Source organism: Salmonella enterica subsp. arizonae (genome assembly GCF_008692845.1).
Classification (GTDB): domain Bacteria; phylum Pseudomonadota; class Gammaproteobacteria; order Enterobacterales; family Enterobacteriaceae; genus Salmonella; species Salmonella arizonae.
Genome location: NZ_VXJW01000001.1, coordinates 288,358 through 749,730, shown reverse-complemented (window position 1 = coordinate 749,730; position 461,373 = coordinate 288,358). Strand labels below are relative to the sequence as shown.

General features: G+C 50.3%; 424 protein-coding genes, 2 tRNA genes, 1 other RNA gene, 42 pseudogenes, 1 riboswitch and 1 other annotated feature (2 of these 471 cut by a window edge). Of the genes and pseudogenes, 261 read left to right on the top strand and 208 right to left on the bottom strand.

Annotated features, from left to right (window positions below; translation table 11 throughout):
• On the top strand, positions 1 to 178 hold the end of the coding sequence (gene ptrB / locus F4V61_RS03890) for an oligopeptidase B (RefSeq protein ID WP_038395792.1). Its footprint begins 1,874 nt before the window's first position; the window shows 178 of its 2,052 coding nt (coding positions 1,875-2,052); its start codon lies beyond the left edge, outside the window; it ends in the stop codon at positions 176 to 178.
• A gap of 38 nt (positions 179 to 216) precedes the next feature.
• On the opposite strand, the gene exoX is transcribed toward ptrB, so the two are convergent.
• The 3 genes from exoX to F4V61_RS03875 all read right to left on the bottom strand — a co-directional run bounded on the left by exoX (position 217) and on the right by F4V61_RS03875 (position 1,930).
• A complete protein-coding gene (exoX, locus tag F4V61_RS03885; protein ID WP_038395794.1) occupies positions 217 to 912 on the bottom strand; it encodes an exodeoxyribonuclease X in 696 nt (231 codons plus the stop codon).
• 23 nt (positions 913 to 935) lie between these two features.
• On the bottom strand, positions 936 to 1,592 hold the full coding sequence (locus tag F4V61_RS03880) for a carbon-nitrogen hydrolase family protein (RefSeq protein ID WP_038395796.1): 657 nt from the start codon (positions 1,590 to 1,592) through the stop codon (positions 936 to 938).
• A gap of 107 nt (positions 1,593 to 1,699) precedes the next feature.
• Complete coding sequence (locus F4V61_RS03875; RefSeq protein WP_000856224.1) at positions 1,700 to 1,930, bottom strand: DNA polymerase III subunit theta; 231 nt, start codon at positions 1,928 to 1,930, stop codon at positions 1,700 to 1,702.
• A gap of 137 nt (positions 1,931 to 2,067) precedes the next feature.
• Here F4V61_RS03875 and yobA point away from each other — a divergent pair, with 137 nt between their 5' ends.
• The 3 genes from yobA to F4V61_RS03860 are packed head-to-tail and all read left to right on the top strand — an operon-like array spanning position 2,068 to position 3,685.
• Positions 2,068 to 2,442, top strand: a complete 375-nt coding sequence (gene yobA, locus F4V61_RS03870) for a CopC domain-containing protein YobA (protein WP_038395798.1) — start codon at positions 2,068 to 2,070, stop codon at positions 2,440 to 2,442.
• The gene (gene copD / locus F4V61_RS03865; RefSeq protein WP_072159161.1) at positions 2,443 to 3,318 is read left to right on the top strand and encodes a copper homeostasis membrane protein CopD; all 876 of its coding nucleotides are present in this window, start codon (positions 2,443 to 2,445) and stop codon (positions 3,316 to 3,318) included.
• Between the two features lie 16 nt (positions 3,319 to 3,334).
• Complete coding sequence (locus tag F4V61_RS03860) at positions 3,335 to 3,685, top strand: YebY family protein (protein WP_058344983.1); 351 nt, start codon at positions 3,335 to 3,337, stop codon at positions 3,683 to 3,685.
• Between the two features lie 371 nt (positions 3,686 to 4,056).
• Here the strand turns inward: F4V61_RS03860 and F4V61_RS22750 are convergent.
• Positions 4,057 to 4,212 (bottom strand): annotated as a pseudogene (locus F4V61_RS22750) (tyrosine-type recombinase/integrase); the annotation flags it as partial.
• A gap of 384 nt (positions 4,213 to 4,596) precedes the next feature.
• Here F4V61_RS22750 and F4V61_RS03855 point away from each other — a divergent pair.
• Both F4V61_RS03855 and sspH2 read left to right on the top strand, forming a co-directional pair.
• Positions 4,597 to 4,767, top strand: coding sequence for a phage tail protein (locus F4V61_RS03855; RefSeq protein ID WP_103143133.1), 171 nt, complete (start codon positions 4,597 to 4,599; stop codon positions 4,765 to 4,767).
• A 118-nt stretch (positions 4,768 to 4,885) separates the two neighbouring features.
• The gene (gene sspH2 / locus F4V61_RS03850; protein ID WP_150363951.1) at positions 4,886 to 7,243 is read left to right on the top strand and encodes a type III secretion system effector E3 ubiquitin transferase SspH2; all 2,358 of its coding nucleotides are present in this window, start codon (positions 4,886 to 4,888) and stop codon (positions 7,241 to 7,243) included.
• A 437-nt stretch (positions 7,244 to 7,680) separates the two neighbouring features.
• Here the strand turns inward: sspH2 and F4V61_RS22280 are convergent, their stop codons facing one another.
• Entirely contained in the window at positions 7,681 to 7,779 is a 99-nt protein-coding gene (locus tag F4V61_RS22280; RefSeq protein ID WP_000998977.1) for a DinI-like family protein, read from the bottom strand.
• Between the two features lie 264 nt (positions 7,780 to 8,043).
• On the opposite strand from F4V61_RS22280, the gene F4V61_RS22590 reads away from it, so the two are divergent.
• Positions 8,044 to 8,175 (top strand): hypothetical protein, encoded by a 132-nt coding sequence (locus tag F4V61_RS22590; RefSeq protein WP_254899563.1) that lies wholly within the window; start codon positions 8,044 to 8,046, stop codon positions 8,173 to 8,175.
• Between the two features lie 126 nt (positions 8,176 to 8,301).
• Here F4V61_RS22590 and F4V61_RS03840 read toward each other — a convergent pair whose 3' ends face one another.
• Together F4V61_RS03840 and F4V61_RS03835 are read right to left on the bottom strand one after the other, a co-directional pair.
• Positions 8,302 to 9,300 carry a hypothetical protein gene (locus F4V61_RS03840; RefSeq protein ID WP_058818995.1) on the bottom strand — a complete coding sequence of 333 codons (999 nt, stop codon included), beginning with the start codon at positions 9,298 to 9,300 and terminating at the stop codon, positions 8,302 to 8,304.
• Between the two features lie 142 nt (positions 9,301 to 9,442).
• Complete coding sequence (locus tag F4V61_RS03835) at positions 9,443 to 9,919, bottom strand: hypothetical protein (protein ID WP_000030953.1); 477 nt, start codon at positions 9,917 to 9,919, stop codon at positions 9,443 to 9,445.
• 511 nt (positions 9,920 to 10,430) lie between these two features.
• Here F4V61_RS03835 and sopE2 point away from each other — a divergent pair.
• From sopE2 to pphA, 3 genes are all read left to right on the top strand, one after another.
• Complete coding sequence (gene sopE2, locus F4V61_RS03830) at positions 10,431 to 11,153, top strand: type III secretion system guanine nucleotide exchange factor SopE2 (protein WP_000161566.1); 723 nt, start codon at positions 10,431 to 10,433, stop codon at positions 11,151 to 11,153.
• A 281-nt stretch (positions 11,154 to 11,434) separates the two neighbouring features.
• The gene (locus F4V61_RS22275) at positions 11,435 to 11,599 is read left to right on the top strand and encodes a hypothetical protein (RefSeq protein WP_058345185.1); all 165 of its coding nucleotides are present in this window, start codon (positions 11,435 to 11,437) and stop codon (positions 11,597 to 11,599) included.
• 238 nt (positions 11,600 to 11,837) lie between these two features.
• A complete protein-coding gene (gene pphA / locus F4V61_RS03820) occupies positions 11,838 to 12,488 on the top strand; it encodes a protein-serine/threonine phosphatase (protein WP_058818997.1) in 651 nt (216 codons plus the stop codon).
• Between the two features lie 28 nt (positions 12,489 to 12,516).
• Here the strand turns inward: pphA and F4V61_RS03815 are convergent, their stop codons facing one another.
• The 5 genes from F4V61_RS03815 to yebS form a co-directional block, all read right to left on the bottom strand.
• Positions 12,517 to 12,708, bottom strand: coding sequence for a YebW family protein (locus F4V61_RS03815; protein ID WP_000457840.1), 192 nt, complete (start codon positions 12,706 to 12,708; stop codon positions 12,517 to 12,519).
• A 110-nt stretch (positions 12,709 to 12,818) separates the two neighbouring features.
• Positions 12,819 to 13,055, bottom strand: a complete 237-nt coding sequence (locus F4V61_RS03810; RefSeq protein ID WP_024131167.1) for a YebV family protein — start codon at positions 13,053 to 13,055, stop codon at positions 12,819 to 12,821.
• 117 nt (positions 13,056 to 13,172) lie between these two features.
• Entirely contained in the window at positions 13,173 to 14,612 is a 1,440-nt protein-coding gene (rsmF, locus tag F4V61_RS03805; protein WP_080161191.1) for a 16S rRNA (cytosine(1407)-C(5))-methyltransferase RsmF, read from the bottom strand.
• Between the two features lie 77 nt (positions 14,613 to 14,689).
• Positions 14,690 to 17,323: a PqiB family protein gene (locus tag F4V61_RS03800; protein WP_038395814.1), complete on the bottom strand. Its 2,634-nt coding sequence runs from the start codon at positions 17,321 to 17,323 to the stop codon at positions 14,690 to 14,692.
• Positions 17,292 to 18,575: a membrane integrity lipid transport subunit YebS gene (gene yebS, locus F4V61_RS03795; RefSeq protein WP_001207301.1), complete on the bottom strand. Its 1,284-nt coding sequence runs from the start codon at positions 18,573 to 18,575 to the stop codon at positions 17,292 to 17,294. The genes F4V61_RS03800 and yebS overlap by 32 nt, the downstream gene beginning before the upstream one ends.
• Positions 18,576 to 18,703: 128 nt before the next feature.
• Between yebS and F4V61_RS03790 the strand changes: the two genes are divergently transcribed.
• The 4 genes from F4V61_RS03790 to htpX all read left to right on the top strand — a co-directional run bounded on the left by F4V61_RS03790 (position 18,704) and on the right by htpX (position 23,128).
• A complete protein-coding gene (locus F4V61_RS03790) occupies positions 18,704 to 19,201 on the top strand; it encodes a GAF domain-containing protein (protein ID WP_000004840.1) in 498 nt (165 codons plus the stop codon).
• Between the two features lie 97 nt (positions 19,202 to 19,298).
• Positions 19,299 to 19,985 carry an RNA chaperone ProQ gene (gene proQ / locus F4V61_RS03785; RefSeq protein WP_000431406.1) on the top strand — a complete coding sequence of 229 codons (687 nt, stop codon included), beginning with the start codon at positions 19,299 to 19,301 and terminating at the stop codon, positions 19,983 to 19,985.
• 19 nt (positions 19,986 to 20,004) lie between these two features.
• Positions 20,005 to 22,053, top strand: coding sequence for a carboxy terminal-processing peptidase (gene prc, locus F4V61_RS03780; protein ID WP_038395819.1), 2,049 nt, complete (start codon positions 20,005 to 20,007; stop codon positions 22,051 to 22,053).
• Positions 22,054 to 22,246: 193 nt separating this feature from the next.
• A complete protein-coding gene (gene htpX / locus F4V61_RS03775) occupies positions 22,247 to 23,128 on the top strand; it encodes a protease HtpX (protein WP_000984498.1) in 882 nt (293 codons plus the stop codon).
• A 47-nt stretch (positions 23,129 to 23,175) separates the two neighbouring features.
• On the opposite strand, the gene F4V61_RS03770 is transcribed toward htpX, so the two are convergent.
• Entirely contained in the window at positions 23,176 to 24,549 is a 1,374-nt protein-coding gene (locus F4V61_RS03770) for an MFS transporter (protein ID WP_080161189.1), read from the bottom strand.
• A gap of 175 nt (positions 24,550 to 24,724) precedes the next feature.
• On the opposite strand from F4V61_RS03770, the gene kdgR reads away from it, so the two are divergent.
• Positions 24,725 to 25,516 carry a DNA-binding transcriptional regulator KdgR gene (kdgR, locus tag F4V61_RS03765; RefSeq protein WP_038395823.1) on the top strand — a complete coding sequence of 264 codons (792 nt, stop codon included), beginning with the start codon at positions 24,725 to 24,727 and terminating at the stop codon, positions 25,514 to 25,516.
• Positions 25,517 to 25,725: 209 nt separating this feature from the next.
• Here kdgR and F4V61_RS03760 read toward each other — a convergent pair whose 3' ends face one another.
• The gene (locus F4V61_RS03760; RefSeq protein WP_001236774.1) at positions 25,726 to 25,965 is read right to left on the bottom strand and encodes a YobH family protein; all 240 of its coding nucleotides are present in this window, start codon (positions 25,963 to 25,965) and stop codon (positions 25,726 to 25,728) included.
• Positions 25,966 to 26,122: 157 nt separating this feature from the next.
• Between F4V61_RS03760 and mgrB the strand changes: the two genes are divergently transcribed.
• The 6 genes from mgrB to rlmA all read left to right on the top strand — a co-directional run bounded on the left by mgrB (position 26,123) and on the right by rlmA (position 30,482).
• Positions 26,123 to 26,266 (top strand): PhoP/PhoQ regulator MgrB, encoded by a 144-nt coding sequence (mgrB, locus tag F4V61_RS03755; protein ID WP_000714547.1) that lies wholly within the window; start codon positions 26,123 to 26,125, stop codon positions 26,264 to 26,266.
• Positions 26,267 to 26,336: 70 nt separating this feature from the next.
• The gene (locus tag F4V61_RS03750) at positions 26,337 to 26,624 is read left to right on the top strand and encodes a YebO family protein (RefSeq protein WP_001000658.1); all 288 of its coding nucleotides are present in this window, start codon (positions 26,337 to 26,339) and stop codon (positions 26,622 to 26,624) included.
• A 649-nt stretch (positions 26,625 to 27,273) separates the two neighbouring features.
• A complete protein-coding gene (locus tag F4V61_RS03740) occupies positions 27,274 to 27,417 on the top strand; it encodes a DUF2627 domain-containing protein (RefSeq protein WP_001537930.1) in 144 nt (47 codons plus the stop codon).
• 12 nt (positions 27,418 to 27,429) lie between these two features.
• Complete coding sequence (gene cspE / locus F4V61_RS03735; protein WP_001062678.1) at positions 27,430 to 27,639, top strand: transcription antiterminator/RNA stability regulator CspE; 210 nt, start codon at positions 27,430 to 27,432, stop codon at positions 27,637 to 27,639.
• A 221-nt stretch (positions 27,640 to 27,860) separates the two neighbouring features.
• Positions 27,861 to 29,606: a peptidoglycan glycosyltransferase FtsI gene (gene ftsI, locus F4V61_RS03730; RefSeq protein WP_080161188.1), complete on the top strand. Its 1,746-nt coding sequence runs from the start codon at positions 27,861 to 27,863 to the stop codon at positions 29,604 to 29,606.
• Positions 29,607 to 29,672: 66 nt separating this feature from the next.
• Positions 29,673 to 30,482, top strand: a complete 810-nt coding sequence (rlmA, locus tag F4V61_RS03725) for a 23S rRNA (guanine(745)-N(1))-methyltransferase (protein ID WP_058345187.1) — start codon at positions 29,673 to 29,675, stop codon at positions 30,480 to 30,482.
• On the opposite strand, the gene mntP is transcribed toward rlmA, so the two are convergent.
• The 5 genes from mntP to manX all read right to left on the bottom strand — a co-directional run bounded on the left by mntP (position 30,479) and on the right by manX (position 34,654).
• Positions 30,479 to 31,045 carry a manganese efflux pump MntP gene (mntP, locus tag F4V61_RS03720; protein ID WP_141024213.1) on the bottom strand — a complete coding sequence of 189 codons (567 nt, stop codon included), beginning with the start codon at positions 31,043 to 31,045 and terminating at the stop codon, positions 30,479 to 30,481. The genes rlmA and mntP overlap by 4 nt on opposite strands.
• A gap of 6 nt (positions 31,046 to 31,051) precedes the next feature.
• Positions 31,052 to 31,258, bottom strand: a riboswitch (yybP-ykoY riboswitch).
• Between the two features lie 195 nt (positions 31,259 to 31,453).
• Entirely contained in the window at positions 31,454 to 31,912 is a 459-nt protein-coding gene (locus F4V61_RS03715) for a DUF986 family protein (protein ID WP_079829390.1), read from the bottom strand.
• A gap of 58 nt (positions 31,913 to 31,970) precedes the next feature.
• Positions 31,971 to 32,822, bottom strand: coding sequence for a PTS mannose transporter subunit IID (locus tag F4V61_RS03710; protein WP_015702906.1), 852 nt, complete (start codon positions 32,820 to 32,822; stop codon positions 31,971 to 31,973).
• A 12-nt stretch (positions 32,823 to 32,834) separates the two neighbouring features.
• On the bottom strand, positions 32,835 to 33,635 hold the full coding sequence (locus tag F4V61_RS03705; RefSeq protein WP_038395834.1) for a PTS mannose/fructose/sorbose transporter subunit IIC: 801 nt from the start codon (positions 33,633 to 33,635) through the stop codon (positions 32,835 to 32,837).
• Positions 33,636 to 33,688: 53 nt separating this feature from the next.
• Complete coding sequence (gene manX, locus F4V61_RS03700) at positions 33,689 to 34,654, bottom strand: PTS mannose transporter subunit IIAB (RefSeq protein WP_000150556.1); 966 nt, start codon at positions 34,652 to 34,654, stop codon at positions 33,689 to 33,691.
• Positions 34,655 to 34,805: 151 nt separating this feature from the next.
• On the opposite strand from manX, the gene F4V61_RS22745 reads away from it, so the two are divergent.
• Both F4V61_RS22745 and yoaE read left to right on the top strand, forming a co-directional pair.
• A complete protein-coding gene (locus F4V61_RS22745; RefSeq protein WP_416378263.1) occupies positions 34,806 to 35,138 on the top strand; it encodes a protein YoaL in 333 nt (110 codons plus the stop codon).
• Positions 35,126 to 36,685, top strand: a complete 1,560-nt coding sequence (gene yoaE, locus F4V61_RS03695; protein ID WP_079799121.1) for a CNNM family cation transport protein YoaE — start codon at positions 35,126 to 35,128, stop codon at positions 36,683 to 36,685. The genes F4V61_RS22745 and yoaE overlap by 13 nt, the downstream gene beginning before the upstream one ends.
• 29 nt (positions 36,686 to 36,714) lie before the next feature.
• Here yoaE and F4V61_RS03690 read toward each other — a convergent pair whose 3' ends face one another.
• The 4 genes from F4V61_RS03690 to pabB all read right to left on the bottom strand — a co-directional run bounded on the left by F4V61_RS03690 (position 36,715) and on the right by pabB (position 42,028).
• A complete protein-coding gene (locus tag F4V61_RS03690; RefSeq protein WP_080161187.1) occupies positions 36,715 to 38,313 on the bottom strand; it encodes an EAL domain-containing protein in 1,599 nt (532 codons plus the stop codon).
• A 149-nt stretch (positions 38,314 to 38,462) separates the two neighbouring features.
• Positions 38,463 to 39,827 (bottom strand): L-serine ammonia-lyase, encoded by a 1,365-nt coding sequence (sdaA, locus tag F4V61_RS03685; protein WP_080161186.1) that lies wholly within the window; start codon positions 39,825 to 39,827, stop codon positions 38,463 to 38,465.
• Between the two features lie 254 nt (positions 39,828 to 40,081).
• The gene (locus F4V61_RS03680; protein WP_000381533.1) at positions 40,082 to 40,660 is read right to left on the bottom strand and encodes a CoA pyrophosphatase; all 579 of its coding nucleotides are present in this window, start codon (positions 40,658 to 40,660) and stop codon (positions 40,082 to 40,084) included.
• Between the two features lie 3 nt (positions 40,661 to 40,663).
• Complete coding sequence (gene pabB, locus F4V61_RS03675; protein WP_080161185.1) at positions 40,664 to 42,028, bottom strand: aminodeoxychorismate synthase component 1; 1,365 nt, start codon at positions 42,026 to 42,028, stop codon at positions 40,664 to 40,666.
• Positions 42,029 to 42,108: 80 nt separating this feature from the next.
• On the opposite strand from pabB, the gene F4V61_RS03670 reads away from it, so the two are divergent.
• Positions 42,109 to 42,288: a YoaH family protein gene (locus F4V61_RS03670; protein ID WP_000457328.1), complete on the top strand. Its 180-nt coding sequence runs from the start codon at positions 42,109 to 42,111 to the stop codon at positions 42,286 to 42,288.
• 5 nt (positions 42,289 to 42,293) lie between these two features.
• On the opposite strand, the gene F4V61_RS03665 is transcribed toward F4V61_RS03670, so the two are convergent.
• Positions 42,294 to 42,638, bottom strand: coding sequence for a RidA family protein (locus F4V61_RS03665; RefSeq protein ID WP_000158031.1), 345 nt, complete (start codon positions 42,636 to 42,638; stop codon positions 42,294 to 42,296).
• A 130-nt stretch (positions 42,639 to 42,768) separates the two neighbouring features.
• Between F4V61_RS03665 and F4V61_RS03660 the strand changes: the two genes are divergently transcribed.
• The 5 genes from F4V61_RS03660 (at position 42,769) to rnd (ending at position 49,175) form a co-directional block, all read left to right on the top strand.
• On the top strand, positions 42,769 to 44,679 hold the full coding sequence (locus tag F4V61_RS03660; RefSeq protein ID WP_079781124.1) for an ATP-dependent DNA helicase: 1,911 nt from the start codon (positions 42,769 to 42,771) through the stop codon (positions 44,677 to 44,679).
• 57 nt (positions 44,680 to 44,736) lie between these two features.
• Positions 44,737 to 45,432: a tRNA (adenosine(37)-N6)-threonylcarbamoyltransferase complex dimerization subunit type 1 TsaB gene (gene tsaB, locus F4V61_RS03655; protein WP_001221010.1), complete on the top strand. Its 696-nt coding sequence runs from the start codon at positions 44,737 to 44,739 to the stop codon at positions 45,430 to 45,432.
• Positions 45,433 to 45,503: 71 nt separating this feature from the next.
• Positions 45,504 to 46,085, top strand: a complete 582-nt coding sequence (locus tag F4V61_RS03650) for a Slp family lipoprotein (RefSeq protein WP_000290588.1) — start codon at positions 45,504 to 45,506, stop codon at positions 46,083 to 46,085.
• A gap of 204 nt (positions 46,086 to 46,289) precedes the next feature.
• Positions 46,290 to 47,975, top strand: a complete 1,686-nt coding sequence (fadD, locus tag F4V61_RS03645; protein WP_038397763.1) for a long-chain-fatty-acid--CoA ligase FadD — start codon at positions 46,290 to 46,292, stop codon at positions 47,973 to 47,975.
• Positions 47,976 to 48,047: 72 nt separating this feature from the next.
• Positions 48,048 to 49,175 (top strand): ribonuclease D, encoded by a 1,128-nt coding sequence (gene rnd / locus F4V61_RS03640; protein WP_024131856.1) that lies wholly within the window; start codon positions 48,048 to 48,050, stop codon positions 49,173 to 49,175.
• Between the two features lie 120 nt (positions 49,176 to 49,295).
• On the opposite strand, the gene minE is transcribed toward rnd, so the two are convergent.
• From minE to minC, 3 genes are read right to left on the bottom strand one after another with little or no spacing between them, the layout of a single operon-like run.
• Positions 49,296 to 49,562 (bottom strand): cell division topological specificity factor MinE, encoded by a 267-nt coding sequence (gene minE / locus F4V61_RS03635; protein WP_001185666.1) that lies wholly within the window; start codon positions 49,560 to 49,562, stop codon positions 49,296 to 49,298.
• 3 nt (positions 49,563 to 49,565) lie between these two features.
• Positions 49,566 to 50,378 carry a septum site-determining protein MinD gene (minD, locus tag F4V61_RS03630; protein WP_000101049.1) on the bottom strand — a complete coding sequence of 271 codons (813 nt, stop codon included), beginning with the start codon at positions 50,376 to 50,378 and terminating at the stop codon, positions 49,566 to 49,568.
• Between the two features lie 23 nt (positions 50,379 to 50,401).
• Entirely contained in the window at positions 50,402 to 51,109 is a 708-nt protein-coding gene (gene minC, locus F4V61_RS03625; protein ID WP_024131857.1) for a septum site-determining protein MinC, read from the bottom strand.
• Positions 51,110 to 51,234: 125 nt separating this feature from the next.
• On the opposite strand from minC, the gene F4V61_RS03620 reads away from it, so the two are divergent.
• The 5 genes from F4V61_RS03620 (at position 51,235) to F4V61_RS03600 (ending at position 53,664) form a co-directional block, all read left to right on the top strand.
• On the top strand, positions 51,235 to 51,528 hold the full coding sequence (locus F4V61_RS03620) for a YcgL domain-containing protein (RefSeq protein WP_000458762.1): 294 nt from the start codon (positions 51,235 to 51,237) through the stop codon (positions 51,526 to 51,528).
• A 65-nt stretch (positions 51,529 to 51,593) separates the two neighbouring features.
• Positions 51,594 to 52,253, top strand: a complete 660-nt coding sequence (locus F4V61_RS03615) for a fumarylacetoacetate hydrolase family protein (protein WP_024131858.1) — start codon at positions 51,594 to 51,596, stop codon at positions 52,251 to 52,253.
• A 92-nt stretch (positions 52,254 to 52,345) separates the two neighbouring features.
• Positions 52,346 to 52,792: a YcgN family cysteine cluster protein gene (locus tag F4V61_RS03610; protein ID WP_001280222.1), complete on the top strand. Its 447-nt coding sequence runs from the start codon at positions 52,346 to 52,348 to the stop codon at positions 52,790 to 52,792.
• Positions 52,793 to 53,142: 350 nt separating this feature from the next.
• Positions 53,143 to 53,280 (top strand): hypothetical protein, encoded by a 138-nt coding sequence (locus F4V61_RS03605; RefSeq protein ID WP_012210082.1) that lies wholly within the window; start codon positions 53,143 to 53,145, stop codon positions 53,278 to 53,280.
• A gap of 210 nt (positions 53,281 to 53,490) precedes the next feature.
• Positions 53,491 to 53,664: a GnsA/GnsB family addiction module toxin gene (locus F4V61_RS03600; protein WP_001083585.1), complete on the top strand. Its 174-nt coding sequence runs from the start codon at positions 53,491 to 53,493 to the stop codon at positions 53,662 to 53,664.
• Between the two features lie 75 nt (positions 53,665 to 53,739).
• Here F4V61_RS03600 and F4V61_RS03595 read toward each other — a convergent pair whose 3' ends face one another.
• From F4V61_RS03595 to nhaB, 3 genes are all read right to left on the bottom strand, one after another.
• Positions 53,740 to 54,081 (bottom strand): DUF1971 domain-containing protein, encoded by a 342-nt coding sequence (locus F4V61_RS03595; RefSeq protein WP_058345195.1) that lies wholly within the window; start codon positions 54,079 to 54,081, stop codon positions 53,740 to 53,742.
• Positions 54,082 to 54,189: 108 nt separating this feature from the next.
• Complete coding sequence (gene dsbB, locus F4V61_RS03590) at positions 54,190 to 54,720, bottom strand: disulfide bond formation protein DsbB (RefSeq protein WP_058345196.1); 531 nt, start codon at positions 54,718 to 54,720, stop codon at positions 54,190 to 54,192.
• 142 nt (positions 54,721 to 54,862) lie between these two features.
• On the bottom strand, positions 54,863 to 56,407 hold the full coding sequence (nhaB, locus tag F4V61_RS03585; protein ID WP_000406432.1) for a Na(+)/H(+) antiporter NhaB: 1,545 nt from the start codon (positions 56,405 to 56,407) through the stop codon (positions 54,863 to 54,865).
• A gap of 219 nt (positions 56,408 to 56,626) precedes the next feature.
• Between nhaB and fadR the strand changes: the two genes are divergently transcribed.
• Positions 56,627 to 57,346, top strand: coding sequence for a fatty acid metabolism transcriptional regulator FadR (gene fadR / locus F4V61_RS03580; protein ID WP_000234828.1), 720 nt, complete (start codon positions 56,627 to 56,629; stop codon positions 57,344 to 57,346).
• Positions 57,347 to 57,392: 46 nt separating this feature from the next.
• On the opposite strand, the gene F4V61_RS03575 is transcribed toward fadR, so the two are convergent.
• Complete coding sequence (locus F4V61_RS03575) at positions 57,393 to 58,925, bottom strand: SpoVR family protein (protein ID WP_000256241.1); 1,533 nt, start codon at positions 58,923 to 58,925, stop codon at positions 57,393 to 57,395.
• Between the two features lie 322 nt (positions 58,926 to 59,247).
• Between F4V61_RS03575 and F4V61_RS03570 the strand changes: the two genes are divergently transcribed.
• The gene (locus tag F4V61_RS03570) at positions 59,248 to 60,546 is read left to right on the top strand and encodes a D-amino acid dehydrogenase (RefSeq protein WP_001266942.1); all 1,299 of its coding nucleotides are present in this window, start codon (positions 59,248 to 59,250) and stop codon (positions 60,544 to 60,546) included.
• 13 nt (positions 60,547 to 60,559) lie between these two features.
• A complete protein-coding gene (gene dadX / locus F4V61_RS03565; RefSeq protein WP_000197918.1) occupies positions 60,560 to 61,630 on the top strand; it encodes a catabolic alanine racemase DadX in 1,071 nt (356 codons plus the stop codon).
• Positions 61,631 to 61,694: 64 nt separating this feature from the next.
• On the opposite strand, the gene F4V61_RS03560 is transcribed toward dadX, so the two are convergent.
• The gene (locus tag F4V61_RS03560) at positions 61,695 to 63,428 is read right to left on the bottom strand and encodes a potassium/proton antiporter (RefSeq protein ID WP_000340292.1); all 1,734 of its coding nucleotides are present in this window, start codon (positions 63,426 to 63,428) and stop codon (positions 61,695 to 61,697) included.
• A gap of 96 nt (positions 63,429 to 63,524) precedes the next feature.
• Entirely contained in the window at positions 63,525 to 64,439 is a 915-nt protein-coding gene (gene ldcA / locus F4V61_RS03555; protein ID WP_000051623.1) for a muramoyltetrapeptide carboxypeptidase, read from the bottom strand.
• Between the two features lie 239 nt (positions 64,440 to 64,678).
• Between ldcA and emtA the strand changes: the two genes are divergently transcribed.
• Positions 64,679 to 65,290, top strand: coding sequence for a membrane-bound lytic murein transglycosylase EmtA (gene emtA, locus F4V61_RS03550; protein ID WP_000776974.1), 612 nt, complete (start codon positions 64,679 to 64,681; stop codon positions 65,288 to 65,290).
• A gap of 13 nt (positions 65,291 to 65,303) precedes the next feature.
• On the opposite strand, the gene ycgR is transcribed toward emtA, so the two are convergent.
• The gene (gene ycgR, locus F4V61_RS03545) at positions 65,304 to 66,038 is read right to left on the bottom strand and encodes a flagellar brake protein YcgR (RefSeq protein WP_000092684.1); all 735 of its coding nucleotides are present in this window, start codon (positions 66,036 to 66,038) and stop codon (positions 65,304 to 65,306) included.
• A 171-nt stretch (positions 66,039 to 66,209) separates the two neighbouring features.
• Between ycgR and F4V61_RS03540 the strand changes: the two genes are divergently transcribed.
• Complete coding sequence (locus F4V61_RS03540) at positions 66,210 to 66,464, top strand: GlsB/YeaQ/YmgE family stress response membrane protein (RefSeq protein ID WP_079828485.1); 255 nt, start codon at positions 66,210 to 66,212, stop codon at positions 66,462 to 66,464.
• Between the two features lie 63 nt (positions 66,465 to 66,527).
• Here the strand turns inward: F4V61_RS03540 and F4V61_RS03535 are convergent, their stop codons facing one another.
• The 12 genes from F4V61_RS03535 to F4V61_RS03470 all read right to left on the bottom strand — a co-directional run bounded on the left by F4V61_RS03535 (position 66,528) and on the right by F4V61_RS03470 (position 81,020).
• Positions 66,528 to 68,240, bottom strand: coding sequence for an alpha,alpha-trehalase (locus F4V61_RS03535; RefSeq protein WP_079828483.1), 1,713 nt, complete (start codon positions 68,238 to 68,240; stop codon positions 66,528 to 66,530).
• Positions 68,241 to 68,454: 214 nt separating this feature from the next.
• Positions 68,455 to 69,729 (bottom strand): Glu/Leu/Phe/Val family dehydrogenase, encoded by a 1,275-nt coding sequence (locus tag F4V61_RS03530; protein ID WP_000359709.1) that lies wholly within the window; start codon positions 69,727 to 69,729, stop codon positions 68,455 to 68,457.
• Positions 69,730 to 70,124: 395 nt separating this feature from the next.
• Positions 70,125 to 70,214, bottom strand: coding sequence for a cytochrome bd-II oxidase subunit CbdX (gene cbdX, locus F4V61_RS03525; protein ID WP_000270301.1), 90 nt, complete (start codon positions 70,212 to 70,214; stop codon positions 70,125 to 70,127).
• Positions 70,215 to 70,226: 12 nt separating this feature from the next.
• Complete coding sequence (appB, locus tag F4V61_RS03520; RefSeq protein ID WP_079828481.1) at positions 70,227 to 71,363, bottom strand: cytochrome d ubiquinol oxidase subunit II; 1,137 nt, start codon at positions 71,361 to 71,363, stop codon at positions 70,227 to 70,229.
• An 11-nt stretch (positions 71,364 to 71,374) separates the two neighbouring features.
• The gene (appC, locus tag F4V61_RS03515) at positions 71,375 to 72,919 is read right to left on the bottom strand and encodes a cytochrome bd-II oxidase subunit 1 (protein ID WP_058819006.1); all 1,545 of its coding nucleotides are present in this window, start codon (positions 72,917 to 72,919) and stop codon (positions 71,375 to 71,377) included.
• A gap of 75 nt (positions 72,920 to 72,994) precedes the next feature.
• The gene (locus F4V61_RS03510) at positions 72,995 to 73,843 is read right to left on the bottom strand and encodes a hydrogenase expression/formation protein (RefSeq protein ID WP_038395884.1); all 849 of its coding nucleotides are present in this window, start codon (positions 73,841 to 73,843) and stop codon (positions 72,995 to 72,997) included.
• Complete coding sequence (hyaE, locus tag F4V61_RS03505) at positions 73,840 to 74,244, bottom strand: hydrogenase-1 operon protein HyaE (RefSeq protein WP_001262574.1); 405 nt, start codon at positions 74,242 to 74,244, stop codon at positions 73,840 to 73,842. Before hyaE ends, F4V61_RS03510 begins: the two co-directional genes overlap by 4 nt.
• Positions 74,234 to 74,830 (bottom strand): hydrogenase 1 maturation protease, encoded by a 597-nt coding sequence (hyaD, locus tag F4V61_RS03500; protein ID WP_000993796.1) that lies wholly within the window; start codon positions 74,828 to 74,830, stop codon positions 74,234 to 74,236. The genes hyaE and hyaD overlap by 11 nt, the downstream gene beginning before the upstream one ends.
• On the bottom strand, positions 74,827 to 75,558 hold the full coding sequence (hyaC, locus tag F4V61_RS03495; protein WP_000147066.1) for a Ni/Fe-hydrogenase b-type cytochrome subunit: 732 nt from the start codon (positions 75,556 to 75,558) through the stop codon (positions 74,827 to 74,829). Before hyaC ends, hyaD begins: the two co-directional genes overlap by 4 nt.
• An 18-nt stretch (positions 75,559 to 75,576) precedes the next feature.
• A complete protein-coding gene (hyaB, locus tag F4V61_RS03490) occupies positions 75,577 to 77,370 on the bottom strand; it encodes a Ni/Fe-hydrogenase large subunit (RefSeq protein ID WP_079828479.1) in 1,794 nt (597 codons plus the stop codon).
• On the bottom strand, positions 77,367 to 78,485 hold the full coding sequence (hyaA, locus tag F4V61_RS03485; protein ID WP_001058306.1) for a hydrogenase 1 small subunit: 1,119 nt from the start codon (positions 78,483 to 78,485) through the stop codon (positions 77,367 to 77,369). The genes hyaB and hyaA overlap by 4 nt, the downstream gene beginning before the upstream one ends.
• Before the next feature lie 975 nt (positions 78,486 to 79,460).
• A complete protein-coding gene (locus tag F4V61_RS03470; protein WP_038395886.1) occupies positions 79,461 to 81,020 on the bottom strand; it encodes a sulfatase family protein in 1,560 nt (519 codons plus the stop codon).
• A 702-nt stretch (positions 81,021 to 81,722) separates the two neighbouring features.
• Between F4V61_RS03470 and agaR the strand changes: the two genes are divergently transcribed.
• The 11 genes from agaR to F4V61_RS03420 all read left to right on the top strand — a co-directional run bounded on the left by agaR (position 81,723) and on the right by F4V61_RS03420 (position 91,992).
• The gene (gene agaR, locus F4V61_RS03465) at positions 81,723 to 82,499 is read left to right on the top strand and encodes a transcriptional repressor AgaR (RefSeq protein WP_000642266.1); all 777 of its coding nucleotides are present in this window, start codon (positions 81,723 to 81,725) and stop codon (positions 82,497 to 82,499) included.
• 48 nt (positions 82,500 to 82,547) lie between these two features.
• On the top strand, positions 82,548 to 82,688 hold the full coding sequence (locus tag F4V61_RS03460; protein ID WP_115400004.1) for a class II D-tagatose-bisphosphate aldolase non-catalytic subunit: 141 nt from the start codon (positions 82,548 to 82,550) through the stop codon (positions 82,686 to 82,688).
• Positions 82,689 to 83,198: 510 nt separating this feature from the next.
• A complete protein-coding gene (locus F4V61_RS03455; protein ID WP_000193468.1) occupies positions 83,199 to 83,696 on the top strand; it encodes a PTS sugar transporter subunit IIB in 498 nt (165 codons plus the stop codon).
• A gap of 47 nt (positions 83,697 to 83,743) precedes the next feature.
• Positions 83,744 to 84,514: a PTS N-acetylgalactosamine transporter subunit IIC gene (gene agaW / locus F4V61_RS03450; RefSeq protein ID WP_000895886.1), complete on the top strand. Its 771-nt coding sequence runs from the start codon at positions 83,744 to 83,746 to the stop codon at positions 84,512 to 84,514.
• Entirely contained in the window at positions 84,504 to 85,394 is an 891-nt protein-coding gene (locus F4V61_RS03445; protein ID WP_000135474.1) for a PTS system mannose/fructose/sorbose family transporter subunit IID, read from the top strand. The genes agaW and F4V61_RS03445 overlap by 11 nt, the downstream gene beginning before the upstream one ends.
• 101 nt (positions 85,395 to 85,495) lie before the next feature.
• A complete protein-coding gene (gene agaF, locus F4V61_RS03440) occupies positions 85,496 to 85,936 on the top strand; it encodes a PTS galactosamine/N-acetylgalactosamine transporter subunit IIA (protein ID WP_000579498.1) in 441 nt (146 codons plus the stop codon).
• Positions 85,920 to 86,069: a hypothetical protein gene (locus F4V61_RS22045; RefSeq protein WP_170243766.1), complete on the top strand. Its 150-nt coding sequence runs from the start codon at positions 85,920 to 85,922 to the stop codon at positions 86,067 to 86,069. The genes agaF and F4V61_RS22045 overlap by 17 nt, the downstream gene beginning before the upstream one ends.
• Entirely contained in the window at positions 86,062 to 87,120 is a 1,059-nt protein-coding gene (locus tag F4V61_RS03435) for a glycoside hydrolase family 88/105 protein (RefSeq protein ID WP_000069175.1), read from the top strand. Before F4V61_RS22045 ends, F4V61_RS03435 begins: the two co-directional genes overlap by 8 nt.
• Before the next feature lie 336 nt (positions 87,121 to 87,456).
• Positions 87,457 to 88,683, top strand: coding sequence for an anaerobic sulfatase maturase (locus tag F4V61_RS03430; protein WP_205136973.1), 1,227 nt, complete (start codon positions 87,457 to 87,459; stop codon positions 88,681 to 88,683).
• A gap of 13 nt (positions 88,684 to 88,696) precedes the next feature.
• The gene (locus F4V61_RS03425; RefSeq protein WP_080152630.1) at positions 88,697 to 90,322 is read left to right on the top strand and encodes a sulfatase family protein; all 1,626 of its coding nucleotides are present in this window, start codon (positions 88,697 to 88,699) and stop codon (positions 90,320 to 90,322) included.
• Positions 90,323 to 90,510: 188 nt separating this feature from the next.
• Entirely contained in the window at positions 90,511 to 91,992 is a 1,482-nt protein-coding gene (locus tag F4V61_RS03420; RefSeq protein WP_058819008.1) for a DUF2264 domain-containing protein, read from the top strand.
• A 259-nt stretch (positions 91,993 to 92,251) separates the two neighbouring features.
• Here F4V61_RS03420 and ychF read toward each other — a convergent pair whose 3' ends face one another.
• Positions 92,252 to 93,343 carry a redox-regulated ATPase YchF gene (gene ychF / locus F4V61_RS03415; protein WP_038395890.1) on the bottom strand — a complete coding sequence of 364 codons (1,092 nt, stop codon included), beginning with the start codon at positions 93,341 to 93,343 and terminating at the stop codon, positions 92,252 to 92,254.
• A 116-nt stretch (positions 93,344 to 93,459) separates the two neighbouring features.
• Positions 93,460 to 94,044, bottom strand: a complete 585-nt coding sequence (gene pth / locus F4V61_RS03410) for an aminoacyl-tRNA hydrolase (protein ID WP_000985594.1) — start codon at positions 94,042 to 94,044, stop codon at positions 93,460 to 93,462.
• A gap of 276 nt (positions 94,045 to 94,320) precedes the next feature.
• On the opposite strand from pth, the gene ychH reads away from it, so the two are divergent.
• Complete coding sequence (gene ychH / locus F4V61_RS03405; RefSeq protein WP_000823875.1) at positions 94,321 to 94,599, top strand: stress-induced protein YchH; 279 nt, start codon at positions 94,321 to 94,323, stop codon at positions 94,597 to 94,599.
• 44 nt (positions 94,600 to 94,643) lie between these two features.
• Here the strand turns inward: ychH and dauA are convergent, their stop codons facing one another.
• Together dauA and prs are read right to left on the bottom strand one after the other, a co-directional pair.
• Positions 94,644 to 96,329: a C4-dicarboxylic acid transporter DauA gene (dauA, locus tag F4V61_RS03400; RefSeq protein WP_001037192.1), complete on the bottom strand. Its 1,686-nt coding sequence runs from the start codon at positions 96,327 to 96,329 to the stop codon at positions 94,644 to 94,646.
• Between the two features lie 124 nt (positions 96,330 to 96,453).
• Positions 96,454 to 97,401, bottom strand: a complete 948-nt coding sequence (gene prs / locus F4V61_RS03395; RefSeq protein ID WP_001518537.1) for a ribose-phosphate diphosphokinase — start codon at positions 97,399 to 97,401, stop codon at positions 96,454 to 96,456.
• A 98-nt stretch (positions 97,402 to 97,499) separates the two neighbouring features.
• Here prs and F4V61_RS22040 point away from each other — a divergent pair, with 98 nt between their 5' ends.
• A complete protein-coding gene (locus F4V61_RS22040) occupies positions 97,500 to 97,670 on the top strand; it encodes a hypothetical protein (RefSeq protein WP_012210095.1) in 171 nt (56 codons plus the stop codon).
• On the opposite strand, the gene ispE is transcribed toward F4V61_RS22040, so the two are convergent.
• Both ispE and lolB read right to left on the bottom strand, forming a co-directional pair.
• On the bottom strand, positions 97,667 to 98,518 hold the full coding sequence (ispE, locus tag F4V61_RS03390) for a 4-(cytidine 5'-diphospho)-2-C-methyl-D-erythritol kinase (protein WP_058345209.1): 852 nt from the start codon (positions 98,516 to 98,518) through the stop codon (positions 97,667 to 97,669). The two genes, F4V61_RS22040 and ispE, sit on opposite strands and share 4 nt — an antisense overlap.
• Entirely contained in the window at positions 98,515 to 99,138 is a 624-nt protein-coding gene (gene lolB, locus F4V61_RS03385; RefSeq protein WP_000174487.1) for a lipoprotein insertase outer membrane protein LolB, read from the bottom strand. The genes ispE and lolB overlap by 4 nt, the downstream gene beginning before the upstream one ends.
• A 322-nt stretch (positions 99,139 to 99,460) precedes the next feature.
• Between lolB and hemA the strand changes: the two genes are divergently transcribed.
• Genes hemA through kdsA form a run of 6 tightly spaced genes read left to right on the top strand, consistent with a single transcriptional unit; the run spans position 99,461 to position 104,764 of the window.
• A complete protein-coding gene (gene hemA / locus F4V61_RS03380) occupies positions 99,461 to 100,717 on the top strand; it encodes a glutamyl-tRNA reductase (protein ID WP_080161184.1) in 1,257 nt (418 codons plus the stop codon).
• A 40-nt stretch (positions 100,718 to 100,757) separates the two neighbouring features.
• Positions 100,758 to 101,840: a peptide chain release factor 1 gene (prfA, locus tag F4V61_RS03375; RefSeq protein ID WP_000804706.1), complete on the top strand. Its 1,083-nt coding sequence runs from the start codon at positions 100,758 to 100,760 to the stop codon at positions 101,838 to 101,840.
• Positions 101,840 to 102,673: a peptide chain release factor N(5)-glutamine methyltransferase gene (gene prmC, locus F4V61_RS03370; protein WP_000347302.1), complete on the top strand. Its 834-nt coding sequence runs from the start codon at positions 101,840 to 101,842 to the stop codon at positions 102,671 to 102,673. Before prfA ends, prmC begins: the two co-directional genes overlap by 1 nt.
• Entirely contained in the window at positions 102,670 to 103,059 is a 390-nt protein-coding gene (gene sirB2 / locus F4V61_RS03365) for an invasion regulator SirB2 (protein ID WP_000150663.1), read from the top strand. Before prmC ends, sirB2 begins: the two co-directional genes overlap by 4 nt.
• Before the next feature lie 3 nt (positions 103,060 to 103,062).
• Complete coding sequence (gene sirB1, locus F4V61_RS03360; RefSeq protein WP_001257062.1) at positions 103,063 to 103,872, top strand: invasion regulator SirB1; 810 nt, start codon at positions 103,063 to 103,065, stop codon at positions 103,870 to 103,872.
• A 37-nt stretch (positions 103,873 to 103,909) separates the two neighbouring features.
• Entirely contained in the window at positions 103,910 to 104,764 is an 855-nt protein-coding gene (gene kdsA / locus F4V61_RS03355) for a 3-deoxy-8-phosphooctulonate synthase (protein ID WP_000811042.1), read from the top strand.
• A gap of 53 nt (positions 104,765 to 104,817) precedes the next feature.
• Here kdsA and chaA read toward each other — a convergent pair whose 3' ends face one another.
• Complete coding sequence (gene chaA, locus F4V61_RS03350) at positions 104,818 to 105,918, bottom strand: sodium-potassium/proton antiporter ChaA (protein WP_080161183.1); 1,101 nt, start codon at positions 105,916 to 105,918, stop codon at positions 104,818 to 104,820.
• Between the two features lie 265 nt (positions 105,919 to 106,183).
• Between chaA and chaB the strand changes: the two genes are divergently transcribed.
• Positions 106,184 to 106,414 carry a putative cation transport regulator ChaB gene (gene chaB / locus F4V61_RS03345; protein ID WP_058345212.1) on the top strand — a complete coding sequence of 77 codons (231 nt, stop codon included), beginning with the start codon at positions 106,184 to 106,186 and terminating at the stop codon, positions 106,412 to 106,414.
• A 154-nt stretch (positions 106,415 to 106,568) separates the two neighbouring features.
• Here chaB and F4V61_RS03340 read toward each other — a convergent pair whose 3' ends face one another.
• Positions 106,569 to 106,922 (bottom strand): DsrE/DsrF/TusD sulfur relay family protein, encoded by a 354-nt coding sequence (locus F4V61_RS03340; protein ID WP_001179797.1) that lies wholly within the window; start codon positions 106,920 to 106,922, stop codon positions 106,569 to 106,571.
• A 219-nt stretch (positions 106,923 to 107,141) separates the two neighbouring features.
• Here F4V61_RS03340 and F4V61_RS03335 point away from each other — a divergent pair, with 219 nt between their 5' ends.
• Positions 107,142 to 108,524 carry a YchO/YchP family invasin gene (locus tag F4V61_RS03335; protein WP_079835814.1) on the top strand — a complete coding sequence of 461 codons (1,383 nt, stop codon included), beginning with the start codon at positions 107,142 to 107,144 and terminating at the stop codon, positions 108,522 to 108,524.
• Here the strand turns inward: F4V61_RS03335 and narL are convergent, their stop codons facing one another.
• Both narL and narX read right to left on the bottom strand, forming a co-directional pair.
• On the bottom strand, positions 108,525 to 109,175 hold the full coding sequence (gene narL / locus F4V61_RS03330) for a two-component system response regulator NarL (RefSeq protein ID WP_001064599.1): 651 nt from the start codon (positions 109,173 to 109,175) through the stop codon (positions 108,525 to 108,527).
• Positions 109,168 to 110,964, bottom strand: a complete 1,797-nt coding sequence (gene narX, locus F4V61_RS03325; RefSeq protein ID WP_000918028.1) for a nitrate/nitrite two-component system sensor histidine kinase NarX — start codon at positions 110,962 to 110,964, stop codon at positions 109,168 to 109,170. The genes narL and narX overlap by 8 nt, the downstream gene beginning before the upstream one ends.
• Positions 110,965 to 111,301: 337 nt before the next feature.
• On the opposite strand from narX, the gene F4V61_RS03320 reads away from it, so the two are divergent.
• From F4V61_RS03320 to narI, 5 genes are all read left to right on the top strand, one after another.
• Positions 111,302 to 112,699, top strand: coding sequence for a NarK family nitrate/nitrite MFS transporter (locus F4V61_RS03320; protein WP_000019853.1), 1,398 nt, complete (start codon positions 111,302 to 111,304; stop codon positions 112,697 to 112,699).
• A 385-nt stretch (positions 112,700 to 113,084) separates the two neighbouring features.
• Positions 113,085 to 116,828, top strand: coding sequence for a nitrate reductase subunit alpha (locus tag F4V61_RS03315; protein ID WP_080161182.1), 3,744 nt, complete (start codon positions 113,085 to 113,087; stop codon positions 116,826 to 116,828).
• Positions 116,825 to 118,360, top strand: coding sequence for a nitrate reductase subunit beta (gene narH, locus F4V61_RS03310; RefSeq protein WP_080161181.1), 1,536 nt, complete (start codon positions 116,825 to 116,827; stop codon positions 118,358 to 118,360). The genes F4V61_RS03315 and narH overlap by 4 nt, the downstream gene beginning before the upstream one ends.
• Positions 118,357 to 119,067 carry a nitrate reductase molybdenum cofactor assembly chaperone gene (narJ, locus tag F4V61_RS03305; RefSeq protein WP_079781107.1) on the top strand — a complete coding sequence of 237 codons (711 nt, stop codon included), beginning with the start codon at positions 118,357 to 118,359 and terminating at the stop codon, positions 119,065 to 119,067. Before narH ends, narJ begins: the two co-directional genes overlap by 4 nt.
• Entirely contained in the window at positions 119,067 to 119,744 is a 678-nt protein-coding gene (narI, locus tag F4V61_RS03300) for a respiratory nitrate reductase subunit gamma (protein ID WP_000545598.1), read from the top strand. Before narJ ends, narI begins: the two co-directional genes overlap by 1 nt.
• Before the next feature lie 227 nt (positions 119,745 to 119,971).
• On the opposite strand, the gene F4V61_RS03295 is transcribed toward narI, so the two are convergent.
• The 5 genes from F4V61_RS03295 to F4V61_RS03275 form a co-directional block, all read right to left on the bottom strand.
• Positions 119,972 to 120,102: non-coding RNA, RtT sRNA (locus F4V61_RS03295), on the bottom strand.
• Between the two features lie 44 nt (positions 120,103 to 120,146).
• A tRNA-Tyr gene (locus tag F4V61_RS03290) sits at positions 120,147 to 120,231 on the bottom strand.
• A gap of 36 nt (positions 120,232 to 120,267) precedes the next feature.
• Positions 120,268 to 120,352, bottom strand: a tRNA-Tyr gene (locus F4V61_RS03285).
• A gap of 158 nt (positions 120,353 to 120,510) precedes the next feature.
• On the bottom strand, positions 120,511 to 121,353 hold the full coding sequence (gene purU, locus F4V61_RS03280; protein ID WP_001191153.1) for a formyltetrahydrofolate deformylase: 843 nt from the start codon (positions 121,351 to 121,353) through the stop codon (positions 120,511 to 120,513).
• A gap of 50 nt (positions 121,354 to 121,403) precedes the next feature.
• Entirely contained in the window at positions 121,404 to 121,862 is a 459-nt protein-coding gene (locus F4V61_RS03275; RefSeq protein ID WP_024131864.1) for a YchJ family protein, read from the bottom strand.
• A 110-nt stretch (positions 121,863 to 121,972) separates the two neighbouring features.
• On the opposite strand from F4V61_RS03275, the gene rssA reads away from it, so the two are divergent.
• The 3 genes from rssA to galU all read left to right on the top strand — a co-directional run bounded on the left by rssA (position 121,973) and on the right by galU (position 125,093).
• Positions 121,973 to 122,878 (top strand): patatin-like phospholipase RssA, encoded by a 906-nt coding sequence (rssA, locus tag F4V61_RS03270; RefSeq protein WP_012210099.1) that lies wholly within the window; start codon positions 121,973 to 121,975, stop codon positions 122,876 to 122,878.
• A 90-nt stretch (positions 122,879 to 122,968) separates the two neighbouring features.
• The gene (gene rssB / locus F4V61_RS03265) at positions 122,969 to 123,982 is read left to right on the top strand and encodes a two-component system response regulator RssB (RefSeq protein ID WP_000193427.1); all 1,014 of its coding nucleotides are present in this window, start codon (positions 122,969 to 122,971) and stop codon (positions 123,980 to 123,982) included.
• Positions 123,983 to 124,184: 202 nt separating this feature from the next.
• The gene (galU, locus tag F4V61_RS03260) at positions 124,185 to 125,093 is read left to right on the top strand and encodes a UTP--glucose-1-phosphate uridylyltransferase GalU (protein WP_080161180.1); all 909 of its coding nucleotides are present in this window, start codon (positions 124,185 to 124,187) and stop codon (positions 125,091 to 125,093) included.
• 129 nt (positions 125,094 to 125,222) lie between these two features.
• Here galU and hns read toward each other — a convergent pair whose 3' ends face one another.
• Positions 125,223 to 125,636, bottom strand: a complete 414-nt coding sequence (hns, locus tag F4V61_RS03255) for a histone-like nucleoid-structuring protein H-NS (protein ID WP_001287383.1) — start codon at positions 125,634 to 125,636, stop codon at positions 125,223 to 125,225.
• 537 nt (positions 125,637 to 126,173) lie between these two features.
• Here hns and tdk point away from each other — a divergent pair.
• Complete coding sequence (gene tdk / locus F4V61_RS03250) at positions 126,174 to 126,791, top strand: thymidine kinase (protein WP_000068105.1); 618 nt, start codon at positions 126,174 to 126,176, stop codon at positions 126,789 to 126,791.
• Between the two features lie 199 nt (positions 126,792 to 126,990).
• On the opposite strand, the gene adhE is transcribed toward tdk, so the two are convergent.
• Complete coding sequence (gene adhE, locus F4V61_RS03245; RefSeq protein WP_080161179.1) at positions 126,991 to 129,669, bottom strand: bifunctional acetaldehyde-CoA/alcohol dehydrogenase; 2,679 nt, start codon at positions 129,667 to 129,669, stop codon at positions 126,991 to 126,993.
• A 477-nt stretch (positions 129,670 to 130,146) separates the two neighbouring features.
• Here adhE and ychE point away from each other — a divergent pair, with 477 nt between their 5' ends.
• The 7 genes from ychE (at position 130,147) to F4V61_RS03210 (ending at position 138,065) form a co-directional block, all read left to right on the top strand.
• Complete coding sequence (gene ychE / locus F4V61_RS03240; RefSeq protein WP_000616775.1) at positions 130,147 to 130,794, top strand: NAAT family transporter YchE; 648 nt, start codon at positions 130,147 to 130,149, stop codon at positions 130,792 to 130,794.
• Between the two features lie 763 nt (positions 130,795 to 131,557).
• The gene (gene oppA / locus F4V61_RS03235) at positions 131,558 to 133,189 is read left to right on the top strand and encodes an oligopeptide ABC transporter substrate-binding protein OppA (RefSeq protein ID WP_141029340.1); all 1,632 of its coding nucleotides are present in this window, start codon (positions 131,558 to 131,560) and stop codon (positions 133,187 to 133,189) included.
• Between the two features lie 122 nt (positions 133,190 to 133,311).
• On the top strand, positions 133,312 to 134,232 hold the full coding sequence (gene oppB / locus F4V61_RS03230; RefSeq protein ID WP_000911100.1) for an oligopeptide ABC transporter permease OppB: 921 nt from the start codon (positions 133,312 to 133,314) through the stop codon (positions 134,230 to 134,232).
• A 14-nt stretch (positions 134,233 to 134,246) separates the two neighbouring features.
• Entirely contained in the window at positions 134,247 to 135,155 is a 909-nt protein-coding gene (gene oppC, locus F4V61_RS03225; protein ID WP_000979666.1) for an oligopeptide ABC transporter permease OppC, read from the top strand.
• 11 nt (positions 135,156 to 135,166) lie between these two features.
• Positions 135,167 to 136,180: an ABC transporter ATP-binding protein gene (locus tag F4V61_RS03220; RefSeq protein WP_000058851.1), complete on the top strand. Its 1,014-nt coding sequence runs from the start codon at positions 135,167 to 135,169 to the stop codon at positions 136,178 to 136,180.
• Complete coding sequence (gene oppF / locus F4V61_RS03215; protein ID WP_000990506.1) at positions 136,177 to 137,181, top strand: murein tripeptide/oligopeptide ABC transporter ATP-binding protein OppF; 1,005 nt, start codon at positions 136,177 to 136,179, stop codon at positions 137,179 to 137,181. The genes F4V61_RS03220 and oppF overlap by 4 nt, the downstream gene beginning before the upstream one ends.
• Before the next feature lie 47 nt (positions 137,182 to 137,228).
• Positions 137,229 to 138,065 carry an ion transporter gene (locus tag F4V61_RS03210; RefSeq protein WP_000059069.1) on the top strand — a complete coding sequence of 279 codons (837 nt, stop codon included), beginning with the start codon at positions 137,229 to 137,231 and terminating at the stop codon, positions 138,063 to 138,065.
• Positions 138,066 to 138,108: 43 nt separating this feature from the next.
• Here F4V61_RS03210 and F4V61_RS03205 read toward each other — a convergent pair whose 3' ends face one another.
• Positions 138,109 to 138,438, bottom strand: a complete 330-nt coding sequence (locus F4V61_RS03205) for an HI1450 family dsDNA-mimic protein (RefSeq protein ID WP_000425073.1) — start codon at positions 138,436 to 138,438, stop codon at positions 138,109 to 138,111.
• Between the two features lie 33 nt (positions 138,439 to 138,471).
• Positions 138,472 to 139,932, bottom strand: a complete 1,461-nt coding sequence (cls, locus tag F4V61_RS03200; RefSeq protein WP_000206887.1) for a cardiolipin synthase — start codon at positions 139,930 to 139,932, stop codon at positions 138,472 to 138,474.
• A 142-nt stretch (positions 139,933 to 140,074) separates the two neighbouring features.
• Between cls and F4V61_RS03195 the strand changes: the two genes are divergently transcribed.
• Positions 140,075 to 140,248, top strand: a complete 174-nt coding sequence (locus F4V61_RS03195) for a YciY family protein (protein ID WP_023180195.1) — start codon at positions 140,075 to 140,077, stop codon at positions 140,246 to 140,248.
• Positions 140,249 to 140,291: 43 nt separating this feature from the next.
• Here the strand turns inward: F4V61_RS03195 and F4V61_RS03190 are convergent, their stop codons facing one another.
• Complete coding sequence (locus tag F4V61_RS03190) at positions 140,292 to 140,588, bottom strand: YciI family protein (RefSeq protein WP_000967607.1); 297 nt, start codon at positions 140,586 to 140,588, stop codon at positions 140,292 to 140,294.
• 222 nt (positions 140,589 to 140,810) lie between these two features.
• Here F4V61_RS03190 and tonB point away from each other — a divergent pair, with 222 nt between their 5' ends.
• On the top strand, positions 140,811 to 141,533 hold the full coding sequence (gene tonB, locus F4V61_RS03185) for a TonB system transport protein TonB (RefSeq protein ID WP_012210103.1): 723 nt from the start codon (positions 140,811 to 140,813) through the stop codon (positions 141,531 to 141,533).
• 69 nt (positions 141,534 to 141,602) lie between these two features.
• Here the strand turns inward: tonB and yciA are convergent, their stop codons facing one another.
• From yciA to F4V61_RS03165, 4 genes are all read right to left on the bottom strand, one after another.
• Entirely contained in the window at positions 141,603 to 142,004 is a 402-nt protein-coding gene (gene yciA, locus F4V61_RS03180; protein WP_000207359.1) for an acyl-CoA thioester hydrolase YciA, read from the bottom strand.
• 157 nt (positions 142,005 to 142,161) lie between these two features.
• Complete coding sequence (locus tag F4V61_RS03175) at positions 142,162 to 142,701, bottom strand: septation protein A (protein ID WP_000808684.1); 540 nt, start codon at positions 142,699 to 142,701, stop codon at positions 142,162 to 142,164.
• 56 nt (positions 142,702 to 142,757) lie between these two features.
• Positions 142,758 to 143,501 carry a YciC family protein gene (locus tag F4V61_RS03170; protein WP_038395905.1) on the bottom strand — a complete coding sequence of 248 codons (744 nt, stop codon included), beginning with the start codon at positions 143,499 to 143,501 and terminating at the stop codon, positions 142,758 to 142,760.
• A gap of 25 nt (positions 143,502 to 143,526) precedes the next feature.
• Positions 143,527 to 143,931, bottom strand: a complete 405-nt coding sequence (locus F4V61_RS03165; RefSeq protein WP_079829382.1) for a YkgJ family cysteine cluster protein — start codon at positions 143,929 to 143,931, stop codon at positions 143,527 to 143,529.
• 337 nt (positions 143,932 to 144,268) lie between these two features.
• On the opposite strand from F4V61_RS03165, the gene ompW reads away from it, so the two are divergent.
• Positions 144,269 to 144,907 carry an outer membrane protein OmpW gene (ompW, locus tag F4V61_RS03160; protein ID WP_080161177.1) on the top strand — a complete coding sequence of 213 codons (639 nt, stop codon included), beginning with the start codon at positions 144,269 to 144,271 and terminating at the stop codon, positions 144,905 to 144,907.
• Positions 144,908 to 144,988: 81 nt separating this feature from the next.
• On the opposite strand, the gene F4V61_RS03155 is transcribed toward ompW, so the two are convergent.
• The 10 genes from F4V61_RS03155 to trpL all read right to left on the bottom strand — a co-directional run bounded on the left by F4V61_RS03155 (position 144,989) and on the right by trpL (position 154,393).
• Entirely contained in the window at positions 144,989 to 145,867 is an 879-nt protein-coding gene (locus F4V61_RS03155) for a manganese catalase family protein (RefSeq protein WP_000488352.1), read from the bottom strand.
• 19 nt (positions 145,868 to 145,886) lie between these two features.
• The gene (locus tag F4V61_RS03150; protein WP_001109977.1) at positions 145,887 to 146,393 is read right to left on the bottom strand and encodes a ferritin-like domain-containing protein; all 507 of its coding nucleotides are present in this window, start codon (positions 146,391 to 146,393) and stop codon (positions 145,887 to 145,889) included.
• A 73-nt stretch (positions 146,394 to 146,466) separates the two neighbouring features.
• A complete protein-coding gene (locus tag F4V61_RS03145) occupies positions 146,467 to 146,970 on the bottom strand; it encodes a ferritin-like domain-containing protein (protein ID WP_001022822.1) in 504 nt (167 codons plus the stop codon).
• A gap of 89 nt (positions 146,971 to 147,059) precedes the next feature.
• On the bottom strand, positions 147,060 to 147,242 hold the full coding sequence (locus F4V61_RS03140) for a general stress protein (protein ID WP_000807657.1): 183 nt from the start codon (positions 147,240 to 147,242) through the stop codon (positions 147,060 to 147,062).
• Positions 147,243 to 147,723: 481 nt separating this feature from the next.
• On the bottom strand, positions 147,724 to 148,533 hold the full coding sequence (gene trpA / locus F4V61_RS03135) for a tryptophan synthase subunit alpha (RefSeq protein WP_079833317.1): 810 nt from the start codon (positions 148,531 to 148,533) through the stop codon (positions 147,724 to 147,726).
• Positions 148,533 to 149,726 (bottom strand): tryptophan synthase subunit beta, encoded by a 1,194-nt coding sequence (gene trpB, locus F4V61_RS03130; RefSeq protein ID WP_080161176.1) that lies wholly within the window; start codon positions 149,724 to 149,726, stop codon positions 148,533 to 148,535. Before trpB ends, trpA begins: the two co-directional genes overlap by 1 nt.
• A gap of 9 nt (positions 149,727 to 149,735) precedes the next feature.
• The gene (gene trpCF / locus F4V61_RS03125; protein ID WP_038395909.1) at positions 149,736 to 151,094 is read right to left on the bottom strand and encodes a bifunctional indole-3-glycerol-phosphate synthase TrpC/phosphoribosylanthranilate isomerase TrpF; all 1,359 of its coding nucleotides are present in this window, start codon (positions 151,092 to 151,094) and stop codon (positions 149,736 to 149,738) included.
• A 3-nt stretch (positions 151,095 to 151,097) separates the two neighbouring features.
• A complete protein-coding gene (gene trpD / locus F4V61_RS03120; protein ID WP_038395910.1) occupies positions 151,098 to 152,693 on the bottom strand; it encodes a bifunctional anthranilate synthase glutamate amidotransferase component TrpG/anthranilate phosphoribosyltransferase TrpD in 1,596 nt (531 codons plus the stop codon).
• Positions 152,693 to 154,255: an anthranilate synthase component 1 gene (locus F4V61_RS03115; protein ID WP_079799098.1), complete on the bottom strand. Its 1,563-nt coding sequence runs from the start codon at positions 154,253 to 154,255 to the stop codon at positions 152,693 to 152,695. The genes trpD and F4V61_RS03115 overlap by 1 nt, the downstream gene beginning before the upstream one ends.
• Before the next feature lie 22 nt (positions 154,256 to 154,277).
• Positions 154,278 to 154,372: a sequence feature (Trp leader region), on the bottom strand.
• Positions 154,349 to 154,393, bottom strand: a complete 45-nt coding sequence (gene trpL / locus F4V61_RS03110; RefSeq protein ID WP_071820962.1) for a trp operon leader peptide — start codon at positions 154,391 to 154,393, stop codon at positions 154,349 to 154,351. (Overlaps the previous feature by 24 nt.)
• A gap of 122 nt (positions 154,394 to 154,515) precedes the next feature.
• Here trpL and rnm point away from each other — a divergent pair, with 122 nt between their 5' ends.
• Positions 154,516 to 155,397: an RNase RNM gene (gene rnm, locus F4V61_RS03105; RefSeq protein ID WP_072159196.1), complete on the top strand. Its 882-nt coding sequence runs from the start codon at positions 154,516 to 154,518 to the stop codon at positions 155,395 to 155,397.
• 7 nt (positions 155,398 to 155,404) lie between these two features.
• Positions 155,405 to 156,025, top strand: coding sequence for an L-threonylcarbamoyladenylate synthase (locus F4V61_RS03100; protein WP_038395911.1), 621 nt, complete (start codon positions 155,405 to 155,407; stop codon positions 156,023 to 156,025).
• A 25-nt stretch (positions 156,026 to 156,050) separates the two neighbouring features.
• On the opposite strand, the pseudogene F4V61_RS03095 reads toward F4V61_RS03100, so the two are convergent.
• Together F4V61_RS03095 and F4V61_RS03080 are read right to left on the bottom strand one after the other, a co-directional pair.
• Positions 156,051 to 157,217: pseudogene (locus F4V61_RS03095) on the bottom strand (IS3 family transposase).
• 599 nt (positions 157,218 to 157,816) lie between these two features.
• Positions 157,817 to 158,038, bottom strand: a pseudogene (locus F4V61_RS03080) (transposase); the annotation flags it as partial.
• Between F4V61_RS03080 and F4V61_RS03075 the strand changes: the two are divergent.
• A complete protein-coding gene (locus tag F4V61_RS03075) occupies positions 157,994 to 158,290 on the top strand; it encodes a hypothetical protein (protein WP_038395912.1) in 297 nt (98 codons plus the stop codon). The pseudogene F4V61_RS03080 and the gene F4V61_RS03075 sit on opposite strands and share 45 nt — an antisense overlap.
• 206 nt (positions 158,291 to 158,496) lie before the next feature.
• On the top strand, positions 158,497 to 159,372 hold the full coding sequence (gene rluB, locus F4V61_RS03070; RefSeq protein WP_001291229.1) for a 23S rRNA pseudouridine(2605) synthase RluB: 876 nt from the start codon (positions 158,497 to 158,499) through the stop codon (positions 159,370 to 159,372).
• 94 nt (positions 159,373 to 159,466) lie between these two features.
• Here rluB and cobO read toward each other — a convergent pair whose 3' ends face one another.
• Complete coding sequence (gene cobO, locus F4V61_RS03065; RefSeq protein ID WP_001278861.1) at positions 159,467 to 160,057, bottom strand: cob(I)yrinic acid a,c-diamide adenosyltransferase; 591 nt, start codon at positions 160,055 to 160,057, stop codon at positions 159,467 to 159,469.
• Complete coding sequence (locus F4V61_RS03060) at positions 160,054 to 160,815, bottom strand: YciK family oxidoreductase (protein ID WP_000559304.1); 762 nt, start codon at positions 160,813 to 160,815, stop codon at positions 160,054 to 160,056. Before F4V61_RS03060 ends, cobO begins: the two co-directional genes overlap by 4 nt.
• A gap of 237 nt (positions 160,816 to 161,052) precedes the next feature.
• Between F4V61_RS03060 and sohB the strand changes: the two genes are divergently transcribed.
• Positions 161,053 to 162,099 (top strand): protease SohB, encoded by a 1,047-nt coding sequence (sohB, locus tag F4V61_RS03055; RefSeq protein ID WP_000422085.1) that lies wholly within the window; start codon positions 161,053 to 161,055, stop codon positions 162,097 to 162,099.
• A gap of 163 nt (positions 162,100 to 162,262) precedes the next feature.
• On the opposite strand, the gene F4V61_RS03050 is transcribed toward sohB, so the two are convergent.
• Positions 162,263 to 162,514: a YciN family protein gene (locus tag F4V61_RS03050; protein ID WP_000548612.1), complete on the bottom strand. Its 252-nt coding sequence runs from the start codon at positions 162,512 to 162,514 to the stop codon at positions 162,263 to 162,265.
• Between the two features lie 402 nt (positions 162,515 to 162,916).
• Here F4V61_RS03050 and topA point away from each other — a divergent pair, with 402 nt between their 5' ends.
• The 5 genes from topA to acnA all read left to right on the top strand — a co-directional run bounded on the left by topA (position 162,917) and on the right by acnA (position 170,254).
• Positions 162,917 to 165,514, top strand: a complete 2,598-nt coding sequence (gene topA / locus F4V61_RS03045) for a type I DNA topoisomerase (protein ID WP_038395914.1) — start codon at positions 162,917 to 162,919, stop codon at positions 165,512 to 165,514.
• Positions 165,515 to 165,724: 210 nt separating this feature from the next.
• Positions 165,725 to 166,699 (top strand): HTH-type transcriptional regulator CysB, encoded by a 975-nt coding sequence (cysB, locus tag F4V61_RS03040; protein ID WP_000776237.1) that lies wholly within the window; start codon positions 165,725 to 165,727, stop codon positions 166,697 to 166,699.
• A gap of 282 nt (positions 166,700 to 166,981) precedes the next feature.
• Entirely contained in the window at positions 166,982 to 167,122 is a 141-nt protein-coding gene (locus F4V61_RS03035; protein ID WP_216364820.1) for a YmiA family putative membrane protein, read from the top strand.
• Between the two features lie 185 nt (positions 167,123 to 167,307).
• Positions 167,308 to 167,400 (top strand): small membrane protein YmiC, encoded by a 93-nt coding sequence (gene ymiC / locus F4V61_RS22270; protein WP_226998799.1) that lies wholly within the window; start codon positions 167,308 to 167,310, stop codon positions 167,398 to 167,400.
• A gap of 178 nt (positions 167,401 to 167,578) precedes the next feature.
• A complete protein-coding gene (gene acnA / locus F4V61_RS03030; protein WP_080161322.1) occupies positions 167,579 to 170,254 on the top strand; it encodes an aconitate hydratase AcnA in 2,676 nt (891 codons plus the stop codon).
• 57 nt (positions 170,255 to 170,311) lie between these two features.
• Here the strand turns inward: acnA and ribA are convergent, their stop codons facing one another.
• Positions 170,312 to 170,902 (bottom strand): GTP cyclohydrolase II, encoded by a 591-nt coding sequence (gene ribA / locus F4V61_RS03025; RefSeq protein WP_001176284.1) that lies wholly within the window; start codon positions 170,900 to 170,902, stop codon positions 170,312 to 170,314.
• Between the two features lie 195 nt (positions 170,903 to 171,097).
• Between ribA and pgpB the strand changes: the two genes are divergently transcribed.
• The 5 genes from pgpB (at position 171,098) to yciH (ending at position 174,751) form a co-directional block, all read left to right on the top strand.
• Positions 171,098 to 171,862: a phosphatidylglycerophosphatase B gene (pgpB, locus tag F4V61_RS03020; RefSeq protein WP_000948648.1), complete on the top strand. Its 765-nt coding sequence runs from the start codon at positions 171,098 to 171,100 to the stop codon at positions 171,860 to 171,862.
• 149 nt (positions 171,863 to 172,011) lie between these two features.
• Positions 172,012 to 172,320, top strand: a complete 309-nt coding sequence (lapA, locus tag F4V61_RS03015; protein ID WP_000876279.1) for a lipopolysaccharide assembly protein LapA — start codon at positions 172,012 to 172,014, stop codon at positions 172,318 to 172,320.
• Positions 172,321 to 172,326: 6 nt separating this feature from the next.
• Positions 172,327 to 173,496: a lipopolysaccharide assembly protein LapB gene (gene lapB, locus F4V61_RS03010; RefSeq protein ID WP_000891372.1), complete on the top strand. Its 1,170-nt coding sequence runs from the start codon at positions 172,327 to 172,329 to the stop codon at positions 173,494 to 173,496.
• Between the two features lie 191 nt (positions 173,497 to 173,687).
• The gene (gene pyrF / locus F4V61_RS03005; protein WP_072160191.1) at positions 173,688 to 174,425 is read left to right on the top strand and encodes an orotidine-5'-phosphate decarboxylase; all 738 of its coding nucleotides are present in this window, start codon (positions 173,688 to 173,690) and stop codon (positions 174,423 to 174,425) included.
• The gene (gene yciH / locus F4V61_RS03000; protein ID WP_058345220.1) at positions 174,425 to 174,751 is read left to right on the top strand and encodes a stress response translation initiation inhibitor YciH; all 327 of its coding nucleotides are present in this window, start codon (positions 174,425 to 174,427) and stop codon (positions 174,749 to 174,751) included. Before pyrF ends, yciH begins: the two co-directional genes overlap by 1 nt.
• 117 nt (positions 174,752 to 174,868) lie before the next feature.
• On the opposite strand, the gene osmB is transcribed toward yciH, so the two are convergent.
• The 7 genes and pseudogenes from osmB to fabI all read right to left on the bottom strand — a co-directional run bounded on the left by osmB (position 174,869) and on the right by fabI (position 180,679).
• On the bottom strand, positions 174,869 to 175,087 hold the full coding sequence (gene osmB, locus F4V61_RS02995) for an osmotically-inducible lipoprotein OsmB (RefSeq protein WP_000481166.1): 219 nt from the start codon (positions 175,085 to 175,087) through the stop codon (positions 174,869 to 174,871).
• Between the two features lie 258 nt (positions 175,088 to 175,345).
• Positions 175,346 to 176,098, bottom strand: a complete 753-nt coding sequence (locus F4V61_RS02990; protein ID WP_038395919.1) for a DNA-binding transcriptional regulator YciT — start codon at positions 176,096 to 176,098, stop codon at positions 175,346 to 175,348.
• A gap of 87 nt (positions 176,099 to 176,185) precedes the next feature.
• Entirely contained in the window at positions 176,186 to 176,365 is a 180-nt protein-coding gene (locus F4V61_RS02985; RefSeq protein ID WP_058345221.1) for a YciZ family protein, read from the bottom strand.
• 181 nt (positions 176,366 to 176,546) lie between these two features.
• Positions 176,547 to 176,903, bottom strand: a pseudogene (locus F4V61_RS22265) (EAL domain-containing protein); the annotation flags it as partial.
• Between the two features lie 612 nt (positions 176,904 to 177,515).
• Positions 177,516 to 179,450, bottom strand: a complete 1,935-nt coding sequence (locus tag F4V61_RS02975; RefSeq protein WP_058345223.1) for an exoribonuclease II — start codon at positions 179,448 to 179,450, stop codon at positions 177,516 to 177,518.
• 88 nt (positions 179,451 to 179,538) lie between these two features.
• A pseudogene (locus tag F4V61_RS22260) lies at positions 179,539 to 179,712 on the bottom strand (carboxymuconolactone decarboxylase family protein); the annotation flags it as partial.
• 178 nt (positions 179,713 to 179,890) lie between these two features.
• Positions 179,891 to 180,679 (bottom strand): enoyl-ACP reductase FabI, encoded by a 789-nt coding sequence (fabI, locus tag F4V61_RS02965; RefSeq protein WP_000506496.1) that lies wholly within the window; start codon positions 180,677 to 180,679, stop codon positions 179,891 to 179,893.
• Positions 180,680 to 181,273: 594 nt separating this feature from the next.
• Here fabI and F4V61_RS02955 point away from each other — a divergent pair.
• Together F4V61_RS02955 and F4V61_RS02950 are read left to right on the top strand one after the other, a co-directional pair.
• Positions 181,274 to 182,743, top strand: coding sequence for a Secreted effector kinase SteC (locus F4V61_RS02955; RefSeq protein WP_080161323.1), 1,470 nt, complete (start codon positions 181,274 to 181,276; stop codon positions 182,741 to 182,743).
• A 464-nt stretch (positions 182,744 to 183,207) separates the two neighbouring features.
• Positions 183,208 to 183,915, top strand: a complete 708-nt coding sequence (locus tag F4V61_RS02950) for an EAL domain-containing protein (protein ID WP_080161321.1) — start codon at positions 183,208 to 183,210, stop codon at positions 183,913 to 183,915.
• Between the two features lie 15 nt (positions 183,916 to 183,930).
• Here the strand turns inward: F4V61_RS02950 and sapF are convergent, their stop codons facing one another.
• Genes sapF through sapC form a run of 3 tightly spaced genes read right to left on the bottom strand, consistent with a single transcriptional unit; the run spans position 183,931 to position 186,621 of the window.
• Positions 183,931 to 184,737, bottom strand: a complete 807-nt coding sequence (gene sapF, locus F4V61_RS02945; RefSeq protein ID WP_000250887.1) for a peptide ABC transporter ATP-binding protein SapF — start codon at positions 184,735 to 184,737, stop codon at positions 183,931 to 183,933.
• A gap of 1 nt (position 184,738) precedes the next feature.
• Positions 184,739 to 185,731, bottom strand: coding sequence for a peptide ABC transporter ATP-binding protein SapD (gene sapD, locus F4V61_RS02940; RefSeq protein WP_001128864.1), 993 nt, complete (start codon positions 185,729 to 185,731; stop codon positions 184,739 to 184,741).
• Positions 185,731 to 186,621: a peptide ABC transporter permease SapC gene (gene sapC, locus F4V61_RS02935; protein ID WP_001146155.1), complete on the bottom strand. Its 891-nt coding sequence runs from the start codon at positions 186,619 to 186,621 to the stop codon at positions 185,731 to 185,733. The genes sapD and sapC overlap by 1 nt, the downstream gene beginning before the upstream one ends.
• Before the next feature lie 146 nt (positions 186,622 to 186,767).
• On the opposite strand from sapC, the pseudogene F4V61_RS02930 reads away from it, so the two are divergent.
• Positions 186,768 to 187,004, top strand: a pseudogene (locus tag F4V61_RS02930) (Arm DNA-binding domain-containing protein); the annotation flags it as partial.
• 9 nt (positions 187,005 to 187,013) lie between these two features.
• Here F4V61_RS02930 and F4V61_RS02925 read toward each other — a convergent pair.
• The 3 genes and pseudogenes from F4V61_RS02925 to F4V61_RS02915 all read right to left on the bottom strand — a co-directional run.
• Positions 187,014 to 187,902, bottom strand: a pseudogene (locus F4V61_RS02925) (IS3 family transposase); the annotation flags it as partial.
• 307 nt (positions 187,903 to 188,209) lie between these two features.
• Positions 188,210 to 188,533 carry an IS110 family transposase gene (locus F4V61_RS22740; RefSeq protein ID WP_432761906.1) on the bottom strand — a complete coding sequence of 108 codons (324 nt, stop codon included), beginning with the start codon at positions 188,531 to 188,533 and terminating at the stop codon, positions 188,210 to 188,212.
• A gap of 230 nt (positions 188,534 to 188,763) precedes the next feature.
• Positions 188,764 to 189,018: pseudogene (locus F4V61_RS02915) on the bottom strand (transposase); the annotation flags it as partial.
• 71 nt (positions 189,019 to 189,089) lie between these two features.
• Here F4V61_RS02915 and F4V61_RS02910 point away from each other — a divergent pair.
• Together F4V61_RS02910 and F4V61_RS02905 are read left to right on the top strand one after the other, a co-directional pair.
• A pseudogene (locus tag F4V61_RS02910) lies at positions 189,090 to 189,650 on the top strand (tail fiber protein); the annotation flags it as partial.
• Positions 189,650 to 190,201 carry a tail fiber assembly protein gene (locus F4V61_RS02905; protein ID WP_080161143.1) on the top strand — a complete coding sequence of 184 codons (552 nt, stop codon included), beginning with the start codon at positions 189,650 to 189,652 and terminating at the stop codon, positions 190,199 to 190,201. The pseudogene F4V61_RS02910 and the gene F4V61_RS02905, both read left to right, overlap by 1 nt.
• Positions 190,202 to 190,415: 214 nt before the next feature.
• Here the strand turns inward: F4V61_RS02905 and F4V61_RS02900 are convergent, their stop codons facing one another.
• On the bottom strand, positions 190,416 to 191,108 hold the full coding sequence (locus F4V61_RS02900; RefSeq protein ID WP_000912163.1) for a hypothetical protein: 693 nt from the start codon (positions 191,106 to 191,108) through the stop codon (positions 190,416 to 190,418).
• Between the two features lie 441 nt (positions 191,109 to 191,549).
• Between F4V61_RS02900 and F4V61_RS02895 the strand changes: the two are divergent.
• Positions 191,550 to 191,927: pseudogene (locus F4V61_RS02895) on the top strand (recombinase family protein); the annotation flags it as partial.
• A 158-nt stretch (positions 191,928 to 192,085) separates the two neighbouring features.
• On the opposite strand, the gene sapB reads toward F4V61_RS02895, so the two are convergent.
• From sapB to pspF, 3 genes are all read right to left on the bottom strand, one after another.
• A complete protein-coding gene (gene sapB, locus F4V61_RS02890) occupies positions 192,086 to 193,051 on the bottom strand; it encodes a peptide ABC transporter permease SapB (protein WP_058345230.1) in 966 nt (321 codons plus the stop codon).
• On the bottom strand, positions 193,048 to 194,697 hold the full coding sequence (gene sapA, locus F4V61_RS02885) for a peptide ABC transporter substrate-binding protein SapA (protein WP_058345231.1): 1,650 nt from the start codon (positions 194,695 to 194,697) through the stop codon (positions 193,048 to 193,050). The genes sapB and sapA overlap by 4 nt, the downstream gene beginning before the upstream one ends.
• A 111-nt stretch (positions 194,698 to 194,808) precedes the next feature.
• Positions 194,809 to 195,789: a phage shock protein operon transcriptional activator gene (gene pspF / locus F4V61_RS02880; RefSeq protein WP_080161163.1), complete on the bottom strand. Its 981-nt coding sequence runs from the start codon at positions 195,787 to 195,789 to the stop codon at positions 194,809 to 194,811.
• Positions 195,790 to 195,959: 170 nt separating this feature from the next.
• Between pspF and pspA the strand changes: the two genes are divergently transcribed.
• The 15 genes from pspA (at position 195,960) to F4V61_RS02805 (ending at position 210,401) form a co-directional block, all read left to right on the top strand.
• Complete coding sequence (gene pspA, locus F4V61_RS02875; protein WP_000510999.1) at positions 195,960 to 196,628, top strand: phage shock protein PspA; 669 nt, start codon at positions 195,960 to 195,962, stop codon at positions 196,626 to 196,628.
• Positions 196,629 to 196,689: 61 nt separating this feature from the next.
• Positions 196,690 to 196,914, top strand: a complete 225-nt coding sequence (gene pspB / locus F4V61_RS02870) for an envelope stress response membrane protein PspB (RefSeq protein ID WP_001274953.1) — start codon at positions 196,690 to 196,692, stop codon at positions 196,912 to 196,914.
• Positions 196,914 to 197,273, top strand: coding sequence for an envelope stress response membrane protein PspC (gene pspC, locus F4V61_RS02865; protein WP_080161142.1), 360 nt, complete (start codon positions 196,914 to 196,916; stop codon positions 197,271 to 197,273). The genes pspB and pspC overlap by 1 nt, the downstream gene beginning before the upstream one ends.
• Positions 197,274 to 197,294: 21 nt before the next feature.
• Positions 197,295 to 197,525: a phage shock protein PspD gene (pspD, locus tag F4V61_RS02860; RefSeq protein ID WP_001097606.1), complete on the top strand. Its 231-nt coding sequence runs from the start codon at positions 197,295 to 197,297 to the stop codon at positions 197,523 to 197,525.
• Positions 197,526 to 197,713: 188 nt separating this feature from the next.
• The gene (locus F4V61_RS02855; RefSeq protein WP_038397770.1) at positions 197,714 to 199,396 is read left to right on the top strand and encodes a sugar phosphorylase; all 1,683 of its coding nucleotides are present in this window, start codon (positions 197,714 to 197,716) and stop codon (positions 199,394 to 199,396) included.
• Positions 199,397 to 199,409: 13 nt separating this feature from the next.
• Complete coding sequence (locus F4V61_RS02850) at positions 199,410 to 200,702, top strand: ABC transporter substrate-binding protein (RefSeq protein ID WP_000920903.1); 1,293 nt, start codon at positions 199,410 to 199,412, stop codon at positions 200,700 to 200,702.
• Between the two features lie 20 nt (positions 200,703 to 200,722).
• The gene (locus tag F4V61_RS02845) at positions 200,723 to 201,604 is read left to right on the top strand and encodes a carbohydrate ABC transporter permease (protein WP_001078750.1); all 882 of its coding nucleotides are present in this window, start codon (positions 200,723 to 200,725) and stop codon (positions 201,602 to 201,604) included.
• Positions 201,591 to 202,433, top strand: a complete 843-nt coding sequence (locus F4V61_RS02840) for a carbohydrate ABC transporter permease (RefSeq protein ID WP_038395927.1) — start codon at positions 201,591 to 201,593, stop codon at positions 202,431 to 202,433. Before F4V61_RS02845 ends, F4V61_RS02840 begins: the two co-directional genes overlap by 14 nt.
• Positions 202,434 to 202,461: 28 nt before the next feature.
• On the top strand, positions 202,462 to 203,514 hold the full coding sequence (locus F4V61_RS02835) for a zinc-dependent alcohol dehydrogenase (protein ID WP_038395928.1): 1,053 nt from the start codon (positions 202,462 to 202,464) through the stop codon (positions 203,512 to 203,514).
• 18 nt (positions 203,515 to 203,532) lie between these two features.
• On the top strand, positions 203,533 to 204,321 hold the full coding sequence (locus tag F4V61_RS02830) for a sugar phosphate isomerase/epimerase family protein (RefSeq protein ID WP_000690221.1): 789 nt from the start codon (positions 203,533 to 203,535) through the stop codon (positions 204,319 to 204,321).
• Positions 204,322 to 204,331: 10 nt separating this feature from the next.
• A complete protein-coding gene (locus F4V61_RS02825; protein ID WP_024131873.1) occupies positions 204,332 to 205,387 on the top strand; it encodes a Gfo/Idh/MocA family protein in 1,056 nt (351 codons plus the stop codon).
• Complete coding sequence (locus F4V61_RS02820; protein WP_080161141.1) at positions 205,384 to 207,660, top strand: glycoside hydrolase family 65 protein; 2,277 nt, start codon at positions 205,384 to 205,386, stop codon at positions 207,658 to 207,660. Before F4V61_RS02825 ends, F4V61_RS02820 begins: the two co-directional genes overlap by 4 nt.
• Positions 207,657 to 208,325 carry a beta-phosphoglucomutase gene (gene pgmB, locus F4V61_RS02815; protein ID WP_058345238.1) on the top strand — a complete coding sequence of 223 codons (669 nt, stop codon included), beginning with the start codon at positions 207,657 to 207,659 and terminating at the stop codon, positions 208,323 to 208,325. Before F4V61_RS02820 ends, pgmB begins: the two co-directional genes overlap by 4 nt.
• A gap of 10 nt (positions 208,326 to 208,335) precedes the next feature.
• Complete coding sequence (locus F4V61_RS02810) at positions 208,336 to 209,418, top strand: ABC transporter ATP-binding protein (RefSeq protein ID WP_079781771.1); 1,083 nt, start codon at positions 208,336 to 208,338, stop codon at positions 209,416 to 209,418.
• Between the two features lie 77 nt (positions 209,419 to 209,495).
• A complete protein-coding gene (locus F4V61_RS02805; RefSeq protein WP_079781772.1) occupies positions 209,496 to 210,401 on the top strand; it encodes an OmpG family monomeric porin in 906 nt (301 codons plus the stop codon).
• Positions 210,402 to 210,441: 40 nt separating this feature from the next.
• Here F4V61_RS02805 and F4V61_RS02800 read toward each other — a convergent pair whose 3' ends face one another.
• Positions 210,442 to 211,452 carry a LacI family DNA-binding transcriptional regulator gene (locus tag F4V61_RS02800; RefSeq protein WP_001135321.1) on the bottom strand — a complete coding sequence of 337 codons (1,011 nt, stop codon included), beginning with the start codon at positions 211,450 to 211,452 and terminating at the stop codon, positions 210,442 to 210,444.
• A gap of 150 nt (positions 211,453 to 211,602) precedes the next feature.
• On the opposite strand from F4V61_RS02800, the gene F4V61_RS02795 reads away from it, so the two are divergent.
• The 3 genes from F4V61_RS02795 (at position 211,603) to tyrR (ending at position 215,747) form a co-directional block, all read left to right on the top strand.
• Positions 211,603 to 213,000, top strand: a complete 1,398-nt coding sequence (locus F4V61_RS02795) for a YcjX family protein (RefSeq protein ID WP_000825850.1) — start codon at positions 211,603 to 211,605, stop codon at positions 212,998 to 213,000.
• Positions 212,997 to 214,058, top strand: a complete 1,062-nt coding sequence (locus F4V61_RS02790; RefSeq protein WP_001294483.1) for a YcjF family protein — start codon at positions 212,997 to 212,999, stop codon at positions 214,056 to 214,058. The genes F4V61_RS02795 and F4V61_RS02790 overlap by 4 nt, the downstream gene beginning before the upstream one ends.
• A 147-nt stretch (positions 214,059 to 214,205) precedes the next feature.
• Positions 214,206 to 215,747: a transcriptional regulator TyrR gene (gene tyrR, locus F4V61_RS02785; protein WP_001235480.1), complete on the top strand. Its 1,542-nt coding sequence runs from the start codon at positions 214,206 to 214,208 to the stop codon at positions 215,745 to 215,747.
• A gap of 88 nt (positions 215,748 to 215,835) precedes the next feature.
• On the opposite strand, the gene tpx is transcribed toward tyrR, so the two are convergent.
• Positions 215,836 to 216,342 (bottom strand): thiol peroxidase, encoded by a 507-nt coding sequence (gene tpx / locus F4V61_RS02780; RefSeq protein WP_058819893.1) that lies wholly within the window; start codon positions 216,340 to 216,342, stop codon positions 215,836 to 215,838.
• A gap of 115 nt (positions 216,343 to 216,457) precedes the next feature.
• On the opposite strand from tpx, the gene ycjG reads away from it, so the two are divergent.
• Positions 216,458 to 217,423, top strand: a complete 966-nt coding sequence (gene ycjG / locus F4V61_RS02775) for an L-Ala-D/L-Glu epimerase (RefSeq protein WP_001258059.1) — start codon at positions 216,458 to 216,460, stop codon at positions 217,421 to 217,423.
• On the opposite strand, the gene mpaA is transcribed toward ycjG, so the two are convergent.
• Entirely contained in the window at positions 217,398 to 218,126 is a 729-nt protein-coding gene (mpaA, locus tag F4V61_RS02770) for a murein tripeptide amidase MpaA (RefSeq protein ID WP_058345241.1), read from the bottom strand. The two genes, ycjG and mpaA, sit on opposite strands and share 26 nt — an antisense overlap.
• Positions 218,127 to 218,449: 323 nt before the next feature.
• On the opposite strand from mpaA, the gene F4V61_RS02765 reads away from it, so the two are divergent.
• The 4 genes from F4V61_RS02765 to F4V61_RS02750 all read left to right on the top strand — a co-directional run bounded on the left by F4V61_RS02765 (position 218,450) and on the right by F4V61_RS02750 (position 222,893).
• Positions 218,450 to 219,262, top strand: coding sequence for a hypothetical protein (locus F4V61_RS02765; RefSeq protein WP_080161140.1), 813 nt, complete (start codon positions 218,450 to 218,452; stop codon positions 219,260 to 219,262).
• 16 nt (positions 219,263 to 219,278) lie between these two features.
• Entirely contained in the window at positions 219,279 to 220,106 is an 828-nt protein-coding gene (locus tag F4V61_RS02760) for a cytolethal distending toxin subunit B family protein (RefSeq protein ID WP_024131874.1), read from the top strand.
• Positions 220,103 to 220,678, top strand: a complete 576-nt coding sequence (locus F4V61_RS02755) for a hypothetical protein (protein WP_000739349.1) — start codon at positions 220,103 to 220,105, stop codon at positions 220,676 to 220,678. The genes F4V61_RS02760 and F4V61_RS02755 overlap by 4 nt, the downstream gene beginning before the upstream one ends.
• 601 nt (positions 220,679 to 221,279) lie before the next feature.
• Positions 221,280 to 222,893, top strand: coding sequence for a peptide ABC transporter substrate-binding protein (locus tag F4V61_RS02750; protein WP_079828733.1), 1,614 nt, complete (start codon positions 221,280 to 221,282; stop codon positions 222,891 to 222,893).
• A gap of 370 nt (positions 222,894 to 223,263) precedes the next feature.
• Here F4V61_RS02750 and F4V61_RS02745 read toward each other — a convergent pair.
• Positions 223,264 to 223,460 (bottom strand): annotated as a pseudogene (locus F4V61_RS02745) (oxidoreductase); the annotation flags it as partial.
• Positions 223,461 to 223,480: 20 nt separating this feature from the next.
• Between F4V61_RS02745 and F4V61_RS02740 the strand changes: the two are divergent.
• Complete coding sequence (locus F4V61_RS02740; RefSeq protein ID WP_080161139.1) at positions 223,481 to 223,717, top strand: YgdI/YgdR family lipoprotein; 237 nt, start codon at positions 223,481 to 223,483, stop codon at positions 223,715 to 223,717.
• Between the two features lie 281 nt (positions 223,718 to 223,998).
• Here F4V61_RS02740 and F4V61_RS02735 read toward each other — a convergent pair whose 3' ends face one another.
• The gene (locus tag F4V61_RS02735) at positions 223,999 to 224,856 is read right to left on the bottom strand and encodes a GyrI-like domain-containing protein (protein WP_077946176.1); all 858 of its coding nucleotides are present in this window, start codon (positions 224,854 to 224,856) and stop codon (positions 223,999 to 224,001) included.
• Between the two features lie 291 nt (positions 224,857 to 225,147).
• Between F4V61_RS02735 and zirU the strand changes: the two genes are divergently transcribed.
• The 4 genes and pseudogenes from zirU (at position 225,148) to F4V61_RS02715 (ending at position 229,530) form a co-directional block, all read left to right on the top strand.
• Positions 225,148 to 225,993, top strand: a complete 846-nt coding sequence (gene zirU, locus F4V61_RS02730; RefSeq protein WP_024131876.1) for a two-partner-like secretion system exoprotein ZirU — start codon at positions 225,148 to 225,150, stop codon at positions 225,991 to 225,993.
• A 74-nt stretch (positions 225,994 to 226,067) separates the two neighbouring features.
• Entirely contained in the window at positions 226,068 to 228,050 is a 1,983-nt protein-coding gene (gene zirT, locus F4V61_RS02725; protein ID WP_058819523.1) for a two-partner secretion translocator ZirT, read from the top strand.
• Between the two features lie 26 nt (positions 228,051 to 228,076).
• On the top strand, positions 228,077 to 228,901 hold the full coding sequence (locus tag F4V61_RS02720) for a ZirS family two-partner secretion-like system exoprotein (RefSeq protein WP_079798959.1): 825 nt from the start codon (positions 228,077 to 228,079) through the stop codon (positions 228,899 to 228,901).
• A 124-nt stretch (positions 228,902 to 229,025) separates the two neighbouring features.
• Positions 229,026 to 229,530: pseudogene (locus F4V61_RS02715) on the top strand (redoxin family protein).
• Positions 229,531 to 229,653: 123 nt separating this feature from the next.
• Here F4V61_RS02715 and F4V61_RS02710 read toward each other — a convergent pair.
• Positions 229,654 to 230,000, bottom strand: a pseudogene (locus F4V61_RS02710) (antibiotic biosynthesis monooxygenase family protein).
• Between the two features lie 27 nt (positions 230,001 to 230,027).
• Positions 230,028 to 230,615 (bottom strand): B3/B4 domain-containing protein, encoded by a 588-nt coding sequence (locus F4V61_RS02705; protein WP_115399450.1) that lies wholly within the window; start codon positions 230,613 to 230,615, stop codon positions 230,028 to 230,030.
• Between F4V61_RS02705 and F4V61_RS02700 the strand changes: the two are divergent.
• Positions 230,607 to 230,933: pseudogene (locus tag F4V61_RS02700) on the top strand (cupin domain-containing protein); the annotation flags it as partial. The gene F4V61_RS02705 and the pseudogene F4V61_RS02700 sit on opposite strands and share 9 nt — an antisense overlap.
• Positions 230,934 to 231,016: 83 nt before the next feature.
• Here F4V61_RS02700 and F4V61_RS02695 read toward each other — a convergent pair.
• A complete protein-coding gene (locus F4V61_RS02695) occupies positions 231,017 to 232,048 on the bottom strand; it encodes a mechanosensitive ion channel family protein (RefSeq protein ID WP_080161137.1) in 1,032 nt (343 codons plus the stop codon).
• A gap of 238 nt (positions 232,049 to 232,286) precedes the next feature.
• Here F4V61_RS02695 and F4V61_RS02690 point away from each other — a divergent pair, with 238 nt between their 5' ends.
• Positions 232,287 to 232,547, top strand: a complete 261-nt coding sequence (locus F4V61_RS02690; protein ID WP_000606178.1) for a DUF2534 family protein — start codon at positions 232,287 to 232,289, stop codon at positions 232,545 to 232,547.
• Between the two features lie 43 nt (positions 232,548 to 232,590).
• Here the strand turns inward: F4V61_RS02690 and uspE are convergent, their stop codons facing one another.
• From uspE to ogt, 3 genes are all read right to left on the bottom strand, one after another.
• Positions 232,591 to 233,538, bottom strand: coding sequence for a universal stress protein UspE (gene uspE, locus F4V61_RS02685; protein WP_080161136.1), 948 nt, complete (start codon positions 233,536 to 233,538; stop codon positions 232,591 to 232,593).
• Between the two features lie 151 nt (positions 233,539 to 233,689).
• Complete coding sequence (gene fnr / locus F4V61_RS02680; protein ID WP_000611913.1) at positions 233,690 to 234,442, bottom strand: fumarate/nitrate reduction transcriptional regulator Fnr; 753 nt, start codon at positions 234,440 to 234,442, stop codon at positions 233,690 to 233,692.
• Positions 234,443 to 234,637: 195 nt separating this feature from the next.
• Positions 234,638 to 235,153, bottom strand: a complete 516-nt coding sequence (ogt, locus tag F4V61_RS02675; RefSeq protein ID WP_000945022.1) for a methylated-DNA--[protein]-cysteine S-methyltransferase — start codon at positions 235,151 to 235,153, stop codon at positions 234,638 to 234,640.
• Between the two features lie 461 nt (positions 235,154 to 235,614).
• On the opposite strand from ogt, the gene smrA reads away from it, so the two are divergent.
• The 5 genes from smrA to dbpA all read left to right on the top strand — a co-directional run bounded on the left by smrA (position 235,615) and on the right by dbpA (position 240,751).
• Complete coding sequence (gene smrA, locus F4V61_RS02670) at positions 235,615 to 236,178, top strand: DNA endonuclease SmrA (RefSeq protein WP_001046805.1); 564 nt, start codon at positions 235,615 to 235,617, stop codon at positions 236,176 to 236,178.
• Positions 236,179 to 236,608: 430 nt separating this feature from the next.
• Positions 236,609 to 237,766, top strand: a complete 1,158-nt coding sequence (locus tag F4V61_RS02665; RefSeq protein WP_080161135.1) for a methyl-accepting chemotaxis protein — start codon at positions 236,609 to 236,611, stop codon at positions 237,764 to 237,766.
• A gap of 141 nt (positions 237,767 to 237,907) precedes the next feature.
• Complete coding sequence (zntB, locus tag F4V61_RS02660) at positions 237,908 to 238,891, top strand: zinc transporter ZntB (RefSeq protein ID WP_038395944.1); 984 nt, start codon at positions 237,908 to 237,910, stop codon at positions 238,889 to 238,891.
• A 275-nt stretch (positions 238,892 to 239,166) separates the two neighbouring features.
• Positions 239,167 to 239,349: a hypothetical protein gene (locus tag F4V61_RS02655; RefSeq protein ID WP_001277679.1), complete on the top strand. Its 183-nt coding sequence runs from the start codon at positions 239,167 to 239,169 to the stop codon at positions 239,347 to 239,349.
• A gap of 28 nt (positions 239,350 to 239,377) precedes the next feature.
• On the top strand, positions 239,378 to 240,751 hold the full coding sequence (gene dbpA, locus F4V61_RS02650) for an ATP-dependent RNA helicase DbpA (RefSeq protein ID WP_080161134.1): 1,374 nt from the start codon (positions 239,378 to 239,380) through the stop codon (positions 240,749 to 240,751).
• 43 nt (positions 240,752 to 240,794) lie between these two features.
• Here the strand turns inward: dbpA and ttcA are convergent, their stop codons facing one another.
• Both ttcA and F4V61_RS22255 read right to left on the bottom strand, forming a co-directional pair.
• A complete protein-coding gene (ttcA, locus tag F4V61_RS02645; RefSeq protein WP_058345251.1) occupies positions 240,795 to 241,730 on the bottom strand; it encodes a tRNA 2-thiocytidine(32) synthetase TtcA in 936 nt (311 codons plus the stop codon).
• A gap of 59 nt (positions 241,731 to 241,789) precedes the next feature.
• Positions 241,790 to 241,903: pseudogene (locus F4V61_RS22255) on the bottom strand (hypothetical protein); the annotation flags it as partial.
• A 558-nt stretch (positions 241,904 to 242,461) separates the two neighbouring features.
• Here F4V61_RS22255 and F4V61_RS02635 point away from each other — a divergent pair.
• Together F4V61_RS02635 and F4V61_RS02630 are read left to right on the top strand one after the other, a co-directional pair.
• Positions 242,462 to 245,881 (top strand): DUF4765 family protein, encoded by a 3,420-nt coding sequence (locus F4V61_RS02635; protein ID WP_150363950.1) that lies wholly within the window; start codon positions 242,462 to 242,464, stop codon positions 245,879 to 245,881.
• Positions 245,882 to 246,371: 490 nt separating this feature from the next.
• Positions 246,372 to 246,710, top strand: coding sequence for an SMR family transporter (locus F4V61_RS02630; RefSeq protein ID WP_000159238.1), 339 nt, complete (start codon positions 246,372 to 246,374; stop codon positions 246,708 to 246,710).
• A gap of 52 nt (positions 246,711 to 246,762) precedes the next feature.
• On the opposite strand, the gene uspF is transcribed toward F4V61_RS02630, so the two are convergent.
• The 3 genes and pseudogenes from uspF to F4V61_RS02615 all read right to left on the bottom strand — a co-directional run bounded on the left by uspF (position 246,763) and on the right by F4V61_RS02615 (position 251,564).
• Complete coding sequence (uspF, locus tag F4V61_RS02625) at positions 246,763 to 247,197, bottom strand: universal stress protein UspF (RefSeq protein ID WP_001082296.1); 435 nt, start codon at positions 247,195 to 247,197, stop codon at positions 246,763 to 246,765.
• Positions 247,198 to 247,678: 481 nt separating this feature from the next.
• Entirely contained in the window at positions 247,679 to 251,203 is a 3,525-nt protein-coding gene (nifJ, locus tag F4V61_RS02620) for a pyruvate:ferredoxin (flavodoxin) oxidoreductase (protein WP_080161101.1), read from the bottom strand.
• A 99-nt stretch (positions 251,204 to 251,302) separates the two neighbouring features.
• Positions 251,303 to 251,564 (bottom strand): annotated as a pseudogene (locus F4V61_RS02615) (reverse transcriptase).
• Here F4V61_RS02615 and F4V61_RS02610 point away from each other — a divergent pair.
• Positions 251,480 to 251,746 (top strand): putative hemolysin, encoded by a 267-nt coding sequence (locus tag F4V61_RS02610; protein WP_001200678.1) that lies wholly within the window; start codon positions 251,480 to 251,482, stop codon positions 251,744 to 251,746. The pseudogene F4V61_RS02615 and the gene F4V61_RS02610 overlap by 85 nt on opposite strands.
• A gap of 43 nt (positions 251,747 to 251,789) precedes the next feature.
• Here the strand turns inward: F4V61_RS02610 and hslJ are convergent, their stop codons facing one another.
• Together hslJ and F4V61_RS02600 are read right to left on the bottom strand one after the other, a co-directional pair.
• Entirely contained in the window at positions 251,790 to 252,200 is a 411-nt protein-coding gene (gene hslJ, locus F4V61_RS02605; protein ID WP_000725236.1) for a heat shock protein HslJ, read from the bottom strand.
• Positions 252,201 to 252,310: 110 nt separating this feature from the next.
• Positions 252,311 to 253,300, bottom strand: coding sequence for a 2-hydroxyacid dehydrogenase (locus F4V61_RS02600; protein ID WP_080161102.1), 990 nt, complete (start codon positions 253,298 to 253,300; stop codon positions 252,311 to 252,313).
• Positions 253,301 to 253,566: 266 nt separating this feature from the next.
• Between F4V61_RS02600 and F4V61_RS02595 the strand changes: the two genes are divergently transcribed.
• The 6 genes and pseudogenes from F4V61_RS02595 (at position 253,567) to F4V61_RS02570 (ending at position 258,448) form a co-directional block, all read left to right on the top strand.
• Positions 253,567 to 256,203 carry a YdbH family protein gene (locus F4V61_RS02595; protein WP_080161103.1) on the top strand — a complete coding sequence of 879 codons (2,637 nt, stop codon included), beginning with the start codon at positions 253,567 to 253,569 and terminating at the stop codon, positions 256,201 to 256,203.
• The gene (locus F4V61_RS02590) at positions 256,203 to 256,394 is read left to right on the top strand and encodes a YnbE family lipoprotein (RefSeq protein WP_079829499.1); all 192 of its coding nucleotides are present in this window, start codon (positions 256,203 to 256,205) and stop codon (positions 256,392 to 256,394) included. The genes F4V61_RS02595 and F4V61_RS02590 overlap by 1 nt, the downstream gene beginning before the upstream one ends.
• A 7-nt stretch (positions 256,395 to 256,401) precedes the next feature.
• Positions 256,402 to 256,725 carry a YdbL family protein gene (locus tag F4V61_RS02585; protein WP_079835900.1) on the top strand — a complete coding sequence of 108 codons (324 nt, stop codon included), beginning with the start codon at positions 256,402 to 256,404 and terminating at the stop codon, positions 256,723 to 256,725.
• 145 nt (positions 256,726 to 256,870) lie between these two features.
• Complete coding sequence (locus F4V61_RS02580; protein WP_080161104.1) at positions 256,871 to 257,467, top strand: CDP-alcohol phosphatidyltransferase family protein; 597 nt, start codon at positions 256,871 to 256,873, stop codon at positions 257,465 to 257,467.
• Positions 257,464 to 257,853, top strand: a pseudogene (locus tag F4V61_RS02575) (phosphatidate cytidylyltransferase); the annotation flags it as partial. The gene F4V61_RS02580 and the pseudogene F4V61_RS02575, both read left to right, overlap by 4 nt.
• A gap of 145 nt (positions 257,854 to 257,998) precedes the next feature.
• Positions 257,999 to 258,448, top strand: a complete 450-nt coding sequence (locus F4V61_RS02570; protein ID WP_058114374.1) for a GFA family protein — start codon at positions 257,999 to 258,001, stop codon at positions 258,446 to 258,448.
• Here F4V61_RS02570 and azoR read toward each other — a convergent pair.
• A complete protein-coding gene (azoR, locus tag F4V61_RS02565) occupies positions 258,445 to 259,050 on the bottom strand; it encodes an FMN-dependent NADH-azoreductase (RefSeq protein WP_080161105.1) in 606 nt (201 codons plus the stop codon). The genes F4V61_RS02570 and azoR overlap by 4 nt on opposite strands.
• Positions 259,051 to 259,250: 200 nt before the next feature.
• Between azoR and hrpA the strand changes: the two genes are divergently transcribed.
• The 3 genes from hrpA to cybB all read left to right on the top strand — a co-directional run bounded on the left by hrpA (position 259,251) and on the right by cybB (position 264,664).
• On the top strand, positions 259,251 to 263,153 hold the full coding sequence (gene hrpA / locus F4V61_RS02560) for an ATP-dependent RNA helicase HrpA (RefSeq protein WP_080161130.1): 3,903 nt from the start codon (positions 259,251 to 259,253) through the stop codon (positions 263,151 to 263,153).
• A 63-nt stretch (positions 263,154 to 263,216) separates the two neighbouring features.
• A complete protein-coding gene (locus F4V61_RS02555; protein ID WP_079781784.1) occupies positions 263,217 to 264,017 on the top strand; it encodes a YdcF family protein in 801 nt (266 codons plus the stop codon).
• 116 nt (positions 264,018 to 264,133) lie between these two features.
• Complete coding sequence (gene cybB, locus F4V61_RS02550) at positions 264,134 to 264,664, top strand: cytochrome b561 (RefSeq protein WP_000527272.1); 531 nt, start codon at positions 264,134 to 264,136, stop codon at positions 264,662 to 264,664.
• Positions 264,665 to 264,930: 266 nt separating this feature from the next.
• Here cybB and F4V61_RS02545 read toward each other — a convergent pair whose 3' ends face one another.
• Positions 264,931 to 265,593: a class I SAM-dependent methyltransferase gene (locus F4V61_RS02545; RefSeq protein WP_000683311.1), complete on the bottom strand. Its 663-nt coding sequence runs from the start codon at positions 265,591 to 265,593 to the stop codon at positions 264,931 to 264,933.
• 128 nt (positions 265,594 to 265,721) lie between these two features.
• Positions 265,722 to 266,027: pseudogene (locus F4V61_RS02540) on the bottom strand (amino acid ABC transporter permease); the annotation flags it as partial.
• A gap of 19 nt (positions 266,028 to 266,046) precedes the next feature.
• Here F4V61_RS02540 and F4V61_RS02535 point away from each other — a divergent pair.
• Positions 266,047 to 266,124: pseudogene (locus tag F4V61_RS02535) on the top strand (amino acid ABC transporter permease); the annotation flags it as partial.
• Between the two features lie 222 nt (positions 266,125 to 266,346).
• Here F4V61_RS02535 and F4V61_RS02530 read toward each other — a convergent pair.
• Positions 266,347 to 267,573: a type III secretion system effector gene (locus tag F4V61_RS02530; protein ID WP_001116828.1), complete on the bottom strand. Its 1,227-nt coding sequence runs from the start codon at positions 267,571 to 267,573 to the stop codon at positions 266,347 to 266,349.
• 475 nt (positions 267,574 to 268,048) lie between these two features.
• On the opposite strand from F4V61_RS02530, the gene F4V61_RS02525 reads away from it, so the two are divergent.
• Together F4V61_RS02525 and F4V61_RS22735 are read left to right on the top strand one after the other, a co-directional pair.
• A complete protein-coding gene (locus F4V61_RS02525; protein ID WP_001278656.1) occupies positions 268,049 to 268,765 on the top strand; it encodes a hypothetical protein in 717 nt (238 codons plus the stop codon).
• Between the two features lie 406 nt (positions 268,766 to 269,171).
• Positions 269,172 to 269,355 (top strand): annotated as a pseudogene (locus tag F4V61_RS22735) (IS3 family transposase); the annotation flags it as partial.
• A 1,129-nt stretch (positions 269,356 to 270,484) separates the two neighbouring features.
• Here the strand turns inward: F4V61_RS22735 and F4V61_RS02520 are convergent.
• Positions 270,485 to 270,634, bottom strand: a pseudogene (locus F4V61_RS02520) (transposase domain-containing protein); the annotation flags it as partial.
• A gap of 511 nt (positions 270,635 to 271,145) precedes the next feature.
• Here F4V61_RS02520 and F4V61_RS02515 point away from each other — a divergent pair.
• The 3 genes from F4V61_RS02515 (at position 271,146) to F4V61_RS02505 (ending at position 274,366) form a co-directional block, all read left to right on the top strand.
• A complete protein-coding gene (locus F4V61_RS02515; protein ID WP_001120772.1) occupies positions 271,146 to 271,421 on the top strand; it encodes a metal/formaldehyde-sensitive transcriptional repressor in 276 nt (91 codons plus the stop codon).
• Positions 271,422 to 271,452: 31 nt separating this feature from the next.
• Positions 271,453 to 272,571 (top strand): S-(hydroxymethyl)glutathione dehydrogenase/class III alcohol dehydrogenase, encoded by a 1,119-nt coding sequence (locus F4V61_RS02510; protein ID WP_000842131.1) that lies wholly within the window; start codon positions 271,453 to 271,455, stop codon positions 272,569 to 272,571.
• Positions 272,572 to 272,740: 169 nt separating this feature from the next.
• Positions 272,741 to 274,366 carry a methyl-accepting chemotaxis protein gene (locus tag F4V61_RS02505; protein WP_080161106.1) on the top strand — a complete coding sequence of 542 codons (1,626 nt, stop codon included), beginning with the start codon at positions 272,741 to 272,743 and terminating at the stop codon, positions 274,364 to 274,366.
• A gap of 60 nt (positions 274,367 to 274,426) precedes the next feature.
• Here F4V61_RS02505 and F4V61_RS02500 read toward each other — a convergent pair whose 3' ends face one another.
• Positions 274,427 to 275,350 (bottom strand): LysR substrate-binding domain-containing protein, encoded by a 924-nt coding sequence (locus tag F4V61_RS02500; protein ID WP_000414253.1) that lies wholly within the window; start codon positions 275,348 to 275,350, stop codon positions 274,427 to 274,429.
• A 305-nt stretch (positions 275,351 to 275,655) separates the two neighbouring features.
• Here F4V61_RS02500 and hglS point away from each other — a divergent pair, with 305 nt between their 5' ends.
• The 3 genes from hglS (at position 275,656) to F4V61_RS02485 (ending at position 280,432) form a co-directional block, all read left to right on the top strand.
• Complete coding sequence (hglS, locus tag F4V61_RS02495; protein WP_038395958.1) at positions 275,656 to 276,999, top strand: 2-oxoadipate dioxygenase/decarboxylase HglS; 1,344 nt, start codon at positions 275,656 to 275,658, stop codon at positions 276,997 to 276,999.
• Positions 277,000 to 277,048: 49 nt separating this feature from the next.
• Positions 277,049 to 278,557, top strand: coding sequence for a carboxylesterase/lipase family protein (locus F4V61_RS02490; protein WP_058819537.1), 1,509 nt, complete (start codon positions 277,049 to 277,051; stop codon positions 278,555 to 278,557).
• Between the two features lie 219 nt (positions 278,558 to 278,776).
• Positions 278,777 to 280,432 (top strand): glucan biosynthesis protein D, encoded by a 1,656-nt coding sequence (locus F4V61_RS02485; RefSeq protein ID WP_024131883.1) that lies wholly within the window; start codon positions 278,777 to 278,779, stop codon positions 280,430 to 280,432.
• A gap of 102 nt (positions 280,433 to 280,534) precedes the next feature.
• Here the strand turns inward: F4V61_RS02485 and F4V61_RS02480 are convergent, their stop codons facing one another.
• The 3 genes and pseudogenes from F4V61_RS02480 to F4V61_RS22235 all read right to left on the bottom strand — a co-directional run.
• The gene (locus F4V61_RS02480; RefSeq protein WP_038395960.1) at positions 280,535 to 280,807 is read right to left on the bottom strand and encodes a hypothetical protein; all 273 of its coding nucleotides are present in this window, start codon (positions 280,805 to 280,807) and stop codon (positions 280,535 to 280,537) included.
• A 56-nt stretch (positions 280,808 to 280,863) separates the two neighbouring features.
• A pseudogene (locus F4V61_RS22240) lies at positions 280,864 to 281,284 on the bottom strand (Hcp family type VI secretion system effector).
• A gap of 20 nt (positions 281,285 to 281,304) precedes the next feature.
• Positions 281,305 to 281,778, bottom strand: a pseudogene (locus tag F4V61_RS22235) (M42 family metallopeptidase); the annotation flags it as partial.
• Positions 281,779 to 281,995: 217 nt separating this feature from the next.
• Here F4V61_RS22235 and rimL point away from each other — a divergent pair.
• Positions 281,996 to 282,535: a 50S ribosomal protein L7/L12-serine acetyltransferase gene (gene rimL / locus F4V61_RS02455; protein WP_058819631.1), complete on the top strand. Its 540-nt coding sequence runs from the start codon at positions 281,996 to 281,998 to the stop codon at positions 282,533 to 282,535.
• Here rimL and ydcK read toward each other — a convergent pair.
• Positions 282,532 to 283,512: a YdcK family protein gene (ydcK, locus tag F4V61_RS02450; protein ID WP_079828619.1), complete on the bottom strand. Its 981-nt coding sequence runs from the start codon at positions 283,510 to 283,512 to the stop codon at positions 282,532 to 282,534. The genes rimL and ydcK overlap by 4 nt on opposite strands.
• Before the next feature lie 106 nt (positions 283,513 to 283,618).
• Here ydcK and tehA point away from each other — a divergent pair, with 106 nt between their 5' ends.
• From tehA to F4V61_RS02435, 3 genes are all read left to right on the top strand, one after another.
• The gene (tehA, locus tag F4V61_RS02445; protein WP_001243996.1) at positions 283,619 to 284,632 is read left to right on the top strand and encodes a dicarboxylate transporter/tellurite-resistance protein TehA; all 1,014 of its coding nucleotides are present in this window, start codon (positions 283,619 to 283,621) and stop codon (positions 284,630 to 284,632) included.
• Entirely contained in the window at positions 284,619 to 285,215 is a 597-nt protein-coding gene (gene tehB, locus F4V61_RS02440) for a tellurite resistance methyltransferase TehB (RefSeq protein WP_038395963.1), read from the top strand. The genes tehA and tehB overlap by 14 nt, the downstream gene beginning before the upstream one ends.
• A 155-nt stretch (positions 285,216 to 285,370) precedes the next feature.
• Positions 285,371 to 286,039, top strand: coding sequence for a DUF3313 domain-containing protein (locus F4V61_RS02435; RefSeq protein ID WP_079828620.1), 669 nt, complete (start codon positions 285,371 to 285,373; stop codon positions 286,037 to 286,039).
• Between the two features lie 65 nt (positions 286,040 to 286,104).
• On the opposite strand, the pseudogene F4V61_RS02430 reads toward F4V61_RS02435, so the two are convergent.
• Positions 286,105 to 286,487, bottom strand: a pseudogene (locus F4V61_RS02430) (benzoate/H(+) symporter BenE family transporter); the annotation flags it as partial.
• On the opposite strand from F4V61_RS02430, the pseudogene F4V61_RS02425 reads away from it, so the two are divergent.
• Positions 286,470 to 286,895 (top strand): annotated as a pseudogene (locus F4V61_RS02425) (helix-turn-helix domain-containing protein); the annotation flags it as partial. The pseudogenes F4V61_RS02430 and F4V61_RS02425 sit on opposite strands and share 18 nt — an antisense overlap.
• Before the next feature lie 78 nt (positions 286,896 to 286,973).
• Positions 286,974 to 288,938, top strand: a complete 1,965-nt coding sequence (locus tag F4V61_RS02420) for a peptidase U32 family protein (protein WP_038395965.1) — start codon at positions 286,974 to 286,976, stop codon at positions 288,936 to 288,938.
• Here the strand turns inward: F4V61_RS02420 and F4V61_RS02415 are convergent, their stop codons facing one another.
• Positions 288,939 to 289,169, bottom strand: coding sequence for a DUF2554 family protein (locus F4V61_RS02415; protein WP_079828640.1), 231 nt, complete (start codon positions 289,167 to 289,169; stop codon positions 288,939 to 288,941).
• Positions 289,170 to 289,790: 621 nt separating this feature from the next.
• A complete protein-coding gene (sifB, locus tag F4V61_RS02410; protein ID WP_001122946.1) occupies positions 289,791 to 290,768 on the bottom strand; it encodes an SPI-2 type III secretion system effector SifB in 978 nt (325 codons plus the stop codon).
• A gap of 453 nt (positions 290,769 to 291,221) precedes the next feature.
• On the opposite strand from sifB, the gene F4V61_RS02405 reads away from it, so the two are divergent.
• The 4 genes and pseudogenes from F4V61_RS02405 (at position 291,222) to patD (ending at position 296,090) form a co-directional block, all read left to right on the top strand.
• A complete protein-coding gene (locus F4V61_RS02405) occupies positions 291,222 to 291,599 on the top strand; it encodes a D-alanyl-D-alanine dipeptidase (RefSeq protein ID WP_079828621.1) in 378 nt (125 codons plus the stop codon).
• A 610-nt stretch (positions 291,600 to 292,209) separates the two neighbouring features.
• Positions 292,210 to 292,964: pseudogene (locus tag F4V61_RS02400) on the top strand (M15 family metallopeptidase); the annotation flags it as partial.
• Positions 292,965 to 293,105: 141 nt separating this feature from the next.
• Positions 293,106 to 294,515, top strand: coding sequence for a GntR family transcriptional regulator YdcR (gene ycdR / locus F4V61_RS02395; protein WP_038395967.1), 1,410 nt, complete (start codon positions 293,106 to 293,108; stop codon positions 294,513 to 294,515).
• 150 nt (positions 294,516 to 294,665) lie between these two features.
• The gene (patD, locus tag F4V61_RS02390) at positions 294,666 to 296,090 is read left to right on the top strand and encodes an aminobutyraldehyde dehydrogenase (protein WP_079828622.1); all 1,425 of its coding nucleotides are present in this window, start codon (positions 294,666 to 294,668) and stop codon (positions 296,088 to 296,090) included.
• Positions 296,091 to 296,182: 92 nt separating this feature from the next.
• On the opposite strand, the gene yncL is transcribed toward patD, so the two are convergent.
• Positions 296,183 to 296,278, bottom strand: a complete 96-nt coding sequence (yncL, locus tag F4V61_RS02385; RefSeq protein ID WP_071820905.1) for a stress response membrane protein YncL — start codon at positions 296,276 to 296,278, stop codon at positions 296,183 to 296,185.
• A 196-nt stretch (positions 296,279 to 296,474) separates the two neighbouring features.
• Here yncL and F4V61_RS02380 point away from each other — a divergent pair, with 196 nt between their 5' ends.
• Positions 296,475 to 296,648 carry a GhoT/OrtT family toxin gene (locus F4V61_RS02380; RefSeq protein ID WP_038397775.1) on the top strand — a complete coding sequence of 58 codons (174 nt, stop codon included), beginning with the start codon at positions 296,475 to 296,477 and terminating at the stop codon, positions 296,646 to 296,648.
• Positions 296,649 to 296,691: 43 nt separating this feature from the next.
• On the opposite strand, the gene srfC is transcribed toward F4V61_RS02380, so the two are convergent.
• Genes srfC through srfA form a run of 3 tightly spaced genes read right to left on the bottom strand, consistent with a single transcriptional unit; the run spans position 296,692 to position 303,144 of the window.
• Entirely contained in the window at positions 296,692 to 298,836 is a 2,145-nt protein-coding gene (gene srfC / locus F4V61_RS02375) for a virulence-associated effector SrfC (RefSeq protein ID WP_000165639.1), read from the bottom strand.
• Positions 298,833 to 301,814, bottom strand: a complete 2,982-nt coding sequence (locus tag F4V61_RS02370; protein ID WP_080161107.1) for a virulence factor SrfB — start codon at positions 301,812 to 301,814, stop codon at positions 298,833 to 298,835. The genes srfC and F4V61_RS02370 overlap by 4 nt, the downstream gene beginning before the upstream one ends.
• Before the next feature lie 4 nt (positions 301,815 to 301,818).
• On the bottom strand, positions 301,819 to 303,144 hold the full coding sequence (gene srfA, locus F4V61_RS02365; protein ID WP_079828624.1) for a virulence-associated effector SrfA: 1,326 nt from the start codon (positions 303,142 to 303,144) through the stop codon (positions 301,819 to 301,821).
• 222 nt (positions 303,145 to 303,366) lie between these two features.
• On the opposite strand from srfA, the gene F4V61_RS02360 reads away from it, so the two are divergent.
• On the top strand, positions 303,367 to 303,600 hold the full coding sequence (locus F4V61_RS02360) for a YdcY family protein (RefSeq protein WP_000018717.1): 234 nt from the start codon (positions 303,367 to 303,369) through the stop codon (positions 303,598 to 303,600).
• A 4-nt stretch (positions 303,601 to 303,604) separates the two neighbouring features.
• Here the strand turns inward: F4V61_RS02360 and F4V61_RS02355 are convergent, their stop codons facing one another.
• Both F4V61_RS02355 and mddA read right to left on the bottom strand, forming a co-directional pair.
• Complete coding sequence (locus tag F4V61_RS02355; protein WP_038395972.1) at positions 303,605 to 304,054, bottom strand: DMT family transporter; 450 nt, start codon at positions 304,052 to 304,054, stop codon at positions 303,605 to 303,607.
• Positions 304,051 to 304,569, bottom strand: coding sequence for an L-methionine sulfoximine/L-methionine sulfone acetyltransferase (gene mddA / locus F4V61_RS02350; protein WP_000155376.1), 519 nt, complete (start codon positions 304,567 to 304,569; stop codon positions 304,051 to 304,053). Before mddA ends, F4V61_RS02355 begins: the two co-directional genes overlap by 4 nt.
• 222 nt (positions 304,570 to 304,791) lie before the next feature.
• On the opposite strand from mddA, the gene F4V61_RS02345 reads away from it, so the two are divergent.
• The gene (locus F4V61_RS02345) at positions 304,792 to 305,829 is read left to right on the top strand and encodes an NADP-dependent oxidoreductase (RefSeq protein WP_079828625.1); all 1,038 of its coding nucleotides are present in this window, start codon (positions 304,792 to 304,794) and stop codon (positions 305,827 to 305,829) included.
• A 343-nt stretch (positions 305,830 to 306,172) separates the two neighbouring features.
• On the top strand, positions 306,173 to 306,838 hold the full coding sequence (mcbR, locus tag F4V61_RS02340) for a colanic acid/biofilm transcriptional regulator McbR (protein WP_079798928.1): 666 nt from the start codon (positions 306,173 to 306,175) through the stop codon (positions 306,836 to 306,838).
• Positions 306,839 to 306,892: 54 nt separating this feature from the next.
• On the opposite strand, the gene pqqU is transcribed toward mcbR, so the two are convergent.
• Positions 306,893 to 309,013, bottom strand: a complete 2,121-nt coding sequence (gene pqqU, locus F4V61_RS02335; RefSeq protein ID WP_079828626.1) for a TonB-dependent receptor PqqU — start codon at positions 309,011 to 309,013, stop codon at positions 306,893 to 306,895.
• Positions 309,014 to 309,277: 264 nt separating this feature from the next.
• Here pqqU and F4V61_RS02330 point away from each other — a divergent pair, with 264 nt between their 5' ends.
• The gene (locus F4V61_RS02330) at positions 309,278 to 310,339 is read left to right on the top strand and encodes a YncE family protein (protein WP_000550629.1); all 1,062 of its coding nucleotides are present in this window, start codon (positions 309,278 to 309,280) and stop codon (positions 310,337 to 310,339) included.
• 142 nt (positions 310,340 to 310,481) lie between these two features.
• A pseudogene (locus tag F4V61_RS02325) lies at positions 310,482 to 310,661 on the top strand (YgdI/YgdR family lipoprotein); the annotation flags it as partial.
• Here the strand turns inward: F4V61_RS02325 and F4V61_RS02320 are convergent.
• The 4 genes and pseudogenes from F4V61_RS02320 to F4V61_RS02310 form a co-directional block, all read right to left on the bottom strand.
• Positions 310,659 to 310,951, bottom strand: a pseudogene (locus F4V61_RS02320) (amino acid permease); the annotation flags it as partial. The pseudogenes F4V61_RS02325 and F4V61_RS02320 overlap by 3 nt on opposite strands.
• Positions 310,947 to 311,093, bottom strand: a pseudogene (locus F4V61_RS02315) (transposase); the annotation flags it as partial. The pseudogenes F4V61_RS02320 and F4V61_RS02315, both read right to left, overlap by 5 nt.
• A gap of 46 nt (positions 311,094 to 311,139) precedes the next feature.
• Positions 311,140 to 311,285 (bottom strand): annotated as a pseudogene (locus tag F4V61_RS22025) (nitrate/nitrite transporter); the annotation flags it as partial.
• Between the two features lie 210 nt (positions 311,286 to 311,495).
• Positions 311,496 to 312,074, bottom strand: a complete 579-nt coding sequence (locus F4V61_RS02310) for a TetR family transcriptional regulator (protein ID WP_000121052.1) — start codon at positions 312,072 to 312,074, stop codon at positions 311,496 to 311,498.
• A 117-nt stretch (positions 312,075 to 312,191) separates the two neighbouring features.
• Here F4V61_RS02310 and smvA point away from each other — a divergent pair, with 117 nt between their 5' ends.
• Positions 312,192 to 313,679 (top strand): methyl viologen efflux MFS transporter SmvA, encoded by a 1,488-nt coding sequence (smvA, locus tag F4V61_RS02305; RefSeq protein ID WP_079828628.1) that lies wholly within the window; start codon positions 312,192 to 312,194, stop codon positions 313,677 to 313,679.
• A gap of 1 nt (position 313,680) precedes the next feature.
• On the opposite strand, the gene F4V61_RS02300 is transcribed toward smvA, so the two are convergent.
• The 3 genes from F4V61_RS02300 to yddG form a co-directional block, all read right to left on the bottom strand.
• Positions 313,681 to 314,061, bottom strand: a complete 381-nt coding sequence (locus F4V61_RS02300) for a GFA family protein (RefSeq protein WP_080161131.1) — start codon at positions 314,059 to 314,061, stop codon at positions 313,681 to 313,683.
• Positions 314,062 to 314,206: 145 nt separating this feature from the next.
• Positions 314,207 to 315,286 (bottom strand): porin OmpD, encoded by a 1,080-nt coding sequence (gene ompD / locus F4V61_RS02295; protein WP_000769040.1) that lies wholly within the window; start codon positions 315,284 to 315,286, stop codon positions 314,207 to 314,209.
• A 529-nt stretch (positions 315,287 to 315,815) separates the two neighbouring features.
• Positions 315,816 to 316,697 carry an aromatic amino acid efflux DMT transporter YddG gene (gene yddG, locus F4V61_RS02290; protein ID WP_012210157.1) on the bottom strand — a complete coding sequence of 294 codons (882 nt, stop codon included), beginning with the start codon at positions 316,695 to 316,697 and terminating at the stop codon, positions 315,816 to 315,818.
• A gap of 277 nt (positions 316,698 to 316,974) precedes the next feature.
• Between yddG and fdnG the strand changes: the two genes are divergently transcribed.
• Genes fdnG through fdnI form a run of 3 tightly spaced genes read left to right on the top strand, consistent with a single transcriptional unit; the run spans position 316,975 to position 321,569 of the window.
• On the top strand, positions 316,975 to 320,022 hold the full coding sequence (fdnG, locus tag F4V61_RS02285; protein WP_141029335.1) for a formate dehydrogenase-N subunit alpha: 3,048 nt from the start codon (positions 316,975 to 316,977) through the stop codon (positions 320,020 to 320,022).
• A gap of 13 nt (positions 320,023 to 320,035) precedes the next feature.
• Positions 320,036 to 320,920: a formate dehydrogenase subunit beta gene (gene fdxH / locus F4V61_RS02280; protein ID WP_080161109.1), complete on the top strand. Its 885-nt coding sequence runs from the start codon at positions 320,036 to 320,038 to the stop codon at positions 320,918 to 320,920.
• Positions 320,913 to 321,569: a formate dehydrogenase-N subunit gamma gene (gene fdnI / locus F4V61_RS02275; protein ID WP_000045633.1), complete on the top strand. Its 657-nt coding sequence runs from the start codon at positions 320,913 to 320,915 to the stop codon at positions 321,567 to 321,569. Before fdxH ends, fdnI begins: the two co-directional genes overlap by 8 nt.
• Before the next feature lie 98 nt (positions 321,570 to 321,667).
• Here the strand turns inward: fdnI and adhP are convergent, their stop codons facing one another.
• The 4 genes from adhP to bdm all read right to left on the bottom strand — a co-directional run bounded on the left by adhP (position 321,668) and on the right by bdm (position 325,278).
• Positions 321,668 to 322,678: an alcohol dehydrogenase AdhP gene (adhP, locus tag F4V61_RS02270; protein WP_080161110.1), complete on the bottom strand. Its 1,011-nt coding sequence runs from the start codon at positions 322,676 to 322,678 to the stop codon at positions 321,668 to 321,670.
• Positions 322,679 to 322,949: 271 nt separating this feature from the next.
• Complete coding sequence (locus F4V61_RS02265; RefSeq protein ID WP_080161111.1) at positions 322,950 to 324,647, bottom strand: NAD-dependent malic enzyme; 1,698 nt, start codon at positions 324,645 to 324,647, stop codon at positions 322,950 to 322,952.
• A gap of 177 nt (positions 324,648 to 324,824) precedes the next feature.
• The gene (gene sra, locus F4V61_RS02260) at positions 324,825 to 324,968 is read right to left on the bottom strand and encodes a stationary-phase-induced ribosome-associated protein (RefSeq protein WP_000841559.1); all 144 of its coding nucleotides are present in this window, start codon (positions 324,966 to 324,968) and stop codon (positions 324,825 to 324,827) included.
• Positions 324,969 to 325,062: 94 nt separating this feature from the next.
• Complete coding sequence (gene bdm / locus F4V61_RS02255; protein ID WP_000495700.1) at positions 325,063 to 325,278, bottom strand: biofilm-dependent modulation protein; 216 nt, start codon at positions 325,276 to 325,278, stop codon at positions 325,063 to 325,065.
• A gap of 519 nt (positions 325,279 to 325,797) precedes the next feature.
• Between bdm and F4V61_RS02250 the strand changes: the two genes are divergently transcribed.
• The 6 genes from F4V61_RS02250 (at position 325,798) to glgX (ending at position 334,400) form a co-directional block, all read left to right on the top strand.
• The gene (locus tag F4V61_RS02250) at positions 325,798 to 326,229 is read left to right on the top strand and encodes an OsmC family protein (RefSeq protein ID WP_000583711.1); all 432 of its coding nucleotides are present in this window, start codon (positions 325,798 to 325,800) and stop codon (positions 326,227 to 326,229) included.
• A gap of 344 nt (positions 326,230 to 326,573) precedes the next feature.
• Positions 326,574 to 326,903: an acid-activated periplasmic chaperone HdeB gene (hdeB, locus tag F4V61_RS02245; RefSeq protein ID WP_001032157.1), complete on the top strand. Its 330-nt coding sequence runs from the start codon at positions 326,574 to 326,576 to the stop codon at positions 326,901 to 326,903.
• A 140-nt stretch (positions 326,904 to 327,043) separates the two neighbouring features.
• Positions 327,044 to 327,829 (top strand): OBAP family protein, encoded by a 786-nt coding sequence (locus F4V61_RS02240; protein ID WP_000854780.1) that lies wholly within the window; start codon positions 327,044 to 327,046, stop codon positions 327,827 to 327,829.
• Positions 327,830 to 327,958: 129 nt separating this feature from the next.
• On the top strand, positions 327,959 to 329,743 hold the full coding sequence (gene treZ / locus F4V61_RS02235; protein WP_080161112.1) for a malto-oligosyltrehalose trehalohydrolase: 1,785 nt from the start codon (positions 327,959 to 327,961) through the stop codon (positions 329,741 to 329,743).
• Positions 329,740 to 332,268, top strand: coding sequence for a malto-oligosyltrehalose synthase (treY, locus tag F4V61_RS02230; protein ID WP_080161113.1), 2,529 nt, complete (start codon positions 329,740 to 329,742; stop codon positions 332,266 to 332,268). The genes treZ and treY overlap by 4 nt, the downstream gene beginning before the upstream one ends.
• A 56-nt stretch (positions 332,269 to 332,324) precedes the next feature.
• Entirely contained in the window at positions 332,325 to 334,400 is a 2,076-nt protein-coding gene (gene glgX, locus F4V61_RS02225; RefSeq protein WP_080161114.1) for a glycogen debranching protein GlgX, read from the top strand.
• A gap of 180 nt (positions 334,401 to 334,580) precedes the next feature.
• Here glgX and F4V61_RS02220 read toward each other — a convergent pair whose 3' ends face one another.
• The 13 genes and pseudogenes from F4V61_RS02220 to spvR all read right to left on the bottom strand — a co-directional run bounded on the left by F4V61_RS02220 (position 334,581) and on the right by spvR (position 346,414).
• Positions 334,581 to 335,783 carry a MalY/PatB family protein gene (locus tag F4V61_RS02220; RefSeq protein WP_038395992.1) on the bottom strand — a complete coding sequence of 401 codons (1,203 nt, stop codon included), beginning with the start codon at positions 335,781 to 335,783 and terminating at the stop codon, positions 334,581 to 334,583.
• 12 nt (positions 335,784 to 335,795) lie between these two features.
• Entirely contained in the window at positions 335,796 to 337,247 is a 1,452-nt protein-coding gene (gene nhaC, locus F4V61_RS02215) for a Na+/H+ antiporter NhaC (protein ID WP_079904120.1), read from the bottom strand.
• Positions 337,248 to 337,390: 143 nt separating this feature from the next.
• Positions 337,391 to 338,398, bottom strand: a complete 1,008-nt coding sequence (locus F4V61_RS02210; RefSeq protein ID WP_038395995.1) for a LacI family DNA-binding transcriptional regulator — start codon at positions 338,396 to 338,398, stop codon at positions 337,391 to 337,393.
• A gap of 21 nt (positions 338,399 to 338,419) precedes the next feature.
• Positions 338,420 to 338,803: a type II toxin-antitoxin system death-on-curing family toxin gene (locus F4V61_RS02205; RefSeq protein WP_079781811.1), complete on the bottom strand. Its 384-nt coding sequence runs from the start codon at positions 338,801 to 338,803 to the stop codon at positions 338,420 to 338,422.
• Positions 338,800 to 339,021, bottom strand: coding sequence for a type II toxin-antitoxin system Phd/YefM family antitoxin (locus F4V61_RS02200; protein ID WP_001195491.1), 222 nt, complete (start codon positions 339,019 to 339,021; stop codon positions 338,800 to 338,802). The genes F4V61_RS02205 and F4V61_RS02200 overlap by 4 nt, the downstream gene beginning before the upstream one ends.
• A gap of 527 nt (positions 339,022 to 339,548) precedes the next feature.
• Positions 339,549 to 339,776 (bottom strand): hypothetical protein, encoded by a 228-nt coding sequence (locus tag F4V61_RS22230; RefSeq protein WP_052043295.1) that lies wholly within the window; start codon positions 339,774 to 339,776, stop codon positions 339,549 to 339,551.
• A gap of 136 nt (positions 339,777 to 339,912) precedes the next feature.
• Positions 339,913 to 340,194 (bottom strand): annotated as a pseudogene (locus F4V61_RS22730) (hypothetical protein); the annotation flags it as partial.
• Between the two features lie 346 nt (positions 340,195 to 340,540).
• Positions 340,541 to 340,921, bottom strand: a pseudogene (locus F4V61_RS02185) (transposase); the annotation flags it as partial.
• Positions 340,922 to 341,173: 252 nt separating this feature from the next.
• On the bottom strand, positions 341,174 to 341,899 hold the full coding sequence (gene spvC / locus F4V61_RS02175; protein ID WP_001122177.1) for a type III secretion system effector phosphothreonine lyase SpvC: 726 nt from the start codon (positions 341,897 to 341,899) through the stop codon (positions 341,174 to 341,176).
• Positions 341,900 to 342,180: 281 nt separating this feature from the next.
• Positions 342,181 to 343,962 carry an SPI-2 type III secretion system effector NAD(+)--protein-arginine ADP-ribosyltransferase SpvB gene (spvB, locus tag F4V61_RS02170; protein WP_079828637.1) on the bottom strand — a complete coding sequence of 594 codons (1,782 nt, stop codon included), beginning with the start codon at positions 343,960 to 343,962 and terminating at the stop codon, positions 342,181 to 342,183.
• A 153-nt stretch (positions 343,963 to 344,115) separates the two neighbouring features.
• Positions 344,116 to 345,009, bottom strand: coding sequence for a virulence protein SpvA (spvA, locus tag F4V61_RS02165; RefSeq protein ID WP_232081970.1), 894 nt, complete (start codon positions 345,007 to 345,009; stop codon positions 344,116 to 344,118).
• Positions 345,010 to 345,182: 173 nt separating this feature from the next.
• Positions 345,183 to 345,423 (bottom strand): annotated as a pseudogene (locus F4V61_RS02160) (lysozyme); the annotation flags it as partial.
• 97 nt (positions 345,424 to 345,520) lie between these two features.
• Complete coding sequence (gene spvR, locus F4V61_RS02155; protein WP_038396001.1) at positions 345,521 to 346,414, bottom strand: virulence genes transcriptional activator SpvR; 894 nt, start codon at positions 346,412 to 346,414, stop codon at positions 345,521 to 345,523.
• 268 nt (positions 346,415 to 346,682) lie between these two features.
• Between spvR and F4V61_RS22020 the strand changes: the two genes are divergently transcribed.
• Complete coding sequence (locus F4V61_RS22020; RefSeq protein WP_164504056.1) at positions 346,683 to 346,856, top strand: hypothetical protein; 174 nt, start codon at positions 346,683 to 346,685, stop codon at positions 346,854 to 346,856.
• A gap of 206 nt (positions 346,857 to 347,062) precedes the next feature.
• Here F4V61_RS22020 and F4V61_RS02150 read toward each other — a convergent pair.
• Positions 347,063 to 347,422: pseudogene (locus F4V61_RS02150) on the bottom strand (ProQ/FINO family protein); the annotation flags it as partial.
• Between the two features lie 25 nt (positions 347,423 to 347,447).
• On the opposite strand from F4V61_RS02150, the pseudogene F4V61_RS02145 reads away from it, so the two are divergent.
• From F4V61_RS02145 to hypA, 12 genes and pseudogenes are all read left to right on the top strand, one after another.
• Positions 347,448 to 347,654, top strand: a pseudogene (locus F4V61_RS02145) (Tn3 family transposase); the annotation flags it as partial.
• A gap of 303 nt (positions 347,655 to 347,957) precedes the next feature.
• Positions 347,958 to 349,515: pseudogene (locus tag F4V61_RS02140) on the top strand (PhoPQ-activated pathogenicity-related family protein); the annotation flags it as partial.
• Positions 349,512 to 349,697: pseudogene (locus F4V61_RS02135) on the top strand (hypothetical protein); the annotation flags it as partial. The pseudogenes F4V61_RS02140 and F4V61_RS02135, both read left to right, overlap by 4 nt.
• A 151-nt stretch (positions 349,698 to 349,848) precedes the next feature.
• Complete coding sequence (locus tag F4V61_RS02130) at positions 349,849 to 350,952, top strand: hydrogenase small subunit (protein ID WP_038396003.1); 1,104 nt, start codon at positions 349,849 to 349,851, stop codon at positions 350,950 to 350,952.
• 2 nt (positions 350,953 to 350,954) lie between these two features.
• Entirely contained in the window at positions 350,955 to 352,757 is a 1,803-nt protein-coding gene (locus tag F4V61_RS02125) for a nickel-dependent hydrogenase large subunit (protein WP_038396004.1), read from the top strand.
• The gene (gene cybH / locus F4V61_RS02120; protein WP_024131893.1) at positions 352,708 to 353,451 is read left to right on the top strand and encodes a Ni/Fe-hydrogenase, b-type cytochrome subunit; all 744 of its coding nucleotides are present in this window, start codon (positions 352,708 to 352,710) and stop codon (positions 353,449 to 353,451) included. The genes F4V61_RS02125 and cybH overlap by 50 nt, the downstream gene beginning before the upstream one ends.
• 5 nt (positions 353,452 to 353,456) lie before the next feature.
• The gene (locus F4V61_RS02115; RefSeq protein WP_080161115.1) at positions 353,457 to 354,065 is read left to right on the top strand and encodes a HyaD/HybD family hydrogenase maturation endopeptidase; all 609 of its coding nucleotides are present in this window, start codon (positions 353,457 to 353,459) and stop codon (positions 354,063 to 354,065) included.
• Positions 354,065 to 354,364: a HypC/HybG/HupF family hydrogenase formation chaperone gene (gene hypC, locus F4V61_RS02110; RefSeq protein WP_000334865.1), complete on the top strand. Its 300-nt coding sequence runs from the start codon at positions 354,065 to 354,067 to the stop codon at positions 354,362 to 354,364. The genes F4V61_RS02115 and hypC overlap by 1 nt, the downstream gene beginning before the upstream one ends.
• Positions 354,361 to 354,771, top strand: a complete 411-nt coding sequence (locus tag F4V61_RS02105; RefSeq protein ID WP_080161116.1) for a hydrogenase — start codon at positions 354,361 to 354,363, stop codon at positions 354,769 to 354,771. Before hypC ends, F4V61_RS02105 begins: the two co-directional genes overlap by 4 nt.
• Before the next feature lie 17 nt (positions 354,772 to 354,788).
• Positions 354,789 to 355,850, top strand: a complete 1,062-nt coding sequence (locus tag F4V61_RS02100) for a hydrogenase expression/formation C-terminal domain-containing protein (protein ID WP_001016735.1) — start codon at positions 354,789 to 354,791, stop codon at positions 355,848 to 355,850.
• Positions 355,838 to 356,725 (top strand): ATP/GTP-binding protein, encoded by an 888-nt coding sequence (locus tag F4V61_RS02095; protein WP_001189387.1) that lies wholly within the window; start codon positions 355,838 to 355,840, stop codon positions 356,723 to 356,725. The genes F4V61_RS02100 and F4V61_RS02095 overlap by 13 nt, the downstream gene beginning before the upstream one ends.
• 12 nt (positions 356,726 to 356,737) lie before the next feature.
• Positions 356,738 to 357,079 carry a hydrogenase maturation nickel metallochaperone HypA gene (hypA, locus tag F4V61_RS02090; RefSeq protein WP_012210172.1) on the top strand — a complete coding sequence of 114 codons (342 nt, stop codon included), beginning with the start codon at positions 356,738 to 356,740 and terminating at the stop codon, positions 357,077 to 357,079.
• A gap of 64 nt (positions 357,080 to 357,143) precedes the next feature.
• On the opposite strand, the pseudogene F4V61_RS02085 reads toward hypA, so the two are convergent.
• Positions 357,144 to 357,395: pseudogene (locus tag F4V61_RS02085) on the bottom strand (porin); the annotation flags it as partial.
• Position 357,396: 1 nt separating this feature from the next.
• Between F4V61_RS02085 and F4V61_RS02080 the strand changes: the two are divergent.
• A pseudogene (locus F4V61_RS02080) lies at positions 357,397 to 357,707 on the top strand (YybH family protein); the annotation flags it as partial.
• A 278-nt stretch (positions 357,708 to 357,985) separates the two neighbouring features.
• On the opposite strand, the gene F4V61_RS02075 reads toward F4V61_RS02080, so the two are convergent.
• The 4 genes from F4V61_RS02075 to sad form a co-directional block, all read right to left on the bottom strand.
• Complete coding sequence (locus F4V61_RS02075) at positions 357,986 to 361,369, bottom strand: DUF4765 family protein (protein WP_150363952.1); 3,384 nt, start codon at positions 361,367 to 361,369, stop codon at positions 357,986 to 357,988.
• A 540-nt stretch (positions 361,370 to 361,909) separates the two neighbouring features.
• Positions 361,910 to 362,269, bottom strand: coding sequence for a DUF4186 domain-containing protein (locus F4V61_RS02070; protein WP_000992458.1), 360 nt, complete (start codon positions 362,267 to 362,269; stop codon positions 361,910 to 361,912).
• Positions 362,269 to 363,195: a glutaminase B gene (gene glsB / locus F4V61_RS02065; RefSeq protein ID WP_079799519.1), complete on the bottom strand. Its 927-nt coding sequence runs from the start codon at positions 363,193 to 363,195 to the stop codon at positions 362,269 to 362,271. The genes F4V61_RS02070 and glsB overlap by 1 nt, the downstream gene beginning before the upstream one ends.
• Before the next feature lie 72 nt (positions 363,196 to 363,267).
• The gene (gene sad, locus F4V61_RS02060) at positions 363,268 to 364,656 is read right to left on the bottom strand and encodes a succinate-semialdehyde dehydrogenase (RefSeq protein ID WP_079829672.1); all 1,389 of its coding nucleotides are present in this window, start codon (positions 364,654 to 364,656) and stop codon (positions 363,268 to 363,270) included.
• A 102-nt stretch (positions 364,657 to 364,758) separates the two neighbouring features.
• On the opposite strand from sad, the gene ptrR reads away from it, so the two are divergent.
• A complete protein-coding gene (gene ptrR / locus F4V61_RS02055) occupies positions 364,759 to 365,631 on the top strand; it encodes a putrescine utilization regulator PtrR (protein WP_000366531.1) in 873 nt (290 codons plus the stop codon).
• 114 nt (positions 365,632 to 365,745) lie between these two features.
• Positions 365,746 to 366,936, top strand: coding sequence for a sugar transporter (locus tag F4V61_RS02050; RefSeq protein ID WP_000154606.1), 1,191 nt, complete (start codon positions 365,746 to 365,748; stop codon positions 366,934 to 366,936).
• Positions 366,937 to 366,981: 45 nt separating this feature from the next.
• Here the strand turns inward: F4V61_RS02050 and F4V61_RS02045 are convergent, their stop codons facing one another.
• A complete protein-coding gene (locus F4V61_RS02045) occupies positions 366,982 to 367,647 on the bottom strand; it encodes a MarC family NAAT transporter (protein ID WP_000968973.1) in 666 nt (221 codons plus the stop codon).
• A gap of 258 nt (positions 367,648 to 367,905) precedes the next feature.
• Here F4V61_RS02045 and marR point away from each other — a divergent pair, with 258 nt between their 5' ends.
• From marR to mgtS, 5 genes and pseudogenes are all read left to right on the top strand, one after another.
• Positions 367,906 to 368,340, top strand: coding sequence for a multiple antibiotic resistance transcriptional regulator MarR (marR, locus tag F4V61_RS02040; protein ID WP_000843433.1), 435 nt, complete (start codon positions 367,906 to 367,908; stop codon positions 368,338 to 368,340).
• A gap of 20 nt (positions 368,341 to 368,360) precedes the next feature.
• Positions 368,361 to 368,744 (top strand): MDR efflux pump AcrAB transcriptional activator MarA, encoded by a 384-nt coding sequence (gene marA / locus F4V61_RS02035; RefSeq protein ID WP_000091193.1) that lies wholly within the window; start codon positions 368,361 to 368,363, stop codon positions 368,742 to 368,744.
• Positions 368,678 to 369,106 carry an autotransporter domain-containing protein gene (locus F4V61_RS02030; RefSeq protein WP_306292190.1) on the top strand — a complete coding sequence of 143 codons (429 nt, stop codon included), beginning with the start codon at positions 368,678 to 368,680 and terminating at the stop codon, positions 369,104 to 369,106. The genes marA and F4V61_RS02030 overlap by 67 nt, the downstream gene beginning before the upstream one ends.
• A 64-nt stretch (positions 369,107 to 369,170) precedes the next feature.
• Positions 369,171 to 369,673 (top strand): annotated as a pseudogene (locus tag F4V61_RS02025) (efflux MFS transporter YdeE); the annotation flags it as partial.
• A 231-nt stretch (positions 369,674 to 369,904) separates the two neighbouring features.
• Positions 369,905 to 370,000: a protein MgtS gene (mgtS, locus tag F4V61_RS02020; RefSeq protein ID WP_000901531.1), complete on the top strand. Its 96-nt coding sequence runs from the start codon at positions 369,905 to 369,907 to the stop codon at positions 369,998 to 370,000.
• 338 nt (positions 370,001 to 370,338) lie between these two features.
• Here mgtS and F4V61_RS02015 read toward each other — a convergent pair whose 3' ends face one another.
• Complete coding sequence (locus F4V61_RS02015) at positions 370,339 to 370,731, bottom strand: YdeI family stress tolerance OB fold protein (RefSeq protein WP_079828776.1); 393 nt, start codon at positions 370,729 to 370,731, stop codon at positions 370,339 to 370,341.
• A 427-nt stretch (positions 370,732 to 371,158) separates the two neighbouring features.
• Between F4V61_RS02015 and F4V61_RS02010 the strand changes: the two genes are divergently transcribed.
• The gene (locus F4V61_RS02010) at positions 371,159 to 371,686 is read left to right on the top strand and encodes a 2-oxo-tetronate isomerase (RefSeq protein WP_080161118.1); all 528 of its coding nucleotides are present in this window, start codon (positions 371,159 to 371,161) and stop codon (positions 371,684 to 371,686) included.
• A 119-nt stretch (positions 371,687 to 371,805) separates the two neighbouring features.
• Here the strand turns inward: F4V61_RS02010 and F4V61_RS02005 are convergent, their stop codons facing one another.
• Entirely contained in the window at positions 371,806 to 371,988 is a 183-nt protein-coding gene (locus tag F4V61_RS02005) for a general stress protein (RefSeq protein ID WP_000807640.1), read from the bottom strand.
• A 342-nt stretch (positions 371,989 to 372,330) separates the two neighbouring features.
• A complete protein-coding gene (dcp, locus tag F4V61_RS02000; protein WP_000106247.1) occupies positions 372,331 to 374,373 on the bottom strand; it encodes a peptidyl-dipeptidase Dcp in 2,043 nt (680 codons plus the stop codon).
• A 137-nt stretch (positions 374,374 to 374,510) separates the two neighbouring features.
• On the opposite strand from dcp, the gene ydfG reads away from it, so the two are divergent.
• The 3 genes from ydfG (at position 374,511) to ydfZ (ending at position 376,456) form a co-directional block, all read left to right on the top strand.
• The gene (gene ydfG / locus F4V61_RS01995) at positions 374,511 to 375,257 is read left to right on the top strand and encodes a bifunctional NADP-dependent 3-hydroxy acid dehydrogenase/3-hydroxypropionate dehydrogenase YdfG (RefSeq protein ID WP_038396021.1); all 747 of its coding nucleotides are present in this window, start codon (positions 374,511 to 374,513) and stop codon (positions 375,255 to 375,257) included.
• Between the two features lie 128 nt (positions 375,258 to 375,385).
• Entirely contained in the window at positions 375,386 to 376,072 is a 687-nt protein-coding gene (locus F4V61_RS01990) for a GntR family transcriptional regulator (protein WP_079799513.1), read from the top strand.
• 180 nt (positions 376,073 to 376,252) lie between these two features.
• Positions 376,253 to 376,456 carry a putative selenium delivery protein YdfZ gene (gene ydfZ, locus F4V61_RS01985; RefSeq protein ID WP_000989267.1) on the top strand — a complete coding sequence of 68 codons (204 nt, stop codon included), beginning with the start codon at positions 376,253 to 376,255 and terminating at the stop codon, positions 376,454 to 376,456.
• 66 nt (positions 376,457 to 376,522) lie between these two features.
• On the opposite strand, the gene F4V61_RS01980 is transcribed toward ydfZ, so the two are convergent.
• From F4V61_RS01980 to F4V61_RS01955, 5 genes are all read right to left on the bottom strand, one after another.
• Positions 376,523 to 377,989, bottom strand: coding sequence for a mannitol dehydrogenase family protein (locus tag F4V61_RS01980; protein WP_080161119.1), 1,467 nt, complete (start codon positions 377,987 to 377,989; stop codon positions 376,523 to 376,525).
• 143 nt (positions 377,990 to 378,132) lie between these two features.
• Entirely contained in the window at positions 378,133 to 379,512 is a 1,380-nt protein-coding gene (locus F4V61_RS01970; protein ID WP_058345310.1) for an MFS transporter, read from the bottom strand.
• 53 nt (positions 379,513 to 379,565) lie between these two features.
• Positions 379,566 to 380,585, bottom strand: coding sequence for a Zn-dependent oxidoreductase (locus F4V61_RS01965; RefSeq protein WP_058345311.1), 1,020 nt, complete (start codon positions 380,583 to 380,585; stop codon positions 379,566 to 379,568).
• A 10-nt stretch (positions 380,586 to 380,595) separates the two neighbouring features.
• Positions 380,596 to 381,810, bottom strand: a complete 1,215-nt coding sequence (rspA, locus tag F4V61_RS01960; protein ID WP_079799510.1) for a starvation-sensing protein RspA — start codon at positions 381,808 to 381,810, stop codon at positions 380,596 to 380,598.
• 121 nt (positions 381,811 to 381,931) lie between these two features.
• Positions 381,932 to 382,258 carry a YnfA family protein gene (locus F4V61_RS01955; protein WP_000921384.1) on the bottom strand — a complete coding sequence of 109 codons (327 nt, stop codon included), beginning with the start codon at positions 382,256 to 382,258 and terminating at the stop codon, positions 381,932 to 381,934.
• Between the two features lie 153 nt (positions 382,259 to 382,411).
• On the opposite strand from F4V61_RS01955, the gene F4V61_RS01950 reads away from it, so the two are divergent.
• Positions 382,412 to 382,753, top strand: coding sequence for a DUF1283 family protein (locus F4V61_RS01950; protein WP_001110005.1), 342 nt, complete (start codon positions 382,412 to 382,414; stop codon positions 382,751 to 382,753).
• A gap of 35 nt (positions 382,754 to 382,788) precedes the next feature.
• Entirely contained in the window at positions 382,789 to 383,349 is a 561-nt protein-coding gene (speG, locus tag F4V61_RS01945) for a spermidine N1-acetyltransferase (protein WP_000199999.1), read from the top strand.
• Positions 383,350 to 383,389: 40 nt separating this feature from the next.
• Here speG and F4V61_RS01940 read toward each other — a convergent pair whose 3' ends face one another.
• On the bottom strand, positions 383,390 to 384,100 hold the full coding sequence (locus F4V61_RS01940; protein WP_072160212.1) for a YnfC family lipoprotein: 711 nt from the start codon (positions 384,098 to 384,100) through the stop codon (positions 383,390 to 383,392).
• A 107-nt stretch (positions 384,101 to 384,207) separates the two neighbouring features.
• Here F4V61_RS01940 and F4V61_RS01935 point away from each other — a divergent pair, with 107 nt between their 5' ends.
• The 11 genes from F4V61_RS01935 (at position 384,208) to clcB (ending at position 396,956) form a co-directional block, all read left to right on the top strand.
• Positions 384,208 to 384,513, top strand: a complete 306-nt coding sequence (locus F4V61_RS01935; RefSeq protein ID WP_000685010.1) for a DUF1161 domain-containing protein — start codon at positions 384,208 to 384,210, stop codon at positions 384,511 to 384,513.
• 150 nt (positions 384,514 to 384,663) lie between these two features.
• Positions 384,664 to 387,102: a selenate/tellurate reductase subunit YnfE gene (gene ynfE / locus F4V61_RS01930; protein ID WP_080152809.1), complete on the top strand. Its 2,439-nt coding sequence runs from the start codon at positions 384,664 to 384,666 to the stop codon at positions 387,100 to 387,102.
• Positions 387,103 to 387,201: 99 nt separating this feature from the next.
• Positions 387,202 to 389,637, top strand: coding sequence for a selenate/tellurate reductase subunit YnfF (gene ynfF / locus F4V61_RS01925; protein ID WP_080161120.1), 2,436 nt, complete (start codon positions 387,202 to 387,204; stop codon positions 389,635 to 389,637).
• A gap of 10 nt (positions 389,638 to 389,647) precedes the next feature.
• A complete protein-coding gene (dmsB, locus tag F4V61_RS01920) occupies positions 389,648 to 390,265 on the top strand; it encodes a dimethylsulfoxide reductase iron-sulfur subunit DmsB (RefSeq protein ID WP_000213064.1) in 618 nt (205 codons plus the stop codon).
• Position 390,266: 1 nt separating this feature from the next.
• The gene (locus tag F4V61_RS01915; RefSeq protein WP_080161121.1) at positions 390,267 to 391,124 is read left to right on the top strand and encodes a dimethyl sulfoxide reductase anchor subunit family protein; all 858 of its coding nucleotides are present in this window, start codon (positions 390,267 to 390,269) and stop codon (positions 391,122 to 391,124) included.
• A gap of 42 nt (positions 391,125 to 391,166) precedes the next feature.
• A complete protein-coding gene (gene dmsD, locus F4V61_RS01910) occupies positions 391,167 to 391,781 on the top strand; it encodes a Tat proofreading chaperone DmsD (protein WP_079782405.1) in 615 nt (204 codons plus the stop codon).
• Between the two features lie 304 nt (positions 391,782 to 392,085).
• A complete protein-coding gene (osmY, locus tag F4V61_RS01905; protein ID WP_000288454.1) occupies positions 392,086 to 392,796 on the top strand; it encodes an osmoprotectant ABC transporter permease OsmY in 711 nt (236 codons plus the stop codon).
• Between the two features lie 28 nt (positions 392,797 to 392,824).
• On the top strand, positions 392,825 to 393,727 hold the full coding sequence (gene osmX, locus F4V61_RS01900) for an osmoprotectant ABC transporter substrate-binding protein OsmX (RefSeq protein WP_080161122.1): 903 nt from the start codon (positions 392,825 to 392,827) through the stop codon (positions 393,725 to 393,727).
• A 9-nt stretch (positions 393,728 to 393,736) separates the two neighbouring features.
• Entirely contained in the window at positions 393,737 to 394,384 is a 648-nt protein-coding gene (osmW, locus tag F4V61_RS01895; protein ID WP_000379681.1) for an osmoprotectant ABC transporter permease OsmW, read from the top strand.
• Positions 394,384 to 395,532: an osmoprotectant ABC transporter ATP-binding protein OsmV gene (gene osmV / locus F4V61_RS01890; protein ID WP_000593083.1), complete on the top strand. Its 1,149-nt coding sequence runs from the start codon at positions 394,384 to 394,386 to the stop codon at positions 395,530 to 395,532. Before osmW ends, osmV begins: the two co-directional genes overlap by 1 nt.
• Positions 395,533 to 395,666: 134 nt before the next feature.
• On the top strand, positions 395,667 to 396,956 hold the full coding sequence (clcB, locus tag F4V61_RS01885) for a voltage-gated ClC-type chloride channel ClcB (protein ID WP_058345318.1): 1,290 nt from the start codon (positions 395,667 to 395,669) through the stop codon (positions 396,954 to 396,956).
• Here clcB and bioD read toward each other — a convergent pair.
• The 3 genes from bioD to F4V61_RS01870 form a co-directional block, all read right to left on the bottom strand.
• Complete coding sequence (gene bioD / locus F4V61_RS01880) at positions 396,912 to 397,607, bottom strand: dethiobiotin synthase (protein ID WP_038396033.1); 696 nt, start codon at positions 397,605 to 397,607, stop codon at positions 396,912 to 396,914. The two genes, clcB and bioD, sit on opposite strands and share 45 nt — an antisense overlap.
• Positions 397,608 to 397,732: 125 nt before the next feature.
• Entirely contained in the window at positions 397,733 to 398,953 is a 1,221-nt protein-coding gene (gene mlc, locus F4V61_RS01875) for a sugar metabolism global transcriptional regulator Mlc (RefSeq protein WP_058345319.1), read from the bottom strand.
• A gap of 127 nt (positions 398,954 to 399,080) precedes the next feature.
• A complete protein-coding gene (locus F4V61_RS01870; RefSeq protein ID WP_001019575.1) occupies positions 399,081 to 399,980 on the bottom strand; it encodes a LysR family transcriptional regulator in 900 nt (299 codons plus the stop codon).
• A 119-nt stretch (positions 399,981 to 400,099) separates the two neighbouring features.
• Here F4V61_RS01870 and F4V61_RS01865 point away from each other — a divergent pair, with 119 nt between their 5' ends.
• On the top strand, positions 400,100 to 401,353 hold the full coding sequence (locus F4V61_RS01865) for an MFS transporter (protein ID WP_038396035.1): 1,254 nt from the start codon (positions 400,100 to 400,102) through the stop codon (positions 401,351 to 401,353).
• Between the two features lie 67 nt (positions 401,354 to 401,420).
• Here F4V61_RS01865 and F4V61_RS22150 read toward each other — a convergent pair whose 3' ends face one another.
• Positions 401,421 to 401,513: a KPN_01571 family protein gene (locus tag F4V61_RS22150; RefSeq protein ID WP_211359252.1), complete on the bottom strand. Its 93-nt coding sequence runs from the start codon at positions 401,511 to 401,513 to the stop codon at positions 401,421 to 401,423.
• 234 nt (positions 401,514 to 401,747) lie between these two features.
• Between F4V61_RS22150 and asr the strand changes: the two genes are divergently transcribed.
• Both asr and F4V61_RS01855 read left to right on the top strand, forming a co-directional pair.
• Entirely contained in the window at positions 401,748 to 401,996 is a 249-nt protein-coding gene (gene asr, locus F4V61_RS01860; RefSeq protein WP_024131897.1) for an acid resistance repetitive basic protein Asr, read from the top strand.
• Positions 401,997 to 402,264: 268 nt separating this feature from the next.
• Entirely contained in the window at positions 402,265 to 403,086 is an 822-nt protein-coding gene (locus F4V61_RS01855; protein ID WP_000549644.1) for a trypsin-like serine peptidase, read from the top strand.
• Positions 403,087 to 403,135: 49 nt separating this feature from the next.
• On the opposite strand, the gene mdtI is transcribed toward F4V61_RS01855, so the two are convergent.
• From mdtI to F4V61_RS22725, 3 genes are all read right to left on the bottom strand, one after another.
• Positions 403,136 to 403,465 carry a multidrug/spermidine efflux SMR transporter subunit MdtI gene (gene mdtI, locus F4V61_RS01850; protein WP_001183826.1) on the bottom strand — a complete coding sequence of 110 codons (330 nt, stop codon included), beginning with the start codon at positions 403,463 to 403,465 and terminating at the stop codon, positions 403,136 to 403,138.
• Complete coding sequence (mdtJ, locus tag F4V61_RS01845) at positions 403,452 to 403,814, bottom strand: multidrug/spermidine efflux SMR transporter subunit MdtJ (RefSeq protein ID WP_000500282.1); 363 nt, start codon at positions 403,812 to 403,814, stop codon at positions 403,452 to 403,454. The genes mdtI and mdtJ overlap by 14 nt, the downstream gene beginning before the upstream one ends.
• A gap of 111 nt (positions 403,815 to 403,925) precedes the next feature.
• A complete protein-coding gene (locus F4V61_RS22725) occupies positions 403,926 to 404,063 on the bottom strand; it encodes a hypothetical protein (RefSeq protein ID WP_000198591.1) in 138 nt (45 codons plus the stop codon).
• Positions 404,064 to 404,186: 123 nt separating this feature from the next.
• Between F4V61_RS22725 and F4V61_RS22225 the strand changes: the two are divergent.
• Positions 404,187 to 404,300: pseudogene (locus tag F4V61_RS22225) on the top strand (hypothetical protein); the annotation flags it as partial.
• Positions 404,301 to 404,339: 39 nt separating this feature from the next.
• On the opposite strand, the gene pntB reads toward F4V61_RS22225, so the two are convergent.
• Entirely contained in the window at positions 404,340 to 405,728 is a 1,389-nt protein-coding gene (pntB, locus tag F4V61_RS01830) for a Re/Si-specific NAD(P)(+) transhydrogenase subunit beta (RefSeq protein WP_000014056.1), read from the bottom strand.
• 10 nt (positions 405,729 to 405,738) lie between these two features.
• Positions 405,739 to 407,268 (bottom strand): Re/Si-specific NAD(P)(+) transhydrogenase subunit alpha, encoded by a 1,530-nt coding sequence (gene pntA, locus F4V61_RS01825; RefSeq protein WP_001219357.1) that lies wholly within the window; start codon positions 407,266 to 407,268, stop codon positions 405,739 to 405,741.
• A gap of 526 nt (positions 407,269 to 407,794) precedes the next feature.
• Here pntA and ydgH point away from each other — a divergent pair.
• Both ydgH and F4V61_RS01815 read left to right on the top strand, forming a co-directional pair.
• A complete protein-coding gene (gene ydgH, locus F4V61_RS01820; protein ID WP_079782328.1) occupies positions 407,795 to 408,739 on the top strand; it encodes a DUF1471 family protein YdgH in 945 nt (314 codons plus the stop codon).
• A gap of 299 nt (positions 408,740 to 409,038) precedes the next feature.
• Entirely contained in the window at positions 409,039 to 410,421 is a 1,383-nt protein-coding gene (locus F4V61_RS01815) for an amino acid permease (protein WP_079829040.1), read from the top strand.
• 63 nt (positions 410,422 to 410,484) lie between these two features.
• On the opposite strand, the gene F4V61_RS01810 is transcribed toward F4V61_RS01815, so the two are convergent.
• Entirely contained in the window at positions 410,485 to 410,820 is a 336-nt protein-coding gene (locus F4V61_RS01810; RefSeq protein ID WP_000524873.1) for a GlpM family protein, read from the bottom strand.
• 126 nt (positions 410,821 to 410,946) lie between these two features.
• Here F4V61_RS01810 and rstA point away from each other — a divergent pair, with 126 nt between their 5' ends.
• The 5 genes and pseudogenes from rstA (at position 410,947) to tus (ending at position 416,091) form a co-directional block, all read left to right on the top strand.
• Complete coding sequence (gene rstA / locus F4V61_RS01805) at positions 410,947 to 411,681, top strand: two-component system response regulator RstA (RefSeq protein ID WP_001080054.1); 735 nt, start codon at positions 410,947 to 410,949, stop codon at positions 411,679 to 411,681.
• Positions 411,682 to 412,159: 478 nt separating this feature from the next.
• Positions 412,160 to 413,311 carry a porin OmpS2 gene (ompS2, locus tag F4V61_RS01795; RefSeq protein WP_079782330.1) on the top strand — a complete coding sequence of 384 codons (1,152 nt, stop codon included), beginning with the start codon at positions 412,160 to 412,162 and terminating at the stop codon, positions 413,309 to 413,311.
• Between the two features lie 86 nt (positions 413,312 to 413,397).
• Positions 413,398 to 413,660: pseudogene (locus F4V61_RS22215) on the top strand (amidohydrolase family protein); the annotation flags it as partial.
• Positions 413,661 to 413,784: 124 nt separating this feature from the next.
• Positions 413,785 to 415,086, top strand: a complete 1,302-nt coding sequence (rstB, locus tag F4V61_RS01790) for a two-component system sensor histidine kinase RstB (protein WP_079782331.1) — start codon at positions 413,785 to 413,787, stop codon at positions 415,084 to 415,086.
• 75 nt (positions 415,087 to 415,161) lie between these two features.
• The gene (gene tus, locus F4V61_RS01785; protein ID WP_080161123.1) at positions 415,162 to 416,091 is read left to right on the top strand and encodes a DNA replication terminus site-binding protein; all 930 of its coding nucleotides are present in this window, start codon (positions 415,162 to 415,164) and stop codon (positions 416,089 to 416,091) included.
• Here tus and fumC read toward each other — a convergent pair.
• Together fumC and fumB are read right to left on the bottom strand one after the other, a co-directional pair.
• Positions 416,088 to 417,491, bottom strand: coding sequence for a class II fumarate hydratase (fumC, locus tag F4V61_RS01780; protein ID WP_038396042.1), 1,404 nt, complete (start codon positions 417,489 to 417,491; stop codon positions 416,088 to 416,090). The two genes, tus and fumC, sit on opposite strands and share 4 nt — an antisense overlap.
• 177 nt (positions 417,492 to 417,668) lie before the next feature.
• Positions 417,669 to 419,315 carry a class I fumarate hydratase gene (gene fumB / locus F4V61_RS01775; protein ID WP_080161124.1) on the bottom strand — a complete coding sequence of 549 codons (1,647 nt, stop codon included), beginning with the start codon at positions 419,313 to 419,315 and terminating at the stop codon, positions 417,669 to 417,671.
• Between the two features lie 199 nt (positions 419,316 to 419,514).
• On the opposite strand from fumB, the gene manA reads away from it, so the two are divergent.
• Entirely contained in the window at positions 419,515 to 420,690 is a 1,176-nt protein-coding gene (gene manA, locus F4V61_RS01770; RefSeq protein WP_080161125.1) for a mannose-6-phosphate isomerase, read from the top strand.
• A 102-nt stretch (positions 420,691 to 420,792) separates the two neighbouring features.
• The gene (locus F4V61_RS01765; protein ID WP_080161126.1) at positions 420,793 to 422,301 is read left to right on the top strand and encodes a YdgA family protein; all 1,509 of its coding nucleotides are present in this window, start codon (positions 420,793 to 420,795) and stop codon (positions 422,299 to 422,301) included.
• Positions 422,302 to 422,358: 57 nt separating this feature from the next.
• Here F4V61_RS01765 and F4V61_RS01760 read toward each other — a convergent pair whose 3' ends face one another.
• Positions 422,359 to 423,387, bottom strand: coding sequence for a Mal regulon transcriptional regulator MalI (locus F4V61_RS01760; protein ID WP_038396046.1), 1,029 nt, complete (start codon positions 423,385 to 423,387; stop codon positions 422,359 to 422,361).
• A gap of 172 nt (positions 423,388 to 423,559) precedes the next feature.
• On the opposite strand from F4V61_RS01760, the gene malX reads away from it, so the two are divergent.
• From malX to add, 3 genes are all read left to right on the top strand, one after another.
• Complete coding sequence (gene malX, locus F4V61_RS01755; RefSeq protein WP_080161127.1) at positions 423,560 to 425,152, top strand: maltose/glucose-specific PTS transporter subunit IIBC; 1,593 nt, start codon at positions 423,560 to 423,562, stop codon at positions 425,150 to 425,152.
• Positions 425,153 to 425,161: 9 nt separating this feature from the next.
• Complete coding sequence (locus F4V61_RS01750; RefSeq protein WP_080161128.1) at positions 425,162 to 426,334, top strand: MalY/PatB family protein; 1,173 nt, start codon at positions 425,162 to 425,164, stop codon at positions 426,332 to 426,334.
• Between the two features lie 238 nt (positions 426,335 to 426,572).
• Entirely contained in the window at positions 426,573 to 427,574 is a 1,002-nt protein-coding gene (add, locus tag F4V61_RS01745; RefSeq protein ID WP_038396049.1) for an adenosine deaminase, read from the top strand.
• A 74-nt stretch (positions 427,575 to 427,648) separates the two neighbouring features.
• On the opposite strand, the gene F4V61_RS01740 is transcribed toward add, so the two are convergent.
• Positions 427,649 to 428,689 carry an oxidoreductase gene (locus tag F4V61_RS01740; RefSeq protein WP_000999835.1) on the bottom strand — a complete coding sequence of 347 codons (1,041 nt, stop codon included), beginning with the start codon at positions 428,687 to 428,689 and terminating at the stop codon, positions 427,649 to 427,651.
• Positions 428,690 to 428,904: 215 nt separating this feature from the next.
• Here F4V61_RS01740 and blr point away from each other — a divergent pair, with 215 nt between their 5' ends.
• From blr to gstA, 12 genes are all read left to right on the top strand, one after another.
• Positions 428,905 to 429,030: a division septum protein Blr gene (gene blr / locus F4V61_RS01735; protein ID WP_023179784.1), complete on the top strand. Its 126-nt coding sequence runs from the start codon at positions 428,905 to 428,907 to the stop codon at positions 429,028 to 429,030.
• Between the two features lie 296 nt (positions 429,031 to 429,326).
• Positions 429,327 to 429,542: a transcription modulator YdgT gene (gene ydgT / locus F4V61_RS01730; RefSeq protein ID WP_000217947.1), complete on the top strand. Its 216-nt coding sequence runs from the start codon at positions 429,327 to 429,329 to the stop codon at positions 429,540 to 429,542.
• An 88-nt stretch (positions 429,543 to 429,630) separates the two neighbouring features.
• Entirely contained in the window at positions 429,631 to 430,071 is a 441-nt protein-coding gene (locus tag F4V61_RS01725) for a DUF2569 domain-containing protein (protein ID WP_080161132.1), read from the top strand.
• Between the two features lie 76 nt (positions 430,072 to 430,147).
• Positions 430,148 to 430,729: an electron transport complex subunit RsxA gene (rsxA, locus tag F4V61_RS01720; protein WP_000133184.1), complete on the top strand. Its 582-nt coding sequence runs from the start codon at positions 430,148 to 430,150 to the stop codon at positions 430,727 to 430,729.
• Entirely contained in the window at positions 430,729 to 431,307 is a 579-nt protein-coding gene (gene rsxB / locus F4V61_RS01715; RefSeq protein ID WP_038396051.1) for an electron transport complex subunit RsxB, read from the top strand. Before rsxA ends, rsxB begins: the two co-directional genes overlap by 1 nt.
• Positions 431,300 to 433,321 (top strand): electron transport complex subunit RsxC, encoded by a 2,022-nt coding sequence (gene rsxC, locus F4V61_RS01710; RefSeq protein ID WP_085385980.1) that lies wholly within the window; start codon positions 431,300 to 431,302, stop codon positions 433,319 to 433,321. The genes rsxB and rsxC overlap by 8 nt, the downstream gene beginning before the upstream one ends.
• Positions 433,322 to 434,380, top strand: coding sequence for an electron transport complex subunit RsxD (gene rsxD, locus F4V61_RS01705; protein ID WP_079781627.1), 1,059 nt, complete (start codon positions 433,322 to 433,324; stop codon positions 434,378 to 434,380).
• Positions 434,381 to 434,383: 3 nt separating this feature from the next.
• Positions 434,384 to 435,004, top strand: a complete 621-nt coding sequence (gene rsxG, locus F4V61_RS01700) for an electron transport complex subunit RsxG (protein ID WP_000920818.1) — start codon at positions 434,384 to 434,386, stop codon at positions 435,002 to 435,004.
• Between the two features lie 2 nt (positions 435,005 to 435,006).
• Positions 435,007 to 435,699 (top strand): electron transport complex subunit E, encoded by a 693-nt coding sequence (locus F4V61_RS01695; RefSeq protein ID WP_058345334.1) that lies wholly within the window; start codon positions 435,007 to 435,009, stop codon positions 435,697 to 435,699.
• A complete protein-coding gene (gene nth / locus F4V61_RS01690) occupies positions 435,699 to 436,334 on the top strand; it encodes an endonuclease III (RefSeq protein WP_001030323.1) in 636 nt (211 codons plus the stop codon). Before F4V61_RS01695 ends, nth begins: the two co-directional genes overlap by 1 nt.
• Before the next feature lie 599 nt (positions 436,335 to 436,933).
• Positions 436,934 to 438,439, top strand: a complete 1,506-nt coding sequence (gene dtpA, locus F4V61_RS01685) for a dipeptide/tripeptide permease DtpA (protein WP_079781628.1) — start codon at positions 436,934 to 436,936, stop codon at positions 438,437 to 438,439.
• Positions 438,440 to 438,543: 104 nt separating this feature from the next.
• Complete coding sequence (gene gstA / locus F4V61_RS01680) at positions 438,544 to 439,149, top strand: glutathione transferase GstA (protein WP_080161013.1); 606 nt, start codon at positions 438,544 to 438,546, stop codon at positions 439,147 to 439,149.
• Positions 439,150 to 439,207: 58 nt separating this feature from the next.
• On the opposite strand, the gene pdxY is transcribed toward gstA, so the two are convergent.
• The 5 genes from pdxY to anmK all read right to left on the bottom strand — a co-directional run bounded on the left by pdxY (position 439,208) and on the right by anmK (position 443,781).
• Positions 439,208 to 440,068: a pyridoxal kinase PdxY gene (pdxY, locus tag F4V61_RS01675; RefSeq protein ID WP_000789730.1), complete on the bottom strand. Its 861-nt coding sequence runs from the start codon at positions 440,066 to 440,068 to the stop codon at positions 439,208 to 439,210.
• Positions 440,069 to 440,127: 59 nt separating this feature from the next.
• Complete coding sequence (tyrS, locus tag F4V61_RS01670) at positions 440,128 to 441,402, bottom strand: tyrosine--tRNA ligase (protein WP_000168623.1); 1,275 nt, start codon at positions 441,400 to 441,402, stop codon at positions 440,128 to 440,130.
• Positions 441,403 to 441,528: 126 nt separating this feature from the next.
• Complete coding sequence (pdxH, locus tag F4V61_RS01665; protein WP_080161060.1) at positions 441,529 to 442,185, bottom strand: pyridoxamine 5'-phosphate oxidase; 657 nt, start codon at positions 442,183 to 442,185, stop codon at positions 441,529 to 441,531.
• 58 nt (positions 442,186 to 442,243) lie between these two features.
• A complete protein-coding gene (gene mliC, locus F4V61_RS01660) occupies positions 442,244 to 442,573 on the bottom strand; it encodes a C-type lysozyme inhibitor (RefSeq protein ID WP_058345337.1) in 330 nt (109 codons plus the stop codon).
• Between the two features lie 83 nt (positions 442,574 to 442,656).
• Positions 442,657 to 443,781, bottom strand: a complete 1,125-nt coding sequence (anmK, locus tag F4V61_RS01655; protein ID WP_080161014.1) for an anhydro-N-acetylmuramic acid kinase — start codon at positions 443,779 to 443,781, stop codon at positions 442,657 to 442,659.
• Between the two features lie 273 nt (positions 443,782 to 444,054).
• Here anmK and slyB point away from each other — a divergent pair, with 273 nt between their 5' ends.
• Positions 444,055 to 444,522, top strand: a complete 468-nt coding sequence (slyB, locus tag F4V61_RS01650) for an outer membrane lipoprotein SlyB (protein ID WP_000597174.1) — start codon at positions 444,055 to 444,057, stop codon at positions 444,520 to 444,522.
• A gap of 47 nt (positions 444,523 to 444,569) precedes the next feature.
• Here the strand turns inward: slyB and slyA are convergent, their stop codons facing one another.
• Complete coding sequence (gene slyA / locus F4V61_RS01645) at positions 444,570 to 445,010, bottom strand: transcriptional regulator SlyA (RefSeq protein WP_000764558.1); 441 nt, start codon at positions 445,008 to 445,010, stop codon at positions 444,570 to 444,572.
• A gap of 194 nt (positions 445,011 to 445,204) precedes the next feature.
• Here slyA and F4V61_RS01640 point away from each other — a divergent pair, with 194 nt between their 5' ends.
• The 3 genes from F4V61_RS01640 to F4V61_RS01630 are packed head-to-tail and all read left to right on the top strand — an operon-like array spanning position 445,205 to position 448,343.
• Complete coding sequence (locus F4V61_RS01640; RefSeq protein WP_000649760.1) at positions 445,205 to 445,441, top strand: DUF1656 domain-containing protein; 237 nt, start codon at positions 445,205 to 445,207, stop codon at positions 445,439 to 445,441.
• Between the two features lie 2 nt (positions 445,442 to 445,443).
• Positions 445,444 to 446,298 (top strand): efflux RND transporter periplasmic adaptor subunit, encoded by an 855-nt coding sequence (locus F4V61_RS01635; protein WP_058345340.1) that lies wholly within the window; start codon positions 445,444 to 445,446, stop codon positions 446,296 to 446,298.
• Between the two features lie 5 nt (positions 446,299 to 446,303).
• Positions 446,304 to 448,343, top strand: coding sequence for an FUSC family protein (locus F4V61_RS01630; protein ID WP_058345341.1), 2,040 nt, complete (start codon positions 446,304 to 446,306; stop codon positions 448,341 to 448,343).
• Here the strand turns inward: F4V61_RS01630 and sodC2 are convergent.
• The 3 genes from sodC2 to F4V61_RS01615 form a co-directional block, all read right to left on the bottom strand.
• Positions 448,319 to 448,840, bottom strand: coding sequence for a superoxide dismutase [Cu-Zn] SodC2 (sodC2, locus tag F4V61_RS01625; RefSeq protein ID WP_000826815.1), 522 nt, complete (start codon positions 448,838 to 448,840; stop codon positions 448,319 to 448,321). The two genes, F4V61_RS01630 and sodC2, sit on opposite strands and share 25 nt — an antisense overlap.
• A gap of 79 nt (positions 448,841 to 448,919) precedes the next feature.
• Positions 448,920 to 449,816, bottom strand: a complete 897-nt coding sequence (locus F4V61_RS01620) for an aldo/keto reductase (RefSeq protein ID WP_038396061.1) — start codon at positions 449,814 to 449,816, stop codon at positions 448,920 to 448,922.
• A gap of 50 nt (positions 449,817 to 449,866) precedes the next feature.
• Positions 449,867 to 450,106: a DUF1289 domain-containing protein gene (locus F4V61_RS01615; protein ID WP_024131902.1), complete on the bottom strand. Its 240-nt coding sequence runs from the start codon at positions 450,104 to 450,106 to the stop codon at positions 449,867 to 449,869.
• Positions 450,107 to 450,208: 102 nt separating this feature from the next.
• Here F4V61_RS01615 and F4V61_RS01610 point away from each other — a divergent pair, with 102 nt between their 5' ends.
• The 4 genes from F4V61_RS01610 (at position 450,209) to rnt (ending at position 453,189) form a co-directional block, all read left to right on the top strand.
• Positions 450,209 to 450,808 (top strand): TetR/AcrR family transcriptional regulator, encoded by a 600-nt coding sequence (locus F4V61_RS01610; RefSeq protein ID WP_001041831.1) that lies wholly within the window; start codon positions 450,209 to 450,211, stop codon positions 450,806 to 450,808.
• A gap of 59 nt (positions 450,809 to 450,867) precedes the next feature.
• Entirely contained in the window at positions 450,868 to 451,965 is a 1,098-nt protein-coding gene (locus tag F4V61_RS01605) for an alkene reductase (RefSeq protein ID WP_080161015.1), read from the top strand.
• A 68-nt stretch (positions 451,966 to 452,033) separates the two neighbouring features.
• Positions 452,034 to 452,441: a lactoylglutathione lyase gene (gene gloA, locus F4V61_RS01600; RefSeq protein WP_001237789.1), complete on the top strand. Its 408-nt coding sequence runs from the start codon at positions 452,034 to 452,036 to the stop codon at positions 452,439 to 452,441.
• Between the two features lie 100 nt (positions 452,442 to 452,541).
• Positions 452,542 to 453,189 (top strand): ribonuclease T, encoded by a 648-nt coding sequence (rnt, locus tag F4V61_RS01595; protein ID WP_079781635.1) that lies wholly within the window; start codon positions 452,542 to 452,544, stop codon positions 453,187 to 453,189.
• A gap of 78 nt (positions 453,190 to 453,267) precedes the next feature.
• Here rnt and grxD read toward each other — a convergent pair whose 3' ends face one another.
• On the bottom strand, positions 453,268 to 453,615 hold the full coding sequence (gene grxD / locus F4V61_RS01585) for a monothiol glutaredoxin 4 (protein WP_000108177.1): 348 nt from the start codon (positions 453,613 to 453,615) through the stop codon (positions 453,268 to 453,270).
• A gap of 340 nt (positions 453,616 to 453,955) precedes the next feature.
• On the opposite strand from grxD, the gene F4V61_RS01580 reads away from it, so the two are divergent.
• Positions 453,956 to 454,783, top strand: a complete 828-nt coding sequence (locus F4V61_RS01580; RefSeq protein ID WP_170243763.1) for a C40 family peptidase — start codon at positions 453,956 to 453,958, stop codon at positions 454,781 to 454,783.
• A 126-nt stretch (positions 454,784 to 454,909) separates the two neighbouring features.
• Positions 454,910 to 455,491 carry a superoxide dismutase [Fe] gene (sodB, locus tag F4V61_RS01575; protein WP_000007290.1) on the top strand — a complete coding sequence of 194 codons (582 nt, stop codon included), beginning with the start codon at positions 454,910 to 454,912 and terminating at the stop codon, positions 455,489 to 455,491.
• A gap of 253 nt (positions 455,492 to 455,744) precedes the next feature.
• Here sodB and F4V61_RS01570 read toward each other — a convergent pair whose 3' ends face one another.
• Positions 455,745 to 455,834, bottom strand: a complete 90-nt coding sequence (locus F4V61_RS01570) for a YnhF family membrane protein (protein WP_000102277.1) — start codon at positions 455,832 to 455,834, stop codon at positions 455,745 to 455,747.
• Between the two features lie 296 nt (positions 455,835 to 456,130).
• Here F4V61_RS01570 and purR point away from each other — a divergent pair, with 296 nt between their 5' ends.
• A complete protein-coding gene (purR, locus tag F4V61_RS01565) occupies positions 456,131 to 457,156 on the top strand; it encodes an HTH-type transcriptional repressor PurR (protein WP_000190994.1) in 1,026 nt (341 codons plus the stop codon).
• Here purR and punR read toward each other — a convergent pair.
• Positions 457,153 to 458,085 (bottom strand): DNA-binding transcriptional activator PunR, encoded by a 933-nt coding sequence (gene punR, locus F4V61_RS01560; RefSeq protein WP_058345344.1) that lies wholly within the window; start codon positions 458,083 to 458,085, stop codon positions 457,153 to 457,155. The genes purR and punR overlap by 4 nt on opposite strands.
• Positions 458,086 to 458,197: 112 nt before the next feature.
• Between punR and punC the strand changes: the two genes are divergently transcribed.
• Both punC and cfa read left to right on the top strand, forming a co-directional pair.
• Positions 458,198 to 459,403 carry a purine nucleoside transporter PunC gene (punC, locus tag F4V61_RS01555; protein ID WP_001182306.1) on the top strand — a complete coding sequence of 402 codons (1,206 nt, stop codon included), beginning with the start codon at positions 458,198 to 458,200 and terminating at the stop codon, positions 459,401 to 459,403.
• A gap of 290 nt (positions 459,404 to 459,693) precedes the next feature.
• Positions 459,694 to 460,842, top strand: a complete 1,149-nt coding sequence (gene cfa / locus F4V61_RS01550) for a cyclopropane fatty acyl phospholipid synthase (RefSeq protein ID WP_000098883.1) — start codon at positions 459,694 to 459,696, stop codon at positions 460,840 to 460,842.
• A 40-nt stretch (positions 460,843 to 460,882) separates the two neighbouring features.
• Here cfa and F4V61_RS01545 read toward each other — a convergent pair whose 3' ends face one another.
• Positions 460,883 to 461,373: the 3' portion of a riboflavin synthase gene (locus tag F4V61_RS01545; protein WP_000493935.1), read on the bottom strand. The gene runs 151 nt beyond the window's last position; the window shows 491 of its 642 coding nt (coding positions 152-642); the start codon falls outside the window, past its right edge; the stop codon is at positions 460,883 to 460,885.

Genomic DNA, 461,373 nt, shown 5'->3' with positions numbered 1-461,373 from the left:
GGCGAAGTGGGTAGCAAAATTACGCGAGCTAAAAACGGACGATTGTCTGCTGTTGCTATGTACCGATATGGACTCCGGCCACGGCGGTAAGTCGGGACGGTTTAAATCCTACGAAGGCGTCGCACTGGAGTTCGCTTTTTTAATCGGCCTGGCGCAGGGAACCTTACATAGCGCGTAGAGGTACGCCCCGCAACGACTTGTGAGCGTCGCTGGCTATTATGGTGTTCCATTGCCGCGTTGCTGGCCAGCCTGGGCATCCTCGAGATAGTGTTTAAGCGTCAGGCGAAGCTCCGGGCTCATATTATCGAGATTATTAAAGAGCCAGCGCAAATAACCTGGGTCGCGTTTTGCTATTTCAGATACCGCCTTACCGCGGTATTTGCCGAAAGGGAAAGTGGTTAGCAGCGCAGGACGGCCCGTGATATTGACCATCTCTTCTGCGGTCCAGCCGGTGGTTCGTATAATATCAATCAGCAAGGCGGCGGTGATATAGCAATCATAAAGCGCACGGTGATGATGTAGCCCCGGCGGCGTTTGTACGCTTAACTTACGCGATTTATAGAGCGCCATATTACTGTATTTTATTCCCGGCCACAGGCGTCGTGACAACTTCATGGTACAAATCCACTCACCCGGTAATTCCGGTAATACGCGTCTGTCGAAACTGGCATTATGGGCGACATACCACTGACTGCCGTAATAAAGCGGTATGACATCTTCAATCCACGGTTTATCGGCGACCATGGATTCGGTAATGCGATGTATCGCCATCGCCTGTGGCGTAATGGGGCGATCGGGACGTATCAGGTGACTCATGGGATTGACAATGTTGCCATCAATGACATCAACAGAGGCTATCTCTACGATCCCGCCCTGCAGACCGCAGGTTTCCGTGTCTATAATCCGCAACATGGTTCATTCCTCACCGAAAGACCTTAGCGTAATGGAATGATATCGCCTTGCCAACCCTCCGTTGTGCGCAGCCCCGTCAGTAACAGCGAACCGCTATCGGCCCGAACAATGAGTTGTCCGCTTTCATCCCACAGCGCGCTACTGCCGCAGGCATTAGCCATCAGTACGGCAAGCGCATATTTATGCGAAAAACGTTGTAAGCGGGATGTGGAAGCATGTAGTTCAGGTTCGTTAAGGCATTGGCTGGTTGTGAATAACGTAAATGACGGATCTATATCAACCCCTTCTGGCTGCTCGTCCACCACGTTGATAGCGCTTCGCTGTCTGGCAATGCAGGCGCCATGGCTTTTGTGAAACACCAGCGGCGACGTTACCCAGGGAGCAAAAATGGCGATGCCTTTTACGAAGCGGCAGTTATGCTCAACAGGCATTCCCACAATGATAGTCATAGAGTGGGTACAGGCCGCGTGAATGAGCGGCTGCAAAAGCGCCTCGTCAGGCGGAGCGGGTAACGGTTTATTTCTTCCGCCGCATCCTGATAGCGACAGTGACGGAAAGACCAGTAGTTCGCACTGTTGACGAGCGGCAAGCTCAATATATTCCAGATGATGAGCGACATGCTCCGCCGGCGAGGCGTTCAGGGGCGCGTATTGCGCAGCGGCAATTTTCCAGGAGGACATAATGACTTCCTTTTCATAGTGTCTACAGCCATTCTAAAAAGCATAGATTAAGAATCGCCTTATAATGTAGTCATCCGCATGTAAGGAAGTGTAACGTTATATAATTTTTATTTAACTTTGGGTTCGTAGGGGAGCCGGGATAATGATACGGAAGCCAGACGATGGGCAATCAGCCGCTCGCGAAACCAGGCGCGTAGATGCTCTGGTTGCTCACGCTCAACAGCCTCCGCGACAACCGGCATGTTATAGCGCTCTTTAAATGCCACTCCAGCCGCCGCAAGGTCTACATTGACTTTATCCATTTCCGCTTGTTCAAGCTGAGCCAGATTCGTTTTCATATGCATCTCCTTTTTTATTGCCGCCAGAAGGTACTAAGAGTTCGCGGTAATGGCAAGATGGAAATGTTGATCCTCGACTCAATGATTGTTGGAGGTTATTCTCTGTAACGTAGGCATAACAAAAAGGAATAGTGAATATGGCTTCTTCTGCACCATCGCGACGTTTAGTTTTACTGCTGCTGGCATCGGCATTTGCGACGCCAGCAGCCTGGGCGCATGCGCACCTGACGCACCAATACCCTGCGGCGAATGCTGCCGTCACGGCTGCGCCACAGGCGCTGACCCTGAATTTTTCTGAAGGTATTGAGCCAGGATTCAGCGGCGCAACAATCACCGGCCCTCAGCAAGAGTCCATCAAAACGCGCCCGGCAAAGCGAAACGAACAGGATAAAACGCAACTTATTATCCCGCTTGAGCAGCCGCTGAAACCTGGCGCCTACATGGTAGACTGGCATGTTGTGTCGGTGGATGGGCATAAAACAACAGGGAAATATACCTTCAGCGTGAAATAAATGATGCTGACGTTCGTCTGGATAACTCTCCGATTTATTCATTTTACCAGTTTGATGCTGGTCTACGGCTGCGCGCTTTACGGCGCCTGGCTGGCGCCAGCATCGATCCGTCGTTTAATAACGTGTCGATTTTTACATCTGCAACGACATGCCGCCGCCTGGAGCGTTATCAGCGCGGCTTTTATGCTGGCGATTCAGGGCGGGCTGATGGGCGGTGGATGGCCCGATGTTTTTTCCGTCCCGGTGTGGGGCGCAGTACTGCAAACCCGCTTCGGCGCGGTCTGGATATGGCAGATTATCCTCGCGTTGGTCACTCTGGCGGTGGTGGTCATTGCGCCGGTAAAAATGCAGCGACGGCTTCTTATTCTGACCGTCGCTCAGTTTATCCTGCTGGCAGGCGTTGGACATGCGACGATGCGCGACGGTGTACCGGGAACATTACAGCAGATTAACCATGCCCTGCATTTATTCTGTGCCGCAGCCTGGTTTGGCGGGCTGTTGCCAGTGGTTTATTGTATGCGCATGGCTCAAGGACGCTGGCGACAGCAGGCTATTAGCGCCATGATGCGTTTTTCTCGTTATGGTCACTTTTTCGTGGCGGGCGTATTGCTCACAGGAATCAGCAACACGTTATTTATCACGGGATTTACCGCTATCTGGCAGACCGCCTATGGGCAGTTGCTTTTGTTAAAATGTGCGCTGGTAGTGCTTATGGTGGCAATTGCGCTGACGAATCGGTATGTTCTCGTACCACGTATGCGACAGGAAAATCCCCGGATTGACCGCTGGTTTGTCCGGATGACGCAAATTGAATGGGGAACTGGAGGCATAGTCCTGGCGATCGTCAGCCTGTTTGCAACCCTCGAACCTTTCTGATGGACTGGCATAACGAATGAAAAAAATACTACTCCCGACGCTACTGCTGGCAATCTCAGGCGTTGCGTGGGCGGCGCCGCAGGTGATTACCGTAAGTCGTTTTGAAGTGGGAAAAGACAAGTGGGCGTTTAATCGGGAAGAGGTCATGTTGACCTGTCGACCAGGCCATGCGCTCTATGCGATCAACCCCAGTACGCTGGTGCAGTATCCCTTGAATGCCATTGCTGAACAGCAAGTGGCGGAAGGCAAAACACGCGCTCAGCCTATTGCCGTCATTCAAATGGATAACCCGGCGAAGCCCGGTGAGAAAATGAGTCTGGCGCCGTTTATCGAACGTGCGGAAAAGCTTTGTGATCCATCCAAATAGCTGACTGATTTTTAATAAAAAACCGTAAACCTTCACGAAAAGGGTTACGGTTTTTTTATCTCTGATGACAAACATGGCGGCAGATTTTTTCAATCACCTTCGTCACAAGCTGGAAAACCTGGCGTTGTCATCTATTCTTAAAGGGCAAGGCGACGTAGCCTGCATTAATGCCAACTTTTAGCGCACGGCTCTCTCCCAAGAGCCATTTCCCTGGACCGAATACAGGAATCGTATTCGGTCTCTTTTTTATTTTTCTTTTAAATCAAAGGCTTAATTGTCTTTCCTCGAGATTCCTCGAATTTCCGTATTCGGTCTTTTTCCCCTTATACCACAACAAAATTAGTTTTAACATTTTTTAAACCGAAAATCAGAAACGGCGGTGGGGTTTCGCTGAACTCAATATCAGTTGATTTCCTCGCGGCGACAAACTTTTTCGTCAGGCAGTCAGGGGGAATGCTCCCGTCCGGGCTGTTTTTCCTGACCCCGGCGCGCATCAGATAGTCAGTGCTGCTCACAAGTCGGCAACTTTTCTGCAAGCTCCCCACAGAAATCAACTGGCAATACGTATGTTCTTGCCCAGCTCACAAACTGAGTGGACTTCACATAGGTGATATTGTTTTTCCCTCCTCCGGATTTTTGTAAAAATTATCTACCAGGTACAATGAGATCACTTGAGTTAGGAAAATCTGTCAGTGAAATAATAAATAGTTTTTAACTAGCTGGCAGTAGCCATATTTTTTATTTTATGATTATGTCCGCTCAACTTTTTCCGGCATTATTATGTCTGTCCACGTCTCTGTCTGCCACGCTGGTTGAGATCTCCGCGTAATCGATAATTTTCAGCCTGTTAGCATTAAAAATGAGAAAAAGCTTGATTTTCACCATTTGATTGCAACAGATGTCACGATCGGATGGCCAGCACCGGTTGCGACTTCAGCCTGCCAGAATCGGGTGTCCTGGCGCTGACGCCGGATGAGCGGGGCATTGCAGAAAACGCCCCCGAAAAAATCGACACCTTTACCCGTAAAACAGCAGGCCCGTCATCCGGTCATTATAACGGGTGTTTCTTCTGCACTTTCTGAGGTCCGCCATGGCGGGACGACCATGGCTCCGCCGATAACCTTATTGTGAAATTAAGACCAGGGAGAGATGATGTCCGCCGGACAGATACTATATGTAAATTTATAAAGGTTTTTTGTTATGCCCTTTCATGTTGGAAGCGGATGTCTTCCCGCCACCATCAGTAACAGCCGCATTTATCGTATTGCCTGGTCTGATACCCCCCCTGAAATGAGCTCATGGGAAAAAGGTAAGGAATTTTTTTGCTCAACGCACCAGACTGCAGCGCTGGAGTGCATCCGGACGATTTGTCACCCGCCGGCCGGAACGACGCGGGAGGATGTGGTCAGCAGATTTGACCTGCTCAGGACGCTCGCGTATGCCGGATGGGAGGAAAACATTCATTCCGGCCTGCATGGGGAAAACCACTTCTGTATCCTGGATGAAGACAACCAGGAGATATTATCAGTCACCCTGGACGACGCCGGGAACTATACCGTGAATTGCCAAGGGTACAGTGAAACACATCACTTCACCATGGCAACAGAACCGGGAGTGGAACGCACAGAACACGCGGAAGGGGCATCCGGGACATCCTGCCTCCCTGCCACAACGGCGCCACAGACGGCAGCAGAGTATGATGCTGTCTGGTCAGCATGGCAAAGGGCGGCGCCAGAAGGAGAGGCACGCGGCCGCGCAGCAGTGGTACGGGAAATGCGTAACTGTCTGAAGAACGGCAATCCAGTGCTTAACGTGGGAGAGTCAGGCCTCACCACCTTACCAGACCATTTACCACCGCATATTACAACACTGGTTATTCCTGATAATAATCTGACCAGCCTGCCGGCGCTGCCGGCAGGACTACAGGAGCTGATTGTCGCTGGTAACCAGCTGCCCAGCCTGCCGGCGCTGCCGTCAGGGCTACGGGAGCTGTCGATCTATGGTAACCCGCTGACCAGCCTGCCGGCGCTGCCGTCAGGACTATGTAAACTGTCAGCCTTTGGTAACCAGCTGACCAGCCTGCCGGCGCTGCCGCAAGGACTACGGGAGCTGTCGGTATCTGATAACCAGCTTGCCAGCTTGCCAGCGCTGCCGTCAGGACTATGTAAGCTGTGGGCCTATAATAACCGGCTGCCCAGCCTGCCGGCGCTGCCGACGGGACTACAGGAACTGTCGGTATCTGATAACCTGCTGCCCAGCCTGCCGGCGCTGCCGTCAGGGCTATGTAAGCTGTGGGCCACTAATAACCGACTGACCCACCTGTCGGCGCTGCCGCCAGGACTACGAGAGCTGATTGTCTCTGGTAACCTGCTAACCAGCCTGCCGGCGCTATCGCCAGGACTAGAGGAGTTGGCGGTCTCTGCTAACCAGCTGAGCAGCCTGCCGGCGCTGCCGCCAGGACTACAGACGCTGTGGGCCTCTAATAACAGGCTGACCCGCCTGCCGGAAAGTATCACTGGTCTGTCCTCAGAGGCAACTGTACATCTGGAAGGGAATCCGCTGTCTGAACGCACTCTGCGGACTCTGCGGAACCTAACCAGCGCTCCTGGCTATTCAGGCCCCAGGATACGATTCGATATGGCGGGGCCTTCCGTCCCCCGGGAAGCCCGGGCACTGCACCTGGCGGTCGCTGACTGGCTGATGCCGGCACGGGAGGGGGAACCGGACCCTGCAGACAGATGGCATGCGTCCGGACAGGAGGATAACGCCGCCGCCTTCAGCCTCTTCCTGGACAGACTGAGTGAGACGGAAAACTTCGAAAAGGACGCGGGCTTTAAGGCACAGATATCGTCCTGGCTGGCCCTGCTGGCTGAAGATGATGTGCTGAGAGCAAAAACCTTTGCCATGGCAACCGAGGCAACATCAAGCTGCGAGGACCGGGTCACGTTTGCTTTGCACCAGATGAAGAACGTACAGCTGGTACATAATGCAGAAAAAGGAGTATACGATAACAATCTCCCGGGGCTGGTTTCCACGGGGCGTGAGATGTTCCGTATGGAAATGCTGGAACGGATTGCCCTGGAAAAGGTCAGAACGCTGGCTTTCGTTGATGAAATTGAGGTCTGTCTGGCGTATCAGAATAAGCTGAAGGAATCACTTGAACTCACCAGCGTGACGGCAGAAATGCGTTTCTTTGGCGCGTCCGGCGTGACGACTTCAGACCTTCGGAGCGCTGAGCGTCAGGTGAAAACCGCCGAAAACAGCGAGTTCAGTGAGTGGTTACTGCAGTGGGGCCCGTTACACAGCGTGCTGGAACGCAAAGAGCCGGAACGCTTTAACGCGCTTCGTGAAAAGCAAATATCGGACTATGAGGACACGTACCAGATGCTGTCTGACACAGAGCTGAAACCGTCCGGGCTGGTCGGTAATACCGATGCAGAGCGCACTATCGGAGTAAGGGCGGTGGCGAGTGCGAAAAAGGAATTTCTGAATGGCCTGCGCCCTCTTGTGGAGGAGATGCTGGGTAGCTATCTGAAAGCCCGGTGGCGTCTTAACTGAGCACAATATTCACCGCGCCAGGCGAATGGGGTGTGGTGCGACAAAGAGATTTCCGGACAAACAACACCAGACAGCACTGATAATGCACAGGTGAAATAGGGGAGACACCTTCAGTCAGGGCATAGCCCAGTTAATTCAGTTCGATGGCAATGTGTCGCGCCGGGGTTGCGGGAGGCTTTGGAGTCAGGAAAAAACGAACTGCTACCAGCGCATGAAGCCGGGTATAGTTCACCACTTCTCTTCTCGGAGTAATCACCTACATCTTTAACGATGAGCGAACCGGGAGGTTTGACGACTGCCCGGTATGACGGGCTCCGCAGCCACGTCTTATGCAAAAACGGGCTGCGGCAAACAGGCGATCGTTCGATAGTGCGAGTATTGAATGGTTGCCAGCCGCGGCGGATTCTACTTGGTCAGGATGACGAATCAGGGGGCTCTTAAACCAGCCATGTATCTGTTTCTTCGAAAATTTCCTCCAGTATGCGGTTCAGCGTTTCGCGAGCGCTTTTGCTGACATCACTGTTTAAGTCGTTCATCTCGACGAATGGAAAAGTATAGGGTGTCGGTAAATACTGAGTACAGTATGAAGTAACAACACTAAATGCTGGGGACTTGTCAGAAAGTCAAAAACCTGGAACTTTATCCATTGTGACTGGCTCTCTTTTTACCCATATTGAATAATTAACTGCCTAAATGTTACGGCGTTGGCCAGGCATAAGGCCTGATCTTTTGTCGTCTGGGAGATACATTCTCGTTACCATGAAATGATAAATAAAATAATTGATAAGGAGGTTGAGGGAATGGAGTTTAACGAATTGTCCAGCGACCTTGCACAACTGGAGGTACTCAGTCAGCAGCGTGTCGGTGGCATTGTCCGGAGACAGAAACATATTGCGCTGTTACATAAATTGCAAACTGAACTGATCGTATAATACGGGCTACTTACAGTAGCCGGGCATTCCGCTATGTGCTACCGGACAGACTGCCTGAAGCGTTACTTGAACATTATTTTAACTTGAGTATTCTCAGGCATGGACAGCGTACGTTTCCATTATTCATTACTTAAAACGTAGTGGGGGCCTTGAAGGTGGCGCGCTTTCGCCATAAGCTGCATTAAACCGTTGGGTGGCTTCTGCAAGATGCCCCTCTTTTGCGTCAGCCATACAGCGTGCTGTAAGAGTAAATTCATCCAGACCAGGGATTGCCCCTGCTGAGTTTTTATTCGCTTTTACCTTTGCTAACCTCTCATCCAGCGTTGTAAAATCAATATTCTGGTCTTTTGCATAAAGTAAGAACTCATATTCCCGGCAGAGATCGGTGAAAGTACCATCAACTTCCATAACCTGTAACCCATTAGATATCTGTGTTTTTTTTTGTTCGTCGTCCGATTCTTGCGAGAAGGTTAATTCAATTCCCGACCCTCCGATTAACGTTACTTTAGCCTCTGGTGTTTCCATTAATATAGCCTTGCAAAGTGCATTATGTATATTGCAAATATTATTTCCATATAAATTTTCATATTGCCCGGTGACCGGCGAAAAGTTAATGACTGGTTCAATTGTGCAGGCTCGCATCTGTAAAAAGAAGTCCAGAGGCTGATATTGACTGCTAATGTTATACAGGCCAGGCGCATTATTAAACTCCTGACCTAGCTTCATACAGATATCGTTAAACGTTCCTGGAATTTCTTCAGTATACTGACCATCTGATATCCTTACAAAGGATTCACTAATGTGTCCATGGTCAATTTGCATTAATGTTAAAACTGTATTGTCCTTGAGTTTAATCTCGGCAACGTTATTCCCCGTCGCTATAGCTACCGCAATTCCATTATAAATATTCTCGGCATTAGCGCAATAATCATTAATTTTATTACGCACATTGTAACAATTTTCAATTAGTCGGATAAGACCATATCCAATCCCTAGAGTGAGTACTCCAACGATTCCTTTGGCGATTTTAGTGGCTAGTTTGTTTTCATAATTTCCAGCAGCTTCATGCAGTTGTGTATTTGCGGTAAACGCCCTGGCATAGGTTTGAGCTGAATTGATGCGCATCGGTACTCTCACATTTATCTATATTATTCGATTACTGCAGTTATCATTACAAAATTACGGATTGATTATGAGTGAAAGGAAGCCTGTAAACTTTCAAATAACGCTCAGCGAGTTTTTTTAGCCGTTGAAGCAATCATTTTCTTCAACAATGGTCAGAGGGCTGAGGTTTCGTAGCGCCACTCAAAAATATACATAGTTTTTCACCAGTCGTCAATTTCTCAATGGGCGTTTTCCCGAGTGCGGTCTTAGTCATAACTATGGCAGGACCAATAAGCATGGACCATACCTCACTCTTGTCTTGCTCAAGAGATGTGATGGTAAGGAACAGGGCCTTATCTGAAGGAAAGCGGTGCCGGCTATAAAAAAGTTTCAACCAGGCGCGGGACTGCTTGTCTGCTTGTGTTGACCGCGTGTCGAAGCGGAATACCATTTTTAGTGCGGAGATACATACAATGCATAGCCCCAGAATCAGGGAACTGCCGATGTTTACGACGACGCCAACTCCGAGAAAAACGAGGGCAAATGACAGCACGTTATCCACTCTCCGGGTAAAGGTGCTGTGCAGCTTTTCCAGATAGTACCGGTAAAGAATTTGATAACTAATTTCATCCTTGCTCATACATCTCCAGATGGTTCTTCTATTACACTCCGGTACGCTCCCGGATCCTGACAGATTCAGCGATTATGCCATACATCCTGGATGGTATTAATTAGACAGAATATAAATAGCAGGAAAATATTTTGAATTTTTAACTGAAATCAGTTTGAAAATCATTTTCCCAGTGCAGGAGATTTAATTGTAGAGGGTACGTATCAAAAGTTGCAGCGCAGGCCGGACTGAACAGGCGCCATCGTAGCCAGTCTCTCATCATTGCTCTAATTGATAACTCGCAGTCGCAACACGCTGGATGTCGCGACTGGCGCTATGATTAACTCCGTCGGCTAAGGCGTCGCGAGCGCATTTTGCTGAATAAACGCGCCAGGTGATAGACAATTAAAATTTAAAGGGTAAATAAAAATTTATTAAAATCAACGGGTAAGCTGGTTCTTCGGTGGGGTGGTTATTTTTTGAAAGCAAGGAAATATAAACAAGGTGTAGCTATGCATACATATTCAAAAGGAGAGCTACCGTGACTAAAATAAATCTGTCCCCCCAGTTTTATAGAATCCATAGAAGTGACGTCGAACCAGTAAAAGAAACAACAACGGAGAAGGGCGTTTTTGCAAAAAGTATTACCGCCGTTAGAAATAGCTTTATCAGCCTGTCTACGAGTCTGTCAGAGCGTTTTAGCCTGCACAAGCAAACAGACACGCCGGCTACCCATTTTCATCGTGGTAACGCTTCTGAGGGGAGGGCGGTATTAACCAATAAAATTGTTAAAGATTTTATGCTACAAAAGCTCAATAGCCTGGATATCAAAGGGAATGCGAGTAAAGATCCGGACTATGCTCGTCAGACATGTGAAGCCATGTTATCATCAGTGTATAGTAATAATAAAGATCAATGTTGTAAGTTACTCGTCAGTAAAGGGATCAGTATTACGCCTTTTCTGAAAGAGATAGGAGAGGCTGCGCAAAATGCAGGGCTACCTGGAGAGATAAAAAACGGCATATTTACTCCAGGTGGGGCAGGGACGAATCCTTTTGTCGTTCCTCTTATCGCTTCAGCGAGTGTTGAATATCCGCATATGTTTATAAATTATAGTCAGCAGGTGTCTTTTAAAGCGTATGCTGAGAAGATTATTATGAAAGAAGTTACGCCGCTGTTTAATGAGGGAACGATGCCGACGCCACAACAATTTCAGTTAACTGTGGAAAATATTGCGAATAAGTATCTTCAGAATGCCTCCTGAAAATAGCAAACGCAATGCTACTATTAAATAACTGAAATGATAGCAGGCTTTATTAAACTATATGCTCGTTTTTATGGCGACGTTTTTAATAAAACGTCGCCATCTTTATTTTTAATATAAAATCAGAAAATTATCTTTAAAGCTTAAGATGATCGTTATTAATCTAAACGCCTGCACAACCAGACGTTTTTTTTAGTAACGACTTGTGTTGTTAAGCCTATGATACCCGTACACGGATGATGTATTAATAAGGATTAAACGATCTGTTAACTGGAGGAGTTATGCCGCCTTTTAAAAAATTTGTGCTGCTTCTGTTTTTGGGGGCAATGTTAGCCACGGTAACGAAACCCGCCTTAGCTCTGGTTTGTCTTGCAAGTCACTCAGCGAAAGAGTGTGCTAAAGCGTGTGGTGTTGTTATGTGGTTTATGTTCCCGGCATGTTTTTAAGGAGAGAGAATATTGAATGTGAACAGGCGATATTGGTTAACTCGCAGCGTCAGGGGATAACGCCCCTGGCGCAGTCAGTTATATTTTATTCCGATGATAACAATGAATTTATTCTCTACTGTTGAAATACGCTATTTACAACAGAGGATATTTACTAAGCAAAACAACCTGCACGCGCTATCCTTTTATATCCATCCAGGTTTGATGTGTGGGTATGATAACGAACGGCAGGAAAAACATGATGCGGCCTGAAGAGATTTATCAGCGAATAGAGGGGAAGGATTGGCGGCATATCTGGGTTGTCGGCGATATCCACGGCTGTTTTTCAATATTAATGAAAAAGTTACGTGAGTATCAATTTGATCCGCAACAAGACTTGTTAGTTTCCGTGGGAGATATTATAGATAGAGGGCCAGACAGCTTACGTAGTCTGGCTTTACTGCGTGAGTCCTGGATGAGGGCGGTTCGCGGCAATCATGAGCAAATGGCGCTTGATGCGCTGGCCTCATCACAGCCGATGCTGTGGTTTATGAATGGTGGCGACTGGTTTACTCGCCTGACGGCTGAACAAACTGTACAAGCTGAAATGCTTTTCACCCTTTGCCAGCGGCTTCCCTGGATACTGGAAATACGCTGCCGCCATAACACGCATGTTATCGCTCATGCCGATTATCCGTCGCCAATCTATCAATGGCAAAAAAAGGTCGATTTACATCAGGTTCTCTGGAGCCGTGAACGGCTAATGAAAAAAAGTGGTGGGATTATCGGCGCCGATCATTTTTGGTTTGGCCATACGCCGTTGCGTCGGCGTATGGATTTCGACAACGTACACTACATTGATACGGGCGCGGTATTTGGCGGACAATTGACGTTAGCGCAGATACAATAGCGGCGTCAGCGAGAGGTAAATGACGGGGTTAAAAATCGCTATATTGCTGCGCAGGTCGCCAGAAGCCATCGATAAAATCCTCCACCGGGAAACAGCCGCCGTGACGAATACGTTGATCGCCCATCGAATAAAGACATTGCTGCTCGGTATCGTAGATGTCCACGACGATATCCTCACATCCTCCATCCAGGTAACACACAAAAAGTACCAGCGCGAACATTCCATCCTCAATGTTAACTACTTTACACGATAGTGTAGGAGAGGTTAGCGCAAGGGGGAAATGAGAAAAGGAAGAATAAATAACCCGCCTGGCGACGGGTTCTTTTCGCGTCAGGCAAGACGCATGACCCAGGCATCAGACTTAGGATCGTAATGATTGCGGAACAAAACGGAATGCTCCCCGTTGAGAATGGCGGGAACGCTGGTTTCGGCATCCCAGGCGTCCAGTTGCATACATAAATCCGGATCAGATTTACAGGGGATGGTTAACGTTCGCTCTCCTGGCGATTCGCCATGTAACTCGGCATCGTCGATTTCAAAAGCGCCAATGCGCACACTGGTTTTCATCATCGTACTCTCCGTTAATACGCTAATTGTGGTACGACCAGTTTAGTCGTCCATTTTTCAGCGTAGTCAACACGCGCAAAAGCGCCAGTCAAAAAGTGCGGTTTTTTTGTGCGCTTGTTAGACGTTACTGGTAAAGAGTTTGCCATCCCGTACCAGTTCACGCGGGTAGCTGTTCTTGATTCGTGAGCCGATACGTTTTGCCAGACCGAGCGGCTGATGCTGGAACGTCACCAACACATCATCAACGGCAGGGATTGTTTGCGGATAAATATCCCGACCGCGATACCACTCCTCCGCCTCTTGAGGAGAAAGTTCGAGCGCGTGAGCATGATTTGGGCAGGCAAGGGCTACCGTAGCCTCATGTTGCCAGCGATAGCCTTTATTATGACTTTCCGCCAGCTTAATGCCGAGTCGGGAAAAACGGACTTTTCCGATCAGTGATTCTATCGCTGCCGGGAACAACCAGACTTCTTTTTCACGCTGCCAAAGATGGAGATTTTCATCCCATAGCAGTCCGACTGCGTTGGCCGCCTGGGTAATATGTAAGGCTTCGTGGCCTTTGAGGGGGATAAAAGGAAAGTTTCCCACTTTATACGTCGGCGCGGGCAGGGCGGGCAGGGACGAGATTTTACGCAGACGTGCGACAAAGAAGCCTTCACAGTCGTAAATTTGTGGGAAGACGTGCAAGAAGCCCTCCGGCGTCAGAGCGCGGTCAGCGTCAGGAAACAGATCATTCAGCGGCAAAAATTCAACGGCATCGGTATAGGTTTCTTTAAGCCAGAGGCAGACCGCTTCGTTTTCCTGGCGATTTAACGTGCAGGTAGAGTAGACCAGCGTGCCGCCGGGCCGCAAAGCATGAAAGGCGCTCTCGAGAAGTTCGCGCTGTGTAGCAGCGATATCCAGATTGCTTTCTGGCGACCAGTTTTTTAGCGCATCAGGATCTTTTCGCACTACGCCTTCGCCAGAGCAGGGTGCATCCAGAAGGATTGCGTCAAACATCTCCGGCAACGCGGCGCCAAATACGCGACCATCGAAATGCGTCAACGCGGTATTGGCGACTCCACATCGGCAGATGTTAGCGTGCAGAATTTTGACGCGGCTGGCCGAAAACTCGTTGGCCAGAATGGCGCCGTGGTTCCCCATACGCGCGGCAATTTGCGTGGTTTTGGAGCCTGGCGCCGCCGCCATATCCATGACCCGTTGCGGATGATTATCATCGGCGAACAGCGCCGCGACCGGCAGCATTGAGCTGGCCTCCTGAATGTAAAACAGGCCGCTTAAATGCTCAGCGGTACTGCCAAGCGGCAACGCGTCTTCATCATTGCGCTCGATCCAGAATCCTTCGTCACACCACGGAATCGGCGTGAGCAACCAGCCGTAGGGCGCGGTCAGGGCAAGGAAATCAGCCACGGATATTTTAAGCGTATTGATGCGTATACTGCGGCGCAACGGGCGTTGGCAGGCCGCAATAAATTCATCAAAAGAGAGCGTAGAAGGCATTGCTTCACGCATTTGTGCCAGAAAAGCGTCAGGAAAATAGACAGAATGTTGAGCCACAGGTGTATCGCCGGCAAAAAAACAGGCGCGCAGTGTAGCATAAAACGCTCCGGCGCGAGTACGCCGGAGCCGGGCGTTTAACGTGGCAACGCGGTGCCCCATTCACGCCATTCTTTCGGTTCGCTCTCTTGTAACAGGAAGTGCTTACCGGCCTGCGCTTTCGGCGCTAGTGGTGTACTTGGTGGAGTAGCGAAGGCGATACCGCCGCGGATAAATTGATTAAATGTCCCCGTTTTCACCACGCCGCCGGTCAGACCAAAGTCGAGGCTATAGCCGGAGGCGAGCCAGAACACGGAGTTATTGCGCACCAGATGTTGGTAACGCTTACTGATGCGCAGGGTGATCATCACGCGATCGGAGAGCGACCCCAGGGACATTCCGGTGACGGTTCCCACTTCAATACCGCGAAACAGGACCGGTGTGCCGATATTAAGCGAGCCTGCTTCTGGCGCCTCTACGACGATGCTTAATCCATCCAGGTAGCGTGAGTCGGTAATGGTCGCTTCCTGGAGTTCAAAGTCGCGTCGTGCCGCGCCGCGTCCTGGTTCAACGTTAATATAGGGCTGGAGAATCGTATCCAGATGCTCGACGCCCGCCGCGGAAATTTGTGGCGTAATAACAGAAAAACGCGTCCCGGCGCGAGCAAATGTTTGTACGTACTCCGGATAAAGTACGGCTTTCGCCTGTACTTCATTACGCGCGGTAATTAATTCCAGCGTCTGGATTTGACCGATATCAATACCGAGGTAACGAATCGGCATTCCCTCCGCCAGTTTTCCGGCATCGAACGCGTGCAGCGTAATTTGTCCGCCTACTGCGCGGGCGGAAGTTTCTGAAGCATAAAGGATACGTTTATCGCCTTTGCGCCGACTGGCGCTGGCGCCGCTCAGGTTGTCAAAACTTATGGCGCCTTTCAGTGCGCGGGAGAGCGGCGAAGCCTGTACCGTTAGGCCGCTGCCGTTAAGTTGCACCTTCGCGCCGCCTTCCGCCCAGAACACGCTATTGCTGGTTAACAGATGGCGATATTCCGGCTTAATATGCAGGTCGATATCAAAGCTATTGGCGCGTGGACGGACGGTGATGACTTCGCCTACTTCAAATTTTCGATACAGCACGACGGAACCTGCCTGGATATCCGGCAACGTTTCGGCAGTCAGCGTCAGAGTGGTGGTGGGTAAGTCGCTGAGGCTATTTTCCAGCGCTTTTTCAAGGTTAGCATAGAGCGGGTAGGTGGATTTCATCTTTCCGCCTGTCCCCGGCAAAATGCGAATCCCGCCGTCAATCCACTCGCTGGCGCTGGCGCCGAGGAATTCTACGCCGTCAAGGCCGACCTTAACATCCACCCGGCTGTTGACTACGAATTTACTGTCGCCCTGTACCAAATCCCGGTGCTGCGGTTCAATCGCGACGGTGAATGACACCCCTTTACTGGACAAGTTACGCTCAATGACCTGGCCAACTTTTACGCCATGTAAAATTAATGGTTGACCCGGTTCGATGCCGTAACTTTCCGGGGCCGTTAGCGTCAGGGTTAAGGCATTCGCCTCATGCAGTAGGGCTTCTTCACCTGGCACCACCACAAATTCACTGCGTGGTTCGCCGTCGCCCGGCACCAGCTCGAAGGTTTTTCCGGTTAATAACGAACTGATATTCGCGTCGCTTAGCGATAGCTTAGGATTGCGTAACTCAATACGCGTATTTTCCCGCATCAGCGGAACAACGCTGGGATCGACGGTCATCTCTCCTGTGACTTTACCGCCAGGATTGAGCGTCAGTTTAGAAAGCTCTCCCACTTCCAGCCCTTGGTACATCAGCGGCGTGGATTCCGCTTTCAGGCCGTCTCCGCTGGGTAGCTCAAGTTTAACGATTACCCCTCGTTGGCTGTGGGCTAAATCTTTATATAAGCCGAACGTGTCATCCTGGGCGGCGGGTTTGGAATTGTCCGGCGAGTCAAACGCAATCGCGCCATTGACCAGGGCCGCGAGGCTTTCCAGTTTCACCTTCGCGCCGCTCAGGCTTAGATCGGCGTCAACGCCGGAGACATTCCAGAAACGACTGCCTTTCTTCACCAGATCGGTAAACCGTCGCTCAATCAGAACGTCAATCGTCACGCCCTGTTTGTTAGGGTTAATCGAATAGTCATACACCCGTCCGACAGGGATTTTACGGAAATAGACCAGTGAACCGCTATTAAGCGAACCGAGATCCGGCGCATGGAGATGAATCATCAGATCGCCGTTGCTAAGCCGGTATTTGGGCTGTGTATCCAGGGCGACGAAGTGATCTCTGGGCTTGCCTTTACCAGGCATCATACCGATGTAATTCCCGCCGACCAACGCATCCAGGCCGGAAACGCCCGCCAGCGAGGCTTTGGGCGTCACCAGCCAGAATTGCGTCTCTTCGCGCAACGCATCTTCCATATCTGATTTGATACTGACGCGAACTTCAATTTTGCGCAGATCTTTGCTCAGGCTGACATCTTCCACGGTGCCGACTTCTACTCCCTGATAACGAACGGGAGTACGGCCTGGTACGATACCGTCCGCCGACATAAAATCGATAGTCACGCTATTGCCGCGATCCTGGTAGCTATCCCATACTAGCCACCCTGCGATCATTAGCGCGATAAGCGGTAGCAGCCAGAAAGGTGAAATACGGCGTTTGGTTTTAATTTGCGCTTCAGTCTTCGAAGCGGGCGTTTCCTGACTCATGTGTATCCCAAAGTAAGCGGCTATCCAGCCATTCCACTGCAAGAATAGTCAAAATTACCGCTGCGCCGAAATAAAACGCAGCCGGTCCCATAGTAAAAGCCAGAATCTGATCGCGATTAATCAGAGACATGGTTAACGAGATAACGAAAAGATCCAGCATCGACCAGCGGCCTATCCATGTCACCAGACGCAGCAACAGAATTCGCGTCCGTAGCCCCTGTTCACATTTGAAATGGATACTCAGCAGTAACGTAAACATGACGATGACTTTGGTAAACGGCACCAAAATACTGGCGATAAAAACCACGGCTGCGACGGCGATATTACTGCTGGCGAGCGACATAATACCCGACAGGATAGTATCCTCCTGACGCCCGCCATTAATGTAAATTACCGAGATAGGCAGCAGGTTTGCCGGCAGCAAAAACACAATAGACGCCAGCAGCGCCGCCCAACACTTTTGTACGCTCTGCTTTCTGCGTAACCGTAGCGGAATATGACAACGCGGGCAGCGTCCTTTTGCATCCGGATAGCCGCTAAAGTGGCAGCCAAGACAGACGCGCAATCTTTCGTCTGCATGTTGGGCAGGGCGCTGCGGATAAAATCGGTCCCATAGTTGCTCTACATTTAGATGAATCATAGTCAGAATGCTAAGAACCACCAACGAGACGAATGCTAAAAGCCCGATGCCCGGCTGCAGAAAGGCATAGTCCTGAACTTTGATAGAGGCAACGCCAATACCGACCAGATAGATATCCAGCATCACCCACTCTTTCAGTTTTTCCAGCATCAACAGAACCGGTCGCAGATTCATGCCGAGGAGACTGCCAAACCACAGGTAAGCGATTGAAAAAACCAGAATAAGCGGCGCGCCCACCACGCAAAAGAGCACCATTGCGGCGGTTAACGGATCGCCTTGCTGCGTCATTTGCCAGATACCGTGCATAACATTGGCATCAATACGTACGCCCAACAGGTAAATGTGGAGTAGCGGCTCGCTCCAGGCAAAAGGCATCAGCAGCAGCATTGTCACCGCCATCGCAATCAGCCGCGTCAGAGACCAGTCTCGACCATCGCGAATTTTGGCCTGACAACGTGGACAATAGGCGCTTTGATGGGCGCTTATCTCCGGCAGGCTGAACAGCATGTCGCATTCAGGGCAGCGCTGATAGTGGCTGCGCGGCAGCGCTTCGCTAATTGACCAGATCGTTAGCTTTTTTGTTGGCGTGACGTGTGAAGTGTTCAGAGCCATGTATCGTGAATCAAAGTGTTAGAATAATGTAATCTTAACTCATGATAGGAATAACCTTGAGCAAGAACGCATTTAATGCTTATTTTAATAGCCTGTGTTTAGGAGTAAGACCACAAAGTGATTATATAATGAGCGAAACAGAGCTATACGCGGCGTTAAACCGCGATTTTCAGTCGTTAATGGCAGGTGAAACCAGTTTTCTGGCCACGCTGGCGAATACCAGCGCGCTACTGTTCGAACGTCTTACCGAGGTGAACTGGGCAGGATTTTATCTCCTCGAAGGCGACACGTTGGTGTTGGGGCCGTTTCAGGGGAAGATCGCCTGCGTGCGGATTCCGGTTGGTCGCGGCGTGTGCGGCGCAGCGGTAGCGCAGAATAAGGTTCAGCGTATTGATGATGTTCATGCGTTTGACGGCCATATTGCCTGTGATGCCGCCAGCAACGCCGAAATTGTGCTACCTGTCGCGGTTGGAAAAAAGATTATCGGCGTGCTGGATATTGATAGTACGGCGTTTGGCCGATTTACCGAAGAAGATGAACACGGCCTGCGTACGCTGGTCGCGCAGCTTGAAACCGTGCTTGCAACGACGGATTACAAAAAATTCTTTGCGAGCGTCGCAGGATAATCAACGGATAACGTAGCAATTACTGATGGCGTCATTATAATGACGCCTGTTCATGCCTGCGGCTTGTTGGCTACGTCCGTTGTAATCAGGAAATTTCATGGAAAATCAACCTAAGTTGAATAGCAGTAAAGAAGTTATCGCGTTTCTGGCCGAGCGTTTTCCTCGCTGTTTTAGTGCGGAAGGCGAAGCGCGCCCGCTGAAAATTGGTATTTTTCAGGATCTGGTAGAGCGAGTTGGGGGCGAAATGAACCTCAGCAAAACGCAACTTCGTTCCGCTTTACGTCTTTATACTTCAAGCTGGCGTTACCTGTACGGCGTTAAGCCGGGCGCAACGCGCGTCGACCTTGATGGCAATCCGTGCGGCGAACTGGAAGAACAGCATGTCGAACATGCCCGTAAGCAGCTTGAAGAAGCCAAAGCCCGTGTTCAGGCGCAGCGCGCAGAGCAGCAAGCGAAAAAACGCGAAGCTGCCGCGGCGGCAGGCGAAAAAGAAGACGCGCCGCGACGCGAGCGTAAGCCTCGCCCAGTCGCGCGTCGTAAAGAAGGCGCTGAACGTAAACCTCGCGCTGATAAACAGACGTCGAAAGCGCTGCGTGCGCCTCGCGAAGAAAAGCACACGCCGGTTTCTGATATTTCAGTATTGACGGTAGGGCAGTCCCTCAAGGTTAAAGCGGGTAATAATGCGATGGATGCCACCGTATTAGAAATCACCAAAGATGGTGTCCGTGTACAGCTGAATTCGGGTATGTCTTTGATTGTACGCGCAGAACACTTGGTGTTCTGAAACGGAGGCCTGGCCTGGCATGAACACTTTTTTTAGGCTTACCGCGTTAGCTGGCCTGCTTGCATTAGCAGGCCAGTCCTTCGCCGTGGAAGATATTACGCGCGCCGATCAAATTCCCGTACTGAAGGAAGAGACGCAACATGCGACGGTGAGCGAGCGTGTAACGTCGCGTTTTACCCGCTCCCACTATCGTCAGTTCGATTTAGATCAGGCATTTTCGGCAAAGATTTTTGATCGCTATCTGAATCTCCTCGACTATAGCCATAACGTTTTGTTGGCGAGTGATGTCGAGCAGTTTGCGAAAAAGAAAACCGTGTTGGGCGACGAGCTGCGCACAGGTAAGCTGGATGTTTTTTACGATCTTTACAATCTGGCGCAAAAGCGCCGTTTTGAACGTTACCAGTACGCGCTAAAAGTGCTGGAGCGGCCAATGGATTTCACCGGAAACGATACGTTTAATCTGGACCGCAGTAAGGCACCCTGGCCGAAAGATGAGGCTGAGCTGAATGCGCTGTGGGATGGCAAGGTGAAATTTGACGAACTCAGTCTGAAACTCACCGGCAAGAGTGACAAAGAAATTCGCGAAACGCTAATGCGTCGCTACAAATTTGCCATTCGCCGTTTGGCACAGACTAACAGTGAAGATGTGTTCTCGCTGGCGATGACCGCTTTTGCGCGTGAAATCGACCCGCATACGAATTATCTTTCCCCCCGCAATACCGAGCAGTTTAATACCGAAATGAGCTTGTCTCTGGAAGGTATCGGCGCGGTGTTGCAAATGGATGACGATTATACCGTCATTAACTCATTAGTTGCTGGCGGCCCGGCAGCGAAGAGCAAGTCAATTAGTGTGGGCGATCGTATCGTCGGCGTAGGGCAGACCGGAAAACCGATGGTTGACGTGATCGGCTGGCGTCTTGACGATGTTGTGGCGCTGATCAAAGGGCCGAAAGGCAGTAAGGTCCGTCTGGAAATTTTGCCAGCCGGGAAAGGGATGAAAACCCGTATTGTTACGTTGACGCGCGAACGGATTCGTCTTGAAGATCGCGCGGTTAAAATGTCGGTGAAAACTGTCGGCAAAGAGAAAGTCGGCGTACTGGATATTCCTGGCTTCTATGTCGGCTTGACCGATGATGTAAAAGTTCAGCTTCAGAAGCTGGAAAAACAAAATGTTAACAGCATCGTTATTGATTTGCGGTCAAATGGCGGCGGGGCGCTGACGGAAGCCGTTTCGCTTTCAGGCTTGTTTATCCCTTCCGGTCCGATAGTCCAGGTACGCGACAATAATGGCAAGGTGCGTGAGGATAGCGATACCGACGGCGTGGTCTACTATAAAGGCCCGCTGGTAGTGCTGGTCGATCGATTTAGCGCCTCGGCATCGGAAATCTTCGCCGCTGCGATGCAGGATTATGGTCGCGCGCTGATTGTCGGTGAGCCGACCTTCGGCAAAGGGACGGTACAGCAATACCGTTCGTTAAATCGAATTTACGATCAGATGCTGCGCCCTGAGTGGCCTGCGCTGGGTTCGGTGCAGTACACCATTCAGAAGTTTTACCGTGTCAATGGCGGCAGTACGCAGCGTAAAGGGGTCACACCGGATATCATCATGCCGACAGGCAATGAAGAGACAGAAACCGGAGAAAAATATGAAGACAACGCCTTGCCGTGGGATAGTATCAATGCGGCTAAGTACACGAAATCGGGTGATTTAACCCAATTTGGCCCGGAATTATTGAAAGAACACAACGTGCGTATCGCTAAAGATCCTGAGTTCCAATACATCATGAAGGATATCGCACATTTCAATGCCATTAAGGGTAAGCGCAACATTGTCTCTCTGAATTATGCGCAGCGTGAGAAAGAGAACAATGAAGAAGACGCCATGCGTCTGGCACGTATCAACGATCGGTTTAAACGCGAGGGTAAACCGTTGCTGAAGAAACTGGACGATCTGCCGAAGGATTACCAGGAGCCGGACCCGTATCTTGATGAAACAGTGAAGATTGCTCTGGACCTGGCGCATCTTGAACAAGAAAAACCAGCGGAGCAGGCGGCAGCCGGTAAGTAACGCTAAACAGGCACAAGAAATTGTGCCTGTTTTTTTTAACAAGCTCATAAAGCCGTCAGTATAATGCTACAAAATGTAAAGTTGTGTTTTTCTCGTGACTTACAGCCTGATAATACTTGAAAATAGCCATAAGACCCATACGATGTGGGTAATCGCATAGTGCGCTTTGTTAAATTGAGGTTAAAAGAAAATTATGATGCGAATCGCGCTCTTCCTGCTGACGAACCTGGCGGTGATGGTCGTCTTCGGGCTGGTTCTGAGCCTGACAGGGATACAGTCGAGCAGCGTACAAGGCTTGCTGATTATGGCGCTGCTGTTTGGTTTTGGCGGTTCTTTTATTTCATTGCTGATGTCCAAATGGATGGCGTTAAAATCAGTAGGAGGGGAGGTTATTGAACAGCCTCGCAATGAAAGAGAACGCTGGTTGATGAACACAGTAGCAACGCAAGCGCGGCAGGCCGGTATCGCTATGCCGCAGGTTGCCATCTACCATGCGCCAGACATTAACGCGTTTGCGACGGGCGCACGCCGTGACGCCTCATTGGTCGCTGTGAGCACCGGTCTGTTGCAAAACATGAGTCCTGACGAAGCAGAAGCCGTCATTGCGCATGAAATCAGCCATATTGCCAATGGCGATATGGTTACGATGACGTTGATTCAGGGGGTGGTAAACACCTTCGTTATCTTTATTTCGCGTATTATCGCGCAAATTGCTGCTGGCTTTCTCGGCGGCAACCGAGATGAGGGCGAAGGGAGCAATGGCAATCCGCTAATCTATTTCGCCGTAGCGACGGTGCTGGAACTGGTTTTCGGTATCCTGGCGAGCATTATCACAATGTGGTTCTCCCGTTATCGTGAGTTCCATGCCGATGCGGGATCGGCGAAGTTGGTTGGCCGTGAAAAAATGATTGCCGCGTTGCAGCGCCTGAAAACCAGCTACGAGCCGCAAGAAGCGACCAGCATGATGGCGTTTTGTATTAACGGTAAATCGAAATCGTTAAGCGAGCTGTTTATGACGCACCCACCGCTTGATAAACGTATTGAAGCGCTGCGTAGCGGCGAATACCTGAAATAATAAGCCCACTGACAACATGAAAAAGCGCGTCGAATAACGCGCTTTTTTTACGCCTGAGCGTGTGGTTGCGTAATACGTAAACCGCTCACTACCGCCGCGAGAGTGGCCAGGCCCCCCGCTGCGACCAGCGAGAGGTGCGTACCGCTATCGCCAGACTGGTTCAACATCAGCGCCACCAGCGCAGCGCCAGTACTTTGACCTAACAGTCGCGCCGTGCCCAGCATCCCGCTGGCGCCTCCGCTGCGTTTACGCGGTGCGGAAGTCATAATAGTGTGATTATTTGGTGACTGGAACAGGCCAAACCCTGCGCCGCACAGAAGCATCGGCCAGATAATATTTAGATCGGAGGGAGAGGCGGGCAGCATAATCAGAGCGAACAGTCCGGCTGCCATTATCACCATTCCCAGAGCCCCCAGCAAACCGGCATGAAAACGATCTATCAGGTATCCGGCCAGCGGCGCCATCACCATTGTTGCCAGCGGCCAGGGCGTCAACAGCAGGCCGGTTTCTACTTCGCTACGGCCCAGCACGGTTTGCAGATAAAAAGGCAGCGAGACCATAGCCAACATTTGCGCGCAGAACGAGCAAATTGATGTGCCGATCGAGAGTGAAAAGAGCGGAATGCGTAACAAGTCGATGGGTAACAAGGGGACGGGCAAAGAAAGCTGGCGGTGAACAAAGAAAAAACCGACAACGAACAGGACGAGCAGCTCTGCGCCAATCAATGTTAGTGACTGTCCCTGAGCAAAGCCGCTCAACGCGGTAATCAGCAGGCCGAATGTAAGCGCATTCATTACCGCGCTGGGTAAGTCAAAGCGAGGCTTAGCGTCATGGGCGATGTTTGCCGGTAAAAAGCGTATAGCCAGAATTAAGGCGATGATGCCTAATGGGACATTAATCAGAAACAGCCATTTCCATGATGAGATAGACAGTATCGCTGCGGCGATCGTTGGGCCAGCGGCGGAAGAGACGGCGACGGTAAAAGAGTTAATTCCCATGCCTCGTCCCAGATGACGCTGGGGGTAGATAAGACGAATTAGCGCCGTGTTTACACTCATTAGCGCCGCGCCGCCAAACCCCTGCGCGATGCGCGCCAGCGTGAGCATTTGCAGCGAGTCTGAAAGCGCGCAAAACAATGATGAAAGCAGAAATACGACTAAACCACATTTATAGACCTGGCGATAACCAAACATATCTCCTAAAAAAGACAGGGAAAGTAGTGAGACGACAATTGCGATTTGATACGCATTGACAATCCAGATAGAGCTGGCAGGGGAGGCGTGCAAATCACTAGCAATGGTTGGCAGCGCGACATTGGCGATTGCGCTATCCAGAACTGCCATCGAAATACCGATAATAATCGTCAGGATAGCGCCGTATCTCTGTGGGAGGGGCAGGCCCTCGGCCTGTTTTTTTTTCATAAGTATTTTGTAATAAGCGAGATTATGAGTTGAGTAATGATTTTAGCATCGATATTGAGGCTTTATATCGCAGATTTGTAACGAAGCAAGCAAAGATGGATTGCGGGCGACCTGGCGTGAAATTATAATAAAAAATCGTTCTGAATTTTATAAAACGCTCGTAATGAGGTGATAAATGGTAAACGCAGATCTGGATAAACGGCCTGATTCTGTATCTTCTGTACTGAAGGTTTTCGGCATTCTGCAGGCGCTGGGTGAAGAGCGTGAAACAGGAATTACTGAACTATCGCAGCGCGTTATGATGTCGAAAAGCACTGTTTATCGCTTTTTGCAAACCATGAAAACGCTTGGCTACGTGGCTCAGGAGGGGGAGTCTGAAAAATACTCTCTGACGCTAAAGTTGTTTGAGTTGGGTGCGCGAGCTTTGCAAAATGTTGATTTGATCCGCAGTGCGGACATCCAGATGCGCGAGCTTTCTCGTCTGACGAAAGAAACTATCCATCTTGGCGCTCTGGATGAAGACAGCATTGTTTATATCCATAAAATTGACTCTATGTACAATCTGCGGATGTACTCACGTATCGGTCGTCGTAATCCGCTGTACAGTACGGCCATCGGTAAAGTGCTTCTGGCCTGGCGAGATCGCGATGAGGTTAAGCAGATTCTCGACGGCGTAGAGTACAAACAAAGCACCGGACGAACCATTACCAGCACTGAAGCGTTGCTGCCACTGTTAGATAAAGTACGTGCGCAAGGTTACGGTGAAGATAACGAAGAACAGGAAGAAGGTTTACGTTGTATCGGCGTACCGGTATTCGACCGTTTTGGCGTGGTAATCGCAGGGTTAAGCATTTCGTTCCCGACGCTGCGCTTTTCAGAAGAGCGCCTACAGGAATATGTTGCTATGTTACACGCTGCCGCGCGTAAAATTTCTGAACAAATGGGTTACAACGATTATCCTTTCTAAGTAATCTTATTAGCATGACGTTAAAAAAAGCAGACGCGAAAAATGCATCTGCTTTTTTATAACATATAGTGAGATGGAATCATAAAAGAAGATAATTGCCGTCTGCTTATTTAACGGTTATTAAAATATTATTTAACGATGCTTATAAACCACAGCTAATATAGAGTAATTACCCGTGATAGTTTCGTGATGAAATTATTTGTTACCGCTTAGCTATTATCCACGACGGTAGCGCTTTTTCTGAAAATGGGACACTCCGAAAAGCCAATGATGCCGCTATTAGTATGGACATATTGTGCTGTACTGGTGCCGCGTGCCGTCAGGTAATGGCACTGCAGGCCCAGCCCCGCCGCGTTTACTTTACTTCCCACCAGTACGCCATAGCCGCTCAGCAGCAGGCCTATCCACACCAGGGCAAACAATACAATTGCGCGAATGATCAAACGCATTACTACCTCTTTTCTTTTTTAGTTAGAATAAGAGTAGCGTGTACATTGATTGAAACAAGTGAATCATTCCTAAAAACATATATTGCCGCTACAGTTACTCCTGGTTTAGGTAACTCATGATAATTTAGCGGCATAAGATGTAAGATCGGAGAGTGGAGTGAAAAAATTTCGATGGGTCGTTCTCGGCATCGTGGTGGTGGTATGTCTGTTGCTGTGGGCGCAGGTGTTTAATATCATGTGCGATCAGGATGTACAATTTTTCAGCGGTATTTGCGCCATCAATAAATTTATTCCCTGGTAAACGTTTTATACCAGAGATTTCCTTCCCGTGTAGCAGTGGTAGAATGACGTCTCTACATTGAGGTGGTGAAATGAACGATGTTTTAAACTCTGGTGCGTTTTCTCTTGCATCTTTAATAGTATCAATGGCGGTTCTGGTGGTCGGGCTCACGCTCTGGTTTTTTGTCAACCGGGCCAGTTCCCGCGCTAACGAGCAGATAGAATTGCTCGAAGCGTTATTGAATCAACAGAAGCGGCAAAACGCGTTGTTGCGCCGCCTTTGTGAAGCAAACGAACCAGAAAAAGAAGCTGAACCCGCAACAGCGGCAAGCGAACAGAGAAAGGATGAGGATATCATTCGTCTGGTTGCTGAACGATAACGCTTACAGGAGCGCAGGCGGCTCAAGATGCCACGCGCCTCGCTCACCCGTCGGATTTTGTCAGTGTTAGCGCTTGCAACTGACAATACAGTATCAACACCCTATATAATATATGGCTTTATATGAAACATAGTTTTATACCCATAACAAATGTGCATATGTCAATTTTGTGATACCGATCGTTTTCTATTAAAAGCGAAACGTTTCTCTCTCTTTTTGTTGATTGTCATCGTTTGTTCATTATTTTAAGTCATCCTGTAAAGACGAGGAATGTCGCAGGAAGCGGTATCGGAAAACCCTTTTCTATTATTTTGATTAAAAGGTGTTTTTTAGCATTGTGACAATTTATGCATTACTCAGAATAAAAAAGTGATATTAAAAATACAGCTTTTAAATGTGATTTGATGTACTGGAAGAAGGGAAGTTATTGAGCTATGGTAAAAAAGTGGCTATTCAGCAGTGACGTTGTCGGTGTGTCCGCCAGCTCGCGAGGATATATCTTCAGCAGTTTTGTTGCATAAACGTGCTGTCAATTTGTGAAGGTTCTCGTAATTTGTGCAACGGATCGAGACATGTTTAAAAATGGCTTGCCATAATTAACGTTGTATGTGATAACAGGCTTTGGGTTAAACGAGGTACAGTTCTGTTTATGTGTGGCATTTTCAGTAAAGAAGTCCTGAGTAAACACGTTGACGTTGAATACCGCTTCTCTGCCGAACCTTATATTAGTGCCTCAAGCAGTAATGTCTCAGTTTTATCTATGTTATGCCTGCGGGCAAAGAAAACACTCTAAGGAATTTTGCAAATGGCAAAGATTAAAGGTCAAGTTAAGTGGTTCAACGAGTCCAAAGGTTTTGGCTTCATTACACCGGCTGATGGCAGCAAAGATGTGTTCGTACACTTCTCCGCTATCCAGGGTAATGGCTTCAAAACTCTGGCTGAAGGCCAGAACGTTGAGTTCGAAATTCAGGATGGCCAGAAAGGTCCGGCTGCTGTTAACGTAACCGCTATCTGATCGACACCACTGATTTGATGCGGTTTGTCGCGTCAGCCTCAGATATAAAGCCTCGCTAAAAAGCGGGGCTTTTTAATTCAATATCCTTCAAAATGTGTCTGAATGCGCTCTCGTTAGCGATTTGTTGCAAAGGCGCGATGTTATTAGCATTGTTTTTTCTGGTTTTTCCTGTCGTTTCCCGTTAAATCAATCACCTGAAAAATGATTCGGCTGGAGATCAGGTGAAAAAGAAAAGCGGCGGTGATACCCGTAATTTTACCCCCATACGTTTTGCGCTACTTTGCACTGCCATTCTGCTCAGTATGGCATTGCTGTTAGGGCGGGTAGCATGGTTGCAAATTGTTACGCCGTCGAAACTGGTGAAACAAGAAGATATGCGCTCGCTTCGTGAAGTGACCACGGCCTCTCCACGCGGCATGATCACCGACAGAGAGGGGCGACCCTTAGCGGTAAGCGTTCCGGTTAATGCTGTCTGGGCCGATCCTAAGACCATTATAAGCAAAGGCGGGGTTGGCTACAATCAGCGCTGGCAGGCGTTGGCCAGCGCGCTACATCTGTCGCTCAGTACGCTTGCTGAACGGGTAAACAGCAACCCGGCAGGCCGTTTCATTTACCTCGCGCGCCAGGTTTCACCTCAGCAAGCCGAATGGATAGATAAACTGAATCTACCGGGCATTAATCTGCGGGAAGAGTCTCGCCGTTTTTACCCCGCCGGTCATGTAGCGGCCAATTTGATAGGCTTTACCAATATCGATGGGCAGGGGATAGAAGGTGTTGAAAAGAGCTTTAACGCGCAACTGACAGGAAAGCCGGGCTCCCGACTGGTGCGTAAAGATAAATTTGGCCATGTTATTGAGAACATTACGGAAGTGAATCCGGTTCCTGCTCATGAACTTCAGCTTAGCATTGATGAACGTCTGCAAACGGTTACCGAAGATGCGCTGGATAACGCTGTAATCTGGAACAAAGCGGAATCCGGCGCTGCCGTATTGATTAACATCCCAACGGGTGAAATTCTCTCAATGGCGAGTTACCCGGATTTCAACCCAAACAATCGTGAGGGCGCGCAACTGGACGATTTTCGTAACCGCGCTATCAGCGACACCTTTGAACCCGGCTCTACCGTTAAGCCACTGGTCATTATGACGGCGTTGCAGCAAGGCATCGTACAACCGGACAGCGTTATTGATACTCATCCCTTTATTCTTGATGGGCACCGTATTCGCGACGTCGGTTACTACCCGGAACTGACATTAACCGGTATTTTGCAAAAATCCAGCGATACCGGCGTTTCTCACCTTTCACTGGCGATGCCGGTGCAGAAATTAATGGATACCTATAAAAGCTTTGGTTTCGGCCTGCCTACCGGCCTTGGTTTAACCGGAGAGAGTAGTGGATTATTACCGAAACGCCGTTACTGGAGTGATCTGGATCGCGCCTCCTTCGCCTTTGGATACGGATTAATGGTGACGCCGCTTCAACTGGCGCATGTTTATGCCACGATTGGCAGCTTTGGTATTTATCGTCCGTTATCGATCACAAAAGTTGATCCGCCCGTGATCGGCACGCGTGTGATGTCGGAAGAGTTGGTGCACGAGGTGGAACATATGATGGAGAGCGTGGCGTTGCCTGGCGGCGGTGGAACAAAAGCCGCAGTTAGAGATTACCGGATTGCGGTTAAAACCGGGACGGCGAAAAAAATTGGCGATGATGGCAAATACGTTGATAAGTACGTGGCATACACCGCAGGCGTTGCGCCGGCAAGCAACCCCAGATTTGCCTTGGTGGTGGTGATTAATAATCCGCAAAATGGGGCTTATTATGGCGGCGCGGTATCTGCGCCCGTATTCAGCCAGATAATGGGCGATGTGTTGCGGCTGGAAAATGTTGAGCCAGACGGTATGCCAGCCGATTCGGACCACCTTCTGGTGATGCATGGCAATCACGTTTCGGTTCCGGGCTTGTAAAGGATTTTCCCTGGGCGCAATTCGCGTTACACTTGCGCCCTTTAGCGTCCCCAGCCCGGAGTTGTCATGTCCTTTACCTGCCCGCTTTGTCATCAGCCTCTTACGCAGAGTAATAACAGTTTTGTGTGTCCACTGCGGCATCAGTTTGATGTGGCGAAAGAGGGATATATCAATCTGCTGCCGGTACAGCATAAACGTTCACGCGATCCGGGCGACAGCGCAGAAATGATGCAGGCAAGGAGAGCGTTTCTTGATGCAGGCCATTATCAGCCGCTACGCGATGCTGTGATTAATCTGTTGCGCGGGCGGCTGGATAAATCGGCCACAGCGATTCTGGATATCGGCTGTGGCGAGGGATATTACACCCATGCTTTTGCAGATGCGTTGCCGGAAATAACCACGTTTGGACTGGACGTTGCTAAAACGGCGATCAAAGCGGCGGCGAAGCGCTATTCGCAGGTGAAGTTTTGCGTGGCGTCAAGCTATCGGCTGCCCTTTGCCGATGCGTCAATGGATGCGGTGATCAGAATCTACGCCCCGTGTAAGGCGCAGGAGTTGGCGCGCGTGGTAAAACCTGGTGGTTGGGTCGTTACCGCCAGGCCGGGGCCGCATCATCTGATGGAACTAAAAGGGCTCATTTACGATGAGGTGCGTCTACATGCGCCGCATACCGAGCAGCTCGACGGATTCTCATTGCAGCAGAGTACCCGCCTTGCTTATCACATGCAGCTTAACGCTGAAGAAGCCGTGGCACTGTTGCAAATGACGCCATTCGCCTGGCGCGCCAGGCCGGAAGTGTGGGAACAATTGGCCGCCAGCGTCGGGTTTAGCTGCCAGACGGATTTCAACCTTCATCTCTGGCAGCGTGACAGTTAACCGTGAAAATGCGTCCAGAGGATCTGGACGCCAATCCCTACTAGTACTACCCCGCCGAGAATTTCAGCACGCTTACCCAGCATCGGGCCGATAAAGCGCCCGATCATCATTCCGAGGGTGGACATGATAAGCGTGGCGCAACCGATAGCCAATGCGGTAGCGATGATGTTCACCTGCAAAAACGCCAGACCGACGCCAACCGCCATCGCATCGAGGCTGGTTGCGATAGCCGTCGTGACTAATAGCCAAAAGCTGTGGCGACGTAGCGGTGTGTCATCTTCATCACTACCGCCGCGAATACCTTCGATGATCATGCGTCCGCCCAAAAAGATCAGCAGAATAAAGGCTATCCAGTGGTTCCATTCCAGAACAAATTTACTCGCCAGCATCCCCAGTCCCCAGCCGATCAGCGGAGTCAGCGTTTCAACCGCGCCGAAGATAAAGCCGGTACGCAACGCTTCTGAGAATTTGGGTTTATGCAGGGTGGCGCCTTTGCCAATTGATGCCGCGAAAGCATCCATCGACATGCCGAAAGCGAGAAAAACAGTAGCAGTAAAGTGCATGACAGCGTCCAGACCGGGGTATCCATTAAACACATCACCGCCCCCAGCGAACATGCATATCGCCATTCTGTGGCGAGATACACAGCAGTAGATGCGTCTATGGTCTCGCCTGACCAGCGATAGCTGGCCCGTACGCGCCACGTTTTGCAACGAGTATGTTGACGCGTACATTTCCGGAGTCTGGAAATCGGCTACTCCCCAATTGACGGCGCAACATTAACATATTTTTAGAATATAAAACAACAGTAATAAAATATTAATTTTTCGTCAATTGAAAACGATTTTCATTTATATTTATTCATCAATAAAACGTTAACTTAAATAACAACTGGTCAATAGAAAGTATAGCCTTAGCTATATTATGATTCGAAACGAAATTAGAAAATATAGTTAAAGCTATACCTTAACTTATTGAGTAGCAATAAGAAATTTATATATTTTTTCCAGATCGTCGATATTCCTCACACGGATAAGCAAGCGTCTTTGTTCTAATTGCATCACCAGTACGCCATCTTCCGATAAATTCATCTCTTTAATACGGCTATATTCTATCCAGACATTGGCGAAGAAAAAGCCATGTTGTTTAAAGATGATTCGCGGCGTGCGGATCCAGAATATATAAAAACCCATTAACGCCAGCGAGCTTAATAACCATGTCGTCATCTGCGCGCCGTGACTGGTCACGTTGTTATAGATAAGAATGGCGACCAGTCCAACGAAGATAACGCTGTCTACGCGGCTACGGCGAAGCAGGGCTATAGAAAGTAGGGTGGGGCCATTGCGACGGGGCATGATGAACTGATCGTAGAGAGCATAAGCCAGTAACGCGGCAATAAAGAGAATCAGCACCAGATCCGTGATAGTCATTTATCCTCCAGAAAAATAAAAAAACGGGGCCGTTTGGCCCCGGTAGTGTACAACAGCCTTACTGGCCCAGCAGCCCTACGGCGTAGCCGGCGATGCCGATGACGAAGAAGCCCACGATAATCCACAGCGGGTTAACTTTCTTACGCAGCAGCCACATACAGGCAAAGGTCAACAGTAGCGGGACCAGACCCGGCATCAGTTGATCGAGAATAGTTTGGACGGTGGTAACGCGTGTCTGGCCATCCTGACCGGTGATGGTGGATACTACCAGTGGAATATTCACATGCGTCCACTTATTAACCAACGCCCCCATGACAAACAGGCCGAGAATTGACGCCCCCTCAGTCAGTTTTTGCAGGAAGCCGCCACCCATATCTTTCACAATATCGACGCCTTTGCGGTAGCCATAAGCCACGCCGTAATAACGCGTAGCCAGGCGCACCAGGTTAAACAGGATGAAAAACAGCAGTGGACCAAGCAGGCTGCCGCTCATCGCAATACCTGCGCCCAGCGCCGCAAATACCGGACGAACGGTACCCCAGAAGATAGGGTCGCCGACGCCCGCCAACGGTCCCATCAGCCCTACTTTGATACCGTTGATGGCGCCATCGTCAATTTCCGCGCCGTTCGCACGCTTTTCTTCCATTGCCAGCGTCACGCCCAGTACCGGCGCCGCAACGTAAGGATGAGTGTTAAAGAACTCCAGGTGACGCTTAATCGCCTGTTTACGCGCGTCATTATTCTCCGGATACAGGCGACGAATCGCCGGCACCATAGAGAAGCAGAAGCCCAGCGCCTGCATACGTTCGAAGTTCCATGACCCCTGGAACAGGTTAGAACGAAGGAATACGCCGCGAATATCGCTCGGAGTGAGTTTTTTCTCGGTGGTAGTTTTAGTCATATCAACCATTTCGCTCACCTGTTAGTCCAGTTCGTTATCAAGATCGTTAGTGCCAGCAGCCTGAGCAGGCGCGCCCGTTACACGGTTGTATTTTGGGCTCAGCTGGATGTAAAGAATAGCCATCACTGCGCCGATGACACCCAGCGCGACCAGGTTGAAGTTGGTGAAAGCCGCAGTGACGAAACCGAGGTAGAAGAACGGCATCAGGTAGCCTGCGCGCATCATGTTGATAACCATCGCATAACCCACTACGACGATCATGCCGCCGGCGATGTTCAGACCGCCCGTGACGACTTCAGGAATTGCATTCAGCATACCCTGTACTTCACTGGTGCCTACGGAGATAGCAACGATAACCGCCGGGATAGCGATACGCATCGCCTGCAGGAACAGAGAAGAAACGTGTAGCCAGGAGAGCGCCGTCAGGTTGCCGTTTTCGGCCGCCTTGTCCGCCGCGTGCTGGAATGCCACGGTGATGGTACGTACGATAATGGTCAGTACCTGGCCTGCCGCCGCCAACGGAATCGCCAGCGCGATACCCGCGCCGATGCTTTGGTGCCCGGCGATAACCAGCACGGTAGAGATGATGGACGCCAGCGCGGCATCAGGCGCAACGGCGGCGCCGATGTTCATCCAGCCCAGTGCGATCATTTCCAGAGTACCGCCGATGATAATACCGGTTTTCATGTCCCCCAGAACGGCGCCGATTAAGGTACAGGCGATCAGCGGACGGTGGAACTGAAATTCATCAAGTACCGACTCCATACCCGCGATACATGCGACGATGAACACCAGCACAATCTGAAGAGTGGTAATCTCCATTGTACTTCTCCTATTGCTATCTTAAGTGTGAAAGCTAATTAAATGCCGGGCGGTTATTTCGCTACTTTGGCAATTAAATCCATCATTTTCAGTTTCGGATCGGTGGAAACTTTACGCACCTCAAGCTCGATGCCGCGCTCGTTGAGCTTTTTAAAGGCCTCGATATCCTTTTCATCGACGGAAACGGCGTTGTTCACCTGCGTTTTACCCTGACGATAGGCCATACCGCCAATGTTCACGGAAGTGACTTTCACGCCGCCTTCAACGATGCGCTCGACGTCGGTAGGATTGGTAAACAGAAGCATCACGCGTTCGCCGGCGTATTTCGGGTTGTTGTAAACGCGAATCATCTTCGCAACATCAACCACATGCGCCGTAACGCCCGGCGGCGCAACCTGCGTCAGCAGCGTTTTACGCACGGTATCCGCCGCAACTTCATCGCTCACGACAATAATACGGCTAACATTGGTCTCTTTGGTCCAACGGGTAGCGACCTGACCATGAATGAGACGGTCATCGATACGGGCAAGTCCGATAATCATATAATCATTCGGCCCCATCGGTTTTGCCGGCGCGGCAGCTTTTGGCGCGGCGACTGGCGCTGACGCGGCTTTTTCTACCGGTTTCGCTTTCAGCGCTTTTACGCCTTCGCGACCGGTTTCTACCGCCAGCGCCACCAGCTCGTCAAAGCTCGGATCGTCGTCGCGGGCCATAAACGTTTCGACCAGCATCGGGATGTTGACACCGGCAATAACTTCATAACGCTCTTTATCGACGACAATGCGGCTGGCAGCGTTAAATGGACTGCCTCCCCAAGTATCAACGAGAAATAGCACGCCCTTACTGGTATTGAGTTTAGCCAACTGAGCGTTGTACTTTTCGATCAGCGTTTCGGCATTTTCGCCTGGAACGAAATCGATCCAGCCGACGTTTTCCTGCTCGCCTAACAGCATTTCAGTTGTTTTAAGTAACTGCTCCGCAGCCCAACCATGTGTGCCTATAACAATAGCAATGGTCACTTGCTACCTCCTTTATTATTGTCAACACATCGACTTGACAGATGTATTTTTGAATCGCCGTCCGCAATCGAATCGATTCAGATCAGGGGTACAACGAAAAACGCATGATTTTCGTGAATTATTTTAGATATCGAAAAAAATATTTTGTGTGATGGAGATCCGTAATTTTGTTTTCGATAATGAGAAATTTCGAAGTGTAAAATATTCCGGTTACATCTCTTTGCAAAGGAAGGTAAATCTTTGCCAAAAAAGAGTTGCCTCTGTTATGTTTAGCTTCCGTTTAATTAGAATGGGGTATAGGGCAGCAGCCCGTTGTATGGATCGTCACCGACGTCATTTCACTTTTTGGCCTTTTTGCGCCTGTCAATCTGGCATACCTTGCCATAATCTTACTTTGTTTATCGCGTTACCGCCTGCATCCTTTGAGATGTTGTGGGCACCGTTTAGTCATTCCTTAAGCAGGAGATTGCCATGGAATTATTAATGGATCCCTCAATTTTGGCGGGTTTACTCACGCTTGTCGTCCTGGAAATTGTACTGGGAATCGATAACCTGGTGTTTATCGCGATCCTGGCCGACAAACTGCCGCCAAAGCAGCGTGACAAAGCGCGCCTGATCGGGCTCTCGCTGGCGCTGATTATGCGTCTGGCGCTGCTGTCGATTATTTCGTGGATGGTGACTTTAACAAAGCCGCTCTTTACCGTCTGGGATTTTACCTTCTCCGGTCGCGATTTAATTATGCTACTAGGCGGGATATTCCTGCTGTTTAAAGCAACCACCGAGCTGCATGAACGTCTGGAAAACCGCGAACATGACGCCGGACACGGTAAAGGTTATGCGAGCTTCTGGGTCGTGGTCACGCAGATTGTTATCCTGGATGCGGTCTTCTCGCTGGACGCCGTGATTACGGCGGTAGGCATGGTGAACCATCTGCCGGTGATGATGGCGGCGGTAGTGATTGCGATGGCGATGATGCTACTGGCGTCAAAACCGCTGACCCGTTTTGTCAACCAGCATCCGACGGTGGTGGTGCTCTGTCTGAGCTTCCTGCTGATGATCGGCTTGAGTCTGGTTGCGGAAGGGTTTGGTTTCCATATTCCGAAAGGCTACCTGTACGCGGCGATTGGTTTCTCAATCATTATTGAAGTGTTTAACCAGATTGCGCGCCGTAACTTTATCCGTCATCAGTCCACGTTACCGCTGCGCGCGCGTACTGCGGACGCTATCCTGCGTCTGATGGGCGGTAAACGCCAGGCGAATACGCAGCATGAAACGGATAGCCCGGCCGCGATGCCGGTGCCGGAAGGCGCCTTCGCCGAAGAAGAACGCTATATGATTAACGGCGTACTGACGTTGGCGTCGCGCTCCCTGCGCAGCATTATGACGCCGAGAGGCGAAATTAGTTGGGTGGATGCGAATCTCAGCGTAGCTGAAATCCGTCAGCAGTTGCTCTCTTCTCCGCATAGTCTATTCCCGATATGTCGGGGTGAGCTGGATGAAATTATCGGTATCGTTCGGGCGAAAGAGTTACTGGTAGCGCTGGAAGAGGGCGCGGATGTTGCTGCTATCGCCGCGTCTTCCCCGGCGATAGTAGTGCCGGAGACGCTTGATCCTATCAATTTGCTAGGCGTTCTGCGCCGCGCGCGCGGCAGTTTTGTTATCGTCACTAACGAGTTCGGCGTGGTACAGGGGCTGGTTACGCCGTTGGATGTTCTGGAAGCGATTGCCGGTGAATTCCCGGATGCCGATGAAACGCCGGAAATCGTTGCCGATGCCGGGGGGTGGGTAGTGAAGGGCGGCACTGATCTCCATGCGCTACAGCAGGCGCTGGACGTTGACCATCTGGTGAACGAAGAGGGCGATATTGCGACGGTCGCCGGCTTAGTGATTGCCGCTAAAGGTCATATTCCGCGTGTGGGTGACGTCATTGACGTTCCGCCGCTGCGGATCACCATTGTCGAAGCTAATGACTATCGTGTCGATCTGGTTCGGATTGTTAAAGAACAGCCTGCTCACGACGAAGAGGAATAATAGCCTCTAATGCAGAGGATTGCTTTGGCCTATAGATGAGGCATAGCGGGCATAATTTGTCCGTTATGCCGGGCGGGCGGCGGAGGGCTGCCCGCCAGCCACTGCGGGAATTCGCTAATTGGCATAGGCTTCGCATAGAGATATCCCTGCAACATTTGAACGCCGTGCTGGCGCAAATATTGTGCCTGCGCCTGGTTTTCAACGCCCTCCGCAACCAGTTCAATATTCAGTCTTTGTCCCAGCGCGATAATAATATCGGTCACGGTGGAATTTACCGCATCGGTGCCGATGGCGGCGGTAAAGGATTTATCAATTTTCAAAATATCCGGACGTAGCTTTTCCAGCCAGGAGAGCGAGCTGTTTCCTGTGCCAAAATCATCAATGGCTAACTTCACGCCTTTACGATGCAGCTCGCGCATCAGGCGGTAGTCAACGTCAAGCAACGCGTCGCGTTCCGTGAGCTCCAGCACCAGTTGCTGAACAGGTTCCGCACTAAACCAGTACTGATTCAGATCCCTTAGGAGCACGCCGTGTCGGAAATGGCTTGCCGCAACATTGATGCCGACATGAAACTGGTGACTTATGGGGAGGTAGTGCCGTTGTCGAATGGTTTCTGCAATCACATAGCGGGTGAGCGGGGCTATCAGGTTATGTTCTTCGGCGATAGGAATAAAAACATCCGGTGAGATCCAGCCCTGGCGCGGGTTGTTCCAGCGTAACAGAATCTCAACGCCGGTACATTGCTGCGTGCGGGCATTAAGCAACGGCTGGCAAAAAAGCTCAAACTCCCGTTCGGCGAGAGCCAGATTAATCTCCCAGGAAAAGCTCATTCTACTGGCTGTCGCCAGCCAGGCGATATAACCGATCAACAGACTCAGCAATACGGCCAGCGGTAACTGCGTCGGCAGATGTTTAAACGCCAGTTTGCCTGCCGATGGCCCGGTGACGCTGATAGTAAAAGGGAAGTGCTGCGATGAGCGCTGGTAACGCTCTTCATTTTTTAATTCCGGAAGATTATCGACCACGCCCCGACCATATAATAGGTGCCGTTTGCCAACCGTCAGACTGGCGCTGGTAATCTGCGGCTGCTGCGGCTCAAGTAGCATGGTCGTCAGCAAGTCGATATTCACAATTTCCATCACGCCATCCTGGCCATTGGCAGAAGCCGGATACCACTGAATGAGGATTGGACTTCCCTTCAGTAACGATTGATCTGTGGAAAGCAGCAATAGATCGCCGGCTGCGGGGAGAGCAGGCTGAAGCTGGCGGATGGGAATGTTACGGGCGCCAAAGACGCTGGAGCAGTAGAGAATGCCTTCTTTCACCAGCCCGATAGAACGAATGGTTTGCAGGCGGGCGGCTTGTTTCCGCAACGGCAGATGCGCGGTAGCGCACGGAAGCTCAAGCAATGGTAGCAGAACGTTTCGTCCGACCTGGAGGGGATGCAAAACATTATCCAGCGCATCAACGGCATGACTGGCGAACGCAACCGTGCGATGGTGATTTAAGTTCCGCTCCGAAATAAATCGGATGCTCAACGTAAGAATGAGCGTGGTCAGTGCACAAATCGTGCAAACAATGAAACGATTACGGCGATAATGATTAATGATCCGTTGTGCTGTTTGCATGCAGGCCGCCCAATAAGCGTTGGCGACAAAAGCCAACCGCGACACAGCAAGTGTAGTGGGGAAACGTGGAGTCGACGAGCAAGAGGCAAAAAATTTCGCCCATCCGTAGCAGATGGGCGAAGGGAGGGAATTAACGCAAGAAATGGCGTTTAATCACACTGGACTTTAATGGCAAGCCCGCCGCGCGAAGTTTCACGGTATTTTGCGTTCATATCTTTTCCGGTCTCGTACATCGTTTCGATGACTTTATCCAATGAGACGCGCGGCGCGCTGGTTCGACGCATAGCCATACGCGCTGCGTTGATCGCTTTAACCGAGGCAATGGCGTTACGCTCAATACACGGCACCTGAACCTGGCCGGCAACCGGGTCGCAGGTCAGTCCCAGGTTATGCTCCATGCCGATTTCAGCGGCAACGCAAACCTGTTCCGGGCTGGCGCCCAGCAGTTCAGCAAGGCCTGCTGCTGCCATCGAACAGGCGACGCCGACTTCGCCCTGACAGCCGACCTCCGCGCCGGAAATAGACGCGTTCATCTTATACAGTGCGCCAATAGCGCCTGCCGCCAGGAAGTAGCGTGTGTAAATATCCGGACTGACAGACTCAATAAAATGGTCGTAGTAAGCCAGTACCGCAGGAACGATGCCACATGCGCCGTTGGTGGGCGCCGTCACGACGCGGCCGCCCGCCGCGTTCTCTTCGTTCACCGCCAGAGCAAACATGTTCACCCAGTCAATGACGTTCATCGGATCGTTGGAAAGCTTATCGCTGGAAACCAGCATACGACGCAGCGCAGAGGCGCGACGCGGTACGCGCAGCGGCCCTGGCAGCACGCCTTCGGTATTCATACCGCGATCAATACAGGCCTGCATGGTCTGCCAGACGTGACCGAAATACTCTTCAATCTCTTTCTTGCTATGCAGCGCCAGTTCGTTTTGCATCACCATGCCGGAGAGTGAAAGGCCGGTACTGCTGCAATACTCCAGCATTTCTTTCGCCGATTTAAACGGATAAGGTACAGTAACCTCATTCGTCGCTTCCTGGCCGAAATGCGCTTCATCAACGATAAAGCCGCCGCCGATGGAATAGTACGTCTGGCTATAAATGACCGTGTCGTTATGCCAGGCGTGGATCTGCATCCCGTTTTCATGCAGCGGCAAATTGCCGTTGTGAAAACTCATTCCGTCATCTTTCGGGAAATCGACTTCGTGACGTCCCTGGGCCAGTAACAGACGCTCGCGCGTTTCGACGTCACGAATAAAACCGGGGATACTATCAATATCCACGGTAGCGGGTTCATTACCCGCCAGACCCATAATAATGGCGATATCGGTATGGTGACCTTTCCCCGTCAGCGACAGCGAGCCGTAGACATCGACAGCGACGCGGGTAACGTTATCCAGTAATCCTTTTTCGACCAGGTCATCGACGAACTGTTTACCGGCCTTCATCGGGCCAACAGTGTGGGAAGAGGAGGGACCAATCCCTACCTTAAACATGTCGAATAGGCTAATCACGATAATACTCCTGACAGGGCAACCGGGGCTTCCGGTTACGATGTTATAACTGCGCATAGTGTAAGAGGGAACGCTGGCATCAGCTTAACTATTCACATGAATTAAACTAATGAATAACCGCGTTTTTACTAATATTGCGACAGTAATCTCAAGTCGTGTCTTGCGCGCGTAAAGTTAAGTATATACACGTCAACCTTCAGGAGGTATCTGGTTGGCTGGGTTCGCTTAGCCGAATGGAATGATGTGGTGTATAGTCAGGGCTTCACGCCGATTTGCAGCGCCAACTCACGAATGATGCTAGCGGTCATGCCCCAGACGAAATAATGTTCATACCAGGAGAGCCATACGCGGTGCGAATTACCGCGACGGTAAACATCGATCGGATGATATCGACCCAGATGCAACGCTTGCGCCAGCGGCATTTCAAAGACCGCAGATACTTCGTCTTCACTTGCGCGCCAAGGGAGGTCTGACGGAATAATGCCGACCACTGGCGTTACCTGAAAACCGGTCACGCTGTCTATCGGCGGTAAAACGCCAATCACTTCCACGGCCTCCGGCGGGATGGCGACTTCCTCCTGCGCTTCGCGAAGCGCGGCGGCGATAAGCGAAGCATCAGAACTGTCCACAGCGCCGCCGGGAAAGGCGACCTGTCCGGCGTGTTTGCGCAAATGAACAGCGCGCTGGGTTAAGAGTAGCCCCGGCTGGGGGCGGCGAACCACAGGGATCAGTACGGCGGCCTGACGTTGATTTAACGTTTCATGAGTAATCTGCGGGCGCAAAAGCTGAAAGCGCGATAAGAAATGATCAAGCGTCAGACGGCTGGTATCCACGTATTAATTCTCCAGTGGGTGCAGGATACGATTAACTTTATCAAAGGTTTCCTGATATTCCGCTTCTTCCTTGCTATCGGCCACGATACCGCCTCCGGCTGAGCAGTAGAGTTGGCCCTGCGTCGCTGTGACGGTGCGGATGGTAATACTGGTATCCATGTTGCCGCAGAAACTCAGATAACCAATGCTGCCGCACCAGGCGTTGCGTCGCTGCGGCTCCAGCTCGTCGATAATTTCCATTGCCCGTACTTTAGGCGCGCCGGTAATGGAGCCGCCGGGAAAGGCGGCGCGCAGCAGGTCGGTGGCATGAAGCGAGTCCGGTAAGCGGGCGGTAATGGTGCTGACCAGATGGTGAACGCCAGGAAATGGTTCGACGACGAACAGTTCCGGCACCTTCACCGAGCCCGGTACGGCGACCCGGCCAATGTCGTTACGCATCAAATCGACGATCATTAAATTTTCGGCGCGATCTTTCGTTGAGTTAGCCAGTTTTTGCGCTTGCTGGCGATCCGCCTGCGGATCGTTAAGTCGTGGCAGCGTACCTTTGATCGGGCGCGTCTGGATATGGCCGTTTTCCAGTTGGATAAAACGCTCGGGAGAAAGACTCAATATGACGCCATCATGCAGACGAAGAAAGGCGCTAAACGGGGCGCGATTTGCACGGTTAAGGCGTTCGAAAGCCTGCCACTCATCACCCTCGTAGCCCGCCTGAAAACGCTGGGAAAGGTTGACCTGATAGCAGTCGCCGCTGTGCAGCCAGGCCTGTACCTGACGAAACCTTTCGCCGTACTCGCAACGCGTCATATTGGATTGCCAGGCCGAGGTAAGCGTAAAAGGCGTCCGGGTTGGCGCGCGCTGGCGGGTGAGCCAGCGATATCGGGCGTCGGCATCGTGATAGCTTATCAGCGATACCACCTGTTTTTGGTGATCGACAATCAGCGCCCAGTCGTAAATGCCAATCGCCATATCTGGTACAGCGATATCGTGCGCGGCAGTATCGGGCAGAGTTTCGAAACGCCGCCCCAGATCGTAACCAAACAGACCCAGCGCGCCCCCCTGAAAGGGTAAGTCAGGATCGGGCCGAGGATGAAAAGGCAGTTTCTCCAGTTGTGTTTGCAAAACCCGTAACGGATCGTCGAGAGTGACGGTGGTCGCGCCCGCAGTACAAACTGTGGTTTCCTGCGCGCGCGTGGTCAGCATTGTGACAGGATCGGCGACCAGAATATCAAAACGATTATACGGATGAATGGCATTACCGGAATGCAGCAGCATCGCCCAGGGCAAATGATTTACGGGCGCAAAATAGTGTTCGGCGGCGTCCGGACGCCAAGGTAAGGTGATAACAGTGGGAGATAACGTCTTCATCATTCCTGACTCGTTACAACACTACTGGCTTACCGCCAGGTAGCGTGAAATAATTAGCGCTAACAATTTAGCAGGAGTTAATCATGTTTGCAGGTTTACCTTCACTCAGTCATGAACAACAGCAAAAAGCCGTAGAACGTATCCAGGAATTGATGTCGCAGGGTATGAGCAGCGGGGAGGCGATTGCTCAGGTGGCGGGCGAACTTCGCGCCAACCATACCGGCGAGCGGATAGTGGCGCGTTTTGAGGATGAAGATGAATAACCGGCTTATACCGCCGCGACAATCTTAATCTCAACTTTATATTTTGGATTCATCAACCCGGCCTGTACGGTACAGCGTACCGGCGCATGGCCTGCGACGACCCACGCATCCCACGCCTTATTCATGGCGGCAAAATCCGCTTTATCGCTCAGAAAAATAGTGGCATCCAGAATACGTGACTTACTGGAGCCCTGTTTTTCCAGCACCGCATCAATCTGCGCCAGAGTATTAGCCGTTTGCCCGAAAGCATCGGCGTCCAGGTTTTCCGGCACGCCGGTATACCAAAGGGTATTATTGTGGATCACCACGTCTGACCAACGATCTTCGGCATCAATACGCACGATAGTCATTATTTATTCCTCATTTGTTTTCCATTTGAATGGCGCAAGACTGCCATAATGTGGCGCCGCAGTCACCTCTGCAACTGGCGTAAGCCTCTTCACCCTGACATAATCCCTGTGCAAATTAACAGGGGGCAGTGTGACGGACGATTTTGCAGCAGATGGCCAACTGGCCCAAGCGATAACCGGTTTTAAACCGCGCGAACCACAGCGACAAATGGCGGTTGCCGTGACACAAGCGATTGAAAATGCGCAGCCTCTGGTTGTTGAAGCTGGCACCGGAACCGGGAAGACCTATGCTTACCTCGCTCCGGCGTTGCGCGCCGGGAAAAAAGTCATTATTTCAACCGGGTCGAAAGCGTTGCAGGATCAACTCTACAGCCGCGATCTGCCGACGGTAGCAAAAGCGTTGGCGTTTACCGGTAAGACGGCCCTGTTGAAAGGACGTTCAAACTATCTCTGTCTGGAGAGGCTGGAACAACAAGCGCTGGCGGGCGGCGATTTACCGGTACAAACGTTAAGCGACGTGATATTACTGCGTTCCTGGTCCAACCAGACGCTGGATGGCGATATCAGCACCTGCGTCAGCGTAGCGGAGGATTCCCAGGCCTGGCCGCTGGTCACCAGTACCAACGACAACTGCCTTGGCGGCGATTGTCCGCTCTACAAAGAGTGCTTTGTGGTAAAAGCGCGTAAAAAGGCGATGGATGCGGATGTGGTGATTGTTAACCACCATCTTTTTCTTGCGGATATGGTGGTTAAAGAGAGTGGATTTGGCGAACTTATCCCTCAGGCCGAAGTGATGATCTTCGATGAAGCCCACCAATTGCCTGACATTGCCAGTCAGTATTTCGGACAATCGCTCTCCAGCCGTCAGTTACTGGATTTAGCAAAAGACATCACCATCGCCTACCGGACGGAACTGAAAGACACCCAACAGTTGCAAAAATGCGCCGATCGCCTTGCCCAGAGCGCGCAGGATTTTCGTCTGCAACTGGGGGAGCCCGGCTACCGGGGAAATTTGCGTGAACTGTTAGCCGACCCACGTATCCAACGGGCATTTTTACTGCTGGATGATACGCTGGAGCTTTGTTACGACGTGGCAAAACTGTCGCTGGGCCGTTCGGCGCTGCTGGATGCGGCTTTTGAACGCGCCACGCTGTACCGTTCACGGCTGAAACGCTTAAAAGAGATCAATCAGCCGGGATACAGCTACTGGTATGAGTGCACCTCGCGCCACTTCACCCTGGCGCTGACGCCGCTCACCGTGGCGGACAAATTCAAAGAGGTGATGGAGCAGAAGCCCGGTAGCTGGATTTTTACCTCAGCCACGCTGTCGGTGAATGATGATCTCCGCCATTTTACGGCGCGTCTGGGGATTGAACAGTCAGAGTCTATGCTGCTACCCAGTCCATTCGACTATACGCGCCAGGCGTTACTCTGCGTACCGCGTAACCTGCCGCAAACCAACCAGCCCGGCGCGGCGCGACAGTTGGCGGCGATGCTAAGGCCGATTATCGAAGCCAATAACGGGCGATGTTTTATGCTATGCACCTCGCATGCCATGATGCGCGATCTGGCGGAGCAGTTTCGCGCCACTATGACGCTGCCGGTATTGTTACAAGGGGAAACCAGTAAAGGACAACTGTTGCAGCAGTTTGTTAGCGCGGGCAACGCGCTGCTCGTCGCCACCAGTAGCTTCTGGGAAGGGGTGGACGTGCGCGGCGATACCTTATCTTTGGTAATTATCGACAAATTGCCGTTTACCTCCCCGGATGATCCGCTGTTAAAAGCGCGAATGGAAGACTGTCGTCTGCGCGGCGGCGATCCGTTTGACGAGGTTCAGTTGCCCGATGCGGTGATTACGCTGAAGCAGGGCGTGGGGCGGCTGATTCGCGATGCGGACGATCGTGGGGTGTTAGTCATTTGTGATAACCGGCTGGTGATGCGGCCCTATGGCGCCACGTTTCTCGCCAGCCTGCCGCCTGCGCCGCGCACGCGTGATATCGCCCGTGCGGTTCGCTTTCTCTCGATTCCATCTGCCGGGTAATTTGTTACGGAGTATGGTAAGATGCGCGCTATTTTATTGATCTAAGCACGAAACCCCATGCGAATTCTGGCTATCGATACCGCCACAGAGGCCTGTTCTGTCGCCCTGTGGAACAACGGTACTATTAATGCTCACTTTGAGCTTTGTCCACGAGAACATACTCAACGTATCCTGCCGATGGTGCAGGAGATTCTGGCCGCCAGCGGCGCATTGCTCAATGAGATAGATGCGCTGGCGTTTGGGCGCGGCCCAGGCAGCTTTACCGGCGTTCGTATTGGCATTGGTATTGCGCAAGGGCTGGCGCTAGGGGCAAATCTGCCGATGATCGGTGTTTCGACGCTTGCCACGATGGCTCAGGGCGCGTGGCGTAAAACCGGCGCGACCCGCGTACTCGCCGCAATTGACGCGCGCATGGGCGAAGTGTACTGGGCGGAATACCAGCGCAATGCGCAGGGCGTCTGGCTGGGCGAAGAGACGGAAGCGGTACTGAAACCGGAACAGGTCGGTGAGCGGTTGGAACAACTATCCGGTCAGTGGGCGACGGTAGGAACGGGCTGGTCCGCATGGCCCGATCTGGCGCAGGGTTGCGGTCTGTCGCTTTACGATGGGGAGGTGTCGCTCCCGGCGGCTGAAGATATGTTGCCCATCGCCAGCCAGAAACTGGCGGCAGGGGAGACCGTTGCCGTGGAACATGCCGAGCCGGTTTATTTGCGTAACGAAGTGGCGTGGAAGAAACTTCCCGGCAAAGAATGACTCTCACTATTATTACCCCTCATACTTTATGCTGTAGGGTGGAATAAGACGTCAAAAAAAGGAGTCGCATCATGGCGGTTCAAAAACGGTTAATAAAAGGGGCGCTGGCGTGCGCTTTTGCGCTTATGCTGAGCGGTTGCGCGACTATTCCGGATGCTATTAAAGGTTCGAGTCCGACGCCACAACAGGATTTGGTGCGTGTCATGAATGCGCCGCAACTCTATATTGGGCAAGAGGCGCGTTTCGGCGGCAAAGTCGTGGCAGTACAAAATCAGCAGGGAAAAACCCGGCTTGAAATCGCTACCGTACCGCTCGACAGCGGCGCGCGTCCTGTGCTGGGCGAAGCCTCGCGCGGCAGAATTTTTGCGGATGTGAACGGTTTTCTGGACCCGGTAGACTTCCGTGGTCAGCTAGTTACCGTTGTCGGCCCGATAACCGGAACGGTTGATGGTAAAATCGGCAATACGCCGTATAAATTTATGCTGATGCAGGCTACCGGCTACAAACGCTGGCATCTTGTTCAGCAGGTCGTCATGCCTCCACAGCCGATTGATCCGTGGTTTTACGGCGGACGCGCCTGGCCTTATGGCTATGGCGGTTGGGGATGGTATAACCCTGGACCCGCAGAGGTTCAAACGATAGTAACAGAGTAACTTTTTGTTTTATCAGTAAAAGAAACAGCGGCTGGTCCGCTGTTTCTGCATTCATAGAGACATAATAAAAATAAATAGTGACGCGCTTCGCAACCTTTCAGTTGCATAATTAATAAACTGGTACGCTGAGTTAATATAATGTTAACGAATTGTTTATTGACTGGGGTTGTGATGACGACGAACACTCATTTTAGAGGTGATGCATTGAAGAAGGTTTGGCTTAACCGTTATCCCGCTGATGTTCCGGCGGAGATCAACCCTGACCGTTATCAATCCCTGGTTGAACTGTTTGAACATGCGGCGACGCGCTATGCCGATCAGCCTGCGTTCGTCAATATGGGGGAGGTGATGACCTTCCGTAAATTGGAAGAACGTAGCCGGGCATTTGCGGCTTATTTACAACAAGGGCTGGGGCTAAAAAAAGGCGATCGTGTTGCGCTGATGATGCCAAATCTGTTGCAGTATCCCGTCGCGTTATTTGGTATTTTACGCGCTGGCATGATTGTGGTGAATGTTAACCCACTTTATACGCCGCGCGAACTTGAGCATCAGCTTAACGATAGCGGCGCGGCGGCAATCGTTATTGTTTCTAACTTTGCCCATACGCTGGAAAAAGTGGTCGAAAAAACGTCGGTACAGCACGTTATTCTGACGCGGATGGGCGACCAGCTTTCTACTGCCAAAGGTACAGTTGTTAACTTTGTCGTGAAATACATCAAGCGTCTGGTGCCGAAATACCATTTGCCAGACGCGATCTCGTTTCGCAGCGCGTTACAGCATGGTTATCGTATGCAGTACGTAAAACCGGAGGTTGTCGCCGAAGATCTGGCTTTTCTGCAATATACCGGCGGTACGACGGGGGTGGCGAAAGGCGCGATGCTGACCCACCGCAATATGCTGGCGAATCTGGAGCAGGTGAAAGCGACCTATGGGCCGTTGCTTCACCAAGGGAAAGAGCTGGTGGTGACCGCGCTGCCGCTGTATCACATTTTTGCCTTAACCATGAACTGCCTGCTTTTTATCGAGCTGGGCGGGCAAAACCTGCTGATTACCAATCCGCGTGATATCCCCGGCCTGGTCAAGGAGCTGGCAAAATATCCATTTACGGCGATGACTGGCGTTAATACGCTATTCAACGCCTTGCTCAATAATAAAGAGTTTCAGCAGCTGGATTTTTCTTCGCTGCATCTGTCAGCCGGCGGCGGGATGCCGGTGCAAAACGCCGTTGCGGAACGTTGGGTAAAACTGACCGGGCAATACCTGCTGGAAGGGTATGGGCTGACCGAGTGCGCCCCGCTGGTGAGCGTCAACCCGCATGATATTGATTATCACAGCGGCAGTATCGGCCTGCCGGTACCGTCAACAGAAGCCAAACTGGTGGATGACGATGATAATGACGTCGCGCCGGGTGAGGCTGGAGAGCTTTGCGTGAAAGGCCCGCAGGTTATGCTGGGATACTGGCAGCGTCCTGACGCGACGGATGATATCATTAAAGATGGCTGGCTGCATACGGGCGATATTGCGGTTATGGATGAGGAAGGCTTTCTGCGGATTGTCGATCGTAAGAAAGATATGATTCTGGTTTCAGGTTTCAACGTCTATCCAAACGAAATTGAAGATGTGGTGATGCAACATTCTGGCGTGCAGGAGGTGGCGGCGGTTGGCGTGCCTTCCGGTAGTAGCGGCGAAGCGGTGAAGCTTTTTGTGGTTAAGAAAGATCCCGCATTGACTGACGAGGCGTTGATCACCTTCTGCCGTCGCCATCTGACCGGATATAAAGTGCCCAAACAGGTGGAGTTTCGCGAGGAATTGCCAAAATCTAACGTTGGGAAAATTTTACGACGAGAACTGCGTGACGAAGCCCGTGGCAAAGTAGACAATAAAGCCTGAGCGTTAAGTCAGCTAACGAGAGACGCCGGTTAAGCCGGCGTTTTTTTTGGCGCGAACCAAAGAGAACACGATTTGAATTACCAAATGATTGAAACGGACGATGCGCTGGCAAGCCTGTGTGAGGCTGTCCGCGCATGTCCGGCGATTGCTTTAGATACTGAATTTGTCCGTACCCGCACTTATTACCCGCAGTTAGGATTGATCCAGTTATTTGACGGGGCTGATGTCGCCCTGATCGATCCGCTCGGCATTACCGACTGGTCGCCGTTAAAAGCGGTACTACGCGATACAGGAATCACCAAATTTCTTCACGCGGGCAGCGAAGATCTGGAAGTGTTTCTTAATGCGTTTGGCGAACTGCCGGAACCCCTGATTGATACGCAAATTCTGGCGGCGTTTTGCGGGCGTCCGCTGTCGTGGGGTTTTGCGTCGATGGTAGAAGAATATACGGGCGTGGCGCTGGATAAAAGCGAGTCTCGTACCGACTGGTTAGCTCGACCTTTGAGTGAGCGCCAGTGTGAATATGCGGCGGCGGATGTCTGGTATCTGTTACCGATCGCCAAAAAACTGATGATTGAAACCGAAGCCGCAGGATGGCTGCCAGCCGCGCTTGATGAGTGCCGGTTGATGCAGCAGCGTCGTCAGGAGATTCAGGCGCCGGAAGAAGCATGGCGGGATATCACTAATGCCTGGCAGCTACGTACCCGTCAGTTAGCCTGCCTGCAACTTTTAGCCGACTGGCGGCTGCGTAAGGCGCGTGAGCGCGATATGGCGGTAAACTTCGTTGTGCGTGAGGAAAATCTGTGGGCGGTCGCGCGTTATATGCCGGGCAGTCTCGGCGAGCTGGATAGTCTGGGACTTTCCGGCAGCGAGATTCGTTTTCACGGCAAGACCCTGATATCGCTAGTGGCGAAAGCCCAGGCGCTGCCGGAAGAGGCGTTGCCTGAACCGCTGTTGAATCTGCTGGACATGCCGGGTTATCGCAAAGCGTTTAAGGCAATCAAAGCGCTGGTGGCCGAGGTGAGCGCGGCGCATCACGTAAGTGGCGAGCTACTGGCATCGCGTCGGCAGATTAATCAGTTGCTTAACTGGCACTGGAAATTAAAGCCGCAAAACGGGCAACCGGAATTAGTTTCCGGCTGGCGCGCCGAACTGATGGCGGAAAAGTTAGCTCTTCTGTTGCAGGAGTACCCGCGTTAACAACGGTAATTGCCGGGAAAATGGCGGGTTAAATAAATGTCCGTGTCCTGAGCAACGCAAAAAAATAAAAAAGGCAGATTCTTCTGCCTTTTTAATCCAGGAATTTTCCCATAAAAGAACTTATTTTGACTCTTCAGCTTCCGGCAGCGTTACGTTAAGTTCAAGGATGGAGATATCGCCATCTTTTTGCTCAAGCTGGACGGTAACCATTTCCGGATCGATTTGTACGTATTTACAAATAACCTCAAGTATATCTTTCCGTAATTGCGGTAAATAATGCGGTTCGGCATCGCTACGGCGACGTTCCGCGACAATGATTTGCAGCCGCTCTTTAGCAATATTAGCGGTACTCTTTTTCCGCGAGAGAAAAAAATCCAGTAATGCCATAATTTATCCTCCGAACAGGCGTTTGAGGAAACCTTTCTTCTCTTCTTCAACGAAGCGGAAAGGACGTTCTTCTCCCAACAGACGATCTACGGTATCTGCATAGGCTTTACCCGCATCAGCAGTGGCGTCAAGAATCACCGGTTCGCCCTGGTTAGATGCGCGCAGTACGGATTGATCTTCCGGGATCACCCCGACAAGTTTAATACGCAGAATCTCCAGTACATCTTCCATGCTGAGCATGTCGCCTTTATTTACGCGGCCTGGATTGTAGCGCGTCAACAGAAGATGTTCTTTAATCGGTTCTTCGCCATTTTCTGCGCGACGAGATTTCGATGCCAGAATACCCAGAATACGGTCCGAATCACGGACAGAAGAGACTTCCGGGTTGGTCGTAATGATCGCCTCATCGGCAAAATAGAGCGCCATCAGCGCCCCGGTTTCGATACCTGCCGGCGAGTCGCAAACGATGAACTCAAAGTCCATCGCTCTCAGTGAGTCAAGCACCTTAGCAACGCCTTCGCGCGTCAGCGCATCTTTATCCCGGGTCTGCGAAGCCGGAAGTATGAAGAGATTTTCAGTACGCTTATCTTTGATCAGCGCCTGGTTCAGTGTCGCATCGCCCTGAATGACGTTTACAAAATCGTAAACGACACGACGTTCGCACCCCATAATCAGATCGAGGTTACGCAGTCCGATATCAAAATCAATGACGACAGTTTTCTTTCCCTTCTGGGCCAAACCTGTAGCGATGGCCGCGCTGGAGGTGGTCTTGCCAACGCCCCCTTTACCCGAAGTAACAACAATAATGCGTGCCATAAAAATTCCTTGTTAAAAAGGGATCAATTCAACGGTTGAACTGTCAAAGCGTTGTCTGCTAAACGCAGGCGCGCCGCTTTGCCATAAAATTCTGCCGGGATTTTATCACTCAGCCAGTAAACACCTGCGATAGAGACCAGTTCTGCCGTCAGATGGGTACAAAAAATTTGCGCTTCCCGATCGCCGCTCGCCCCTGCCAGCGCGCGACCTCTCATCATGCCATAGACATGGATATTGCCGTCAGCGATAAGCTCTGCGCCAGCGCTTACGTGACTTGTAACAATCAGATCACATTGTGGAGCATAAATGCGCTGACCGGAACGAACCGGAACATCAATTAATCGCGTTTTTGTGATGGGATTAGCGTTTTGCGGCGGCTCGCTGGGCGTTGCCGACTCAACGGGCGCAGGTCGAACCGCTTTCTCTTTACCTTCAGTCAGTAAAGGAAGACCCATCCGATCGATTTCTGCTTTCAGGCTGGCGTCTTTACAACCGCTCACGCCGATAATGCGTAAGCCAGTTGACGTCACGATCTTATGCAATTCCGGCCAGTTTACCGGGTTTTCAAGACCGCTAACGTTAATAACGACAGGGGCGTGTTTTAAAAACGCAGGCGCCTGCGCAATTTTGTCTTCTAACGCCTGACGAATAACCTCTGGTTCCGCTTCATGCATATGAACCACTGATAAGGTGAAGCTACTGCCTTTAAGCTCGATTGGCGTGTTTGACATCCTGGCCTTACTCAATTTGCTATTTATCATCTCCGATACGGAGTGATATTCCGAAGTCCAGAAGGCATGTTATAGTCAGTATTATATTGAGGCAAGTCACCATCCCGTTAATTCAGAGTAAAAGTATGTTTTGTGTGATCTATCGAAGTAGCAAGCGCGATCAAACCTATTTGTATGTCGAAAAAAAAGACGATTTTTCACGGGTGCCTGAAGCGTTGATGAAAGGATTCGGTCAGCCGCAATTAGCGATGATTCTGCCGCTTGATGGGCGTAAAAAATTAGTCAATGCCGAGCTAGAAAAAGTAAAACAGGCGTTAAGAGAGCAGGGCTATTATTTACAATTGCCGCCGCCGCCGGAAGATTTGTTGAAACAACATCTTTCTACAGTGGGACAAAATACGTCGCACGCTGACCGTTAAACGCTATTCGGCTTCGCGTCGACATGACGCTGCGCCTGAATTTCATGATGACCTTAGGGGAAAATATGTATCAACATCGCAACTGGCAAGGTGCCCTGCTTGATTACCCGGTAAGTAAAGTGGTCTGCGTGGGCAGTAATTACGCAAATCACATCAAGGAGATGGGCAGTGCGACGCCGGAGGAACCCGTGCTTTTTATCAAGCCGGAGACCGCATTGTGTGATATCCGCCAGCCGCTGGCGATCCCGGCGGACATGGGCGCTGTTCATCATGAAGTTGAGCTTGCCGTGCTGATTAGCGCAACGCTCCGCCAGGCGACTGAAGAGCATGTGCGCAAAGCGATAGCCGGTTATGGCGTGGCGCTTGATTTAACTTTGCGCGATATTCAGGGAAAAATGAAAAAGGCCGGACAGCCCTGGGAAAAAGCCAAAGGTTTTGATAACGCATGTCCGATTTCAGGCTTTATCCCTGTCGCGGCCTTCTGCGGCGATCCGCAAAATACGGTTATCGGACTTAACGTTAATGGCGAGGTTCGCCAGCAAGGGTCGACCGCAGATATGATTCATCCTATTGTGCCCCTTATCGCCTATATGAGCCGCTATTTTACGCTCAAAGCAGGGGACGTGGTGCTAACCGGCACGCCGGCAGGCGTGGGGCCATTACTGAGCGGCGATGAGCTGGACATTCGTTTTAATGGCGAAATGTTGTCTACCCGCGTTCTGTAAAATCTGCTTACCGCCTTCAGAGGCGGTAAAACTTGCATCTGCAGGCCAGACTGGTTATAAGGTGCAGTTTTAATGCAATGGCGGAAACTTCAATGAGCGATATACCTTTCTGGCAACGTAAAACCCTGGATGAAATGACCGATGCCGAGTGGGAGTCGCTGTGCGATGGCTGCGGCCAGTGCTGTCTGCATAAGCTGATGGATGAAGATACGGATGAAATCTACTTCACCAACGTGGCTTGCAGGCAGTTAAATATCAAAACGTGCCAGTGCCGTCATTATGAGCGCCGTTTTGAATTTGAACCAGACTGTATCAAACTTACTCGCGAAAACCTGTTTGACTTTGCATGGTTGCCGATGACCTGCGCCTACCGTTTGTTAGCCGAAGGCAAGCCCTTACCGGCATGGCATCCGCTGCTCACTGGATCGAAAGCCGCTATGCATGGCGAGCGAATTTCTGTCCGTCATATCGCGGTAAACGAATCTGAAGTGCGGGACTGGCAGGATCATATTTTAAACAAACCGTCATGGGCGGATTGAGTCTTCAGCAAAACGGCTGAGTGTTTACAATTCTTTAACTTACGCCTGGCGGTCCCTGAAAACTGGAATTACCTGCAAATTCCGTCATCTGGCGTGATCACCGCCTTCTCTTTGCCCCTGACGCTCCTTGTCGCTGCGCTCGCGCGCCTATGGCGGCGACTCTATACTTTCAAAGCAGTATATCGCTGCCTATCCTGAGGAGTTACCTATGAATAACCAACTGTCGCGCGTTTCGAAGGATCAGCCCAGGAAGCCTGATAAGACACCCGAAGACGAAGGAAAAAATCCAAACAAAAACCAAAAGTAGTGATGTAGGGTATCTTAAATAACTATGGTTAGTTGGAGGCTTTATGTCTGAACGTCCTGATTTAGTCGATCCATTACCAGAGGATGAACCGCTTCCTGGTGATAATATTCCGGACACGCCAGAGGGAGACGATCCTCTCGATTCGGATACCCAGAATGAGGTTGAAAATCCTCGTAGATAGCGTCCTGTGCTACTAACCAACCGCCTGATGCAGCCGCCTGACTTTAGTGGGCAGTCTATGCCAGGCGGTTTTTTTGCTTCACCCGCAGTGAAACATCCTGATAACTCTCAGAAAGATAGCCTATAATTTTTGTACCTTAAAATAGTAGCGCGTCATAACGACACTGTCTTATTTGCGCTTAACCGTTTGCGAGTTCAAAGGAGGAAATTAATGAACAGCGAAGAGTTGACACGTAAAGCAGAAGAAGAAATCGCGGCACTCATTACGAAAAAGGTCGCCGAAGTACGGAAGAAAACCGGGCAAGAAGTTTCCGAAATAGAGTTCGCGCCGCGAGAAACGATGAAAGGGCTTGAGGGATACAACGTTAAAATTAAACTACTCTAGCGATTAATCCGCGCCATTGACCACCTGGCTACCGGGCGGGACGTCGCCCGGTGGTGATTGGGTTACAGATATATATCAGGCTTTTTTCTGATGATACATCTCTTCGTTCTGATGGCCTTCCTCAACCCAAAAGTGAATGTTGAAGCGCGCATCATCGCTAAGTTCTACCCGATGCCAGTATTGCGGCGGGCTGGTGGCGAATTGCCCGGCATTAATTACCACTTTCACTGCTGGTTCTGTCGCGGTTTCATTTGCAAAGCCATAGTAGGTCACGGTGCCTTCCATCACGCAAAGTTGTCCGAAAACGCCTGCCGCCGTGTTGTGATGAGAAAGTAATGCCGCCGGGACATTCTCTTTGGTGAAAAAGGGCGTGGAGCGTTTAACCTTCCAGTTTGCCGGGATGCGTAAGTGGGACATAAGACATCTCCTTGGTGTGGCTAAAAAAATATGTATTTAATATACACCTTTAAATGGCTGGCAAACAACACATCAGGCAAAAAAAACGCTCCCGAAGGAGCGTGCGTATCAACGACCGAACAGGTCGCGTTTTTTAGGCTTAAACGCCTGGGCTATGACTACGGCTATCGCCACCACAAGATAGGCGGCAAAGATCCCCAGCAGCCATTGCGGCATCTCCAGTGTTAAAAACGACCACTGGCGCTCTGCGCAATCGCCGGATGCCACAAACACCTGCGGCAGCCATTTACCCAGCGGCAACCAGTCTGGAAAACGCGCCACAAAGTCACAGGTCATGAACGGCGACGGGTGTAACTGAATCATCGTATGTTCATACGCCAGTTGTAGACCCCGCCAGGCGCTGTAAAACCAGATAACCATCGCTACGTATCGCAGCGGCGTTTTCGGCGCTATTGCGCCTACCAGACCTGCGCCCATCACGCCAAACAGGGCGCAACGTTCGTAAATACACAGCACGCAAGGTTTAAGCAACATAACATGCTGGAACCACAGAGCTACCATTTCCAGCGCAAAGGCGGTTAACGCCATCAGTAACCATGCTCCCCGACCCCGTGAGCACTGGTTTAAAAATCGTAACATAATAATTTCCCTGCAACATGCATAGAGATCGCAGTGTAAACCAATTCAATTCGTGCGCCACTAGCGGGAAATGAAATAATGTGTAATTGGATAATTATCAGGCAAAAAAGCGAAACCGGGCGGTGAATTGTCCGCTCAAACATTACGAAAGCGTTGCCAACCATCCTGCCTGAGTCATCCATTCGTTGACCGGCGCAAGAGTGAATTCGACGCACAGTAACCCTACCAGCGTCAAAATGATAGTGTACGGTAACGCCATCCAGACCATGCGGCCATAGGAGAGACGGATTAACGGCGCCAGCGCGGAGGTCAGCAGGAATAAGAATGCCGCCTGACCATTTGGTGTCGCTACTGATGGCAGGTTCGTACCGGTATTGATTGCCACGGCTAACAGCTCAAACTGCTTTAAGCTGATGGCGCCGTTTTCCATTGCCGCTTTCGCTTCGTTGATATAAATAGTACCGACAAAGACGTTATCCGAGATGGAAGACAACAGACCGTTAAAGAGATAGAACAGCGTTAGCTGCGCGTGTTCGGAAGCTTGCAAAACGAACTGAATAATCGGCGCGAAAAGATGTTGATCGATAATGACCGCCACAATTGAGAAGAAAACGGTTAACAGCGCAGTGAAAGGCAGCGACTCGGTAAATGCTTTGCCGATGGCGTGCTCATCGGTTACACCCGTTAACGCGGTGGCCAGAATGATCACCGACAGACCAATCAGACCCACCTCCGCGAGATGAAGGGCGAGTGCGGTAACCAGCCAGACGCCAATAATCGCCTGGACTATTAGCTTAATTTTATCCTGGCGGGTGCGCTGCTTACGGCTTTGGTCGTCAAATTGTTGCAAGACGTTGCGGACTTTTTCCGGCAGCGTTTCGCCATAACCAAACCAGCGCATCTTCTCGACCAGCATACAGGTTAACAGCCCACATACCAGTACCGGGACGGTAACAGGCGACATACGCAAAAAGAAGTCGCCGAAATGCCAGCCAGCCGCTTTAGCGATGATCAGGTTTTGCGGCTCCCCGACCATAGTCATGACGCCGCCCAGCGCCGTACCTACGCCCGCATGCATCATCAGACTGCGCAAGAATCCGCGGAATTGTTCCAGCACAGTTTTGTAATGCTGATCGATATGACTGTCGTCCAGCATATCGTTCTCTTCGCCTCGCGATGAGGCCACACGATGGTAAATCCCGTAAAAACCGACTGCGACGCTGATCACCACTGCGACGACGGTAAGCGCATCGAGGAAAGCCGACAAGAACGCGGCTGCGACGCAAAAGGCCAGCGACAAAACCATCTTCGAACGGATACTGAGTAACAGACGGGTAAAAATAAACAACAGTAACTGCTTCATAAAGTATATGCCCGCCACCATAAACATCAGCAGCAGCAAGACTTCCAGGTTGGCGGCAACCTCTTCACGCACATGGGCGGCGCTGGTCATGCCGATGACGACCGCCTCAATGGCCAGTAACCCGCCGGGCAGCAGGGGGTAACACTTTAACGCCATCGCCAGGGTGAAGATAAACTCTGCCACCAACAGCCAACCGGCAACAAAGGAGTTAGTGAAGAAAGTTAATGGGTTAATAATTAAAAAGACAAGTAGTGCCAGTTTGTACCAGTCAGGCGACTGGCCTAAAAAGTTGCGCCACATGGCGCGACCCCAGGAGATCTCCATGAAAGTTTCCCTTACCTAAAAAAATAAAATAGCGTTTTTATGTGTAAACACAGAGAGTAGCGAGCGCGGCGAAGGCAAGCAAGCCCTAAACGATATTGGCAGACGATATCAGAAATGGTGTCTTGATCCCCTTTTTCTTCATCGCGTCCGCTATCAGGCGATACGCCCGTCTGGTATGATGAGTGTAACTATGTTTTGCTGTGTAATGGAAATCTCACTATGGTCATTAAGGCGCAGAGCCCGGCGGGTTTCGCGGAAGAGTATATTATTGAAAGTATCTGGAATAACCGCTTTCCTCCCGGCACGATCTTACCGGCAGAACGAGAACTCTCCGAACTGATTGGCGTGACGCGCACTACATTACGCGAGGTGTTACAGCGACTGGCGCGCGATGGCTGGCTGACCATTCAGCATGGCAAACCGACAAAGGTCAATAATTTTTGGGAAACGTCAGGGCTGAATATCCTTGAAACGCTGGCCCGTCTTGACCATGAAAGCGTTCCGCAACTGATTGATAATTTGTTGTCGGTGCGTACCAATATTTCCACTATTTTTATTCGTACCGCGTTGCGTCAACACCCGGATAAAGCGCAGGAAGTGCTGGCCACTGCGCACGAAGTGGCCGATCATGCCGACGCATTCGCCGAGCTGGACTATAACATCTTTCGTGGCCTGGCATTCGCCTCCGGAAACCCTATTTACGGCTTGATCCTGAACGGCATGAAAGGGTTATACACCCGCATTGGCCGCCACTATTTCGCTAATCCGGAAGCGCGCAGCCTGGCATTGGGCTTTTACCATAAATTATCGTCGTTATGCGAGCAGGGCGCGCACGACCAGGTGTATGAAACGGTACGGCGTTACGGGCATGATAGCGGCGAGATTTGGCATCGGATGCAGAAGAATCTGCCCGGCGATTTAGCCATTCAGGGGCGATAATTCAGGGACGCCCGGTTAGCGCAAGCGCTACCGGGCAATATCACGATTACAGATTGTTCATGCGTGGCGGGCAACGTTCAAGTAGTTCTACGCTGCCATCCTCATTTTGCTGTTCCAGCATTACATCAAAGCCCCATAACCGGTGCACATGTTTCAGCACCTCTTTGCGGCCTTTATCCAGCGGCGCGCGGTTATGCGGGATATAACGCAACGTTAGCGATCTGTCGCCGCGTAAATCCACATTCCAGACCTGGATATTCGGCTCCAGGTTGCTCAGGTTATACTGTGACGACAGTCTTGAACGTATTTCCCGATAACCTTCTTCGTTATGAATGGCGGAGATTTCCAGATAATTATGCCTGTCATCATCAAGTACCGTGAAGAAACGGAAATCACGCATCACCTTTGGCGACAGGAACTGACTGATAAAGCTTTCATCTTTAAAATCGCGCATGGCGAAGTGCAGCGTTTCCAGCCAGTCGGAACCGGCAATATCTGGAAACCAGTATTTATCTTCATCAGAGGGCGACTGACAAATGCGCTTGATATCCTGGAACATGGCAAAGCCGAGCGCATAAGGATTAATTCCGCTATACCAGGGGCTATTATAGGGCGGCTGGAATACGACATTGGTGTGGTTGTGTAAAAACTCCAGCATGAAACGTTCCGTCACTTTACCTTCATCATACAAATGGTTCAGGATGGTGTAATGCCAGAAGGTCGCCCAGCCTTCGTTCATGACCTGCGTCTGTTTCTGCGGATAAAAATACTGGCTGACTTTACGCACGATGCGCAGAATTTCGCGCTGCCAGGGCTCCAGCAACGGGGCGTTTTTCTCCATAAAATAGAGCAGGTTTTCCTGCGGTTCGGAGGGAAAACGACGTGCTTCGGCGACGGTTTTCTCTTCCTCGCGTTTCGGCAGCGTGCGCCACAGCATATTCACCTGGCTTTGTAAATACTCTTCCCGGCTTTTTTGTCGCGCTTTCTCTTCCTGCAACGAGATTTTTTGCGGGCGTTTATAGCGATCAACGCCGTAATTCATCAGCGCGTGACAGGAATCGAGCAGTTTTTCTACTTCGTCCACCCCGTAGCGCTCTTCACAGCGCGTAATGTAATGACGGGCGAAAATCAGATAATCGACGATAGAACTGGCATCCGTCCAGCTTCGAAATAGATAATTATTTTTAAAAAAGGAGTTGTGTCCGTAACAGGCGTGCGCCATTACCAGTGCCTGCATGGTGATGGTATTCTCCTCCATCAGATAGGCAATACAAGGATTGGAGTTGATCACAATTTCATAAGCCAGTCCTTGTTGACCATGCTTATACAGACGTTCAGTTTCAATGAACTTTTTGCCAAACGACCAGTGCGGATAGTTGATCGGCATCCCAACGCTGGAGTAAGCGTCCATCATCTGTTCGGAAGTGATGACTTCAATTTGGTGCGGGTAAGTATCCAGTTTGTAGAGTTTCGCCACGCGGTCTATCTCCGCCAGATAGACATCCAGCAGCTCAAACGTCCAGTCGGGTCCATCGCTCAAACGTGTGGTGTCCTTGTTCATGGAATCAATCGTAACCATTCGCGCACCCTCATTGTTGGCGACGCTCTCTGTATGGAGCGCCTCATTTCAAGCATAGAACACTATGTTAAAAAACAAGTTGATCGCAAAAACTTTTCTTTGCGATTTCCTCCAGTCTGAGCGGCGAAAAAGCAGGTATCGGCATCATTTTATGTTATATAAAAATGACTCGCAGCAGGAGATCCCAAACCAGTAAGATTGCTTGTCTGTTGGGTATATGTGAAGCACATCACCATAAAAAAGCCGTATGTTGAATAATATTTTCATCTGGGTTATCAAGATGTAATCAGAAGATTATTCTTTTACTATTAATGGAGCGGCTATGCGAGTTGTCATCCTGGGGAGTGGCGTGGTTGGCGTGACCAGCGCCTGGTATTTGAGTCAGGCGGGACATGATGTCACCGTCATCGATCGCGAATCCGGCCCGGCGCAAGGAACCAGCGCGGCGAATGCCGGGCAAATTTCACCGGGATACGCGGCGCCATGGGCGGCCCCCGGTGTACCTCTGAAGGCGATAAAATGGATGTTCCAGCGCCATGCGCCGCTGGCGGTGCGTCTTGATGGCACCCCGTTTCAACTGAAGTGGATGTGGCAAATGCTGCGTAACTGCGATACCCGGCATTACATGGAAAATAAAGGCCGCATGGTGCGTCTGGCGGAATATAGCCGCGACTGTCTGAAAACGCTGCGCGCCGAGACTGGTATCAAATATGAAGGCCGCCAGGGGGGAACGCTACAGCTCTTTCGTACCGCGCGACAGTATGAGAATGCCACCCGTGATATCGCGGTGCTGGAAGATGCTGGGGTGCCGTATCAACTCCTGGAATCCAGCCGACTGGCGGAGGTCGAACCCGCTCTGGCTGAGGTTGCGCATAAATTGACCGGCGGGCTGCGCTTGCCGAATGATGAAACCGGGGACTGTCAGCTCTTTACCCAGCGTCTGGCGCACATGGCGGAGCAGGCGGGCGTAACCTTCCGCTTTAATACTCCTGTGGAAAAATTGCTGTACGAAAATGAACAGATTTATGGCGTAAAATGCGCCGATGAGATCATTAAAGCGGATGCGTATGTCATGGCGTTTGGATCGTATTCAACGGCGATGCTCAAAGGTATTGTTGATATTCCGGTTTATCCGCTGAAAGGTTATTCATTAACCATCCCGATTGTCGAGCCAGATGGCGCGCCGGTATCAACTATCCTTGATGAAACCTACAAAATCGCCATTACGCGTTTTGATAAGCGTATTCGTGTGGGAGGAATGGCGGAAATTGTGGGATTTAATACCGACTTACAGCAACCGCGCCGCGAAACGCTGGAGATGGTTGTGCGCGATCTTTTTCCGCGCGGCGGTCGTATTGAGCAGGCCACATTCTGGACCGGTCTGCGTCCCATGACGCCGGACGGCACGCCGGTAGTGGGACGCACCCGTTTTAAAAATCTGTGGCTTAATACCGGACACGGCACGTTAGGCTGGACGATGGCTTGCGGTTCTGGTCAGTTGTTAAGCGATATCTTGTCTGGTCGTACGCCAGCGATACCCTACGACGATCTGAGCATTGCGCGATACCGTTCCGATTTTGCGCCCTCCCGTCAGCAACGTTTGCATAGCGCGCATAACTGATTAAGGAAGTGAAATGACCCGCCCTATACAGGCCAGCCTTGATTTACAGGTAATGAAACAAAATTTGTCTATTGTGCGCCGGGCGGCTCCTGAAGCGCGCGTCTGGTCGGTGGTAAAAGCCAACGCCTACGGCCACGGTATTGAACGCGTCTGGAACGCGCTGAGCGGCACAGATGGTTTCGCTATGCTCAACCTTGAAGAGGCGATTACCTTGCGTGAACGCGGGTGGAAAGGGCCAATACTGATGCTGGAAGGATTTTTCCATGCGCAAGACCTGGAGACATATGACACTTATCGGCTGACTACCTGCATTCACAGTAACTGGCAGTTAAAAGCACTGCAAAATGCGCGGCTTAACGCGCCGCTGGATATCTATGTCAAAGTTAACAGCGGCATGAATCGGCTCGGTTTTCAGCCTGAGCGGGCGCAGACTGTCTGGCAGCAATTGCGGGCAATGCGCAATGTCGGTGAAATGACAATAATGTCACATTTCGCCCAGGCCGATCATCCGGAGGGCATCGGAGAGGCGATGAGGCGCATTGCGCTGGCGACGGAAGGGATTCAGTGCCCGTATTCATTAGCAAACTCGGCGGCAACGCTGTGGCATCCCCAGGCGCATTACGATTGGGTCAGGCCTGGTATTATTCTGTACGGTGCGTCGCCGTCAGGACAGTGGCGGGATATTGCCAATACCGGACTAAAACCCGTTATGACGCTGAGTAGCGAAATTATTGGCGTACAGACGTTGAGGGCGGGTGAAAAGGTTGGTTATGGCGGGTGTTATTCTGCGCATCAGGAACAACGCATAGGCATCGTCGCGGCGGGTTATGCCGATGGCTATCCACGCCATGCGCCGACCGGGACGCCCGTACTGGTGGACGGTATCCGTACCGGAACGGTAGGCACCGTTTCAATGGATATGTTGGCGGTGGATTTGACGCCGTGTCCGCAGGCGGGGATCGGCACGCCGGTAGAATTATGGGGTAAAGAAATTAAAGTCGATGATGTCGCCGCTGCGGCTGGCACGCTGGGTTATGAGCTACTGTGCGCCGTCGCGCCGCGCGTGCCTTTTGTGACAATGTAACGTTATTCTGACTCTGATTTTAGACTGGCTCACCGGGTAGGCTGGCCAACGTTTTCAGGCGGCCTTATTCTGCTTCGTCTTCGGCGACGCGTACCCCAATCTTGCGTACCACGTTATCTTCTTTTTCAGCCACGGTCCAAATCATGCCGCCAAACTCCACCTGATCGCCGACGACCGGCGCGGCGCCCAGCAGTTGCTGTATGATTTCACCCAGGGTTTGTTGTTTATCCCGGTATTCCATTCCTTCTTCCAGCCCGTAAATAAGCGCCACGTCGGCGAATTTCGCATTCGCTTCGAGGATAAAATCGCCAAAGAAACGCTGATCTAACGAAACCGGCGGCGACTGGCTAAACAATTTGCCCAGCGCTGGCAGATCGCGCTCCCGGCCAATCACGCAGAGTACGTCGCCTTCACGCAGGCGAGTACTGCCAGTAGGATGAAACAGTTCATTATTGCGAAATAACGCGGCAATGCGGGTTTCATTCGGCATATGCAGATCGCGCAGCGCCGCGCCGACGCACCATTTGTCCGCGCTCAACTGATAGATGAATTGTTCCCACGGATTGTCAGGATGGATGTCAAGCCCTACGCGTGATACCGGCCAGCCAACCGGAGGCACGACCACTTTGGCTCTTTTCGCCGCCCATGAGAGCGAAGTTCCTTGCAGGAGCAGCGACACCAATACCACAAAGAACGCGACATTAAAGAACAGGCGAGCGTTTTCAAGCCCGGCCATCATCGGGAAAACGGCGAGAATAATCGGCACCGCGCCGCGCAGTCCGACCCAACTGATAAAAATGCGTTCCCGGAAATTAAAGCCGCGAAATGGCAGCAGGCCGGTAAAAACCGACAGTGGACGGGCAAAGAAAATCATCCAGAGAGAGAGAATGAGCGCAGGGACGGCAATCGGCCACAAATCGGAAGGCGTTACCAGTAGCCCCAGTACCAGGAACATGGCGATCTGCGCCAGCCAGGCCAGCCCATCAAAGTTTTGCAGGATGCCGTAACGGTTGCGAATAGGACGATTGCCTAACAGGAATCCGCACAGATAGACCGCGAGAATACCGCTACCTTCAAGCGCGGTGGTCAGGGCGAAAATCAGAATACCGCCGCTGAGCGCCAACATGGGATACAGACCGCTGGGCAGAGAAATTCGATTAATCATCTGTTGCAGCAGATAACCGCCGCCCAGACCAAAAACAATACCGAGACCGAATTGTTGGATAATATGGACGGCAAACATCCAGTCCAGACCGGTTTCATGTTTCTGGATCATCTCAATTAACGTGATGGTCAGAAAAACGGCCATCGGATCGTTACTTCCCGATTCAATCTCCAGCGTGGAGCCTACACGTTCGTTTAGCCCTTTACCGCCAAGCAGAGAAAAAACCGCCGCGGCGTCAGTTGAGCCGACTATCGCGCCAATGAGCAAACCTTCGATAAGATTCAGATGAAACAGCCAGGCGGCCATCATGCCCGTTAACCCCGACGTAATCAGCACGCCGAGCGTCGCCAGCGACAGCGCAGGACCCAGCGCTACCCGAAAAGAGCTGGCCTGGGTGCGCATTCCGCCATCCAGTAAAATTATCGCCAACGCCAGGTTACTGACCATATAAGCGAAAGGATAATTATCGAAAGGAATACCGCCGATGCCATCCACACCGGCTAACATCCCAATGGCGAGGAAGATGACCAGAATCGGAATACCAAGTCGCGATGAGAATGAACTTAACAGGATACTGCTGGTTACAAGGATGGAACCTAAAATAAATAGACTAATAATTGTTACAGCATCCAACGTTTTATATCTCCTGACTCACACGGCTTCGTATTATTTAACATTAACATAATAACGGCCTGGACAGCGTTTTACTTAGCCTGTCGGCGGCATTTTTTACAATTGCAGCGTAGGGTGACCGGATACAGTGAGTTGAGTACTCTGGCGCGTATTTTTTAGCGTAGCATTTGCCCCGACAGGGAGCGTCACCGTTCGCTGTTCATGTCCGAAGTCAAGACCGGTAATCAATGGAACGGACAGACGGGAACGTAAAAACGCGTAGACGCTCTCCAGAGAATAGCCTGCGTCATACTCATTGGGCGCCGCGCCGCTAAAGCTGCCGAGAATGATGGCGCTCTGGCGGTTTAAAATTCCGGCGTATTCCAGTTGTAAAAGCATCCGCTCGACCCGGAAAGGATGCTCATTGATATCTTCCAGCACCAAAATGCCTTTGTCGATAGTCGGCATCCAGGGCGTACCGATAAGGGAGATTAACATCGCCAGATTTCCGCCCCATAAGGTGCCTTGTGCGTCGCACTGAGGGCCGTCGCCTTGCCACTGCAGGGTAAATTGCGCATTGCGTAGCGCCAGCCAGAAATGTCGCTCGGTGAACGCATTCAGCGTTTCGGCGCCAAAATTTGCCGCCAGCATAGGGCCGCTAAAGGTGATGACATTGGCCTGCGCTAATAGCCCAGCCTGAATCGCCGTAAAATCACTGTGGCCGCAAATGAGTAAGGGATCGCGCTGTTGCCGGGAGGCGATCGCCTGCCAGTCAATACGATCCAGCAAACGGCTGGCGCCATAGCCTCCGCGAACCGGCATGACAATCGTATTCGGCGTGGTCAGCGAGGCCAGCGAATTAACATCGGCCAGCCGCTCAGCGTCTGTACCGGCAAAACGCTGATAGCGGCGACGAATCACCTTGTCATTCTCCACCTGATGACCTGCGTCTGTCAGACGCTGAACGCCGCGTAGCGCGGCCTGTTGGTTAATACAGTAGCCCGATGGGGCGATTAAATGAAACAGAGACATGACAATTCCTTGCTGACAATAGAATGCAAATGTATATCATGCCGCATATATCAGGCGGTGTCCCTCATTACGCGGCGTTTCTGGATGACGTAATAGCGGAGACAGCCTGAGTGCCAGGCCGGGGCGGCATTACGTCTCCGGCCGACAAGAGGTAAATGAGCGCGGCAGCCTGCTTTACGGGGCGGTGATTAGCGGACATTGCACCTCAGCGACAAGTTCCGGCTATAAGGATAGATGACGTGAAATTAAGATGGTTTGCTTTTTTGGTAGTAATACTGGCTGGCTGTAGCTCAAAACAGGATTACAGGAATCCGCCGTGGAATGCCGAAGTGCCTGTAAAGCGTGCGATGCAGTGGATGCCCATCAGTGAAAAAGCCGGGGCGGCATGGGGGGTTGATCCGCATTTAATCACCGCGATTATCGCCATTGAATCCGGCGGCAACCCTAACGCGGTCAGTAAGTCCAATGCGATTGGCCTGATGCAGTTAAAGGCGTCGACCTCCGGGCGCGACGTTTACCGTCGTATGGGCTGGCGTGGCGAACCGACCACCAGCGAGTTGAAAAACCCTGAGCGTAACATCTCAATGGGCGCGGCGTATCTGAGCATTCTGGAAAATGGGCCGCTGGCCGGCATCAAAGATCCGCAGGTGATGCAATATGCGCTGGTCGTCTCTTATGCTAACGGCGCAGGCGCGTTATTGCGTACTTTTTCATCCGACAGGAAGAAGGCGATAGAAAAAATTAACGATCTGGATGCGGACGAGTTTTTTGAACATGTTGTTGATAATCATCCCGCGCCGCAGGCACCGCGCTATATCTGGAAGCTTCAGCAGGCGCTGGACGCCATGTAGTTTAGCGTGAAGATTATTCTCGCACTTTATTCGCTCTTTCTCGGGCGTCGCGCTCAAGCGTAAAAATAATCCGCTGTAACTCCCGCTCCACCGCCGGGCTAACGTTAAGGAAACGAAAGCTCAGGCGGGGAGTGGTGATCGTTTCATTTTTCCCATCAATCACCTTACGCTCGCTGATGGCGATAAGCTGGGCGTCAACGTGAAAAATCCCCCATTGCCCCATGTTCAGTTCAACCTGCGAAAAGCGCGCGCCTTCTATTAACCCGTCGGGGATGGCGGATTCCAGTAGCGCGCCCATGCCGCCAAGGGAAAGATCAAACAGGCGAAAACGTAACGTACGGGTGTCCGGTAGCGTGGTGACGCCGTAGTAAGGCGGATACAGCGGCGCGCCAATGCGAAAATACTCCCGGCGCTGGACAAACCACAGTGAGGACGGCAGAGGAGTTATAAAGGCCGGAAGCTGCTGATAGTAACCTGTGACGAACCGCGGCAACGTGAACTCGACTTTTGCGCCCTGCGTTTCTGCGATAATGTCTACCTGCCCGGCGCGCAATACGGCGCTATTTTCATATTCCTGACTGCCGTAATCTACGATGAGTTTTTCCGGGGCCACAGCCAAAATTTTACTGATGAATTGCCCCTTAGCCCAGGAAATACGTAGTGGAACCTGATTTTTATTTAAATCCCGTAGCACGCCTAATATTGCTAATGGATTTTTTTTCAGGAACTGCTCATTGTAACGACTCACACGAAATAACTCCTGATGCCTGACAGACTATCGTTGGGTTATCGGCATCGGTAGAAAGAACTTAATAGCGATAAATAAATTTTTACGCCCGCGAGATAAATCAGTGTTTAGAAATGCGCTGCCCGACTTTGCCTATACTTAAAACGTTTTTACTGGAAAGAGGGTCTGCAAATGGGAATTATCGCCTGGATTGTTTTTGGTTTGATCGCCGGCGTTATCGCCAAATTGCTTATGCCGGGGCGTGATGGCGGGAGATTTATCCTGACCTGTATTCTCGGTATCGTGGGGGCGGTCGTGGGCGGATGGCTGGCGACGATGTTTGGTATCGGCGGCAGTATCAGCGGCTTTAATCTGCATAGTTTCCTGGTCGCTGTCGTGGGTGCTATTGTGGTGCTGGTGATTTTCCGCTTTCTGCGACGCAACTAACCGCTTCAGGATGTTTAAGCGTTGACCCGGCCTGGCGCCGGGTCAACAGACTATAAACGCGCGTTACTGCGTTGCTGCGGACGACGCTTTTGTCGGTGTCGCGCTTAATGATGCCGGACGAGTAGACGGTACGCTATCACACGGTTTTTTCTGCGGACAAATCAGATCGAGCATTTTCAGCGTCACGCCGTTGGTCCAGCCAAAACCGTCCTGAAGGGGATATTCGCCGCCGCCCCCGCCAGTACCGGTACTGCTGACGTCATATTTTTCGACCAGTTTTTTCTCGCGATCGTAAGTGTGCTGCACATTGGTTAAAAAGCGCCAGGTCACTTCCATTGCCACGTTATCCTGCCCATAATTTTGCAATCCTTCGGTAGCGACCCATTGTAACGGCGCCCAGCCGTTTGGCGCATCCCACTGTTGTCCGCTTTTAACCGAGGTGGTAGCCAGACCGCCAGGCTGTAGCAGATGCGCCTGGGTCGCTGCCGCGACTTTCGCGGCGCGCTCTTTCGCGGCGGCGTTCACATAGAGCGGGAACAGTGCGGCAGCGGTAAGTTGGTTACGGATTTTATTGTTCTTCAGATCGTAATCGGCATACCAGCCTTCTTTGCTATTCCACAGATGCATTTCGATGGCTTTTTGGCGCGCGTTGGCCAGCGCGTCATATTGCGAGGCTTTGGCCTGGTCGCCTGCCGCAACGCTGGCGCGGGCGAGGGTTTTCTCCAGCTTATACAGCAGAGCGTTAAGATCGACGGGGACAATCGTAGTGGTACGGATGGTACTGAGTTGCTCCGGGTTATCCATCCAGCGGGAGCTGAAATCCCAGCCAGAGGCGGCGGCAGCGCGGAGGTCTAGATAGATTTCCGTTGCCGGGCGGTTCGGGTTACTTTTGGCGGTAGCGATATCTTCAACCCAGGATTCAGGGCGGGGCGTATCCCGATCGTCCCAATAGCGGTTGAGAACACTGCCGTCCTCCAGTTTGACGACGCGTTGGTTTTGTTGCCCTGGCTGCAACGTGTCAACGCCCTCCATCCAGTAAGCGTATTCTTTTTGTAACTGCGGCAGGTATTCTTTCAGCGCATCGTCACCTTCATGTTGCGCCAGTAACTCAACCATAAACGCAAAGAAAGGCGGCTGAGAACGACTCAGGTAATAGGTACGGTTGCCGTTAGGAATATGCCCCCAGGCGTCAATTTCGTAACCGAAGTTCGCCACCATATCCGCAACTTTATCCCAGTGGCCGCTTTCCGCCAGCCCCAGCATCGTAAAGTAGCTATCCCAGTAGTAAATCTCTCTGAACCGTCCACCCGGTATGACATAGGATTCCGGCAACGGCAAAAGCGAGTCCCACTTTTCGACGTGCGTGGTTGAACGGGTCAACACCGGCCACAGGCCATCAATATGCTCGCGTAGCGACTGGCCGGTAGGAGGAACATATTTTTCTCCCGCTTTCGGCAGGGTGAAATTAACGTTAACAAAATGACGCAAATCGAAGCTGGACTGGTTCCGCTGCATACGATAATCCGCAAGGATCATGAGCGGATCGCTATTCGGTATCGCGTCAGCAAAGGTTTTCTGATCGGGGAACAGTTTTGCATTCTGGACATCATTAAAGAGCGGGCCAAGCAAAATATCCGGCGGCGGCGGAGTTTCGGTCTCAGAAGAAGGGTCCGCGGCGGTTGCCGAAAACGCCGCAAATGTCAGCAGCGTCCCTGCCAGCGCCAGTTTTATTGCTTTCTGCAGCAGAACAGTACGGCGAATCTCGGGGGGTATCATCAAGTTATCTCCTTAGCGGTGAGCCAAAGCCAACGGCATTTACCATGACAAAACCTTAGTCTACGATGACCAGATACGCGTGATTGAACCGCTATTTTGCGAACAAACAGACATTTTAATCAGACGGAATTTACCGGTGCATGCGGGAAAATAGGCGTATACAGACAAAAAATCCACGCCGGGGCGTGGATTTCAGCACAATAAATTTTTAGCCTTAGCCCGGATAGATACCGCGATCTTTACGGGCCAACAGAATTCGCTCACAGGCGACAATATAGGCTGCGGTTCGCAGAGAGCAGGATTTCTCTGCCGCTTTCTCCCAAACATGTACGATCGCGTCGGTCATGATTTTGTCCATGCGCGCATTGATCTCTTCTTCGCTCCAGAAGAAGCTGGCCATATCCTGTACCCATTCGAAGTAGCTGACGGTCACGCCGCCGGCGTTACAGACCACGTCAGGCACCACGAGGATGCCACGGCTGGCCAGAACATCATCAGCATCCGGATAGGTTGGGCCGTTCGCCCCTTCCAGCACCAGCTTACAGGTCAGGACTTCCGCGCGCTGACGGGTTATCTGGCCTTCAAGCGCCGCCGGGATCAGAATATCCATCTCCAGACTCCAGAACGCATCGCTGGCGATCGTTTCCGCTCCAGGGAAACCGGCAATCTGTTTGTGTTCTATCTGCCATGCCGTGAGCGCCTTCATATCAATACCGGTGGCGTTAAACAGAGTCGCGGTATGGTCCTGAATCGCCACCACCCTGGCGCCTGCGCCGGCAAACAGACGCGCAGCTTCGCTGCCGACGTTACCAAAACCCTGAACCGCAACGCGAGCGCCTTCAACAGCGATATTCGCCCGGCGCGCGGCCTCCAGGCCGCTGACGAAAACGCCGCGCCCCGTCGCTTTTTCACGGCCTAACGAACCGCCAAGATGGATAGGTTTACCGGTGACGACGCCAGTCACCGTGGTGCCGTGATTCATGGAATACGTATCCATCATCCAGGCCATCACTTTACCGTTAGTGCCGACATCCGGCGCAGGAATATCTTTCTGCGGCCCGATGATAATGCCGATCTCGCTGGTATAGCGGCGGGTCAAACGCTCCAGTTCACCTTCCGACAGCGAAAACGGATCGACGCGAATGCCGCCTTTGGCACCGCCGTAAGGCAGGTTCAGCGCCGCACATTTAATGGTCATCCATGCTGACAGGGCCATCACTTCATTGAGATCAACGTCAGGATGGTAGCGAACACCGCCTTTACCCGGACCTCGGGAGAGGTTGTGCTGCACGCGATATCCTTCGAAATGACGAATAGTACCATCATCCATTTGTACCGGAATATCGACGATCAGAGCGCGTTTCGGGTGGCGTAGAGTATCCACCCAACGGGATAGCTCGCCCAGATAAGGGGCTACACGCTCGATTTGTTGCAGGTAGGTATTCCAGGCAGATGTGCTGCTATCTGAAGCGTAAGATAACTTATCCATGATAAACCTTAGTGATAAAAGTAATATGTTCTTTAATTGACCGTGGTACATAGTAGATCACACTATGTGGCGATAAATTTAACACTTTTTTAAATAATTAACTCAGATCAAAAATGGAAGATGGTTGGGTTTTCGCTACGATTTTTACCGGGGAGTGGTTAATTATCCGGTGGTGATAGGTGATATGCCATTAAATGCGCTTTTAAGTGCTTAAATATGCATAGGGTGCGCAAGGCAGTTATTTGTCATAATTATGACGCACCTCTAAAAGTAAACGTTATGATAACGACATGTATCAATGTTATGTCGTCCTGTCGGCGGGGAAACGTCTTCGCCAGGCGCGTAAAAAGATAAAAATAACCGGAGTCAGACGGCGCTGGCCCCGGTTTACCTCTTTATTGTTGACGCGATTCAAGCCATACCAGAGCCAGCGTCGACAGTGAGCACATCAGCAGAATGCCGACAAACCACAGTAAATACCACATCGCTTCCGCTCCCTAATAAAGTTCATGATCGTTGCGGCGGAGAGTCTCCAGGTTGATGCGCCCCAACATTTTGTAATAGCTCCACAGCGTGTAGAGCAGTACGATCGGCAGAAAAATCAGCACAATCACAAGCATGATTTCGAGCGTCATCTGGCTGGAGGTGCTATCCCACACCGTCAGGCTGGACAGAGGATTAACACTTGACGGCATCACAAAAGGAAACAGTGTTATCCCGGCGGTAAAGATGACGCTGGCCTGGGTCAGTGAAGCGAACAGGAATCCACGAATAGTCTGACCGCGAAGGCAGGCATAGAAAGTCAGAATTGGCAGTACCATACCAAGCAACGGGATGATGAGCAGTAGCGGCGAGCGTATAAAGTGATTCATCCAGGCGCCAGGGAGTATCGCCACGCCTTTCAATAGCGGATTGGAAGGACCGTTGGCATCCTGCGCGAGTAAGACAAAGCCATCAATACCGGCCCACAGCCAGTACCCGGCCAGCAGGAAGCAGATTACTACCAGCAGCGCGCTGTGGCGGGTGGCCGACAGCGCTCGTTGACGAATAACACCCTCCGTTTTCAACTGCAACCAGACGCCCCCTTGCATAATCACCAACGATAGACTCAATAACCCACACAGTAAGGCAAAAGGCGAGAATAACTGCCAGAAGGTGCCAAAATAGTCAACATGAAGCTGCGGCGTGAAGGCAAACGGTACGCCTAAAAACAGGTTGCCGAACACGATGCCGAATACGACCGGAGGAACCAGACTGCCGATAACCAGACCGGTATCCCACAGCGCGCGCCAACGGGCATTAGCGATCTTACCCCGATAATCAAAGGCCAGCGGGCGAAAGAAGAGGGCGCAGAGTACCAGGATCATCGCCACATAAAAACCGGAAAACGCGGCGGCATAGACCCGTGGCCAGGCTGCGAACAATGCCCCGCCCGCAAGGATCAGCCATACCTGGTTTCCTTCCCAGTGGGCGCCGACGCTATTGATCAACACCCGGCGTTCGTCATCGCTGCGCGCTATCAGCGGGAGCAGGCAACCGACACCCATATCAAAACCGTCAGTCACCATAAATGTCACCAGGATGACGCCGATCAGCAGCCACCAAATGAACCGCAACGTTTCATAATCCAGCATGATTGTCTCCTTTATCCCTGTTGTTGCGTCTGTAGTTGACGTTGCATGGCGCTCGGCCCAAGACGTGCGTATTTCTGCATCAGATAGACTTCTGCGATTAAAAACAGAGTGTAAAGTCCGAGGATAAGCCCCATTGAGAAGGCCAACTGGCCAGGCGTCAGCGCGGAGTGAGCGTACCAGGTCGGTAGAATGTCCTGAATCGCCCAAGGTTGACGACCAAATTCCGTCATAAACCAACCGGCTTCAATGGCAATCCACGGTAACGGCAGGCTCCAGAGCGCCATACGCAATACCCAGCGATGCTGGTCGATACGCATTCGCAGAGTCTGTATTAGCGCAATAAACATCACCACTAACAACAGCGAACCGCAGCCGACCATAATGCGGAAACTCCAGAACACTGGCGCCACCTCAGGAATCGCGCCACGCTGGGCCGCACGATACTGTTCCGGCGTCACATGGCTCATATCCGGGGCATATTTCGCCAGCAGAATGCCGTACCCCAGATCGCCTTCAACGGCGTGAAAAGCATTTAGCACCTGCGGCGAGCGATTGCCTTGCGCAATCTCCTGCATCAGTAACCAGGCCTCCCGGCCACGCTTCAGGCGCGGCAGAGTGTCGTCCATCAGGTTTTTTAACCCCGGAACCGGCGTATCCAGCGAGTGGGTGGCCAGAATACCCAGCAGAGCAGGGATCTTCACGGCAAAGGCATTACGCTCCTGTTCCTGCTGCGGCCAGGCTATCAAATGAAACGGCGCAGGCGCGGGTTCGGTTTGCCATTCGCCTTCCATCGCCGCCAGCTTCACTGGCTGAATCCGGGCAACCTCGTAGGCCGAGCTATCCCCCAGTTGCAGGGTTCCCAGGATGGCCAGGGTGCCGAATATTGAGCCGATGGCAAACGAGCGTAGGGCCACCTCACGCTCGCGGCCACGTAGCAGATACCAGGCGCTGATGGACATAATAAACATGGCGCCGGTGACATAACCGGACATAACGGTATGGACAAATTTCACCTGGCTCACCGGGTTAAAGACCAGATCGCTGAAGCTGCTCATTTCCATCCGTAACGTATCGATGTTGAAGTGAGCGCCGGTAGGATGCTGCATCCAACCATTGGCGTTCAGAATCCATAATGCTGAAATATTGGAGCCGAAGGCCACCAGCCAGGTGACCAGCAGGTGTTGGTATTTATTCAGCCGCTGCCAGCCGAAAAAGAACAGGCCGACAAAAGTGGATTCGAGAAAGAAGGCCAGTAATGCTTCCATCGCCAGCGGCGCGCCGAAAATATCGCCCACATAGTTGGAATAGAGCGACCAGTTAGTCCCGAACTGAAACTCCATGGTCAGGCCGGTAGCCACACCGAGAGCAAAATTGATCCCGAAGAGCTTGCCCCAGAAACGCGTCATATCGCGGTAGACGGTTTTCCCTGTGACCACATAGATCGTCTCCATGACGGCCAGCAAAAAAATCAGCCCAAGCGTAAGGGGAACAAATAAAAAGTGATACAGCGCGGTCAGTGCGAACTGCCAGCGCGATAAGTCAATGACATCCCACATGCTAACTCCTGTAGGCAGAAAGAGAGTAAAAAGCTAAATCAGTACCGGACACCGGTGACGTTCCTGTTGAGAGCGTTAGCGCGTCTCCAGCCATCGGCATACTTCATCCAGGCGCTGGCGCGAATCGGCCAGATCTTCCGGGGCCGCCAGTACCAGCTCCGGCAAAGGACAAATCTCATAGCTGTCGAGCAACAGCCCTTTAAGGGCGTCCAGACAGCGCACATGCCAGAGATGGCGCAATGCCGTGGCGTTGATTTGACTTTCGCCATACCCGGAGATGCGAATCTGGATGTTCCCGTGTCCGCATAAGCGCGCCAGAAAAAGACGATCGGCCTCGCTGAGCGGCAGTTGGGTCAAATTGATGCTGTGGGGTTGCATCGCCGGATCGCGTACGTGCGCCAATAATTCATGGGCCAGCGGCAGTCCATTCATCAGACCGGCGACAGGCGGAGGCAGCAGAGTGTCGTCAGGCAGCGTATCGGCAGTCGCCGCTTGCCACAATGTCAGGGGCGCGCTACCCGCTTCCAGACGATCCGTCAGCAGACATCGGTTGTGCAGATGGCGTACCCGCCACAGGCCGCAGAAGATGGTCTCCTGGATCTCGCTTTCACTCCCGTCCGGATGCTGAATGCGTACCGAGACTTCGCCTTCGCCCAATAGCGTATTCAGGAATGAGAGATCATCGGCATTCAGGGGAGATAACTCCCATCCCAGCACGTCGCCGACTTCCGGGATGCGCCGGGCAAGCTGACGTCGCAGATCGGTCAACAATGCCATCACCGCCTGGCTGTGAGCGCAGTGCTCGAGCGCCGCCATACTTGGGTCGCCATTGACCTGACAGGTGAGCGGTAAGGGATTCATCGAGAAACTGGCGTCATCAGGCTGCGTACCCGGCCCCAGCAGATGAAAAAAGGCGTTGCTCATTGTGCCGCCTCCTGCGCTGCGGGAGTGTCAACCATCGAACGCATCAGAGTGAGCAGTTCAGCCCAGGGATGAATACCGCTGAGCGCGCCGCGTAGCTCGCCGTCTGTAAAAACCAACGTCGCCGGAAACCGACGTACATTAAAGCGATCGCCGATAGCTTCGCTTTGTTCAAGGTCGGCCACCGCCACCTGCCAGTCAAACTGCGGGAACTCGCGCAGGAGTTCGGCGATCATCACCGGGTTATCGCTGACTTCCGGCGTACGCCGCGGATCGCGACTTAACAGGATGACGCCATCTCCAACCTGTTTGATCCAGTCGTCTACCGTGGAAGCCTCTACCGGTTGCCATCCCCGGGTTAACAGGCGTTGCCATAGCGCAGAAAATGGGGTGTCATTCGCCACTTCTCTTACCCTCCAGACGTGTCTGATACTGACGTATGCGCACTCCTTCATAGTTTTCCATCGACAGGCATTCATAGTTCAGGCAGCGTGCGGCTTCGTTTGCCTGCGGTACGATCCCCCAGGCGGCCAGTTGCTCCAGGGCGGCCTGTTCCGCCGCCGGTAGCTGGGCGCGAGCTATTTCGGTCAGGCTACCGCCGTAGTCGTCCAGTAGCGCCGGTTGCAGGCCGACTAGCGCAATGTGACAGGGCAGATGGCCGCGGATGTCGGCTAGCGCCAGGACTTCGGAAAAACTGTTTTGATGCAGGCTCATTTTTTTGGCGCTGAGATACGCGGGGATTTTCTCGCCGGCATAGGTTCGCAGACTGCCCGGCGCCAGGCCGTAATCGATCGCGTCAAGGAGCAGGAGATGGCTGGCTTGCTCAACGTAACCCAACAGGTTTAGCCCTTGCGTACCGCCGTCAACAATGTCTACCTCTTCAGGCCAGTGATACCGGGCATACAAACGCTCCGCGACCCGGATACCGAATCCTTCATCGGCCCACAGCAGGTTTCCTAATCCCATCACCACTACGCGTTGCGCATTCATGAGGTCTCCTTGTCGTGCGGTTTGGGGAATTTGTGGCTGCGGTAGCCATTGATCATGGTGGAGATCACCGTATCGTCGGACATAATGTCTTCCCGGATAGCGAGGTAAACGTGCCCGACGATGAAGGCGGCAATCAGCCACATGCCCAGTCGGTGCCAACTGTGAATATCGATGGAGTTGCCGCCGGTCCAGTAGAAAAATTCAACCACATAGCGGAACGGCGCAAAGATGGCGTATTGGCTATGCTCGCCAAACAGAGCGAAACCGGTGAGGATCATAAATACCGACAACAGGAAATAGCCGAACATCGCGGCCTGCGCGACAGGGTTATGTCCGATGTCGCTCCCCGGTTTTTTCTCCAGAAATAGATACCAGCGAACCACGGAGAAGGCGCCTTGCCACCAACTGCGACGCCAGACCGGGACGATAAACAGCTCTCGAGAATAGCGGTTGCCGACACAGGCCCAATAAATTCGCCCCAGCAGTAACACGGTAAAGATCATCGCGGCGGCAAAGTGGATCAGCCGGATATAGCCCATGTAAAACAGATAGGTCGCCTCGCCACTCACCGACGGCAGCGGTCGGCCAATGAAGTAGCCTGTTACCATCAGTACCAACATGCAGGCCACCGTTAGCCAGTGCCACAGGCGTACCGGCGCTTCAAACACATAGTGGCTGACGACAGTATCACGCGCCTCCCCGACGCGTGGAGATTGCTTTCCAGTCATCGTTCTTTTCCTTAACGCTTAGCGTACCTGGACGGCAATCAGTTCGCTGCCGTCGTCGCCAAGCACGTGGGTTGAACAGGCGAGGCAGGGGTCGAAGCTGTGCAGCGTCCTCAGGATTTCTAACGGTTGGTCGGGAATCGCCATTTGCGTTCCCATCAATGCCGCTTCATAGGCACCGATCTGTTTTTTAGGATCGCGCGGGCTGGCGTTCCAGGTGGTGGGGACCACGCACTGATAGAGTTCGATCTTTTGATCGCGTATTGACGCCCAGTGTCCCAACGCTCCGCGAGGCGCTTCGGTAAAACCGATGCCGCGGCAGTGCTGCGGCCAACTGACCGGTTCCCATTTCTCGGTATTAGCGGTGGCCCGGTCGCCGTTTTTCAGGTTGGTCATAAGCCTGTCGAAAAAATACTGCAGCTTACTGACGGCCCATTGCGCTTCGTGCGCACGGCATAAAATACGACCAAGCGTAGACTGGATACCGGCGAGCGGCAGTTTAAGGGCGGACATCATGCGATCCACCGACTCTATGGTGGCGGCATCCCCTTTGTGATAGGCGATAAGCGTTCGGGCAAGCGGGCCGACCTCCATGGCATGACCGTGCCAGCGCGGCGCTTTAATCCAGGAGTAGCGTTCCTGTTCGTTGAGCTGCTGGATATGCGTATCGCTGCCTTTGACATCGCCAGGGTTGTACCAGGGATCGGTAATGCCGTCGAAAGGATGACGACCCAGTTGATCGTCCGGATAGCGGTACCAGGCGTGATCCACGAACTCCTGTATCTGCTGCGGATCGGCCAAATCTACCGGCATGACATTTTTAAAATCGCCATTGACCACTGCGCCGCCCGGCATTAACAGGCTTTGCTGGCTGAAGTCGTTGGCAATGTCCGGAAACGCGCCGTAGCTCAGAACGCATTTATCCGACAGTCCGGTGCCAATTTGACTCCATGCTTTATTGAACTGGCCGATAGCCAGCGCGTCCGGAACCATCACGTTGTTAATGAAGTCAGCGGTGCGGGTGATGATCGACTGCACCAGGTTGAGGCGCTCCATATTGATAGCCCCGACCGCGCCGCTTTGATCGAGATTGATCGCGCATGGCATACCGCCGACGATCCAGTTAGGGTGGGGGTTCTTACCGCCAAATATGGTATGGATTTTGACGATCTCGCGCTGGAAGTCGAGGGCTTCAAGATAGTGGGCAAAGCCCATCAGGTTGGCCTCTGGCGACAGTTTGTACTGTGGATGTCCCCAGTAACCGTTACGGAATATCCCAAGCTGGCCGCCGTCGACAAATTTCTTCAACCGATTTTGTACGTCAAAGAAGTAGCCCGGCGATGACATCGGCCAGGCGGAAAGGCTTTGCGCCAACTGCGAGGTGGCGCGCGGATCGGCTTTCAGCGCATTCAGAACATCAATCCAGTCCATCCCGGCTAACTGATAAAAATGGACCAGATGATCGTGACACCACAACGTAGCCAGCATGATGTTACGTATAATATTGGCGTTATCCGGCACCTGGATACCGATCGCATCTTCGATAGCGTACACCGACGCCAAAGCATGTACCCCGGTACATACACCACAAATACGTTCAACAAACGCCCAGGCGTCACGTGGGTCACGGCCTTGCAGAATGATCTCCAGACCGCGGAACATCGTGCCGCAGGAAACGGCATTGGTGATGACATTTTGCTCATCAATGTTCACTTCACAGCGCATATGCCCTTCGATACGGGTAATCGGGTCCACGATCAGACGACGGCCGGCGTTGTTAACGGTATAACCCTGGGTTTGATACTGGTTACTCATGCCTGTTTATCCTCATTGTCCGGCTGTTGTTCGGCTTGCGCTAACTGTTGTTTGTGGCGTTTACGTTGGTTGAGCGCGCTGGCGACAGCGTGACCGCCAACGCCCGCAGCGACTACGCCCAGCGCGGTCAGACCCACCGTATCGGCGGTTGAGTGGGTACCCATCTGGGGAATATCCACCACGCGGCTATAAAACGAGCCGCGATCCCAGAAACCATTTTCTGAACATCCCAGACATCCGTGGCCGGACTGGATAGGAAAGGAGACGCCGCCATTCCAGCGTGTGGAGGAGCAGGCGTTATAGGTGGTTGGCCCTTTACAGCCCATCTTGTACAGACAGTATCCCTTGCGGGCGGCGTCATCATCCCAGCTCTCGACAAATTCACCGGCGTCAAAATGGGCGCGGCGGTAGCATTTATCGTGGATACGCTGACCGTAGAACATTAGTGGACGGCCCATGCGATCGAGTTCCGGCAGACGATCAAACGTCACTATATAGGTAATAATGGCGCTCATGACATCCGGGATTGGCGGACATCCAGGGACTTTCACGATCGGCTTGTCGGTAATCACTTTGTCGATAGGCGTTGCCTGGGTCGGATTGGGGCGGGCGGCCTGGACGCAACCCCAGGAGGCGCAGTTTCCCCATGCGATAATAGCACTGGCGCCAGCGGCGGCTTTCTTTAGTTTTTCAATGAACGGGCGGCCGCCGCTGATACAGAACATCCCTTGCTCTCCTAACGGCGGATTGCCTTCCACCGCCAGAATGTATTTCCCGGCGTAGCGAGTGGTAATATCGTCAAAGACTTCTTCGGCTTGTGCTCCGGCGGCGGCCATCAGGGTGTCGTCATAATCGAGGGAAATCAGCGAGAGGATCACATCTTTGGCTAGCGGGTGCGAGGAACGGATAAAGGATTCGGTACAGCAGGTGCATTCCAGTCCATGAATCCAGACAACCGGAATCCGTGGTTTATTCTCCAGCGCCCAGGCAATCTTTGGCGTCATTCCGGCGCCCAGTCCCAGCGACGTGGCGGCAAGGCTACAGAATTTGAGAAAGCTGCGTCGGGTCACTCCCTTACGACGCATGGCTTGATAAAAGGTCTCCTCGTTATTCATAACGCGTATTTTTTCTCCTTTTTGCACCACGCTCCGCCAGGGGCATAAGGCGCATTTGCGGGTTCGTAAACGTTCTGCCGGCAAAGTAAATAATCGCGTTACGCGCGGGCGCGAAAACGATTTCGATTCACTCTGCACTGGCACACATCGCCAGAAATAATGTAAAAAAAGCGTATCTGAATGACCGGGATAAACAATGCAAAGAGTGTGGGTATGGCTTATTACGGTATATTTATGGCCATTATCGGTTTTTCAGCGAAAGGGGAGGCGTTGGGAATGAAAATGGCGCTACAAAGAACCTGGATTTGTTAGCGAGTAGATATGATGACATGAGAACAGACCGCCCCTCGGATATTCCAGCCTGGTCTGACACAGCCTTCAGAAAGAAGCGTAATATCTCATGCCACTCGCTCAGTTGTGGCAGGAAGAACGGGATAACCGATCGCCAGTTAACCTTTCTTCCCATACTCCCCACAGCCGAGCGTTGTACTTATTATCTGAGTTCTCGACGATACTTAACGGTTACCATCTATATTTGATACTTACTTAATAGCGTGTTTGTTGCTCACTGGTATAACGGTTCTCTTTAATGTTACCAATTTCAATTAATGGGCACCAGTTCTTACCAGGAGGATATAAGGAATATAAACCAAATCTTCTGAGTTATAGTCCAAAGAAAGGCCTGGTAAGCCGATGGTATTCCTATTCAAGTTGGTATAGTAGAATGCTGATAGCTTAGAGCCATTTAATTGTATCTTATCATAAAGATTTTTATCTATATTGATGTAACGAGCACCAAACTCGAAGCGAATATTTTCACCAGTGTTGAGGTAGACTTTAAAGCGGTCATCGTGTTTTTAACACCAGCACTATAATCATTTGCTAATGTCTGTTCTGCTAAAAAAAAGCATGGAAAGGCCACGATAAATTTAATAAATGTATTCATCATTACCCTTTGATATATAAACTTAAATATTAAATGTAAGCGTTTACTGCATTGGCTGAAACTTCAGTTGGGCGCCAAACATCGCCTGAATGTTCCAACCATGGAATCAGCTCTTCTGTAATCAGTTTATTCACCAGGGACATATTGTTTAGTGCGATGTTTTCCATCTGATAGGGATCATTTTTATTATCATGTAAAATATAGGTAAGTGGTTGGCCTATTTTACGGTCAATAACCAGTGTATAACGTTCGGTTCGTACACCACGTCTGCCGTAAGATTGCCCGCCGTAAGGCATAAATGTATAGAATTGTGATGTTGGACGTTTATCGCCAGGATGTCCCATAAGCGTCTTTGAGAAATCAGTACCCTCAACGCTATCTGGGATATGCTCACCCAATCCCATCAATCCTAGTAATGTCGGATAAATGTCTGGGGCAGAAAAAAGCAAATCATCCTGACAAGCGGGTAGTTTACCGGGCCAGCGAAACATCATTGGAATACGCATGGCCTCTTCATAATGCACATTTTTAGTTGGTTGACCATTTGAGCCCATACAACATCCGTGATCGGAAAAGAAGACAACCAGCGTATCTTTATCCAGTTTCAGACGCTCCAACTCAGTCAGAATACGTCCAAATTGTTCATCGACACCATTAATCATTGCCATATATTCTTTGAAATATTCAGGCCCATAGCCTTCCTGATACGTTTTATCCCATACTACATTAGGGCGTTTATTCATAGAGCGGGATGTCTGATCTTTAAAGCGATCAAGATATTTTTGGGGCACTTGATCGTATGGCGAATGTGGCGGATTCATTGAAACAACCAGCGCAAAAGGTTCGTTGCTATTACGATATTTGCCCCCTTCATTGCGTAAATATTTGATGGCCATATCTGCTTCATGTTCTGGGCTCCATTGGTTAATTCTCAATGGATTATCACGAGGCGTATCATTGCTCCAATAAATTGGGTTGAGGTGCAAATCGTAAGTGCCATAGCTGTACCAGAAATCGAAGCCGTGGCGCTTTTCTGGCGGTGTCCAATCATTCCAGTAACGTCCTTCTATTGGGTTGTTGTAGCTTGGGACGAAAGGTGCCTCTGGGGCATCAAGGTGCCATTTACCAATGTAACCCATACTAAACCCTTGTTTTTTAAGAATGTCAGACCAGGTTATAGCTTCTTTTTTAAGCTCAATACCAAAATCTTTCCCACCAAAATTACCGTGTGCACCAGTATGACAGTTGCCTTGTAACCCATTGCGATACGGGTATTGTCCGGTCATTAACATACCGCGGAAAGGTGTACATAGCGGGTAGTTAGAAACTGCTTGCCTCAATACGACACTCTGACTCGCAAATCGATCAATAAAGGGTGTAACAGATTGATCCTGACCCATAAAGCCCAGCGATTGTGCCCGCATTTCATCAGGAAAGACGATTAACAAATTAGGCTTTTTGATTATTTTTTGCGTTGTGGTAGCTGTATCGGCAGTGTGTGTAACACTTAAACCAGCAGCAGCAGCTGTTGCGCCTAATGCGCTTGAAGCTGCGAGTCCTTTGAGCAGGTTTCTTCTTGTGAGTGACATGTTCTTTACTCCAGATGGGTGTGGGTTGATTATCATTCAGTTACTGTTTTCATTTATTTACGATATTATTTAATCGTAAGAAAACAAAATTAAAAAATCTGAGTTTGTGATCAAGGTGAAATTTTTTGTCAAAAATGGTCAACAATTCACAGTGCTTTTTTGTCCTATTTTTGAGCAGGACTATAAGTATTTTGTTAGTGGTTTTTTTGTAATTATTTGAAAAATACTAACTATTTTTTTGTTTTGTTGAAGATTTTCCTCCATAACACATGCGTTCTTTTTTTAGCATAAATAAGGATAGTTTCAATTTATGCTACGTTATCCATGGGGATAATTTGGGTTTTCGTTAAAAAAAATTTCGTTCCCGGTAATGAACTTTTGTGCTTTTTGTTACCGCAAACCCGCTCTCAATTGGTATGAAGGGTGTGTTTAAATTATTGTAAATATTGTGTTTTATTGTTTTTTCTTCGGGGGTGGGGCGTTGATCGGATATCGTGGTAGTAGTGCTATTGGAAAGTATGTTAGCTGGCTATATGATAGGGGCCTACGCGTCAGGTTTTGTAAACGTATGGTCGAACTGACGAAACTTTGTGAAAGAGATCATAACTTTTGTTTTTTTCGATTTGAAAGTAAACGTAAGTATATTAATCTTAATTCGAGTCCAAACGAACGGTATTTGTTTGGTTTCGTAAGGAGACATAAGTGAAGGCGGCAATCGAAAGGCGTATGGAAATACTCGAGGTGATAACCCGGCAGGGGAAAGCTCGTGTCGAAGACTTAGCCGAAAGATTCAATGTCTCAAGTGTCACCATTCGTAGTGACCTGAGTTTTTTAGAAAAAAATGGATACATCGTCAGATCGCATGGTTCAGCTATCCCGAATGTTGGCGTAATTGCTGAACTCACTGTTAATGAAAAGAGTCGCCGTAATTCTGACGTAAAATCTCTGATTGGGTGGGCCGCTGCAAAACTGATTAACAATGGTGATACGGTCATTTTGGATTCGGGAACTACCACGCGCGAAATTGCTGCCAATTTAAAGTCAGTAGAAAACGTCGTTGTCATGACAAATGGGCTGGATGTGGCTGTGGAGTTAGCGTCAGCGCCTGGAGTGGAAGTTCTCATTTCAGGTGGTGTGCTACGTAAGAGTGCGATGTCTTTCTCTGGTTCCCAGGCTGAAGCCAGCCTGAAAAACGTGCGTTTTGACAAGGTTTTTCTGGGGGTTGATGGTTTTGACTTACGAGTAGGTATCACGACACATAATGAACAGGAAGCCAGTCTTAACCGCTTAATGTGTGATATTTCGGAGCAAGTGATTGCGGTTGCTGACTCTACGAAGTTTGGAAAACGTAGCTGCCATATGATCCGCGAATTTGGTGATATTGATGTGTTAGTGACGGACTCTAATATCCCCGAAGAATATGTGCAACGCCTGCGGGATATGCGAATCGAAGTCATTATCGCTGAAAAAGAGAAGTAACGCTTTACTCCATAGGGACATTTTTATTGTTAATTATGGAGTTAGTTAATGTCTTCGTTAGAAAAGCTTGTTCAGTGCCACAGAGCTGGGGAGCAAATTAGAATTTATTCTGTTTGTTCTGCCCCTCCTCTTGTTATTGGCGCTACTCTTGAACAAGTATTAGATAACGGTTACAAAAATGTAAATTGAGGTCTAATAGAACTACCTTGAACTATTTTTTATACGGGCGTGCCACCAGCTAATTTTCGCGATTGAGTTTTTCTGGAACTGATGCTCTAACATTTTGTACTCAAAAACTTATTATAGATGTGCTCCGTCAGGGCCAAGTTTTTGGCAAAATCCAAGACATATCACTCTGCTTAATAGGAGTCGATGAAAGCGACACAATATTTAGAATACTGCTCGAAAAAAATTGACGCATCTGCCGGTTAGTGGGGTAACGCAATAAATTAAGCAGCAATCAACTTACCTGAATAAAACAGTGGATTGCTGAAAAAACAATACCGCAAGTAACTATTTATGGCAGTGGTATCAATCATAGTGAATACCCTCATTATTTTACTGAGCATGGTATTCCCGGTTTCATTGTTTATTTTTTTAAATAATACACTGAACAACCGAGTGCTTACGGAAAAACTAACCGTATGGCACAGCCTATAACGCTTTATTGTTTTAAAAATTAAATACAGGAATATTTTTATGACTCAGCCAAATATCGTCTGGACTCGTATCGACGAGCGTTTACTTCACGGACAAATCCGCATTACTTGGGGAAAACATACAGAGGCTAATCTGATCCTGGTCGCTAATGATGAAGCCGCCGAAGGGCCAAATGCTGCTTTTATGCAGGCGGGAATGAAAGCTTCTGCGGGCGGTGAATATGCCGTACGTTTCTTCAGTATTCAGAAAACTATTGACGTGATCCATAAAGCCTCCCCACAGCAGAAAGTATTCATTCTATGTAACAGCCCAACGGATGTTGCACGTCTGATTGAAGGTGGTGTGCCAATTAAACATTGCAACGTGGGCAATATGCATTTCCATGAAGGTAAACGTCAAATAACCAAAACGGTTTCTGTCGATGAAAAAGATCTCGATGCTTTCAGACGCATTCTCGCCTGCGGTGCGACTTGCACCGTGCAGAACACACCCGACCAGACTCCGGTCAATGTGATTGAACTCGCCGTCAGTGCATAAGTTCATGACGTATCGCATCACGACATACGGCAATAAAGGAAGAAATTATGCTGTTTGAAGCTACTTTAGTTGCAATCTGGGCCTTCTTGTGCGGTATCGACAAGTACGACGTAGCCCTGAATATTCACCGTCCTTTAATTACCGGCCCGATTGTAGGCCTGATTATGGGCGATATGGAAGTGGGATTGATCGCTGGCGCTACTCTGGAGCTGGCCTGGCTAGGTCTGGTGCCTAATGCTGGCGCACAGCCACCTGATGTGACCATGGGAACGATTGCTGCTGTCGCTTTTGCGGTTATGACGGGCCAGTCACCGGAAGTCGCGATGGGCGTCGGTATGCCAATCGCTGTTTTGATGCAGATGATTGTTATCGGATTCTTTGCAATGACAGCGTTCACAATGGGGAAAGCTGATAGATGTGCTGAACAAGCTGATACGGCAGGGATCTCCCGCTTATTGGTGGGAACATTGATTACGCGTTCCATGCTCTATTTCATTATCGCCTTCGTGACGGTGTATTTCGGTGAGCATGCAGCTGCCTGGATTGATGAAAACACGCCAACGGTCTTGTTAGAAGGTCTGGGAATTGGGGCGAAGATGGTACCGGCAATAGGTTTTGCTATGTTGTTGAAGATCATGTGGTCGAAAGAAGTGGCAGGGGTGTTCTTTATCGGTTTCGTGATGACTACTTATCTGAAGCTGCCAATTATGGCCGTGGCAATTCTGGGCGCATCCATTGCCCTTCTGTACTACTTCTTTAGTGGAAAAAACAGTAATAACAATACCAAACAAGCAGAGGATTTCGAAGATGGCATCTGATATCACCGTAGACAAAGGCCGCGTAGCGGAAGCCAAAACAAGCAGCCTGATCGATAACGTTGATGCTTATCAGGATACCGAGGTTCGTAAAGTGATCTCCCGTAAAGACCTGTGGAAGTGCGCGATCCGGGGGTTGTTTATGGAGGGTAACTTTAATTTTGAACGCATGCAGGGGGGCGGTTTTGCGTATTCGATTATCCCGGCATTGCAAAAAATCCACGGTAATAACCGCGCGGACCTGGCGAAATCGCTGAAGAACCATTTGCAATTCTTCAATGCCAGTCCAAAACTGTTCACCTTCCTGCTAGGCACAGCGGTTGCTATGGAAGAGAACAAAGAAAAACCGTCGACGATTAACGTTATGAAAGTTGCGGGAATGGGGCCGACCGGTGGTATCGGTGATGCTATAGACCATATGACTCTGATGCCATTGACGTTAGCTCTGGGGGCGTCTATTGCGATTGAAGGGTCGATCGCGGGACCCTTTGTGTTCTTTATTCTGTATCAGATTGTCCATTTTTTGGTCTATTTCGGTTTGATGTTTATGGGGTATCGCGCGGGTACCGCGGCGATGGTGAACATGAGTGATGCCACAGAGAAGTTGGCAAAAGCCGCCAACATCATGGGGATCTTTGTTATCGGTGCGTTATGCGCCACCTTTATCAGGTTAAAAACCACTGCGGCAATCGATCTTGGTGGGAAGACAGTGGAGCTACAAACTGCACTGTTTGACAAGATCATGCCGAATTTGCTCCCACTGGCGTTAGTGTTCTTTATGTTCAAAATGGTGAAGGGAACAGGCTTTTGGGCAAAACCCCCGGTTCTCATTTTCTCGACACTGGCTGCGGGAGTTATCGGCCATCTGTTGGGCATTGTGTAATGAATTGATTTGTGTCGCCGTATCCGCCTGTGGGCAATCGCAGCATGCGGATATGGTGTAAGTAACATGCATTCAGGACTATTAGGGTAAGGACGTTGTAAATGATTGGGATTGTTGTCTCTGGCCATATTCATTTTGCTTCCGGTATGGAATCAGCGGTACGAGCAATAGCCGGTGAACAACCGCAAATGGCTTTCGTTGATTTCGTGGAAAATCTATCTACAGACATGCTGGAAGAAGAATTACGCAACGCTGGTGATCGGGTTGATAGTGGTGATGGCGTACTGTTTTTAACCGACATTCCCGGAGGGTCGCCGTGTAACCGTGCGCTGAATATCCTGATGAGTGGTCGCAATGCTGAGCTACTGGCTGGGGTTAATTTACCGATGATCGCTAACGCGGCTTTTGAGCGTGATGGCGTATCGTTAGCTGAGCTAGTGGACATTCTAATGGACATTGGGGCTACCAGCGTACAGAACATACGTACTGAACTGGCAGCCGCAATGGTTGTTGATAACAGTGATAATGAAAGTGGACTCTGATGTGTTGTTGCATCCGCTGACGCCGAAAGGTGTTGATGCGGATGCCGCTACTATTGATTATATCACCAGTTACATGCGGGTTGTTAATGACAGCCTGGCCTGTGACACAAGGGAGAAGATTCACCATGAGTAACATGGTACAGCAGACTCGTGCTCAGCAGGCGAGTGAAACGATGAAACGCGTATACCGTTATCAGGCAACGCATCAGACTCGTAGCGTGATCCGCCGGAGTGGTAAAGTCCGTTTTATTAAAGATACCGATTGGGAACGTGGCGTATTTTGGTCTTGTGTGGCTGCCGCCTGGCTGGCAACAGGTGATCAGGAATATCTGGATGGCGTGATGAATTATACTCTGCACACGGGGTTCCGTCCCGGGCCAAACTTACGCTTCGCTGACGATCTAATCTGTTGTCAGGCATATCTGGATGTTTGGCCGGTGATAGCTATCCCGGAAGCTTTGGAACCCACGATTAAGGCCATATCTGCCATCGTCAACGAACCTAAACCCGGACGTGAAGACTGGTGGTGGTGCGATGCGTTATTTATGGCGCCCGCAACGTTTGCTGCATTAAGTAAATGTACAAATGATCCTCGTTATCTGGCCTATATGGATCAGGCTTTCTGGGATGCCGTGGAGCATTTACGCGATCCTGAAACGGGGCTGTTTTATCGTGATCATCGTTATATTCCTGATGGTAACGGCAGTGAATTGCGTGAAGAAAATGGCGAAAAAGTATTCTGGAGCCGAGGTATTGGTTGGGTGTTAGCGGCTATCCCACGTTTACTGGCGCGGATGCCAGAAGATTATGCGGGCCGTCAGCGCTATCTTAATTTGTTCACCGATCTTGCAGATAAAGTGATCCGTTATCAGCATGAGGATGGTTTATGGCGTACCAGTTTGCTTGATCCCCATCGTTTTCCGGCGCCGGAAAGTAGCGCGACAGCATTATTCTGTTATGGGCTGTGTTGGGGAATGAATCAGGGCGTATTGCCAGCAGAAATTTATCTGCCGGTAGTTGAAAAGGCCTGGGATGCTTTGCAGGGCTGTATTCATAAAAACGGTATGATCGGTTGGGTTCAATTGCCGGCATTCAATCCACGCGATGTAAAGTTTGAACACAATATTGACTACGGTGCTGGAGCATATTTATTAGCGGCAACCGAAGTAATGCGTTTGAAGTAAGGTACAACGAGCCTGTCTTTGATGTGAATCGCGATGAGGGCAAAAGAGACAAAAACTGCCCGTATTTTACGGTCTGTAGTGAATAACGAAATCGATCATGTGAAATCCGCATCGTGTCATTTATCTGCTGTCAGATGGGGCCGTTAACCTGTGTTCTATTTCTTTTGGTTAATTTATCGTTCTTTGGCGAAGCATGTTTTTGATTTTTTCTTTCGTTTGCTTTTATTTTGCCTTCGTTTAATTTCATTTTCGTGATTTTGCGCGTTACAGTGGTCGTTTTATTGAGGTAAATTAGCCAATATCGTTTCATTTTTTCGGAACACGTTTTCAATGAATATGTCACAAACTCAACGAGCCTACTTTCACATGATGGCAAAACCTGTCAGCTATCGTTGCAACCTGCATTGTGAATACTGTTTTTATCTTGAAAAGGAGACAATGCTGAATGCGCGGAAAAGCCCGAAACAGACAATGAGCGACAGTATGTTGCGCCGCTATATTCGTGATTACTTACGTTCCCATGCCGGCGATACGGTGGATTTTGCCTGGCAAGGAGGTGAGCCTACACTGGCTGGATTAGATTTTTATCGTAAGGCTGTGGCATATCAACAGCAATATGCTGACGGGAAAACTATTACCAATAGTTTTCAAACCAATGCAATTGCTATTAATCGGCAATGGGCAGACTTTTTTGCCGAAAATCGTTTTCTGATTGGCGTCTCTGTCGACGGAATAGCAGAGATACATGATAAATACCGTATTGCTGTTAATGGTCAGCCAACCTTTGAGCGTGTCAACAAATCTATTGCGTTGTTACGTGAATACAACGTTGATTTTAATACGCTAACCGTAGTGAACGATCAAAACTATGATAAAGGACGGGAGACTTATCAGGCGCTCAAAGCATTAGGTTCCACTTTTTTACAGTTTATTCCCATCGTAGAAGTTGATGCCCGTTGTTTGCCCCATACAAAGGGTCATTACTCACCACCAGCAGATGCCGTATTGTCGCCTTTTAGTGTTCCGGCAGATGGTTACGGGCGCTTTATGAATGCTGTGTTTGATGCTTGGGTGAAAGAAGATGTTGGTTCTATCTATATACGTGAGTTTGACAGCTTACTGGGAACCTGGATGGGATATCCGGCATCAACCTGTGTGCAAGCGATTACGTGCGGTCAGGCGCTGATCATTGAAACTAACGGCGATATTTACAGCTGCGATCACTATGTCTATCCGGCTTACTTGCTAGGTAATATTGCTAACACATCGCTGGTAAAAATGGCTACATCACGCCAGCAACAGCGTTTTGGGAATGCAAAACAGGAAAAATTGACCCAAATGTGTCAGCAGTGCGAGGTCAAAGCTCTGTGTCAGGGAGGCTGTCCGAAACATCGTATCGTCCCGCAGACGGGAGAAAAGCATAAGCACAATTATCTGTGTGCTTCTTACAAGCATTTCTTTTATCACACCGCACCAGTCATGCAGGCCATGAGCAAGATTATTCAGAGCGGCGGCGTGGCGGCTGACATTATGCCGTTACTGAATAAATTTAATAGCCATTAAGGAGTGAATGACAATGAAGTTATCCGCAGGAAGAAAAACTCTGTTAGCTGGCCTGATTGCCACGGTGTGTTCCACTATAGCATCCAGTGTATTAGCTGCACCGACATCAACTGTCGCAGGTAATGAAAAACCTAATGTGTTGTTGGTCATCATGGATGATCTGGGCACTGGTCAATTAGATTTCACTTTGAATAATTTGGATAAGAATGTACTAAGTCAGCGCTCGGTTCCCATGCGTTATCAGGGGGATTTGGACAAAATGATTGATGCGGCACAACGGGCGATGCCTAATGTGGCGCAACTGGCGCAAAACGGGGTCAAAATGACCAATGCGTTTGTGGCTCATCCTGTGTGCGGTCCGTCACGTGCGGGAATTTATACTGGTCGTTATCCGACAAGTTTCGGTACTTACAGTAATGATGATGCTATTAAAGGGATTCCATTGGACATCAAATTGCTGCCAGCGCTGTTTCAAGAAAATGGATATGCTACGGCTAACATCGGTAAATGGCATAATTCACGTATTGACAAAAAGAATTATATTGCTGATGATGTTAAAACCCGTGATTATCATGACAATATGATTTCTGTCAGCGAACCTGGTTATGAGCCTCAAAAGCGCGGTTTTGATTATTCTTATAGTTATTACGCGTCTGGTGCAGCGCTATGGAATTCCCCGGCTATATGGCGCAATAGCCAGAATATTTCTGCACCGGGTTATCTGACGCATCATCTTACCGAGGAAACACTGAAATTTATTGATCTGGCAGGGCAGAAACCTTTCTTTATCAGTCTGGCATATAGCGTTCCTCATATCCCGTTAGAGCAAGCGTCTCCAGCCAAATATATGGATCGATTTAATACAGGTAATGTGGAAGCAGATAAATATTTTGCGGCAATCAATGCTGCTGATGAAGGAATTGGCAAAATAATAAATTACTTGAAAGAAAAAGATGAATTGGATAATACACTCATTTTTTTTATTTCTGATAACGGTGCTGTAAATGAATCTCCAATGCCAATGAATGGTATGGATCGCGGTTATAAAGGTCAGATGTATAATGGTGGGGTACATATTCCGTTTGTGGCATATTGGCCAAAACAGATCCCTGCGGGTACGCAAAGCGATACGTTGATCAGCGCATTAGACATTTTACCTACCGCATTACACGCGGCAGGGATTACTATTCCTGATGAAATGAATGTCGATGGTAAAGATATTATGCCGGTACTGGCGGGTAAAAGTAAGACTTCACCACATCAATATTTGTACTGGGCTGGACCAGGAGCGAAACATTACAGTGAAGAAAATCAACCTTTCTGGTACGGCTACTGGAAGTGGATAACTTATACCAATCCGTCAGCCCCTAAAAATCCCAATTTAGAAAAACTTTCTAAAGCCTCATGGGCAATCCGTGATCAAGAGTGGGCTCTTTATTTTTACGATGATGGAACTAATACTCCGAAACTGTTTAATGACAAGCAAGATCCAATGGAGTCGAAGGATCTGGCCGCTCAATTTCCTGAACGCGTCAAAGTAATGAAAACTGCTTTTTATGAGTGGATCAAAAATAAGCCGAAGCCTATCGCATGGGGGCAAGATCGTTTCCATATTTTAGAAGAGTCAGCGAAAAAATGAACTACTAATCGTCAGAGGGAAGGACATCAAGTTCTAAACTCTGATGATTTTTATTTACCCATTTTCAGGTAGTTGAGAAAAGCTATTCCTGGAGAGTGCATCTCGTGATGCATGAGACTCGAATAATGCTAAGTTAAAAAGCAGTCTTGTCATTAATATCTTTTTAATATTTTTCAGGTATGTTGACCATGAGTGTGGAAATTAGTGCTAAACCCCGCCCGATAATTCCCTATGAACATCCCGATGCAGCGATGTATTGCCTGTTATTTAAACAACACATCATTCGGCAATGGTGCAAAAAATGCCCCTATGACATTCACGACACGCGGTTACAGAAGCTGTTTCAGGACTCTCAGATTTCGTTGCAATATCAGTGTGATTATTTAGTCCGTTATGTAGCAGAGGCTTTTGATCATTATGCTGTTTGGGGACATACCCATGCCTATTATCCGGGACGCCCTAGCCAGCAAAACGCGCGTACTGATGCCTTAGAAGGAGTGAGTCGGGTGTTACCTACCCTGGCAGTGTGGTTACGAAATCAACCTGCCGGAGAGGGGCGTATGGATGATCTGAAGGGGGGAACGTTGAATATTACGGCGATCATCACTGAGGCGTTCTTAGCGGGAACCGATCCTACGCATCCAGGTTACTGGGGAAAGCTTCATGATTATGATCAGCGTATTTGTGAAAGTGCCGATTTGGCTCTGGCATTATGGCTATGTCGTGAAACGGTTTGGGAGCGGTTAACCTCCGCTCAACAGCAGCAAATTACTTGCTGGTTTAATCAGGTTAATGGTTTACAAACGGTCGATAATAACTGGCACCTTTTTCCATTAACCGTGCAATTTGTAATGCGTGCCTTGAATGGCTCTGGGGATGTTAGCAACGAAAAATATGAACGTATAAAAGAATTCCATGTAGGTGGCGGTTGGTTTAGGGATGGGGCGCATGGTAATTACGATTATTACAATGCATGGGGATTTCACTATTCCTTATATTGGCTTGACCAAATCAATCCTGAATATGATCCACAATTTATTCGTTCCTGTATGGCGGAGTTTGTTACGACTTATCGTTATTTGATGACACCGCAAGGCATTCCTTTTTTTGGTCGCAGTGCCTGTTATCGCCTGGCTGTTTCTGCCCCATTACTGGCGGTAGCCAGTCATTCAAAAGATGCGTTACAAATAGGGGAAGCGAAGCGTGCTCTGGAAACGACACTGCGTTATTTTATTGGCAATGGGGCGATGCGTTTTGGTGTTCCAACGCAGGGATTATTTGCAGATGACGAACGATTGGTGGACAACTACAGTGGACCTGCCAGTAGTTTTTGGTCATTACGTGCCCTGAATATTGCTCTGTATTGTGCGTCTGATATTAATCTATGGTTGTGTGAAAGTCGTCAATTACCTGTAGAACTCCAGGATTTTAGTTTAACTATTGAGCCTGTAAATCTGTTTGTGATGGGAACTTGCGAAACGAAAGAGGTGGTGGCTACGTTCCGTAGTGATTATACCCAACAGCAATCCCCATTAACGCGTGGCCTTACCACGCCATCGTGGTCCGCACGTTTTAAAGAGTGGCTTACTGGTCGCGCCGAACGGCCTAAAAATAATTTATTACGCAAAGGTGTGACAAGTTACAGTTCTAAGATGACAGCCTTTTTTTAGTGGTATTTATGCTCGTCATATTTCGTATTGTAGCGGACAGATACCGCTGGGCTGGTTTGGAGAAGTCTGCAATGTGTGACTCGTTCCGGGAATCATACCGCGCCGTTTGCCATACTCGCTGGTGTACTCCGTTTAGCGGTATTGCTACGATGTCATCTGAGATACTATGATACATAAAATCCATGCAATTGCATGGATTTTATAGGGTTTTCTGACGCTGCTGAGATTTAATGAAACCTCACGAGGCAACAGAAACCAATTAGACGTTGAACAGGAAGTTCATCACATCGCCATCTTTAACGATGTAATCCTTCCCTTCCGCTCGCATCTTACCGGCTTCTTTCGCGCCTTGTTCACCTTTGTAAGTGATGAAGTCGTCAAAGGCGATAGTTTGGGCGCGAATAAAGCCTTTTTCGAAGTCAGTATGGATTTTACCGGCTGCCTGCGGCGCGGTTGCGCCAACCGGAATGGTCCATGCGCGGACTTCTTTCACGCCGGCGGTGAAGTAGGTCTGGAGATTGAGCAAACGGTAACCTGCGCGAATAACGCGGTTCAGCCCCGGCTCTTCCAGCCCCAGTTCTGCCATGAACTCATCGCGCTCTTCATCATCCAGCTCAGCAATATCAGCTTCGACGGCGGCGCACACAGGAACAACTACCGAGCCTTCTTTCGCGGCGATTTCGCGAACCTGGTCCAGGTATGGGTTGTTTTCGAAACCGTCTTCGTTGACGTTTGCGATATACATCGTCGGCTTCAGCGTCAGGAAGCTTAAATAGCGGATGGCCGCTTTATCTTCGTCCGTCAGGTGCAGCGAGCGCAACATTCCCGCTTCAGCCAGGTGCGGCAGGCATTTTTCCAGCGCGGCCAGTTCTGCTTTCGCGTCTTTATCGCCGCCTTTTGCTTTCTTTTGCACGCGATGGATAGCGCGCTCGCAAGTATCAAGGTCAGCTAGCGCCAGTTCAGTATTGATAACATCAATATCTTCTGCCGGATTTACCTTACCTGCCACGTGGATGATGTTGTCGTTCTCAAAGCAGCGCACAACGTGGCCGATAGCTTCGGTTTCACGGATGTTGGTCAGGAACTGGTTACCCAGACCTTCACCTTTGGACGCGCCTTTTACCAGGCCGGCGATATCCACAAACTCCATCGTTGTTGGTAGAATGCGTTGCGGTTTTACGATCTCAGCCAACTGGTCCAGACGCGGATCGGGCATCGGTACGACACCGGTATTCGGTTCGATGGTGCAGAACGGAAAGTTTGCCGCTTCAATACCGGCTTTTGTCAGCGCGTTGAACAGGGTGGATTTCCCGACGTTGGGCAGACCGACGATACCGCATTTGAATCCCATGATTTAACTCACCTTAATATCTTAATAATCAACCTGTTATAGAAAACAGATTGCAATAATGGAAAGAACTTCGCCTATTATACACGGCGTGCGGCAAAAATGCCGCACATCACTGGTTATTGCGCCTTAAAGGTATGCAAACGGCTTGTTGCTTTGGCCAGACCGTCTTTGAACCACAATTCCGTACAGCGTGCCGCTTCGTCAATGGCCTCATCAATTAATTTTTGTTCAGAAACAGGGGGTTTACCCAGCACGAAACCAACAACTTTATTTTTATCGCCTGGATGACCGATTCCAACGCGTAATCGGTGAAAGTTGGGATTATTGCCCAGCTTGCTGATGATGTCTTTCAGACCATTGTGGCCGCCGTGGCCGCCGCCAAGTTTAAATTTCGCGACGCCCGGAGGGAGATCCAGCTCGTCGTGAGCGACCAGAATTTCGTCCGGCTGAATACGGTAAAAACTGGCCATTGCGCCAACTGCTTTACCACTGAGGTTCATGAACGTGGTGGGCACCAGCAGGCGAACATCTTCCCCTTCCAGCGTGATGCGTGAGGTATAGCCAAAGAATTTAGGCTCTTCACGCAACGGCGCGCGCAGGCGCTCCGCCAGTAAATCGACGTACCATGCGCCTGCATTGTGTCGCGTCGCGGCATATTCCGCACCGGGATTCGCCAGACCAACAATCAATTTAATTGCCACGTTTTTTGTCCTGAGTAGATCCATAACTGGCGCGTAGTTTACTGTCTGTCAGCCCGCTTGACAAAACACAGCGACGCCCGGAAGTAAATTAAATAATCGCCTGTGTGGATTATTAAAAATGCAAACTGTTCAGTGTGTTATTTGTAAAGTTTTGTTAAATGAAACTTTACATTTGTGATCGCACCCGCACTTACAAACGGAAGTGTTGTCTATACTTTACACATAAAGTTTAGGGGGATTTCCTAAAAAACAACCCAAAAGTTCCGGAGGTGACATATGAAACGCAAAAACGCTTCGTTATTCGGTAACACGCTGATGGGGTTGGGTCTGGTAGTAATGGTTGTCGGAGTGGGTTACTCTATTTTAAACCAGTTACCGCAGTTTAATTTGCCGCAATTTTTTGCCCATGGCGCGATACTCAGCATTTTTGTCGGTGCGGTACTTTGGCTGGCGGGGGCTCGCGTAGGGGGGCATGAGCAGGTGAGCGACAAATACTGGTGGCTGCGTCACTATGACAAACGTTGCCGCCGTAGCGACAATCGTCGTCATAGCTAACCGGTTCAGTCCCGGTAAGCGCCATCGCCGCAGGGCATTGCTCGTTAACTGATTAAATCCGCCAGCGCCGCCGTCCTGTTCGGGAAGAAGGTCAGACGGCCTGGAATGGGTTTGATACCGGCGCGCGCCATTGTGCGTAGCGGTTGGAACTCCAGGTTACTGATACGCAATTCGCAACCCTCCGGCAGACGCTTCACAAAACGCTGAAAGGCATCAAGCCCGCCTGCATCCAGCACTGGTACGGCGTCCCATTTCAGAACGACAATACGTTTGCCCTTAATACGTGACTCAAGGTCGGTAAACAGCCCTTCCGCCGCAGCGAAAAAGAGCGGACCGATAACACGCAGCACCAGCACATCATCAGGCACATCGACATTGACCGGCGCAAGTCGAGTCATTCGCGCAATACGGCGCATAAACAGCAGGGAAGCAAGGACAATCCCCACGCTGATGGCGATGACCATATCAAACAGAACCGTTAATGACATGCACAGCAGCATAACGATAATGTCGTCTTTCGGCGCATGGCGTAACAGATCCACCACCTTATGGGCTTCACTCATATTCCATGCCACCATCAGCAGTAGCGCCGCCATCGCGGAAAGCGGCAGCCAGGAGAGCAGCGGAGCTAAGACCAGTAGCGCCAGAATGACCAGGATGGCATGAATCACCGCCGAGACGGGTGAGGTCGCGCCAGCGCGGACATTGGCGGCAGAGCGGGCAATCGCGGCGGTGGCGGTGATGCCGCCAAAGAACGGCGCGACCATATTCCCCAGCCCCTGGCCGATAAGTTCGCTGTTGGCTTTATGTTTGGTGCCCGTCATGCCGTCCAGCACAACGGCGCAAAGCAGCGATTCGATTGCCCCCAGCATTGCCATTGAGAAAGCCGCCGGCAGCAGTGCGCGCAACGAATCCCAGCTTAGCGTGAAATCGGAGCCAGGAAGATTCCACGGCAGTACCAGTTGCGGCAAAAGCTGCGGAATGCCGTTGCCCTGGGTGCCGTCAGCCAGAATGTAGTGGAACTGTGAGCCGATAGTCGCCACGTCGCCGCCCAATAGATTAACGATTCCCATCACGGCGCAACCGGCCAGCAGCGCGGGAAGATGTCCCGGCAGACGAATGCCGAGGCGCGGCCATGAAATCAACGTTCCCAGCGTCACCACGCCAATGGCGGCGTCGCCAATATTGACGGTGGGCAACGCCATAAACAGCGCGCCGACTTTCTGCAAATAGTGCTCTGGCACATGGGCCATCTGCAGACCAAGAAAATCTTTAATCTGCATAGTACCGATGGTAATACCAATCCCTGAGGTAAAACCCAACGTGACCGACACCGGGATGTATTCAATCAATCGCCCCAGTCTCGCCAGGCCGAAAAGGATCAGGAAGAAGCCTGACATCAGCGTGGCGACCAGCAGACCCGCCAGACCAAACTGTTGCGATACCGGATACAGAATCACCACAAACGCGGCGGTAGGGCCGGACACGCTAAAACGCGAGCCGCCGGTTAGCGCGATCACGATCCCGGCGACCGCAGAGGTATAGAGGCCGTATTGCGGCGCAACGCCACTGCCAATTGCCAGCGCCATCGCCAGCGGGATAGCAATAATCCCGACGGTGATCCCGGCTATCACATCGCGTGTGAACCGGGAGGCGGTATATTTTTCTTTCCAGCAAGCGTCGATGAGAGCGCGGAAAGGCATCACATGTGAGGAAAATAATTTGTTCACAATAATGTTTCATCCATGAGCGCATCATCTGTCAACTAAATGGCAGGTGAAGGAGGCATAAGTCATACAAAAGGATATTACAGACAAAAAAACCCGCCGCAGCGGGTTTCAGATCCGGGTTCGATCAGTGCTCGAACATGGCGGAAATGGATTCTTCGTTGCTGATACGGCGAATCGCTTCGGCCAGCATACCTGACAGGGTCAGAGTACGCACGTTCGGCAGCGCTTTGATTTCGTCGGTCAGCGGAATGGTGTCGCAGACAACGACTTCATCAATAACGGAGTTGCGCAGGTTGTTTGCCGCATTGCCTGAGAAGATCGGGTGCGTCGCGTAAGCAAATACGCGTTTAGCGCCACGTTCTTTCAATGCTTCTGCTGCTTTGCACAGAGTACCGCCGGTATCGATCATATCGTCAACCAGCACGCAGTCACGGCCGGCAACGTCGCCGATGATGTGCATCACCTGAGAAACGTTCGCGCGCGGACGACGTTTATCAATGATAGCCATATCGGTATCGTTCAGCAGTTTAGCGATAGCGCGTGCGCGAACCACGCCGCCGATATCCGGGGAAACCACGATCGGGTTGTCCAGATTCAGTTGCAGCATATCTTCGAGCAGGATTGGGCTACCGAATACGTTATCAACCGGAACGTCAAAGAAGCCCTGGATCTGTTCAGCATGCAGGTCTACGGTCAGAACGCGGTCAACGCCGACGCTGGACAGGAAATCAGCGACAACTTTTGCGGTAATCGGCACACGGGCGGAACGTACGCGACGGTCCTGACGTGCATAGCCAAAGTAGGGGATAACGGCGGTGATACGACCTGCGGAAGCACGACGCAGGGCATCAACCATAACGACCAACTCCATCAGGTTGTCGTTGGTTGGAGCACAAGTGGACTGGATGATGAAAATATCACCACCGCGTACATTTTCGTTGATTTGTACGCTGACTTCGCCGTCGCTAAAGCGACCTACGGCGGCGTCGCCGAGAGAAGTGTACAGGCGGTTGGCAATACGTTGTGCTAGTTCCGGGGTGGCGTTACCAGCAAAAAGCTTCATATCAGGCACGAGAAGAACCTCAGGCATGCGTCCATTGGTGGAAAAGATTTGCCGAAAACTGTGCGGGCCAGGCAAAATCCTATCCAGGCGGTGTATTAAAGAGCGCGATGCAACGTCTGGAACAAGGTGACGTTGTCACCGAAGCTCAGCTTACCCGGCTTACTCGTCAACATTCACGTTTCATGCGCGCTGGCAGCGATGCCTCCTACCAGTCACATACGGTGTATACGACTGGCGGCTCATCATCTCGCCATCTTCCTGAAACCAGAATGTTTTAAAGTAACGCTCTGTGCAATGGGGAGAGGTTGACACCCTTCGCCACAAAAGCATTGAGCCATTCCGGGGCTTGCTCAAGCACCTGGCGAGCACAAGGTTCTGTATCGAATTCAGCAAAGACACAGGCCCCTGTCCCAGTCAGGCGCGACGGCGCGTATTCTAACAGCCAGGAAAGCGCCGCATCAACCTCGCGAAAACGTTTTCTTGCGATAACCTCGCAATCATTGCTGAATTCACATTTTAGTAACGTGTCTATTGATCTTTTTGGTGTATTGCGCGGCAATTGTGGATCTTTAAAGATAACCGGCGTCGGAATAATGACGCCAGGGTGCGCCACCAGATACCATTTTTCCGGCGGATTCACAGGCGTTAATATCTCGCCTACGCCTTCGGCAAAGGCAGCGTGACCACGAACAAAGACCGGGACATCTGCGCCGAGCGTCAGGCCGAGCTTCGCCAGTTCATCAACGGAAAGCCCGCATTGCCAAAGATGATTGAGCGCCACCAGAACGGTTGCGGCATTAGACGAACCGCCGCCCAGCCCGCCGCCCATCGGCAAACGCTTCTCAATACTGATATCCGCGCCGCTTCCGGCGGGCAGACGTCCACTCTCCAGGGCGGCTTTCATCAACCCTCGCGCGGCGCGGACGATCAGGTTGTCTTCGTTTTCAACGCCGTTAACCGGGGTTAATAAATGAATTTCGCCATCGCGACGCGGCTCGATGTGTAGTGTGTCGCCGTAATCCAGAAACTGAAACAGCGTCTGCAGCGTGTGGTAGCCGTCCGCACGCTGTCCGGTGATATATAAAAACAGATTTAATTTTGCCGGGGAGGGCCAGTAGGTCATCATTTCACAATCCAGTTATCCATTTTCAGCTTAATGCGCTGACTGCCGTCTGAAAGCTCCATATTGGCAGGCATGGCAGGCTGCGTTTTGCTGTCATAGCCACCGTAAACCACTTTCCAGTTTTTACCATCCTGGCGGTAGTTCACTTCGCTCAGGCGATACTGATCGTCCAGTTTATAGTCGGTGGCATCGCCGGGCAGACCGAGGATCCACTGCCGCAGGCTGTTTAATGGAATCGGCATCCCGGTGAGTTTACCGATCATCTCTTCGGCGTCATCGGCGGTATAGCGCTGACCTTTGTTATCCACCAACTGGACATTGCCCGGCTGGGCGTTAAGCTCCAGCTCGGTGCTGCCCAACGGGTTGGTGAGCAGCAGACGGTAACGATCCTGTCCGGTCTGTTGCCAGAAGAAGCGTGCATAGACTTTCTGGTCATCGGAGATGTAAGCAAAGGCGCCGCGCGTCTGGTACTGATTCAGATTACGCACCTCTTGCTGATGCTGGCGCCACTGAGGAGAATCCGGGCTCTTGCCTGGCTCTTTATGCACAGGAAGCGTACAGGCGGTGAGAACCAGGCTTGCCAGCGGCAGCAGACGAATCAGGCGAAAATCGGGCAGGGTCATAGTGATGACGAATCCTTGTGATACGGTGCAATAATTGCCAATTGCCTGATGGCGTTACGCTTATCAGGCCTGAAAACTGAACCTGCAGGCCGTAAAAAAGCGTTTGCGCCGCGATTGGGCAAATTTTTGCTATCGGTTACAGTTATAACCTTTAATGCTAGCGCCGCCTGGTAACATCGTCTACTTTCAAGTTGTCTTAAATCATCAAATTAGCGAGCGCCGCCAATTACTCCAAAAGGGGGCTCTCTCTTTTATTGACCACGCGCATCCTGTATGATGCAGGCAGACTAACCATATCAACGCTGGTACTACTCCCGCAGACATGACCCTTTTAGCGCTCGGTATTAACCATAAAACGGCACCTGTATCGCTGCGAGAACGTGTAACGTTTTCGCCGGACACGCTTGATCAGGCGCTGGACAGCCTGCTTGCGCAGCCAATGGTGCAGGGCGGGGTTGTGCTGTCAACCTGTAACCGTACTGAGCTGTATCTGAGCGTAGAAGAGCAGGACAACCTGCAAGAAGCGCTGATCCGCTGGTTATGCGATTACCATAATCTGAACGAAGACGATCTGCGCAACAGTCTGTACTGGCATCAGGACAATGACGCCGTCAGCCACCTGATGCGTGTCGCCAGCGGTCTGGACTCACTGGTGCTGGGCGAACCGCAAATCCTCGGTCAGGTAAAAAAAGCGTTTGCGGATTCGCAAAAAGGCCACCTTAACGCCAGCGTGCTGGAGCGAATGTTTCAGAAGTCTTTTTCCGTCGCCAAGAGAGTACGGACTGAAACCGATATCGGCGCCAGCGCCGTCTCCGTCGCGTTTGCCGCCTGTACGCTCGCCCGCCAAATCTTTGAATCGCTGTCGACGGTCACTGTACTGTTAGTTGGCGCGGGCGAAACCATTGAACTGGTGGCGCGTCACCTGCGCGAGCATAAAGTACAAAAGATGATTATCGCCAACCGAACCCGCGAGCGCGCGCAAGCCCTGGCGGATGAGGTAGGCGCTGAGGTTATCTCGCTCAGCGATATCGACGCCCGTTTGCAGGATGCCGATATTATCATCAGTTCGACCGCCAGCCCGCTGCCGATTATCGGTAAAGGCATGGTGGAGCGCGCATTAAAAAGCCGTCGTAATCAGCCGATGCTGCTGGTCGATATCGCCGTACCACGCGACGTTGAGCCGGAAGTCGGTAAACTGGCGAACGCTTATCTTTATAGCGTCGATGATTTACAGAGCATTATTTCGCATAATCTGGCGCAGCGTCAGGCTGCTGCAGTAGAAGCGGAAACGATTGTTGAGCAGGAAGCCAGCGAGTTTATGGCCTGGCTACGCGCCCAGGGGGCCAGCGAGACCATTCGGGAATACCGTAGTCAGTCGGAGCAGATTCGTGACGAACTGACTACCAAAGCGCTGTCAGCCCTTCAACAGGGCGGCGATGCGCAAGCCATCTTGCAGGATCTGGCATGGAAACTGACCAACCGCCTGATTCATGCGCCAACGAAATCACTTCAACAGGCTGCCCGTGACGGGGATGACGAACGCCTGAATATTCTGCGCGACAGCCTCGGGCTGGAGTAGCAGCACACACCACACTTTTTTACAGGGTGAATTTACGCCTATGAAGCCTTCTATCGTTGCCAAACTGGAAGCCCTGCACGAACGCCATGAGGAAGTTCAGGCGTTGCTGGGCGATGCGGGGATTATCGCCGACCAGGACCGCTTTCGCGCATTGTCGCGCGAATATGCGCAATTAAGCGACGTTTCTCGCTGTTTTACGGACTGGCAACAGGTTCAGGACGATATCGAGACGGCTCAGATGATGCTCGACGATCCTGAAATGCGAGAAATGGCGCAGGAAGAACTGCGCGAAGCGAAAGAAAAAAGCGAACAACTGGAGCAGCAGTTACAGGTACTGCTGCTGCCGAAAGATCCGGACGATGAACGAAACGCGTTCCTTGAGGTTCGCGCCGGCACTGGCGGCGACGAAGCCGCGCTGTTTGCCGGCGATCTGTTCCGCATGTACAGCCGTTATGCCGAAGCGCGCCGCTGGCGTGTGGAGATCATGAGCATGAGCGAAGGCGAGCATGGCGGTTATAAAGAGATTATCGCCAAAATCAGCGGCGAAGGCGTGTATGGCCGACTGAAATTTGAGTCCGGCGGACACCGCGTCCAGCGCGTTCCGGCGACCGAGTCGCAGGGGCGTATCCATACCTCTGCCTGTACCGTCGCCGTGATGCCGGAGCTGCCGGAAGCTGAGTTGCCGGATATTAACCCGGCGGATCTGCGCATTGATACGTTTCGCTCCTCCGGCGCGGGCGGTCAGCATGTTAACACCACCGACTCCGCCATCCGTATTACCCACTTGCCGACCGGGATTGTCGTAGAATGCCAGGATGAGCGTTCGCAGCATAAAAACAAAGCGAAAGCGCTCTCGGTGCTTGGGGCGCGAATTCACGCCGCCGAAACGGCAAAACGCCAGCAGGCCGAAGCGTCAACGCGCCGCAATTTGCTCGGTAGCGGCGATCGTAGCGATCGTAACCGGACCTACAACTTCCCGCAGGGGCGCGTGACCGATCATCGCATTAACCTGACCCTATATCGCCTTGATGAAACGATGGAAGGTAAGCTGGATATGCTGATTGAGCCGATTGTTCAGGAACACCAGGCTGACCTGTTAGCCGCGTTGTCCGAGCAGGAATAATGGATTTTCAGCACTGGCTGTGTGAGGCGGTAAATCAGCTCCGGGATAGCGACAGCCCCCGGCGCGACGCCGAGATCCTGCTTGAGCACGTTACGGGCAAGGGGCGGACGTATATCATGGCCTTTGGCGAAACGCCGCTCGCCGCCACCCAGCAACAACAACTGGCGGAGCTGCTGCGGCGGCGTAAACAAGGAGAGCCGATTGCGCATCTGACGGGCATACGCGAATTCTGGTCGCTGCCGCTGTTTGTTTCTCCCGCCACGCTGATCCCGCGCCCGGATACCGAATGTCTGGTTGAACAGGCGCTGGCGCGATTACCGGTGAAAACGTGCCGTATTCTGGATTTAGGCACCGGAACCGGCGCGATTGCGCTGGCGCTGGCCAGCGAGCGACCGGATTGCGACGTGACTGCGGTCGATCGTATGCCTGATGCGGTTGCGCTGGCGATACGTAACGCTGAGCATTTGGCCATCCGGAATGTGCGTATACTGCAAAGTTGTTGGTTTAGCGCGTTACCGGGGCAGCAGTTCGACATGATTGTCAGTAATCCGCCCTACATTGACGCGCGGGACCCGCATCTTAGCGAAGGTGATGTACGTTTTGAACCGCTTTCGGCGCTAGTGGCGGACGAAAACGGCATGGCGGATATTACGCATATTATCGATCACGCCCGCCAGGTATTAACGCCTGGCGGCTGGCTGTTGCTGGAGCACGGTTGGCAGCAAGGCGAAGCGGTAAGAGCGACCTTCAGGCGGGCTGATTACACGGATGTGGAAACATGTCGTGATTATGGCGGCAATGAACGCGTGACCTGCGGACGTATTACGCCATGACAATTGCGATGCTGCTCACGTTTCATCTTATCTGCGTTGCGCTCTCCGTCAGTTTGTTTGTCGCCCGTTACTGGTGGCGCTATTACGGCCATGCGTTGGCCGCCGCGCGCTGGACGCGAATCGTGCCTCCCGTCATAGATACCCTGTTACTGCTTAGTGGTATAGGACTAATCGTTAAAACGCACATCCTGCCATTCACGGAGTCGGGCGCATGGCTGACTGAAAAACTGTTTGGCGTTATCATCTACATCGTTTTGGGTTTTATTGCGCTTGATTATCGTCAGGCGCGCAGCCAGCAGGCGCGTTTTATCGCTTTCCCGCTGGCGCTGGTGGTGCTGTACATCATCATTAAACTCGCCACCACAAAAATACCGTTACTGGGGTAAGTCATGAGGTCGTTAGCTGATTTCGAATTTAACAATGCGCCGCTGTGTGATGGCATGATCCTGGCATCAGAGATGATTCGCGCGGATTTCCCCACGCAGTTTGTCTACGACGAACTGGAACGTCTGGTCAGTCTGGCGCAGGAAGAAATTAGCCAGCTCCTGTCTCAGGATGAGCAACTGGAAAAATTGCTGGCACTTTTTTACGGCGAGTGGGGGTTCACGGACTCCCGCGGCGTCTACCGTCTTTCTGATGCCTTATGGCTCGATAACGTCCTGAAAAACCGCCAGGGTAGCGCGGTATCTCTGGGCGCTATTTTATTATGGATAGCAAACCGTCTCGATCTGCCGCTGGTGCCTGTTATCTTCCCAACGCAGTTGATTTTGCGTATTGAATCGCTGGAAGGGGAAATGTGGCTGATTAACCCGTTCAACGGTGAAACGCTTGATGAACATACGCTGGAAGTCTGGTTAAAAGGCAATATTAGTCCGGTCGCCGAGTTGTTTAACGAAGATTTGGACGAGGCCGATAATGCCGAAGTGATCCGTAAACTACTGGATACGCTGAAATCCTCTCTGATGGAGGAGCGGCAAATGGAGCTGGCGCTGCGCGTTAGCGAAGCATTGTTGCAATTTAACCCGGAAGATCCTTATGAAATTCGCGATCGCGGGTTGATCTACGCGCAGCTTGAGTGTGAGCACGTTGCGCTGACCGATTTAAGCTACTTCGTTGAACAGTGTCCGGAAGACCCGATCAGCGAAATGATTCGTGCGCAGATAAATACCATTGCGCACAAACAAATTGTTCTGCATTAATTAACCGACATTTTACCTATAAGTGTAAGGCGATCCTATGAAACAAAAAGTGGTTAACATTGGCGACATTAAGGTGGCAAATGACCTGCCGTTTGTGCTGTTTGGCGGTATGAACGTACTGGAGTCACGCGATCTGGCAATGCGCATTTGTGAGCACTACGTGACCGTTACCCAGAAGCTGGGTATTCCTTACGTGTTCAAGGCCTCTTTTGATAAAGCCAACCGCTCCTCTATTCACTCTTACCGTGGGCCGGGCCTGGAAGAAGGGATGAAGATTTTTCAGGAGCTCAAGCAGACATTTGGCGTAAAAGTGATCACCGACGTCCATGAAGCCAGCCAGGCGCAGCCTGTTGCTGATGTAGTTGACGTGATTCAGCTCCCTGCTTTTCTGGCGCGTCAGACCGACCTGGTGGAGGCGATGGCGAAAACCGGCGCCGTGATTAACGTGAAAAAGCCGCAGTTCGTCAGTCCTGGTCAGATGGGCAATATCGTGGATAAATTCCACGAGGGCGGCAATGATAAGGTGATTCTGTGCGATCGCGGCGCGAACTTTGGTTATGATAACCTGGTCGTGGATATGCTGGGTTTTGGCGTGATGAAGAAAGTCTCCGGCAACTGTCCGGTGATTTTTGACGTGACTCATGCGCTGCAATGCCGCGACCCGTTTGGCGCCGCCTCTGGCGGTCGTCGTGGTCAGGTGACCGAGCTGGCGCGCGCCGGTATGGCGGTCGGTCTGGCGGGACTGTTCCTGGAATCGCATCCGGATCCGGCTAACGCGAAGTGCGACGGTCCTTCCGCGCTGCCGCTGGCGAAACTGGAGCAGTTCCTGACGCAGATAAAAGCGATTGATGATTTGGTGAAAAGCTTCGACGAACTGGATACCGAGAACTAATTACGTTTTTTTGCTTGGATAGGCCGGATAAGACGTTATCCGGCTTTTTTGTCTCAGGCAAAAATTGTCATCAGATAGGCGGCAAATAAAGCCAGATGCGCCGCGCCGTTCAGCACGTTGGTGCGTCCGGTAGAGAACGAAATATGGCACAGCACTAACGAGGCCACCATCACTACCATTTCCGGCGCGTCTAAACCAAACACCAGATCATTCCCTGTCGCCCAGGCGATAAGCGTGACGACCGGCACGGTCAATGAAATCGTCGCCAACACCGATCCGAAGAACAAATTCATTGCCCGCTGAACCTGATTATTCAGCACTGCTTTCAGGGCGCCCAGCCCTTCTGGCGAGAGAATTAACAGCGCGACCAGGAAACCGGTAAAGGCGACCGGGGCGTTCATGCTGGTCAGCAGCGCCTCCAGCGGGCTGGCATTCATTTTGGTAACGGCAATGACCGCAATTAAATGAACCAGTAACCAGACAGTATGCCAGACGCTACTGTGCGCTGAGGGTTTACCGTGATGTGGGTTGTCATCATCGCTTTCATCTTCATGTTCATAGATAAATAAACTTTGGTGCGTTTTGGTTTGGATCAACAAAAATACGCCGTACATCGCGGCGGAAATTAACGCCACCAATAATGCCTGACCGGTAGAGAAATTTGCTTGCGGCAACGCCATTGGCAAAACCAGTACAATGATCGCCAGCGGAAACAGCGCGATAAGATACTGCTTAATCCCAAATAAATTCATATATTGCGTTGCGAATTTACGCCCGCCCAACAACAACGAGAAACCGACCAGTCCCCCGGTGACAATCATAATAATAGAGTAGAGCGTATCGCGCATAAGCGTTGGCGCAGCATCGCCGGTGGCCATCAGCGCTGAAATTAAACTCACCTCAAGAATAACGACGGACAGGCTTAAAATAAGCGATCCGTAAGGCTCGCCGAGTCGGTGCGCTAATACATCCGCATGACGAACTACACTGAATGCGCTGCTTAAAATACCAATAAGTGCAAGGATATTGATGCCAATAACCACTGGTAGTGACTGGCTGCTTCCCCAAAGGAACAGCACTACCAGCGCAAGAACCGGGAAAATAAGCGAAGTCTCCTTATGGCGGGTTTTCACCGCCTCACAGGCATGTGTCATTAGGGGCTCCCTTGTGCAGGTATTAATATTTTGGGGAATAGTAAAGAAGGTAAAAATAGCAGAAGTTTGCATTTTCTCAGTGACTTTTTACGTAATTTTACGGCGTAGACTATTTTTTAATTTCAAGGCTATAAAAAAGCATCTTGTTTTAACTGTGTTTAAATAACAAAAAGTTAATCTCCGTAAAAAGTAAAAATACGTCTCGACTGGCGTGATAGCGCATTCTTTACCACACTTAACGTTTTTCCTGAAGACGGAGGCTCTGATGCCGTATAAAGCCAAAAGTTATTTACCCGATAATGTGAAAAGTGTTCTTCCTGCCCATGCTCAGGAAATTTACAAAGAGGCGTTTAATAGCGCCTGGGAGCAATATAAAGATAAAGCCGATCGCCGTGATGACGCCAGCCGTGAAGAAACTGCACACAAAGTCGCCTGGGCGGCGGTTAAAAACGATTATGAGAAAGGCGAAGATGATAAATGGCATAAGAAAAAATAAATACTGCATTACTAACGCACTGGGCGCGATCGAAGTAATACGCGACATCTGTCTTGATGACCTTGTCGCGAACGTTCTGGCAGTGCCAGGCGTGAGGGGGAAAGCTGGAGATAGCGAGTTTGTCCTGACGCGGGAGGTTTTCCCGCGCACAGATTCAAAATGTCAGCACTTTGTCTGCGGCCAGCGTCCATTGCGCCAGCTCGACCAGACTTCCGATTTCCACACCGTCAATCAGCGGCAGGGGGGTGATACCACGTCCGTCCGCACAGGTTTTGCATAATTTTACTGGTACATTTTGCGCGGTCAGAATCTCCAGCATTTGCTGAATATTATAACCTTCAGCCGGTTTTTGGCCGCGCAACCCCGCCGTTACGGCATCTGACATCAAAAACAGGCGCAAATCAAGATGGCTTTCTTGCTCACGCAGCGCAATAGCCAGACGCAGGCTATTAAATAATGATTCGCTGCCGTAGGCGGCGCCGTTGACGATAATCACGATATTTTGCATAGGTGACACTCCTCCTGGAGAAATTTTGTCGGCAATGGCGTTATGTTACCTCGGGAACCGAATGCCGCCAAATAAGTGGGAAAAATTCCGGGTCGACTCCCGGAAAAAATAAGGATATTCCTGGATGCACGAGAAAATGCTGCAAAACCTGTCCGGACACGTTATGGTTTACCCTGATGCTATTCCTCTAATCTTTTGTTGTAAGAAGTTGCCGACACGTTGAGCCGTACTGTTTTTCTTTCATTTCCACTCTCACTTCTCCTGCTGATTGCCAGCGGCACGATCTGCGCGCAGGCGCAAGACCCTTTCGATCAAAACCGTCTGCCGGATTTAGGCATGACGCCGGAATCCCACGAAGGGGAAAAACATTTTGCCGAGATGGCCAAAGCGTTTGGCGAAGCCAGTATGAAAAATAACGCTCTGGATACTGGCGAACAGGCGCGGCAATTCGCTTTCGGACAGGTGCGGGATGTGGTCAGTGATCAGGTGAACCAGCAGGTTGAAAGCTGGTTGTCGGCCTGGGGCAGCGCCAGCGTCGATGTTAAGGTTGACAACGAAGGTCACTTTAACGGTAGTCGCGGAAGCTGGTTTATTCCTTTACAGGATAAACAGCGATATTTGACCTGGAGCCAGCTTGGTCTTACGCAACAGACTGACGGGCTGGTAAGCAACATTGGCGTGGGGCAGCGCTGGGTGCAGAATGGCTGGCTTTTGGGCTATAACACCTTTTACGATAATCTGCTGGATGAAAACCTGCAGCGCGCCGGAGTTGGCGCGGAGGCGTGGGGAGAATATTTGCGTTTATCCGCCAACTATTATCAGCCTTTTGCCGACTGGCAGACGCATACGGCGACCTTAGAACAGCGAATGGCGCGTGGGTATGATATCAATGCGCAAATGCGGTTGCCGTTTTACCAGCATATCAATACCAGCGTTAGCCTGGAGCAGTACTTTGGCGATAGCGTGGATCTGTTTGATTCCGGAACGGGGTATCACAATCCTGTAGCGTTAAAACTGGGCCTCAACTATACGCCTGTTCCTTTGCTTACGATGACGGCCCGGCACAAACAGGGCGAAAGCGGAGTCAGTCAGAATAACTTGGGACTGACGCTTAATTACCGTTTCGGCGTGCCGCTAAAAAAACAGCTTGCCGCCAGTGAAGTAGCACAAAGCCAGTCATTACGCGGTAGTCGCTATGATATGCCGCAACGTAACGCGCTACCGACAATGGAGTATCGGCAGCGTAAAACACTAACGGTTTTTCTGGCGACGCCGCCCTGGGATCTTACGCCTGGCGAGACGGTTACGTTAAAATTACAGGTGCGCAGCGTACACGGCATTCGTCATTTGAGCTGGCAGGGCGATACGCAGGCATTAAGTTTGACGGCAGGAACGGACACCCGAAATACCGAGGGCTGGACAATCATTATGCCGGCCTGGGATAACCGCGAAGACGCGACAAATTGCTGGCGTTTATCGGTGGTTGTTGAAGATGAAAAAGGTCAGCGTGTCTCTTCCAATGAGATCACGCTTGCGCTGACTGAACCATTTATTACAATGCCGGACGATAATCCGCCTTGGCAACCGTTCCAGGAGCAATAATTAAAAGATGCGTTCCTGATGCACCCAGACGGCGGCTTCCACGCGCGACTTCAACTTCATTTTCTTGAGCATATGTTTCACATGTACCTTGACCGTACTTTCGGTGATGTCCAGACGCCGGGCTATCATCTTATTCGGCAATCCCTGCGCGATAAGCTTCAGAATATCGCGCTCACGCGGGGTGAGTTGCGTTACATCACGATCGGTGGTGGCGCGGTTTGCCCGCAGACTGGCCGCCAGTATCGGCGTTAACGCTTCGCTTAATACCATTTCTCCGGCGGCGGCTTGTTGCAATGCTTTGAGCAAGTCTTCAGGCTCCATGTCTTTCAACAGATAGCCGTCCGCGCCGCGCTTTAGCGCCGTGACTACATCTTCTTCATGATTAGATACGCTGAAAACCACAATACGTCCTGACAGCGCTTTTTCGCGTAATTTATCCAGCGTTTCGAGACCATTCATTCCAGGCATATTCAGATCGAGGAGTATCAGATCGGGATCGAGCGATTCCGCCAGTTCAATACCCTGCTCACCGTTGCTGGCTTCGCCGACCACGCAGACATCGGGCGCCATACTCACAAGCTGCTTTACACCCGTCCGTAGCATCGGATGGTCGTCAATTAACAGGATGGTTGCCGGTTCCTGATTATTCATGGGTATCTCCCTGGGTTTCTGTGAAGTTTGTTTCTGGAATAAAAGTAACAGTGACCGCTGTTCCGCCAGACTCACGACGGTGTACCTGGCAATCGCCGCGCAAACTTTGCGCCCGGTCGCGCATGATGATCATGCCGTAGTGATTACTGCGTTCGGCGTTTTCTGGTACGCCGCAGCCATTATCCTGTACTTTTAGTTTGACCTGTTTGCCGCATTGCGTCACTGTCACCACCACGTCATCGGCATGAGAGTGTTTAAGGGCGTTGCTGAGGGCTTCCCTGGCAATTTGCAACAGGTGTATCGCCTGGTGTGACGGCACCAGACGGGGGGGAAGCTGATAATCTAGTTTTACCGTAAAGCCAAACCGGGCGCTGAACTCCTGGCAGCTAGCCTCCAGCGCCGGACGTAACCCAGGCTCCGTCAACTGTAACCGGAATGTGGTTAACAGTTCGCGCAGTTGTGCCCAGGAGCAGTTCAGCTCGTTGCGAATTTGGCTAAGTAACTCACGGCTGCTTTCCGGTAACGCGTCGCCCTGCATTTGCAGGCAACTCACCTGCATTTTCATACAAGAGAGCGACTGGGCAATAGAATCATGCAGTTCGCGGGCAATGGTGGCACGCTCTTCCATGACAATCAACTGCTGCTGGCGCTCCTGATGCCTGTCAAGCGCCAGAGTCGCGGTAAGCTGTTCAACCAGCGTGTCCACCAGTTGCTGCTGATCGTGGCTGAGATTACGTCCATAAGGCAGCGTCGCCAGCAAAATACCGTATTGGGTGTGAGAGTCGGTGAGCCGCCATTTTAAGGTTGTGCCGCCATTAATCATCGGCAGGGCGCTACGTGGGCAAAGACGGCAACCTTTATCATCGCAACTGATATCCGACTGACAGGTGAATTCCTGGTGATTATCTTCATCTTCCAGGTCATAGACTCGCAGTTCAATATCATGTAACTGGGTTAAATTTTGCAGGCCGTTCAGTACCGGTGAAAGACGTTCACATAGCGGAGCTTGTGAATGCAGACGGCGGTTGGCTTGCCACAAAAACGAGAGAATCTGATTTTTATGTTCCAGACCGGCCGTTTTTTCCTGTACACGCTGTTCCAGTACCGCATAACTTTCGGCCAGTTCTTCAGACATATTATTGAGCGCTGAACCCAGCGCAGCCATCTCATTGCGTCCACTGATATTGGCTCGTTGAGTAAAATCGCGCTGGCTGACGGCGCGCGCCATCGATAACAACTGTTGCCACGGCTGCAAAAGGCGAACGCGTAGCCAGATAATTGTAAATACCAGCAATAGCGCCATAAAGAGCGCCATTACCCGGTGAACTAACACCACGCGTTCGATACGCAATTCAGTGGTATGATCGAAGGAGGTGACCAGGCGATCCAGGCCCGCCACAAAGCGTGTGACATCTTCTGCGACCGCGTGCGCGTTTTGCGCGTGCTGTAGCCCTGGCGAAAGTTCGTTATGCCAGTAATCCTGCAAGGCTTTCAGTTGCTTCTGCTGCCCGTCTCGCTCGGCGGCGCGGGTCAACTCAGGGCTGAATGCTGTCTGCTCCATCTCATCCAGCAGTTTTTCATCTTTCGCATCCAGCGGGATGGCGGCCAGCAGTCGATAACTTTGCATACGCAATGAGCCCGCTTTGTTAATCGCATGAGCGCTGCCCTGCACGCCCTGAACCAGCCAGCCGGAAACAGCCATCCCCGCCACGCCGATAGCGGTAGAGAGCATGACAATAAGCGCCAGTTGGTTGACCAGCGTAAGAGGAGAGAAACAACGTTTAAGCATGTCACCTTCTTTCTTCGGGGTATTGGCGCCGAAAAACCGTAGTAAACAAGGGGAACAATCGGCTGTGCCGCTATTCTCAACGATATACCGGAGTATACCCATACCTATAACGAGTTACTCCTTAATTGCCGTCGTAGAGAGGGGTCTTCAACGACAAGGAGTAGATAGACACAGCATGGTGAAAAACCACAGCTTTTTTGTCGATAAGACCTACTCATTAAGGATAATAGCTATTTTTAGTCGCCTGCGGCGACGACTTTTCCTTTGATTTATATCAACTTACCTTCGGCAGTAAACCCTAATGTGGCAGATATCAAACCAAGAATCAGAGGTGTCTATGAGTCACTCATCTGCCCCGGAAAGGGCAACTGGCGCTGTTATCACAGAATGGCGTCCGGAAGATCCGGCGTTCTGGCAGCAACGAGGCCATCGTGTCGCCAGCCGTAATTTGTGGATTTCTGTCCCGTGTTTACTGCTGGCATTTTGCGTGTGGATGCTATTCAGCGCAGTGGCGGTGAACCTGCCGAAAGTGGGATTTAATTTTACGACCGATCAACTCTTTATGCTTACCGCGTTGCCATCCGTTTCCGGCGCGCTACTGCGTGTACCTTATTCCTTTATGGTGCCGCTATTTGGCGGACGTCGCTGGACGGCATTCAGTACTGGCATCCTCATTGTGCCTTGCGTATGGTTAGGCTTTGCCGTTCAGGATACCAGTACGCCCTTTAGCACCTTCATTATTATTTCCCTGTTGTGTGGTTTTGCCGGCGCGAATTTTGCCTCCAGTATGGCGAATATTAGCTTCTTCTTTCCCAAGCAAAAGCAGGGGGGCGCACTGGGTCTGAACGGCGGTCTGGGTAATATGGGCGTGAGCGTGATGCAACTGGTTGCGCCGCTGGTGGTTTCGCTCTCTATCTTTGCCGCATTCGGCAGCCACGGCGTAGAGCAGCCGGATGGTTCTCAGCTCTATCTGGCGAACGCCGCCTGGATTTGGGTACCGTTTCTGGCCATTTTCACACTGGCGGCGTGGTTTGGCATGAACGAGTTGGCGACGTCTAAGGCCTCGCTAAAAGAGCAACTGCCGGTGCTCAGGCGTGGTCATCTGTGGATCATGAGCCTGCTGTATCTGGCAACCTTCGGATCGTTTATCGGTTTTTCCGCAGGTTTCGCTATGCTTTCTAAAACGCAATTCCCGGATGTGCAGATCCTGCATTACGCATTTTTCGGTCCGTTTATCGGCGCGCTGGCGCGTTCGGCAGGCGGCGCAATTTCTGACCGTCTGGGTGGGACTCGCGTAACGCTTATCAACTTTGTCCTGATGGCCATTTTCAGCGGCCTGCTATTCCTGACATTACCCACAGGCGGCGTTGGCGGTAGCTTTATTGCATTCTACGGGGTGTTCCTGGCGCTGTTCCTTACCGCGGGGCTGGGAAGTGGTTCTACCTTCCAGATGATCTCTGTTATCTTCCGTAAGCTGACGATGGACAGGGTCAAAGCGGAAGGTGGATCTGAAGAAAAAGCAATGCGTGAAGCGGCGACCGATACGGCGGCAGCGCTGGGCTTTATTTCCGCGATTGGCGCGATTGGCGGTTTTTTTATTCCGAAAGCATTTGGTTCATCTTTAGCATTAACCGGTTCGCCGGTGGGTGCTATGAAAGTTTTCCTTGTTTTCTATATCGCCTGTGTCGTTATTACCTGGGCGGTATATGGACGCCATTCTAAAAATAAAAAGTAATATTTGATTATCCTTTGCGCGGCGTTAGACCGCGCTTTTTTTTATCTGCTTTTAGTTACAACATACATATTATAAACAAGAGATGCGCCACAATTTAAACATACGCATTTGTACAGGCCATTCAGGGTAATACCACTTAATACCCACTTGCCGAAATTTTAACATTCATGCAATGCGTAAATTTATTTTTAATTAATAAAATCAGAAAGATATATAAATAAAAACCTCCTCCAAAAGGAGTATACAGAAGGTTTGCTTGCCATTTACATCCCTGTCCGCCTTGATCGTTATCAATTCCCACGCCCACTCAGCGCGTTACCTTCGCCTTAAGTTAAGCAATGTCGATTTATCAGAGAGCCGTGAGGCTCCACACAGGAGAAACCCGATGAGTAAATTCCTGGACCGGTTTCGCTACTTCAAGCAGAAGGGCGAAACCTTTGCCGATGGGCACGGCCAGCTTCTCGAAACAAACCGGGACTGGGAGGACGGATACCGCCAACGTTGGCAGCATGATAAAATTGTGCGCTCAACCCACGGGGTGAACTGCACCGGTTCATGTAGCTGGAAAATTTATGTCAAAAACGGTCTGGTGACCTGGGAAACACAGCAAACCGATTATCCTCGCACCCGTCCTGATATGCCAAACCATGAACCTCGCGGTTGCCCGCGCGGCGCCAGCTACTCCTGGTATCTCTACAGCGCTAACCGACTAAAATATCCGCTGATGCGCAAACGTCTGATGAAGATGTGGCGTGAGGCGAAGCAACTGCACCGCGACCCGGTAGAAGCATGGGCCTCCATCATTGAAGACGCGGATAAAGCGAAAAGCTTTAAACAGGCGCGTGGGCGTGGCGGCTTTGTCCGTTCTTCATGGCAGGAGGTCAACGAACTGATTGCCGCTTCCAACGTCTATACCGTGAAAACCTACGGCCCGGACCGTGTCGCGGGCTTTTCGCCTATCCCGGCAATGTCGATGGTTTCCTACGCTTCCGGCGCACGCTACCTCTCTCTGATTGGCGGTACCTGCCTGAGCTTCTACGACTGGTATTGCGACCTACCGCCAGCGTCACCGCAAACCTGGGGTGAGCAGACCGACGTGCCTGAATCCGCCGACTGGTACAACTCCAGCTATATCATCGCCTGGGGCTCTAATGTGCCGCAGACCCGTACGCCTGACGCCCACTTCTTTACCGAAGTACGTTACAAAGGCACCAAAACCGTTGCGGTCACGCCCGACTATTCGGAAATCGCCAAACTGTGCGATCTGTGGTTGGCGCCGAAGCAGGGGACCGATGCGGCGATGGCGCTGGCGATGGGCCACGTCATGCTGCGCGAATTCCATCTGGACAACCCGCGTCAGTACTTCACCGATTATGTCCGTCGCTATACCGACATGCCAATGCTGGTGATGCTTGAAGAACGTGATGGTTATTATGCCGCAGGCCGTATGCTGCGCGCTGCCGATCTCGTTGATTCGCTGGGGCAGGAAAATAACCCGGAATGGAAAACCGTCGCCATTAGCAGCAATGGCGAGATGGTGGCGCCGAACGGCTCCATCGGTTTCCGCTGGGGTGAAAAAGGCAAATGGAACCTCGAACAGCGCGACGGCACTACTGGCACAGAAACTGAATTGCAGCTCAGCTTGCTGGGTAGCCAGGATGAGATTGCTGACGTGGGCTTCCCGTATTTCGGCGGCGAGGGTTCAGAGTACTTTAATCATGTAGCGCTGGATAACGTCCTGCTGCATAAACTGCCGGCAAAACGTCTGCAACTGGCCGATGGTTCTTCAGCGTTAGTCACCACCGTGTATGACCTGACTATGGCGAACTATGGTCTGGAACGCGGCCTGAACGATGAAAATTGCGCCGCCAGTTATGACGATACTAAAGCGTATACGCCAGCATGGGCCGAGCAGATCACTGGCGTGCCGCGGGCGCAGATCATCCGTATCGCACGGGAGTTCGCCGATAACGCGGACAAAACGCACGGGCGTTCAATGATTATCGTTGGCGCCGGTCTGAACCACTGGTATCACCTCGATATGAACTATCGCGGGCTGATCAATATGTTGGTGTTCTGTGGTTGCGTTGGTCAGAGCGGCGGCGGCTGGGCGCACTACGTCGGCCAGGAAAAACTGCGCCCGCAAACCGGCTGGCAGCCGCTGGCGTTTGCCCTTGACTGGCAGCGTCCGGCGCGTCACATGAACAGCACCTCTTACTTCTATAACCACTCCAGCCAGTGGCGCTACGAGACGGTGACCGCCGAGGAGTTACTGTCGCCGATGGCGGACAAATCCCGCTATAGCGGTCATCTGATTGACTTCAATGTGCGCGCCGAGCGTATGGGCTGGTTGCCGTCGGCACCGCAGTTAGGCACCAACCCGCTGTATATTGCGCGTGAAGCGGAAAAAGCCGGTATGACGCCGGTAGATTATACTGTCAAATCCCTGAAAGAGGGTTCGATTCGCTTTGCCGCCGAGCAGCCGGAAAACGGTAAAAACCACCCGCGTAACCTGTTCATCTGGCGTTCTAACCTGCTTGGGTCTTCCGGTAAGGGCCATGAGTACATGCTGAAATATCTGCTGGGTACTGAGCATGGTATTCAGGGGCTGGATCTGGGTAAACAGGGCGGTGTGAAGCCGGAAGAAGTGGAGTGGCGTGACAATGGCCTGGACGGCAAACTGGATCTGGTGGTGACGCTGGACTTCCGCCTGTCGAGCACCTGCCTGTACTCCGATATCGTACTGCCGACCGCCACCTGGTATGAAAAAGACGATATGAATACCTCGGATATGCATCCGTTTATTCATCCGCTCTCTGCCGCCGTAGATCCAGCCTGGGAATCGAAAAGCGACTGGGAAATCTACAAAGGCATTGCGAAGAAATTCTCCGAAGTCTGTGTAGGCCACCTGGGTAAAGAGACTGACGTCGTGACGCTGCCGATCCAGCACGATTCTGCCGCTGAACTGGCGCAGCCGCTGGACGTGAAAGACTGGAAAAAAGGCGAATGCGATCTGATCCCAGGGAAAACCGCGCCGCACATCATGACCGTCGAGCGCGATTACCCGGCGACTTACGAACGCTTTACCTCTATCGGCCCGCTGATGGAGAAAATCGGCAACGGCGGGAAAGGGATTGCCTGGAACACGCAGAGCGAAATGGACTTGCTGCGTAAGCTCAATTACACCAAAGCGGACGGTCCGGCGAAAGGCCAGCCGATGCTCAACACGGCGATTGACGCGGCAGAGATGATCCTGACGTTAGCGCCGGAAACCAACGGTCAGGTGGCGGTGAAAGCCTGGGCGGCGCTGAGCGAGTTTACCGGTCGCGACCATACGCATCTGGCAACCAATAAAGAAGAAGAGAAAATCCGCTTCCGCGATATTCAGGCGCAGCCGCGCAAAATTATCTCCAGCCCGACCTGGTCTGGTCTGGAGGATGAGCACGTTTCTTATAACGCCGGTTATACCAACGTTCACGAACTGATCCCATGGCGCACGCTCTCTGGTCGCCAACAGTTGTATCAGGATCACCAGTGGATGCGCGACTTCGGCGAAAGTCTGCTGGTGTATCGCCCACCGATCGACACCCGCTCGGTGAAAGCGGTGATGGGGCGTAAATCCAACGGTAATCCGGAGAAGGCGCTCAACTTCCTGACGCCGCACCAGAAATGGGGTATCCACTCGACCTACAGCGATAACCTGTTGATGCTGACCTTGTCGCGTGGCGGCCCGATTGTGTGGATGAGCGAAACCGACGCCAAAGATCTGGGCATTGAAGATAACGACTGGATCGAAGTCTTCAACAGCAACGGTGCGCTGACTGCACGTGCGGTTATCAGCCAACGTGTTCCGGCAGGGATGACCATGATGTACCACGCGCAGGAACGTATCGTTAACCTGCCGGGTTCAGAAATCACCCAGCAGCGCGGTGGGATCCACAACTCGGTGACCCGTATTACGCCGAAACCGACCCATATGATCGGCGGCTACGCGCAGTTAGCCTACGGCTTTAACTACTACGGTACCGTCGGCTCCAACCGCGATGAGTTTGTGGTGGTACGTAAGATGAAGAACATTAACTGGTTGGATGGCGAAGGCAATGACCAGGTACAGGAGAGCGTAAAATGAAAATTCGTTCACAAGTCGGCATGGTGCTGAATCTCGATAAGTGCATCGGCTGTCATACCTGTTCAGTCACCTGTAAAAACGTCTGGACCAGTCGCGAAGGTATGGAATACGCGTGGTTCAACAACGTAGAAAGTAAGCCTGGCGTTGGTTTTCCGAATGACTGGGAAAATCAGGAAAAATGGAAAGGCGGCTGGATCCGCAAAATCAACGGCAAACTACAGCCGCGCATGGGCAACCGGGCGCTGCTGCTGGGTAAAATCTTCGCTAACCCGCATCTGCCGGGCATCGACGACTACTACGAGCCGTTTGATTACGACTACCAGACCCTGCATACCGCGCCGGAAAGCAAACATCAGCCGATCGCGCGTCCACGCTCGCTGATTACCGGCCAGCGGATGGACAAAATTACCAGCGGGCCAAACTGGGAAGAGATTCTGGGCGGCGAGTTCGAAAAACGCGCCAAAGACCAGAACTTCGAAAACATGCAGAAGGCGATGTACGGCCAGTTCGAAAACACCTTCATGATGTACCTGCCGCGCCTGTGCGAGCACTGTCTCAACCCGGCGTGCGTCGCGACCTGCCCGAGCGGCGCGATTTATAAGCGTGAAGAAGATGGCATTGTGCTGATCGACCAGGACAAGTGCCGCGGCTGGCGGATGTGCATCACCGGTTGCCCGTACAAGAAAATTTACTTCAACTGGAAGAGCGGCAAGTCCGAGAAGTGCATCTTCTGCTACCCGCGTATCGAAGCCGGTCAGCCGACCGTTTGCTCCGAAACCTGCGTGGGCCGTATCCGTTATCTTGGCGTACTGCTGTATGACGCAGATGCCATTGAAAGCGCCGCCAGTACAGAAAACGAAAAAGATCTGTACCAGCGTCAACTGGACGTGTTCCTCGATCCGAACGATCCGGCTGTCATTGAGCAGGCGCTGAAGGACGGCGTGCCGCAGAGCGTGATCGATGCGGCGCAGCAATCGCCAGTGTACAAAATGGCGATGGACTGGAAGCTGGCGCTGCCGCTGCATCCGGAATACCGCACGTTGCCGATGGTCTGGTACGTGCCGCCTTTGTCACCGATTCAGTCTGCCGCCGACGCGGGTGAACTGGGCAGCAACGGTATTCTGCCGGATGTAGACAGTCTGCGTATCCCGGTGCAGTACCTGGCGAACCTGTTGACCGCTGGCGACACTCAGCCGGTACTGTTGGCGCTGAAACGGATGCTGGCGATGCGTCACTACAAACGTGCGGAAACCGTAGACGGTAAAGTGGATACCCGCGCACTGGAAGAGGTGGGTTTAAGCGAAGTCCAGGCCCAGGAAATGTATCGTTATTTGGCGATTGCTAATTATGAAGATCGCTTTGTGGTACCGAGCAGCCATCGTGAACTGGCGCGTGACGCATTCCCGGAGAAAAGCGGTTGTGGCTTCACCTTTGGCGACGGTTGCCACGGCTCTGACAGCAAATTCAACCTGTTCAATAGTCGCCGCATTGACGCGATTGATGTGACCAGCAAAACGGAGCCGCACGCATGATTGAACTTGTCATAGTTTCGCGTCTGCTCGAATATCCGGATGCTGCCCTGTGGCAGCATCAGCAGGAACTGTTCGATGCGCTCGCCTTATCTGAAAATCTGGATGAAGAGGATGCCCGGCGGCTTAGCGTTTTTCTGCACGATTTAACCGCGCAGGAAATACTGGATGTTCAGGCAAGCTATAGCGAGTTATTCGACCGTGGTCGTGCAACCTCATTGCTGTTGTTTGAGCATGTGCATGGTGAGTCTCGCGATCGCGGTCAGGCGATGGTTGATCTGATGGCTCAGTATGAGCAGCACGGTTTACAGCTCGATAGCCGCGAACTTCCCGATCATCTGCCGCTATACCTGGAATACCTTGCGCAACTGCCGAAAAGCGAGGCGTTAGGTGGTTTGCAGGATATTGCGCCGATTCTGGCGTTGCTCAGTGCCCGTTTGCAGCAGCGTGAAAGCCAGTATGCGGTATTGTTCGACCTGTTATTGAAGTTGGCCAATACAACGATCGACAGCGACAAAGTCGCAGAAAAAATTGCTGATGAAGTTCGCGATGATACCCCACAAGCTCTGGATGCGGTCTGGGAAGAAGAGCAGGTGAAATTCTTTGCCGATCAGGGCTGCGGCGAGACTGCCATTTCCGCTCACCAGCGTCGTTTTTCTGGAGCAGTTGCCCCGCAATATCTGAATATCTCTAACGGAGGACAGCAATAATGCACTTCCTGAATATGTTCTTCTTTGACATCTACCCGTACATTGCCGGATCGGTGTTTCTGATCGGTAGCTGGTTACGTTACGACTACGGACAGTACACTTGGCGGGCGGCCTCCAGCCAGATGCTGGATCGCAAGGGGATGAATCTGGCGTCGAACCTGTTCCACATTGGGATTCTGGGAATTTTTGCTGGTCACTTCCTGGGAATGTTAACGCCGCACTGGATGTATGAATCTTTTTTGCCCATTGAAGTGAAACAGAAAATGGCGATGATCGCGGGCGGTGCCTGCGGCGTGCTGACGCTGGTCGGCGGTATTTTGCTGCTCAAGCGTCGTCTGTTCAGCCCACGAGTACGCGCCACAACCACTGGCGCAGATATTCTGATTCTCTCGCTACTGGTGATTCAGTGCGCGCTGGGGCTATTAACCATTCCGTTCTCAGCGCAGCATATGGACGGTAGCGAGATGATGAAACTGGTCGGCTGGGCGCAGTCTGTGGTGACATTCCACGGCGGGGCGTCTGAGCATCTTGACGGCGTGGCATTTATCTTCCGTTTGCATCTGGTATTAGGGATGACCTTATTCCTGCTGTTCCCGTTCTCGCGTCTGGTACATATCTGGAGCGTGCCGGTTGAATATCTGACCCGTAAATATCAGCTTGTTCGCGCACGTCACTGATTCCCTTTAACAGGATACTAAACCCTACTTCGGTAGGGTTTTTTTATGCCTGATTGCCCGATGGCGGCTACGCCTTATCCAGCCTACAGGGAATCAGGTCCAGGGTTTGGTAGGCCCGATCAGCGTAGCCGCCATTGGGCAATGGGTACAGGCAATATAATCCAGGTGGGGGATGAAACAATATGAGGTAGTGTGTTTAACGGGGATAATATACGCGACGGAAGTGATGATGGTGGAGGAAGGATGACTCGGCGCGTAGCGCCTTGCCCTTGGGGTCGTTGCCTGCGGCAACGCTTTCTCGCTGCGCTCGAATCGAACCTTAGTCGAAGCTTCTCATCCTTCCCCGCACGGAGAGATATAAGGCAGTGTGCTTAACGGGGATAATATACGCGACGGAAGTAATGGTGGTGGGGGAAGGATTCGAACCTTCGAAGTCGATGACGGCAGATTTACAGTCTGCTCCCTTTGGCCGCTCGGGAACCCCACCAGGGGTATACTAATTTTATGAATCTACCGGAATGAATGGTGGTGGGGGAAGGATTCGAACCTTCGAAGTCGATGACGACAGATTTACAGTCTGTTCCCTTTGGCCGCTCGGGAACCCCACCACGGGGTAATGCTTAATACCGGCCTGCTTCCTTTCGGTAAGCGGGGCGCATCATATCAAATGACGCGCCGCTGTAAAGCATTCCTTTGCCTGAAATGTACTGTTTGCGTACTTTTCATCCGTAACGGATTAAAGCTAATCAATTAATATTACTGACGATTAAAGAATAATCGTCCGGTTGCCGTAAACAAAGACTCGCTGCGCCAGAACCTGATACAGCGCGCGGCTTAATACGTTTTTCTCAACGTCGCGTCCGGCACGCATCATATCTTCTGCGGTGTAGGTGTGATCCACGTGAATCACATCTTGCATAATGATCGGACCTTCATCCAAATTATCATTCACATAGTGCGCGGTAGCGCCGATGATTTTCACGCCGCGCTCATAGGCCTGGTGATAAGGTCGCGCGCCGATAAACGCTGGCAGGAATGAGTGGTGGATATTGATAATCTTGTTCGGGAATCGTGCCACAAAATCTGGAGTTAAAACGCGCATATACTTGGCCAGTACCACATAGTCTGGTTGATGAGCGTCAATGGCGTCTGCCATCTTCCGGTCATGTTCTTCACGCGTTAATCCCTCATGACTGACCAGTTCGAAAGGGATCTCAAAGCGCTCAACCAGTGAACGTAATGTTTCATGGTTGCCAATGACCGCGGCGATTTCAACATCCAGCCCGCCATAGTTGGCTTTCATTAGCAGGTCACCCAGACAATGCGCCTCTTTGGTAACCAGAATCACTACCCGACGGCGTCCGGCAGGATTCAGTTCGCGAACAGAGCCTTCCGGTAAGGCGCTGTCTAGATCCGCCAGGAGAGTGGAATCATTGAAGATGCCTTCCAGCTCGGTTCGCATAAAAAAGCGCCCGGTACGATGGTCAACAAATTCATTATTTTGCACAATATTAAGCTCATGCTTATAGCAAATGTTGGTAATGCGCGCGATAAGGCCTTTTTGATCGGGACAAATAGTACGCAGAACTTTACGTTGTAGTGATTGCATTGCCAGAAAAATCCTGTTGAGAGTGTTTGCTGTATCGATACTGTCAGGCGTCACTGGCCACAGCACTTTTTAAATTTTTTGCCTGATCCGCATGGGCAGGGATCATTTCGACCCAACTGCGGGCGGGTACCGTCAATATAATACCACTGACCGTTTTCTTTGATAAAACGGGAGCGTTCGATAATCGCCCTAGTTTTCCCTTGTTCGGAAAAACGCGCGATAAAACTAACATAACCTGTATTTCCTGCTTCTGACCAGTTATGTTCAAAAATAGTCAGGCCGAGCCACTTGGTATTGGCAAATCCGGCGATGATATCATCGCGAAACGCGGCCGCATTGCAGGTTGGATGCCAGCTCTTAATTAAGTAATCTGCGTCTTTCATCACAAAAGCGCAGTAACGAGAGCGCATGAGATGTGACGGATCGGGTGCTACTCGTTCTCCGGACACAATACGACCACAACATAGGCTATACTCGTCACCGCTACCACAGGGACAAGGCTGAGACACAATAATCTCCCTGAATATAAAAAACGGCGTTGAACGCCAGGGTGGCATTATGTTAACTGAGCAGTGGCGATGTTGCTACGTCTTAAAGCCAGGGGAAGTCGTTAAGTACGATGAGAAAAATGAAAATAGGGCTGGCGCTGGGATCTGGCGCGGCGAGAGGATGGTCTCATATTGGGGTCATCAAAGCCCTCAAGCAAACAGGCATTGATATTGATATTGTTGCAGGATGCTCAATAGGTTCACTGGTCGGCGCCGCGTATGCCTGTAATAAGTTGTCGGCGCTTGAACAGTGGATATGCTCATTCCGTTATTGGGATGTTCTACGCCTGATGGATTTATCATGGGGCAGAGGAGGGTTGCTTCGCGGCGAACGCGTATTTAATCACTATCGGGACATTATGCCTGTCACGGATTTTGACCACTGTTCACGACGATTTGGCGCGGTCGCGACGAATCTTAGCACCGGGCGGGAGTTATGGTTTACTGAGGGCGATCTACACCTTGCTGTGCGCGCATCGTGCAGTATGCCAGGGCTGATGTCTCCGGTTGAACATAACGGTTACTGGCTGGTAGATGGCGCGGTAGTCAATCCGGTTCCTGTCTCGTTAACCCGGGCGATGGGCGCTGATATCGTTATTGCGGTAGACCTGCAACATGATGCCCACCTCATGCAGCAAGATTTGCTCTCTGTAAATGTAGGGAATATAAATGAAGAGAGTGATGATTCGCTGCCCTGGCATAAGCGTTTAAAAGAACGTTTCAGTAGTCTGACTTCACGCCGTGGCGTGAGTACGCCAGGGGCAATGGAAATCATGACAACATCCATTCAGGTGTTGGAAAATCGTCTTAAACGTAACCGTATGGCTGGCGATCCGCCTGATATTCTCATTCAACCATTCTGTCCGCAAATCTCTACGCTGGATTTTCATCGCGCCCATGTCGCTATTGCGGCGGGTCAGTTAGCCGTAGAGAAAAAGATGGACGAACTTATGCCCTTGGTGCGTACCGACGTTTAATGTACCTTTTACGATCACTTAAGCAAATTCTGACAGGCGCGAGTGGCAATACCATGCCACTATTGATCAAAGCCAGTCAGGGGAGAGAACATGACGCAGCCATTGGTTGGAAAACAGATTCTTATTGTTGAAGACGAGCCTGTATTTCGCTCGCTTCTGGATTCGTGGTTTTCCTCTTTGGGAGCGACAACGGCATTGGCTGGCGACGGGGTAGATGCCCTGGAGTTGATGGGGCATTTTACGCCCGATCTCATGATTTGTGATATTGCCATGCCGAGAATGAACGGTCTCAAACTGGTAGAAAACTTACGCAATCGCGGAGACCAGACGCCTATTCTGGTTATTTCCGCAACAGAAAATATGGCGGATATCGCCAAAGCGTTACGCCTTGGGGTTGAAGATGTATTGCTGAAGCCGGTAAAAGATCTCAACCGCTTGCGGGAAACCGTATTTGCTTGCTTGTACCCTAATATGTTTAACTCGCGGGTTGAAGAGGAAGAACGCCTGTTTCGGGACTGGGATGCGATGGTGAGTAATCCGACCGCTGCGGCGCAATTGTTGCAAGAGTTGCAGCCTCCGGTACAGCAGGTGATTTCTCACTGCCGCATTAATTATCGACAGCTTGTCTCTGCCGATCAACCTGGACTGGTGCTGGATATTGCGCCGCTTTCTGATAATGAACTGGCATTTTATTGCCTGGATGTAACCCGGGCTGGAGATAATGGCGTGTTAGCCGCATTGTTGCTTCGGGCGCTATTTAACGGCTTATTGCAGGAGCAGCTCGGTCAACAAAATCACCGTTTACCAGAGTTGGGCACCCTATTAAAGCAGGTAAATCATCTGCTCAGACAAGCCAATTTACCCGGTCAATTCCCGCTATTTGTCGGCTACTATCACAGCGGACTCAAAAATTTGATTCTCGTCTCCGCCGGATTGAACGCTACATTAAATACGGGCGTTCATCAGGTTCAAATCAGCAACGGCGTGCCGTTAGGCACATTGGGCAAAGCCTATCTAAACCAATTAAGCCAGCGTTGCGACTCATGGCAGTGTCAAATATGGGGCGCAGGAGGACGCCTGCGGTTGATGTTGTCTGCGGAATGACCAAACGGGAGAGCGGGCGAAAATTGCTTTACCGGCCTTTCCCGACGAGTGTTACTATCTGCGGTAGATTTATAAGTATTTGTCTTAATTATACCAAGATAAGTCCTTTTTGGACCTGAGGCTTGTTCTGGTACTGATATACTGGAACACGATGCAGATTAATGAACACGTTCAATATATGAACAGTCCAGGAGAATTTTAAATGGCTGCCCTTTATTCGAAAGTCAAAAAAGCCGTTATCCCGGTCGCGGGACTGGGAACCAGGATGCTGCCAGCGACCAAAGCGATCCCGAAAGAGATGTTGCCGCTGGTTGATAAGCCATTAATTCAGTACGTCGTGAACGAATGTATCGCTGCTGGCATTACTGAAATTGTGCTTGTTACTCATTCTTCTAAAAATTCCATTGAAAACCACTTTGATACCAGTTTTGAATTGGAAGCAATGCTGGAAAAACGCGTTAAGCGTCAGCTTCTGGAAGAGGTCCAGTCTATTTGCCCCCCGCATGTCACTATTATGCAGGTACGTCAGGGGTTGGCAAAAGGCTTGGGTCATGCCGTATTGTGCGCGTATCCTGTAGTCGGAAACGAACCTGTCGCCGTTATTCTGCCAGACGTTATTCTTGACGAATATGAGTCCGATCTGTCTCAGGATAACCTGGCTGAAATGATCCGCCGTTTCGACGAAACTGGAAATAGTCAGATTATGGTTGAGCCAGTAGAAGATGTGACGGCTTACGGCGTTGTAAATTGCAAAGGCATTGAGCTGGCGCCGGGTGAAAGCGTACCTATGGTTGGTGTAGTTGAAAAACCAAAAGCGGATGTCGCGCCTTCTAACCTTGCGATTGTCGGACGTTATGTACTGAGCGCGGATATCTGGGCATTATTAGCGAAAACTCCTCCGGGTGCCGGGGATGAAATTCAGTTGACCGATGCTATTGATATGCTGATCGAAAAAGAAACGGTTGAAGCCTACCACATGAAGGGCAAAAGCCATGACTGTGGTAATAAGCTGGGATATATGCAGGCATTTGTTGAATATGGCATCCGTCATAATTCTCTGGGCGCTGAATTTAAAGCCTGGCTTGAAGAAGAAATGGGTATTAAGAAGTAACGATACGTTATAAATTTTTAACAGAAGCGCTGGGATATCCGGCGCTTTTTTTATGTTTATCTGTGGTAGGAGAGAACACAGGCAAAAAAAATCCCGCCAGCGGCGGGATTTTAAGCAACCGCGAAGTAATTATTCCTTGATCAGGAAGTCTTCCAGCTGCTTACCTTGTTCTTCCATTGCTTTTTTGATTACAGCTGGTGTACGACCCTGGCCAGTCCAGGTTTTAGTTTCACCGTTTTCGTCAACATAGCTATATTTAGCCGGACGAGCCGCACGTTTAGCTTTAGTACCGGATTTCGCGGCAGCCATGCTATTCAGCAGTTCATTCGGGTCAATGCCATCAGCAATTAACATTTCACGGTACTGTTGCAGTTTACGAGTACGCTCTTCCACTTCAGCAGCAGCAGCGCTTTCTTCTTCACGACGCTCGTTAACGACAACTTCTAATTTCTCCAGCATTTCTTCAAGCGTTTCCAGAGTGCATTCTCTTGCCTGCGCACGAAGAGTACGGATGTTGTTAAGAATTTTAAGTGCTTCGCTCATTGTAGTAATCTCAAACTTATATTGGGGTGGTTTGTTGAGCTAATAATAGAGCGATAAATTCAGTTGTGCAATAGCCAGGAATGTAAGGAATTCAAAATTACGCTTTATTAAGTACACGTCTTAATTATCTCAACTTAAATTTTTCTTGAGACGACGCACAAAAAAGAGCTTATTGGCAGGGGGGATACTCATCGCCTGTCGCTAAAAATTTAGGATTCAGGTCACATTTTATCACTATGAAATACGATCTCATTGCAGAGATATCAATCTCTTGTATTAGCTTCCCTTACAAGAAACCCCTATTACTTTGCACCAGGTATGAGTAACGGTAACAATAAGTACAAGGTTTTCATATTGGTGGGTGATGATAAGCATTGTTGATGAATTTTAACGGCCTAATTTGTGAAGGAATGTGTATAGTGAGCGATGTTTGCACAATTTTTAATACTCACCGGAGCGTAAGTCGCGCCGTCGCGCCGGTAAATTATGGTACAATCCCGCCAATCTTTATTTCACCCAGGTGAGGTCCTGCGCCCAATGGCACAGCTATATTTCTACTATTCGGCAATGAATGCGGGTAAGTCGACTGCACTGCTGCAATCTTCATACAATTATCAGGAACGCGGGATGCGTACCGTCGTATATACGGCGGAAATCGACGATCGTTTCGGCACAGGCAAAATCAGCTCTCGTATCGGTTTGTCGTCGCCGGCAAAATTGTTTAACCAAAATACATCCTTGTTTGAAGAGATTCGTGCTGAGAACGCGCGGCAGACAATACATTGCGTGTTAGTCGATGAAAGCCAGTTTTTGACTCGCCAGCAGGTTTATCAATTATCCGAGGTTGTCGACAAATTAGATATTCCGGTACTTTGCTATGGCCTACGAACAGACTTTCGTGGGGAGCTCTTTGTTGGTAGTCAATACTTACTGTCATGGTCAGATAAGCTGGTGGAGTTAAAAACTATCTGTTTTTGCGGTCGTAAAGCCAGTATGGTTCTTCGCCTCGATCAGGACGGCAGGCCTTATAACGAAGGCGAGCAGGTGGTTATTGGCGGGAATGAGCGTTACGTTTCGGTTTGCCGTAAGCATTATAAGGACTCGCTGGAGGAGGGCTCACTGACAGAGATTCAAGAGCGTCATCGGCACATTTGATGCAGGGATTGCGTCTGAGCCAATAAAATGCCTATTGTGCTTTTGGATTTATTATTGAGGCTACTGTTGCTACTATTGCAGGGTAGTTGCGTGATCGCATAGGCCCGATAAGCGTAGCGCCATCAGGCGCCTGACAAGCAGGTACAACAAAAAACGGCCTCAATTGAGGCCGTTTTGTCACGGTAAGGCGGATAACGAATTAAGCGGATTTTTTCGCTTTCTTCTCTGCTTTCGGTGTGGCAACGACATCTTTCTTCGCTACAACTTCACCTTCGGTGAAATCACGACCGTAGTAGGTATCCAGCAGAATCTGTTTCAGTTCGGAGATCAGCGGATAACGCGGGTTAGCGCCGGTGCACTGGTCATCAAAGGCATCTTCAGACAGTTTGTCCACATTTGCCAGGAAGTCAGCTTCCTGCACGCCTGCTTCACGAATGGATTTAGGAATGCCCAGCTCAGCTTTAATGCTTTCCAGCCATGCCAGCAGTTTTTCAATCTTAGCGGCGGTACGATCGCCCGGCGCGCTCAGGCCCAGGTGGTCAGCAATTTCCGCATAGCGACGGCGTGCCTGCGGACGATCGTACTGGCTGAAAGCGGTCTGCTTGGTCGGGTTGTCATTCGCGTTGTAGCGGATAACGTTACAAATCAGCAGGGCGTTCGCCAGACCGTGCGGAATGTGGAACTGAGAGCCCAGTTTGTGCGCCATGGAGTGACATACACCCAGGAAGGCGTTGGCAAACGCGATACCAGCGATAGTCGCCGCACTGTGAACACGTTCACGCGCAACCGGGTTTTTAGACCCTTCGTGGTAAGACGCTGGCAGGTTTTCTTTCAGCAGTTTCAGCGCTTGCAACGCCTGACCGTCAGAGAACTCAGATGCCAGGACGGAAACGTAAGCTTCCAGAGCGTGAGTTACCGCATCCAGACCACCGAACGCACACAGGGACTTCGGCATATCCATCACCAGGTTGGCATCGACAATCGCCATATCCGGGGTCAGGGCGTAGTCAGCCAGCGGATATTTCTGACCGGTGGCGTCGTCGGTTACAACGGCAAACGGCGTAACTTCAGAACCGGTACCGGAGGTGGTAGTGACGGCGATCATTTTCGCTTTTACGCCCATTTTCGGGAACTTGTAGATACGTTTACGGATGTCCATAAAACGCAGCGCCAGTTCTTCGAAGTGGGTTTCCGGATGTTCGTACATCACCCACATGATTTTCGCTGCATCCATCGGAGAACCGCCGCCCAGCGCGATGATCACGTCTGGTTTGAAGGAGTTAGCCAGCTCAGCGCCTTTGCGAACAACAGAAAGGGTCGGGTCAGCTTCCACTTCAAAGAACACTTCGGTTTCAACGCCAGCCGCTTTCAGAACAGAGGTGATCTGGTCAGCATAGCCGTTGTTGAACAGGAAACGGTCGGTCACGATGAGCGCACGTTTGTGGCCATCGGTAATCACTTCATCCAGCGCGATGGGCAGCGAGCCACGGCGGAAGTAAATAGATTTCGGAAGTTTGTGCCACAACATGTTTTCAGCTCGCTTAGCAACGGTTTTCTTGTTGATCAGGTGTTTCGGACCAACGTTTTCAGAGATGGAGTTACCACCCCAGGAACCACAACCCAGAGTCAGGGAAGGCGCGAGTTTAAAGTTGTACAGGTCGCCGATACCACCCTGAGAAGCCGGGGTGTTAATCAGGATACGCGCGGTTTTCATCTTCTGACCGAAGTAGTTAACGCGATCTTGCTGGTTGTCCTGGTCGGTGTACAGACAAGAGGTGTGACCGATACCGCCCATAGCGACCAGTTTTTCTGCTTTTTCTACCGCTTCTTCGAAATCTTTCGCACGGTACATCGCCAGAGTGGGAGACAGTTTTTCGTGAGCGAACGGTTCGCTTTCGTCAACAACCGTGACTTCACCGATCAGAATCTTGGTGGTCTCTGGTACGGAGAAGCCTGCAAGTTCAGCGATTTTGTATGCTGGCTGACCAACGATAGCGGCGTTCAGCGCGCCATTTTTCAGGATAACGTTCTGAACCGCTTTCAGCTCCTGGCCCTGCAGCATGTAGCCGCCGTGGCTGGCGAAACGTTCGCGAACGGCATCATAGACAGAATCAACAACGACAACAGACTGCTCAGAAGCACAGATGACGCCGTTATCGAAGGTTTTGGACATCAGAACAGACGCTACAGCGCGTTTGATATCCGCGGTTTCATCAATAACAACTGGGGTGTTGCCTGCGCCTACGCCGATTGCCGGCTTACCGGAGCTGTACGCAGCTTTCACCATGCCCGGACCGCCAGTGGCGAGGATCAGATTGATGTCCGGGTGGTGCATCAGCGCATTAGACAGTTCTACGGAAGGTTGATCGATCCAGCCAATCAGATCTTTCGGCGCGCCGGCAGCGATAGCGGCTTGTAGCACGATATCAGCGGCTTTGTTAGTCGCCTCTTTTGCTCGTGGATGCGGGGAGAAGATGATGGCGTTACGAGTCTTCAGGCTAATCAGCGATTTGAAGATCGCGGTAGAGGTCGGGTTAGTGGTTGGAACAATACCGCAAATAATACCGATAGGTTCTGCAATAGTGATGGTCCCGAAGGTGTCGTCTTCAGACAGCACGCCGCAGGTTTTTTCATCTTTATAGGCGTTGTAAATATATTCAGAAGCGAAGTGGTTTTTAATCACTTTATCTTCGATGATACCCATACCGGATTCGGCAACGGCCATTTTAGCCAGCGGAATTCGGGCATCAGCGGCGGCCAGAGCGGCAGCGCGGAAGATTTTGTCGACTTGTTCTTGAGTGAAACTGGCATATTCACGCTGGGCTTTTTTTACACGCTCTACGAGCGCGTTAAGTTCAGCGACATTAGTAACAGCCATAGTGCTCTCCTGATAATGTTAAACTTTTTTAGTAAATCATCTGCGCGATACGTGAGTATAGACAGATCGACGATAATTTGTATAACTTCCTGAAATTCAGGCGGTTACTTAACGTCTGTATCGCTCTGATTTACTAAAAGAGCTTCTGCGTTAGCCTCATTTAGCCCTAACGCGTTACGTTCAGGTGGCGTTAGCAAGATTACTCACTTCTGAGTAGTGATTGTGTGATCTAAATCAAGTTTACGCAAAGCTGACACCTTTCAGCAGGCCATTTTAGCGTTTTTACGTTAAGTGTTAAGAAATGGTTGTTATGAATAATGAGTGGGTTAGCATAACTAGTACATATTAATAACAGCAATGAATGGATGAAATTAGGTGTAGATAAGAGGTGAACTATGCGAATAAATGGCGTATCTTCTGCGCGTTTTGATCATTAACGAACATTGACTTCATCCGGCTGACGCTTCGGAGCTGACCGTGATTCAAACGCTTTTTGATTTTCCTGTGTACTTTAAGTTTTTTATTGGGCTCTTTGCGCTGGTTAATCCGGTGGGGATTATTCCTGTTTTCATCAGCATGACCAGCTACCAGACGGCCACGGCGCGTAATAAAACCAACCTCACCGCGAATCTGTCGGTAGCGATTATCTTGTGGAGTTCTTTATTCCTTGGAGATGGCATCCTGCAGCTGTTTGGCATTTCAATTGATTCGTTCAGAATTGCAGGCGGTATCCTGGTCGTCACCATTGCGATGTCGATGATCAGCGGTAAGCTGGGGGAAGATAAACAAAACAAGCAAGAAAAATCAGAGACAGCCATACGCGAGAGCATTGGCGTTGTGCCGTTAGCGCTACCGCTGATGGCGGGCCCTGGAGCGATTAGCTCAACGATCGTCTGGGGGACGCGTTATCACAGCATTGCCCATCTGCTTGGTTTTTCAGTGGCCATTGCGCTTTTTGCGCTTTGCTGCTGGGGCGTGTTTCGCATGGCGCCGTGGCTGGTTCGTTTACTGGGGCAAACCGGTATCAACGTTATCACCCGAATCATGGGGTTATTGTTAATGGCGCTCGGCATCGAATTTATTGTCACAGGTATAAAAGGCATTTTCCCCGGCTTGCTCAACTAAATTCCCACCCATTGATTTACAGGCGGCGTCCTAAGGAGCCGCCTTGTGACATCCTCACGTAAAACTTGTTATTTTGATGAGTATTCAGCGCTGAAATGATAAGGAATACTAATACAGCCTTATATTGTTTATTTTTATTAATCAAAGGATTATTAACATTATTCAGCCCGTGAGAAGCGGTGCGACTGTTATTTTATTCACATCATACTCTGGAGCTTGATGAAGGATTATTGAAATGTTATTAGTTGTTTCAGCGCCGCCTTAGATGAATGTGCTAAATAATGAACAATTGTTAAATTTGTGTGCGTTTTTTGACGCAACCAGATTCTGCAGGGCAATAAGGAAGTGATTTCATTCTATTTCTTTGATTATAAATAATTAATTAAAATTTTTTAACGCTTTGCTGCCGTTTTTACGTGCAGAAAATTTTCTATAAAAGAGAATTGGTTAACAAATTCGTAAAATGTATTGGCGGTTCAGTAATGCATTTGATACTTTCCGGCCAAACATTTTGCAGAAGATTTTACATTGTTGATAACTAGTTTCATTTAGATGTTTGTCAAAAATAATGTACGACGTGGACAGGTACGTCGTATACCGAATCGACGAAAGGCGATCGAACGAATCGTCAGAATAAATAAAGTCGGTGATAGCAAAAGTAGTGACAGACCTGACAGTACACCTCCGGTGCTGTACAGGAACCCTGAAGGGATTAAACCGGTTGGTAAAAACCAGTAATTATAATGAGTGGAGTACAAACACAATGTCTAACATCACGAAAAAAAGTTTGATTGCAGCGGGAATACTCGCTGCGCTCATGGCCGCCAGCGCCGCGAATGCGGCAGACGTGCCCGCAGGCGTTCAGTTAGCTGACAAGCAAACGTTGGTGCGCAACAATGGTTCAGAAGTGCAATCTCTTGACCCGCATAAAATCGAAGGCGTGCCGGAATCGAACGTCAACCGTGACCTCTTCGAAGGCTTATTAATTAGCGACGTAGAAGGGCATCCTTCACCGGGCGTCGCGGAAAAATGGGAAAATAAAGATTTTAAAGTCTGGACATTCCATCTGCGCAAAAATGCGAAATGGTCAGATGGTACGCCCGTCACCGCCAGTGATTTTGTTTATAGCTGGCAACGCCTGGCCGATCCTAATACGGCATCGCCGTATGCCAGCTATCTGCAATACGGGCATATCGCTAATATTGATGATATTATCGCCGGTAAAAAGCCCGCCACCGAGTTGGGGGTAAAAGCGCTTGATGATCACACCTTTGAAGTGACCTTGGGTGAGCCGGTGCCTTATTTCTACAAATTGTTAGTTCACCCCTCCGTGTCTCCCGTACCGAAATCAACAGTCGAAAAATTCGGCGATAAATGGACGCAGCCGGCCAATATTGTCACCAACGGCGCCTATAAGTTAAAAAACTGGGTGGTGAACGAACGTATCGTGCTGGAGCGTAACCCGCAATACTGGGATAACGACAAAACCGTTATCAATCAGGTGACTTATTTGCCTATCTCTTCAGAAGTGACGGATGTGAACCGCTACCGCAGCGGCGAGATCGATATGACTTATAACAATATGCCGATCGAATTATTCCAGAAACTGAAAAAAGAGATCCCTAATGAAGTTCGCGTAGACCCTTATTTGTGTACCTATTATTACGAAATTAACAACCAAAAAGCGCCGTTTAACGATGTCCGCGTGCGTACAGCGCTGAAACTGGCGTTAGATCGCGACATTATTGTTAATAAGGTTAAAAATCAGGGCGATTTACCTGGTTACAGCTACACGCCGCCGTATACCGATGGCGCAAAACTTGTAGAGCCTGAGTGGTTCAAATGGTCACAAAAAAAACGTAACGAAGAAGCGAAGAAATTGTTGACGGAAGCCGGTTTTACGGCGGATAAGCCTTTAACATTCGACCTGCTGTATAATACCTCCGATCTGCACAAAAAACTGGCGATTGCCGTGGCGTCGATCTGGAAGAAAAATCTGGGCGCCAATGTGAAGCTGGAGAATCAGGAATGGAAAACCTTCCTGGACACCCGTCATCAGGGCGCCTTTGATGTTGCGAGAGCCGCGTGGTGCGCAGATTATAACGAACCGACCTCATTCCTGAATACCATGTTATCCGACAGCTCAAACAATACTGCGCATTACAAGAGCCCGGCGTTCGACAAGCTGATTGCCGACACGCTGAAGGTGACAGATGACGCGCAGCGCAGCGAACTGTACGCTAAAGCGGAGCAGCAGTTAGATCAAGATTCCGCCATTGTGCCAGTGTATTACTATGTTAACGCGCGCCTGGTGAAACCCTGGGTGGGCGGTTATACCGGTAAAGACCCGCTGGATAATATCTATGTGAAAAACTTGTATATTATCAAACATTAATGGCAATACATGGGATAACAACGGTTATCCCATGGTGTCTTTTCTTATCGCACTATAATTTTCCCTGACGGGCCAGTGTGTTACGGCAGGGAAGTAAAGGCACACGCCAGAAGGTACGGGCAATGTTGAAATTTATTTTACGCCGCTGTCTGGAAGCGATTCCGACGCTATTTATTCTTATTACCATCTCCTTCTTTATGATGCGCCTCGCGCCGGGCAGCCCTTTTACCGGCGAACGCGCATTGCCGCCGGAAGTGCTGGCCAATATTGAAGCGAAATATCATCTGAACGATCCCATCATGACGCAGTACTTCAGCTATCTGAAGCAGTTGGCGCATGGCGATTTTGGACCATCGTTTAAATACAAAGATTACACGGTCAACGATCTGGTTGCCTCCAGCTTCCCCGTTTCGGCGAAACTTGGCGCCGCAGCCTTTTTGCTGGCGGTCATTATTGGCGTCAGCGCTGGCGTGATTGCCGCGTTAAAGCAAAATACACGATGGGACTATACGGTTATGGGGTTTGCCATGACCGGCGTCGTTATCCCCAGTTTTGTGGTAGCGCCATTACTGGTGATGGTATTTGCGATAACGCTGCAATGGCTGCCTGGCGGCGGCTGGAACGGCGGGGCGCTGAAATTTATGATCCTCCCGATGGTTGCGCTTTCATTGGCCTATATTGCCAGCATCGCACGTATTACACGCGGCTCAATGATTGAAGTTCTGCATTCAAACTTTATTCGTACCGCGCGGGCAAAAGGGTTGCCGATGCGCAGAATCATCTTCCGCCATGCGTTAAAACCTGCGCTGTTGCCGGTTTTGTCGTACATGGGGCCAGCCTTTGTCGGCATTATTACCGGTTCAATGGTGATTGAAACTATTTATGGCTTACCGGGCATTGGACAGCTTTTCGTTAATGGCGCGCTTAACCGCGATTATTCACTGGTGCTAAGTTTGACCATTTTAGTCGGGGCGCTGACCATTTTGTTTAACGCCATTGTCGATGTGCTTTATGCTGTTATCGACCCGAAAATCCGTTACTGATACTGGAGCTCGCAATGATGTTAAGTAAGAAAAACAGCGAGACGCTGGAAAATTTCAGTGAAAAGCTGGAGGTGGAAGGCCGTAGCCTTTGGCAGGATGCCCGCCGACGTTTTATGCATAACCGCGCGGCGGTGACCAGCCTTATTGTCCTGTTCCTGATTGCCTTATTCGTGACAGCGGCGCCTATGTTGTCGCAATTTACCTATTTCGATACCGACTGGGGCATGATGTCCAGCGCGCCGGATATGGCGTCCGGCCACTATTTCGGTACCGACTCTTCCGGTCGCGATCTGCTGGTACGCGTCGCCATCGGCGGGCGTATCTCATTGATGGTTGGAATTGCCGCCGCGCTGGTCGCGGTCATTGTTGGAACGCTGTATGGCTCGCTGTCCGGGTATCTGGGCGGCAAAATTGATTCCGTGATGATGCGTCTGCTGGAGATCCTCAACTCGTTCCCGTTTATGTTCTTTGTGATTTTGCTGGTGACGTTCTTTGGGCAGAACATTCTGTTGATTTTCGTCGCCATCGGCATGGTCTCCTGGCTTGATATGGCGCGTATCGTGCGTGGTCAAACCCTGAGTCTTAAACGTAAAGAGTTCATCGAAGCCGCGCAGGTCGGCGGCGTGTCGACCGCCAGCATCGTAATCCGCCATATTGTGCCTAACGTCCTGGGCGTGGTGGTGGTATATGCCTCGTTGCTGGTGCCCAGCATGATTCTGTTTGAGTCTTTCCTCAGTTTCCTGGGGCTTGGAACGCAGGAGCCATTAAGCAGTTGGGGAGCGTTGCTGAGCGATGGCGCAAATTCAATGGAAGTCTCACCGTGGCTGCTGCTGTTTCCGGCTGGCTTTCTCGTGGTGACGTTATTCTGTTTTAACTTTATTGGCGATGGCCTGCGTGACGCCCTCGACCCGAAAGATCGCTAAGGAGTACAGCCATGAGCTTATCAGAAACCGCAAGCGCGACTCAGGCGCAGCAACAGGCGAATGTACTGCTGGAGGTAAACGATCTTCGCGTCACGTTTACCACGCCTGATGGCGATGTGACGGCGGTCAACGATCTGAACTTTACGCTTCACGCCGGAGAAACGTTAGGCATTGTTGGCGAGTCTGGTTCGGGGAAATCGCAAACCGCGTTCGCATTAATGGGATTGTTGGCGACGAATGGCCGAATCGGGGGTTCTGCGGCCTTCAACGGACGTGAAATTCTTAATCTACCGGAGCGCGAACTGAATACGCTGCGCGCGGAACAGATTTCGATGATTTTTCAGGACCCGATGACCTCGCTAAATCCTTATATGCGCGTTGGGGAGCAGTTAATGGAAGTCCTGATGCTGCATAAAGGCATGAGCAAAGCGGAAGCCTTTGATGAGTCCGTCAGAATGCTGGATGCAGTAAAAATGCCGGAAGCGCGCAAGCGGATGAAAATGTACCCGCACGAATTTTCAGGCGGAATGCGTCAACGTGTGATGATTGCGATGGCGCTGTTGTGCAGGCCGAAACTGCTCATTGCCGATGAGCCTACCACCGCGCTTGATGTTACCGTGCAGGCGCAGATTATGACCTTACTTAACGAGCTAAAGCGCGAATTTAATACCGCCATTATCATGATTACTCATGATCTGGGCGTGGTAGCGGGCATTTGCGATAAGGTCCTGGTGATGTATGCGGGGCGCACAATGGAATACGGTAAGGCGAGCGATGTCTTTTATCAGCCCGTTCATCCTTATTCGATCGGCCTACTTAATGCAGTGCCGCGTCTTGATGGCGAGGAAGGGGAAATGTTAACGATTCCGGGCAATCCGCCCAATTTATTGCGTTTGCCTAAAGGCTGTCCATTCCAGCCGCGTTGTCCTTATGCGATGGAGATTTGTAATAATGCGCCGCCACTTGAAGTGTTTAGTCCTGGTCGCCTACGCGCCTGTTTTAAACCGGTGGAGGAACTGCTATGAATGCCGCGATTGAACAACGTAAAGTCCTCCTCGAAATCGCCGATCTGAAAGTCCATTTCGACATTAAAGAAGGGAAACAGTGGTTCTGGCAACCGCCGAAAACGCTGAAAGCGGTGGACGGCGTTACGTTACGCCTGTATGAAGGCGAAACGCTGGGCGTGGTTGGCGAATCCGGCTGCGGTAAGTCGACGTTTGCGCGCGCCATTATTGGTCTGGTGAAAGCAACAGATGGTAAAGTCGCTTGGCTGGGAAAAGATCTGCTGGGCATGAGACCGGATGAGTGGCGCGAGGTGCGCAGCGATATCCAGATGATTTTCCAGGACCCGCTTGCGTCGCTTAACCCGCGGATGACGATTGGCGAAATTATCGCTGAACCGCTGCGCACTTACCATCCTAAGCTTTCGCGTCAGGACGTACGCGACCGCGTGAAAGCAATGATGCTGAAAGTGGGGCTGTTGCCGAATCTCATCAACCGTTATCCCCATGAGTTTTCCGGAGGGCAGTGCCAGCGCATCGGTATTGCCCGGGCGTTGATCCTTGAACCCAAGCTCATTATTTGCGATGAGCCGGTGTCGGCGCTGGACGTCTCTATTCAGGCGCAGGTGGTAAATTTGCTCCAGCAATTACAGCGCGAGATGGGGCTATCGTTGATTTTTATTGCGCACGATCTGGCGGTCGTAAAGCATATATCCGATCGTGTATTGGTGATGTATCTCGGTCATGCGATAGAATTAGGCACCTATGACGAGGTGTACCATAATCCGCTGCACCCTTATACCAAAGCGCTGATGTCAGCGGTGCCGATTCCCGATCCCGATCTGGAGCGAAATAAGACGATACAACTGCTGGAAGGCGAGTTACCTTCACCTATTAACCCGCCTTCCGGCTGCGTATTCCGCACACGCTGTCCGATAGCCGGACCGGAGTGCGCGCAAACGCGACCGGTCCTGGAAGGGAGTTTTCGCCATGCGGTTTCCTGCCTTAAAGTAGACCCGTTATAATCGCAAGGGCTGACCATTTGTCAGCCCTTCTTTCAGGTGAGGTTACCGTGTCACTTTCTTTGTCGTCGGTTCGCCGTCGTCTTTATCATAATCTGTTCGATCTGACTACGCGCTCAGGTCGCCGCTTTGAAGGATTATGTGCGCTATTTGCGCTGCTTAGCGTACTGGTCATCTTCGTTGAATCAGGTATAGGAACGGAATATCACCTGACATTTGATGAATGGCATATTTTCGTCTGGCTGGAGCTTTGTATCACCCTGATATTTACCGGTGAATACTTGATCAGACTGTTTAGCTGGCCTGACCCGGCAAAATACGTTTTTAGTTTCTGGGGATTTGTTGATCTGGTGACGATTCTGCCACTGTACGTCATGTGGCTGTGGCCGGAAATCAGCCTGAACTACCTGTTTGCGTGGCGCGCCATGCGAGCAATTCGTGTATTGCGCATTCTGAAACTGCTACGCTTTATGCCATCCCTGCGGGTATTCTGGAGCGCCATTATTAGCGCGCGTCATCAGCTTATACTGTTTTATTCATTTATCGCGATCGTGATGATTATTTTCGGCGCCCTGATGTATCTTATTGAAGGACCGAAATGTGGTTTCACGACGCTTAATGCCTCGGTGTATTGGGCGATAGTGACGGTCACAACCGTGGGGTATGGCGATATCACGCCACACACGCCGTTGGGACGCATTGTCGCGTCGGTGCTTATCCTGATTGGTTATTCGGTGATTGCGATTCCTACTGGACTAATTACCACGCACATGAGCAGCGCGTTTCAGAAACGTCAATGGCAGAGAAAATGTCCGCAGTGCCAGCAAAGCCAGCATGAACACAACGCGCAGTATTGCAATCGATGCGGTAGTAAGCTCCCTGATTAACACACTTGCCGGAGGGGGCAAACGCCATCCGGCCTGAAAACGCTTACTCGCGCCAGAGAATGTGGCACAGCTTGTGGTTCTTTTCCCGGCATAGCAGAACGCGGGCGAAAATGTTGTTAATTTCGCCATCTTCGGTATCCGCCAGGCCAATAACCACCTCGGCAAAAAAGTCTGGATTAAGGTCAAAATCGACGTGCTCTTGCCACTCTTCTGAGGGATCAAACAACTCCGCGCCGCCGCGCTCTTCGAACTGTAAATTGAACAGAATGATGTCGGCTGGGTCGAGATTATCTGCCGCCAGCTCAAGAAAAATATCGTAAGCCTGCTCAAGCGTTTCGTCTTCAGTCAGGCGATTATTCAGATCCATTTCCATGGTGACTACCTATTTATTCATGTTGACCACGTTTTACAGCAATGGACTAAAGAAGTAAAACAATCGCTCGGTGATTCGCTGCCATAACGGACGTTTTACCCACAAACGCGCATCTAAAAGGCGGGAGCGCGAAATATAATCGTCCTGTACCGCAGCCAGATCGGCGCCGAAACCCGTATCATCAATGACCAGCGTAATCTCAAAATTAAGCCACAGGCTACGCATGTCGAGATTAACAGTACCGACCAGGCTCAGTTCGCCATCGACCAGTACGCTTTTGGTATGCAACAGCCCGCCTTCGAACTGATAGATTTTCACGCCCGCTGCCAGTAACTCGCTGAAAAAGGCGCGACTGGCCCAACCAACAAGCAGTGAGTCATTTTTACGGGGCAGAATAATACTTACATCTACTCCGCGCTGCGCTGCGGTGCAAATGGCGTGCAGCAGATCGTCGCTGGGGACGAAGTACGGCGTGGTCATAATTAAATATTCACGCGCAGCATAGGTGGCGGTTAATAACGCCTGGTGAATGAGATCTTCCGGAAAGCCAGGACCGGAGGCAATGGTATGAATGGTATGCCCGCTGGCCTGCTCAAACGGCATAATATTCACGTCCGGCGAGGGAGGCAGAATTCGTTTACCCGTCTCGATTTCCCAATCGCAGGAGTAAACAATCCCCATTGCTGTCGCGACGGGGCCCTCCATCCGCGCCATCAAATCAACCCATTGCCCAACGCCGGCATCCTGTTTGAAAAAACGCGGGTCCACCATATTCATGCTGCCGGTATAAGCGATGTAATTGTCAATCATCACCATTTTACGGTGCTGGCGCAGGTCCATACGACGTAAAAAGACACGCATCAAATTCACCTTAAGCGCCTCTACGACTTCAATGCCAGCATTACGCATCATGGCCGCCCAGGGACTGCGGAAGAAGGCGACGCTACCCGCCGAGTCCAGCATAAGCCGGCAGTGGATGCCGCGGCGGGCGGCGGCCATTAACGATTCTGCGACCTGATCCGCCATGCCGCCTGGCTGCCAGATGTAAAACACCATCTCAATATTATGCCGCGCCAGTTGAATATCGCGAATAAGCGCCTGCATGACATCATCGGAGTCGGTAAGTAATTGCAACTGGTTGCCTTTAACGCCCGCAATGCCCTGACGCCGTTCGCACAGCTTAAATAATGACGATGCGACGCTACTGTTTTCTTGCGCAAAAATATGTTTGCAGGCTTTGAGATCATTCAGCCATTTGGCGGTAGACGGCCACATGGCGCGGGCACGTTCGGCGCGACGTTTGCCTAAGTGCAATTCGCCAACGGACAAATAGGCAATGATCCCGACCAGCGGGAGTATATAGATGATTAATAACCAGGCCATTGCGGAGGGAACTGCGCGCCGTTTCATTAGAATACGTAATGTGACGCCGGCAATGAGAACCCAGTATCCCAAAATGACCAGCCAACTCACCACGGTGTAGAAGGTTGTCATAACTTTAAAAATCCTTTAGAAAGCGTATTGTTAAGAGTTTACGCGTCAGGATTCACATGGCAAATAAAAACGCAGGAAAAGCGCTGGTCTGCATCCGGCGAGGGGGTATAATAGCGTTTCTGTTACAATGAGAGTCGTAAACATGAAGCGTAGTAGAACGGAAGTGGGGCGCTGGCGAATGCTACGTCAGGCTGGCCGCCGTAAAGCGCGTTGGCTTGAAGGGCAATCACGCCGTAATATGCGTATCCACACCATCAGGAAATGCATCTTTAATCGTCAGCGGAATTCATTACTCTTTGCGATTCACGGTGTGTAAGCCAGATAGGGCACCGTATACGGTGCCCAACAGACTATCCTTTTTAAAAAATCTTCTTATACGGTTTGACTAAAACCTGTGCATAGACGCCTGCTGCGACGTAAGGATCCGCATCGGCCCAGGATTGCGCCGCTTCTAAAGTTTCAAATTCAGCGATCACCGTTGACCCGGTAAATCCAGCTACCCCAGGATCATTGCTGTCCACCGCTGGCATCGGCCCGGCAGTTAATAATCGTCCTTCATCATGAAGAAGTTGCAGGCGCGCCAGATGTGCTGGCCGAACCGAGAGGCGTTTTTCAAGCGAGTTGGCATTATCCTGAGAATAAATAACATACAGCACGGGTAGAGCTCCTTAATCGTCATAGTCGCTGATTACGTTATTGGAAAGGGCATTTGACTGCAATGTAAAGATACTGACTTTGTTAAACATGCACATTTTGTGTGGTGTTTTTGTGCGATATCATTTTTTAAATACCGCTATCGGCAATGCCTTATTGAATATGATTGCTATTTGCATTTAAAATTCAGATCTGGTTTTTCAACTGAAACGATTATGACTTCAATGACCCTTGATTTACCTCGTCGCTTTCCCTGGCCGACGTTACTCTCCGTAGGCATTCATGGTGCTGTAGTGGCAGGTTTGCTCTATACCTCGGTACATCAGGTTATTGAATTGCCTGCGCCAGCGCAGCCGATCACGGTGACAATGGTTTCACCCGCCGATCTGGAGCCGCCTCAGGCGGTTCAGCCGCCGCCGGAACCGATGGTAGAACCGGAACCAGAACCGGAGCCGATCCCTGAACCGCCTAAAGAAGCGCCCGTGGTGATTGAGAAACCCAAACATAAACCAAAACCCAAGCCGAAACCGAAACCGGTGAAAAAGGTTGAAGAGCAGCCGAAGCGTGAAGTTAAACCAACCAAGCCGCGTCCTGCCTCGCCGTTTGAAAATACCGCGCCAGCGCGCCCGATAAGTAGCACCGCGTCGGCGACCAGCAAGCCTGCGGCGAGTGTGCCGACCGGACCTCGCGCCCTGAGTCGTAATCAGCCGCAGTATCCGGCGCGGGCGCAGGCGTTGCGCATTGAAGGCCGGGTGAAGGTGAAGTTTGACGTGACCTCCGCAGGACGGGTAGAGAATGTACAGATTCTGTCCGCGCAGCCAGCCAATATGTTTGAACGTGAAGTTAAGAATGCGATGCGTAAATGGCGCTACGAAGCGGGTAAGCCGGGCTCCGGGCTGGTAGTAAATATTATCTTCCGTCTGAACGGTACGGCGCAGATTGAGTAACTCTGCTACCGCCAGCGGGAATAAGGTATCACCTGCTGGCGGCGTAAGTGTGTCACCCGACGGCCATTCTTATCCCTGAACCGGGAGCGGGCGGGGTCTGCCGTTCGGATCGACGGCAACATAAATAAATAGCGCCTCAGTGGCTTTGTAGCGCTGTCCAATCGGTTCTGACGCGACCTTTTTCACCCAGACTTCAATATTGATGCTAATAGAGGTCCTACCGCGTTTAACGCAGCGCGCGTAGCAGCATACGACATCGCCAACCGCGACGGGGCGCAGAAATGTCATTCCTTCCACGCGGACGGTTACCACACGACCGTGTGCGATCTCTTTGGCCAGTATCGCGCCGCCAATGTCCATTTGCGACATCAGCCAGCCACCAAAAATATCGCCGTTCGCATTGGTATCGGCAGGCATGGCCAATGTACGTAAAACCAGCTCGCCCTGAGGGGTATTATCGATAGTTGTCATTGTAAGACCGGCTGTCAGAAAAAATTACAGCCGCGATGCTACTATGAATTTTGTGCAAAGAATAGTGGGAATAAAGGTAATAAAGGGGAAGCGCAGGGCGTAAAGGCGAAGAAAATATCGCCAGACGTTCGCGGTCTGGCGATAAGTAACGGGAGGATTACGATTTATCTTCCTGTGGCAGATGCCGATAGATATAGACGCCGCTCAGCAGGGTAAAAATGAGTGTCAGCGCCGTGAGTCCGAAGACCTTAAAGTTGACCCAGATATTTTGCGGCAACCAGAAGGCGATATAGATGTTAGCCAGACCGCACACAATAAAAAACAGCGCCCACGCCAGGTTCAGTTTTGACCAGATCTGTTGCGGCAACGCTAATTCTTTACCTAACATGCGTTGGATTAACGGTTTTTTCATCACCCACTGGCTCATTAACAGCGCGCCCGCGAACAACGCATAAATCACCGTCACCTTCCATTTAATAAACTCATCGTTATGGAAAAAGAGGGTCAGACCGCCGAAGACGGCAACCAGAACAAAGGTAATCAGCGCCATCTTCTCTATTTTCCGATAGCGCACCCAGCTATAAATTAGCACGATTGCCGTCGCGACAATCAGTGCGGAGGTCGCCGCATAGATATCATAAAGTTTATAAAACGCAAAAAAGACAACCAGCGGTAAAAAATCCAGAAATTGCTTCATACTTCGATTCCATCATCAACGAGCGTCGAATGCGCCGCTTAACGGCGCATTGCGGATTATTGGCGAATCAACATATAAAGGCGGAATAAGTAGATAAGCAATACTGCGGAAATCAGATTGCTTAACGTATTCGCCAGTACAGCGCCTACATTTGGGGTCAGTACAGCCAAACTGGGCGCGAACAGCAATAGCAATGTTTTAGCCAGTAACCAGCCTATCACAGCAGGCGCTACCAGTCTCATGTTAGCCCAGGCTAGACGCATACTGCTGCGCATCGCGGTAAACACGCCCATTTTCTCTTCAACCAACATCACTGGCGCAAGCGCCAGTACAATGGACATAATAATTCCCGGAACGACAATCAGCATTATACCGATTTGCACTAACAGGGTAGTCAGAAAAATGAGAATAAACAGTTTAGGCAATGCCGGGGCGCTGGCGCCGATAGCTCGCAGCGCGCTAACCCGGTGTCCCGCGGAAACTAGCTGAATCATCAAAATGATACCGCCAGCCAGAATCGCGTTGCCGATAAGCCCGGAAAATGTTGAGGCGGCAGACGCGCGCAACAGGATCTGCTGCTGCTCCGGCGTCATATTTTGCACCAACTCAAACAGGCCAGCGCTACCTGCCAAATGTTCTCCTTCACTGAGTTGCGCGATTTGCGCATCGCTGGGCGAAAAGGCTTGACCCAAGATCACCGTGATAAATGCGCATAGCAACGAAACCAGCAAGATAGTAATAAATTGATTTCGGAAAAAATTTCCGGCGTCACGGTAAACGGACTTCGCCGTGATAGACATGCACTCTCCTTGAGTTTTGCAGGTGTTAATTTGCGGGTAATTGTACCCTGGATAACTCTACAGTGGCAGCATCAGCAGTTGTATGGAAAAGCATATCTTTGTAAAGCGGCGGTAATCCGTATCGTGCGCGGGCGCGATTACAGGCCTCATTTACTTCGCCTCCTTCGCCCGACATCGAAAATTCACGACAGGTTGAAGGGCGGTTTTCATAAATGGCGCAACTGACATTTTCTCCCGGCACTCCAATGAGCGCTTTACAGTGTGGCTGTTTTTGGTTGGTGCCGGCCATACAACGTAAAAAAGGGGGAATAGATTCGGTTAACGACGCCGGAACGCGCCCGCTGGCATCGTCGCCTTCAGCCCAGTAAAAAGAGACACGAAAATAGGCACAACAGGCCCCGCATGTCATGCATGGGTTAAGAACGCTCATGATTCACCTGCAACAAACTAACGCATCAATAGATTACAACGGAAATTAATTTATCCTGCAGTGTTCGCGAATCTTAACGCCACGCGCCATTGCGGGACATGCTTTACCTTAGCCAGTCTTTATCGGCAGGGCAACAGGAGCAGGCAAATATTCGCTTAGAGTGAATATGTCAAAATTGATTTGAATTACTATAACTGGGATTTTTAATGCAAGTTCTAAATTAATCTGGATCAATAAATGTTAAATTATAAGAATAAATGTGATCTGAGTTAGATCACTTATTACTTCATTGTGGGTATATTCATCACGCTTTTATAACCATAACGAAGGAGCGGATATGAAAAAATTTACAGTGGTGGCACTGGCATTAACAACTCTTCTCTCAAGTAGCGTGTACGCGCATGAAGCCGGGGAATTCTTTATGCGTGCAGGTCCAGCAACCGTCAGACCTACAGAAGGGGCGGGTGGTACGCTGGGTCATTTAAATGGGTTTGACGTGAGTAATAACACGCAACTGGGCCTAACATTCACTTACATGGCAACGGACAATCTCGGGATAGAATTGCTGGCGGCGACGCCGTTCCGCCATAAGGTGGGTACGGGCGCGACGGGCGATATCGCCACTGTTCACCTGTTACCGCCAACGTTAATGGCGCAGTGGTACTTTGGTGATTCCAGCAGTAAAGTGCGTCCTTATGTCGGCATAGGGGTGAACTACACTACCTTCTTCGATAACGACTTTAACGATAATGGTAAAAAGACAGGGCTGTCCGACCTGAGCTTTAAGGATTCCTGGGGCGCGGCAGGGCAAGTTGGGGTGGACTACCTGATTAACCGCGACTGGTTAATTGGCGCCTCTGTCTGGTACATGGATATAGATACTACCGCCAATTACAAAATGGGCGGCGTTCAGCAGCATGACAGCGTGCGTCTGGACCCTTGGGTATTTATGTTCTCGGCAGGCTACCGTTTCTAATCGTTCCACTGTAGTGACGAAAAAAGACCCCGCCAGGCGGGGTCAAAAAGGACATGACACACGGATTTTACTTATTGGAACTCACTTATCTTCTTTCGGTTCGCCGCAGCCTAGTTCTGCGCCTGTGAGAGGATCAACGGTGAGGTCCGATTTGGTTCTTTCTGCCATAGCTTTGAGCAGCGCCAGTTGTTCACGCGGTAATTTCACTGTTGCCAGGCCATCGCCGCCATCAACAGCAGGCATCGGCTCTGCAATATAGTTAAAGTTTTCATCGCTATTCCAGCTACCTCGCGGGTCGTCGCCTTGCGACATGTTATAGTACACGTCGGTATATTGTTCTACAGGCGGTAATTTACCCGGCGGGAAGTTATTGCGAATGGAGTACAGCGCCTTTTCAAAAGAGAGCTGGTGCGCTACTTCACGGGTCATTAAGAAACTGAGCGTATCTTTTACGCCAGGATCGTCGGTCAGATTGATCAGGCGTTCATAAATGATCTTCGCTCGCGCCTCTGCTGCGATGTTTGAGCGTAGATCGGCTGTCACTTCGCCAATAGTATCAATATAGGCGGCGGTCCATGGCACGCCTCCGGAGTTAGTCAGCGCGGGACCGCCACCGTATAGCAGAGAGGTGATATGACTATCATTACCATTTTGAGTCAGCGAGCGATACAGTTCCGCTTCGCTTTCGGTTCCTTCCGCCAGCTCGCCTTTGGCGCCTTTGTTAAGCATCCCTACCAGTGAACCGATAATTTCCAGATGACTCAGTTCTTCGGTAGCGATGTCCATTAACATCTCTCTACGACCTGCATCGTCATCGCTTAAACCTTGCGTAAAGTAGCGACATGCGGCCGCTAGTTCGCCCTGCGGGCCGCCAAACTGTTCCAGTAGCAGGTTCGCTAATCCAGGATTGGGCTCGCTCACTCGCACTGTATATTGAAGTTGTTTTACGTGTCGAAACATATTGCCTCCTGCTTATTATTTATTTTTTGGCTTCAACGCCATCTGCTTCAGATCGCAGTAAAAATTGTTCCGTTGTCTGCGGAATATGTTTGATAAGCCAGTCAGCCATTTGCATTTCTTCTTTCAGAATGGCTTCAATCGTCGGAATTGAGGCAGTGTCGCCAGCTTTTTTTGCTGCCGCCAGCAGGGAGGTATAACAAGCAATTTCGAACTGCTCGAAAACATAACCGCTAATTGAGCCTTTAACAATTTCATCGGAAGGGAACATGCCACCGATAGATTGCCCCATTGCTGCCATTTTACTCATGGAGTCTTTCAACACCGAACGGGAAATGCCATTACGGTCCAACACTTCCTCGAGCATGGTAATTTGATGTTTGGTTTCACTAATATGTTGTTCAATTCTGGCTTTTATATCAGGATAATTTTCAATACGGCTGGCCATAGATTCAAGCATCGATTCTGCCTGTTTTTCCATGGCATGGGCGTCACGAAGCCAGTCATGATAATGTTCAGTATAATTCATTTTAAATTCCTCAATGCGTGATAATCTGCTCCGATAATAAAATCGGAATCATGCAAGCTGATAATTAAAAATATTATTTCGATTTGCGTTCAGCACTTTTATTAACATTGCTGACTGCTAAATCGGTAAGTTTTAAATCAGTTTGTTTTTCCTCGTCGAGGGTTTCTTTGAGCAGTTTTAATGCTTTGCTATAGCCGAGCTGCTCGGCCAGGGTGGCTAGCGTGCCGTAGCTGGCGATTTCGTAATGCTCGACTTTTTGCGCCGCGGCGATAAGCGCTGCATCGCGTACTTCGTTTTTCTCCGTACTTTCGATGACTTCATTGGCTTCTTCAATCAGCCCTTCCATAGCGACGCATTTCATTCTTTTCAGTTTAATGCCAGATTCAGATTCGACGATCTGATCAATACGTTCAATCTGACCCTGGGTTTCTTCAAGATGAGATTGAAAGGCCTGGCTTAATTTTTCATTGGACGTGGCTCTGGCAAGTTTAGGAAGAGCCTTGGTTAATTGTTTTTCTGCACTATAGGTGTCTGAAAGTAGATGGATAAAAAGGTCTTCAACGGTTTTGATATTCATAAATCTAATTCTCCTGGGCAAAATACTGCGAGCCAGAAGACTCGCAGATTGCTTGATAAAAGCATGTGTTATATTTACATTACAGTAAATCAGGAATTATCGGATTTACGTCCGCCGTGACTATTCTGACCACCTTTTTTACCGGCTTCAGAAGCTCGTTGCGGATCGTTTTTGAAATTCCCACCGCTATGCTGACCGCCTTTGCGGCCCGCTTCAGATGCTTTTTCACGATTCTCGGCGAAATTTCCTGAACCACCACGATGTTCGGCCATATTATTTCTCCTGTCTCGTTGCTTGCTGAAAAAATCGGTTTTAACCGTGTCGACACCCTATTAAAATTAGTTGGTTAAACCGATTAGTCAAATTGACGGAAATAGTTGTGATTTACCGCGTAAATAACGCACAAAAAATGGTTTAGAGATAATATATTCTATATTTTCTTTTAGAATAAGCGATTTAACAGAATATGCTTTGCATTGTTATTAATAACAAGGGTCACTATCTGCGGCAATAGAAACGTTAACGTATCGTTTACTGACATTTCTTTACATAAGGAGGGGGTAAATTGACGTGAAAACGATAAATTGACGGGCGTGATTAGGAGTTTTCTTAGCTAAAACCGCCTTAAGGCTTTCTGAAAGCCAGAGCGGGAATATAACCAAAAAGGTTGATGAAGTGCTTCTGAAGCATCGCATAGTTCAGGGCCAGGCGATAATTTGAAGGCCGCCAGCGTTCTGTTGACGGCTTCATCAGTTATACGCGGCTGGCCGCTTTCATGGCGTATACAAAGGACTTGAGCTCCGCCAACATCTGGGCTGGAGACGTGTCGTGATTTTTCTCAATAATATTGACAATTGCTGAGCCGGAGATAGCGCCAGCCGCCCCAGCACGAACGGCCGCAGACACCTGTACCGGCGAGGAGATGCCGAAGCCCTGTAACGCAGGCGCGGCATGGTACTCTTTAAGCTTCTCAATCAGATGATGCAGCGGCAAAGCGCCACGGTTTTCCGCGCCGGTGACGCCCGAACGGGAAAGCAGGTAGGTATAACCGCGGCCGTAAGATGCGATTTGGCGCAGAAGATCGTCATCCGCATTTGGCGGGCAGATGAAGATCGGCGCGATATTATGCCGCAACGCCGCCTGGCGGAAGGGGGCTGATTCTTCAACCGGAACGTCCGCGACCAGCACAGAATCCACGCCGACTTTTTCACAACGGGCATAAAACGCATCTATGCCGTTATTGAACACCAGATTCGCGTACATTAGCAGGCCAATCGGAATAGTTGGGTGTTTTTCACGAATCAGCGCCAGCATTTCAAAACACTGAGCCGGCGTGACGCCAGCGGCGAAGGCGCGTAAGTTCGCATTCTGGATGGTAGGGCCATCGGCCAGCGGATCGGAGAAGGGAACCCCCAGTTCCAGAGCGTCGGCGCCAGCGTCAATCAGTGTGTCGATAATTTTCAGTGACTGTTCAATGCCAGGGTCGCCCAGAGTCACGAAGGGGACAAAGGCGCCTTCCCGGCGAACGTTGAGCTGTGCAAATAAATTTTCGTAGCGTTCCATCAGATTTCCCCTCGCGCTTTCAGGATATCGTGTACGGTAAAGATGTCTTTATCGCCGCGGCCAGAAAGACTGACCACCAGCAGTTGCTCTTTTTCCGGGTGCTCGCGCATCATTTTCAGAGCGTGCGCCAACGCGTGAGAAGACTCCAGGGCCGGGATAATTCCCTCATGGCGGCACAGAGTTTTGAATGCCTCCAGCGCTTCATCATCGGTAATGGAGACATAATCCGCGCGTCCGATGCTGTTCAGGTGCGCATGTTGCGGCCCAACAGACGGGAAATCCAGCCCGGCGGAAATGGAATATGACTCTTCAATTTGTCCGTCTGCTGTCTGCATCATCGGCGCTTTCATACCGAAATAGATGCCAACGCGACCATGTTTAAGCGGCGCGCCATGCTTGCCGGTTTCAATACCGTGGCCGCCAGGTTCAACGCCAATTAACCCAACGCTGGCGTCATTAATAAAATCCGCAAACATCCCGATAGCGTTTGACCCGCCGCCGACGCAAGCGATAACGGCGTCAGGCAGACGGCCTTCTTTGTCGAGGATTTGCGATTTCGTCTCTTCGCCAATCATGCGTTGAAACTCGCGTACAATCGTTGGATACGGGTGCGGGCCTGCTGCCGTACCGAGCATATAGTGCGCGGTTTCGTAACTACCGGACCAGTCGCGCAGCGCCTCGTTACAGGCATCTTTTAACGTGGCGGAGCCGCTATGAACCGGGATCACCTCAGCGCCCATCAGACGCATACGGAAGACGTTTGGCGACTGGCGCTCGACGTCCTTAGCGCCCATATAAATACGGCATTTCAGACCCAGCAGGGCGCTGGCGAGCGCAGAAGCGACGCCGTGCTGACCGGCGCCGGTTTCAGCGATAATCTCGCTTTTACCCATCCGCTTAGCCAGCAGAGCCTGACCCAGTACCTGATTGGTTTTGTGCGCGCCGCCGTGCAGTAAATCTTCGCGCTTTAGATACAACGTGGTACGCGTACCGGCGGTAATATTCTGACATTTCGTCAGCGCGGTGGGACGTCCCGCGTAGTTTTTTAGCAGATCGGCGAATTGCGCCTGAAACTCAGGATCTTTTTGCGCGCTGACGAAGGCCTCTTCAAGCCGGCTCAGCGCAGGCATCAGGATCTGCGGCACGTACATGCCGCCGAATTCACCAAAGTAGGGATTGAGAAGTGTTGTCATATTTTTTCCTTAATATGCGCGCAGTGTCTGAAAAACCGAGGCCAGAAGACGAGCATCTTTGATGCCTGGCTGTGCCTCCACACCAGAATTAAAATCGAGACCGGCACAGCCGGCTTGCGCCGCCTGGACACAGTTATCGGCCGCCAGCCCGCCCGCCAGTAACACATTATCCAGCGGTTGCCCCTGTAGCAGCGACCAGTCGAAGCGTTGTCCGCTGCCGCCTTGTCCATTGTCGAAAATGTATTTATCGACATGGTGATAATCGCGCGCGGGAAGGGTATCGCCGACGCTCAGCGCCTTCCAGATTTGCAAATCGCGCGGCAACGCCTCGCGCAGCGCGTTGACATACGCCTGGCTTTCGCTGCCGTGTAGCTGTATAGCAGACAACGACAGGACGGCGGCTTTCTGGCAAACATCTGCGATATCAGCGTCCTGGAAAACCCCAACATACTGTAACGGCGCGGCGGCGATTATCTCCCGCGCCTGGTCGATATTGACGACACGAGGCGAGGCGGGAGCGAAAATCAATCCACCGTAGACGGCGCCAGCGTCATAGGCGGCTTTGGCGTCCTGGGCGCGGGTCAGACCGCAGATTTTATTTTCGCCGAGCAGCACGCGACGGACGGCGGCGTTAAGATCGTCATGCGCCATTAACGCGGAACCAATCAAAAACCCGTTGGCGAAGTGACTCAGCTCGCGCACCTGACCGTAAGTGTTAATTCCGGACTCACTGATGACGGTCACGCCGTGGCCCAGTTTTGGCGCCAGCTGGCGGGTGCGATTCAAATCAATCGACAGATCGCGCAGATCGCGATTGTTGATACCTACCACTTTTGCGCCTAACGCCATCGCGCGCTCCCGTTCTGCGTCATTACTGACTTCCGTGAGTACGCCCATTTTCAGACTGTGCGCGACGGCGGCGAGTTGGCGATACTGCTCGTCATCCAGAACTGAGAGCATCAGTAAACAGGCATCGGCCTGATAGTAACGGGCAAGGTAGATCTGATAGGGATCGATAATAAAATCCTTACACAGAATCGGCTGCGGCGCGCTTTGGCTAACGACCGGCAGAAAATCGAAGCTCCCCTGAAAATATTTTTCGTCGGTGAGAACCGAGATCGCCGAGGCGTAATGTTGATAAATACCGGCAATACGCGCCGGATCGAAATCATCGCGAATCACGCCTTTTGATGGCGATGCTTTCTTACACTCCAGAATAAAGGCGGTACGCGCGCCCTGGAGCGCATCATAAAAATGGCGTGTACTTGGCTGGATCTCATTTTGAAAACTGGCCAGCGGCTGTTGCTGTTTGCGGGCTTCTACCCAAATCGCCTTGTCTGCGACGATTTTCGCTAAAACGGTTTGCATTATTTACCCTCTTGCCGCCAGTGCGGTGACTCTGTCATATGCGGTGCCGTTGCGCAGAACATCAAGCACGGTTTGCGCATTGGCTTTGAGATCTTCCTGACCATGCAGACGCATCAGCATCGCCACGTTAGCGGCGACGGCGGCCTCATGCGCGGCGTCGCCTTTACCTTGTAATAACCGTGTCAGAATGTCACGATTTTCTTCCGGCGTGCCGCCAACCAACTGATCCTGATGGTAAGGCGTCAGGCCAAAATCCTCCGCCGTAAGTTGATAGCTTTTAATTTCGCCGTCATGCAGCTCCGCGACAATCGTCGGCGCATGGAGCGAAACCTCATCCATGCCGCCGCTGTGTACCACGGCCGCGCGCTGATAGCCCAATACCCGCAAGGTTTCCGCAATCGGCAGCACCAGTTCCGGGCTATAGACGCCAATCAACGCCAGCGGTGGATGCGCCGGGTTGATCAGCGGACCGAGTACGTTGAACAGGGTTCGCGTTTTTAACTGTTGGCGAACCGGCATCGCGTGACGAAATCCGGTGTGATATTTCGGCGCGAACAGGAAACAGACGCCCAGTTCATCTAACGCCTGACGTGATTTATCGGCGTTCATATCCAGATTAATACCGAACGCCGCCAACAGATCGGATGATCCCGATTTGCTGGACACGCTGCGGTTGCCGTGTTTCGCCACTTTCAGTCCGCAGGCCGCCGCAACAAAGGCGCTGGCGGTAGAGATATTGATACTGTTACTGCCGTCGCCGCCGGTACCAACGATATCCGCAAACAGATAGTCCGGACGCGGGAACGGGGCGGCATTTTCCAGCAACGCAGTGGCGGCGCCGGCAATTTCATTGGGATGTTCGCCGCGAATTTTCATGCTCACCAGCGCGGCGGCGAGCTGTTCAGGTTTCAGTTCGCCGCGGACGACCGCCGAAAACAACTGATGGCTCTCTTGTTGCGTCAGAGTCTGCGCCTGATAAAGTTTTTCTAGAATCGGCTGTAGTGTGTTTGTCGGCTCCAGCTTTTGCTGCGCCCAGGCTAATGTCTGCTCCAGCAGACGCGCGCCCTGCGTCGTCAGGATGGACTCAGGATGGAATTGAAAACCGCAAACGCGATCCGCATCATGACGTACCGCCATCACCATGCCGTTGAAATGGGCGTTAATGGTCAGCCCGGCAGGAATATTACTGCCGACCAGCGAATGGTAACGCGCGACCGGTAGCGGATTCGCCAGACCGGCGAACATCGCCTGACCGTCATGTTCAATGCTGGAGGCTTTGCCATGCAGGATTTCTCCCGCCTGACCGACGTAACCGCCGTAAGCTTCGACAATGGCCTGATGCCCAAGACAAATGCCGATGATCGGTAACTTGCCGCGTAGTCGGGTCAGCAGCTCCGGCATACAGCCCGCCTCGCTGGGGACACCTGGTCCCGGGGAGAGCATTAGCACCGGATTTTTCATCGTCGCCAGGCGATCGATAAGCGTTTGAGCCGGGATATGATTACGGTAAATCACCACGTTATGGCCGTTGGACCGTAACTGATCTGCCAGGTTCCAGGTAAACGAGTCGATGTTATCGAGCAGCAGAATATCAGCCATCAGAAGGTCTCCTGTGCATGATGCGCAGTGGCGATAGCATGCAATACGGCGCGCGCTTTATTACGGGTTTCATCGGCTTCAGTCTGCGGAACGGAGTCCAGCACAATCCCTGCGCCCGCCTGTACGGTCGCGATACCGTTATCTACTAGCGCGGAGCGGATAACAATACAGGTATCCAGATCTCCGTGGGCAGTGAAATAACCGACAGCGCCGCCATAGCTGCCGCGGCGCTGTCCTTCCACATCGGCAATCAGTTGCATGGCGCGTACTTTCGGCGCGCCGCTCAGGGTGCCCATGTTCATACAGGCGCGGTAAGCGTGCAGCGCGTCGAGATCGTGACGCAGTTCGCCTACGACCCGAGAAACCAGATGCATCACGTGCGAATAACGGTCAACTTTTGTCAGATCGGCAACGTAGCGGCTGCCCGGCGTACAAATGCGCGCCAGATCGTTGCGCGCCAGATCGACCAGCATCAGATGTTCGGAAAGCTCTTTATGATCGGTACGCATGTCCAACTCGATACGGCTGTCGAGATCTCTGTCCAGCGTACCATCGGCGCGGCGGCCGCGTGGGCGAGTACCCGCGATGGGGTAAAGCTCAATCTGGCGGCTGGCGGCGTCATATTTCAGCGAGCTTTCCGGCGACGCGCCGAAAAGGGTGAAATCATTATCCTGCATAAAGAACATGTATGGGCTAGGATTGCTCTTTTTCAGTACATAGTAGGCAGCCAGCGGCGACGGGCAGGGCATCGAAAAGCGGCGCGACGGCACCACCTGAAATATTTCGCCCGCGCGGATGGCTTTTTGCAACTGACGCACGACCGCGCCGAACGCTTCATCACTCTGATTGCATTCGCAGCGCATGTCCGGCACCGGCGTCACCGGCAACGGCGGCGCAGGCTGGGTTAATTGTTGTCTAAGATGCGCCAGACGGGCGTTCAGTCGCTGTTTTTCCTCGTCATTAGCGGTAAACAGACTGGCTTGAATGCGGGTGCTTTTTTTTCGATGATCTATCACCATCATCGTTTCCGCTAAATAAAAGCAGTAGTCCGGGCAGTTATTGTCGGCCTCAAGGTGTGGAAGCGCTTCAAAGCCAGCCACCAGGTCGTAGGCAAACAGACCGCCGAAGAACATGGCTTCCCGCGCTTGTGTCGGTACGTTTACCACCTCCTGTAACAGGCGGAACGCATCAAACACCGACAGGGAGCATAAACGGGCGTCTTCATCTAATAATGGGCTGACGGGCGGAAAGCGCAGGACGCGACCGGCAGGCAGGCAGGCGTTTTCCACGCCAGCGGGCAGGGCAATATCCAGTAGCGGCAATAACGAGGCGCCATTATCGGATAGCGCCTCAATTGTGACAGTGTCACCAAAGGCGATGATGCGTAGCGCGCTATCCACCAGCAGCAGGCTTTTTAAATCGTCTTTACTGTCGATATCCGCGGACTCCAGCAGCAGCGTTGCTGGACGATCGCCGCAAACTTGGTGAAAAAGCGCTGTTGGGTTTTCCCGGTAGGCTGCATCGCAGGTCAATAGCTCAAGCGTGGGTTTTTGTGTTTGCATGGTTGTTCTCATTAATTTTGTTCAAAAAAAGCCCGCTTCACAGGCGGGCCGGGTATCTTTTGGCTTATTAAAGCTGTCATACACTGCCCGATATCAGGGAGTGCGCCACCAGCCGTGTAGTACAAATGTCGCTGCCATTTTAGATACCCTATTCATGTGAACTTTCGTACTAGTTAACTAGTTCGGTGGGGTAATGTCAACACCTATTTCAGTATATTTGCCGGAACCGTTATGATGTACACGACACACCTTTTATCTCTATGGGAGCCGCCTTGAGCGACACGAATTACGCAGTGATTTACGATCTGCACAGTCATACCACGGCGTCCGATGGACTGTTGACGCCAGAAACGTTAGTACACCGTGCGGTAGAGATGCGAGTCGGCACGCTGGGGATTACCGATCATGACACCACAGCCGCGATTCCTGCGGCAAGAGAAGAAATTTCACGTTCAGGACTGGCCCTGAATCTTATTCCCGGCGTGGAGATTTCAACGGTCTGGGAAAATCATGAGATCCACATTGTGGGTCTGAATATTGATATTGCGCACCCGGCAATGTGCGATTTTCTGGCGCAGCAGACACAACGGCGTCAGGCGCGCGGTCGGCTCATTGCGGAGCGTCTGGAAAAAGCCCATATTCCCGGCGCGTGGGAAGGGGCGTTGAGACTGGCGAATGGCGGCGCGGTGACGCGAGGTCACTTCGCCCGCTTTCTGGTGGAGTGCGGCAAAGCCGCGACAATGACGGATGTTTTTAAAAAATATCTCGCGCGTGGGAAAACCGGTTACGTTCCGCCGCAGTGGTGTACAATAGAACAAGCTATTGATGTCATTCATCATTCTGGCGGTAAGGCGGTGTTGGCCCATCCGGGACGCTACGACCTTAGCGCTAAGTGGCTGAAAAGATTAGTGGCGCATTTTGCCAGCCATCACGGCGACGCGATGGAAGTGGCGCAGTGCCAACAATCGCCCAATGAACGCACCCAACTGGCGACGCTTGCGCGTCAGCATCATTTATGGGCATCGCTTGGATCTGATTTTCATCAGCCCTGCCCGTGGATTGAACTGGGGCGTAAACTCTGGCTGCCCGCTGGCGTTGAAGGCGTATGGCAGACATGGGAACAGCCGCAAATATCACAGTGAGGGAAGTATGAGCCAGTTTTTTTATATCCATCCTGACAACCCACAGCAACGGCTGATTAATCAGGCCGTCGACATTGTGCGTAAAGGCGGGGTCATTGTCTATCCAACCGATTCCGGTTATGCCCTTGGTTGTAAAATTGAAGACAAAGGCGCGATGGAACGTATATGTCGTATTCGTCAGTTGCCCGATGGACACAACTTTACGTTGATGTGTCGCGATCTGTCCGAACTGTCGACCTATTCATTCGTGGATAATGTGGCGTTCCGCCTGATTAAAAACAATACGCCGGGTAATTACACCTTCATTCTGAAGGGGACAAAAGAGTTGCCGCGCCGTTTGTTACAGGAAAAACGTAAAACCATCGGCCTGCGCGTGCCGTCAAACCCGATTGCGCTGGCGCTGCTGGATACGCTGAGCGAACCGATGCTCTCTACGTCGTTGATGCTGCCTGGTAGCGACTTTACCGAGTCGGACCCGGAGGAGATTAAAGAGCGGCTGGAGAAGCAAGTGGATTTGATCATCCATGGCGGCTACCTTGGACAGCAGCCTACCACGGTAATCGATTTAACCGATGATTCTCCGGTGGTGCTGCGTGCAGGCGTCGGCGACGTTACACCTTTCTTATAAGGACGTAAGTCTGTATCTGTAGTGGTCAACTTAAACTGGCCACCACTTTAGAGTTTTTCCAGTATCGGTTTTCCGATTCGTTTGGGGGTAACCCACCGTTATATTCATGCGGCCTGAGTACACTGTAATACCCGACGATATAGTCCGTTATTGCATGGGCCGCATCGCTGAAGCTTATGTAACCCGTCACCGGTACCCACGCATTTTTCAGGCTTCTGAAGAAGTGTTCCATTGGGCTATTATCCCGGCAGTTTCGCGCCGACTCATACTTTGTCTGATCCGGTATCGCCACAGTAACTGCCGGAACTGCCTGCTCGTATAGTGGCTACCCTGGACGCTGTGGAACATCACACCGCCGGGCTTACCACGGGGTTCCCATGCCATTTCCAGCGCTTTCATGGGGAGCCTGCTGTCCGGCGAGAACGACATGGCCCGGCCCACCGGTTTCCTGGCGAACAGGTCGAGAACAACAGCGAGGTATGCCCAGCGTTTACCTGTCCAGATATACGTCACGTTGCCGCACCATACCTGATTTGGCTCTGTCACTGCGAACTGCCGCTCAGGGTAGTCAGGGATAGCGACATGTTCACGACCACCACGTTTATACCGGTGAGTCGGCTGCTGACAGCTGACCAGCCCCGGCTCTTTCATGGGCCTGCCAGCAAGCCAGCGTCCCATCTGGTAGCCTCTCCGGGTTGCCATTGTGGCAATGCTTCTTGCTCCGGCCGAACCGTGGCTGATGCCATGTAGCTCAAGTACCTGACTGCGTAATACAGCCCGTCTGCCGTCTGGTTTTTCAGGACGGTTTTTCCAGTATCTGTAGCTGCTGCGATGAACCCCGAACACGTGGCAGAGTGTGGCCACCGGATAATGCGCTCTGAGTTTCCTGATTATCGGGAACCGTTCAGAGAGTCTGACATCAGGAGCGCGGTAGTCTTTTTTAGTATTTCGTTATCCATTTCAATACGTTGTGTTTTTTTCTCAGCTCACGTATTTCAATTTGTTCCGGAGTAATGGGAGAGGCTTCAGGCGTTTTTCCCTGCCGCGCATCACGCAACTGCTTCACCCATCGCGTCATTGTGGAAAGGCCGGCATCCATAGCGCTGGCTGCATCTGCCACGGTGTAGTTCTGGTCAACAACCAGCTGAGCGGATTCACGTTTGAATTCCGCGCTGAAATTTCTTTTTTTCATTGGAGCACCTGTGTTGTTCTGAGGTGAGCATATCGCCTCTGTTCAGGTAGCCAAATTCAGTGTGCCACTACAAACACCACCAGAGTTAAGCCCTCCCTCCTGTATGTAAAATATCTTGAGGAAATTCCAGGAGAATTAATCGAAACAGCGACAGAAGTTTATTCAAAACCGCCCTCTGTGGAAGAGTGGGCTGCGTTAAATGATCTCCTCGAATATTCAAGCGGAGTGTATTATCGCCCACGTAAACGCAAAGTTTACACCTGGGATGATTCAAATTTGAAAAAATGGCAGAGCCTCGGTTTTGAATCACTAAACCACTACCTCACATACAACGCAATGAATAATACCATGGCGGGAGCCAGGGGCTTTGATGAATTATTCCACATTTTGGAGATAGTTACATAGAATAATGCACACACAGACAACACAAACCAAACGATTTACGCAGCACGTCAAATGTTGCGAATGGTATTACGACGAAATTCAAAACATCACCAATGACGCTTTTCTTACAGATGAAGAGAAATTAGCCGTACTGGATGATCTGGAAAATAGAATTCTCACTCTCGCAGCGCCTTTCCTGGCTGCTGCAAATAAAATTAAGACGACAATGGAGCAAATGAAAAAATGACTAACTGCGACAATGTCAAATTCCAGTTCTGGAGCGGCATTGTCCATTTCTCCGGGGCGTTAATCAGACCCAGATAAAGCAGTTTCAACAGGTTGTTTTCATTCGGGAAAGCATCTTTGGTTTTGGTCAGCTTCCTGAACTGGCGGTGCACCGATTCGATGGCATTGGTGGTGTAAATCACCTTGCGGATAACAGTCTGTTCACTGGCTTTATGAAAGGCTTCGCTGATGGTGGCGACAACCTCATGAAGAACACAAAAGTTATCACCGAATCTGCTGGAATGCCTGGAGAGGTATTAGGAGATCTGGCTAAACAGGTGACGGGCTTCGTTGGTGAGATTGCCGGCGTTATTAGCGGTTTCAATGCTAAGGTCAGTGCCGATGCTTTTACACAGTCGTTAACGTTGGCTGTGAACAGCGGTCAAAGCAGCACAGGCGGGTGATACATCAAAGGGGCTTACGTTTTTTTTGCTTAAAAATTAATCATGGGCTAAGTTTTAGGTGGTGAACACGCTGTACAACAAAGTAGGTTACAATGCGGTGAACATCGCGTATAATGACATTCAGTAAAGTATGCTAACTCATTGATTTATATATATTTGTTAGTGCCAATTCGACGCCTGTGAAGGCGACACCTGAAGGAAGCTCTATGAGCGAAAAGTTACAAAAAGTGCTGGCGCGCGCCGGCCACGGCTCTCGCCGTGAAATCGAATCCATTATTGAAGCGGGACGTGTCAGCGTTGACGGTAAAATCGCCACGCTTGGCGATCGCGTTGAAGTTACCCCCGGTTTGAAGATCCGTATCGACGGCCATCTGATTTCGGTGAAAGAGTCGGCGGAACAAATTTGCCGCGTTCTGGCCTATTATAAACCAGAAGGTGAACTGTGTACCCGCAATGATCCGGAAGGGCGCCCAACCGTTTTTGATCGCTTACCGAAACTGCGCGGCGCACGGTGGATTGCGGTGGGACGTCTGGATGTAAATACCTGTGGACTACTGTTGTTTACCACCGACGGTGAACTGGCGAATCGCCTGATGCATCCCAGCCGTGAAGTTGAGCGTGAATATGCCGTGCGTGTATTCGGTCAGGTGGATGAATCGAAGCTGCGTGATTTAAGCCGTGGCGTACAACTGGAAGATGGTCCAGCGGCATTTAAAACCATTAAATTCAGCGGCGGCGAAGGCATTAACCAGTGGTATAACGTTACGCTGACGGAAGGGCGCAATCGCGAAGTTCGCCGTCTGTGGGAAGCGGTGGGCGTTCAGGTCAGCCGTCTGATCCGCGTGCGTTACGGCGATATCCTGCTGCCGAAAGGCCTGCCGCGCGGCGGCTGGGCAGAGCTTGATCTCGCGCAAACGAACTATCTGCGTGATCTGGTAGAGCTGCCGCCGGAAACCTCGTCGAAGGTTGCCGTCGAAAAAGATCGTCGTCGTATGAAAGCGAACCAGATCCGTCGGGCGGTAAAACGCCACAGCCAGATGGCTGGCGGACGCCGCTCCGGTGGACGTAATAACAACGGATAATCTCTACCGCGCGCCTGTAGGCCAGATAAGCGTAGCGCAATCAGATAAGGCTGTTTATGCCGGATGACGGCGCAAACGCCTTATCCGGCCTACATTAATAATCAATTCCCATCTGGGCTTTTACGCCGGCGTCGAAGGCATGTTTAACCGGACGCAGCTCGCTGACGGTATCCGCGAGATCAAGAATATCCCGATGACAGCCACGACCTGTAATAATCACTGTCTGGTGAGAGGGACGCCCGTTTAGTGCGTTTATGACCTTTTCCAGCGGCAAATAGTCATATGCCACCATATAGGTCAGCTCATCCAGTACCACCATATCAAGCTGTGGATCGGCCAGCATTCGTTTCCCATGCTGCCAGACAGCCATACATGCTGCTGTGTCTGCCTCGCGATTCTGCGTCTCCCAGGTAAATCCCGTTGCCATCACCTGAAATTCGACGCCGTGCGGTTCCAGCAGATTACGCTCGCCATTGGGCCAGGTGCCCTTAATAAATTGCACCACGCCCACGTTTTTACCATGCCCCACGGCGCGAGCGGCAGTCCCAAAAGCTGCAGTGGTTTTACCCTTACCATTGCCGGTAAAGACGATAATAATACCGCGCTCTTCCTGTGCCTGGGCGACACGGGCATCAACCCGATCTTTTACCTTTTGCTGGCGCTGCTGATAGCGTTCATCACTCATTGGGCGATTCCTGGTTTACGGCCCGGCTGGGCGTCAAAAGTCATACCGGTCTTACGGCGGCTGTCGTCGCCCATGAGCCACAAGTAAAGCGGCATAATATCGGCAGGCGTTTTCAATTTCTGTGGGTCTTCCGTCGGAAAGGCGCTGGCGCGCATACTGGTGCGCGTGCCGCCTGGGTTAATACAGTTAACGCGCAGGGAACGGTTTTGATATTCGTCCGCCAGGACTTGCATCATGCCTTCAGTGGCAAACTTTGAGACGGCATAGGCGCCCCAGTTGGCACGCCCCTGACGACCAACGCTCGACGACGTAAAAACCAGCGAGCCGGCATCGGACTTCAGTAATAACGGCAACAGCGCTTGGGTGAGCATGAAGGTGGCGTTAACATTTACCTGCATGACATCCTGCCAGATCTGCGGATCTTGTGCGCTCATCGGACAGATTTCACCCAATAACCCGGCATTGTGCAGTACGCCATCCAGACGGGGGAAGTGTACGGCGATGCGGTCGGCCACTTGCCGGCACTCTTCAGCAGTGCAGGTCAGCAGGTCGAGCGTAAGCCATTGTGGTTGAACATGTTGCTCGTCAGCAATATGCTGCGCTACCCGACGCAGTTTCTCATCATTGCGTCCCAGTAGAATCACCGTTGCGCCGTAACGCGCATACGTGATCGCGGCTTCCCGCCCAATGCCGTCGCTGGCGCCAGTGACCAAAATAATGCGGTTTTGCAATAAATCTTGCTTCGGTTGGTAATGCATGGCTACTCCTCAACGGCATGGTGAATCGTCCTGCCAGTTTGTCTTATCTTTGCGTTAACTTTTCGGGTTTATGCCTGAAAGCGCCTCTTTTTGCAATCAGCCTGGAGCGATAACGCCGTAAAATGAACGCCTTGTCATGCTTTTTCTTTCTCAACAGGCATACGGATGAAGAGAGACTGACTTCGATGCCTGTTGTACACTGAGCGTAAGTCGCGTTATTTAATCAAGGTGGGAGTCGTGGAATTGTTGTCTGAATATGGCTTATTTTTGGCAAAAATCGTCACCGTTGTGGTGGCCATTGCGGTCATTGTGCTGCTGATCGTAAACGCTACGCAACGCAAACGTCAGCGCGGCGAGCTGCGCGTGACCAATTTGAGCGAGCAGTATCAGGAGATGAAGGATGACCTCGCCGCGGCGCTGATGGATGGCCATCAGCAAAAGCTGTGGCATAAGGCGCAGAAAAAAAAGCATAAGCAGGAGGCGAAAGCCGCCAAAGCGAAAGCGAAGCAGGGAGATATCGCGACAGCGGATAAACCGCGCGTATGGGTGATAGATTTTAAAGGCAGTATGGATGCTCACGAAGTCAACGCATTGCGTGAAGAGGTCACGGCGGTGCTGGCGGTGGCAAAACCAGGCGATCGGGCGGTCGTGCGTCTGGAAAGTCCCGGCGGCGTCGTTCATGGCTATGGCCTGGCGGCATCGCAATTGCAGCGCCTGCGCGATAAAAATATTCCGCTAACCGTGACGGTGGATAAAGTTGCGGCGAGCGGAGGCTACATGATGGCCTGCGTGGCGGAGAAAATTGTCGCGGCGCCATTCGCTATTGTGGGCTCCATTGGTGTTGTAGCGCAAATCCCGAACTTTAATCGTTTCCTGAAAAGCAAAGACATTGATATTGAACTACATACCGCAGGACAGTACAAACGTACCCTGACATTGTTAGGCGAGAATACGGAAGAAGGGCGGCAGAAGTTTCGTGAAGATCTCAACGAAACGCACCATCTGTTTAAAGATTTTGTTCAGCGGATGCGTCCAACTCTGGACATTGAACAGGTCGCCACGGGCGAACACTGGTACGGTCAGCAGGCGCTGAAGAAAGGGTTGGTTGATGAAATTAATACCAGCGATGAGGTAATTCTCGGTCTGATGGACGGGCGAGAGGTACTGAATGTGCGCTATATGCAGCGTAAAAAACTGATCGAACGTGTTACCGGCAGCGCGGCGGAAAGCGCGGATCGGCTGCTGCTGCGCTGGTGGCAGCGTGGACAAAAGCCATTGATGTAAACTGCCATTGCCATCCGGCCTGGAAAAAGACCTGCCTCGGAGGCCTGATAAGCGCAACGCCATCAGGCATTCAGCGCCGGGTGGCGGTACAAGCGTTTTATTCGGCCTATAAGATGTCGGGTCCCGGGCCTGATAAGCAATGTAGGCCGCCATCCGGCACGGATTAATCAATCAGGTGATACTTCTCAGACAGCACATGAGCGAGGTGTTTAAACATATTAAATACCGCAGTGCTTTTAGGGGTCGGTAGCCCTTGCTCGTCTAAAAAGTAATCGCCGCTGAAAACCAGCACGCCATTTTTCTGCGTCACGCCAGTGGCGACAATACCTGCCATCGTGTCTTCATGTTCCCGAATAATTTTGTTGGCTTCAAGCAACAATGTTTCGCGATCGATAGGTTGCGTCTCTTTATGCATTTTTTACTCCTTAAACAAGGAGATTAGTCTACGCTGAGCACTTCTGATGGGCAAATATTCTCGTAGGAAATTGGTGTATTTGTCATGTCGCGTTCACTGGCAAGATTTGTTTTTGCATGCTAATAAAGTTGCGTATCGAATTTTATCAGGTACAGTGTGACGCTTTCGTCAATCTGGCAACAGAATTGCTTGACATTCGACCAAAATTCCGTCGTGCTATAGCGCGTGTGTGCAAAAAAGCCTGTTAACTCAGTCACCTGAGTATTACATTTCGTACACAAAGCCAGTACAAGGGGTTGATATCCGCAGACGCAGAGACCATATATCGTTGTCTCGTCGCCAGTGGAAGGTGAATCAACGTGCGACGCATTCCTGGAAGAATCAACTTAGGTAAAGGTGAATATGGGTAAAGCTCTTGTCATCGTTGAGTCCCCGGCAAAAGCCAAAACGATCAACAAGTATCTGGGTAATGACTACGTGGTGAAATCCAGCGTGGGTCATATCCGTGATTTGCCGACCAGTGGCTCAGCAGCTAAAAAGAGCGCCGACTCTACCTCCACCAAAACGGCTAAAAAGCCCAAAAAGGATGAACGTGGCGCTCTCGTCAACCGTATGGGGGTTGACCCGTGGCACAACTGGGATGCGCACTATGAAGTGCTGCCTGGTAAAGAGAAGGTCGTCTCTGAACTGAAACAGTTGGCGGAAAAAGCCGACCACATCTATCTCGCAACCGATCTTGACCGCGAAGGGGAAGCCATTGCATGGCACCTGCGGGAAGTCATTGGCGGCGATGATGCGCGCTACAGTCGCGTAGTCTTTAACGAAATAACCAAAAATGCCATTCGCCAGGCGTTTGAACAGCCGGGCGAGCTGAACATTAATAGGGTCAATGCCCAGCAGGCGCGTCGCTTTATGGACCGCGTGGTAGGCTATATGGTCTCGCCGTTGCTGTGGAAAAAGATCGCCCGAGGCCTGTCGGCAGGTCGCGTTCAGTCTGTCGCGGTCCGTCTGGTCGTTGAGCGCGAGCGCGAGATTAAAGCGTTTGTTCCGGAAGAGTTTTGGGAAATTGACGCCAATACGATAACGCCGTCTGGCGAGTCGCTACCGCTACAGGTGACACATCAGAACGACAAGCCATTCCGTCCGGTAAATCGCGAGCAGACGCTTGCCGCCGTCAGCCTGCTGGAAAAAGCGCGCTATAGCGTACTGGAGCGTGAAGACAAACCGACCAGCAGCAAGCCAGGCGCGCCGTTTATCACCTCAACGCTGCAACAGGCGGCCAGCACCCGGCTGGGCTTTGGCGTGAAGAAAACCATGATGATGGCGCAACGTCTGTATGAAGCGGGCTACATCACCTACATGCGTACTGATTCCACAAACCTGAGTCAGGATGCGGTCAACATGGTGCGCGGCTACATCGGCGATAATTTCGGCAAGAAATACCTGCCTGATAACCCGAACCAGTACGCCAGTAAAGAGAATTCACAGGAAGCGCACGAAGCGATCCGTCCTTCCGATGTTTCTGTCATGGCGGAGTCGTTGAAAGACATGGAGGCGGACGCGCAGAAGCTATATCAACTGATCTGGCGCCAGTTTGTCGCCTGTCAGATGACGCCAGCGCAATATGACTCTACTACACTTACCGTTGGTGCGGGCGAGTTCCGCCTGAAAGCGCGTGGGCGTATTTTGCGTTTTGACGGCTGGACGAAAGTGATGCCGGCGTTGCGTAAAGGTGATGAAGATCGCACGCTACCTGCCGTGAATAAAGGCGATGATCTGACGCTACTTGAACTGACGCCTGCGCAGCACTTTACCAAACCGCCAGCCCGTTTTAGCGAGGCTTCGCTGGTTAAAGAGCTTGAAAAACGCGGTATTGGCCGTCCGTCCACCTATGCGTCGATCATCTCGACTATTCAGGACCGCGGCTATGTGCGCGTTGAGAACCGTCGTTTCTATGCGGAAAAAATGGGTGAAATCGTTACCGATCGGCTGGAGGAAAACTTCCGTGAATTGATGAACTACGATTTTACCGCGCAGATGGAAGATAGCCTGGATCAGGTCGCGAATCATCAGGCCGAGTGGAAAGCGGTACTGGATAAATTCTTCAGCGACTTTACTCAGCAGCTCGACAAAGCCGAGAAAGATCCGGAAGAGGGGGGAATGCGCCCAAACCAGATGGTGCTGACCAGCATCGACTGTCCAACTTGCGGCCGTAAAATGGGCATTCGTACTGCCAGTACAGGAGTTTTCCTCGGTTGCTCAGGTTATGCGCTTTCGCCGAAAGAGCGCTGTAAAACGACCATTAACCTGATACCGGAAAATGAAGTTCTGAACGTGCTGGAAGGCGATGATGCCGAAACCAATGCCCTGCGCGCCAAACGTCGCTGTCAGAAGTGCGGTACGGCGATGGACAGCTATCTGATCGATCCGAAGCGTAAATTGCATGTGTGTGGTAATAACCCGACCTGTGACGGATACGAGATTGAAGAGGGCGAGTTCCGCATCAAAGGGTATGACGGCCCGATCGTTGAGTGTGAGAAATGCGGTTCCGAAATGCACCTGAAAATGGGGCGTTTTGGTAAGTACATGGCCTGTACTAACGACGAGTGTAAAAATACTCGTAAGATCTTGCGTAACGGCGAAGTTGCGCCGCCGAAGGAAGATCCTGTCCCGCTACCGGAATTGCCGTGTGAAAAATCGGACGCGTACTTTGTGTTACGCGACGGCGCCGCAGGAATATTTCTGGCCGCCAATACGTTCCCGAAATCACGCGAAACGCGTGCGCCATTAGTCGAGGAGCTTTACCGGTTCCGCGATCGCCTGCCGGAAAAACTGCGTTATCTGGCGGATGCGCCGCAGCAGGATCCGGAAGGAAATAAAACCGTCGTTCGCTTTAGCCGCAAAACAAAACAGCAGTACGTTGCGGCGGAAAAAGAGGGGAAAGCGACGGGATGGTCAGCGTTCTTCGTCGACGGCAAGTGGGTTGAAGGCAAAAAATAACCCTCTGTCGGTCGCCGCAATAGTAAACCGGGCCGCATAAGCGGCCCTTTTTATAGCGCACTTATTATTTTATCGTGCCTGCTATACAGTTCAGATATAAATGATATAGTGGTTATAGTTAATACTTTTTTTATTATTAAATCGTATTAGCAGCTCGACAAAGTCTGCGAATAAACGATGGTCTGATGGCGCTAATCTGGATGATGTATTATGAAATTGCAGCAGCTTCGCTACATTGTTGAAGTGGTTAATCATAACCTTAACGTCTCTTCTACCGCTGAGGGGCTGTATACCTCCCAGCCGGGGATCAGCAAGCAGGTTCGGATGCTGGAAGATGAGCTTGGCATCCAGATTTTCGCCCGTAGCGGTAAACATCTGACGCAGGTGACGCCCGCAGGTCAGGAGATTATCCGTATTGCGCGTGAGGTGCTTTCCAAAGTCGATGCTATTAAGTCGGTCGCAGGCGAGCACACCTGGCCGGATAAAGGCTCGCTCTATATTGCGACTACCCATACTCAGGCGCGTTACGCATTGCCAGGAGTGATTAAAGGCTTTATCGAGCGCTACCCGCGCGTTTCGCTGCATATGCACCAGGGGTCGCCAACGCAAATTGCGGAAGCGGTGTCGAAAGGGAATGCCGATTTCGCGATTGCTACGGAAGCGCTGCATTTGTATGACGACCTGGTGATGTTGCCATGCTATCACTGGAACCGTTCGATAGTGGTGACGCCGGAGCATCCGCTGGCGGCAAAGTCTTCCGTAACGATTGAAGAGCTGGCGCAGTATCCGCTGGTGACGTATACCTTTGGCTTTACCGGACGTTCCGAACTGGATACTGCGTTTAACCACGCAGGATTAACGCCGCGGATCGTCTTTACCGCAACCGATGCTGATGTGATTAAAACGTATGTCAGGCTGGGGCTGGGCGTTGGCGTCATTGCCAGCATGGCGGTAGATCCGCTTTCCGATCCCGATTTGGTGCGGGTTGACACGCATGACATTTTTAGCCACAGCACCACGAAAATCGGTTTTCGCCGTAGTACTTTTTTACGCAGCTATATGTATGATTTTATTCAGCGTTTTGCACCACATCTGACGCGTGACGTGGTAGATACGGCTGTGGCGTTGCGTTCTAACGAAGAAATCGAAGCGATGTTTCAGGATATAAAGTTGCCTGAAAAGTAATAGCACCGTCAGTTTGCGTCGCAATTGCACGCCAGGCAAAAAGCGACTTTTGAAAATATCCCCCGAAGTAATGCGGGTAATTAACAGCAAAATAGTGTTGAATTACCCGCCCCGCAAATTTCTTTTTCCAAATAGTTATCTTGAGTCAAAAGATTGATTTATTCGCTGGAAACGATTCGTAAATTGACTGGATTTTTGACTAAAGTTTATTTAGGATTTGTCTCATCTGATGATTAATTGCGCCGATTGTTTGGTGTTGAAATGATAAGTGATACCGATAGCATGAGGTCAGTGATGCCTTCTGAAAACCACGAGCCGCGCCGCGATCCTGAGCTCAAACGTAAAGCATGGTTAGCGGTTTTTGTGGGTTCTGCGTTGTTCTGGGTAGTGGTAGCGCTTGTTATCTGGTACTGGTGGGGCTAAGTGAGTATTACGTTACCACAAGAGCGCGTCGTCGCGTCCCTGATTTAATATTGTGACGATGAACCACAAAAATAATATCCGTCTTTTTATTGGCGTTACTGTTTTTATTAACGCTGACTTTTTACACCGCAGCAGCCGTGTGCTGAGCGCCTCTCAGTATTGATTAAACACAGTTGGTATCGCCTATGTTAACGTCAAATATAAAGTATTGGTCATGGACTGGCGCGTTTGTATTATCGCTACTGTTTTGGGCCGAGTTAATCTGGATTGCCGTCTAATCAGAAGCCCGATAATGCGTTATTTATCGGGCTTTTTCATGTCTTGTCCTTGCCTTAAAGTTTTCTCCTCTTTTAGCAATTTGGGTTGTTATCAAAACGTTACATTTTGTTTGTGTTATCTTTAATACAACCCTGTGGAGAATCAGGGTAACGCAACCCTGTCATTTAAGGAGGAGCTATGTCGTCAACTCTACGAGAAGCCAGTAAGGATACATTGCAGGTCAAAGATAAAACGTATCATTACTACAGTCTGCCGCTGGCCGCCAAATCCTTGGGCGATATCGCCCGTTTGCCCAAATCTCTTAAAGTGTTACTGGAAAACCTGTTGCGCTGGGAGGATGGAGAGTCGGTGACTGATGAGGATATTCAGGCGCTGGCCGGTTGGCTTAAAAATGCCCAGGCCGATCGTGAAATCGCCTGGCGGCCCGCCCGCGTACTGATGCAGGATTTTACCGGCGTGCCTGCCGTTGTCGACCTGGCAGCGATGCGGGAAGCCGTTAAACGCCTCGGCGGCGATACGGCGAAAGTGAACCCGTTATCGTCGGTCGATCTGGTTATTGACCACTCCGTTACGGTCGATCATTTTGGTGATGACGATGCGTTTGAAGAAAACGTGCGGCTGGAAATGGAACGTAACCATGAGCGTTATATGTTCCTGAAATGGGGACAGCAGGCATTCAGCCGTTTTAGCGTCGTACCGCCTGGAACTGGCATTTGCCATCAGGTTAACCTGGAATACCTGGGTAAAGCCGTCTGGAGCGAATTACAGGACGGGGAGTGGATTGCCTACCCGGACTCGCTGGTGGGAACCGATTCCCATACGACCATGATTAATGGACTGGGTGTATTGGGGTGGGGCGTGGGCGGTATCGAAGCGGAAGCGGCGATGCTTGGTCAGCCCGTATCGATGCTTATCCCGGATGTCGTCGGCTTTAAGTTAACCGGTAAACTCCGGGAGGGGATCACCGCGACTGACCTGGTGCTGACCGTCACGCAAATGCTGCGTAAGCATGGCGTAGTGGGGAAGTTTGTTGAATTTTATGGCGATGGTCTGGATTCGCTACCGCTGGCGGACCGCGCGACCATCGCTAATATGTCGCCGGAATATGGCGCAACCTGTGGTTTCTTCCCAATTGACGCCATCACCCTGGAATATATGCGATTAAGCGGACGTAGCGACGATCTGGTCGAATTGGTTGAAACCTACGCGAAGGCTCAGGGAATGTGGCGTAATCCCGGTGACGAACCGGTATTCACCAGTACGCTGGAACTGGATATGGGCGATGTCGAGGCCAGTCTGGCTGGGCCGAAACGCCCGCAGGATCGCGTGGCATTAGGCGATGTGCCAAAAGCTTTTGCCGCCAGCGCCGAGCTGGAGTTGAATGCCGCGCAAAAAGATCGTCAGCCAGTTGACTATACGATGAACGGGCAGCCATATCAGCTTCCGGATGGCGCTGTCGTCATTGCCGCAATCACCTCCTGTACGAACACCTCGAATCCCAGTGTGCTGATGGCGGCAGGATTACTGGCGAAAAAGGCAGTAACGCTGGGGTTGAAGCGTCAACCGTGGGTTAAGGCTTCCCTGGCGCCAGGTTCAAAAGTAGTGTCTGACTATCTGGCGCAGGCCAAACTCACGCCTTATCTGGATGAACTCGGTTTTAACCTGGTCGGCTATGGCTGTACGACCTGTATCGGTAACTCTGGCCCGTTGCCTGAACCTATCGAGACCGCAATTAAAAAAGGCGATCTGACGGTCGGGGCCGTGCTTTCCGGCAACCGAAATTTTGAAGGGCGTATCCATCCGCTGGTGAAAACGAACTGGCTGGCGTCGCCACCGCTGGTTGTGGCGTATGCGCTGGCCGGAAACATGAATATTAACCTCGCGACAGATCCGCTGGGGTACGATCGTCAAGGCGATCCGGTATACCTGAAGGATATCTGGCCTTCGGCACAAGAAATTGCCCGCGCCGTTGAACTGGTTTCATCGGATATGTTCCGCAAAGAGTATGCGGAAGTGTTTGAGGGCACGGAGGAATGGAAATCGATTCAGGTCGAATCGTCCGATACTTACGGCTGGCAGTCGGATTCAACCTATATTCGCCTGTCGCCTTTCTTTGATGAGATGCAGGCCCAGCCTGCGCCTGTCAACGATATCCACGGTGCGCGTATCCTGGCGATGCTGGGCGATTCGGTGACGACTGACCATATTTCTCCAGCCGGCAGTATCAAGCCGGACAGTCCCGCCGGGCGTTATCTGCAAAACCACGGTGTTGAACGCAAGGATTTTAACTCCTATGGTTCACGGCGCGGCAACCATGAAGTGATGATGCGCGGCACGTTCGCCAATATTCGTATTCGCAACGAAATGCTGCCTGGCGTCGAAGGTGGAATGACGCGGCATTTGCCGGGAACGGAAGTGATGTCGATTTATGACGCCGCGATGCTTTACCAGCAGGAAAAAACGCCGCTGGCGGTGATTGCCGGGAAAGAGTATGGGTCGGGATCGAGCCGTGACTGGGCGGCAAAAGGTCCGCGGCTGTTAGGTATCCGCGTCGTGATCGCCGAGTCGTTCGAACGTATCCACCGCTCAAATCTGATTGGGATGGGGATACTGCCGCTGGAGTTCCCACAGGGCGTAACGCGTAAAACGCTGGGACTGACCGGTGAAGAGGTGATTGATATCGCGGATTTGCAAAACCTGCGTCCTGGCGCGACCATCCCGGTGACGTTAACGAGACCGAACGGCAGCAAAGAAACGGTGTCCTGCCGCTGTCGCATTGATACCGCAACCGAGCTTACTTACTACCAGAATGACGGCATATTGCACTATGTCATAAGAAATATGCTGAACTAAGGCTGTTTGTTTATTGGGCCTGCCGTTAACAGGCAGGCCCGCTTTAATCGCGGGGGGCTACTTGCTTAGCAGGTGGCCCATTTTGGCGGCTTTAGTATCCAGATAATGCTCGTTATTAGGATTACGGCCAACAATGAGCGGAACGCGTTCAACGATATTTATTCCCGCTTCGGTCAGTATTTCGACTTTCTTCGGATTATTGGTTAGCAGGCGAACTTCATCCACGCCCAGTAACTTGAACATATCCGCGCACAGTGTGAAATCACGCTCATCTGCGGCAAAGCCGAGCTGATGATTGGCTTCCACCGTATCGTAACCTTGATCCTGTAACGCATAAGCGCGAATTTTATTAAGCAGGCCGATATTGCGGCCTTCCTGGCGGTGATAAATCAGAATACCGCGTCCTTCTTCCGCAATATGCGTCAGCGCGGCTTCCAGTTGAAAACCACAATCACAGCGCAGACTAAAAAGCGCGTCCCCGGTAAGACATTCGGAGTGAACGCGAGCAAGTACCGGCGTTTTACCTGAAATATCGCCAAAAACCAGCGCGGCATGGTCGTGTCCGGTTGCCAGTTCTTCAAATCCCACCATCAGAAAGTCACCCAATGGGGTTGGCAGTTTGGCTTCTGCCACACGTTTAAGCTGCATGTATGTCTCCAGATTATGCTGACGCCTGCGGTGTCGTCGCCTGTTGGCTTGTATCTCGCTATTTTGCCATAAGGCGGCGGTCATCACCTAATCACTACCACGTAATTGCTCAGGAATGGCACAAATTTGTCATTTTTCCAGTTTGGCGAGAATTTTCAGTTATGATTGTGGTACTTACTTATAAAAGGAGAATCCATGCTTTCAATTGCCAGGCGCACTGCGGCAGGCGCTGCTCTGCTGCTTATCATGCCGCTCGCTGTATGGATATCAGGCTGGCAGTGGCAGCCAGAACATCAGGTCTGGTGGCTGAAAACGTTATTCTGGATAACGGAAACCGTGACCCAACCCTGGGGCGTTATTACGCATGTGATTCTTTGTGGATGGTTCTTATGGTGCCTGCGATTTCGCCTGCGCGTCGCCATTATGTTGTTTGTTATTCTCGGCGGGGCGATTATCGTCGGGCAGGGCGTGAAATCATGGGTAAAAGAACGCGTACAGGAGCCGCGGCCATTTGTGGTCTGGCTTGAAAAAACGCACCATATTCCCGTCGATGAGTTCTACACTTTAAAGCGTACAGAACGCGGACACTTAGTGAAAGAGCAGTTGACCGGGCAACAGAACATCCCGGTTTTCCTGCGTCAGCACTGGCAAAAAGAGACGGGCTTTGCTTTCCCGTCCGGACACACCATGTTTGCAGCGAGCTGGGCGCTTTTGGCCGTTGGTTTGTTATGGCCGCGCAGACGTACTTTCACCATCGTGTTTTTGTTAATCTGGGCGACCGGTGTAATGGGTAGCCGCTTGCTTCTGGGGATGCACTGGCCGCGAGATTTAGTAGTCGCTACGCTTATCTCCTGGTTATTAGTCACCCTGGCTACCTGGCTGGCGCAGCGGATTTGCGGGCCGCTTACGCCGCTTCGTGAAGAAGCGCAAGAAATTGCTGAACGAGAGCAGGAAAGCTGACAACCGTTGATTTTCTGTTCATTGCCCTTAAATCATCTGATGGCGGGCGCTTTTCCATTTCGCGCGAGGCGTGAAAATGGTAATTTAGAAGGCTGGATGCGGTAAGTTGGACTCGATTTATTCGCGCAAACCACATAACGGGAAGTAATGTGAAATATCTACTCATTTTCTTACTGGTATTGGCGATTTTTGTTATTTCAGTGACACTGGGCGCACAGAATGATCAACAGGTGACGTTTAACTACCTGTTGGCGCAAGGGGAGTATCGTATCTCCACGTTGCTTGCTGTGCTGTTCGCCGCCGGTTTTGCGATTGGCTGGCTGATTTGCGGCCTGTTCTGGCTACGGGTTCGCGTTTCCCTTGCACGCGCGGAACGTAAAATTAAACGACTGGAAAACAAGCTCTCACCAGCAATCGACGTTGCGGTCACTGCCGGTTCGTCGGTTGCAAAGGAATAATCATATATGTTGGAGTTGTTATTTCTGTTGTTACCTGTAGCCGCTGCCTATGGGTGGTATATGGGTCGCAGAAGTGCGCAACAAACAAAACAGGATGAGGCTAACCGCCTGTCGCGCGATTATGTCGCAGGGGTTAACTTTCTGCTGAGTAACCAACAAGATAAAGCGGTGGACCTGTTCCTTGATATGCTTAAAGAGGATACTGGCACCGTTGAGGCTCATCTTACCCTCGGCAATTTGTTCCGCTCTCGCGGTGAAGTCGATCGCGCCATTCGTATTCATCAAACCTTGATGGAAAGCGCGTCATTAACCTATGAACAGCGTTTATTGGCCGTTCAGCAACTGGGGCGCGACTATATGGCCGCCGGTTTATATGATCGCGCGGAAGATATGTTTAACCAGCTTACCGACGAAACGGAGTTTCGCGTAGGTGCGTTACAGCAGCTTCTGCAAATCTACCAGCTAACCAGCGACTGGCAGAAGGCGATCGAAGTAGCAGAACGGCTGGTAAAACTGGGCAAAGATAAACAACGTATCGAAATCGCCCACTTCTACTGCGAGTTAGCTTTACAGCAGTTGGGGAACGACGATATGGAGCGCGCGATGGCTCTGTTGAAAAAGGGTGCCGCCGCAGATAAAAATAGCGCCAGAGTGTCTATCATGATGGGGCGTGTCTATATGGCGAAAGGAGATTACGCCAAAGCGGTCGAAAGCCTACAGCGTGTTATCGTCCAGGATAAAGAACTGGTCAGCGAAACGCTGGAAATGTTGCAGACCTGCTATCAACAGCTCGGTAAAAATGCGGAGTGGGTGGAGTTTTTACGCCGCGCCGTTGAGGAGAATACCGGCGCTGGCGCTGAGTTAATGCTTGCCGATATTCTGGAAGCGCGTGAAGGTAGTGATACAGCCCAAATTTATATCACTCGTCAGCTACAGCGACATCCCACAATGCGGGTGTTCCATAAGCTGATGGATTACCATCTCAACGATGCGGAAGAAGGGCGAGCGAAAGAAAGCCTGATGGTACTGCGCGATATGGTTGGCGAGCAGGTGCGCAGTAAGCCGCGGTATCGTTGTCAGAAATGCGGTTTTACCGCCTACACTTTGTACTGGCACTGTCCATCCTGCCGGGCATGGTCGACTATTAAACCTATTCGTGGACTTGATGGGCAATAACATATAAAAAAAGCCCTCGTTTTAGTTACAACATACTTAATAAGTTAACATGAGACATCACATTAACATCGTCGACTAAGGCCTGGCAGGTTGTCAATCGAACCTGTTAATTTCACTGCGTCGCAGGTAGAATGCACGCCGTTTACCCAATTTGCGCCACTTCCGGTGCCCATCATCAAGAAGGTCTGGTCATGACGTTTACTGCTTCATCTTCTTCCCGCGCTATTACTGAATCGCCAGTTGTTGTAGCGCTGGATTACCATGAACGCGAAAAAGCCCTTGCGTTTGTCGACAAAATCGATCCTTGCGATTGTCGTTTAAAAGTGGGCAAAGAAATGTTCACGCTGTTTGGCCCACAGTTTGTTCGGGATCTACAGCAACGTGGGTTTGATGTCTTTCTTGATCTAAAATTTCATGATATTCCTAACACAACGGCCAGGGCCGTTTCCGCTGCGGCAGACCTGGGCGTCTGGATGGTAAACGTTCATGCGTCGGGCGGGGCGAGAATGATGACCGCAGCGCGCGACGCGTTGGCGCCGTTCGGTAAAGATGCGCCGTTGCTCATCGCGGTGACAGTGTTGACCAGTATGGGAACCAGCGATCTGCGCGATCTTGGCGTGACGTTGTCACCAGTGGAACATGCGGAGCGGCTGGCACGCCTGACGCAGCAATGCGGTCTGGATGGCGTGGTCTGTTCTGCTCGGGAGGCTGTCGGATTTAAACAGGTTTTTGGCGCTGAATTTAAGCTGGTGACGCCGGGCATTCGGCCTGCAGGTAGCGAGGCGGACGACCAGCGACGCATTATGACGCCCGAGCAGGCATTATCCGCAGGCGTCGACTACATGGTGATTGGCCGTCCGATTACACAATCGGTAAACCCGGCGCAAACGCTGAAGGAGATCAACGCGTCACTGAAACGGGAGGCATAATGAGCGATTCGAATAGTCGTCTGGTGTATTCAACGGAGACGGGGCGCATTGAAGAGCCTAAAACAGCGCTGGTTCGTCCAAAAGGGGATGGTATCGTGCGCATTCAGCATCAAACCAGTGGCCGCAAAGGTAAAGGCGTGTGTTTAATTACCGGTATTGAGATGGATGACCCGGGATTAATCAAACTGGCGGCTGAATTGAAGAAAAAGTGCGGATGCGGCGGGGCAGTAAAAGACGGAGTGATTGAAATTCAGGGCGATAAACGCGACTTGATAAAATCGCTCCTGGAAGCTAAAGGAATGAAAGTAAAATTAGCTGGCGGTTAATGAAAAGCCACGGGTGTAAATTACCGTGGCATAAAAGTCAATTTTGTCTATTTTTGTAATCCTGACCTGAAAAAATAATCGTATTATTTTGAGCCGCTTAGTATTTAAGTGTCTGGATTATTTTCCGACCTGGTGACCTATAACGCCGCCGACCGCCGCGCCGCCCAGGGTGCCTAATGTGCTGCCGTCAGTTAATACTGCGCCGCCCAACGCCCCCGCACCTGCGCCAATAGCCGTATTGCGATCGCGCTTTGACCAGTTTGAGCAGGCGCTCAGAGACATTGCTACAGTGATTGCCAACACAGCCGCAGCCATTTTTTTGCTCGTCATAAACATAATACTTTCTCCTGAATTAACGATTCACGGAATTAAGCTCACTTTAACTATAGTTAAAATAAAACCAGTTAAGAGATTTTCCGTAAAATCTGATTGCGCAAGGATATATCACGCGTGTGATAGTCACTTACTGTTATTTCGCTAGTATTAATTTTACGACGTTGCGCTAGTTACGACAGGTAAATAGTCTTAATTGGAGTGTCAGAAGAGTCTTAGAGAGAGGATGATTTGCCATAGGGCAAATCATCCGGAAATATTTTAAACGGATGAACTAATAACGTTGACGAGCAGCCCGTTATGTTCTAACTGCATTTGATTGCTGGCGGAGATTCTGGAGTCTGTAATGACGCGATGAAAACGAGAAAGTGGGCCCAGAGGGTAGGGATGCACGCAGCCAAATTTGGAGCTATCAGTGAGGACAATCGCTTCTGAGCCTTTTTCCAAAACAGCGTTAACCACATCAGATCGCATCATGTCGCGTCCGGTAAAACCGGTATCAGCCTGCCAGCCATCAATACCGATAAACGCCTTGCTGAAATGCACTTGCTGAATAAACTGGCGTGTTAAGGGCCCTACCATGCTTTCACTTTTTTTCTGATAAATCCCACCGAGGAGAATGACTTCGCAAGGGGTTTCTTTAAGCAGATGCGCGATATAACTGCTCACGGTGATGATCGTGACATCTTTTTGTTCTGCCAGCGTTCGGGCCAGCAGCGCATTGCTACTACCATTTTCAATAAAAACGGATTCTCCTGGACTGATTAGCGAGGCGGCAAATTCCGCCAGTCGGCGTTTTAGTGTGTAGTTAGTCATCATGCGGGTCTCTACGTCGTCGCTCTCGAGCGAAACGGCGAAACCGTGCGCACGGCGTAAATAGCTCTGTTTTTCCAGAGTATTCAGATCCTGACGAATTGTGACTTCAGATACGCCGGTAATTTTCGCCAGTTCAGCAACGCTCATCTGGCCTTTATCAACCACCATTTGCAAAATTGATTGTTGTCGGGAGTTCATAGTATTAATTTTATACGTTAAAAGGAGTAAACAGACATTCAGAGAACCGGGGAAGGTTAAAGGCTATCCCGGAGCAGATAATAGCTATCAGATTTCCCTGGGCAACCCCAATGTCTGGGGGGGAGAGATACCGTCTTTAGCCTGATCTAACAGCTCCGCTTTCAATATTTCAAGGTTATTGATAGCCGAGTGGTAATTGCCAGCAACCAGGATATCCAGCACGGTATCAATGCGTTCGGCAATACGTTGTGCCTCGATATCAGACATGTTTGTCATCCTTATGTCAGAAAAGGTTTAAATTCATGATGCAGAAATTAATCTGAAAAGAGAAGAGAAAAATAGGGCATGCCAGTTCTGGCGTGAACAAGAAGGGCCGTTCTTTTCGCCGCCAGTCTGTATATGTTGTTCTCTTTCTCTTATCGCCATCATTAACGCATTTTTTTGCCTGATAGCGTTTGTACCAGCGTTCAAAAGAAACGGCAGGCATGGGTTTGGCGAATAAAAATCCTTGTCGTTCATTGATGCCGTTTTTTATCAGGCAGCTTTCCGTTAGCTCGACATCGATCGGACAATACTCAAAGTTCGGTTCGTGCAAAACCTGTTTTAGTGCGGTAAAAAGAGTCTAGTCGGCCAGTTGTCGCGCCGAAAAGTTCACGGCTACCCGCAAATTAATCCCTTTATTGCGCCATTTCGCAATCTGGCGAACCACATCCAGAATAACCCAGCGCCCCAGCGGAACGATTAATTCTGACTCTTCCGCGTATGAGATGAACTCCAGAGGCGGGATTAATCCGCGTTCCGGCGATGCTGGCTTCTGAAACGATTTGCTCGGCAAAAAAGAGCTCCTGCGCCTGCGTTGGTGTGACGGCGGGCGTATAAGGCCAGGTTGAGAGGCTGCCCGCCCATTCACGTTTATTAATTTTACGGCCTGCCAGGCGCATAGAGACAGCCTGTTCTTCTCTCGACAACGTTATCAGCAGACTGGAGGTGATTGCCGTCATTTCTCTGATACGCCCGACTTGTTCTGACGATAACTCTACCGTTTGTTCCGCATCCGTTTCACCTGTTGGGGATAGATACAGCACGTTACAATCATCTGCCAGGTACCAGTAAGGATGAAAGGGATTTAGCACAGTTTGTTCCTGAATATCTTTCATCATGCATACCATCTCATTTAAGCGCCAGGTGCCCGAAAAGAAAGGTTAGCCACGTTATATATAAGGTTAATTATGGCTGAACACATTGTTTTATCTATATATTCATATGTAATCCAGATTCTGGAAAAAGCATAGTCACCAGTTAAAAATAACAAGAAATAGGGCGCCTGAATAAGATTAAACGCAGATCGTGACGGAAGGGAGTAAAAGAAAACGACCTTTGCTGAAAAGGCAAAGGTCGTTGAGAACGCTAAACGTGGTTATGCTGCTGGTCGGGCAATAATGCTACGTGTATCCATGCGCACTTCCGCAATGGTGACATCAATGACATCCGTCACTTTATAAACTGTCTCGCCTTTAATCTGTATCGTGCCATTTTCCTGGCTGCACACCAGTTCATCGCGAACAGCGTGTAAAAACGGGGCCGGGATAAAGGCGACAGCGCCGTTATCGACCAGTCGCACGCGCATACCGCCGCGGCTGACGTCAATAATTTCTGCCGCGAAACGGGTATCCGTTCCTGCCTTATCGTTAAGGAAACGCGCATATAACCAGTCGCCGACATCGCGCTCCGCCATACGGTTCAGGCGGCGGCGTTCCGCCATTTGCTGGGTAATATCTTCCCGCGGACGTGCAATAGTCTCCCCCTTGATGACCGCTTTCAGCAGGCGATGGTTAATCATATCGCCATACTTACGAATGGGAGAGGTCCAGGTGGCGTAAGCCTCAAGACCGAGACCGAAATGCGGCCCCGGCTCGGTGCTGATTTCAGCAAAAGACTGGAAACGACGAATGCGGCTGTCCAGGAAACCGGAGGGCTGCGCATCCAGCTCCCGACGCAGTTTACAGAAGCCTTCCAGCGTCAGCACCTCTTCGGCATCGACATGCAGACCGTGAGTTTTCAGCAGCGCGGCCAGCGCGTCGGCATTAGCGGGATCGAAGCCTGTATGCACATTGTAAATACCAAAACCGAGCTTATCGCGCAGCACGCGCGCGGCGCAAAGGTTGGCGGCGATCATCGACTCTTCTACGATACGGTTAGCGATACGGCGCGGTTCCGCCACGATATCCAATACTTCGCCTTTTTCGCCCAGCACAAAGCGATAATCCGGACGATCTTTAAATACTAACGCATGATGATGACGCCACTCACCGCGGCTCAGACAAATACGGTGCAACAGACGAATCTGCTGGGCAATGCCTTCGTTATCCGGCTGCCAGGTACCACTATTTTCCAGCCAGTCGGAGACATTATCGTATGCCAGCTTGGCCTTCGATTCGATCGTGGCCGCAAAAAAGGCGATATCATCGTCAATGGAGCCATCCGCAGCGATGATCATGCGACAGGTGAGCGTCGGACGTACTTCGTTGGCGCGCAGCGAACACAGATCGTCAGACAGCTCACGCGGCAGCATAGGAATATTGAAGCCCGGCAGGTAGTTGGTGAAGGCGCGAATTTTCGCTGCGTTATCCAGCTTACTGCCCTCGGCAATCCAGGCGGTAGGATCGGCAATAGCAACCGTAAGCTGGAGTCTGCCGTCCGCTAACTCCTCGGCATAAAGCGCGTCATCCATATCCTCAGTGCTGGCGCTATCGATAGTCACGAAATTCAGTGCAGTCAGATCCTGACGCTCTAGTCCTTCGTCAAGCATCTCCGTCGCAACGCCATTTGGCGCTTCTTTTTCCAGGTTGTGACGGGCCAGTGTAACCCACCAGGGAGCAAAGTGATCGTCGGCAAAGGTGATGTACTGCGTTAAATCGGCGTAAAACGAACGGTCGCCTTTAAGCGGATGGCGCCGCATTTCGGCAACCGCCCAGTCACCTTCTTTAAACTCATGCTGAACGCCGCGCGCAGCGCGGCAGGGAATCGTGTCTTTCAGCAACGGATGATCCGGCACGATGGTCAGACGGTCATTTTTACCCTGAATTTTTCCCACAAAACGCGTCAGGAACGGTTCGATCAGTGCTTCCGGCTCGGCAGACTCACGTTCTTTTTCCGTGTGGATGACCGCGACGATACGATCGCCATGCATCACTTTTTTCATCTGCGGCGGGGGAATGAAATAGCTTTTCTGTGCATCAACCTCCAGGAAGCCAAAGCCTTTTTCCGTGGCTTTTACGACCCCTTCAGCGCGCGGCGTCTGGGAATGCAGTTGCTGTTTAAGCTGCGCTAGCAGCGGGTTGTCCTGAAACATATTCGTCTATTTTCGTAGCCAAAAGAGCGGCTGACAGTTTTACGCGATTCTGCCTGATGCAGCAAGCGCTCTTTCAGTCATGGATGGGTTAATCGGTTTCGTCCAACGCGATTTTTAAGCGATTTAACCAGCCGCACATACCTAACAGATTAATGGCCTGCTCTGATGAGACCCCCATATCGAGTATCGGGTAAAAATGCGCGGTGCTAAAACGATTGGACGCTCTGGGGAGCCATTGTATCGCCTGTGTCAGCGCGGCCTCAACTGAAGGTTTCGCTGGATAATGATTCGGCGTCAGATCGTTTATGCTGGATTATTTTGGCGTATGTGGGAAAGGGATGAATGATTGTTAGATGATAACAAATATCAGAACGCTATATAGCGGGATGAGCGGAAAGGGGGCGGCACAGTCGTGTCGCCCGCTAATAAACTCAATGTGCTTACTTCAGTTCCAGCTCATTCATTGCCGCAATGCTGAACCCGCCGTCAACATGGACGACTTCGCCAGAAATACCCGCAGAGAGATCGGAACACAGGAATGCCGCTGAGTTACCCACATCTTCAATAGTAACGGTGCGACGAATTGGCGTAACGGCTTCACAATGCGCCAGCATTTTTCGGAAATCTTTAATGCCGGATGCCGCCAGCGTACGGATTGGGCCCGCGGAGATAGCGTTGACGCGAACGCCTTCCGGTCCCATTGCATTTGCCATATAACGCACGTTGGCTTCCAGAGAGGCTTTCGCCAGACCCATTACGTTGTAGTTCGGGATGGCGCGTTCCGCCCCCAGGTAAGACAAGGTCAACAGCGCAGACCCCGGATTCAGCATGGCGCGGCAGGCTTTCGCCATAGCAACAAAGCTGTAGGAGCTAATATCATGAGCGATTTTAAAGCCTTCGCGGGTAACCGCATTAACATAATCGCCGTCCAGTTGATCGCCAGGCGCGAAACCGATCGAGTGTACGAAACCGTCAAATTTCGGCCAAATGTTACCCAGTTCCGCAAACATAGCGTCAATGCTGGCGTCTTCAGCGACGTCACACGGTAAAACAATGCTGGAACCCAGTTGGGCAGCAAATTCTTCCACGCGGCCTTTCAGTTTGTCGTTCTGGTAGGTGAACGCCAGTTCTGCTCCTTCGCGGTGCATCGCCTGCGCGATACCGTAGGCGATGGACAGTTTACTGGCCACGCCAGTGACCAGAATGCGCTTACCGGAAAGAAAACCCATAGCTTTAATCCTTATAGTCATTGCTTATTTTTTGCTTTTAATATCAAAATCTTAAAAGCAACATTTCAAAAACGTTCGAAATTATCCTGAAATTATATCCCACTCCCGGCCCTGTGTGTCACGCTATTTTTCCACCGCTATCTCCAAAGTGTGTCTGGCAGGCGGTATTCTAAAACAGCACGGTAAGCCACCAGAAGGAAAACTGCGTATATGGTGCAGTATACCAGCTAGTGTAAGGTTCGCCTCATCCAACCAGAGACGCCGGGGTGGACAGTAAGTACTCTACAGCAACGTGCCTTCCAACGAATAAATAACAATAATGACGGAAGCCTGGATAGTCATCTGCATTATTTTCCTTCTGTCATACACGGTCACAGGTTTAAAACCATATAATGATGATGTTATGGATGTGTAACTTTAATAATCGAGCTCTTAATAAAAGTGATCTTTTTAGTTAATGTGTGATTACTTCACTTGCCGATAAGAGCATTAATACTGGATGTGAAATTTTTTGAAAATCAGGTGATTACAGTAGTTACAAATATGGTTGTCATATGCTTTTATGCTCTGATAATTTTTCAGGGGACGATACTTATGCCATTTACATTTCATATTGGGGATCATAATTGTCGTATATCAGAAAGCCATTTAAGAGATATTATTGAGAATAAAAGAGAGCATATTTTTTCAACATATGAGAAATTCATGGATTTTTTCAGGAGTATATTTACTCGGCGAAGCTTAATTTCCGATTATAAGGAAATATACGATCTGCTATGCCCAAAAAAAGAACGCCCAGAGATTAAAGGGCCTTTCCCGTTAAAACAAAATGAGAACTGTACACGATGGCGACCTATTCTCGGATGCGTTAAACTTATCGATGTTTCCAGACCTGAAGTGATGGATAAATACACTGTAGAAGTGCTGGCATACCAAGAAGATATGTCACTATTAAAAATGTATTACGATGGAGTATTGCTTGCCGAGGCGGAGTGTTCTAAGCGTTGCCTCGAATTTTTAAAAGAAACGATGTTTAATTACAATACAGGCGAGATTACGCTTGCCTCTTTGGAAAATGAGAATTTTCCCCTGGACGAAGCAAATGGGAATGGGCGTTATGCCGCTTTTGAGCAACGATTGATAGAGTACCTGTCACCGCCGCCCGGACCGGCAGGTGATAATGGCGCTACTGCTCAGGCTGCTTCCCTGCAAGCGGCAGAGATAGATGTGTTTGATAGCGGGGCTATTGATCAGACTGAATCCCAACAAGTGCCAGAGATAGATAGGTTTATTAACTCGGAACACTTTAAGAAAAATTTTTGCATAGCTGATATTGAAAAAAATAAAATAGGTAGCGGGAGCTATGGGACAGTTTATTTATTAAATGGAGAATTTGTTGTTAAGGTTCCAATTAACGGACAGGGAATGAAAGTTGATTTTACATCTCCAGAACATGGTAATTGTCATCCTGAGCGTGTTAGTAAATATTTGAATCAGGCCAATGACGACAGAAATTTTTCTCGTTCTGCCATCATGAGTATTAATGGCAGCGATGTCACGGTCTTAGTTTCAAAATACATTCATGGTCAGGAGCTCGATATTGAAGATGAAGATAACTATAATATGGCTGAAGAGCTGCTTGAAGAAAGAGGTGTTTATATGCATGATATGAATGTCTTTGGTAATATTCTGGTCAAAGAGGGGAAACTTTACTTTGTGGATGGTGATCAAATAGTGCAGTCAAAACAATCCCGGCATCAGCGGGCGGCTTCTCTTGCGACAAAGAAACTGGAAGAACAAATTATGACCCATCATAAGATAAAATTAAAGCAGGCCGAGACCGAAGGAAATGAGGAAGATATTGAATATTATAAGGCACTTATTACGGACCTTGATGAGTTAATCGGAGTGGAACCACCGGCACCTGAGCCAGCAAGACAACCTGAGCCAGCAAGACAATCTGAGCCAGCAAGACAATCTGAGCCAGCAAGACATTTTAAAATAGCCCCACCTGAGGAGGGGACCCTTGTTGCTAAAGTATTAAAAGATAAATTTAAAAAATAACATTTAGTTCATTTCTTTTCTGCGAATCGCCGAGGGCGCATTCATTACAAATTTACCGTTCAACTATTACGTGTTGCTATTCGATTGAGGGACGTCTGGGTAACCAGAACAGTCTGTAGTAGAGATGCAGCACGCAAGTTGGGATAGCAATGCAGCTCTGCCATGCCAGGCGAAATGCCTCGCTATTGCGCAGTGAAATTGACTCGCCTTGATTTCCCCTCTGCCTGACAAGAAGAATTCGGCCTTTCGGATTGTCTTATACCTTCTCATTAGCGTTGTCTGGCATAGGCTATGATTTTCTTTATAGCAATAGAAGAACATTCTTAAAACAAAAAATTTGCAATTTTTCATAGAGTTAACATATATTGTTTTTTTCGATCATTTTTTATGTATTGATCGTTTTTATTGATTGATTTGCGTTAAAAGCGCATTATCAGGGAGTTAAGATCAGGTGGAGTGATCTCATGCGCTATTTTTTTATTGCTGATCCGATAAGGGGAATTGAGGGGGGGTTACAGGGCATTGACATTAGTACCCGTTTTGCATCGTCGTCCGCTCGTCCGCTGCACCCTGAGTTTGTTATCTCGTCATGGGACAATACACAGAAGCGCCGTTTTCTGCTTGACCTGCTGCAGACAATCGCTGGCAAACGTCGCTGGTTTCTACGCCACGGCCTTTTCTGTACCGTAAATATCGATCGGCATATGGCGCAGCTTGTCCTTCAGGACAAAGACATTCGCGTTTTACTACACGCCATGCTATTTGTGGGGCTGCAGGTCGCTGAACATTTTTCATGTTATGGTAACGCCTCAATCGATCCTTTAATTAGCGCGCTTCATAAGCAACCTAACCCATTATGGCTGGGTGACCTGGGCGTAGGGAACATGACCGCGGCGCCATTAGTTTGCGGGTGTTTTAGCGGCGTAAAACTTGATCGTAGCTTTTTCGCCTCACAAATCGAAAAAATGACGTTTCCGCTGCTCGTCAAACATATCCGGAGTTATTGTGACAAGATTGTTGTGGACGGTCTGGAAAACTCACGCTATTTCCCGGCGTTAAAAGCGGCAGGCGTTTTGGCAATCCAGGGCACGTTGTTCCCTTCTGTTGCGTTAGAAGAGGTTGAAACACTGCTGTTGGACAGCAGCGTGTACACCCTCAGAGAATCGATCTGAGGGTATTGGTTTGGGTTAGCGATCCATTCGCCATGCGTCAGCAGTCAGCGCCTCGCCGAAATGGCCTGCGATTAAACGACGGGTAAGCTCATGTAGCGGAGAGGCTAGCACATCTGCGGTGCTGCCACGTTCAACGACTTCCCCCTGATGCATCACTAATACCTGATCGCTAATATGTTTCATCATGCCGATATGCTGCGTGACATAGATATAGGAGATGCCCTGTTTTTCCTGCAATTCAAGCATCAGATTGATGAGCTGCGAGCGCATGGACATATCAAGCGAAGCCAGCGCTTCGTCCGCGATAATAACCTTAGGACGTAAAATCAGCGCGCGGGCCAGACCCAGACGTTGTTTTTGCCCCGGCGCCAGCATATGCGGGTAGTAGCTAACGTGATCGGGCAATAGTCCTACCATACGCATCGTCTCGACAATCTGTTTGCGCCTCTGTTCCGGCTCCAGATCGGTATTCAGACGCAGTGGGAAGTCAAGGATCTGTGAGATACGTTGACGTGGATTCAGTGAGGTTGAGGGGTCCTGAAAAATCATTCGAATACATTGGCTTCGAAACGAATAGTCGCCGAAATGCAGGGGATGATCGTCAATAAAAAGCTCTCCGCTGGTAGGTTCAATCATGCCGGCCAGCATTTTCGCCAGAGTGGATTTGCCGGAACCGTTTTCGCCAATAATGGCCAGCGTCTGACGCTCACGAAGCGTAAAGCTCAGGGGTTTCACCGCGTCGACGGTCTGGCGACGAAACCATCCAGTCCGGTAGCGAAAGGTTTTACTCAGGTTGCGGACTTCAAGCAGAGTTTGCACCATATCACTCTCTCTCCATATTTAGCGGAAAATGACAGGCATAAAGATGATTTTTCGCGCCGGTCAAGCGTGGCGTAATAATGCATTCTCGTTGTGCGTAAGGACAACGCGGCCCCAGTCGACAACCTATCGGTAACTGCTCCAGTAGCGGGATGGCGCCCGGCAGCGTATTCAGACGGCTTTTATGTGGCATCGCGCTGCCAAAATCCGGAATCGCGCGGATAAGCGCCTGCGTATAAGGATGGTGCGGCGTCGTCACCAAATCTTTACTTGGCGCCGTTTCTACCGTCTGGCCGCAGTATAAGACGTTGATTTTGTCAGCCCACTGACTCAGCATTTGCAGGTCATGGCTAATCAACAGAATGGTGGTATTACTGTTTTGATTCAGCCGGGTGAGCAGGCGAAAAATTTGCGCCTGTGTTGTAGGTTCCATTGAGTTAGTTGGTTCATCAGCAATTAGTAGCCGCGGCTGATTCGCGAGCGCGATAGCGATCATAACTTTCTGACACTCGCCATCGGTCAGTTCATAGGGAAAACTGCGCATTGCATCTTTATGATCTTTAATCCCCACCCGGTGCAGTAACTCAATCGCGCGCCGTTTACGCCAGCCTAAACGCTGCCACCAGCGGCCTTTCCAGGTCCAGGAGGGAATATTTTGCATTAACTGGCGACCGACGCGTTCGGAAGGATCAAGACACGATTGCGGTTCCTGGAAAATCATCGACACGTTATGTCCGACCAGCTTACGCCGCTCACGAGCGGAGAGACGCAGCAGATCAATATCATCAAAACGCATACGGTCGGCAGTGACTCGCCAGTTGTCTTTCGCGACGCCGCAAATAGCTTTAGCAATCAGGCTCTTCCCGGAACCCGATTCACCTACCAGGCCGCGAATTTCGCCTTCGCTTAAAGTCATGCTGACGCGATCGACCGCTTTTACCCAACCCTCGCTGGTTTTAAATTCAATGGTGAGATTGCGGATATCAAGTAACGGCATTATTCCACCCCCGCAATAATCGCACGACGAATCCCATCCCCTAGCAGGTTCACCAGTAAAACGCTAAGCGTTATCGCAGCACCGGGCAGCATAACGGTCCACGGCGCGACATAGATTAGCTCCAGGGCATCCCCTAACATGGCGCCCCATTCGGGAGAGGGAAGCTGCGCGCCGAGATCTAAAAATCCCAATGCGGCGATATCCAGAATTGCCATCGACAGAGCGCGGGTAATTTCGGTGACCAGGCCAGCGGTAATATTCGGTAAAATGGCAAACCACAGAATATTCAGTGTTGTCGCGCCATCCAGACGGGCGGCGATGACGTACTCTTTTTCCAGTTCATCATGTACCATGCTGTAGACTGAACGTACCATCCGCGGCAACAGGGCCAGCCAGACGGCAAACATTGCGTGTGACAGGTGCGGTCCGGCAAACGCCACGACGATAATCGCCAGCAATAGCGAAGGAAGGGAAAGTAGTGTGTCCAGAATATGGTTGAGTACGGCAGATCGCAAACCGTGCGTCGCGCCCGCCACAACGCCGAGGATTAATCCACATAGCGTAGCCGCCAGCGTCACGATGAACGCGCCGCCGACCGTGGGTGCCGCGCCGCTTAACAAGCGGCTCAGCACATCGCGTCCCAGATCGTCAGTCCCAAGAAAAAAGGAGACTTCGCCATAGCGTGACCAGGAGGGCGGCAGTAGCTGATAGCCGAGGAATTGCTGATCGATACCATAGGGCGCGATCCAACCGCCAAAAATGCACAGTAACGCCAGAGCGACACACCCATACAGACCTACCATCGCAGGCGCGTCGCTATAAAATTTGCGCCATGCAGTGCGCAGGGTACCCGGCGGGCGCTTTTCGCTGTATACGCTATCGTAAGGCATATTTACTCGTTTTATTTTTGTTTACCATGCTTTATGTCTTTTTAGATTTTCAAGCAGTATCAATATATTATCGACCGTTGGTGTTTTAATCTTGTGTACTTTGCATTAATTTGAAGGTTATCAATTTACGCAAAATGTGTACACTGATGTGTATATCCTCTCATGGAGTGTACACATTGCTTACCGATACAAAATTAAGAAAGGCTCTTGGCAAAAAAAGAGACCAAATCAAGGTCATCTCAGACGCTCATGGTCTAAATGTCAGGCTCTCTACATCCGGCAGTATAACATTCTTTTACCGATACAGATGGAACGGGAAAGCTGCTCAACTGACGATTGGCGATTATCCAACCATATCACTATCTCACGCCAGGGAACGCCGGCTGTAGTGGTCAACTAAAACTGGCCACCGCGTTAGAGTTTTTCCAGTATCGATTTTCCGATTCGTTTGGGGGTAACCCACCGTTATATTCGTGCGGTCTTAGTGCGCTGTAATATCCAACGATATAGTCCGTTATGGCGTGAGCTGCCTCGCTGAAGCTTACGTAACCCACCACCGGCATCCATTCGTTCTTCAGACTCCTGAAGATGCGTTCCATTGGGCTATTATCCCGGCAGTTTCCGCGCCGGCTCATACTCTGTCTGATCTGGTATCGCCACAGTAACTGCCGGAACTGCCTGCTTGTATAGTGGCTACCCTGGACGCCCTTCTAAGAGTCAAGCCATTTCCAGCGCTTTCATGGTGAGCCTGCTGTCCGGCGAGAACGACATTGCCCGGCCCGCCGGTTTTCTTGCGAACAGGTCGAGAACAACAGCGAGGTATGCCCAGCGTTTACCTGTCCAGATATACGTCACGTCGCCGCACCACACCTGATTTGGCTCTGTCACTGCGAACTGCCGCTCAGGGTGATTCGGGATAGCAATGTGTTCATGGCCACCACGTTTATACCGGTGAGCAGGTTGCTGACAACTGACCAGCCCCGGCTCTTTCATGAGCCTGCCGGCAAGCCAGCGTCCCATCTGGTAGCCTCTCCGGGTTGCCATTGTGGCAATGCTTCTTGCTCCGGCCGAACCGTGGCTGATGCCATGTAGCTCAAGTACCTGACTGCGTAATACAGCCCGTCTGCCGTCTGGTTTTTCAGGGCGGTTTTCCCGGTATCTGTAGCTGCTGCGATGAACCCCGCACACGTGGCAGAGGATGACCTCAGGATACTGCGCTCTGAGTTTCCCGATTATCGGGAACCGTTCAGGGAGTCTGACATCAGGAGCGCGGTAGCCTTCCTGAGAAACTCCCGGTTCACACGCATAACTCAGGATCTTGCTGGAGAGAGTAACCCAGTGATTTTGCCCTTCGTTTAAGCCCGTCGAGTACGCGATTACGGTAGCGCTCTTCATAATAATCCGCGCCAGGATCGACATATTTCTGACCATATTTAAGGGCATTGTAGAACAGTATTGCCAGTTTTCTTGCCGTTGCAGTGACTGCTTTTGCTTTCCCGATACGGGATGATAATCGACGATAAAAAGCACCCAGCGCGGTATCACTCCGGCCAATTGTTGTGGCTGCCAGTCTTAGTGCAGCAGCAATTCACTGTGCGTCATTGACATCAGTCTTGCGACCGGGAACATTTTTTGCATCTCTGGCATTAACAAGGATCACATTGAAACCCGCAGCTTCAGGGATCTCAAAAGCAGGCAACCAGTAAACGCCTGTGGACTCCATGGCAATGGTCGTAATGTGACAGGTTTTGAGCCAACCGGACATCCGATGAAGGTCGCCAGTGAAACGTTGAAAAGTTCTGACCGGCGCGGCGTCAGCATCCGGTGGAACGGCGACAACGTGGAATTCAGCGCCAATATCAACGCCAGCAGCATGAGGATGGATAACAGACATTCGGGAGGATTTTTTCATGGAAATCTCCTTGCTCATTTTTCGATGAACGAAGGAGGGGACGACGGAGAAATCACCTTCCTGAACGGGAACAAAGTCACCACTGTCGGATCCGCCACAGTCCCTGAACCATGTTTTTTTACGGGGTCATACCACCAAAAGGCCGACGGCTGCTTCCTTCGCTAAATTAGCCTGCCAACTTTTCCGGGGAGTTTCTGAGACTCAGGACGGGGTTTCCCCCATGGACAGTTTTTTAATATTTCATTCTCCATTTCAATGCGTTGTAGCTTTTTCCTCAGCTCACGAATTTCGATTTGTTCCGGAGTAATGGGAGAGGCTTCAGGCGTTTTTCCCTGCCGCTCATCACGCAGTTGTTTGACCCATCTTGTCATTGTGGAAAGGCCGGCATCCATAGCTTTGGCGGCATCTGCCACCGTGTAGTTCTGGTCAACAACCAGTTGAGCGGATTCACGTTTGAATTCCGCGCTGAAATTTCTTTTTTTCATTAAGGCACCTGTGTTGTTCTGAGGTGAGCATATCACCTCTGTTCAGGTGGCCAAATTCAGTGTGCCACTTCAATTCGCATCCGGTAGGGGCACCGATTGCATGGCCGTCTGATGGTACTCCGGCAGGTTACGCCATTATGCAGGGGCAGTCCTTCGATAAATCTGTTTACCCGTTACTGGCTATAGCGTATCCCTCCGGCGTTATTCCTGGTATGCGGGGCTGGACAATCAAAGGTAAACCCGCAAGTGGTCGCGCAGTGTTGTCACAGGAGCTGGACGGCAACAAATCACACAGTCACAGCGCGCGGGCGCAGGATACCGACTTAGGGACAAAAACTACCTCATCCTTTGATTACGGCACGAAATCGACCAATACAACGGGCGGTCATATACATGAGTTTGGCGGTTATATCAACTCATATTGGGGAGATTCAAATCACACCTCATTTCAACCTGGAGGTGGTGCGTGGACACAGGCCACTGGCGACCATACGCATACAGTTTATATCGGAGGACACGAGCACAGCATATATATCGGTCCACACGGACACGCCGTTATTGTGGACGCAGACGGTAATGCGGAAACCACGGTTAAAAACATTGCATTTAACTACATAGTGAGGCTGGCATAATGACTTTTAAAATGAGCAGCAAAGCGCAGACAATTAAGATTTATAACCTGCGTTCAGATACAAACGAATTTATTGGTGCAGGTGATGCATATATCCCGCCGCACACTGGATTACCGGCAAACTGTACGGATATTGCGCCCCCTGAAATTCCGGCCAGCCATATTGCTGTATTTGACTCTGAAACCCAGACGTGGAGTCTGAAAGAAGACCATCGCGGCGAGACGCTTTACGACACAATAACCGGAAATCAGGTTTACATCTCCGAACCCGGTCCGTTGCCTGCAAACGTGACGGCAATTTCCCCTGATGGTCAGTATGAAAAATGGGATGGCAATAAATGGGTAAAAGACGAAGCGGCTGAAACAGCAGCGCAGCTTCGTGAAGCGGAAGAGACAAAAAAACGTCTTTTGCAAATGGCATCAGGGAAAATTGCTCCGTTACAGGATGCGGTTGATCTTGGAATGGCAACAGATGATGAAAAAGCGCAGCTCGACGAATGGAAAAAGTACAGGGTGTTGGTAAAACGGGTGGATACCTCAAACCCTGACTAGCCGGAACAGCCTAACAGTAACCTATAATTTGCATTTTTTGGACAGCTCAGGCCATCGCGAGATGGCCTGAATAATTACTTTGGTAAGAAAAGGGAATGAATAATTGGAACCAAATACATAGAATGTGGACACGACTAGTATACTGATAATTATTAGTTCAGGCTATACTGATTGCTCTGAACACGATTCATGATTGTTGGTAAAATGTTAACCATCATAAAATAGTACACCAGTCTTTCCAGGAGGAGTGTAAAGGTTTTGGCTCATAAGCACCGTCATAGTAGAGACCACAAATACTGCAATCTTCATTTTTATATTTATCATTGAATGCTAATGTCAGTCTGTCATAGACATCAATATTTGATTGCCATTTCGGTGAGGTATTCATTGAATCATAAATTAATACTTTTTTCTCTTCCCTGTCATAGCCTACAATGCACTCTGCATGTAGACATTCCGAGCCAAGTGAAGGCCTGATCAACATCAATGGTCCATGGTTTTGTAATTCGTAAGAAATAAAACTCTCAAAGTCATTTTCTATAGTGCTATTGAAAGCTTCTGCCTGTAAAGCCTCTTTAATATTCGTAAAAAAAGAAGATTCTGGTATTTTTTGTACATTTAACTCTTTTAATAAATTTTCACATTCTATTATATCAACACCCTCTAATACATTGTTAAACGCTTGATTGTTAGAAATGATATCTTCTAATGCACTATAATTATCGCCATCTCTGGATTTAATGACATTTAACGAACAAACCCAGCAGTTATTGTAGAGAATATTATTTGTAGTATCAATCTGGCTTTGGAAATTACGATGATGATTAATCTGATTTTTATCGTCCTGAGAAGTTACTGTATTACTTTTATTAATGCTGCTTAAACTATTTTGAAGGTGTTTTAACATAATATCCCGCTGAATACTAACTCTAATAATTTATTGGTTGTAAATATATACTATTGTGTGGATGTTAATGCAATTCTTTTATTTTGAATTGTTTTTTTTGTGTAATTAATTAAAGGTGAGTGAGTTAGGCGGTATCTGTTGGGCTTAAAATTACATTTTATGGTGATGATTTATACTTTTTATATGATATGTTTTTGTAGTATTATTTCATGTTGCTTAATCTGTATTTGGCTTCGAGGGGAGATAGCTAAATGCAAATGACGTGGCTTAAAATAAATCTATTTTTAATAAGTTATCTGTTATTTTGAGTTAAAAAATTATAAATTAAATATGGTATTGTAAAAATGAATGATACAAAAATAATTATAAATTCATTAGTCTTATAGTTTTATCAATCATATGGGAATCAAATTTAACTATTGTTAACCTGGAATTAATTGCCTGGGTCGCAGTATGCGTCATCTGGTCGTTCTGGTAGAGGAACTGCGTGAACGCGGCGTTAATTTCCGCAGCCTGACCGACAGCATAGACACGTCGACGCCAATGGGGCGATTCTTCTTTCATGTCATGGGCGCACTCGCTGAAATGGAGAGAGAATTAATCGTGGAAAGAACCCGCGCTGGACTGGAAGCTGCAAGGGCGCAGGGGCGTATCGGTGGCAGGCGTCCAAAGCTCACCCCGGAGCAATGGGCGCAGGCCGGGCGCCTGATTGGGGCAGGAGTACCGCGACAGCAGGTAGCGATCATTTATGACGTGGGACTGTCGACGCTGTACAGAAAATTTCCTGCAGTATCACGAAGTGAAACCCGTAGGCGCTGATAGAGAAGATAAATCTCCGGCAATCATCATCGAAACATGGACTGCCGGAGAAAGCAGAAAATAATGTGTATATGCTTGTGTACTAAAAAACAAATTTACCACAAAAATAAACACATAACATATTGATTTAATGGTATTTTTTATTATTTCTATAGCTGCTATCGTAAGGCATACCATTCCTTATGCTTCAGAGGGTTAGCCATAGCACCCAAAATATCGGAAATCACATTGACCACAATAACCAGCGATCCAATGACCATCACGCCGGCGGAAATAGCCGCATAGTCCTGCTGACGAATGGCGTGAATTAACCATCGCCCCAGCCCTGGCCAACTAAAGACCATTTCGGTAATCATCGCCAGAGTCAACATGGTTGAAAACTGCAGGCCAAGACGGGGAATGACTGGCGGCAGCGCATTATGCAACACGTGACGGCGTAAAATCGTAAAGCGCGACAAGCCGCGTGTTGCCGCCGCTTTAACGTAGTTCTGATCGTAGACCTCAATAGTACTGATCCGCATCAGGCGGATTACTTCTGTCGTGGGCGCGACGGAAAGCGTAAGCACCGGTAACACCATATGCCGTATGGCGCTCATCACCATTTCATCGCGCCACGGCGAATCTGAAATCCAGGCATCAATAATGGCAAAACCGGTAGCCGGTTTAACTTCATAAAGCAGATCAAATCGCCCGGATACCGGTAGCCACCCCAGCGTGAGCGAAAAGAACAGCGTGAGCAGAAGCGCCAGCCAGAAAACGGGAATTGAGAAGCCCAATAGCGCCAGTGCGCTGATAGAACGATCCGGCCATTTGCTACGCGTGACGCCAGCCAGCATCCCGACTGGGATACCGACCATTAGCGCAAAGCCAAAGGCGAGAATACACAGCTCCATCGTGGCGGGAAAAACCTCTTTGAGCTGTTCCGAAATAAGTTGGCCGTTAATGCTGGATACGCCAAAATCCCAGTGCAGCAGGCCATTGAACCAGAAAACCCAGGCATTCCATAATGATGCGCCCTCGAGCGGCGCGTGCGGCGTAAAATAGCTCAGGCTAAAGCCGATAAAGGTCAGGAAGAATAGCGTCACCAGCAAGAGCAATAACCGACGTAAGGTGAAGATAATCATGGTTTTTTCACCTCTTCGTGTTTTTCTCGGGAGACGCCGGCAAAAGACGCATTGCCGAACGGGCTCAATACCAGCCCTTTAATATCGTAGCGGTAAGCCTGTAAGCGTAATGATGACGCCAGCGGCAGTATCGGCAGTTCTTTCGCCAGGATATTCTGCGCTTCGTCATACGCTTCTATGCGCGAAGCCAACTGCTGCGACGACAGCGCCTTACGCAGGACGCTGTCAAATTCAGGGTTACACCAGTGGGCGAAATTGGTTTGCGAATTGATGGCCGCACAGCTTAACAGCGGTCTGAAAAAGCTATCCGGATCGTTGCTGTCCGTCGCCCAGCCGGATAAGGTCAGATCGTGATTCATATCCATCAGGCGCGCCTCCTGAAAACGACCTTCAACCGGCACGATGACCACTTTTACGCCAACCTGCGCCATATCCGCCTGAATAAGCTCCGCCGTTTTTAGCGGACTTGGGTTCCAGGCCTGAGAGCTGGTCGGCACCCAGAGATGCAGCGTAAGATTCTCGATGCCCAGCGTTTTTAGTTGTTCGCGCGATTTTTCCGGATTGTACTCCGTAATTTTGGCATCGTTATCGTAAGCCCACGAGGCACGCGGTAGAATGGAGGCTGCGGTTTCTGCCGTGCCGTAATAAATCGACTGCATCAGGCGCTGGTTATTGATCGATAATGCCAGCGCATGGCGCACTGCGGGATTATTCAACGGCGGCTTATCAGTGTTAAAGGCCAGATAGGCGATATTCATCCCCGGGCGCAACGTCAGACGCAAACGCGGATCGTCGCGTAAAATGGTCAGTTGGCTAGCGGCAGGCCAGGCCAGAACATCACATTCGCCGGTCAGTAATTTCGATAAACGCCCCGTACCACCGGAGCCTAAATCCACCACCACTTGCGGCATCAGCGGTTTGCCGCGCCAAAACCCATCGTGGCGCTGTAGACGAATAAACTGCCCGGCACGGTACTCCGAAAGCTGGAAAGGCCCGGTGCCGACCGGCTGCCTGTCGAGCAGTTCCTGGCGATCTTTTCGGCTAAGCTGCGCGGCGTACTCTGCGGACATGACGGAGGCGTAGTGTGTGGCCAGATGCCATAAAAAAGAGGCGTCAGGCTGCGTCAGACGAAATTCAACGGTGTTATTGTCTAGCTTGCGCACGCTTTTTACATTGTCAGCGAACTGTAGGCTGTCAAAGTAGGGGAAATTACTGCCGTTGATGTTATGCCACGGATGCTGACGATCGAAAATCCGCTGAAAGGTAAAGACGACATCATCTGCATTGAGTTTTCGGGTCGGCGTAAACCAGGCGGTTTTTTGAAAAGAGACATCGCGGCGCAGGTGAAAGCGGTACGTTGCCCCGTTATCCAGCACCTCCCAGCTTTCTGCCAGCTCTGGCACTAAACGATAAGTATAAGGATCGACATCCAACAGGCGGTCATATAACTGGGCGGCAAGGGTATCGACGATCAGGCCACTGCTCGCTTTTTGCGGATTAAAGGTGTTGACCTGCCCGCTGACACAATATACAAAGCCGCTATCGCGAATATCTGCACTCGCAGTTTGTACAGGCGCAGTTGCAACTGTAGCTTGACTACTCAGTAGACCCGCTATCACGATCAGAGACGATAAAACCAGGCGCATAATAGTTAAGTTTTTGAAGTTCAATTTGTTAAGTGTATCGTACTTCTGCCCGTCACGTAAAAATGTCGGTGGATAACTGGCGTAAATGTCGTCAATTAGCGGGAGAAATAGCTAAAACTGATGCTTTTTAAGCAAGGCGCGGAACTGGTGGTAGGTGAGTCCCAGCAAATCGGCGGCTCGTTTCTGGTTAAATTTCGCCTGCTGTAAGCTACGTTGCAGCAGCGCTTTTTCCTGTTGCAGTTGAAACTCACGTAACTTGAGCGGAAGGGCTGGTGTTGCGGATGGCGCAGGGGGCGTGGGCACTGGCGGCTCATCGGGATGACGTTGAAAAGGATCGATAACAATGTCATCCAAAGGATGTTCACTGCTGCCATGGCGATACACTGAACGTTCAACCACATTTTTGAGCTCGCGAACATTACCCGGCCAGGCATAATGCAACAACGTTTCTTTTGCCCGATCGGTAAAGCCAGGAAATAAGGGGAGGCTTAGCTCACGACACATCTGAATAGCAAAATGCTCGGCCATCAGCATAATATCGCTTTGGCGTTCGCGCAGCGGCGGCAGTTGTACAACATCAAAAGCCAGTCTGTCGAGCAGATCGGCACGAAATGTCCCGTCCTTCACCATGGCGGGTAAATCGGCATTGGTGGCGCACACTAATCGCACATTAACCTGTAACGGCTGGCTACCGCCGACGCGCTCCAGTTCGCCATATTCAATCACCCGTAGCAGCTTTTCCTGTACCAGCATCGGCGCTGTCGCTAATTCGTCCAGAAACAGCGTTCCGCCATCGGCGCGCTCAAAGCGGCCGGGATGACGTTTTTGCGCCCCGGTAAAGGCGCCCGCTTCATGGCCAAACAGTTCGGAGTCCAGCAGGTTTTCGTTAAGCGCCGCGCAGTTAAGCGAGATAAGCGGTCCCTGCCAGCGTGAAGAGAGATAGTGCAGGCGGTTGGCAATAAGTTCTTTACCCGTACCGCGTTCGCCAATAATCAGAACAGGCTTATCCAGCGGCGCAAGCCGGGAGACTTGTTCAAGTACCTCAATAAAACGATTTGCTTCGCCGAGCAGATTATCTTTGAATTCAGCCATGATGAAAATCACCACTTATTAGTGTTTCTCACCACTTTATCCTTTTTTACTGATGAGGTAAAACAATAAAATTTATTTACTATCAATAAGATAAAAAGTTGGCACGCAAATTGTATTAACCATGCAGCAGGGCATCGCCCGTTAACAGAACATTATGTGAGGATTGAATTATGGGTATTTTTTCTCGTTTTGCCGACATTGTGAACGCCAATATCAACGCGTTGCTGGAAAAAGCGGAAGATCCGCAGAAGCTGGTGCGCCTGATGATTCAGGAGATGGAAGATACGCTAGTTGAGGTTCGCTCGAACTCCGCGCGTGCGCTGGCGGAAAAGAAACAGTTATCCCGTCGTATTGAACAGGCTACAGCTCAGCAGACTGAGTGGCAGGAAAAAGCGGAACTGGCTCTGCGTAAAGATAAAGACGATCTGGCGCGCGCCGCATTGATTGAAAAACAAAAGCTGACCGATTTAATTGCTACGCTTGAACAGGAAGTCACGCTGGTGGATGACACGCTGGCGCGCATGAAGAAAGAGATTGGCGAACTGGAAAATAAACTGAGCGAAACGCGCGCCCGCCAGCAGGCGCTGATGCTGCGTCATCAGGCGGCAAGCTCTTCACGCGATGTCCGTCGCCAGCTTGACAGCGGCAAACTGGATGAAGCGATGGCGCGGTTTGAATCCTTTGAACGCCGTATCGATCAAATGGAAGCGGAAGCGGAAAGTCATCATTTTGGTAAGCAGCAATCGCTGGACCAACAGTTTGCCAACCTGAAAGCCGATGATGAAATTAGCGAACAGTTAGCGCAGTTGAAAGCCAAAATGAAGCAAGATAACCAATAACGAGACAATGGCGGCGCCGTTTCGCGTCGCCGCTCATCAGCTTTAGGTGTAAGGAGAACGCATGAGCGCGCTATTTCTGGCCATCCCGTTAACCATTTTTGTGTTGTTTGTGTTACCGATTTGGCTGTGGCTGCATTACAGCAACCGAGCCGGTCGGGGAGAACTGTCGCAAAGCGAGCAGCAACGCTTACTGCAACTCACAGACGACGCGCAACGTATGCGCGAGCGCATTCAGGCGCTGGAAGACATTCTTGATGCAGAGCATCCGAACTGGAGAGAGCGCTAATGGGTGGAATCAATCTGAATAAAAAACTATGGCGTATGCCGCAAAAGGGCATGTTGCGTGGCGTTTGCGCTGGGATCGCCGACTACCTTGATGTACCGGTAAAGTTGGTGCGTATTCTGGTGGTGCTGTCGATTTTCTTTGGTCTGGCGTTTTTTACCGTAGTGGCCTATATCGTCCTTTCTTTTATATTGGACCCTATGCCGGATAATCTGGCCACAAGCGAATCGCAGCCGAACAGCGGCGAACTGCTGGATGCCGTGGACCGGGAACTTGCCGCAGGCGAAAAGCGTTTGCGAGACATGGAACGGTACGTAACGTCAGATACGTTCACATTGCGTAGCCGTTTCCGTCAACTGTAAGTGATAATCGGGAAGGTGAAGATGAATACTCGCTGGCAACGCGCCGGGCAGAAGGTAAAGCCCGGCTTCAAAATAGCAGGTAAGCTGGTTCTATTGACCGCGCTACGCTACGGGCCTGCCGGTGTGGCAGGATGGGCGGTAAAATCCGTCGCCCGCCGCCCGCTTAAAATGTTGTTGGCGTTTGCACTGGAGCCATTATTGAATCGCGCAGCCGCTAAAATTGCGAAACGCTACAGGGGAAATCGTACCTGATTACCAAAATAATATAGATGTAACAGTTAGATCACAAATCACTCTTTAACTTGCGGCAGCTCACAAATATGATTTTTGGGCTGCCAAAAGTCTTTTTTAGCGGCTTTCCGCCGCATCATCCAGATTGACAGCTTATTTTTCGCGGAGTAGTCTTTTGTTTCGTGGGACCGCTACCATGAGAAATGAAAGTGAATCAAAAAATCGAGAAATACCTGTCAGAAATCTATGGAAAGACATTTACGCCACGACATTACGAGGCGCTGAACTCACGCATTGAAAAAGCACGATTATTAATTTCAAAAAAGCGTAAAACGCACTGGGACGAAAGGGATGTGGTGCTCATTACTTACGCTGACCAGTTTCACAGTGATACATCAAAGCCGTTACCAACATTTAATAAATTTCATCGACAATGGCTGGCGGCTATTTTTTCTCATCTCCATCTATTACCTTTTTGTCCGTGGTCTTCGGATGACGGTTTTTCAGTCGTAGATTATTATCAGGTCGCACCTGAAACGGGCGATTGGGAAGATATCAGTGATCTCAGCCAGAGCAGTCAACTTATGTTTGACTTTGTTTGCAATCATATGTCGGCAAAGAGTGAGTGGTTCAACCATTATTTGCAACAAGCGCCTGGCTTTGAAAATTTCTTTATTGCCGTAGACCCATCAACCGATCTTAGCGCAGTCACCCGACCACGCGCCTTACCGTTGCTCACGCCATTTACCCTGAAGGACAAGTCTGTTCATCATCTATGGACAACCTTCAGCGATGACCAGATTGATCTCAACTATCGTTGTCCGGATGTTTTGCTGGCGATGGTCGATGTACTGCTGACTTATTTAGAGAAAGGGGCTGATTATATCCGTCTGGACGCGGTAGGGTTTATGTGGAAAATACCGGGTACCACCTGTATTCATTTACCACAGACACATCTGCTGATTAAGCTCTTTCGCGCTATTACGGATGACGTCGCGCCAGGTACGGTCATTATTACTGAGACCAATGTTCCGCATAAAGACAACATTGCATATCTGGGGAACGGCGAAGATGAAGCGCATATGGTCTATCAGTTTTCACTGCCGCCGCTGGTGCTTCATGCCGTTCACGGCCAGGATGTACGCGCGCTGTGTTCATGGGCGCAATCTTTGACGCTTCCCTCAGAAAATACGACCTGGTTCAATTTCCTTGCGTCTCATGACGGTATTGGGCTTAATCCATTACGCGGTCTTTTGCCGGAAGACGAGATACTGAAGCTGGTAGAGGACTTACAACAAGAAGGCGCGCTGGTTAACTGGAAAAATAACCCGGACGGTAGCCGAAGCCCTTATGAAATAAACGTGACGTATATGGATGCGCTTAGCGATCGATATAGTACTGACGATCAACGCCTCGCCAGATTTATTCTGGCTCACGCCATTTTACTCTCTTTTCCAGGCGTGCCGGCGATATATATACAAAGTATTCTGGGTTCCCGTAACGATTATGACGGCGTGACACAACTGGGGTATAACCGGGCGATTAATAGAAAGAAATACCGGCGCACAGAAATTGAAGCGGAATTAATGGATGAGACAACGTTAAGATATCGCGTCTATCATGCCTTATCCAGACTTATCGCGATTCGGCGAAATAATAAAGCTTTTCATCCAGAAAGCCAATTTTCCATTAAAAATATATCACCTTGTGTTATGCAAATAGAGAGAGTGGCAAAAACGGGAGAGTCCATTGTCGCTTTGTTTAATGTCAGCGATAACATAAATACCATTAATAGTAAAAAGTTTCAGGGTACTGATTTAATTAGCGAAACGAATCTCACCGGCGAGGTATTAACGCTACACCCCTGGCAGGTTCTGTGGATTAAAAAATAACAAGGAACATTTTATGCTCAAAACTAAAATTGTGCTGTTATCAGCACTGGTTTCCTGCGCCCTGATTTCAGGATGCAATGACCAGAAAAAATCGAATACTTCCATTGAGTTTATGCACTCTTCGGTGGAGCAAGAGCGTCAGGCCGTTATTAGTCAACTTATTGCCCGTTTCGAAAAGGAAAATCCTGACATTACTGTAAAACAAGTCCCTGTAGAAGAAGATGCTTATAACACAAAAGTCATCACGCTGGCGCGAAGCGGCTCGCTGCCGGAGGTTATTGAGACCAGTCACGATTACGCCAAAGTGATGGATAAAGAGCAACTGATTGATCGTAACGCCGTTGCAAATGTTATTCAGCACTTGGGCGAAAATACCTTTTATGACGGTGTGCTGCGTATTGTGCGTACAGAAGATGGCACCGCATGGACAGGCGTTCCGGTTAGCGCCTGGATTGGCGGCATCTGGTATCGCAAAGATGTACTGGCGAAAGCCGGGCTGGAAGAGCCGAAAAACTGGCAGCAGTTATTAACCGTTGCGCAGAAATTAAATGATCCCGCGAATAAGAAATACGGTATCGCGTTGCCAACGGCGGAAAGCGTATTGACTGAACAGTCGTTCTCGCAGTTCGCCTTATCCAATCAGGCCAATGTTTTTAACGCTGAAGGACAGATTACTCTCGATACGCCGGAAATGCACCGGGCGCTGGAGTATTACCGTTCACTGGCGGACAACACCATGCCGGGCTCGAACGACATTATGGAAGTTAAAGATGCCTTCATGAACGGTACGGCGCCGATGGCGATGTACTCCACGTATATTCTCCCGGCGGTCATTAAAGAGGGCGATCCGCAGAACGTGGGCTTTGTTGTTCCCACTGAAAAAACGTCTGCGGTGTACGGCATGTTGACATCGCTGACGATCACCACGGGGCAGAAAAAAGAAGAGACGGAGGCGGCAGAAAAATTTGTCGCCTTTATGGAACAGGCGGACAACATCGCCGATTGGGTGATGATGTCGCCAGGGGCGGCATTACCAGTGAATAAAGCCGTAGTAAATACGGCAACCTGGAAGGAAAACGCGGTGATCAAAGCGCTGGGCGACCTCCCTTACCAGTTGATTGCCGAGCTGCCTAATATCCAGGTATTCGGCGCAGTTGGGGATAAGAACTTTACCCGTATGGGCGATGTCACCGGTTCGGGCGTGGTGAGCTCAATGGTGCATAACGTGACGGTGGGTAAGGCCAGTCTGTCTTCGACGATCAAGGAAAGCCAGCAAAAACTGGATGCCCTTGTTGAACAACGCTAACACGGACGTGGAAAGCTGTTATGAATAGGTTTTTTTCCGGTCGCTCCGATATGCCATTCGCGATGTTACTACTGGCGCCCAGTTTGTTGCTGCTGGGCGGGTTAGTCGCATGGCCGATGATATCGAATATCGAAATCAGTTTCTTGCGTTTGCCGCTAAACCCACAGATTGCGTCTACTTTTGTTGGGTTAAGCAACTATATCAGCATCCTTTCCGATCCTGGCTTCTGGCATTCATTATGGATGACAGTCTGGTACACCGCGCTGGTGGTGGCAGGCAGTACGGCGCTGGGGCTGGGCGTAGCGATGTTTTTCAACCGAGAGTTTCGTCTGCGTAAAACGGCGCGCTCATTGGTGATTCTTTCTTACGTAACGCCGTCAATCTCGTTAGTTTTTGCCTGGAAATACATGTTCAACAACGGCTACGGCATTGTGAACTATCTTGGCGTAGATCTGCTGCGCCTCTACGATCGCGCGCCGCTGTGGTTTGACAATCCAGGTAGCAGCTTCGTATTAGTGGTGCTGTTCGCGATCTGGCGTTATTTCCCGTATGCCTTTATTTCATTTCTGGCGATTTTGCAGACGATTGATAAATCGCTCTATGAAGCTGCGGAAATGGATGGCGCGAATGCCTGGCAACGCTTTTGCATCGTTACGCTGCCCGCCATTATGCCGGTATTAGCGACCGTTATAACCCTGCGTACCATCTGGATGTTTTATATGTTCGCTGATGTTTATCTGCTGACCACGAAAGTCGATATTCTCGGCGTGTATCTCTACAAAACAGCATTTGCATTTAATGACTTAGGTAAAGCGGCTGCGATCTCCGTCGTGCTCTTTATCATCATTTTTGCCGTCATCTTGCTGACCAGAAAACGGGTGAATCTCAATGGCAACAAATAAACGTAAAGCTGGGCGGATCGGTTTTTATTGCGGACTGATCGTTTTCCTTATCATCACGCTTTTTCCTTTTTTTGTGATGCTGATGACGTCGTTTAAGAGCGCAAAAGAAGCCATTTCATTACATCCGACGCTTTTCCCGCAGCACTGGACGCTGGAACACTATGTCGACATTTTTAATCCGCTGATTTTTCCGTTCGTCGACTATTTCCGCAATAGCATGGTGGTCTCGGTCATGTCATCGGTTGTCGCGGTGTTTTTAGGTATGCTCGGAGCGTATGCGCTCTCCCGCTTACGCTTTAAAGGACGGACGACCATCAACGCCAGCTTTTATACCGTGTACATGTTTTCCGGCATTTTACTGGTGGTGCCGCTGTTCAAAATTATCACTGCGCTTGGCATCTACGATACCGAAATGGCGCTCATTATCACCATGGTCACCCAGACCTTACCCACGGCGGTGTTCATGCTGAAAAGCTACTTCGACACTATCCCGGATGAGATCGAAGAAGCGGCGATGATGGATGGACTGAATCGTCTGCAAATCATCTTTCGCATCACCGTTCCGCTGGCGATGTCAGGGCTGGTATCGGTCTTTGTCTACTGCTTTATGGTGGCCTGGAACGACTATCTTTTTGCGTCGATTTTCCTCTCCAGCGCCAGCAACTTCACGTTGCCGGTGGGCCTGAACACGCTGTTCAGTACGCCTGACTATATCTGGGGGCGCATGATGGCAGCGTCGTTGGTAACAGCATTACCTGTGGTGGTGATGTACGCGCTTTCCGAACGTTTTATTAAGAGTGGTTTGACCGCTGGCGGCGTGAAGGGCTAAGGCGGCCATTTTAATCAAGGAGTTACAGATGAAAAAGTTAATCGCCACACAACCGCGCGTTGCTGCGCTGGTAGAGTATGAAGATCGTGCGATTTTAGAGAATGAAGTGAAGATTCGCGTGCTGTACGGGGCGCCGAAGCATGGGACCGAGGTGGTCGATTTCCGCGCCGCCAGTCCGTTTATTGATGAGGACTTTAATTCTGAGTGGCAGATGTTTATGCCGAGACCGGAAGGCGCGCCGCGCGGCATCGAATTCGGTAAGTTTCAGCTTGGCAACATGGTGGTAGGCGACATTATTGAATGTGGGAGTGATGTAACCGAATACGCCGTGGGCGATCGGGTATGCGGTTATGGTCCGTTGTCCGAGACGGTCATTATTAACGCGGTGAATAACTACAAGCTGCGCAAAATGCCGGAAGGTGGTTCATGGAAAAATGCGGTCTGCTATGACCCGGCGCAGTTCGCTATGAGCGGGGTACGTGACGCCAATGTGCGCGTCGGTGATTTTGTCGTCATCGTCGGCCTCGGCGCTATTGGACAAATCGCGGTGCAACTGGCGAAAAAAGCCGGCGCATCTGTGGTGATTGGTGTTGATCCTATTGAGCATCGCTGTGATATCGCTCGCCGTCATGGCGCTGATTTCTGCTTCAATCCTGGTGGAACCGATGTCGGAATGGAGATCAAGAAACTGACCGGTAAGCAGGGCGCCGACGTGATCATTGAAACCAGCGGATATGCGGATGCGCTGCAATCTGCGCTGCGCGGTCTGGCGTACGGCGGGACGATTTCTTACGTGGCTTTCGCTAAACCGTTTACGGCGGGGTTCAACCTGGGACGCGAAGCGCATTTTAACAACGCCAAAATTGTTTTCGCTCGCGCCTGTAGCGAGCCTAATCCGGACTATCCGCGCTGGAGTCGTAAACGTATTGAAGAGACCTGCTGGGAACTGCTGATGAACGGTTATCTCGACTGCGAAGAGATTATTGACCCGGTCGTGACCTTTGCCTCCAGCCCGGAAAGTTATATGGAGTATGTCGACAGACATCCGGAAAAGAGCATCAAGATGGGCGTCACGTTTTAATTCAAGGGAATGTAGAAGATGAAAATTGGCACACAAAATCAGGCTTTCTTTCCGGAAAATATCCTGGAGAAATTTCTTTATATCAAAGAGATGGGATTTGATGGTTTTGAGATAGACGGCAAGTTGTTGGTCAATAATCTCGCCGAAGTTAAAGCGGCCATTAAAGAAACCGGCCTGCCGGTGACAACGGCCTGCGGCGGTTACGATGGCTGGATTGGCGATTTTATTGAAGAGCGCCGTTTGAATGGCTTGAAGCAGATTGAACGCATTCTGGAAGCGCTGGCGGAAGTCGGAGGCCAGGGAATCATTGTGCCTGCCGCATGGGGCATGTTTACCTTCCGTCTGCCGCCAATGATCTCGCCGCGGAGCCTGGAAGGCGATCGCAAAATGGTCAGTGACTCGCTGCGTTACCTCGATAGAGTCGCTGAACGCACCGGCACTATCGTGTACCTGGAACCGCTCAACCGTTATCAGGATCATATGATCAACACCCTGGCCGACGCGCGCCGCTATATCGTCGAAAACGACCTGAAACATGTGCAGATTATCGGTGATTTCTATCACATGAATATCGAAGAAGACGATATGGCGCAGGCGCTGCACGATAACCGCGATCTGCTGGGTCATATCCATATCGCCGATAATCATCGCTATCAGCCGGGAACCGGTACGCTAAATTTCGCCGCGCTGTTTGATCAACTGCGGAAAGATAATTACCAAGGGTATGTGGTGTATGAAGGCCGGGTGCGGGCGGAAAATCTGGCTGAAGCCTACCGTCAGTCGCTGGCGTGGCTGCGTACCTGCTAAGAGGATCTCCGTGAAAAGTGCAATGACAAGCTCTCCGTTGCAGGTCGCCATCATTGGCGCCGGCCAGGTAGCGGATAAAGTTCATGCTTCGTACTACTGCACCCGCGACGATCTGGAACTGGTGGCTGTCTGTGACAGCCGCCTGTCTCAGGCGCAAGCGCTGGCAGATAAATACGGTAGCGCCTTAGTCTGGAGCGACCCGGAAAAAATGTTGCACGATGTTCAACCGGATATCGTCAGCGTTTGTTCACCAAATCGTTTTCATTATGAACACGCCATGATGGCGTTAAAGGCGGGTTGTCATGTGATGTGTGAAAAGCCGCCGGCGATGACGCCCGATCAGGCTCTGGAGATGTGTAACACCGCCCACCGGATGGGCAAAGTAATGGCCTATGATTTCCATCACCGTTTCGCGCTGGATACGCAACTGCTTCGTGAGCAGGTTATGTCGGGCGTGTTAGGGGAAATCTATGTCACCACCGCCCGGGCATTACGCCGTTGCGGCGTGCCTGGCTGGGGCGTTTTCACCAATAAGGAACTCCAGGGCGGTGGGCCGCTGATTGATATCGGCATTCATATGCTTGATGCCGCGATGTACGTGCTTGGTTTCCCTGCAGTGAAACGCGTTAACGCGCACAGTTTTCAGAAAATTGGCACGCGCAAGCACAACGGACAATTTGGGGAATGGGATCCGACAACTTACACCGTCGAAGATGCGCTGTTTGGCACCATTGAGTTTCATAACGGTGGCATCCTGCGTCTGGAAACCTCGTTTGCGTTGAACATTCCTGAACAGTCGATCATGAATGTGAATTTTTGCGGAGACAAAGCGGGGGCAACGTTGTTTCCAGCGCAGGTGTATACCGATCGCGACGGTGAGCTGGTTATGCTGTTGCAGCGCGAGAAAGCCGACGACAACCGTCATTTTCGCAGCATGGAAGCGTTTGTGAACCACGTTAAAGGTGACCCTGTCACAATCGCTGACGCAGAACAGGGAATTATTATTCAACAACTGGTAGCAGCGCTTTATGAGTCAGCTGAAACAGGGATGTGTGTGGAACTATGACTAAGCCAGTAATGCTAACCGAATCGACTTTTTGTCCACAAAACTTGGATAAATACGCGTCGCTAATGACTACCGGCAACGGGTATATGGGAATTCGCGCCAGTCATGAAGAAGCCTATACGAGGCAAACGCGCGGTATTTACCTTGCAGGACTTTATCATCGGGCGGGAAAAGGCGAGCTCAACGAGTTGGTCAATCTTCCCGACGTTGTCGGCGTGGAAATCGTTCTGAACGGTGAGAGTTTTTCTCTACTGAGCGGCGCAATTGAAAGCTGGCATCGCGAGCTTGATTTCGCCACCGGGGAATTACGGCGCGCGCTGGTATGGCAAGCGCCAGGCGGTGCGCGTTTTGCGATAGAAAGCCGACGCTTCGTTTCTGCGGAGAAACTGCCCCTGTTCGCACAGGAAGTGGCGATTACGCCGCTGGATACCGATGCTGCTATTTTGATCTCGACCGGTATCGACGCCACCATCACCAATCATGGCCGCCAGCATCTTGATGAAACGCAGGTCAGGGTATTCGGTCAACAGATCCTGCAAGGGATATACACCACCCAGGACGACCACAACGATATTGCTATTTCTTCTTTCTGTAATATCGATGGTGAAGCGCAGCGTTGCTTTACCGCTAAAGAGCGTCGCCTGCTACAACATACCAGCGTCCAGGCGAAAGCCGGCCAGCGCGTTACGCTGCAAAAAATCACTTGGATCGAATGGACAAGCGAGCGTCAGGTTTCCAGGGAAACCTGGGGGCGCCAGTTGCTGAGAAAGCTTGAAGCTTGCGTACAACAGGGGTATGAGGCCTTGCTGGCCGAATCTGCGGAAAACTGGCGCGCCTGGTGGCAGCGTAGCCGCGTTCAGGTGATCAGTACAGACGCGACAGATCAGCAGGCGCTGGATTTCGCTCTTTACCAGTTGCGCGCCATGACGCCAACCCATGATGAACGTAGCAGCATTGCGGCAAAAGGGCTGACGGGAGAAGGCTACAAAGGCCACGTGTTCTGGGATACCGAAGTTTTTCTGTTGCCATTCCACCTGTTCACCGAGCCGAAAATCGCCAGAAGTTTGTTGCGTTATCGCTGGCATAATTTACCGCGCGCGCGCGAGAAAGCGCGACGTAACGGCTGGCAAGGCGCGTTGTTTCCGTGGGAAAGCGCGCGTAGCGGCGAGGAAGAAACGCCGGAATTCGCGGCAATCAATATCCGTACCGGGTTACGGCAAAAAGTGGCCTCTGCGTTGGCGGAACATCATTTGGTTGCCGATATCGCCTGGGCGGTGGTCAATTACTGGCACGCCACCGGGGATATGAGTTTCATTGCCCATGAAGGGATGGCGCTGCTACTGGAAACCGCGAAGTTTTGGATCAGTCGCGCAGTGGCAGTGAATAACCGTCTGGAGATTCATGACGTTATTGGCCCGGATGAATATACCGAGCATGTCAACAACAATGCTTTTACCAGTTATATGGCGTACTACAACGTGGAACAGGCGCTCTGGTTTGCTCGCTTTCTCAACGGTAGCGACGAAGTCTTTATCCGTCGCGCCGAATACTTTCTGGAACATTTGTGGCGACCTGAAGTTAAGCAAGATGGCGTACTACCGCAGGATGACTCCTTCCTGAGCAAACCTGTTATTGATCTGGCGAAATACAAGGCCAAGGCCGGTACACAGGCCATTTTGCTGGATTATTCCCGCGCGGAAGTTAACGAGATGCAAATTATCAAGCAGGCTGACGTGGTGATGCTGACCTATATGTTGCCGGATCAGTTCAGCGCGCAGGAGTGTCTGGCTAATCTGCGTTTTTATGAGCCGCGAACGATTCACGACTCTTCGCTGAGTAAATCGATTCATGGAATTGTGGCCGCGCGCTGCGGTGAGACGGAACAGGGTTATCAATTCTGGCGCGACGGTTCGCAGATTGATCTCGGTGACAATCCGCACAGCTGTGATGACGGAATACACGCCGCCGCGACCGGCGCGATCTGGCTGGGAGCGATTCAGGGATTTGCTGGCGTTAGCGTTCGTCATGGCGAGTTACATCTGGAGCCTGCCTTGCCTGAGAATTGGCAAACGCTGGCGTTTCCGCTGCGCTGGCACGATAGCGAAATGCATTTCACGATCGAGACCGCTGAAATTCGTATTACCAGCACAACACAGGTTCACCTGTGGGTTTACGGTAAAAAAATCAGCGTACAGGGGGAATGTGTTCTCAGGCGACATGATTATATTACAGCCATGAATGGGACCGATACCACAAAGAGGGAAGCTGAATGAAACAACACCCGCAAGCCATCATTTTCGATCTGGACGGTGTGATTACCGACACTGCGCATCTGCATTTTCTCGCCTGGCGGCAAATTGCCGACGACATCGGCATTGTGATTGATGAAGCTTTCAACGATACCCTGAAAGGGATCAGTCGTGGCGAATCATTACGACATATTTTGCAACACGGCGGAAAGGAGGGGGCGTTTGGGGAGGAGGCTCGCGCGCAACTCGCGGCTCGTAAAAACAGTCTGTATGTTGAATCGCTGAAACAACTGACCCCGCAGTCCGTGTTACCAGGTATTAGACCATTGCTCGTAACATTACGCGAATTACAGATTCCGGTCGCGCTTGCCTCGGTGTCGCTCAATGCCCCCGCGATTTTGCAGACGCTGGATATCCGCGATTATTTTGATTTCTGCGTAGATGCGGCGCGAATAAGCCGTTCGAAACCAGATCCGGAAATTTTTCTGGCTGCCTGTGAAGGATTGGGAGTCAATCCATGTGAATGCATTGGGGTGGAAGATGCGCAGGCAGGCATTGACGCTATCAATGCGTGTGGTATGCGCTCAGTGGGCATCGGCGGTGCGCTTCGCGACGCGGATTTACATTTGCCTTCGACAGAATTTCTGACATGGCCGCGCTTATCGGCTTTCTGGCAAAACGACAAGTAAAGGAATCAATATGGCACAGCTTTCGTTGCAACATATTCAAAAAATATATGATAACCAGGTACATGTCGTTAAAGACTTTAATCTGGAAATTGAAGACAAAGAATTTATTGTTTTTGTTGGTCCTTCCGGCTGCGGTAAGTCGACCACGCTGCGTATGATCGCCGGGCTGGAGGAGATCAGCGATGGCAACTTATTAATTGACGGTAAGCGGATGAACGATGTTCCGGCTAAATCGCGTAATATCGCGATGGTTTTCCAGAATTATGCGCTTTATCCGCACATGTCGGTTTATGCCAACATGGCGTTTGGTCTGAAAATGCAGAAGATTAACCCGGAGATCATTGATGAGCGCGTCAACTGGGCGGCACAGATCCTGGGTCTGCGCGACTATCTAAAACGTAAGCCGGGCGCCTTATCCGGCGGTCAGCGCCAGCGCGTGGCGTTGGGACGGGCGATCGTCCGTGAGGCTGGCGTGTTTTTGATGGACGAGCCGTTATCCAACCTGGACGCCAAGCTTCGTGTGCAGATGCGGGCGGAAATCAGCAAACTGCATCAGAAACTCAAGACCACCATGATTTACGTTACGCACGATCAGACCGAAGCGATGACCATGGCGACACGTATTGTGATCATGAAAGACGGTATTGTTCAACAGGTCGGCGCGCCGAAAGAAGTTTATAACCATCCGGCAAATATGTTTGTCGCCGGATTTATTGGCTCGCCAGCCATGAATTTCATTCGCGGCGCTATCGACGGTAATCAGTTCGTTACTGAAACCCTTAAATTAACGATTCCGCAGGAAACTCTGGATTTATTAAAAACGCAGGGTTATGAGCATAAAGCTGTCACGATGGGGATTCGCCCGGAAGATATACATCCCCAGGGACATAACGAAAATAGTGTTTCGGCAAAAATAAGTGTCGCGGAACTAACCGGCGCTGAATTTATGCTTTATACCACCGTAGGGGGGCATGAACTGGTCGTTCGTGCCGGAGCAATGAATGACTATTATGCAGGAGAAAATATCACTATTAATTTTGATATGGCGAAATGCCATTTCTTTGATGCTGAAACAGAACTGGCAATTCAATAACTAAAGAATCCGGAGGAAGGCATTTCTCCGGTATAGGTTAGGTGCGTTTTCTATTAGAGTTTTAACAAGGAATAAAAATGAAAACCTTACTGTCCTCTACTGCGCTGATCATGTGCGCAGGAATGGCCTGCGCGCAGGCCGCCGAAAACAATGACTGGCATTTTAATGTCGGCGCTATGTATGAAATAGAAAACGTCGAAAGCCAAAGCGAGGATATGGATGGCCTGGGTGAGCCGTCCATCTATTTCAACGCATCTAATGGCCCCTGGAGTATTGCGTTGGCCTATTATCAGGAAGGTCCGGTTGATTATAGCGCTGGAAACCGCGGCACTTGGTTTGATCGTCCGGAACTGGAAGTGCGTTACCAGTTCCTTGAAAGCGCCGATTTTAACTTCGGACTGACCGGCGGTTTCCGTAATTATGGCTACCACTACGTGAATGAAGAGGGGAAAGACACCGCCAATATGCAGCGCTGGAAAATACAGCCTGACTGGGATGCTAAACTTACCGACGATTTACGCTTCAGCGGTTGGCTGGCGATGTATCAGTTCGTCAATGATCTAAGTATTACGGGCTATTCTGACAGCCGCATAGAGACTGAAACCGGTCTGAACTATACCTTTAATGAAACGGTTGGTTTTACAGTTAACTATTATCTGGAACGTGGCTTTAACCTCGCGGAGCATCGTAACAATGGCGAGTTTTCGACGCAGGAAATTCGCGCCTATTTACCCATCTCGCTCGGAAATACTACGCTGACGCCGTATACCCGCCTGGGACTGGATCGCTGGACCAACTGGGACTGGCAGGACGATCCTGAGCGTGAAGGCCATGATTTCAACCGATTAGGGTTATTGTATGCGTATGATTTCCAGAACGGCCTGTCAATGACGCTGGAATATGCCTATGAATGGGAAGATCACGATGAAGGTGAAAGCGATCGTTTTCATTACGCGGGGATAGGCGTCAACTACGCTTTCTGACAAAACGCTGGCTGCCCGATATTGACGGGCAGCCGTTAATTCAGGCCAGCGAAGCGGTGAGGGAAATTCGAGTCTCTACTGTGATGGAACGGGGGCTGGTCTTTCCGGCAATCTGTTTGAACAATATATTGCAACTTTGTTCGCCCAGCGCGCGCGTCGGTATATCAATACCGCCGGGTGGCGGAGTGAGAATAAAGGACAGCATTTCGTTACTGTAACCCACCACGGCCAGTTGTTGCGGAATTGAGATATTTTTCTCCGCCGCCACGCGATACAGACTGAGTATTTTAATACTATCTGTCGCAAATACCGCATCGGGTAAAGGATTCTGGCTTAATAGCATTCTTGCCGCCTCAATCGCGCTTTCATGCGTATAACCACCATCAATAATCCATTCATTGCGAACCGTAAGAAGGTGCGCTTCAAGGCTGGCTTTATAGCCATTAACGCGATCGACAGAAACATGATAATCCAGCGGCGCATGCAGGCAGGCAATATGCTGATGTCCATTATTGATTAAAGCATCTGTCAGCACAATGCTGTCGCGATAGTTATCAGTATCTACTGAGTAGACATGTTGATACTGTCCTTCGACTTTGCCGATAACGACCACCGGAATATCGTAGTTGTCAAGGCGGGCAAAAAAGGATTCATCAGCCGGAGAACTTAGCATAATAATGCCTTTAATCATCTTATGCTTTATTTTGCTAACGCATTTCTGCAGATCGTCTTCCGTACTTCGCGAAGTCTGTAATATGACGTCGAAACCTTCTTCTTCTGCTCTCGCGGTAATCGCATGCAACACTTCCGAGAAAAAAGGATTTCCGGCGGTGGTTTTCGCTGAACGGGTAGAGATCACCATAATGGCGTCAAAGCCGGAGGAGGTTAGCGCGCGGGCCAGCTTATTTGGCTGATACTGTAACTCGTCAATCGCACGCAACACTTTCTCGCGGGCTTCAGGAGAGATATTCGTTTGTTTATTAAGAACGCGGGATACCGTCGATTTTGATACACCAGCAATACGCGCGATATCATAAATAGTTGGAGGCATTACCAGGAACTCCAGCGGAGAGTCAATGACTCACATATTATGGAGTTAAGTCGCGGATGACAATATAAGGCGGTTGATTGTCAACAACCTGACCCCATATATAGGCATAAGTTATAATTTTATCTGTTCTTCAGGCATAACGGGACGGCGATGAAGCGACTTAAAACTGAACTCAACGCGCTGGTCAATCGTGGGGTAGACAGGCATTTGCGCCTTGCCGTAACCGGGTTGAGCCGAAGCGGTAAAACGGCGTTTATCACGGCGATAGTTAACCAGTTGCTTAATGTCCATGCGGGCGCGCGCTTGCCGCTGCTCAGCGCGGTACGCGAAGAACGTCTGCTCGGCGTAAAGCGCGTACCTCAACGTGATTTTGGTATTCCCCGTTTTACCTACGATGAGGGAATACTCCAGCTTTATGGCAATCCTCCCGTCTGGCCCACGCCGACACGCGGCGTCAGTGAGATTCGACTGGCATTGCGCTATCGTTCAAACGATTCGCTGCTGCGCCATTTTAAAGATACCTCAACATTGTATCTGGAGATCGTGGATTATCCTGGTGAATGGTTACTCGATCTGCCCATGCTGGCTCAGGATTATTTAAGCTGGTCCCGTCAGATGAATGGCTTGTTGCAAGGGCCGCGGGCTGAGTGGTCAGCGAAATGGCGGCAGCTTTGCGAAGGACTCGATCCGCTGGCGCCCGCCGATGAAAAACGGCTGGCGGAGATTGCCGCCGCCTGGACGGACTATTTGCATCAGTGTAAATCGCAGGGATTGCATTTTATTCAACCTGGACGATTTGTTTTGCCGGGCGATATGGCGGGCGCGCCGGCGCTACAGTTTTTCCCATGGCCGGATGTGGACGCGTATGGCGAATCGGCGCTTGCGCGGGCGGATAAACAGACCAACGCGGGCATGCTGCGCGAACGATTTAACTACTATTGTGAAAAAGTGGTCAAAGGGTTCTACAAAAATCATTTTCTACGCTTTGATCGCCAGATTGTGCTGGTGGACTGCCTGCAACCGCTCAATAGCGGACCGCAAGCATTTAATGATATGCGTCTTGCCTTGACGCAGTTGATGCAAAGTTTTCACTATGGGCAACGTACACTGTTTCGCCGGCTGTTCTCACCGGTTATTGATAAATTGCTGTTCGCCGCGACGAAAGCCGATCATGTCACTCTTGATCAACATGCGAATATGGTGGCCTTGCTCCAGCAACTGATCCAGGACGCCTGGCAAAATGCCGCGTTTGAAGGCATTAGTATGGATTGCCTGGGGCTGGCTTCGGTACAGTCGACCACCAGCGGCGTGATTGAGGTCAACGGTGAAAAAATTCCTGCCTTGCGCGGAAACCGTTTGAGTGACGGCGCGCCGTTGACGGTGTACCCCGGCGAAGTGCCTTCCCGCTTGCCTGGACAAGCGTTTTGGGATAGTCAGGGTTTTCAGTTCGAAGCATTTCGCCCGCAGGTTATGGATGTTGATAAACCATTACCGCACATTCGTCTGGACGCGGCGCTGGAGTTTTTAATAGGAGATAAGCTGCGATGAGCGAGCCGTTAAAACCGCGTATTGATTTTGCAGAACCCTTGAAGGAGGAGTCAACATCGACCTTCAAAGCGCAGCAAACCTTCAGCGAAGTGGAGTCGCGCACATTTTCGCCTGCGGCTATCGATGAGTATCCTGAAGATGAAGGAACAGCAGAAGCGGCAGTCGATGCTGCGCTGCAACCCAAGCGTAGTCTGTGGCGTAAAATGGTACTGGGGGGGCTGGCGCTGTTTGGCGCGAGCGTGGTAGGGCAAGGCATACAGTGGACAATGAATGCCTGGCAAACCCAGGACTGGGCCGCCTTAGGCGGCTGTGCCGCAGGCGCGCTGATCATTGGCGCTGGCGTGGGATCGGTGATTACAGAGTGGCGGCGATTATGGCGATTGCGTCAACGGGCGCATGAGCGGGATGAGGCGCGTGAACTGTTACATAGCCATAGCGTCGGGAAAGGTCGCGCATACTGCGAAAAACTGGCGCAGCAGGCGGGAATTGATCAATCTCATCCGGCATTACAGCGCTGGTATGCCGCCATTCATGAAACGCAAAACGACAGAGAAATCGTTGGTCTGTATGCGCATCTGGTGCAGCCGGTGCTCGACGCCCAGGCACGGCGTGAGGTTAGCCGTTTTGCTGCGGAATCGACTCTGATGATTGCCGTAAGCCCGTTAGCGCTAGTGGATATGGCGTTTATTGCATGGCGTAACTTGCGTCTCATTAACCGCATCGCAGCGCTGTATGGCATTGAACTTGGTTATTACAGCCGCCTTCGTCTGTTCCGTCTGGTGTTGCTGAATATCGCTTTTGCAGGAGCCAGTGAGCTGGTGCGCGAAGTCGGTATGGACTGGATGTCGCAGGATCTGGCGGCACGCCTGTCCACGCGCGCCGCGCAGGGGATTGGCGCAGGGCTGCTTACGGCCCGGTTGGGGATAAAAACCATGGAGTTATGTCGTCCATTGCCGTGGTTTGACGACGATAAACCACGTCTCGGCGATTTTCGCCGACAGCTTATTGGTCAGCTAAAAGAGACACTACAGAAGAACAAGCCCACACCTGAAAAATAACCCTTCATAGGGCGCTGACTGCCTGGCTTTACGCCACAGCGCCCATTTTTCCGTCATGCTGTCAATATTTGTTGACAGAATCCTTCCTGACAGCCGAATAGTGGCTTATCATCTATTTAATGATTCATTATTCAGGTGAAGGTTCTCATGCGTCTGGAAGTCTTTTGTGAAGACCGGCTTGGTCTGACCCGCGAATTACTTGATTTACTGGTGTTACGTAGCATTGATTTACGCGGAATTGAGATTGATCCCATCGGGCGAATTTATCTTAATTTTGCTGAGCTCGAATTCACCGCCTTTAGCCGCTTAATGGCCGAAATTCGCCGTATTTCCGGCGTAACGGATGTCCGTACCGTTCCCTGGATGCCGTCCGAACGTGAGCATCTGGCCCTGAGCGCGCTGCTCGAGGCGCTGCCAGAGCCGGTTCTCTCATTGGATATGAGAAGTAAAGTGGAGATGGCGAACCCGGCAAGCTGTCAGCTCTTTGCCCAGAGTCAGGAGCGAATGCGTCACCATACCGCCGCGCAATTAATCAACGGCTTCAATTTTCAGCGCTGGCTGGAAGGTAACCCGCAAAACTCTCATAACGAACATGTGGTGATCAACGGGCAAAACTTCTTAATGGAGATTACGCCAGTACATTTACAAAACGAAAATGACGAATACGTGTTGACCGGGGCGGTAGTGATGCTGCGTTCTACGCTCCGTATGGGACGACAACTACAGAATTTGTCCGCACAGGATGTGAGCGCGTTTAGTCAGATTATTGCCGTGAGCGCAAAGATGAAACACGTTGTTGAGCAGGCGCGCAAACTGGCGATGCTCAGCGCGCCGCTGCTGATTACCGGCGATACGGGAACTGGTAAAGATCTTTTCGCCCATGCCTGTCATCAGGCAAGCCCTCGTGCAGCGAAACCATATCTGGCGCTAAATTGCGCATCGATCCCGGAAGATGCCGTAGAAAGCGAACTATTTGGTCATGCGCCGGAAGGCAAAAAAGGCTTTTTTGAACAGGCGAATGGCGGTTCGGTGCTGTTGGACGAAATTGGTGAAATGTCGCCGCGTATGCAGGCGAAGCTGCTGCGTTTTCTCAACGATGGAACGTTCCGTCGTGTCGGCGAAGATCACGAAATTCATGTTGATGTACGCGTTATCTGCGCCACGCAGAAAAATCTGGTGGAGCTGGTGCAAAAAGGACTGTTCCGAGAGGATCTCTATTATCGACTTAATGTTCTGACGCTTAATTTGCCACCGTTGCGCGATTGTCCGCAGGATATTATGCCGTTGACCGAACTGTTCGTGGCGCGTTTTGCCGATGAACAGGGCGTTCCGCGCCCGAAACTGTCTGCCGATCTGAGTTCGGTGCTCACCCGTTACGGCTGGCCGGGCAATGTACGCCAGCTTAAAAACGCGATCTATCGAGCGCTGACGCAACTGGAAGGGTATGAGCTGCGTCCACAGGATATCCTGTTGCCTGATTACGACGCTGCGACGGTTGCAGTCGGCGAGGATGCGATGGAAGGTTCGCTGGATGACATTACCAGTCGTTTTGAGCGTTCTGTTTTGACCCTGCTTTATCGTAGCTATCCGAGTACGCGTAAACTGGCAAAACGGTTGGGGGTATCGCACACAGCCATCGCCAATAAGCTGCGTGAGTATGGTTTGAGTCAGAAGAAGGGTGAAGAGTAGAGAAAAGAAAGCCTCCGAATGGAGGCCTTCTTGTGACAAACAAGCACCGCCTGTAGCACTGACAAGCGTAGCGCCATTGGGCTCTGGCTTATGCCTTCAGGACGTCCAGCGCGGCGGTATAGTCCGGTTCGTGGGTAATTTCATCCACCAGTTGGCTGAAAATAACATTGTCGTTTTCGTCAAGCACGATGACGGCGCGCGCCGCCAGGCCTTTCAGCGGGCCGTCAGTGATTTCGACGCCGTAGTTTTTCAGAAACTCGTTATTACGCAGAGTGGAAAGCGTAATAACGTTGCTCAGGCCTTCCGCGCCGCAAAAACGCGATTGAGCAAAAGGCAGGTCAGCAGAAACGCACAATACGACAGTATTCTCCACTTCTGTGGCCAGTTGGTTAAACTTACGGACTGATGCCGCGCATACGCCAGTATCAATGCTTGGGAAAATATTCAGCACTTTGCGTTTGCCTGCATATTGACTGAGTGAAACGTCAGACAGATCTTTTGCGACAAGAGTAAAAGCCTGTGCTTTGTTGCCAGCCTGCGGAATAACGTTGGCAACAGTGACCGGGTTACCCTGGAAATGTACAGTCTGTGACATAATTATGTTCCTGTTTACTTATAGTTAACGTCGAAAACCAGTTTAAGTCATTATTCGTTAACACGGCAAATACTATTTGTGGCAAGCCGCGTACGGCGCTATCTGAGGGGAAGAGATGAGATCTGTTAAGGTATACGAGGAAACCTGGCCGTTACATACGCCTTTCGTTATTGCGCGTGGTAGCCGAAGCGAAGCGCACGTTGTTGTTGTTGAACTGGAAGATGAGGGCGTAAAAGGCGCTGGGGAATGTACGCCTTATCCACGCTATGGCGAAAGTGATGCCTCGGTTATGGCGCAAATCATGAGTATTGTGCCTCAGTTGGAAAATGGGCTAACCCGCGAAGCATTGCAGAAACTGTTACCGGCAGGCGCAGCGCGCAACGCGGTGGATAGCGCCTTATGGGATTTGCAGGCCCGCCAGCGACAGCAAAGCCTTGCCGAGTTGCTCGGTGTGACGCTGGACCCTGTTTTTACTACCGCGCAAACGGTAGTGATAGGCACGCCGGAACAGATGGCGGCCAGCGCGGCGGCATTATGGGAAAAAGGGGCGACGCTGCTGAAAATCAAACTGGATGCGCGTCTGATTAGCGAGCGTATGGTGGCGATCCGCGCGGCGGCGCCGGAGGCGACGCTCATTGTGGACGCCAATGAATCGTGGCGTCCGGAGGGGCTGGCGGCGCGTTGTCAGTTACTGGCGGATTTGAACGTAGCGATGCTGGAGCAACCGCTGCCCGCGCAGGATGACGCCGCTCTGGAGAATTTTATTCATCCACTGCCCATCTGTGCGGATGAAAGCTGCCATACCCGCAGTAGTCTGAAAGCCCTGACGGGGCGCTACGATATGATCAACATCAAACTGGACAAAACTGGAGGCCTGACAGAGGCGCTGGCACTGGCAACGGAAGCGCAGGAACAAGGATTCGGCCTGATGCTGGGCTGTATGCTCTGTACATCAAGGGCGATTAACGCCGCGCTGCCGCTTATGCCGCTGGTGAATTTCGCCGATCTTGATGGCCCAACATGGCTGGCTGTTGACGTTGAGCCCGCGCTACGCTTTACGACGGGTCAACTCCATCTTTAGGCTGCCAGCGCAGCAGATTCGACATGGCGGTCAGGTATTTTTCGCTGGCCTCATCGGCGGAAATTGGGGGGAACTCAGCGGTGATACAGTGCAGGTTGAGGTCGGCGCACCAACTGCCGAATGAACCTGGCGTTTCATAACCTACGCTGGTCACCAGCGGCAGAGCAAAAGCTTGGGCCAGCCACTCACCTAGCTCGCTGCGACGGGGATCTTCAATGCAGGCCAATGGATCGTGAAAAGAGACTACCCAGGCGGGTTGAAGTCGATGTATTAACTGGCAAAGCGCCTGGGTTTCCGGTTCTGAGCCAGGGCGTTCGCCGGTTAACAGTACGACATCACGCTCGTTCGCGCGGCTATTCCAGCGGTAAACGGTCTCACCTGCTGTCCAGTTGGCGGCGGGAAAGTTACGATTTAAATCAATGCCATTCGCATTTGCCCTTAATCCAAGTTGACAGCCATCAGGGTTAACGGCAAGGACGACATGATGACGGCGAAGGGACGGATTTAATGTTCGTAACGCACAGGAAAGCGTGACCACGGAAGACATTTCATCTCCGTGGGTGCCAGCTAGTATCAAGCCGCTTTCGCGATCGGCGGCAGGCGCTGGAAACCAGATTAGCGGCGCGCCAAGTAGCGAACGTCCGTAATGTTCAGTGCCAGGCGGAAATACGCCGCGTTCGGCACGGGGGCGGGTGACAATCATACGTGTTTCCCGAAGCTGAGACTAATGGGGTAATCATTGTAGTGTTGTGTAAAACCCGCCGATTATCAAATGGTTTCTATTTACCCGCTCGTATGGCGTTATATCGATTTTTATATACAATCTCAATAAGTTTAAATATTAACAATAATTTTTAGATATGAATGATAGCTTTGATAATATGTTTGGTCTAATGTCAATATATTTAAACCTGATTTTACAATTGACGAATTTCATTCTAATTATAAGATATTAAATACCGAATTAAATATTGATGATAGGATAGCTAATATTTAAAAAATATCATTTGATAATAAGGATAAGCGATGAAAAAATGTAGTTGGCTAATCATTATTGCTACTCTGACGGGATGTTCTTCCTCTCCTCCTTTGGTGGGTGGCGATGAGTTTTATAGAATATTTCCATCACCTGGCGGTAATGGCCCTGTCCCTCCAGCCCCGGAAGAACCCGGATTGTCAATACCTGGACCGGGAGGCGTCAATAGACAAACAATCTCCTCTAACGCACCTCTTCCAGTGCCAAAAGATAATCCTAGCGTATCTATTATGAGTATGAGCGGGGCCGTACTGACAGTATGGGGGCGCCATAGAAACTCATGGCTATGGGGCTACACGCCCTGGGATTCTAATAGTTTTGGTGAATTACGTAACTGGAAAATAATACCGGGGAAGACTCCGGGAACAGTACGCTTCGTAAATCAGGGAACCGGAACATGCATGACATGGGGAGTTGGCATAAGCGGTGACGGTGGATTTATACACACCACTTGCGATCCACGCTCTGCTGTGTTCGATTTTCACTTAATTCCGACACTCAATGGCAATGTCTTTATTAAGTCAGTAGATCTCAATCGTTGTATTCGGGCAAGATTTTTAGACAGAACAGCAAGCTCCCCATATGCTTTTGAAATATTACAGGCAGAATGTCCAAAACCTGGGGAGAAAAATATTGAGTTGCAATGGTCTATTAGTGAACCTTTGAGGCCTGCTCTTGCCGCCATTTCTAAGCCGGAAATTAGGCCTGCCCCTCCGTCACTCCCACTTGCTGCTGGTTCAATAATAAATAATTCAGATTCAAATAATATATCAGCCACTCAAATTCAGCCTGTAATTTATTAAAAATGAGGTTGCAAAATTGAAAAATATACTACTTTTCTTCGTCTGTCTTCTTACCTTTCCAGTACACGCTGCATTAACTGATTATAAAGTTGCTACATGGAATTTACAGGGGTCTTCTACAAGAAGCGAAAATAAATGGAATGTGAATGTACGGCAACTTGTTAGTGGCGCTGGAGCTGTTGATATTTTAATGGTTCAGGAGGCTGGACGTCCTCCAGCAAGCGCGGTTGATACTGGAAGAATTATTAATTCACCCGGTATTCCGGTTCGTGAACTTACCTGGAATTTAGGAAGTAACAGTCGTCCCCAACAAGTTTTTATTTATTTCTCACAGCTTGATGTTTTTGCTGGACGCGTTAATCTTGCTATCGTAAGTCATCGTCGCGCAGATGAGGTTATCGTTCTTCCCCCTCCTTCGACAGCATCGCGTCCTATAATGGGAATAAGAATAGGTTCAGATGCGTTTTTCACTATTCACGCCTTGGCAAATAGGGGAGTAGATGCTCCAGCGGTTGTAAATAGTGTTTTTGAGTTTTTCCGTAATAGCACAAGGCCAGATATGCAGGCTACAAACTGGATGATTGCGGGCGATTTCAATCGTAATCCAGATAACCTCAGAATGGCGATCGAAACTCCTGTAAGAAATAATACTGTCATATTAGCACCTTCAGATCCTACGCAGCGCAGCGGAGGGATACTGGACTATGCTGTTGTAGGCAATGCGATTGCATTTATTCCGCCAGTGCTGAGGGCCGGATTATTATTCGGGGAAAGAGCGACTCAGATATCATCAGATCATTACCCGGTTGGTATTTTCTTACCACCTCCTGGAGAACCAAGATGAAAAAAAATATAATAATGCTATTTTTCTTTACCAGTATCCTGACTGGTTGTGGCTCGTCGGTTAATAATGAGAGATTACTTTCTCTGAATCCTGGAGAAGACATATCGGGTGCTGAAAATGGATCATTGTTTAGTATTCGTAATATACAAAGTGGCTTTATGATAACTAATATTCTTGATCAACAGGGTCGGGAACAGAGTGGCTGGGAACTGATACAACAGGAAACACCAATAGAAGTATTGGCAACTACGCCTGGGGGGTGGATTCAATTTCGTGACCCAATTACCAGACAGTGCCTTAATGCTATAAACGGTGTCGCTTTAACCAAAGGGACATGTGATTTAAAAAATCGAGAATCGTTATTCGTGTTAATACCATCTACCACAGGAGCGGTGCAAATTCAGTCTGTAAATTCGAAAACGTGTGTTATTGATCAGGATAATACCGATCATTTTTTATTTGGTCGTTGTGTTGCTGATATCCAGAACCCACAACAAGTAGTCCATGAAAAAAATCTTTGGATGCTCAATCCACCGGTCACTGCATCATCCATGGCTCCCATCAATATATAGTTCTTGTAAGTAAAAGCGATTTGTGTGATTCCCCTTCGAAAATTGAATATTCAACAAGTAGAAGGGGTTTTGCAGAAGATAAAATTCCTGATACATCTATGATCAACGCCACAACATTATATAGGCGATGAACAGCTTCAAGTAAACGAAAAAAAGCCCCCTTGCGAAGCCCCAGCATAACGTTAGTTATCTGAGTCATTGCTATATTGCTGCGGACTCTCGCTTTCATACTTAAAGCTGTTTTCTTTATGTCATATGTAGCAAGGTTAAGACGTTGAATTATATCACATATTAGCGTGCTAACTAATATAAAATCTTACATACCGCCATAGCGTGATGTGCGGCAGGATGAATGCGTCTGGTAGCCACATGTTAATATACTCGTCAGCCATTCGGTTGTGAACGGTAGCGGTTATAAAACGTTCTATCCTAACGGAATGAACGAAGTCAAAAAATAGCCCAGCGGTATAAAGATCTGCGCAGCTTTTTTGATAGTATAGTGGTTATCCCAAAGTGTGGTCACTGTATAGGCACAGGATGAGATAAATCCTTTTATTTCATTATCTTGATAAAAAATAAATTTCTTCTTTAAGGAACTTCTATGAGGCATTCTGTTTCTGTAACCTGTTGTGCGCTATTGGTTAGCTGCTTTTCCCTGGCATATGCTGCGGATGTTCCCGGTGGAACAGTGCTGGCAGAGAAACAAGAACTGGTGCGTCATATCAAAGATGAGCCAGCCTCGTTAGATCCAGCGAAAGCCGTTGGGCTGCCGGAAATTCAGGTGATCCGCGATCTGTTTGAAGGATTGGTTAACCAGAACGAAAAGGGAGAAATCATCCCTGGTGTCGCTACCCAATGGAAGAGCAGCGATAACCGTATCTGGACGTTTACGCTGCGAAATAATGCGCAGTGGGCCGATGGAACGCCAGTGACCGCTCAGGATTTTGTTTACAGTTGGCAACGTCTGGTTGACCCTAAAACGTTTTCCCCCTTCGCCTGGTTTGCCGCTCTGGCTGGTATCACTAATGCGCAAGCCATTATCGACGGTAAAATCACGCCGGACCAGCTTGGCGTCAGCGCCGTGGACGCGCACACTCTGCGTATTCAGCTTGATAAACCATTACCCTGGTTTGCCAGTCTGACCGCCAATTTTGCCTTTTATCCGGTCCAAAAGGCGAATATCGAAAGCGGCAAAGACTGGACTAAGCCGGGAAAACTGATCGGCAATGGCGCGTATGTGCTTAAGGAGCGCATAGTAAATGAAAAACTGGTGGTCGTGCCTAATACGCATTACTGGGATAACGCGAAAACGGTACTGCAAAAAGTGACATTTTTACCGATTAACCAGGAATCGGCCGCGACTAAACGTTACCTTGCCGGTGATATTGATATCACAGAATCTTTCCCTAAGAATATGTACAAGAAGCTATTGAAGGATATTCCAGGGCAAGTTTATACGCCGCCGCAATTAGGGACTTATTATTATGCGTTTAATACGCAGAAAGGGCCGACGGCGGATTCCCGCGTTCGTCTGGCGCTAAGTATGACCATTGATCGACGTTTGATGGCGGAGAAAATCTTAGGTACTGGTGAAAAACCGGCCTGGCATTTTACGCCGGATGTCACGGCAGGATTTACGCCAGACCCTTCGCCGTTTGAACAAATGAGTCAGGAAGAACTTAACGCCCAGGCTAAAACATTACTTCGTGCAGCAGGTTACGATTCGCAGAAGCCACTTAAATTAACATTGCTTTACAATACGTCAGAAAACCATCAGAAGATCGCTATTGCGGTGGCGTCAATGTGGAAGAAAAATCTGGGGGTGGACGTGAAATTGCAAAACCAGGAGTGGAAAACGTATATCGACAGCCGGAATAGCGGTAATTTTGATGTTATTCGCGCCTCCTGGGTTGGCGACTACAACGAACCGTCGACTTTCCTGTCCTTATTAACATCCACGCATACGGGGAATATTTCACGTTTTGCGAATCCGGCTTATGACAAAATCCTGACGCAGGCGACGATGGAAAATACCGCAGAAGCGCGTAACGCAGATTATAATGCAGCGGAAAAAATACTGACGGAGCAGGCGCCTATAGCGCCTATTTATCAATACACTAATGGGCGATTAATTAAACTGTGGGTAAAGGGCTATCCCATTACTAACCCGGAAGATGTTGCCTACAGCCGTACCATGTATATTTTGAAGCACTAATCAGTACTGGTTTCCTGCTAACGCAAGGTAACTACGGCTAAACTCAGATCTGGCACGGTTTACAGCGCCAGATCTTCCTTAAAATCAGAGATAAAACGTGGCGTGCCTCATAGACTTCTCCTGTGTGCAAACCATAGGCCGGATTTGTCTACGGGCTCGGGGCGCTCCAAAGCGTTTTGATGCAATAGAAAATAAGTACAACCATTATTAATGAATTTTTTGCATAAGTATAATCGGCTTTAATATACTAATTGTACCTTTAACTTTTATCTTCCGTCCTTAATGTCGGGGGGGCTGTTTTTCTGACGGAGGATTGTCAAAAAAATGCATCATATTGGTATCTAAATTATTGACCGATTGAGTATGGAAAAGCATAGCTATCTTGTTCAAGCGCATCACCGAAGATAGCGATGCCAGCGTTAACCACCAGATTATCCAGCGGCCCATATTTACGTATGAGGTTAATGACGGCATCGCGATCGCGCTATTTGTCTGGAAGGCGATGCCGCTGGTTTCCACCGCCAGTTTTTCTGCGGCTTCACGCTATCCGGCGTAGCTGAAAACTAGAGGTGTCAGGGACATGAGAAATGCAAAAATATATTCTTACCACTCTACTTAGCTTATCAGCGTTGATACTTACCGGATGTACAACAACCTACACCATGACCACCCGGACGGGAGAGGTTATTGAAACGCAGGGTAAGCCGGAGGTTGACGCCACAAGCGGAATGACGAAATACGCCGATGCTTATGGTTATCATCGCATTGTTAGCACAAGTGAAATAGTACTGACGACAGAAGGGGCATCGAAGCTGGAGTGGTAATGTGCAAAAAGTGTGAGCTTTACAGTCGGCTCGGTATTAATCTACTGTAGACCATGTATAACGACGTCAATATATGCATATAAAAAACCGGTAACAGGTGTAAAGCTTGTTTCCGGTTTTGTATGACCGCAGGTTAATGTTTAGCTATTTATTTCGACTCTTTGTTTTATTTAATTATCATTTATTTTATCATAGGCGATATCACATATTTTATTAGTTTAGTAAAAAGAGATTATCATTTCAAATGAAATAGTTAGGCATAATAATATTAAGTAATATTATTATAGTACAGGGACGTAATAATAAAGTTCAACAATGGATTCATTATTTTGTTGTTTTTGTACTGATGCTAAATGAAAATATTCAATATCTTCTCCTTCTCTCCTGATAAGATTTAGTTTTGGCAAGACACACATGTATATTGTGTTGGAGAATTGTTGATATTTCTCCATATGACCAACAAAACGGAATTTTGCATATTTACCGGCTTTTATTACTCTGGACATAGGTATTCTATCCCCATCGACAGAATTACATTCTATGCCAAAGAAACTGTTTACGGCGATGACCTGGTCTTTGGCATTATCCGGTTTAAAAGATGATAGACAATACACACTTTCGTTCCATGTTCTGAGGGTCTCATGAATCATTTTCCATTTAATAGGCGACGCTTTTTTAGGGAGATCATTTGTTGAGAACTGATGCGAGGTTTGAAAGCCGAAAATTTCTTTTGATGTAAGCTGACAAATATCGAAATGATAATGCTCATCACTGTCAAGCCAGTAGGGAGGTCTTATATTTCTTAGGTCCCAGAAATCTGCCTTACGGTAATTCTTAGGATTGACGCCAAACGTTTTTTTGAATTCTCGACTATAAGACTGCACTGAATCAAACCCCATTCTAAAAGCAATATCTGTGACCGACTGAGAGGTCAGCTTCAACAGTGTAGCGCTTCTGCTTAACTTGCGTTGTCTGATGTATTTACCGATAGATACACCGCACTTTTCTTTAAAAAAATCCTGCAAACTCCTTCGTGAATAACCTGTTATAACAACCAATTTTTCAATATCAATTTTTTCTTCAAGGTTTTTTTCTATTTGCTCCAATACTGAAGTTATTATGGCTTTTTTCATCGTCATTCCTCGTTGTTGAAGCCGGGAATATAAATTCTTAATGTATGTGACATACTGTGTTATTAAACTCATGGGATTGTTAGCTTTTCTGGCAAAACAATAAATATTTAAATTGCTTGACGTTTCTAAATAAACTTTACACTCGGGAGTCGGCTTTTGCCAGTAAAGCTAAGTAATTGGCTGGGCGAATGGCATAATTTAACAGGCGGTTAAAGTGATTGAATAATCCTGATTTTTTAGTCCGTGAGATTATAAATCTTGTAATATTTTCTAATGATTTGATAAAAGGGAATTGTTTTGTACTTCAAAAGATCTTTATTAGCGTTAGCGATTTGCGCATCTGTGGTCTCAGTAGAGTCGGTGGCGAATACCAGAGCCAATGATATGGCCTCTTCTGCTACACCTGCTTCTGTTGGTCATCGTCCTGTGGCAACCACCAATGCAAAAAAAATAGAAGTGTCTGGTGAGCTGACGACCGGTTCAACCCTCCAGATAGCGGATGTTTTTATTGTGGATGAGGATGGGGATGTTCTGTCCCTAGATAAAATGAATAATGCCGACGATATTAAATGGTATCTGGTGGATAATGAGGCCGCCGATCCTTCTGGAACACCAGCGGCAACCGGGAAGGCTTTTACCATTCCTGCTGATGCAGGTGGTAAAAAAATTAAAATCGTTTACCGAATTAAGACGGCGACGGGGACGCCGGACAGCGCATTCTTGCCTACCACTATATTATTAACTTCTGCATCTTCTGGTGTGGGCGGCGATTCTGCCGCAGACGGCACGATTGCTAATAAACTACGTTCTGTCACTATCAATGTGGTGAATGAAAGTGGTAAACCGACTGATGAACTCAACGGTACCAATAACGCCAACACCCCTGTGGTGGGCGGCACCCTTGAAGCGGTACTGGAGTGTGCCACCACAGCGGCGGCTGAGTGTGAGGTCAGTAATTATAACTTTACCTGGCAAATGGCGGATGCAGCGACACCAGATATGTTCACCGAACTTAATAATACCAACGCTGAAAAACATAAATATATTATCAAGGGGACCGAGCAGAATAAACTGTTCCGTGTCCACGTCACGCCTAAAACGACGAAAACCACGCCGGAGAATAAACGCGCTATCCGTCGCTGATCGTTATCGCTAAAAAAACATCTTATTTAAGTATTCCCCTGCCTGGCAGGGAGAATATAGCAGGAGATAATAAAGTGGTTTTTTCTAAAAAACCCATTACTAAATATATAACCTGGGCCATTATTACCAGTCAGATTTCACTGCCGGTCATTGCTGATAGTGATAATGAAATTCTGTCGTGGATTGCGGGTACGGCATCGTCTATTTCTCCGCATCTGCAGGAGGGGACACTGGAGGATTATGCCAAAGGGAAAATAAAGGCGTTACCTGGACAAGCCGCTAATCAACTGGTGAACGAGGGGATGAAGAGCGCTTTTCCGGAGATTATTTTTCGTGGCGGCGTCAATCTTGAAGATGGCGCGAAATATCGCTCATCAGAGTTCGATATGTTTATTCCCGTCCAGGAAACAACGTCATCTTTACTCTTTGGTCAGCTTGGCTTTCGCGACCACGACAGCAGCAGTTTCGATGGCCGCACCTTTGCTAACGTTGGTATGGGCTACCGTCAGGAGGTCAATGGATGGTTGCTCGGCGTCAATACGTTTCTGGATGCCGACATCCGTTATTCCCATTTACGTGGCGGCATTGGCGGGGAAGTCTATAAAGAAAGTCTGGCCTTTTCCGGCAATTATTATTTCCCTCTCACCGGCTGGAGAACGTCAGCAGCGCATGAATTCCATGATGAGCGTCCGGCGTATGGCTTTGATCTACGAACAAAAGGAACGCTCCCCGATTTTCCTTGGTTCAGTGGCGAGCTGACATATGAACAGTATTACGGGGATAAAGTTGATCTGTTGGGTAACGGTACGTTAAGCCGGAATCCCCGCGCCGCAGGTGCGGCTCTGGTCTGGAATCCTGTCCCCTTGCTTGAAGTCAGGGCAGGATATCGGGACGCCGGTAACGGCGGATCGCAGGCAGAGGGCGGTCTGAGAGTCAACTATTCCTTCGGTACGCCGTTACATGAACAGCTTGATTACCGAAACGTTGGGGCGCCGTCAAATACGACAAATCGGCGTGCCTTTGTCGATCGTAATTACGATATCGTTATGGCGTATCGGGAGCAGGCCAGTAAAATCCGCATTACGGCAATGCCGGTGTCAGGCCTGTCCGGTACGCTAGTTACATTAATGGCGACGATAGATAGCCGTTACCCGATTGAGAAGGTTGAGTGGTCGGGTGATGCGGAGCTTATCGCCGGACTCCAGCTTCAGGGGAGCCTGGGCAGCGGCCTTATTCTTCCACAACTTCCGCTGACGGCGACCGACGGTCAGGAGTATAGCCTCTATTTAACGGTGACTGACAGCCGGGGTACCCGCGTGACCTCCGAGCGTATCCCGGTAAGGGTGACACAGGATGAGACCAGCTTCCGTTCCTGGATAAATATTATCAATGACGATGCTCAGGTTGAGGACGGCAACTTTGTTATCAGTACGCCGCTTCCTGCCGGAGAAGAGGGGAAGGTTATTGAGTGGCACTACGTGCGCGAGCGTTCTGAAGAGGAGTGGGCGTCGCTCAAACCACGTAATATTAAGTATCAATCAGATACGCCGGGTTTGTCATTTAAAGCGCTCGGCGGTACAGAGCGTGACGGCCATTGGGTTGAACGGGTTCTGGTGACCCATGTCGGCGATGATGCCCGCTCGTTTAAATTGCATATTGAAGCAAGCGGACCAGACGATAAACATCCGGTGAAGGGTAGCGTACTACTACAAGCGCAGTCAGACAGTATTGCGCAAAAGGTCACTTCTGTGGAGGTGCTTTTTACGCCGGGTACTGATGAAGCCAACGGAAGTGTCACAGCGCCAGTCGTCGGAACAGAAATGCGGGCCAGAACGCTTTGTATAAACAATACAGACTGTACCGATGCGTTTAATTATCAGTGGGAAATCTCAGATGAAATGAAATCCTGGAAATCCGTACCTGGTGCGACAAAGGCCACCTGGCTTCTTCCGTATAGCCTTAACGGGGAATCGTTACAGAATAAATATATCCGGGTCAGAATTATTTCTGATAAAGAAAATGCTGAGAGTAATAACGCAACATCTGCTGCGAATTAATGTGCTAAAAAGGAGTAATAATACTCATGACGAAATATAATTTTATAATTTATAGCCTCCTTCTGGCAGTTGTACCGATAAGCGTCTCGGCGGATTCGTCAACAACATCCGCGGCACCTGTCGGGAGGCTTTCTCCTCCTACAGCACCGAGTGTTGGACATAGACCGCCAAAAAATCTTAGTGGTGTAGAATTGACTTTTAATGGAGTTGATTTTTCTATTTTTAGTTATACCCCCTTTCCAGGTATGACTCTTAAGAGAGAGAGTATTCATCGCGCCCCAGATCCTGATAATAATTATCAGGCTGCTGAGACCTATACTGTAGTATGTACGTACTATCAAGTTAATAAAGATAATTCTCAACATATACTTAAACGGGAAAGCCCTTGTCAATATAATTTTAATATTAAGAAAGAACATTCAGGCTCAAGGATAAAGCTAGAAGTTTATAACGAAACGGATATAACTTCAGCGTCAGGGTATATGCCTGTGCCATCGGTCTCTGAACCTCATTACATTGAGACACAACCTATATCTAATACGCCAAGCCCAGATTTAACGCTTATAAATATAGATAATGCTGTATTGTCACCTGGTGAAAGTGCTACTATAACAACTCTTGTTAAGGATGTTGATGGAAATCCTATAAATGATGTGATGATAAACGTAGCTACAGCACATCAGAATGGTAATGGCCTATGGGATATAGGGCCTGTTAAGAAAGGAGTTGGTCCTGGTGAATATACGCAAGTTATAACTTATCTTGGAAATCATAGTGAAACGCTTGGTGTTGAATATTCGTACCTGGGAGATTTTTTTAAAAAGTATCTCACTATTATAGGGAGGTTATAATGTTATATTAATAAATATAATACCCTTCATTACGTTAATTTTATTGTGGATATTTACGTGGTTTTTAGTGGGCTGCTAAATAATTATTATGGCTGAAGATATATAGTATAAAAAAGGAGGGGTTATGATGCCAATATTAACGCAGGGTTATATCTCATTGGGTCAGCAATATGCTGTGACATTTGGGAACACTCCACTCACTCTTAAACTTGCATGTTGGATGAAGATAAAACGTTACCCTGCACAAAGGGACTTGTAAGCCATGGTTTATTACCGGGTTACTGTATCCCGGGTATAAAAAAGTTGATTATTGTCGTCCCGTCACTGGATAAACCAGTTTGTGAATGCAGGTAAAAGAGTATAGTGACCGCCTTAAATCAGCGGGCAGTTACTCAAATTGGGCAGAGTATGTGTTGAGTATTTCCCGGGCCCGTTTTATTTGTGATCATGATATTCATCCCGGCATAATCTTTGTCTCTGACTTCACTTGCCGCCAGTTTTGGGATAATTCAGGACTGAAAATTAATGAGCTCAACATTTTTTCCAGAGCGTTGATTGAGTGCGATGAAAATAATGTGGTCACGCGTGCCATCGTACCGCGGGATATCACTCATATTCCTGTCTGTTAATAGTTTGTATGAACATAGCTTCTGCACGGTGAACCGGATTATCGGCAGGGCTGGGGAGTAGACTTTTATATGCGCCTTCCTTGTACTGCGAAGGCGCAGCGATAGCCAAACGGTAAATTCATGCTATTGCATAACGCCATAAGGAACTGAAAATGATGCCAGCGGATGGGGCAGGTTAACGTTATGACTCCCATGAATTTCTGCAATAATCGTCTGGTAACCGGAAAGCCATTATGACTTTGCGATTTGGCCTGCTGGTGCTGTAAATTGTTTATCAAGAGCTCCATTGATTCGCGGGTCTGCCAGTAGTAATTATTAATCATTCTTCCGCTAGCGGCATCTGTATAGCTTTCCATCCCAATATAGCCATCAATAGACTGCGTATAGCGCTCAATCCAGCCATCCAGTTGATAAAACTCTTCGTCATACTCTTTTTTTTCGAAAATAAAACTTGTCAGAAACAGCGACATGGTATTTCTCCTGTTACGCAATATCAATCAAACATCCATCAACGTGGATTCAAAACGTAAACCCGGCATCATTTTTTCAAGGCCGTCAGTCAGCATGTTTCCTGCCGCGTACAATTCATCAACTGGCATTTCCGGCAAACTTTCAAGGATAAACCACATCGTTTTATCTGAAGCGCTTAGTCGGGTACGTACTCCCTGGCGCCAGTTCCAGCGACGACAGGTGACGCCTCTGTCATCGCGCCAGATAACTTCGCCCGGTTCTGGCGACTCGGTGACGGGTTGTCCTTCTTTTAGGGTATCAAATGTTTCACTACCGTCAGCGAAAACCAGACGCGGCGATCCATAATAAGCTGCGCTGTTCTCGCCGCCTACCGGCACGGCATAGCGCAGGCTCACTGCGTTATAAAGAGCAACGACCGGGTCCAGCGCCGCCATTGTTCCATCCTTCAACACGCGCTTTCGTAGCGCTTCTGCCGAGCAGGGGGTGCGCTTTGGTTTTGCGCCAAATGCTTTAAACACCGCATTCCAGGCGTCTATATGCGCCTGTGCCCACGCCGGTTGGCCGTTAAGTACGGCCTGACAGGCCTCTTTTAGCGCGATTTCTCCGACCGGGATGCTATTCCGGTGCTGTGGCGCGGCGAGAAAGGCGGCAGCGCGAAACTGATGGCGGGAACCAGCGGGCCGGATATGCTGGAACTCTGGCAATGGATAATGCATCCTGGCGAAAAGTTTGAATCAGCAGGACATCCGGCCGACACCTGTGAATTACTGTTTGTTAATCAGGGAACACTGACGTTAACGGTCGACGGTAGACGCTTTATTATTCGGGAGGGGTGCTCCGCTGTAGCCAGAACCGATATGTCTCATGCCTATTTTAACGACACTAATGAGGTGATTGAATTTACCATGACGGTTAACGAAAAGAGCCGGTGATCATCGACAGCAAGGCACTAACAGCCAGTTTCCACAATATCAGCACCGGCTCTTAACAAGCGTTATCGGGCTCAGGATATCTTTTATTTTATCGCAGGCGCGGCCTCTGGGTCATCGATATATAGCGTCTGGCTTGGGAAGGCAAAGTCAGCGCCGTTTTCCTGGACAATCGCAATGATTTTCAGGTAAACATCCTGTTGTACAGCGAGCCATTGCTGCCATACTGTCGTTTTGGTAAAGCAATACACCATAATATTCAGCGAGGAGTCGGCGAATTCATTAAAATAGACCAGCAATGTCTGTTTCTGATCGATATCGCTGTGCGCCTGCAGCATGTTTCTGATAGCATCAACGATGATGCTAATTTTGCCGGCATCTTCGTAACGCAATCCAATAACCGTTTTAATTCGACGATTGGTCATTCGTCCTGGGTTCTCAACGCTAATGGATGAAAAAACGGAGTTAGGAACATACAACGGGCGATGGTCGAATGTGTTAATTCTCGTCATTCGCCAGCCGATTTCAGCGACCGTACCTTCGATATTTCTGTCAGGAGAGCGAATCCAGTCTCCAATACTAAAAGGGCGATCAAAATAGAGCATGATACCGGAGAAAAAATTGCTCAGGACATCTTTGCCAGCCATACCAACAGCGATACCGCCGATACCACCAAAGGTCAGCAGGCCGGACAGACTCATGCCAAAGTGTTCGCCATACAGTAAGATAATCGCGACAATAATAGTTATTTTTATGACCCGCGCCAGAATACGGGTGCTGGTGACGTCTCTTCCTTTATTAACCTGCGCTTTTTCAAACTGGTTTATGAGCAGGAACAATTTTATCGTTAGAATCACCGCAATGAGCGAGGTGCAGATAAAATCAATGACGCCGGAAGAGATAAATCGCAAATTATAATCTTCAATAGCATTATTCAGGATACTCCCAATGGTGCCAATAATAATGGCGTAAATAAAAAACTGCGCCGCATGGAACGTGAATCCTTTCTTCCACTGTACATTGCGGCTTAGCCAAAGCCTCACGATCAGTAACGCTGTGCCGCAACTGAAAAGTATCGCCAGATTAAACGCGTTTTTGAGAAAAAAATCAGTGAACATTATTGTTTTCCGCTCCTTCCTACGATAACAGCTCAGAATGAACTGATTAACAGGTATTTTACCCAGGATAAACGTGCAGATCATCGCTAAGTAAAAATAAGAGATAGGGTTTTCAGCTTTAATTTCAGCGAGTTACTTTTGATGTAAATATAATGTCACATTTTATGGAGAAGACATCGCGCGATTGTCATGATATTGTTGCTGCAAGGTAACGAAGTAATCTGTAAAGGATGATACTATGATCATGGTGAAGCTGAAATCGGCGAAGGGGAAAAAATTTCTGTTATGCCTGCTGGCAGTGTTTATCGTTGCTGCATCGGTAGTAACGCGTGCGACTATCGGCGGTGTGATTGAGCAATACCATATTCCTCTGTCCGAGTGGACAAGTTCAATGTACGCCATCCAGTCCGCAATGATTTGCGTTTATAGCTTGGTATTCACTATTTTGTTAGCTATTCCTTTGGGGATCTATTTTTTCGGCGGGGATGAGCAACATTAATGGGGTAATTCGCCGGATGGCAGCGCACCATCCGGCATAGAGATTAATCGTCTTCGTCGTCCAGTTCAACCGGCGTTTGATACTCATCGGGCTTAATGACTAACAGGTCACAGCGCAGATGGTCAATAACCTGTTCTGCCGTGTTACCCAGAAACGCGGCCGAGAGTCCTGTACGTCCAATGGTGCCAAGCACAACGATCCCCGCCTGAAGGTGTTCGGCAAGATCCGGAATAACCTCTTCCGGCAAGCCTTTTTCCACATGCGTAACTTTTTCATCAATACTGAATTTCTGGCGCAGCGATTTCATTGCCAGTAAATGCTGGCCTCTGATGGCGTCGTTATATACGCTGGGATCAAATTCCGGCAGCTCAATGGCAATATTGATTGGCGTAACAGGGTAGGCGCCGACCAGGTGTACTTCTGTATGATTAACTTGCTCCGCTAACTGTAAGGTCTCTTTTACCAGTTTTTCGTTAAGAGCATTATGATAGGGCTCTTCGCTTGCCAGGTTAACGGCGACTAGTGCTTTACCACCTTCTGGCCACGGCTGATCCTTGACCATCCACACAGGGCTTGGGCATTTACGCAGCAAATGCCAGTCAGTAGGGGTAAAAATGACCGCTTCCAGTCGATCGTGCTGATGAGCCATTTTCAACACCAGATCGTGATCGCTGGCAATAACCTCCTGGATGATGGCTTCAAAGGGACGATTGTGCCAGACCACTTTAATTTCAATGGGGACGCCTGCTTCAAGATAATATTTCGCCTGCTCACGTATCCATGCTGTGCGTTGGCTTATTACGCCCTGACGCATTGCGGTGCGTTCGTCAGGAGAAAGCAGGGTGGTCATCTCATACGAGAAATCGTAAATAGGCAGGAAAGCTTTAATTTTACCGCCAATCCGTTGATGCAAATAAACTGCTCGCCGTAATGCGGGTTGATCGTCCTGGGTGGGATCGATGACCACCAGCATATTTTGATATTTAGCCATACAGGGTCTCCTTACAACTGTCATCGCAGTTTGTAACTAAAGAGTAACTCAAATATGGTGAATGAAACAGTAGGAAGCGCTTCTGCCACATCAATAAATCAGAAAAATTTAACGATATGGCAGAAGATTACGCCAGTAGTGTAGCTGATATTTAAGCGACGATGCGTGTATGACCAGCCAAAGCCGCCAGCGCATCGCTGTTTTCAATAGTAATATATTTACCTTTCACCGCCAGCATACCGCTTTTCTGGAAACGCCCTAGCAGGCGGCTAATGGTCTCGACCGTTAAGCCAAGGTAATTGCCGATATCGCCGCGGGTCATCGTCAGGCGGAATTCACGCGGTGAAAAACCACGCTGCGCAAAACGGCGGGACAGGTTGTAAATAAACGCGGCCAGACGTTCTTCGGCGTTTTTCTTCGACAATAACAGGATCATATCCTGATCGCCTTTAATTTCACCGCTCATTAAACGCATCATTTGCTGACGCAGGTTAGGCATTTTGCCGGACAGGTCATCCAGAGTCTCAAAAGGGATTTCACATACCATTGAGGTTTCCAGCGCTTGCGCAAAGCTCGGATGATGACCGCTGCCAATAGCGTCAAAGCCCACCAGGTCGCCTGCTAAATGGAATCCAGTAATCTGCTCATCGCCTTGCTCGGTAATGGTGTAGCTTTTAATCGTTCCGGAGCGGATAGCATAGAGCGATTTCAGTTCATCACCTGCTTTAAACAGAGTTTGCCCTTTTTGAATGGGTTTTTTGCGCTCGATGATATTATCAAGCTGATCAAGCTCATGCTCGTTAAGTGTGAACGGGATGCAAAGCTGGCTGATACTGCAATCCTGGCAATGGATAGCACAACCGCCAGACTGAATGCGCCGTATAATTCGCTTTTCCGGGATCATAGGTCTGCTCAAGCCGTAATTGATATTTATCAATTTTAACATCTTTTTGGTGAGCGCGTAAGTCTGAGCTATCCCGGAGAAGGAATAATTCAAGTATAAGTTTAGTGAATATATGTATCTATTTGAAAATACTTAATTTATTCGTTGGTGCTTTACATAAAAGTGTGATCGATAAGGCACATTTTGCCTGTATTTTCATAATAAAAGATAGCCTTCATGGCGTAATAACCACTCTTTTCGCTGCACGCCGCCAGCGTATCCGGTCATGGTACCGTTACGCCCGATGACGCGATGACACGGAACGACAATACTGATTGGGTTCGTGCCATTCGCGGCTCCCACTGCGCGTGCGGCTCCAGGTCGCCCCAGTCGCTCCGCCAGTTGACCATAATGCATCACCTGCCCGCAGGGGATGGTGCGCAAAGCTTGCCATACTTCCCGTTGAAAAGGCGTTCCCCCCGTAGCAGTTTCCAGGTTATCAATTACGGCGAGATTGCCTGCAAAATAATCTGCAATCTTATCGCTGAGTCCACCGGGGTTAGTCGAAGAAATACGTTCGTAGCCTTCGTGACGGTAGTGTATGTCAAGTAGTTGCTCCATACGATCGTGGTACTGTTCCCACTCAACGGCCCGCAGTCGAAACTGCTCATCGCAAATCACCCATAACGGACCTAATGGCGTGGCTATCTTCTCTTCAAGTAATCTCAGCATCCGTTCTCTCACATCGTCTTAGTCTAACGTAAGAGACAAGATATCACGCCGGGAATAGCCGTCACCATACTCCTTAAAAGATAGTTAGGGATAACACATTTAGCGACAGTAATATCGTTAGCAGAGAAAAATGGAGCCTGGCGACATCGTCCAGGCCCGAGAGTAGATATCGTGCGGTTTCCTTAACTATAGCTACGCTATTTTTCGTTAGCGTTTAACATATTTATAACCAATTTTTAAAGCGTGCGCCATCACTATGAGTGATTGATTACAATAAATTTTATCTCAAATTTATGAAGTTAAGTGGAGTTAAAATATACCCTGACTGGCGTTAAAACGCACCGGGCGAGTCGGTTTATTTCATTACATTGCCGGTGTTATTGGAAATAACTGTAAATCGTTGTCGGTACAACAGGGGGCGGTTATGATAGCTGCAGTCGCAAAACGCTGGAGGATGAATCATGAACCTTGACGACAAAGCGCTGTTTCTTGACGCCATGGAGGATGTCCAGCCACTTAAACGCCATACCGATGTATACTGGCAGCCAACGCGTAAACTTAAAGCGCCTCAGCGTATTGACACGCTTCAGCTTGATAATTTTCTGACGACAGGATTTCTGGATATTCTGCCGCTGAATGAACCGCTGGAGTTTCGTCGGGAAGGATTGCAGCAAGGCGTCATCGACAAGTTACGTAGCGGGAAATACCCTCAACAGGCCAGCCTCAATTTGTTACGTCAGCCAGTCGAAACGTGCCGAAAAATGCTGTTTCGTTTTATCTTTGAGGCCCAGACGGAGGGCTTGCGTAATGTCCTGATTATTCATGGTAAAGGGCGAGAGGCGAAGTCGCATGCCAATATCGTCCGAAGCTATGTGGCTCGCTGGTTGACAGAGTTTGAGGACGTACAGGCTTATTGTACGGCACTGCCGCATCACGGCGGCGGCGGGGCATGTTATGTTGCGCTACGTAAAACGGTGCAGGCTAAACAGGATAACTGGGAGCGTCATGCGAAGCGCAGCCGCTAAACCGTTGCCGCTGGCGTCCAGGACCGCCAGCGCAAGCATACTTATGCCGCAATAATCCGGTTTTCTGCCTGATATAACCTCCCATCCAAACGCTTAAGATCCTGCAAGTGAAAAGGCTATATCCAGTGCTGACCGCGGTAATAATACGGCGTCTCCAGCGAAACACTAATTCGCTTATTTAAGCGTGTATTAAAACGTACTAGCATCCGACTTAACTGTTAAGCAGAAAATGGCGATAAAGGTATCACTTGTCAATGTGGATGGATGAATATCCTGTAAAGCGAATGTATGTGACTTTATCTGTCGCACTAAGCTAAATGGCAACGGTCTGGTGTTGAATATGGAGAATGTGAAAGAAACGAATGGAAATAGGTATCTGGAATGCTATAAAAATAAAACCCGTCTCTTATTCTGGTTGTAGGCTATCAAAATGTTAAGAAACATTAGCATCAGGACATGTATTATTCTATTCATGCTATGTACGTTTCTGCTGGTGGACGCTTTACAGATGATTTTCCTGAATGATCTCCGCTTTTTAATTGCTTTTAATATCATTTATCTTGTCTCGATGTTACTGCTTTGGTGGTATATGACCAATTATCTGGTTGTGCCTATTAATACTGTCAAGAAAAGTATTGAAGAGGTCACAGCGGGAAACTTGTCTATTCATATATCTGAGTTTGGTAATAATTGCGCGGGGCGGCTGATTCCCGGTATTAATAGTCTTTCGGATAATATTTCCACGCTGGTGAGCGAAATCAGATCCTCTTCGCAAACGGCAATGACGCTTTCCGAACAACTGGCGGCGCGCAGTATGGCGCTATCCGTAAAGACGGAACAGCAGTCGGCCTCGTTAATTCAAACTGCCGCCAGTATGGATGAAATGGCGGCGAGTACCAAAAACAATGCGGATAATACCCGAATGGCGAGCATACAGGCGGATTGTGCAACCCAATGCGCCCGTAAAGGCGGTGAATTAATGGTGCGGGTTACAGAAAATATGCGTTCTATTACCGATTGTGCGTCGCAAATGACGGAGATTATTTCGTTGATTGACGGTATCGCATTTCAGACCAATATTCTGTCGCTTAACGCGGCGGTAGAGGCAGCGCGGGCGGGCGATTATGGAAAAGGTTTTTCCGTGGTGGCCGGGGAAGTGCGTAATCTGGCGCATCGTAGCGCCGAGGCGGCAAAAAGTATCAAGGCGCTTATCAACGTTACGCATGACAATGTGCGGCAGGGGGCCGCTATTGTGCAGGAAGCTGAAAAAAATATGCAGGAGATTGTTGGCGGCTCCGGGCAACTAAACTTGCTAATGAGTGAAATTTCCACCACCACGGGGGAGCAGGAAAAAGGCATAAACCAGATAACTCTGGCATTGAGTGACCTGGAAAGCGCAACCCATGGCAATGTTTTAATGGTTGAAGCGCTATCTGCTTCTTCGGATGTTTTAAAGGCGCAGGTAATCGAGTTACAGACTAAAACCGATAAATTTCGCTTATGGCAGCCGAATTACAGCGAACGTTTTCTGCCGCTTTCACATGCGCCATCTCCCGCTACCCTCACCAGACGCGGTCAGGTCTGGTAATACATTTTGGTAAGCGCCTGTTGTGAAGGCGCTTTTTCCGCACCTTCCTGTCATTCTTTTTGCGCAATGAGAGAATGAGAGATTGCTTAACCTTTCTCGAAAGCTAGACTAACGGCATGAAAGTCGTAACGTGGAGGCGCTGTGGAAGCCATTAAGGGATCGGAAGTGAACGTGCCGGATGCCGTTTTCGCATGGCTACTGGATGGTCGTGGTGGAGTAAAACCGCTCGAAGATGATGATGTGATCGATAGCCAGCATCCCTGCTGGCTGCATCTTAATTATACACACCCGGACAGCGCCCGCTGGTTGGCTTCAACGCCATTGCTCCCCAACAACGTGCGTGATGCGCTGGCAGGTGAAAGTTCGCGCCCGCGCGTGAGCCGTATGGGGGAAGGGACGCTCATTACGCTGCGCTGTATTAATGGCAGTACTGATGAGCGCCCGGATCAATTGGTAGCAATGCGTTTATATATGGACGAGCGGCTCATTGTGTCTACCCGTCAGCGAAAGGTTCTGGCGTTGGACGATGTGGTCAGTGATTTGCAGGAAGGCGCAGGGCCAACAGATTGCGGCGGCTGGTTAGTGGATGTGTGTGATGCGTTAACCGATCATGCCAGTGAATTTATTGAACAGCTACACGATAAAATTATTGACCTGGAAGATAATCTCCTTGACCAGCAAATCCCGCCGCGCGGCTTCCTGGCATTATTACGTAAACAACTAATTGTCATGCGCCGCTATATGGCGCCGCAGCGCGACGTCTACGCCCGGCTTGCGAGCGAACGTTTACCGTGGATGAGCGACGATCACCGCCGCAGAATGCAGGATATCGCCGACAGGCTGGGAAGAGGGTTGGATGAAATTGACGCTTGTATAGCGCGTACTGGCATCATGGCGGATGAAATTGCCCAGGTGATGCAGGAGTCTCTGACGCGCAGAACCTATACTATGTCGCTTATGGCGATGGTTTTTCTGCCCAGCACCTTCTTAACGGGGTTATTTGGCGTCAACCTGGGCGGTATTCCCGGCGGCGGGTGGCGGTTCGGCTTTTCGCTATTTTGTATTCTGTTAGTTGTCCTGATAGCTGGTGTTACTTTATGGTTGCATCGCAGTAAATGGTTGTAACAACAACGCTTTTCAGGCCTTCCTGGATGAAAAAACACCGAAAAATTTGAGCCAAGTCAATAAACCATCTACCTATTCGGGGCAATATCTCTTTCGCAGGTGAATGCAACGTCAAGCGATGGGCGTTGCGCTCCATATTGTCTTACTTCCTTTTTTGAATTACTGCATAGCACAATTGATTCGTACGACGCCGGCTTAGATTAGTCGGCTTTTTTTTGCCTGTAGAATATCCGCGTCTACCCTTTAAGAGTCTGATTAACATTCCGGAGGGTAATATGAGCTGTCTTTTAACCTTATTGTATCTGCATTCGTCCCTGTCGGACCCGGTTCCCACCGATCCTGTCCCGATTCCCGATCCGCGTCCTCATCCTCAACCGATGCCCGATCCGCCGCCGGACGAAGAACCGATTAAAATGTCGCATCAAACGCGCGGATCTGCGAGGATACGCGCCTGCTGACTATGAGTCGTTACCGCGAGAGTAAATTGTGACCGCTTTTTCAACCCTGAAAGTTCTGCCCACCGCCCAGCTCAATAACCTAAATGAGTTGGGCTATCTTGAGATGACGCCTGTCCAGGCCGCATCATTACCGGTTATTCTGGCGGGAAATGATGTGCGTGTGCAGGCCAGGACCGGCAGCGGCAAAACGGCGGCGTTTGGTCTTGGACTCTTGCATCGAATTGATGTCAGCCTGTTTCAGACGCAGGCGTTGGTGTTGTGCCCGACGCGGGAACTTGCGGACCAGGTTGCCGGAGAGCTGCGTCGTCTGGCCCGTTTTCTGCCGAACACCAAAATTCTAATCTTATGTGGCGGACAACCTTTTGGCGTGCAGCGCGACTCTCTTCAGCATGCGCCGCATATCATTGTCGCGACGCCGGGGCGCCTGCTGGATCATTTACAAAAAGGAACCGTGTCACTGGATGCCCTGCATATTCTGGTAATGGATGAGGCAGACCGAATGCTGGATATGGGCTTCAGTGACGCCATTGATGAGGTGATCCGCTTTGCGCCCGCGACACGCCAGACGCTGTTGTTTTCAGCAACCTGGCCTGAGACCATCGCGGCGATTAGCGGTCGTGTACAGCAACAGCCAATGCATATTGATATCGATACGGTAGATGCGCTACCGGCTATCGAACAGCAATTCTTCGAAACATCTGCGCAGGAAAAAATTTCGCTGCTGCAAACGTTGCTCAGCCAACATCAGCCAGCCTCCTGCGTGGTGTTTTGCAATACCAAAAAAGATTGCCAGGCCGTTTGTGATGCGCTTAATGCGGCAGGGCAAAGCGCGTTGGCGCTCCACGGCGATCTGGAACAACGCGACCGCGACCAGACGTTGGTGCGTTTTACGAATGGCAGCGCACGCATTCTGGTCGCCACCGACGTTGCCGCGCGAGGGTTAGACATTAAATCGCTCGAACTGGTGGTTAACTATGAACTGGCCTGGGACCCGGAGGCTCATGTCCATCGTATTGGTCGTACGGCACGCGCAGGAAACAGCGGTCTGGCGATCAGTTTCTGCGCGCCGGAAGAGGCGCAGCGGGCGAATATTCTTTCAGAAATGTTGCAACTCAAGCTCAACTGGTTGAATGCGCCCGCCCGGCAGCCGTTGCTCCCTCTGGCCGCGGAGATGGCGACCCTATGCATTGACGGCGGTAAAAAAGCGAAAATGCGTCCGGGAGATATTTTGGGCGCGCTGACCGGCGATATTGGATTAGACGGGGCGGATATCGGCAAAATTAACGTGCATCCAATGCACGTTTACGTCGCTGTGCGACAGGCGGTAGCGCAAAAAGCCTGTAAGCAGTTGCAAAACGGGAAGATCAAAGGCAAATCATGCCGGATACGACTGTTAAAATAATCGATAGCATCGCGTCTCAGCGGAGTGCTGAGACGCCTGCAGATCATTTCACTTCGATAACATCAAGCCGCAACGTTTCTAAGGGCGTGTCATCTTCTTCCGGCTGCCAGCCAGCGGGCTGCAATGGGATCTCTTCACGATCGAACGCTAAATCACCGCCGTCGACCACCTCGGAGCCGTGAGCGATACCTTTGAAATCAAACTGATTAGTGTCACAAAGGTGAGAAGGCACGATATTCTGCATGGCGCTGAACATCGTCTCAATCCGTCCAGGATAGCGTTTATCCCAGTCGCGCAGCATGTCGGCAATCACCTGCCGTTGCAGGTTGGGTTGCGAACCGCACAGATTACAAGGAATGATAGGGAAGGCTTTGGCCTCAGCAAAACGGACAATATCTTTCTCGCGGCAGTAAGCCAGCGGGCGGATCACAATATGTTTGCCGTCATCGCTCATCAGCTTCGGGGGCATTCCTTTCATTTTTCCGCCATAGAACATATTCAGAAACAGAGTTTGCAGAATATCGTCGCGATGGTGGCCCAAGGCGATTTTGGTCGCGCCCAGTTCAGTCGCAGTACGATACAGGATACCCCGACGCAAACGCGAGCACAGCGAGCAGGTCGTTTTTCCTTCCGGAATTTTCTCTTTAACAATACCGTAAGTATTCTCTTCGACGATTTTATACTCTACGCCTAACTGTTCGAGGTAGGCTGGCAGAATATGCTCCGGGAAGCCCGGCTGCTTTTGATCAAGGTTGACGGCGACCAGTGAAAAACTGATTGGGGCGCTTTGCTGCAAATTACGTAAAATTTCCAGCATCGTATAGCTATCTTTGCCGCCAGAAAGGCAAACCATAATGCGATCGCCTTCTTCAATCATATTAAAATCGGCAATCGCTTCGCCAACGTTACGGCGCAGGCGCTTTTGCAACTTGTTAAGGTTGTACTGTTCTTTCTTTTTAACTTTTTGATTATCTTGCATTCTTTACTGTCTCAGGAACAAAAATGGGCATTATAAATGATGGCCGGCAGGCAAAGTATTTGCGTATGGTACGGATTACGGTGACGAATGCCAGCACGTTTTACAGCGGCGTTCCATCGGATGCCCAGCCTGCTCTCCGGGTCATGCGATTTTTGTAAGACAAAATGGGGTTTGCCTGTTAAATAACCTTTCTCGACCAGTGGCGCAGAGAATACAATCATGTGAGAACAGATTCATCGTGAAATGACATGACTCCGGTGGAATTTATCCGAAGTCTTCAGAAAGACGAAGATCTCTGATTTAGCACTATACTGATTTTTGGCCAGGGTCAGTACCACTTGAGGAGTGGCAATGTTGATGAATGTGTCAAAGTAGAGATAGTCATCTTTTCTTATATCTGGAATAATCTGGTAGTTAATTTAATTGTGTGGATATTTTACAATGGATAATTAAATTATTTTTATAGAATGTAATTTAATAGTTAATTATATAATCTATGGCTATTTGCTTTTATATTTGTGATGCATATAACGAATCAGGATATTTATCTGATAGATAGCACAGTGGGTTTCATTTTTGTTGACTGTATGTTGGTTAAAATGCTCTTGCATAAATATAGATATTTTATTTAAAAGCCAATCAAAACTCTGTGTATCAACATATTTATAGTCAGATCTGATACCTGGCGTTTTTTCTTATTATATCATCCGCGATTTTTACAGGAGGAAATAATGCCCGTAACATTAGAACATGTATCTTCCAGACCTGTACAGCAGAAGTTAAATACAAAAGGTATCAAAACTTGGGACACCATACAGTATCTTTCAGCTTTAGATAGAGCGCATAAGGATACTGTTTTTCATGAGCAAATATCTAATCTACCCGAAGAGTATATTCATCTGGATGAGATGGCCAGAGATGAAAAAGAATATGGTTTAAACATTTATGAATTCTTCTTTGAATCAACGGCTGAAATTATCTGTGAAGATATTAAATCAACTTTGGATTTTTATTATTTGAAAAGTCCAACATTCCGGCGGTTGGTTAATTATAGGGTCAATTATAGTATAGGCAACGACATTGATACCAGCAAGTGTGAAGTAATAGTATCCCCAAATTATAGTTATCAGAACACTGAAGGAAGTAGTGTGTATTTATCGTTGCCGTTCGATAAGAAAGGCTTTCCCATTAATCCTGAGACTAACGACTGCGATAATAACATATCATCAGAAAAAGTATTATTAGATTTATTTTTGAAGCATATTTTATACGATGACTTGAAGGTGGATCATGAAGTTACAAATATATACTCTAATGTCATTTATAAGGAAATTGACTCTACGGCAATGGCACATGCATCGTTGTGTTTTTCTCAGGCAGCGGTGAGCGATGAGCATGAGTTATTTAATATTGACAGCGTAACTGTTCTACCTAAAAGCACTGAGCAAGTCATATTTGCTGGAGAGGAAATACAAAAAGAAATTTTATTGTTTTTTGAAAGGGAGAATAATTTTCAGCCAGCAACCGTTCATAAAATGGAGAGAAATATAAAAAATATTGCAGTAACGGGTTTGTTACTGTCATCCAGATTAACAATAGCAGACGGTTATGGGAGAAAAAATGATAATTCAGAAAACAAGAATAATTTTTCATCTGATAAAGAACCACTGAGATATGCAAGGGCTCTCCCGGAGGATCATCCCGCCCCAAATATGGAGCCTCATCCGTTAGGTAAGATGATAGATGGTATAGTTGAACATTCTTCATTTGCTGCAGGATTTTCACTTTTCGAAACACTCAAAAAAATTGGAGATGAGCAACTGATGAATGATTATAAAAGAGGCTATCATGAATTACTTGTATTTTCTCAAACAGGGCAGTGGACGCATGGTGGTAGAAGACTTACTGCTGAATATATGTTCAATGGCCTTATAATTCATTTAAATGAGATTGAAATACTTATTAATGATGGAGGAAAGGTTTCTTTTGAGCATTTTGTAAGAGAACATATTGAACATCAATATAAAATATATGAGTTAATCGCTCGTGATATGCTGGTTCATCCTATATATATCAGATCCAGAATTTTTGCAACCAGACGAATTGCCTCTGCCCTGGCAAATGAAAGCCATTATACGAAAGTGCTAAATCAAAAATTTCCAGAGATTTCTAGTTCAAACTTTGATACTTTCTATGGCAAGGAGGCTATTTTTACAGCATTAAAAATTGTGAATTATTACAGGGAAGAAAAAGGGATGCCCACTTTTAACAGTAAAAAGATGAAAGATCTTTTTAAGCGAGTTCAATTAGTGATACGTCATTTATCCAGAAATGGTGGTGATAAAATATTGCTTAGTCCTGATGGCATAAAATATAATTTTAGCATCATGCGTAATATTATTTATTGGTGTGCAAAGATAACTGGTCCAGTTAATGATAAGAAAATAAATGCCCTATCAAGAAAAATTGTGGTTAATAATGAATTTTCCAGACATATTAAGTCTCTATTTCCCAGAGGAAACGGATTTTTAGAGCTTTTAATGAAGGCCGCTATTGACACACAACTAAATTGGGCAGAGAAATATTATAAAGCAGTGACACATGTCAAGGATCATATACAAGATTGTGATGTATTAGGGTTAATGAATATAAACAAAATGTTGCGAGATACAGTTGTTGGGCTTATTCATGAGATTAGCGATATTGCACAATCCAGTTGGCTGACAGCAGAAGATCAACATGAGAAACAGGTTCAGGCTCTCGAAGCGTTCAAAAGTAAAGTCTCATCCATGGATGGCGGACAAGCTTTCGTGTATGGTTTTGATAAAGTCATTCAGGAGGGGCTATGGGGATTAATTGAATTGAGTTTTGATATCGATGATACCGTTCATCATCGAACTGTTTCTTCACTAAGTCCTGCGTCAAGAGCAGGTCTTCATTTTTTAGGAACTATCTGGAATATTGTAATGAGTTTTGTCCCTGGTTTTAATGCTCTGGCTGGTACCAGCAGCATTCTTAATCGGGCTATTGTGGAAAAATCTACTGATGTATGTGGGTACATTCAGGATGTTATACGTATTGGTATGGAAGCTGCTCCTGTTGCAGAAGCGAAGTTTACAGAAAGGGCGTCCAACGCAAAGTATACGGGCCTCCGATTTGTTGAAAATAAAATAGAAAGAGGTGTAATACGATCGCCGATTCAGAAGGGGAGTAATTATAAAGTTATAGAGTCAATAGAGAATATTGATTTTATTTATCAAAAAAGAAATAATAAAATTCTCGAGCTAAATCCCGAGGGAAACGATGGACTCTATCGTGCTACAGGGTTTAATAAAGAAACGCATGGTTATTATAAACAGTCAGGAGAAGGATTTTACAGAAAGCAGAAATCATTTTCACCGTTGTCAACGGAAGCACCTAATACGATAAAATATGGCGAGAGGGAAATCGTTTTATCTAAAGAGCCTGGTTCAGAAACGTATCAGGGAACCTTTTCTGATACCGGAAAAAATGTAGGTATGACATTTTATAGAACTTCTGACGGTAAATTTTACCAGGCCTCTGGGCTGAAAGGGGGAGGGCCTATTCGGCATGTTGACAAGCCTTATTCAGAGTTAAGAGAAGGCGACGTTGGGTATGATGAGGATCTTCTGGATATTTCCGATGATTCACCACTACTGGAGGACATGCTGCCTTCTCTGTCAGAAGAATTATATCCTACATCAGAAGAAAATGTGCAAAGTATATATAAAAAACTCCAGAGTGGTGATACTGCAGCAGGCGAGACTGAAGTTGTATTATGCAGGGGGACAACTGGTCCGCAGGCTGAAAATATTGTTAAGCTTAAAACAGCAGGAGGTGTGGAGGGCGCCGATCCGAATGTATTGCCTGTCTCTGAAGAAACAGCCAGGCTGCAGGTTCGGAATGGAAGAGTGGTACCTGAATATACAACAGATCTTAGTGTTGCAGACAGGTTTAGCAGGGAGCATTATCTTATTATCGTTAAGGTAAAAGCCAAATATATTACACGAGGTAGTGTAAGTGAAAGCGGCTGGGTTATGCCACATACTGCACCAGTGGAACCTGTTGGCATAATTGACCGGACGTATGGTCATGCAGAAAATATCGGACAGGCAAACGCTTCTAAGTAATAATTTTGAGCGGGGCTGTTGTAGTAACCTCCTGGATATTAAATATTTCTTTTAAACCAATATTTATCAGACCGATTAGTACGCGATATATCAGGGTGGTACAATAAATGATTATGACGCGTGCAGGGAGATCTGGAAAATGAAAAGGCTATCGGTTGTTGACGATCGTTGTGCGATTCGGGGAGTTTAACGATTGTTCTGTGTGAGGTGCTATCGCCGCAACATTGTATGCAAAAACGCGCTACGCCTGCTTGCGGGCTCCTTTAGGGGGGCTCCTATCCCAGTGCTAATTATGGGAAAAAATATCGAAAAAAGGGCAAGAATGGGGCATTGTAAATGGTGGCCAGCAGGCAAAGTATTTGCGTAGGGTACGGATTACGGCGACGAGTGCCAGAACGCGCTGTGCGGCCTGTTAAAAGCGTCTTTGTTCTCTCGCCTGGATTGCTTAATATACTATGACGTCCTGTAAACTATCGGAACGAAGAGATGTATGACTAAAGAAGCTGTAATTTTTCTGTTTATCGCTATTGTGGTAGAGGTTATCGCTACGATCTCATTGAAATTATCGGATAGTTTCACTCGCCTGGTACCGAGTATTGTCACTATCGTTGGTTACTGTATCGCCTTTTGGTGCCTGACCATTCCGATGCGCACAATTCCTGCAGGGATCATTTATGCTATTTGGTCTGGCGTAGGGATTGTTCTTATTGGGCTGATAGGTTGGTTATTTCTGGGGCAGAAGCTTGATATGCCAGCGATTATCGGCATGTTACTTATTATCTGCGGCGTAATTGTGATCAATCTGTTTTCAAAAAGCGTAAGTCACTAGGTAATAATGATAGTTGATTTGAGCCCGCACTCTCTTAGGCGGGCTCGGGTATTTAGCGCACCACCAGTACGGAGCATTCCGCATGACGCACAACGGCTGCGGCGTTGGAACCCAACAGATAGGTAGTAATATCCGGACGATGCGAGGCGATAATTACCATATCGGCCGGTAATTTTTTTGCCATTTCCAGAATCTTATCTTTAGGAGAGCCTTCTGCAACGTGCGCCTGCACGCGGTCCGCGGGAAGGTTGAATTTCTTGATAATCGCTTCCAGTTGAGATTTGGCTTCGGCTTTCAAATCGTCCATTGCGGGGAGCTCTGCTGAGTAGGCCAGCCCCAGTGAAGCGTAATAGGGCAAAGACGGGATTACAGTCAGAAAGTGCACTTTAGCGTCGTCAATCTTTGCTTCGGCTTCAACATGCGAAATCACGCGTTGAGTTAATTCTGAATCTGAAATATCGATGGGTACAAGAATCGTTCTGTTCATAAAACCTCCTGTTTAAGTATCCACTAAAATTCTACTCCCTAAAGGCACTTTATGTACAATGACATACGTCACATTTTAGGTGCTGCTCCACGATACTCTGCGGGGACTACCAACAGGAGAGGACGGCGTAATATTAAGCGCATTCCCCGTAAATAATCAGCGAGTTGACGTTAAAACGTTATTTCTGCCTTGTCAGGAAAGACCTAAAAAGAGATGTTACCGTTTAATTCAATAATTAATGAAATAATTCGCAGTGTAATAGATATAATTTATACGAATGCTTTTGGGAGTATTATACGAAATAAAAATTATACAATATCATTCGGTTACGATATTCTACGCCTGTTATATGCCTTTATTGTCACATATTCATTTTGTCGCTGGGCCATTGCGTTAACCTTTGCTTTCCAGCGTATAAATTGACAAGCCCGAACGGATGTTCGGGCTTTTTTTGTTTCCAGGTTAATCCTTAGAATATTTTTTAATCTGCGCCGGGTTTTTCCGCTTTTCCTGCCAGCAAGGCAAGAAAGTTATAGCGTTTTTGCAAATCCAATGCGGCATCTTGCCATAACTTCTCAGCCACTTCAGGCTGTTGTGCATTCAGGCGACGAAAACGTTGCTCCTTAAGTAATGCTTCCGCTAGCGCATCTGACGGTGGCCGAGAGTCCAGCGCCAGCGGCGGCTTGCCTTCATCCGCTCGGCGGGGATCGAAGCGGTATAAAGGCCAGAAGCCGGTAGCCGTTAACTGACGCATCTGGTCGTGGCTCAACGCCAGATCGTAGCCATGTTCCTCACAGGGGCTATAGGCAATGATCAGAGATGGGCCTGGCCAGGCTTCAGCCTCCTGAATGGCTTTCACCGTCTGGTTTAATTGCGCACCCAGTGAAATTTGCGCGACATAAACATGACCATACATCATCATGCTGACGCCAAGATCTTTACGGGCTTTACGCTTGCCATGTTCGCCAAACTTAGTGACGGCGCCAAGCGGCGTTGCCTTCGACGCCTGGCCGCCAGTATTGGAATAACACTGCGTATCCAGAACCAGAATATTGACATTCTCCGTCAGGCTTAACACATGATCCAAACCGCCAAAGCCGATGTCGTATGCCCAACCATCGCCGCCAATCAGCCAGATTGATTTTTCTACTAGCGCATCAGCATCCTTTAACAGTTCCTCTGCGCCCGCAACCGATTTCAGATGTTGGCGTAATGCGGCGACCTGCTCACGCCGAACGTCAGGCGTTGCTTCGGCATGCAGCGCATCGTTTAATTCCGCCGGAATGCGATCGGCGAATTGCGCCAGTAAACGCATGACGCGCGCCCGGTGCTGATCCACGCTCAGACGGAAACCGAGGCCAAATTCCGCGTTATCTTCAAATAACGAATTCGCCCATGCCGGGCCGCGTCCGTTGGCATCGGTGGTATAAGGCGTTGAGGGCAAATTACCGCCGTAAATAGAGGAACACCCCGTGGCGTTAGCGATTAACATTCTGTCGCCATATAACTGAGTCAGCAGTTTAATATACGGCGTTTCACCGCAGCCGGAACAGGCGCCGGAATATTCAAACAGCGGCGTAATAAGCTGCGATGTGCGAATATCAATTCGTTCCAGTTTGCTGCGATCGATTTCCGGTAGGTCCAGGAAGAAGTCGTAATTTACTTTCTCTTCTTCCACATGCTCAAGACGCGACATCATGTTAATCGCCTTGACCTCTGGATTTTGCCGATCTTTAGCCGGACAGACCTCTACGCATAAATTACAGCCAGTGCAGTCTTCCGGCGCGACTTGCAGCACATATTTCTGACCGCGCATATCGCGGGACTTTACGTCCAGAGAATGCAGGCTGGCCGGCGCATTTTCCATCGCTTGCGGGGAGACGACTTTCGCACGAATCGCCGAGTGAGGGCAGGCGGCGACGCAGTGATTACATTGCGTACATAGCTCCTCTTTCCAGACAGGAATCTCTTCGGCGATATTGCGTTTTTCCCAGCGGGTGGTGCCTATCGGCCATGTTCCGTCCGGCGGCAGGGCGGAAACAGGCAGTGCGTCGCCGAGGCCCGCCAACATGGCGGCGGTAACGGTTTTCACGAAATCCGGCGCGGCGTCGGAGACGACCGGCGGGCGATGCGCGCTGTGCGGATTAACCGCCTGCAACGGCACTTCCGCCAGCGATGCCTGCGCCAGCGCCAATGCCTGCCAGTTACGCTCAACCAGATCCTGACCTTTGCTGCTATAGCTTTTGGCGATAGCGCCCTGCAGCTCAACCAGGGCGCTATCGCCCGGAAGAATATGCGTCAGGTGGAAGAAAGCCATCTGCATGACGGTATTGATGCGTGCGCCAAGTCCGCATTCGCGGGCGATTTTCGCCGCGTTAACCACGTAAAAACGCGCCTTTTTCTGATTCAGCACCGCCTGAACTTCTTGTGGCAAACGCAACCAGACCTCGTCGGCGCTGTACGGCGTGTTAAGCAGGAAGATACCGCCTGGCTTCAGGCGCTCCGCCATTTGATACTTATCGATAAATTGTAATTGGTGGCAGCCGACAAAGTCCGCCTGTGAAATTAAATAGGCGGAACGAATCGGTTTTTCGCTGACGCGCAGGTGCGATACCGTGAGGCCGCCTGCTTTTTTCGAGTCATAAACGAAATAACCTTGCGCATACCACGGCGTGGAGTTGCCGATAATTTTAATATTATTTTTCGTGGCGGATACGCTGCCGTCGCTTCCCAGACCGTAAAATAACGCTTCAAGTTTAGCGCTGCCGGGCAGGGTATTTTCCGGTAATGGCAGCGAGAGGTGAGTGACGTCGTCATAAATACCCACCGTAAACCGTGGCTTGGGTTTCGCACGGCTGAGTTCATTAAAGACCGCCAGTACACACGCCGGGCCGAACTCTTTGGATGATAGTCCATAACGGCCGCCAATGGTGCGCGGCAACGTTTCGCGCTCGCCATTATTAAAGGCCTCCGCCAGTGCGGTCATCACGTCCAGATAAAGCGGCTCGGCCTGCGCGCCTGGCTCTTTAGTGCGATCCAGCACGGCGATAGCGCGAACGGTTTCCGGTAATGCCTGTAACAAGTGTTTGGCGGAGAAGGGGCGGAACAGACGGACTTTCAGAACGCCGACCTTTTCTCCGCGGACAAGCAGCGCATCCACGACCTCTTCGCAGGTGCCGAGGGCGGACCCCATCATAATAATGACGCGTTCAGCCTGAGGATGGCCATAATATTCAAATGGCTGGTACTGGCGGCCCGTAGCGTCGCCAAATGCCTTCATCGCCTCTTCAACATTATCATAAACGGCGTTGTACCACGGATTGGTCGCTTCGCGAGACTGGAAGTAGGTGTCCGGATTCGCTGAAGTTCCACGAATCACCGGATGTTCCGGATTCAGCGCGCGGGCGCGGTGAGCGTCGATCTCCGCCTGCGGCATCAGGTTCAGGATAGTTTCATCCGTTAGCGGTATAATTTTGTTAATTTCATGCGATGTACGGAAACCATCAAAGAAGTGAATAAACGGAACGCGGCTTTTCAGCGTAGCCCTATGCGCGATTAGCGCAAAATCCTGCGCTTCCTGAACGCTGGCGGCGCATAACATCGCGCAGCCTGTCTGGCGGACCGCCATCACATCGGAATGGTCGCCAAAAATAGAGAGCGCGTGTGTGGCGACGGTGCGCGCGGCAACGTGCAGTACAAACGGCGTGAGCTGTCCCGCCAGTTTATACAGCGTTGGAATCATCAGCAGCAGCCCCTGCGACGATGTAAATGACGTAGAAAGCGTGCCGGTTTGTAACGCGCCGTGAACTGCAGCGATGGCGCCGCCTTCCGACTGCATCTCTACCACACGCGGCGTATCGCCCCAGACATTTTTAACCCCATTACCCGCCCAGGCATCCGCTTGTTCAGCCATTGTCGAACTGGGCGTAATCGGGTAAATGGCGATAATCTCGCTGGTACGGAACGCCACCGACGCTACCGCGCCATTACCGTCAATAGTTTGCATACGACACCCTTACATTGCGCAAAAAAGAGGGACACGCATCATCGTGAGCGCATCCTGTAGTTATCCCTTTATTTTAGCAAAGCCCTTCAAGCCCCATTTTCACTTTTGTGTCCCTGGCGGGAGGAGAATGACGGTTTCTCGCCGAAAAGAAGTAAGAAATTGCCAATAAATGTTAATGAACCGCATAAATGCGCGCGTTGCCTCTCGACGCGTCAAACTCTGCTACCTATTATTTAGGGCGGTATCGTTTGGATGAATAAACTAGAGGGGAGAGAAATGCGCGCAGCGTTTTGGGTGGGATGTGCCGCGTTATTATTGTCGGCTTGCAGTAGCGAACCTGTTCAGCAGGCAACCGCGGCACATGTTTCGCCAGGGATGAAAGCGGCGATGTCCAGCGCCGGCGAAGCGAATTGCGCTATGATTGGCGGTTCGCTTTCAGCGGCCCGGCAGCTTGATGGTTCAGTGATTGCTATGTGCGCGCTTCCTAACGGCAAACGTTGTAACGAACAGTCGCTTGCCGCCGGGAGCTGCGGGAGTTATTAAGCGCGACGTTTCACCTGGCGCATATAACTCTTCGCACAATGGCTTAGTGTGCTAAATCCGCCAGCTTAAACATCAGCGTTGTTTTCGCCGTCGCCAGCGTTAATTGGTTTGCGGTTAAATCCACCTGCGCGCCTTTGCTGAAGACCTCGCTGATGATGCTGTCCAACGCATTAAGCTGCGGATCGGCGCACACCATACGGGTCATCGCTACGTTTTTCACTTTTAACTCGCCATCCGACAGTTTTGCTTCGCCGGTGAATTGATTGCACATTTTACCGGATACCGTCATGTCCTCGCCAAAGCTAAGCTCCGGGCCAGTGACTGTTTTACCGTTTACGCTTTCCAGAACAAAGCGGTGGTGTTCCAACTGCTCGCGTTTGACGGACACTTTTCCACTGCTCACACAACCCGTCATCATGAAACTCAAGGCGACCAGCGTGACGATTTTCTTCATTGATACTCTCTGTAATCTGATAGTTAACACTGACTATGGTAATGATATGACCGGATAGATCTTCAGGGGTTATCCGAAAATGCTCCCCTGTGCGCAGGGGAGCGACAGGATTAGAACAGCGCGTTCGGGCAGGTTTCACCCTTCTCAAGCTGGCTTAGGTTTTGTAACGTGGTTTCAGAGATGCTGATCAACGCTTCTGCCGTCAGGAATGCCTGGTGCCCCGTAAACAGTACGTTATGACAGGCCGACAGGCGGCGGAAAACATCATCCTGGATAACATCGTTTGACTTGTCTTCAAAGAACAGGTCGCGTTCGTTTTCATACACGTCCATTCCCAGCGAGCCGATTTTCTGATTCTTCAGAGCGTCGATAGCCGCCTGGGAATCAATCAGCGCGCCACGGCTGGTATTAATGACCATAACGCCATCTTTCATTTGATCGAATGCCGCATGGTTCAGCAAATGGTAGTTTTCCGGCGTGAGCGGGCAGTGCAGGGAAATCACGTCCGATTCGGCAAACAACATTTGCAGATCCACATACTCTACGCCGAGGTCAAGCGCAGCGGCGCTGGGGTAGGGATCAAACGCCAGTAAACGCATTCCGAAGCCTTTCAGGATACGTAGCGCGGCAACGCCGATTTTACCGGTACCAATGACGCCAGCGGTTTTTCCGTGCATTGTAAAGCCGGTTAGTCCTTCCAGAGAAAAGTTAGCATCGCGGGTGCGTTGATAAGCACGGTGAATACGGCGGTTCAATGTCATCATCATGCCAACCGCATGTTCGGCGACAGCTTCCGGTGAATAAGCCGGAACGCGCACCACCTGCAAACCCAGCTCTTTAGCGGCATCCAGGTCGACATTATTAAATCCGGCGCAACGCAGCGCGATGTATTTCACACCGTGTTTTTTCAGCTCTTCCAGTACCGGGCGGCTCCCGTCATCATTAACGAAGATACAAACCGCTTCGCATCCATTGGCAGTTTTCGCCGTTTTTTCCGTCAGCAGAAAATCAAAAAACTCCAGTTCAAAACCGAACGCTTTGTTCACCTGCTGTAGATATTTCTTGTCATACTGTTTGGTACTATAGACGGCGAGTTTCATATGACCTTCTCCAGTGATGTTAGAATCACATAAATACGATTAAAATTATCTTACAAAAAATCAAAAATAATTGATAGTCATACATATAATGAATAATTTTAGGCTATCACTCCCCCGGATACCTTAAATGGCAGGCATGTGGCCCCGCAATGATCATAACGCATTACCCGTTTTCAACATGAACTACTAGGCTATGTACGGGCAATCATGCCAAAATAAAAGGATAGCCGACTTAATTTTTCGTTAAATCAGGAAATTATTGGCCCATGAAGGGTAAATATAAAGCCGCCCTTGCGCTACTGTTACTGCTGTTTCTTGTGCCGCTGACGCTGCTGATGACCCTGGGACTGTGGGTTCCCACTCTGGCTGGAATCTGGCTACCTGTCGGCACCCGTATCGCCCTGGAAGAAAGTCCTCGCCTGACGCGTCATGGGGTAGTGATCCCCGATCTTCGCTATCTGGTGAATGATTGTCCGTTAGCCCATATTACCCAGGCGGAACTGACGCACCCCAGTCGGTGGTTGCTGAACATCAAAAGCCTGGAACTGGATGCCGCGTGCCTGGCGAAATTGCCGGCCTCGGAAGCCTCTCCCGCCGCGCCGCGTACCCTGGCGCAGTGGCAGTCAATGCTGCCAAATACCTGGATTAACATCGATAATGTCATTCTCGCGCCCTGGCCGGAATGGCAGGGGAAACTGGCGATCTCCATGACACCGGTCGTTCAGCAGATACGTTATCAGGGCGAAAAAGTAAAATTTCAGGGGCAGCTACACGGTCAGGCGTTGACGGTGAGCCAACTGGAGATCGCCGCGCTGGCGAACCAACCTCCTGTCAGTCTGGCGGGGGAGTTTACGTTGCCGCTAGTACCGGATGGCCTGCCGGTAAGCGGTTATGCGGCGGCGACGTTGCGTTTGCCGCAGGAACCGTCGCTGGTGGATGCGGAACTGGAATGGCGTGATAACGCCGGACAACTCATCGTGATGGCGCGAGGCAATCCTGATCCAATTCTCGATCTCCCGTGGGCGGTAACGCGCCAGCGGCTGACCATCAGTGATGGCCGCTGGAACTGGCCATACCGGGGATTCCCACTGAGCGGACGTCTGGCTTTTAATATCGATAACTGGCAGGCAGGGCTGGACAATGCGCGGGTCAGCGGTCGCCTGAATATACTGACCCATGGCGATGCAGGGAAAGCGAACGCTGTACTGACTATCGGGCCGGGAAAACTCAGTATGGATAGCAGTGCAATGCCTTTACAGCTTACTGGCGAGGCCAAACAGAAGGATTTAATCTTTTATGCCGTTTTGCCCGCCATGCTCCGCGGCAGCCTGGCGGATCCGCAGCTCGCTTTTGCGCCAGGCGCATTGCTGCGTTCACGCGGACGGGTGATTGATGCGTTAGATATTGATGAAATTCGTTGGCCGCTGGCGGGCGTCAGGGTGACGCAGCGCGGCGTGGATGGTCGGTTACAGGCTATTTTACGGGCGCATGAAAATGAAATGGGCGATTTCGTTCTTCATCTTGATGGCCTTGCGAATGATTTTCTCCCCGATGCAGGGCGCTGGCGCTGGCGCTATTGGGGGCAAGGAAGCTTTACGCCAATGCACGCCCGTTGGGATATCGCCGGGCAGGGCGAATGGCGCGATAACACCATCCGGCTGACCAGTCTGTCTACCGGTTTTGATCGGTTGCAATATGGCGCGATGACTGTCACATCGCCAAGACTGATCCTGGATAAACCCATTGTCTGGGTTCGTGACGACAAAACACCGTCGTTACAGGGCGCGCTGTCTCTGGAGGCGGGAAAAACCATATTTACCAGCGGAAGCGTGCTGCCGCCTTCTACCGTTAATTTTAGCGTCGAAGGTCGCGAACCGACCCTGTTCCAGTTTAAAGGCGATCTTCGGGCGGGGGCGATAAGGCCGGTACGGCTGAATGGACGCTGGGATGGCGAACGCCTTCGCGGACAGGCCTGGTGGCCGAAGCAATCGCTTATCGTTTTTCAGCCGCTGCTCCCGCCGGACTGGAAAATGACGCTGCGCGAAGGCTCATTGTATGCGCAGGTTGCCTTTTCCGCGGCACAGGGGCAGGGGTTTGAAGCGGGAGGACACGGCGTATTAAAAGGCGGTAACGCCTGGATGCCGGATAACAAAATCAACGGCGTCGATTTCATCCTGCCGTTTCGCTTCCATAAAGGCGCGTGGCAATTAGGCACGCGTGGCCCCGTCTCGCTGCGTATTGCCGAGATAGTAAACCAGGTCACGGCGAAAAATATCACCGCCGATTTACAGGGAAGTTATCCCTGGAGTGAGTCGAATCCATTACTGCTAAGCGATGTCAGCGTAGACGTGCTGGGCGGTAAAATCATTATGAAACAGTTGCGGATGCCGCAGCACGATCCGGCGCTTTTACGGGTGCAGAATATCTCATCCAGCGAATTGATTAGCGCCATAAATCCGAAGCAATTCGCCATGTCTGGTCCGGTAAGCGGCGCGCTGCCGCTGTGGCTGAACAATGAAAAATGGATAATCAAAGATGGCTGGCTTACGAATCCCGGGCCAATGACGTTGCGTATCGATAAAAATACTGCGGATGCGGTGGTAAAAGATAATGTCACGGCAGGCTCGGCCATTAACTGGCTACGTTATATGGAGATTACGCATTCATGGACAAAAATTAACGTTGATAACCTGGGCGTACTCACGATGCAGGCGGCCATTACCGGCAAAAGCCGGGTAGATGGTAAAACCGCGATCGTTAACTTGAACTATACCCATGAAGAAAATGTGTTTACGCTGTGGCGCAGTTTGCGTTTTGGCGACAATTTACAGGCATGGCTTGAACAAAATACAGCGTTGCCGCAACCTCCTTGCCGGAAAGACAAGGACTGTGAGGATAAATAATGAAAATGATTATTGCCATGCTGTCAGCGCTTGCGTCATTTATGGTGGTGGGGTGCACGCCACGTATTGAAGTCGCCGCGCCGGAACAGCCGATTACCATCAACATGAATGTAAAGATTGAGCATGAAATTCACATCAAAGTGGATAAAGATGTTGAAGAACTTTTGAAATCACGCAGCGATCTATTCTGAGGCCATGATGAAAAAGTATTTAATATTATGGGGGCTGACGTTGAGTTTGCTCACATCGTCTGTGTGGGCCTTAACCCTGGATGAGGCACGCACGCAGGGGCGGGTAGGGGAAACGCTGAATGGTTATCTGGTGGCCTTAAAAAATGATGCTGAAACCCAGAAACTGGTGCTTGATATTAATCGCGCCCGTCGCGCCAGTTATCAGCAGTTAGCGGATAACAATCATCTTCCTGTAGACGAGGTGGCGAAGATGGCCGGACAAAAACTGGTTGAGCGCGCCAGACCGGGAGAATATGTACAGGGGATTAATGGTAAATGGCTGCGTAAATAGCCACTTCCTGCCAACTTTTTCACCGCAAAATGCATTTTTATATTGATAATTTCTGAATTTAGCCGTTTGCGCGGGAATTAGGATAGCCGTGCGGCGTCATCTCTGATGGAGTGTCTCGCGTTGAGTCATTTTTTAGAGAATATCGATGACGCTTTATCAAGTTAAACCTGCTTTTCAGGCGCTGCTTCGCCCCGTAATGGCCTGGCTATATCGGCATCATATTACAGCCAATCAGATCACCCTTTCCGCTATGGTCCTCTCAATTTCGACCGGCCTGATATTGATTGTATGGCCCCTGTATTTTCTGTTGCCCATCGTGTTATTTGTGCGCATGGCGCTCAACGCGCTGGATGGTATGTTAGCGCGCGAATGCGGCCAGCAATCTCGTTTAGGCTCCATTCTGAATGAAACGGGCGATGTGATTTCAGACATCGCGCTTTACCTGCCGTTTCTTTTTCTGGCTGACAGCAGCGCGCCATTAGTGCTCGCCATGCTCCTGGCGATGGTGATGAGTGAGTTTTGCGGAATATTAGCGCAAACGATTAACGGCGTGCGTAGTTATGCCGGACCGTTTGGCAAAAGTGACAGAGCGCTGGTGTTTGGCGCAGGGGGGTTGGCGCTGACCTTTTGGCCTCAGGCGGCGCAGTGGAGCAATATAGTCTGGAGTATTGCCCTCGTACTGCTGCTTTGGACGATAGTAAACCGTTGTCGAAGCGCATTAATTTCGGTGAATGTCAAATGATGCTGCTGGAAAAATCCCTGCTCGTCATCTTTGCGCTTTTGCTGGTTGCCACTCTGGTAAATCAAATTCTGGTGTGGCGTCGTCCTGATAAGGACTGGCGCGAATTGACGCTACGCATTCGGACCTGGTGGCTAATCATTATTCTGTTTTCGCTGGCGCTATTGAGTCCGACCTGGCTGGCATTGACCTTTTTTGCGTTACTCAGTTTTATGGCGCTAAAAGAATTTCTGACGCTGGTTCCCTCCCGTCATTCTGACCGAATGCCGCTGTTGTGGATGTTCATTGCGATTCCCATCAATTATTGGCTGATTGGAATTGGCTGGTACGGCATGTTCGTGGTGTTTATCCCGGTTTATGTCTTCTTATTTTTACCGGCGCGCATGGTGAAAAAAAGCAATTTATGGACGATCTCAGGCACAGCCTGCTTGAGCTTCAACAACAGACATACGGAGGTCTTACTTAAATTAGGCGAACCGGAAACGCCATTTCTATACTGTTGACTGGTATCACTATGTGCGAGAGTAACCGGGTATGACATCTGAAAACTTATCTGCTGCATGCCATTGTGGCAGCGTCGTGTTTACCGTTCAACTTAGCGATGGCTTTCATACCGCCAGGCGCTGCAACTGTTCGTTTTGCCGGATGCGCGGAGCGGTGACAGTGTCTGCGCCGCTATCGGGTATTAAAGTGGTAAAGGGGCAGGATAAGCTTACCGAATATCGCTTCAATACGGGCAAGGCGGTGCACTTTTTCTGTTCGGTATGCGGGATATATACTTTTCATCAGCGCCGATCTAATCCCGATCAATATGGGGTCAATGTGGCGTGCATTGAAAATGTCTCACCTTTTGATTTCGCCTGCGTTGAAGTCAATGATGGGGTAACGCATCCCAGCGATGGCGGCAGTAGCGGCGTGGTAGGATATTTGCGCTACGAACCGAAGACGTCACCTCCCGTCGCAACGGGAGGCAAAAATATTTAAGCGGCCACTACGCTGTCAATCGCGGCTTTTGCATCGGACTGGGCTTTAGCCGCCACTTCCGGCCCGTAGGCAATGCCTTCGGCAAAGACAAAATTCACGTCGGTGATACCGATAAAACCAAGGAACACTTTCAGGTAAGGCGCAATCAAATCCGTCGGGGTGTCTTTATGGATACCGCCGCGGCTGGAAAGAACCACTGCGCGTTTGCCGGTTACCAGACCTTCTGGTCCTTTTTCGGTATAGCGGAAGGTGACACCAGCGCGGGCAATCAGGTCGAAATAGTTTTTCAGTTGCGTCGGGATATTGAAATTGTACATCGGCGCCGCAATAACGATGACGTCGTGGGCTTTCAGTTCAGCAACGAGTTCATCGGACAGCGCCAGAGCGTCCTGTTGACGTGGCGTTAAAGGCGCATCGCCTGGACGCATCGCGCCCACCAGTTCGCCATCCAGCACCGGAACAGGGTTGGCCGCCAGATCGCGGACAGTAATTTCATCTGCCACGTGTTTTTCGCGCCATTGTTCAATAAAATAGTCAGTCAACTGACCAGACTGAGAGTACCCTGCTAGAATACTGGATTTAAGAACTAATACCTTGCTCATGGGTGTTTCCTTTTATGTGTTTGAAGGGGCGTTCCCCGTTGCTTGTTGACACTTTATTCACAATTGCGCGGCAGAGATAGCGCAATATATCGAACCCTTTGTTCGAAATTATTGAACAACGCACAAAAAGCCCCAGTGTGGTACTCTATACCTATCATTTAAAACGATTTTAAACAGGCAGAATGCTGCCAAAGATCCTTATGACAGAACAATCTACGTTGACGCTTCATATGTTACAGCAGCGGCTGGATTTGCTGATGCTGCGCGACCGGCAGCGCTTTGCCCGTCGCCTGCATGGCGTGAAGAAAGTGAAAAATCCTGATGCGCAACAGGCCATTTATCAGACGATGGCGAAAGAAATTGAACAGGCTGCGGCGCAAGTCGTCCTGCGTGAAGCGGCGCGGCCCCCAATCACTTATCCGCAAAACCTGCCTGTTAGCCAGAAGAAACAGGACATCCTGGAAGCGGTTCGCGACCATCAGGTTGTGATCGTGGCAGGGGAAACCGGTTCTGGTAAAACCACCCAGTTGCCGAAAATTTGTATGGAACTGGGGCGCGGAATTAAAGGACTTATTGGCCATACGCAGCCGCGCCGTCTGGCGGCGCGCACTGTGGCTAACCGTATTGCCGAAGAGCTGCAAACGGAGCCGGGCGGCTGCATCGGGTATAAAGTTCGTTTCAGCGATCATGTAAGTAGCAACACCATGGTCAAGCTGATGACGGACGGTATCCTGCTGGCGGAAATCCAGCAGGACAGGCTGCTGATGCAGTATGACACCATCATCATTGATGAAGCCCATGAACGCAGTCTGAATATTGACTTCTTGCTCGGCTATCTGAACGCGCTTTTGCCGCGTCGTCCCGATCTGAAAGTAATTATTACCTCTGCGACCATCGACCCGGAACGCTTCTCGCGCCACTTTAATAACGCGCCGATTATCGAAGTCTCTGGCCGAACGTATCCCGTAGAAGTTCGTTATCGCCCCATCGTTGAAGAGGCTGACGACACTGAACGCGATCAGTTACAGGCAATTTTCGACGCCGTTGATGAACTGGGACGTGAAAGTCCCGGCGATATCCTGATTTTTATGAGCGGAGAGCGGGAAATCCGCGATACCGCCGACGCCCTGAACAAGCTGAACTTACGGCATACCGAAGTGTTGCCGCTGTATGCACGCTTGTCGAACAGCGAACAGAACCGCGTTTTCCAGTCGCACAGCGGACGCCGTATCGTGCTGGCGACTAACGTGGCGGAAACCTCGCTGACGGTGCCGGGGATCAAGTATGTGATCGATCCTGGTACAGCGCGCATCAGCCGCTACAGCTACCGCACCAAAGTGCAGCGCCTGCCGATTGAACCGATCTCACAGGCTTCCGCCAACCAGCGTAAAGGGCGTTGCGGGCGCGTATCGGAAGGGATCTGCATTCGTCTGTATTCCGAAGACGACTTTCTGTCGCGTCCGGAATTTACCGACCCGGAAATCCTGCGTACCAACCTGGCGTCGGTTATTTTGCAGATGACCGCCCTGGGGCTGGGTGACATTGCCGCCTTCCCGTTTGTCGAAGCGCCGGATAAGCGCAATATTCAGGATGGCGTGCGTTTGTTGGAAGAGCTGGGGGCGATTACCGCCGACGGACAGCAGACGGTATATAAGCTGACGCCGCTGGGCCGACAATTATCCCAGTTGCCGGTCGACCCGCGACTGGCGCGTATGGTTCTGGAAGCGCAAAAGCATGGCTGTGTACGCGAAGCGATGATCATTACTTCCGCGCTCTCTATTCAGGACCCACGCGAGCGCCCTGCGGACAAGCAACAGGCTTCCGATGAGAAACACCGGCGCTTCCAGGATAAGGAGTCCGATTTCCTGGCGTTTGTCAACCTGTGGAATTACCTCGGCGAGCAGCAAAAGGCACTGTCGTCGAATCAATTCCGCCGTCTGTGTCGCACTGACTATCTGAACTATTTACGCGTGCGTGAGTGGCAGGATATCTATACCCAACTGCGTCAGGTGGTAAAAGAACTGGGGATATCGGTAAACAGCGAACCCGCAGAGTACCGGGAAATTCACGTTGCGTTGTTAACGGGGCTGTTGTCGCATATCGGGATGAAAGATGCCGATAAGCAAGAGTACACCGGCGCGCGTAACGCCCGATTCTCTATTTTCCCAGGATCCGGTTTATTCAAAAAACCGCCGAAATGGACAATGGTCGCAGAACTGGTGGAGACCAGCCGTTTGTGGGGGCGCATCGCTGCCCGCATTGAGCCAGAATGGGTGGAACCGGTAGCCCAGCATCTGATTAAACGTTCATATAGCGAACCGCACTGGGAGCGAGCGCAAGGCGCGGTGATAGCGACGGAAAAGGTCACCGTCTACGGTCTGCCGATTGTCGCCGCGCGCAAGGTGAATTACAGCCAGATTGACCCGGCGTTGTGTCGCGAGTTGTTCATCCGCCATGCGCTGGTGGAGGGGGACTGGCAAACCCGTCATGCCTTCTTCCGTGAGAATCTAAAATTGCGTGCGGAAGTCGAGGAACTTGAGCACAAATCTCGCCGCCGCGATATCCTGGTGGATGACGATACCCTGTTTGAGTTTTATGACCAGCGTATTAGCCATGACGTTATTTCCGCCCGCCACTTTGATAGTTGGTGGAAAAAAATCAGCCGCGAGACGCCGGATCTGCTCAACTTTGAAAAAAGTATGCTGATTAAAGAAGGCGCGGAAAAAATCAGCAAACTGGATTACCCGAATTTTTGGCACCAGGGCAATCTCAAGCTGCGTTTGAGCTATCAATTTGAACCGGGCGCGGATGCTGACGGCGTGACTGTCCATATTCCGTTGCCGCTACTTAACCAGGTGGATGAGAGCGGTTTTGAATGGCAGATTCCAGGGTTACGCCGTGAATTAGTTATTGCGCTGATTAAATCGTTGCCAAAACCGGTACGTCGCAACTTTGTTCCGGCGCCAAACTATGCTGAAGCGTTTTTAGGTCGCGTAATGCCGCTGGAGCTGCCGTTACTGGACGCACTGGAGCGTGAACTGCGCCGGATGACCGGCGTCACGGTCGATCGGGAAGACTGGCATTGGGATCAGGTGCCCGAGCATCTGAAAATCACGTTCCGCGTTGTGGATGACAAAAACAAGAAGTTGCAGGAAGGGCGTTCGCTCGGCGAACTCAAAAATGCGCTGAAAGGTAAAGTGCAGGAGACGCTCTCGGCGGTGGCGGATGACGGCATCGAGCAGAGCGGACTGCATATCTGGAGTTTCGGTGCGTTGCCGGAAAGCTACGAACAGAAACGCGGTAATTACAAAGTGAAGGCATGGCCGGCGTTAGTGGATGAGCGTGACAGCGTCGCGATTAAATTGTTCGATAATCCGCTGGAACAACAACAGGCGATGTGGTGCGGTTTACGCCGTCTGCTGTTGCTCAATATTCCTTCACCGATTAAGTATCTGCATGAGAAATTGCCGAATAAAGCCAAGCTGGGGCTGTACTTTAACCCGTACGGCAAAGTACTGGAGTTGATTGATGACTGTATCGCCTGCGGGGTAGATAAACTGATAGATGCCAACGGCGGACCGGTGTGGAGCGAAGCAGGTTTCACCGCGCTGCACGAAAAGGTACGCGCCGGGCTGAATGATACTGTGGTGGATATCGCGAAGCAGGTTGAGCGGATCCTGACGACCGTATTCAACATCAATAAGCGTCTGAAAGGGCGGGTGGATATGAGCATGGCGTTGGGGCTTTCCGATATCAAGGCGCAGATAAGCGGTCTGGTATACCGTGGTTTTGTGACTGGCAACGGCTTTAAACGTCTCGGCGATACGCTGCGTTATCTGCAGGCAATTGAAAAGCGGCTGGAGAAACTGGCTGTCGATCCGCACCGCGATCGGGCGCAAATGCTGAAAGTCGAAAGCGTCCAGCAGGCGTGGCAACAATGGATAAATAAATTGCCTCCAGCGCGTCGCGAAGATGATGATGTTAAAGAGATCCGTTGGATGATTGAAGAACTGCGTGTCAGTTATTTCGCGCAACAGCTCGGTACGCTTTATCCTATTTCCGATAAGCGTATTTTACAGGCCATGGATCAGATTACGGCCTAAAAAGCCAGGCGACGACGTCTTTCAAAGAGATCCGGTACAAGTTCGGAACAAAAAGGAGGAATTATGAATACAACGCCATTTCCGGCGCTCTCTGCGGAAACATTGCTGGCGGTGAATACCGTCGGACAGTGGCTGGCGCAAAATGATTTTTCCGGCGAACAACTTTATTCGTCGGATTGCGTCGTCCTGGCGGGCAATGCGGTGATCCCCACTATCGACGCGGCCTGTCGCATCGCCAAAGCGCAGGGTGTTCCTTTACTGATTAGCGGCGGCATTGGTCATTCAACGCCGTTTTTGTACTCCGCGATCGCCCGGCATCCGCGCTACCATACTATTCGTACAACCGGACGCGCCGAAGCCGCTATCCTCGCTGATATTGCGAACCAGTTCTGGCATATTCCGGCTGAGAAAATTTGGCTGGAAGATCAGTCGACTAATTGCGGCGAAAATGCCCGTTTCTCCTGCGCATTGCTCCGTCAGGCGAAAGAAAACATTAACACGGCTATCGTTGTGCAAGACCCCACTATGCAGCGGCGCACTATCGCGACGTTCCGGCGCGTGACAAACGACGACACCGATGCGCCGCGCTGGCTGAGTTTTCCTGGTTTTGTTCCGGTACTGCGCCATCTTAATGGCGGTACACGTTTTGCCGATGTTGAAGAGGGTATCTGGACGGTGGAGCGTTACCTGTCTTTGATTGCCGGCGAGTTGCCACGCTTGCGTGACGATGAAACAGGATATGGGCCGCGTGGTAAAGATTTTATCATTCACGTTGATATCCCACGCGATATTGAAACCGCATGGCAGGTATTGCAGGCAGATACTACGCTGCGCAATGCGTTAAATCAGCGAGCCTTACGCTAAAAATCGCCCGTTTGCGAGGGTGAACGGGCGAGTGCGACCACTATCTCATAAATTTGATGAATTATTTATAAAAGCTGGTTATGTTGTCGCTTTACGGTTTTCATTCAGGACGCGCTATGGGCAATAAGTATTCCGGCCTGCAAATTGGTATTCACTGGTTAGTCTTTTTTCTGGTTATTGTGGCTTACGCCGCGATGGAACTACGCGGTTTTGCGCCGCGTAGTTATCGGCCCTGGTTTAATATGACGCACGTTTCATGTGGTATCACTATTTTGCTTTTAATGGTGGCACGCTTGTTTATTCGGCTGAAATATCCCACGCCGCCCATTGTTCCTCGTCCAAAACCGATGATGACCGGAATGGCGCATTTAGGACATCTGGTGATTTACCTGCTATTTATAGCGCTGCCTGTTATTGGTCTGGTGATGATGTATAACCGCGGTAATCCCTGGGTCGCATTTGGCATTGCTATGCCCCATGCCGCCGAAGCTAACTTTGAACGCGTAGATATGCTGAAATCCTGGCACGTCACGCTGGCGAATCTGGGCTATTTTGTTATTGGACTTCATGCCATCGCAGCTTTGATGCACCACTATTTCTGGAAAGACAACACGTTGTTACGGATGATGCCGCGTAAGCGTTCCTGACCTTTCCAGTATGATATTTGCCGCAGGTGGGGTTAACCGCTTTAGGCAAACAAGGCATGTATCAGTGGGGGGATTCCATACAGAAAACGCCTGCGTCTAACCGAGACCCGTGACGCAGGCGAAGGAGAACGGGTCTACATCGGAAGCGGGTATTATACTTATTTGTATGACAAATAAAATAAACAATTGCTATCCCGTAATCCAATATTTAATCAATGGGTTAAACCCTGAAAATGTCTCTGCCCGATGGGCGGGGCGAGAAGCAGCTATGATAAACGAGGCGAGGTCGCGGAAAATAGCGCGACGGTGCCGTGTTGCTCGACAGTGACCTTTGCGAAGTGTTCATCCAACACGCTGCGTAACGTATCGGCTGAATCATTGGTGTTGCTGAATATGCCTTTCTTGTTGTAAACAGCCATCAATTTCTTGCCAAAGGCATTGTGAGTAACCTCTTTGCCCAGGATAGTCGCGCCAAAAAGCGTGCCGCCTGGTTTAAGCGCCATACCGGCATTTTTAATTGCCTTCGCTTTTGTTGTCATCTCACCGGGTAAACAGTGCAGCAGATAGTACATAGAAACGGAATCGAAGCGTCCGTGCCAGTCCGCCGGAAACGTGTCGAAAATATCATGTTGTAGTGCGGCGCGGATTTTCGTTTCACCCACTCGGCTGGCGGCTATTTTCAGGCTATCCGGATTCAAATCCATCAGTGAAATGGCATGGGTTGCAGGCGCATGTTTCAGGTAATAACCTGTACCTACGCCAATATCCAGGTGAGTCTCGCCCATATGATGCAGGAAAAAAGGAAGTAGTCGCGTATCAGTAGGACACTTCCAGGCATATTTGTTTGAGATATTTAATACCCACCAGTCATATAAGCTAAGCGTGAATGAGTTATAGACTTTTGCGCCTGATTGTTGTGTATGCTTCATTGTTCTCTCACTAAATAATTTCGCAATGAGATTAAAACAATGAAGCAATCGTTAGGCAAGCATTAATCAGGAGGGTGAGTAATTGTATACTGAGAATGAAAGCTGCTGTGTATATTAAGTATCCTAACTCAGCGATCCTGATCGTAATGGCGAAGTAATCTACATTCCAAAAGTCTGGTCAAAATGACAATAAAGGTAACTCCTATAAGATATACTACAGCGGCAAAAAGATAAGCATGGAAAAATTTAAAGTTAGTTGCAGCGACCCCCTGAATACGCGCAAAAAACTCTATGTATGGGATAAGGAAAACGATAGTGCTGTCTTTAAGATTATTAATTACCTAATTGGTTAAATCTGGAATAGAAGACAGCAATGCCGGAGGTAATATAATCAACAATAACACCTGTCGTTTGTTAAATCCTTGAACGATTGCTGTCCTCTTTTAACGTGGAGTAGCAGGGTTCACATTAAATGTCGGAGCATATAATGCTGCTTACATGACAACTACCTATAACGCATTGAAAAAATATTAAACTGTGACAGGTGAATGTCAGTTTGACATAAACCATAATAGGTAAAAAAATGATAATGCGTGGCGCCTCGATAAATATATCCATTTTCGTTTTACTGAACATAGACTATGCATCAACTAATTGGTCAATCGCCAGTAAAGATAACATCATATTCTTGCTCCACTGACGCTATGATATTGAATAGCGTTTCAGTCAGAGCGTACAGTAGTAGGTAAGATATTATACATTAGAATAATGATTAACTATAAAATTTTCTAGTATTATAGCAAAAGAATTATGAATCTCCTGAGTTGGATGAACAGAGTCATTAAAGATATATCGCGGACTTATATCTAGCAGAGGATCTTTAGTCCCGGGAATATGAACATAACCATGGTGAGTGTAAGCGTTTTCCGTATCATAACCTATACCATTGGCCACAGCAGTTATCTGATTAAATGCATCACTGGTCTCAAAATAGCATATCCTATGCTGCGGGTATTTTTCTTTTAATTGTGTAACATACTTTTTCAGCAAGGCATTGTGAGCAAAACTTTCATCTTCAAGTTTTCTTTTATCATCAGAATGTACTGCATAGGGAGTCGAAGACAAATTGGGAATTCCCATGACCAGAATATTAGTAACCCCTTCAGAAATTATTTTTTCAATATCATCAGCTTGTTGCTCAACGACCATTGCTATATTATCTTTATGTAGCGTCATATAGTCATTGGCTCCCAATAAAAACATGGCCAGGTCCTGGCTGGAAGGAATGTAAGATGCAATTTGCCTGTCCGTATTTGATACAAAGTCGCCTATGCAATTAAAGCATGAATAGCTTGCCGATGTACTTCCCCCTTCGGCAAAATTAATCATCTTCTTACTTAAAAATTGAGGAGATGATAAAAACTCAGGCCAGGTAAATCCATTAGTGAATCTTCCGCCATAGAATTGACCATAGGAGGGTAACATATGATGTGTTTTTTCAAACATGCGTCCCATTGAGTCAGACAAACTGTCGCCAAAAATCACCAGCCTGCTAATGTCGCCTAAAGAAGTGTTTTTTATCTTGGGATATAATTTATTGATTTCTTTGGCGAGGCTAAAAGCTTCCGAATGACATTCAACCTTAACAGATAAAAGAATTGAATTATTATCCCCTTTAATAATCAATTCATCGGTTTGCTCTTGTGATTCTATAATAAACTGGTCTTTACATCCCGGAGAGGCTAGTGCACGGAGTTTGGTATATGCTCCGCGAACCTGTACCGGTGTTAAATTCAGCTCCTCATAGTGGTAAAGTTTAAAGATACATTCAAGGGCATCTGCATGATACGTGGAGAAAAAACATGCTTTAATTTTTTCCCATAAGCTCATTTCCGGAGTGGATGAGCTTTCCTTTATAGCGTTAAATCTTTCAGCGCTGATAGAAGTTGTGAAATAACCCTGACCGACACTGAATGGCATGGTAACCTCCTGCTTATATAAAACAGTAAACAAAAATATTTTAGCAGATATCACTTAGCAAATATTAGCAGAAAAGATAATCAGGTAAATAATGTATATTATTTGCAAGGCCTATGTGTAGTATAAATTTGACAGTATCTTCGTTCGATATTTAATGCTTTCTTATTTATTGTCATGGTTTAACAATTGGTTGTAATCAATAAATTATATGCAGTATTTATTGTTTTTTTACTAAAGTAAATATATCATCAACAACCCCAAATTAATATCAGGTGCATAATATCTGACTGCTATAATTATTGAGTGTTATCCTGGCTAAGGAAAATATTTAAAAAGGTGCATTTATTGATTTAGTGTACTGGCGTGAGCACAGGCTGGCTTAATACCAGATAGAGCTGTTATTGCTAAGATGCAGGTGTTTTACATAACCTTTTGATTTCTATCTTATAGTAAATTTTAAAGTGGGTTAACTATAATGAGTGATGATTCGATTATTAAAAACTCTTCAATGCTTTTGGCGTATTTAGGCGGTTTGGGGTGGGGGAGCGCCTATTTTTATGGTTGGGGGGTCTCCGCATACTATGGTTTTCCGTGGTGGTATGTAGGTGTTGGCCCCGACAACATTGCCCGAAGTTTATTTCACGCCATCAGCCTGATGGCAATATTTATAGTGGCGTGGGGGGTTGGTATTTTGTTGTTTTTCGTAGTAAAGCAAAAAGCACATATTAACAACCTTAGCTTCTTACGTCTTTTTTTGGCAGCGATTTCGTTTTTCATTCCAATTGTTATCGAATTCTCTATCTTAACAAACTCATTTTTGTGGGAGCTTTTTTTCGTGGTTTTACTGGTGGCCTTATTCTTATCTGTGGGGATACGATTTTATAGTAAACTAATGCCTGTAATTTGCTTTACTCAACTAAGTTGGGTGCGAAAACATTGTTTCACCATAATTATGGTTGGTTTTATCATATACTTTTGGTTGTTTTCTTTTTTTGTTGGTCTATATAAACCGCAATTAAAAAAAGAGTATGAAATGATATTATACGATGGCGGCTGGTATTACGTATTGGCCAGATATCATGATAGTTTTGTTTTATCAAAATCGTTTACTAAAGATAATAACAGATTTATTATCTTTAGACCAGAAGATGGGCACTCTTATGAAATTGCTCTGGTGAAGGTTAGACTTTAATAAAATGCTTGTCTGCGATAGAACTGAGGGGCCAGGCCTCTACTTTATGGCAGTTATATTATTCATATCTTTTCAGATAAATTGAAGTGCTTTTATTTTCTCTGTAGGCCTCCTCGATAATAATTGCTGACCTGCCACGAAATGTGAGAAAGCCTGTCCGGTTCACGGTCATTGCGCCGGAAATGGTGCCACCATCTGTGGGGGAGGCCGATGTTCTCTTCATCATGCGCCCCGGGAGAGAAGAAAGACTTGAGCACAACGGATCCTTCCAGAAAACAGTCAGTGCCGGACTATGAAGGAACTGGCCCGTGAACTCTGACACCGCTGCTACGATGAGCAGACGTCTATAACTGGAGTGGATGGTGCGGTGAGGGCTCCTGCAAAAGGCCACGTCATACTTCGCTAAGCGCCTGAAATGAAGTATGTCTTTATCGAGAGTTCAGTATCCAGGCGATGAGCCGATGCTCCGGGTTGCCTGTAGCGGCTGGTACGCCTGGCGTAACCGCCGTTTACGGGTGAATGCGCGGCAGCAATTTCGCCTGCTCTGCGATGCTGCCGTCAGTACCGCTTTTCATCAGGGAAAACAACGCTAAATGTTATCGTTCATACCGACCGTGGCGATAGCAGATTATCAGGCATTGCTGAAACGGCATCATCAGCGGGGCAGCATGAGCGCGAAAGGTAACTACCCCATAATGCATGCGTGGAAGTATCTTCCACTCACCGAAGGTGGAATGGGGCCACGGTGAGCACTTTGCCTGCCGGGAAATAACACTACCGACGGTAGTTAATTATGTTGTTTACCAGAGATTATCATCCGCGTTATGGGTTAGCAGACCTCTCAAGTAGACCAACGCTTTAACTGGCCAGCTCAGAATCCGATTACCCGCAGAACAAATACGGGCAATAGTCTTATCTTGTGGGTAGAATGTACGACCAGTAAAATCCAGATTGGCTGTTAACTTATTTACTCTCCCATAGTACCCTGTGACAGGCCTCCCTGAGGTATTTGCTAACATCTGTGCATTGGAGAAACAGCCCCCGTTTGCACCATAGCAACTTATAAACTTTATTTTATCGTAAGAATCGTAAGAATCGTAAGAATCGTAAGAGTTGCTGCTATGACAGATTGCTTTTGAAAGTGATGATGAGTGACTTGCACCAGATCTAATAGAATTATCATGTTGAACAACAAAAGGTGCACCATGTCTACTAATTGAAATAGGCATTAATTATTACCTCGGATTTAGTTCAAATTAAAATAATCACATCACTACCGATGATTAATTGATAACCATCCCATCTTTACTATTAAAATATCCTTTAATACAGATAATAAACGTTATTTATTATCGACGGGAGAGTAAATAAAAACTATTGAGTAACTATTTACTTTATATAAAAATAATAAGCAGCATGATATTTTACATCCTGTGAAAATTAATTCATATGAGAGTGAGCGCATGTACTGTCAAATAAAATCTCCCTTCAAACACTGACCGGCCTCCTTTCTGGCAAACAGGCCAGTTAACGTTATCCGGGGAGATTGCGATATCAACCGACTTAACGTTATTCCATAGGCCCGCTACGCCGACAGTTTATCCCTGTTGGCATGGCTGATTTCACCCAGCATTAACTCTGTATGCACATCATCAGCATGAAAAAGTAGCTTTGACGTTTATTTTCGGCGGCCTGAAAAAGGTGTTCCTTACGTTAAGGCGCTATGCCGACATTACACCAGACCATCATTTCCAGCGGTAGATGCCGTTTGCGCAGGGTGACGGTACCGGCTTCGGCCAGACAGCGGGAAATCAGTTCCGGGTCGAGGTAGTCGCCCAGAGAAGTCAGTGGGTTACACTGCCACTGGATCGGTCAGCCGATCCTTAACTGATCGACATTACAGCCTAATTGGCCTTCATTATCTTTTCCGTATAAGAAAATTCAAAGCTAAACTGAGAATTGACGAAATGAATATGGCTAAACTGAAAAAACGTACAAAACGAAATCCATAATCAGTTCGTCGCCATATATTTCAAAGTACGCAGCCATAGCGTATTAAGTGTCGGGCGGCACAAAATACTAATGAAAGTGATACCATTAGACACCACAGAAGCGCCAGAAGTCCCGTCTTTATGTCGGTAAAACCGCATAACTCCATGAGCAATCATATAGTTTACTGGGTGCTGCCCTCTTGTTCGAACTAAAACCGATGTCAGAATTGTAAAGTCGCTCTGACTATAGAGCGTAATACACCCTTTACTTAACCCAGACAGCCCGACAGAGTATTAATATCATTACTATTAATAGCGGTAGCGAGAACTATTTTCTAATTACATAGAAAAATATGATACCATACCCCTCTATAGTATATGGAGGGCGTATGCCGCATTCACCTGAAGACAAAAAACGTATTCTTACCCGTGTTCGACGTATACGCGGTCAGGTCGAAGCGCTGGAGCGGGCGCTTGAGTCCGGCGAATCTTGTCTGGCGATTCTGCAACAGATTGCCGCCGTGCGCGGCGCGTCTAATGGCCTAATGAGCGAAATGGTCGAAATCCACCTGAAAGATGAGTTAGTCAGCGGGGAAACCACGCCAGATCAGCGCGCTGTTCGGATGGCGGAAATCGGCCATCTCCTTCGCGCTTATCTAAAATAACAATTCCCCTCACCGTAACAGGAAGAGACATATGAAATCACGTGCAGCAGTTGCTTTTGCTCCCGGTAAGCCACTAAAAATTGTCGAGATTGACGTAGCGCCGCCGAAAAAAGGTGAAGTCCTGGTCAAAATCACCCATACGGGCGTTTGCCATACCGATGCATTTACGCTTTCTGGCGATGACCCGGAAGGCGTATTCCCGGCGGTACTGGGTCACGAAGGCGGCGGCGTGGTTGTCGAGGTCGGCGAGGGTGTAACCAGCCTGAAACCTGGCGACCATGTTATTCCATTGTATACGGCGGAGTGCGGCGAGTGTAAATTTTGTAAATCCGGTAAAACCAATCTTTGTCAGGCCGTACGCGCCACTCAGGGAAAAGGGTTAATGCCTGATGGTACTACCCGCTTTTCTTATAATGGCGAGCCTGTATATCACTATATGGGGACCAGTACGTTCAGCGAATATACCGTTTGTGCGGAAATTTCTCTGGCGAAAGTTAATCCGCAGGCGCCGCTGGATAAAGTGTGTCTGCTGGGCTGTGGCGTGACGACCGGCATTGGCGCCGTACATAACACCGCTAAAGTAAAAGCCGGCGATACCGTTGCCGTCTTTGGTTTAGGCGGCATTGGGCTGGCGGTTATTCAGGGCGCGGTTCAGGCTAAAGCAGGGCGTATTTTAGCGGTCGATACGAATCCGGAAAAATTTACGCTGGCGGGTGAAATGGGGGCAACAGACTTTATTAACCCGAATGATTATGACAAACCGATTCAGGACGTTATTGTTGAACTAACTGATGGCGGCGTAGACTTCAGTTTTGAATGTATCGGCAACGTTAACGTGATGCGCGCAGCGCTGGAATGCTGCCATAAAGGCTGGGGTGAAAGCATTGTTATTGGCGTAGCGGGCGCGGGGCAGGAAATTAAAACCCGTCCCTTTCAGTTAGTGACGGGGCGCGTCTGGCGTGGTTCCGCATTCGGCGGCGTGAAAGGGCGTACACAGTTGCCAGGGATGGTCGAAGATGCGATGAACGGTAACATCCGTTTAGATCCTTTTATTACTCATCGTCTGCCGTTGGAGCAGATTAACGATGCCTTTGAACTGATGCATCAGGGAAAATCCATCCGTACCGTTATCCACTTTGGCGATAAATGATGTATCCGCCAGCGGATGTTCCGCTGGCGCTTTTCTGAATTTTCTGGAATGAATGTTGTGAAAATGTGACGAAGGCGATGCTTTTCGCGATAAGCAAACGTCACGAAGTGCCGATGACTATCTAACGGGCGTGTTTTTACGCATTAAACCTATAAGAGAGTCGACGGTCATGGGCAACACATTCTCGATGCAAGCCTCGCATAAACTGGGCTTCCTGCATCATATTCGGCTGGTTCCGCTGTTTTCCTCCATTCTCGGTGGCATCCTTCTTCTTTTTGCTTTGAGCGCCGGGCTGGCAGGCTATTTTCTGTTACAGGCCGATCGCGATCAGCGTGATGTCACGGACGAGATTCAGGTACGAATGGGATTATCTAATAGCGCTAACCACTTACGTACCGCACGTATCAATATGATCCACGCTGGCGCGGCGAGTCGGATTGCTGAAATGGATGAAATGAAAGCCAATATTGCCGCTGCGGAAACGTGGATTAAGCAATCTCAGGATGGCTTTAACGCTTATATGTCCAGGGCGGTGAAAACACCCGCTGATGACGCGTTGGATAACGAGCTGAATACTTGCTACACCGCCTATATCAACGGACTACAAACGATGCTGAAATTTGCCAAAAATGGCATGTTCGAAGCGATCATTAATCATGAAAACGAGCAGGCGAAACAGTTGGATGCCGCCTATAACCATGTCCTGCTCAAGGCTATTAAACTGCGCACCGAGCGGGCGAGGCTGCTTAGCGAGCAGGCGTACCAGCGTACCCGGCTTGGTATGATGGTTATGATTGGCGCGTTTACGTTAGCGCTGGTGTTGACGTTAATGACCTTTATAGTGCTGCGTCATACGGTGATCCAACCATTACAGCGGGCCGCATCACGTATCGAACGCATTGCGGCGGGCGATTTGACCATGGCTGACGAGCCCGCAGGACGCAGTGAAATTGGTCGCCTGAGCCTTCATCTTCAGCAGATGCAGTATGCGTTGCAGCAAACGGTAGGGACGGTGCGTCAGGGAGCAGAGGAAATTTATCGCGGCACCAGCGAAATTACCGTCGGTAACACAGATTTATCTTCTCGCACTGAAGAGCAGGCTGCCGCCATTGAACAGACCGCGGCCAGTATGGAACAGTTGACGGCAACCGTTAAGCAGAATGCGGATAATGCGCATCACGCCAGCAAACTGGCGGAAGATGCTTCCGGTAAAGCCAGTCGCGGAGGCCAGATGGTTTCCGGGGTCGTACAAACGATGGGGAATATTTCCACCAGCTCGAAAAAAATCTCGGAAATTACCGCTGTCATTAACAGTATCGCTTTCCAGACCAACATTCTGGCGCTGAACGCGGCGGTCGAGGCGGCACGCGCCGGGGAGCAAGGACGCGGTTTTGCGGTGGTCGCCAGTGAGGTTCGTACCCTCGCCAGTCGCAGCGCGCAGGCGGCAAAAGAGATTGAAGGCTTGATCGGCGAATCGGTCAGTCTGATTGAACAGGGTTCTGAAGAGGTTATCGCTGCGGGGAGCACCATGAATGAGATTGTGGATGCCGTCAAACGCGTCACCGATATTATGCTCGATATAGCGGCAGCCTCTGATGAACAAAGCCGCGGCATTGTCCAGGTCAGTCAGGCGATTTCTGAGATGGACAAGGTCACCCAGCAAAACGCGTCGCTGGTAGAAGAAGCGTCAGCGGCGGCGGTTTCTCTTGAAGAACAGGCCGCCCGCTTGACGCAGGCCGTCGACGCGTTTCGTTTACAGAATACTGGCACGGCAACGCATTCGACCTTCCTTTAATGAGCGTAGCGCCATCGGACTATTTTAGCCGCGGGCGCGTTTATTATCCGGCGGCCGCCATCACAGCGGCATTGATTTACGAATCGCCGCAATCAGCGTTTGCGCCCCGGTTGAGAGCGGGATATCAACTCGCGTAAGAATACCTATCGGCTCGCCTGCGTCCTGGGTTGGCACGGGTAACGAGACCAGCGTCGCATGGCGAAGATCTTCTTTAACCGCGCCAGAGGGAACGAACCAGACGTAATCGTAATCTACGGTCAATTGACGTGATAACGATGCGGATAGCGTTTCGGTACACCCGGTAGGCATTTCACACCCCTGGCTTTGCAATAGGGCTTCCGCATTCTGGCGCGGCACTGTGCCTTTTGGCGAGACGACCACAGGCCACTCCATGACCCGACTAAGCGTGATGGTCTCTTGTAACAGGGGATGGCCGGGGCGCACAACTAATTTAAGCGACTCAAAAAATAGCAGTTCGTAATTCAATCCGCTCATTAATTCCGGGTCTGACAGGCGGCCAATACCCAGATCGATTTCGCCTGACTTCAGGCCAGCAAGCAACATCGTATTGTTCATGGTGGCGACCTGTAACGAGGTCGATTTTTGCTGTTGATGGAACCGCCCAATTACCGCCGGGAGAATACCCAGCGCAGCGGTGGGGAGCGCGCCAATACGCACCACATCGGCGCTGGCGTCCTCTTTGCGATTCAGCGCCTGCCCGGCGGTATTCAACGCATCTAATACTTTTACCGCATGGGTCAAAAATTGTTCGCCAGGAACCGTTAATTGCGCGCCCAGTCGCCCACGTTCAAACAGACGGGTTCCGGTGAGTTGCTCCAGTTCGTTCAGCGTCTTCGAAAGGGCTGGCTGGCTCAGGTTAAGGGTTTCAGCCGCGCGCCCCAGCGTTCCCTGTTGCGCAACAGCGACAAACGTATGAAGGTGGCGCAACCGAATGCGCTGACTAAACAGACCATTTTTTTCCATAAGCGATGTTAAAAACAGAGCCGTGCGAGTGACAAGTGAAGTTGTTTGTTTTTGATAACTTGATAGCAAAATATTATTAACATTTTGCCATTACAAGTCACAACTGTTTTATTTTGCTGATGATTCAACTGCCGTAAAGTGTGCTAAGCCATGACCTGGTACGTTGCGCTCCGGGGGATACGCCGGGTTGCGTTAATTCGTTCTGCAACCATGAATTCAGGCGGGATCACAATTTGTAAATTCTTCTACCCAGAATGGGCGGGGTTTTCTACACTCCAGGTAACATTCACTGGAGACATGACATTATGGCGAACACCATCACGGCAGATGAGATTCGGGAACACTTTTCGCAGGCAATGTCGGCAATGTACCAGCAGGAAGTTCCACAGTACGGTACGTTACTGGAACTTGTGGCTGACGTGAATCTGGCAGTGCTGGAAAATAGTCCCAAATTGCATGAGCAGTTGGCTAATGCCGATGAACTGGCTCGGCTGAATGTGGAGCGACATGGCGCCATTCGCGTTGGCACCGCAGAGGAACTTTCTACCTTACGTCGGATATTCGCCATCATGGGAATGTACCCGGTGAGCTATTATGATCTCTCTCAGGCGGGCGTGCCGGTGCACTCCACGGCATTTCGTCCCATTGATGACGCTTCGCTTTCACGTAATCCCTTCCGCGTGTTCACTTCGCTATTACGCCTGGAGCTCATTGAAGACGCGGCATTACGCCAACGGGCGGCGGAAATATTATCGCAGCGGGATATTTTTACGTCGCGCTGTCGACAATTGTTGGATGAGTACGATACACAGGGCGGTTTCAATCCGGCGCAGGCCGAAGAGTTTGTCCGTGAAACGCTGGAGACTTTTCGCTGGCATCGGCAGGCTACCGTTGATGAAGAAACGTACCTCGCTCTGCATCGTGAGCATCGTTTAATTGCCGACGTGGTCTGTTTTGCAGGATGCCACATTAACCATCTGACGCCACGTACTCTGGATATCGACCGGGTACAGGCTATGATGCCGGAGTACGGTATTACGCCTAAAATTCTCATTGAGGGCCCGCCACGTCGTGACGTGCCCGTTCTGCTGCGCCAAACCAGTTTCAAGGCCCTGGAAGAGCAGGTGTTCTTCGTTGGAGAAAAACAGGGTACGCACACGGCGCGCTTCGGCGAAATTGAGCAACGCGGCGTCGCGTTGACGCCAAAAGGCCGTCGGTTATATGACGAATTGTTGCAAAAGGCGGGAACGGGTAAGGATAACTTCACGCATCAACTCCATTTACAGGAGGCCTTTAACGCCTTTCCGGATAGCGAATTTCTGCTCCGTCAGCAGGGGCTTGCATGGTTCCGCTATCGTTTAACGCCTTCCGGTGAGGCGCATCGTCAGGCGATTCATCCTGGCGATGATCCGCAGCCGCTTATTGAGCGCGGTTGGGTGATCGCGCAACCAATTACTTATGAAGATTTTCTACCGGTCAGCGCTGCCGGCATTTTCCAGTCGAATCTAGGAAATGAAACGCAGGTCAGAAGCCACGGCAATGCCAGTCGTGACGCTTTTGAACAGGCGCTGGGATGTTCGGTGCTGGATGAATTTTCGTTATATCGCGAAGCAGAAGAACGCAGTAAACGACGTTGCGGTCTGCTTTAAAAACGGTAAGCTTCACGGGTTATGAGGATGCTGTAAAAAGGAAGGCGTTATGTTAAACCCCTCCATCCCGTTGGTAGCAACGCGTCATGGTAAAATCGTGGGCGTTGTACAGGAAGACATCCATATCTGGCGCGGTATACCCTATGCCGCGCCGCCAACAGGAGAGCTACGCTGGCGTGCGCCGCAGCCCGTTACGCCCTGGCAGGATGTGCGCCTGGCGGATTGTTTCTCCTGCGCCAGCTGGCAGGATATTACCAGGTGTCGCGAGTTCGGTGGCGGCGATCCGGGAAATTTTTCTGAAGATTGCCTCTATCTGAACGTCTGGGCTCCTGCCATACGTCATGAACCGTTGCCGGTAATGGTGTGGCTACATGGCGGCGGTTACACCATTGGCGCGGGGAGTCTGCCGCCCTATGACGGTCATGCGCTGGCTAATCGCGGCGCGATCGTGGTAACGGTCAATTATCGGCTTGGTCATCTGGGCTTTTTTGCGCATCCGGCGCTGGAAGGCGAAGAGGCGGAATGTATTCATAATTTCGCTTTACTCGATCAAATCGCTGCGCTGCGTTGGGTGCAGGACAATATTGCCGCGTTTGGCGGCGATACGCAGAATGTGACGCTCTTTGGCGAATCCGCCGGCGCTCGCAGCGTGCTGTCTTTGATGGCCTCTCCGTTAGCGAAGGGGCTTTTTCATAAAGCAATTATTCAGAGTGGTTATACGCTGCCGGATACGCCCCGCGAGGCGGCGCTCAAAAATGGCGTTGCGCTGGCGGAACATGTTGGCTTAACCAACGCCACAGCCGAACAGCTACGCGCTCTACCGGCAGGGACGTTTTGGCCGCTAGACGCGCCCTTTAAAATTGCGCCGACGCCGATTTCCGGCGACGCCGTGTTGCCGCAGCCGATGCTGGAGACTTTCTTTGCGGCTCAACAGCATCCGATGCCGGTGATAGTCGGTTCGAATAGCGATGAAGCTAGTGTGTTGGCGGTTTTCGGCATTGATATCGCCGGTCAAATTCAAAAGCTGCGGCGCGAGCGGCGCGTTGGGCTGGGGTTAATCCGGCTGCTTTATAATGGCGTGAAAGGCGACGAAGCGCTAGGGCGGCTAGTTTGTCGGGATATGGCATTTACCACGTTGGGCTACGTCGTTATGCAGGCACAGCAGCGGATTGGCGAGCCGTGCTGGCGTTACTGGTTTGATTATGTCGCCGAAGCAGAGCGTGACACCTACGCTAACGGCGCCTGGCATGGTAATGAAATACCGTATGTGTTCGATACGTTAATGCAGACTGAACCCACATGCCATTATGTGAATGAGAATGACCTGGCCTTTGCCTTGAAGGTGGCGGATTACTGGGTAAACTTCGCTCGCCATGCCAGCCGAAATTGCGACATGCTGCACGGCCCGGTTTGCTGGCCCGCCAGCATACGGGGGCGGGATCGTTTGTTGCGGATTGGACTGAACAAGCTTGCCGGTTTTAAAGTGGAAAACCGCTTTATGCGCACGCGTCTGGCGCTGTTTAAACGGGTCATGAAACATCACGTTAGCCTGGAGTAAACTTTTCATAACCTGAAGAGTGCCGCGTGATGTTTACATTTGATTCGGTCGGTTCTTATCGACATAAAATATTTACGTTTTTGCGCAGTTTCCAGGCGCTCAACAATTGGATTATTAATGAATTTTGTCTAGAGTGAGCGGTCAAAAACGGGCACTCTCTTGCTGCTGAAAAAACCAGCGCGGGACCATTCACAAGACCAGAAGGACTCATTTTCAGATATGAATCGTAGACGATTTATTAAAGGTTCAATGGCAATGGCCGCCGTGTGCGGTTCCAGCGGTATTGCTTCACTCTTTTCCCAGGCGGCGTTTGCGGCGGAATCTGATATTGCGGATGGTAAAATTGTCCGTTTTGATTTTCCTGGTCTGCAATCAATGGCCCAGGCGTTAGCGAAAAAACCCTGGGACGGCGCGCCGAGACCGTTGCCGGATACGCTCGCCAATCTGACGCCGCAGGCATATAACAGTATCCAGTATGACGCGGCGTATTCTCTCTGGAACAACGTTGCCAATCGACAGCTCGATATACAGTTTTTCCACGTAGGAATGGGGTTTCGCCGTCGAGTACGTATGTTTTCCGTTGATACGACAACTCATCTTGCTCGCGAGATTCACTTTCGCCCGGAACTGTTTAAATACAACGATGCCGGCGTCGATACGGCGCAACTGGAAGGGCAGACCGATCTCGGTTTCGCCGGTTTCCGTGTCTTTAAAGCGCCGGAACTGGCGCGGCGCGATATTGTCTCTTTCCTGGGTGCCAGTTATTTCCGGGCGGTAGATGATACTTATCAGTATGGTCTGTCGGCTCGCGGACTAGCGATAGATACCTATACTGATGGTCAGGAAGAGTTCCCCGATTTCACCGCATTCTGGTTTGACACCGTGAAGCCTGGCGACACCACGTTTACCGTTTACGCTCTGCTGGATAGCGCCAGCGTGACGGGCGCGTACAAATTCGTGATCCATTGTGAAAAATCGCAGGTTATCATGGATGTAGAAAACCATCTCTACGCCCGTAAAGACATTAAGCAACTCGGTATTGCGCCGATGACCAGTATGTTTAGCTGCGGAAATAATGAACGTCGGGTTTGCGACACCATTCACCCGCAAATTCACGATTCCGATCGGCTGGCGATGTGGCGGGGCAACGGCGAGTGGATCTGCCGCCCGCTAAATAATCCGCAAAAATTGCAGTTCAATGCATACATGGACGACAACCCGAAAGGGTTCGGCCTGCTACAACTCGATCGCGACTTTTCGCACTATCAGGATGTTATGGGCTGGTACAATAAACGTCCGAGTCTGTGGGTGGAGCCGCGTAGTAAGTGGGGAAAAGGGGCAGTTGGCCTGATGGAGATCCCAACCACGGGCGAAACTCTGGATAATGTAGTGTGCTTCTGGCAGCCGGAAAAAGCGGTCAAAGCCGGGGATACGCTGGCGTTCGCCTACCGCTTGTACTGGAGCGCGCAGCCGCCGGTACAATCGCCGCTTGCGCGGGTAATGGCGACCCGTACAGGGATGGGCGGTTTCCCGGAAGGCTGGGCGCCGGGCGAGCATTACCCGGATAAGTGGGCGCGCCGTTTTGCTATTGACTTTGTTGGCGGCGATCTGAAAGCGGCCGCGCCGAAGGGCATTGAGCCGGTGATTACGCTCTCAAGCGGCGAGGCGAAACAGATAGAGATCCTCTACGTCGAGCCTTTCGACGGTTATCGTATCCAGTTTGACTGGTATCCGACCTCTGATTCAGCGGCGCCGGTGGATATGCGTATGTTCCTGCGCTGTCAGGGTAAGGCTGTCAGCGAAACCTGGCTGTATCAGTACTTCCCGCCCGCGCCGGATAAGCGTCGTTATGTCGACGATCGCATCATGCGTTAAGCCGCTTGCCTTCTGTACCGCCACAAAGGCGGTACAGGTCCAAGAAATTGTCCTGACATGGGGTTCTACGCCGGAACCGCCGAAATTTCCGGCACGAGGTTTTTAGTGATCTTTCGGCACTTCAATGACTCCATCTGCAATGCCTTGTGCCAGCCTTTCCATCCATTTTGCAAAGCGAAAATATCCAGGGTATTGCAGGCAAATGTAGTCCATCTGGACTTTTGAAGCGCTGTCCATTACCCGCTTAAAAGCATCCATATAGTCATAACAGCCCTGTAATAACTGAGCATCGCCATTTTCTGTCAGAGGGAACCGGCAGGCATAATCATGAACTATTTTCGCCAACTGTCGCTGTTCTGCAGTTAAGTCGATCATTATATCTCCTCGTTAGAGCCAAAGGAGGCAATTGCCTCCTTTGGTACTCCTCGCCATCAGGCACAACAACGATCGTTCCATGAATCACGATAGATAATATTACCCTCCGTATACTTCCAGGTAATTGCTTCATAACGCAATTCAAGCGTTTCAAGGTGAGTACTACTCATACCGTTAGGAGAGAGGAATGGTGCGACCGTTGTGAATTTGACGTTTTCCAGAATGATATTGAAATACTCGGCCTCGATGCCCGATTCCAGAATACGGTACATCTTGATTGTCGCTTTCTTCATAGTCCGGCCTTCGCAGACGCGCGATACAGAAGTGGTGTTGTCTGATCAAATTCTTTCACTATCGTTATAGGGCGGTGTACGCGCGTACCTGTAAGTTTCCCCAGCTCGGGTCAACCGGAATAGTGACACCGTGAGAGAATGATTTTAACTCGATGTTACCAGCGCGGTTGCGCCCGTACCTGATGGAATTCGGTGAGGATGGTGAACGGGAATACTATTTTCGTGCGCAGTCATCTCCAGCATCCGCAGCAAACGCGGCGGCGTAATAAGCCCTGCCAGCGTACCGCGTCCGTGATAGTTCAGGCAGGTGATGCCGACGCCGTGGTTGACCAGCACATCCGAGTAATCCTGCAGGTCAGGCGTGTCGCAGGATGGGGTGATATCAATCCCTATCGACAGATCGGGCCGCCCACGCGTTCAAAACGTAAAAAACCGGAGGGATCGATCTTGCGTACCATAAAACCGACTTCATCCATATGCGCAAAAAATTATCAGGCGAAGAGCGTCAGGTTTGTCGCTGCCATAACAGGCGACGAGGTTGCCTGAGCGATCCCGCCAGACGTCTTTGGCTTGTCGTTCAAACGCGCGCTGCATAACATCTGCAATGCTGCTTTCATGTCCTGAAATCCCGTTTAGCCGCAGCAATGAAAAAAGCGTTTCCTGCGCAGAAAAGATCATTTGCGTCTCCATGGGTGATAAAACAATCAGTCGTTGAGCGTTTTAGAGGCGGAGAATGGTTGGATAAGTGTGAAATGGGTCACGCGAAAATGCGCTAAATATGACCAATAAAAAATAATGTGATGGCGATACAATATAAACGCTCATGTCTCCTGCGGGTTATCGGTAAACCAGGCTATTTATGTGATCACGACCAACAACGAAGAAGGGCAATATGATGGCGGAAATTATTCCTGTTAACGCTACGCTGAAACTGCGAGCGGCAGATGAAAGTCATGTTCCGGCGCTGCACCAACTGGTACTTAAAAACAAAGCATGGCTACAGCAGTCGCTCGACTGGCCGCAATATGTCACGTCGCAGGACGAAACGTGTAAATATGTCCAGGGTAATATGCTGTTGCACCAGCGTGGCTACGCCAAAATGTATCTGATTTTCTGCCAGGATGAACTGGCGGGCGTGCTTTCATTTAATGTAATCGAGCCGCTAAACAAAACTGCGTATATCGGTTACTGGCTGGATGAGTCTCTACAAGGGCAGGGGGTGATATCGCAATCATTACAGGCGTTGATGACACATTATGCCCGGCGCGGCGATATTCGGCGCTTCGTCATTAAATGTCGGGTCGATAATCATGCCAGTAATGCGGTCGCACGGCGCAACCATTTTACGCTGGAAGGCTGTATGAAACAGGCTGAGTATCTTAACGGCGTCTATCACGACGTTAATATGTATGCCCGCATTATGGATACGGTTTAAAGGGAACCGACTAAGGGGGTACGCGTAATACGATCCTCGCCATTAATCACTTTTGGGCCGCGCAGGTGAATAGTATTGCCGTCAAACGCTATCACCGCCGCCCGTCCGCTAATCTCGACCTGGCGCTCAATCAGAATTTCGCCCTGTATACAGGCATGGCCTTCAATCAGCACGCGGTCGTCCAGTAAAATCGGGCCTCCGCGTACCTCAGCATGTCCGCCTACCAGCACATGATGTTTTAACACACAGTTGCCTTCGATTAACGCATGTTCCGCTACCTGCGAGCTGTAGCGAAGGGTAGGGATCGCATCTTCCTTTGTGCCGGCGATAACCCGCGCATGGCCATAGACTTTGGCGCAGTCACAGATCCAGACATTATTGTCTTTGTTGCCTTCGATGAGCGCGAAATCAAAGACCTCCGCCCGGTGCTCAATAAAAGCGTGTGTGATAGTGGCGTCGCCATAAAGCTGTACCTGATGAACAATCCGCGAATGGCTCACGGTGGCGCGATCGTAAATTTGTAAAATCTGCGCATGTTCATGCGTTAGTCCCTGAACGGCGAGAATTTCTGACTGGTTTAACACGCGGGCATCGCCATAAATCGCACACTCTCCGCGCACGGAAGAGGACTGAATAGTGACATTGTCACTTATCCGTGCGCCATCGCTGATATCAGCGCGATCAATCCAGACGTTATCGCCTATTCGCACGTTATTGTAGAGCGTGCACGGCTGCGTGATACGCGCATTACCCGTAATTTCCGTGCCCGCAAAGGCCATCGCGTTTTCATCATAAATCCAGCAATCCCCCTGTTGTGACAGCACATTATCGGCATCAACCCAGCCGCCGGAGGTTCCGGCTTTAACATCGTTAAAATCCGTTACGGCAATAACTTGTCGTAATAAGACGCTTTTCTTCTCACCGTCTACCTGATAAGTAAAAGCACGAGGTTCTTCACTCAGTCGATATTTGGTCATAGGGAAATTCCGTGTGAACGATTAAGATAACCGTAGCAAAGGTACTGGCAAAACAACCAGAAATTCCATAAAATGCATTTCAAATATACTTTATAAATTAAACAAAATGCGTAATCACAAGCAGAGCGATCGCGTGCTCAATCTGCCTGCGGGCTATTTTGGCATCGTCCTTGGCACTATCGGTATGGGATTCGCCTGGCGTTATGCCAGCCAGATATGGGCAATAAGCCACTGGCCCGGCGACATCATGGTGATCCTGGCGATGATTATTTGGGCACTCTTGACCCTGGCGTTCCTTAGCCGTCTGGTGCGCTTTCCCCATAGCGTGATGGCTGAAGTGCGACATCCGGTAATGAGCAGTTTTGTCAGCCTGTTTCCCGCCACCACGATGCTGGTCGCGATCGGCTTCGTTCCCTGGTATCGCCCGTTGGCCGTTGCGCTATTCAGCGTGGGGGTCGTCATACAACTGGCGTATGCCGCCTGGCAGACGGCGGGACTTTGGCGCGGAGCGCATCCGGAAGAAGCGACAACCCCGGGGCTTTATCTGCCAACAGTAGCGAATAATTTTATCAGCGCCATGGCCTGTGGAGCGCTCGGTTACAATGATGCCGGACTGGTGTTTTTAGGCGCAGGCGTTTTTTCGTGGTTAAGTCTGGAACCGGTTATTTTGCAGCGACTGCGTAGCTGCGGCGAATTACCGGCGGTGCTGCGTACGTCGCTGGGTATCCAACTGGCGCCCGCGCTGGTCGCCTGTAGCGCCTGGCTGAGCGTCAATGGCGGGGAGGGCGACACGCTGGCGAAAATGCTATTCGGCTACGGTCTGTTACAGCTTTTATTTATGCTGCGATTAATGCCCTGGTATTTATCACAACCGTTTAATGCTTCTTTCTGGAGTTTTTCGTTCGGCGTTTCCGCGCTGGCGACCACGGGGTTACATCTTGGTCACGGTAGTGAATCAGGGCTGTTCCATATTCTGGCCGTCCCGCTGTTTATTTTCACTAACGCTATTATCGCCTTATTGCTGGTTCGTACATTTCTATTGCTGGTGCAGGGGACGTTGCTTATTCGCACTGAGCGCGCTGCACTGTTGAAAACGGAGGAAAAAAATGACCGTTCGTGACGAAAATTACTTTACTGAGAAATACGGATTAACCCGCACGCATTCGGATGTGCTGGCGGCGGCAAAGGTTGTCGCGCCGGGCCGAACGCTGGATTTGGGATGTGGCAATGGCCGCAATAGTCTGTATCTGGCCGCGAACGGTTATGACGTTACCGCGTGGGATAAAAATCCGGCCAGTATGGCTAACCTTGAGCGTATTAAAGCGGCAGAAGGGCTGGATAATCTGCAAACCGACCTTGTCGATCTGAATACATTGACCTTTGACGGCGAGTACGATTTTATTCTCTCGACGGTGGTTATGATGTTTCTTGAGGCGCAAACCATTCCCGGTTTAATTGCCAATATGCAACGCTGCACAAAACCCGGCGGGTATAATTTGATCGTCGCGGCAATGGATACACCGGATTTCCCCTGTACGGTGGGATTCCCGTTCGCTTTTAAAGAAGGCGAATTACGCCGCTATTACGAAGGGTGGGACATGCTGAAATACAACGAAGATGTCGGCGAGCTTCACCGCACGGACGAAAACGGCAACCGTATCAAACTGCGCTTTGCTACGATGCTGGCGAGAAAAACGATCTGACCTATGCAAGTCATGTAAGTCTCTCAGTGTTCGGCATTTTTTCGTCGGGCACCGCGTTCAAGTTGTGCTGTCGTTAACATTTTTAGTTCATCCAAACTGGTTTCATTTTGCTATTATTTTCTTTGCATCATTATGAAGACTAAAGGGATCGTTACATGCGTGCTCATACTTTATTTAAAGTTGCAGTGCTTACTGGCTTGTTGGCGTTATCCGGTTGTGCGTCCAAAGTCACACAACCGGATAAGTACTCTGGATTCTTAAAAAATTATTCGGACCTGAAGGAAACAACCTCCCCCACGGGAAAACCGGTGTTGCGCTGGGTAGATCCAAAGTTCAATGACTCTAACTATGACAGTATTGTTTATAACCCGATAACGTATTACCCCGTCCCCAAACCTACGACCCAGGTCGGGCAGCAAGTTCTTGATAAACTGCTGGCTTATACGAATACTAAAGTAAAATCAGCGGTTGAACAGCGTAAACCTCTGGTCACGACCCCGGGGCCGCGCAGTTTGATTTTCCGCGGGGCGATTACAGGCGTGGATACCAGCAAAGAGGGGCTGCAATTCTATGAAGTGATCCCTGTGGCGCTGATTGTGGCGGGTACGCAAATGGCGACAGGCCACAGGACAATGGATACCCACCTCTATTTTGAGGGGGAGCTGATTGATGCCGCTACCAACAAGCCGGTCATCAAGGTAGTGCGCCAGGGCGAAGGCGAAGATTTGAGTAACTCCAGCACGCCGATGGCGTTTGAGACGTTGAAACAGGTTGTGGATGACATGGCGACGGATACCACCATGTTTAACGTGAACAAAAAATAAATCTGCGGCGCCATCGTAAGATGGCGCAAATCCATACACATTAACGCCGCCATCAGCCAGACAACGATGCCCATCAGCGTTAGCCCGCTTGCGGTGACGAGAAACGCGATAACCGCCGCGTCACGCTCGCTTTCGTGAGTAAGCGCCTAAAATTAAACTACCGCTAATCGTACTTAACAGTGCCAGTCCGGCAAGTAAATAAAAAACTCCTGTGGCGGTAGCTGCTAACCAGCGATGCTTTGGTTCGGGGGGGGGCCTCCGGGATTTGACAGATGTCGTCGGTAATAGCGGCAATGCAGATAGAATAGACACCAAATGGCGAAAGCAGCAGCGCCAGCAACCCGGTAAAAATCATTAACGGAGAGGCAGGAAGCTGATAGCCCGACGCCTTCATCGTAGCGACGTCGGGCACGTTTTGCGATGCCATCGTCACCAGATAGAGCGTAATGAATCCAGTCCGACGGTTGCGACTCTATGGAAAATTGCGACGGGTCTGAACGTTCCATTCTCAATGTTTATTTCGCCTCCGCAGGCTGAATTTCCTCCGACCTTTGATCCCCAGCAGCAAGCGATGGTGATAACGCCGCTGTTTTCGTGAGATCCTGAACTCTGGTTTGACCATTTTTCTATATTGCTGTCGCCTGGCGCGGTCAGCGAATCGACGCCGCATAAATCCGGCGTTATCGAACATGTGGTAGTGATTCAGGGACGGCTGGATATGTGTACTGACGGCATATGGCAAACGATAGACGCAGGTAAAGGTTTGCATTTTGCCGGCGATCAGGCACATACCTATCGCAACAGCAGCGATCAGACGGTTCATTTTCACTCGCTGATCCCTTACCCACGTGATTAAGCGGGAAAACTATTTCGTTAGTTTGCGCTTCTGACTACAATAGCCGCCATTTCGCTGCTATTGGATAAGAATGACTGTATGCGCCAGCAACCTCACTATCTTGAACTGTTAAGCCCGGCCCGTGACGCCGCAATCGCTCGCGAGGCGATTTTGCATGGCGCGGATGCCGTCTACATCGGCGGACCTGGTTTTGGCGCTCGGCATAATGCCAGTAACAGCCTGCGCGATATCGCCGACCTGGTACCGTTTGCCCACCGCTACGGCGCCAGGATTTTTGTTACTCTGAATACCATCCTGCATGATGATGAGCTGGAGCCCGCGCAACGGTTAATTACCGATTTGTACGACACCGGCGTGGATGCGCTGATTGTGCAGGATATGGGGATTCTGGAACTGGATATTCCGCCGATAGAGCTTCACGCCAGTACACAGTGCGATATTCGCAGCGTGGAAAAAGCGAAGTTTCTTGCCGATGTCGGTTTTTCACAGATTGTACTGGCGCGCGAACTTAATTTGAGTCAGATAGCGGCTATTCATCAGGCTACCGACGCCACGATTGAGTTCTTCATTCATGGCGCGCTGTGTGTTGCTTATTCAGGGCAGTGTTATATTTCTCATGCGCAAACCGGGCGCAGCGCCAATCGGGGCGATTGCTCGCAAGCCTGTCGCTTACCGTATACATTGAAAGACGATCAGGGGCGGGTGGTATCTTACGAAAAACATTTGCTGTCAATGAAAGATAACGATCAAACCGCTAATCTCGGCGCGTTGATTGACGCAGGTGTACGTTCCTTCAAGATTGAAGGGCGCTATAAAGACATGAGCTATGTCAAAAACATCACCGCGCATTATCGCCAGATGCTGGACGCGATTATTGAGCAACGTAGCGATCTGGCGCGTGCGTCGGCTGGCCGGACCGAACACTTTTTTGTTCCCTCCACGGAGAAAACCTTCCATCGCGGCAGCACCGACTATTTTGTTAACGCGCGTAAAGGCGATATTGGCGCATTTGATTCACCAAAATTTATAGGCTTACCGGTAGGCGAAGTCCTGAATGTGGCGAAAGACTATCTCGATGTGGAGGCCACCGAACCATTGGCGAATGGCGATGGCCTGAATGTGTTGCTTAAGCGTGATGTGGTGGGGTTCCGCGCCAACACTGTGGAAAAAATCGGTCATAACCGTTACCGCGTTTGGCCAAATGATATGCCTGCCGACCTGTATAAAGTCCGTCCGCATCATTCGCTGAATCGTAATCTGGATCATAACTGGCAACAAGCGCTGACAAAAACCTCCAGCGAGCGTCGTGTGGCGGTTGATATCATGCTGGGCGGCTGGCAGGAACAGCTTATCCTGACGTTGACCAGTGAAGAGGGTATCAGCATCACCCACACGCTTGACGGGATGTTTGAGGAAGCCAATAACCCTGAAAAAGCGTTAAATAACCTCAAAGACGGATTGGCGAAGCTGGGCCAGACGATCTACTACGCTTGTGAGGTGCAGGTGACATTACCGGCAGCGTTGTTCGTGCCAAACAGCCTGCTCAATCAGTTCCGTCGGGAGGCGATTGATATGCTTGATACAGCGCGTCTGGCCCGTTATCAACGAGGCCGCCGGAAACCCGTGGCGCAGCCTGCGCCGGTCTATCCGCAAACGCATCTCAGCTTTCTCGCTAATGTGTACAATCACAAAGCGCGGGAATTTTATCACCGTTACGGCGTACAATTGATTGATGCAGCCTATGAAGCGCATCAGGAGAAGGGCGATGTGCCGGTCATGATTACCAGGCACTGCCTGCGTTTTGCGTTCAATCTTTGTCCAAAACAGGCGAAAGGAAATATTAAGAGCTGGAAAGCCACGCCGATGCAGTTGGTGCATGGTGATGAGGTACTGACGCTAAAATTCGACTGTCGGCCATGCGAAATGCATGTGATTGGCAAAATTAAAAACTACATTTTGAAAATGCCCCAGCCCGGCAGCGTTGTCGCTTCAGTGAGCCCTGAAGCGTTGATGAAAACGCTGCCGAAGCGCAGGGGCGTTTAATTAACGGAAATAACTCTCTGGCTTGCGCGATTTCTGCCAGTTATGGTGCTCGCGCAAACCCTCCGCTGACTCTTCTGCTGCCGCCCGTAATTCATCGCTGTCGGCTTCATGTCTTAGCTGGTGTCCTCCTGTCTCAAACCATACAAATTCATGGCCTTGCTGTTTTGCCAGTAACTGACCTGAAAACAGCGCACAGGTCAGTAAAACTACGGATAACGCTTTTGTAAACATCATGCCACCTTCCAGTTACGTCGAGGGGAGATTATGTCAATTATTCCTTTGATTTATTATTCGACACTTCAAATTAGCGAAAACGGTTTGTCAATAAGTGCGATAAGTTGTATGAAAAAAGTTAGCTAGTAAATGTATTCGTTTTATAATTGTGTTATGGGTACTTTTCGGCTGTATGGTTATATTTATCTGGAGCATTCTTTTAAGTAACCAGGTTTGCATTATGTCTACGGGTATAGGCCTGTTAATTACAATGCTCATTGTAATATTCGTCCAACCGCCATTTCTGTCTTATATTTCTTGGCGATATTGTAGAATGTATCGGACTAACGATTCTTGGTCAGTAGATAATAAATCAAAGGTCACTTTAGCTTTAACGCCATAGTCCACCAGAATCGTTCTATTTTTTATAACCGCTTTTCTACTATTATGTTATTTACCAAAATCTCCCCAACACGACTCCTTCGGATTAATGCCCTGTGGAAGAGCTTCTAATGCCCTGTCCTGTCGTCCCATTGCGGGGGCTGATCAGTACAGATTTCCTCGCACCTATATATTCCATTGTAACCATGAAGAACGGTACCATTCCCTCAATGGGGTACTTCTAAAATTATCAGGAGATTATAAATGATTATTTTTATGGTTTAGTAAAAGCTGATGGTGAGTCTCTTTTTCTGCTATTTCAACTAGTGAAGATAAGTTTTCAGAAAAAAGACAGTTATGAATTTGAAGTGCTACATATTCAGTAAGTTCGTTTAAACATAATTGATTATAACAGGTTTCTTCATAAAGAAGATTCGCTAATATATCATTTTTAAACAGACATGAATAAACCATCTGCATAATTGAGCTTTGTGTATAATTTGCATCATATATCGTATTCTTTAGGTCAGCGGCTGAAATAGCCTTTGAGGCTATTATATTTTGGGTGGCTTTGTCAATATGCGTTACACCTGCCCGCGCAATGCCAGTATTAATCCTGGAGGATATAGCTATTTTTCTTTCCTGCTCCTTCCAGCTATATAAAGTTCCATTTTCTGCCATGCCGATAAGTGTCTCTTTTATCTCATTTAAACTAATTGAAAATGTTATGTCGCCGGGTAGTGTGAGTAGTAACCGTTCAGGGAATAAACAGCATAGTGGCTCACAAACATAAGTACCGGTTTTTATACTAACATCAGGGTATGTCTTCAGGGTTTCGGGATATGTATAAATACAAGTCACTGTTTTGTCCATAATGCTATAATAATAGTAATCCTGGCGTATCACAATACGTAATGGAGTTTCTGCACCATCTTCTATATATAGATTAGTATATTGACACTCAGCATCCTTATAGTACTCAAAATGAAAATTATCTCTGCATGTTGGTGATGATAATTTATATAACGCACAGAATAAATCAAGTAAACGTTGTGCGCCAGGCGGAGAGGTAATATTACATAACTCTTTTATATATCTGTCGGCATCTGCTCTTCCCGTGCCACAGAAGAACTCTTTAATTGCTTCCCATAATAAATAAAAGAATGAGCGTTGCGTGTTACTATTTTCAGGAAACAGCTCGCTCTTTAAAAAACTGCTACCGATAGTAATTGGCATAATGTAAGCCACTGATTATATGATGATATTTGTGTTTTTGGATGGAATATATTTAAAGTATTACTCCATGTTTTCTATCAGTGGAATACCTGATTTTTACTTTTCATCTGATTCGGCAACACCATTACTGTAAAGCTTATGTGTCTACCGTGTAGGAGGAGTATAAGGAGTGGGTTAACTGTTAAAAATAAATTAATTTAATTAATAATTATTTACGAATTAAGTAAATTGTTGCTCAACCGTGTAGAAATTGTTTTATAAAAAGCTAAACTGAAAGTATTCTTAGATTAAGAATGTTGAGGCGCTTGGGGAAGCTAAGTATAGGCACTATACTGATAGTGCTTATTATATAAATGTTTTAGTGTTTTCTTAATTATAATTATTGTAACGATTAGCTGGCAAATTTATTTTCAGCTGAGCGATAACATTATTAAGCCTGCGAGGGGGCCAAAAATGAAGAAATCAGATCACGATGTACACGAAAAGACAGCGTCCTGGAGCATTTTGCAATCAGAATGGCTAAAAAAGTGTGGGCGGCTATTATTACTGTTACTTTACCGTTTCGCTATCGGGTGGGCCTTTTTTCAGTTGCTCACCATTATTGTCGCAGGAATATTATTGTTGGGGGTCTTACTGTTCCATCCCGTAATCTTTGTACAGACTATAACAATTACAGAAAAATTAAATCATGTCTCGGTTTATTTATGGAATATACTTAAGTTATGTCTATGGAATTATGGTGTCATTGCAGGGTTTATTTTTATGTTGGGATGTACGATAAATAAAAGTATACGGCAAGCTCAGCGCCTATCCAGAAAATTTGATGTATAATGGTTTACTTCATGTCCATAATCTGCTTCTGCATCCTGACAATTGTAGAAACGTAGGCATTATATTATTGTCTGCATAAGCGAGAACTTTAAATTAACGGATGCCGGACTGGATTTTCCAGACTTCGGGCCTTACTACATAACGGCTATGGTGAGCGGATTGAATCTATCCCGGTTAGATGGTTATGTTCCTGTACATGTGTTTGAATAATTGGATACTCCTCGGCGTTTTCTTTACGGAAAATCGTCGTTTCAACACGTTGTCGCATACAATCGAAACGACCTTCGCTAATTGCTTTTCTAACTATTATAGTATTCTTATCTTTGGCGGAACTATCTTATTTGGTTATGGAAGGCTGCAACTTCTTTACCGCTGATTATCAAATAGCCATACTGATAAGTCATACGCTGAGGACATTGCCAGCATTTGTGGAATATAGAGCAGGAGGTGAAAAGGGCGTGTAAACAAAATACAGTCTCTTCGTTTGCGATAAGGTACAGATTATAGGTGGCAAAAGACGTTTATTTTAACCATCTGTTTAAGCGCTGTCCGCTAATCTTTACCTGATCAAATACATAATTCCCCCTGTGGTTCCCATGAGGTGCAGTATATGGTAAAGCGCGTATCTTCTTTCCTCTTGTTCAGCCTGTTGTCTCTTCAGGCAATGTCAGCTGAGACCCAGATTGATTCCCATCGGCCAAAAGATGTTGTCGATATTACTACAGTCGCTCCCGACGTACAGGTAGACATGCGATATTTTACTTCTTATAACGTTATTGGTCGCCCGATTAAAGGCTATAAAGCGCCTGTTTGCCTGTTAACGCCGCCAGCGGCGAACGCGGTGAAGCAGGTCGCCGATCGTCTGCCTCCCTTTGGACTTACCTTAAAAATATATGATTTCTACCGACCGCAAACCGCAGTGAATGACTTTACCGCCAGGGCCAAAGCTCCTTCTCAAAAACAAATGAAAAACGAATTTTATCCGCAAGTAGATAAAAGTAGCCTGTTTGAGGAAGGTTATATCGCCGCCAAATCCAGCCACAGCCGGGGAAGTACGCTTGATCTAATGATCGTTCCGCTCGACAGTAAGTTACCAGTATACCATCCTGGGCGACCTTTGGCGGATTGTGCTGCGCCAGCGGCGCAACGTTCGCCAGACAATAGTCTGGATTTGGGTACTGGCTTTGGCTGTTTTAGTCCGTTATCCCATCCTGATAATGCCATGCTTACCGCTCAGCAACGTGCAAATCGGTTGTTATTACAAACATTGATGCGTGATGCGGGCATTATACAGAATGGTGGCATTTCTCCCTTACTAATGAGTCATACCCGAAGACTTGGTTTGACATTCCCGTTAAAGAGAGAACCTCAAACGACGCTTTGTTGAAAAACCTGATAATTACGCCTGTTGGAAAACACAATAACAGTTAGCAAATCGTTGTTAATTTTAATAACAGATATACACTGCGGTTGCCACCTGCAAGCAGCGATCAATGAGAACGAATAATGAAAAAATATCAACGTCTGGCGGAGCAAATACGAGAGCAAATCGCCTCTGGCGTTTGGCTACCCGGCGATCGATTACCCTCGCTGAGGGAACAGGTCGCCAGTAGTGGCATGAGTTTTATGACTGTCGGTCATGCGTACCAGTTGCTGGAAAGTCAGGGACGGATTATCGCCCGTCCGCAATCCGGTTATTACGTTGCGCCGCATCCGGTTTGTCGGTCAGTCGCGAGCGCGGCGCACGTTATTCGGGATGAAGCAGTAGATATCAATACCTATATTTTTGAGATGCTCCAGGCCAGCCGCGATGCTTCAATCGTACCCTTTGCTTCAGCGTTTCCCGATCCGCGTCTGTTTCCCTTGCCGCAACTGAACCGCTCCTTGGCGCAGATCAGTAAAACCGCGACGGCAATGAGCGTGATCGAAAACTTACCGCCGGGTAATGCAGAATTGCGCTACGCGATAGCGCACCGCTACGCGCAGCAGGGGATTACCGTTTCTCCTGATGAGATTGTCATTACCGCCGGCGCGATGGAAGCGTTGAATCTCAGTTTACAAGCTGTGACGGCGCCGGGAGACTGGGTTGTGGTGGAGACCCCATGTTTCTACGGTGCGCTACAGGCCCTGGAGCGATTGCGCCTGAAAGCGTTATCGATACCCACAGATGTCAAAGAAGGTATCGATATTATGGCGCTGGAACAGGCGTTACAGGAGTATCCGGTGAAAGCATGTTGGTTAATGACCAACAGCCAGAACCCTTTAGGGTTTACGCTGAGTGCTGAGAAAAAAGCGCGGCTTGTTGCGTTGTTCACGCACTATAACGTGACGCTAATTGAAGATGATGTCTATAGCGAACTCTACTTTGGCCGTGAGAAACCGCTGCCTGCCAAAGCATGGGATCGCGACGATAGCGTGTTGCATTGTTCGTCTTTTTCCAAATGTCTGGTTCCCGGTTTTCGCATTGGCTGGGTTGCGGGAGGAAGCCATGCCAGAGAAATTCAGCGTTTGCAGTTGATGAGCACATTATCTACCAGTTCCCCTATGCAGCTGGCGTTAGTGGATTATCTCTCTACACGTCGATATGACGCGCATCTGCGCCGGTTGCGAAGGCAGCTTGCTGAGCGTAAACAGCAAGCCTGGCAAACCCTTTTGCGCCATCTCCCGGCGGAAGTAAAAATTCACCATAATGATAGCGGTTATTTTCTTTGGTTAGCGCTACCTGAGCATTTTGATGCTGGAGAGCTTAGCGCCAAAGCGCTTGAACACAATATCAGTATTGCGCCGGGGAAAATGTTTTCAACCTCTGGAGCATGGACGCGTTACTTTCGTTTTAACACCGCATGGCACTGGGGAGAACGGGAAGAACAGGCCGTAAAACAGCTTGGCTGCCTGATTCGCGAGATGTTGCGCTAAAAGCCTTACCGTATGGTGGAATGCGTGCCAGCTCACAACCTGGCTAAATTTCCCGAGCGTGTCGGGTGAGCATCTGGCGCGCCGTCTATTTTTAGGAAAGCGGCGGCCTGTTCGCCGGAAAATCGATTAACGACGATATGGGAAAATGCTATGCAATATCAATTACTGATTAATGGCGCGCTGGTGAACGGCGAGGGAGAAAGACAGTCCGTTTATAACCCGGCGACAGGCGAGGTCATACTTGAAATTGCGGAAGCGTCGCCCAAGCAGGTCGACGCCGCAGTGCTGGCCGCTGATAACGCGTTTACCGCATGGGGGCAAACCACACCCAAAGTACGGGCGGAATGCCTGTTAGAACTGGCGGACAGTATCGAGCAAAATGCCCTTCAGCTCGCCAAACTGGAATCGCAAAACTGCGGTAAGCCTTTACACTGTGTAATCAATGATGAAATTCCGGCAATTATAGATGTATTTCGCTTTTTTGCTGGCGCGGCCCGTTGTTTGAATGGGCTGGCGGCGGGCGAATATCTGGAGGGGTATACGTCAATGATCCGCCGTGATCCGGTTGGCGTAGTTGCCTCTATCGCGCCGTGGAATTATCCGCTCATGATGGCGGCATGGAAGCTGGCGCCAGCGCTGGCGGCAGGCAACTGCGTGGTGATTAAGCCTTCTGAAATTACACCACTGACGGCGCTTAAACTTGCCGCGCTGGCGAAAGATATTTTCCCGCCGGGGGTGATTAATGTGCTTTTCGGACGAGGGCAAACCGTTGGCGATGCATTGACCGGTCATGAAAAGGTACGCATGGTCTCTTTAACCGGCTCTATCGCGACCGGGGAGCATATTCTGCGGCATACTGCGCCAGCGATAAAACGCACGCATATGGAACTCGGCGGTAAAGCCCCGGTGATTGTTTTTAATGATGCCGATTTGGATGCGGTGGCGCAGGGCATCCGGACCTTCGGTTTCTATAATGCCGGACAGGATTGTACTGCGGCGTGCCGCATATACGCGCAACGCGGTATCTATGATACGCTGGTCGAAAAGCTAGGGCAGGCGGTGAGCAGCCTGAAAATGGGCGCGCCGGAGGATGAATCGACAGAACTGGGGCCGCTAAGTTCACAGGCGCATCTGGCGCGCGTTACAGCGGCTGTAGAGGAGGCGAAAGCGCTCAGCCATATCCGCGTAATTGCCGGTGGAAGACAAACAGGAGGCAAAGGTTACTATTTCGCCCCGACGTTGCTGGCAGACGCAAAACAGGAAGACGCCATCGTGCAACGCGAAGTTTTCGGCCCGGTGGTCAGTATTACCGCCTTTGATGATGAAGAGCAGGTACTGAGGTGGGCCAACGAATCCCGCTATGGTCTGGCATCCTCCGTCTGGACGCAGGACGTTGGACGGGCGCACCGACTTAGCGCCAGATTGCAGTACGGCTGTACCTGGGTTAATACACATTTCATGCTTGTTAGCGAGATGCCGCATGGAGGGCAGAAACAGTCGGGATACGGCAAAGATATGTCACTGTATGGTCTGGAAGACTACACCCTTGTCCGCCATATCATGATTAAGCATTAAGCAGCATTTACTGTTCAGAAAAGTCACGAAAAACAGGCGGGTGTTGGCGGAGAGGGGAACCTCCTCGCCAACATGCGCAGCAATCCAACACATCAAGCAAACCAGCCGAATCTCAATGAGATTAGACCCAAAAGTCCCGCAGCAACCAGGACATTAATCAGCACTACGGTTTTACTGGAAACATTCATTTTTGCCACCTTTCATCATAACCCATATGGGTATAGTACGGGTTGGCGAGATCCGCAATAATACTTAAACACTTCATTCTGTAAGCGGAGCAGTGCATTGAGAACATTTTGCTGTTAAGGCAGATAAACCTTGATGTGTCTCAAAAAAAAGAGCATATTGCGCGCGTTTTTCCTCTGGCTGGCGCGGATGCCTGAAATGTCCCTCTATCAAAAGATGTTAGTTTTTTATGCCGTCATGGCGGTAATATCATTTCTGATCACCTGGTTTCTGACTCATGACAAAAAACGAATTCGTTTTCTGAGCGCCTTTTTGGTTGGCGCTACATGGCCAATAAGTCTCCCTGTCGCTCTGTTATTTTCGCTTTTCTGACGTCAAGCCCGATATTCGTTACCGGGCATGGTTTTCCACCAGATCAGCCTATCAGGGCCATCAACTGCTCTCTGTCCACATCTGTAACGTCCCGCGGATGCCGATAGCCTGTGTTCTCATTGGCCAGGGTATACAGCGCGACCAGCCAGTCATAGACATAGCGGCTTGCGGCGTGAACGGGTTGTTCGTTAAGCTCTGTTAATCGCAACATCGTCGAGCGCGGCGTTGCGGCAAAAATGGCAGTGCCTTTCTGAACGCGACTGGCCGGACGTTGGGCCTCCTCGATGTCTGCGTAGCCGAGCCAGGCAATGAAGTTACCGACTATGGCATGAAGCTGCGCGCCGCTCACGTCTTCACGTTGCATGGTTTTCTGTAACTGTTGAGGTAAACCGAGGCGATAGCTGGCGGTAATTAAAATATTCGCCACAGTGTTGAGCAACGGCGGTTCCATTCCCAGACGCTGCGCATTATTCTGGCTGCGGGCCCACTGGCGCAGATGATTGATCCACATTTTGTGCGCCTGATAACCCGTTTCGCGACCTTCTGACGCTGGAGCGCACGTTGGTTCGTCGGCAAAGAGATCGATAGCATCATTAAATAAGCTGTTGACTTGTTCTTCTCGCGACTGACGGGTGCGCAACAACGCTTCGAAATTCTGTACCGGTGGCAACAGTCCAGACAGCAGGTCGCCATGTCTGGCGGCCTGGGCCTGAAGACGCCGGATCACGGTTTCAACCGGTAGTCGCGCGTCCTCAAAAATAGGTAACAGATCGCGCACGCGGCCTCGCTGTTGTTCGCGTAACGCTTGTAAACGTGCCTGTCGCTGTGGCGCCGATGTCGCTTGCGATAACCATTCCACCAAACGCTGCATACTGTGCTTATCCAGAGCCTGCAACGTTCCCCAATGCACGCCAGGTTTGCCCATCAACTGCTGGACGGCTTCGTCCAGATTCTGCTGGGTGGCAAAACGGGCATCCTGTGGGGTAATTGCCCAGACGACGCCAGGTAACGCCGATTCACGCTGCGGCTGGGTAGCGTTAACCCACTCCATTAAGTGGCGGGCGGCGGTGGACGTTTGCGAGCGGGATGCCAGAGCATTGCAGATCACCAGAACATCAGGCTGCATTTGCTGGCGGTAATGAGCCAACATCCAGCCTAATTTCGCCCGCCATAGAGGATGAGGATGAACGTCTGGCGCGACCGGAATATCGAGTAAATCAACGTTATCCAGTGCGCAGTTTTCAACTGTCAGCACCAGCTCGCAGGTAAGCAGCGCCAGCGAATCAAGCGAAAGGCTGACCGCATTGAGCAGGCTACCCTGCTTAACAGGATGTACCACCACATCGCTTTGCGTATCGCTGGCGATCAGCGCCATTTGCGTCAGGAAGTTTTCCGTCGGTAAACCAAAATGATCGACCAGCAGGCTGAGCGGCGCCGCCAGTTCTTCCGCATGGCCGGTTTGTTGCAACGTATGCGCCAGCGCCAGCCATTGCTGGGTGATTTCCGGTTGCTCTCCCCACAGTAACGCCCAGGCGTGCGCCCGTGTCGTAAGATCTACCGCAGGTAAAAGAGAGGCAAAGTGCTGCCATGTCGCATCATCAATGTGCTGCCTGGCGGACGGGAGGCAAGTGCGCCAGAAACGCGCGATGGTCGCCACTTCTTCAGCGGTAACGCCGGGAACGGGTTGCGGTTGGCGAAGCGATTGCCATTTCTCCAGGCGTGACGTAATAATGGATTTTTCGACCTGGCGACAATCGGAGGACGAACAAGTCCAGGCGATAAATAGCTGCACCAGTTCTGCTTCGCTGATCAAGCGCAGGCGCAACGGCCAGTTACTCTCGTTTGAACAGGTGTCGCGCGTAAAGCGAATGGCCATATTCGCTGGCGCATGACCCGGATTGATGTGGCTGAAATAATCATAGTTACGGTCTGGTGTGATAATTTCCAGCTTACCATTCTCGTTACCGCATAGCGTCGTTAAAAGATGCGCCTTTGCGGATTGCTCATACCCATACAGACCGACGCAGCCCTGTGATGCGCAGGCGGCGTTGAGCGCTGACTCATCCGCTGCGACAAGCGTAAGCTGCGCCAGCAGAGCGTCGGCTTCGTCATCCAGTCGCGTTGCGTAACGGCGTGTGTTGTTAACCCACTCGATAACAGCCTGTGTGGCATTTAACGGTTTTGTCATTTCAGGTATACACTCCCGCTATCTATCCAGTAGTGGCTACCGCTGTGGCGGCGGTCAGCCAGCGTATTCAATTTTAATGTCAGCGCATCGGCGGCGATCGGTGTTCCGTCCTGGAGCCAGGCATCACTTAATATGAAAGATTCCGGGGGGCTATCTTTGCTTTTGCCGTGTAATTTGAGTCGGACATTCAGTACGCCGTCGCCAGCGATAGTTTTTGCCAGTTCAGCGGAATTAATGCTCAGGGAATAGAGCGGGGTCGCAGGCCAGCGACTGTTAGCCAACTGACGGAAGCCCAACGTTACGTTGCCGCGTAGCGGAAAATGCAGGCGAGCGTCCAGAGTTGCGTCGGGGTTATCCAGATCGATCTCGTGATACCAGATGTTTTCATCGCGAAGCGTATTGACGGTATTATCCAGTACGCCGAGATAACGTATGGTCGAATATGCGCCGATATCAGCCGCTTTAAAATTGAAACGCGGCAGACGTAAATCCAGCGCCAGACTGCACAACATCGCGCCCACCGCGGCAGTGGATTTTGGATTACCGATACGCCCTTGTTGATTGAAGGGATACCATTCATGCACCTGATATTTATCCATCCAGACAATGCGGTTAACCGGCACCGGTTGTAAGTGCTGGATGAGCGCCTGTACGCCGGGTAAGCAGGTCGGTCTCCCCGTCACCAGCAAGATATCGCAGTGGTAGTGAGAGATCGCTTCGCAGACCGCATGAAGCGGCGTCGTCAGTGTAAACTGACCAGCCAGCAGCGCCTCCTGAAGCTGGCTAAACTGAATTTGCAATGGCACATTGAATATATCAAATGTCGGCGAACCCGACGGTAAAGCATGATCGATCGCCTGCTGGATATAGTTCATCACGTTGCTCGTTGGGCGGCGGATCAGCAGATCGCCAAATGTCGCATGTAAACCGGCAAACGGATCGTTAATGTCGCTTTGCTCCCAGGCGGAAAGTACCGCGTGACCCAGCGGCATAAATAATTGCAGCGCCGTTTGCTGACGCAAAATCGCCTGAGTATCAATTCGTCCCGAATCGCCAAATAAGGTCGCCAGCAGGGCGGCGGCATCCGTAACGCCTGCCCGTTGCAACGCCGTTTGCAGGGAAGGGAGTACGCAGCGCTGAATGATATCCAATAGCAGATCGTCCCCGGCGACTTTAAAACCTTCGCGAAACAGGAGATGAGGCGTAATTTTTACATTGGCCCCCACGCCGTCATCTAACTGATAGTGAACGATCGCCGTATCCGTCGTGCCGCCGCCGATATCAATCGATGCTACGCGCAGCGCACGTCCGGGTTCAACGCCGGGTTCTGGCTGGCGATCCGGTCTGGCCAGCGCATTAAAAAAGGATTCTGTACGCCCGGCGTAATGCGAAATAGATTCGTTATAAAGCCATACCAGTTGGCCGCAACTCGCTTCGTCCCACTCCATCTGAATTTCCGGCACCGGCACCACGCTTTTTTCGCGCTGCTTAGGCGTGGTGAAATCTTCATCCTGCGGATGCCAGCCCATGGCTTTCCAGACCAGCGCCAGCGCTTCAAACATTCTCTGGCGGAAAATTTCCCGCTCCTGTTTCGGCATGGCGGAGGGCAGCGTTAAAATCAGAGTGCGTAGCTGGCGCGGCGAGGCGGGAAAGCCGAGTCGTAGCCGGGTGGCGACGCTGTTAATTTGTCCCAACGCCTGGGCCAGAATTTCGCACAACATATGCGTCATCAACGTGCTACGGCTGTATTGCGGCGAAAAAACCGGTAGTCTTTCCTCATCCGGCAGGCTGAATAGCGGTTGTCCGTCGTCATTCATCAAATTCATCAGCGGAAACGCGGTGGCTAGCGGTTCGCGCTGCGTTTTACCGTTCATCTGGCTAAAGCGCCAGTCCTGTAAGGCGGGGGTTTCATCCCACAGGTAGCGACGCGGGCTGGAGATGCCGCTACTGCCTTCAGTGCCCAGACGCTGCATAGCAAGGAGGCGGGCCTCGTCGCCCACGCGCGCAATAGAAGGCCAGATAAAGGCGTCGTCTCGTCCGCTTTCGACAGAAAAGTGTTGCTTGCCAAAGCGCGCTTCGGAGAACTCCACCCGGCTGGTAAATAAAGGATCGTTCAGATACTGCGGCTCGCTTAAAGAACGAACCTGAAGCTCCGCCGTCTGGCGTAATCCGTCATTCGCGTCGCCATGATCCTCGATCAGTACGCCGCAGGTATGCGTATTGCCAACATCCAGAATCAGATCGACAGGGATCGCAGGCGTACTTAGCGTATGTGTCACAAACTTCACTTCCGGCACCGTAAGCTGTTCGCCCAACAGCGTCAGCAAATTTAGCCAGTGCGCCTGATACTCAAAGCTACGCAGCGCTTGTTGAATGGCCTGTTCTGAACGGTTTTCCACCTGTGAAGCATACTGAAGAAACGACTCGCGCAGCCAGCCGTCAATCCATGTCTGATCAAGAAAATCGGCGACTTCTTCATCGCGCCAGGCGAGAGCAAAACGCGTGCCGTTGAGCAGATCGTTTTCGCAAGGCGCTAACGCCGAAGGCATATTTTTTGCCAGTTGACTGTCGAAGGCGAGGGTGATCCGGTGTGTGTTTCCGGCGGTATCCGGTTTACTGAGTTTACGTACCTGAATGCGCGCCCAGTTATCCGGCCCGTCAATAAAGGTTCGCGGCGGATTAAAACGCAGAAACGGCAGGGGAAGCCAGATCCCGTCGAGTACGTCCAGTGAATAGTGCAGCGCCTGGGTGCTTTCCGGTTTCACGACTTCAGGTTGACCGCCAGCACGTCCTGGCAAGGTGTAGCGTCCGCTTGTCAGATCAAAATCGAGGCGCAGTAGCGGACCGTTTGCCGTTTTGCGCACAAAGCGTCCGTAGTGGGCCGACTCTTGCGGCGTTAAGCCAAAATCAAGAAACTGGACGCCACTGTTTGCAATGAGCGTGACGCTCTGTTTGTAATTACACAGATTGACCAACATAAAATCAGGCACCTATCTTTTTAAACGTCAACGGAATTGCCGCGTGCTCGTCATAACGGGCGGTACAGGTTGCGACGTCATTGACGCCCGCTTTACAGGTAATTTCCGGCATCGGATAACGTGAGCCGTCGGTGCAGCGCGCATTGCCGCGACTTTTAATCATCAGCTCGCCCGTTTGATGCAGACCAGAGAAAATCTCCGCCCGACAAACCACGTTATCGCCATGTACTACGCGCGCGATACCTTTGTTATTTTGGATCTGATAACGCAGAGAGGGCGGCTTGCCGGTAATCGGATCTTTTACATCCACGATAACCCGCCAGTTACCGTTTAAAAAGCGCGTAGTCCCAAGCTTCATTTGCGTACTGTCCATCACCAGCGCGTCTTTGGGGATAGCGGCAATAATGACAGGCACTTCCGGCAGCGGCGCCGCTTTGGGGGCGGGCGTCACCTCAGCGCGATGCAGTGGCAAATGAGCGGTGAGGTCAGGCAATGGGGTAACGTCAGTTTTCGCGGTAGCGACAGGCGCGGCGCGAACAGGAGAGGACCCGTCAACGGATGAAGATGGCCAGAAAAAAGGCGTGGCGACGGCAGCGATAACCACGGCAGCGACAGGTAAGCTCCACAACGGTAGACGGCGAGCTCTTTTCGCCTCAGCAACCGGGGTGGGGGTGGCAGGCTTCGGCTCGCTAACGATAACGGGCGGCGCAACAGGTTCCTCCGGCATTTTCGGCGGCGCAATGAAAGACGTTAACAAGGATTCATCCGCCTGACTAAACGCCGCCTCTACCAGCGACTTTTCTTCCGGCTCAGGTTCCGGCTCGACCAGAGGGATGTCGGCTATCGCCTCGGTTGTCCGCAGGCAATCCAGTACATCATCGCGTGTATTTTCGTTGAGATTAACGAATCCCCAGAAGGTAATAACCGGTTTGCCATTAACCAGGAAAACATGATTTTCGCCGGGAAATTGTGTCGCTTTCTCAAGCAGAGAACCAAATAGTTGTAGCGCTGTTTTACCGGATTGCAGGCTTTTCCGGCTGAGTGCGGCCGCGCTTTCAAATGTGCTGGCTAAATAACGTAACGCCCGAAAATGTGTCTCCTCGTCGGCAGCTTTCCATGCTATCGCCTGACCTTCAATCGGCGAATACCAGTCAACCCGATCGCCATTATCGTTAAGCTGCGGAATCGCCAGACAGTCAGCCATCGCCTGTTGTTTACGCAGACGAAGCGTTTCGCGAATTTGCCATGCTGATTCAAATACGGCCTGACCGCCGCCGCCCACGGCCTGATAGTCATCCAGATTGCCGCTGCGTAAGAGAGTTTTTGCCACGTTGTTATCCCTTAGACTTCTTCACGCATCTACTTTACGGGGTCTATACGCAAGCAAATGACAGAAGAAAGGTAAAAAGGGGCGAATTCTCGGTCTATTAAGCCCCGTGTTTTCGCTTGACGTAAGTTAAATCAGAATGGCGGCGGCGAATTACCGCATCGGGCGACAATAACGCGTATAATAGGCGAATCATGTTGTTACAGAATAAGAGTAGGAGAGCTTATGTCGCACCTGGAGGAAGTTAGCGCCCGTGTGGATGCCGCCATTGCAGAGAGCGTTATTGCCCATATGAATGAATTGCTGATTGCCCTGAGCGATGACGCCGAATTGCGTCGCGAAGATCGTTATGCGCAACAGCAACGTTTACGCACGGCTATCGCGCATCATGGCCGACAATATAAAGAAGATCGGGACGCGCGCCGCGAGCAGCTCACCAAAGGCGGCACGATCCTGTAATCCATTAAAACTGGCGCTTCGCAATCAGCCATGCGCCAATGACCAGCAACAGAGCGCCGAACGCCGGCCCGACCATTGCGCGTAACGTGACGCCGTGGCTGCGCGCGAGATCCAACGCCAGTCCGCCGATTAACTGGCTGGCGACCAGTACCGCGATAGTCGTAGCGGCGCCGACGTTCTGATACCCGCTGATGCTGGCAAATACAAAAAATGACCCCAGCAGGCCAGGGATCAATGTCCACCAGCGAACGCTGACGAACAGTTCGCCGAAGCCCGCAGCACCTTGCTTAAACCACAATATCGTAACAAATAAAACGATCCCCACCAGCGAGTTCAGCAGCATAGCGATCAGAATCGACGATGATGTCTGCGTGATACGCACCATAATACTGTTTTGTACCACCAGACCGACGCCGGCGGCGATCAAAAAGATAAGCGTCAGGGACTGGTTCATCTGCATACGTCCGGCGCGGCGCGTTCATCAAGCTGAAGCTGCATAAACGTGAGATCTAACCAACGGCCAAATTTTACGCCAACCTGCGGCATTTGCGCAGTAACGGTAAACCCCAGCGCATGATGCAGGCGTATTGAGGCCGCATTCTGCGATTCAATACCGGCCACCATCACATGCTTGCCGCAGCGTCGGGCTTCGTCGATCAGTCTGCTGAGCAGTTTTCGCCCCAGTCCTTTCCCTTGGTGCGCCGGATGAACATAAACCGAGTGCTCGACGGTATAGCGAAAACCGTCGAAACTGCGCCAGTCGCCAAACGATGCATAGCCAGTCACCACGCCATTTTCTTCGCTTACCAGCACCGGATAGCCCAGTAATTGGCGGGTCTCATACCAGGCAAGGCGGTTATCCGTATCGACCGTCCGATCGTTCCAGATAGCCGCAGTATTTAATACAGCGTGGTTATAGATTTCGGTAATCGCGGCGCAGTCTGCTTTATCGGCAAAGCGAATCGTCATAGGGAACCCCAGGGAATGTTCACGATAGTGTTAGAAATACTATTGAAGGCGGCATAAATCAACGGATTAGCGCAAGAATTCATGTTGAGCGAGGGGCTGAGGGAGTCGTTCATAAAAGCGCACAGCGGCGAAAGGCGCCTGATATCTTAGAGCGTTTAGCTCCCTCAGATAGCTAATGTTCGACTACTATTGATGGATTATGCCAGGCATGAGGAGAACATAATGAAGCAACACACAAACCGAAATCGCCGTTGGGTTTTGGCCTCGCGTCCCCACGGCGCGCCGCAGATGGATAACTTCCGCCTCGAAGAAGATGCTGTCGCGACGCCCGGTGAAGGGCAGGTATTATTACGAACCGTTTTTTTATCGCTCGACCCTTATATGCGCGGCCGCATGAGCGATGAACCTTCTTATGCGCCGCCCATTGAACCTGGCTGCGTCATGGTCGGCGGTACGGTCAGTCGTGTTGTCGCGTCGAACCACCCTGATTATCAGCCAGACGAATGGGTGCTGAGTTACAATGGCTGGCAGGATTACGACATTTCAGATGGCAAAGGGCTGGTAAAGCTGGGAGATAATCCGCAACATCCTTCCTGGTCGTTGGGAATTTCAGGAATGCCGGGGTTTACCGCCTATATGGGGTTACTGGATATTGGTCAGCCGAAAGAGGGCGAAACGCTGGTTGTCGCAGCCGCCACTGGCCCCGTAGGCGCAACGGTTGGGCAAATTGGCAAGCTTAAGGGCTGCCGGGTCGTAGGTATTGCCGGCGGCGCGGAAAAATGCCGTCATGCGACGGAAGTCCTGGGCTTTGATCTGTGCCTTGATCATCACGCTGATGATTTCCCGCAACAGCTTGCGCAGGCCTGCTCACAGGGAATCGATATCTATTATGAGAATGTCGGCGGTAAAGTCTTTGACGCCGTCTTGCCACTACTGAATACTTCGGCGCGGATTCCGCTCTGCGGTCTGGTCAGCGGTTACAATGCGACAGCATTGCCAGATGGTCCAGACAGACTGCCTCTGCTGATGGCGACATTACTCAAAAAGCGTATCCGTCTGCAAGGTTTTATCATTGGCCAGGATTATGGTCAGCGGATACATGAGTTTCAGCAAGAGATGGGACGTTGGATCAAAGAAGGGAAAATTCATTATCGGGAGCAGATTACTGATGGGCTGGAAAATGCGCCAGAAGCGTTTATAGGGCTGCTGGCGGGTAAGAACTTTGGCAAAGCCGTGATACGCTTAGCGGAAGATGCGTAAAGAAAAAATGGCGGCATTTTGTCGCCATAAATTTGTCGCCATAAAAATGTGCAAATTTTAAAATTCGGGCTTTACTTATACCCATCATTAGGGGTTTATCACCTTTGGTTGATGATTTCCCGTGTGACCTGAATCCGTCAAAAATCTCAATACGTGAGGGGATACGGAGATAAACAGTCGCCATAAAGAAAGCAGTACTTTTGTAAAGATGAGAATATCACGCAAGTAAATTATCACTTTTATTTGGCCATTCAGGCCAGGATTATCTTTTTTACAATTAAGTTCCGGAACTTCTTCGGGGCTCAATTGCGATGTTGTTCTGCAAAGAGGTGAGGGAAGGAAAATGCCCGGTACGGAAAAAACACAACATATAAGCCTGACCACACAGGTTGAAAATAAGTTAAAGCATCAATTGTCTATTGGCGCATTAAAGCCAGGCGCGAGGCTAATCACTAAAAATATTGCTCAGGAGTTAGGCATAAGTATTACGCCAGTTCGTGAGGCCTTGTTAAGGTTGGTCTCTTCCAGTGCGCTGTCGGTAGCGCCGGCACAGGCGTTTATGGTGCCGGAGATCTCGCTGGGGCGTTTGCTGGAAATTAATACAATTCGGACTGCCCTGGAGGAGATGGCGGTGGCAGCCGCTGCGGGTAAGATTACCCCAGATCGCGAACAAACTCTGAATGCGTTATTAGATGAATTTCAACAGGCGTTGGAAAGTGGGGTAATGGAGGATATTCTTTTGACCAACCGCGCATTCCGCTTTGAAATCTATCACTATGCGGATATGCCAACACTGTATGCCATGATCGAGCAATTATGGGTACGTCTGGGGCCAAGCCTGCATTTTTTATATGATAATTTTAAACTTGATGGTTATCAAAACGGCGTTAATCTGTACAGGAAATTGCTTAACGCGTTAGTGTCTGGCGATAAAGAAGCCAGTCGCTACTGTTTACAGAACGTTTTGCAACAAAACGTAGCGACGATTAAAAATCAGTATGTAATGTAAGTATGGCTTACCTTATAGCGTATAGCGGGGGCTCTCCCCGCTATTGCCGGATGTTTATTCAAATCGCCATGCCAGATTAATCCCTACGCCATAGTTACGGCCTGGCGCTGGCTCATAATAACGCCCATTAGATTCGTTAACGATCACCGAACCGATATATTCTTTATCAAATAAATTATCGACCCGCCCGAAAATATCTATAGTGAGCTGACTGTAATTCAATTTATACCCTGTATTCAGTCCAACAACGGTATAAGAAGGGGCTTTCGCCGTATTTTTATCATCGGCCATGATATCGCCCATGTACCGAACGTCGGTGCCGGCGTACCATCCCTCATCCGGAACAAACCCTAACGAGGCGAATCCCATATTACGGGCGATGCCGGGCATTCGGTTTCCATTACAGTTTTGGCCCTGACAAACGTTACTGCGATAGGTCGCATCCAGCCAGGTCCATGACGCTTTCATCCGCCAGCCGTCGGCAAGGCGCTGGTCCAACGCGAGTTCTGCGCCCTGGCGACGAGTTTTGCCCGCGTTTTTATAGGTAGTGCGTCCCCCCATGCTGCTGGCGACAACGATCTCATCGTCGGTATCGGTTTGAAATAACGCGGCGGTCAACAAGCCATTGCCAATGCGCGTTTTACTGCCGACTTCAACCGTATCATTCGTCGACGGTTTGAGGTCGAAGTTGAACCCGCTTTGGCCGTCAGCGCGATAAGAAATCTCATTGATGGTGGGAGTTTCAAATCCGCGACCGGCGGCAAGATAGAGATTCCAGGCGTCAGTTAACGCATATTTTAGCGATCCGGCGGGCAGCCATTGATGATAGCTGGCGTCGCCGCTGTCATCGCCATTACCGGAGGCTACGTAGTGATCGTTAGAATCGAACCAGACGGAGCTGTAGCGCACGCCAGCATCCAGCGAGAATTTTTGCGTAAGCTGCCACTGGGTTTGCAGATAAGGATCGGCGTTCCACATCAGGTTACGCTCATCCCGCCGCAAATCGCCTTTATGACCAAACTCAGGGAGGCCGTTGTTAAAGCGGAAGTTATTGTAACCTTTACGGGTTTCGCTCATGTTTTCATAATTTAATCCGGTAGTAAAGGTAACTGGCACGCCTAATTCTCCACGGTGGGTCCAGCGAGAATCAATGCCCTGATAGTGGCGTTGTAGTGTAATCACTCCGCCAGCCTGCGCTGGTTTTAGCTGCGCCGCCATGGGAATAGACTGGTATTGCGTGGTCTCACGTTCCCCGGCATAGGCCATCACGCTGATATCATCCTGCGCGCTGAGCTGACGTTCATAACGCAGTCCTGCCTGGGTTTGTTTGACGGTTTTGCGCGTATTGTACTGTTCAGCGCGCGGTGCCTGCTGCGGATCGGCTTTCCACTCAGATTCAGTCAGTCCGCCGGGATCGTCCGCCTTAATATCCACACTATTAAAAATCAGCGAGAGTTTACTGGCATCGTCAAGGCGCACACCCAGTTTGGCATTCGCCAGGTTTTTTCGCGCGCCGCTGTGAGCACGGTAGCCGTGGGTGGTGAAACGGGTAGTCGATACCGTGTAATCCACATCGCCAGGCTGTGTGCCGTCGCCCATAGCGCCTGTGGCTTTTAGTCCATAGCGCCAGCTTCCATAACTGCTGTAGTAGCTGCTGGCTTCAAGGGTAGGCGGCTCTTTCCCGGTTTCAGTGGTTACATTTATCACGCCGCCAGAAGCGTTACCGTATAGCGCTGAGAAGGGGCCGCGTAACACTTCAACGTTTTGTATGCTGTTAATATCAATATTCGAAATCTGTCCTTGCCCATCCGGCATGGTGGCAGGGATGCCATCAACATACAGACGAATGCCGCGCACGCCAAAAGCGGAGCGCGAGCCAAATCCGCGGATAGAGATTTGCAGATCCTGTGCGTAGTTTTGACGATTTTGCACCTGCAACCCCGGAACGCTGGTTAAAGACTCGGATAAATTGACGCGCGGCGTCGCCAGACGCATATCTTCGCCTTCTACGACGCTAACGGCGGCAGGCGTATCCAGCTCGGATACAGTTTGCGGCGTCGCGGTTACTATCATCGTTTGTTCATTGGGCGTGTCGGCAGCCTGAAGCACCGGGGAGAAGGCCAGGGGAAATAAGAAGGCGGGATAAAGTCGCTGTCTAACGGAAATAATTTTCATGAAAATGCCGGGTAAATGTAAGCGTATCAACGGAAAACGTGACATTAAGAGTAGTCAATATGTAAAGTTTTTAAATTTTAATCGCACATTAAGTTAAGAAAATGTGCTGTATTTAAGGGCTATCGCACTCGCAGGCGAGTAAAAGCTCCACTTTCTGATAAATAATGATTATTATTCTCAACTTATAATAAGCGCGGAACGAAGATTCTGCGCAGTGAAGCCGTGTGAAGCAGCTATACAAGTTTTTTATCAAAGGGAGTCGTTATGCACTTACGTCATCTTTTTTCGCCGCGCCTGCGTGGTTCTTTATTGTTAGGTTCACTCCTCGTCGCATCCTCATTTAACACGCTGGCGGCGGAAGAAATGCTGCGTAAAGCGGTAGGCAAAGGCGCTTATGAGATGGCCTATAGTCAACAGGAAAACGCGCTCTGGCTGGCCACATCGCTAAGCCGTAAACTGGATAAAGGTGGTGTGGTTTATCGTCTCGACCCGGTGACGCTGGAAGTCACGCAAGCGATTCATAACGATCTTAAGCCGTTCGGCGCCACGATCAATACCGTGACCCAAACGCTATGGTTTGGCAATACGGTTAACAGTGCTGTTACTGCGATTGACGCCAAAACTGGCGATGTGAAAGGCCGTCTGATCCTTGACGCGCGCAAACGTACCGAAGAGGTTCGTCCGTTACAGCCTCGTGAGCTGGTTGCTGATGCGTCTACCAATACGGTCTACATTAGCGGTATTGGTAAAGAGAGTGTAATTTGGGTGGTGGATGGCGAAACCATCAAACTGAAAACGACGATTAAAAATACCGGCAAAATGAGTACGGGTCTGGCGCTCGACAGTAAAGCGCAACGCCTGTACACCACTAATGCGGATGGTGAATTCATCACCATCGATACCGCCAGTAATAAAATTCTCAGTCGTAAGACGTTGTTGGATGATGGCAAAGAACACTTCTTTATTAACCTGAGTCTCGATACCGCAGGCCATCGCGCGTTTATCACTGATTCGAAGGCGGCTGAAGTTCTGGTTGTCGATACCCATAATGGCAATATTTTGGCCAAAATCACGGCGCCTGCCTCTTTGGCCGTCCTGTTTAATCCGACGCGTAACGAGGTCTATGTGACACATCGTCAGGAAGGGAAGGTCAGCGTGATCGATGCGAAGAGCTATAAAGTTGTTAAAACGTTCGATACGCCGACATATCCGAATAGCCTGACGCTATCGGCAGACGGTAAAACGCTCTACGTCAGTGTGAAGCAGAAATCGACGCGCGAGCAGGAAGCGACACAACCGGATGATGTTATCCGCATTGCTCTGTAAATATGACTGGAGGGGAAGCCCCCTCCAGTCATCTCTTTAAACGCACCGATATGCCTCTTTACACCCCACCGATAGCCTGATGATTCTGTGAGAATTACACAGCCCTTTTGCTGTAGTTAACTCATTATATTCACGGGAAAATATGAAAAAATCATTTATATGTTCAGGTTTGGGCATGATATTTTTTATGCTTGCGGGTTGCACAACCCACTATGTGATGACGACGAAGAGCGGGCAAACGATTGTGACTCAGGGTAAGCCGCAGTTAGATAACGAGACGGGAATGACCAGTTATACCGTTCAGGAGGGCAATCAGCAGGAAAAATCCGCCATTATCTGTAATCAGGTGGAAGCCAGTGGTATTGCCATCAAGCGGCTGGCCGGTTCCGAGAAAAATCGTTCCCACCACCAGGAAAATAACTATCGCGAGTACTTTTACCAGCGCGAACCAGAACTCCATTTCGGCAAACCATTTTATGCCGATCATATTCATCGTGCCGACAATGGCTAACGCGCCAAGCGCGAACACCCATTGCGGAACGTCGCTAAACGCGCCCAGTAGTGCATATATAATGCTACGGCGGTGATATCGAAGATCCCGGTCATCGCCCAGACCGGCAAATTTTTTGTTCCAGTTGTAAAAAGTGGCCTCAGAAATACCCATCTTTCTGCAGACTTCCCCGACGCGGGTGTCGGTTTCGGCCTGTTTCAGTGCAAACGCAATCTGTTCTTCGGTATAACGGGTCTTTTTCATGGCAATGCGCCTCTCTGTGAGGTGTAAGAAAGACCGGATATTTCAGGATACAAAATGCCAGTAGCAAACAACTTACTGAAATCCATAAATTTCTTCTGGCGATACGTTCCCTTTATTTTCCCTGAAGGCAGGATTTTCTGGCATCCAGTCACTCAAAAGATAACGATTATAATTCTCGTTTTGTCGTCTCATATTACCCCTCACAGGCACATATCATTTGAAAAAACACAAAAAAAAGACAGATCGTCACGCGCTCTTTTGAGAACTTATTGAATTTTTTCTAGAATGTTGAGTGAAAGAATGGATAAAAAATACGCCAGCGCGGCGTGAAGAGGAGATATGACGTTTCTTAATTGTTACCGTCTGTAAATTAAAATGGCTTTTGTTAAGTTTTTTGTGACTTCATGCAAAGAGTTCAAGTGTAATCATGCGATCCAGATGATATTCAAACGCAGGATCGGCCATCTCCGGAATACCCAGCACATACATACCGTCCAGCCCGCACACCAGCGCAATGAGCCGCCAGGCGATATCTGGGGCGTTAGAGGTTGAGGTAAATTCACCCGCCTGTTTGCCCTGTTCGATAATGCTGACCGTTTCCTTATGCCACATCTGCATCGTGAGGAGATAAGCGCTTCTGATGTGCGGATCCCGGTCTGCCAGAATTTGCGCCTCCCGCCACAATTTTATGTAAGGCTCAAAGCCGCCGTCTTCGCTGCCCAGCATGGCATGAAGCCGTTCACGCCAGGTGGCGGGCGGCGGAACTTGCCCGGCATCAAGCAGAGTACGGATCAAATGGACAAAGGCCAGCGCTTTGAGTTCGCCCGCCGAGCTAAAGTGGTGATGCACTTGCCCGGCGGCGACATCGGCTTCTGACGCAATCCGCCTCACCGTCATGGCGGCAAAACCGTCTTCCAGCGCCACGCGCATTGCCGCTTGCAGGATCACTTCGCGGCGTTCATCCCGGTTCAGGTAACTCATATTTTCTCCACATTAGCCGATGCGCGCAGTGTAACAAAAAGCTGGACATTTGTTCAACTTACCGTAGGATCCTAAAACTGGACAAGTGTCCAAGTTTGATTTTTTGAAGGGAGAGTTATGTTTCGTCAGTGGTTAACGTTAGTCATTATTGTGCTGGTCTATATTCCTGTCGCCATTGATGCCACGGTCCTGCACGTCGCCGCGCCGACATTGAGTATGACGCTGGGCGCCAGCGGCAACGAGCTGCTGTGGATCATTGATATTTATTCTTTGGTCATGGCAGGAATGGTGCTGCCGATGGGCGCGCTTGGCGATCGTATCGGTTTTAAACGTCTGCTGATGCTGGGCGGGACGATCTTTGGCCTGGCGTCACTGGCGGCGGCGTTTTCGCATACCGCCAGTTGGCTTATTGCCACCAGAGTATTACTGGCTATCGGTGCGGCGATGATTGTACCGGCGACGCTGGCCGGGATACGCGCCACCTTTTCCGATGAGAAGCAGCGCAACATGGCGTTGGGCGTCTGGGCAGCGGTAGGTTCGGGCGGAGCGGCGTTTGGGCCGCTCATCGGCGGCATATTATTAGAGCATTTTTACTGGGGATCGGTTTTCCTGATCAATGTGCCGATTGTGCTGGTCGTCATGGGCTTAACCGCCCGCTATGTTCCTCGCCAGGCGGGCCGTCGCGATCAACCGCTCAATCTTGGCCATGCGGTGATGCTGATTATTGCCATTTTGCTGTTGGTCTATAGCGCTAAAACCGCGCTGAAAGGGCATCTGTCGCTGTGGGTCATCTCGGTTACCCTGCTTACCGGCGCGCTGCTTCTGGGGCTCTTTATCCGCACACAGCTTGCCGCATCGCGTCCGATGATTGATATGCGACTGTTTACCCATCGCATTATCCTGAGCGGCGTCGTGATGGCGATGACCGCGATGATCACGCTGGTGGGTTTTGAGCTGCTGATGGCGCAAGAGCTGCAGTTTGTTCACGGACTATCGCCTTATGAGGCCGGGGTATTTATGCTGCCGGTGATGGTCGCCAGTGGATTCAGCGGGCCGATTGCGGGCGCGCTGGTCTCGCGTCTGGGACTACGGCTGGTCGCGACGGGCGGCATGGCGTTAAGCGCGCTGAGTTTTTATGGCCTGGCGATGACGGATTTCAGCACCCAACAATGGCAGGCCTGGGGGCTGATGGCGCTGCTGGGATTTAGCGCCGCCAGCGCATTGCTGGCTTCCACGTCGGCAATTATGGCCGCTGCGCCGGCAGAAAAAGCGGCGGCGGCCGGCGCGATCGAAACGATGGCTTATGAACTGGGCGCGGGACTGGGCATCGCTATTTTCGGTCTGCTGCTAAGCCGTAGCTTCTCCGCCTCTATCCGTCTGCCTGCCGGGCTTGAGGCGCAAGAGATTACCAGAGCGTCATCTTCAATGGGGGAAGCGGTGCAGTTGGCGAATAGCCTGCCGCCGACACTGGGGCAGGCAATACTGGACGCCGCCAGACAAGCCTTTATCTGGTCGCATAGCGTGGCGTTAAGCAGCGCCGGAAGTATGCTTCTTTTACTGGCGGTAGGGATGTGGTTCAGCCTTACAAAGGCGCAGCGTCAATAATTTAATGCGTCGTCTGACAGGGAGAGTCCATTTCCTCAACTTCTTTACCGCTAAGGCGTGCGTATTGCCCCGTCAGTCGCCAGAAGGCAGGTTGGGTTTCGGTATAAATTTCCGCAGCCAGAATCAGCCGACGGCGATCAACTTCGTTCAGTTCCAGTAAGGTCCAGGGAATAAAATAGCGATCGGTATCGGTAAGTCGAAACCACAACGGACACCCGCAGCCGGAGCAGAAGTAGCGTTCGCCGCGCGAAGAGGATGAAAAGTGTGGTGGTTCCGGGGAAAGGGGGGCTAGCTGTGGTTGCCCGCAGGCTTCCAGATACATGGCGATCCCACCCGACCATTTTTGACACAGCGTACAGTGGCAGGCATAGACATCCAGCATTTCGACGTCAACGGTAAAATGGCTCCGCCCGCAAAGGCAACGTCCTGTGAACGTTTGCACGGCATACTCCTTATGACCGGTTCAACATCATGAGAAAAAGCCAGCCCATCATGGGCTGGCCTGGACTTCATTACATCATGCAGGATTAGAACTGGTAGTTCAGACCAACAGCAACGATGTTGTCGGTGCTAACCCCGGCAATACGGGTGAAGTTATTGTCATCCAGCAGGTTGATTTTGTAATCAACGAAGGTGGACATGTTTTTGTTGAAGTAGTAGGTCGCACCCAGATCTACGTATTCAACCAGATCCTGGTCTCCGAATACGGCAATATCTTTACCTTTAGATTTCAGGTAAGCAACGGACGGACGCAGTCCGAAGTCGAACTGGTACTGAGCCACGATTTCAAAGTTCTGCGCTTTCTCAGCGATACCAGCAACGTTGGAACCGTAAGTGGTCATGTTACGAGTTTCGGAGTAGGTAGTCGCAAGGTAGATGTTGTTCGCATCATATTTCAGACCAGCAGCCCATACTTCAGCGTTCTTGCCGTCAGCTTTGAATATGCTGTTGTGATTATTCTGAGCGTCAGTGCGGTCAGATTTCGCATAGGTAGCACCTACGCCAAAGCCTTCGTACTCATACGTAGTAGACAGACCAAAACCGTCGCCGTTAGCTTCCTGGACGTTGCTACGTTCGTTTTTGCCCTGGTACTGCGCGGCAAAGTTCAGACCTTCAACCAGACCGAAGAAGTCAGTGTTACGGTAGGTGGCAACACCAGTAGTACGGCCAGTCATGAAGACGTCAGTCTGGGTCCAGGTATCGCCACCGAACTCTGGCAGAACGTCGGTCCATGCGCCGATGTCGTAAGCAACGCCATAGTTACGACCATAGTCGAAAGAACCGTAGTCAGCGAATTTCAGACCAGCAAACGCCAGACGGGTTTTGTCTTTGTCAGCGCCCTGGCTTTCAGTACGGTTGCCTTTGAATTCATATTCCCACTGACCAAAACCGGTTAACTGATCGTTGATCTGCGTTTCGCCTTTAAAGCCCAGACGCGCGTAAGTTTTGTCACCATCACTTCCGTTATCATCAGAGAAATAATGCTGAGCATGAACTTTACCGTACAGATCCAGTTTATTGCCGTCTTTGTTATATACCTCGGCTGCATTTACCACGCCTGCTGCCAACAGGGAAGTCACTGCCACTGCCACTAACTTAAGTTTCATTTTAATAATCCTTATAATTTTCTTAGCGAGTTTCCTCAACCATTGTTAAACAAGGCGTTTATCAATGGCAGACTATTTTTAAATGACGAAGTGGTATAAGTTCAATAATAAGTTTCATAAGATTACAAATTATTTTAATTTGTGTGATCAAGATCGCCTTAATACATTTGATGGTATTAATTTAAACAGGGACTTTATTATGAAATATATTTTCGCAGGGGACTATTTGTCTGTTTATTATTTTGTTTTTTGTAGTGCCGACTAATTATTATATGCAGTGATACAGTTTCAATCACCGTTAAATATATATATTTATTATCATAACCACATCATTATTTTAACATATTTAACCATTTATCCATACTTGCATTTTTTGCCCGCTAAATCCTGCTACGGCGCAAGGTTGACGCTTAAAAAATAGCAGAATCGTCAAAGGAAAATAGGCGATAGATAAAAGCGTAGTTGTGTTGTGAAGGGTGTCAAGTTGCAGCGGGGCGATTTTATATCAACATCGGCCCGCCCGTCGCTATCAGCCCCGACGCGTTGCCAGCCAACAAAGTAGCGAACCTACGCACACCATGACTGCGCCTTGCCAGAAGGAGAATGACAGTGGTGCGCTGAGTAACAGCGCTGCCAGCGCAGAGGACATAACTGGCGTAAAATAAGACCCTACGGCCATGATAGTCACATTGCCATGAAGTATGCCCACATTCCATGCCGCATAGGCAAATCCCAACGTTAATGCCGCAGTGAAAAGTTTAGCAATTACCGGCAAGCTAAATATCATGGCGGGCTGTGGTGTAAGAAAATAGTGTAACCATAGCGCTGCGGCAGTGAGTAAAACAAAGACAGTGATGCCGTTAAAACCACGCGCATATTTATTTGTGACTGTGCAGTACGTCGCCCATATAAACGCACCAAGAAATGCCAGTAAATAACTTAGCGGACTGGTGGCAACATTGCTGATAATGTCTCCGGGATTAAGACCACTCTCGCCTCCCAGAACCCAGCAAACGCCAGTAAGTGCAATAAGCAATCCAGGAACAATAAGCCAGTTAGTTTTTTGCCCATTAAAAAGAATGGCAAACAGAATAGTCAGGCTGGGCCATAAATAGTTAACCATGCCGACTTCGATAGCCTGATGGCGAGTGGCGGCATAACCGAGAGAAAGCGCCAAGCATATTTCATAACTGACAAACAGTACGCTGCCTGCGATGAGGTATCGCCCCGGGAAACGACGGATATCAGGTAATCCGACGGTAAAAATCAGCAGCAGGCCGCTTAATGAATAGATCATGGCTGCGCCGCCTACCGGTCCGAGACCTTCGCTGACGCCGCGAATTAACCCAACCATCGTGCTCCACAGAACGATGGCAACAAGCCCTATTAGCGTTGCTTTTTGTGATGTCATGCTTTGTGACTGTCCTGAATACCGCGCAAAATAAACTGCCACTTATAGCACTTTTTCCGAGGGCGATGCCATGCAGTGTCATTTTTTAATACCTCCCTGGAGTTATTGCGGTTTAAAAATAGGGCTATTTAGTAGCGGAACCGTTTCAATATTGATTTGACGCAAAAAAGTTATCGATTTTGCTGTTAGTTTCCTCGCGAAGTTATACACGCATCCGGGACTGAGGTTTTGCTGCAGTTCGAAGAAGGCGTGCATCCGTGGAAAAAAGAGGAAAGCAATGGACGTCAGCCGCAGACAATTTTTTAAAATCTGCGCGGGCGGTATGGCGGGAACAACGGTGGCCGCACTGGGTTTTACCCCTAAAATGGCCCTGGCTCAGGCGCGAAACTATAAGCTGTTGCGCGCAAAAGAGATTCGTAACTCCTGCACATACTGTTCCGTAGGTTGCGGGCTATTAATGTATAGCCTGGGCGATGGGGCAAAAAACGCGAAAGAAGCGATTTACCATATTGAAGGCGACCCGGACCATCCGGTAAGCCGCGGCGCACTGTGCCCGAAAGGGGCTGGTTTGCTGGACTATGTTCACAGTGAAGATCGCCTACGCTACCCGGAATACCGCGCGCCGGGTTCCGACAAGTGGCAGCGTATTAGCTGGGATGAAGCTTTCACTCGTATTGCAAAATTAATGAAAGCCGATCGTGATGCCAACTTTACTGAAAAGAATGAGCAGGGTATTACGGTTAACCGCTGGCTCTCTACCGGGATGCTGTGCGCCTCGGCGGCCAGCAATGAAACGGGTATGCTGACGCAGAAGTTTGCGCGTTCTCTCGGTATGCTGGCGGTAGACAACCAGGCGCGCGTTTGACACGGACCAACGGTAGCAAGTCTTGCTCCAACATTTGGTCGCGGTGCGATGACCAACCACTGGGTGGATATTAAAAACGCCAACGTCGTGATGGTGATGGGCGGCAATGCCGCAGAAGCGCATCCGGTGGGATTTCGCTGGGCGATGGAAGCGAAAAATAATAACGATGCGACGCTGATTGTCGTTGACCCACGCTTTACGCGTACAGCGTCGGTGGCGGATATTTATGCGCCAATACGTTCTGGTACGGACATAACCTTCCTGTCCGGCGTGTTGCTGTACCTGATTGAAAATAACAAAATCAACGCTGAATACGTTAAGCATTACACCAACGCCAGCCTGCTGGTGCGGGATGATTATGCCTTTGAAGACGGTCTTTTCAGCGGCTACGATGCGGAAAAACGCCAGTACGATAAAACGAGCTGGAACTATCAGTTTGCTGAAAACGGCTATGCCAGACGCGATGAAACGCTGACGCATCCGCGGTGTGTGTGGAATCTGCTGAAACAGCACGTTTCCCGCTATACGCCAGAGGTTGTGGAAAACATCTGCGGTACGCCAAAAGCGGACTTCCTGAAGGTCTGTGAGGTGCTGGCCTCTACCAGCGCCCCGGATCGCACGACCACCTTCCTGTATGCGCTGGGCTGGACGCAGCATACCGTCGGGGCGCAAAACATCCGCACCATGGCGATGATCCAGTTGCTGCTAGGCAATATGGGGATGGCTGGCGGCGGTGTGAACGCCTTGCGCGGCCACTCTAACATCCAGGGCTTAACGGATTTAGGGCTGCTCTCCACCAGCCTGCCCGGTTATCTGACGTTGCCGTCGGAAAAACAGGCCGATCTGCAAACTTATCTGGCGGCGAATACCCCCAAAGCGACACTTCCCGATCAGGTGAACTACTGGGGCAACTATCCCAAGTTCTTCGTCAGTCTGATGAAGTCCTTCTATGGCGATGCGGCGCAGAAGGAGAATGACTGGGGTTTTGACTGGCTGCCTAAGTGGGATCAATCCTATGATGTGATCAAATATTTCAACATGATGGATAGCGGGAAAGTCACCGGCTATATCTGTCAGGGCTTTAACCCGGTAGCGTCCTTCCCGGACAAAAACAAAGTGGTGCAAAGCTTAAGCAAACTGAAGTATCTGGTCGTTATCGATCCGCTGGTGACTGAAACGTCAACATTCTGGCAGAACCACGGCGAATCTAATGATGTCGATCCGACGACAATTCAGACCGAAGTCTTCCGTCTGCCGTCTACCTGTTTTGCGGAAGAGGATGGCTCTATTGCTAACTCCGGTCGCTGGCTACAGTGGCACTGGAAAGGTCAGGACGCGCCGGGCGAAGCGCGTAACGACGGCGAGATTCTGGCCGGTATTTACCATCGTCTGCGTGAAATGTATCGCGCAGAAGGCGGTAAAGGCGCCGAACCACTATTGAAGATGAGCTGGAACTACAAGCAGCCGGATGAACCGCATTCGGAAGAAGTGGCGAAAGAGAACAACGGCTATGCGCTGGAAGATCTCTATGACGCCAACGGTACGCTGATTGCCAGGAAAGGCCAGTTGTTGAACAGTTTTGCATTACTGCGCGATGACGGTACGACATCCTCCTCCTGCTGGATTTATACCGGTAGCTGGACGGAGCAGGGCAACCAGATGTCCCAGCGTGATAACGCCGACCCGTCAGGGCTTGGCAATACACTGGGTTGGGCGTGGGCGTGGCCGCTAAACCGTCGCGTATTGTATAACCGCGCTTCGGCGGACCCGCAGGGTAAACCGTGGGATCCAAAACGGATGCTGATCCAGTGGAATGGCGCGAAGTGGACAGGGAACGATATTCCGGACTTTAACAACGCGGCGCCGGGGAGCGGGACCAATCCGTTTATCATGCAGCCGGAAGGGCTGGGACGTCTGTTTGCTATTGATAAGATGGCGGAAGGACCGTTCCCTGAACACTACGAGCCGATGGAAACGCCGCTGGGCACTAACCCGCTGCACCCGAATGTGGTCTCGAACCCGGCTGCGCGTCTCTATGAAGAAGATGCGCTGCGCATGGGTAAGAAGGAGCAGTTTCCGTACGTGGGCACGACTTACCGCCTCACAGAGCATTTCCACACCTGGACCAAACATGCGCTACTTAACGCTATCGCTCAGCCGGAACAGTTTGTGGAGATCAGTGAGACGCTGGCGGCAGCGAAAGGTATTGCTAACGGCGACTATGTTAAGGTAAGCAGCAAACGCGGGTTTATTCGCGCGGTCGCGGTGGTAACTCGCCGTATTCGCACGCTGCATGTCAACGGTCAGCAGATTGAAACGGTGGGGATCCCGATTCACTGGGGCTTTGAGGGTGTCGCGCGCAAAGGCTATATCGCCAATACTTTGACGCCAAATGTCGGTGATGCCAACTCGCAAACGCCGGAATATAAAGCGTTTTTAGTTAACATCGAGAAGGCGTAAGGGAGGCGAACATATGTCTATGGAAACGCAGGACATTATTAAACGGTCCGCAACAAACGCCATCACGCCGCCTCCGCAGGCGCGTGATTACAAAGCCGAAGTCGCGAAACTGATCGACGTCTCCTCCTGTGTCGGCTGTAAAGCCTGCCAGGTAGCCTGTTCTGAATGGAACGATATTCGCGATAACGTTGGCCATTGTGTCGGGGTGTACGATAACCCTGCCGATCTCAGCGCCAAGTCCTGGACGGTGATGCGCTTTACCGAAACCGAGCAGAACGGCAAGCTGGAGTGGCTGATTCGTAAGGACGGTTGTATGCACTGTGAAGATCCGGGCTGTTTTAAAGCCTGTCCATCTGCCGGGGCTATCATCCAGTACGCGAACGGGATTGTTGATTTTCAATCTGAACACTGTATCGGCTGTGGTTACTGTATCGCCGGGTGTCCGTTTAATATTCCGCGCCTCAACAAAGAGGACAACCGCGTTTATAAATGTACGCTCTGCGTCGATCGCGTCAGCGTGGGCCAGGAACCGGCCTGCGTCAAAACTTGTCCGACCGGGGCTATTCACTTCGGCACCAAAAAAGAGATGCTGGAACTGGGCGAGCAACGCGTGGAGAAGTTAAAAGCGCGCGGCTTTGAACATGCCGGTATCTACAACCCGCAGGGCGTCGGCGGTACGCACGTGATGTATGTTCTGCACCATGCCAATCAGCCGGAGTTGTATCATGGCTTGCCGAAAGATCCGCAGATCGATACTTCGATCAATCTGTGGAAAGGGGCGCTAAAACCACTGGCCGCAGCGGGATTTATCGCCACTTTCGCCGGTCTGATTTTCCACTACATCGGTATTGGCCCGAATAAAGAAACGGACGACGATGAGGAGGAGCATCATGAGTAAATCGAAAATGATTGTGCGCACGAAATTTATCGATCGCGCCTGTCACTGGACGGTAGTGATCTGCTTCTTCCTGGTAGCGCTGTCGGGAATTTCGTTTTTCTTTCCGACGCTACAATGGCTGACGCAAACCTTCGGCACGCCGCAGATGGGACGTATTTTGCACCCGTTCTTCGGCATTGCCATCTTCATCGCGCTGATGTTTATGTTCGTGCGTTTCGTCCACCACAACATCCCGGATAAAAAAGATATTCCGTGGCTGAAAAATATTGTGGAGGTGTTGAAAGGCAATGAGCATAAGGTGGCGGATGTCGGCAAATACAATGCCGGGCAGAAGATGATGTTCTGGTCAATTATGAGCATGATTTTTGTGCTGCTGGTGACTGGCGTGATTATCTGGCGTCCGTATTTCGCGCAGTATTTCCCGATGCAGGTGGTACGTTACAGCCTGTTAATCCATGCGGCGGCGGGCATTATTTTAATGCACGCGATCCTCATCCATATGTATATGGCGTTTTGGGTGAAAGGCTCGATTAAGGGCATGATCGAAGGGAAGGTCAGCCGTCGCTGGGCGAAGAAACATCACCCACGCTGGTACCGTGAAATCGAGAAGGCGGAAGCGAAAAAAGAGAGCGAAGAAGGCATTCAGTAATCTTTTCAGTCGCTTATAAACAAGGCGCTACAATGGTAGCGCTTTGTTTTCATCTGCTGCCTGTTATCAAACCTACTCAGACGACCGCAGCAAATCGTTTAACGACGGAAATCGATGACCATACGGCCACGAATTTGTCCCTGTTCCATCTCTTTAAAAATAACGTTGATATCTTCAAGCGGACGTAAAGCGACTTTTGGCACAACTTTTCCTTCCGCCGCGAACTGGAAGGCTTCGGTCAGATCCTGGCGTGTCCCCACCAACGAACCGACAACCTGAATGCCATCCAGCACCAGGCGAGGGATATCAAGGTTCATGGCTTCTGGCGGTAGCCCGACTGCTACCACGCGGCCTCCGGCGCGAACGGCATCTACTGCGGAATTAAACGCCGCCTTAGCGACCGCGGTAACCACCGCTGCATACGCGCCACCGGTTTTTTCCTGCACAATTTTAGCCGCATCTTCCGTGCGTGAATTAATGGTCAGATCTGCGCCCATTTCCTCGGCCAGTTTCAGTTGCCCATCATTGACATCAATGGCAATCACTTTCGCATTAAAGACGTTTTTCGCGTACTGCAAGGCCAGATTACCCAGACCGCCCAGACCGTAGATGGCAATCCACTGGCCAGGTTTAATATGAGAAATCTTCACCGCTTTATAGGTGGTAACGCCCGCGCAGGTAATACTACTTGCCGCCGCAGAGTCCAGACCTTCCGGTACTTTCACCGCATAATCCGCGACGACAATACACTCTTCGGCCATGCCGCCATCTACCGTGTAACCGGCATTTTTCACGTTGCGGCATAAGGTTTCATTGCCCGTATTGCAATACTCACAGTGTCCGCATCCTTCATAAAACCACGCGACACTCGCGCGATCGCCGGGTTTCAGCGAGGTAACGCCGGGACCGACTTCCGCCACGACGCCAATGCCTTCATGTCCCAGAATAACGCCGGTTTTGTCACCGAAATCTCCGTTTTTCACGTGTAGATCGGTATGGCATACGCCGCAGCACTCCATTTTCAGCAAAGCTTCACCGTGGCGAAGGGGACGCAGCGTTTTCTCAGTAACATCAACCTGATGATCTTGTGTGACAACAGCAGCTTTCATAACCTTCTCCTTTTATTAATAGTGAACTGCATAGCAGGTAAGGTGCTATTACCTCTTTAGGATTAATATTTCTGATGAGTTATGCAAGGCGGCAGAAATACAATGTAATAGTTTAGCCAGGATTATCCTAATAAATCCCCGTTCAATACATAAAGGTAGCTAATGTTAGTGGCTTGACAAATAAGCAGGAAAAGGAATGCAGGTGTGTCGACAGACTCACCAAAACTAAAGAAGAAAGTGATATCCGGCGGCATTCACCGCCGGGTACCTATTAAATGGAAGTCCGACCGTAGTCGCGGTATTCCGGTTTCCAGAAGTTATCGTCAATCGCCTGTTGCAGCGCTTCTGCAGAGGTTTTCACCGCTACACCTTGTTGCTGCGCCATTTTGCCTACGGCAAAAGCGATAGCGCGCGACACGACCTGGATATCCTTAAGCGCTGGCAACACTAATCCTTCGCCGTTATTCACCAGCGGAGAATGTTTCGCCAGCGTCTCACTGGCTGACATCAGCATTTCATCAGTAATGCGTGATGCGCCGGAAGCGATAACCCCCAAGCCGATGCCGGGGAAAATATAGGCGTTATTACATTGTGCGATCGGATAAACCTTATCTTTCCAGATGACCGGCGAGAATGGGCTGCCGGTTGCCACCAGCGCATTGCCTTCCGTCCAGGCAATAATGTCCTGTGGCGTGGCCTCCACGCGAGAGGTGGGATTAGAGAGCGGCATGACGATCGGGCGAGGGCAATGCTTATGCATCTCGCGGATGATCTCTTCAGTAAAGAGCCCGGTTTGGCCGGAAACCCCAATCAGGATATCCGGCTTTACGTTACGCACTACATCCAGCAGCGACAATACGTCATTTTCGGTATCCCAGTGCTGGAGATTGTCGCATTTCTGCACCAGCTTTGTCTGGAACGACAATAAATTAGGCATCCGGTCCGTCAACAGGCCGAAGCGATCGACCATAAAGACTTTCTGTCGAGCGGCGTCTTCGCTTAAACCTTCACGCTGAGTCTGTGCGATGATCTGTTCCGCAATCCCACATCCGGCGGAACCCGCGCCGAGGAAAACGATTTTCTGCTCGCTAAGCTGACTGCCGGCAGCACGGCTGGCGGCGATCAACGTACCGACGGTCACGGCTGCGGTGCCCTGAATATCATCGTTAAAAGAGCAAATCTCATCACGATAGCGCGTCAACAGCGGCATTGCGTTTTTCTGCGCGAAATCTTCGAACTGTAGCAGGATATCTGGCCAGCGCTGCTTAACGGCCTGAATAAACTCATCGACAAACGCATAATACTCATCGTCGGTAATGCGCGGATGACGCCAGCCCATGTAAAGCGGATCGTTGAGTAACTGTTGATTGTTGGTGCCGACATCCAGCACAACGGGAAGGGTATAGGCCGGACTAATGCCGCCGCAGGCGGTGTATAATGACAGCTTACCGATAGGGATCCCCATCCCGCCGATGCCCTGATCGCCAAGCCCCAGAATCCGTTCGCCATCCGTCACCACAATAACTTTAATGTTGTGGTTAGGCACATTCTGCAAAATGTCGTCCATATTGTGACGGTTCGGATAAGAGATAAATACGCCGCGCGCCCGGCGATAAATCTCAGAGAAGCGCTCACAGGCCGCGCCCACGGTCGGGGTATAGATAACCGGCATCATCTCTTCAAGATGGTTTTGCACCAGTCGATAAAAGAGCGTTTCGTTGGTATCCTGGATGTTACGCAGATAAATATGCTTATCGATTTCCGTTTTAAACCCCTGATACTGGAGCCAGGCGCGTTCGGCCTGTTCTTCAATCGACTCGACGACCTCCGGCAGCAGCCCTGACAAATTGAAGTTGCGGCGCTCTTCTACACTAAAAGCGCTGCCTTTGTTTAACAGGGGAAATTCCAGCAATACAGGGCCAGCGTAAGGGATATAAAGGGAACGTGCTTTCTTGGTTGTAGTTTCCATGTTACTCACTCTTTTTCGAATAACTGTCCCTGGCACCGTCGTTTCTCGTTATATATTGCCTTTCCACCAGGGAGCCGACCCTGAGTATAAAGCATTGTAAGGCATTAAGGTCATTCCTATAAACAAAAACACCATTGCAGAGGCAATGGTGTTTAACGTCATTTCAGGACTGTACGATTACTTTTGGCTATCGGCGCGGCGCTTTCTGCCGGTTGGGTTATTCACCACGCTGCTGGTGTCGCCTTCAGTAACAACCTTACGCTGGTTGGAAATTCTGTAATCCAGTCCAAGTATATGACGAGCCTGACGGTTCGATTTCATGTTAACTCCTCAATCCTGTTGCTAGTTTTAAGGACAAATTCGCTTACGCGAAAGAAACGTAACCCCTAAGGTTGCCGATACAGCATAGCAGGTTTTACAGCGTCGGGTGCTGCCCGCTCACTACATAGTTGATGGTCTGCTGGTAGATGTCACTGAGGATGTCATTGTCGGAAGCCTCAACCCATTTGGTCAGCTCCATTAAAATATCATCTTCAGTGACAACGCCTAACTCCGCGCGTAATCCTTGTTCGATCGCGTTGACCAGGGCCGGTTGCGCTGCTGAGGTATTTGCTGAGTGATAAGTAAACATATAATGCCTCCGTGAAGATGTATTTATTTAGTACGGCTCGCAGAAAATTAATTCGTATTCAGCATGGCAAATATTTTTGCGGCTGTGGTTAAGATTAGTCCTGGAAATATTTTAACGCAAGGCGGAAACTTAATTATATAGCGTAGAAGAAAATATACCACCTTTAACCAAGTAATCTTTCAATTACATATTCTCATGCAAACAATGGTTGCGCAATATATGTTTTAAGCGCTACTTAATGATAATTTTACCTTCAGTTATAAATAGATAGGAAAAATGTTAATAAAGGGGGGGACAACGGTAAATATGTCGCCAGCGGAAAAGTAAGGGGTAATGTATGGATATATTCTTTAAAGATGAGTTAACTTCTTGGTTTAATATCCATGTATGAAATAGCATAAAGTCATTTTTCTATATCTGAAGAGCAGATAAATGGCAACATGCCGCCTCTATCGGCAGGCCAACCCGGATTAGTTGAATAGTCTATACTTTGTTTTTTAAGCAAACAGGAGAACAAAAATGATAATTCATAAGAAAGGTCAGGCACACTGGGAAGGCGACATTAAACGTGGTAAAGGTACTGTATCAACAGAAAGCGGCGTCCTTAATCAGCAACCGTATGGGTTCAATACCCGTTTCGAAGGCGCGCAGGGGACCAACCCGGAAGAATTAATTGGTGCCGCACACGCGGCCTGTTTCTCCATGGCACTATCGCTAATGCTGGGAGAGGCAGGATTTACGCCGACATCCATTGACACCACGGCTGACGTATCGCTGGACAAGGTGGATACGGGATTCGCCATCACCAAAATAGCACTGCAGAGCAAAGTGGCGGTACCGGACATTGATGCCTCAACTTTCGATCAAATCATTCAGAAAGCAAAAGCCGGATGTCCGGTATCGCAGGTACTGAAAGCGGAAATCACCCTTGACTACCAGCTTAACGCCTGATAAACCCGCCAGCCCGGTAACCATGGGCTGGCCGCGAACATACCGTTGCAAAGGCACGCCAGGTGAGCTATGCCACACCGAGGAGATGCTATAGGGTACGCAATTAATTATATATATCACGCCATTTGCTGTTGTTGCGGTATACTTTTTCGCCTTGAGATCTGCTCGCCATGTCGATTTATTCATCAAACATCAAAATTAGTCAACGCAAATATCAATAATAGCCATATCACGCGTCGTGATCTTTATTCCTTAGAGAGGTGGGGTATTATTTTCTGTGTTCTACATTAACGGGTTAAAGCGCAGATGTAGAGGTTATTTATATAATTACTGGAGTAACAAAAATGAATAAATTCTCCCTTGCTACAGCAGGTATTATCGTGGCAGCGCTGGTAACCAGTGTTAGCGTAAATGCGGCAACAGATAACACTAAAACAAACGTTACGCCTAAAGGTATGAGCTGCCAGGAGTTTGTTGACCTGAACCCGCAAACTATGGCGCCAGTCGCTTTCTGGGTTCTGAATGAAGATGAAGACTTTAAAGGTGGGGACTACGTTGATTTTCAGGAAACTGAAACGACAGCGGTGCCATTAGCCATTGAGCTTTGTAAGAAAAACCCACAGAGTGAATTGAGCAAAATAAAAGACGAAATCAAAAAAGAACTCTCAAAATAAGAGTAAACTGATAGCAAAACCCGGCCAATATGTCGGGTTTTGCTGTTTGTTACAACGTCACACATAACATCTCCCATTTCTGCTACCAATCGCCCGGTATTGCACTATTTTCATTAGAGTCCTTTCAATACGGAGAACTAATGAAAACTTTACCGCTGGCACTCTTTATCATTCCTTTTCTGGCCGGATGCGGCGCCAATAATACGCCACCTCAAACGCCTGTTCCCGGTGAAAAAACATCGGCTAAATTACGTACCCTGGAAACAGGCGCGACGGCCATTCAATCCCGGCCTCCTGTCGAGGCTATCAGCACCTACCTTGATGGTTTTCATTTTTATAGCGGCGATAAAAACGGACAGATGGAGGCACACCATTACGTTACTATCCTGAATGAAGATGTAATGCAGGCGGTGATTTACGACGGTAATACCAAAAATGCGCGCCTGATGGGGGTGGAATACATTATCAGCGAACGTCTATTTAAAACGCTTCCGCCAGAGGAGAAAAAACTGTGGCACAGCCATCAGTACGAGGTGAAATCCGGCAGTCTGGTGGCGCCAGGCTTACCGCAGGTCGCGGATAAGGCGTTGATGAGTAAGATTATTAATACCTACGGTAAAACCTGGCACACCTGGCATACCGACCGGGATAAAACTCTGCCGATGGGTATCCCTGCGCTGATGATGGGCTTTACTGGCGAAGGACAACTTGACCCGACACTGTTGGCCGATCGCGATCGCCGTCTGGGGATTGATACCGAGGCCATTAAGCACGAGCGGCAAGATCTGCCTGCACGCCCCGTTATAAAGGGCGCTAACGCCTGGGAGCAGGGGGAGGTTATCCAGCTACAGCGTGCTGAGGGTTCTGGCGAACATGGGCGAGGCGATACCGCGCACTTCGGCACATCCGAGCAATCCCGGCGATAATTCCACTTTTTTACACGTGGATACGAAAAAATAACGCCTGTTAAGTGACAGTGTCACGTAAAGATTAGCCGCATGGTCTATGCTTGTTCTTCGGAGGCTGTAGAGGTTATGGGTTAAACGGAGCGACAGATGAGTTCAAAAATTTTTTGCAAAAGCTGGGGGGCTGAATATATCGCCGCCGATGTTGTCCGCTTTCGTCTTTGGGCCACCGGTCAGCAAAAGGTTGTACTCAGGCTTGCCGGTAAAGACTATGAGATGCTGACTAGCGGCGACGGCTGGTTTACGTCGGAGGTATCCGGGGTAGCGCCAGGTACGGAGTATAACTTTGTACTCAGCGATGGCCTGGTCGTACCCGATCCGGCTTCCCGCGCCCAAAAAACTGACGTCAACGGTCCGTCATATGTGGTTGATCCAGGAAGCTACGAGTGGCGTAATACCGGGTGGAAAGGCTGTCGTTGGGAGCAGGCCGTGGTGTACGAGATGCATATCGGCACGTTCACTCCGGAAGGCACCTTCCGCGCCGCAATAGCGAAACTGCCTTATCTCGCTGAACTCGGCGTCACCGTGATTGAAGTAATGCCCGTCGCGCAATTTGGCGGCGAACGTGGCTGGGGCTATGACGGCGTGCTGCTTTACGCGCCGCATTCTGCCTATGGGACGCCGGATGATTTCAAAGCGTTTATTGACGCCGCGCATGGGTATGGTCTTTCCGTCGTCCTGGATATTGTGCTGAACCATTTCGGCCCGGAGGGAAATTATTTACCGCTATTGGCGCCGGCGTTTTTCCACAAAGAGCGCATGACGCCGTGGGGAAATGGTATCGCCTATGATGTAGACGCCGTGCGGCGCTATATCATCGAGGCGCCGTTATACTGGCTGACAGAATACCATCTCGACGGCTTACGCTTTGACGCTATCGATCAGATTGAAGACAGTAGCGCAAAGCATGTGCTGGTTGAAATCGCACAACGTATTCGGGAAGACATTACCGACAGACCCATTCATCTGACCACCGAAGATAGCCGCAATATTATTTCTCTGCATCCCCGAGATCAGGGTGGCAATGCGCCGCTGTTTACCGCCGAATGGAATGACGATTTTCATAATGCCATCCACGTTTTTGCGACCGGAGAGACCCAGGCCTACTACAACGATTTTGCTGATGCCCCGGAAAAACACCTCGCAAGAGCGCTGGCCGAAGGATTCGCTTATCAGGGAGAAATTTCACCACAAACCGGCGAACCTCGCGGCGTAAAAAGTACCGGACAACCCCCTGTCGCCTTTGTGGATTTTATTCAGAATCACGATCAGGTCGGTAACCGCGCCCAGGGCGACAGACTGATAACCCTGGCGGGCGCTGAACGAACAAAAGTATTGCTCGCCACGTTGCTGCTTTCACCGCATATTCCGCTGCTTTTTATGGGCGAAGAGTATGGCGAAAGCCGTCCTTTTCTTTTTTTTACCGATTTCCATGGGGATTTAGCCCGCGCCGTTCGTGAAGGTCGCGCAAAAGAGTTTGCCGATCATGCAGGGGAAAATGTTCCGGACCCGAATGCGCCAGAGACCTTTCAACGCTCAAAACTTAACTGGAAGCAACAGCACAGTGAAGAGGGTAAAGCGTGGCTGGCGTTTACCCGCGAACTACTGCTTTTGCGCCAGAAGCATATCGTGCCGCTGTTGTCCGATGCCCGTGAGAGCTCAGGAACGGTATTGCAAACCGCGCCCGGGTTTATTGCCGTTAGCTGGCGTTTTCCGGGAGGAACACTGTCACTGGCGCTGAATATTAGCGCCACGACGGTATTGCTGCCCGATTTACCGGGTAAGACTCTCTTCGCCTGGCCGAATGAATCCACCGGGTCGCTTTCCCAACATTCTCTTATTGTCCGCTTAGCCCAGGGAGAGTCTGCATCATGATCCCAACTGCAACATACCGCCTTCAGTTTCGTAATGGCATGACTTTCGATCGCGCTGCGGCGCTGGTACCTTACCTTAAAAATCTGGGTATCAGCCATCTTTATGCCTCACCCATCTTTACCGCCACCAAAGCGTCAACGCATGGTTATGATGTCACCGATGCGAATGAGATTGAGCCTTCTATTGGCGGGCGCGAAGGGTTTGAACGACTGGTGGCCGAACTTAAAGCGCAAGGTCTGGGATTGATCATCGATATTGTGCCTAATCACATGGCCAGCTCGCTGGAAAACGCCTGGTGGCGCGACGTGCTTGAATATGGCAAGGAGAGCCGTTACGCGCGCCATTTCGATATTGACTGGTCGCGCCGACTGACGCTGCCTTTTTTAGGAGACACGTTTGACGCCGTGCTGCAAAACGGAGAAATTGCGATCAAGCCCGATCCCGCTACGAGTAAACCCACGTTCGCCTATTATGATAACTATTATCCGCTTGCGCCAGCGACGTGGCAGGGGCGCGAGGCTGAAATACTGGCGCTTACCGATAAAGCCGCTATTGCTGATTTACATGAGCGCCAGCCGTGGAAATTAATGTCCTGGCGCGATGCCGCTCGCTCGCTTTCATACCGGCGTTTTTTTGAGGTAACGGGGTTGGTGGGAATGCGGGTAGAAGATAAAACCGTCTTCGATGATACACACCGGCTGATTCTGGAACTGGTCAGAACGGGAGCGGTTGACGGTTTACGTATCGATCATATCGATGGCCTTGCCGATCCGAAAGCCTATCTTGAGCGTTTACGTCAGGAAGTGGGGCCGGCGTGCTATATCACCGTGGAAAAAATTCTCGCTAAAGGCGAGCAACTTCCTGATGACTGGCCGGTTTCCGGCACCACAGGCTATGAATTTATCGCCTCGCTGGCGGAGGTGCTGGTTGACGATGAGCAGATAGACAATCTGCGTCAGTCTTACGAGACCGTAAAAGGCGCGCCGGTGGATATGCGGGCGGAGTTGCGGGCGGCGAAACTGCTGATGGTCGATCGCAATTTCGAGGGAGAATTTACCCGGCTGCTCACTCTTGCGTTGTCGATTGCCGGAGAGCTACATATCGCACAGGAGGATAGCGTCGTTCGGGAGGCGTTGCGCGAATTATTAATCGCCTTTCCCGTATATCGCACTTACGGTACTGCAGAAGGGTTACCGCCGACCGATATTTGCCTGTTGCACCGTATTGTGGAGCGGGTAAAGACGCTTGAAAACCCTCCGCCGCCAGAAGCGCTTGCTTTTCTGTGCCGCCTTCTTACCGGAGAGGTTCCTACCTCCAGTCAGGAGGTTGCGACACAGTTTCGCGTTCGGTTCCAACAACTCACCGGCCCGCTGATGGCGAAATCGGTAGAGGATACGCTTTTCTTTCGTCAAAACATGGGGCTGGCGTTAAATGAAGTCGGCGCCGAGCCCGTCGCGCATCACTTCTCCATTGAGCGCTTTCATCATGAGATGAAAACCCGACAGGCGCGACAGCCTGATGCGTTATCCGGTACCTCGACTCACGATACCAAGCGCGGAGAAGATGCGCGGGCACGTCTGTATACGCTTACCGAAGCGCCGGAGCAGTGGAGCGAATGTCTTGCCCGTTGGCGGCAGATGAATCAGACCCATGTCAAATTTTTAAAGGATGGCACGGCGCCAAAATCGGCGGATACATGGATGTTATATCAGGCGCTGACCGGCGTCTGGCCCCCGGTGCTACAACCACAGGACGAAACAGGTTTAAACGCGCTGAAAACACGCTTTGAGGCCTTTGTTGAGAAAGCGCTGCGCGAAGCGAAACTGCGTACCGATTGGGTGGACAGTAATGAGGATTATGAAACGGCAATGCTTGATTACGCCCGTCATTTACTGGCGCCTGATAATCAGCCATTTTTGCAGGACTTTTATCGTTCATTGCAACCCTTCATCCGCGCAGGACTGGTTAACAGCCTGACGCAGAGCATCATCAAATTAACTGCGCCGGGAGTGCCTGATATCTATCAGGGGAGTGAGGCGTTGAATTTTAGCCTTGTTGATCCCGACAACCGGCGCGAACCGGATTTTGTCACGCTGGCGCAACAGTTAGGCCAACTGACGCCGGGGGTTTTCTCGCGCGAAGAAAGCTGGCTGAACGGGCAGGTGAATCAGTATGTCACCGCCGCCTTACTGCGTTTGCGTCAGCAGAATCATGATCTATTTCGTTTTGGCGAGTATTTGCCGCTGCGCGCCGTCGGCAAGCGTGCCGACAAGATCATCGCTTACGCCAGAATCAATCATGATGACGTACTGATTGTTGTGGCGCCCAGGCTGGTGTTCGCCGAATGTGACGGCTTATTGTCGCAATCACATGCCGGTTTCTGGGCTGAAACCGAAATTATTATACCCGGACAGCTTAATCAGCGTCGTTATCGCAATGCGCTTAACCAGGAGATGTTAACGCTTGAGGAACGCCTGTCGTTAGCCTCTCACCAGGGCGGCGTACTGGTTTTAATGAGCGACTGAGCTTATGTGTTGATGTGCCGTAACAGGACAACGTTTACCGTGGGTGGAGAAAGAGAATGACAACAAACAGGACTTTTGAAATCAGATCAGGGTATAACCATACGCTTGGCGCGAATTATGACGGCGAAGGTGTGAATTTCGCTATTTTTTCCGCTCATGCGGAACGCGTCGAGCTTTGTCTTTACGATCCGAGCGGGGAACATGAAATTGCCCGTCTGGAATTACCGGAATATACCGACGAGATATGGCACGGCTATGTCCCGAATTTGCAGCCCGGCGCGCTGTATGGGTATCGCGTTTATGGCCCTTATGACCCAGAAAATGGCCATCGTTTTAACCCTAATAAGCTGCTTATTGATCCTTATGCCCGTGAGCTGGTGGGCGATATCCTCTGGAACGATGCGCATTTCGCGTATCAATTACTCCATGACGATAAAGATTTGACCTTTGATGACCAGGATAGCGCGCCATTTACACCTAAATGCCGGGTGATCGATCCCGCTGAGGCTAACCGGGAGGACAGGCAACGGCCTTCCATACCGTGGTCGAACGCTATCATTTATGAAACGCATGTCAAAGGGTTTACTCAGCTCAATTCTGCGATCCCTGAACCTTTACGCGGTACGTTTGAGGGCATGGGGCATAAAGGTAGCGTGGATTACGTTAAAAGTCTGGGCATTACCTGCGTCGAACTTTTACCGGTTCACTGGTTCCCGGACGATCAGCACCTGCTTGATAAAGGGCTGAAAAATTTCTGGGGATACAACACGCTCGGTTTTTTTGCTCCGGCGACGCGTTACTACGGCCCGAAAGGTATTCAGGGATTTCGCAATATGGTGCGCGCTTTCCATGATGCAGGTATCGAAGTGATACTGGATGTGGTCTATAACCATACGGCAGAAGGGAATGAACTTGGCCCCACGCTGTCATTTAAAGGTATCGATAACTTCTCTTACTATCGTACCATGCCCGATCAGCATCGGTATTACATTAACGATACGGGGACAGGTAATACCGTCAATACCTCTCATCCGCGGGTACTACAAATGGTGATGGACTCCCTTCGTTATTGGGCGGAGTCAATGCATGTCGACGGTTTCCGTTTTGATTTAGGCACCATCCTTGGGCGTGAGCCGGAAGGCTTTGATCAGAGAGGCGGCTTTTTTGATGCGGTAACGCAAGACCCGGTGCTGGCAAAGCTTAAACTGATTGGCGAGCCCTGGGATATCGGACCGGGCGGCTATCAGGTTGGTGGTTTTCCGCCGGGGTGGGGCGAGTGGAACGATAAGTACCGCGATACGGTACGCGAATACTGGAAAGGTGACAACGTCACAAATGATTTCGCCGCACGCCTGCTGGGGTCCGGCGATCTCTACGATTTGCGCGGTCGTCGCCCCTGGTCAAGCGTTAACTTTATTACTGCCCATGACGGCTTCACGCTGAACGATCTGGTGTCTTATAACGACAAACATAATGAAGCCAATGGCGAAGATAATAATGACGGGCATAATGATAACCGCTCCTGTAATTATGGCGCAGAAGGGCCAACCGACGATGAAGGCATCAATGCAATACGCGAACGGCAGAAACGCAATTTTCTGACCACCTTACTTTTCTCGCACGGCACACCCATGTTATTAGCGGGCGATGAGTTTGGCCGCAGTCAAATGGGCAATAACAATGGTTACTGTCAGGACAGTGAAATATCGTGGATCCACTGGGATAATTTGCCGGAAACCGCCAATGCGCTACGTGAATTTACCCGTCGCCTGATTCAACTGCGCGCCACGCAACCGTTATTGCGGCGGGAAAGCTGGCGTGACGGTCTGGAGATCCGCTGGTTTAACGCCGGAGGCGGGCCGCAGCAATCGGAACAATGGGACGAGGGATCGACGATAGGCGTATGCATTAGTCGTCCCGATCTCCAGCCGGAAGCGGGGATCTGGCATGACGCCTTACTGCTTTTTAACCCGTTCGAAGGCAGCGTACCGTTCCGGATTCCGATGTGGGGAGAAGGCGGCTGGATGCTTGAACTGACGACTGCCGATAACGCTCAGCAGGGGATGCGGTTTACCGAAGAGAGGGATTTCGATCTGGCCGGACGCAGCATCGTGTTATTCAGACGCCCCTGATGCTGAAACTGCGATCCAAACCCAACTGGTCTTTATGGCCGGTTGGGTTTGGGCGATGGTGGTGCAGGCTAAACGCTTCTGGCTGCATCACGACTTCCGGTAATCAGATAAGCAAGAGAGGACATTGTTTCTTACTATGCCGTAGTATTAACGCCGTTCACATTTTTCCGTCCGAGAATTTCATCCGCCTGTTGATACTCCTTTTATTGTATTCACCGATATTCGCTTCAGGCCGTCCATTGCCATTTCCAGGTAGGTACGGGGACACCCCAGATTTAAGCGGACAAATCCGCTACCCGCCGGGCCAAAGCCGCTCCCCATTGACGGAGCGATACCCGCGACATCCGCCATCACCCATTTTAGCTGTTCGTCATCCAGCCCCAGTTTTTTACAATCCATCCATAATAAATAGGTGCCCTGCGCCGGGATAATTCTCGCCCAGGGGAGATACTCTGCCGCCTGTTCAACAAACCAGCGACGGTTTTCCGCCAGGTAATCCAGTAGCGAATCCAGCCATTGTCTACTTTCATTCCAGGCGGTGGTCGCCGCCTGAACGGAGAGTGCATTAAAGACGTCAAGCCCATGAGCGTCCAGACGAGATAAGAATCGCTGGCGAAGCGTAGGGTCGGGAATGAGAAAATTAGAAATTCGCAGCGACGATAAACCAAACGTTTTGCTGGCCGCAGTGGCGGAGATAACCCGCTTATGCCAGCGCTCCCCTAAATGCAGTACTGAGGTAAAGGTTTCACCAGGCAATAAGAGATCGGCCCATATCTCATCTGAGATAAGAGTGACATCATAAGTCTCACATAATAAAAGCAGTTGCTCCAGTTCGTTAGCCGACCAGCAACGCCCGGTTGGATTATGCGGATTGCACAAAATCATCAGCGGAGGGTGGGCATGGCGAAACAGCCTTTCCAGTTGGCAAAAATCCATCTGGTAACCATCGTTCGGCGACTCGCTAAGGGGATTCTCCAGCAGTTTTCTACCATTAAGCGTGATTATTTTGGCGAAGGAGCCATAGTATGGTCCCTGTACCACCACGCCGTCTCCTGGATGCGTTAACATTTGCACTAAGAGCGCCAACCCGGGTACGACGCCTTCCACGCTGCATACCCATTCCTGTTTTAACGTGAGCTGGTGGCGTGACGAAAACCAGTGAAGCAGGGCGTTAAAATAGGCCTCATCACGTTCGCTATAGCCAAATACGCCGTGCTCGATTCGCTGATGCAATGCCGCCTGAACCTCAGGCGGGCAGGCAAAATCGAAATCAGAAACCCACATCGGCAGCAGTTTTCCAGCGCCGTCGCCAAAGTGACGCTCAATGAAATCCCACTTTATCGAACCCGTGTTGGTGCGATTGATAATCTGATTAAAATCCATGTTGTTTCCTTATTATTCCGTCACTGACGATTGCGGCGACTTTTCTGAGGCGGAGGCAGTTCTGGCAATACCAACTCCGCTAAAACCATAAATTAATGCGAAGAAAATCGCCGCATAGCACTGGATAGCCCAGGGCAGAAGATCAAGCGTGCTAACGCCCAGCGTGGTCGCCATGTAGACGCCAGCCGAGGTCCACGGCAGGAGAGGTTCGATAACGGTACCAGCATCTTCAATCGTGCGTGAAAGGTTTTTGGTATCCAGCCCCATTCGACGATAGGCATCTTTAAACAGCTCGGCGGGAACTAACAATGCCAGTTTACCGTCGCTTGTCGCCCCGGTGACCAGAATTGTGGTGCCGATAGTGGCGGCAATGAGCTGACCAACGCTATGAATAATAGTCAGCAGCCGGTTAATGATGATCGTTAACGCGCCAGTTAACGTTAGCGCTCCGGCAAATGAAAAAGCGCAGAAAACTAACAGTATTGTTCCCATCATCGAGAACATTCCGCCCCGGTTTAACAGGCGTGGAACATCGGCCACGACACCTTCAGCGCCTTGCGGGAACATGGCGATATCAAATCCATCAATGAAGGCGTCCAGTCCCTGTTTGATACTTAGTCCCTGCATGATAACGCCGAGGAACAGAGCTAGTACGCAGGCGCTTAACATTAATGGGATGACGGGTTTCTTGCGAATTGCACCCCACAGTACGATCACCGGCGGTAAAATAAGAACAATATTAAAATGGTATAGCGACTCCAGCGAGTGGATGATGTCCGTAACGCGCTGCGGCGTGGCCACCTCGCCCAACATATTGCTGTGTCCGGCGATAAGATAAACTACTGCGGCAAGCAAGAAACTTGGCAGGGTCGTCCAGAGTAAATGCTGAATATGCTCAAACAGGGTGGTGTCTGCGACTATGGCGGCAAAGTTAGTCGAGTCAGACAACGGTGATATTTTGTCACCGAAATAGGCACCAGAAACAACGGCGCCGGCTGCCGCTGCAAGCGACACGTCCAGCCCGGCGGCAACCCCCATTAACGCAACGCCAACCGTCCCGGCGGAACCCCACGATGTGCCGGTACAAACGGAGACCACGCTGGTTAAAAAGAAGGCCGCAATCAAAATATATTCCGGGCTTATCAGTTTTAGTCCCCAGTACACCATGTAGGGAATGGTGCCGCTAAACATCCAGGTGCCAATCAAACCGCCTACGCAGATCAGAATCATGATAACCGGCATCGCTTTTGCCAGTTTATCCACTACCGAGTTAATGATGTCTTCCCAGCAGTATCCTTGCCACCACGCAATGCCTGCCGCTACCACCGCAGAGCACAGAAGGAGCGGTTCGATACGTAACCCCATGATGCCATAACCGATGATCAACAATAACAACATGGAGATGACTGGGATTAGCGCTAAACCCAATGACAGCGTTTTTTTCTTGTTTTGTGATGCACTCATAATGGAGCTCCGGTCAGTAAGGTAGCTCAAGGGTAGGGGGATACGCTTCCCATTACTGTGATCAATTACTTTCATCCATGTAACCGATTACATGAGAAGGGTTAATTTGATATCAATCACAGTTTTTACTGTTGACGACGCATTTACCGAGAAAAAAAGGGCGCGACAGAATCGCGGATCACCAGTTCAGCTTTGAAGCGGTTGCTGCTGGGCGGCGGCGTAACGCCCTGGTATAACTGTATCGCCATTTGTGCGGCACAACGCGCCATTTGTTCGACCGGATAATGCATTGTTGTTAACGCCGGATAGAGATACCGGGCCAGCACCACATCATCAAAGCCGACAATAGAGAGTTGTTGCGGCAGGTGAACACCGCGTTGATGAAGAATACGCATAATGCCGGCGGCCATAACGTCATTAAAAGTGACCGCCGCCGTAAGGGGAAGTCTACTATTAATAAGTTGATGCGCAGCTCGCTCGCCGCCTTCTTCGTTAAACGGAACGCTAATTACCCAGCGCGGATCTGGCGAAATTCCATATTCTTCCAGCGCCTGCCGATAACCATCAAGGCGTTCCTGACGATCGATAATTGGTAGGTCAGATGTCACACAGGCAATGCGCCGATGCCCGTTCTCTAAGAGATATCGGGTTGCTTGCCGAGCGGCGCTGCGATTTTCCAGCCAGATACACCGGTTAGCCATACCAGCGATATAACGATTAACAACAACCAGCGCCGGAAAGTGGGCCGCGTAGCGCTGCAACTCTTTATCTGGCAATCGACTGGCGTGTACAACAATAGCCTCACAGCCTTGATTAATCAGAAAATCCAGCCCTGCTTTTTCCATTTCTTCATCGTGGCCGCCGCTACATACCATCAGGCGGTACTGCTGCTTACGAGAAACATCTTCTACGCCGCGAGCAAGGCGGGCAAAAAATGGATCGGCCAGATTGCCGGTTAACAATCCGAGCATATCGCCGCTACGTTTCGCCAGTGCGATAGCGGCGGCGTTTCGGCGATAATTGAGATCGCGCATGGCTTTCTCTACACGTCCGCGCGTCACAGGTTCAACCCACGCGGTCTGGTTAATAACGCGGGATACCGTTGCGGTTGATACACCGGCCAGGGATGCAACATCCTTTATTGTCGCCATGGTAAACTCATATTTGTGCGTTTAAAGGGGATCATCCACCTGTTTTCGCAAATACTGTGCCAACTGGTCTACTGTTTTTTCCCCTGTAGCTGCTTCGACCGTCAGATTTTCCAGTGTATTGTCAGTATCGTGAATACGGATGCCATTACGCCTAAGAAAGACCATGGTAACAAAAAAGGCAGTGCGTTTATTACCATCATGAAAGATATGGCCGCGGGCAATAGCGACCCAGTAGGTAGCCGCCAGTTCAAACAGGTCAGTAACGCCTTCGTAGTGAACACGATTCTGCACCCGATAAATCAATGCCTGTGCTCTGCCAGGGTCAGACAGGCCAACCACTCCGGGAAAGCGTTGCAAAATACGATCGTGGAAGGCAATGACTTCCTGCGCGCTGACCCAAATCATCGGTCAGTCAGTGCCCTGATAGTGTGTTCATGACGTTGCATGATGGCATCAAATTCCGCGTCGAGTTTGGCATTTTGCCAGGCTTCGAATTCGGCTTTGCTGATAAGCACGGCGGCGCTGCCATCACGACGGGTGATTTCAACAGGCTCGCCATTTAACGCAGTATCCAGCACGGTGGAAATGTTGGCCCTGGCCTGGGTAGAAGTATAGGTTTGCATGGGTATCTCCTGAGATGTACAAGTAAAGTGTACATTTAAATTGTACGCGATTTTTTTGCAAGAAGCATATCGTATTGACGCCCGCCAGATATATGGAAAGATGCAGTGCAGGAAAGACAGACAAGAAATGGTGAAAATAAATTCATAATGATGGATCACCAGACGCGGTCACTACGTCAGTTTTTTATTGTCCGTAGCAGCACAAAACGAAGTGCGACTCACCACACCCGAAAGGAGTTTGTAGTTGAAACGGGAGAGGGGGTAACCCAGACCTTCATCAAGACCCTACAAACAAGGCGCGTTTAGTCCTTATGCAATCACTGTTTTATGTTATCCCGTCAATTTAACATAATATACATTATACGCACTAATATGGAGATAGAAGGGTTTTAATGGTTTTTGGTCATGGTTTTGGGCCACATGCTGACGCGCCTCCGGCTTGTCCAACCCGACAAAACACCGGAATGATTCCGGCATTTCGTCGCGTTCCTGAATGCCTTATCATCACTTCCGCAGTCTGTGAGCGATTATGCTGAGCGGATGGCCATGTTGCTACTGATTGTGACCATGCTCCAGCGCGAACAGCGTCTCACCATCGGCATCACTTTCCCTTCCGGCGGGCAGTTCTCACACGTCTTTTCATCTGTTTTTGCCTGTACCCCAGCTTTGGTATTAATGCCTTCATAACTCACGGCTTCCGAGTAATCCATATCATCTTCCCAGAAATCACCGTGCGTTTCCGCGCTGACGGCCATCGGCTCATTCAGAACTGGATCATACTGTTTTCCCCGATAATCAAATCCTTCCTGACTACGGACTGCGCATTTCCTGCTCCCGGATATGACATATCCTCTTCTTCCCAGCCGCCATGGCTGCGTCCTGCTCCGGGAAAGTTCGGGTATCACCGGTCGCAGCCTCATAGAGCGAGTTGATAAGGCTGCGGAAGAAACCTACAGGCTGGTTTTTTCCATCCAGGTAATCAAAGCTGGATGGCTCTGCGGTTTCAGTTCTGAAACCCAGCCTGGCCAGATCATACTGCGACAAAAGTTGAGGCTCAGCCTGCCCTTTGAGCGCATAAGCATTTTCTGGCCTCAATTGCCAGTATTCCTGCTTTGTCGATTTATCGGCTTCTGTTTGAACCTTACTCAGCGGCAGAATGCCTGTCCGGGTTAGTGCGTGGGTGGTGCGGGTTTCCTCCTGCGCCGCTTTATATAACTGCTCCAGAATCCCTTTCACCACATTATTCGGCTGATTTATACCATCAATCAGGTCAAAGCTTGCAGGGGCTTTATCCAGCGTGGCAAAGCCCAGTTCGCCTAACGCGTACTGCGATATTTTCTGAACACTGACGGCAGGTAACCAGCCACCTTCCTGATATATCTGATAATAAGCCGCATCCTTGTTATCGGACAGTGCAGTTCCCGCAGCATCAACACCCGGCACTTTTGCAAGCGTAACAATACCCGATATCTTTGTTTTACGACTGCCCGCAACCATCCCCTGCTCACCCTTTTCAAACAACGGTGCATCGGCTTGCCACGTCAGATAAACCGGAGTATCTTCCCCCACCCTTCCTGTGTACGCCAGCAAGATGTATGCGGGCTTTCCGGAGATTTGCACTACCTTTTTTCTTGCGTGACAAGGCTTTCTGTTTGCGCCGTAAATTCCGGCTGGCGTTGATAAGGTAACGTGGGTTAGCAACTTTATCGCCATCCGATTTTATGGCGTAGTGGGATAACCCCATATCCAGACCGGTGATTGTGCTTACCAATGTTGGCTTCGCTGGCGCTTCGATTCCATCATCACAGAGTAGCGCTGCGTAATATTTCCCCGTTGCGCTGCGAGTTATTGTGATGCTTTTTAACGTGCCAGTAATTTCACGATGCAATTGTGCTTCAATCGCCGGGATGTTTCATTAATTTTCTTCCACCCAAGTTGCGGAAGACCCACTTTCGCACCGTTGGTAACAATAACCCGGCAAACGCTGTACAGGCATATTTCACCAGTGGGAGAACTACGACCCGATGGAATAAAATTACTTAATCGACTCTGATTTATCATTGTGATACGTGTGTGCAGTTTTCTACTGAAAATGACAACCGAAATACCCACCAACATTCAAGAGATGAATGTTGGTGGGTCAGCGCAGTACTTACTCTGTCATCAAACGATAAAACGGTTCCTCACGTAAAGCCTGTCTCTGCATTTCACCACCATCACGCCCACTTCGTAGTTCATTACGATAACTGAGATATTTCCAATTTTCAGGATGAACGTCTGACTCAGGACACTGTCCTGAAATAACCCCATTTTCGGATAGTCTGGATTCCAGACACTCTATAAATTGCCGTGTCTTGTGGAGAAACGACGCACTGTACTGCGAATTTTCCTGGTCTGGTTTTATATACAACGTGAACTGAGCGCCCAGGCTAACACGGGCTTGTTGAACGACCTTCTCCATATCGGTCACTTTCCACTTATCTACCGGACTGTCCTCTGAAAACAGCAATCCGGACAGCGCTTGAAATGCTTGTGGCACCATATCCCTGAGCACACTGATGTGGAACTTGTCACCGGCAAATTCGCCCTGAGACTGAGGTGATTCTCGACGAGCATGGATGAAAACATCGTAACCATGGTTATTCAGCTGAAAACCTTGGCTCATAGCAAAGAAACCGCTCTGACGCATCCCTGAATAGTCAGGCGCATCCAGCGCCTCTTTAAAGTGGGATACTGGCATCTTCCGCATTTGGTTGTGCAAGGAGTTGAAATTATTTTTCAGGTGCTTATTTGTAGATGGTATTTCCGCCCCATCATAAGCAGCTACAATATTCAAAGGAGAGATGTTTAGCTTTAGATTAGGCATATTTATGGGCATGGGAAATCTCCTTTGCGATATGGATATATCGCCATATTATTAGATATAAATTCTCAGTTTTTTTTAATAAAACGATTAGTTATCCAGAAAACCTCATTTTTTATCACACGAAAAAAATGATATTTCGGTCCGTTCCGAGCAGAAAGTTAAAGAAGGGTAATGGCAAAAGTTTAGATGCACTACTTTGCGGGCCTAGGGTGACGGAAAAATCTGGGGTTCCGGCGTATAACCCCTTATAGAGCCAGGCCGTTCATACCACTTCTGGGATAGATTCTTAGTATCTATGAGTTGAGTACCCTCATGTTTATTATTCTTTTTATCCTGTTTGTGTCAGCAGTTGCATCATCACTTAATCTCAGCTTACTAAGCTGGCTTGCAAAGTCTTGGGAACCACAATTTACAATGCTTTCGATTTTGAGTTTAGTATTTGGAGGGAAAAGCATCTCTGCCTCCCCCTTAAAATGTGCAACATCTCCTAGTATTCTACCTTTATGTCCTTTTTCTAGGTATATGTTGAGAATAGTGTCATTTATCCATGCCTTATCTGGCGATGTACTCATAAAAGCTTTGTCTATTATTATATTACCTACAGTAGTGTATTCCTTCAGCACATCTGATAATGCGGGCTTATCAAGCTTCAGGCCCCGGTATACGACTCTGTGATCTGTTTCGGGAAGTGAACTTAATCCCTCCACAATATCATTTATATAAACTGACATAGCATTTTTAAATTCCTCATCACTGGGTTCATTTGTGGAAAGATAGTCTCTGGAGAGCAGAGTTTCTTTTGCCTGTATTTCAGGATAATCATCCCCACGTAAATATTTATTAATCACACTGTATCCTTGAGCTGAATAGTACCTCAGAGCTTGAATCTGCTTTGATTCCTCTACAATCGCCCATTTTGATTTTGGTCGAGATGAATTACCTCCAATCATCGGAGGTGGCGGTGGCGGTGGCGGTGGCATCATATTGTTGACAGGAGCTCTTCTATAACCGTCGCCTTCATAGGCCAGCGTACGAGTAGCGCTAAGCTGTGTCAGTACCGGATTTTCGTCATACTCCAGCAGCAGACGGGAAACCAGCGTATCGGCTTCACCCAGTTCGTCAGGAAAGTGGTGGAACATCAGGACTTGGCGGCACAGGCGATGGAGGCGGATCTCAAAGCCGTAGTCATACAGGGAGAAGGAATCCTGGCGGGCGAGCCAGCTGTTCTGAGCAGTGAATGCAGGCGGTACCAGTGGATCTACGCCACGTTCGCCGTAGTCAAACACCAGGGTGAACAGCCACTGTGCCGCGGGTGTGGCGCTAGTCCAGAGGTACAGATCGGCGGCGGGGGTCGCGTTGCCATACTGTACCTTGCTGAGATAGCGCATGGCGCTGCGATCGCGTCCGGCCTCGTTCCCACTGAGGTCCACATTGTCACCGTTCTCCGCCAGGTAGGAGTAATAGATATGCTCGCCGGCAGGGGTCACCGACTCCTCAACCAGCCATTTTGCCGTATGAGAGGCGGCCTGCGGATCGCTGAGGCGTGCTGCGGCGGTTTTCCCCAGCAGGTGCAGGATGCCGTTACTGTCATGCAGCAGCCAGAAATCATCGCCGTTGCTGTTGCCCACCCAGTACTCCAGGCGATAAAAACTGCCCTCCGTGCGGGGCTGATAGCGGGTCACCGTGTAGCTTTGCGGGAACGATACGTCACCGTACGCGAAGCAGGTGACGGGATTGGGGGCATCACCGGTGCTGAGCGTTTGAACCAGCACTTCTCCGTCCGGCCCCAGAAACTCATCGCTGTCGTTATACTGCGGCACGCCATGGCTGGTGCGGCGGGCAATGCTCATTGTCGCGCAGGACCAGCCCACGCCGAAGGGGCCATTGCCGCCACTGCTGCTGTAGTGCAACGCCAGCGCAGGCGCAAAGCCGCATTCGGCGCTGATGGGCAGAGGCAGCGTTATACTGGCTAGGCCGTCAGGGCCTGACTGACTCAGCGCCTTGCCCCCTTTTGGCAGGAAGGGGGTAGTGATCAGCGCTAAAGTGGCAGATGAAAAACCATTTAGTATCAACATACACTATCTCCTGAAACTGGCCGTCTGATGATGGCCAAGTATATTTTCTGCTTACAGCGTCTGCTCTACGGCCTGTTCAAAGGCGCTGCCGCCGTACAGCGCGGTAGAGTGCACCTGAACAATGGCGTCGCTCAGATTCTGCAGAATAGTCTGCTACTCACTACTCTGGTAGCGCGGGAAGCTAAACTGCCGGCTGGCACGCAGAGTACCCGCAATCAACTGTTCCACCTGGGGAACGGTAATCGCTAACTGTCGGGCAGAGGTATTCAGTGCTTCAAATGGCGTATAGTCGGCGGTTTTCAGCCCCAGATTGGTCTGGTAAAAAGAGGTCAGGTCAGTGGTGGTACTGTTGTCCGGCTCGGTCGGCAGTGTCTGCTGCTCTGGTGACAGCCGGCTGGCGAGCTCCATGGCATAGTTACTGTTATCGCCGGTCAGCAAGTTGCTCAGGAACCACGGCCAGTCAGTGCTGCTCTCGCTGATAATATCTTCCAGCGACACATCGGTATTCAGCAGAGATAACTCCACCTGGTCGTGTGGAAAATGATACGGCAGCAGGGTCGGATATCGGGTCTGCGCCAGCGTTTCATCCACCGACTGCTCCGACGGCAGACTGGTGGCAATATTATTCTCCAGAATGTCATTAACCAGCTGCAGGGTCGGTATTTGCTGGTTAATGGCATCATTATCCACCATCAGGGTGGCCAGGTCCGGCCGACGCTCTGCCTGTCCCTGAATACCGCCGACGGCGGAACTGCTCAGGTTCGTGCCATTGTCCGGTGTCTGCTGCATGGCCCCCCGAACTCTGCGAGTCAACTGATTTTCTCGGAACAGGCAGCGGATATACTGCGCCTGGCCCATCGCCAGGTCCCTGGCTTTACCTTCGCGGGAGCACGGCCAGGACATATTGGCGTTAATAAACTGTTTACGGGTCTGACGGACAATATCAAACACGGAATAATAATTATATTTTGCAAAATTCCCTGCCGGGACCCGGATGGCGGTTTCGACCTGTGAAAGTGCCGGACTGGTGGTCTGATTCATATTCATAAATAATGGTGACTCCTGAAAATGAACAGAATGAAATCCTGAAGACTGATAATGTCTGCAGGGGAATTATTTTGTATTGCCAGAAAATAAGTGGCTTATATTGAGTTTATTCATGTGCTATTTTTCCGCCGTGCGGAATCGCGGTTCCCGGTGTGCAAAGATGGCACAACAAATTAACTCAGGAATAAACAACGTTCAGCGCTCCGGCGTCGGGTCAGGCCGGGAACAACCTGACCGCTGGCGTGGTCCCATTTCAGGAATTCATTCGCTGCGCCGTCATAGTCACCGTTATTCAGTTTCTTTAGTAAAGTGGCGTGAGCCAGCGCGTTAATGCCCATGTTTTAGGTAATTCACCAGAGCATCAAACTGATTCTATGTCAGATTGACGGCGACCAGCCGGTTTACTCCATGCTCCGCGGTGAACTACCGCTATGGAGGATGGGGATTGCTGACAATCTGAATCTGGCAAATGCCGTGAATACAGGTGTTGCGGCCCTTACGCTGCATAAGGTCAGAAGGTGGACTGTTGCAGTTCCTGCTGTATCAGTTTTATCGCTTTACGATAATCTGGTGTCTCCCGTTTCTTGGTCGGGTAATACAAGGAGGTACAGAGCGCTACGCCTTTGATGTGCAGTGCGTGCTCTGTTGATAATCCCAGAGCCCGACAGACTCTGACGGGGATGAGTAACATCGCCAGCCCTTGTTGTAACCGGTACAGTGAACTGAACAAATCGACGTTATCAAAACTGAATGCAGGGTTGGTAATACCTAGTGTCTGTTCAAAAAAATGGTATATGGTGTCCAGATTAAAATTTTTAGCCCCCTCATGAAGAAGTACAGGTGTTCCGGCCAGCCTGTTGATATCAGGTTTGCCGCAGAGAAAGAACTTTTTAGGAATAAATAACATGACCCCCCCCTCCACTGATGTCCGGCAGACAAGCGATTCCCGATGAAAATAATGTCTGGCAGAAATAACAATGCAGTTGTTTGTCTGACACAGTTCTTCTATTATTTGGCTGTTAACGGCTCTCCCCATTATATTTGTTTTCTGGCCGGAAATGTTCAGTGCTGAAATGATCAGATTTTTTAAACTTTCCGGATAAATCTCGTCAAATATTATTTCTAGTTGTTTCGTTTTACCCGTGGGTCCGATTTCCTGCTCCAGTGCATGTAAGAAAATATAATGGGATTTTACTTTTCGATAAATAGTTTGTGCAAATTCGGTTGGAATAAGAGTGCCATTCTTCCGTATAAAGAGTCTTTGTTTCAGCTCTCTTTCCAGGTCTGAAATAACCCTGCTCAGTGGGGTTCGGGTGATATACAGTACTGATGTTGCGATACTGAAGGAACCTGTTTCCATCAGTGTTATGAAAATTTTTAATTTTTTATTAATCAAGAAATCCATAATATCTCCTTTTTTTATCAGAATAATCCTGAAAAAATGTTTTGATGTGCAAAAACAGGATGGCGGTGACCTGTTTTTGCACAGACTGATTAGTTGTTACTAATCATGGTGTTACTGGATAGGATTATGGGCGATAGATTTTATGCATACCCTGACTTTATTTCTGAGTGGATTTAATTGACCTGTTATGATATATAGCTGGATAACAACGATGTATACCCATGATCAATGAAGATGCTTGGTTTCAAAAATAATCAGGATCATGCTGATGGCTATGAATGTTGGGTTGACCGCAGAACAAAAAATCGCTCTTGAAGCATTACAACGAAAAAGTCGCGATCCCATAAATGAACAGAACATAATGTACGACTGGGCCGGAATTAAACGGGAGGCGTTATTAGGCCTGGCGCACTACAGGACAGAATGCCGAGCCTTTTTATAGGGGTCTGATGTTCAGTCGAACGAAAACTCACGCCAGGCGAGAAAGGTTGTCTGAAAAATCGATTAGTGTGCACTGGTGTCCGTTAAATGCCATTTTCCGATTAAAAAGACACCGTTTTTCGCGCATTTTTCACTGTCCATAATATTTTGATTTATCGAACAAAATAGGCTTAATGTGTGAAACCGTTCCGTTGAGCGTCAAACCCCTTATGTTGCTGATTTATCGTTCGCCCCATTATTTTTGTTTTTGCTGGGGAGCTTTGATGTCAGAAAGGCGCGGGCATGCCGGGCTTCATGCTCAGAAACGACACCGGCAGGCAATCCATCGATGCCATAACGTAAAGCACCGGAAACAGAAATTCGCTCAAGGTATTTCCACCTGCAGGTGATAATTCGGGCTGCACCCTGCCATTCCGGGAGGGTTAAACCTGCGTCGGGGTTCTGTGCAATAAAGTCGGTAACATCCCTGGTGATACCAATTTTTATTGGGCGGAAACCACCTTCTTCAGCGCGCAGCAATGGAAAGAGAGCTTTTACTTTTTCGAGACTGGCGTTGATGAATTCGGGCTCCGTTTGGGAAAAGGAAAATATGGACGGCATCAATCTGGGGCTGACCAAAATGGCTGAGTCCTGTCCGGGAACCACGCGAGCTTCGCTGGAAAACATGCAGGCATGGTATATCCGCGATAAAACATACTCTGCTGCACTGGCTGAACTGGTTAATGCCCAGAAGTCACGTCCGCTGGCGGCATTATGGGGAGACGGTTCAACCTCATCTTCCGACGGTCAGAATTTTCGAATTGAGTGTTGACAAAAAGCTCATCACACGTTGTTTTAAGGCTTCAGGCGTGACTCAGAGTTCAGGTTTTAGTTTGTCAGTCATACAACCAACGACCAGCTTTGGCGAATTCGAGAGGCTTTCAACGCTCAGTATGTTTTCACCATGTCAAAACATGCTGCCGTCAGTAAACCCTATGCGCGTGCCTCCTCGCAAGGCTGTGGGGGGCGCGTACGACTTGATGGCTATGTCGGCGCATTCTTAATGGTATTCCCCCTCTTTCCGAAGCATTTATCAAAAGCATTGTACTTATATTGAACATGTAAGGGGTATTTATGGGAATTATGCAGGCAGCCATTTGCACATTGTAAAGTGCGAGGAAAACATGAAAAAAATATATCTCGTCATTATATTAGTGCTTTTTATTTCTACAAATGTTTATACACAACTTCATAACAACATATTCTTTTGTCGAAATAGCCCAGCGTGTGATTTGTCTCATGTACTCCCCGACTACCGGGAGCACATTTCAGATACACCGTTGAAATATACATTGATAAGTACAGAGCCATTAGCGCAGGTGGAACTCAGACACTATGAATTATTATCGCAACACTGGTCGCCAGACGACATGGTAACTCCAGCACAATGGCGACATAACGTTGATATTTATATCCCAGAAACGGCAAAACAGCGCCACGCATTGGTGGTCGTAAATAACGGAGTCAATTACGAAGAAGGCGTGCAAATTAACAGCAAACCCGTTGATTTTACTCAGGAAACACTGGCAAGCATCGCCCGTGATACGAATACTATCGTAATATCAGTTAGTGATATACCTAACCAATATTTAACCTTTCAGGATGATAAAAAACCTCTGAAAGAGGATGAGAGTGTTTCCCGGAGTTGGGCATTATTTATGGAAGCTCCAGAGCAACGTAAGTTAATGCCTTTAAATATTCCTATGGTTTCTTCCCTATCACAAGCGATAAGATTAGCAAAAGAGGAACTAACGCGATGGAACATACATTCTTTTATCGTTACGGGTATCTCAAAACGTGGATGGACCGCGTGGTTGTCAGCTATTGCTGATCCTGATGTTGAAGCAATTGTTCCCTTCGCTATTGATCTACTTGATATTGATGCTTCGCTTGAACATATTTATCAATCATACGGAGGGAACTGGCCAATTACATTCTATCCCTATTATCAACAAGGGATAGATGAGAAAATAAAAACCCACTCATTTAGCCAGTTAAGGCAAATAATAGATCCTTTAAGATATCTTAACACGGTTTATCAGCCCCGCCTTGCAATACCTAAATATATTATTAATGCAAGCGGTGATGATTTTTTCGTACCAGACAATTCTCGGTTTTATTATAGTAAACTGCCGGGAGTGAAATCATTACGCATAGTACCCAATACGAGCCATTATTCAATTAAACAGATTACTGAAGAAAGCCTTGTTACATTTATTAATAGATTTCAAGATAAAAAAACATTACCACAAGTGCTCGGCATTATTCAACACAACCTCCTCACGGTCTATTTTTCAGAAGAGCCGATAAAAGTCGTTCGCTGGACAGCCACCAACCCAAATGCGCGTGATTTTCGTTATGCCTGTGGTATCCGCTATCATCCGCTTACGATAGATATTCCCGCCAATAATAGAGTAAATATTACGCTAAATGAGCCTGTGACTGGCTGGGAAGCTACCTATATCGAAGCAACATTTGATGATGGTTATGTCGCCACGACCCAAGTTTATATTACGCCGGACGATAAATACGCACAGACAGCGCCTCCCTCAGTTAACACCGCATGTCAAACGTTGCCGGGGCGTGGATTAGGTGAAAACGATATCGCAGATGGGGCATAACCAACATCTCATTGAATTTAAAAGCTCTAATCTATGGTTGGTCCAGCGATAAAGTTGGGTCAAAAACTGTTTTCCTTATCGCTGCATTATTATGGTCTTTATTTTGTAGGTTAACAGGTCTGGTCAGCGGATTGTGGACAATGCTTATCGTGCGCGTTCTTTTCGGTATGGCTGAAGGCCCCCGCTACGCCTTCGTTTCGGGGAAATGGTAGTAGCACACATGCAATCGATTGTTACGAATTAGAAGCACAATTGTTGCTAAATCATGTTGAGAGACACAATAAATGCAACATATGATGTCCACACTAACTATACTGGTTTGGGGTAACCGTTATGCAAACACAAGATACATTCTATCAAGTTATGCGTAGACACGGCGTGACAAGGCGTAGCTTCCTCAAGTTTTGCAGCCTTACCGCAACGTCTTTAGGCCTGAGCAGTTCGATGATTCCTCAGATAGCTTATGCCCTGGAAAATAAACCCCGAACGCCAGTGATATGGCTGCACGGTCTTGAATGTACCTGCTGTACTGAGTCTTTCATTCGCTCTGCGCACCCGCTGGCAAAAGATGCCATTCTGTCGCTCATTTCCCTGGATTATGATGACACCATTATGGCCGCTGCGGGACAACAAGCCGAGCAGGCGTTGGCGGATGTGATGCGTGAGTACAAAGGAAATTACATTGTTGCCGTTGAAGGTAACGCGCCGCTGAATGAAGACGGCATGTTTTGCATACTGGCTGGCGAGCCGTTCCTGGAAAAATTAAAACGCGTCAGCGCAGATGCTAAAGCCATTATCGCTTGGGGGGCCTGCGCATCATGGGGATGCGTGCAGGCAGCCCGTCCCAACCCAACCAAAGCAACGCCGGTTCATAAATTAATTACTGATAAGCCCGTTATTAAAGTGCCTGGCTGCCCGCCTATACCTGAAGTGATGTCCGCCGTTATCACCTATATGCTGGCATTTGATCGCATCCCTCCCCTTGATCGTCTTGGACGACCAAAAATGTTTTATGGTCAGCGAATTCACGACAAATGCTACCGACGCGCGCATTTCGATGCTGGTCAGTTTGTGGAAGCGTGGGATGACGAAGGCGCCAGAAAAGGGTACTGCCTGTACAAGATGGGATGTAAAGGCCCGACCACCTATAACGCCTGTTCAACCGTTCGCTGGAATGATGGCGTTTCTTTCCCTATCCAGTCGGGTCATGGCTGTCTCGGATGTTCGGAAGATGGCTTTTGGGATTACGGATCTTTTTACAGCCGGGCAACAGGCATTCCGCAAACCGGTATTGAGGCTACCGCCGATAAAATCGGTCTGGGCGTTGCTGGGGTCGCGGGCGCTGCCGCCATTGCTCACGCCACAGTCAGCGCCATAAAACATGCTCGTAATAAAAACAGCACTTCGTCAGAAAACGCGCCGGAAGAGAAAAAATAATTATGTCATATCCATATCAGACTCAGGGTTTTACGCTGGACAATAGCGGACGGCGAATAGTGGTCGATCCGGTTACTCGCATTGAAGGACATATGCGCTGCGAAGTAAATATCGACAATAATAATGTCATTACTAACGCCGTGTCTACCGGCACTATGTGGCGCGGTCTTGAAGTTATCCTGAAAGGCCGCGATCCGCGAGACGCCTGGGCATTCGTTGAACGAATCTGCGGCGTCTGCACCGGCACACATGCTCTGACCTCAATCCGCGCCGTAGAAAATGCGCTGGGCATCGCAATTCCGGACAACGCAAACTGTATCCGCAATATGATGCAGGCCACGCTACACGTTCACGATCACTTGGTGCATTTTTATCATCTGCACGCGCTGGACTGGGTTGATGTGGTTGCCGCCCTGAAAGCCGATCCGCATCAGACCTCCGCTATCGCGCAAAGCCTTTCCGCATGGCCGCTGTCCTCGCCAGGATATTTCCGCGATTTACAAAATCGTCTGAAGCAGTTTATCGAGTCCGGCCAACTTGGCCCTTTCCGTAACGGCTACTGGGGACATCCAGCCATGAAACTCCCGCCGGAAGCTAATTTGTTGGCAGTCGCCCACTACCTGGAAGCGCTCGATTTTCAAAAGGAGATCGTAAAAATTCACACCGTTTTCGGTGGTAAAAACCCACACCCTAACTGGCTGGTGGGCGGCGTTCCTTGCGCCATCAATCTTGATGAAACGGGAGCAGTCGGCGCGGTGAATATGGAACGCCTGAATCTCGTCAGATCGATCATCCAAAAAGCTCGCCAGTTCTGCGAACAAGTTTATCTTCCGGACATCTTGCTGATCGCAAGTTACTACAAAGACTGGGCGAAAATCGGCGGCGGGCTATCGAGTATGAACCTGCTGGCTTATGGCGAGTTTCCTGATAATCCTAACGATTATTCCGCCAGTAATCTCCTGCTTCCACGGGGAGCTATCATTAACGGTCGTTTCGACGAAATTCATCCTGTTGATTTAACAGCTCCCGATGAAATTCAGGAGTTTGTCACCCATTCCTGGTATACCTATGGCAACGGCAATAACGATAAAGGCCTGCATCCGTGGGATGGCCTGACCGAGCCGCAACTGGTCATGGGCGAACACTATAAAGGCACTAAAACCTTTATAGAACAGTTGGATGAGTCCGCTAAATATTCATGGATTAAATCGCCTCGTTGGAAGGGGTATGCGATGGAAGTGGGTCCGCTGGCGCGTTGCCTGATTGGATATCATCAAAATAAACCGGAATTTAAAGAACCCGTGGATCAACTGCTTAGTGTATTAAAGCTGCCTAAAGAAGCGCTCTTTTCTACATTAGGGCGAACCGCCGCGCGTGCGCTGGAATCCGTATGGGCAGGCAATACGCTGCAATATTTCTTTGATCGCCTGATGCGTAACCTCAAGTCCGGCGATACGGCGACGGCAAACGTCACTCTCTGGGAACCCGATACCTGGCCCACGTCTGCAAAAGGCGTTGGCTTCAGCGAGGCGCCTCGTGGCGCGCTGGGGCACTGGATAAAGATTGAAAATCAGAGAATCGACAGTTACCAATGCGTGGTACCCACGACATGGAATGCCGGGCCACGTGACGATAAAGGCCAAATTGGCGCGTACGAAGCGGCGTTAATGGGGACTAAACTCGCCGTTCCCGATCAACCGTTGGAGATTTTGCGTACTCTGCACAGCTTCGATCCCTGCCTGGCATGCTCCACCCATGTTATTGATAATCATGGAGGGGAGCTGGTCAGGGTTCAGGTACGATGACGACGATTCGGAGGTCTCAATGCATCTCAAAGAAATAACCAGCCAGGGGTACTATATCTATGAAGCACCGGTACGTTTATGGCACTGGATCACGGCGTTATCCATTGTCGTCCTGGCTGTTACAGGATATTTCATTGGCCGCCCCCTGCCATCAATTCAAGGTGAAGCGACTTTTCTGTTTTGGATGGGCTGGATACGTCTGATCCATTTTACCACGGCGTATATTTTTTCTGTCGCTCTGCTGTTTCGTATTTACTGGGCATGTGTCGGCAATGAGTACGCCAGGGAGATGTTTCTGGTTCCATTCTGGCGCCGCGCCTGGCGCAAAGGCATTATCAGCGAAATCCGCTGGTATTTTTTTCTCGAAAAAGAGGCCCATCGTTACTATGGACACAATCCGGTAGCGGGACTGGCGGTAATGTTCTACTTCTGGATGTCCGTACTGATGGTGTGTAGCGGTTTTGCGCTCTATGGCGAAGGGCTTGGAACAGACAGTTGGGCGTATCAATGGTTTGGCTGGATGATTCGCTTGACAGGCAACGATAGCCTTGCGCTGCATTTCTGGCACCGGCTGGGCATGTGGTTCATCATCGCTTTCGTCATTGCGCATGTTTATACCGCCATTCGTGAAGACATTATGAGTCGGCAAAGCGTGATTTCCGTCATGATCAGCGGCTGGCGCTGGTTCAGGTGATAACGATGGCAGAAGTAACAATCCTGGGGCTTGGCAACCTGCTTTGGGCAGATGAAGGGTTCGGTGTCAGAGCGGCGGAAAAGCTGTTTGAACAGTATGCCGATAACGAGAAAGTTGACGTTGTTGATGGCGGTACGCAGGGGCTGGCGCTGCTTCCGTGGCTACAACAGACCGAAAAACTGTTAATCATGGATGCTATCGATTTTGGTATGGCGCCAGGTTCGCTGGCGATGTTTCGTGATGAACAGGTTCCCGCCTATCTGACGGCGAAAAAACTCAGTTTACATCAGACCAGTTTTTCTGAAGTGCTGGCATTGCTGCAATTAACAGGCTGTCAGTTATCGGAGACTGTGCTGATTGGCGTGCAGCCGGAATGTCTGGATGACTATGGCGGAAGCCTCACGCCACAGGTAAAGGCGCAATTGATGCCCGCAGTCTATCTCGCGCAGGAAGTGCTGGCGCAATGGGGTATCACCGCCTCTTCAGCGGCCTTGCCCACTGAAAGACTCAATCATTACAGCCTGTGTATGGAACGCTACGAAGATGAACGGCCAGATGCACAAAGCGCTTGCCGGATCGGCGATATTCGGGTGTTACAGAGAGAAAAATCATAATGTGTATTGGCATTCCTGTGCAGGTTATTTCACCAGGTCAGTGGTTCGCCCAATGCCGCGATCGATACGGCGATCTGATCGACGTTGATATTCGGCTTGTGGCTCCCCCATTAGCAGGCGCATGGCTGCTGACATTTGGCGGCGCGGCGCGGCGGGAAATGGACGAAACGGAGGCTCTTGAGGTGCTGGCGGCGCTGGACTCGCTGGAACAGGCCATGTTCACGCAAAGCGATCCGCTGGCCGGTTTTGCCGATTTATTATCTCGCACGCCTGAATTACCGGAGCATTTGAAAAAATGACTATTTCACCCAAAAATCCTGTTTGTCCTCTGGCGAACAAAGGCTTTCTGATTACCGATGCGCAAACACTCCCATCGTTGATTAATGCGCATCCGACTCTGCTGGTTTTGCTGCAAAGCGATCCAAATAAACACCCGGAAGTTGCCGACAGTTGGATCATCATTCCGGAGATTCTCAAACAATTTCCGGCGACGTCTTATACCGCGGCATTTGCGGATAGCGAGCAGAGTGAACTGATCGCACGGGAGTATCGCATTCTGAAATATCCGGCGCTGCTTTTCTTTCGCCAGAGCCGTTTTGTCGGCAGTCTGGCAGGGTTATATAGCTGGCAGGAATACTCTACACGGGTGGCCGCATTGCTGACCACGCCGGTCTACCGTCAGGATATTCCCGTTATCACGCAATAGAATGAAAGGTAACACACGTGAATCACTCCAGAACTATTCCGATCGTTAATATTGCCGGACCAGGCTCGCAGCCAGAAGAGGAAGACTTTAACTTTCTTCCCATACCCGCTGGCATTAACCTCCCGCTGACCCCGGTGTTACCGGAACAGGCGCTGCCCGGTGAACTCCATGTAGCCAGACAAGTCTTGACTACGCTGATTAGCAAGATGGATAGCCCGGTGGAAACACTCTCATTTCCCCTGACATATAAACTGAATGCTTCTGAGCAACAGAATAGCGGCTTGTTGGATCAACTGCTCGGCGAAGGTGAAATATCCGCCCGAGTACTGTTACCCAAGGGAAAAGAACAGCGTATTCAGGAGACGGTTTTTGCGGGCGTCTGGCGTGTGCGTGAATATAATGCTGACCAGCAACGGGTTACCGATGAAATTATCGTTGGCCCGATCCCTGAGAGCATCTGGCGTACTCATCCGCAGCCGCCGATTACGCCAGAACTGCCGCCGCAATCGACGGAATTGATGAATGGCGCCTTTATCGCGCATGAAATAGCCGAGCGCGTAAAACAGCCGGTAAAAGAACCGCATATCATTAACTTAACGCTATTGCCAGTGAACGATGCCGATCGCGAGTATCTGGATCGTTTTTTAGGCGAAGGCTGTAGCGCTATTTTTTCACGCGGATATGGTAAATGCCGGATTGTAAGCACGCATTTTCCCGGCGTATGGCGAGTCAATTATTTTAATGATATGAACACATTACTACAAGATATGATTGAGATAGCGGATATTCCTGAAATTGCCGTCGCTGGCATAGACGATATTGAAGATGCCTGCGCGGGGCTGAAAAATACGCTGGAATGGCTGAAAGAATACCCGGTTACAGAAAATGAGCCAGTGGTGCGCATGGAGTGCAAAGTGTGTTGGTGGGTTTACGATCCTGTGCTGGGCGATGATGTCTGGCAAATCCCACCTGGCGTGCCCTTCAGTCAGTTACCTGATTACTGGTGTTGCCCGGTCTGCGAAACCAGTAAGTCCGGGTTTATGGTGATCGATGAAGGTAATGATTCGTGCAAAGATTGACCCTCTATTCTCACCCGCTACGGATTATCTGGCAGGAGCCGCCGGTCGGTCGTTTGTTACAGGGCGCAACGCCAGTATACGCGAAAACGCTTATTTCACGTTTGTTTACGTTGTGTGCTCAGGCGCACAGCGCGGCAGCCTCTTTGCTGTTGTTTCCTCAAGAGGAGCCAGATATGCAGGCCGCGCAACGAGAGCTGGCGAGAGAAACGCTCCGTCGCGCGTTGACCGACTGGCTACCAATATTTAGCCACCGACAGGCAACCGTTGAAGAATGGGCGCTGCTACGTCGCGGAGACTTATCGTCGCTGGCAAGCACAATCTTTTTTGCCGACGATCCTCACTCCTGGCTTGCCGCTGGCGTACAAGGCTGGGAGGCGTGGTTTTTGCAAGGGCATTCTGACGCCGCCCGTTGGCTGGCGGCATTACAAAGTATCGTTACACCTACATTACCGATAGCTTCCTCTCCGGACCAGGCGTTAATAACCCATGGTCCACTGGATGTCTCGCCTCTGGCTATCGAATATCCGCTGCTGTCTGCATGTTGTCTTAGCGGAAAAAACACCGCACTACGGCTGCTGGCCCGCTGCATTACGCTCGCCCGAAGTTTGAGCGCCCTTCCCACCCTGCGCTGGAATCGGTTTGACGATGGCGAGTGGAAAATAGCGGTAGTGGAAACCGCGCGAGGATGGTTAGTTCATCAGGCCAGACTGGCGACGTCAGGTAATATTCTTGATTACCGTATTATCTCACCTACCACACGTCACGCCCAATCTGACGGGGTCATTGCTTGCGAACTGGCCGCGATTCCGGCTTCGTTGTGGTCACGACAATTACAGGTTATTGATCCTTGTGTCGCCATAAATATTATTGAATGAAGGACATGGCTCATGCATGAATTAGCCCTGGCGCAAAATATTATCGAATTGCTGGAGGAACAGGCAGTAAATCACCAGTTCAACCAGGTAAAGCAAGTCTGGCTGGAAATTGGCGTCATGGCCTGTGTTGAGGTACCGGCGCTGCATTTTGGCCTGGACGTCGCCGCTCGTCATACGATTGCTGAAAATGCGCGTTTCCACATTACTATCGCTCCGGCGCAAGGATGGTGTCTGTCCTGTAATCAACCCTTCACGTCTCAAACATCCACCCCCAGCTGTCCCGCTTGTCATTCAGGAAAGGTACAGATAGATGACAGTAGCAGAATGCGTATTCGGGAAATCGAAGTAGAATAGTCAATAAAAAAGGACGCCAGAAGCGTCCTGAAATAACAATAGAATAAATTAACAATAAGCTATCCAACGTATCGCCCATATAGGTCATATCATAAGTACGGGTATAGTTTGCAGCCAGATAAACATTATTGGCATCGCCGGTCCAGGCTTCAGCGCGGTCACCGTTATCATATTTATCCTGCGTTATTTGATCAAGCGTGCGTTTTGAACTGGTATAAGCTTCCCTCAAGCTAACCCCCATCCCCATCCCCAGATCATATGTCACTGATGCCCCGAAACCATCGCCATTCTGGTACGCGATACTTTCTCTGGCATTCAGTTTTATTCATCCACGCGGCCACGAACTCGGATGGTCGCAGATCGCTGAAAATTTTTATGGCGCTACTATGGGTAAAACCTTCAGCAAACGCACGTTAAAACAGGAAGCTCCCCTGCTATCCATGTGTATAGTAATGCCGCCGTTGCAGAATTCGACTGGCATTTTACTGCGGTGCGCCGTGGCAATGGACAAACTCAACATACTAAAGGCCGTGAAAGTCAGGTGTGGGAGAAGATACCAAACGTAGGATGGCGAATTGTCCATGTTCACTACTCCGGTCCGGCCAAAACCGGGGTTGGAGAAGTTTACTCTTCAAGTTCTGGCGCAGATAAATACTCTGCGCCAGGTAAAAGGAACTCAGGGAAGAAGAACGTTAAGTAGCAAGCACAGAACAATCGTTAAACACCCGAATCGCACAACGATCGTCAACAACCGATAGCCTTTTCATTTTCCAGATCTCCCTGCACGCGTCATAATCATTTATTGTACCACCCTGATATATCGCGTACTAATCGGTCTGATAAATATTGGTTTAAAAGAAATATTTAATATCCAGGAGGTTACTACAACAGCCCCGCTCAAAATTATTACTTAGAAGCGTTTGCCTGTCCGATATTTTCTGCATGACCATACGTCCGGTCAATTATGCCAACAGGTTCCACTGGTGCAGTATATGGCATAACCCAGCCGCTTTCACTTACACTACCTCGTGTAATATATTTGGCTTTTACCTTAACGATAATAAGATAATGCTCCCTGCTAAACCTGTCTGCAACACTAAGATCTGTAGTATATTCAGGTACCACTCTTCCATTCCGAACCTGCAGCCTGGCTGTTTCTTCAGAGACAGGCAATACATTCGGATCGGCGCCCTCCACACCTCCTGCTGTTTTAAGCTTGACAATATTTTCAGCCTGCGGACCTGTTGTCCCCCTGCATAATACAACTTCAGTCTCGCCTGCTGCAGTATCACCACTCTGGATTTTTTTATATATACTTTGCACATTTTCTTCTGATGTAGGATATAATTCTTCTGACAGAGAAGGCAGCATGTCCTCCAGTAGTGGTGAATCATCGGAAATATCCAGAAGCTCCTCATCATACCCAACGTCGCCTTCTCTTAACTCTGAATAAGGCTTGTCAACATGCCGAATAGGCCCTCCCCCTTTCAGCCCAGAGGCCTGGTAAAATTTACCGTCAGAAGTTCTATAAAATGTCATACCTACATTTTTTCCGGTATCAGAAAAGGTTCCCTGATACGTTTCTGAACCAGGCTCTTTAGATAAAACGATTTCCCTCTCGCCATATTTTATCGTATTAGGTGCTTCCGTTGACAACGGTGAAAATGATTTCTGCTTTCTGTAAAAGCCTTCTCCTGACTGTTTATAATAACCATGCGTTTCTTTATTAAATCCTGTAGCACGATAGAGTCCATCGTTTCCCTCGGGATTTAGCTCGAGAATTTTATTAGTGCTTTTTTGATAAATAAAATCAATATTCTCTATTGACTCAATAACTTTATAATTACTCCCCTTCTGAATCGGCGATCGTATTACACCTCTTTCTATTTTATTTTCAAGAAATCGGAGACCCGTATACTTTGCGTTGGACGCCCTTTCTGTAAACTTCGCTTCTGCAACAGGAGCAGCTTCCATACCAATACGTATAACATCCTGAATGTACCCACATACATCACTAGATTTTTCCACAATAGCCCGATTAAGAATGCTGCTGGTACCAGCCAGAGCATTAAAACCAGGGACAATACTCGTTGCAATATTCCAGATAGTACCCAAAAGATGAAGCCCCTCCCTCGATGCCGGAGATAACGAGGACTCGGTTCGATGATGCCGTGAGTCATCGATATCAAAGCTCAGCTCAATCAACCCACCTAAGCCCTCCTGAATAACCTTATTAAATCCATAAACGAATTGTTGACCATCATTCATGGATGAAACTTTACTCTTGAAACGTTCAAGCGCCTGAACCTGCTGATTATGTTTTTGTTCTGTTGTCAACCAAATAGATGCTGAAATATCTTGAGCTTCATGAATAAAGCTAGTAACGGCACTCTTTACCATTTTATTCATATCAAACGTACCTAATATATCACACTCCTCCATATGTTTTTTGATATGCTCTTCTGATTTATAATGTTTCTCCACCCAGTCCAACTGTTTGTGGATAGCTAATTTTATTAATCGAAGTTGTATACCGTTGCCGTTATTTCTTATTACCTCTTCGATATGTCGTGTTAACTTATTGTTTACCATTATATTTCTTGATATTCTTTTTATATCCCTATCTTTAACTGAACCAGAATTTTTTAAGTTCATAGATTTTTGAAGTATAGTTAAAATAATAACGTAATTTTGCTTTCTGATATTATGCTCAAGCAATTTCATATCACCACCGTTTCTGGATAAATGATGAATGACGAGCTGGGCAATTTTAAAAAGCGCCCGCATTTGACGATGATTTAATAGTTTTGATTTTCGTGTGGTTTTTCTGTAAAGATTAATATCATCAAGAACTCTTGAAATAACATTACGGCCATATAGCTTTTCAAAGCTTGGGGTATGGGGGGTGATGAACTTCCTTTTCAAGTGGTGTAAATAATGTCCAGACTCTTTTGTTTCTGGATGAACCACCATATCTCTGGCTAATACTTCAAACATTTCGTACTGACATTCTAATCGATCTATTATAAATTGATAAAATGTAATAAGTCTTCCATTATGGAGTGTTATAGTCGTTCCTTTTTCTATATAATTCTTTATTTTTTCAAACATATACTCGCTGGCAATTTCTCTCCCATTTTGGGGCCATTTACCTGTTTGTGAAAACACAAGTAATTCGTGATACCCTTTTACATACAAATCTTCTCTCACACTACTCAGTACTGAAAGTACCTGATTTGCCAGCAGTACCTGATTTGCCAGCCCACCATGGTTATAGAATATCTCTCTAACATAATCTCTTTCCGGCTGCTGCGCGGGATGATCCTCTGGAAGCGCTCTCGGATATCGTTGTTGCTCTTTATAGAGGGGGTGATTACCATCTGGCTTTGTATACTTGTCTTTTATTTCAGCGCTATCTGGCATTGCTGTTACTCGGGATGAGAGTAACAAACTCGTTACAGCAATACTCTTTATATTTCTTTCTATTTTATGAACCGCTCCTGGCTGAAAGTTATTGCTGCCATGAAAAGATGAAAGAATTCTTTTTTGAATTTCATTACCCTCATATATAATTTGCTCAGTACTTTTAGGAAGAGCAGTTATGCTATCAATATTAAATAACTCATGTTCGCTGTTCACCTTTACCGGAGAAAAACACAACAATGTATGCGCAATTGCCACGGGGTCAATTTCCTTATAAATAACATTAGAGAAAATACATGTAACTTCATTGTTTGAATTTAAATCACCATGCAAAATATGTTTCAGGAATAAATCTAACAATAATTTTTCTGATGTTATTTTATTTTCACAATTGTAAAAATCAGGGGCGATAGGAAAGCCATTTATATCAAATGGCATCGATAAATATCCACGTCCCCCTTCAGCATTTTCGTAACTATAATTCGGAGATATCTTTACTTCGCATTTATTGGTATCAATATCGTTATTTATAATATAGTCCACCTTATAATTAACTAACCTTCGAAAGGTTGGGCTGTTCAAATAATGAAAATCCAACGTCGTTTTAATTTCTTCGCATATAAGTTCAGGTGTTGGTTCAAAAAAAAACTCATAAATATTTAAATTGTATTGTTTTTCATCTCTGGCCATCTCATCCAGCCGAATATATTCATCTGGTAAATTAGATGTTTGCTCATTAAAAATAGCATCCTGATATGTTCCACCCAAAGCTGAAAGGTACTGCATGGTGTCCCTGGTTCCGATACCTTTTATCTTTAACGTCTGCCGTGATGGTCTTGCTGAGATATTTTCTAATGTTATGGGCATCATTTTCTCCTGCCAGAATTGCAATATGGCATCATAAGAATAGATTTAAATTAGCAGTTCTAATCACAAATAATGTTTCTCAAATGTACATACAGAACATTCTATTTTTAATTCAACACTACCACAAAAATAGACAAGCCAAGTTTAGACCACATGAAGTAAACAACAATGAAACACTTTGTGAAACACTTTGTGCTATTTATTAGAATTAGATAAAACATCCTTATATGTTATATAACATCAAAAATATAAAAACAAAAATGTTCTACCGAATCTCACCATAAACCTGCGCAGGTTCACACCATAGGATCGCATAAAACGAGCCATCGTCGGGCTGATAACATACCTAGTATAATGTCTCATGTGAAAAGATTTTCTAGTCCTGTTAGGCGTGTTATTAGCACGATGCTAATAGGTATTGAAAAGAATAAATTATTTGTATGTTGTAACTAAAAAGGATTGTTTGACTTTCGCCACGTATCACTCGCGATAAGTAAAGATATAGTAAAGGGATTTATAGGGGAAAAGGATCGGCTTCCCCTACCGCTGATTCATTTGCCTGACCAGCCAGTAATGGATAACGCTGACGATATATTGTTGTTGCGCTTCGCTCAGCGTTTCTCCCTGAGGAATATGATGCCACTTCGCCAGGCACCCGCGACAGCAGGTCGCCGTCGCATGTTGCGCGATAAACACTGGATGGCCCCGCATCGGCGTTTGCTTACCATCCTTCGCCGGGTAAGCAGGTGCCAGTCGTTGGGCGATAAAATCAGCGGCATGTCTATCAATCACCTCCGCGCCTTTATCCCAGCAATATTGCCTTTCTTTGACACCAAGACGAAAACGCGAACGAAATGTCGATCGCGCCAGGCGGGCAAAGAGTGGTTCAAGCGCATTCATCAGTATACTGAGCGTCCTAATGTCTGTGTTAATTGTTCAAGCGCGGCAATACCCGCCAGAGAATTCCCTGCAGGGTCCAGTTCAGGACTCCAGACGGCAATCGCCATTTCATGCGGTACAATAGCGACAATCCCCCCTCCCACTCCGGACTTAGCGGGCAATCCCACTCGCCAGGCAAACTCCCCGGCGTTCTGATACATGCCGTTGGTCGCCATTAGCGCGTTAATCTGCCGGGCCTGCATGGGCGTAACTACCGGCTCGTCGAGATGAAATGCCTCGCCCTGATTCGCCAGAAAAACAAACGTCCTCGCCAGTTCCATACAGCTCATTTTCAACGCACAGTAATGGAAGTAATTTTGCAACACGGTAGGCACATCATGATGAAAATTACCGAATGATTTCATCAGCCACGCAATAGCGGCGTTACGGGCGGAATGCTCAAATTCAGAGCGAGCGACCGTAGCATCATACGTAATATCCGATACGCCGCAAAGTGCGCGCACAACTTCCAGCATCCGCTGACGCGGCGCGCTAAGCCGCCCTTGCAACATGTCACATACCACCAGCGCGCCCGCATTAATAAATGGATTACGCGGGATGCCTTGTTCCATCTCTAACTGAACCAACGAATTGAACGGCGAGCCGGAAGGATCTTTTCCGACGCGCTGCCAGATCTCCTCTTCCGGATAATGACGCATCGCCACCACCAGACTGAGCACTTTCGAAATAGACTGAATAGAGAAGCGTTCGTGCGCATCGCCCGCCTGATAATGCTGCCCCTCCACGGTACAAATCGCTATTCCCAGCTTTGCCCCCTCGACGGACGCTAATGCCGGGATATAGTCAGCGACTTTGCCTTGGCCAATGAGGGGGCGAACGCGCTGTAAAATCTTCTCTAAAATTGCATTGTCCATGGCCCTGGCCACAACATACTCCTTGCTCGCAGGTCTGAAAAGGCCTGCGAGTATAGCAGAGGGCACGACGCGGCGTCAGGAAGATTAGACGCGGTTCTTCCAGACGGTCTGCACATTACAAAATTCATGTAAACCAAAGTGCGAAAGCTCGCGCCCGAAACCGCTCTTCTTTACCCCGCCGAACGCCACGCGCGCATCGCTGGCGGAGTACCCATTAATGAATACTCCGCCGCACTCAAGACGCTCCGCCATCTCCCCGGCCAGCGTATCGTTGGCGGTAAAGATCGTCGCCGATAAACCAAACTCACTGTCATTCGCCAGCGCGAGGGCGTGCGCCGCGTCTTTTGCAACGGTAATGGCGGCGACAGGACCAAAAAGTTCCTGACGAAATGCGGTCATGTCAGGCGTGACATCAGCCAGAACGGTTGCGGCATAATAGTTGCCTTCCCCGGCGATTTTCTCGCCGCCCAACAGCAGCCGAGCGCCTTCGGCGACAGAAGTCTGCACCTGTTGATGGAGTTCATCACGCAGATCGAAGCGCGCCATCGGTCCCAGATCATTCTCTTCAACGAGGGGATCTCCCATCGTTAATGCCGAGGCTGCTGCCACAAAGCGCTCAGTAAACGCCTGCGCAATACCCTCTTCGACAATAAAACGTTTGGCGGCGGCGCAGACCTGTCCGGTATTTTGATAACGTCCTGCAACCGCGGCTTTTACCGCCAAATCGAGATCGGCATCATTGAGCACAATAAACGGATCGGACCCGCCCAGTTCCAGCACACATTTTTTCAGCGCCGCACCTGCCTGAGCGCCAATCGCTGCACCGGCGCGCACGCTGCCTGTCACCGTCACCGCCGCGATTCGTGGATCGTTAATCATCTGACTCACGCCCTCATTACTGGCGTTAAGCCATCCATAGACGCCTGCGGGAGTACCGGCTTCCGTAAAGATTCGGGCTATCATCTGCGCGCAACCGGTAACATTAGGCGCGTGTTTTAATAGATAGCTATTCCCCGCCAACAGTATCGGCACCGCACCGCGTAACACCTGCCACAAAGGAAAATTCCACGGCATTATCGCCAGAATAACGCCCAGCGGACGGTATTCAATCACAGCCTGCTGATTTTCTACCCGTGTAGGCTCTGGATTCAGCATTGCCGGACCATGTTCCGCATACCAGTCACATAACGCAGCGGATTTCGTCACTTCCGCACGCGCCTGTTTTATGGGTTTACCCATTTCACGCGTAATACATTGCGCCATCTCTTCTGCATGAGTACGAAGCGCCTGACCAATGTCGCGTAATGTTTGCGCCCGTTGCGTTACGGGGGCCATTTTCCACTGTTTGAAGCCTTTCGCCGCCAGATTCAGGGCATGTTCAATCTCTTGCGCGTTAGCCCAGGGCATTGTCGCCAGCGTCTGTCCGGTCGCAGGGTTAATGGATAGCGCCGGTGTTGGAGTCATCATGGTCATGTGCTTTCTCTCGTTATCAGGGGAGTCATACCATCATGACGCCCTTTACCATTTCTGAAAAATGAATAATATTAACCACACTATTCATGAATTGAGAAACCTATGGACCTGACGCAACTGGAGATGTTTAACGCTGTCGCTCTGACGGGCAGCATTACGCAGGCGGCGGCAAAAGTACACCGCGTTCCGTCCAACCTGACAACACGCATCCGCCAGCTTGAAGCCGATCTGGGCGTTTCTCTATTTATTCGCGAAAACCAACGCCTCAGGCTGTCGCCAGCCGGGCATAACTTTTTACGTTACAGCCAGCAGATCCTGGCGCTGGTTGATGAAGCCCGCATGGTGGTCGCCGGAGAAGAGCCGCAGGGACTGTTTTCACTCGGCGCGTTGGAAAGCACTGCCGCCGTCCGTATCCCCGCGCTACTGGCGGGTTTTAACCAGCGTTACCCTAAAATTCAGTTCGCATTAACGACAGGTTCTTCCGGCGCCATGCTGGAGGGCGTGCTCGAAGGAAAGCTAAACGCCGCCTTTATTGATGGTCCGCTCATGCATCCGGGGCTGGAAGGTATGCCGGTCTACCCGGAAGAGATGATGATTGTCGCGCCGCATGGCCATCCCGTGGTATCGCGGGCAAGCGACGTGAATGGTTGTAACATCTATGCTTTTCGCGCCAACTGTTCTTACCGGCGGCATTTCGAAAGCTGGTTTCATGCCGATGGCGCTATGCCTGGTACGATTCATGAAATGGAGTCATATCATGGAATGCTGGCGTGCGTGATAGCCGGCGCAGGTATTGCGCTGATGCCAGCAAGTATGCTCAATAGTATGCCAGGGCATTATCAGGTGGAGGCCTGGCCGCTGGCGGAAAAGTGGCGCTGGCTTACCACATGGCTAATCTGGCGTCGCGGGGCGATGACGCGCCAGCTCGAAGCATTTATAGAGTTACTTAATGCCCAACTATCGAGTACCGACTAAAAACAAGACGGCCTGCGAAGTAAATGAGATGCAGCTCACAAAATGATTGTCTTTTCGCCAGTAAACGTTTTAAGATCGTGCCCTCACCTTTTCGCAACTAACCCGAAATAATCTATGACTATCAATCCAGTTTCCCGCAAAGTCGCGTGGCTACGGGTAGTTACGCTTGCTATCGCCGCTTTTATTTTCAATACCACGGAATTTGTGCCGGTCGGTTTACTGTCAGACATTGCCGAAAGCTTTCATATGCAAACCGCGCAGGTCGGCATCATGCTAACCATTTATGCTTGGGTAGTTGCCGTAATGTCGCTGCCTTTTATGCTCCTCACCAGTCAAATAGAGCGCCGTAAACTACTCATTTGTCTGTTTGTTCTGTTTATTGCCAGTCACGTGCTCTCCTTCCTGGCGTGGAACTTTACCGTGCTGGTCATTAGCCGTATCGGCATCGCTTTCACCCACGCTATTTTCTGGTCGATAACCGCATCTCTGGCGATCCGCCTGGCCCCTGCCGGAAAACGCGCGCAGGCATTAAGTCTGATAGCGACCGGAACCGCGCTGGCCATGGTGCTTGGACTGCCGATAGGCCGCGTTGTTGGCCAGTATTTTGGCTGGCGCACCACTTTCTTTGCCATCGGTATGGGCGCATTAATTACGCTGATATGCCTGATTAAGCTTCTACCGAAATTGCCGAGCGAACATTCCGGCTCACTAAAAAGTTTACCTTTGCTATTCCGACGCCCGGCGCTGATGAGCCTTTATTTACTGACCGCCGTTGTGGTGACAGCGCATTACACGGCTTATAGCTATATTGAACCCTTCGTCCAGAATGTAGCCGGGCTCAGTGCGAATTTTGCTACCGTTCTGTTACTGATCCTGGGCGGCGCAGGGATCATCGGCAGCCTTGTGTTTGGCAAACTGGGTAATCAGCATGCCTCGTTGCTCGTCAGTATCGCTATTTCTTTGCTGGTTGTCTGTCTGCTTCTGCTGCTGCCTGCGGCGGATAGCGAAGCGCATCTGGCCCTGCTGAGTATTTTTTGGGGAATCGCGATTATGGTGATAGGGCTCGGTATGCAGGTGAAAGTGTTAGCGCTGGCGCCGGATGCTACCGATGTCGCGATGGCGCTATTTTCAGGCATCTTTAATATCGGTATTGGCGCTGGCGCGCTGGCAGGAAATCAGGTGAGTTTGCACTGGTCAATGTCGACCATCGGTTATATTGGCGCTGTACCCGCCTGTGCGGCGCTGGTATGGGCTGTGCTCATATTCCGTAAATGGCCCGTGACGCTGGAAGAACAGCCGCGTTAAAGCATTCGCTGCCGGGAACGCGTTCCCGGCAGACGAAAAAGCGCCTTAGTGGTACGTTTTAATAATTTCCAACACGCCGTTGATAATAAATTGTACGCCCATACACACCAGCAGGAATCCCATTAAGCGGGAAATTGCTTCAATCCCCCCTTTTCCCACCAGCCGCATGATAGCACCGGAACTGCGTAAGCACCCCCAAAGGATCACCGCCACGGCAAGGAAAATAATCGGCGGCGCGACCGTAATGACCCAGTCGGGAAACTCGCCGCCATGACGCACCGTGGAGGCAGAACTGATAATCATTGCGATGGTCCCCGGTCCCGCGGTGCTTGGCATTGCCAGCGGAACAAACGCAATATTGGCCGTCGGTTCGTCCGCCAGCTCCTCCGATTTGCTTTTCGCTTCCGGCGACTCATGCGCTTTCTGCTGCGGGAAAAGCATTCTGCAGCCGATAAACGCCACGATTAATCCCCCGGCGATCCGTAGCCCTGGAATGGAAATACCGAAGGTGTTCATGACTAACTGCCCGGCGTAGTACGCCACCATCATAATGGCGAAGACATAGACCGAAGCCATATATGACTGCCGGTTACGTTCCGTGCTATTCATGTTGCCCGCAAGGCCAAGAAACAGCGCCACGGTGGTTAGCGGATTGGCTAAAGGGAGCAGTACAACCAGCCCCAATCCAATCGCTTTAAACAAATCCATCATAATACTATCTCTTACCCATCAGCGTTGCATGAACCGGAAGTATAAAGTGTAACAGCCCCGACGCGCCATTTTGCCAGTACGCAAGTCGATAACTTCCGTAACCTATAAGCTGTAATTATCAATCAGTTACAGGTTATCACAGCACATTACCTCGTACATCTTTTAGCAAATCGTGGCATCGGTTAATTCATTCAGTTGACTTATACTTGCCTGGGCAATAGTATCTGAAGCAACTAATTACTTGCCGGGGCAACCATTTTGAAAAGCACCAGTGATCTGTTCAATGAAATCATTCCGCTGGGTCGCTTGATCTACATGGTAAATCAGAAAAAAGATCGCCTGTTAAATGACTACTTATCCCCGCTGGATATCACCGCATCACAGTTTAAAGTGCTTTGCTCGATACGCTGCGCGGGATGCATTACCCCGGTTGAACTTAAAAAAGTGCTGTCTGTCGATCTCGGTGCGTTGACGCGGATGCTTGACCGTCTGCTGTGCAAAGGCTGGATCGAAAGACTGCCGAATCCTAATGACAAACGCGGCGTACTGGTGAAGCTAACGCCAGAGGGCGCGGCAATCTGTGAGCAATGTCATCAACAGCCAAGACAAGACCTGCATCAGGAATTAACAAAAAACTTAACTGCGGACGAAGTGGCAACGCTTGAGTATTTGCTCAAGAAAATTCTGCCGTAGATAAAAAAAGAGGTATGACGATGTCCAGACGCAACACTGACGCTATTACTATTCATAGCATTTTGGACTGGATCGAGGATAACCTGGAATCGCCGCTCTCACTGGAAAAAGTGTCTGAGCGTTCAGGGTACTCCAAATGGCACCTGCAACGGATGTTTAAAAAAGAGACCGGTCATTCATTAGGCCAATACATCCGCAGCCGTAAGATGACGGAAATCGCGCAAAAATTAAAAGAGAGCAACGAACCCATTCTCTATCTGGCGGAACGCTATGGTTTCGAGTCACAACAAACATTAACCCGGACGTTCAAAAACTATTTTGACGTGCCGCCGCATAAATACCGGATCACAAATATGCATGGCGAATCACGGTATATGCTGCCGCTGAATCATGGCAACTGCTAGTTGTATATGCGCTATGCAAAGATAACGCCAGAGGGACATGGCGTATCGGCGCGGCCCTCCATGCCGAACACGGCAACACGGATTCCCGGGAAGATTTTAACTCAACGCATAACGACGTGGATTTCTGGGGTATTTCTCTTTATCAGAGCTGGCGTAACGGACGCGTCAACATAACGGGCGATATCGGATATAACGCCAGCGATGGTATTAGCGCCAACCTCATTGAGAAGACCACGTTTGCAGGCCAGATCGGCGTAAAATTACTGAAAGGCGACATGCGCTGGGGGCTGGGCTATAGCGTTAATACTTCCAGTCACAATAACGATCAGATGATTAACGCCACCTGGCAACTTAGCTTCTGATAGCCAACCGCAACACGCCCGATGGCGCCAGTTCATCGGGCTTTTGAATCATGCTGATGTAATGGCATCTCTGGCGTCATTTATGGGAGGCGCATTTGCTTCCTGTATTTCACAGTACGTTATGGTCGTTGCCAGTAGCGGCTTCACGAAAAAAGTGATAGCCGTCGTCCTGCCGCTTAATGCGGTTATTATGGTCAGTTTGCAATACGCCGTTGGCCGCAGGCCTACCGCCGTCAATATTCGATCGATGATGACGACAGGTACTTTCTTTTTTATCTTCGGTCTCAGCGGATTTATTTTTTCAGGCGACAATCTGTTTTTTTGGTGCTCTCGGCGGCGGTATTCACGATTGCCGAAATTATTTATGCCCCTGTCGAATATATGTTAATCGATAACATTACGCCTGTCGGCATGAAAGCCAGCTATTTTTCAGCGCAATCGCTGGGCTGGTTGGGAGCGGCGGTAAACTCGCTGGCCAGCGGCGTGATCCTGACGACGCTTCCCGCCTGGGCGCTGGTGTTAAACGGAATGCCTATTCCCCCTGCGGGACAGGCCATCGTCCGTTAATTATCAGTAACCGGTGATGCGCACATTACCCCTATATATTGCAGGCTAATTATCTGCGACTAACGCGATAATTCAGGAGTATTCGTGGACGCCGACGAAAATACGCTAACGTTTAACCCTTGCTGTAAAATAAATGCACAATTCAGACTTTGCTTATGCGCAAATTAGTACTATAGTCTTGCATGATTTTTTAAAAAAAAGAGGATGCACGCTAAAATAAGGAGAAACGAGATGTTAGGCAGTATTAACCTTTTTATCGTTGTATTAGGAATTATTTTATTTTCCGGATTTCTGGCCGCCTGGTTCAGTCACAAATGGGATGATTAATGAACGGAGATAATCCCTCGCAGAGCCGGCCCCTTGCTGCATCGTTGCGCAAGGGGCCGCTTTTGTCTGGATGGCAGGCAAAAAAAACCGCCGGTTCACCAGCGGTAAATGCTTGCATGGATAGATTTGTGTTTTGCTTATACGCTACCGGGCAAATTCTTGCGAGGATAACGGATCGTTAACGACTGTAGCACCCTTAATATCAATGAATATTAAACGATGCGCAACCAGGCCTGAATAAGGCATTATGAAGCCTTTTGTCTCCACCTTGCCGCATTTTGTAAGACTCATCGTACTTCCCATACGCGGCTGACCCGGAAATTGCCGATTAGTACTCATTACTTTTGTAGCCGGCTCACGCGAACAACCGCTTCCTTCGCTTTCTTGTCCAGACTACCGTTAATATTGATCATTTGATCCGGCTGAACTTCCCGCCCATCAAATACGGCGGAAGGAATTATCACGTTAATCTCGCCGGATTTATCACGAAATACATAGCGTTCGTCGCCTTTATGATCAATAAGGTTGCCGCGCAGCGAAACGGTCGCGCCATCATGCAGGGTTTTTGCCTGTTCGATGGTCATTTTTTCTGCATCATCCGTACCGCGATAACCATCCTCAATAGCATGAGGCGGCGGCGGTGCCACGTCTTTTTTTAATCCCCCTTGATCATCCGCTAGCGCGTAAGGCATTATCAGAAAACTTAAAAATGCAGCCACCTGTAGTTTCATGCTCTCTCCTTAATAACGTCTATTTGACGTATTAAGTCTGGCCGCTATTTTTAGTTTTTACAAACATGAATTTACCCGCAGAATATTAAGCAATAAAATCAACCCATCCGGATTAATATGCAACCGATATCAGCGCCGGTGAGCGCGAAAGCGTAACGGTGTAATAGAGACCTTGCCACATAGCTGAAGTCATATGCATCAACGTCTTGATAGCAATTCAGAATAATCGGCTTTATTTTTTGAGGATAATGGCCTTACGCATAATCAATGACATTTATCGCCGCAGGAAAGTAAGCAAGTTATGGAACAGCGGGTTTGTTGGTAACTGGATAAAATAATCATTCACTGACAATGTCATAAAATAAATATGCCATACTTGAGGAGAACGAACAGATTTCTTTTGTCTCTGGTAACGGAAAAATAAACGATGAGATTAGAACAGCACGATATTGTCACCCTTGATAAAGCCGAATCCGTCGATAGCCTGACAAAAAAACTTGGTGATTTACTGGTTAACCAGAAACTCCGTCTGACCACTGCAGAATCCTGCACTGGCGGGAAACTGGCTTCAGCATTGTGCGCAGCAGAAGATACGCCCTCATTTTACGGTGTGGGTTATGTCACCTTTACTGATGAAGCCAAAGCAAAAATCTTACGCGTACAACGCAACAGCCTTGCGAAACATACCGCCGTCAGTGAAGCGGTCGTCACTGAAATGGCGCAAGGGGCTAAAGATCAGGCAGCGGTTGATATCAGTATTGCGATCAGCGGCTATGGCGGGCCGGAAGGCGGCGAAGATGGCACACCGGCGGGCACCGTTTGGTTTGCCTGGAATATTAACAATACGACCTTTACAACCCAACAACATTTTACCGGAGATTGTCAGGAAGTATTAGACAAATCTGTACGATTTGCCCTCGCTGAATTGCTTTTTCTGTTAACAAAGAAAGCATAAACAATAATTTCATCTGACCGGTCAGAATAACTCCCGGTCAGAATAAAAAATGCGAGCCTGATGGCCCGCATACTGTACGTAATGTTTCAGAATATATTCACAAAATATCACGAGTAAAATTACTTGTCGGATTTACGTCCGCCACTGTGACTATTTTGGCCGCCTTTTTTACCCGCCTCAGATGCGCGCTGTGGATCGTTTTTAAAGTTCCCACCGCTATGCTGGCCGCCTTTACGACCCGCTTCTGATGCTTTCTCTTTATCTTCAGCAAAGTTACCGGAACCGCCGCGATGTTCTGCCATAATATAATCCTCATGATGTTGTTGCGTTTTAAATATGATATGTCTTCTCATATCATGTGATACAGTTCTAAATTTAGCCGTCCTGCACGCAGTGTCAAATTCATTTCCACTTTATTTACATAATAGCGCCATCTGGCGAAAATATATTTTCGAAAATCACGAAAGCGAAGCGGTAATAAATTGATAGCAATCAAGTCATCACAGAAAATAGGCAGAAAAATCCGAATAAACTCGCTATTTATAATCAGACAATTTTACGTCGTAAATTTCGCAGGCTGTCATCAGGGGTGAATGATTCATCTTTCAGGCGGTTGTTCGACAATGTCGAACAACCGTATCTGCTTAGTGATCAAGTCCGCGATATTGCAACATGGCACCAATATGCGGTTCATGTCCACGCCAGGCTGAATAAAGCGATTCTAAATCAGCGCTATTCCCCCTGGAAAGAATAGCTTCACGAAAACGCTGCCCGTTTTCACGCGTCAGGCCGCCCTGCTCAACAAACCATTGATAACCGTCGTCCGCTAACATTTGCGTCCATAAATAGGCATAGTATCCTGCGGCGTACCCGCCGCCAAAAATATGGGCGAAATAGCTGCTGCGATAGCGAGGCGGCACCGCCGGTAAAGCAAGATGCTCGGCGGCCAGCGCTTGCTGCTCGAAATCAGCGACAGACAGCTCCGTGACGCTCACCTCCAGCATATGCCAGCGCATATCCAGCAACGCGGCGCCGAGCAATTCAGTCATATCGTAACCTTTATTAAATAAACTCGCCTGGCGCATTTTTTCCTGTAAATCAGCAGGCATTTTTTCACCACTTCCAGCATGACGCGCGTAGCGTTCGAATACACGAGGATGACTCGCCCAATGCTCATTAATTTGGGAAGGAAATTCGACAAAATCACGGGGCGTATTGGTACCTGAAAGCGTGGCATAGCGCTGGACGGCAAACAAACCATGTAACGTATGACCAAACTCATGGAAGAGCGTAATAACATCGTCCCACAGCAGTAATGCTGGCTGCCCATCGACAGGTTTCTGATAGTTACAGACGTTGTATATAACAGGCCGGGTTCCGTTGAGCGTGGATTGCTCTACAAAATTCCCCATCCATGCGCCGCCGCTTTTCGAATCCCGCGCGAAAAAGTCGCCATAAAATAACGCCATGCCGACGCCATCAGAATCAAAAATTTCCCATACCCGTACATCAGGATGGTACACCGGGATGTCAAAACGTTCGACGAAGGTGATGCCGAATAGCTGGTTGGCGGTCCAGAAAACTCCCTCTTGCAACACCGTATTTAAGGCGAAATAGGGCTTCAGTTGCGCTTCATCCAACGCATATTTTTCCCGCCGTACCTGTTCGGCATAGAACATCCAGTCCCAGGGCTGAACGGAATAACCGCCCTGCTCACTATCAATGACATTCTGGATTTCCGCCTGTTCATTGAGCACGCGCTGGCGTGCTGGCGGCACAAGATCACGCATAAAGTTGAGCGCGGCTTGCGGGGTTTTCGCCATCTGATCGGCGATTTTCCATGCGGCATAATTGGGGAAACCCAGCAGTTTAGCCTGACAGCGACGAATCTCTGCCAGACGCTGAATGATAGCGCGGGTATCGTGAGCATCTCCTTTTTCCGCACGAGTCCATGACGCCGTGAATAAATTTTTGCGGGTCTGGCGATCGCGCAGCGCAGCAAGCGCAGGCTGCTGCGTCGTATTAAGGAGCGGAATGAACCAGCGCTCCTCCAGGCCTTTTTCACGCGCCGCTTCGGCGGCGACGGCAATTTCTTCCGGACTTAATCCTTCCAGGCAATGCGCATCCTCTACCGCCAGCCCGCCTGCTTTATTTGCCGCCAGCAGGCGCTGATTAAACTGACTCATTAAGGTCGCGGATTCGGTATTCAATACTTTCAGTCGCGCCTTGTCCTCTTCGGCAAGCTGCGCGCCTGCCAGTACAAAACGCTGATGGATAACATCGACCAGCCGTAGCGACTCGTCATCCAGCCCCATCGAGTGACGCTGCTGCCAAACGGCGTCAACGCGAGCAAATAACGCGCCATTCAGATAAATATCGGTGGAGAGCGCCGCCAGCCCGGCAGAAAATACTTCATCCAGCCGCTGGAGCTCATCATTAGTGTGCGCGGCGGCCATCGCAAAAAAAACGCTGGTGACGCGCGACAGTAGCGCCCCGCTTTGCTCCAGCGCCAGAAGCGTATTCGTAAAGTCAGGGGCCGCCGGATGATTGACGATGGCCTCGATTTCCACGCGTTTTTGCCGCACGCCCTCATCAAAAGCAGGACGATAATGGCAATCTTTGATCCGATCAAAACGCGGTGCCTGATAGGGCAACCTACTCTGGTCTAAAAAAGGATTCGTCGACATTCTTCACTCCTGAAAATAGGTTGATCATAAGAGTAAGCTTCCCCTATGCTGACCGCAATCGTGTTAACCAGGATTACCCTTTCATAAACGCCGCGTGCTATGGTAATACAACACAAAAAGCGTTGAGGAACAGTGTGATGATCGTTTTAGTAACTGGAGCAACCGCAGGGTTTGGCGAATGCATTGCGCGCCGTTTTGTTGAGAATGGACATAAAGTCATTGCCACGGGACGCCGTCATGAACGCCTGCAAGCATTAAAAGATGAGCTTGGCGATAACGTATTGACCGCCCAACTTGACGTGCGCAACCGAGCGGCCATTGAAGAGATGATGGCCTCTCTGCCCGCGCAGTGGCGCGATATTGATGTGCTGGTCAATAACGCCGGTCTGGCGCTGGGTCTTGAACCGGCGCATAAAGCCAGCGTGGAAGACTGGGAAACTATGATCGATACCAATAATAAAGGCTTAATTTATATGACCCGCGCCCTGCTGCCAGGAATGGTCGAACGTAATCGCGGTCATATTATTAACATCGGTTCGACTGCAGGCAGTTGGCCGTATGCCGGTGGCAACGTCTATGGCGCGACGAAAGCTTTTGTGCGCCAGTTTAGCCTGAACTTGCGCACGGATTTACACGGCACGGCGGTTCGCGTGACTGACATTGAACCGGGTCTGGTTGGCGGTACAGAGTTTTCCAGCGTACGTTTCAAAGGCGACGATGAGAAAGCGGGTAAAACCTACGAAAATACCACCGCGCTCACGCCGGAAGACATTACCGAAGCGGTATGGTGGGTGGCCACACTCCCCGCGCATGTGAATATTAATACCGTTGAAATGATGCCCGTTACCCAATCCTTCGCAGGGCTCAGCGTCCACCGTGGTTAAGGTTTTATACCCGGTCTGCGGGCCGGGTAATCCATAGCAACGTATCCGCAACCAGAAACATGATCGGTATGGACCACAGCAGAAAAGTGGTAGCATATCCGGGTCAACCGTCTAAAAAGTAAGAATGAATGACCGTCGAAACGCAGCTTAACCCTACACAGCCTGTCAATCAGCAGATTTACCGTATCCTTCGGCGTGATATCGTGCATTGTCTGATCCCACCCGGCACGCCGCTATCAGAAAAAGAGGTCTCAACCCGTTTTAGCGTTTCGCGTCAGCCGGTACGCGAGGCCTTTATAAAGCTGGCGGAAAATGGGTTGATTCAGATCCGCCCTCAGCGCGGTAGTTATGTGAATAAAATTTCGCTTTCTCAGGTACAGAATGGCTGCTTTGTACGACAGGCTATCGAATGCGCGGTAGTCCGGCGCGCGGCGGCTATGATCACCGATGAACAGTGCTATCAACTGGCGCAAAACCTACACCTGCAGCACATTGCCATCGAGCGCAAACAAATTGATGATTTTTTCCAGCTTGATGACGATTTCCACCAAAAGCTGGCGCAGATCGCCGATTGCCAGTTAGCGTGGGATACCATTGAAAACATCAAAGCTACGATTGACCGGGTTCGCTATATGAGTCTGGATCATGTTTCTCCGCCGGAGATGTTGTTGCGCCAGCACCATGATATTTTCTCCGCGCTGGAAAAACGCGACGGCAATGCGGTTGAGAGCGCAATGACCCAGCATTTGCAGGAAATTAGCGAATCCGTCCAGCTTATCCGTCTGGAAAACAGCGGCTGGTTTAGCGAAGACTAACCCCCTTTAACTTCGGGGTGAGCCCCCTTCTCCGCTTTCTCACCCTGCACATTCCTGCTTAAAAAGCCGTGAGCTTGATCAAAAACAAAAAAAATCCGTAACGATAAGCGTATTTATATGTCGCCCGTCATGCGGGGAAACCCGCGGGCTTTGGCAGTAAGTTTGAAAGGAGAAAACACCATGATGACATACGATCGTAACCGTAACGCAATCACTACCGGTAGCCGGGTCATGATAAGCGGCACGGGCCATACCGGGATTATCAAAGCCATTGAGAGCGAAGGTCTGGATGCAGGTCAAATTCGCCGCGGCAAAACGGTGATTGTCGAAGGTTGTGAAGGTAAATTCGCGCCGGTCGAACTGATTCGTCTTGGCATGAACTGATACCACTGGTCGCTAAGATCCGTCCCGGCCTTCCCGGTAGCATAATGCTACCGGGTCTCTGTAGCGCTATTTCAACCGCTCGGCATATTTCGCCACGCTCGCTTTCGCTCCATACGTTAGTAACCCATCATAGGCTTCTTTCACTTTTTGCGTAAACCGCGCCGCCTGCGGCAGATCGTTGCCAAAAATGTCTGCAATTCCCAGCAGCGCCTCAACACGGCTTGCGCCTTCTTCACTGTTTGCCACGGCGCGCTGAATAACCGGCAATAGAGGATCGCTGACGTCGATCGCTTTGCCCTGCTCATCCACGCCGCCAACGTAACGCATCCATCCCGCCACGCCCAGCGCCAGCAAATCAAAATCGCTATGGTTAGCAAGATGCCAGCGAACGGAGTCCAGCATACGCTGCGGAAGTTTCTGGCTGCCATCCATCGCAATCTGCCAGGTACGATGACGCAGCGCCGGATTACAGTAACGCGCAATCAACCGATCTGCATAACGCTGTAAATCTGCCCCCTGAACTTTCAGCGTTGGCGCTTGCTCGCGTAACATTAATGCCTGCGCAGTCAGACGATAGTTGTCGTCAGCCATGCAGTCATTAATATGCTGATAGCCGGCAAGATACCCCAGATAAGCCAGGAATGAATGACTGCCGTTAAGCATTCGCAGTTTCATCTCTTCAAACGGAATCACGTCGGCGACCAACGTCGCGCCTGCATTTTCCCACTGCGGACGACCAGCCACAAACTTATCTTCTATTACCCACTGACGAAACGGTTCACAGGCGACGCCCGCCGGATCGTAAACGCCGGTCAACTGCGCCATTTTATCCAGCGTCTCCGGCGTGACCGCAGGGACAATCCGGTCAACCATCGTTGACGGAAATGTTACGTTTTGCTCGATCCATATCGCCAGTTCCGCATCCAACGACCGGGCGTAAGCTGTCACGACATTACGCGTCACATGCCCGTTTTCCGGCATATTATCGCAGGACATCACGGTAAATGCCGGTAAGCCTGCGGCTTTACGACGCGCTAACGCTTCAACAATGACACCCGGCACCGTTAGCGGTTGATGCGGATTTCGCAGGTCGGCGGCAATCATAGGGTGTTCCAGCAGAAGTTGGCCCGTGGCTGGCGAATGACAATACCCTTTCTCGGTAATGGTCAGAGACACAATCGCTATCTGCGGTTCGCACATCGCCGCCAGCACACGTTCCAGACCATCCACCTGTACGTGCAACGCCGCTTTGACGACGCCCACCACACGCGCCGTCCAGGCTTCCGCCGACATCTCCGCCACGGTATAGAGGTTATCCTGCTGCTTTAGATCGGCAATCTGCTGTTCGCCGCCAATAAGGTTAACCTCATAATAGCCCCAGTCGCTATGCTGCTCTGCAGCCAGAATATCTGTATAAACCCCCTGATGCGCGCGATGAAACGCGCCAAAACCGAGATGGACCATCCGCGCCGCCAGCGCCGTGCGATCGTAATCAGGAAGCGTCGCCTTTGCCGATAAAAGCCTGTTTTGCATTTTATAACCTCTATATTCTGAAAGCGGAACAGTCGCAGAGTCACGCCTGCCCTGGTGCATTTGGATTTACGCTAATTAAACAAAAGTGGCCGGACAGCATGGCCGAAACCGCATTAGCGTTCCGGCCATACCGTCGACACGATTTAACTCGTCTGGGTTGCGGAGTGGCGTAACTTCTCTGCCGCTGTCGCTTCCGCCGCATCCTCAGACAAACTCAGGTCGCGATCTCTGACCTCCGGCATCAACAGCGCAGAAATCAGACCAATACACGAGTAGAGCACCAGCATAATTAAGATGGGCAGCCAGGAATCGGTCATGTTACAAAAGATCCCTGCGAGGACGGGGCCAAAACCGACAGCCACCAGCCCCCCTGCCTCTTTTGAAATCGCCATCCGGGTGAAGCGATTACGCGATCCGAAAATTTCCGCCATGGTGATGTTTTCCAGCGCAAATAATCCCAGCACGGCAAAGTTATGAATAACAATGAGCGCTGCCATAATTACACCAGGGCTATACGTTTTATCTACCACAATAGACAGCATCGGCCAGGCGAGAATAATCGCGGAGAAATTCAATATTATATACGGCAGCCGACGTCCGTATTTATCTGACAACCATCCTAATAATGGGATAGTAATAAAGCCAATTACAGAACTTATCATTAACGCATCGGTTGGGATAGATTTGTTGAGTAATAACGTCTGAACTAAATATCCGGCAAGGAATGTTTGAATAAGCCCGGAATTCCCCGCCTGCCCAAAACGTAAACCGGTGGCCAGCCAGAAAGATTTGCTGGTAAACATCGCACCCAACGTATTTTCTGACGCAGGCGTTAACGCTGGCGATTTTTCGCCTTCGCTTACTTTTTCGAATACCGGGCTTTCTTTCAGATTCATTCGCAGCCAGATCGCGAATATCATGACAACGACGCTCGCCAGGAAAGGAATACGCCATCCCCAGGCGACCAGTTGTTCGCGGTCAAGCGCAAAGAACATCACCGCCCAGATCGCCGTCGCGCTCAACGTACCGCAGTTGGTGCCCATCGCGACCAGCGAGGAGATGATGCCACGCTTTCCTTTCGGCGCATACTCGGCCAGCATGGTACCTGCCCCGGAAATTTCCGCCCCAGCGCCCAGTCCCTGTATAATGCGCAATGTCACCAGTAATACTGGCGCAAAAATGCCGATTTGCGCATACGTCGGTAGTACGCCAATCAGCGTGGTGCAGATCCCCATAATGGTGATAGTAATAAACAATATTTTTTTTCGTCCGATGCGGTCGCCCATTTTGCCAAAAACAAATGCACCGACAATTCTGGCTATATAACCTGCACCATAGGTGCCCATTGCCAGAATAAGCGCCATCGCGGCAGACTGTTCCGGGAAAAATATTTCATGGAAGACCAGAGCCGCGCCTAGTGAATATAACTGAAAGTCCATAAATTCAAGCGCGGTGCCTAACCAGCCAGATACGGCAGCGCGCACTAAATCCTGAGTCGATCGTTCATGCTTTATTTGTGTCATATAGGCAATCTCTAAGAGGTAAGATGCGTACTACTTACTCGCAATTATTTATATTATTTCGCAAAAGAGAGTAAGACTTTGCAGCATTGACGCTGGTCTTTCTCGAAAAGCTCAATCGCATCAGTGACATGTTGATAATCAAATGTATGGGTTATCAGCTTATCCGGATCAATAAGCCCTTTATTCAGCCAGTCAATCACGACCGGGAATTTATTGGCATTAAGACGCGATGAATAAATAGTCAGCTCTTTTCCGGTAATGCCCTGCTGTATAAACTCACACGGGTCGCTGGAAAATCCCATCAGGACAATGCGTGCCGCAGGCGATGCAAGGGTAATCGCCTCTTGCAGGATAGCGGGATGACAGGCGGCATCGACAATCAATGTCGGTTTTAGCGCCTTCTCCTGTAGAAATTCCGCCAGTGAATGTTGACCATTATTGAGGGTCCAGTCAGCACCGCTCTGCTTCGCCATCGCTAAACGCTCTTCAATGCGATCAACAACTATCACGGTGTTAACCTGATAGACCCCCTTCAGCGCCTGTACGGTCGTCAATCCCATCGGGCCTGCGCCATAGATAAGCGCCACGTCCTGCTCGGTTGGATTCACCTGTCCCGTTACATTTGCCGCAATGGTAAACGGCTCAACCATGACAGCATGATGGTCCGCAACGCTATCCGGTATACGGTGAGCATTGCGGGCCGGAACCACCGCATACTCACTGAAGCCGCCGTCACGATGCACGCCCAGCACCACCAACGAAGTACACACATTGGGTTTACCCACTGAGCAAGGGTAACAATGCCCGCAACTGATCACCGGATCGACCGCCACCCGTTCTCCTATCCTCGCACTATTAATATCGTCACCTACGGCGTCAATGACGCCGAAAAATTCGTGGCCAATCACGCGGGGATATTTTGCGAAAGGATTGTGTCCCCGATAAATATGGCTATCGGAACCGCAGATACCCGCCAGTTTCACTTTAATGCGAACTTCACCCGGCGCAGGCTGCGGAAGCGCGCGCGTTTCGATGGTTAATGTATTCGGTTTTTCGATTACGATGCTTTTCATTTTTCGCTCCTTACCAGTTCCACAGTGTGCCGTCTTCCAGGCGGGCCACCGGCAAATAGGCTGGATCGTATGGATATTTCGCCGCCAGTTTTTCATCAAACTCAATGCCCAGTCCTGGCTTGTCGCCCGGATGCATATAGCCGCCCTCGAACGTCCAGTTATGCGGGAAAACCTCCAGCATCTGCTCGGAGTAGCCCATAAACTCCTGCACGCCAAAGTTAGGCACCCACAGATCGAAATGTAATGCAGCGGCCATACAAACCGGCGACAGATCGGACGGCCCGTGCGAACCAGTACGCACCTGGTAAAGCGAGGCAAAATCAGCAATGCGGCGCATACCGGTAATGCCCCCGGCATGGGTAATCGTGGTGCGGATATAGTCAATCAATTGCTCTTCAATGAGCTGCTTGCAATCCCAGATACTGTTAAAGATTTCGCCTACGGCAATCGGCGTGACCGTATGCTGGCGGATCAGGCGAAAGCACTCCTGATTTTCAGCCGGCGTCGGGTCTTCCATCCAGAACAAACGATAGTCTTCAATACATTTGCCAAAGCGGGCAGCCTCAATAGGCGTCAGCCGGTGATGCATATCGTGCAGAAGATGTTCATTAAAACCGAACGTATTACGCACGGCGTCAAACAGCTTTGGCGTAAAATCGAGATACTTTTCCGTTGACCACAATTGTTCTTCCGGCCACTGGCCTTTTGTCGCGGGTTCATAGGCCAGCCCCTTGCCTTTCGCCATGCCGTAGGTGGTTTTCATCCCCGGAACGCCGCACTGTACGCGGATTGCTTTGAACCCTTGCTCTTTATGACGCGCGTAGTCTTCCAGCACATCGTCGATGGTGTGGCCTGTGGTATGGCAATACACCATGACGCCTTCACGAGAAGCGCCGCCGAGTAACTGATACAACGGCATATTGGCGGCTTTGGCTTTAATATCCCATAGCGCCATATCAACCGCGGAAATGGCGGACATGGTGACAGGGCCACGGCGCCAGTACGCGCCTTTGTAGAAGAACTGCCAGATATCTTCGATGCGGTGAGCGTCCCGTCCGATAAGCTGGGGGCACAGGTGATCATTAAGGTACGAAGCCACAGAAAGCTCACGTCCGTTCAGGGTGGCATCTCCCAGACCGGTAATACCATCTTCCGTGGTTATTTTTAAGGTGACGAAGTTACGCCCTGGACACGTAACAAAAACTTCAGCCCCTACAATCTTCATTTTTATTCCTTACATCGCATTATGGGATGCAGGAAATTTACCCAACTAAGCTACTACCATACAAGTATATTGATCTAAAAAGCGCGGCCAGATCACAAAATGCTCTGGCCGCGCGGCAATGTTACGTACGTCCCCATCCGACGACGATAATCAACATTCCGCACAGCGCGATCAGCGCGCCGCACCAGTCATAGACAGTAAGCCTGACGCCATCGACAACGCGTAGCCACAGGAGCGCAGTACAGACATATACCCCACCGTAAGCCGCATAAACCCGCCCGCTGGCAGCCGGATGCAGGGTCAACAGCCAGACGAATAACGCCAGTGATGCCACGGCGGGAAGAAGCCACCACACGCTGGCGCCGCGCTTAATCCATAACCAGGGAAGAAAACACCCTATGATTTCACAGAGTGCGGTAACAAAGAAAAGCAGTGTCGTCTTTAGCATGAGAGTCATTTGGTTACGAAAAGATAAGTGATAATACGACAGAATATCGCTACGGTTATCCCGTCATTCTTGTGTATATCCCAGGCATAAGGATTGGTGTAGAATTTAAAGGTGTTTTACCGCTTTTTTCTCCTCTTAAGAAAGGATGTTGTGATGAACTATACGCTGAGCAAACGCCTGTGCCTGACGGCAATGCTTACGCTGGCTGCCGTTGTGTATACCACTTCCGCATTCGCTGAAACCAGTAAACTGGTAATTGAATCGGGAGATAGCGCACAAAGCCGTCAGGAAGCGGCGATGGAAAAGGAACAATGGAACGACACCCGCAGTCTGCGTCAGAAAGTGAATACCCGCGCAGAAAAAGAGTGGGACAAAGCCGATGCCGCCTTTGATAACCGAGATAAATGCGAACAAAGCGCCAACATCAACGCCTATTGGGAACCTAATACCCTGCGGTGTCTGGATCGCCGTACAGGTCGCGTTATTACGCCCTGATACAGGATAACCGGAAAGAAGTGTAAGGATACAGTATGACAAGCGACTACAACGTCAGGCTGCGCCCGCTTGAGCGTGAAGATTTACGATTTGTCCACCAGCTTGATAACAATGCCAGCGTCATGCGTTACTGGTTTGAAGAGCCGTATGAGGCCTTTGTCGAACTGTCGGACCTTTACGACAAACATATCCATGACCAAAGCGAGCGGCGCTTTGTCGTCGAATGCGACGGTGAAAACGCCGGGCTGGTGGAGCTGGTGGAAATTAACCATGTGCATCGCCGGGCGGAATTTCAGATTATTATCTCGCCGGAGTACCAAGGGAAAGGCCTGGCGTCACGCGCGGCCAAACTGGCGATGGATTACGGATTTACCGTACTCAATCTCTATAAATTGTATTTGATCGTCGATAAAGAGAATGAAAAAGCTATTCACATCTACCGTAAACTCGGGTTTAGAGTAGAAGGCGAGTTGATTCATGAGTTCTTCATTAACGGCGAATACCGTAACACCATCCGTATGTGCATCTTCCAGCAGCAGTATCTGGATGAGCATAAAACGTCCGGTTCTACGCTCCTGAAACCCACCGCGCAGTAAACGCGGCGCGGTAGTCACGGAGAGTCGCACAGCACGCGGTTTAGTAGTAATCGATACGGTTTTTAATGGTGTAATGGTGGGATACTGCCGGCGTAACGCTCTCATCGACGATAACAAGCCGGCAGTCAACAGGGTTCGCGTACGCATCATATTCGCAGCTCTGTCTGACGTTGCCGACCTGCCGATCATCTACCCGACTGACTGCCGTATAATCCAGCTTTTTACGGGGGTCCGCGGAGGGTTTTGCCGTCACAGAGAGCGTTTTCTGCGAGTTTATGGTTGTCTTACCTAACGGGTAGCCTTCGGCATCATAGCGGTACTCGACTTTCATCTCTTTGCCCGTCGCCGATACCACAAAACCGTTGTCGTCCGTTTCCCAGGTCACGCCCGCCGAAGGCAATGCCGCAAGCTGACACTTCCCCTGTAACTGCACTTTTTTTTCCAGCGTCTGGGCATCCCGGTAATAATTGGCATCCAGAACGAGCGCCAGCCCCGTATTATTCTCCAGATCGTGTAACTCAAGCGTATCAAAACAGCCTTCCGGTGAAAGCGTACCGGTGACCTGCTTCGCCACTTCGCCATTCTCACTCATCAATGTCTGGCTGAAATCCTTTACCGGACCACGTAATGGATCAAAATCAAATTCATTCGAAAAACTGGCCATTTCCGGCGTAAAAGACTCAGGGGATTTCGGGTTATCACAACCTGCCAGCATCATGCACAATAACGTCAGTAAAATGGGTTTCTTCACGCGTTTCACCAGAATGGAAAGATATTTATCAATCATATTAGCAAATACAGTTGTTTACACAAAAAATGCTAAGCTTAGAACATCGTCATTAATTACAGGAGCTCAGGATGAAAATCGCAACTGCAATAGCCGTTCTGGCGTTAATTAGCGCCCCCTCGCTAGTGATGGCGGCGCCGGGATCGTGCGAGAGAGTAAAAAGCGATATTGAACAACGTATCATCAATAACGGCGTGCCGGCAGATAATTTTACGCTCACTATCGTTCCTAACGACCAGGCCGATCAGCCAGATTCACAGGTGGTGGGCCATTGCGCGAACGACACGCATAAAATTCTTTATACCCGCACCAGCAGCGGCAATGCGCCAGCCAATACCTCTCCCGCTCAGGACGGTTCATCCGCCGAACCGCAATAAGCGCCTCCTACCCTCCAGGTCCGGAGGGTAACGCTCTTTGACATGGATTAATAATCCTTACTCCCAAAGGGGTAAACTCATTACATTATTAGCATGATAATAATTTCGCTATAGATATCAATATATAGCGAAACGATAATGGAGTAAGTGATGCCCGGAGAAAAGCAACAAACAGGCGTTAGCCGCAGGACGTTAGTGAAATCAGCGGCGCTTGGCTCACTGGCGCTGGCGGCCGGAGGCGTATCTTTACCGTTTGGGATGCGTACCGCGGCCGCAGCGGTGCAGCAGGCAATGCGCGACGAAAAAGATAAAATCGTCTGGGGCGCCTGTTCGGTCAACTGCGGCAGTCGCTGCGCCTTGCGTCTGCACGTAAAAGATAATGAAGTCTGGTGGGTTGAAACTGATAACACCGGCGACGATGTCTACGGCAATCATCAGGTTCGCGCCTGTCTACGGGGGCGTTCAATCCGTCGGCGTATTAACCATCCGGATCGCCTTAACTATCCCATGAAACGCGTTGGCCGCCGCGGCGAAGGCAAATTTGAACGCATTAGCTGGCAGGAAGCATTGGACACCATTAGCGCCAACCTGAAAAAGACCGTAGAAACCTACGGCAATGAAGCCGTCTATATCCACTATTCATCCGGGATCGTAGGCGGCAACATAACCCGTTCGTCGCCTGCCGCCTCGCCGGTGAAGCGTTTGATGAACTGCTACGGCGGTTCGTTGAATCAATACGGCTCATACAGTACCGCGCAAATTTCTTGCGCCATGCCCTACACCTATGGCTCCAACGACGGCAACAGCACGTCTGATATCGAAAACAGTAAACTGGTGGTCATGTTCGGCAATAATCCGGCTGAAACGCGCATGAGCGGCGGCGGCATTACCTGGTTTCTGGAGCAAGCGCGTGAACGCTCAAATGCGCGCATGATCGTGATAGATCCGCGCTATACCGATACCGCCGCCGGACGTGAAGACGAATGGATACCGATTCGCCCCGGCACCGACGCCGCGCTGGTGGCGGGAGTTGCCTGGGTATTGATTAACGAAAATCTCGTCGACCAGCCTTTTCTCGACAATTATTGTATCGGCTACGATGAAAAGACCCTTCCGGCTGACGCGCCCGCAAATGGCCATTATAAGGCTTATATTTTGGGCCAGGGCGAGGACGGTATCGCCAAAACGCCGCAGTGGGCATCACATATTACCGGCATCCCCGCCGATCGGATTATCAAACTGGCTCGCGAGATAGGCAGCGTCAAGCCGGCCTACATCTGTCAGGGTTGGGGGCCGCAGCGTCAGGCGAACGGCGAACAAACCGCTCGCGCCATCGCCATGTTACCGATTCTGACCGGCAACGTCGGCATTCATGGCGGTAATAGCGGCGCACGCGAATCCACTTACACCATTACCATTGAACGTCTGCCGGTCCTGGAGAATCCCGTTAAAACCGCCATCTCCTGCTTTAGCTGGACGGACGCCATTGCGCGCGGCCCGGAAATGACCGCCCTGCGCGACGGCGTACGCGGCAAAGATAAGCTGGATGTCCCGATCAAATTTCTATGGAACTACGCTGGTAACACTCTGATTAACCAGCATTCGGATATTAATAAAACCCATGAAATTCTTCAGGATGAAGCGAAATGCGAAATGATTGTGGTCATCGACAATTTTATGACCTCTTCCGCGAAGTACGCCGATATTTTACTGCCGGATCTCATGACCGTCGAACAGGAAGATATCATCCCCAATGATTACGCCGGTAATATGGGATATCTGATTTTTATCCAACCGGCGACGACGCCTAAGTTCGAGCGCAAGCCCATCTACTGGGTACTCAGCGAAATCGCCAGACGCCTCGGCGACGATGTGTATCAGCGGTTTACCGAAGGCCGTACACAGGCGCAGTGGTTGCAATATCTGTACGCCAAAATGCAGGCAAGAGATCCGGCATTGCCCGCGTATGACGAGCTGAAAAAAATGGGCATCTATAAACGCAAAGATCCCAACGGCCATTTTGTCGCCTATAAAAAATTTCGTGAAGATCCGCAGGCCAATCCGTTAAAAACGCCGTCCGGTAAAATCGAAATCTACTCGAGCAAACTCGCTCACATCGCCAGTACCTGGGAGCTGGCGGAAGGCGACGTGATAAGCCCACTGCCGATTTATACCCCCACTTTTGAAGGATGGGACGATCCGAAACGGAGCACCTTCCCGCTACAGCTGTTTGGCTTTCACTATAAATCCCGTACCCATTCAAGCTACGGCAATATTGATGTTCTGCAGGCCGCCTGTCGCCAGGAGGTGTGGATAAATCCGCTTGATGCGCAAAAACGCGGTATCGCGAATGGCGATAGGGTTCGCGTCTTTAACGATCGTGGAGAGGTGCGTCTACCCGCCAAAGTCACGCCGCGTATTCTGCCGGGCGTCAGCGCGATGGGTCAGGGCGCATGGCATAATGCGGATATGGCTGGCGATAAAATTGACCACGGCGCCTGCATCAATACGCTCACGACGCTGCGTCCTTCCCCCCTGGCAAAAGGGAATCCTCAACATACAAATCTGGTGGAAATCGAAAAAATCTAAGCCGCCTTCTCCGGGGCGTTTTTGCGCTCCCGGAGCTCCCCGTTTTGCGAACACAACAACATTTAAAACTCTTTTTTTGGATGAGCATAGTGAGCTGTTATGAAAATCACCACCCCTGAGGCGTTAATGGCGGCCAGTATCAGCCGACGAAGCCTGGTGAAAACCTCCGCTATCGGTAGCCTTGCGCTTGCCAGTAGCGCTTTCACCCTTCCGTTCTCCCGCCTCGCCCACGCCGCAGCAGCCCTCGCATCTGGCAATGTTGCAGAAAAAGCGGTCTGGAGTTCATGTACCGTTAACTGCGGCAGCCGCTGCCTGCTGCGCCTGCACGTAAAAGATGACACCGTATATTGGGTTGAATCGGATACCACGGGCAACGATGAATATGGCAACCATCAGGTACGCGCCTGCCTGCGTGGTCGTTCTATTCGTCGCCGGATGAATCATCCCGATCGCCTGAAATATCCGATGAAACGCGTTGGTAAACGTGGAGAAGGCAAATTCGAACGTATCAGTTGGGATGAAGCGTTAGATACCATCGGCGATAACCTGAAACGTATCCTCAAGGACTACGGCAACGAAGCGGTACATGTGCTTTACGGTACCGGCGTGGACGGCGGCAATATTACCAATTCTAACGTACCGTATCGCCTGATGAACGCCTGCGGCGGCTATCTCAGCCGTTACGGTAGCTACAGCACCGCCCAAATCAGCGCGGCCATGAGCTATATGTTCGGCGGCAACGACTGCAACAGTCCGGATGATATCGCCAATACAAAACTGGTGGTGATGTTTGGCAATAACCCCGCGGAAACACGTATGAGCGGCGGCGGCGTGACATACTATGTCGAACAGGCGCGCGAGCGCTCCAACGCCCGGATGATCGTGATTGACCCGCGTTATAACGACACTGCCGCCGGCCGCGAAGACGAGTGGCTGCCGATTCGCCCAGGCACCGATGGCGCGCTGGCGGCGGCAATCGGCTGGGTGCTGATTACCGAAGATCTTATTGATAAACCGTTTCTGGATAAATACTGCATCGGCTACGACGAAACCACTCTGCCCGCCTCGGCCCCGCGTAACGCGCACTATAAAGCCTATATTTTGGGTCAGGGCGAAGACGGTATCGCGAAAACGCCGCAATGGGCCGCGCAGATTACCAGTATTCCGGCGGAAAAAATCATTCAACTGGCGCGGGAAATTGGCTCGGCGAAACCGGCTTACATTTGCCAGGGCTGGGGACCGCAACGCCACTCTAACGGCGAACAGACCGCACGCGCTATCGCCATGTTGTCTGTACTCACCGGTAACGTCGGCATAAATGGCGGTAATTCCGGCGTGCGCGAAGGCACCTGGGATCTGGGCGTCGAATGGTTTTCTATGCTGGAGAACCCGGTAAAAACCCAGATTTCGGTCTTTACCTGGACCGACGCTATCGATCATGGTGCGGAAATGACCGCCACACGCGACGGCGTGCGCGGGAAAGACAAGCTCGATGTGCCGATCAAATTTTTGTGGTGCTACGCCAGTAATACGCTGATCAATCAGCACGGCGATATCGCCCACACCCACGAGGTGCTTCAGGACGACAGTAAATGTGAAATGATCGTCGGCATTGAGCACTTTATGACCGCGTCGGCAAAATATTGCGACATTCTGCTGCCTGATTTAATGCCAACCGAGCAGGAAGATCTGATTTCCCACGAGTCCGCAGGCAATATGGGCTATGTCATTCTTGGTCAGCCCGCCACCTCGCCGAAATTTGAAAGAAAGCCCATTTACTGGACGCTCAGTGAAGTGGCTAAACGGCTTGGTCCGGACGTATACCAGACCTTCACAGAAGGCCGCACTCAGCATGAGTGGGTCAAATACCTGCACGCAAAAACCAAAGCGCGTAACCCGAAAATGCCGGATTACGAAGAGATGAAACAGACAGGGATTTTCAAGAAAAAATGCCCGGAGGAGCACTACGTCGCTTTCCGCGCCTTCCGCGAAGACCCTGCCGCCAACCCACTGAAAACGCCGTCCGGTAAAATCGAAATCTATTCCGAGCGTCTGGCAACCCTCGCCGACACGTGGGAGCTGAAGAAAGATGAGATTATCCATCCTTTACCCGCCTATACGCCAGGCTTTGACGGTTGGGACGATCCGCTTCGTCAGCGCTACCCGCTACAGCTAACCGGCTTCCACTATAAAGCGCGTACCCACTCCAGCTACGGCAATATCGACGTCCTGCAACAGGCGTGTCCGCAGGAGATCTGGATCAACCCGATTGATGCGCAAGCGCGCGGCATTCAGCACGGCGACACCGTGCGGGTCTTTAACCAGAACGGACAGATGCTCATTCCGGCAAAAGTCACGCCGCGCATATTGCCTGGCGTCACCGCTATCGGCCAGGGCGCCTGGTTAAATGCCGACATGTTTGGCGACAAAGTCGATCGCGGCGGCTCCATTAACATTCTGACGTCGCACCGGCCTTCCCCGCTGGCGAAAGGTAATCCGTCACACAGTAATCTTGTTCAGGTTGAAAAGGCGTAAGGAGTAACCGATGACAACCCAGTATGGATTTTTTATTGATTCCAGTCGTTGCACCGGTTGCAAAACCTGCGAACTGGCCTGCAAGGACTACAAAGATTTGACCCCGGATGTCAGCTTCCGCCGCATTTATGAGTATGCGGGTGGCGACTGGCAGGAAGATAACGGCGTCTGGCACCAGAACGTCTTTGCCTATTACCTCTCCATTTCGTGTAACCACTGCGAAGACCCGGCCTGTACCAAAGTCTGCCCGAGCGGCGCGATGCACAAGCGCGATGACGGTTTTGTGGTGGTGAACGAAGAGGTCTGTATCGGCTGCCGCTACTGCCACATGGCCTGCCCGTACGGCGCGCCGCAGTACAACGCGGCCAAAGGTCATATGACCAAGTGCGACGGCTGTTATGATCGCGTCGCCGACGGCAAAAAGCCTATCTGCGTGGAATCCTGCCCGCTGCGGGCGCTGGATTTTGGCCCGATAGACGAGTTGCGTAAAAAACACGGTGAGCTGGCTGCCGTCGCGCCGCTGCCGCGCGCGCATTTCACGAAGCCGAATATTGTGATTAAACCCAACGCCAACAGCCGCCCGACCGGGGACACTACCGGTTATCTGGCCAATCCGAAGGAGGTATAATATGGGAAGTGGATGGCATGAATGGCCGTTGATGATCTTCACGGTCTTTGGTCAGTGCGTGGTCGGCGCGTTAATCGTTAGCGGACTGGGCTGGCTGACGGCAAAAGACGATATCATCGCCCGTCAGCGCATCGTGCGCAGCATGTTTTTTCTGTGGCTGGTGATGGGACTGGGATTCCTCGCGTCGATTATGCATCTCGGCTCGCCGATGCGCGCGTTTAACTCGCTTAACCGCGTAGGCGCTTCCGCACTGAGTAATGAAATCGCCGCAGGATCGGTGTTCTTTGCCGTAGGCGGCATCTGGTGGCTGGTGGCGGTACTCGGTAAAATGCCCCCGGCGCTGGGTAAAGTGTGGCTGCTGGTCAGTATGGCGCTCGGCGTTGCATTCATCTGGGCAATGACGCTCGTTTATCAGATAGATACCGTGCCAACCTGGTATAATGGCTACACCACGCTGGCCTTTTTCCTCACGGCATTCCTGTGCGGCCCGGTGTTTGCGGCGCTACTGCTACGCATCGCGCGCGTCCCATTTTGCAGCGTGACGTTTGCCAGTATTAGCGGCCTGGCGTTGGTGGTGTGCGTGGCGGTCATCGTACTACAGGGACTGTCGCTCTCAACCCTTCACAGCTCCGTGCAACAGGCCAGCCATCTCGCACCGGATTACGGTATGCTAAAGGTCTGGCGCATTGTCTTGCTTGCTGCCGGATTAGGCTGCTGGCTATGTCCGCTAATTCGTCGCCGAGAACCGCATACCGTTGGTTTGCTGCTCGGTGTCGTGCTGGTGCTGGCGGGCGAAATTATTGGCCGCGGACTTTTTTATGGCCTGCATATGACCGTAGGTATGGCAGTCGCAGGTTAATTTGTGCGTGTGGGGCGACCCGCACCTTTCGGGATTGTTTGAATGACCACTTTTTTACAACGTGATGATTTTGCAGTAACGGCGCGTGTTCTTGGCGCGTTGTTTTATTATTCGCCGGAAAGCAACGAAACCGCTCCTCTGGTTCAGGCGCTATTAACCGACAACTGGCAGGCGCAGTGGCCGCTTGATGCCGATGCGCTTGCGCCTGTGGCGGCTATGTTTAAGACCCATAGCGAAGAGTCGTTGCCACAGGCCTGGCAGCGTCTGTTTATCGGCCCTTACGCTCTGCCGTCTCCGCCGTGGGGTTCCGTCTGGCTGGATCGTGAGAGCGTATTATTTGGCGATTCTACGTTGGCGCTACGTCAGTGGATGCGCGAAAACGGGATTCAGTTTGAAATGCAGCAAAACGAGCCAGAAGATCATTTCGGGTCGCTGTTGCTGCTGGCGGCCTGGCTTGCCGAGAATGGCCGTCATCATGAATGCGAACAACTCCTGGCCTGGCATCTGTTTCCGTGGTCGTCCCGCTTTCTGGACGTATTTATCGATCATGCCGGGCATCCGTTTTATCAGGCGTTGGGGCAACTGGCGCGTCTGACTCTGGCGCAATGGCAAGCTCAACTCATTATTCCCGTCGCTGTAAAACCGTTATTCCGTTAATCCCCACAAAAGGCAGGATTTTAACTGCCTTTTCACCCATTGCGGCCTATTTTTATCCACAAAAAGTGACAACGTCACACCACGCTTCTATTTTTAAGATAATTCTTTATCGTGAATGTTCACGCTTAGCCGCATAAGGGCAAAACCTAATTGTTAATAGATGTTTAACAGTGTTAAACATCACGCTCCGCTGGAATCCTTCCCAACCTGTTGCTATAGCTCAAAGCACCCTGCCGGAACATGGCATAACAACACGCGACTCTTAACGTCGCCATAACACATGCAAACAGGGAGACACACCGCAATGTACACCCTCACCCTAAAACGCGTACTTGGGTTCACTATCGTCATTTTGCTTTTACTGGCGCTGTTTATCTGGGGAATCGGTCTGGAGACGCTGAAAGCGCGTCAGGTCGATCTGCTGTATCTCGGACAACGGCATTTGATGCTGGTCTTTACGTCCATGTTTTTTGCTTTACTGGTCGGTATCCCGAGCGGGATTTTACTCAGCCGACCTGCGGCAAAAGGATTTGCTGAATATGTCATGCAAATCTTTAATGTTGGTAATACCTTGCCGCCGCTGGCCGTCCTGGCCTTAGCGATGGTGATTATCGGGATCGGCGATACGCCCGCCATTGTCGCGCTATTTCTGGCTTCCCTTCTGCCTATCGTCCGCAATACCTATGCGGGCCTCTGTTCCGTTCCCGCCTCACTGATTGAAGCGGCAAACGGGATAGGGATGACAAAATGGCAGCGGCTTCGCCAGGTAGAGCTACCTAATGCGTGGCCAGTGATGCTGTCCGGTATTCGCATCGCGACCGCCATCAATGTCGGCACCGCGCCGCTGGCCTTTCTGATCGGCGCCAGTAGCTACGGCGAGCTGATTTTCCCGGGGATTTATCTTAACGATTTTCCGACGTTGATTCTCGGCGCAACGGCCACGGCGTTATTCGCGCTGATTCTAGACACTCTGCTTGCCTGGCTTGGGCGACGCCTTAGCCCTCATACTGCCTGAACGCATAAATAACAATAAGGAGCGTTAAATGAGATTCAAAAAACACCTGCTGGGATGGCTTGCCGCAACGCTGTTGTTCAGTAGCCAGACGCAGGCCGCGCCGCTGGTTCTCGCCACTAAAAGCTTTACCGAGCAGCATATTCTCTCGGCCATGACCGTTCAGTATTTGCAGAAAAAAGGCTTTCAGGTTCAGCCGCAAACCAATATCGCCGCGGTGATTTCACGTAATGCGATGGTGAATAAACAAATTGATATTACCTGGGAATACACCGGAACATCGCTGATTATTTTCAACCGTATCGATAAGCGCATGAATCCACAGGAAACCTACGACACGGTAAAACGCCTGGATGCGAAGCTGGGTCTGGTATGGCTCAAACCGGCTGACATGAACAATACTTACGCGTTCGCGATGCAACGCAAACGCGCCGAGGCGGAAAATATCACCACCATCTCGCAAATGGTGGCAAAAATCGAACAGGTCCGGCAGAACGATCCTGACCACAACTGGATGCTCGGCCTCGATCTGGAATTTGCCGGGCGCAGCGACGGGATGAAGCCCCTTCAGCAAGCCTATCAGATGCAGCTTGATCGCCCGCAAATACGACAAATGGACCCAGGACTGGTCTATAACGCCGTTCGGGATGGTCTGGTTGACGCCGGGCTGGTCTATACCACCGACGGACGGGTGAAAGGGTTTGATCTGAAAGTGCTGGAGGATGATGAAGGCTTCTTTCCAAGTTACGCTGTCACGCCCGTGGTGCGTAAAGAAGTGCTGAAAGCTAATCCTGGCCTTGATGACGCCTTAAACACCCTTTCCGGCCTGCTCAATAATGATGTGATATCGACCCTAAACGCCCAGGTCGATATCGATCATCGCACGCCGCAACAGGTAGCCCATCAATTTTTGCAGGACAAAGGTCTGCTGTAAGGAGCGCCTATGGATACGATACATTATATGCTGGATAACGCAGGCTACCTCGCCAGCCTTACCTTTCAGCATCTTTGGCTGGTCGCGCTGGCTGTCGGTCTGGCGATTATCATCGGCGTACCGCTAGGCGTTTTGATTGTACGCCACAAATGGCTGGCAACGCCGGTATTGGGCGTCGCCACGCTACTTCTTACCATTCCGTCTATCGCGCTGTTTGGGTTAATGATCCCGCTCTTTTCGTTGATCGGGCAGGGTATTGGCGTTTTGCCCGCCGTGACGGCCGTTTTTCTCTACTCTTTACTGCCGATTGTCCGTAATACCCATACTGCGCTTGATAGTCTGCCGCCCGGTCTGCGTGAAGCGGGACGCGGCATCGGCATGACGTTCTGGCAACGCTTGCGCTGGGTCGAAATTCCAATGGCCTTACCGGTTATCTTCGGTGGTATCCGCACCGCGGTGGTGATGAATATTGGCGTGATGGCGATTGCCGCAGTCATCGGCGCTGGCGGTCTGGGACTGCTACTGTTAAACGGCATTAGCGGCAGCGATATTCGCATGTTAATTGCCGGCGCGCTGATGATCTGTCTACTGGCGATTGTGCTTGACTGGCTGTTGCATCGTCTGCAAGTCGTACTGACACCTAAGGGGATACGATAATGATAAAACTGGAAAATCTCACCAAACAATTTGTTCAGAAAAAGGGTCAGCCGCTAAAAGCCGTCGACAATGTCAACCTGAACGTGCCGGAAGGCGAAATGTGCGTATTACTCGGCCCCTCAGGCTGCGGCAAAACCACCACGTTAAAGATGATCAACCGACTGATCGCGCCCAGCAGCGGTAATATACTTATCAACGACGAAAATACCAACGATATGGATACGGTAACGCTACGCCGCAATATCGGGTACGTAATTCAACAAATTGGCCTGTTTCCTAATATGACGATTGAGGAAAATATTACCGTTGTGCCGCGCATGTTGGGTTGGGACAAAGCGCGCTGCAAGCAACGCGCCGAAGAATTGATGGAGATGGTGGCGCTGGATGCGAGGAAATTTCTGCATCGCTATCCAAAAGAGATGTCCGGGGGACAGCAACAGCGTATTGGCGTGATCCGCGCTCTGGCCGCCGATCCGCCGGTATTGCTGATGGATGAGCCCTTCGGCGCGGTGGACCCGATTAACCGCGAAGTGATTCAGAACCAGTTTCTTGATATGCAGCGTAAGCTAAAAAAGACAGTGATGCTGGTCAGCCATGATATCGACGAAGCGCTGAAGCTCGGCGACCGTATCGCCGTATTCCGTCAGGGTCGAATTGTACAGTGCGCCAGTCCTGACGAACTGCTGGCCAAACCGGCCAACGAGTTTGTCGGATCGTTCGTTGGTCAGGACAGAACGTTAAAGCGTCTGCTACTGGTCTCCGCAGGCGATGTTACCGATCAACAGCCAACGATTACCGCGCGGCCTTCCACGCCGTTAAGCGAAGCGTTCGGCATTATGGATGAAAACGATATTCGCGCCATTACCGTCATTGACAATGACGGTAAGCCGCTGGGATTTGTGAAGCGCCGGGAAGCGCGGAACGCCAGCGGAACCTGCGCCGATATCACCCATCCTTTCCGTATTACGGGCAAAGCGGAAGATAACCTGCGTATTGTGCTGTCCAGATTGTACGAAAGTAATACTAGCTGGATGCCGATCGTTGATGAGGACGGACGCTATAACGGGGAAATCTCTCAGGATTACATCGCCGATTATCTCAGTTCAGGCCGCACGCGTCGGGCGCTTAATATTCACGAAAGCAGCTAACGCGTCGCCGGATGGCCTCTTGCCCTCCGGCAATATTATTATCCTGCGTAATATTATATCGCACATAGTGCGTTTGCGTCTGACGTCATTTATCCGCAAAATAGGCTATCCTGAAACGCCCTGTTTACCCGCTAATGCATCGTTTACACGCTTATCCGGATCTGCGCGCGATGTTTCGTCGCCTGCTGATCGCTACGCTCATCGGTATTCTCGCGGCGCTGGCTGTCGCCGCCTTCCGTCATGCGATGCAATTTCTGGAATGGCTTTTCCTGAGTAATGACACCGGTAGTCTGGTGAATGCGGCAGCGGGGCTTTCGCCCTGGCGACGGCTGATTACGCCTGCGCTTGGCGGTCTGGCCGCTGGCCTGTTGCTGTGGAGGTGGCAAAAAATGAATCAACAGCGCCCCCACGCGCCTACTGACTATATGGAAGCATTGCAAACCGACGGGCAATTTGACGTTGGCGCCAGCCTGGTGAAATCACTGGCCTCGCTGCTGGTCGTGGTCAGCGGCAGCGCAATTGGTCGCGAAGGCGCAATGATCCTGCTCGCCGCGCTGGCGGCATCCGGCTTTGCGCGGCGCCTTACGCCGCGCGAGGAATGGAAATTATGGATTGCCAGCGGCGCCGCTGCGGGTATGGCGGGCGCTTACCATGCTCCGCTGGCGGGTAGCCTGTTTATCGCGGAGATCCTGTTCGGCACTTTAATGTTGGCCTCTCTCGGTCCGGTTGTCGTTTCCGCCGTCGTCGCCCTACTAACTACCAATCTATTAAACGGTAGCAATTCACTACTCTATACCGTACATCTGACCCTTGATCTCCACACACGGGAATACTTCATGATAGTCAGTACCGGCCTGGTCGCTGGTCTGTGCGGCCCGTTGCTGATGTGGCTGATGACGGCCAGCCATAATAGCTTTTTACGCTTAAAACTGTCGCCGCCCTGGCAGTTAGCCTTAGGCGGACTTATTGTCGGGATACTGTCGTTATTAACGCCTACGGTTTGGGGAAACGGCTATAGCGTCGTACAGTCATTTCTACTCTCCCCGCCGCTATTCTCGCTGATTAGCGGAATTTTTGCGTGCAAAATCCTGGCCGTGCTCGCCAGCAGCGGTTCTGGCGCGCCGGGCGGCGTCTTTACGCCAACGCTATTTGTCGGATTATCCATTGGAATGCTTTTGGGTCGGATATGGGGATTCTGGCTTCCGGGCTCGGATGAAATAGCGATTTTATTAGGACTGGCGGGTATGGCGACGCTACTGGCGGCAACGACCCATGCGCCGATTATGTCTACCCTGATGATTTGTGAAATGACCGGCGAGTATCAGTTGCTCCCCGGTCTGCTGATTGCCTGCGTAGTCGCGTCAGTGCTATCGCGGACGTTACGCCATAATTCTATCTACCGACAGCACGCTGCCGAGCATTGATAAACGAATATACTGCCCCAGTTCACGCTGCTCGGCACGCGGCAGGTACGGCAGCTCGCCAATCAGCGGCGCAGGAAGTTTTTTTCCAAGCACATCAATGATTTCAGCATAATGCGCCAGCCCAGGATTAATGCGATTCGCCACCCAGCCAATTAACGGCAGTCCATCGTTAGCGACAGCTTGCGCAGTCAGTAGCGCATGATTAATGCACCCCTCCTGAATCCCTACCACCATCAATACCGGTAATTGTTCCTGTACTACCCATTCGGACAGCGGACGTAAATCATTCATCAGGCTGCGCCAGCCGCCGGTGCCTTCCACAACGACGTGATCCACTTTATCGCTCAGGTTCGCCAGGCCGTTGGACAGCAAGGTATAATTGATAGGACAGCTATGCGCTACGCTGCTTTCCTCTTCGCTTAAAGCGATCGGATTTATAGCCTCATACGGCAATTCCAGTGAAGAGACGCTTTGCAATACCACAGCGTCTTTGTTGCGCATCCCTTCCGGGGTCTCTTTGCTCCCTTTGGCGACAGGTTTATACCCAGCCACACTCTTACCACCCGACGCTAACGCTTGTAGTAATGCGCGGGAAACCACCGTCTTCCCAACAGAAGTGTCTGTGCCTGTAATAAAGAAACGCTTCAGCATCACTAACTCCACCGTTATGCTTCGAAAATATAAGCCAGGAAAATAATACAGTGAAGGAAGTCTAAGGTATGGCAAGGGCAATCAGCTTGAGTTAGCGCAAATTTTTGTACAACAGTTAAAAAATGTTAACCCTGTAATAGACGAATCAACAAAGAGCCGTTATACATCGCGTCTTTTACCAACGCCGCCCCGGCCATCGTGCCTTGGTTGGTAAACTGCGTGCTTTCCACTACTGTATTCTTACTGTAGGCGGGCAGCGCCTGCTGACGGATACTGTCAACAATGGCTGGGAAAAGGATATCAGCCGCTTTACTTAGCGGAGAACCAATAAGAATTTTTTGCGGATTAAATAAATTCACCATGATAGCCAGAATGCGTCCGACATGCGCGCCGACGCCGCTAATGATATCTTTTGCTAATAAATCTCCCTGTATCGCCGCCTGACACAACGAATCTACCGTTAACGGCTGGCCGTGCAACATTGAACTCATAGACTGATTAAGCCGAAGCTGGGTAAGCTCCAGTACGCTATCGACGCTGGCTATAGTCTCCAGACAACCATGATTACCGCAATAGCAGCGTTTGCCATAAGGATCGACCTGGGTATGACCAATCTCCACCAGACTGCTACTGCCCGCATGAAGCAAATGACCGTCGGTGATAACACCCGCCCCTACATTATGATCAATAACTACCTGGATAACGTCGCGCGCGCCGCGTGATGCGCCAAAAAGCGCCTCTGCCATCGTCCAGGCGCTGATATCATGCTGAATGTAAACCGGTACGCCAGTGTGGCGTTCGAGCGCATCGCCTAAAGGCATCTCTTTGACATCCTCATAAAACGGCATACGGTGTACAATGCCGTTTTCGGTATCAATAATGCCCGGCAACGTAATCGCAATAGAGGTTAGACGCTCCAGTTTCTGCTGATGGCGGATAAAAAACTGATCAACGTGCGTGATAATTCGCTCAAGCAACGGCGTGGCTTCGGTTAGCGGTAACGGCAGGTTCTCCTCAACCACCAACTTGCTGCTGAGATCGTGCAGCGCAAGGAAAATTTCGCCGCGGCTAATACGAATAGATAAATAGTGCCAGGCCTCAGTTTCCACTACCAGCCCGACGGCGGGTCGACCACGACTGCCCGCTTCTTTAATTTCAAGTTCCTGAACCAAATGCGCTTCCAGCATTTCGCGGACAATTTTCGTAATACTGGCAGGCGCTAACTGCGCCAGACGAGACAGGTCAATTCGCGATACCGGTCCGAGCTGATCAATCAGGCGATACACTGCGCCAGCATTGGTCTGCTTAATTTGATCGATATGCCCAGGCTGACTATCAGCAACCACCGCTCACTCCCTTTATTTTCGCGCTCCGAAATAATCTGTCTGCTATGGTGAAACACTTCAATACTCGTCGTCAACTTTTTGCTTAGCCGTGTGATTAACTGCACATTTTCACCCTTTTTAAGCGAAATTAATCACATCGGACGGCCGTTACCAGCAGTTGGCAAAACCGCTGTACGGCATGGCTCTGTTCATGATGCTTTGACCATACCAGCCACATTTCGGATACGGCGTCCTCTTCCGCCAGAGGAACCCAGCGCATTTCACTCATCCGCACGCGCTTAAAGGACGCAGGCAAAATCGAGACGCCCAGTCCCGCCGCCACCAGACCGATAATGGTCATTGCTTCGCCAACCTCCTGCGCGATAGTCGGCGTCAGGTTATAGCGCCGCATCAGACCAAGAATATCGTCGTATAGCCCCGTCCCGACATGCGGATCGAAAAAGACAAACGGCTCTTTCGCCAGTTCTGTCAGACTAACGACCGGCTTTTGCGCCAACCTATGTTCGCGGGGGATCATTGCCATAAGCGGCTCATGCAAAATTACCTCGTGATTAAGCGTGTCAGGTAGCGGCGTATTACGCAGCAAGCCGATATCAAGTATACCTTCGTTAAGCGGTGCGATTTGCTCACGCGTATTCATTTCACGCGTTTGCATATGCACTCCCGGATAGGACTGGCGGAACAACGAAAAAGTATTCGATACCGCCCGAATAAAAGGCGCTGAGGAGGTAAAGCCGATACGGACTTCGCCCGCTTCTCCCTGATGCAACCGCTCGGCGCGAGCGGCGGCGTCATTTACCAGACTCAGGATCTGTCGGCTATCCGCCAGAAACTGTCGTCCGGCGGCCGTTAAGGCTACGCTGCGATTGGTCCGGGCCAATAAACGCGCGCCGACCTGCTGCTCCAGGATTTGTATCTGCTGACTCAGCGGCGGCTGTGAGATATTGAGGCGTGCTGCGGCGCGACCAAAATGCAGTTCTTCTGCTACCGCCACAAAGTAACGCAAATGACGTAGTTCGATATTCATATTTTTAAAGTATTATTTGAGATAATTAATATATTAGACAGAATATTTTGCTTTTTCTATGCTTTATACGTTGGTTATACCCGTCTCCGGTTTACGGGGATGTAAAGCAAGGATTTAACGTGAGTCGTACAACTATTCTCGATAACGCCACAACAAGCGATATTGATGAACAACGCTATTCTCAGTCGGTTCAATATATTAAACGCGGTACTGCGCCTTTTATGCGCGTCACGCTAGCCCTTTTTTCCGCGGGTCTGGCGACTTTCGCGCTCCTCTATTGCGTTCAGCCCATATTGCCGATACTTTCCCGGGAGTTTGGCGTCTCCCCCGCCAGCAGCAGCGTTTCACTTTCTATTTCTACCGCCATGCTGGCTATCGGCTTACTTTTTACCGGCCCGCTTTCCGATGCGATAGGCCGCAAACCGGTGATGGTCACCGCCTTGTTGTTAGCCTCCTGCTGCACCCTGTTATCAACAATGATGACCAGCTGGCATGGTATTCTGATTATGCGCGCGCTGATCGGGCTGTCATTAAGCGGCGTCGCCGCAGTGGGAATGACCTACCTGAGCGAAGAAATCCATCCCAGTTTTGTCGCCTTCTCCATGGGGCTTTATATTAGCGGTAACTCCATCGGCGGGATGAGCGGGCGTTTATTAAGCGGCGTCATGACCGACTTTTTTAACTGGCGAATCGCGCTGGCGACCATCGGATGCTTTGCGCTGGCGTCAGCGCTGATGTTCTGGAAGATTTTACCCGCCTCGCAGCATTTTCGTCCCACGTCGCTACGGCCTAAAACGCTATTTATTAATTTCCGTCTCCACTGGCGCGATCGGGGGCTACCTCTGCTGTTTGCGGAAGGCTTTTTACTGATGGGCGCGTTCGTAACCCTGTTTAACTACATTGGTTATCGCCTGATGCTCTCCCCCTGGGAATTAAGCCAGGCCGTGGTTGGACTGTTATCCGTAGCCTATCTCACCGGCACATGGAGCTCGCCGAAAGCTGGCGCAATGACCTCACGCTATGGTCGGGGGCCGGTGATGCTGTTCTCTACCGCAGTAATGCTGTGCGGGCTTTTACTGACGCTTTTTACCTCGCTTTGGCTGATTTTTGCCGGTATGCTGCTTTTTTCCGCCGGCTTTTTCGCCGCGCACTCCGTGGCCAGCAGTTGGATTGGCCCGCGTGCGCGCCGGGGGAAGGGACAGGCCTCGTCACTTTATCTTTTCAGCTATTATATGGGTTCCAGTATCGCGGGGACGCTAGGCGGCGTATTCTGGCATAGTTACGGCTGGAACGGCGTAGGCGGTTTTATCGCGCTAATGCTGGTGCTGGCCATCCTGGTCGGGACGCGGTTACATCATCGTCTTCACGCCTGAAAGAAGATAACCCGGCGATAGCAATGTACGTTATCGCCGGGCTGCTTTTCACTCCACGACTCACTGTTCACCATAGACCTGTCAGGCTTGAGACGTCCATCACTTCTCTAATTGCATCCAGCGCCAGAAGCGTAAATATCACCAAGATTATCGGATTCATATACGGTGCGCTTTTTATTCTGGAGGGCGGATATTACCGTCTCTGAGACTAAAAAAGAAAACGATAACAAAAAACTACCCATTATGGTGGGCTTACGCTGCGTTATCGCTGTCATTGTACATAACGTTACAAGCCGATACCAATCACTCACGGAAGCCCTTTGATAACAGCGATATAGTCATTTCACCGGCCCCGCAGTGGGGTTGAATGAAAAACCAAATCGAGGGTATCAAAATGAAAAAAGTATTAGCTCTGGTTGTTGCCGCTGCAATGGGTCTCTCTTCCGCAGCGTTCGCGGCTGAGACGGCAACCCCTGCGAAAACCGCAGCGCCTGCCAAAACCACCCAGCATCACAAAAAGCAGCATAAAAAGCAGCATAAAGCCGTTGAACAAAAAGCGCAGGCGGCTAAAAAACATCAGAAAAAAGATGGCAAAGCGCCAGCCAAAACCACGTCAAAACCAACTACTCAACCGGCTGCATAAGTCGTAACATGCTGCGGCGCGCCCCCGCGCCCGTTTTTACGGCGCTAAATTGTTCTGGTTTAGCGCCGCCTTCCGGGAGGGCAAAAAAGTGTCTCGCTACCGCTTTGAGCTCATTCTTATCATGCTTATTTTATGCGCCATTATTGCCACGCATTTCTATCTCTCCTGAGTGTAGTTATCTGATTTTACTCCCACTTTCTTACCGTCACGTCTATAGTAGTACTGAGGGTTTGTTGTTAATAATCATAATTACCCACCAGAGTGTGATATGCATAAAACCATTGCTGTATTACTGGGCATAGTTTGTTTTTTACCGGTTATGGCGAAAGCCAGGGGGGCTGAAACAGACGCCACGGATGCCAGCGACGTCAAAACGCTTTTTTTTAACCACGACGATCGGACGCCCGTCGCCGATCCTACCCAATCGCCGTGGGATGCCATCGGGCAACTAGAGACCGCCAGCGGTAATTTGTGTACGGCAACGCTTATCTCCCCGCATATCGCCCTGACAGCAGGCCATTGCCTGCTAACGCCACCGACAGGAAAGCCGGACAAAGCGGTTACGTTACGTTTTGTGGCGCAAAAAGGGATCTGGCGCTATGAAATCCATGGCATTGAAGGCCGCGTTGAACCGTCGCTGGGCCGACGCCTGAAAGCGGATGGCGATGGCTGGATTGTGCCGCCTGCCGGGGCAAGCTGGGATTTTGGCCTGATAATATTGCGCTACCCGCCTTCCGGGATCAGGCCGGTGCCTTTATTTACCGGCGATAAAGCGGCGCTCACTGCGGCGCTGAAAGCCGCAGACCGAAAAGTCACGCAGTCCGGTTATCCGGAGGATCACCTGAATGCGCTCTATTCCCATCAGGATTGTGTCGTGACCGGCTGGGCGCAAAATGCCGTGCTCTCACACCAGTGCGATACGTTACCTGGCGACAGCGGCTCACCGCTATTATTAGAGACGGATAGCGGATGGCAGCTCATTGGCGTACAAAGCTCAGCCCCTGCGGCTAAAGATCGCTGGCGCGCCGACAACCGCGCCATATCCGTCACCGGCTTTCGCGATAAGCTGAAAGCCCTGGCGCAGGATTAACATGGTGAATAGCGGGAATCTCTGCCTGCACTGGCAGGCAGCGATCATATCAGGCAAGTTTTATCATAATCATACCGACCAGAAGCAATACAACGCCAACCCAGCCTTTGGGATTTAAGCGCTGGCCAAAGAGCACCCAGCCAGCCGCCAGTGTGGCGGCGATACCAAAACCGCCCCATAGCGCGTAAGCCACCGAGAGGTCTATCCCTTTTACCGCCTGTGAAAGCGCACTGAAAGCGGCCAGAACAGCGGCTAGCGATAATATGCCATAGCATTTACGGCGAAAGCCGTCCGAAAATTTCAACAGTACGTTAGCCGCGATTTCCAGTATTATTGCCAGCGCAAGCCAGGCGCCGTGTACCCATTCAAATTGTTGCACGGGTCGCCTCCTTCACCGGTTTGCCGGGTTTACGCGTCCCTGATTTGATCAATACGATGCCGACAATTAGCGTCAGCAAACCGACAATCTTCATGGTTGATAATACTTCATCAAATAGCAGTACGCTAAATACGGTAATAAATAAAATACCGATCCCTTCCCATAAGGCATACGCCACACCCAGGGCAATCTTTTTTACCGCAAAAGAAAGAAATATATATGACAGCGTGATCATCACCAACATTAAAATATAACCAGCGTTACCATTGCCCACGCTAGCCCATTTCATTGAGAGCGTGCCTGTAATTTCAGCCACGATAGCCAGAGCTAATAAAATCCAGTAAAACATGTCCCTTCTCCTGCATGAGAATATACGCTTTCGAGTCTGCTGCACGCAGCAAACTAAAAAATAGAATCAGTTAGCACAGCGCGTTGCGCCAGCTTAGGCAGAAGTAAGGGACTAAAGCGCGTTACGCCAGTGCTGCTCGCCGATAAGCAAGAAAAAGGAGGTAGAGTGAAGATGAATTTGGGTGGAGAAAAACGCGCTGAACATATTGTCCATAATATTACAATTATCCGCAGTGTTGCTTCTCGTCATCGCGGATGATAATTGTCCTCGGTAGTTGAACTACGCCTGATTTGTATCATAAGCCAGAAATTAACTCAAAATCTTTTCACTTCTTTACCTGAAAAGTTTAATTTTAACCAGAACAGGTCGACCATATTGCTCACCGTTCCATTAACCATTATTGTTAAAGTCGCCCTGGAACAGACCACTGACAGGCAAAGTATCGCCATTCTGCTTAGCGATTTAAACAAAAGACAAAACAATTAAAAAAGCGGCCACCAGAAAGGCCGCCGCATATTTAAAAGCTTAAAGCGCTTTCAGAATCGCATCCACACTGGCTTTGGCATCGCCAAACAGCATTTGCGTATTTTCTTTAAAGAACAGCGGGTTCTGCACACCAGCATAACCGGTATTCATTGAACGCTTAAAGACTACGACATTCTGCGCTTTCCATACTTCGAGAACCGGCATACCGGCGATTGGGCTACGGGGATCGTCTTGTGCCGCCGGGTTCACCGTATCATTTGCGCCAATCACCAGCACGGTATCGGTGTCCGCAAAATCATCATTGATTTCATCCATTTCCAGCACGATGTCATAAGGCACTTTCGCCTCCGCTAACAGCACGTTCATATGCCCAGGCAGGCGCCCCGCCACCGGGTGAATGCCGAAACGCACGTTAATGCCGCGCGCACGCAGTTTTTCGGTAATTTCCGCTACCGGATACTGCGCCTGCGCCACCGCCATCCCGTACCCCGGCGTAATGATGACGGAGTGGGAGTTTTTCAGCATCTCAGCGGTCTCTTCCGCCGTGATTTCGCGATGTTCGCCAGCCTCCTGATCGTCGCCCGTTGAAGAGCCGTCAGTACCGAACCCACCGGCAATAACGCTGATGAAAGAGCGGTTCATCGCTTTACACATAATGTAAGACAGGATCGCGCCTGACGAACCGACCAGCGCACCGGTCACAATCAGCAAATCATTGCTTAACATAAAGCCAGCCGCAGCGGCAGCCCAACCGGAATAGGAGTTCAGCATTGAAACAACCACCGGCATGTCCGCCCCGCCGATAGAAGCGACCAGATGCCAACCAAACGCCAGAGCGATAATGGTCATCAGCAGCAGCGCCAGAACCTGTAGACCCACGCTTTCGGTGCGGACAAAAACCAGCAGCAACAGGAAAGAAACAACCAGCGCCGCCAGGTTCATTTTGTGACGGTTAGGCAACATCAACGGCTTAGAAGAGATTTTGCCGCGCAGTTTACCAAACGCTACGATCGATCCAGTGAAAGTGACTGCGCCAATAAAGATACCGAGGAAGACTTCGGTCAGATGGATATTCACCAGCACCGGCGCCAGACTGGCGTCATGGTACAGATAGCTGTTAAAGCCAACCAGTACCGCCGCCAGGCCCACGAAACTGTGCAGAATCGCGACCAGCTCCGGCATCTCGGTCATCTCAACTTTTTTCGCCATGCGGATGCCAATCGCGCCGCCAATAATCATGGCGACCAGAATCCATGCCACGTTGCCGGTATCCGGCCCGAAAATGGTCGCCAGCAACGCGATCGCCATCCCGGCAATACCGAAGTTATTCCCCTGGCGGGACGTTTCATGCTTTGAAAGCCCGGCAAGACTGAAAATAAACAGGATCGCGGCAACAATGTATGCAGCTGTAACTAATCCTCCAGACATGTGTTACCCCTTAGTTTTTCCGGAACATTTTCAGCATACGCTGAGTCACGGTGAAGCCACCGAAAATATTAATGCTGGCGATAAGCACCGCGATAAAGCTCAGGAAGCTGACCCAGCCGCCCTGACCAATTTGCAATAATGCCCCGACAACAATAATCCCTGAAATCGCATTAGTTACGGACATTAATGGCGTATGAAGCGCATGAGAAACATTCCACACCACGTAATACCCAACCACGCAGGCGAGCGCAAACACGGTAAAATGACCGAGGAACTCTTTTGGCGCGACATCGGCCAGCCAGCCAAAAAGAATGATCGCCAGCGCCATCAGCGCATATTTTCGCCAAGGTGAAGCGGGCTTTCCCGGCTCTTTCGGCGCAGGCGCAGCTTTAGGCGCCGCCTGAGGCTGCGCGGAGACCTGGATTGGCGGCGCAGGCCAGGTAACATCGCCGTCGCGAATTACCGTAACGCCACGGATAACGACATCGTCAAAATCCACGTCAATATTGCCGTCTTTCTCTTTGCACAGCAGCTTCAGCAGGTTAACCAGGTTGGTGCCATAAAGTTGGGATGACTGCGTCGGCAAACGTCCCGGTAGATCGGTGTAGCCAATCACTTTCACGCCATTGTCCGTCGTCACAACCTGATTGGCGACGGTATATTCGCAGTTACCGCCATTCTGCGCGGCCAGGTCGACAATCACGCTGCCGGCCTTCATAGAATCGACCATATCGCGGGTAATCAGCTTCGGCGCTGGTTTGCCCGGAATCAACGCGGTGGTAACAATGATATCGACCTCTTTGGCCTGGGCGGCAAAGAGCGCCATTTCCGCTTTGATAAACGCCTCGGACATCACTTTGGCGTAACCATCGCCGCTACCGGCTTCCTCTTTAAAATCCAGTTCGAGGAACTCAGCCCCCATACTCTGGACCTGCTCTTTGACTTCAGGACGAGTGTCAAACGCGCGGACAATCGCCCCCAGGCTGTTTGCCGCGCCGATAGCCGCAAGACCCGCAACGCCCGCGCCAATCACCATCACCTTCGCCGGCGGCACTTTCCCGGCGGCAGTGATTTGGCCGGTAAAGAAGCGCCCAAATTCATGCGCGGCCTCTACAATGGCGCGATAACCCGCGATATTCGCCATTGAGCTTAACGCGTCGAGCGACTGCGCGCGGGAAATACGCGGCACGGAGTCCATCGCCATCACCGTGACCTTACGTTCGGCAAGTTTCTCCATTAACCCAGGATTTTGCGCAGGCCAGATAAAACTGACCAGCGTAGTCCCGGGGTTCAGTAAAGCGATTTCATCTTCTTCAGGCGCATTAACCTTGAGAATAATTTCCGACTGCCAGATAGCATTGCCGTCTACAATATCCGCGCCAGCCTGCGCAAACGCTTTGTCGTCAAAACTTGCCAGTTGACCCGCCCCGCTTTCGATAGCGACGCTAAACCCCAGCTTCAGTAGCTGCTCTACCGTTTTCGGCGTCGCAGCGACACGGGTTTCATTGGGTAACCGCTCTTTTGGTATGCCAATTCGCATAAATGTTCCCTTCCATCGGTATTTTTGATGATGGTTTGTCAGTCAGCGCGAGAAGCGTACACCTGCCCGCGTTTGAGGTAAATGTTACCCCAGCAGAATAAAACCGTTACAAACTCTCTATAACCTACTGAAAATAAGGCCTGTGATCTAGCGCCAAAAAACAGAATTTTTTATCAAATTTGCAAAACATGAACGATTCAGCCGCTAAGCAGCCATAATGCCTTGAAAACAGTCTACGAAGGCTGATAATTCGCTATAATTTGACAGCAAAACATAATTAAACCCCAATCAAGAACACGAAATTAACATTAAATTAACTTATTAAATTCATGCGCTTCATCAGCTTAGCCTTCCAGGCGCCGTTTTTTTCGGCATATCAGCAAATGTTATCATCGAAGATATGGTACATGACACGATGCATGAAAAATCCCGCAGACATTCATACGGTTTAAATGCAATAATCAGCCACGTTTCTAGTCAATAACAATACCAGTACCTGGTTTGCGCAAGGCGAAGGATTATTTTTATGAAGCTTAAGAACACTCTCCTGGCGTCGGCACTGCTTTCTGCGGCTGCTTTTTCTGTCCATGCAGCAACAGAACTGACGCCGGAGCAAGCGGCTGCACTAAAACCTTATGACCGCATCGTTATTACCGGTCGTTTTAATGCTATTGGCGATGCGGTCTCCGCCGTGTCCCGCCGCGCAGATAAAGAAGGCGCAGCCTCTTTCTATGTTGTCGACACCTCGGAGTTCGGCAATAGTGGTAACTGGCGTGTTGTAGCGGATGTCTATAAAGCCGATGCGCCGAAAGCCGACGTGCCGAAAAATCGTATCATTAATGGCATCGTGGAGTTACCAAAAGACCAGGCCGTGCAGCTTGAACCTTACGATACCGTCACCGTTCAGGGATTCTACCGTAGCCAGCCGGAAGTGAACGATGCCATTACGAAAGCGGCGAAACAGAAAGGCGCTTACGCTTTCTATATTGTCCGTCAGGTTGATGCGAACCAGGGCGGTAACCAGCGCATCACCGCGTTTATCTATAAACAAGATGCGAAGAAACGCATTGTCCAGAGCCCGGACGCTATTCCGGCAGACTCTGAAGCCGGTCGCGCCGCGCTGGCTCAGGGCGGTGAAGCCGCGAAGAAAGTCGAAATTCCAGGCGTCGCCACATCCGCATCGCCGAGCGCCGAAGTTGGTCGTTTCTTCGAAACGCAATCAACCAAAGGCGGGCGCTACACTGTCACGCTTCCGGATGGCACAAAAGTTGAAGAGCTGAATAAAGCGACGGCAGCAATGATGGTGCCTTTCGACAGCATTAAGTTCACCGGCAACTACGGCAATATGACGGAAATCTCCTACCAGGTCGCCAAACGCGCGGCAAAGAAAGGCGCCAAGTATTATCATATTACGCGTCAGTGGCAGGAGCGCGGCAACAACATCACCATCAGCGCCGATCTGTATAAATAAGGCGCGCATCGCCTTTCGCAGGATGGCGGCATAACGACCTTATCCGACCTACAAAACCTTTCAACTGTAGGCCAGATAAGCCGCAATAGCGCCGCCATCAGACACTCGCTCACGGGGTCCAATTCTGGCAAATATCGCGATAAATCTCACTTTTCGCTTTTTTAGCGATAAATCTTATCCTGGCCGTTGCATGCGGTCCCTTCTCTCCGTAAAATCCCGCGCCTTAGTGGCTTTCACCATTTTTATGCGTTTTGCCATAATAATTATTCTTCCAATTTCATTTTTATAGCTGGATACCGATGGAAAAAAAACTGGGACTGAGCGCGCTGACCGCGCTGGTTTTAAGCTCAATGCTTGGCGCAGGTGTTTTCAGTCTGCCCCAGAATATGGCTGCCGTTGCCAGTCCGGCTGCGCTGTTAATTGGCTGGGCCATTACCGGCGTGGGGATACTCTTACTGGCATTCGCAATGTTAATTCTTACGCGCATTCGTTCCGAACTTGACGGCGGTATCTTTACTTACGCCCGCGAAGGTTTCGGCGAATTGATTGGCTTCTGTTCTGCCTGGGGCTATTGGCTGTGCGCGGTCATCGCCAACGTATCGTATTTGGTTATCGTCTTTTCAGCGCTGAGTTTCTTTACCGATACGCCTACGCTGCGTCTGTTTGGCGACGGCAATACCTGGCAGGCTATTGTGGGCGCGTCAGTCCTGCTCTGGATTGTCCATTTCCTCATCCTGCGCGGCGTACAAACAGCAGCCAGCATCAATCTGGTCGCGACCCTGGCGAAACTGTTGCCGCTCGGGACGTTTATTGTTCTGGCCGTCATGCTGTTCAAACTTGATACCTTTACACTGGACTTCACCGGTGTTGAACTCGGTATCCCTGTATGGGAACAAGTCAAGAACACCATGCTCATTACGCTGTGGGTATTTATTGGCGTTGAAGGCGCCGTCGTCGTCTCGGCCCGAGCGAAAAATAAACGCGATGTAGGCCGCGCCACGCTACTGGCAGTACTCGCGGCGCTGGGTATATATCTCCTGGTTACACTGCTTTCTCTTGGCGTCCTCGCCCGTCCGGAACTGGCGGAGATGCGCAACCCGTCTATGGCCGGTCTGATGGTGAAAATGATGGGGCCATGGGGAGAAATTATCATTGCGGCAGGGCTGATCGTGTCTGTCTGCGGGGCTTACCTAAGCTGGACTATCATGGCGGCGGAGGTACCGTTGCTGGCAGCGGCCTATAAGTCCTTCCCGGGCATCTTCGCGCGACAAAATGCGCAAGGCGCGCCTTCTGCGTCGTTATGGCTCACCAATATCTGCGTGCAAATCTGTCTGGTGCTGATCTGGCTTACCGGCTCGGACTACAACACGCTATTGACGATTGCGTCAGAGATGATTCTGGTGCCCTATTTTCTTGTCGGCGCATTTCTACTGAAGATTGCAACATGCCCCCTGCATCGGGCGGTAGGTATTGGAGCCTGTATTTATGGCTTATGGTTATTATATGCGTCGGGCCCCATGCACCTGCTGCTGTCCGTCGTGCTGTACGCGCCTGGATTACTGGTTTTCCTGTATGCGCGTCGGACGCACAAACATGACAACGTATTAAACCGTCAGGAAGTCGCGCTGATTGGTTTATTGCTGGTCGCGGCGATTCCGGCTACGTGGATGCTGGTGGGATAAATGTTTCCCCATCGTTTAACACATATGGATATTACGATGGGGAAACCACCGTCTGTGTCAATACTAATGCCATTTAATCCAGCAAAAAATCAGTAGCCACGCGCTTATTCCCCAACAGACCACCGCACCGCCAAGCGCCACGGGCAGGCGCATCATCCCGCTGAAATACCAGAGCGATGCAAGGTAAATAAAATAAGGAATGATAGACCACATACTAAAAACGATGGTGGTGCGCATCGCGTCGATGCCCCGATCGCTGGCAACGATATAGTGCGCGATAAGCGCAAACGTTGGAAACAGTGGGATTAACCCGGCGATATAATAATTTTTCATTTTTGACAGCAAACCAATCAGTACGACGACCAGCGCCCCGAGGGCAGCTTTAATCACGAGTCCCATTACCTTCCCTTAACACGCTAATAACAACATTGTGTAGCATAACGGAACCGATCTCGTTTAGAAAAGATTTATGGAAGGGAAAACGGAGGCGGTGTATGTTGACGTTTTTTATTCGCCATTAATAATATGAACCGCATTGTATTTGTTGAAGACGACTCTGAAGTGGGTTCTCTCATTGCCGCCTATCTGGCAAAACATGACATTGATGTCATCGTTGAGCCACGTGGTGACCGGGCGGAAGATCTTATCCTCACTACTCAGCCCGATCTGGTCTTACTGGATATTATGCTTCCAGGTAAAGATGGTATGACAATATGCCGCGATTTACGCGGCCGCTGGCAAGGCCCGATTGTCCTGCTCACCTCGCTGGATAGTGATATGAATCATATTCTGGCGCTGGAGATGGGCGCCTGCGACTACATCCTCAAAACCACACCTCCAGCCGTTTTGCTGGCGCGCCTGCGCTTGCACCTGCGGCAAAACAAACAGGCGCAACAGGCAAAAAGTTTACAGGAGAGCGCTCTTACGCCGCATAAAACGCTGCGTTTTGGCGCGTTAACCATCGATCCCCTTAACCGTGCGGTCCAGCTCAATGGTGAGCTTATCTCACTCTCTACTGCCGATTTTGAATTGCTCTGGGAACTGGCGACACACGCCGGACAAATTATGGATCGGGACGCGTTGTTGAAAACGCTACGCGGTGTCAATTACGATGGTCTGGATCGCAGCGTAGATGTGGCGATTTCCCGTCTACGTAAGAAACTGCTGGATAGCGCTGCTGAACCCTATCGTATAAAGACCATTCGTAATAAAGGCTATCTCTTTGCCCCTCATGCCTGGGACGAGACGACAAAGGAGTAAATTAGCCGTCAGGTTTTACCCGCTTTTTTCGAGTTATCGTGGCGATGCACGCCGCCGCCACTGTTCAAAAAAAGACACCGTATATATAAATGCGCTTCTTATTCGTCGAAACAGATTCTTTATTAGGATTTTATTTAGCCTTGCGCTTCAGCATTATGTCTTTTTCGCCACAAAATTTAAATTAAAAAAACTCAAAGCCGACTCACAAACTTGATAATAGAATGCTTGCATTTCGATCTATTGACGTCTTTTTCCGCAAAATGTCAAACAAAACAAATCATATGTATAAATATATTATCACTGATATATTCATATTAAATATGACCATTTCCAAAGGTAAATTTTGTATTAATTAATAACATATAAAAAAACTTAGCGTTTGCTGAAATAATATCATTAGGATTAGGATGCCTTTGATTCAACGAATCTGTAGAAGTTCAATCTTTTGCAAATAAGTTAAGTTTTTAAGGATAAAAAAATGAAAAGAAAAGTATTGGCACTTGTCATCCCGGCTCTGCTGGCCGCTGGCGCGGTACACGCCGCTGAAATTTATAACAAAGACGGTAATAAACTGGACCTTTATGGTAAAATAGACGGCCTGCACTATTTCTCTGATGACTCTTCTAAAGATGGCGACCAGACCTATGTTCGTTTCGGCTTCAAAGGCGAAACACAGATTAACGATCAACTGACCGGTTACGGCCAGTGGGAATATAATGTACAGACGAACACTTCCGAAGGCGATGGCGCTAATTCCTGGACTCGCCTGGCATTCGCCGGCCTGAAATTCGGTGACTATGGTTCATTCGACTACGGTCGTAACTACGGCGTCCTGTACGACGTAGAAGGCTGGACCGATATGCTGCCTGAGTTCGGCGGCGACTCCTATACTTACGCCGACAACTATATGACCGGCCGTGCTAACGGTGTAGCAACCTATCGCAACACTGATTTCTTCGGTCTGGTAGACGGTCTGAATTTTGCGCTGCAATACCAGGGTAAAAATGAAAGCCAGAGTGCTGACGATGTAAATATCGGCACCAATAACCGTAATGATAGTGACGATATGCGTTACGATAATGGGGATGGTTTTGGTATTTCTACTACCTATGATATTGGAATGGGCTTCAGCGCAGGCGCTGCATATACCACTTCCGACCGTACTAATGAGCAAGTTAATGCCGGAGGTACTATTGCTGGCGGCGACAAAGCTGACGCGTGGACAGCAGGTTTGAAATATGATGCCAACAACATCTACTTAGCGACTATGTATTCCGAAACTCGTAATATGACGCCTTATGGTAAAACGGATACAGGTTATGCTGGCGGCGTAGCAAACAAAACGCAAAACTTCGAAGTTACAGCTCAATATCAATTTGACTTCGGCCTGCGTCCGGCAGTTTCCTTCCTGATGTCTAAAGGTAAGGATCTGAGCTATAACAACGTGAATGGCGACGATAAAGACTTGGTTAAATATGCTGATGTAGGCGCTACCTACTATTTCAACAAAAATTTATCTACCTATGTTGATTATAAAATCAACCTGCTGGATGACGACGACCAGTTCTATAAAGATGCTGGTATCAGCACTGATGATATCGTCGCGCTGGGTATGGTTTACCAGTTCTGACTTAGCCATCACGATCGTCAGCCCGCCATTTTGGCGGGCTTTTCTGTTTTTTCGCCACTGTTCAAAAAAAGAGAACACACTATTTCTCAAGCGGTTCTGTTCGTAAACCCGCCAGCGAACGGCTCACGCGTCTGGAAGCGCTAACGTTACATACACGCCATGCCGCCTGACTCGACTTTGTCGAACAAAACCGGAGACAGCTTAGCATCGGAAAACAGACCGAACTGACGGTACTAATCAGCCATTTATGACGATGCAGTGAGGCAGAATTGATACCATCCGCGCTCTTTTGACGATTGTCGATGGACGCATTGTTTACGAAAGTTTGGAACTCAACGCCGGACAATAAGGTTGTTAGTTGACGCAAAGCCTGCTTTTATAACCCACCAGCAGCGCTGACGGGAAATCTTTCCCGCCGGAGCCGCAATATAAAAAACCTATAAGTTAATGTGTTAATACCCCGGTGGTTGTTGATGAAAAAGCTGTTTGTGCAATTTTATCTTCTGCTGTTCGTCTGTTTTCTGGTCATGACGTTATTGGTCGGGCTGGTGTACAAATTCACCGCCGAACGCGCGGGAAGGCAATCGCTTGACGATTTGATGAAAAGTTCGCTGTATCTGATGCGCAGCGAACTGCGGGAAATTCCGCCGCGTGAATGGGGGAAAACGCTGAAAGAGATGGACCTGAACCTCTCGTTCGATTTACGCGTTGAACCGTTAAACCACTATAAACTTGATGCCGCCACCGCGCAGCGACTGCGTGAAGGCGATATTGTCGCGCTTGACGATCAATACACCTTTATTCAGCGTATCCCACGCAGCCATTATGTACTGGCGGTCGGCCCGGTGCCCTATCTCTATTTCCTGCATCAAATGCGGCTACTGGATATCGCTTTAATGGCGCTCATCGCTTTTTCTCTCGCCTTCCCAGTATTTATCTGGATGCGACCGCACTGGCAAGAGATGCTCAGGCTTGAATCCGCCGCGCAGCGCTTTGGCGAGGGTCATTTGACTGAACGCCTGCATTTCGATAATGGTTCCAGCTTTGAACGTCTGGGCGTGGCGTTCAACCAAATGGCAGATAATATTAACGCCCTGATCGCCAGTAAAAAACAGCTAATTGACGGTATTGCCCATGAGCTTCGCACTCCGCTGGTACGTTTACGCTACCGGCTTGAAATGAGTGAAAACCTGACGCCGCCGGAGTCGCAGGCGCTAAATCGCGATATTGGTCAACTGGAAGCGCTGATTGAAGAGCTACTCACCTATGCGCGCCTTGATCGGCCACAAAATGAACTGATGCTGACAGAACCCGATCTCCCCGCCTGGTTGAGTGCGCATTTGCAGGATGTGCAGAGCGTTAATCCAGAACGCGCCGTAAACCTTCACACATGCGCAACAGGTAATTATGGCGCGCTTGATATGCGCTTAATGGCGCGGGTGCTGGACAACCTGCTGAACAATGCGTTGCGTTACAGTCATACCACCGTTCAGGTCAGTCTGTTACTCGACGGAAGTCAGGCAACGCTGATTGTCGAAGATGATGGCCCCGGCATTGAAGCAGATGCGCGAGAACGCATATTTGAACCTTTTGTCAGACTCGATCCCAGCAGGGACCGGACTACAGGCGGCTGCGGGCTTGGACTTGCCATCGTACACTCTATCGCGCTGGCGATGGGCGGTAGCGTCGCCTGTGACGATAGCGAACTGGGCGGCGCAAAATTTATCTTTCACTGGCCGGTCTGGCACGGGATTCCCGGCATGGCCGCTGCCTGACTTATTGTGCACGCTGGTTGAGCTGTGGGAACTGTGCTATACAGATAGTATGTTGTAACTAAAGTGAGTAATACAATGTCCCGCTACGATCTCGTTGAACGCCTGAATGGCACTTTTCGCCAGATAGAACAACACCTGGCGGCGCTGACGGATAATCTACAGCAGCATTCGCTACTTATCGCCCGTGTCTTTTCACTGCCGCAGGTGACCAAAGAGGCGGAACATGCGCCGCTGGACACTATCGAGGTAACGCAACATCTGGGGAAAGAGGCCGAAGCGCTGGCGCTACGTCACTATCGCCATTTGTTTATTCAACAGCAGTCCGAAAACCGCAGCAGTAAAGCCGCCGTCCGCCTGCCTGGCGTCTTATGCTATCAAGTGGATAATGCGACACAGCTAGATCTGGAAAATCAGGTACAGCGCATTAACCAGTTGAAAACCACCTTCGGGCAGATGGTTACGGTAGAGTCCGGTCTTCCCTCAGCGGCACGTTTTGAGTGGGTGCATCGTTATCTGCCCGGCTTAATTACCTTGAACGCTTACCGCACCCTGACGCTTATCAATAACCCAGCCACCATACGTTTCGGTTGGGCGAATAAACATATTATTAAAAATTTAAGCCGGGATGAGGTTCTGAGCCAGTTGAAAAAAAGTCTCTCGTCAACGCGCAGCGTCCCACCGTGGACGCGCGAACAGTGGCAATTCAAGCTGGAACGGGAATATCAGGATATCGCCGCCTTACCGCAGCAGGCCCGACTCAAAATTAAGCGTCCGGTTAAAGTACAGCCGATCGCCCGCATCTGGTATAAGGGCCAGCAGAAACAGGTGCAACATGCCTGCCCCACGCCGATTATCGCGTTAATCAACACGGACAACGGCGCTGGCGTGCCGGATATTGGCGGGCTGGAAAACTATGACGCCGATAATATTCAGCACCGTTTTAAACCACAGGCGCAGCCGATGCGACTGATTATTCCGCGACTGCACCTGTATGTGGCGGATTAACGTCCCGGCGTCATACTGCCAACCATCAATTCTGGACGTACCCAGGCGTCGAACTCCTCGTCGCTAAGGTATCCTAATGCCACGGCTGAGGCTTTGAGCGTCAGCCCTTCTTTATGCGCCTTCTTCGCAATCTCCGCCGCTTTATCGTAACCGATGTGCGTATTGAGCGCAGTGACCAGCATCAGCGACTCATTCAGCAACTGCGTAATACGCTCGCGGTTTGGCTCGATTCCTGACGCACAGTGTTTATTGAAACTCGCCATGCCGTCGGCCAGTAGGCGCACGGTTTGCAGAAAATTATGAATAATCATCGGACGATACACGTTGAGCTCAAAGTTGCCCGATGCGCCCCCCATGTTGATGGCTACATCGTTCCCCATCACCTGGCAGCACAACATTGTTACCGCTTCACACTGGGTTGGGTTCACTTTGCCAGGCATAATGGAACTCCCTGGCTCATTCTCCGGGATAGCAATTTCCCCAATACCGCAGCGTGGGCCGGACGCCAGCCAGCGAACATCGTTGGCGATTTTCATGAGCGAGGCCGCCAGCCCTTTTAATGCGCCATGCGCATGTACCAGCGCGTCACAGGCTGCCAGCGCTTCAAATTTATTAGGCGCGGTAACAAACGGCGTAGCGGTAATCGTCGCCAGCTCCTGCGCCACGCGCCGGGCATATTCCGGGTGGGTATTGAGGCCTGTACCTACCGCAGTTCCGCCGAGCGCCAGTTCCGCGACATGCGGTAAACTATGCTCAATGTGTCTGAGGTTATGTTCCAACATGGCTACCCAACCGGAAATCTCCTGGCCTAAGGTGAGCGGCGTCGCGTCTTGCAGGTGAGTACGACCAATTTTGACAATATCGGCGAAAGCGTGAGATTTCTCGCGAAGCGTATCTATTAATGCGGATAATTGGGGGATGAGATGTTTGCGTAACGCCAGCAACGCCGCCACATGCATCGCGGTTGGGAAAACATCGTTCGAGCTTTGACTCTTATTGACGTCATCGTTGGGATGCACCTTACGTTCCATACCGCGAACGCCGCCCAAAATTTCACTGGCGCGATTCGCCAACACCTCATTCATATTCATGTTGCTTTGCGTACCGGACCCGGTTTGCCAGATCGCCAGCGGGAACTCGTCAGCATGTTTTCCCGCCAGCACTTCATCAGCCGCCTGAATAATTGCGCTGGCTTTTTCCGCCGCCAGTAACCCTAAATCCTGGTTGACCTTCGCTGCGGCGCGCTTGGTCAACGCCAGCGCGTGGATTAGCGAGACAGGCATTTTCTCCGTAGAGATCCGAAAATGCTCCAGCGAACGTTGAGTTTGCGCCCCCCACAGTTTATCTGCCGGGACCTCAATCGCCCCCATCGAATCTTTCTCGCGACGTACCGTTACCATTACCTGCTCCTTACTCAAGTTGATTAGGTCATGTGTCGACATTCCCACATGGTTGCGGTCTTATGAGTATTAACGATAACAACACAACGGTGTAGGCCGGATAAGGCGTTTGCGGCGTTATCCGGCAAAATAGCGTCTGGTTAAGCAAAAATTTTACCGCCCCGCAGGGCGGCAACGTTACTTAACGCAGCGTGCGCACTGCGACGTCTGAATCTGCTGGAAAAAATCATTGCCTTTATCATCCACCAGAATAAAGGCTGGAAAATCCTCTACTTCAATTTTCCAGATGGCCTCCATACCCAGTTCAGGATATTCTACGCACTCCAGGCGCTTGATACTGCCCTGCGCCAGGACGGCTGCCGGGCCGCCGATACTGCCCAGGTAGAAGCCGCCATGTTTCTTACAGGCATCGGTTACCTGCTGGCTACGGTTGCCTTTCGCGAGCATGATCATACTGCCGCCCTGCGACTGGAGCTGATCAACATAGGAGTCCATCCGCCCTGCAGTAGTCGGCCCAAGCGACCCGGAGGCGTAACCTTCCGGCGTTTTTGCCGGCCCCGCATAATAGATAGGATGATCTTTGATGTACTGCGGCAAACCTTCGCCTCTGTCCATCCGTTCTTTCAGTTTAGCGTGCGCGATGTCGCGGCCCACAATAATCGTGCCGTTCAACGACAGGCGCGTTGATACCGGATACTGCGACAGTTGTTGCAGTATCTCGTTCATGGGACGGTTAAGATCAACGCGCACCGCCTCGCCCTCTCCCGCCTGGCGCAGCGCCTCTGGAATATATTTACCGGGATTGCGCTCCAGCTTCTCGATCCAGATCCCTTCCCGGTTGATCTTCGCTTTAATGTTTCGATCTGCGGAGCAGGACACGCCCATACCTACCGGACACGATGCCCCATGGCGCGGCAATCGGATGACTCGAATATCGTGAGCGAAATATTTGCCGCCGAACTGCGCGCCTAAGCCAAGATTTTGCGCCTCAAGCAACAATTCTTTTTCCAGTTCAATATCGCGGAAGGCCTGCCCGTGTTCATTGCCTTCAGTCGGTAGCGCATCATAGTATTTTGCCGAGGCCAGCTTAACGGTCTTCAGGTTCGCTTCCGTCGAGGTGCCGCCAATGACAAACGCGATGTGATACGGCGGACAGGCGGCGGTGCCCAGCGTACGCATCTTATCGACGAGATAATTTTTGAGCTTACCCGGCGTCAGAAGCGCTTTTGTCTCCTGATAGAGGTAGGTTTTATTCGCCGATCCGCCGCCTTTAGCGATACAGAGGAATTTATATTCATCGCCATCGACGCTGTAGAGATCGATCTGCGCCGGCAGGTTAGTACCGGTATTGACCTCTTTGTACATATCCAGCGCCGCGTTTTGCGAATAGCGCAGGTTATCTTCGATATAGGTGTTATATACGCCGCGAGCCAGCGCCGCTTCATCACCTCCACCAGTCCAGACGCGTTGGCCTTTTTTGCCGACAATAATGGCCGTACCGGTATCCTGGCAGGTGGGCAACACTCCCTTGGCCGCGATATCGGAGTTTCGCAGGAATTGCAGCGCGACATATTTGTCGTTTTCACTGGCCTGCGGATCGCGCAGAATATCCGCCACCTGCTGCTGATGCGCGGGACGTAACATAAAAGATGCATCGTGGAAGGCCTGACGCGCCAACAACGTTAGCGCTTCCGGCGCGACTTTCAGGATCTCTTGTCCTTCGAATTCGGCGACGGAAACATGTTCGCTGGTCAACAAGTAGTACTCGGTATCGTCCTTTTTGAGGGGAAAAGGGTCTTGATAAAAGAAGGGTTTGTTTGACATTGTGCTCTCACTTACCGCTCGGTATGGTTATTCTCTGGGCAGGTGTTCCATTGCCCGACTAAAAGCGAGTAACACTATCCTACACAATTTTTTAACAAAAACTGAGACAAGTACGACTTTTTACGCCCGGAGGTTACTTCATGCGGGTTTCTTGGTTTAATACCTCCCATTGATTTCCACATTGAAACAGGGCTTGATAATGCAAAAACTCATTAACTCAGTGCAAAACTATGCCTGGGGAAGTAAAACTGCGTTAACGGAACTTTATGGCATAGCAAATCCGCAGCAGCAGCCACAGGCTGAACTCTGGATGGGCGCGCATCCCAAAAGCAGCTCGCGAATCACCACCGCCAACGGCGAAACCGTCTCCCTGCGTGACGTCATCGAAAATAATAAAACCGCCCTGCTGGGCGAAGCGGTCGCCAACCGTTTCGGCGAACTGCCGTTTCTGTTTAAAGTACTGTGCGCCGCGCAGCCGCTCTCTATTCAGGTGCACCCGAATAAGCGCAACTCCGAAATAGGTTTCGCTAAAGAAAATGCGGCGGGTATCCCCATGGACGCCGCAGAGCGGAACTATAAAGATCCTAACCATAAACCAGAGCTGGTTTTTGCCCTGACGCCTTTCCTGGCGATGAACGCGTTCCGCGAATTTTCTGACATTGTCTCTTTACTGCAACCTATCGCTGGCGCGCATTCCGCTATCGCCCACTTTTTGCAGGCGCCGAACGCTGAACGTCTGAGCCAGCTTTTCGCCAGCCTGTTGAATATGCAAGGCGAAGAAAAATCCCGCGCGTTAGCCGTACTCAAAGCGGCGCTTAACAGCCAGCAAGGCGAACCGTGGCAAACGATCCGCGTGATTTCAGAGTATTATCCTGACGACAGCGGGCTTTTCTCTCCTTTGTTGCTGAATGTGGTCAAACTGAATCCCGGCGAGGCGATGTTCCTGTTTGCCGAAACGCCTCACGCTTATCTGCAGGGCGTTGCGCTGGAAGTCATGGCGAACTCCGATAACGTTCTGCGCGCTGGCCTTACGCCAAAATATATCGACATCCCTGAGCTGGTCGCGAACGTGAAGTTCGAACCTAAACCTGCCAGCGAGTTGCTGACTGCCCCGGTGAAAAGCGGCGCGGAGCTGGACTTCCCAATTCCGGTTGACGATTTTGCTTTTTCACTGCACGACCTGGCGCTTCAGGAGACGAGCATCGGCCAACACAGCGCCGCGATTCTGTTCTGCGTTGAGGGTGAGGCGGTGTTACGTAAAGATGAACAGCGTCTGGTACTGAAGGCGGGTGAATCTGCCTTTATCGGCGCGGATGAGTCTCCGGTTAACGCCAGCGGCACGGGCCGTTTAGCGCATGTTTATAACAAGCTGTAGCAACGTACTGAATTTTTTAACAACTCTTGCTAAGCTTATAACAGACGTAAAACTCCTCCAGGCGGTTTAATCCGCCTGGTTTCATTTTTATGGACAATTGATATGAAAAAAACACTGGTAGCTGCAGGTGTAGTGATTGCACTTGGCATCGTCTGGACAGGCGGCGCCTGGTATACGGGGAAGAAGCTGGAGAACCATCTTTCAGAAATGGTGACGCAGGCCAATGAACAACTCAAGCGTACTGCGCCGGAGGCCGGTGTTGAATTAAGTTATCAAAACTACCAGCGCGGCGTGTTCAGTAGCCACCTGCAACTGGTGGTCAAACCGGTTGCCGGCGCAGACAATACCTGGTTGAAACCTGGGCAAAGCATTGTGTTGGACGAGTCCGTTTCTCATGGCCCCTTCCCGCTTGCCCAGCTTAAAACGCTCAATCTGATCCCATCTATGGCGTCGGTAAAAACCACGCTGGTGAATAACGATGCGGCAAAACCACTCTTTGATATCGCAAAAGGCGATGCCCCCTTTGTCATCAATACCCGCATTGGTTATGGCGGCGATACCCGCTCCGATATCTCTCTCAATCCGTTAAATTACGAGAATGCCGGTGAAAAAGTCGCCTTTAGCGGCGGAGAGTTCCAGCTTAACGCCGATAAAGACGGCAATGTAGTCTCGCTGTCAGGCGAAGCGCAGAGCGGTCTGGTCGATGCCGTGAACGAATACAATCAGAAGGTGCAGCTCACCTTTACGAATTTGAAAACAGACGGTAGCAGTAAACTGGCAAGCTTTGGCGAGCGTGTAGGCGACCAAAAGTTAACGCTGGATAAACTGTCCATCGCCATTGAAGGTAAAGAGATGGCGGTGCTGGAAGGGATGGAAATTGCCGGCAAGTCCGACCTCGTCAATGACGGAAAAACCATTAATAGTCAACTGGATTACTCGCTTAACAGCCTGAAAGTGCAAAATCAGGATTTGGGCAGCGGTAAATTAACGCTGAAAGTCGGTCAAGTCGATGGCGAAGCCTGGCACCAGTTCAGTCAGCAATATAACGCGCAAACGCAGGCATTGCTGAATCAGCCGGACATAGCGCAGAATCCTGAGCTCTATCAGCAAAAAGTTACCGAAGCGTTCTTTAGCGCCCTCCCCATGCTGTTAAAAGGCGATCCGGTGCTTACCCTTGCGCCGCTCAGTTGGCAAAACGCCAAAGGGGAGACTACGCTGAATTTGTCATTGTTCCTGAAAGATCCGGCAACCACAACGGCACAACCGCAAACGCTGGCGCAGGAAATCGACCGCTCCGTTAAATCGTTGGATGCGAAACTGGCGATTCCGATGGACATGGCGATCGAATTTATGACGCAGATAGCGAAACTGGAAGGCTACCAGCAGGATGATGCGGAAAAACTGGCAAAACAACAGGTTCAGGGGCTGTCCGCAATGGGTCAGATGTTTCGGCTCACCACGCTGAAGGATAATACTATCGCCTCCAGTTTGCAGTACGCTAATGGTCAGGTCACGCTCAACGGACAAAAAATGCCGCTGGAAGACTTTGTCGGTCTGTTTGGGATGCCCGCGCTTTCCGTACCGGACGTTCCGGCGCTACCTCAACAGTAATCGCCTTACCGGGTGCATCGACGCCGCACCCGGTCCACACCGTACAACGCACAGCCTCTACTTTTGCCTCACCAGTCGTGCGGCTATCGTTTGACTGTGCAAGTAGTGCTCGTCGTGAGCAATACGCTGCAACATTCGTTCGGCCAGGGTATAGCCTATTTCTCGCGCCGGCGTACTGGCCCAGATAATCGGCAGATCGTCGAGCGCATTCTCCGCAACATCAGCAAACGCAGCCAGCGACACCTGCTGTTCAAAATAGCGATCGACGCCGCTCTCACCGCTCTGTCGCCCTGCCTTCAGTAGCCCAAACCACGCCCCCATCGCAATAATTTCGTTGTAACAGACAACGGCGCTAATGGTCGGATTGTATCGCAACAGCGCGGTAATACTTTCCGCTGCCTGTTTCTGGCTGGAGGCGCACTCCACGACCCACTCGCTGTGAAACGGTAGACCATATTTTAACAACGTCGCGCAATAGCCGCCCACGCGCTCCGCGCGGGTCAGCGATGCGCTTTGCCCTCCCAGCCAGGCGATGCGCTGATGGCCCTGACGAATAAGGTATTCCGTCAGGAGTTGCGCCGCCTGCATGTTATCAGGCCGAACGGTATCCGCATCATCAAGATAGCTGGCGCGTGACGCAAACACGACCGGAATCCCTCTGGCTTCGGCCTGTGCTCTCAGCGTTTCGCCGCTGCCCGCAGCACCGGCGATCACCACGCCATCCACGCCCTGGTTGAGCAACATGGTAAAACGCTGGTTTAGCTGTGCGCCGTCTTTACCGCCGTGAAGGAGAAAAACCATACGTCCCTGCGCTTCCAGCGCTTCCGTTAATCCTGCGGTCAATTCGGCATAAAACGGCGCCGATAAATCACGAACGATCAAACCGATAACGCCGCTTTGCCCGCCGCGCAGCGCGGACGCCTGGCGGTTACGCACAAAACCCAGTTGTTCAATTGCCGCGTTTACACGTTCACCGGTCGCGGCCGATATTCGGCCCTTGCCGCTCAGCACTAAGGAAACGGTGCTCACCGACACTCCGGCCGCCAGCGCAACATCATGGATAGTGATTTTTTTGGCGATAGCCATGTCAACAAATCGCTCCAGAATATGACAGATAAAACGTTTTACCTATTTATTACCTTTATACGCTTTATTATCGGTCAGTAATGTGATTGATGCCTCACTAAAATTTGATAAAACGTTTTATCTTCTCGCCATCATAACCTGACACTGGCTTTTATTCACAAGGAGTCGTTAGATGACGACGAAAACCACGCCAAAAATAACGCTATGGGAATTTTTCCAGCAATTGGGCAAAACCTTTATGTTGCCCGTCGCCTTGCTCTCGTTCTGCGGCATTATGCTCGGTATCGGCAGCTCGCTCAGTAGCCACGACGTTATTACCCTGCTCCCCATGTTGGGTAATCCATTACTACAGACTATCTTCACCTGGATGAGTAAAGTAGGTTCTTTTGCCTTTAGCTTCCTACCGGTGATGTTTTGTATTGCGATTCCCCTGGGACTGGCGCGAGAAAACAAGGGCGTCGCCGCGTTTGCCGGGTTCGTCGGCTACGCGGTTATGAATCTGGCGGTCAACTTCTGGCTTACGGCAAAAGGTATTCTACCGACCACCGATGCGGCGGTACTGAAAGCCAATAACGTACAAAATATACTGGGTATCCCCTCGATCGATACCGGTATCCTCGGCGCCGTTATCGCAGGTATTGTTGTCTGGATGCTGCATGAACGTTTCCACACCATTCGTTTGCCCGATGCTCTGGCTTTTTTCGGCGGTACGCGTTTTGTACCTATCGTTTCCGCCGTCGTGATGGGTCTTGTCGGTCTGGTTATCCCGCTCGTATGGCCAATTTTTGCGATGGGAATTAGCGGGCTGGGCCATATCATCAACAGCGCTGGCGACTTTGGACCGATGATCTTCGGCACCGGCGAACGCCTGTTGTTGCCTTTTGGTCTGCACCACATCCTTGTAGCGCTAATTCGCTTCACCGAGGCGGGCGGTACGCAAGAAGTGTGCGGTCATACTGTGAGCGGCGCATTGACTATTTTCCAGGCTCAGCTCAGTTGCCCGACGACGCACGGCTTCTCTGAAAGCGCGACTCGCTTCTTATCACAAGGCAAAATGCCGGCGTTTCTCGGTGGTTTACCGGGCGCCGCGCTGGCTATGTATCACTGCGCCCGTCCAGAAAATCGACCTAAAATTAAAGGCTTATTGATTTCTGGTTTAATCGCCTGCGTTGTCGGCGGTACAACAGAACCGCTGGAATTCCTGTTCCTGTTCGTGGCGCCGGTGCTGTATGTTATTCATGCCCTGCTGACCGGACTGGGTTTTACCATCATGGCCATTCTCGGCGTCACTATCGGCAATACGGATGGCAATATTATTGACTTTGTGGTGTTCGGCATCCTGCATGGCCTGTCAACAAAATGGTATCTGGTGCCGGTAGTGGCGGTAATTTGGTTTGCGGTTTACTACATCATTTTCCGCTTTGCCATTACACGCTTCAATCTCAAAACACCGGGGCGTGAGGCGGAGATCGCTACCAGTATTGAAAAAGCGATTGCTGGCGCGCCAGGAAAATCCGGCTACAACGTGCCTGCTATTCTGGCTGCGTTAGGCGGCACGGAAAACATCGTGAGTTTGGACAACTGCATCACCCGTCTGCGTCTGTCAGTGAAAGATATGGCGCTTGTAGATATCCAGGCATTGAAGGACAATCGCGCGATAGGCGTCGTACAGCTCAATCAGCATAATTTGCAGGTCGTTATCGGCCCGCAGGTTCAGTCTGTAAAAGATGAAATGGTTGGTTTGATGAATACCGTTCAGGCATAAGGAAGGGGTATGTTCGATTTTTCACAGGAAGTTGACCGTCACGGTACATGGTGTACGCAGTGGGATTATGTCGCCGAACGTTTTGGCGAGGCCGATCTGCTCCCCTTTACTATCTCGGATATGGATTTTGCCACCGCGCCGTGTATCCTGGAGGCGCTAAACCAACGTCTTTCTCACAGCGTGTTGGGGTATAGTCGCTGGAAAAATGAGGCGTTTTTAGGGGCGATTTCCCACTGGTTTGCGACACGTCATCAGACCACGATTGATGCTCACTCCCTTGTGTACGGACCTTCCGTTATCTATATGGCATCCGAGCTTATCCGTCAGTGGTCCGACCAAGGCGACGGGGTGGTAGTCCATACCCCCGCTTACGATGCTTTTTATAAAGCGATTGAGGGCAATCATCGCATCGTCACTCCCGTCCCGCTGGAGAAAGAAGGCAACGCCTGGTATTGCGATATGGCAAAACTGGAGGCGGCGCTGGCACGTCCGGAAAGTAAAATCCTGCTGCTGTGCAGTCCGCAAAATCCCACCGGTAAAGTGTGGACGCATGACGAGCTGGAAACGATGTCGGCGCTGTGCGAGCGTCATGGCGTTCGGGTGATTTCCGATGAAATTCACATGGATATGGTATGGGGAAGCCAGCCGCATATTCCCTGGAGCAATGTCGCGCGCGGAGACTGGGCGCTGGTCTCCTCCGGCTCGAAAAGTTTCAACATTCCGGCATTAACCGGCGCCTATGGAGTGATTGAAAATAGCGAAAGCCGTGAACGCTACCTGTCTGCGTTAAAAGGTCGCGATGGTCTTTCCTCGCCAGCGGTGCTCTCGCTCACGGCGCACATTGCCGCGTATCAGCATGGCGCGCCGTGGCTGGATGCGTTACGCGCCTATCTGGCGGAAAATATGCGCTATATCGAACAGAGGCTGAATGACGCCTTTCCGGCATTGAACTGGCAGGCGCCGCAATCGACCTATCTGGCCTGGATTGATCTTCGTCAGCTCGGCATTGACGATCAAAAATTACAGGACACGCTCATTCATCAGGAGAAAGTCGCTATTATGCCTGGCGATACCTATGGCGCAGAAGGCCGGGGATTTGTGCGTCTGAATGCCGGATGCCCGCATCTAAAACTTGAAAAAGGCGTCTACGGATTGATTAACGCTATCCGTACCGTTCGCTGATACCTTTTATAAGCTGGACGTTGACCGTTTACCGAAGATGCGATGACAGCAACGCCCCCTGTGAGCTGACCGGGGGCGCGTTAAGGAGAATGATACAAAATTTTTCCCGCGCCCTCGCGATAAATATCCCCGACATACCTCTTTTTACAACGTAATGGCTCCGTTTTTCCAAAATGTCCAGAGGATTACCAATCTGTAGTATAATGGTGCGCTCTTTTATTAAAAATTGAGTGCGCCCATGATTGATATTACGCTTCCTTTGACTGACATCCACCGCCACCTTGATGGCAACATTCGCGCCCAAACTATTCTGGATCTTGGTCGCCAGTTCAATATCGCCCTTCCCGCCCAAACGCTGGAAACGCTGATTCCACATGTCCAGGTCACCTCAACCGAACCCGATTTAGTGAGCTTTCTGTCTAAGCTTGATTGGGGGGTAAAAGTCCTGGCATCGCTTGACGCCTGCCGCCGCGTAGCTTTTGAAAATATTGAAGATGCCGCACGTAACGGCCTGCATTACGTCGAACTTCGCTTTTCGCCTGGTTATATGGCAATGGCGCATCAGTTACCGGTCACAGGCGTGGTTGAAGCCGTTATCGATGGCGTACGCGACGGCTGTAACACGTTTGGCGTCGAGGCGCGACTTATTGGCATTATGAGCCGTACCTTCGGCGAGGCGGCATGTTTACAGGAACTCAATGCGCTACTGGCGCACCGTGAGAAGATCACCGCACTGGATTTAGCCGGTGATGAGCTAGGATTTCCCGGCAGTCTGTTTTTATCGCACTTTAACCGGGCGCGCGATGCTGGCTGGCATATTACCGTTCACGCCGGCGAAGCCGCAGGGCCGGAAAGTATTTGGCAGGCGATTCGCGAACTTGGGGCCGAACGTATCGGACATGGCGTAAAAGCCGTTGAAGATCGCGCGTTAATGGATTTCCTTGCGCAGCAACGTATCGGCATTGAGTCCTGTCTGACCTCAAATATTCAGACCAGTACCGTCGCTTCGCTGGCAGACCATCCACTCAAAACCTTCCTTGAGCATGGCGTTCTCGCTAGTCTCAATACGGACGATCCGGCAGTTCAGGGCGTAGATATCATCCATGAATACCACATTGCCGCGCCAGCGGCAGGATTAAGCCGCGAGCAGATTCGCCAGGCGCAAATTAACGGTCTGGAAATCGCTTTCCTGAGCGATACCGAAAAACGCGCTCTGCGCGAAAAAGTGGCTGCAGCGTAAAATTGATTCATCAACACTAACGCCATCTCTCCGCCTGCGGTTTAATGCTATCCCAGGCGGAGAGATGCCGCACATCAGGCAAGGCACAGCGTCGCGCGATGTTTTGCCGATTCAATGCCCAGCTCAATCAACTCCATAATTTGAATCGCCTGGCTTGCCGGCACGGGATTTTCACCGTTACCGGTCAACGCATCGCGGATGGCGGCATAATACGCCGGATAATTGCCCGGCAGCGTAAGCCAGTTTTTCTCTTTGCGCGTCTCTCCCTCAACCAGGGTTAATACGCCGTCACGCATGTCATATCCCCAGTCTTCCTGCGGTAAGCGCTCACCGTTTTTGAGCCGCTCCTCCTGAGGATCAAGACCATACTTTACATAGCTGCCGCGCGAACCATGAACGATGTACCGCGCAGACTCCGCCGCGGCAAGCATCGTACCGTGCAAAATCACGCGACGCTGGGGATAAGATAAAATCGCGTGGAAATAGTCCGTAGATTGCGCGCCCGGCCGCAGTTGCGCTAAATCCACCGCCATGCTGACCGGCAGGCCAAAAAGTTGAACGGCCTGGTCCAACAAATGCGGCGCCAGATCATACCAGATACCACTCCCCGGCCCGCCTTGCTCACGCCAGCGGTCGCGCACCTGAGGCCGGAAACGATCAAAATGAGATTCAAACAAAGACACCTCGCCGAGCACGCCATTCGCTAACAGCGCTTTAAGCGTCAAAAAATCGCTGTCCCAGCGGCGGTTGTGAAAGACAGAAAGTACCCGGCCAGTGCTCCGCGCAAGCGCATCCAGCTCTCTCGCCTGTGACAGTGTCACGGTGAAAGGTTTATCTACCACCACATGCTTGCCTGCTTCCAGAGCGGCTTTCGCCAGTGGGAAATGGGTATCATTGGGCGTCGGGATCACAATCAGGTCGATATGCGGATCGCTAAATAAATGTCGGGGCTCAGAGACCACGGATACCTTAGGCCAGTCTGCCTTCACTTTTGTTTCATCGCTGCTGGATATCGTCGCGAGTTCTAACCCCGGCGTTCCCATAATTAAGGGCGCATGAAAGGTTTTACTGGCGTAACCATAACCTATTAACCCAACGCGGATTCTGTCGTTCATCTCACTGCCTCCGGTTTTAGATATCGTTATTCCACATTCCACACCATCGTGCGATTAGCCGCAATAGCGCCCTGACCAGCAACGTAGCATCTGATAATTAACTTGTTACAGAACAGTGGATGAAATCGTTCCCATTCCTCTTGCCGGCAGTTCGCCAGGAAAGTAACATTTACCTTTTGTGTTTTATGGATCAATTAAAGCAAATGTCTTCAATAATGAATCGCCTTATTGAATTAACAGGGTGGATAGTTCTCGTTATCTCGGTCATTCTATTAGGTATTGCCAACCATATTGACAATTACCAGCCACCAGAGCCAGTCGCTTCCGTTCAGAAGAAGTAAGTGTCAGATAACGCCAGGCCGTTTTCACACGACACGGTAAGCGGCACCGCAAGACGCGCCGGGAAAAGTCAAAAATCAGCCAAAAAAGCGAAATATGTTCTATCCTGGTCTGACGTTTATTGCCTGTTGTAGGAAAGCGCGTTAACCTTTCGCCCCAGGCGCTGTTTGGCGCCAGACGCTTACCGGTAAGAATATTCCCGTTTTATCTGCGCCCCTGACCTCTCTTTGGTGCGATTTTGTTTATTTTTTATCAGTGACTACTTCGTTGGCATTATATTTAATATGGATCAACTTTTATGACTGTTCAGGATTATCTATTAAAATTCCGCAAAATTAGCTCACTCGAAAGTCTGGAAAAACTGTTCGACCACCTCAACTACACCCTTACTGATGACAGGGATATCGTTAATATGTATCGCGCTGCGGATCACCGCCGTGCCGAACTGGTGTCCGGTGGACGCTTGTTTGATGTAGGCCAGGTCCCGCAATCCGTCTGGCGCTATGTGCAATAAAGAAAGTAGCGTTTAATATTAAAAACCTTATAATATCTGCCCCAAAATGAGCGGCATGACCGTTAATGCGCGTAACCCCGGAGAAGATATGACCACAACATCGCCACAACGAATCGGAGGCTGGCTTCTTGGCCCGCTAGCCTGGCTGTTAGTCGCGTTGTTGAGCGCCTCGCTGGCGTTATTACTCTACGTTATGGCGCTCGCCACACCGCAAACGTTAAAGACACTTAGCGGACAGGAAACTGGTAATATACTGCTATGGGGCATCTCATTTATTACCGCTATCGCTATGTGGTACTATACCCTGTGGTTGACAATTGCATTCTTCAAGCGCAGACGCTGCGTGCCGAAGCATTACATTATCTGGCTGCTGGTGTCGGTTTTACTGGCGGTTAAAGCATTTGCCTTTTCGCCCGTATCAGATGCCTTTGCCGTGCGCCAGTTACTCTTTCCATTATTGGCAACGGCGCTCATTGTACCTTATCTCAAACGTTCTGCGCGCGTCAAAACAACGTTTGTTAATCCGTAATAACCCTACAGTTAACCTGTTGTCGCCTGTGATAGTTTGACAGATAATAGGCGGCTTTTTTATTTCAGGCCGAAACATGACTGATTACCTGTTGCTCTTTGTCGGAACTGTACTGGTCAATAACTTTGTACTGGTCAAGTTTCTGGGCCTTTGTCCCTTTATGGGCGTATCCAAAAAGCTGGAAACCGCCATGGGGATGGGCCTTGCGACGACCTTTGTCATGACGCTGGCGTCGATATGCGCCTGGCTTATCGATACCTGGATACTTATTCCGTTAGATCTGGTTTATCTGCGGACGCTATCCTTTATCCTCGTCATTGCCGTGGTCGTGCAATTTACCGAAATGGTTGTGCGGAAAACCAGCCCGGCGTTATACCGCTTGTTAGGGATCTTCCTACCACTGATTACCACTAACTGTGCGGTTCTGGGCGTGGCGTTACTGAATATAAATCTCGGTCATCACTTTCTTCAGTCGGCGTTGTACGGATTTTCCGCCGCCGTCGGTTTTTCGTTGGTGATGGTTCTGTTCGCCGCCATCCGCGAACGCCTCGCCGTGGCAGATGTGCCCGCGCCTTTTCGTGGTAACGCGATAGCGTTGATTACCGCAGGATTAATGTCTTTGGCCTTTATGGGCTTTAGTGGTTTGGTGAAGTTGTAATGAATACTATCTGGATTGCCGTTGGCGCCCTGACCTTTCTGGGTCTGGTGTTCGGCGCCATTCTGGGTTATGCCTCCCGCCGATTCGCGGTTGAAGATGATCCGGTTGTTGAAAAAATCGATGCGATTTTGCCGCAGAGCCAGTGTGGCCAGTGCGGCTATCCCGGATGCCGCCCCTACGCCGAAGCCGTGGGTCTCCAGGGCGAGAAAATTAATCGTTGCGCGCCCGGCGGTGAAGCCGTCATGCTGAAAATTGCGGAGCTGCTGAACGTAGAGCCGCAACCATGCGATGCTGAAGAACAGCAGGCCGCCCCAGTGCGTATGCTGGCGGTTATTGATGAAAATCACTGCATTGGTTGCACAAAATGCATTCAGGCCTGTCCGGTTGACGCTATCGTTGGCGCAACGCGCGCCATGCACACGGTCATGAGCGATCTCTGTACCGGCTGTAATCTGTGCGTCGATCCGTGTCCGACGCACTGTATCGAATTACGTCCGGTGAATGAGACGCCCGACAGTTGGAAATGGGATTTGAACACCATTCCCGTTCGCATCATTCCCGTGGAACAACATGCTTAAACTATTTTCCGCTTTCAGAAAAGATAAAATCTGGGATTTCGACGGCGGTATTCATCCGCCTGAAATGAAGACCCAGTCAAACGGCACGCCGCTGCGTCAGATACCTTTAGCACCGCGTTTCGTTATCCCCTTAAAGCAGCACATTGGCGCTGAGGGTGAGCTGTGCGTCAGCGTCGGCGATCGCGTGCTGCGCGGCCAGGCGCTCACCCATGGACGCGGGAAAATGCTGCCGGTACACGCTCCCACCTCCGGGACGGTTATCGCTGTTGCGCCCCACTCGACGGCGCATCCTTCGGCGCTGGCGGAATTGAGCGTCATCATTGATGCCGACGGCGAAGATCGCTGGATTGAACGCGAGGGCTGGTCTGATTACCGCGCCCACAGCCGCGAAGCGCTCATTGAGCGCATTCACCAGTATGGCGTTGCCGGGCTTGGCGGCGCAGGGTTTCCCACTGGCGTAAAATTACAGGGTGGCATTGATAAGATCACCACGCTTATTATCAATGCCGCAGAGTGCGAACCTTACATCACGGCGGACGATCGTCTGATGCAGGACTGCGCTGCGCAGATTGTCGAAGGTATTCGCATCCTGGCGTATATTCTGCAACCGCGTGAGGTATTAATCGGTATTGAAGATAACAAACCGCAGGCTATTTCCATGCTGCGCGCTGTTCTGGCTGACGCCCACGATATTTCGTTACGCGTTATCCCAACAAAATATCCTTCCGGCGGCGCGAAACAACTCACCCAAATACTGACGGGAAAACAAGTTCCCCACGGCGGGCGCTCCTCTGATATTGGCGTGCTGATGCAAAACGTCGGTACGGCTTATGCCGTGAAACGCGCCGTGGTTGACGGCGAACCGATAACAGAGCGTGTCGTCACCTTAACGGGCGAAGCGGTAAGCCGTCCGGGTAACATCTGGGCGCGGCTCGGAACTCCCGTTCGTCATTTGCTTAACAATGCCGGTTTTTGTCCTTCCGCTGACCAAATGGTCATCATGGGCGGTCCGTTGATGGGATTCACCCTTCCCTGGCTTGACGTACCGGTCGTAAAAATCACCAACTGCCTGCTGGCGCCATCCGCGACTGAAATGGGGGCACCTCAGGAAGAGACAAGCTGTATTCGTTGCAGCGCTTGCGCTGACGCCTGCCCTGCCGACCTTTTACCGCAGCAGCTTTATTGGTTCAGCAAAGGGCAGCAGCATGACAAGGCTACCGCTCACCATATCGCCGATTGTATAGAATGCGGTGCCTGCGCCTGGGTCTGTCCCAGTAATATTCCGCTCGTCCAATATTTCCGTCAGGAAAAAGCGGAGATTAATGCGATCAGGCTTGAAGAAAAACGCGCCGCCGAAGCGAAAGCGCGTTTTGAGGCTCGTCAGGCGAGACTGGAGCGCGAAAAAGCCGCCCGCCTTGCACGTCACAAGAGCGCGGCCGTACAACCCGCGGCAAAAGATCAGGATGCCATTGCCGCTGCGCTGGCACGGGTAAAAGAGAAACAGGCGCAAGCCACGCAGCCAGTGATTATTCAGGCGGGTAGTCTGCCGGACAATAGCGCCGCGATCGCGGCCCGTGAAGCACGTAAAGCGCAAGCGCGCGCTAAACAAGCCGGTCATCCGATGGCTGACAGCGCGACAAGCGGCGACGATCCGCGTAAAGCCGCGGTAGAAGCAGCCATCGCCCGCGCCAAAGCCCGTAAGCAGGAACAGCAGGCCATAAGCGAAGCTGCCGAACCGGTCGATCCGCGTAAAGCCGCGGTAGAAGCAGCCATCGCCCGCGCCAAAGCCCGTAAGCAGGAGCTGCAGGCCGCAAGCGAAGCTGCCGAACCGGTCGACCCGCGTAAAGCTGCGGTGGAAGCAGCCATCGCCCGCGCCAAAGCCCGTAAGCAGGAGCTGCAGGCCGCAAGCGAAGCTGCCGAACCGGTCGACCCGCGTAAAGCCGCGGTTGCTGCGGCTATCGCCCGCGTCCAGGCCAAAAAAGCAGCACAGCAGCAGGTTGTTAAAGAGGAATAAATGGTATTCAGAATCGCAAGCTCGCCTTATACCCATAACCAGCGCCAGACATCGCGAATCATGTTGCTGGTGTTAATTGCCGCTCTGCCGGGGGTTGCCGCGCAGACGTGGTTTTTTGGTTGGGGAACGTTTTTCCAGATCGTTCTGGCTGCCGTCACGGCGCTCTTCGCTGAAGCTATTGTCCTTAGCCTGCGCAAACAATCGATCGCCAGTCGCCTGAAGGATTATTCCGCGTTATTGACGGGGCTTTTGCTGGCGGTCAGTATCCCTCCGCTCGCACCCTGGTGGATGATTGTATTGGGGACGGGGTTCGCCATTATTATCGCCAAACAGTTATATGGCGGCCTGGGGCAAAACCCCTTTAATCCGGCAATGATCGGTTACGTAGTGTTATTAATCTCCTTTCCAGTGCAAATGACAAGCTGGTTGCCGCCTTATGAAATAGCCGCAACAACGCCCGATATGCTGGACACGTTGCGAATGATTTTTACCGGGCATACCGCCAGCGGCGGCGATCTGACACTGCTACGTATAGGGATTGATGGTATTAGCCAAGCGACGCCGCTGGATACGTTTAAAACGTCTTTGCGCGCCGGGCATTCCGTTAAGCAAATTATGCAGTATCCGATATACAGCGGCGTGCTGGCCGGCGTGGGCTGGCAGTGGGTTAACCTCGCCTGGCTTGTCGGCGGCGTTTTTCTGCTGTGGCAGAAAACTATCCGCTGGCATATCCCGGTCAGTTTTCTGGTCACGCTGGCGCTATGCGCTACGTTAGGTTGGCTTTTCTCGCCTGGTACGCTGGCCTCGCCACAGCTTCATCTGCTGTCAGGCGCCACCATGCTGGGCGCGTTTTTTATCTTAACAGATCCGGTTACCGCCTCCACGACCAACCGTGGACGTTTAATTTTCGGCGCGCTGGCTGGGGTATTAGTGTGGCTGATTCGCAGCTTCGGCGGTTACCCGGACGGCGTTGCTTTTGCCGTCCTGTTGGCAAATATCACGGTTCCTCTGATCGACTACTACACGCGTCCCCGCGTCTATGGACATCGCAAAGGATAAACCATGCTGAAAACGATTCGTAAACACGGTATTACGCTGGCGCTCTTTGCCGCAGGTTCTACGGGATTGACCGCGGTGATTAATCAGATGACCAAATCAACCATCCACGAACAAGCGCTGCAACAACAGCATGCTTTGTTCGATCAGGTATTGCCGCCAGATCGTTACAATAATAATCTGCAAGAGAGCTGTTATCTGGTCGATGCGCCCGCCCTCGGCAAAGGCATACACCGTGTTTTTATCGCTCGCAAGGATGATACACCCGTCGCGGTTATCATGGAGGCCACCGCGCCAGATGGCTATTCCGGCGCTATCCGGCTCATCGTTGGCGCAGACTTCAACGGCACAATCCTGGGGACGCGCGTTACGGAACATCATGAAACGCCAGGGTTGGGTGATAAAATCGAACGCCGTCTGTCTGACTGGATTACCCATTTTAGCGGTAAAACTATCAGCGGGGAAAATGATACGCACTGGGCGGTAAAAAAAGATGGCGGTGATTTTGATCAATTTACCGGCGCGACAATTACGCCGCGCGCTGTGGTGAATGCGGTTAAGCGCGCCGGACTGTACGCCGAATCTCTGCCCGCTCAGCTCCCCCACTTAACCGCCTGTGGAGAATAACCATGAGCGAAATAAAAGACATTGTTGTTCAGGGATTGTGGAAAAATAACTCCGCTCTGGTGCAGCTACTTGGCCTGTGCCCCTTACTCGCTGTAACGTCTACGGCAACCAATGCCCTGGGGCTAGGTCTTGCCACGACGTTGGTATTAACGCTGACGAACCTGACTGTTTCCGCGCTACGTCGCTGGACGCCGGCGGAAATCCGTATCCCGATTTACGTTATGATCATAGCCTCGGTGGTAAGCGCAGTGCAGATGCTGATCAATGCGTATGCTTTCGGTTTGTATCAGTCTTTAGGGATTTTTATTCCGCTGATTGTAACGAACTGCATTGTTGTCGGGCGCGCTGAAGCGTTTGCCGCGAAAAAAGGGCCGTGGCTTTCCGCGCTGGACGGTTTTTCCATCGGTATGGGCGCGACAGGCGCCATGTTCGTGCTGGGCTCGCTGCGCGAGATCCTCGGGAATGGAACGCTTTTCGATGGCGCGGATAGCCTGCTGGGAAGCTGGGCAAAAGTATTACGAGTCGAGATATTTCACACCGACTCGCCTTTCCTGCTGGCGATGCTGCCGCCAGGCGCGTTTATCGGCCTGGGACTCATGCTGGCGGTAAAATATCTTATTGATGAAAAAATGAAGAAACGCCGCGCCGCAACCGCCCCTTCCGCTGTTCCGGCAGGCGAAACAGGGAAAGTCTGATGAATAAAGCAAAAAGGCTGGAAATTCTGACGCGCCTGCGCGACAACAACCCGCACCCCACAACAGAACTCAATTTCACGTCTCCGTTTGAGTTGCTGATTGCCGTGTTGCTTTCCGCCCAGGCAACCGACGTCAGCGTGAACAAGGCTACCGCCAAACTTTACCCGGTTGCTAATACGCCATCCGCGATGCTGGAACTGGGCGTAGAGGGTGTGAAATCCTATATCAAAACCATCGGTTTATTTAACAGTAAAGCGGAAAACGTGATTAAGACCTGCCGTATTTTACTGGAAAAGCATAACGGTGAAGTACCGGAGGATCGGGCAGCGCTGGAAGCGCTTCCCGGCGTGGGACGAAAAACGGCTAACGTAGTGCTCAATACCGCCTTCGGCTGGCCGACAATCGCCGTTGATACGCATATATTTCGTGTATGCAACCGAACCCAGTTCGCGCCCGGTAAAAATGTCGAGCAGGTTGAAGAGAAGCTGCTGAAAGTGGTGCCGAGTGAGTTCAAAGTAGACTGCCATCACTGGTTAATTTTGCATGGACGCTATACCTGTATCGCCCGAAAACCCCGCTGCGGCTCCTGCCTTATTGAAGATCTTTGCGAATACAAAGAAAAAGTCGATATTTGACATTGTCGGAGTGCGACCGTGACGCCAGCGTACTCCCCTTTTTGTCTTTATTCATTTTAGCCATCAATCATTCCAGCCTCTGTCCTTTTGCAGATGCAATATGCTTTCGTTTTCCCCCTCGTCAGGTTAATCATATTTTTAATAGCAAAAATTTCTATCTATACGTGATCAAGATCACTTTGATAACTTCATGTGAAATTTAGTGACATCTAAGGTTACATTTACAACCGGATAGACTGATGCTCCGTTTTCACTACAAAACATTACTCTACTATTTTTTCAGATAATGGCCTATATCACTACCTTTCACCTAAAATAGCAGAAGATATCGCCTTTCACCCAAGATTGTGACCGTTACGCAGTGTAAAAATCTGCCATTCTTCAAATGAAAAAATTTAACGCTGCATAACATTTCTGCCGTCCGACGATTCGACCAGAACAGTTATATGTAACAGATTATTACAAAGGTCTTGTCTGAAGAGGAAAGATAGTGAACATTACCTGCCGTTTCCCCTCCAATATAACAATCGGACGGATGAGTCTGACTCATCACGCGCCAGACAATCCCTGTTAATACAGGGCGTAAAAAAGAGGTAAAAGTGTCTACTGCAAACAATAAACCAACTGAAAGCGTCAGTTTGAACGCTTTCAAACAACCGAAGGCGTTCTATCTTATCTTCTCGATAGAGTTATGGGAGCGTTTTGGTTATTACGGCCTGCAAGGCATTATGGCCGTCTACCTGGTAAAACAACTGGGTATGTCAGAAGCGGATTCCATCACCCTTTTCTCTTCCTTCAGCGCACTGGTGTACGGCCTGGTAGCGATTGGCGGCTGGCTAGGGGATAAAATCCTGGGCACCAAACGCGTTATCATGCTGGGCGCAGTGGTGCTGGCTATCGGTTATGCGCTCGTCGCATGGTCCGGGCATGACGCTGGCATCGTCTATATGGGCATGGCGGCTATCGCTGTGGGGAACGGCCTGTTTAAAGCCAACCCGTCTTCTCTGCTGTCTACCTGTTATGCGAAGGACGATCCGCGTCTCGACGGCGCATTTACGATGTATTATATGTCCGTCAACATCGGCTCCTTCTTCTCCATGCTGGCGACGCCGTGGCTGGCGGCGCGTTATGGCTGGAGCACCGCGTTTGCGCTTAGCGTCGTCGGTATGCTGATAACCGTCGTTAACTTTGCTTTCTGTCAGCGCTGGGTGAAAAGCTACGGTTCTAAACCCGACTTTGAACCGCTCAACTTCCGTAACCTGCTGCTGACGATTGTTGGTATTGTCGTTCTGATTGCTGTGGCGACCTGGCTGCTGCACAACCAGGATATCGCACGTATGGCGCTGGGCGTTATCGCGCTTGGTATCGTCATTATCTTCGGTAAAGAAGCGGTTTCCATGCACGGCTCGGCTCGCCGTAAAATGATCGTCGCCTTTATTTTGATGCTGCAGGCGATTATCTTCTTTGTGCTGTACAGCCAGATGCCGACGTCGCTGAACTTCTTCGCGATTCGTAACGTTGAGCACTCGATTCTCGGTATCGCCTTCGAGCCTGAACAGTATCAGGCGCTGAACCCGTTCTGGATCATTATCGGCAGCCCTATTCTGGCCACTATTTATAACAAGATGGGCGATACGTTGCCGATGCCGATGAAATTCGCCATTGGTATGGTGCTGTGTTCCGGCGCATTCCTGGTTCTGCCGCTGGGTGCCAAATTTGCAAATGATGCCGGCATCGTATCCGTAAGCTGGCTGATTGCGAGCTATGGTCTGCAAAGTATCGGTGAGCTGATGATCTCCGGTCTGGGACTGGCAATGGTCGCGCAGTTGGTTCCGCAGCGTCTGATGGGCTTCATCATGGGTAGCTGGTTCCTGACAACGGCTGGCGCTAACATCATCGGCGGTTATGTCGCCAACATGATGGCGGTGCCAAGCGACGTGACTGACCCGCTAATGTCTCTGGAAGTCTATGGTCGCGTATTTATGCAGATTGGCGTAGCAACCGCAGTTATCGCCGTCCTGATGCTGCTGACAGCGCCTAAGCTGAACCGTATGACCCAAGATGATGATACCACTGAGAAAGGCTCTAAAGCCGCTACAGTTTAATTTCCCGGGAAACAACATTCAGGCCGCTAACTGTGCGTTAGCGGCTTTTTTTTTGCGCATCCGCGCACTACCATACTTTAAACCTCAGCAAAAAGGAGTTACCGATGAAACTGTTCTACAAACCGGGTGCCTGCTCTCTTGCTTCCCACATAACCCTGCGCGAAATTGGCAAAGACTTTACGCTCGATGGCGTCGATCTCGCGAAAAAGCTCCTGGAAAACGGCGATGATTACCTGGCAGTAAACCCTAAAGGACAGGTTCCGGCTCTGCTTCTGGATGACGGCACGTTGTTGACTGAAGGCGTCGCCATTATGCAGTACCTCGCCGATAGCGTCCCCGACCGCCAGCTTCTGGCGCCTGTAAGCAGCCTTGCCCGTTACCATACGCTGGAATGGCTCAACTATATTGCAACGGAACTGCATAAAGGCTTTACCCCGCTGTTCCGCCCTGACACACCGGAAACAATTAAACCTGCCGTTCGCGCCGGTCTGGAAAAGAAATTTCAGTATGTTGACGAGGCGCTTTCAGACGACCAGTGGATTTGCGGCCAGCGTTTTACTATCGCGGACGCTTATCTATTTACCGTATTGCGTTGGGCATATGGCGTAAACCTGAATATGAGCGGGTTTACGCATATTGAAAGTTATATGAAGCGTGTCGCGGAAAGACCGACCGTTGCGGCAGCGCTTAAGGCGGAAGGACTGAAGTAATATCATTTTGCCGGATAGCGCGCTTTACCGCCATCCGGCATTTTTTCAGCAGCAATAATTACAGCCGCGTTGCGCTGAAATAGTGTTCAGGATTAGCGATCCGATCCTGGGCCGCCACGACCTGCAGCTCATACTCCTGCATCGCTTTGGTAGCGATCATTATCTCATAGACTGCCGCCGTAACATGCTCCAGCGCCTGTTGTAATGTTGCACCCTGCAAAAGTTTGACCAACAATAAACCACTAGTGACATCACCAACGCCAACCGGCTGACGTAAGCCGAAATCCACCAGCGGACGACTAATATGCCAGGCTTCCTGCGCCGTCACTAGCAGCATTTCAAAGCGATCCGAACTGTAACCAGCACGGGCGAGATGTTTTACCAGCACGATCTCTGGTCCATGAGCAATCAGTTCTCGTGCTGCCTGCACGGCTTCATTCGCATTGTTGACGGTATGCTTGCTGAGAATTTCCAGTTCAATGAGGTTAGGCGCGATAATATCGCTGGCGGGTAGCGCATAACGCACATGGAATTCTGCAACGCCTGGCGCCACGATACAGCCCTTTTCCGGATGTCCCATTACGGGATCGCAGAAATATTTTGCCTGCGGATTTGCCGCTTTAACCTGGCGCACAATATCGAGAATGTGTTCTCCCTGCTCGGCAGATCCCAGATAACCGCTGAGTACGGCGTCGCAGTGTGCTAACTGGCCTATGTCCGCAATCCCCTGGACAATCTCAGTCAGATGACTGGGCGGCATGACGCAACCGGTCCATTTACCATATTGCGTGTGGTTAGAAAACTGAACGGTATTCAGCGGCCAGACATTTGCGCCAAGACGACGCATCGGAAATTCGGCAGCGCTGTTGCCCGCATGTCCGAAAACAACATGGGACTGGATAGCGAGGATATTCTTCATTTTTTTACCTGAACATTAAAAATAAGGGAGTGATTTCTCACTCCCTGTTACTTAATGCCTTATTTCCAGCAAATCAGACAATAATTCTTTTTGCCGCGACGCAGTAAGGTATAGCGGCCAAACAGGCGGTCCTCATCGTTAAAGATGTATTCAGGATCGGATTGTTTTTCACCATTGATAGTGACAGCATTGGAAGCGATAGTCTTACGCGCCTGACCACGTGACGGCTGGAGTTCGGCATCTACCAGCGCCTGCATCAGGTCGGTACCTTTTTCCAGTTCGATCATCGGCACGCCGTCCTGAGCGAGTTGTTCAAAGTCCGCTTCGCTCAGTTCGCCCAGACTACCGTTAAAGAGACTTTCGGTAATACGTTTCGCCGCAATCAGTCCCTCTTCGCCGTGAACCAGACGCGTCACCTGCTCGGCCAGCACATACTGAGCGCGCGGCGCTTTACCGCTGTTTTTATCTTCTTCTTCCAGGGCATTGATCTCTTCAATATCCATAAAAGTGAAGAATTTCAGGAAGCGATAAACGTCGGCATCCGCCGTGTTAATCCAGAACTGGTAGAATTTGTACGGACTGGTTTTCTTCGGATCCAGCCAGACAGCGCCGCCTTCGGTTTTACCGAATTTCGTGCCGTCAGCTTTGGTGATTAGAGGAACGGTTAAACCAAATACCTGATTCTGGTGTAGACGACGAGTAAGATCGATACCGGAAGTGATGTTGCCCCACTGGTCAGAACCACCAATCTGTAACGCAACACCGTGCAATTTATTCAGGCACGCGAAATCGTACCCCTGTAGCAGGTTATAAGAGAACTCAGTGAAAGAGATACCCTGATCGTCACGGTTCAGACGCTGCTTCACTGCTTCTTTATTAATCATCTGATTAACGGAAAAATGTTTACCGATATCGCGCAGGAAAGTCAGCACATTCATGCTGCCGAACCAGTCGTAGTTATTGGCCGCGATGGCGGAGTTTTCGCCACAATCAAAGTCCAGGAACGGGGCAACCTGTTTACGAATTTTTGCTACCCACTCCTGAACGGTCTCTTCAGTGTTCAGCTTACGCTCGGCGGCTTTAAAACTTGGATCACCAATCAGACCGGTCGCGCCGCCTACCAGCGCAACAGGTTTATGCCCCGCCTGCTGGAAGCGTTTCAGGCATAACAATGGAACCAGATGCCCCAAATGCAAGCTGTCAGCGGTAGGATCGAAGCCGCAATAGAGCGCGATCGGGCCTTGCGCAAGTCGCTCTGCCAACGCGTCTTCGTCCGTCACCTGGGCTACCAGCCCCCGCTCTTGCAATTGTTTAATCAAGTTACTGCTTGCCATCAAAATCTCCATGTATAAAACGACTGCACCTTTGCCGGTACACGACTTTTCGCCAGACGCGAAAGAGACATAGCATAAAACGGCGGATTCATCCGCACCAGTGCTTAAAACAAGAATTTTGCATCTTTAGGGCGCAAGACGGTCGATTTTCCACGCGCCGTCATCGCGTTGGTATAAAAAGCGATCGTGCAGGCGATGTTCGCCGCCCTGCCAGAACTCCATCTGTTCGATACTCACGCGAAAACCGCCCCAGAAGCTGGGCAACGGAACTTCACCCTGTTGAAACTTCTGCTTGAGCTCAAGGAATTTACTTTCGAGGATACCGCGCGCGGAAATACGGCTGGATTGTTTAGAGACCCATGCGCCGATCTGGCTGTCACGCGGACGGCTGTGGAAATACCGCACCACATCAAGCGTAGAGAGACGCTCGGCCATGCCCGTCACCATCACCTGGCGTTCAAGCATATGCCAAGGGAATAACAGACAGATACGCGGATTGTGCTCAATTTGATGCGCCTTGCGGCTTCCCAGGTTGGTATAAAAGACCAACCCTTTTTCGTCGTAATGTTTGAGCAACACAATACGCTGGTACGGCTGCCCCTTATCATCTACGGTCGCCACGACCATTGCCGTCGGATCGGCCAATCGGGCGTCGCACGCTTGCCCAAGCCAGCGCTCAAACAAGGTTAACGGTTCAGTGGGTAAATCGCGGCGACGCAAGCCGCCTTTCGTGTATTCACGGCGCAGATGCGCGATCTGCTGTAATTGGTCGTTATCAGACATGGCGTTGATCAAAAATAAGCAGTGGGTGGCGCTATTGTGCGCCCCCATGCTGAAAATCTCAACGCTTCGGATTTTGTAACTGACAGTTATTTAGCACAATTCTGTCTCGTTTATAGACCGTGGCGCTCTCACCTTGCGACCAGAAAACGAAAATCCCATCCGTATAACGCGCGCCTGAAGCCGAGATTCCTTGTTTCAGGGTCAGCAGTTTGTTGTCATAAACAAAACTGACTTCTTCGCGCGGGTTATTGACGTTAACGGTAAGCGGCTTCTCATCACACTGGTATTCCAGCGTATCCGTTTGCATACGTTCAACAAATTGATGGTAAACGCTACAGCCGGCCAGCAGCGCAGGCAAACACATTATTACTATCTTTTTCATAGACATATCCCGAAAGCTCTCCTGCTTCTGGAGAGGTAAACGCCCCTTACTGACCTCTCTAGTTTACCGATATATCGCCCGGGAAAAATTCAGTTAACTCTGAGTTCTGGGGTAGCAGGGTAAATAGCGCCTAAAATACTGGCTTTTGACGCGCCCGTCACTGACGGTAAATTTCCCGGCAGGCCTGCGAGAGTTCGCCAGGCAAGCCATGCAAATGCCAGCGCTTCCATATCATCGCCACTGATCCCCGCCTTATCGGTAGTAGCAACTTCGATCCCCGGCAACAGCGCTGCCAGACGAGCCATCACTAATGGATTCCGGCTTCCGCCGCCACAGACCAGCAACCGCTCGCAGCCGCCGTTGAGCAGCACCTGATGGGAGATGGAGACCGCCGTCAGTTCAGCCAGCGTGGCCTGCACATCGCACGCGCTTGCGCCAGGGAAAGCCGCAAGATGACGTTCCAACCAGCCATAGTTGAAGTATTCACGTCCTGTACTTTTGGGCGCCGACGCGGCAAAGTACGGATCGCTCAGCATCTTTTGCAGCAGAGGAAGAATAACCTTACCTTCTTTCGCCCATGCAGCATCTTTGTCGTAGGGCTGCGCGCATTGCCGCCAAATCCACGCGTCCATTAACATGTTGCCTGGCCCCGTATCGTATCCGCGCACCGCCTGCCTGGGAAAAAGCAAAGATAAATTGGCGATGCCGCCGATATTCAGGACCATGCGTTTTTCCGTGGGATGTCCCAGCAGGGCGTGATGGAAAGCGGGCACCAGCGGCGCGCCCTGTCCGCCCAACGCAATATCCCGCCGCCGAAAATCGCCGACCACCGTAATCCCCGTATGGGCAACGATGTGATTATTATCGCCAATTTGCAGAGTATGCGGGGCATCGCCGGTCGGTTCATGCCAGACCGTTTGCCCATGACAACCAATGGCGACGATATCCCGAGGTTGTAAATGTTGTTGCGCTAACAGCGCATTAACCGCCTGTGCAAAAAGCCGGCCTAACTGGGTATCAAGCTGACCGAGTTGCGAGAGCGTAAGCAGCTGCCCCTGACAAATATCAAGAATGCCTTTTTTCAGATGAACGGGAATGGGCCAGGTGAGACTTGCCTGTTGCGCAACCATTGTTTCATCAATTGCCGCCAATACAACATCAACGCCATCAAGGCTGGTTCCGGACATAACGCCAATAAAACGGCCCGATTTCATACCTCTTCCTTTTAAGCTGGGTTAAACCTTAACACTCCGGCATAACGTATTTTATAATGCTAAGCCCACGTAACGTTTTTTTGCCGTGCCGTCCACGGATATCAATAACCTGCCTTTTCTTGCCCCCCACTTCGTTTAAGGTTGGTTAATTAAGTTCTGATTATGATTTTTACTTTCTTTCAGCAGAAGATATGACCTTAACTGCATAAATGCCATATAATTTAGCTATAGGGATGCTGAAATAGCGTTTCGTGAAGAACAGGAGATTAGTAAATGATTAAACGTGTACTGGCCGTTTCACTGATGGGGTTATCCTTAGCTGGATGTGTTAACAATGATAGCCTTTCGGGTGATGTTTATACCGCGTCCGAGGCTAAGCAGGTTCAGAATGTAACGTACGGTACTATCGTTAACGTTCGTCCGGTTCAAATTCAGGGCGGTGATGATTCTAACGTGATTGGCGCTATCGGCGGCGCGGTGTTGGGCGGATTCCTTGGCAACACTATCGGCGGCGGTACTGGCCGTTCACTGGCAACCGCGGCAGGTGCGGTCGCTGGCGGCGTAGCAGGCCAGGGCGTCCAGGGCGCAATGAATAAAACCCAGGGCGTGGAACTGGAAATTCGTAAAGACGATGGCAACACCATTATGGTAGTGCAGAAACAAGGAAAAACGCGTTTCACGGCAGGTCAGCGTGTAGTGCTGGCTAGCAACGGCAGTCAGGTTACTGTCTCTCCACGCTAGAGCAGGCTTTACGTGTGGTCACGTGGCCACACGTACGCCCCTGCGCCTCAATCTTGAGAATGCAATTCCATAATGTTGTGTTCAAGTTTGGCGATAAGTTTAATCAGAAGCGCAATCTCCTCTGAAGAAATTCCGTCCAAAATTTCACCGCGCGTTTTATGAATGACCGCTTCCATCTCAGTGATCAGCGGCTCCGCTTTTTCGGTCAGCTTAATGCGCTTAGCGCGACGATCGCTGGCGCAGGTTTGCCGCGAAATTAACCCCTTATCTTCAAGTTGATCCAACGTGCGTACCAGCGATGGCTGCTCAATGCCTATCGCTTTAGCCAACTGAATCTGCGACTGGTCAGGCGGCAATTGATGAATATTGTGCAGCGTGACCCAATGTGTCTGCGTCAATTCCAGAGGCTTTAGGCGATGGTCAATCAGAGCACGCCAAATGCGCACCAACCGTGCCAGATCAGAACCTAGTGGCGATTCCAATTTCATCTCCTTATAATTAGCTTGCTAAGTTATTATGCTGATTTTAGAATAGTGTGCAGTATTTGCATTCTCAAAACAAATGTATTGCTAAATTTGCTTACCAATAGACATTTTTTCAGACATAGTGCGCAATTGGCACCTGTAGCTTCAGTTTTAGCTATAACTAAAGCATCGTCGTCTGACGCAAAGGAACATTGCTTGTGAAGTGTATACTCAACGCCACAGGATTGCCCTTACAAGATCTCATGTTGGGAGCATCTGTTTACTTTCCGCCATTTTTTAAAGCCTTCGCGCTTGGGTTCGTTATATGGTTGTTTATTCACCGTCTCCTGCGCAACGGAATATACTCTGGTGAAATCTGGCATCCCCTGTTAATGGATCTCTCTCTCTTTACGCTTTGCGTGTGTCTGGGCCTCGTTTTACTGATCGTGTGGTAAATATGTCTTTAAAAACAATAAAATATTTTTCTACTCTCATTGTCGCCGTCGTTGCCGTTCTGGCCGCATGGTGGTTATGGAATTACTATATGCAGTCGCCATGGACACGCGACGGCAAAATCCGCGCGGAACAGGTCAGCGTAACGCCTCAGGTCTCTGGCAGTATTATCCAACTCAATGTAAAAGATAATCAGTTCGTCAACGCAGGTGATGTCCTTTTTGTCATTGATAAAACGCCCTTCCATATTGCAGAACTTAACGCACAGGCGCAGTTGGCCAAGGCACAGTCCGACCTTGCAAAAGCGAATAACGAAGCCAATCGGCGCCGACATTTATCACGTAACTACATCTCTGCTGAAGATCTGGATAGCGCCAATCTGAATGTTAAAGCTATGCAGGCCAGCGTAGACGTCGCCCTGGCAACGTTAAAACAGGCTCAGTGGCAGCTTAGTCAGACAGCAGTGAAAGCACCGGTATCCGGTTGGGTAACAAACCTTTCTACCCGCATTGGCGATTACGCCACCACCGGAAAACCGCTCTTCGCGCTGGTAGATAGCCATTCATTTTATGTAATAGGATATTTCGAAGAGACCAAGCTGCGTCACATTACTGTAGGGGAACCTGCATTAATAACTCTGTACAGTGGCAATATAAAGTTACAGGGTCACGTAGCCAGCATCGGACGCGCGATCTACGATCAAAGCGTTGAAAGCGATTCGGGACTGGTGCCGGATATTAAACCTAATGTTCCCTGGGTGCGCCTGGCACAACGCGTTCCGGTACGTATAGAGTTTGACGCCCTACCGCAGGATATCACTCTGGTCTCTGGCACCACCTGTAGCGTGGCGATTGGATAGCGTTAATGGCATTGTTCCTACCGCCACTGCGAAATACGCCCTGGTTTAAAGCGACCTCCGGCCAGTGGCGTTACGCGTTGCGTAATTCCATTGCCATGTGTCTTGCGCTGACATTCGCTTACTATCTCAATCTCGATGAGCCGTATTGGGCGATGACCTCGGCCGCGGTGGTTAGCTTTCCGACCGTAGGCGGCGTGATCAGTAAAAGCCTGGGGCGTATTGCCGGAAGTCTACTCGGCGCGACCGCCGCGTTGATAATTGCCGGCCATACGCTAAATGAACCCTGGTTATTCTTGTTTAGCATGGCCGCGTGGATCGGGTTTTGTACCTGGGCCTGCGCGCATTTTACCAATAACGCCGCCTATGCCTTCCAATTATCCGGCTATACAGCGGCAATTATCGCGTTTCCGATGGTCAATTTCGTAGAAATCACGCAGTTGTGGGATATCGCCCAAGCGCGCGTATGTGAAGTTATCGTCGGCATCCTTTGCGGCGGCATGATGATGATGATCCTACCCAGCACGTCGGATGGCGCTGCCCTGCTCACCGCGCTGAAAAATATGCATGCGCGATTACTGGAGCATGCCAGTCTACTTTGGCAACCGGATACCACTGACGTCATCCGCTCAGCGCATGAGGACGTCATTGGACAAATCCTGACGATGAACCTGTTGCGTATTCAGGCCTTCTGGAGTCATTACCGTTTTCGCCGTCAGAATGCGTTGCTCAATTCATTGTTACACCAACAATTACGGCTAACCAGTGTGATCTCCAGCCTGCGTAGAATGCTTTTAAACTGGCCGACGCCGCCGGAAAACAGCCACCAAGTTCTTGAGCAACTCCTGGTAGCGCTGGCGAAACCTGGTGCGGACAGCTACACGGTAGCGCGGATTATTGCGCCGCTACGACCGCAGGATGAACAGGATTATCGTCTCCTCGCGTTTTGGCAGCGGTTACGCTATTTTTGTCAATTATACCTGCTCTGTAGCCGCCAGCTATATCTGCTCGAAAATGGTACCCCGGAGGATCAAATCAAAATCCGCCGTACTCCCGGCCTTGCACGGCATACGGATAACACAGAGGCCATCTGGAGTGGCGTTCGTACCTTTTGCACGCTCACGGTGATTGGCGCATGGAGTATCGGCGCGCAATGGGAATCAGGGTCCGGTGCATTAACACTGGCGGCGATCAGTTGCGTCCTCTATTCCATCGTCGCGACGCCATTTAAGTCGCTCTCCTTATTGATGCGTATTTTAGTACTGCTGTCCTTATTCAGCTTCGTGGTTAAATTCGGCCTGATGGTTCAAATCACCGATCTGTGGCAATTCTTACTTTTTCTTTTTCCGCTGTTCACCACGATGCAACTGCTTAAACTGCAAATGCCTAAGCTGGCGGGGTTATGGGGACAGCTTATTGTCTTTATGGGCTCCTTCATCGCCGTTACCAATCCACCGGTGTATAATTTCGCCGATTTTCTTAACGATAATACCGCCAAGATCGTTGGCGTCGCGATCTCCTGGCTGGCGTTCGCGATCCTGCGTCCGGGCTCAGACGCCCGAAAAAGTCGCCGCCATATCCGCGCACTACGGCGGGATTTCGTCGATCAACTTAGCCGTCATCCTTCCCACAGCGAAAGCGAATTTGAATCTCTGACGTATCATCACGTCAGCCAACTCAGCAACAGCCAGGATACGCTGGCGCGCCGGTGGTTGTTACGTTGGGGAGTGGTACTACTGAACTGTTCTCATGTGGTGTGGCAGTTACGCGCCTGGGAGTCGCGTTCAGATCCGCTTTCACGCGTGCGGGATATTTGTCTAACTCTGTTGCGCGATGTGATGAGCGAGCGCGGCGTGCAACAACATTCTCTTGCCACCACGCTACAGGAACTACAGCGTATCTGCGACACGCTCGCACATCATCATCAACCCGCCGCACATGAGCTGGCGGCGATTATCTGGCGTTTACACTGCTCGCTGTCACAACTGGAACAGGCGCCGCCGCAGGGTACGCTGTCTCCGGGTTATTTAATAACGCCGCAGGCGTAACGCGTCCCGCCGCCGCCGAGCGGTTTCGGCTGATCGGACATGTTATCGCCGCCCACATGAATCATTAGCGCTTTATCCTTCACCTGATCAAGCGACTTCAGACGCGGCGCAGTAACCGGCTCGGTGGCGATGCCATCATTATTAACAACTAATACCGGGAGGTCGCCCAGATGCCCCAGGCCTTCCGGTCCTTCATGCTTGCCGGTATTTTGTGGATCCAGATGACCGCCGGCAGCTTCTGCCGCAACAGCTTTGCCATCTTTAATCGCGGGCTGGCAGCTACCTTTGGCATGAATGTGAAAACCATGCTCGCCCGGCGGTAACGCTTTAAGGTGTGGGGTAAATTTTAAGCCGTCTTCGGTTTCATCGATGACGACGGTGCCGATAGACTGTCCTACGCCTTGTGCCGTCACCAGATTCATCTCTACTTTCTCGCTGGCGGCCTGCGCACCCGCACAGGCCAACAGCGTCACCATCGCTAAACTTAATCGCTTCATAAAACCTCCGTTACATGTGGTCGCCTGTTAAGTGTAAACCACTGGCGAAAACATGAACGGAAAGTCAACGTGTTAGCGATTATGGTACATCATAACCCAATGCCGCCTTGCGGATTCGGAACCACTGTTGACGCGACAATGACAGCGTTTCCGCTTCTACCGCGGCGCGTACGCGTTCAATTTTACCCGAGCCAATAATCGGCAGCGGCTGCGACGGCAAACGTAAAATCCAGGCATAGACCACCTGTTCAATAGAACTGGCGTTGAGTTCTTGCGCGATAACGGAAAGTTCCTGGCGCAACGGCTGATAAGCCTCATCATTAAACAGCCGACCGCCGCCAAGACATGACCAGGCCATCGGACGAATACGCAGTTGCTGTAAGTGATCTAATGTGCCGTCCAGCAACAAAGGCTGATGAACCGGCGAGATCTCCACCTGGTTGGTCGCCAGGGTAAAAGGCAGGCGCGATTGCAGCAACGTAAATTGCGCTGGCGTAAAATTAGAGACGCCAAAATGGCGCACTTTGCCGCTTTGGTGCAGATGTTGAAACGCCTGGGCGACCTCATCCGCATCCATTAACGGATCGGGACGGTGAATTAACAACATATCCAGATGATCTGTCGCCAGATTTTTTAGTGACTGTTCGGCGCTAAGAATGATGTGGCGACAATCGGTAATATAATGACCGAGTTTATTTTCCGCTCTGGCGGTAGTCGCAATACCGCATTTGGTGACGATTTGCAGTTTTTCCCGCAAATGCGGCGCCAGCGTTAGCGCCTCGCCAAACGCTGCTTCGCACTGATAACTGCCATAAATATCCGCATGATCAACGGTAGTGACGCCCAAATCCAAGTGTTCTTCGATAAAACTCACCAACTGACGCGCAGATATATTCCAGTCCATCAAACGCCAGTAACCCATGACAAAACGGGAAAATTCGGGGCCTTGTGGAGCAATTGTGACACGCTGAACCATAACAGATTCCTCATAGAGAATAATGAGGTTGAGTATACGCACTTCCGCGTTTAAAAGAGTGAGGGTTGTTGAGGATCTTCCGGTGGGAGGGGCTTGTTTGTGCGTATTTTACGCAATAAGCGCTGGCGACAAAGCCTCAGTACATTTTGTTTCTCGGCATCGCTCATTTTTTGCCAGTTAAACCGTTCGTCGCGGCTGCGCATACATCCCCGGCAAAAGCCACGCTCATCAGACTGGCAGATACCGCGACATGGGCTTATTATAGGAAAAAACTCCAACTGCTCGGCCACATCTCCTCCTCAACGTTTGGCGCTTATGACTATTGAAGACGCTAACCGACATTATGGCAACTCCGCTTGCAGTAGACCGACTGGTCTACTATATTGTATGCCATGAATAAACAAACCGAACACGATACCCGCGAACATCTCCTGACCATCGGCGAGTTACTTTGCATGCAACGGGGTTTTACCGGAATGGGTCTTAGCGAGCTACTCAAAACCGCCCAGGTGCCCAAGGGGTCGTTTTACCACTACTTTCGCTCGAAAGAAGCCTTCGGCGTCGCCATGCTGGAGCGACACTATGCCTGTTATCATCAGCGTCTTACGGCGCACTTTACCTACGGACCCGGTGATCATCGTGATCGTATTCTCGCCTGGTATCAGGAAACGTTGAATAAGTTTTGCCAGCAAGGCGCCATCAGCGGTTGTCTGACCGTGAAACTGTCAGCAGAAGTCTGCGATCTGTCGGAGGATATGCGCTCCGCTATGGATAAAGGGGCGCGTGACATTACTACACTGCTTGCACGCGCGCTGGAAGACGGCCGCAATAGTGACTGTTTACATTTCACTGGTCAGCCATTGCAACAGGCGCAGGTGCTTTACGCCCTGTGGCTGGGCGCCAATTTACAGGCCAAAATATCCCGTAGCGCTGAACCGCTGGAAAATGCGTTGGCGCATGTTAAGACCATCCTTACAACGCCTGAGCAGTAACAGGCGTTTTTTATTTCCGTTATTACAAGACGACCGGTCTACTTATCCCAGGAGCCACTATGTCATCAGAAAAACTGTTTACCCCACTCAAAGTGGGCGCAATCACGGCGACAAACCGCATATTTATGGCACCTTTGACGCGTTTACGGAGTATTGAACCAGGCGATATCCCTACGCCGTTAATGGCGGAATATTATCGTCAACGCGCCAGCGCCGGATTGATCATCAGCGAAGCCACGCAAATCTCCGCCCAGGCGAAAGGCTATGCCGGCGCACCGGGATTACACAGCGATGAGCAGATTGCCGCCTGGAAAAAAATCACTCAGGGAGTCCATGCCCAGGGCGGCCATATGGCGGTGCAACTGTGGCATACGGGCCGTATTTCACACGCCAGCCTGCAACCAGGCGGACAAGCGCCCGTCGCGCCATCCGCTATCAATGCGGGAACCCGCACCTCTTTGCGTGACGAAAACGGTCAGGCCATCCGCGTAGAGACTTCCACGCCGCGCGCGCTGGATACCCATGAGATCCCAGGGATCGTAAACGACTTCCGCCAGGCTATCGCCAATGCCCGTGAAGCAGGTTTCGATCTGGTAGAGCTACACGCCGCGCACGGGTATCTGCTGCATCAGTTCCTTTCTCCGTCTTCCAACCATCGCACCGATCAATATGGCGGCAGCGTTGAAAACCGCGCCCGTCTGGTACTCGACGTGATTGACGCCGGCATCGAGGAATGGGGTGCGGATCGTATCGGCATCCGCCTTTCTCCCGTCGGCACTTTCCAGAATGTCGATAATGGTCCGAATGAAGAGGCTGACGCCCTCTATCTGATTGAAGCGTTAGGCAAACGCGGCATCGCTTATCTGCACATGTCTGAACCAGACTGGGCGGGCGGCATGCCTTATACCGAGGCATTCCGTAAAAAAGTCCGTGCGTGTTTCCACGGCCCCATCATCGGCGCTGGCGCCTATACGCCAGAAAAAGCGGAAGCTCTGATCGAAACAGGGCTGATTGACGCCGTGGCTTTTGGTCGCGATTACATCGCTAACCCGGATCTGGTGGCACGTTTACAGCGTAAAGCGAAACTCAATCCACAACGCCCCGAAAGTTTTTATGGCGGCGGCGAGGAAGGCTACACTGACTACCCTACTCTGTAATTTCATTGATAACGGCCTCATATCGCCGCTATACTTTGAATAACTTGACTATTTTGAGGGCAACGAAAATGCGTTTATTGCATACTATGCTACGCGTCGGCGATTTACAGCGTTCCATCGCTTTTTACACTAACGTTCTGGGCATGAAACTACTGCGCACCAGTGAGAATCCAGAATATAAATATTCGCTTGCCTTTGTGGGATATGGCCCGGAAACGGAAGAAGCGGTCATAGAACTAACCTATAACTGGGGTGTTGAGAGCTACGACATGGGCAATGCGTATGGGCACATCGCGCTGAGCGTCGACAATGCAGCCGAAGCCTGTGAACGTATTCGTCAGAACGGCGGCAACGTGACCCGTGAAGCGGGTCCGGTTAAAGGCGGTTCGACTGTCATCGCCTTCGTTGAAGATCCGGATGGCTATAAAATCGAATTGATTGAAGCTAAAGACGCAGGCCGCGGTCTGGGTAACTGATCTCCCGCCGGGCGCAGGTCATTGTGCCCGTTGTTTTACTGCATCCCGGCGTAAAATTTGCCATAATGCGCGCTGCATTTTTTCGTACTAAGAGACTCAGATGTCCGATAACGCTCAACTTTCCGGTCTGTGCGACCGTTTTCGTGGTTTTTATCCTGTCGTCATCGACGTTGAAACTGCAGGGTTTAACGCTAAAACCGATGCACTGCTCGAAATCGCCGCCATCACGCTGAAAATGGATGAACAAGGCTGGCTGATGCCGGACATGACGCTACATTTCCATGTGGAGCCGTTTGCGGGAGCCAACTTACAGCCGGAAGCGCTCGCGTTTAACGGTATCGATCCCTCGAACCCACTACGCGGCGCGGTGAGTGAATATGAGGCTCTGCATGCTATTTTCAAAATGGTACGTAAAGGTATCAAAGAAAGCGGCTGTAGCCGCGCCATTATGGTCGCGCATAATGCTACCTTTGATCACAGTTTTATGATGGCCGCCGCAGAGCGCGCCTCGCTGAAACGTAACCCATTTCATCCATTCGTCACCTTTGATACCGCAGCATTGAGCGGTCTGGCGCTTGGACAAACAGTGTTATCTAAAGCGTGCCTGGCGGCAGGTATGGAGTTTAACGGCGAAAAGGCCCACTCCGCTTTGTATGATACCGAGCGGACAGCGGTGCTGTTTTGTGAAATCGTCAATCGCTGGAAGCGCCTGGGCGGATGGCCGTTATCCTTGCCGACAGACAAATAACGTTGCTAACGACGACGCTTTTACTCACTATACCGGTAAAAAAGCGACCTTAGTAGGTCGCTTTCCCCTTTACGCAGATTATCCTGCGTCCGGTTCCTGAGTTTTATATTTTGCCGCAGTTTCTTTAATAAGCTGCTGCAACTCGCCACGCTGATACATTTCAATCACAATATCACACCCGCCGACCAGCTCGCCATCCACCCACAGTTGTGGGAATGTCGGCCAGTTGGCGTATTTCGGTAATTCAGCGCGAATATCCGGGTTTTGCAGGATATCAACATAGGCAAAACGTTCACCACAGGCTGAAAGCGCCTGAACGGCCTGAGCAGAGAAACCACAGCTTGGCAGTTTCGGTGAACCTTTCATATACAGGAGAATCGGATTTTCAGCGATCTGGCGCTGGATTTTTTCGATGGTGGTGCTCATTGTCTCGCTTCCTTAAACTTCTTTTACGACCGAAGCCTGTCATTGTAACGGGTCAGGCTGGCAACGGAAAATAACATTTTCATCATGCCTTATTATTTTACCGTCTGCGGAAATAAGTTGCATACAAAATATCTCTTAACCGGGTCGCCGCGCAAAGATCCGTAGATGTAGATAATGTGCTCATGTTTAGCATTAGTTGCCATTTTTTTTACATCTGTTACCGAAACACAACTTCGGAAACCAAAAGCAATTACCAATCTGTGCTTTTGTAGATTAGAATGACCAGGTTTTGTACATCATACGCAGGCATGATCGCCTGCCTTTAACAGAGGATTGCTCAGTGGCGCGGATAAAGAAAATCTCGATCACGCTCTGTGCTTTACTTTTTACTATTCTCCCTTTTACGTCAATGGCTCATGCATCCAGGCAAGCCAAAGCGACGCTTGCTGTTTCTTATGCCACTAAAACGGTAGAGAAAAAGAAAAGCACAACCACCAAAAATATCAGCAAAACCAGCAAAAAAAACGTAAAAAAAACCTCAAAAACCAGCCGTTCCTCTTTCGTCTCTGCACCAAAACGTACTATCGCCTCCATGAAATCTCATCATAATACAACTCATCGCTATAGCAGAACCGTATCCACGTCAATTGCGGCCTTCGACGTGATGGAAAAATGCACGACGCGTAAAGGGCGTAAGTCACATTGCGTGAAGAAAAAAGGAACATTGCCGGTATCCATTGCCGATGCGCATCGGGATAAAGTACAAAAAGCGACAAAAACCGCAATGTCCAAACTCATGAATCAGATTGGTAAGCCGTATCACTGGGGAGGCGCATCGCCGCGTACCGGTTTTGATTGCAGCGGTCTGGTTTACTATGCCTATAAAGATTTAGTGAAGATCCGTATCCCCCGAACGGCGAATGAGATGTATCACCTGCGTGACGCTGCGCCCATTGCGCGTAGCGAATTGAAAAACGGCGATCTGGTTTTCTTCCGTACACAAGGACGCGGAACCGCCGATCACGTTGGTGTTTATGTCGGCAACGGTAAGTTTATCCAGTCTCCACGCAGCGGTCAGGAAATTAGGATCACCTCGCTGAACGAAGTTTACTGGCAGCGCCATTATGTAGGCGCTCGCCGGGTAATGACCTCTAAAACAATTCGATAATATTTTATCCTGTCGTTTAACGAAAGGATAACTTCTTCTTTTGCGCCACCTCTCAATTTGCTACCCTATCCTTACGCGCACCAGGGTTATTGTGCGTGCGCAATATTAATAATAAGGAGAGAAGCAATGTCATTCGAATTACCTGCATTACCGTATGCCAAAGATGCTCTGGCGCCGCATATTTCTGCTGAGACGCTGGAATATCACTATGGCAAACATCACCAGACTTACGTGACCAATCTTAACAATTTGATCAAAGGCACGGCGTTTGAAGGCAAATCGCTGGAAGAGATTATTCGCGCCTCCGAAGGCGGCATCTTTAATAACGCCGCTCAGGTGTGGAATCACACGTTCTACTGGCACTGCCTGGCGCCAAACGCCGGCGGCGAACCGACCGGGAAACTGGCTGATGCTATCGCGGCATCTTTTGGCAGCTTCACGGAATTTAAAACGCAGTTTACGGATGCCGCTATCAAAAACTTTGGTTCTGGATGGACGTGGCTGGTAAAAGGCGCTGATGGCAAACTGGCTATCGTCTCTACCTCAAATGCCGGTACGCCGCTGACCACAGATGCGACTCCGCTGCTGACGGTCGATGTCTGGGAACACGCGTATTACATCGACTACCGCAATGCCCGTCCAAACTACCTGGAGCATTTCTGGGCGCTGGTTAACTGGGAATTTGTCGCGAAAAACCTCGCCGCATAAGTCTGAGTCCGCAGAAGGTTCGCCTTCTGCGTTTTACAATGTGCAACGCGCGCCTGCTCAGAAAGCTTCTTGGCTGCGATAAAAACCAGCAACGCCCCCTGTCACAATCACGCACGTCGATAGTCCAAGCCTGTGCTCGCTAACAATAATCATTCCAAATAAGATTTTACATAATGGCAAAATATTTTTGCTAACTGGATAACAACGAGTTGACGTGAGGGAGTAGATGCACTCCCTCAGAAGAGAAGGAATATCAGTGCAGTGCGGCAGTTAATCCACCTGCGACAATCACGCCGAGAACAATAAGCGTGGTGATCAATGAAAATTTCAGGTCGGTACTCATCAAGTTTTCTCCTTTTTATTCCCACACAAAAAGTGATATAGAGCATTTTTACAGATTTCCGCACAAAAATCTCTCAAGTTTTATATTGATAACTGTTTTTAACGCTTCCCCTTTTCCTCAAGATGAGACAAAATTCCAGGCTTATTGAATTAGCATAACGGCCATTGACCCTTTCCTGACGTTCCGTGTTGTTTATCCGGCGTGCCGCAACCCTGAGGTTGCGATTAGGGTGTGTGTAGGCAAACGTTTACCTGGCGTTTCTCAGGAGTCTGGCGAGGGGTCTGGAGTGAAATATAATGGCAACAATTAAAGATGTAGCGAAACGAGCAAACGTTTCCACTACAACTGTATCACATGTAATCAACAAAACGCGTTTTGTCGCTGAAGAGACACGTAACGCGGTCTGGGCGGCGATTAAAGAACTGCACTACTCTCCCAGCGCCGTCGCGCGTAGCCTGAAGGTTAACCATACCAAGTCGATAGGCTTACTGGCGACCAGCAGCGAAGCGGCTTATTTCGCAGAAATTATTGAGGCGGTTGAAAAGAACTGCTTCCAGAAGGGCTATACGCTGATTTTGGGCAACGCCTGGAATAACCTGGAAAAACAGCGCGCCTACCTGTCCATGATGGCGCAAAAGCGCGTGGATGGTCTGCTGGTGATGTGTTCTGAGTACCCGGAACCGCTGCTTTCCATGCTGGAAGAGTATCGCCATATTCCAATGGTGGTGATGGATTGGGGCGAAGCAAAAGCCGATTTTACCGACACGGTGATTGATAACGCCTTTGAAGGTGGTTATATGGCGGGTCGTTATCTGGTTGAACGCGGCCACCGGGATATCGGCGTTATCCCCGGTCCGCTGGAGCGCAACACCGGCGCGGGGCGACTGGCAGGCTTCATGAAGGCGATGGAGGAAGCGCTGATCAAAGTGCCGGACAACTGGATTGTGCAGGGCGACTTCGAACCGGAGTCCGGTTATCACGCGATGCAGCAAATCCTGTCGCAGTCGCATCGCCCTACCGCCGTTTTCTGCGGCGGCGATATTATGGCGATGGGCGCGCTTTGCGCGGCAGACGAAATGGGGCTTCGCGTACCGCAGGACGTTTCGGTGATCGGTTATGACAACGTGCGTAACGCCCGTTTCTTTACCCCGGCGCTGACGACGATTCACCAGCCCAAAGACTCCTTAGGCGAAACCGCATTTAATATGCTTCTGGATCGCATCGTCAATAAGCGCGAGGAGTCGCAGTCTATTGAAGTTCATCCGCGCCTGGTTGAGCGCCGCTCGGTCGCTGACGGCCCGTTCCGCGACTATCGCCGTTAATCTGCGCTGTCGGGAGCCTCTTCTGGCTCCCGCAGCCACTCGCGGTTCAGCGTTTCGCTATCCCCCAAATAGTCCAGCAACCACGCCAGAGCAGGCGAGGCTTCATTTTGCTGCCACGTCACGCAACAGGCCGCATCGGGAAACGGGTTTTCTAACGTCAGCGCCACCCATTCACCGTTGTCTATCCACTGTCGGGCAAAGTGCGTCGGCACCATTCCCACGCATAATCCTGCCGACAGGCAGGTTGCAGAGGATTCCCAGTCCGGCACTACGACCCTTTTTTGGTTATCCAGCAGCCAGGTAATCCGTTTCGGTAAGCTTCGCGAAGTATCTTCCCTGACCAGCGACGGCCAGTTGCGCAGGGTATCATCGCTTAACGGCCCCGGCATCGACGCCAGCGGGTGATCGCTTGCCACTACGCAACTCCATCTCAGGGTTCCCATATCCCGAAAAGCGTAACGCCCCCCTACCGGAATCGCTTGCGTCGCTCCAATGGCCAGTTCGACCCGCCCATCGGAGAGCGCGTCCCAGACACCGTTAAACACTTCCTGAAAAACCAGCAGTTCCACATCGTCAAAATGACGATAGAAATCGACGATCATCTGCCGGGTGCGTTCTGGCCTGACGATATTATCGACTGCAATAGCCAACTGCCCGCGCCAGCCATTAGCTATTTGCTGGCACTGTTGGCGAGTGATCTGCATTTTTTTGATAACAGAACGCCCTTCCTTTAAAAACCAGACACCAGCAGGCGTAAGTTCAACATCACGATGGCGTCGTACAAAAAGCGGTACGGCCAGCCACTCCTCTAACTGACGGACAGTGTAACTGACTGCCGAAGGCACACGGTGCAGCTCTTGCGCCGCCGCGCTAAAACTGCCATTACGCGCAACGGCGTCAACCACCTCAAGCGAGTATTCCGACCACATAATTTGCCTACAAAAATTTTGAACTCATTGGACAAATATTAACGTTTCACAACCTTAATTTCACTCCCTACACTCTGCGACAATGTCTGTCTGATAAGAAAGAGAAACAAATATGCAACCTGGAAAAGGTTTTTTAGTCTGGTTAGCCGGTCTTAGCGTGCTGGGGTTTCTGGCAACGGACATGTACCTGCCTGCGTTTGCCGCTATACAGGCGGATTTACAAACGCCTGCCGCGGCTGTCAGCGCCAGCCTTAGCCTGTTTTTAGCTGGCTTTGCCGTCGCGCAGCTACTCTGGGGACCGCTATCGGACCGTTATGGGCGTAAGCCGATTTTACTGCTGGGGCTATCCATCTTTGCGCTCGGAAGTCTGGGGATGCTGTGGGTAGAAAGCGCGGCTGCGTTGCTGACGCTGCGCTTTGTGCAGGCAGTAGGCGTGTGTGCGGCAACGGTAATCTGGCAAGCCTTGGTGGCCGACTATTATCCTGCGCAAAAAATTAATCGTATCTTCGCCACTATCATGCCGCTGGTAGGATTATCCCCGGCGCTTGCACCCTTACTGGGAAGCTGGATACTGACGCATTTCTCATGGCAGGCGATTTTCGCCACCCTGTTTGCGATTACGCTGTTACTGATGTTGCCAGCGCTGCGCTTAAAGGCGTCGGTAAAAGCGCGCGCCGAGGGACAGGATAAATTCACTTTCGCGACATTGTTACGCTCTAAAACCTATCGCGGTAATGTACTGATTTATGCCGCCTGTTCCGCCAGCTTTTTTGCCTGGTTAACGGGTTCACCATTCATTCTCAGCGCGATGGGTTATAGCCCGGCAGTGATTGGCCTGAGCTATGTTCCTCAGACCATCGCTTTTCTGATTGGCGGATATAGTTGCCGCGCGGCACTGCAAAAATGGCAGGGTTACCAATTGCTTCCGTGGCTGTTAGGGTTGTATGCGCTGAGCGTTATCGCCACCTGGGGAGCTGGCTTCCTGAATGATGCCTCACTGGTGGAGATCCTGATTCCGTTCTGCGTAATGGCGATTGCTAACGGCGCAATCTACCCTATCGTCGTCGCGCAGGCGTTACGCCCTTTTCCTCAAGCCACGGGGCGCGCGGCGGCGCTGCAAAATACGCTGCAACTGGGGCTATGTTTCCTGGCAAGCCTGGTGGTTTCATGGCTTATCAGTACACCATTGCTGACCACCACCAGCGTCATGCTCTCTACCGTTGTTCTGGCGGCGTTAGGCTACAAAATACAGTCTCATGCAGCGTCCGATGAGGCTGGATTTCCTCATGCCGATGTCGCCCATGAGAAGTATCGCTAAAGGTTTGTTAACCCCCACTCAATTAGCACGCTAACAATCTTTGGTTGAATCATCAAAAATTGCGGCCTATACTGATTCCCGGTTGTTTATATTACGATAATTATTAGGTATTAACGGGAACCGGAGCGTTCCCGATTCACCATGGATGGCCTTTTCGGCAAGGGTTCCTCCCTTCCTCTGTTCTACGTCGGATAACTGGCTCACGGAATTGTCCGTGGGATTTCTCACAAAGCCAAAAAAGCGTCTACGCTGTTTTAAGGTTCTGATCACAATCCAGTGATGGAGAAGCTATGAGTTCATCGTGTATAGAAGAAGTCAGCGTACCGGATGATAACTGGTACCGAATCGCCAACGAATTGTTAAGTCGTGCGGATATTACAATTAATGGTTCCGCCCCGTCTGACATTCGTGTTAACAATCCCGATTTTTTTAAGCGCGTCCTGCAGGAAGGATCGTTAGGATTAGGTGAAAGTTACATGGATGGCTGGTGGGAATGCGAGCGTCTGGATATTTTCTTCACTAAAGTCTTACGTGCCGGCCTTGAAAATCAACTCCCTCACCATGTTAAAGATACACTCCGCATCCTCGGCGCGCGTCTGATTAATCTACAAAGTAAAAAACGCGCCTGGATTGTCGGCAAGGAGCATTACGATCTCGGTAATGATCTTTTTTCCCGTATGCTCGATCCCTATATGCAATATTCTTGCGCCTACTGGAAAGATGCCGATACGCTTGAAGCGGCACAGCAAGCCAAGCTGGAATTAATTTGCGAAAAGCTGCAGTTACAGCCTGGGATGCGTGTGCTGGACATTGGCTGCGGCTGGGGCGGTCTGTCGCAATATATGGCGACCCAGTATGGCGTGAGTGTCGTGGGCGTAACGATCTCCGCAGAACAGCAAAAAATGGCGCAGACGCGTTGCGAAGGTCTGGATGTCTCTATTCTCCTGCAAGATTATCGCGACCTTAACGATCAGTTTGACCGAATCGTCTCCGTCGGAATGTTCGAACACGTCGGGCCGAAAAACTACAACACCTATTTTGACGTTGTTGACAGGAATTTAAAACCGGATGGCCTTTTCCTGCTCCATACTATTGGTTCAAAAAAAACCGATCATAATGTCGATCCGTGGATCAATAAGTATATTTTCCCCAACGGTTGCTTACCATCGGTTCGTCAAATCGCAGAGGCCAGCGAATCACACTTTGTCATGGAAGACTGGCATAACTTTGGCGCCGACTACGATACCACTCTGATGGCGTGGCACGAGCGTTTTATCAATGCCTGGCCGGAAATTGCGGGCAATTATAACGAGCGCTTCAAACGTATGTTCAGCTATTATCTCAACGCCTGCGCCGGTGCGTTTCGCGCGCGCGATATCCAGCTTTGGCAGGTCGTATTTACGCGCGGCGTTGAAAACGGGCTACGCGTTCCTCGCTAATCACCACCCCCGCATTACATGCGGGGGCTTTTACTCTCCGTCAGCTATTATCGGCCTGAGTTCTGACCGCATTTTCTCGTGCGGCCAGTACACGCTCTACGGTATCGACAATCGCCTGCGTTTGCGGATCGATCTCAATATTCACACGTTCCCCCAGTTTTTTTCTGCCAAGCGTAGTACGCTCCAGCGTCTCCGGAATCAGGTACACGCAAAAGCGCGTTGGCGTTACCTCGCCGACGGTCAAACTAATACCGTCAACGCCGATAAAACCTTTATAGAGGATATACTTCATCAGTGACGCATCCTGCACTTTAAACCACACCTGATGGTTATTTTCAGAAGTCAGGATTTTCGTGATCTCAGCCGTCGTAATAATATGCCCCGACATCAGATGTCCGCCGATTTCGTCGCTGAATTTAGCGGCACGCTCTACGTTGACCTCATCACCCACTTTCAGCGCGCCCAGATTGGTGATGCGTAGAGTTTCTTTCATCAGATCAAAACTTATCTGGTTGCCGTTTATTTCAGTCA

Coding starts and splice junctions, on each gene's coding strand:
- exoX (WP_038395794.1), bottom strand. CDS start 912: ATGTTGCGGATTATAGACACGGAAACCTGCGGTCTGCAGGGCGGGATC.
- F4V61_RS03880 (WP_038395796.1), bottom strand. CDS start 1,592: ATGTCCTCCTGGAAAATTGCCGCTGCGCAATACGCGCCCCTGAACGCC.
- F4V61_RS03875 (WP_000856224.1), bottom strand. CDS start 1,930: ATGAAAACGAATCTGGCTCAGCTTGAACAAGCGGAAATGGATAAAGTC.
- yobA (WP_038395798.1), top strand. CDS start 2,068: ATGGCTTCTTCTGCACCATCGCGACGTTTAGTTTTACTGCTGCTGGCA.
- copD (WP_072159161.1), top strand. CDS start 2,443: ATGATGCTGACGTTCGTCTGGATAACTCTCCGATTTATTCATTTTACC.
- F4V61_RS03860 (WP_058344983.1), top strand. CDS start 3,335: ATGAAAAAAATACTACTCCCGACGCTACTGCTGGCAATCTCAGGCGTT.
- F4V61_RS03855 (WP_103143133.1), top strand. CDS start 4,597: ATGGCCAGCACCGGTTGCGACTTCAGCCTGCCAGAATCGGGTGTCCTG.
- sspH2 (WP_150363951.1), top strand. CDS start 4,886: ATGCCCTTTCATGTTGGAAGCGGATGTCTTCCCGCCACCATCAGTAAC.
- F4V61_RS22280 (WP_000998977.1), bottom strand. CDS start 7,779: ATGAACGACTTAAACAGTGATGTCAGCAAAAGCGCTCGCGAAACGCTG.
- F4V61_RS22590 (WP_254899563.1), top strand. CDS start 8,044: ATGGAGTTTAACGAATTGTCCAGCGACCTTGCACAACTGGAGGTACTC.
- F4V61_RS03840 (WP_058818995.1), bottom strand. CDS start 9,300: ATGCGCATCAATTCAGCTCAAACCTATGCCAGGGCGTTTACCGCAAAT.
- F4V61_RS03835 (WP_000030953.1), bottom strand. CDS start 9,919: ATGAGCAAGGATGAAATTAGTTATCAAATTCTTTACCGGTACTATCTG.
- F4V61_RS22275 (WP_058345185.1), top strand. CDS start 11,435: ATGCCGCCTTTTAAAAAATTTGTGCTGCTTCTGTTTTTGGGGGCAATG.
- pphA (WP_058818997.1), top strand. CDS start 11,838: ATGATGCGGCCTGAAGAGATTTATCAGCGAATAGAGGGGAAGGATTGG.
- F4V61_RS03815 (WP_000457840.1), bottom strand. CDS start 12,708: ATGTTCGCGCTGGTACTTTTTGTGTGTTACCTGGATGGAGGATGTGAG.
- F4V61_RS03810 (WP_024131167.1), bottom strand. CDS start 13,055: ATGAAAACCAGTGTGCGCATTGGCGCTTTTGAAATCGACGATGCCGAG.
- F4V61_RS03800 (WP_038395814.1), bottom strand. CDS start 17,323: ATGAGTCAGGAAACGCCCGCTTCGAAGACTGAAGCGCAAATTAAAACC.
- yebS (WP_001207301.1), bottom strand. CDS start 18,575: ATGGCTCTGAACACTTCACACGTCACGCCAACAAAAAAGCTAACGATC.
- F4V61_RS03790 (WP_000004840.1), top strand. CDS start 18,704: ATGAGCGAAACAGAGCTATACGCGGCGTTAAACCGCGATTTTCAGTCG.
- proQ (WP_000431406.1), top strand. CDS start 19,299: ATGGAAAATCAACCTAAGTTGAATAGCAGTAAAGAAGTTATCGCGTTT.
- prc (WP_038395819.1), top strand. CDS start 20,005: ATGAACACTTTTTTTAGGCTTACCGCGTTAGCTGGCCTGCTTGCATTA.
- htpX (WP_000984498.1), top strand. CDS start 22,247: ATGATGCGAATCGCGCTCTTCCTGCTGACGAACCTGGCGGTGATGGTC.
- F4V61_RS03770 (WP_080161189.1), bottom strand. CDS start 24,549: ATGAAAAAAAAACAGGCCGAGGGCCTGCCCCTCCCACAGAGATACGGC.
- kdgR (WP_038395823.1), top strand. CDS start 24,725: ATGGTAAACGCAGATCTGGATAAACGGCCTGATTCTGTATCTTCTGTA.
- F4V61_RS03760 (WP_001236774.1), bottom strand. CDS start 25,965: ATGCGTTTGATCATTCGCGCAATTGTATTGTTTGCCCTGGTGTGGATA.
- F4V61_RS03750 (WP_001000658.1), top strand. CDS start 26,337: ATGAACGATGTTTTAAACTCTGGTGCGTTTTCTCTTGCATCTTTAATA.
- F4V61_RS03740 (WP_001537930.1), top strand. CDS start 27,274: ATGTGTGGCATTTTCAGTAAAGAAGTCCTGAGTAAACACGTTGACGTT.
- cspE (WP_001062678.1), top strand. CDS start 27,430: ATGGCAAAGATTAAAGGTCAAGTTAAGTGGTTCAACGAGTCCAAAGGT.
- rlmA (WP_058345187.1), top strand. CDS start 29,673: ATGTCCTTTACCTGCCCGCTTTGTCATCAGCCTCTTACGCAGAGTAAT.
- mntP (WP_141024213.1), bottom strand. CDS start 31,045: ATGCACTTTACTGCTACTGTTTTTCTCGCTTTCGGCATGTCGATGGAT.
- F4V61_RS03715 (WP_079829390.1), bottom strand. CDS start 31,912: ATGACTATCACGGATCTGGTGCTGATTCTCTTTATTGCCGCGTTACTG.
- F4V61_RS03710 (WP_015702906.1), bottom strand. CDS start 32,822: ATGGTTGATATGACTAAAACTACCACCGAGAAAAAACTCACTCCGAGC.
- F4V61_RS03705 (WP_038395834.1), bottom strand. CDS start 33,635: ATGGAGATTACCACTCTTCAGATTGTGCTGGTGTTCATCGTCGCATGT.
- F4V61_RS22745 (WP_416378263.1), top strand. CDS start 34,806: ATGGAGATCCGTAATTTTGTTTTCGATAATGAGAAATTTCGAAGTGTA.
- yoaE (WP_079799121.1), top strand. CDS start 35,126: ATGGAATTATTAATGGATCCCTCAATTTTGGCGGGTTTACTCACGCTT.
- F4V61_RS03690 (WP_080161187.1), bottom strand. CDS start 38,313: ATGCAAACAGCACAACGGATCATTAATCATTATCGCCGTAATCGTTTC.
- pabB (WP_080161185.1), bottom strand. CDS start 42,028: ATGATGAAGACGTTATCTCCCACTGTTATCACCTTACCTTGGCGTCCG.
- F4V61_RS03670 (WP_000457328.1), top strand. CDS start 42,109: ATGTTTGCAGGTTTACCTTCACTCAGTCATGAACAACAGCAAAAAGCC.
- F4V61_RS03665 (WP_000158031.1), bottom strand. CDS start 42,638: ATGACTATCGTGCGTATTGATGCCGAAGATCGTTGGTCAGACGTGGTG.
- tsaB (WP_001221010.1), top strand. CDS start 44,737: ATGCGAATTCTGGCTATCGATACCGCCACAGAGGCCTGTTCTGTCGCC.
- F4V61_RS03650 (WP_000290588.1), top strand. CDS start 45,504: ATGGCGGTTCAAAAACGGTTAATAAAAGGGGCGCTGGCGTGCGCTTTT.
- minE (WP_001185666.1), bottom strand. CDS start 49,562: ATGGCATTACTGGATTTTTTTCTCTCGCGGAAAAAGAGTACCGCTAAT.
- minD (WP_000101049.1), bottom strand. CDS start 50,378: ATGGCACGCATTATTGTTGTTACTTCGGGTAAAGGGGGCGTTGGCAAG.
- minC (WP_024131857.1), bottom strand. CDS start 51,109: ATGTCAAACACGCCAATCGAGCTTAAAGGCAGTAGCTTCACCTTATCA.
- F4V61_RS03620 (WP_000458762.1), top strand. CDS start 51,235: ATGTTTTGTGTGATCTATCGAAGTAGCAAGCGCGATCAAACCTATTTG.
- F4V61_RS03615 (WP_024131858.1), top strand. CDS start 51,594: ATGTATCAACATCGCAACTGGCAAGGTGCCCTGCTTGATTACCCGGTA.
- F4V61_RS03610 (WP_001280222.1), top strand. CDS start 52,346: ATGAGCGATATACCTTTCTGGCAACGTAAAACCCTGGATGAAATGACC.
- F4V61_RS03605 (WP_012210082.1), top strand. CDS start 53,143: ATGTCTGAACGTCCTGATTTAGTCGATCCATTACCAGAGGATGAACCG.
- F4V61_RS03600 (WP_001083585.1), top strand. CDS start 53,491: ATGAACAGCGAAGAGTTGACACGTAAAGCAGAAGAAGAAATCGCGGCA.
- F4V61_RS03595 (WP_058345195.1), bottom strand. CDS start 54,081: ATGTCCCACTTACGCATCCCGGCAAACTGGAAGGTTAAACGCTCCACG.
- dsbB (WP_058345196.1), bottom strand. CDS start 54,720: ATGTTACGATTTTTAAACCAGTGCTCACGGGGTCGGGGAGCATGGTTA.
- nhaB (WP_000406432.1), bottom strand. CDS start 56,407: ATGGAGATCTCCTGGGGTCGCGCCATGTGGCGCAACTTTTTAGGCCAG.
- fadR (WP_000234828.1), top strand. CDS start 56,627: ATGGTCATTAAGGCGCAGAGCCCGGCGGGTTTCGCGGAAGAGTATATT.
- F4V61_RS03575 (WP_000256241.1), bottom strand. CDS start 58,925: ATGGTTACGATTGATTCCATGAACAAGGACACCACACGTTTGAGCGAT.
- F4V61_RS03570 (WP_001266942.1), top strand. CDS start 59,248: ATGCGAGTTGTCATCCTGGGGAGTGGCGTGGTTGGCGTGACCAGCGCC.
- dadX (WP_000197918.1), top strand. CDS start 60,560: ATGACCCGCCCTATACAGGCCAGCCTTGATTTACAGGTAATGAAACAA.
- ldcA (WP_000051623.1), bottom strand. CDS start 64,439: ATGTCTCTGTTTCATTTAATCGCCCCATCGGGCTACTGTATTAACCAA.
- F4V61_RS03540 (WP_079828485.1), top strand. CDS start 66,210: ATGGGAATTATCGCCTGGATTGTTTTTGGTTTGATCGCCGGCGTTATC.
- F4V61_RS03535 (WP_079828483.1), bottom strand. CDS start 68,240: ATGATACCCCCCGAGATTCGCCGTACTGTTCTGCTGCAGAAAGCAATA.
- F4V61_RS03530 (WP_000359709.1), bottom strand. CDS start 69,729: ATGGATAAGTTATCTTACGCTTCAGATAGCAGCACATCTGCCTGGAAT.
- cbdX (WP_000270301.1), bottom strand. CDS start 70,214: ATGTGGTATTTACTGTGGTTTGTCGGCATTCTGCTGATGTGCTCACTG.
- appB (WP_079828481.1), bottom strand. CDS start 71,363: ATGCTGGATTATGAAACGTTGCGGTTCATTTGGTGGCTGCTGATCGGC.
- appC (WP_058819006.1), bottom strand. CDS start 72,919: ATGTGGGATGTCATTGACTTATCGCGCTGGCAGTTCGCACTGACCGCG.
- F4V61_RS03510 (WP_038395884.1), bottom strand. CDS start 73,843: ATGAGCAACGCCTTTTTTCATCTGCTGGGGCCGGGTACGCAGCCTGAT.
- hyaD (WP_000993796.1), bottom strand. CDS start 74,830: ATGAATGCGCAACGCGTAGTGGTGATGGGATTAGGAAACCTGCTGTGG.
- hyaC (WP_000147066.1), bottom strand. CDS start 75,558: ATGACTGGAAAGCAATCTCCACGCGTCGGGGAGGCGCGTGATACTGTC.
- hyaB (WP_079828479.1), bottom strand. CDS start 77,370: ATGAGTAACCAGTATCAAACCCAGGGTTATACCGTTAACAACGCCGGC.
- hyaA (WP_001058306.1), bottom strand. CDS start 78,485: ATGAATAACGAGGAGACCTTTTATCAAGCCATGCGTCGTAAGGGAGTG.
- F4V61_RS03470 (WP_038395886.1), bottom strand. CDS start 81,020: ATGTCACTCACAAGAAGAAACCTGCTCAAAGGACTCGCAGCTTCAAGC.
- F4V61_RS03460 (WP_115400004.1), top strand. CDS start 82,548: ATGTCTTCGTTAGAAAAGCTTGTTCAGTGCCACAGAGCTGGGGAGCAA.
- F4V61_RS03455 (WP_000193468.1), top strand. CDS start 83,199: ATGACTCAGCCAAATATCGTCTGGACTCGTATCGACGAGCGTTTACTT.
- agaW (WP_000895886.1), top strand. CDS start 83,744: ATGCTGTTTGAAGCTACTTTAGTTGCAATCTGGGCCTTCTTGTGCGGT.
- F4V61_RS03445 (WP_000135474.1), top strand. CDS start 84,504: ATGGCATCTGATATCACCGTAGACAAAGGCCGCGTAGCGGAAGCCAAA.
- agaF (WP_000579498.1), top strand. CDS start 85,496: ATGATTGGGATTGTTGTCTCTGGCCATATTCATTTTGCTTCCGGTATG.
- F4V61_RS22045 (WP_170243766.1), top strand. CDS start 85,920: ATGAAAGTGGACTCTGATGTGTTGTTGCATCCGCTGACGCCGAAAGGT.
- F4V61_RS03435 (WP_000069175.1), top strand. CDS start 86,062: ATGAGTAACATGGTACAGCAGACTCGTGCTCAGCAGGCGAGTGAAACG.
- F4V61_RS03430 (WP_205136973.1), top strand. CDS start 87,457: ATGTCACAAACTCAACGAGCCTACTTTCACATGATGGCAAAACCTGTC.
- F4V61_RS03425 (WP_080152630.1), top strand. CDS start 88,697: ATGAAGTTATCCGCAGGAAGAAAAACTCTGTTAGCTGGCCTGATTGCC.
- F4V61_RS03420 (WP_058819008.1), top strand. CDS start 90,511: ATGAGTGTGGAAATTAGTGCTAAACCCCGCCCGATAATTCCCTATGAA.
- ychF (WP_038395890.1), bottom strand. CDS start 93,343: ATGGGATTCAAATGCGGTATCGTCGGTCTGCCCAACGTCGGGAAATCC.
- ychH (WP_000823875.1), top strand. CDS start 94,321: ATGAAACGCAAAAACGCTTCGTTATTCGGTAACACGCTGATGGGGTTG.
- F4V61_RS22040 (WP_012210095.1), top strand. CDS start 97,500: ATGCAACGTCTGGAACAAGGTGACGTTGTCACCGAAGCTCAGCTTACC.
- ispE (WP_058345209.1), bottom strand. CDS start 98,518: ATGATGACCTACTGGCCCTCCCCGGCAAAATTAAATCTGTTTTTATAT.
- lolB (WP_000174487.1), bottom strand. CDS start 99,138: ATGACCCTGCCCGATTTTCGCCTGATTCGTCTGCTGCCGCTGGCAAGC.
- hemA (WP_080161184.1), top strand. CDS start 99,461: ATGACCCTTTTAGCGCTCGGTATTAACCATAAAACGGCACCTGTATCG.
- prfA (WP_000804706.1), top strand. CDS start 100,758: ATGAAGCCTTCTATCGTTGCCAAACTGGAAGCCCTGCACGAACGCCAT.
- prmC (WP_000347302.1), top strand. CDS start 101,840: ATGGATTTTCAGCACTGGCTGTGTGAGGCGGTAAATCAGCTCCGGGAT.
- sirB2 (WP_000150663.1), top strand. CDS start 102,670: ATGACAATTGCGATGCTGCTCACGTTTCATCTTATCTGCGTTGCGCTC.
- sirB1 (WP_001257062.1), top strand. CDS start 103,063: ATGAGGTCGTTAGCTGATTTCGAATTTAACAATGCGCCGCTGTGTGAT.
- kdsA (WP_000811042.1), top strand. CDS start 103,910: ATGAAACAAAAAGTGGTTAACATTGGCGACATTAAGGTGGCAAATGAC.
- chaA (WP_080161183.1), bottom strand. CDS start 105,918: ATGACACATGCCTGTGAGGCGGTGAAAACCCGCCATAAGGAGACTTCG.
- chaB (WP_058345212.1), top strand. CDS start 106,184: ATGCCGTATAAAGCCAAAAGTTATTTACCCGATAATGTGAAAAGTGTT.
- F4V61_RS03340 (WP_001179797.1), bottom strand. CDS start 106,922: ATGCAAAATATCGTGATTATCGTCAACGGCGCCGCCTACGGCAGCGAA.
- narL (WP_001064599.1), bottom strand. CDS start 109,175: ATGAATAATCAGGAACCGGCAACCATCCTGTTAATTGACGACCATCCG.
- narX (WP_000918028.1), bottom strand. CDS start 110,964: ATGCTTAAACGTTGTTTCTCTCCTCTTACGCTGGTCAACCAACTGGCG.
- F4V61_RS03320 (WP_000019853.1), top strand. CDS start 111,302: ATGAGTCACTCATCTGCCCCGGAAAGGGCAACTGGCGCTGTTATCACA.
- F4V61_RS03315 (WP_080161182.1), top strand. CDS start 113,085: ATGAGTAAATTCCTGGACCGGTTTCGCTACTTCAAGCAGAAGGGCGAA.
- narH (WP_080161181.1), top strand. CDS start 116,825: ATGAAAATTCGTTCACAAGTCGGCATGGTGCTGAATCTCGATAAGTGC.
- narJ (WP_079781107.1), top strand. CDS start 118,357: ATGATTGAACTTGTCATAGTTTCGCGTCTGCTCGAATATCCGGATGCT.
- narI (WP_000545598.1), top strand. CDS start 119,067: ATGCACTTCCTGAATATGTTCTTCTTTGACATCTACCCGTACATTGCC.
- purU (WP_001191153.1), bottom strand. CDS start 121,353: ATGCAATCACTACAACGTAAAGTTCTGCGTACTATTTGTCCCGATCAA.
- rssA (WP_012210099.1), top strand. CDS start 121,973: ATGAGAAAAATGAAAATAGGGCTGGCGCTGGGATCTGGCGCGGCGAGA.
- rssB (WP_000193427.1), top strand. CDS start 122,969: ATGACGCAGCCATTGGTTGGAAAACAGATTCTTATTGTTGAAGACGAG.
- galU (WP_080161180.1), top strand. CDS start 124,185: ATGGCTGCCCTTTATTCGAAAGTCAAAAAAGCCGTTATCCCGGTCGCG.
- hns (WP_001287383.1), bottom strand. CDS start 125,636: ATGAGCGAAGCACTTAAAATTCTTAACAACATCCGTACTCTTCGTGCG.
- tdk (WP_000068105.1), top strand. CDS start 126,174: ATGGCACAGCTATATTTCTACTATTCGGCAATGAATGCGGGTAAGTCG.
- adhE (WP_080161179.1), bottom strand. CDS start 129,669: ATGGCTGTTACTAATGTCGCTGAACTTAACGCGCTCGTAGAGCGTGTA.
- oppA (WP_141029340.1), top strand. CDS start 131,558: ATGTCTAACATCACGAAAAAAAGTTTGATTGCAGCGGGAATACTCGCT.
- oppB (WP_000911100.1), top strand. CDS start 133,312: ATGTTGAAATTTATTTTACGCCGCTGTCTGGAAGCGATTCCGACGCTA.
- oppC (WP_000979666.1), top strand. CDS start 134,247: ATGATGTTAAGTAAGAAAAACAGCGAGACGCTGGAAAATTTCAGTGAA.
- F4V61_RS03220 (WP_000058851.1), top strand. CDS start 135,167: ATGAGCTTATCAGAAACCGCAAGCGCGACTCAGGCGCAGCAACAGGCG.
- oppF (WP_000990506.1), top strand. CDS start 136,177: ATGAATGCCGCGATTGAACAACGTAAAGTCCTCCTCGAAATCGCCGAT.
- F4V61_RS03205 (WP_000425073.1), bottom strand. CDS start 138,438: ATGGAAATGGATCTGAATAATCGCCTGACTGAAGACGAAACGCTTGAG.
- cls (WP_000206887.1), bottom strand. CDS start 139,932: ATGACAACCTTCTACACCGTGGTGAGTTGGCTGGTCATTTTGGGATAC.
- F4V61_RS03195 (WP_023180195.1), top strand. CDS start 140,075: ATGAAGCGTAGTAGAACGGAAGTGGGGCGCTGGCGAATGCTACGTCAG.
- tonB (WP_012210103.1), top strand. CDS start 140,811: ATGACCCTTGATTTACCTCGTCGCTTTCCCTGGCCGACGTTACTCTCC.
- yciA (WP_000207359.1), bottom strand. CDS start 142,004: ATGACAACTATCGATAATACCCCTCAGGGCGAGCTGGTTTTACGTACA.
- F4V61_RS03175 (WP_000808684.1), bottom strand. CDS start 142,701: ATGAAGCAATTTCTGGATTTTTTACCGCTGGTTGTCTTTTTTGCGTTT.
- F4V61_RS03170 (WP_038395905.1), bottom strand. CDS start 143,501: ATGTCTATCACGGCGAAGTCCGTTTACCGTGACGCCGGAAATTTTTTC.
- F4V61_RS03165 (WP_079829382.1), bottom strand. CDS start 143,931: ATGAGCGTTCTTAACCCATGCATGACATGCGGGGCCTGTTGTGCCTAT.
- ompW (WP_080161177.1), top strand. CDS start 144,269: ATGAAAAAATTTACAGTGGTGGCACTGGCATTAACAACTCTTCTCTCA.
- F4V61_RS03155 (WP_000488352.1), bottom strand. CDS start 145,867: ATGTTTCGACACGTAAAACAACTTCAATATACAGTGCGAGTGAGCGAG.
- F4V61_RS03150 (WP_001109977.1), bottom strand. CDS start 146,393: ATGAATTATACTGAACATTATCATGACTGGCTTCGTGACGCCCATGCC.
- F4V61_RS03145 (WP_001022822.1), bottom strand. CDS start 146,970: ATGAATATCAAAACCGTTGAAGACCTTTTTATCCATCTACTTTCAGAC.
- F4V61_RS03140 (WP_000807657.1), bottom strand. CDS start 147,242: ATGGCCGAACATCGTGGTGGTTCAGGAAATTTCGCCGAGAATCGTGAA.
- trpA (WP_079833317.1), bottom strand. CDS start 148,533: ATGGAACGCTACGAAAATTTATTTGCACAGCTCAACGTTCGCCGGGAA.
- trpB (WP_080161176.1), bottom strand. CDS start 149,726: ATGACAACACTTCTCAATCCCTACTTTGGTGAATTCGGCGGCATGTAC.
- trpCF (WP_038395909.1), bottom strand. CDS start 151,094: ATGCAAACCGTTTTAGCGAAAATCGTCGCAGACAAGGCGATTTGGGTA.
- trpD (WP_038395910.1), bottom strand. CDS start 152,693: ATGGCTGATATTCTGCTGCTCGATAACATCGACTCGTTTACCTGGAAC.
- F4V61_RS03115 (WP_079799098.1), bottom strand. CDS start 154,255: ATGCAAACACAAAAACCCACGCTTGAGCTATTGACCTGCGATGCAGCC.
- rnm (WP_072159196.1), top strand. CDS start 154,516: ATGGGAGCCGCCTTGAGCGACACGAATTACGCAGTGATTTACGATCTG.
- F4V61_RS03100 (WP_038395911.1), top strand. CDS start 155,405: ATGAGCCAGTTTTTTTATATCCATCCTGACAACCCACAGCAACGGCTG.
- rluB (WP_001291229.1), top strand. CDS start 158,497: ATGAGCGAAAAGTTACAAAAAGTGCTGGCGCGCGCCGGCCACGGCTCT.
- cobO (WP_001278861.1), bottom strand. CDS start 160,057: ATGAGTGATGAACGCTATCAGCAGCGCCAGCAAAAGGTAAAAGATCGG.
- F4V61_RS03060 (WP_000559304.1), bottom strand. CDS start 160,815: ATGCATTACCAACCGAAGCAAGATTTATTGCAAAACCGCATTATTTTG.
- F4V61_RS03050 (WP_000548612.1), bottom strand. CDS start 162,514: ATGCATAAAGAGACGCAACCTATCGATCGCGAAACATTGTTGCTTGAA.
- topA (WP_038395914.1), top strand. CDS start 162,917: ATGGGTAAAGCTCTTGTCATCGTTGAGTCCCCGGCAAAAGCCAAAACG.
- cysB (WP_000776237.1), top strand. CDS start 165,725: ATGAAATTGCAGCAGCTTCGCTACATTGTTGAAGTGGTTAATCATAAC.
- F4V61_RS03035 (WP_216364820.1), top strand. CDS start 166,982: ATGAGGTCAGTGATGCCTTCTGAAAACCACGAGCCGCGCCGCGATCCT.
- ymiC (WP_226998799.1), top strand. CDS start 167,308: ATGTTAACGTCAAATATAAAGTATTGGTCATGGACTGGCGCGTTTGTA.
- acnA (WP_080161322.1), top strand. CDS start 167,579: ATGTCGTCAACTCTACGAGAAGCCAGTAAGGATACATTGCAGGTCAAA.
- ribA (WP_001176284.1), bottom strand. CDS start 170,902: ATGCAGCTTAAACGTGTGGCAGAAGCCAAACTGCCAACCCCATTGGGT.
- pgpB (WP_000948648.1), top strand. CDS start 171,098: ATGCTTTCAATTGCCAGGCGCACTGCGGCAGGCGCTGCTCTGCTGCTT.
- lapB (WP_000891372.1), top strand. CDS start 172,327: ATGTTGGAGTTGTTATTTCTGTTGTTACCTGTAGCCGCTGCCTATGGG.
- pyrF (WP_072160191.1), top strand. CDS start 173,688: ATGACGTTTACTGCTTCATCTTCTTCCCGCGCTATTACTGAATCGCCA.
- yciH (WP_058345220.1), top strand. CDS start 174,425: ATGAGCGATTCGAATAGTCGTCTGGTGTATTCAACGGAGACGGGGCGC.
- osmB (WP_000481166.1), bottom strand. CDS start 175,087: ATGTTTATGACGAGCAAAAAAATGGCTGCGGCTGTGTTGGCAATCACT.
- F4V61_RS02990 (WP_038395919.1), bottom strand. CDS start 176,098: ATGAACTCCCGACAACAATCAATTTTGCAAATGGTGGTTGATAAAGGC.
- F4V61_RS02985 (WP_058345221.1), bottom strand. CDS start 176,365: ATGTCTGATATCGAGGCACAACGTATTGCCGAACGCATTGATACCGTG.
- F4V61_RS02975 (WP_058345223.1), bottom strand. CDS start 179,450: ATGTTTCAGGACAACCCGCTGCTAGCGCAGCTTAAACAGCAACTGCAT.
- fabI (WP_000506496.1), bottom strand. CDS start 180,679: ATGGGTTTTCTTTCCGGTAAGCGCATTCTGGTCACTGGCGTGGCCAGT.
- F4V61_RS02955 (WP_080161323.1), top strand. CDS start 181,274: ATGCCATTTACATTTCATATTGGGGATCATAATTGTCGTATATCAGAA.
- F4V61_RS02950 (WP_080161321.1), top strand. CDS start 183,208: ATGCGCTATTTTTTTATTGCTGATCCGATAAGGGGAATTGAGGGGGGG.
- sapF (WP_000250887.1), bottom strand. CDS start 184,737: ATGGTGCAAACTCTGCTTGAAGTCCGCAACCTGAGTAAAACCTTTCGC.
- sapD (WP_001128864.1), bottom strand. CDS start 185,731: ATGCCGTTACTTGATATCCGCAATCTCACCATTGAATTTAAAACCAGC.
- sapC (WP_001146155.1), bottom strand. CDS start 186,621: ATGCCTTACGATAGCGTATACAGCGAAAAGCGCCCGCCGGGTACCCTG.
- F4V61_RS22740 (WP_432761906.1), bottom strand. CDS start 188,533: ATGAAAAAATCCTCCCGAATGTCTGTTATCCATCCTCATGCTGCTGGC.
- F4V61_RS02905 (WP_080161143.1), top strand. CDS start 189,650: ATGACTTTTAAAATGAGCAGCAAAGCGCAGACAATTAAGATTTATAAC.
- F4V61_RS02900 (WP_000912163.1), bottom strand. CDS start 191,108: ATGTTAAAACACCTTCAAAATAGTTTAAGCAGCATTAATAAAAGTAAT.
- sapB (WP_058345230.1), bottom strand. CDS start 193,051: ATGATTATCTTCACCTTACGTCGGTTATTGCTCTTGCTGGTGACGCTA.
- sapA (WP_058345231.1), bottom strand. CDS start 194,697: ATGCGCCTGGTTTTATCGTCTCTGATCGTGATAGCGGGTCTACTGAGT.
- pspF (WP_080161163.1), bottom strand. CDS start 195,789: ATGGCTGAATTCAAAGATAATCTGCTCGGCGAAGCAAATCGTTTTATT.
- pspA (WP_000510999.1), top strand. CDS start 195,960: ATGGGTATTTTTTCTCGTTTTGCCGACATTGTGAACGCCAATATCAAC.
- pspB (WP_001274953.1), top strand. CDS start 196,690: ATGAGCGCGCTATTTCTGGCCATCCCGTTAACCATTTTTGTGTTGTTT.
- pspC (WP_080161142.1), top strand. CDS start 196,914: ATGGGTGGAATCAATCTGAATAAAAAACTATGGCGTATGCCGCAAAAG.
- pspD (WP_001097606.1), top strand. CDS start 197,295: ATGAATACTCGCTGGCAACGCGCCGGGCAGAAGGTAAAGCCCGGCTTC.
- F4V61_RS02850 (WP_000920903.1), top strand. CDS start 199,410: ATGCTCAAAACTAAAATTGTGCTGTTATCAGCACTGGTTTCCTGCGCC.
- F4V61_RS02845 (WP_001078750.1), top strand. CDS start 200,723: ATGAATAGGTTTTTTTCCGGTCGCTCCGATATGCCATTCGCGATGTTA.
- F4V61_RS02840 (WP_038395927.1), top strand. CDS start 201,591: ATGGCAACAAATAAACGTAAAGCTGGGCGGATCGGTTTTTATTGCGGA.
- F4V61_RS02835 (WP_038395928.1), top strand. CDS start 202,462: ATGAAAAAGTTAATCGCCACACAACCGCGCGTTGCTGCGCTGGTAGAG.
- F4V61_RS02830 (WP_000690221.1), top strand. CDS start 203,533: ATGAAAATTGGCACACAAAATCAGGCTTTCTTTCCGGAAAATATCCTG.
- F4V61_RS02820 (WP_080161141.1), top strand. CDS start 205,384: ATGACTAAGCCAGTAATGCTAACCGAATCGACTTTTTGTCCACAAAAC.
- pgmB (WP_058345238.1), top strand. CDS start 207,657: ATGAAACAACACCCGCAAGCCATCATTTTCGATCTGGACGGTGTGATT.
- F4V61_RS02810 (WP_079781771.1), top strand. CDS start 208,336: ATGGCACAGCTTTCGTTGCAACATATTCAAAAAATATATGATAACCAG.
- F4V61_RS02805 (WP_079781772.1), top strand. CDS start 209,496: ATGAAAACCTTACTGTCCTCTACTGCGCTGATCATGTGCGCAGGAATG.
- F4V61_RS02800 (WP_001135321.1), bottom strand. CDS start 211,452: ATGCCTCCAACTATTTATGATATCGCGCGTATTGCTGGTGTATCAAAA.
- F4V61_RS02795 (WP_000825850.1), top strand. CDS start 211,603: ATGAAGCGACTTAAAACTGAACTCAACGCGCTGGTCAATCGTGGGGTA.
- F4V61_RS02790 (WP_001294483.1), top strand. CDS start 212,997: ATGAGCGAGCCGTTAAAACCGCGTATTGATTTTGCAGAACCCTTGAAG.
- tyrR (WP_001235480.1), top strand. CDS start 214,206: ATGCGTCTGGAAGTCTTTTGTGAAGACCGGCTTGGTCTGACCCGCGAA.
- tpx (WP_058819893.1), bottom strand. CDS start 216,342: ATGTCACAGACTGTACATTTCCAGGGTAACCCGGTCACTGTTGCCAAC.
- ycjG (WP_001258059.1), top strand. CDS start 216,458: ATGAGATCTGTTAAGGTATACGAGGAAACCTGGCCGTTACATACGCCT.
- mpaA (WP_058345241.1), bottom strand. CDS start 218,126: ATGATTGTCACCCGCCCCCGTGCCGAACGCGGCGTATTTCCGCCTGGC.
- F4V61_RS02765 (WP_080161140.1), top strand. CDS start 218,450: ATGAAAAAATGTAGTTGGCTAATCATTATTGCTACTCTGACGGGATGT.
- F4V61_RS02755 (WP_000739349.1), top strand. CDS start 220,103: ATGAAAAAAAATATAATAATGCTATTTTTCTTTACCAGTATCCTGACT.
- F4V61_RS02750 (WP_079828733.1), top strand. CDS start 221,280: ATGAGGCATTCTGTTTCTGTAACCTGTTGTGCGCTATTGGTTAGCTGC.
- F4V61_RS02740 (WP_080161139.1), top strand. CDS start 223,481: ATGCAAAAATATATTCTTACCACTCTACTTAGCTTATCAGCGTTGATA.
- F4V61_RS02735 (WP_077946176.1), bottom strand. CDS start 224,856: ATGACGATGAAAAAAGCCATAATAACTTCAGTATTGGAGCAAATAGAA.
- F4V61_RS02720 (WP_079798959.1), top strand. CDS start 228,077: ATGACGAAATATAATTTTATAATTTATAGCCTCCTTCTGGCAGTTGTA.
- F4V61_RS02695 (WP_080161137.1), bottom strand. CDS start 232,048: ATGTTCACTGATTTTTTTCTCAAAAACGCGTTTAATCTGGCGATACTT.
- F4V61_RS02690 (WP_000606178.1), top strand. CDS start 232,287: ATGATCATGGTGAAGCTGAAATCGGCGAAGGGGAAAAAATTTCTGTTA.
- uspE (WP_080161136.1), bottom strand. CDS start 233,538: ATGGCTAAATATCAAAATATGCTGGTGGTCATCGATCCCACCCAGGAC.
- fnr (WP_000611913.1), bottom strand. CDS start 234,442: ATGATCCCGGAAAAGCGAATTATACGGCGCATTCAGTCTGGCGGTTGT.
- ogt (WP_000945022.1), bottom strand. CDS start 235,153: ATGCTGAGATTACTTGAAGAGAAGATAGCCACGCCATTAGGTCCGTTA.
- smrA (WP_001046805.1), top strand. CDS start 235,615: ATGAACCTTGACGACAAAGCGCTGTTTCTTGACGCCATGGAGGATGTC.
- F4V61_RS02665 (WP_080161135.1), top strand. CDS start 236,609: ATGTTAAGAAACATTAGCATCAGGACATGTATTATTCTATTCATGCTA.
- F4V61_RS02655 (WP_001277679.1), top strand. CDS start 239,167: ATGAGCTGTCTTTTAACCTTATTGTATCTGCATTCGTCCCTGTCGGAC.
- ttcA (WP_058345251.1), bottom strand. CDS start 241,730: ATGCAAGATAATCAAAAAGTTAAAAAGAAAGAACAGTACAACCTTAAC.
- F4V61_RS02635 (WP_150363950.1), top strand. CDS start 242,462: ATGCCCGTAACATTAGAACATGTATCTTCCAGACCTGTACAGCAGAAG.
- F4V61_RS02630 (WP_000159238.1), top strand. CDS start 246,372: ATGACTAAAGAAGCTGTAATTTTTCTGTTTATCGCTATTGTGGTAGAG.
- uspF (WP_001082296.1), bottom strand. CDS start 247,197: ATGAACAGAACGATTCTTGTACCCATCGATATTTCAGATTCAGAATTA.
- nifJ (WP_080161101.1), bottom strand. CDS start 251,203: ATGCAAACTATTGACGGTAATGGCGCGGTAGCGTCGGTGGCGTTCCGT.
- F4V61_RS02610 (WP_001200678.1), top strand. CDS start 251,480: ATGCGCGCAGCGTTTTGGGTGGGATGTGCCGCGTTATTATTGTCGGCT.
- hslJ (WP_000725236.1), bottom strand. CDS start 252,200: ATGAAGAAAATCGTCACGCTGGTCGCCTTGAGTTTCATGATGACGGGT.
- F4V61_RS02600 (WP_080161102.1), bottom strand. CDS start 253,300: ATGAAACTCGCCGTCTATAGTACCAAACAGTATGACAAGAAATATCTA.
- F4V61_RS02595 (WP_080161103.1), top strand. CDS start 253,567: ATGAAGGGTAAATATAAAGCCGCCCTTGCGCTACTGTTACTGCTGTTT.
- F4V61_RS02590 (WP_079829499.1), top strand. CDS start 256,203: ATGAAAATGATTATTGCCATGCTGTCAGCGCTTGCGTCATTTATGGTG.
- F4V61_RS02585 (WP_079835900.1), top strand. CDS start 256,402: ATGAAAAAGTATTTAATATTATGGGGGCTGACGTTGAGTTTGCTCACA.
- F4V61_RS02580 (WP_080161104.1), top strand. CDS start 256,871: ATGACGCTTTATCAAGTTAAACCTGCTTTTCAGGCGCTGCTTCGCCCC.
- F4V61_RS02570 (WP_058114374.1), top strand. CDS start 257,999: ATGACATCTGAAAACTTATCTGCTGCATGCCATTGTGGCAGCGTCGTG.
- azoR (WP_080161105.1), bottom strand. CDS start 259,050: ATGAGCAAGGTATTAGTTCTTAAATCCAGTATTCTAGCAGGGTACTCT.
- hrpA (WP_080161130.1), top strand. CDS start 259,251: ATGACAGAACAATCTACGTTGACGCTTCATATGTTACAGCAGCGGCTG.
- F4V61_RS02555 (WP_079781784.1), top strand. CDS start 263,217: ATGAATACAACGCCATTTCCGGCGCTCTCTGCGGAAACATTGCTGGCG.
- cybB (WP_000527272.1), top strand. CDS start 264,134: ATGGGCAATAAGTATTCCGGCCTGCAAATTGGTATTCACTGGTTAGTC.
- F4V61_RS02545 (WP_000683311.1), bottom strand. CDS start 265,593: ATGAAGCATACACAACAATCAGGCGCAAAAGTCTATAACTCATTCACG.
- F4V61_RS02530 (WP_001116828.1), bottom strand. CDS start 267,573: ATGCCATTCAGTGTCGGTCAGGGTTATTTCACAACTTCTATCAGCGCT.
- F4V61_RS02525 (WP_001278656.1), top strand. CDS start 268,049: ATGAGTGATGATTCGATTATTAAAAACTCTTCAATGCTTTTGGCGTAT.
- F4V61_RS02515 (WP_001120772.1), top strand. CDS start 271,146: ATGCCGCATTCACCTGAAGACAAAAAACGTATTCTTACCCGTGTTCGA.
- F4V61_RS02510 (WP_000842131.1), top strand. CDS start 271,453: ATGAAATCACGTGCAGCAGTTGCTTTTGCTCCCGGTAAGCCACTAAAA.
- F4V61_RS02505 (WP_080161106.1), top strand. CDS start 272,741: ATGGGCAACACATTCTCGATGCAAGCCTCGCATAAACTGGGCTTCCTG.
- F4V61_RS02500 (WP_000414253.1), bottom strand. CDS start 275,350: ATGGAAAAAAATGGTCTGTTTAGTCAGCGCATTCGGTTGCGCCACCTT.
- hglS (WP_038395958.1), top strand. CDS start 275,656: ATGGCGAACACCATCACGGCAGATGAGATTCGGGAACACTTTTCGCAG.
- F4V61_RS02490 (WP_058819537.1), top strand. CDS start 277,049: ATGTTAAACCCCTCCATCCCGTTGGTAGCAACGCGTCATGGTAAAATC.
- F4V61_RS02485 (WP_024131883.1), top strand. CDS start 278,777: ATGAATCGTAGACGATTTATTAAAGGTTCAATGGCAATGGCCGCCGTG.
- F4V61_RS02480 (WP_038395960.1), bottom strand. CDS start 280,807: ATGATCGACTTAACTGCAGAACAGCGACAGTTGGCGAAAATAGTTCAT.
- rimL (WP_058819631.1), top strand. CDS start 281,996: ATGGCGGAAATTATTCCTGTTAACGCTACGCTGAAACTGCGAGCGGCA.
- ydcK (WP_079828619.1), bottom strand. CDS start 283,512: ATGACCAAATATCGACTGAGTGAAGAACCTCGTGCTTTTACTTATCAG.
- tehA (WP_001243996.1), top strand. CDS start 283,619: ATGCGTAATCACAAGCAGAGCGATCGCGTGCTCAATCTGCCTGCGGGC.
- tehB (WP_038395963.1), top strand. CDS start 284,619: ATGACCGTTCGTGACGAAAATTACTTTACTGAGAAATACGGATTAACC.
- F4V61_RS02435 (WP_079828620.1), top strand. CDS start 285,371: ATGCGTGCTCATACTTTATTTAAAGTTGCAGTGCTTACTGGCTTGTTG.
- F4V61_RS02420 (WP_038395965.1), top strand. CDS start 286,974: ATGCGCCAGCAACCTCACTATCTTGAACTGTTAAGCCCGGCCCGTGAC.
- F4V61_RS02415 (WP_079828640.1), bottom strand. CDS start 289,169: ATGTTTACAAAAGCGTTATCCGTAGTTTTACTGACCTGTGCGCTGTTT.
- sifB (WP_001122946.1), bottom strand. CDS start 290,768: ATGCCAATTACTATCGGTAGCAGTTTTTTAAAGAGCGAGCTGTTTCCT.
- F4V61_RS02405 (WP_079828621.1), top strand. CDS start 291,222: ATGAAGAAATCAGATCACGATGTACACGAAAAGACAGCGTCCTGGAGC.
- ycdR (WP_038395967.1), top strand. CDS start 293,106: ATGAAAAAATATCAACGTCTGGCGGAGCAAATACGAGAGCAAATCGCC.
- patD (WP_079828622.1), top strand. CDS start 294,666: ATGCAATATCAATTACTGATTAATGGCGCGCTGGTGAACGGCGAGGGA.
- yncL (WP_071820905.1), bottom strand. CDS start 296,278: ATGAATGTTTCCAGTAAAACCGTAGTGCTGATTAATGTCCTGGTTGCT.
- F4V61_RS02380 (WP_038397775.1), top strand. CDS start 296,475: ATGTCCCTCTATCAAAAGATGTTAGTTTTTTATGCCGTCATGGCGGTA.
- srfC (WP_000165639.1), bottom strand. CDS start 298,836: ATGACAAAACCGTTAAATGCCACACAGGCTGTTATCGAGTGGGTTAAC.
- F4V61_RS02370 (WP_080161107.1), bottom strand. CDS start 301,814: ATGTTGGTCAATCTGTGTAATTACAAACAGAGCGTCACGCTCATTGCA.
- F4V61_RS02360 (WP_000018717.1), top strand. CDS start 303,367: ATGTCGCACCTGGAGGAAGTTAGCGCCCGTGTGGATGCCGCCATTGCA.
- F4V61_RS02355 (WP_038395972.1), bottom strand. CDS start 304,054: ATGAACCAGTCCCTGACGCTTATCTTTTTGATCGCCGCCGGCGTCGGT.
- mddA (WP_000155376.1), bottom strand. CDS start 304,569: ATGACGATTCGCTTTGCCGATAAAGCAGACTGCGCCGCGATTACCGAA.
- F4V61_RS02345 (WP_079828625.1), top strand. CDS start 304,792: ATGAAGCAACACACAAACCGAAATCGCCGTTGGGTTTTGGCCTCGCGT.
- mcbR (WP_079798928.1), top strand. CDS start 306,173: ATGCCCGGTACGGAAAAAACACAACATATAAGCCTGACCACACAGGTT.
- pqqU (WP_079828626.1), bottom strand. CDS start 309,013: ATGAAAATTATTTCCGTTAGACAGCGACTTTATCCCGCCTTCTTATTT.
- F4V61_RS02330 (WP_000550629.1), top strand. CDS start 309,278: ATGCACTTACGTCATCTTTTTTCGCCGCGCCTGCGTGGTTCTTTATTG.
- F4V61_RS02310 (WP_000121052.1), bottom strand. CDS start 312,074: ATGAGTTACCTGAACCGGGATGAACGCCGCGAAGTGATCCTGCAAGCG.
- smvA (WP_079828628.1), top strand. CDS start 312,192: ATGTTTCGTCAGTGGTTAACGTTAGTCATTATTGTGCTGGTCTATATT.
- F4V61_RS02300 (WP_080161131.1), bottom strand. CDS start 314,061: ATGCTGGATGTCTATGCCTGCCACTGTACGCTGTGTCAAAAATGGTCG.
- ompD (WP_000769040.1), bottom strand. CDS start 315,286: ATGAAACTTAAGTTAGTGGCAGTGGCAGTGACTTCCCTGTTGGCAGCA.
- yddG (WP_012210157.1), bottom strand. CDS start 316,697: ATGACATCACAAAAAGCAACGCTAATAGGGCTTGTTGCCATCGTTCTG.
- fdxH (WP_080161109.1), top strand. CDS start 320,036: ATGTCTATGGAAACGCAGGACATTATTAAACGGTCCGCAACAAACGCC.
- fdnI (WP_000045633.1), top strand. CDS start 320,913: ATGAGTAAATCGAAAATGATTGTGCGCACGAAATTTATCGATCGCGCC.
- adhP (WP_080161110.1), bottom strand. CDS start 322,678: ATGAAAGCTGCTGTTGTCACACAAGATCATCAGGTTGATGTTACTGAG.
- F4V61_RS02265 (WP_080161111.1), bottom strand. CDS start 324,647: ATGGAAACTACAACCAAGAAAGCACGTTCCCTTTATATCCCTTACGCT.
- sra (WP_000841559.1), bottom strand. CDS start 324,968: ATGAAATCGAACCGTCAGGCTCGTCATATACTTGGACTGGATTACAGA.
- bdm (WP_000495700.1), bottom strand. CDS start 325,278: ATGTTTACTTATCACTCAGCAAATACCTCAGCAGCGCAACCGGCCCTG.
- F4V61_RS02250 (WP_000583711.1), top strand. CDS start 325,798: ATGATAATTCATAAGAAAGGTCAGGCACACTGGGAAGGCGACATTAAA.
- hdeB (WP_001032157.1), top strand. CDS start 326,574: ATGAATAAATTCTCCCTTGCTACAGCAGGTATTATCGTGGCAGCGCTG.
- F4V61_RS02240 (WP_000854780.1), top strand. CDS start 327,044: ATGAAAACTTTACCGCTGGCACTCTTTATCATTCCTTTTCTGGCCGGA.
- treZ (WP_080161112.1), top strand. CDS start 327,959: ATGAGTTCAAAAATTTTTTGCAAAAGCTGGGGGGCTGAATATATCGCC.
- treY (WP_080161113.1), top strand. CDS start 329,740: ATGATCCCAACTGCAACATACCGCCTTCAGTTTCGTAATGGCATGACT.
- glgX (WP_080161114.1), top strand. CDS start 332,325: ATGACAACAAACAGGACTTTTGAAATCAGATCAGGGTATAACCATACG.
- F4V61_RS02220 (WP_038395992.1), bottom strand. CDS start 335,783: ATGGATTTTAATCAGATTATCAATCGCACCAACACGGGTTCGATAAAG.
- nhaC (WP_079904120.1), bottom strand. CDS start 337,247: ATGAGTGCATCACAAAACAAGAAAAAAACGCTGTCATTGGGTTTAGCG.
- F4V61_RS02210 (WP_038395995.1), bottom strand. CDS start 338,398: ATGGCGACAATAAAGGATGTTGCATCCCTGGCCGGTGTATCAACCGCA.
- F4V61_RS02205 (WP_079781811.1), bottom strand. CDS start 338,803: ATGATTTGGGTCAGCGCGCAGGAAGTCATTGCCTTCCACGATCGTATT.
- F4V61_RS02200 (WP_001195491.1), bottom strand. CDS start 339,021: ATGCAAACCTATACTTCTACCCAGGCCAGGGCCAACATTTCCACCGTG.
- F4V61_RS22230 (WP_052043295.1), bottom strand. CDS start 339,776: ATGGCCGTCAGCGCGGAAACGCACGGTGATTTCTGGGAAGATGATATG.
- spvC (WP_001122177.1), bottom strand. CDS start 341,899: ATGCCCATAAATATGCCTAATCTAAAGCTAAACATCTCTCCTTTGAAT.
- spvB (WP_079828637.1), bottom strand. CDS start 343,962: ATGTTGATACTAAATGGTTTTTCATCTGCCACTTTAGCGCTGATCACT.
- spvA (WP_232081970.1), bottom strand. CDS start 345,009: ATGAATATGAATCAGACCACCAGTCCGGCACTTTCACAGGTCGAAACC.
- spvR (WP_038396001.1), bottom strand. CDS start 346,414: ATGGATTTCTTGATTAATAAAAAATTAAAAATTTTCATAACACTGATG.
- F4V61_RS22020 (WP_164504056.1), top strand. CDS start 346,683: ATGGCTATGAATGTTGGGTTGACCGCAGAACAAAAAATCGCTCTTGAA.
- F4V61_RS02130 (WP_038396003.1), top strand. CDS start 349,849: ATGCAAACACAAGATACATTCTATCAAGTTATGCGTAGACACGGCGTG.
- F4V61_RS02125 (WP_038396004.1), top strand. CDS start 350,955: ATGTCATATCCATATCAGACTCAGGGTTTTACGCTGGACAATAGCGGA.
- cybH (WP_024131893.1), top strand. CDS start 352,708: ATGTTATTGATAATCATGGAGGGGAGCTGGTCAGGGTTCAGGTACGAT.
- F4V61_RS02115 (WP_080161115.1), top strand. CDS start 353,457: ATGGCAGAAGTAACAATCCTGGGGCTTGGCAACCTGCTTTGGGCAGAT.
- hypC (WP_000334865.1), top strand. CDS start 354,065: ATGTGTATTGGCATTCCTGTGCAGGTTATTTCACCAGGTCAGTGGTTC.
- F4V61_RS02105 (WP_080161116.1), top strand. CDS start 354,361: ATGACTATTTCACCCAAAAATCCTGTTTGTCCTCTGGCGAACAAAGGC.
- hypA (WP_012210172.1), top strand. CDS start 356,738: ATGCATGAATTAGCCCTGGCGCAAAATATTATCGAATTGCTGGAGGAA.
- F4V61_RS02075 (WP_150363952.1), bottom strand. CDS start 361,369: ATGCCCATAACATTAGAAAATATCTCAGCAAGACCATCACGGCAGACG.
- F4V61_RS02070 (WP_000992458.1), bottom strand. CDS start 362,269: ATGAATGCGCTTGAACCACTCTTTGCCCGCCTGGCGCGATCGACATTT.
- sad (WP_079829672.1), bottom strand. CDS start 364,656: ATGACCATGATGACTCCAACACCGGCGCTATCCATTAACCCTGCGACC.
- ptrR (WP_000366531.1), top strand. CDS start 364,759: ATGGACCTGACGCAACTGGAGATGTTTAACGCTGTCGCTCTGACGGGC.
- F4V61_RS02050 (WP_000154606.1), top strand. CDS start 365,746: ATGACTATCAATCCAGTTTCCCGCAAAGTCGCGTGGCTACGGGTAGTT.
- F4V61_RS02045 (WP_000968973.1), bottom strand. CDS start 367,647: ATGATGGATTTGTTTAAAGCGATTGGATTGGGGCTGGTTGTACTGCTC.
- marA (WP_000091193.1), top strand. CDS start 368,361: ATGTCCAGACGCAACACTGACGCTATTACTATTCATAGCATTTTGGAC.
- mgtS (WP_000901531.1), top strand. CDS start 369,905: ATGTTAGGCAGTATTAACCTTTTTATCGTTGTATTAGGAATTATTTTA.
- F4V61_RS02015 (WP_079828776.1), bottom strand. CDS start 370,731: ATGAAACTACAGGTGGCTGCATTTTTAAGTTTTCTGATAATGCCTTAC.
- F4V61_RS02010 (WP_080161118.1), top strand. CDS start 371,159: ATGAGATTAGAACAGCACGATATTGTCACCCTTGATAAAGCCGAATCC.
- F4V61_RS02005 (WP_000807640.1), bottom strand. CDS start 371,988: ATGGCAGAACATCGCGGCGGTTCCGGTAACTTTGCTGAAGATAAAGAG.
- dcp (WP_000106247.1), bottom strand. CDS start 374,373: ATGTCGACGAATCCTTTTTTAGACCAGAGTAGGTTGCCCTATCAGGCA.
- ydfG (WP_038396021.1), top strand. CDS start 374,511: ATGATCGTTTTAGTAACTGGAGCAACCGCAGGGTTTGGCGAATGCATT.
- F4V61_RS01990 (WP_079799513.1), top strand. CDS start 375,386: ATGACCGTCGAAACGCAGCTTAACCCTACACAGCCTGTCAATCAGCAG.
- ydfZ (WP_000989267.1), top strand. CDS start 376,253: ATGATGACATACGATCGTAACCGTAACGCAATCACTACCGGTAGCCGG.
- F4V61_RS01980 (WP_080161119.1), bottom strand. CDS start 377,989: ATGCAAAACAGGCTTTTATCGGCAAAGGCGACGCTTCCTGATTACGAT.
- F4V61_RS01970 (WP_058345310.1), bottom strand. CDS start 379,512: ATGACACAAATAAAGCATGAACGATCGACTCAGGATTTAGTGCGCGCT.
- F4V61_RS01965 (WP_058345311.1), bottom strand. CDS start 380,585: ATGAAAAGCATCGTAATCGAAAAACCGAATACATTAACCATCGAAACG.
- rspA (WP_079799510.1), bottom strand. CDS start 381,810: ATGAAGATTGTAGGGGCTGAAGTTTTTGTTACGTGTCCAGGGCGTAAC.
- F4V61_RS01955 (WP_000921384.1), bottom strand. CDS start 382,258: ATGCTAAAGACGACACTGCTTTTCTTTGTTACCGCACTCTGTGAAATC.
- F4V61_RS01950 (WP_001110005.1), top strand. CDS start 382,412: ATGAACTATACGCTGAGCAAACGCCTGTGCCTGACGGCAATGCTTACG.
- speG (WP_000199999.1), top strand. CDS start 382,789: ATGACAAGCGACTACAACGTCAGGCTGCGCCCGCTTGAGCGTGAAGAT.
- F4V61_RS01935 (WP_000685010.1), top strand. CDS start 384,208: ATGAAAATCGCAACTGCAATAGCCGTTCTGGCGTTAATTAGCGCCCCC.
- ynfE (WP_080152809.1), top strand. CDS start 384,664: ATGCCCGGAGAAAAGCAACAAACAGGCGTTAGCCGCAGGACGTTAGTG.
- ynfF (WP_080161120.1), top strand. CDS start 387,202: ATGAAAATCACCACCCCTGAGGCGTTAATGGCGGCCAGTATCAGCCGA.
- dmsB (WP_000213064.1), top strand. CDS start 389,648: ATGACAACCCAGTATGGATTTTTTATTGATTCCAGTCGTTGCACCGGT.
- F4V61_RS01915 (WP_080161121.1), top strand. CDS start 390,267: ATGGGAAGTGGATGGCATGAATGGCCGTTGATGATCTTCACGGTCTTT.
- dmsD (WP_079782405.1), top strand. CDS start 391,167: ATGACCACTTTTTTACAACGTGATGATTTTGCAGTAACGGCGCGTGTT.
- osmY (WP_000288454.1), top strand. CDS start 392,086: ATGTACACCCTCACCCTAAAACGCGTACTTGGGTTCACTATCGTCATT.
- osmX (WP_080161122.1), top strand. CDS start 392,825: ATGAGATTCAAAAAACACCTGCTGGGATGGCTTGCCGCAACGCTGTTG.
- osmW (WP_000379681.1), top strand. CDS start 393,737: ATGGATACGATACATTATATGCTGGATAACGCAGGCTACCTCGCCAGC.
- osmV (WP_000593083.1), top strand. CDS start 394,384: ATGATAAAACTGGAAAATCTCACCAAACAATTTGTTCAGAAAAAGGGT.
- clcB (WP_058345318.1), top strand. CDS start 395,667: ATGCATCGTTTACACGCTTATCCGGATCTGCGCGCGATGTTTCGTCGC.
- bioD (WP_038396033.1), bottom strand. CDS start 397,607: ATGCTGAAGCGTTTCTTTATTACAGGCACAGACACTTCTGTTGGGAAG.
- F4V61_RS01870 (WP_001019575.1), bottom strand. CDS start 399,980: ATGAATATCGAACTACGTCATTTGCGTTACTTTGTGGCGGTAGCAGAA.
- F4V61_RS22150 (WP_211359252.1), bottom strand. CDS start 401,513: ATGAATCCGATAATCTTGGTGATATTTACGCTTCTGGCGCTGGATGCA.
- asr (WP_024131897.1), top strand. CDS start 401,748: ATGAAAAAAGTATTAGCTCTGGTTGTTGCCGCTGCAATGGGTCTCTCT.
- F4V61_RS01855 (WP_000549644.1), top strand. CDS start 402,265: ATGCATAAAACCATTGCTGTATTACTGGGCATAGTTTGTTTTTTACCG.
- mdtJ (WP_000500282.1), bottom strand. CDS start 403,814: ATGTTTTACTGGATTTTATTAGCTCTGGCTATCGTGGCTGAAATTACA.
- F4V61_RS22725 (WP_000198591.1), bottom strand. CDS start 404,063: ATGACGAGAAGCAACACTGCGGATAATTGTAATATTATGGACAATATG.
- pntB (WP_000014056.1), bottom strand. CDS start 405,728: ATGTCTGGAGGATTAGTTACAGCTGCATACATTGTTGCCGCGATCCTG.
- pntA (WP_001219357.1), bottom strand. CDS start 407,268: ATGCGAATTGGCATACCAAAAGAGCGGTTACCCAATGAAACCCGTGTC.
- ydgH (WP_079782328.1), top strand. CDS start 407,795: ATGAAGCTTAAGAACACTCTCCTGGCGTCGGCACTGCTTTCTGCGGCT.
- F4V61_RS01815 (WP_079829040.1), top strand. CDS start 409,039: ATGGAAAAAAAACTGGGACTGAGCGCGCTGACCGCGCTGGTTTTAAGC.
- F4V61_RS01810 (WP_000524873.1), bottom strand. CDS start 410,820: ATGGGACTCGTGATTAAAGCTGCCCTCGGGGCGCTGGTCGTCGTACTG.
- rstA (WP_001080054.1), top strand. CDS start 410,947: ATGAACCGCATTGTATTTGTTGAAGACGACTCTGAAGTGGGTTCTCTC.
- ompS2 (WP_079782330.1), top strand. CDS start 412,160: ATGAAAAGAAAAGTATTGGCACTTGTCATCCCGGCTCTGCTGGCCGCT.
- rstB (WP_079782331.1), top strand. CDS start 413,785: ATGAAAAAGCTGTTTGTGCAATTTTATCTTCTGCTGTTCGTCTGTTTT.
- tus (WP_080161123.1), top strand. CDS start 415,162: ATGTCCCGCTACGATCTCGTTGAACGCCTGAATGGCACTTTTCGCCAG.
- fumC (WP_038396042.1), bottom strand. CDS start 417,491: ATGGTAACGGTACGTCGCGAGAAAGATTCGATGGGGGCGATTGAGGTC.
- fumB (WP_080161124.1), bottom strand. CDS start 419,315: ATGTCAAACAAACCCTTCTTTTATCAAGACCCTTTTCCCCTCAAAAAG.
- manA (WP_080161125.1), top strand. CDS start 419,515: ATGCAAAAACTCATTAACTCAGTGCAAAACTATGCCTGGGGAAGTAAA.
- F4V61_RS01765 (WP_080161126.1), top strand. CDS start 420,793: ATGAAAAAAACACTGGTAGCTGCAGGTGTAGTGATTGCACTTGGCATC.
- F4V61_RS01760 (WP_038396046.1), bottom strand. CDS start 423,387: ATGGCTATCGCCAAAAAAATCACTATCCATGATGTTGCGCTGGCGGCC.
- malX (WP_080161127.1), top strand. CDS start 423,560: ATGACGACGAAAACCACGCCAAAAATAACGCTATGGGAATTTTTCCAG.
- F4V61_RS01750 (WP_080161128.1), top strand. CDS start 425,162: ATGTTCGATTTTTCACAGGAAGTTGACCGTCACGGTACATGGTGTACG.
- add (WP_038396049.1), top strand. CDS start 426,573: ATGATTGATATTACGCTTCCTTTGACTGACATCCACCGCCACCTTGAT.
- F4V61_RS01740 (WP_000999835.1), bottom strand. CDS start 428,689: ATGAACGACAGAATCCGCGTTGGGTTAATAGGTTATGGTTACGCCAGT.
- blr (WP_023179784.1), top strand. CDS start 428,905: ATGAATCGCCTTATTGAATTAACAGGGTGGATAGTTCTCGTTATCTCG.
- ydgT (WP_000217947.1), top strand. CDS start 429,327: ATGACTGTTCAGGATTATCTATTAAAATTCCGCAAAATTAGCTCACTC.
- F4V61_RS01725 (WP_080161132.1), top strand. CDS start 429,631: ATGACCACAACATCGCCACAACGAATCGGAGGCTGGCTTCTTGGCCCG.
- rsxA (WP_000133184.1), top strand. CDS start 430,148: ATGACTGATTACCTGTTGCTCTTTGTCGGAACTGTACTGGTCAATAAC.
- rsxB (WP_038396051.1), top strand. CDS start 430,729: ATGAATACTATCTGGATTGCCGTTGGCGCCCTGACCTTTCTGGGTCTG.
- rsxC (WP_085385980.1), top strand. CDS start 431,300: ATGCTTAAACTATTTTCCGCTTTCAGAAAAGATAAAATCTGGGATTTC.
- rsxD (WP_079781627.1), top strand. CDS start 433,322: ATGGTATTCAGAATCGCAAGCTCGCCTTATACCCATAACCAGCGCCAG.
- rsxG (WP_000920818.1), top strand. CDS start 434,384: ATGCTGAAAACGATTCGTAAACACGGTATTACGCTGGCGCTCTTTGCC.
- F4V61_RS01695 (WP_058345334.1), top strand. CDS start 435,007: ATGAGCGAAATAAAAGACATTGTTGTTCAGGGATTGTGGAAAAATAAC.
- nth (WP_001030323.1), top strand. CDS start 435,699: ATGAATAAAGCAAAAAGGCTGGAAATTCTGACGCGCCTGCGCGACAAC.
- gstA (WP_080161013.1), top strand. CDS start 438,544: ATGAAACTGTTCTACAAACCGGGTGCCTGCTCTCTTGCTTCCCACATA.
- pdxY (WP_000789730.1), bottom strand. CDS start 440,068: ATGAAGAATATCCTCGCTATCCAGTCCCATGTTGTTTTCGGACATGCG.
- tyrS (WP_000168623.1), bottom strand. CDS start 441,402: ATGGCAAGCAGTAACTTGATTAAACAATTGCAAGAGCGGGGGCTGGTA.
- pdxH (WP_080161060.1), bottom strand. CDS start 442,185: ATGTCTGATAACGACCAATTACAGCAGATCGCGCATCTGCGCCGTGAA.
- mliC (WP_058345337.1), bottom strand. CDS start 442,573: ATGTCTATGAAAAAGATAGTAATAATGTGTTTGCCTGCGCTGCTGGCC.
- anmK (WP_080161014.1), bottom strand. CDS start 443,781: ATGAAATCGGGCCGTTTTATTGGCGTTATGTCCGGAACCAGCCTTGAT.
- slyB (WP_000597174.1), top strand. CDS start 444,055: ATGATTAAACGTGTACTGGCCGTTTCACTGATGGGGTTATCCTTAGCT.
- slyA (WP_000764558.1), bottom strand. CDS start 445,010: ATGAAATTGGAATCGCCACTAGGTTCTGATCTGGCACGGTTGGTGCGC.
- F4V61_RS01635 (WP_058345340.1), top strand. CDS start 445,444: ATGTCTTTAAAAACAATAAAATATTTTTCTACTCTCATTGTCGCCGTC.
- F4V61_RS01630 (WP_058345341.1), top strand. CDS start 446,304: ATGGCATTGTTCCTACCGCCACTGCGAAATACGCCCTGGTTTAAAGCG.
- sodC2 (WP_000826815.1), bottom strand. CDS start 448,840: ATGAAGCGATTAAGTTTAGCGATGGTGACGCTGTTGGCCTGTGCGGGT.
- F4V61_RS01620 (WP_038396061.1), bottom strand. CDS start 449,816: ATGGTTCAGCGTGTCACAATTGCTCCACAAGGCCCCGAATTTTCCCGT.
- F4V61_RS01610 (WP_001041831.1), top strand. CDS start 450,209: ATGAATAAACAAACCGAACACGATACCCGCGAACATCTCCTGACCATC.
- F4V61_RS01605 (WP_080161015.1), top strand. CDS start 450,868: ATGTCATCAGAAAAACTGTTTACCCCACTCAAAGTGGGCGCAATCACG.
- gloA (WP_001237789.1), top strand. CDS start 452,034: ATGCGTTTATTGCATACTATGCTACGCGTCGGCGATTTACAGCGTTCC.
- rnt (WP_079781635.1), top strand. CDS start 452,542: ATGTCCGATAACGCTCAACTTTCCGGTCTGTGCGACCGTTTTCGTGGT.
- grxD (WP_000108177.1), bottom strand. CDS start 453,615: ATGAGCACCACCATCGAAAAAATCCAGCGCCAGATCGCTGAAAATCCG.
- sodB (WP_000007290.1), top strand. CDS start 454,910: ATGTCATTCGAATTACCTGCATTACCGTATGCCAAAGATGCTCTGGCG.
- F4V61_RS01570 (WP_000102277.1), bottom strand. CDS start 455,834: ATGAGTACCGACCTGAAATTTTCATTGATCACCACGCTTATTGTTCTC.
- purR (WP_000190994.1), top strand. CDS start 456,131: ATGGCAACAATTAAAGATGTAGCGAAACGAGCAAACGTTTCCACTACA.
- punR (WP_058345344.1), bottom strand. CDS start 458,085: ATGTGGTCGGAATACTCGCTTGAGGTGGTTGACGCCGTTGCGCGTAAT.
- punC (WP_001182306.1), top strand. CDS start 458,198: ATGCAACCTGGAAAAGGTTTTTTAGTCTGGTTAGCCGGTCTTAGCGTG.
- cfa (WP_000098883.1), top strand. CDS start 459,694: ATGAGTTCATCGTGTATAGAAGAAGTCAGCGTACCGGATGATAACTGG.